The sequence below is a fragment of the Luteimonas vadosa genome, from assembly GCF_039543545.1.
Classification (GTDB): domain Bacteria; phylum Pseudomonadota; class Gammaproteobacteria; order Xanthomonadales; family Xanthomonadaceae; genus Luteimonas; species Luteimonas vadosa.
In genome coordinates, this window is record NZ_BAABJY010000001.1 from 791,904 (window position 1) to 1,247,339 (window position 455,436).

At 69.3% G+C, this 455,436-nt stretch carries 390 protein-coding genes, 4 tRNA genes, 3 rRNA genes, 1 other RNA gene, 4 pseudogenes and 3 riboswitches (2 of these 405 running past the window's edge); of the genes and pseudogenes, 198 read left to right on the plus strand and 204 right to left on the minus strand.

Features of this window, described 5'->3' with window-relative positions:
• The 3 genes from ABD970_RS03635 to ABD970_RS03645 all read left to right on the plus strand — a co-directional run.
• Positions 1-734 carry the 3' portion of a murein hydrolase activator EnvC family protein gene (locus ABD970_RS03635; RefSeq protein WP_345294131.1) on the plus strand. Its footprint begins 487 nt before the window's first position, so the window shows 734 of its 1,221 coding nt (coding positions 488-1,221); its start codon lies off the left edge, out of view; it ends in the stop codon at positions 732-734.
• A 231-nt stretch (positions 735-965) separates the two neighbouring features.
• Positions 966-2,240: a S41 family peptidase gene (locus ABD970_RS03640; RefSeq protein WP_345294553.1), complete on the plus strand. Its 1,275-nt coding sequence runs from the start codon at positions 966-968 to the stop codon at positions 2,238-2,240.
• Between the two features lie 84 nt (positions 2,241-2,324).
• Positions 2,325-2,879, plus strand: coding sequence for a hypothetical protein (locus ABD970_RS03645; RefSeq protein ID WP_345294132.1), 555 nt, complete (start codon positions 2,325-2,327; stop codon positions 2,877-2,879).
• 75 nt (positions 2,880-2,954) lie between these two features.
• Here ABD970_RS03645 and ABD970_RS03650 read toward each other — a convergent pair whose 3' ends face one another.
• Positions 2,955-3,275, minus strand: a complete 321-nt coding sequence (locus ABD970_RS03650) for a DUF1820 family protein (protein WP_345294133.1) — start codon at positions 3,273-3,275, stop codon at positions 2,955-2,957.
• A 113-nt stretch (positions 3,276-3,388) separates the two neighbouring features.
• On the minus strand, positions 3,389-4,081 hold the full coding sequence (locus ABD970_RS03655; protein ID WP_345294134.1) for a rhomboid family intramembrane serine protease: 693 nt from the start codon (positions 4,079-4,081) through the stop codon (positions 3,389-3,391).
• Between the two features lie 265 nt (positions 4,082-4,346).
• Between ABD970_RS03655 and ABD970_RS03660 the strand changes: the two genes are divergently transcribed.
• Positions 4,347-5,684, plus strand: a complete 1,338-nt coding sequence (locus ABD970_RS03660; protein ID WP_345294135.1) for an OmpP1/FadL family transporter — start codon at positions 4,347-4,349, stop codon at positions 5,682-5,684.
• Between the two features lie 9 nt (positions 5,685-5,693).
• Here the strand turns inward: ABD970_RS03660 and ABD970_RS03665 are convergent, their stop codons facing one another.
• Both ABD970_RS03665 and putA read right to left on the minus strand, forming a co-directional pair.
• Complete coding sequence (locus ABD970_RS03665) at positions 5,694-7,028, minus strand: amidohydrolase family protein (RefSeq protein WP_345294136.1); 1,335 nt, start codon at positions 7,026-7,028, stop codon at positions 5,694-5,696.
• 518 nt (positions 7,029-7,546) lie between these two features.
• Complete coding sequence (putA, locus tag ABD970_RS03670) at positions 7,547-10,759, minus strand: bifunctional proline dehydrogenase/L-glutamate gamma-semialdehyde dehydrogenase PutA (protein WP_345294137.1); 3,213 nt, start codon at positions 10,757-10,759, stop codon at positions 7,547-7,549.
• Between the two features lie 322 nt (positions 10,760-11,081).
• Here putA and coxB point away from each other — a divergent pair, with 322 nt between their 5' ends.
• From coxB to ABD970_RS03695, 5 genes and pseudogenes are all read left to right on the plus strand, one after another.
• Positions 11,082-12,092, plus strand: a complete 1,011-nt coding sequence (coxB, locus tag ABD970_RS03675) for a cytochrome c oxidase subunit II (protein WP_425563035.1) — start codon at positions 11,082-11,084, stop codon at positions 12,090-12,092.
• 73 nt (positions 12,093-12,165) lie between these two features.
• A pseudogene (gene ctaD, locus ABD970_RS03680) lies at positions 12,166-13,785 on the plus strand (cytochrome c oxidase subunit I); the annotation flags it as partial.
• Between the two features lie 49 nt (positions 13,786-13,834).
• Positions 13,835-13,984, plus strand: a complete 150-nt coding sequence (locus ABD970_RS03685; RefSeq protein WP_345294138.1) for a hypothetical protein — start codon at positions 13,835-13,837, stop codon at positions 13,982-13,984.
• Positions 13,981-14,559, plus strand: a complete 579-nt coding sequence (locus tag ABD970_RS03690; protein ID WP_345294139.1) for a cytochrome c oxidase assembly protein — start codon at positions 13,981-13,983, stop codon at positions 14,557-14,559. The genes ABD970_RS03685 and ABD970_RS03690 overlap by 4 nt, the downstream gene beginning before the upstream one ends.
• Before the next feature lie 54 nt (positions 14,560-14,613).
• Positions 14,614-15,498, plus strand: a complete 885-nt coding sequence (locus ABD970_RS03695) for a cytochrome c oxidase subunit 3 (RefSeq protein ID WP_345294140.1) — start codon at positions 14,614-14,616, stop codon at positions 15,496-15,498.
• 229 nt (positions 15,499-15,727) lie between these two features.
• On the opposite strand, the gene ABD970_RS03700 is transcribed toward ABD970_RS03695, so the two are convergent.
• On the minus strand, positions 15,728-15,952 hold the full coding sequence (locus ABD970_RS03700) for a twin transmembrane helix small protein (protein ID WP_345294141.1): 225 nt from the start codon (positions 15,950-15,952) through the stop codon (positions 15,728-15,730).
• A gap of 70 nt (positions 15,953-16,022) precedes the next feature.
• On the opposite strand from ABD970_RS03700, the gene ABD970_RS03705 reads away from it, so the two are divergent.
• From ABD970_RS03705 to ABD970_RS03725, 5 genes are all read left to right on the plus strand, one after another.
• Complete coding sequence (locus tag ABD970_RS03705) at positions 16,023-16,745, plus strand: SURF1 family protein (RefSeq protein ID WP_345294142.1); 723 nt, start codon at positions 16,023-16,025, stop codon at positions 16,743-16,745.
• A complete protein-coding gene (locus ABD970_RS03710; RefSeq protein ID WP_345294143.1) occupies positions 16,742-17,341 on the plus strand; it encodes a hypothetical protein in 600 nt (199 codons plus the stop codon). Before ABD970_RS03705 ends, ABD970_RS03710 begins: the two co-directional genes overlap by 4 nt.
• Positions 17,338-18,555 carry a COX15/CtaA family protein gene (locus tag ABD970_RS03715; RefSeq protein WP_345294144.1) on the plus strand — a complete coding sequence of 406 codons (1,218 nt, stop codon included), beginning with the start codon at positions 17,338-17,340 and terminating at the stop codon, positions 18,553-18,555. Before ABD970_RS03710 ends, ABD970_RS03715 begins: the two co-directional genes overlap by 4 nt.
• Positions 18,552-19,472 (plus strand): heme o synthase, encoded by a 921-nt coding sequence (gene cyoE, locus ABD970_RS03720; RefSeq protein WP_345294145.1) that lies wholly within the window; start codon positions 18,552-18,554, stop codon positions 19,470-19,472. Before ABD970_RS03715 ends, cyoE begins: the two co-directional genes overlap by 4 nt.
• 241 nt (positions 19,473-19,713) lie before the next feature.
• Positions 19,714-21,030, plus strand: coding sequence for a Xaa-Pro dipeptidase (locus tag ABD970_RS03725; protein WP_345294146.1), 1,317 nt, complete (start codon positions 19,714-19,716; stop codon positions 21,028-21,030).
• A gap of 120 nt (positions 21,031-21,150) precedes the next feature.
• On the opposite strand, the gene ABD970_RS03730 is transcribed toward ABD970_RS03725, so the two are convergent.
• The 10 genes from ABD970_RS03730 to rpsU all read right to left on the minus strand — a co-directional run bounded on the left by ABD970_RS03730 (position 21,151) and on the right by rpsU (position 33,588).
• On the minus strand, positions 21,151-22,797 hold the full coding sequence (locus ABD970_RS03730) for a diguanylate cyclase domain-containing protein (protein WP_345294147.1): 1,647 nt from the start codon (positions 22,795-22,797) through the stop codon (positions 21,151-21,153).
• Positions 22,790-24,301 (minus strand): ATPase domain-containing protein, encoded by a 1,512-nt coding sequence (locus ABD970_RS03735; RefSeq protein WP_345294148.1) that lies wholly within the window; start codon positions 24,299-24,301, stop codon positions 22,790-22,792. Before ABD970_RS03735 ends, ABD970_RS03730 begins: the two co-directional genes overlap by 8 nt.
• A complete protein-coding gene (locus tag ABD970_RS03740; protein WP_345294149.1) occupies positions 24,298-24,726 on the minus strand; it encodes a hypothetical protein in 429 nt (142 codons plus the stop codon). Before ABD970_RS03740 ends, ABD970_RS03735 begins: the two co-directional genes overlap by 4 nt.
• 227 nt (positions 24,727-24,953) lie before the next feature.
• A complete protein-coding gene (locus ABD970_RS03745; protein WP_345294150.1) occupies positions 24,954-25,841 on the minus strand; it encodes a universal stress protein in 888 nt (295 codons plus the stop codon).
• 10 nt (positions 25,842-25,851) lie between these two features.
• Positions 25,852-27,336: a SulP family inorganic anion transporter gene (locus tag ABD970_RS03750; RefSeq protein WP_345294151.1), complete on the minus strand. Its 1,485-nt coding sequence runs from the start codon at positions 27,334-27,336 to the stop codon at positions 25,852-25,854.
• Between the two features lie 316 nt (positions 27,337-27,652).
• Positions 27,653-29,668 carry a S9 family peptidase gene (locus ABD970_RS03755; protein ID WP_345294152.1) on the minus strand — a complete coding sequence of 672 codons (2,016 nt, stop codon included), beginning with the start codon at positions 29,666-29,668 and terminating at the stop codon, positions 27,653-27,655.
• 166 nt (positions 29,669-29,834) lie between these two features.
• Positions 29,835-31,565 (minus strand): DNA primase, encoded by a 1,731-nt coding sequence (gene dnaG, locus ABD970_RS03760; protein ID WP_345294153.1) that lies wholly within the window; start codon positions 31,563-31,565, stop codon positions 29,835-29,837.
• Between the two features lie 132 nt (positions 31,566-31,697).
• Positions 31,698-32,705: a YihY/virulence factor BrkB family protein gene (locus ABD970_RS03765; protein ID WP_345294154.1), complete on the minus strand. Its 1,008-nt coding sequence runs from the start codon at positions 32,703-32,705 to the stop codon at positions 31,698-31,700.
• A 79-nt stretch (positions 32,706-32,784) separates the two neighbouring features.
• Positions 32,785-33,234 carry a GatB/YqeY domain-containing protein gene (locus ABD970_RS03770; RefSeq protein WP_345294155.1) on the minus strand — a complete coding sequence of 150 codons (450 nt, stop codon included), beginning with the start codon at positions 33,232-33,234 and terminating at the stop codon, positions 32,785-32,787.
• A 138-nt stretch (positions 33,235-33,372) separates the two neighbouring features.
• Positions 33,373-33,588: a 30S ribosomal protein S21 gene (gene rpsU, locus ABD970_RS03775; protein WP_345294156.1), complete on the minus strand. Its 216-nt coding sequence runs from the start codon at positions 33,586-33,588 to the stop codon at positions 33,373-33,375.
• 132 nt (positions 33,589-33,720) lie between these two features.
• Here rpsU and tsaD point away from each other — a divergent pair, with 132 nt between their 5' ends.
• The 6 genes from tsaD to ABD970_RS03805 all read left to right on the plus strand — a co-directional run bounded on the left by tsaD (position 33,721) and on the right by ABD970_RS03805 (position 38,649).
• Positions 33,721-34,767, plus strand: coding sequence for a tRNA (adenosine(37)-N6)-threonylcarbamoyltransferase complex transferase subunit TsaD (tsaD, locus tag ABD970_RS03780; protein WP_345294157.1), 1,047 nt, complete (start codon positions 33,721-33,723; stop codon positions 34,765-34,767).
• Between the two features lie 44 nt (positions 34,768-34,811).
• Complete coding sequence (locus tag ABD970_RS03785; RefSeq protein WP_345294158.1) at positions 34,812-35,294, plus strand: cupin domain-containing protein; 483 nt, start codon at positions 34,812-34,814, stop codon at positions 35,292-35,294.
• Positions 35,295-35,469: 175 nt separating this feature from the next.
• Positions 35,470-35,862, plus strand: a complete 393-nt coding sequence (folB, locus tag ABD970_RS03790; RefSeq protein WP_425563056.1) for a dihydroneopterin aldolase — start codon at positions 35,470-35,472, stop codon at positions 35,860-35,862.
• Positions 35,863-35,916: 54 nt separating this feature from the next.
• Entirely contained in the window at positions 35,917-37,209 is a 1,293-nt protein-coding gene (locus ABD970_RS03795; RefSeq protein WP_345294159.1) for a mechanosensitive ion channel family protein, read from the plus strand.
• A 3-nt stretch (positions 37,210-37,212) separates the two neighbouring features.
• Positions 37,213-37,707 (plus strand): 2-amino-4-hydroxy-6-hydroxymethyldihydropteridine diphosphokinase, encoded by a 495-nt coding sequence (gene folK / locus ABD970_RS03800; protein WP_345294160.1) that lies wholly within the window; start codon positions 37,213-37,215, stop codon positions 37,705-37,707.
• 108 nt (positions 37,708-37,815) lie between these two features.
• Positions 37,816-38,649: a DUF6159 family protein gene (locus ABD970_RS03805; protein ID WP_345294161.1), complete on the plus strand. Its 834-nt coding sequence runs from the start codon at positions 37,816-37,818 to the stop codon at positions 38,647-38,649.
• A gap of 114 nt (positions 38,650-38,763) precedes the next feature.
• Here the strand turns inward: ABD970_RS03805 and ABD970_RS03810 are convergent, their stop codons facing one another.
• Entirely contained in the window at positions 38,764-39,504 is a 741-nt protein-coding gene (locus ABD970_RS03810; protein ID WP_345294162.1) for a pteridine reductase, read from the minus strand.
• 154 nt (positions 39,505-39,658) lie between these two features.
• Between ABD970_RS03810 and ABD970_RS03815 the strand changes: the two genes are divergently transcribed.
• Together ABD970_RS03815 and ABD970_RS03820 are read left to right on the plus strand one after the other, a co-directional pair.
• Complete coding sequence (locus ABD970_RS03815) at positions 39,659-40,843, plus strand: class I SAM-dependent methyltransferase (RefSeq protein ID WP_345294163.1); 1,185 nt, start codon at positions 39,659-39,661, stop codon at positions 40,841-40,843.
• Between the two features lie 8 nt (positions 40,844-40,851).
• On the plus strand, positions 40,852-41,247 hold the full coding sequence (locus ABD970_RS03820; protein WP_345294164.1) for a VanZ family protein: 396 nt from the start codon (positions 40,852-40,854) through the stop codon (positions 41,245-41,247).
• Positions 41,248-41,360: 113 nt separating this feature from the next.
• On the opposite strand, the gene ABD970_RS03825 is transcribed toward ABD970_RS03820, so the two are convergent.
• On the minus strand, positions 41,361-42,611 hold the full coding sequence (locus ABD970_RS03825) for a multifunctional CCA addition/repair protein (RefSeq protein ID WP_345294165.1): 1,251 nt from the start codon (positions 42,609-42,611) through the stop codon (positions 41,361-41,363).
• A gap of 141 nt (positions 42,612-42,752) precedes the next feature.
• Positions 42,753-44,726 carry a lytic transglycosylase domain-containing protein gene (locus ABD970_RS03830; protein ID WP_345294166.1) on the minus strand — a complete coding sequence of 658 codons (1,974 nt, stop codon included), beginning with the start codon at positions 44,724-44,726 and terminating at the stop codon, positions 42,753-42,755.
• Positions 44,727-44,944: 218 nt separating this feature from the next.
• Here ABD970_RS03830 and ABD970_RS03835 point away from each other — a divergent pair, with 218 nt between their 5' ends.
• A complete protein-coding gene (locus ABD970_RS03835; RefSeq protein WP_345294167.1) occupies positions 44,945-47,827 on the plus strand; it encodes a TonB-dependent receptor in 2,883 nt (960 codons plus the stop codon).
• Positions 47,828-47,930: 103 nt separating this feature from the next.
• On the opposite strand, the gene ABD970_RS03840 is transcribed toward ABD970_RS03835, so the two are convergent.
• From ABD970_RS03840 to ABD970_RS03855, 4 genes are all read right to left on the minus strand, one after another.
• A complete protein-coding gene (locus ABD970_RS03840; RefSeq protein WP_345294168.1) occupies positions 47,931-48,719 on the minus strand; it encodes an endonuclease/exonuclease/phosphatase family protein in 789 nt (262 codons plus the stop codon).
• Positions 48,706-49,542, minus strand: a complete 837-nt coding sequence (locus ABD970_RS03845; RefSeq protein WP_345294169.1) for a thiol:disulfide interchange protein DsbA/DsbL — start codon at positions 49,540-49,542, stop codon at positions 48,706-48,708. Before ABD970_RS03845 ends, ABD970_RS03840 begins: the two co-directional genes overlap by 14 nt.
• Positions 49,543-49,575: 33 nt before the next feature.
• A complete protein-coding gene (locus tag ABD970_RS03850; protein WP_345294170.1) occupies positions 49,576-50,250 on the minus strand; it encodes a thiol:disulfide interchange protein DsbA/DsbL in 675 nt (224 codons plus the stop codon).
• 130 nt (positions 50,251-50,380) lie between these two features.
• A complete protein-coding gene (locus ABD970_RS03855; RefSeq protein ID WP_345294171.1) occupies positions 50,381-51,292 on the minus strand; it encodes a c-type cytochrome in 912 nt (303 codons plus the stop codon).
• A 159-nt stretch (positions 51,293-51,451) separates the two neighbouring features.
• Here ABD970_RS03855 and yihA point away from each other — a divergent pair, with 159 nt between their 5' ends.
• Positions 51,452-52,087, plus strand: a complete 636-nt coding sequence (gene yihA, locus ABD970_RS03860) for a ribosome biogenesis GTP-binding protein YihA/YsxC (RefSeq protein WP_345294172.1) — start codon at positions 51,452-51,454, stop codon at positions 52,085-52,087.
• Positions 52,088-52,273: 186 nt separating this feature from the next.
• Here the strand turns inward: yihA and ABD970_RS03865 are convergent, their stop codons facing one another.
• A complete protein-coding gene (locus ABD970_RS03865; protein ID WP_345294173.1) occupies positions 52,274-52,510 on the minus strand; it encodes a putative signal transducing protein in 237 nt (78 codons plus the stop codon).
• Between the two features lie 163 nt (positions 52,511-52,673).
• On the opposite strand from ABD970_RS03865, the gene ABD970_RS03870 reads away from it, so the two are divergent.
• Both ABD970_RS03870 and ppc read left to right on the plus strand, forming a co-directional pair.
• The gene (locus ABD970_RS03870; protein WP_345294174.1) at positions 52,674-54,038 is read left to right on the plus strand and encodes a glutamate--cysteine ligase; all 1,365 of its coding nucleotides are present in this window, start codon (positions 52,674-52,676) and stop codon (positions 54,036-54,038) included.
• Between the two features lie 95 nt (positions 54,039-54,133).
• Positions 54,134-56,869 carry a phosphoenolpyruvate carboxylase gene (gene ppc, locus ABD970_RS03875; RefSeq protein ID WP_345294175.1) on the plus strand — a complete coding sequence of 912 codons (2,736 nt, stop codon included), beginning with the start codon at positions 54,134-54,136 and terminating at the stop codon, positions 56,867-56,869.
• A gap of 45 nt (positions 56,870-56,914) precedes the next feature.
• On the opposite strand, the gene ABD970_RS03880 is transcribed toward ppc, so the two are convergent.
• On the minus strand, positions 56,915-58,588 hold the full coding sequence (locus ABD970_RS03880) for a hypothetical protein (protein ID WP_345294176.1): 1,674 nt from the start codon (positions 58,586-58,588) through the stop codon (positions 56,915-56,917).
• Positions 58,589-58,731: 143 nt separating this feature from the next.
• On the opposite strand from ABD970_RS03880, the gene ABD970_RS03885 reads away from it, so the two are divergent.
• Positions 58,732-59,841, plus strand: a complete 1,110-nt coding sequence (locus ABD970_RS03885; protein WP_345294177.1) for an S-(hydroxymethyl)glutathione dehydrogenase/class III alcohol dehydrogenase — start codon at positions 58,732-58,734, stop codon at positions 59,839-59,841.
• Between the two features lie 214 nt (positions 59,842-60,055).
• The gene (gene fghA, locus ABD970_RS03890) at positions 60,056-60,907 is read left to right on the plus strand and encodes an S-formylglutathione hydrolase (RefSeq protein ID WP_345294178.1); all 852 of its coding nucleotides are present in this window, start codon (positions 60,056-60,058) and stop codon (positions 60,905-60,907) included.
• Between the two features lie 143 nt (positions 60,908-61,050).
• On the opposite strand, the gene ABD970_RS03895 is transcribed toward fghA, so the two are convergent.
• From ABD970_RS03895 to ABD970_RS03915, 5 genes are all read right to left on the minus strand, one after another.
• Entirely contained in the window at positions 61,051-61,767 is a 717-nt protein-coding gene (locus tag ABD970_RS03895) for a Dph6-related ATP pyrophosphatase (protein ID WP_345294179.1), read from the minus strand.
• Between the two features lie 99 nt (positions 61,768-61,866).
• Positions 61,867-62,208, minus strand: coding sequence for a hypothetical protein (locus tag ABD970_RS03900; protein ID WP_345294180.1), 342 nt, complete (start codon positions 62,206-62,208; stop codon positions 61,867-61,869).
• Between the two features lie 126 nt (positions 62,209-62,334).
• Positions 62,335-62,976 carry a 2-hydroxychromene-2-carboxylate isomerase gene (locus ABD970_RS03905; protein WP_345294181.1) on the minus strand — a complete coding sequence of 214 codons (642 nt, stop codon included), beginning with the start codon at positions 62,974-62,976 and terminating at the stop codon, positions 62,335-62,337.
• A 159-nt stretch (positions 62,977-63,135) separates the two neighbouring features.
• Positions 63,136-64,443: an amidohydrolase family protein gene (locus ABD970_RS03910; protein ID WP_345294182.1), complete on the minus strand. Its 1,308-nt coding sequence runs from the start codon at positions 64,441-64,443 to the stop codon at positions 63,136-63,138.
• Positions 64,440-65,852 carry an amidohydrolase gene (locus ABD970_RS03915; RefSeq protein ID WP_345294183.1) on the minus strand — a complete coding sequence of 471 codons (1,413 nt, stop codon included), beginning with the start codon at positions 65,850-65,852 and terminating at the stop codon, positions 64,440-64,442. The genes ABD970_RS03910 and ABD970_RS03915 overlap by 4 nt, the downstream gene beginning before the upstream one ends.
• 112 nt (positions 65,853-65,964) lie before the next feature.
• Between ABD970_RS03915 and ABD970_RS03920 the strand changes: the two genes are divergently transcribed.
• Both ABD970_RS03920 and ABD970_RS03925 read left to right on the plus strand, forming a co-directional pair.
• Positions 65,965-66,741, plus strand: a complete 777-nt coding sequence (locus ABD970_RS03920; protein ID WP_345294184.1) for an AMP nucleosidase — start codon at positions 65,965-65,967, stop codon at positions 66,739-66,741.
• Positions 66,742-66,762: 21 nt separating this feature from the next.
• A complete protein-coding gene (locus tag ABD970_RS03925) occupies positions 66,763-67,314 on the plus strand; it encodes a DUF924 family protein (RefSeq protein WP_345294185.1) in 552 nt (183 codons plus the stop codon).
• An 89-nt stretch (positions 67,315-67,403) separates the two neighbouring features.
• Here ABD970_RS03925 and ABD970_RS03930 read toward each other — a convergent pair whose 3' ends face one another.
• Positions 67,404-67,730 carry a rhodanese-like domain-containing protein gene (locus ABD970_RS03930; RefSeq protein ID WP_345294186.1) on the minus strand — a complete coding sequence of 109 codons (327 nt, stop codon included), beginning with the start codon at positions 67,728-67,730 and terminating at the stop codon, positions 67,404-67,406.
• Positions 67,731-67,765: 35 nt separating this feature from the next.
• Between ABD970_RS03930 and ABD970_RS03935 the strand changes: the two genes are divergently transcribed.
• Positions 67,766-68,605 carry a polysaccharide deacetylase family protein gene (locus tag ABD970_RS03935; RefSeq protein WP_345294187.1) on the plus strand — a complete coding sequence of 280 codons (840 nt, stop codon included), beginning with the start codon at positions 67,766-67,768 and terminating at the stop codon, positions 68,603-68,605.
• A 55-nt stretch (positions 68,606-68,660) separates the two neighbouring features.
• Here the strand turns inward: ABD970_RS03935 and ABD970_RS03940 are convergent, their stop codons facing one another.
• From ABD970_RS03940 to ABD970_RS03950, 3 genes are all read right to left on the minus strand, one after another.
• On the minus strand, positions 68,661-69,281 hold the full coding sequence (locus ABD970_RS03940; protein WP_345294555.1) for a methyltransferase domain-containing protein: 621 nt from the start codon (positions 69,279-69,281) through the stop codon (positions 68,661-68,663).
• 65 nt (positions 69,282-69,346) lie between these two features.
• Positions 69,347-69,988 carry an SGNH/GDSL hydrolase family protein gene (locus ABD970_RS03945; protein WP_345294556.1) on the minus strand — a complete coding sequence of 214 codons (642 nt, stop codon included), beginning with the start codon at positions 69,986-69,988 and terminating at the stop codon, positions 69,347-69,349.
• Between the two features lie 76 nt (positions 69,989-70,064).
• Positions 70,065-71,336 (minus strand): aminotransferase class I/II-fold pyridoxal phosphate-dependent enzyme, encoded by a 1,272-nt coding sequence (locus ABD970_RS03950; protein WP_345294188.1) that lies wholly within the window; start codon positions 71,334-71,336, stop codon positions 70,065-70,067.
• A gap of 219 nt (positions 71,337-71,555) precedes the next feature.
• Between ABD970_RS03950 and rsgA the strand changes: the two genes are divergently transcribed.
• From rsgA to aceE, 4 genes are all read left to right on the plus strand, one after another.
• Positions 71,556-72,611, plus strand: a complete 1,056-nt coding sequence (gene rsgA / locus ABD970_RS03955) for a ribosome small subunit-dependent GTPase A (protein WP_345294557.1) — start codon at positions 71,556-71,558, stop codon at positions 72,609-72,611.
• Between the two features lie 82 nt (positions 72,612-72,693).
• Positions 72,694-75,039: an NADP-dependent malic enzyme gene (locus ABD970_RS03960; protein ID WP_345294558.1), complete on the plus strand. Its 2,346-nt coding sequence runs from the start codon at positions 72,694-72,696 to the stop codon at positions 75,037-75,039.
• Between the two features lie 99 nt (positions 75,040-75,138).
• Entirely contained in the window at positions 75,139-78,567 is a 3,429-nt protein-coding gene (locus tag ABD970_RS03965) for a GAF domain-containing protein (protein ID WP_345294189.1), read from the plus strand.
• A 135-nt stretch (positions 78,568-78,702) separates the two neighbouring features.
• Positions 78,703-81,393, plus strand: a complete 2,691-nt coding sequence (gene aceE / locus ABD970_RS03970) for a pyruvate dehydrogenase (acetyl-transferring), homodimeric type (protein WP_345294190.1) — start codon at positions 78,703-78,705, stop codon at positions 81,391-81,393.
• Between the two features lie 192 nt (positions 81,394-81,585).
• Here aceE and ABD970_RS03975 read toward each other — a convergent pair whose 3' ends face one another.
• The 5 genes from ABD970_RS03975 to ABD970_RS03995 form a co-directional block, all read right to left on the minus strand.
• A complete protein-coding gene (locus tag ABD970_RS03975; protein ID WP_345294191.1) occupies positions 81,586-83,559 on the minus strand; it encodes a DNA/RNA helicase domain-containing protein in 1,974 nt (657 codons plus the stop codon).
• Positions 83,560-83,929: 370 nt separating this feature from the next.
• A complete protein-coding gene (locus tag ABD970_RS03980) occupies positions 83,930-84,454 on the minus strand; it encodes a redoxin domain-containing protein (protein ID WP_345294192.1) in 525 nt (174 codons plus the stop codon).
• Positions 84,455-85,034: 580 nt separating this feature from the next.
• Positions 85,035-86,303 (minus strand): YadA-like family protein, encoded by a 1,269-nt coding sequence (locus tag ABD970_RS03985; protein ID WP_345294193.1) that lies wholly within the window; start codon positions 86,301-86,303, stop codon positions 85,035-85,037.
• 349 nt (positions 86,304-86,652) lie between these two features.
• Positions 86,653-88,074, minus strand: coding sequence for a UdgX family uracil-DNA binding protein (locus ABD970_RS03990; RefSeq protein ID WP_345294194.1), 1,422 nt, complete (start codon positions 88,072-88,074; stop codon positions 86,653-86,655).
• A 1-nt stretch (position 88,075) separates the two neighbouring features.
• On the minus strand, positions 88,076-89,329 hold the full coding sequence (locus tag ABD970_RS03995; RefSeq protein ID WP_345294195.1) for a putative DNA modification/repair radical SAM protein: 1,254 nt from the start codon (positions 89,327-89,329) through the stop codon (positions 88,076-88,078).
• Positions 89,330-89,439: 110 nt separating this feature from the next.
• Between ABD970_RS03995 and ABD970_RS04000 the strand changes: the two genes are divergently transcribed.
• The 6 genes from ABD970_RS04000 to ABD970_RS04025 all read left to right on the plus strand — a co-directional run bounded on the left by ABD970_RS04000 (position 89,440) and on the right by ABD970_RS04025 (position 97,885).
• On the plus strand, positions 89,440-89,937 hold the full coding sequence (locus ABD970_RS04000; RefSeq protein ID WP_345294196.1) for a pyridoxamine 5'-phosphate oxidase family protein: 498 nt from the start codon (positions 89,440-89,442) through the stop codon (positions 89,935-89,937).
• 16 nt (positions 89,938-89,953) lie between these two features.
• Positions 89,954-90,961, plus strand: a complete 1,008-nt coding sequence (locus ABD970_RS04005; RefSeq protein WP_345294197.1) for a ligase-associated DNA damage response exonuclease — start codon at positions 89,954-89,956, stop codon at positions 90,959-90,961.
• Positions 90,961-92,679: a cisplatin damage response ATP-dependent DNA ligase gene (locus ABD970_RS04010; protein WP_345294198.1), complete on the plus strand. Its 1,719-nt coding sequence runs from the start codon at positions 90,961-90,963 to the stop codon at positions 92,677-92,679. The genes ABD970_RS04005 and ABD970_RS04010 overlap by 1 nt, the downstream gene beginning before the upstream one ends.
• A complete protein-coding gene (locus tag ABD970_RS04015; protein ID WP_345294199.1) occupies positions 92,676-95,267 on the plus strand; it encodes a ligase-associated DNA damage response DEXH box helicase in 2,592 nt (863 codons plus the stop codon). The genes ABD970_RS04010 and ABD970_RS04015 overlap by 4 nt, the downstream gene beginning before the upstream one ends.
• Positions 95,260-95,904, plus strand: a complete 645-nt coding sequence (gene pdeM / locus ABD970_RS04020; RefSeq protein WP_345294200.1) for a ligase-associated DNA damage response endonuclease PdeM — start codon at positions 95,260-95,262, stop codon at positions 95,902-95,904. The genes ABD970_RS04015 and pdeM overlap by 8 nt, the downstream gene beginning before the upstream one ends.
• Before the next feature lie 115 nt (positions 95,905-96,019).
• Positions 96,020-97,885 carry a DUF885 domain-containing protein gene (locus ABD970_RS04025; RefSeq protein WP_345294201.1) on the plus strand — a complete coding sequence of 622 codons (1,866 nt, stop codon included), beginning with the start codon at positions 96,020-96,022 and terminating at the stop codon, positions 97,883-97,885.
• A gap of 108 nt (positions 97,886-97,993) precedes the next feature.
• Here ABD970_RS04025 and ABD970_RS04030 read toward each other — a convergent pair whose 3' ends face one another.
• The 12 genes from ABD970_RS04030 to ABD970_RS04085 all read right to left on the minus strand — a co-directional run bounded on the left by ABD970_RS04030 (position 97,994) and on the right by ABD970_RS04085 (position 111,222).
• Positions 97,994-99,520, minus strand: a complete 1,527-nt coding sequence (locus ABD970_RS04030; protein ID WP_345294202.1) for an ATP-binding response regulator — start codon at positions 99,518-99,520, stop codon at positions 97,994-97,996.
• 453 nt (positions 99,521-99,973) lie between these two features.
• Positions 99,974-100,399 carry a hypothetical protein gene (locus tag ABD970_RS04035; protein ID WP_345294203.1) on the minus strand — a complete coding sequence of 142 codons (426 nt, stop codon included), beginning with the start codon at positions 100,397-100,399 and terminating at the stop codon, positions 99,974-99,976.
• 85 nt (positions 100,400-100,484) lie between these two features.
• Positions 100,485-101,261: a LytR/AlgR family response regulator transcription factor gene (locus ABD970_RS04040; protein WP_345294204.1), complete on the minus strand. Its 777-nt coding sequence runs from the start codon at positions 101,259-101,261 to the stop codon at positions 100,485-100,487.
• A complete protein-coding gene (locus ABD970_RS04045) occupies positions 101,254-102,534 on the minus strand; it encodes a histidine kinase (RefSeq protein WP_345294205.1) in 1,281 nt (426 codons plus the stop codon). Before ABD970_RS04045 ends, ABD970_RS04040 begins: the two co-directional genes overlap by 8 nt.
• 149 nt (positions 102,535-102,683) lie before the next feature.
• On the minus strand, positions 102,684-103,808 hold the full coding sequence (locus tag ABD970_RS04050; RefSeq protein WP_345294206.1) for a GGDEF domain-containing protein: 1,125 nt from the start codon (positions 103,806-103,808) through the stop codon (positions 102,684-102,686).
• A gap of 158 nt (positions 103,809-103,966) precedes the next feature.
• A complete protein-coding gene (locus ABD970_RS04055; RefSeq protein ID WP_345294207.1) occupies positions 103,967-104,581 on the minus strand; it encodes a c-type cytochrome in 615 nt (204 codons plus the stop codon).
• Positions 104,578-105,696, minus strand: a complete 1,119-nt coding sequence (locus tag ABD970_RS04060; RefSeq protein ID WP_345294208.1) for a hypothetical protein — start codon at positions 105,694-105,696, stop codon at positions 104,578-104,580. The genes ABD970_RS04055 and ABD970_RS04060 overlap by 4 nt, the downstream gene beginning before the upstream one ends.
• Positions 105,697-105,944: 248 nt before the next feature.
• Complete coding sequence (locus ABD970_RS04065; RefSeq protein WP_345294209.1) at positions 105,945-106,328, minus strand: RcnB family protein; 384 nt, start codon at positions 106,326-106,328, stop codon at positions 105,945-105,947.
• A 193-nt stretch (positions 106,329-106,521) separates the two neighbouring features.
• Positions 106,522-108,435, minus strand: coding sequence for a transglycosylase domain-containing protein (locus ABD970_RS04070; RefSeq protein WP_345294210.1), 1,914 nt, complete (start codon positions 108,433-108,435; stop codon positions 106,522-106,524).
• A 150-nt stretch (positions 108,436-108,585) separates the two neighbouring features.
• Positions 108,586-110,286 (minus strand): hypothetical protein, encoded by a 1,701-nt coding sequence (locus ABD970_RS04075; RefSeq protein ID WP_345294211.1) that lies wholly within the window; start codon positions 110,284-110,286, stop codon positions 108,586-108,588.
• A gap of 132 nt (positions 110,287-110,418) precedes the next feature.
• Positions 110,419-110,853 carry a VOC family protein gene (locus ABD970_RS04080; protein WP_345294212.1) on the minus strand — a complete coding sequence of 145 codons (435 nt, stop codon included), beginning with the start codon at positions 110,851-110,853 and terminating at the stop codon, positions 110,419-110,421.
• Between the two features lie 27 nt (positions 110,854-110,880).
• Entirely contained in the window at positions 110,881-111,222 is a 342-nt protein-coding gene (locus tag ABD970_RS04085; RefSeq protein ID WP_345294213.1) for a hypothetical protein, read from the minus strand.
• Positions 111,223-111,361: 139 nt separating this feature from the next.
• On the opposite strand from ABD970_RS04085, the gene ABD970_RS04090 reads away from it, so the two are divergent.
• From ABD970_RS04090 to ABD970_RS04100, 3 genes are all read left to right on the plus strand, one after another.
• The gene (locus tag ABD970_RS04090; protein ID WP_345294214.1) at positions 111,362-111,931 is read left to right on the plus strand and encodes a DUF6630 family protein; all 570 of its coding nucleotides are present in this window, start codon (positions 111,362-111,364) and stop codon (positions 111,929-111,931) included.
• A gap of 245 nt (positions 111,932-112,176) precedes the next feature.
• Entirely contained in the window at positions 112,177-113,436 is a 1,260-nt protein-coding gene (locus ABD970_RS04095) for an aminopeptidase (RefSeq protein ID WP_345294215.1), read from the plus strand.
• Positions 113,437-113,632: 196 nt separating this feature from the next.
• Positions 113,633-114,280, plus strand: a complete 648-nt coding sequence (locus ABD970_RS04100) for a histidine kinase (RefSeq protein ID WP_345294216.1) — start codon at positions 113,633-113,635, stop codon at positions 114,278-114,280.
• 80 nt (positions 114,281-114,360) lie between these two features.
• Here ABD970_RS04100 and ABD970_RS04105 read toward each other — a convergent pair whose 3' ends face one another.
• From ABD970_RS04105 to ABD970_RS12440, 3 genes and pseudogenes are all read right to left on the minus strand, one after another.
• Positions 114,361-115,050, minus strand: a complete 690-nt coding sequence (locus tag ABD970_RS04105) for a DUF5666 domain-containing protein (protein ID WP_345294217.1) — start codon at positions 115,048-115,050, stop codon at positions 114,361-114,363.
• A 306-nt stretch (positions 115,051-115,356) separates the two neighbouring features.
• Positions 115,357-116,478: pseudogene (locus ABD970_RS04110) on the minus strand (PilT/PilU family type 4a pilus ATPase); the annotation flags it as partial.
• A 114-nt stretch (positions 116,479-116,592) separates the two neighbouring features.
• A complete protein-coding gene (locus ABD970_RS12440; RefSeq protein ID WP_425563036.1) occupies positions 116,593-118,488 on the minus strand; it encodes a glycosyl hydrolase family 18 protein in 1,896 nt (631 codons plus the stop codon).
• A gap of 481 nt (positions 118,489-118,969) precedes the next feature.
• On the opposite strand from ABD970_RS12440, the gene ABD970_RS04125 reads away from it, so the two are divergent.
• The 4 genes from ABD970_RS04125 (at position 118,970) to ABD970_RS04140 (ending at position 121,568) form a co-directional block, all read left to right on the plus strand.
• Entirely contained in the window at positions 118,970-119,314 is a 345-nt protein-coding gene (locus ABD970_RS04125; protein ID WP_345294219.1) for a BON domain-containing protein, read from the plus strand.
• A gap of 189 nt (positions 119,315-119,503) precedes the next feature.
• A complete protein-coding gene (locus ABD970_RS04130; RefSeq protein WP_345294220.1) occupies positions 119,504-120,448 on the plus strand; it encodes an ABC transporter ATP-binding protein in 945 nt (314 codons plus the stop codon).
• Between the two features lie 8 nt (positions 120,449-120,456).
• Positions 120,457-121,218 (plus strand): ABC transporter permease, encoded by a 762-nt coding sequence (locus ABD970_RS04135; protein WP_345294559.1) that lies wholly within the window; start codon positions 120,457-120,459, stop codon positions 121,216-121,218.
• Positions 121,219-121,367: 149 nt separating this feature from the next.
• Entirely contained in the window at positions 121,368-121,568 is a 201-nt protein-coding gene (locus tag ABD970_RS04140) for a hypothetical protein (RefSeq protein WP_345294221.1), read from the plus strand.
• A gap of 25 nt (positions 121,569-121,593) precedes the next feature.
• On the opposite strand, the gene ABD970_RS04145 is transcribed toward ABD970_RS04140, so the two are convergent.
• The 3 genes from ABD970_RS04145 to ABD970_RS04155 all read right to left on the minus strand — a co-directional run bounded on the left by ABD970_RS04145 (position 121,594) and on the right by ABD970_RS04155 (position 123,001).
• Positions 121,594-122,403 (minus strand): SDR family NAD(P)-dependent oxidoreductase, encoded by an 810-nt coding sequence (locus ABD970_RS04145; RefSeq protein WP_345294222.1) that lies wholly within the window; start codon positions 122,401-122,403, stop codon positions 121,594-121,596.
• A complete protein-coding gene (locus tag ABD970_RS04150) occupies positions 122,396-122,653 on the minus strand; it encodes a DUF3297 family protein (RefSeq protein ID WP_345294223.1) in 258 nt (85 codons plus the stop codon). The genes ABD970_RS04145 and ABD970_RS04150 overlap by 8 nt, the downstream gene beginning before the upstream one ends.
• 63 nt (positions 122,654-122,716) lie before the next feature.
• The gene (locus ABD970_RS04155; RefSeq protein ID WP_345294224.1) at positions 122,717-123,001 is read right to left on the minus strand and encodes a DUF4031 domain-containing protein; all 285 of its coding nucleotides are present in this window, start codon (positions 122,999-123,001) and stop codon (positions 122,717-122,719) included.
• 248 nt (positions 123,002-123,249) lie between these two features.
• Between ABD970_RS04155 and ABD970_RS04160 the strand changes: the two genes are divergently transcribed.
• Together ABD970_RS04160 and ABD970_RS04165 are read left to right on the plus strand one after the other, a co-directional pair.
• Positions 123,250-124,443 (plus strand): EAL domain-containing protein, encoded by a 1,194-nt coding sequence (locus tag ABD970_RS04160; RefSeq protein ID WP_345294225.1) that lies wholly within the window; start codon positions 123,250-123,252, stop codon positions 124,441-124,443.
• 262 nt (positions 124,444-124,705) lie between these two features.
• Complete coding sequence (locus ABD970_RS04165) at positions 124,706-125,404, plus strand: M23 family metallopeptidase (RefSeq protein WP_345294560.1); 699 nt, start codon at positions 124,706-124,708, stop codon at positions 125,402-125,404.
• 166 nt (positions 125,405-125,570) lie between these two features.
• On the opposite strand, the gene ABD970_RS04170 is transcribed toward ABD970_RS04165, so the two are convergent.
• Positions 125,571-126,242, minus strand: a complete 672-nt coding sequence (locus ABD970_RS04170) for an arylesterase (RefSeq protein ID WP_345294226.1) — start codon at positions 126,240-126,242, stop codon at positions 125,571-125,573.
• A gap of 129 nt (positions 126,243-126,371) precedes the next feature.
• Between ABD970_RS04170 and ABD970_RS04175 the strand changes: the two genes are divergently transcribed.
• Together ABD970_RS04175 and ABD970_RS04180 are read left to right on the plus strand one after the other, a co-directional pair.
• Positions 126,372-127,145, plus strand: a complete 774-nt coding sequence (locus ABD970_RS04175) for an ABC transporter ATP-binding protein (RefSeq protein ID WP_345294227.1) — start codon at positions 126,372-126,374, stop codon at positions 127,143-127,145.
• A complete protein-coding gene (locus tag ABD970_RS04180; protein ID WP_345294228.1) occupies positions 127,142-129,682 on the plus strand; it encodes an ABC transporter permease in 2,541 nt (846 codons plus the stop codon). Before ABD970_RS04175 ends, ABD970_RS04180 begins: the two co-directional genes overlap by 4 nt.
• A gap of 117 nt (positions 129,683-129,799) precedes the next feature.
• On the opposite strand, the gene ABD970_RS04185 is transcribed toward ABD970_RS04180, so the two are convergent.
• Positions 129,800-130,063 carry a hypothetical protein gene (locus ABD970_RS04185; RefSeq protein WP_345294229.1) on the minus strand — a complete coding sequence of 88 codons (264 nt, stop codon included), beginning with the start codon at positions 130,061-130,063 and terminating at the stop codon, positions 129,800-129,802.
• Between the two features lie 174 nt (positions 130,064-130,237).
• On the opposite strand from ABD970_RS04185, the gene ABD970_RS04190 reads away from it, so the two are divergent.
• Together ABD970_RS04190 and ABD970_RS04195 are read left to right on the plus strand one after the other, a co-directional pair.
• Positions 130,238-131,320, plus strand: a complete 1,083-nt coding sequence (locus ABD970_RS04190; RefSeq protein WP_345294230.1) for a class I SAM-dependent methyltransferase — start codon at positions 130,238-130,240, stop codon at positions 131,318-131,320.
• Positions 131,317-132,030, plus strand: a complete 714-nt coding sequence (locus tag ABD970_RS04195; protein ID WP_345294231.1) for a pseudouridine synthase — start codon at positions 131,317-131,319, stop codon at positions 132,028-132,030. The genes ABD970_RS04190 and ABD970_RS04195 overlap by 4 nt, the downstream gene beginning before the upstream one ends.
• 57 nt (positions 132,031-132,087) lie before the next feature.
• Here the strand turns inward: ABD970_RS04195 and ABD970_RS04200 are convergent, their stop codons facing one another.
• Positions 132,088-132,645 (minus strand): DUF1415 domain-containing protein, encoded by a 558-nt coding sequence (locus ABD970_RS04200; RefSeq protein ID WP_345294232.1) that lies wholly within the window; start codon positions 132,643-132,645, stop codon positions 132,088-132,090.
• Positions 132,646-132,682: 37 nt separating this feature from the next.
• Positions 132,683-133,165 (minus strand): YajQ family cyclic di-GMP-binding protein, encoded by a 483-nt coding sequence (locus ABD970_RS04205; protein ID WP_345294233.1) that lies wholly within the window; start codon positions 133,163-133,165, stop codon positions 132,683-132,685.
• 138 nt (positions 133,166-133,303) lie between these two features.
• Between ABD970_RS04205 and ABD970_RS04210 the strand changes: the two genes are divergently transcribed.
• Entirely contained in the window at positions 133,304-134,362 is a 1,059-nt protein-coding gene (locus ABD970_RS04210; RefSeq protein WP_345294234.1) for an NAD(P)-dependent alcohol dehydrogenase, read from the plus strand.
• 49 nt (positions 134,363-134,411) lie between these two features.
• Here the strand turns inward: ABD970_RS04210 and ABD970_RS04215 are convergent, their stop codons facing one another.
• Positions 134,412-135,173, minus strand: coding sequence for a hypothetical protein (locus ABD970_RS04215; protein WP_345294235.1), 762 nt, complete (start codon positions 135,171-135,173; stop codon positions 134,412-134,414).
• 161 nt (positions 135,174-135,334) lie between these two features.
• On the opposite strand from ABD970_RS04215, the gene ABD970_RS04220 reads away from it, so the two are divergent.
• The 16 genes from ABD970_RS04220 to ABD970_RS04295 all read left to right on the plus strand — a co-directional run bounded on the left by ABD970_RS04220 (position 135,335) and on the right by ABD970_RS04295 (position 152,333).
• Positions 135,335-136,231, plus strand: a complete 897-nt coding sequence (locus ABD970_RS04220) for a DMT family transporter (RefSeq protein WP_345294236.1) — start codon at positions 135,335-135,337, stop codon at positions 136,229-136,231.
• Between the two features lie 274 nt (positions 136,232-136,505).
• Positions 136,506-136,682 carry a hypothetical protein gene (locus tag ABD970_RS04225; RefSeq protein WP_345294237.1) on the plus strand — a complete coding sequence of 59 codons (177 nt, stop codon included), beginning with the start codon at positions 136,506-136,508 and terminating at the stop codon, positions 136,680-136,682.
• 159 nt (positions 136,683-136,841) lie between these two features.
• Positions 136,842-137,636: a DUF2884 family protein gene (locus ABD970_RS04230; RefSeq protein WP_345294238.1), complete on the plus strand. Its 795-nt coding sequence runs from the start codon at positions 136,842-136,844 to the stop codon at positions 137,634-137,636.
• A gap of 139 nt (positions 137,637-137,775) precedes the next feature.
• Positions 137,776-139,239 carry a dihydrolipoyllysine-residue acetyltransferase gene (locus tag ABD970_RS04235; protein ID WP_345294239.1) on the plus strand — a complete coding sequence of 488 codons (1,464 nt, stop codon included), beginning with the start codon at positions 137,776-137,778 and terminating at the stop codon, positions 139,237-139,239.
• Between the two features lie 303 nt (positions 139,240-139,542).
• Positions 139,543-140,679: a mechanosensitive ion channel family protein gene (locus tag ABD970_RS04240; RefSeq protein WP_345294240.1), complete on the plus strand. Its 1,137-nt coding sequence runs from the start codon at positions 139,543-139,545 to the stop codon at positions 140,677-140,679.
• Between the two features lie 232 nt (positions 140,680-140,911).
• Positions 140,912-142,504, plus strand: coding sequence for a carbon-nitrogen hydrolase family protein (locus tag ABD970_RS04245; RefSeq protein WP_345294241.1), 1,593 nt, complete (start codon positions 140,912-140,914; stop codon positions 142,502-142,504).
• A gap of 59 nt (positions 142,505-142,563) precedes the next feature.
• A complete protein-coding gene (gene lpdA / locus ABD970_RS04250; RefSeq protein ID WP_345294242.1) occupies positions 142,564-144,417 on the plus strand; it encodes a dihydrolipoyl dehydrogenase in 1,854 nt (617 codons plus the stop codon).
• Positions 144,418-144,907: 490 nt separating this feature from the next.
• Positions 144,908-145,315, plus strand: a complete 408-nt coding sequence (locus ABD970_RS04255) for a hypothetical protein (RefSeq protein ID WP_345294243.1) — start codon at positions 144,908-144,910, stop codon at positions 145,313-145,315.
• Complete coding sequence (gene atpB, locus ABD970_RS04260) at positions 145,309-146,193, plus strand: F0F1 ATP synthase subunit A (protein ID WP_425563057.1); 885 nt, start codon at positions 145,309-145,311, stop codon at positions 146,191-146,193. Before ABD970_RS04255 ends, atpB begins: the two co-directional genes overlap by 7 nt.
• 82 nt (positions 146,194-146,275) lie before the next feature.
• Positions 146,276-146,551, plus strand: coding sequence for a F0F1 ATP synthase subunit C (gene atpE, locus ABD970_RS04265; RefSeq protein ID WP_345294245.1), 276 nt, complete (start codon positions 146,276-146,278; stop codon positions 146,549-146,551).
• A gap of 53 nt (positions 146,552-146,604) precedes the next feature.
• Complete coding sequence (locus tag ABD970_RS04270; RefSeq protein ID WP_345294246.1) at positions 146,605-147,075, plus strand: F0F1 ATP synthase subunit B; 471 nt, start codon at positions 146,605-146,607, stop codon at positions 147,073-147,075.
• Between the two features lie 4 nt (positions 147,076-147,079).
• Positions 147,080-147,607, plus strand: coding sequence for a F0F1 ATP synthase subunit delta (locus tag ABD970_RS04275; protein WP_345294247.1), 528 nt, complete (start codon positions 147,080-147,082; stop codon positions 147,605-147,607).
• A 49-nt stretch (positions 147,608-147,656) separates the two neighbouring features.
• A complete protein-coding gene (atpA, locus tag ABD970_RS04280; RefSeq protein ID WP_345294248.1) occupies positions 147,657-149,222 on the plus strand; it encodes a F0F1 ATP synthase subunit alpha in 1,566 nt (521 codons plus the stop codon).
• Positions 149,223-149,303: 81 nt separating this feature from the next.
• Positions 149,304-150,200, plus strand: coding sequence for a F0F1 ATP synthase subunit gamma (gene atpG / locus ABD970_RS04285; RefSeq protein ID WP_345294249.1), 897 nt, complete (start codon positions 149,304-149,306; stop codon positions 150,198-150,200).
• 136 nt (positions 150,201-150,336) lie between these two features.
• Entirely contained in the window at positions 150,337-151,764 is a 1,428-nt protein-coding gene (gene atpD / locus ABD970_RS04290; protein WP_345294250.1) for a F0F1 ATP synthase subunit beta, read from the plus strand.
• Positions 151,765-151,907: 143 nt separating this feature from the next.
• Positions 151,908-152,333 carry a F0F1 ATP synthase subunit epsilon gene (locus ABD970_RS04295; RefSeq protein ID WP_345294251.1) on the plus strand — a complete coding sequence of 142 codons (426 nt, stop codon included), beginning with the start codon at positions 151,908-151,910 and terminating at the stop codon, positions 152,331-152,333.
• Between the two features lie 175 nt (positions 152,334-152,508).
• On the opposite strand, the gene ABD970_RS04300 is transcribed toward ABD970_RS04295, so the two are convergent.
• A complete protein-coding gene (locus ABD970_RS04300; RefSeq protein WP_345294252.1) occupies positions 152,509-152,892 on the minus strand; it encodes a GtrA family protein in 384 nt (127 codons plus the stop codon).
• 734 nt (positions 152,893-153,626) lie between these two features.
• Between ABD970_RS04300 and glmU the strand changes: the two genes are divergently transcribed.
• On the plus strand, positions 153,627-154,997 hold the full coding sequence (gene glmU / locus ABD970_RS04305; RefSeq protein ID WP_345294253.1) for a bifunctional UDP-N-acetylglucosamine diphosphorylase/glucosamine-1-phosphate N-acetyltransferase GlmU: 1,371 nt from the start codon (positions 153,627-153,629) through the stop codon (positions 154,995-154,997).
• A gap of 3 nt (positions 154,998-155,000) precedes the next feature.
• Here the strand turns inward: glmU and ABD970_RS04310 are convergent, their stop codons facing one another.
• From ABD970_RS04310 to ABD970_RS04340, 7 genes are all read right to left on the minus strand, one after another.
• Positions 155,001-156,266, minus strand: coding sequence for a sensor histidine kinase (locus ABD970_RS04310; RefSeq protein ID WP_345294561.1), 1,266 nt, complete (start codon positions 156,264-156,266; stop codon positions 155,001-155,003).
• 61 nt (positions 156,267-156,327) lie between these two features.
• Positions 156,328-157,665, minus strand: coding sequence for a sigma-54-dependent transcriptional regulator (locus ABD970_RS04315; protein ID WP_345294254.1), 1,338 nt, complete (start codon positions 157,663-157,665; stop codon positions 156,328-156,330).
• A gap of 163 nt (positions 157,666-157,828) precedes the next feature.
• Positions 157,829-159,061, minus strand: a complete 1,233-nt coding sequence (locus tag ABD970_RS04320; protein WP_345294255.1) for an ABC transporter permease — start codon at positions 159,059-159,061, stop codon at positions 157,829-157,831.
• 24 nt (positions 159,062-159,085) lie between these two features.
• Positions 159,086-160,396: an ABC transporter permease gene (locus ABD970_RS04325; protein ID WP_345294256.1), complete on the minus strand. Its 1,311-nt coding sequence runs from the start codon at positions 160,394-160,396 to the stop codon at positions 159,086-159,088.
• Positions 160,397-160,406: 10 nt separating this feature from the next.
• Positions 160,407-161,138, minus strand: coding sequence for an ABC transporter ATP-binding protein (locus ABD970_RS04330; RefSeq protein WP_345294257.1), 732 nt, complete (start codon positions 161,136-161,138; stop codon positions 160,407-160,409).
• Positions 161,139-161,205: 67 nt separating this feature from the next.
• Entirely contained in the window at positions 161,206-161,427 is a 222-nt protein-coding gene (locus tag ABD970_RS04335; protein WP_345294258.1) for a hypothetical protein, read from the minus strand.
• A gap of 2 nt (positions 161,428-161,429) precedes the next feature.
• Positions 161,430-162,725, minus strand: coding sequence for an efflux RND transporter periplasmic adaptor subunit (locus ABD970_RS04340; RefSeq protein WP_345294259.1), 1,296 nt, complete (start codon positions 162,723-162,725; stop codon positions 161,430-161,432).
• A gap of 236 nt (positions 162,726-162,961) precedes the next feature.
• On the opposite strand from ABD970_RS04340, the gene glmS reads away from it, so the two are divergent.
• Positions 162,962-164,794 (plus strand): glutamine--fructose-6-phosphate transaminase (isomerizing), encoded by a 1,833-nt coding sequence (glmS, locus tag ABD970_RS04345; RefSeq protein WP_345294260.1) that lies wholly within the window; start codon positions 162,962-162,964, stop codon positions 164,792-164,794.
• Positions 164,795-164,915: 121 nt separating this feature from the next.
• Positions 164,916-165,983, plus strand: a complete 1,068-nt coding sequence (dinB, locus tag ABD970_RS04350; protein ID WP_345294261.1) for a DNA polymerase IV — start codon at positions 164,916-164,918, stop codon at positions 165,981-165,983.
• Here dinB and ABD970_RS04355 read toward each other — a convergent pair.
• From ABD970_RS04355 to ABD970_RS04375, 5 genes are all read right to left on the minus strand, one after another.
• Positions 165,980-166,324, minus strand: coding sequence for a lipid-A-disaccharide synthase N-terminal domain-containing protein (locus tag ABD970_RS04355; RefSeq protein WP_425563037.1), 345 nt, complete (start codon positions 166,322-166,324; stop codon positions 165,980-165,982). The two genes, dinB and ABD970_RS04355, sit on opposite strands and share 4 nt — an antisense overlap.
• Before the next feature lie 15 nt (positions 166,325-166,339).
• Positions 166,340-167,074 carry a glycosyltransferase family 2 protein gene (locus ABD970_RS04360; protein WP_345294263.1) on the minus strand — a complete coding sequence of 245 codons (735 nt, stop codon included), beginning with the start codon at positions 167,072-167,074 and terminating at the stop codon, positions 166,340-166,342.
• Positions 167,075-167,349: 275 nt separating this feature from the next.
• The gene (gene btuB, locus ABD970_RS04365) at positions 167,350-169,233 is read right to left on the minus strand and encodes a TonB-dependent vitamin B12 receptor (protein WP_345294264.1); all 1,884 of its coding nucleotides are present in this window, start codon (positions 169,231-169,233) and stop codon (positions 167,350-167,352) included.
• Positions 169,234-169,369: 136 nt separating this feature from the next.
• Positions 169,370-169,618: riboswitch (cobalamin riboswitch) on the minus strand.
• Between the two features lie 396 nt (positions 169,619-170,014).
• On the minus strand, positions 170,015-170,374 hold the full coding sequence (locus tag ABD970_RS04370; protein WP_345294265.1) for a TfoX/Sxy family protein: 360 nt from the start codon (positions 170,372-170,374) through the stop codon (positions 170,015-170,017).
• On the minus strand, positions 170,371-170,853 hold the full coding sequence (locus tag ABD970_RS04375; protein ID WP_345294266.1) for a GAF domain-containing protein: 483 nt from the start codon (positions 170,851-170,853) through the stop codon (positions 170,371-170,373). Before ABD970_RS04375 ends, ABD970_RS04370 begins: the two co-directional genes overlap by 4 nt.
• A gap of 50 nt (positions 170,854-170,903) precedes the next feature.
• On the opposite strand from ABD970_RS04375, the gene ABD970_RS04380 reads away from it, so the two are divergent.
• Together ABD970_RS04380 and bioD are read left to right on the plus strand one after the other, a co-directional pair.
• Positions 170,904-171,671 carry a TMEM175 family protein gene (locus tag ABD970_RS04380; RefSeq protein ID WP_345294267.1) on the plus strand — a complete coding sequence of 256 codons (768 nt, stop codon included), beginning with the start codon at positions 170,904-170,906 and terminating at the stop codon, positions 171,669-171,671.
• Positions 171,672-171,679: 8 nt separating this feature from the next.
• Positions 171,680-172,354 (plus strand): dethiobiotin synthase, encoded by a 675-nt coding sequence (bioD, locus tag ABD970_RS04385; protein ID WP_345294268.1) that lies wholly within the window; start codon positions 171,680-171,682, stop codon positions 172,352-172,354.
• 137 nt (positions 172,355-172,491) lie between these two features.
• Here bioD and ABD970_RS04390 read toward each other — a convergent pair whose 3' ends face one another.
• From ABD970_RS04390 to ABD970_RS04415, 6 genes are all read right to left on the minus strand, one after another.
• Positions 172,492-175,677: an efflux RND transporter permease subunit gene (locus tag ABD970_RS04390; RefSeq protein WP_345294269.1), complete on the minus strand. Its 3,186-nt coding sequence runs from the start codon at positions 175,675-175,677 to the stop codon at positions 172,492-172,494.
• A gap of 119 nt (positions 175,678-175,796) precedes the next feature.
• Entirely contained in the window at positions 175,797-176,987 is a 1,191-nt protein-coding gene (locus ABD970_RS04395) for an efflux RND transporter periplasmic adaptor subunit (protein ID WP_345294270.1), read from the minus strand.
• Positions 176,980-177,750 (minus strand): TetR/AcrR family transcriptional regulator, encoded by a 771-nt coding sequence (locus tag ABD970_RS04400; protein ID WP_345294271.1) that lies wholly within the window; start codon positions 177,748-177,750, stop codon positions 176,980-176,982. Before ABD970_RS04400 ends, ABD970_RS04395 begins: the two co-directional genes overlap by 8 nt.
• 198 nt (positions 177,751-177,948) lie before the next feature.
• Complete coding sequence (locus ABD970_RS04405; protein WP_345294272.1) at positions 177,949-178,356, minus strand: phasin family protein; 408 nt, start codon at positions 178,354-178,356, stop codon at positions 177,949-177,951.
• 582 nt (positions 178,357-178,938) lie between these two features.
• A complete protein-coding gene (queD, locus tag ABD970_RS04410; protein ID WP_345294273.1) occupies positions 178,939-179,292 on the minus strand; it encodes a 6-carboxytetrahydropterin synthase QueD in 354 nt (117 codons plus the stop codon).
• A gap of 56 nt (positions 179,293-179,348) precedes the next feature.
• A tRNA-Met gene (locus ABD970_RS04415) sits at positions 179,349-179,425 on the minus strand.
• Positions 179,426-179,580: 155 nt separating this feature from the next.
• On the opposite strand from ABD970_RS04415, the gene ABD970_RS04420 reads away from it, so the two are divergent.
• The 3 genes from ABD970_RS04420 to bfr all read left to right on the plus strand — a co-directional run bounded on the left by ABD970_RS04420 (position 179,581) and on the right by bfr (position 181,141).
• Positions 179,581-180,174: an RNA pyrophosphohydrolase gene (locus ABD970_RS04420; RefSeq protein WP_345294274.1), complete on the plus strand. Its 594-nt coding sequence runs from the start codon at positions 179,581-179,583 to the stop codon at positions 180,172-180,174.
• A 90-nt stretch (positions 180,175-180,264) separates the two neighbouring features.
• Positions 180,265-180,483, plus strand: a complete 219-nt coding sequence (locus ABD970_RS04425) for a (2Fe-2S)-binding protein (protein ID WP_345294562.1) — start codon at positions 180,265-180,267, stop codon at positions 180,481-180,483.
• A 181-nt stretch (positions 180,484-180,664) separates the two neighbouring features.
• Positions 180,665-181,141 (plus strand): bacterioferritin, encoded by a 477-nt coding sequence (gene bfr / locus ABD970_RS04430; RefSeq protein ID WP_345294275.1) that lies wholly within the window; start codon positions 180,665-180,667, stop codon positions 181,139-181,141.
• Between the two features lie 105 nt (positions 181,142-181,246).
• On the opposite strand, the gene ABD970_RS04435 is transcribed toward bfr, so the two are convergent.
• From ABD970_RS04435 to ABD970_RS04445, 3 genes are all read right to left on the minus strand, one after another.
• Positions 181,247-183,715, minus strand: coding sequence for a hybrid sensor histidine kinase/response regulator (locus ABD970_RS04435; protein WP_345294276.1), 2,469 nt, complete (start codon positions 183,713-183,715; stop codon positions 181,247-181,249).
• 32 nt (positions 183,716-183,747) lie between these two features.
• Positions 183,748-185,652, minus strand: a complete 1,905-nt coding sequence (locus tag ABD970_RS04440; protein ID WP_345294277.1) for an EAL domain-containing protein — start codon at positions 185,650-185,652, stop codon at positions 183,748-183,750.
• A gap of 214 nt (positions 185,653-185,866) precedes the next feature.
• Positions 185,867-186,448, minus strand: coding sequence for a DUF4126 domain-containing protein (locus tag ABD970_RS04445; RefSeq protein ID WP_345294278.1), 582 nt, complete (start codon positions 186,446-186,448; stop codon positions 185,867-185,869).
• 98 nt (positions 186,449-186,546) lie between these two features.
• Between ABD970_RS04445 and ABD970_RS04450 the strand changes: the two genes are divergently transcribed.
• The 4 genes from ABD970_RS04450 to ABD970_RS04465 all read left to right on the plus strand — a co-directional run bounded on the left by ABD970_RS04450 (position 186,547) and on the right by ABD970_RS04465 (position 189,703).
• A complete protein-coding gene (locus ABD970_RS04450) occupies positions 186,547-187,329 on the plus strand; it encodes a DUF6776 family protein (protein WP_345294279.1) in 783 nt (260 codons plus the stop codon).
• Between the two features lie 31 nt (positions 187,330-187,360).
• A complete protein-coding gene (gene erpA, locus ABD970_RS04455; RefSeq protein WP_345294280.1) occupies positions 187,361-187,738 on the plus strand; it encodes an iron-sulfur cluster insertion protein ErpA in 378 nt (125 codons plus the stop codon).
• A gap of 109 nt (positions 187,739-187,847) precedes the next feature.
• Entirely contained in the window at positions 187,848-188,723 is an 876-nt protein-coding gene (nudC, locus tag ABD970_RS04460) for an NAD(+) diphosphatase (protein WP_345294281.1), read from the plus strand.
• Between the two features lie 68 nt (positions 188,724-188,791).
• The gene (locus tag ABD970_RS04465; RefSeq protein ID WP_345294282.1) at positions 188,792-189,703 is read left to right on the plus strand and encodes a cobalamin biosynthesis protein; all 912 of its coding nucleotides are present in this window, start codon (positions 188,792-188,794) and stop codon (positions 189,701-189,703) included.
• A gap of 49 nt (positions 189,704-189,752) precedes the next feature.
• Here ABD970_RS04465 and ABD970_RS04470 read toward each other — a convergent pair whose 3' ends face one another.
• The 13 genes from ABD970_RS04470 to cutA all read right to left on the minus strand — a co-directional run bounded on the left by ABD970_RS04470 (position 189,753) and on the right by cutA (position 204,840).
• Entirely contained in the window at positions 189,753-191,777 is a 2,025-nt protein-coding gene (locus ABD970_RS04470; RefSeq protein WP_345294283.1) for an MFS transporter, read from the minus strand.
• 248 nt (positions 191,778-192,025) lie between these two features.
• Positions 192,026-193,333 (minus strand): phosphoribosylamine--glycine ligase, encoded by a 1,308-nt coding sequence (gene purD / locus ABD970_RS04475; RefSeq protein ID WP_345294284.1) that lies wholly within the window; start codon positions 193,331-193,333, stop codon positions 192,026-192,028.
• Between the two features lie 34 nt (positions 193,334-193,367).
• Entirely contained in the window at positions 193,368-194,468 is a 1,101-nt protein-coding gene (locus ABD970_RS04480) for a calcium/sodium antiporter (protein ID WP_345294285.1), read from the minus strand.
• A 21-nt stretch (positions 194,469-194,489) separates the two neighbouring features.
• Complete coding sequence (purH, locus tag ABD970_RS04485) at positions 194,490-196,076, minus strand: bifunctional phosphoribosylaminoimidazolecarboxamide formyltransferase/IMP cyclohydrolase (RefSeq protein WP_345294286.1); 1,587 nt, start codon at positions 196,074-196,076, stop codon at positions 194,490-194,492.
• Between the two features lie 150 nt (positions 196,077-196,226).
• On the minus strand, positions 196,227-196,499 hold the full coding sequence (gene fis / locus ABD970_RS04490; RefSeq protein WP_345294287.1) for a DNA-binding transcriptional regulator Fis: 273 nt from the start codon (positions 196,497-196,499) through the stop codon (positions 196,227-196,229).
• Positions 196,500-196,655: 156 nt separating this feature from the next.
• Positions 196,656-197,780 carry a DUF3426 domain-containing protein gene (locus ABD970_RS04495; RefSeq protein ID WP_345294288.1) on the minus strand — a complete coding sequence of 375 codons (1,125 nt, stop codon included), beginning with the start codon at positions 197,778-197,780 and terminating at the stop codon, positions 196,656-196,658.
• 93 nt (positions 197,781-197,873) lie between these two features.
• On the minus strand, positions 197,874-198,800 hold the full coding sequence (prmA, locus tag ABD970_RS04500) for a 50S ribosomal protein L11 methyltransferase (protein WP_345294289.1): 927 nt from the start codon (positions 198,798-198,800) through the stop codon (positions 197,874-197,876).
• 118 nt (positions 198,801-198,918) lie between these two features.
• Positions 198,919-200,286, minus strand: a complete 1,368-nt coding sequence (gene accC, locus ABD970_RS04505; RefSeq protein ID WP_345294290.1) for an acetyl-CoA carboxylase biotin carboxylase subunit — start codon at positions 200,284-200,286, stop codon at positions 198,919-198,921.
• Positions 200,287-200,296: 10 nt separating this feature from the next.
• Positions 200,297-200,791: an acetyl-CoA carboxylase biotin carboxyl carrier protein gene (gene accB / locus ABD970_RS04510; protein ID WP_345294291.1), complete on the minus strand. Its 495-nt coding sequence runs from the start codon at positions 200,789-200,791 to the stop codon at positions 200,297-200,299.
• A gap of 63 nt (positions 200,792-200,854) precedes the next feature.
• Positions 200,855-201,304, minus strand: coding sequence for a type II 3-dehydroquinate dehydratase (aroQ, locus tag ABD970_RS04515; protein WP_345294292.1), 450 nt, complete (start codon positions 201,302-201,304; stop codon positions 200,855-200,857).
• 133 nt (positions 201,305-201,437) lie between these two features.
• Entirely contained in the window at positions 201,438-202,034 is a 597-nt protein-coding gene (locus tag ABD970_RS04520) for a TlpA family protein disulfide reductase (RefSeq protein WP_345294293.1), read from the minus strand.
• Positions 202,034-204,499, minus strand: a complete 2,466-nt coding sequence (locus ABD970_RS04525) for a protein-disulfide reductase DsbD (protein ID WP_345294294.1) — start codon at positions 204,497-204,499, stop codon at positions 202,034-202,036. The genes ABD970_RS04520 and ABD970_RS04525 overlap by 1 nt, the downstream gene beginning before the upstream one ends.
• Positions 204,496-204,840, minus strand: coding sequence for a divalent-cation tolerance protein CutA (gene cutA, locus ABD970_RS04530; protein WP_345294295.1), 345 nt, complete (start codon positions 204,838-204,840; stop codon positions 204,496-204,498). The genes ABD970_RS04525 and cutA overlap by 4 nt, the downstream gene beginning before the upstream one ends.
• A gap of 270 nt (positions 204,841-205,110) precedes the next feature.
• Between cutA and groES the strand changes: the two genes are divergently transcribed.
• Both groES and groL read left to right on the plus strand, forming a co-directional pair.
• On the plus strand, positions 205,111-205,398 hold the full coding sequence (groES, locus tag ABD970_RS04535) for a co-chaperone GroES (protein ID WP_345294296.1): 288 nt from the start codon (positions 205,111-205,113) through the stop codon (positions 205,396-205,398).
• 56 nt (positions 205,399-205,454) lie between these two features.
• Positions 205,455-207,101 (plus strand): chaperonin GroEL, encoded by a 1,647-nt coding sequence (gene groL, locus ABD970_RS04540; protein WP_345294297.1) that lies wholly within the window; start codon positions 205,455-205,457, stop codon positions 207,099-207,101.
• A gap of 87 nt (positions 207,102-207,188) precedes the next feature.
• Here the strand turns inward: groL and ABD970_RS04545 are convergent, their stop codons facing one another.
• Positions 207,189-209,252, minus strand: a complete 2,064-nt coding sequence (locus ABD970_RS04545; RefSeq protein WP_345294298.1) for a tetratricopeptide repeat protein — start codon at positions 209,250-209,252, stop codon at positions 207,189-207,191.
• Positions 209,253-209,363: 111 nt separating this feature from the next.
• On the opposite strand from ABD970_RS04545, the gene ABD970_RS04550 reads away from it, so the two are divergent.
• From ABD970_RS04550 to glnE, 4 genes are all read left to right on the plus strand, one after another.
• Entirely contained in the window at positions 209,364-210,602 is a 1,239-nt protein-coding gene (locus ABD970_RS04550) for a UDP-N-acetylglucosamine--N-acetylmuramyl-(pentapeptide) pyrophosphoryl-undecaprenol N-acetylglucosamine transferase (RefSeq protein ID WP_345294299.1), read from the plus strand.
• Between the two features lie 11 nt (positions 210,603-210,613).
• A complete protein-coding gene (locus ABD970_RS04555; protein ID WP_345294300.1) occupies positions 210,614-212,248 on the plus strand; it encodes a phytoene desaturase family protein in 1,635 nt (544 codons plus the stop codon).
• Positions 212,249-212,608: 360 nt separating this feature from the next.
• Positions 212,609-214,006 carry a S8 family peptidase gene (locus ABD970_RS04560; RefSeq protein ID WP_345294301.1) on the plus strand — a complete coding sequence of 466 codons (1,398 nt, stop codon included), beginning with the start codon at positions 212,609-212,611 and terminating at the stop codon, positions 214,004-214,006.
• Positions 214,007-214,112: 106 nt separating this feature from the next.
• A complete protein-coding gene (glnE, locus tag ABD970_RS04565; protein ID WP_345294302.1) occupies positions 214,113-216,929 on the plus strand; it encodes a bifunctional [glutamate--ammonia ligase]-adenylyl-L-tyrosine phosphorylase/[glutamate--ammonia-ligase] adenylyltransferase in 2,817 nt (938 codons plus the stop codon).
• A gap of 94 nt (positions 216,930-217,023) precedes the next feature.
• Here glnE and ABD970_RS04570 read toward each other — a convergent pair whose 3' ends face one another.
• Complete coding sequence (locus ABD970_RS04570) at positions 217,024-217,998, minus strand: mitochondrial fission ELM1 family protein (protein WP_345294303.1); 975 nt, start codon at positions 217,996-217,998, stop codon at positions 217,024-217,026.
• A gap of 95 nt (positions 217,999-218,093) precedes the next feature.
• Between ABD970_RS04570 and ABD970_RS04575 the strand changes: the two genes are divergently transcribed.
• From ABD970_RS04575 to ABD970_RS04600, 6 genes are all read left to right on the plus strand, one after another.
• Positions 218,094-218,681 (plus strand): malonic semialdehyde reductase, encoded by a 588-nt coding sequence (locus ABD970_RS04575; protein ID WP_345294304.1) that lies wholly within the window; start codon positions 218,094-218,096, stop codon positions 218,679-218,681.
• A 49-nt stretch (positions 218,682-218,730) separates the two neighbouring features.
• On the plus strand, positions 218,731-219,315 hold the full coding sequence (locus ABD970_RS04580; protein WP_345294305.1) for a YceI family protein: 585 nt from the start codon (positions 218,731-218,733) through the stop codon (positions 219,313-219,315).
• Between the two features lie 64 nt (positions 219,316-219,379).
• Positions 219,380-220,084: a pirin family protein gene (locus ABD970_RS04585; RefSeq protein WP_345294306.1), complete on the plus strand. Its 705-nt coding sequence runs from the start codon at positions 219,380-219,382 to the stop codon at positions 220,082-220,084.
• 60 nt (positions 220,085-220,144) lie between these two features.
• On the plus strand, positions 220,145-220,363 hold the full coding sequence (locus ABD970_RS04590) for a zinc-finger domain-containing protein (RefSeq protein ID WP_345294307.1): 219 nt from the start codon (positions 220,145-220,147) through the stop codon (positions 220,361-220,363).
• A 22-nt stretch (positions 220,364-220,385) separates the two neighbouring features.
• Positions 220,386-221,528 (plus strand): glycosyltransferase, encoded by a 1,143-nt coding sequence (locus ABD970_RS04595; RefSeq protein ID WP_345294308.1) that lies wholly within the window; start codon positions 220,386-220,388, stop codon positions 221,526-221,528.
• On the plus strand, positions 221,497-222,813 hold the full coding sequence (locus tag ABD970_RS04600) for an O-antigen ligase family protein (RefSeq protein WP_345294309.1): 1,317 nt from the start codon (positions 221,497-221,499) through the stop codon (positions 222,811-222,813). Before ABD970_RS04595 ends, ABD970_RS04600 begins: the two co-directional genes overlap by 32 nt.
• 27 nt (positions 222,814-222,840) lie before the next feature.
• Here the strand turns inward: ABD970_RS04600 and lpxL are convergent, their stop codons facing one another.
• Positions 222,841-223,755: an LpxL/LpxP family Kdo(2)-lipid IV(A) lauroyl/palmitoleoyl acyltransferase gene (gene lpxL, locus ABD970_RS04605; protein WP_345294310.1), complete on the minus strand. Its 915-nt coding sequence runs from the start codon at positions 223,753-223,755 to the stop codon at positions 222,841-222,843.
• Between the two features lie 95 nt (positions 223,756-223,850).
• Here lpxL and waaA point away from each other — a divergent pair, with 95 nt between their 5' ends.
• Positions 223,851-225,146: a lipid IV(A) 3-deoxy-D-manno-octulosonic acid transferase gene (waaA, locus tag ABD970_RS04610; protein ID WP_345294311.1), complete on the plus strand. Its 1,296-nt coding sequence runs from the start codon at positions 223,851-223,853 to the stop codon at positions 225,144-225,146.
• A gap of 33 nt (positions 225,147-225,179) precedes the next feature.
• On the opposite strand, the gene ABD970_RS04615 is transcribed toward waaA, so the two are convergent.
• The 3 genes from ABD970_RS04615 to ABD970_RS04625 form a co-directional block, all read right to left on the minus strand.
• The gene (locus ABD970_RS04615) at positions 225,180-226,601 is read right to left on the minus strand and encodes a TolC family outer membrane protein (RefSeq protein WP_345294312.1); all 1,422 of its coding nucleotides are present in this window, start codon (positions 226,599-226,601) and stop codon (positions 225,180-225,182) included.
• 45 nt (positions 226,602-226,646) lie between these two features.
• Positions 226,647-227,300, minus strand: a complete 654-nt coding sequence (locus ABD970_RS04620; RefSeq protein ID WP_345294313.1) for a protein-L-isoaspartate O-methyltransferase family protein — start codon at positions 227,298-227,300, stop codon at positions 226,647-226,649.
• 141 nt (positions 227,301-227,441) lie between these two features.
• The gene (locus tag ABD970_RS04625) at positions 227,442-228,089 is read right to left on the minus strand and encodes a TetR/AcrR family transcriptional regulator (protein WP_345294314.1); all 648 of its coding nucleotides are present in this window, start codon (positions 228,087-228,089) and stop codon (positions 227,442-227,444) included.
• A 165-nt stretch (positions 228,090-228,254) separates the two neighbouring features.
• Between ABD970_RS04625 and ABD970_RS04630 the strand changes: the two genes are divergently transcribed.
• From ABD970_RS04630 to ABD970_RS04655, 6 genes are all read left to right on the plus strand, one after another.
• Entirely contained in the window at positions 228,255-230,081 is a 1,827-nt protein-coding gene (locus ABD970_RS04630; protein ID WP_345294315.1) for an FAD-dependent oxidoreductase, read from the plus strand.
• 81 nt (positions 230,082-230,162) lie between these two features.
• A complete protein-coding gene (locus tag ABD970_RS04635) occupies positions 230,163-232,007 on the plus strand; it encodes a 2-oxoacid:acceptor oxidoreductase subunit alpha (protein WP_345294316.1) in 1,845 nt (614 codons plus the stop codon).
• Between the two features lie 151 nt (positions 232,008-232,158).
• Positions 232,159-233,214 carry a 2-oxoacid:ferredoxin oxidoreductase subunit beta gene (locus ABD970_RS04640; RefSeq protein WP_345294317.1) on the plus strand — a complete coding sequence of 352 codons (1,056 nt, stop codon included), beginning with the start codon at positions 232,159-232,161 and terminating at the stop codon, positions 233,212-233,214.
• A 62-nt stretch (positions 233,215-233,276) separates the two neighbouring features.
• A riboswitch (TPP riboswitch) is annotated at positions 233,277-233,384 on the plus strand.
• A gap of 153 nt (positions 233,385-233,537) precedes the next feature.
• The gene (gene thiC / locus ABD970_RS04645) at positions 233,538-235,415 is read left to right on the plus strand and encodes a phosphomethylpyrimidine synthase ThiC (protein WP_345294318.1); all 1,878 of its coding nucleotides are present in this window, start codon (positions 233,538-233,540) and stop codon (positions 235,413-235,415) included.
• Positions 235,416-235,546: 131 nt separating this feature from the next.
• Entirely contained in the window at positions 235,547-236,134 is a 588-nt protein-coding gene (locus tag ABD970_RS04650; RefSeq protein WP_345294319.1) for a DUF4136 domain-containing protein, read from the plus strand.
• Between the two features lie 100 nt (positions 236,135-236,234).
• Positions 236,235-237,257: an aspartyl/asparaginyl beta-hydroxylase domain-containing protein gene (locus ABD970_RS04655; protein ID WP_345294320.1), complete on the plus strand. Its 1,023-nt coding sequence runs from the start codon at positions 236,235-236,237 to the stop codon at positions 237,255-237,257.
• Between the two features lie 57 nt (positions 237,258-237,314).
• Here ABD970_RS04655 and ppa read toward each other — a convergent pair whose 3' ends face one another.
• The 5 genes from ppa to ABD970_RS04680 form a co-directional block, all read right to left on the minus strand.
• Positions 237,315-237,863, minus strand: a complete 549-nt coding sequence (gene ppa, locus ABD970_RS04660; RefSeq protein WP_345294321.1) for an inorganic diphosphatase — start codon at positions 237,861-237,863, stop codon at positions 237,315-237,317.
• A gap of 94 nt (positions 237,864-237,957) precedes the next feature.
• Complete coding sequence (locus tag ABD970_RS04665; RefSeq protein ID WP_345294322.1) at positions 237,958-239,874, minus strand: DUF2207 domain-containing protein; 1,917 nt, start codon at positions 239,872-239,874, stop codon at positions 237,958-237,960.
• Positions 239,871-240,416, minus strand: coding sequence for a LemA family protein (locus ABD970_RS04670; RefSeq protein ID WP_345294323.1), 546 nt, complete (start codon positions 240,414-240,416; stop codon positions 239,871-239,873). Before ABD970_RS04670 ends, ABD970_RS04665 begins: the two co-directional genes overlap by 4 nt.
• A 232-nt stretch (positions 240,417-240,648) precedes the next feature.
• Positions 240,649-242,241 (minus strand): mechanosensitive ion channel, encoded by a 1,593-nt coding sequence (locus tag ABD970_RS04675; RefSeq protein WP_345294324.1) that lies wholly within the window; start codon positions 242,239-242,241, stop codon positions 240,649-240,651.
• A gap of 294 nt (positions 242,242-242,535) precedes the next feature.
• Positions 242,536-244,590, minus strand: a complete 2,055-nt coding sequence (locus ABD970_RS04680; RefSeq protein WP_345294563.1) for a sodium-translocating pyrophosphatase — start codon at positions 244,588-244,590, stop codon at positions 242,536-242,538.
• A 184-nt stretch (positions 244,591-244,774) separates the two neighbouring features.
• Here ABD970_RS04680 and ABD970_RS04685 point away from each other — a divergent pair, with 184 nt between their 5' ends.
• Positions 244,775-245,287 carry a hypothetical protein gene (locus ABD970_RS04685; protein WP_345294325.1) on the plus strand — a complete coding sequence of 171 codons (513 nt, stop codon included), beginning with the start codon at positions 244,775-244,777 and terminating at the stop codon, positions 245,285-245,287.
• A gap of 153 nt (positions 245,288-245,440) precedes the next feature.
• On the opposite strand, the gene ABD970_RS04690 is transcribed toward ABD970_RS04685, so the two are convergent.
• Entirely contained in the window at positions 245,441-246,697 is a 1,257-nt protein-coding gene (locus ABD970_RS04690) for a 6-phosphofructokinase (RefSeq protein ID WP_345294326.1), read from the minus strand.
• Between the two features lie 108 nt (positions 246,698-246,805).
• Between ABD970_RS04690 and ABD970_RS04695 the strand changes: the two genes are divergently transcribed.
• The 3 genes from ABD970_RS04695 to ABD970_RS04705 all read left to right on the plus strand — a co-directional run bounded on the left by ABD970_RS04695 (position 246,806) and on the right by ABD970_RS04705 (position 249,519).
• Entirely contained in the window at positions 246,806-247,384 is a 579-nt protein-coding gene (locus tag ABD970_RS04695; protein WP_345294327.1) for an adenylate kinase, read from the plus strand.
• Between the two features lie 124 nt (positions 247,385-247,508).
• Positions 247,509-248,873 (plus strand): UDP-N-acetylmuramate:L-alanyl-gamma-D-glutamyl-meso-diaminopimelate ligase, encoded by a 1,365-nt coding sequence (gene mpl, locus ABD970_RS04700; RefSeq protein WP_345294328.1) that lies wholly within the window; start codon positions 247,509-247,511, stop codon positions 248,871-248,873.
• A 55-nt stretch (positions 248,874-248,928) separates the two neighbouring features.
• On the plus strand, positions 248,929-249,519 hold the full coding sequence (locus ABD970_RS04705; RefSeq protein WP_345294329.1) for an LON peptidase substrate-binding domain-containing protein: 591 nt from the start codon (positions 248,929-248,931) through the stop codon (positions 249,517-249,519).
• 31 nt (positions 249,520-249,550) lie between these two features.
• On the opposite strand, the gene ABD970_RS04710 is transcribed toward ABD970_RS04705, so the two are convergent.
• Positions 249,551-251,542, minus strand: coding sequence for a bifunctional DedA family/phosphatase PAP2 family protein (locus ABD970_RS04710; RefSeq protein ID WP_345294330.1), 1,992 nt, complete (start codon positions 251,540-251,542; stop codon positions 249,551-249,553).
• A gap of 77 nt (positions 251,543-251,619) precedes the next feature.
• On the opposite strand from ABD970_RS04710, the gene ABD970_RS04715 reads away from it, so the two are divergent.
• From ABD970_RS04715 to ABD970_RS04730, 4 genes are all read left to right on the plus strand, one after another.
• Complete coding sequence (locus ABD970_RS04715) at positions 251,620-252,417, plus strand: phosphotransferase (RefSeq protein WP_425563058.1); 798 nt, start codon at positions 251,620-251,622, stop codon at positions 252,415-252,417.
• A gap of 90 nt (positions 252,418-252,507) precedes the next feature.
• Positions 252,508-253,329 carry an SDR family oxidoreductase gene (locus ABD970_RS04720; protein ID WP_345294332.1) on the plus strand — a complete coding sequence of 274 codons (822 nt, stop codon included), beginning with the start codon at positions 252,508-252,510 and terminating at the stop codon, positions 253,327-253,329.
• Between the two features lie 64 nt (positions 253,330-253,393).
• The gene (locus ABD970_RS04725; RefSeq protein WP_345294333.1) at positions 253,394-254,632 is read left to right on the plus strand and encodes an acetylornithine transaminase; all 1,239 of its coding nucleotides are present in this window, start codon (positions 253,394-253,396) and stop codon (positions 254,630-254,632) included.
• Between the two features lie 302 nt (positions 254,633-254,934).
• Positions 254,935-256,866 carry an OPT family oligopeptide transporter gene (locus ABD970_RS04730; RefSeq protein WP_345294334.1) on the plus strand — a complete coding sequence of 644 codons (1,932 nt, stop codon included), beginning with the start codon at positions 254,935-254,937 and terminating at the stop codon, positions 256,864-256,866.
• A gap of 147 nt (positions 256,867-257,013) precedes the next feature.
• On the opposite strand, the gene ABD970_RS04735 is transcribed toward ABD970_RS04730, so the two are convergent.
• From ABD970_RS04735 to thiE, 4 genes are all read right to left on the minus strand, one after another.
• Complete coding sequence (locus ABD970_RS04735; RefSeq protein WP_345294335.1) at positions 257,014-258,138, minus strand: trans-sulfuration enzyme family protein; 1,125 nt, start codon at positions 258,136-258,138, stop codon at positions 257,014-257,016.
• A gap of 67 nt (positions 258,139-258,205) precedes the next feature.
• Positions 258,206-259,060 carry an ion transporter gene (locus ABD970_RS04740; protein WP_345294336.1) on the minus strand — a complete coding sequence of 285 codons (855 nt, stop codon included), beginning with the start codon at positions 259,058-259,060 and terminating at the stop codon, positions 258,206-258,208.
• 5 nt (positions 259,061-259,065) lie between these two features.
• Positions 259,066-260,355, minus strand: a complete 1,290-nt coding sequence (gene hemL, locus ABD970_RS04745) for a glutamate-1-semialdehyde 2,1-aminomutase (RefSeq protein ID WP_345294337.1) — start codon at positions 260,353-260,355, stop codon at positions 259,066-259,068.
• Between the two features lie 17 nt (positions 260,356-260,372).
• Positions 260,373-260,975 carry a thiamine phosphate synthase gene (gene thiE / locus ABD970_RS04750; protein WP_345294338.1) on the minus strand — a complete coding sequence of 201 codons (603 nt, stop codon included), beginning with the start codon at positions 260,973-260,975 and terminating at the stop codon, positions 260,373-260,375.
• A gap of 120 nt (positions 260,976-261,095) precedes the next feature.
• Between thiE and ABD970_RS04755 the strand changes: the two genes are divergently transcribed.
• Positions 261,096-261,287 (plus strand): rubredoxin, encoded by a 192-nt coding sequence (locus tag ABD970_RS04755; RefSeq protein WP_345294339.1) that lies wholly within the window; start codon positions 261,096-261,098, stop codon positions 261,285-261,287.
• Between the two features lie 22 nt (positions 261,288-261,309).
• Here ABD970_RS04755 and ABD970_RS04760 read toward each other — a convergent pair whose 3' ends face one another.
• Positions 261,310-262,155, minus strand: coding sequence for a SirB1 family protein (locus ABD970_RS04760; RefSeq protein ID WP_345294340.1), 846 nt, complete (start codon positions 262,153-262,155; stop codon positions 261,310-261,312).
• A 55-nt stretch (positions 262,156-262,210) separates the two neighbouring features.
• Positions 262,211-262,678: a DUF192 domain-containing protein gene (locus ABD970_RS04765; RefSeq protein WP_345294341.1), complete on the minus strand. Its 468-nt coding sequence runs from the start codon at positions 262,676-262,678 to the stop codon at positions 262,211-262,213.
• A gap of 463 nt (positions 262,679-263,141) precedes the next feature.
• Here ABD970_RS04765 and ABD970_RS04770 point away from each other — a divergent pair.
• The 5 genes from ABD970_RS04770 to rrf all read left to right on the plus strand — a co-directional run bounded on the left by ABD970_RS04770 (position 263,142) and on the right by rrf (position 268,354).
• Positions 263,142-264,686 (plus strand): 16S ribosomal RNA (locus ABD970_RS04770).
• Positions 264,687-264,782: 96 nt separating this feature from the next.
• Positions 264,783-264,858, plus strand: a tRNA-Ala gene (locus ABD970_RS04775).
• A gap of 19 nt (positions 264,859-264,877) precedes the next feature.
• A tRNA-Ile gene (locus ABD970_RS04780) sits at positions 264,878-264,954 on the plus strand.
• Positions 264,955-265,170: 216 nt separating this feature from the next.
• Positions 265,171-268,054 (plus strand): 23S ribosomal RNA (locus ABD970_RS04785).
• A 186-nt stretch (positions 268,055-268,240) separates the two neighbouring features.
• Positions 268,241-268,354 (plus strand): 5S ribosomal RNA (gene rrf, locus ABD970_RS04790).
• Together the 16S, 23S and 5S rRNA genes with 2 tRNA genes alongside form the textbook arrangement of a ribosomal RNA operon.
• A 247-nt stretch (positions 268,355-268,601) precedes the next feature.
• Here the strand turns inward: rrf and rpiA are convergent.
• The 7 genes from rpiA to ABD970_RS04825 all read right to left on the minus strand — a co-directional run bounded on the left by rpiA (position 268,602) and on the right by ABD970_RS04825 (position 273,540).
• Positions 268,602-269,249 carry a ribose-5-phosphate isomerase RpiA gene (rpiA, locus tag ABD970_RS04795; RefSeq protein WP_345294342.1) on the minus strand — a complete coding sequence of 216 codons (648 nt, stop codon included), beginning with the start codon at positions 269,247-269,249 and terminating at the stop codon, positions 268,602-268,604.
• Between the two features lie 54 nt (positions 269,250-269,303).
• Positions 269,304-269,771, minus strand: coding sequence for an EVE domain-containing protein (locus tag ABD970_RS04800; protein WP_345294343.1), 468 nt, complete (start codon positions 269,769-269,771; stop codon positions 269,304-269,306).
• A complete protein-coding gene (locus tag ABD970_RS04805; RefSeq protein WP_345294344.1) occupies positions 269,768-270,358 on the minus strand; it encodes a 5-formyltetrahydrofolate cyclo-ligase in 591 nt (196 codons plus the stop codon). Before ABD970_RS04805 ends, ABD970_RS04800 begins: the two co-directional genes overlap by 4 nt.
• A 134-nt stretch (positions 270,359-270,492) precedes the next feature.
• Positions 270,493-270,678, minus strand: a non-coding RNA gene (gene ssrS / locus ABD970_RS04810) — 6S RNA.
• 99 nt (positions 270,679-270,777) lie between these two features.
• Positions 270,778-271,074: a cell division protein ZapA gene (locus ABD970_RS04815; protein ID WP_345294345.1), complete on the minus strand. Its 297-nt coding sequence runs from the start codon at positions 271,072-271,074 to the stop codon at positions 270,778-270,780.
• Positions 271,071-271,292: a TIGR02449 family protein gene (locus ABD970_RS04820; protein ID WP_345294346.1), complete on the minus strand. Its 222-nt coding sequence runs from the start codon at positions 271,290-271,292 to the stop codon at positions 271,071-271,073. The genes ABD970_RS04815 and ABD970_RS04820 overlap by 4 nt, the downstream gene beginning before the upstream one ends.
• Before the next feature lie 31 nt (positions 271,293-271,323).
• On the minus strand, positions 271,324-273,540 hold the full coding sequence (locus ABD970_RS04825) for a putative bifunctional diguanylate cyclase/phosphodiesterase (RefSeq protein ID WP_345294347.1): 2,217 nt from the start codon (positions 273,538-273,540) through the stop codon (positions 271,324-271,326).
• A gap of 119 nt (positions 273,541-273,659) precedes the next feature.
• On the opposite strand from ABD970_RS04825, the gene ABD970_RS04830 reads away from it, so the two are divergent.
• Entirely contained in the window at positions 273,660-274,205 is a 546-nt protein-coding gene (locus ABD970_RS04830) for a UPF0149 family protein (RefSeq protein ID WP_345294348.1), read from the plus strand.
• 33 nt (positions 274,206-274,238) lie between these two features.
• Positions 274,239-275,564 carry an aminopeptidase P N-terminal domain-containing protein gene (locus ABD970_RS04835; protein WP_345294564.1) on the plus strand — a complete coding sequence of 442 codons (1,326 nt, stop codon included), beginning with the start codon at positions 274,239-274,241 and terminating at the stop codon, positions 275,562-275,564.
• A gap of 194 nt (positions 275,565-275,758) precedes the next feature.
• Here ABD970_RS04835 and pepQ read toward each other — a convergent pair whose 3' ends face one another.
• The 6 genes and pseudogenes from pepQ to rph form a co-directional block, all read right to left on the minus strand.
• Positions 275,759-277,084: a Xaa-Pro dipeptidase gene (gene pepQ, locus ABD970_RS04840; RefSeq protein ID WP_345294349.1), complete on the minus strand. Its 1,326-nt coding sequence runs from the start codon at positions 277,082-277,084 to the stop codon at positions 275,759-275,761.
• A 101-nt stretch (positions 277,085-277,185) separates the two neighbouring features.
• A complete protein-coding gene (locus tag ABD970_RS04845) occupies positions 277,186-277,536 on the minus strand; it encodes a PilZ domain-containing protein (RefSeq protein WP_345294350.1) in 351 nt (116 codons plus the stop codon).
• Positions 277,533-279,908, minus strand: a complete 2,376-nt coding sequence (locus ABD970_RS04850; protein ID WP_345294351.1) for a DUF1631 family protein — start codon at positions 279,906-279,908, stop codon at positions 277,533-277,535. Before ABD970_RS04850 ends, ABD970_RS04845 begins: the two co-directional genes overlap by 4 nt.
• A 71-nt stretch (positions 279,909-279,979) precedes the next feature.
• A pseudogene (gene hemW / locus ABD970_RS04855) lies at positions 279,980-281,140 on the minus strand (radical SAM family heme chaperone HemW); the annotation flags it as partial.
• Positions 281,141-281,217: 77 nt separating this feature from the next.
• Positions 281,218-281,814: an RdgB/HAM1 family non-canonical purine NTP pyrophosphatase gene (gene rdgB, locus ABD970_RS04860; RefSeq protein ID WP_345294352.1), complete on the minus strand. Its 597-nt coding sequence runs from the start codon at positions 281,812-281,814 to the stop codon at positions 281,218-281,220.
• The gene (rph, locus tag ABD970_RS04865; protein ID WP_345294353.1) at positions 281,811-282,539 is read right to left on the minus strand and encodes a ribonuclease PH; all 729 of its coding nucleotides are present in this window, start codon (positions 282,537-282,539) and stop codon (positions 281,811-281,813) included. Before rph ends, rdgB begins: the two co-directional genes overlap by 4 nt.
• Before the next feature lie 152 nt (positions 282,540-282,691).
• Between rph and ABD970_RS04870 the strand changes: the two genes are divergently transcribed.
• From ABD970_RS04870 to ABD970_RS04910, 9 genes are all read left to right on the plus strand, one after another.
• Positions 282,692-283,540: a YicC/YloC family endoribonuclease gene (locus ABD970_RS04870; protein ID WP_345294565.1), complete on the plus strand. Its 849-nt coding sequence runs from the start codon at positions 282,692-282,694 to the stop codon at positions 283,538-283,540.
• A gap of 100 nt (positions 283,541-283,640) precedes the next feature.
• Positions 283,641-284,258 carry a guanylate kinase gene (gmk, locus tag ABD970_RS04875; RefSeq protein ID WP_345294354.1) on the plus strand — a complete coding sequence of 206 codons (618 nt, stop codon included), beginning with the start codon at positions 283,641-283,643 and terminating at the stop codon, positions 284,256-284,258.
• A gap of 223 nt (positions 284,259-284,481) precedes the next feature.
• A complete protein-coding gene (gene rpoZ, locus ABD970_RS04880; protein ID WP_345294355.1) occupies positions 284,482-284,781 on the plus strand; it encodes a DNA-directed RNA polymerase subunit omega in 300 nt (99 codons plus the stop codon).
• 166 nt (positions 284,782-284,947) lie between these two features.
• Positions 284,948-287,116 carry a RelA/SpoT family protein gene (locus tag ABD970_RS04885; RefSeq protein WP_345294356.1) on the plus strand — a complete coding sequence of 723 codons (2,169 nt, stop codon included), beginning with the start codon at positions 284,948-284,950 and terminating at the stop codon, positions 287,114-287,116.
• Positions 287,117-287,245: 129 nt separating this feature from the next.
• Positions 287,246-287,629: a RidA family protein gene (locus ABD970_RS04890; protein WP_345294357.1), complete on the plus strand. Its 384-nt coding sequence runs from the start codon at positions 287,246-287,248 to the stop codon at positions 287,627-287,629.
• Between the two features lie 3 nt (positions 287,630-287,632).
• Entirely contained in the window at positions 287,633-289,756 is a 2,124-nt protein-coding gene (recG, locus tag ABD970_RS04895) for an ATP-dependent DNA helicase RecG (protein WP_345294358.1), read from the plus strand.
• A gap of 166 nt (positions 289,757-289,922) precedes the next feature.
• On the plus strand, positions 289,923-290,861 hold the full coding sequence (locus tag ABD970_RS04900) for a nucleoside hydrolase (protein ID WP_345294359.1): 939 nt from the start codon (positions 289,923-289,925) through the stop codon (positions 290,859-290,861).
• Between the two features lie 116 nt (positions 290,862-290,977).
• Positions 290,978-291,220, plus strand: coding sequence for a type B 50S ribosomal protein L31 (locus ABD970_RS04905; protein ID WP_345294360.1), 243 nt, complete (start codon positions 290,978-290,980; stop codon positions 291,218-291,220).
• Between the two features lie 344 nt (positions 291,221-291,564).
• Positions 291,565-292,869 (plus strand): citrate synthase, encoded by a 1,305-nt coding sequence (locus tag ABD970_RS04910; protein ID WP_425563038.1) that lies wholly within the window; start codon positions 291,565-291,567, stop codon positions 292,867-292,869.
• Between the two features lie 76 nt (positions 292,870-292,945).
• Here ABD970_RS04910 and ABD970_RS04915 read toward each other — a convergent pair whose 3' ends face one another.
• Positions 292,946-293,593, minus strand: a complete 648-nt coding sequence (locus ABD970_RS04915) for a hypothetical protein (RefSeq protein ID WP_345294362.1) — start codon at positions 293,591-293,593, stop codon at positions 292,946-292,948.
• Positions 293,594-293,700: 107 nt separating this feature from the next.
• Entirely contained in the window at positions 293,701-296,193 is a 2,493-nt protein-coding gene (locus ABD970_RS04920) for a penicillin-binding protein 1A (RefSeq protein ID WP_345294363.1), read from the minus strand.
• Between the two features lie 214 nt (positions 296,194-296,407).
• Here ABD970_RS04920 and ABD970_RS04925 point away from each other — a divergent pair, with 214 nt between their 5' ends.
• From ABD970_RS04925 to tkt, 13 genes are all read left to right on the plus strand, one after another.
• Positions 296,408-297,466, plus strand: a complete 1,059-nt coding sequence (locus tag ABD970_RS04925; RefSeq protein ID WP_345294364.1) for a pilus assembly protein PilM — start codon at positions 296,408-296,410, stop codon at positions 297,464-297,466.
• The gene (locus ABD970_RS04930) at positions 297,466-298,089 is read left to right on the plus strand and encodes a PilN domain-containing protein (RefSeq protein ID WP_345294365.1); all 624 of its coding nucleotides are present in this window, start codon (positions 297,466-297,468) and stop codon (positions 298,087-298,089) included. The genes ABD970_RS04925 and ABD970_RS04930 overlap by 1 nt, the downstream gene beginning before the upstream one ends.
• Positions 298,086-298,766 carry a type IV pilus inner membrane component PilO gene (locus ABD970_RS04935; protein ID WP_345294366.1) on the plus strand — a complete coding sequence of 227 codons (681 nt, stop codon included), beginning with the start codon at positions 298,086-298,088 and terminating at the stop codon, positions 298,764-298,766. The genes ABD970_RS04930 and ABD970_RS04935 overlap by 4 nt, the downstream gene beginning before the upstream one ends.
• A gap of 1 nt (position 298,767) precedes the next feature.
• Complete coding sequence (locus ABD970_RS04940; RefSeq protein ID WP_345294367.1) at positions 298,768-299,313, plus strand: pilus assembly protein PilP; 546 nt, start codon at positions 298,768-298,770, stop codon at positions 299,311-299,313.
• A gap of 14 nt (positions 299,314-299,327) precedes the next feature.
• Positions 299,328-301,337 carry a type IV pilus secretin PilQ gene (locus ABD970_RS04945; protein WP_425563039.1) on the plus strand — a complete coding sequence of 670 codons (2,010 nt, stop codon included), beginning with the start codon at positions 299,328-299,330 and terminating at the stop codon, positions 301,335-301,337.
• Positions 301,338-301,508: 171 nt separating this feature from the next.
• Positions 301,509-302,513 carry an AAA family ATPase gene (locus ABD970_RS04950; RefSeq protein ID WP_345294368.1) on the plus strand — a complete coding sequence of 335 codons (1,005 nt, stop codon included), beginning with the start codon at positions 301,509-301,511 and terminating at the stop codon, positions 302,511-302,513.
• 130 nt (positions 302,514-302,643) lie between these two features.
• Positions 302,644-303,549 carry a DUF58 domain-containing protein gene (locus ABD970_RS04955; RefSeq protein ID WP_345294369.1) on the plus strand — a complete coding sequence of 302 codons (906 nt, stop codon included), beginning with the start codon at positions 302,644-302,646 and terminating at the stop codon, positions 303,547-303,549.
• Between the two features lie 2 nt (positions 303,550-303,551).
• On the plus strand, positions 303,552-304,010 hold the full coding sequence (locus ABD970_RS04960; RefSeq protein WP_345294370.1) for a DUF4381 family protein: 459 nt from the start codon (positions 303,552-303,554) through the stop codon (positions 304,008-304,010).
• Between the two features lie 10 nt (positions 304,011-304,020).
• Positions 304,021-305,046: a vWA domain-containing protein gene (locus tag ABD970_RS04965; RefSeq protein ID WP_345294567.1), complete on the plus strand. Its 1,026-nt coding sequence runs from the start codon at positions 304,021-304,023 to the stop codon at positions 305,044-305,046.
• The gene (locus ABD970_RS04970) at positions 305,043-306,836 is read left to right on the plus strand and encodes a VWA domain-containing protein (RefSeq protein WP_345294371.1); all 1,794 of its coding nucleotides are present in this window, start codon (positions 305,043-305,045) and stop codon (positions 306,834-306,836) included. Before ABD970_RS04965 ends, ABD970_RS04970 begins: the two co-directional genes overlap by 4 nt.
• The gene (locus ABD970_RS04975) at positions 306,833-308,530 is read left to right on the plus strand and encodes a BatD family protein (protein WP_345294372.1); all 1,698 of its coding nucleotides are present in this window, start codon (positions 306,833-306,835) and stop codon (positions 308,528-308,530) included. Before ABD970_RS04970 ends, ABD970_RS04975 begins: the two co-directional genes overlap by 4 nt.
• 174 nt (positions 308,531-308,704) lie before the next feature.
• Entirely contained in the window at positions 308,705-310,033 is a 1,329-nt protein-coding gene (locus ABD970_RS04980; RefSeq protein WP_345294373.1) for a dicarboxylate/amino acid:cation symporter, read from the plus strand.
• 115 nt (positions 310,034-310,148) lie between these two features.
• On the plus strand, positions 310,149-312,140 hold the full coding sequence (gene tkt / locus ABD970_RS04985; protein ID WP_345294374.1) for a transketolase: 1,992 nt from the start codon (positions 310,149-310,151) through the stop codon (positions 312,138-312,140).
• Positions 312,141-312,148: 8 nt separating this feature from the next.
• Here tkt and ABD970_RS04990 read toward each other — a convergent pair whose 3' ends face one another.
• The 4 genes from ABD970_RS04990 to ABD970_RS05005 all read right to left on the minus strand — a co-directional run bounded on the left by ABD970_RS04990 (position 312,149) and on the right by ABD970_RS05005 (position 314,734).
• Positions 312,149-312,898, minus strand: coding sequence for a sulfite exporter TauE/SafE family protein (locus ABD970_RS04990; RefSeq protein WP_345294375.1), 750 nt, complete (start codon positions 312,896-312,898; stop codon positions 312,149-312,151).
• 67 nt (positions 312,899-312,965) lie between these two features.
• A complete protein-coding gene (locus ABD970_RS04995) occupies positions 312,966-313,391 on the minus strand; it encodes a DUF6691 family protein (protein ID WP_345294376.1) in 426 nt (141 codons plus the stop codon).
• A complete protein-coding gene (locus tag ABD970_RS05000) occupies positions 313,388-313,813 on the minus strand; it encodes a YeeE/YedE family protein (RefSeq protein ID WP_345294377.1) in 426 nt (141 codons plus the stop codon). Before ABD970_RS05000 ends, ABD970_RS04995 begins: the two co-directional genes overlap by 4 nt.
• Positions 313,814-313,870: 57 nt before the next feature.
• Positions 313,871-314,734, minus strand: a complete 864-nt coding sequence (locus tag ABD970_RS05005) for an MBL fold metallo-hydrolase (protein WP_345294378.1) — start codon at positions 314,732-314,734, stop codon at positions 313,871-313,873.
• 149 nt (positions 314,735-314,883) lie between these two features.
• Here ABD970_RS05005 and ABD970_RS05010 point away from each other — a divergent pair, with 149 nt between their 5' ends.
• Together ABD970_RS05010 and ABD970_RS05015 are read left to right on the plus strand one after the other, a co-directional pair.
• A complete protein-coding gene (locus ABD970_RS05010; RefSeq protein WP_345294568.1) occupies positions 314,884-315,171 on the plus strand; it encodes an ArsR/SmtB family transcription factor in 288 nt (95 codons plus the stop codon).
• 140 nt (positions 315,172-315,311) lie between these two features.
• A complete protein-coding gene (locus tag ABD970_RS05015; protein ID WP_345294379.1) occupies positions 315,312-315,761 on the plus strand; it encodes a protein tyrosine phosphatase family protein in 450 nt (149 codons plus the stop codon).
• 1 nt (position 315,762) lies between these two features.
• Here ABD970_RS05015 and ABD970_RS05020 read toward each other — a convergent pair whose 3' ends face one another.
• Positions 315,763-316,578 (minus strand): S1/P1 nuclease, encoded by an 816-nt coding sequence (locus ABD970_RS05020; protein ID WP_345294380.1) that lies wholly within the window; start codon positions 316,576-316,578, stop codon positions 315,763-315,765.
• A gap of 75 nt (positions 316,579-316,653) precedes the next feature.
• Here ABD970_RS05020 and gap point away from each other — a divergent pair, with 75 nt between their 5' ends.
• The 3 genes from gap to ABD970_RS05035 all read left to right on the plus strand — a co-directional run bounded on the left by gap (position 316,654) and on the right by ABD970_RS05035 (position 320,789).
• Entirely contained in the window at positions 316,654-317,658 is a 1,005-nt protein-coding gene (gene gap, locus ABD970_RS05025) for a type I glyceraldehyde-3-phosphate dehydrogenase (protein ID WP_345294381.1), read from the plus strand.
• Positions 317,659-317,829: 171 nt separating this feature from the next.
• Positions 317,830-319,536 (plus strand): diguanylate cyclase, encoded by a 1,707-nt coding sequence (locus tag ABD970_RS05030; protein WP_345294382.1) that lies wholly within the window; start codon positions 317,830-317,832, stop codon positions 319,534-319,536.
• 80 nt (positions 319,537-319,616) lie between these two features.
• Entirely contained in the window at positions 319,617-320,789 is a 1,173-nt protein-coding gene (locus ABD970_RS05035) for a phosphoglycerate kinase (RefSeq protein WP_345294383.1), read from the plus strand.
• Positions 320,790-320,854: 65 nt separating this feature from the next.
• Here ABD970_RS05035 and ABD970_RS05040 read toward each other — a convergent pair whose 3' ends face one another.
• Positions 320,855-321,442 carry a GNAT family N-acetyltransferase gene (locus ABD970_RS05040; protein WP_345294384.1) on the minus strand — a complete coding sequence of 196 codons (588 nt, stop codon included), beginning with the start codon at positions 321,440-321,442 and terminating at the stop codon, positions 320,855-320,857.
• Positions 321,443-321,662: 220 nt separating this feature from the next.
• Between ABD970_RS05040 and ABD970_RS05045 the strand changes: the two genes are divergently transcribed.
• From ABD970_RS05045 to ABD970_RS05070, 6 genes are all read left to right on the plus strand, one after another.
• Positions 321,663-323,693, plus strand: coding sequence for a DUF3857 domain-containing transglutaminase family protein (locus ABD970_RS05045; protein ID WP_345294385.1), 2,031 nt, complete (start codon positions 321,663-321,665; stop codon positions 323,691-323,693).
• Positions 323,694-323,704: 11 nt separating this feature from the next.
• The gene (locus ABD970_RS05050) at positions 323,705-325,984 is read left to right on the plus strand and encodes a tetratricopeptide repeat protein (protein WP_345294386.1); all 2,280 of its coding nucleotides are present in this window, start codon (positions 323,705-323,707) and stop codon (positions 325,982-325,984) included.
• 86 nt (positions 325,985-326,070) lie between these two features.
• A complete protein-coding gene (gene pyk / locus ABD970_RS05055; protein ID WP_345294387.1) occupies positions 326,071-327,537 on the plus strand; it encodes a pyruvate kinase in 1,467 nt (488 codons plus the stop codon).
• 156 nt (positions 327,538-327,693) lie between these two features.
• Positions 327,694-328,704, plus strand: coding sequence for a class I fructose-bisphosphate aldolase (locus tag ABD970_RS05060; protein ID WP_345294388.1), 1,011 nt, complete (start codon positions 327,694-327,696; stop codon positions 328,702-328,704).
• Positions 328,705-328,723: 19 nt separating this feature from the next.
• Positions 328,724-329,098: a ribosomal protein L7/L12 gene (locus ABD970_RS05065; RefSeq protein WP_345294389.1), complete on the plus strand. Its 375-nt coding sequence runs from the start codon at positions 328,724-328,726 to the stop codon at positions 329,096-329,098.
• A gap of 109 nt (positions 329,099-329,207) precedes the next feature.
• On the plus strand, positions 329,208-329,516 hold the full coding sequence (locus ABD970_RS05070) for a hypothetical protein (protein WP_345294390.1): 309 nt from the start codon (positions 329,208-329,210) through the stop codon (positions 329,514-329,516).
• Between the two features lie 54 nt (positions 329,517-329,570).
• On the opposite strand, the gene cysK is transcribed toward ABD970_RS05070, so the two are convergent.
• The gene (gene cysK / locus ABD970_RS05075; protein WP_345294391.1) at positions 329,571-330,527 is read right to left on the minus strand and encodes a cysteine synthase A; all 957 of its coding nucleotides are present in this window, start codon (positions 330,525-330,527) and stop codon (positions 329,571-329,573) included.
• 213 nt (positions 330,528-330,740) lie between these two features.
• Here cysK and ABD970_RS05080 point away from each other — a divergent pair, with 213 nt between their 5' ends.
• From ABD970_RS05080 to ABD970_RS05095, 4 genes are all read left to right on the plus strand, one after another.
• A complete protein-coding gene (locus tag ABD970_RS05080) occupies positions 330,741-331,889 on the plus strand; it encodes an efflux RND transporter periplasmic adaptor subunit (protein ID WP_345294392.1) in 1,149 nt (382 codons plus the stop codon).
• A gap of 3 nt (positions 331,890-331,892) precedes the next feature.
• Positions 331,893-335,018 (plus strand): efflux RND transporter permease subunit, encoded by a 3,126-nt coding sequence (locus tag ABD970_RS05085; protein ID WP_345294393.1) that lies wholly within the window; start codon positions 331,893-331,895, stop codon positions 335,016-335,018.
• Between the two features lie 122 nt (positions 335,019-335,140).
• A complete protein-coding gene (locus ABD970_RS05090) occupies positions 335,141-336,583 on the plus strand; it encodes an alanine/glycine:cation symporter family protein (RefSeq protein WP_345294394.1) in 1,443 nt (480 codons plus the stop codon).
• A complete protein-coding gene (locus ABD970_RS05095; RefSeq protein ID WP_425563040.1) occupies positions 336,580-337,431 on the plus strand; it encodes a TrmH family RNA methyltransferase in 852 nt (283 codons plus the stop codon). The genes ABD970_RS05090 and ABD970_RS05095 overlap by 4 nt, the downstream gene beginning before the upstream one ends.
• 165 nt (positions 337,432-337,596) lie before the next feature.
• On the opposite strand, the gene ABD970_RS05100 is transcribed toward ABD970_RS05095, so the two are convergent.
• The 4 genes from ABD970_RS05100 to ABD970_RS05115 form a co-directional block, all read right to left on the minus strand.
• Positions 337,597-338,991 (minus strand): M28 family peptidase, encoded by a 1,395-nt coding sequence (locus ABD970_RS05100; RefSeq protein ID WP_345294395.1) that lies wholly within the window; start codon positions 338,989-338,991, stop codon positions 337,597-337,599.
• Between the two features lie 85 nt (positions 338,992-339,076).
• Positions 339,077-339,490 (minus strand): large conductance mechanosensitive channel protein MscL, encoded by a 414-nt coding sequence (mscL, locus tag ABD970_RS05105; RefSeq protein WP_345294396.1) that lies wholly within the window; start codon positions 339,488-339,490, stop codon positions 339,077-339,079.
• A 95-nt stretch (positions 339,491-339,585) separates the two neighbouring features.
• Positions 339,586-340,320: a fumarylacetoacetate hydrolase family protein gene (locus ABD970_RS05110; RefSeq protein ID WP_425563041.1), complete on the minus strand. Its 735-nt coding sequence runs from the start codon at positions 340,318-340,320 to the stop codon at positions 339,586-339,588.
• A gap of 43 nt (positions 340,321-340,363) precedes the next feature.
• Positions 340,364-340,660 (minus strand): hypothetical protein, encoded by a 297-nt coding sequence (locus tag ABD970_RS05115; RefSeq protein ID WP_345294397.1) that lies wholly within the window; start codon positions 340,658-340,660, stop codon positions 340,364-340,366.
• A gap of 52 nt (positions 340,661-340,712) precedes the next feature.
• Between ABD970_RS05115 and ABD970_RS05120 the strand changes: the two genes are divergently transcribed.
• Positions 340,713-341,093, plus strand: a complete 381-nt coding sequence (locus tag ABD970_RS05120; RefSeq protein ID WP_345294398.1) for a Rieske (2Fe-2S) protein — start codon at positions 340,713-340,715, stop codon at positions 341,091-341,093.
• Between the two features lie 31 nt (positions 341,094-341,124).
• Here ABD970_RS05120 and ABD970_RS05125 read toward each other — a convergent pair whose 3' ends face one another.
• The 4 genes from ABD970_RS05125 to thiS all read right to left on the minus strand — a co-directional run bounded on the left by ABD970_RS05125 (position 341,125) and on the right by thiS (position 345,170).
• A complete protein-coding gene (locus ABD970_RS05125; protein WP_345294399.1) occupies positions 341,125-342,969 on the minus strand; it encodes an SLC13 family permease in 1,845 nt (614 codons plus the stop codon).
• A gap of 103 nt (positions 342,970-343,072) precedes the next feature.
• Complete coding sequence (gene trmB / locus ABD970_RS05130) at positions 343,073-343,828, minus strand: tRNA (guanosine(46)-N7)-methyltransferase TrmB (RefSeq protein ID WP_345294400.1); 756 nt, start codon at positions 343,826-343,828, stop codon at positions 343,073-343,075.
• Positions 343,828-344,616, minus strand: a complete 789-nt coding sequence (locus ABD970_RS05135) for a thiazole synthase (RefSeq protein WP_345294571.1) — start codon at positions 344,614-344,616, stop codon at positions 343,828-343,830. The genes trmB and ABD970_RS05135 overlap by 1 nt, the downstream gene beginning before the upstream one ends.
• A 353-nt stretch (positions 344,617-344,969) precedes the next feature.
• Complete coding sequence (thiS, locus tag ABD970_RS05140; RefSeq protein ID WP_345294401.1) at positions 344,970-345,170, minus strand: sulfur carrier protein ThiS; 201 nt, start codon at positions 345,168-345,170, stop codon at positions 344,970-344,972.
• A 251-nt stretch (positions 345,171-345,421) separates the two neighbouring features.
• Here thiS and ABD970_RS05145 point away from each other — a divergent pair, with 251 nt between their 5' ends.
• From ABD970_RS05145 to ABD970_RS05165, 5 genes are all read left to right on the plus strand, one after another.
• Positions 345,422-347,299: an autotransporter domain-containing protein gene (locus ABD970_RS05145; RefSeq protein WP_345294402.1), complete on the plus strand. Its 1,878-nt coding sequence runs from the start codon at positions 345,422-345,424 to the stop codon at positions 347,297-347,299.
• Between the two features lie 84 nt (positions 347,300-347,383).
• Positions 347,384-347,457, plus strand: a tRNA-Gly gene (locus ABD970_RS05150).
• 100 nt (positions 347,458-347,557) lie between these two features.
• A complete protein-coding gene (locus tag ABD970_RS05155; protein ID WP_345294403.1) occupies positions 347,558-348,439 on the plus strand; it encodes a RimK family alpha-L-glutamate ligase in 882 nt (293 codons plus the stop codon).
• Positions 348,440-348,789: 350 nt separating this feature from the next.
• Entirely contained in the window at positions 348,790-349,473 is a 684-nt protein-coding gene (locus ABD970_RS05160; RefSeq protein ID WP_345294404.1) for a response regulator transcription factor, read from the plus strand.
• Positions 349,460-350,869, plus strand: a complete 1,410-nt coding sequence (locus tag ABD970_RS05165) for a sensor histidine kinase (RefSeq protein WP_345294405.1) — start codon at positions 349,460-349,462, stop codon at positions 350,867-350,869. Before ABD970_RS05160 ends, ABD970_RS05165 begins: the two co-directional genes overlap by 14 nt.
• 106 nt (positions 350,870-350,975) lie before the next feature.
• Here ABD970_RS05165 and ABD970_RS05170 read toward each other — a convergent pair whose 3' ends face one another.
• The 7 genes from ABD970_RS05170 to metK all read right to left on the minus strand — a co-directional run bounded on the left by ABD970_RS05170 (position 350,976) and on the right by metK (position 358,781).
• On the minus strand, positions 350,976-351,911 hold the full coding sequence (locus tag ABD970_RS05170; RefSeq protein WP_345294406.1) for a branched-chain amino acid transaminase: 936 nt from the start codon (positions 351,909-351,911) through the stop codon (positions 350,976-350,978).
• Between the two features lie 109 nt (positions 351,912-352,020).
• A complete protein-coding gene (locus ABD970_RS05175) occupies positions 352,021-353,277 on the minus strand; it encodes a M12 family metallo-peptidase (RefSeq protein ID WP_345294407.1) in 1,257 nt (418 codons plus the stop codon).
• Between the two features lie 158 nt (positions 353,278-353,435).
• Positions 353,436-353,987 carry a hypothetical protein gene (locus ABD970_RS05180; protein ID WP_345294408.1) on the minus strand — a complete coding sequence of 184 codons (552 nt, stop codon included), beginning with the start codon at positions 353,985-353,987 and terminating at the stop codon, positions 353,436-353,438.
• A gap of 196 nt (positions 353,988-354,183) precedes the next feature.
• The gene (locus ABD970_RS05185; RefSeq protein ID WP_345294409.1) at positions 354,184-354,831 is read right to left on the minus strand and encodes a hypothetical protein; all 648 of its coding nucleotides are present in this window, start codon (positions 354,829-354,831) and stop codon (positions 354,184-354,186) included.
• Positions 354,832-354,986: 155 nt separating this feature from the next.
• A complete protein-coding gene (gene metF, locus ABD970_RS05190; protein ID WP_345294410.1) occupies positions 354,987-355,820 on the minus strand; it encodes a methylenetetrahydrofolate reductase [NAD(P)H] in 834 nt (277 codons plus the stop codon).
• Positions 355,821-355,880: 60 nt separating this feature from the next.
• On the minus strand, positions 355,881-357,326 hold the full coding sequence (gene ahcY, locus ABD970_RS05195; RefSeq protein ID WP_345294411.1) for an adenosylhomocysteinase: 1,446 nt from the start codon (positions 357,324-357,326) through the stop codon (positions 355,881-355,883).
• A gap of 33 nt (positions 357,327-357,359) precedes the next feature.
• Positions 357,360-357,443: riboswitch (S-adenosyl-L-homocysteine riboswitch) on the minus strand.
• A 126-nt stretch (positions 357,444-357,569) separates the two neighbouring features.
• Positions 357,570-358,781: a methionine adenosyltransferase gene (metK, locus tag ABD970_RS05200; protein WP_345294412.1), complete on the minus strand. Its 1,212-nt coding sequence runs from the start codon at positions 358,779-358,781 to the stop codon at positions 357,570-357,572.
• A gap of 153 nt (positions 358,782-358,934) precedes the next feature.
• Here metK and ABD970_RS05205 point away from each other — a divergent pair, with 153 nt between their 5' ends.
• On the plus strand, positions 358,935-359,972 hold the full coding sequence (locus tag ABD970_RS05205; RefSeq protein WP_345294413.1) for a metal-dependent hydrolase: 1,038 nt from the start codon (positions 358,935-358,937) through the stop codon (positions 359,970-359,972).
• Between the two features lie 51 nt (positions 359,973-360,023).
• Here the strand turns inward: ABD970_RS05205 and ABD970_RS05210 are convergent, their stop codons facing one another.
• From ABD970_RS05210 to ABD970_RS05230, 5 genes are all read right to left on the minus strand, one after another.
• Positions 360,024-360,341, minus strand: a complete 318-nt coding sequence (locus ABD970_RS05210; protein ID WP_345294414.1) for a hypothetical protein — start codon at positions 360,339-360,341, stop codon at positions 360,024-360,026.
• Between the two features lie 184 nt (positions 360,342-360,525).
• The gene (gene dusB / locus ABD970_RS05215; protein WP_345294415.1) at positions 360,526-361,524 is read right to left on the minus strand and encodes a tRNA dihydrouridine synthase DusB; all 999 of its coding nucleotides are present in this window, start codon (positions 361,522-361,524) and stop codon (positions 360,526-360,528) included.
• 173 nt (positions 361,525-361,697) lie between these two features.
• A complete protein-coding gene (locus ABD970_RS05220; RefSeq protein ID WP_345294416.1) occupies positions 361,698-362,666 on the minus strand; it encodes a ribokinase in 969 nt (322 codons plus the stop codon).
• On the minus strand, positions 362,663-363,988 hold the full coding sequence (locus ABD970_RS05225; protein ID WP_425563042.1) for a NupC/NupG family nucleoside CNT transporter: 1,326 nt from the start codon (positions 363,986-363,988) through the stop codon (positions 362,663-362,665). Before ABD970_RS05225 ends, ABD970_RS05220 begins: the two co-directional genes overlap by 4 nt.
• A gap of 77 nt (positions 363,989-364,065) precedes the next feature.
• Entirely contained in the window at positions 364,066-365,202 is a 1,137-nt protein-coding gene (locus tag ABD970_RS05230) for a GGDEF domain-containing protein (RefSeq protein ID WP_345294417.1), read from the minus strand.
• Positions 365,203-365,314: 112 nt separating this feature from the next.
• Between ABD970_RS05230 and ABD970_RS05235 the strand changes: the two genes are divergently transcribed.
• Entirely contained in the window at positions 365,315-366,283 is a 969-nt protein-coding gene (locus ABD970_RS05235; protein WP_345294418.1) for an aldo/keto reductase, read from the plus strand.
• 102 nt (positions 366,284-366,385) lie between these two features.
• Here ABD970_RS05235 and ABD970_RS05240 read toward each other — a convergent pair whose 3' ends face one another.
• The 3 genes from ABD970_RS05240 to ABD970_RS05250 all read right to left on the minus strand — a co-directional run bounded on the left by ABD970_RS05240 (position 366,386) and on the right by ABD970_RS05250 (position 368,768).
• A complete protein-coding gene (locus ABD970_RS05240) occupies positions 366,386-367,507 on the minus strand; it encodes a PDZ domain-containing protein (RefSeq protein WP_345294419.1) in 1,122 nt (373 codons plus the stop codon).
• 84 nt (positions 367,508-367,591) lie between these two features.
• Positions 367,592-368,146: a hypothetical protein gene (locus ABD970_RS05245; protein ID WP_345294420.1), complete on the minus strand. Its 555-nt coding sequence runs from the start codon at positions 368,144-368,146 to the stop codon at positions 367,592-367,594.
• On the minus strand, positions 368,139-368,768 hold the full coding sequence (locus ABD970_RS05250) for an RNA polymerase sigma factor (RefSeq protein ID WP_345294421.1): 630 nt from the start codon (positions 368,766-368,768) through the stop codon (positions 368,139-368,141). Before ABD970_RS05250 ends, ABD970_RS05245 begins: the two co-directional genes overlap by 8 nt.
• 88 nt (positions 368,769-368,856) lie before the next feature.
• Here ABD970_RS05250 and ABD970_RS05255 point away from each other — a divergent pair, with 88 nt between their 5' ends.
• The 6 genes and pseudogenes from ABD970_RS05255 to ABD970_RS12445 all read left to right on the plus strand — a co-directional run.
• Positions 368,857-369,795 carry an SPFH domain-containing protein gene (locus tag ABD970_RS05255; RefSeq protein ID WP_345294422.1) on the plus strand — a complete coding sequence of 313 codons (939 nt, stop codon included), beginning with the start codon at positions 368,857-368,859 and terminating at the stop codon, positions 369,793-369,795.
• A gap of 3 nt (positions 369,796-369,798) precedes the next feature.
• Positions 369,799-370,233: an NfeD family protein gene (locus tag ABD970_RS05260; protein WP_345294423.1), complete on the plus strand. Its 435-nt coding sequence runs from the start codon at positions 369,799-369,801 to the stop codon at positions 370,231-370,233.
• Positions 370,234-370,236: 3 nt separating this feature from the next.
• On the plus strand, positions 370,237-370,746 hold the full coding sequence (locus ABD970_RS05265; RefSeq protein ID WP_345294424.1) for a hypothetical protein: 510 nt from the start codon (positions 370,237-370,239) through the stop codon (positions 370,744-370,746).
• Positions 370,747-370,829: 83 nt separating this feature from the next.
• A complete protein-coding gene (gene gcvT, locus ABD970_RS05270; protein WP_345294425.1) occupies positions 370,830-371,948 on the plus strand; it encodes a glycine cleavage system aminomethyltransferase GcvT in 1,119 nt (372 codons plus the stop codon).
• 105 nt (positions 371,949-372,053) lie between these two features.
• Positions 372,054-372,449, plus strand: a complete 396-nt coding sequence (gene gcvH, locus ABD970_RS05275) for a glycine cleavage system protein GcvH (protein WP_345294426.1) — start codon at positions 372,054-372,056, stop codon at positions 372,447-372,449.
• A gap of 1,200 nt (positions 372,450-373,649) precedes the next feature.
• Positions 373,650-373,724: pseudogene (locus ABD970_RS12445) on the plus strand (histone); the annotation flags it as partial.
• Between the two features lie 315 nt (positions 373,725-374,039).
• Here the strand turns inward: ABD970_RS12445 and ABD970_RS05285 are convergent.
• The gene (locus tag ABD970_RS05285) at positions 374,040-375,470 is read right to left on the minus strand and encodes a serine hydrolase domain-containing protein (RefSeq protein ID WP_486346770.1); all 1,431 of its coding nucleotides are present in this window, start codon (positions 375,468-375,470) and stop codon (positions 374,040-374,042) included.
• A gap of 82 nt (positions 375,471-375,552) precedes the next feature.
• Between ABD970_RS05285 and ABD970_RS05290 the strand changes: the two genes are divergently transcribed.
• Both ABD970_RS05290 and ABD970_RS05295 read left to right on the plus strand, forming a co-directional pair.
• Entirely contained in the window at positions 375,553-376,155 is a 603-nt protein-coding gene (locus ABD970_RS05290; protein WP_345294428.1) for a LemA family protein, read from the plus strand.
• Between the two features lie 178 nt (positions 376,156-376,333).
• Positions 376,334-378,217: a M48 family metallopeptidase gene (locus ABD970_RS05295; protein ID WP_345294429.1), complete on the plus strand. Its 1,884-nt coding sequence runs from the start codon at positions 376,334-376,336 to the stop codon at positions 378,215-378,217.
• A gap of 700 nt (positions 378,218-378,917) precedes the next feature.
• Here ABD970_RS05295 and ABD970_RS05300 read toward each other — a convergent pair.
• A complete protein-coding gene (locus ABD970_RS05300) occupies positions 378,918-380,546 on the minus strand; it encodes a GMC family oxidoreductase (RefSeq protein WP_345294430.1) in 1,629 nt (542 codons plus the stop codon).
• Positions 380,547-380,676: 130 nt separating this feature from the next.
• Between ABD970_RS05300 and ABD970_RS05305 the strand changes: the two genes are divergently transcribed.
• Positions 380,677-382,071 (plus strand): NTP/NDP exchange transporter, encoded by a 1,395-nt coding sequence (locus tag ABD970_RS05305; protein ID WP_345294431.1) that lies wholly within the window; start codon positions 380,677-380,679, stop codon positions 382,069-382,071.
• 81 nt (positions 382,072-382,152) lie between these two features.
• Positions 382,153-383,040 carry a metallophosphoesterase gene (locus ABD970_RS05310; protein WP_345294432.1) on the plus strand — a complete coding sequence of 296 codons (888 nt, stop codon included), beginning with the start codon at positions 382,153-382,155 and terminating at the stop codon, positions 383,038-383,040.
• A 12-nt stretch (positions 383,041-383,052) separates the two neighbouring features.
• Here ABD970_RS05310 and ABD970_RS05315 read toward each other — a convergent pair whose 3' ends face one another.
• Both ABD970_RS05315 and ABD970_RS05320 read right to left on the minus strand, forming a co-directional pair.
• The gene (locus ABD970_RS05315) at positions 383,053-383,526 is read right to left on the minus strand and encodes a hotdog fold domain-containing protein (protein ID WP_345294433.1); all 474 of its coding nucleotides are present in this window, start codon (positions 383,524-383,526) and stop codon (positions 383,053-383,055) included.
• Between the two features lie 128 nt (positions 383,527-383,654).
• Complete coding sequence (locus tag ABD970_RS05320) at positions 383,655-386,129, minus strand: acyl-CoA dehydrogenase (RefSeq protein WP_345294434.1); 2,475 nt, start codon at positions 386,127-386,129, stop codon at positions 383,655-383,657.
• Between the two features lie 231 nt (positions 386,130-386,360).
• On the opposite strand from ABD970_RS05320, the gene ABD970_RS05325 reads away from it, so the two are divergent.
• Complete coding sequence (locus tag ABD970_RS05325; RefSeq protein ID WP_345294435.1) at positions 386,361-386,957, plus strand: TetR/AcrR family transcriptional regulator; 597 nt, start codon at positions 386,361-386,363, stop codon at positions 386,955-386,957.
• 40 nt (positions 386,958-386,997) lie between these two features.
• Here the strand turns inward: ABD970_RS05325 and ABD970_RS05330 are convergent, their stop codons facing one another.
• Positions 386,998-388,038, minus strand: a complete 1,041-nt coding sequence (locus ABD970_RS05330) for a hypothetical protein (protein ID WP_345294436.1) — start codon at positions 388,036-388,038, stop codon at positions 386,998-387,000.
• Positions 388,039-388,146: 108 nt separating this feature from the next.
• Here ABD970_RS05330 and ABD970_RS05335 point away from each other — a divergent pair, with 108 nt between their 5' ends.
• A complete protein-coding gene (locus ABD970_RS05335) occupies positions 388,147-389,919 on the plus strand; it encodes a phosphoenolpyruvate carboxykinase (GTP) (RefSeq protein WP_345294437.1) in 1,773 nt (590 codons plus the stop codon).
• Positions 389,920-390,021: 102 nt separating this feature from the next.
• Complete coding sequence (locus tag ABD970_RS05340; protein WP_345294438.1) at positions 390,022-391,635, plus strand: tetratricopeptide repeat-containing sulfotransferase family protein; 1,614 nt, start codon at positions 390,022-390,024, stop codon at positions 391,633-391,635.
• Positions 391,636-391,668: 33 nt separating this feature from the next.
• Here the strand turns inward: ABD970_RS05340 and ABD970_RS05345 are convergent, their stop codons facing one another.
• Together ABD970_RS05345 and ABD970_RS05350 are read right to left on the minus strand one after the other, a co-directional pair.
• Positions 391,669-392,328 (minus strand): putative 2OG-Fe(II) oxygenase, encoded by a 660-nt coding sequence (locus ABD970_RS05345; RefSeq protein WP_345294439.1) that lies wholly within the window; start codon positions 392,326-392,328, stop codon positions 391,669-391,671.
• 118 nt (positions 392,329-392,446) lie between these two features.
• The gene (locus ABD970_RS05350) at positions 392,447-395,308 is read right to left on the minus strand and encodes a TonB-dependent receptor plug domain-containing protein (protein ID WP_345294440.1); all 2,862 of its coding nucleotides are present in this window, start codon (positions 395,306-395,308) and stop codon (positions 392,447-392,449) included.
• 418 nt (positions 395,309-395,726) lie between these two features.
• On the opposite strand from ABD970_RS05350, the gene ABD970_RS05355 reads away from it, so the two are divergent.
• On the plus strand, positions 395,727-396,716 hold the full coding sequence (locus ABD970_RS05355; protein WP_345294441.1) for an aspartyl/asparaginyl beta-hydroxylase domain-containing protein: 990 nt from the start codon (positions 395,727-395,729) through the stop codon (positions 396,714-396,716).
• A 132-nt stretch (positions 396,717-396,848) separates the two neighbouring features.
• Here the strand turns inward: ABD970_RS05355 and ABD970_RS05360 are convergent, their stop codons facing one another.
• The 3 genes from ABD970_RS05360 to hslO all read right to left on the minus strand — a co-directional run bounded on the left by ABD970_RS05360 (position 396,849) and on the right by hslO (position 401,953).
• Positions 396,849-399,920 (minus strand): TonB-dependent receptor domain-containing protein, encoded by a 3,072-nt coding sequence (locus tag ABD970_RS05360; RefSeq protein WP_345294442.1) that lies wholly within the window; start codon positions 399,918-399,920, stop codon positions 396,849-396,851.
• Positions 399,921-400,072: 152 nt separating this feature from the next.
• A complete protein-coding gene (locus ABD970_RS05365) occupies positions 400,073-400,882 on the minus strand; it encodes an XOO1806 family protein (protein WP_345294574.1) in 810 nt (269 codons plus the stop codon).
• A 144-nt stretch (positions 400,883-401,026) separates the two neighbouring features.
• A complete protein-coding gene (hslO, locus tag ABD970_RS05370) occupies positions 401,027-401,953 on the minus strand; it encodes an Hsp33 family molecular chaperone HslO (protein ID WP_345294443.1) in 927 nt (308 codons plus the stop codon).
• Between the two features lie 140 nt (positions 401,954-402,093).
• Between hslO and mtgA the strand changes: the two genes are divergently transcribed.
• The 3 genes from mtgA to ABD970_RS05385 all read left to right on the plus strand — a co-directional run bounded on the left by mtgA (position 402,094) and on the right by ABD970_RS05385 (position 404,321).
• Positions 402,094-402,804, plus strand: coding sequence for a monofunctional biosynthetic peptidoglycan transglycosylase (mtgA, locus tag ABD970_RS05375; protein WP_345294444.1), 711 nt, complete (start codon positions 402,094-402,096; stop codon positions 402,802-402,804).
• A gap of 70 nt (positions 402,805-402,874) precedes the next feature.
• On the plus strand, positions 402,875-403,933 hold the full coding sequence (locus ABD970_RS05380) for a glycosyltransferase family 2 protein (RefSeq protein WP_345294445.1): 1,059 nt from the start codon (positions 402,875-402,877) through the stop codon (positions 403,931-403,933).
• Positions 403,893-404,321, plus strand: coding sequence for a CBS domain-containing protein (locus ABD970_RS05385; RefSeq protein ID WP_345294446.1), 429 nt, complete (start codon positions 403,893-403,895; stop codon positions 404,319-404,321). Before ABD970_RS05380 ends, ABD970_RS05385 begins: the two co-directional genes overlap by 41 nt.
• Before the next feature lie 102 nt (positions 404,322-404,423).
• On the opposite strand, the gene ABD970_RS05390 is transcribed toward ABD970_RS05385, so the two are convergent.
• A complete protein-coding gene (locus ABD970_RS05390; RefSeq protein WP_345294447.1) occupies positions 404,424-406,391 on the minus strand; it encodes an AsmA family protein in 1,968 nt (655 codons plus the stop codon).
• Positions 406,392-406,524: 133 nt separating this feature from the next.
• Positions 406,525-406,761: a hypothetical protein gene (locus ABD970_RS05395; protein ID WP_345294448.1), complete on the minus strand. Its 237-nt coding sequence runs from the start codon at positions 406,759-406,761 to the stop codon at positions 406,525-406,527.
• Between the two features lie 273 nt (positions 406,762-407,034).
• Here ABD970_RS05395 and ABD970_RS05400 point away from each other — a divergent pair, with 273 nt between their 5' ends.
• Complete coding sequence (locus ABD970_RS05400) at positions 407,035-407,658, plus strand: sulfotransferase family 2 domain-containing protein (protein ID WP_345294449.1); 624 nt, start codon at positions 407,035-407,037, stop codon at positions 407,656-407,658.
• Between the two features lie 15 nt (positions 407,659-407,673).
• Positions 407,674-408,255, plus strand: coding sequence for an aspartyl/asparaginyl beta-hydroxylase domain-containing protein (locus tag ABD970_RS05405; protein WP_345294450.1), 582 nt, complete (start codon positions 407,674-407,676; stop codon positions 408,253-408,255).
• 21 nt (positions 408,256-408,276) lie between these two features.
• Here the strand turns inward: ABD970_RS05405 and ABD970_RS05410 are convergent, their stop codons facing one another.
• The 6 genes from ABD970_RS05410 to ABD970_RS05435 form a co-directional block, all read right to left on the minus strand.
• Positions 408,277-409,893: a peptide chain release factor 3 gene (locus tag ABD970_RS05410; RefSeq protein ID WP_345294451.1), complete on the minus strand. Its 1,617-nt coding sequence runs from the start codon at positions 409,891-409,893 to the stop codon at positions 408,277-408,279.
• Positions 409,894-409,973: 80 nt separating this feature from the next.
• Positions 409,974-410,918 (minus strand): peptidoglycan DD-metalloendopeptidase family protein, encoded by a 945-nt coding sequence (locus ABD970_RS05415; RefSeq protein WP_345294452.1) that lies wholly within the window; start codon positions 410,916-410,918, stop codon positions 409,974-409,976.
• Complete coding sequence (locus ABD970_RS05420; RefSeq protein WP_345294453.1) at positions 410,915-412,033, minus strand: phytase; 1,119 nt, start codon at positions 412,031-412,033, stop codon at positions 410,915-410,917. The genes ABD970_RS05415 and ABD970_RS05420 overlap by 4 nt, the downstream gene beginning before the upstream one ends.
• A gap of 165 nt (positions 412,034-412,198) precedes the next feature.
• Positions 412,199-414,463, minus strand: a complete 2,265-nt coding sequence (locus ABD970_RS05425) for a putative bifunctional diguanylate cyclase/phosphodiesterase (RefSeq protein ID WP_345294454.1) — start codon at positions 414,461-414,463, stop codon at positions 412,199-412,201.
• A 99-nt stretch (positions 414,464-414,562) separates the two neighbouring features.
• On the minus strand, positions 414,563-417,643 hold the full coding sequence (locus ABD970_RS05430) for a two-component regulator propeller domain-containing protein (protein ID WP_345294455.1): 3,081 nt from the start codon (positions 417,641-417,643) through the stop codon (positions 414,563-414,565).
• A 124-nt stretch (positions 417,644-417,767) separates the two neighbouring features.
• Positions 417,768-419,150, minus strand: a complete 1,383-nt coding sequence (locus ABD970_RS05435; protein ID WP_345294456.1) for an L-serine ammonia-lyase — start codon at positions 419,148-419,150, stop codon at positions 417,768-417,770.
• Positions 419,151-419,203: 53 nt separating this feature from the next.
• Between ABD970_RS05435 and ABD970_RS05440 the strand changes: the two genes are divergently transcribed.
• Positions 419,204-419,434: a glutaredoxin family protein gene (locus ABD970_RS05440; RefSeq protein WP_345294457.1), complete on the plus strand. Its 231-nt coding sequence runs from the start codon at positions 419,204-419,206 to the stop codon at positions 419,432-419,434.
• Between the two features lie 72 nt (positions 419,435-419,506).
• Here ABD970_RS05440 and ABD970_RS05445 read toward each other — a convergent pair whose 3' ends face one another.
• Genes ABD970_RS05445 through ABD970_RS05455 form a run of 3 tightly spaced genes read right to left on the minus strand, consistent with a single transcriptional unit; the run spans position 419,507 to position 421,411 of the window.
• Positions 419,507-420,061, minus strand: a complete 555-nt coding sequence (locus ABD970_RS05445) for a YceI family protein (protein WP_345294458.1) — start codon at positions 420,059-420,061, stop codon at positions 419,507-419,509.
• Complete coding sequence (locus tag ABD970_RS05450) at positions 420,051-420,650, minus strand: cytochrome b (protein WP_345294459.1); 600 nt, start codon at positions 420,648-420,650, stop codon at positions 420,051-420,053. Before ABD970_RS05450 ends, ABD970_RS05445 begins: the two co-directional genes overlap by 11 nt.
• Positions 420,641-421,411 (minus strand): YceI family protein, encoded by a 771-nt coding sequence (locus tag ABD970_RS05455; protein WP_425563059.1) that lies wholly within the window; start codon positions 421,409-421,411, stop codon positions 420,641-420,643. Before ABD970_RS05455 ends, ABD970_RS05450 begins: the two co-directional genes overlap by 10 nt.
• A 219-nt stretch (positions 421,412-421,630) precedes the next feature.
• On the opposite strand from ABD970_RS05455, the gene ABD970_RS05460 reads away from it, so the two are divergent.
• The 4 genes from ABD970_RS05460 to ABD970_RS05475 all read left to right on the plus strand — a co-directional run bounded on the left by ABD970_RS05460 (position 421,631) and on the right by ABD970_RS05475 (position 428,494).
• A complete protein-coding gene (locus ABD970_RS05460; protein ID WP_345294460.1) occupies positions 421,631-425,158 on the plus strand; it encodes a hybrid sensor histidine kinase/response regulator in 3,528 nt (1,175 codons plus the stop codon).
• Complete coding sequence (locus ABD970_RS05465; RefSeq protein ID WP_345294461.1) at positions 425,155-426,153, plus strand: hypothetical protein; 999 nt, start codon at positions 425,155-425,157, stop codon at positions 426,151-426,153. Before ABD970_RS05460 ends, ABD970_RS05465 begins: the two co-directional genes overlap by 4 nt.
• 129 nt (positions 426,154-426,282) lie before the next feature.
• The gene (locus tag ABD970_RS05470; RefSeq protein ID WP_345294462.1) at positions 426,283-428,130 is read left to right on the plus strand and encodes an ABC transporter ATP-binding protein; all 1,848 of its coding nucleotides are present in this window, start codon (positions 426,283-426,285) and stop codon (positions 428,128-428,130) included.
• Between the two features lie 19 nt (positions 428,131-428,149).
• On the plus strand, positions 428,150-428,494 hold the full coding sequence (locus tag ABD970_RS05475) for a hypothetical protein (protein WP_345294463.1): 345 nt from the start codon (positions 428,150-428,152) through the stop codon (positions 428,492-428,494).
• A 60-nt stretch (positions 428,495-428,554) separates the two neighbouring features.
• On the opposite strand, the gene hemE is transcribed toward ABD970_RS05475, so the two are convergent.
• From hemE to ABD970_RS05500, 5 genes are all read right to left on the minus strand, one after another.
• Positions 428,555-429,622 carry a uroporphyrinogen decarboxylase gene (gene hemE, locus ABD970_RS05480; protein ID WP_345294464.1) on the minus strand — a complete coding sequence of 356 codons (1,068 nt, stop codon included), beginning with the start codon at positions 429,620-429,622 and terminating at the stop codon, positions 428,555-428,557.
• Entirely contained in the window at positions 429,619-429,903 is a 285-nt protein-coding gene (locus ABD970_RS05485) for a WGR domain-containing protein (protein WP_345294465.1), read from the minus strand. Before ABD970_RS05485 ends, hemE begins: the two co-directional genes overlap by 4 nt.
• Before the next feature lie 40 nt (positions 429,904-429,943).
• Complete coding sequence (gene aroB / locus ABD970_RS05490; protein ID WP_345294466.1) at positions 429,944-431,038, minus strand: 3-dehydroquinate synthase; 1,095 nt, start codon at positions 431,036-431,038, stop codon at positions 429,944-429,946.
• A complete protein-coding gene (locus ABD970_RS05495; RefSeq protein ID WP_345294467.1) occupies positions 431,035-431,586 on the minus strand; it encodes a shikimate kinase in 552 nt (183 codons plus the stop codon). The genes aroB and ABD970_RS05495 overlap by 4 nt, the downstream gene beginning before the upstream one ends.
• Before the next feature lie 70 nt (positions 431,587-431,656).
• Positions 431,657-432,469: a kinase gene (locus tag ABD970_RS05500; protein WP_345294468.1), complete on the minus strand. Its 813-nt coding sequence runs from the start codon at positions 432,467-432,469 to the stop codon at positions 431,657-431,659.
• Positions 432,470-432,549: 80 nt separating this feature from the next.
• Here ABD970_RS05500 and pdxH point away from each other — a divergent pair, with 80 nt between their 5' ends.
• The 3 genes from pdxH to ABD970_RS05515 are packed head-to-tail and all read left to right on the plus strand — an operon-like array spanning position 432,550 to position 434,122.
• The gene (pdxH, locus tag ABD970_RS05505; RefSeq protein WP_345294469.1) at positions 432,550-433,146 is read left to right on the plus strand and encodes a pyridoxamine 5'-phosphate oxidase; all 597 of its coding nucleotides are present in this window, start codon (positions 432,550-432,552) and stop codon (positions 433,144-433,146) included.
• A complete protein-coding gene (locus ABD970_RS12450) occupies positions 433,143-433,319 on the plus strand; it encodes a hypothetical protein (RefSeq protein ID WP_425563043.1) in 177 nt (58 codons plus the stop codon). The genes pdxH and ABD970_RS12450 overlap by 4 nt, the downstream gene beginning before the upstream one ends.
• Positions 433,316-434,122, plus strand: coding sequence for a cobalamin-binding protein (locus ABD970_RS05515; protein WP_345294470.1), 807 nt, complete (start codon positions 433,316-433,318; stop codon positions 434,120-434,122). The genes ABD970_RS12450 and ABD970_RS05515 overlap by 4 nt, the downstream gene beginning before the upstream one ends.
• A gap of 51 nt (positions 434,123-434,173) precedes the next feature.
• Here the strand turns inward: ABD970_RS05515 and ABD970_RS05520 are convergent, their stop codons facing one another.
• The 3 genes from ABD970_RS05520 to ABD970_RS05530 all read right to left on the minus strand — a co-directional run bounded on the left by ABD970_RS05520 (position 434,174) and on the right by ABD970_RS05530 (position 436,302).
• Positions 434,174-434,659, minus strand: a complete 486-nt coding sequence (locus ABD970_RS05520; RefSeq protein ID WP_345294471.1) for a DUF4426 domain-containing protein — start codon at positions 434,657-434,659, stop codon at positions 434,174-434,176.
• Between the two features lies 1 nt (position 434,660).
• Complete coding sequence (gene proC, locus ABD970_RS05525; protein ID WP_345294472.1) at positions 434,661-435,533, minus strand: pyrroline-5-carboxylate reductase; 873 nt, start codon at positions 435,531-435,533, stop codon at positions 434,661-434,663.
• 76 nt (positions 435,534-435,609) lie between these two features.
• A complete protein-coding gene (locus ABD970_RS05530; protein WP_345294473.1) occupies positions 435,610-436,302 on the minus strand; it encodes a YggS family pyridoxal phosphate-dependent enzyme in 693 nt (230 codons plus the stop codon).
• Between the two features lie 157 nt (positions 436,303-436,459).
• Here ABD970_RS05530 and ABD970_RS05535 point away from each other — a divergent pair, with 157 nt between their 5' ends.
• Positions 436,460-437,497: a type IV pilus twitching motility protein PilT gene (locus tag ABD970_RS05535; RefSeq protein WP_345294474.1), complete on the plus strand. Its 1,038-nt coding sequence runs from the start codon at positions 436,460-436,462 to the stop codon at positions 437,495-437,497.
• A gap of 165 nt (positions 437,498-437,662) precedes the next feature.
• The gene (locus ABD970_RS05540) at positions 437,663-438,796 is read left to right on the plus strand and encodes a PilT/PilU family type 4a pilus ATPase (protein WP_345294475.1); all 1,134 of its coding nucleotides are present in this window, start codon (positions 437,663-437,665) and stop codon (positions 438,794-438,796) included.
• Positions 438,797-438,874: 78 nt separating this feature from the next.
• Here ABD970_RS05540 and ABD970_RS05545 read toward each other — a convergent pair whose 3' ends face one another.
• Positions 438,875-439,369 carry a DUF4440 domain-containing protein gene (locus ABD970_RS05545; protein ID WP_345294476.1) on the minus strand — a complete coding sequence of 165 codons (495 nt, stop codon included), beginning with the start codon at positions 439,367-439,369 and terminating at the stop codon, positions 438,875-438,877.
• A 300-nt stretch (positions 439,370-439,669) separates the two neighbouring features.
• On the opposite strand from ABD970_RS05545, the gene ABD970_RS05550 reads away from it, so the two are divergent.
• The 4 genes from ABD970_RS05550 (at position 439,670) to ABD970_RS05565 (ending at position 442,535) form a co-directional block, all read left to right on the plus strand.
• Positions 439,670-440,296 (plus strand): superoxide dismutase, encoded by a 627-nt coding sequence (locus tag ABD970_RS05550; protein WP_345294477.1) that lies wholly within the window; start codon positions 439,670-439,672, stop codon positions 440,294-440,296.
• Between the two features lie 145 nt (positions 440,297-440,441).
• Positions 440,442-441,005 (plus strand): YqgE/AlgH family protein, encoded by a 564-nt coding sequence (locus tag ABD970_RS05555; RefSeq protein WP_345294478.1) that lies wholly within the window; start codon positions 440,442-440,444, stop codon positions 441,003-441,005.
• On the plus strand, positions 441,005-441,481 hold the full coding sequence (gene ruvX / locus ABD970_RS05560; protein ID WP_425563044.1) for a Holliday junction resolvase RuvX: 477 nt from the start codon (positions 441,005-441,007) through the stop codon (positions 441,479-441,481). Before ABD970_RS05555 ends, ruvX begins: the two co-directional genes overlap by 1 nt.
• A gap of 115 nt (positions 441,482-441,596) precedes the next feature.
• Positions 441,597-442,535 (plus strand): aspartate carbamoyltransferase catalytic subunit, encoded by a 939-nt coding sequence (locus ABD970_RS05565; protein ID WP_345294479.1) that lies wholly within the window; start codon positions 441,597-441,599, stop codon positions 442,533-442,535.
• A gap of 120 nt (positions 442,536-442,655) precedes the next feature.
• On the opposite strand, the gene mgtE is transcribed toward ABD970_RS05565, so the two are convergent.
• The 14 genes from mgtE to ABD970_RS05635 all read right to left on the minus strand — a co-directional run bounded on the left by mgtE (position 442,656) and on the right by ABD970_RS05635 (position 454,862).
• The gene (gene mgtE, locus ABD970_RS05570; RefSeq protein WP_345294480.1) at positions 442,656-444,017 is read right to left on the minus strand and encodes a magnesium transporter; all 1,362 of its coding nucleotides are present in this window, start codon (positions 444,015-444,017) and stop codon (positions 442,656-442,658) included.
• A 132-nt stretch (positions 444,018-444,149) separates the two neighbouring features.
• Positions 444,150-445,874, minus strand: coding sequence for a phosphoenolpyruvate--protein phosphotransferase (ptsP, locus tag ABD970_RS05575; protein WP_345294481.1), 1,725 nt, complete (start codon positions 445,872-445,874; stop codon positions 444,150-444,152).
• Between the two features lie 168 nt (positions 445,875-446,042).
• Positions 446,043-446,312 (minus strand): HPr family phosphocarrier protein, encoded by a 270-nt coding sequence (locus ABD970_RS05580; RefSeq protein ID WP_345294482.1) that lies wholly within the window; start codon positions 446,310-446,312, stop codon positions 446,043-446,045.
• Positions 446,313-446,402: 90 nt separating this feature from the next.
• Positions 446,403-446,795, minus strand: a complete 393-nt coding sequence (locus tag ABD970_RS05585; protein WP_345294483.1) for a PTS sugar transporter subunit IIA — start codon at positions 446,793-446,795, stop codon at positions 446,403-446,405.
• 55 nt (positions 446,796-446,850) lie between these two features.
• Positions 446,851-447,729, minus strand: coding sequence for an RNase adapter RapZ (rapZ, locus tag ABD970_RS05590; protein ID WP_345294484.1), 879 nt, complete (start codon positions 447,727-447,729; stop codon positions 446,851-446,853).
• Positions 447,726-448,688 carry an HPr(Ser) kinase/phosphatase gene (gene hprK / locus ABD970_RS05595; protein ID WP_345294485.1) on the minus strand — a complete coding sequence of 321 codons (963 nt, stop codon included), beginning with the start codon at positions 448,686-448,688 and terminating at the stop codon, positions 447,726-447,728. The genes rapZ and hprK overlap by 4 nt, the downstream gene beginning before the upstream one ends.
• On the minus strand, positions 448,685-449,164 hold the full coding sequence (locus tag ABD970_RS05600) for a PTS sugar transporter subunit IIA (RefSeq protein ID WP_345294486.1): 480 nt from the start codon (positions 449,162-449,164) through the stop codon (positions 448,685-448,687). Before ABD970_RS05600 ends, hprK begins: the two co-directional genes overlap by 4 nt.
• A 234-nt stretch (positions 449,165-449,398) precedes the next feature.
• On the minus strand, positions 449,399-449,725 hold the full coding sequence (gene hpf / locus ABD970_RS05605; protein ID WP_345294487.1) for a ribosome hibernation-promoting factor, HPF/YfiA family: 327 nt from the start codon (positions 449,723-449,725) through the stop codon (positions 449,399-449,401).
• 160 nt (positions 449,726-449,885) lie between these two features.
• Positions 449,886-451,325: an RNA polymerase factor sigma-54 gene (locus ABD970_RS05610; protein WP_345294488.1), complete on the minus strand. Its 1,440-nt coding sequence runs from the start codon at positions 451,323-451,325 to the stop codon at positions 449,886-449,888.
• Positions 451,326-451,357: 32 nt separating this feature from the next.
• Positions 451,358-452,077 (minus strand): LPS export ABC transporter ATP-binding protein, encoded by a 720-nt coding sequence (gene lptB / locus ABD970_RS05615; protein WP_345294489.1) that lies wholly within the window; start codon positions 452,075-452,077, stop codon positions 451,358-451,360.
• Positions 452,077-452,601 (minus strand): lipopolysaccharide transport periplasmic protein LptA, encoded by a 525-nt coding sequence (lptA, locus tag ABD970_RS05620; RefSeq protein ID WP_345294490.1) that lies wholly within the window; start codon positions 452,599-452,601, stop codon positions 452,077-452,079. Before lptA ends, lptB begins: the two co-directional genes overlap by 1 nt.
• The gene (lptC, locus tag ABD970_RS05625; protein WP_345294491.1) at positions 452,582-453,139 is read right to left on the minus strand and encodes an LPS export ABC transporter periplasmic protein LptC; all 558 of its coding nucleotides are present in this window, start codon (positions 453,137-453,139) and stop codon (positions 452,582-452,584) included. Before lptC ends, lptA begins: the two co-directional genes overlap by 20 nt.
• Positions 453,136-453,687, minus strand: coding sequence for a KdsC family phosphatase (locus ABD970_RS05630; RefSeq protein ID WP_345294492.1), 552 nt, complete (start codon positions 453,685-453,687; stop codon positions 453,136-453,138). The genes lptC and ABD970_RS05630 overlap by 4 nt, the downstream gene beginning before the upstream one ends.
• Before the next feature lie 170 nt (positions 453,688-453,857).
• Positions 453,858-454,862, minus strand: a complete 1,005-nt coding sequence (locus tag ABD970_RS05635; protein ID WP_345294493.1) for a KpsF/GutQ family sugar-phosphate isomerase — start codon at positions 454,860-454,862, stop codon at positions 453,858-453,860.
• 118 nt (positions 454,863-454,980) lie between these two features.
• Between ABD970_RS05635 and ABD970_RS05640 the strand changes: the two genes are divergently transcribed.
• Both ABD970_RS05640 and murA read left to right on the plus strand, forming a co-directional pair.
• Complete coding sequence (locus ABD970_RS05640; RefSeq protein ID WP_345294494.1) at positions 454,981-455,229, plus strand: BolA family protein; 249 nt, start codon at positions 454,981-454,983, stop codon at positions 455,227-455,229.
• On the plus strand, positions 455,229-455,436 hold the 5' end (the start) of the coding sequence (gene murA, locus ABD970_RS05645) for a UDP-N-acetylglucosamine 1-carboxyvinyltransferase (RefSeq protein WP_345294495.1). 1,052 nt of this gene lie beyond the right edge of the window; only the first 208 of its 1,260 coding nucleotides appear in the window; the start codon lies at positions 455,229-455,231; its stop codon lies off the right edge, out of view. Before ABD970_RS05640 ends, murA begins: the two co-directional genes overlap by 1 nt.

Consider the following 455,436-nt stretch of genomic DNA (forward strand, 5'->3'; position numbering starts at 1 on the left):
AACTGGCCGAACTGGAATCGCTGGAGCGCGAGATCGCCACGGAACAGTCGGCGCTGGATGCGGCGCTGGCCCGCCAACGCGAGCAGGTCGCCGAACTGGAACGCGACCGCAAGGCACGCGCGGCGACCGTGGCCGAACTCGACGGGCGCTACAAGGACCGGCGCGCGCGCGAGCAGGCGCTGGGGCGGGACGCGAAGGGCCTGGAACGCCTGCTCAGGCAGCTCCGCGCCGCGGCGGCCAAGGCCGAGGCCGAACGCAAGGCCGCCGCCGAAGCGGCGCGCAGGCGTGCCGCGGCGGGCAGTGGCGCCAAGGCGCCCCCGCCGGTCACGGTGGCGAAGACCGCGCCCATCCAGGTCGGGGGGCTGGGCTGGCCGTTGTCGGGCAGCCTGCTCGCCGGCTACGGCGGTCGCATGCCCGACGGCCGCAAGAGTTCGGGCGTGCTGATCGGCGCCGCGGCCGGTACACCGGTCAAGGCCGTCGCCGACGGCACCGTGGTGTTCTCCGAGTGGATGACCGGCTACGGCATGATCCTGATCGTCGACCACGGCAACGGCTACATGAGCCTGTACGCGCACAACGACGCCCTGCTCAAGGGCGCGGGCGACGCGGTCAAGCGCGGCGACACCCTCGCCAGCGTCGGCAATTCCGGCGGGCAGGGCAGGCCAGGCCTGTATTTCGAGCTGCGCCGCAACGGGCAGCCGGTGGATCCGAAGACCTGGCTGCAGCAGCGTTGACCGTCCCCGCGGGGCGGCTGCGCCCGGCGCGTGGAACGTTTAACGAAATCTCACCGCCGCGACACGCGATAATCCGGCTGTCCTGGCCGCGCACGGCGGCCCGGCTCGCTGTTCCCGGGATCGCCACTGGAGTCCTCGATGCGTCGTCGCCTGTTGTCCCTGATTGTCGCCAGCCTGCTGGTGTTGCCCGCGGTGCACGCCCAGGAGGCGCCGCCGGCGCAACCGCCAGCGATGGAGGACGGGGAGCCCGGTCCAGGCGGGAAGGCGGTCGAGGTCGCGCCGAGCGACGATCCCGATGCCAGCGAAAGCGCCACCACCAAAGTGCCGCTGGAGGAGATCCGGCGTTACGTCGGCGTCTACAACGCGATCCGGGAGGCCTACGTGGATCCGGTCGACGACAAGGCGCTGATGCATTCGGCGATCCGCGGCCTGCTCCTGGACCTGGATCCGCACAGCGCCTACCTGGAACGGCCCGATGCCGAGGCCTTCGACGAAGGCACCACCGGTGCCTACGACGGCATCGGCGTCGAGGTGATGCAATTGCCGGACGGGAAGTTGCGGGTGATCGCGCCGATCGACGACACCCCGGCCGACAAGGCCGGCATCAAGGCCGGCGACACGATCGTGGCGGTTGACGGCAAACCGCTGGTGCCGTCCGACAACGACGGCCCGGGCCCGCTGCGCGGGAAACCCGGCACGGCGGTGCGCCTGACCATCCTCCGCGACGGCGCGGACAAGCCCCTGGACATCGAGGTGCAGCGGCAGACGATCCGCGTCGCCAGCGTGCGCGGGCGGATGCTGGAGCCCGGCTACGGCTATGTGCGCATCGCCGCCTTCCAGGTCGACAGCGCCGCCGACTTCCAGCGGGTGCTTGCCCGCTTGCAGCGCGAGGCGGGCGGCAAGCTGCAGGGCCTGGTGCTGGACCTGCGCAGCAACCCGGGCGGCCTGCTGACCTCCGCGGTGCAGATCGCCGACGACCTGCTGGAACGCGGCAAGATCGTCAGCACCCGCGGGCGCGCGCCGATCAGCGAGGCGGAGTTTTCGGCGACGCCTGGCGACCGGCTCGCCGGCGCGCCGGTGGTGGTCCTGGTCGATGCCGGATCGGCCAGCGCCTCGGAGGTGCTCGCGGGCGCGCTGCACGACAACAAGCGTGCGCGCGTGGTGGGGAGCCGGACCTTCGGCAAGGGCTCGGTGCAGACGGTGTTGCCGCTGGACAATGGCGATTCGGTCAAGCTCACCACGGCGCGGTATTACACCCCGAGCGGCAAGTCGATCCAGGCGCGCGGCATCGAGCCCGATGTCGTGCTGAAACCCGAAAACGCCAATGCCAGCGCCGCCAGCGAATTCGCCGAAGTGCTGTTGCCCGGCCACCTGCGCGGCGACGAGGAGGACGATCGCGCCGGCGCGCGTGCCGGCGACGTGCTCGATGGCGAGGCGCCGATCGCGGCGGCCCTGGCGGAGTTGAAGAAGCAGGTTGCCGGCGCGGCGGTGACGCAGCGCCGTTAGGCGAGGGCGGAGCGCTTGCGGACATCCTCGCCGCAGCAGGAGTGACGTTGGTGGTGCGGGTGCGCTGAGCGATCGTTTCCCACGTTGCGTCGTTTCGCGGTCGCCGTGCTGGTCGCGGCCCCCGCATTGGCCTGGGCGACTTTCAAGCCCGTCAGGATCCTGGCGCCGACGCTCAACGGCGTCACCTGCGTTGCCCGTGTCTGCGTCGAGGATCCGTCCCGGCTCGACAGCGCCCGGAGGCTGCAACTGCAAGCAATGGCAGCGGTGGGTCGCAAGCTCGGTGCCCTGCGGCAAGCGCCCCTCACGGTGTTCTGCTCGACGCGGCGCTGTTACCGATCATTCGGTGGCGGCAAGGAACGGGGGGCGACGTTGTTCGACTGGGGGGTGATCCTCCCGCCCGAATCATGGGTCGCCCATATCGTGGAGCACGAGTACATCCACATGTTGCAGGCACAGCACCTTGGCCTGCACGCACGGGAACGGTCGCCTGCCTGGTTCAAGGAAGGCATGCCCTTTTTCATCAGCGATCCGCCGGCGCACGACGTGCCGGGCTATGCCCGTCCATACGTGGCCAGGTACCGGGCATGGGAACGGCGGGTGGGCCGCGAAAACGTCTGGCGGGCGTCCGGCGAACTCTAGCGATCGCGACCGCGTATCGATCCAGGTCGGCGGCTCATGCGCGATGGCGCCGCGCCGGCGGTGCGTTGACTCTCGCTATCGCGGTTTGGCCGGCAGCGGGAACGGGGTGACTACCTGCTCGCCGGTGGCGGCGTCGCGGATCGCGGCGGGGCCCCGGCGTTCGACCTGTTCGACGCGCAGCACGCTCTGCATCGGCAGGTGCAGCACGCGGGTATCGGCGAATTCCGAGCGCAGCTGTTCCTCGGTCGGATCGACCACCACGCCTTCGCGCACGTCGAACACCAGCTCGGCGACGTCGACGAAGCCCCACAGGTCCCCGCTGGCCACGCGACGCGCGTACAGCTCGTAGACCTTGCCGTGGTTGAGGAAGCTGACCTTGTAGAGCATCTTGGACATGGGCCGATTATACGGAGCAGGCCGCGGGCGGCCGGCGCGGTCGTCCCCTTTGGCTGGTGACATCGACGATTCCGCCCGGCCGCGGGAGCTTGGGGTCGCCGCGGGCCGCGCGGTCAGTAGCCCTGGCGCTTGCGCAGCCGGCGGGCGATGGCGCGCCGCGACAGCACCGCGAACGCCAGGCCGAACGCGAAGCCGGCGATATGCGCCCACCACGCCACCGCGCCGAAGGCCGGGCCGATGTAGGCGAACCCGACCTGCAAGGCCGCCCACAGGCCGATCAGCAGCGAGGCCGGTGCGCGCACGAACTCCAGGAACAGGCCCAGCGGCACCACCACGCCCAGCCGCGCGCGCGGGAACAGCGCCAGGTAGGCACCGATCACCGCGGACACCGCGCCGCTGGCGCCGATCACCAGCTGGTCCGGGGCGCCGATCGCCAGCACCGCGGTGAAATTGGCGAAGGCGCCTCCGACCAGGAACAGCAGCAGGAAACGCCAGGGTCCCATCGCCCGTTCCGCCGGCAGGCCGAAGATCAGCAGGAACACCAGGTTGCCGAGCAGGTGCGCCCAGTCGGCATGCAGGAACAGGGCCGTGACCAGGCGCAGCCAGTGGTCGCCATGCGACCAGGCGCGCAACAGGTCGTCGCGCGCCATCTCGCCACTGAGCGCGCCCCAGTCGTCCATCAATTGCCGCTGGGCACCCTCGGCGTGCGTGCTGGCCCACGCGAAGGCGAGCAGCAGGACGGCGAAAAGCAGCGGCGTGGCCCAGCGCAGGGCAGGCTGCGCGCGGGAGGGAATCGAGACGAACATCACGACCTCGTGCGGGAGTCGACACCATACCCATTCGTTGGCGCGGCGTCCGACATTCCAACCGCATGTTGCCGCTTTGGCATCGGTCCGAGGGGCCCCGGGCCACGTCCCTGCGAACGACCACACGCCACGGTATAGTTCGGCCGCACACCGGCGTGGCGGGAGCCAAGGGGCGGTGTGCGACCCGGACGGGTCCACCTGCTGGCTGCCTGGCGAGGTTGACCGGACCATTCGCTGCCCGACCCCTGCAAGGAGACGCATGGCGATGCAAGCACAGACCCGACTGATCCTACTGTCCGCACTCGCGCTGGGAATCCCGGCGGCGCTCGTCCAGGGTCCCGTGCATGCCGCGGGCTTCCAGCTCAAGGAAAACAGCGTCAAGGCGATGGGCCGCGCGTTCGCCGGGACCGCGGCCGCCCGGGGCGATGCCTCGGTGGTCGCCAACAACCCGGCGGCGATGGGGGGGTTCGGGCAGCGCACGGTGCAGGTCGACCTGACCGCGGTGGACGTCTCCGCGCAGTTCAGCGGCGGCGGCACGACCGCGTTCGGGACCCCGCTGGCCGGCGGGGACGGTGGCAATGCGGGCGACATCGCCGCGATTCCCGCGTTCTCCGCCATCTTCCCCATCGGCGACAGCGGCCTGACGATCGGTGCCATGGTCAGCGCGCCGTTCGGACTGAAGACCGAGTACGACCGCAACTGGGTCGGCCGCTACCACGCGGTCGAATCCGACCTGAAGGTGGTCGACCTGACCCTGTCCGCCTCCTACGACATCACCGACCGGTTCTCGGTCGGCCTGGGTTTCATCTACGAGCATGCCGAAGCCACCTTGTCCAATGCGATCGACTTCGGCGCCTCGCTGGCCGCAGGCGGCGTGCCGGGGTTCGCGCCGCAGTCGGCGGACGGTTTCGCCGAGGTCACGGGCGACGACAACGGCACCGGCTGGATCGCGGGCGTGCACTGGCGCCCGACGGACCGGCTGGCGATCGGCTATTCGCATCGTTCCGAGATCGACCACGACCTCGCGGGCACCGCCGACTTCACCGTGCCGGGCAACGTCGCCACCGTGCTGGCCGCCACCGGCCAGGCCGCCGCGTTCACCGACCAGGGCGCGGTCGCGCCGCTGACCAATCCCAGCATCGACACGCTCAGCGTCAGCTATGCCTTCAGCGACCGCTTCACCCTGATGGCCGACTGGTCGCGCACCGGCTGGAGCACGCTCGAGGACGTCACCATCTACCGCAGCAACGGCGCGGTGCTGAGCAACGAGGAGTTCAACTGGGCCGACACCAGCTTCTTCTCGGTGGGGGCCGAGTTCAAGGTCAGCGACGCGCTGACGCTGCGCGCCGGGCTGGCCCGCGACGAAACCCCGACCAACGACGCCAACCGCTCCCCGCGCCTGCCCGACCAGGACCGCGACTGGATTTCCGTGGGCCTGACCTGGACCGCCAGCGACGCGCTGGAGGTCAGCGGTGGCTACACCCACATCCGGTTGGACGACCCCACCATCAACGGCGTGGTCTCCTCCAGCGGCACCCGGCTCACCGGCAGGTACGACTCCGACGTCAACCTGTTCGGCATCGCGGCGCAGTACCGGTTCTGACGCACCTGGCTAGTAGGCGGAACGCGGAAAGGCGCGACCGCCCTTGTAGACGGTGACCACGCTGCGGATCGCGGCGATGTCCTCGAGGGGATTGGCCGCGAGGACGACCAGGTCGGCGACCTTGCCCGCCTCGATCGTGCCGTGCGTGTCCTCCAGCCCCGTCGCGCGCGCACCATTGAGCGTCGCCGCGGTGATGGCCTCGGCCGGGGTGAGGACGCCGCCCTCGACCAGACGCTCGATCTCGACCGTGACCGAGGGGAACGGGTCGTCGTCCTCGGTGAACCAGTCGGTGCCGGTGGAGAAGGCGACCCCTGCGCGATGCGCGGCCCTGGCGATCCCGGTCATCAGCGAGGGCGCGCAATTCCGGCCCTCGGGTCCGTCGTACGCCGAATAGGTCGCGTCCAGGATCGTGCCGCGGCGCGCCATCTCGGCGAACAGCGCCGACATCTCGGGGCTGCCGGGGTCGACCACGGTCGGATCGAAGCTCGGTCGCGGGTCGGCGGGCGGTTTCTGGTGGACATACGGGATGCTGGTCGACGGATCGAGGTCGGCGTCCTGCCATGCCAGCCAGCAGAGATGGGAGACGGCGTCGACGCCGGCACGGACCACTTCGATCGGGCGGTCGGGGAACACGGCGCCGTGGGCCCAGACCTGCAGGTCGCGGCGCCGGGCTGCGTCGGAGAGCCGGCGCATCACCGGTGCTTCGATCCCGACGTACAACTTGATGCCGGTCGCGCCGGTCATGGCGGCGCGGGCGACCGCCTGTTCGATGTCGGTGTCCGCGCTCGCCGTCTGCTGCCAGGGGGACGTGCCGCGTGCGTGCCCGATCGATGCGAGACCGATGCGCGCATCGAGCGCCATGAACGCCGGACCGGCGAACAGTGCGGAGTAATGGATCTCCGGTCCTTCGATGCGCCCGAGCAGGAGGTCGCGCTCGACGGCGGCCAGGAGGCGAGCGTCGCCCGCCATGTCACGGATCGTGGTCACGCCGGCGTACAGGAGCCGCCGCAAGTCCTTGTCCACCCGCGATCGCCCGCTCTTGAGGTCGACGGTGGTCAGGTGCGTGTGCGTCTCGAAGAAACCGGGGAGCAGGTAGCGCCCGCCCAGGTCCACGACCTCGGCACCCTCGGGCAACTGCGCGCCCTCCGGAAGCAACCCGAGGATGCGCCCGCCCTGCATGAGCACGGTCGTCGCCGGTTGCGCAGGACCGCCGCGGCCGTCGACGACCGTGGCATTGGCGAGCGCCACCACCGGATCGGGCGCTTCTGCGCGCGGCTGTGCGCCGCACGGCGCCGCGAGCAACGCGAGCAGCAAGAGCGCAAGGCCGTTCGGAATCGCTTTCATGGATTCGGTTCCTCCTGTCGCTAGACACGTGAGTGCTTGACGAATTCGGCCAGTGTCCATCGCAGCATGCGCGGCGCTAGACGCGAAACAGGGGATCGAAGGCCCTGGCGTGGAGGCGTGCGCTGACGTTCGCAGGCGCTAGCGGCTGCGAGCGTGGGCAGCGCCGACTCGTTCCGGCCCGCTGCAGCGCGGCGGGCGTTCGTTCGCGCACGAAGCAGTGCTTCGTGAACGCGCGTACTCGTTCCGGCCCGCCCAAGCAGGGCGGGAGTTCGCAGGCGCTACGCGGCAGTGCCGCGTGGGCAGCGCCTACTCGTTCCGGCCCGCTGCAGCGCGGCGGGCGTTCGCTCGCGCACGAAGCAGTGCTTCGTGAATGCGCTCACTCGTTCCGGCCCGCCCAAGCAGGGCGGGCGTTCGCAGGCGCTACGCGGCAGTGCCGCGTGGGCAGCGCCTACTCGTTCCGGCCCGCTGCAGCGCAGCGGGCGTTCGTTCGCGCACGAAGCAGTGCTTCGTGAACGCGCTCACTCACCCAGCGTCAGCAGGGACGCATTGCCGCCGGCGGCGGTGGTGTTGATGGTGACCGTCTTCTCGGTGGCGAAACGCGGCAGGTAGTGCGGGCCGCCGGCCTTGGGACCGGTGCCCGACAGGCGCTGGCCGCCGAAGGGCTGGACGCCGACCACGGCGCCGATCTGGTTGCGGTTGACGTAGACGTTGCCGACGCGGGCACGCGCGGCGATACGTTCGACGGTGTCGTCGATGCGCGAATGGATGCCCAGCGTCAGGCCGTACCCGGTGGAGTTGATCGCATCGATCACGGCGTCGAGCTCCTCGCCTTTCCAGCGGATCACGTGCAGGGCGGGCCCGAAGTTCTCGCGCTTGAGCTGCGACAGCGACTGCAGTTCCCATGCGCGCGGCGCGAAGTACGTGCCGTGCGCGGTGTCGTCGTCCATCGCCGCCTGTGCGATCAGCCGCGCCTCGCCGGCCATGCGTTCGGCGTGCGCCTCGAGCATCCGCAGCGCGTCCTCGTCGATGACCGGGCCGACGTCGGTGGACAGCAGGGCGGGGTCGCCGACCTTCAGCTCGGCCATGGCCCCGGTCAGCATGTCGATCACGTGGTCGGCGATGTCGTCCTGCACGAACAGCACCCGTGCGGCCGAGCAGCGCTGGCCCGCGGAAGTGAAGGCGGACGCCAGCGCATCCTTGACCAGCTGCTCGGGCAGGGCGGAAGAATCCGCGATCAGTGCATTCTGGCCACCGGTTTCGGCGATGAGGACGCCGATGGCGCCGTCGCGCGCGGCGAGGGCGCGATTGATCGCCAGCGCGGTCGCGTTGGAGCCGGTGAACACCACGCCGGAGACGCGCGGGTCGGAGGTCAGCGCCGCGCCGACGGTGGCGCCGTCGCCGGGGAGGAACTGGAGCACCTTGTCCGGGATGCCGGCCTCGTGCAGCAGCTTGACCGCGGCGAACCCGACCAGGTTGGTCTGTTCGGCCGGCTTGGCCAGCACGCTGTTGCCCGCGGCCAGCGCGGCAGCGACCTGGCCGACGAAGATCGCCAGCGGGAAGTTCCATGGCGAGATGCACGCGAACACGCCGCGCCCGGCGTGCTGCAGGGTATTGGTCTCGCCGGTGGGGCCGGGCAGCGGGTCGGGCACGAACAGCTTGCGCGCCTCGCCGGCGTAGTAGCGCAGGAAATCGACCGCCTCGCGCACCTCGGCGACGCCGTCGGGGATGGTCTTGCCGGCTTCCCGGGTGCACATGGCGATGTACTGCGGCATGCGCGCCTCGAGCAGGTCGGCGGCGCGTTCGAGCATGGCCGCGCGGGTATCGACGGGCGTGGCGTCCCAGCCGGGTTGCGCCTCGACGGCATTGCACAGCGCGCGTTCGATGGTGCCGGCGTCGGAGGATTGCCAGCGCCCCACCACCTGGCGGCGGTCGGCCGGGTTGGTCACCGGGACCTGCGCGCCGGAGGTCGATGCGCCGGGCACCAGCGGCATCGCCCGCCAGTCGGCTTCGATCGCGTCGACCTGCTTGGCGAGTGCGCGCAGCTGTTCGTCGTTGTTGAGGTTGATGCCCATGGAATTGTCTCGGTCGGCACTGCTGCCGGGAACGGCCTGCGCGCGGTAGAGCTGGCGCGGCAGGGGGATGCGCGGATGCGCGATGGACTCGAACCCGGCGACGACCTCGACCGGGTCGCGCACCAGTTCTTCGATGGCGATGGATTCGTCGGTGATGCGGTTGACGAAGCTGGAATTGGCGCCGTTCTCCAGCAGGCGGCGCACCAGGTAGGGCAGCAGGTCCTCGTGCGACCCGACCGGGGCATAGACGCGGCAGGGCACGTCGAGCCGGTCGGCGGGGATCACCTCGGCGTAGAGGTCGTCGCCCATGCCGTGCAGCTTCTGGAACTCGTAGTCGGGCTTCGTCCCGCCCGGGGCACCGGCGAACGCGTTCGCCGCCATGTGGTGGATCGCCGCGATCGTGTGCGCGTTGTGGGTGGCGAACATCGGGTACAGCGCGTCGGTCGCCGAGAGCATGCGCCGGGCGCAGGCGAGGTAGGACACGTCGGTATTGGGCTTGCGCGTGAACACCGGATAGCCGTCCAGGCCTTCGACCTGCGCGCGCTTGATCTCCGAATCCCAGTAAGCGCCCTTGACCAGGCGCACCGGGATGCGGCGGCCATGGCGGCGGGACAGGGCGATGACGTAGTCGATCACCGCCGGCGCGCGCTTCTGGTAGGCCTGCACCGCGAGGCCGCAACCTTCCCAGCCCGCCAGCGAGTCGTCGGCGAAGACCTGCGTGAACACGTCGAGCGAGACCTCGAGCCGGTCCGCCTCCTCGGCATCGATGGTGAAGCCGATGCCCTGCGCCTTGGCCAGCCGCGCCAGCTCCAGCACGCGCGGCGAGAGCTCGGCCAGCACGCGTGCGCGCTTGGCGTGCTCGTAGCGCGGGTGCAGGGCGGAGAGCTTCACCGAGATCGAAGGCGCCGCGAAATCGTCCGGGGCCTGGCCGCCGGGCACCCGCGTCGCCTTGCCGATGGCGTCGATCGCGCGGCGATAGGCCTCGAGGTAGCGCGCGGCGTCCTTGGCGGTGAGCGCCGCCTCGCCGAGCATGTCGAAGGAGTAGCGATAGGCCGCGTTGGTTCCCTTGCGCGCGCGGGTGAGCGCCTCGCCGATGCTGCGGCCCATCACGAACTGGTGGCCCATGATCCGCATCGCCTGCCGGACCGCCAGCCGGATCACCGGTTCGCCCATCCGCCCCACCAGGCGCTTGAAGGCGTTGTGGACGTCGCGCTTGGTGTCGTCGGCCAGGTCCACGAGGTGGCCGGTCAGCATCAGCCCCCAGGTGGAGGCGTTGACCAGCACCGAATCGCTCTGGCCCATGTGCCGCCGCCAATCGGCCTCGCCGAGCTTGTCGCGGATCAGGCGGTCGGCGTTGTCCTGGTCGGGGATGCGCAGCAGCGCTTCGGCCACGCACATCAGCAGCACGCCTTCCTGGCTGCCCAGATCGTACTGCCGCATGAAGGCCTCGATCGCGTCCTGGTCCTCGGCGTGGCGGCGGACCCGGCGCACCAGGTCCGTCGCGGTCGCCTGCACGGCGCTGCGCGCGGCGGGCGATAGTTGCGCCTCTGTCAGCAGTCCGCGCACGTGCGCGGCCTCGTCCACTGCCCAGGCAGCGGTGATGGCGGCGCGCAGCGGATCGGGCTGCTCCGGCAGCTCGGGCGAGAGAAGGTCGGTCACGGGAACCCGGTGGAGGTGGAAACGCGGTCCAGGGGCGCGATTCTAGCCGTTGCGCGCGCCGGGGGCCGCGATGCGGTGCGCCGGGGCGCTCCGGCTTGCCGGTAAAGCCCCGCGACCGCTACTATTTACGGGTTTTCGCGCCCCGAGCCACGGGTTCGCGGCCCGTACTCTGGTCAGGCGAACCCTGGTCGGGAGTGCTCCCACCGGGTGTGTTCCGCCGGGACCGTCCCGCCGAAGCCCACCGTAACGAATGTTTTCCCACCAACTTTCCAGTGAGCTGGCGGCCTGCGGGCCGCGACCGACGATCTTTGGGGTCCACGCGATGATGCAGGCGTCTTTCTTCCGGTCCATTCCCGCGCGCCTGGCGATGGCGGCGGCCTGCCTGGCGCCGATGCTGGCGTGGGCACAGTCCACCGACCCGGTGCGCTGGCAGCTGAATATGGGCCGCGGGGTCACCGCTTCGTCCAACCACGCCTACGAGGCGCACATGTTCGTGCTCTGGGTGTGCGTCGTGATCGGCGTCCTGGTCTTCGGCGCCATGGCCTACGCCATGTTCAGGTTCCGGAAGTCCAAGGGCGCGGTGGCCGCGCAGTTCAGCCACAACACCGTCGCCGAGATCATCTGGACCGTGGTGCCGGTGATCCTGCTGATCGTGATGGCGTGGCCGGCGACGGCCAAGCTGATCGCCATGTACGACACCCGCGATTCGGCGATGACGGTCAAGGTCACCGGTTACCAGTGGCTGTGGAAGTACGAGTACCTCGGCGAGGGCGTGGAGATCACCAGCCGCCTGGACCGCGACAGCGACCGCATCCGCCAGAACGGCGCGACCCCGGACGCCGCCGCCAACCCGCACTACCTGCTCGACGTGGACAACGCGCTGGTGCTGCCGGTCGACACCAAGATCCGCTTCGTGATCACCGCCGACGACGTCATCCACGCCTGGTGGGTGCCGGCGCTGGGCTGGAAGCAGGACGCGATCCCCGGGATCATCAACGAGGCTTGGACCGAGATCCGCGAGCCGGGCGTGTACCGCGGCCAGTGCGCCGAGCTCTGCGGCAAGGACCACGGCTTCATGCCCATCGTCGTGCGCGCGCTGCCCAAGGCCGAATACGCCAGCTGGCTGGCCGCGCGCAAGGCCGCGTCGGCGGCGCCGCGGGATCCGTCCGCGGTGACCGAGGGTGGTGCCGGCATCGGCCCGCGCCAGGTCGATCCCGACCTGGTCGAGGACGTGGTCGAAGGCGAGGAGCCGACCGTGCCCGGGGCCCTGGAGCCCGGGGACGACGATGCCGCGCCCGAGGCCACCACCGAATCCGACGCCGGCGCAGCCTGATCCTGCGACGCCCCGCGCGACACCAAACAGCATGACCGCGGCAGCACGCCGGTCAGACATCCCGAGGTAGGCCATGGCCACGTACACCCCCACCGCCGATTCGCACGACGCCCACGACGACCACCACGCGCCAGGGTTCGTGGAGCGTTGGTTCTTCTCCACGAACCACAAGGACATCGGCACGCTGTACCTGATCTTCAGCTTCGTCATGTTCGTCATCGGCGCGGCGATGAGCGTGGTCATCCGCACCGAGCTGACGGTCCCGGGCCTGCAGCACGTCAGTCCCGAATTCTTCAACCAGATGACCACCATGCACGCGCTGGTGATGATCTTCGGCGGGGTGATGCCGGCCTTCGTCGGCCTGGCGAACTGGATGGTGCCGCTGCAGATCGGCGCGCCTGACATGGCCCTGCCGCGGATGAACAACTGGTCCTTCTGGATCCTGCCGTTCGCCTTCACCATGCTGTTGCTGACGCTGTTCCTGCCCGGCGGCGGCCCCGCCGGCGGCTGGACGCTGTACCCGCCGCTGTCGATCCAGGGCGGCAGCAACGTCGCCTTCGTGATCTTCGCCATCCACATGATGGGCATCAGCTCGATCATGGGCGCGATCAACGTCATCGCCACCATCCTCAACATGCGCGCGCCCGGCGTGGACCTGCTGAAGATGCCGATCTTCTGCTGGTCCTGGCTGATCACGGCCTTCCTGCTGATCGCGGTGATGCCGGTCCTGGCCGGCGCGGTGACGATGCTGCTCACCGACAAGTTCTTCGCCACCAGCTTCTTCAACGCCGCCGGCGGCGGCGACCCGGTGATGTTCCAGCACATCTTCTGGTTCTTCGGCCATCCCGAGGTCTACATCATGATCCTGCCGGCGTTCGGGATCGTGTCGGAGATCCTGCCGACCTTCTCCCGCAAGCCGCTGTTCGGCTACCAGGCGATGGTCTACGCGATCGCCTCGATCGCCTTCCTGAGCTTCATCGTCTGGGCGCACCACATGTTCACGGTGGGCATGCCGCTGGGCGGCGAGCTGTACTTCATGTTCGCGACGATGCTCATCGCGGTGCCGACCGGGGTGAAGGTATTCAACTGGGTCAGCACCATGTGGAAGGGGTCGCTCAGCTTCGAATCGCCGATGCTGTGGGCGATCTCGTTCGTGATCCTGTTCACCATCGGCGGCTTCTCGGGGCTGATGCTCGCGATCGTCCCGGCCGACTTCCAGTACCACGACACCTACTTCGTGGTCGCGCACTTCCACTACGTGCTGGTCACCGGCGCCCTGTTCGCGATCATCGCCGCGGTCTACTACTGGTGGCCGAAGTGGACCGGGCGCATGTACAGCGAGTTCTGGGCCAAGGTCCACTTCTGGTGGTCGATGGTGTTCGTGAACCTGCTGTTCTTCCCGCAGCACTTCCTCGGCCTGGCGGGCATGCCGCGGCGCATCCCCGACTACAACGTGGTGTTCGCCGACTGGAACCTGATCAGCTCGATCGGTGCGTTCGGGATGTTCGTCACCCCGTTCCTGATGTTCGGGATCCTGTGGCACTCGCTGAAGCATGGTGCCCCGGCCAGGGCACGCTCCTGGGAAGGTGCGCGCGGGCTGGAGTGGACGCTGTCGTCGCCGCCGCCGCACCACAGCTTCACCACCCCGCCGGTGATCCGCGACGGCGACCTGGCGCACGGCGATTTCGTGCACCTGGACTACGACGAGAGCACGGCGCACGACGCGACCGCCGCCCACACCAATGTCCGCGAAGCCTGAACCGCCGGTCCAGATGACGGACGCCGACGCCCGCGCGCGCCGGCGCGGCGCCGTGCGCACCGCGCTGGTCGTCGGCGCCATCGCGGTGGCGATCTACATCGGTTTCATCCTGCTCGGGGTGTTCGGGCGATGAGCGGCCGCACGTCCGGGACCGTGAAGATGGTCGCCGTCGCCGTCGCGGCGTTCGCGTTCACCTTTTCGCTGGTGCCGCTGTACCGGATCGCCTGCCAGAAGGTGTTCGGCATCCGCCTCGACAACACCGCCGTGGATGCGTCGAAGATCGAAAGCGGGGAACGGCAGGCGCGGATGGTGACCGTGCAGTTCGACGGCGGGGTCAACTCGAAGCTGCCGTGGGCTTTCCACCCCAACGAGGCCTCGATGCGCGTGCGCGTCGGCGAGCAGTTCGCCACCACGTACTTCGCGCGCAACGAGAGCGACCGCGTGATCGTGGGCAGCGCGACGCCCTCGGTCGCCCCGGCGCGCGCCTCCGGCTACTTCAGCAAGACCGAATGCTTCTGCTTCACCGCGCAGACCCTGGCCGCGGGCGAAAGCCGCGACATGCCGGTGCGCTTCATCATCGACCCGTCGCTGCCCGACGACGTCAACACGATCACCTTGTCCTACACCTTCTTCAAGAACGACGAACTGACGGCGCGGGCCAATGCCCTGCCGCCGGCCGCGGGCAGCGCGACCCGCGCAGCGCCCTGACGCGACGACGCGACTCGCCGCGACCCACCCTTCGACCAGCGACGGAACCGACCCATGGCACAGGCCCACGCCGACACCCACGACAACAACATCTACTTCGTGCCGCACGGCAGCAGGTGGCCGGTGTTCGCGTCCGTCGCGCTGTTCGTGGCGATGTTCGGGCTCGCGAGCTGGCTCAACGAGGCGACCTGGGGACCGGCGATGTTCTTCGTCGGGTTGGTCGTGCTGCTCGGCATCCTGTTCAAGTGGTTCGCGGACGTGATCCTCGAGTCGGTCTCCGGCTACTACAACAAGCAGGTCGACACCTCGTTCCGCATGGGCATGGTGTGGTTCATCTTTTCCGAGGTGATGTTCTTCGCGGCCTTCTTCGGCGCCCTGTTCTACGCCCGCAACTATTCGCTGCCGTGGCTGGGCGGCGCCGGCGACGGCGTGATGACCAACAGCCTGCTGTGGGACGGCTTCAGCAATGCCTGGCCGAGCAGCGGGCCGGGCCAGGTCGGCGGCCATTTCCAGACGATCCCGGCATGGGGGCTGCCGCTGCTCAACACCCTGATCCTGCTGACCTCCGGCATCACCATCACCATCGCCCACCATGCGCTGCGCGCCGGCCACCGCGGCAAGCTGCTGGTCTTCCTGGGCCTCACGATCCTGCTCGGCTGCCTGTTCCTGTTCTTCCAGGTCGAGGAATACATCCACGCCTACCGTGACCTCAACCTCACGCTGGGCTCCGGCATCTACGGTTCCACCTTCTTCATGCTCACCGGCTTCCACGGCGCGCACGTCACGCTCGGCACGATCATGCTGATCATCATCTGGCTGCGTTGCGCCAAGGGCCATTTCAGCAAGAACGACCATTTCGCCTTCGAGGCCGTGGCGTGGTACTGGCACTTCGTGGACGTGGTGTGGCTGGGCCTGTTCCTGTTCGTTTACGTGCTCTGACGGGCGCGGCGAACGATTGCGGGAGCGGCCTGTAGTCGCCAGCCCTGCCTTCCGGCGGCGACCGCTGCCATCCGTGGCGCGACGATGCGGGCGCCGGAATGCCCGGCCCTGCAACCCTGGGATGAAGTGCATGCGGTCGCTCCGGGTCGCCATCGCGACGCGTGGCGACGCGGTCGTCCGGGGCGCTGCGAATGCCACGCCCGGCGCAGCCGAGCCGGCAGCGCATCGGCTAGCGCGTGGGATTCACCCCATGCGGCGTGACCCAGCCCATGTAGATGGCCAGGACCAGCAACAGGATGAGGGCCACCGACAACCCGATGCGCCTGGTCAGTGCATTCACCGTCCGGCTGGTCTGGCCCTTGTCCACCAGCATGTAGTACAGGCCGGCGCCGAGGTTCCAGAGGATGAGCACCAGGAACGCGATGATCAGCAAGGTCTTGAGCGAGTCGTTCATGGCGGCCTCCGGCGGCAGGCGATGAGGTGCGGGCGATGACGCGATTATCGCAGCCGCCGGGGCGGGCGACATGAGCCGCGCGCGCGACATGTTCCTGGGCTGGACCCTGGCCGTGGTGGCGATGGCCGTCTTCGCCGGGCTGGGCGCATGGCAGCTGGGACGCATGCAGCAGAAGCAGGCGATGCTCGATCGCGTGCAGCGCGTGCTGGAGGAACGGCGCCCCGTTTCGCTGGCGCTTGCCGGCGCCGCAGCGCAAGCGCGTGGCTACGACTGGGCGGTGGGCGAGGGACGTTTCGCGAATGCGCCGGCGGTGCTGCTCGACAACCAGCAGCGCGACGGCCGGTCCGGCGTGGTCGCCTACCGGCTGTTCCGCCCGGCGGGCGCCCATCCCTTGCTGGTCGAGCTGGGCTGGCTGCCGCTGGACGGGGCGCGCACCCTGCCCGTGGTCGAACGGCCGACCGACGTTTCGACCGTGCAAGGATTGCTGGCGCCGCCACCGGTGCACGGGATCGGCGAGGCGGTGGCCGTCGTGCAACCCGATGGCACCGTGCTCGCGACCGGCCTTGGGGCCGCGGGACTCCCTGCGGCACTCGGCCAGGCGGGCTTGCCGCCCCGCGTGCTCAAGCTCGATCCGGCCCTGCCGTTCGGGCATGCGCGCGACCTCGACATCCTGCCCAACACCTTGCCGCCGGAGCGCCATCTCGGCTACGCCGTGCAGTGGTTCGCGCTGTCACTGGCGGTGCTGGTGGTGGCCATCGTCCTCACCCTGCGCAAGGCACGCCCACGCCCATGAGTCCTTCCCATTCGCAACGCGCCCCCGCGAACGCCGGCCGCGACCGGCGCAACCGGTTCCTGCTCCTGCTGATCGCCGCGATCTTCCTCGGCAGTTTCGTCATCGCCGGCGCCCTGCGTTTCTCGGGGTGGCGGCCGGCGGGCATGAAGAACCACGGCGAGTTGCTGCAGCCGCCGGGCGACCTGCGCGACACGCAAGCCGTCCTCGCCGATGGCGGCGCCTATCCCTGGAATCCGGCCGGGCGCACCTGGCGGATCGCGCTCGCGCCGCCTGCGGGCTGCGCCGAGGCCTGCGTCGAACTGGCTGCAAGCCTGGACACGGTCTGGCAACTGTTCGGCCGCAACGCCGACCACGTGCACATCCTCTGGATCGGCACGCCCCCGCCCGATGCCAGGCGCAACAGCGCATGGCGGGTGTTGCAGCCGGATCCGGCGCTGATCGGCGGCTTGCCCAGGCACGCCGATGTCACGGGCGAGGCCGCGGGCGTGCCCGTCTACGTGGTCGATCCCAACGGCTTCGTGATCCTGCGCTACGCTCCGGGCTTCGATCCCGGCCACCTGCGCCAGGACATGGCCCGGCTGCTCAAGCTCAAATGATCCCTGCCCCCCGGAACCCCGGCGAGACCACGCATGCCACGCCGCAGCCCGGCTGGCATAAGCCGGCGGTGCACCGGCATTTCCATCGCATCGCCTGGCTGGCGGTGGCGCTGACCCTGGGCGTCGTGGTGTTCGGCGCCTTCGTGCGGCTGTCCGATGCCGGCCTGAGCTGTCCCGACTGGCCGACCTGCTACGGCCGCGCGACCTGGCCGCAGGCCTCGGCGGATGCCGCCGGCCACGCCGCGACGGCCATCCGCCCGTTCGAAACGCACAAGGCCTGGCGCGAGCAGGTCCATCGCCACCTGGCGGCGTTCCTCGGGTTGGTCGTGTTCTCGCTTGCGCTGCTGGCGGCGCGCAGGCGGCGGTGGGGCATCTCCCAGGTCGTCGCCGCAGCCGGGCTGGTGGCGCTGGCGATCCCGCTGTACATGCAGGGCGCGCACGGCGCCGCCACCGCGCTGGCGGTGCTGGGGGAAGCCATGCTGCTGTTCGCCGCCTTGCGCTGGTCAAACGTCGACCTGGCGCGCGCCGGCGCGCTGACGCTCGCGGTGATCGTGTTCCAGGCCCTGCTCGGCATGTGGACGGTCACCCTGCTGCTTAAGCCGATCGTGGTGATGGGACACCTGCTCGGCGGCTTGCTGACCTTCTCGCTGCTCAGCTGGATGGCGTGGCGGGCGACCGACGTGCCCATCCTCCGGGCCGATGCCGGCGCGTTGCGGCGCTGGCTTTGGCTTGCGCTGGGGGTGCTCGGCGTGCAGATCGCGCTCGGCGGCTGGGTCAGCGCGAACTACGCCGCATTGTCGTGCGGCGCCGGCAACTGGTCCGCGGGCAACTTCCCCAAGTGCGTCGGGCTGTGGGCGCCGCCCGCCGACTTCCGCGAGGGCTTCGTGCTCTGGCGCGGCGTGGGCGTGGACTACGAAGGCGGCGTGCTCGACGGTGCCTCGCGCATCGCGATCCAGCTCGCGCACCGGATGATGGCGGTGGTCGCTTTCGTCGTGCTGCTGGCGATGGCCATGCGGCTGCTGCGCACGCCCGACCTGCGCTTCTGGGGCGGCCTGCTCGGGGCGTTGACCGTGGCGCAGGTCGTGCTCGGCATCCTCAACGTCAAGCTGGCGCTGCCACTGGCCGTGGCGGTGATGCACAACGCCGGCGCGGCGCTGTTGCTGTTCGTGCTGGTGACCCTGCTGGCGCGCCTGCGCGACGTGCCGCGCGCGTGAGCGCCGCGTTCGGCCAGTACTGGGAGCTGACCAAGCCGCGCGTGGTGGCGCTGATCGTGTTCACGGCGCTGGTGGGCATGTTCCTGGCGGTGCCGGGCCTGCCGCCGCTGCGCCCGGCGCTGTTCGGCCTGCTCGGCATCTGGCTGGCGGCGGCCTCGGCGGCGGCGATCAACCACCTGATCGACCAGCGCATCGACAAGCTCATGGCGCGCACCGCGCAGCGCCCGCTGGCGACCGGCACGCTGAAGCCGGCGCAGGTGCTGGCGTTCGCGGTGTTCCTGGGCACCGCGTCGATGGCGATCCTGATCGCGCTGGTGAACCCGCTCACCGCGGCCCTGACCTTCGCCTCGCTGATCGGATACGCCATCGTCTACACCGGCTACCTCAAGCGCGCGACGCCGCAGAACATCGTCATCGGCGGCATCGCCGGCGCCGCGCCGCCGCTGCTGGGATGGGCTGCCGTCACCGGCATGAACAACGAGTGGGACTGGGCGCACGCGCTGTTGCTGGTGCTGATCATCTTCGTCTGGACCCCGCCGCATTTCTGGGCCCTGGCGATCTTCCGCCGCGACGACTACGCCCGCGCCCTGGTGCCGATGTTGCCGGTCACCCACGGCGTGACGTACACCCGCTGGCAGATCCTGCTGTACACCGTGCTGCTGCTGGTGGTGAGCGTCCTGCCCTGGGCCGCAGGCATGAGCGGCGTGTTCTACCTCGGCGGCGCGCTGGTGCTCGGCGTCGTCTTCCTCTGGCATGCCTGGAAGCTGCTCGACCCGCCCGACGAATTCTTCGCCATGCGGGTGTTCAACTATTCCATCGTCTACCTGATGGCGCTGTTCGCCTTCCTGCTCGTCGACCATTGGCTGCTGCCGTGGCTGCAGCCGGCGACGCCGTTCGAGTTGGTGCCGGTCCCGTAGCCCGCTTCGGCGTGGCGCGCGACCCCCCGTCCGCTTGCGGGGCGAAGCCGCATGGCCCGCGCGCCACGGGCGCGTCGGTGGCTGAGCGCCGATGCCGCTGGCCAGGGCCGGGGCGCGCAACGGGGATGAGGCTCGGGGTGCGTGGGCTTGAAGGTGTGCGGAGGGAAGGTTCGAAGCCCGTGCGCGGTGCGCTCGAACGCCGCTCCGTTATGCTGCCGGCATCGAGACCCAAGGTGCCGCCATGTCGATTGCGTTCCGCCTCTTCGTCCTGCTGGCCTGCCTGCTGCTTCCCATCGCGACCGCGACCGCACGGCAGGCGGCCGAAGCCGCGCCGCGCGAGACCCTCCTCACCGCCGACCGCCTCCTCGACGTCCGCAGCGGACGCATCCTGCGCGATGCGCACGTGCTGGTCCGCGACGGTCGCATCGTCGAAATCGGGCAGGGCGATGGCGCGTCCGCTGCCTCCGCCGGCGCGACGCGCATCGACCTGGGCGACATGACCCTGCTGCCCGGCCTGATCGACATGCACGTCCACCTCGACGGCGACCCGACCTACGGCGGCTATACCGGTCTGCAGTTCGGCGACCGTTTCTGGTCGATGCTGGCCGTACCCCATGCCGAACGCACGCTGATGGCCGGCTTCACCACGGTGCGCAACGTCGGCTCGGACGCCTGGAACGACGTGGGCCTGCGCCAGGCCATCGACGAAAGCAAGGTCGTAGGCCCGCGCATCGTCACCGCCGCGTCGTCGTTCGGCGCCACCGGCGGCCATTGCGACTCGACCTACTTCCCGCCGTCGATGGAGCAGAAGAACCCCTTCAGCGCCGACAGTCCCGAGGAGGCGCGCAAGTCCGTGCGTACCCTGCGCAAGTACGGCGCGCAGGTCATCAAGATATGCGCGACCGGCGGCGTGTTCTCGCGCAACACGGAGCCGGGGCAGCAGCAGATGTCGCTGGCGGAGATGCGGGCGGTCGCCGACGAGGCGCACCAGTGGGGCCTGAAGGTGGCCGCGCACGCGCACGGCGCCGCCGGCATCAAGGACGCCATCCGCGCCGGCATCGACACCATCGAGCACGCCAGCCTGATCGACGACGAGGGCATCGCGCTCGCAAGGAAGCACGGCACGTGGCTGTCGATGGACATCTACAACACCGACTACACCCAGGCCGAGGGCGCGAGGAACGGCGTGCTCGAGGACAACCTGCGCAAGGACCGCGAGATCGCCGAGTTGCAGCGCGAGAACTTCCGCAGGGCCCACGCCGCCGGCGTGCGTATGGTCTACGGCACCGACGCCGGCGTGTATCCGCACGGGCGCAACGGCGGCCAGTTCGCGGTGATGGTGCGCTACGGAATGACGCCACTGGAAGCCATCCGGTCCGCGACCGTGAACGCGGCCGAGGCGCTGGGGCGCAGCGATGTCGGCGTGCTGGAAGCCGGTCGTTACGCGGATCTCGTCGCGGTGCCCGGCGATCCCACGCAGGATGTGAGGCTCCTGGAGGCGGTGCCGTTCGTGATGAAGGGTGGGGCGGTGGTGAGGGAGGATGCTGAGACGCGCTAGTGATGGACAGTCGAGTGGATGGCGCCTACCACTTTTCACCCACGCTGGAATCAGTGGATCTCGCCCGCGTTCCAGCACGCTGCGTTGTCGATGCACGGAGGCTGCTGGCGTTTGCAGGCATCAGCTTTTCTCGGCAGGAAGCGATATCGATGTCAGCGGAAGCGAGACCACGAAGCGGCTGCCGCAACCGATGCCTGCGCTCGTCGCCAGCACGGTGCCGCCGTGGGCTTCGACCAGTTCGCGCACGATCGTTAGGCCCACGCCGATACCGCTATCGTTGAAGTCTCTGGCCTGGCTATCCTGCAGGAACTGCTCGAACACCCGCGGTAAGGTGTCGACCGCTATGCCGATGCCGTTGTCGGACACGGTGGTTACGACTACATCCTCGAGCACCTGGACTCCAAGCGCGATCTCGCCGCCTTCAGGGGTGTACTTTGATGCGTTGTCGAGAAGGTTGGTCAACACCTGCATCAGCCTGGTCGCATCGCCATAAACCGGCATCACCTGGTCCGGCACCTGCACGGAGAGCGATTGCCGACGCGCATCGAACCTCGGCCTGCAGCCGTCCACGGCATCGCCGAACAACTCGGCCATATCGAGGATCTCGGATTTCAGCCGCAGCTTTCCGGTGTTGACCCGCGCCAGGTCGAGCAGGTCGTCGACCATCCGGGCCATCCGCTCCACCTCCTGGTCGACAATGTGCCGCGCCTTCGCCGAGGCGGGCGCCTCGTCGGACTGTTGAATCGAGTTCGCCAGGCGGATCGATGCCAGCGGATTGCGCAGTTCGTGCGCGATCACCGCCAGGAATTCCTGCTGTTGGCCATGCGCACGGACAGCGGCCGCCTGCAACTGCTGCGCGCTGAGCGCCGCCAGGATCAGACGGCCGTTGGCCTCCTGTAGCTGCGAGTTCAGCAGCGTGTCGTGCGGCAAGCCGGGCGCGGTGGCCAGCGGCAGCGGCAGCGGTGACACCGTCTCCGGCGGCGTGCCGCCCACCTCATCCAGTACGCGGGCATCAAAGACCGCGCTGCCGCTGCTACTGCGCTTGGCGCGGTACATGGCGACATCCGCACGATCGATCAGCGTCTGGGCATCCTCGCCGTCGTCGGGATAGAAGCTGATCCCGATACTTGCCTCCAGCTGCAGGAGGTGTCGGCCGACGCGGCAGGGTGCGGCGAGTGCCGCGGTGGCCTTGTCCGCTACCTGCACGGCTACTGCAGGGCGATCGATCTCGCTCAGCAGGATCAGGAACTCGTCGCCGCCGTGTCGGCTCACCGTGTCGGTGGCGCGGACAGACGCGACGAGCCGTTGGCCGACGATACGCAATATGCGATCACCGGCTGCATGGCCGAGGGTGTCATTGACCTGCTTGAAATTGTCCAGGTCCAGGAAGAGCATCGCCAGGCGAACCTTGTGACGCCGGGCATGCTCGATCGCCTGCGCCAGCCGATCGAGCAGGAGGAGACGGTTGGGCAGCGCGGTCAGCGGATCATGCTCGGACGGTCGCAGCGCTTCTTCAAACGCCTTTGCAGCACGGTCGGCAACGCTCTGTGCGTGCACCATCGCCAGCACCAGCCGCTCATTGGCCTCGATCAACTGCGCGCTGCGCATGCCGCCCAGACCTTTCGCCGCCTGGGCAACCTCGCCCTGCAGCCTGGCCAGAACCGCGCGCTCGTCGTCGGTGCGTTCGTGCAATCGGGACAGCTCCCGGGCGGCTGTGGTCGCGTCGGAGACGTTGGCGTCGGTCAATGTGGCGATGGACTTATCCATCGTCGGCGGTGGTGTCCAGTTCGACGTGAACGTCCCGCTCTTTGCGAGTCGGGCGGCCGCCGAGAAGGCCTTCGAAGTCGTCGAGCCTGTCGCCGATACGGATTCCATCGCCATCGATGGTGTATTCGCGCAGGTCGTTGGAGTGCTGGCTGGCGCGAACCTTGACCACGGCTATCATCCGCAGCAGCCGGCTATCGACTTCGATATAGCGCTGCACGATGATCGCGTCGGTCATGAACGCGGTTCCGTACGGGCTGAAACGCAGGTCCGTGTAGCGGTCCTCGAGCTCCGATGTCATCAGCACGGTCACCCCGGTCGCCGCGAGGGTGGCAAGCATGCGGCCGAGATTCTGGCGGAAGTCCTTGTGGAAGGTTGGCGCCAGTGCCAGCTCGAATCCCGACAGGGAGTCGATGACGACACGGGTGGCCTTGAGCCGCTCGATCTCGCGTAGCAGCAGCAACAGCACCTCGCCCATCGACAGGTCGGGCGCGCGGCTGTCGACCAGACCGACGCGATCGCCGTCGATCAGTTCGACGATGGTTCGGTCGCGCGAGCGGTTGGGGGACTGCTCGAAGGTCGCGATCACCCCGGTCTCGCCGTTGCGCGCGCCCGCGGCCAGGAATGCCGCCGCCAGTACACTCTTGCCCGAACCGGATGGCCCGGCGACCAGCAGCGAGTAGCCGAGAGGCAGACCGCCGCCCAGCATTTCGTCCAGGTGTGGCACGCCCATGGCAAGGCGGCGGGCGATCGGTGCAGGGTCTGCGGCAGCGACTGCCGATGCGTGCGCGAGTACCTGAGTCGGCGCCGGCGCCGGCGGAAACACCTGGATGCCGTCGGAGTCGATGCGAAAAGTGTGCCGCCCCGGCAGTGTCGCCTGGCCGCGCATCTTCATGATCTCGATCTTGCGCACCATCGAATCGCGATCGACGCTCTGCCGCAGCCAGATCAGCCCGTCGGCCACGGTGAACACCGGATTGTTGTCGCTTTCGCCGAAGTATTCGCCGATCAGGAAGGTGGTCGCCTGCCAGCTGGTCATCAACATGCCGAGCTGCTGCACGAACTGCTGCACCGCGTTGTGACCGTTGTTGGCGGCGGTGCCAGCCAGTACGACCGATCGGAACGAGTCGACGAACACGAACGAGGGGTCGTGGGCCTCGACCTCGGTGGTGATCCGTTTCAGGACCTCCGACAGGTCGCCACTGCCGATGTCGTCCATCAGGCTGATAAACCTCACCGAACGGTTGAGCGCGGCATTGTCGAAAAAAGCGAACTGCTGCTGGTAGCGCAACATCTTCAGCGGCGGCTCGCCAAGCACTGTGAAATACAGCGCCGGGCGCTCGGGGCTGGCCAGGGCGAACATCATCTGATGCGCCAGCGTCGTCTTGCCGCACCCCGGCGGCCCGGCAATGATGTTGAATGAAAATTCGGGTAGCCCCCCGCCGAGTGCGTCGTCCAGGCCGGGCACACCGGTCGCGAGGCGTTGAATGGTGACTGGGTTGCTCATGAAGACGTGTCCTGTGCGGGCGAGCCGCCTGAAAGATGGGGTCGCACGTTGTGGAGCAGCTGCTCAGTCAATGCCGGTCCAAGCAGGCTGGCCAGCAGTTCGTACAAGGTTTGCAGGAGCTCGCTGCCGCCGGCAGCGGCCTGTCCCGCGGGTTGCCCGGCAAGGACGGAAGTCAACGCCGCGAAATCGATCTGCGTCGAGGCACCGTCGCGCAGTTCCTCGATCCACGGGTGTCGCGTCGCCACCACGTACACGCAGCGTCCGTACAGGGCGGCGACACCGCGCTGGCCGAGCACCGGGCGCAGTGCCCCGTCGATCTCGTGCCAAGCCGCCACCACTGCATCGGCAACGGCATCCGCTCCGGCGCCTGCTGCGACCTGTTGCGCCAGGATGCTATCGATCCCCGTGCGATCCTCTGAATCCACCAACCTGGCTCCCAGTGCTCACGACCATGCATCGGCCGTGGCAGGCGCTTGCAACAGCTATTGATAGTGCGCCATCTGTGAGTATTTCTACGTGAATGGAGGCAAGCAGCCGGCCCTGCTGGCGGTCACGCCGGTTGCGATGGCGTGCACAGCGCTTCAACGCACAGGAGAAGGTATCGCCCAGAGGCAGGGAAAGGTGCCAAAAAAGGGCGCCAATGGCGATTGCCTTAGCGCAATAGCAGCACCGCGATCTGGCAACTCCGCAGAACCTGCGTCGTTGTACTCCCCAAGATCAGGCTGCGGATGCGGGAATGGCCGTAGGCGCCCATGACCAGCAGGTCGATCTTGCGTTCGGTCACCTGCTGCGCGATCAGCGTGTCTGGCGTGCCGGGCAGGCATTCGACGATGGGGTCGAAGCCGGCGGCCTGCAGTTGGGTGCGGGCCCAGTCGAGGTGCGCATCTGCAGCGACGTTCGCTTCGCCGACCATCAGCACGTGGGCCTCGAGTCCCTGCAGCAGCGGGCTGGCACCGACCATCTCCACGCACTTGCGCGTGGTGGCGCTGCCGTCGAATGCGATGAGGAAACGTTCGACCGGCTTGAAGGCGCGCGCGGCGACCAGCACCGGGCGGTGCACGGCGCGGACCACGCGCTCGAGGTTGCTGCCGAGGTGGCCGCTGGCGAAATCGGCGTGTTCGCCGCGCTTGCCGAGCACGAACAGGCGGACGCCGGGCTCGAGTTCGAGCAGGCTCTCGAGCAGGGTGCCGTGGCGCTGGCGTGTCCCGGCCGGGATGCCGTGCGATTCGGCGACCTGCGCACGCGCGGCGTCGAGCAGTGCGCGGCCTTGTCGCTGCGCGAGCTTGCCGCGCTGCTCGTCCACCGCCGCGAGCTGGTCGAGCAGCGTGTCCTGCGCGCCCAGGGCGAGGTTGCCGCTGAGATCGGTGGTGGCCGGCTTGCCGTGGACGTGGTCGATGGCGTGCAGCAGCTCCAGCGGCGCCGCCATCCGGGTGGCGGCCCAGGCGGCGTACCGCGCCACGCTGGTGGCGTAGTGCGACGGATCGATCGCGGCCAGTACCCGGCCGTCGGCGTGGATCAAGGGGGCGGCGTCGTGGCTCATCGCGGGGTCCTCAGTGTCCGTCCATCAGGCGTTCGGCGTCGGGTTTGTCGTGCACGCCAAGGCGGTCGACGAGGGTCGCGCTGGCGTCGTTGAGCCCGATGACCTCGACCTCGGTGCCTTCGCGGCGGAACTTCAGCACCACCTTGTCGAGCGCGCCGACCGCGCTCAGGTCCCAGAAATGCGCGGCGGTGACGTCGATGCGCACGCGCTGCAGCACTTCCCTGAAGTCGAATCCGGCGACGAAGGTTTCGGCAGAGGCGAAGAACACCTGACCCGTCACTACATAGGTGCGCGCGCTGGCGTCGGCGCTTGCGGTCGAACCGATGTGCAACACCCGCCCGACCTTGCGCGCGAAGAACAGCGCCGACAGCAGCACGCCGGTGAACACGCCCTTCGCCAGGTCGTGGGTGAACACGGTGACCACCACGGTGCCGAGCATGACGATGCTCGACGTGGTCGGGTGCGTGCGCAGCTGCCTGATCGACGACCAGCTGAAGGTACCGATCGAGACCATGATCATCACCGCCACCAGCGCCGCCATCGGGATCAGCGCCACCCACTGGCTTGCGTACACCACCAGCAGCAACAGCACGCCGCCGGCCACCAGCGTCGACAACCGGCCACGACCGCCAGACTTCACGTTGATCACCGACTGCCCGATCATGGCGCAGCCGGCCATGCCGCCGAGCATGCCGGCGGCGATGTTGGCCACGCCCTGGCCCGCGCACTCGCGGTTCTTGTCGCTGGGCGTGTCGGTGAGATCGTCGACGATCTGCGCGGTCAGCAGCGACTCCAGCAGGCCGACCACCGCCAGCGTCGCCGACACCGGCAGGATGATCCACAGCGTCTCCAGCGTCAGCGGCACCTCGGGGAACAGGAACACCGGCAGGCTGTCGGGCAGCGCGCCCATGTCGCCGACGGTGCGGATGTCGAGCTGGAGGGCGATCGCCACCGCGGTCAGCAGCACGATGGCGACCAGCGGCGACGGGATCGAACGCGTGAGCCGCGGGAACAGGTAGATGATCGCCAGCCCCGCCGCGGTCATCGCGTACACCGTCCAGGGCACGTTGGTCAGCTCGGGCAGCTGCGCCATGAAGATCAGGATGGCGAGCGCATTGACAAAGCCGGTGATCACCGAGCGCGAGACGAAGCGCATCAGGCTGCCGAGCTTCAATGCTCCGGCGACGATCTGCAGCACGCCGGTGAGCAGGGTGGCGGCAAGCAGGTACTGCAGGCCGTGGTCCTTCACCAAGCCGACCATCAGCAGCGCCATCGCGCCGGTCGCGGCCGAGATCATGCCGGGCCGCCCGCCTGTGAACGCGATCACCACCGCGATGCAGAACGAGGCGTAGAGCCCGACCTTGGGATCGACCCCGGCGATGATCGAGAACGCGATCGCCTCCGGGATCAGCGCCAGCGCGACCACGAGGCCGGCGAGCACGTCGCCGCGGATGTTGCCCAGCCAGTCCTGGCGCAGGCGGGAGACGAGATTCAAGGCGGTGGTTCCGGGACCGGGACGGGCCCGGGAAGAGCGAAGGATCACCTGCGGCCGGGACGGTGCGTGGGCGGGGCAGGGGCGAGGCACCGGCGCGAATGGGAGGCCGGAAGCGGGTCCGGCATCGGCGCTGGTCGCGCGAGGCGGGCAGGCATTGTAGCCGAGCGGCCCCGCGGGCCGCGTTCCACGCGCCAGTGACGGCCTCCCGGTCGATCGATCATGCGTGCGCCGCTTCCGGCCCGCCCCGCTTTTCCACGGAAGGAAACCGCGCCGTGCCGCCGCCCTCTTGCGGAGGGCGGGCTGCATGGAAGTCCGGCTAGCGGCGATCGCCTAGCAGGTGCTGCCGCCAGAACAGCATCGTCGCCGCGGTGAAGTAGTCGCTGTTGGCTTTCTTGCGGAAGCCGTGGCCCTCGTCGGTGTACAGCAGGTACCACACCGGTTGGCCGTTGCCGCGGACGGCCTTGACGATCTGCTCGGCTTCCGTCCAGGGCACGCGGGGATCGTTCTTGCCCTGGGCGACGAACAGCGGCGCGGAGATCTTGCCAGCGTTGTTGAGCGGGGAAATGCGCTCGAACACCGCCTGCATCGCCGGATCGCGCTCGTCGCCGTACTCGACGCGGCGCAGGTCGCGGCGGTAGTCCTCGGTGTTCTTGAGGAAGGTGCCGAAGTGGGAGATGCCGACGATGTCGACGCCGGCGCGGATGCGCTCGGGATAGTTGGTCATCGTCGCCAGCACCATGTAGCCGCCGTAGCTGCCGCCGTAGACGCCGACGCGGTCGGCGTCGAGTTCGGGTTGGGCGGCGATCCAGTCGAGCAACGCGCCGATGTCCTTGACCGAATCCTCGCGCTTCCCGGCGTTGTCGAGTTGCAGGTAGCCCTTGCCGTAGCCCGACGATCCGCGCACGTTTGGCACCAGCACCGCCACGCCAAGCTCGTTGGCCAGGTATTGCGTGGTGGGACTGAAGCCGGGCTGCGCCTGGGCCTCCGGACCACCGTGGATCTGGATCACCACCGGGTACTTGCCGCCCGGCGGCGCCTTCGCGGGCTTGTAGTAGAACGCGGGGATCGTGCGCGGCTTGCCGTCGACCTGGTCGAAGGTCGGGAAGCGGACCAGCGTTGGCGCGACGAAGCTGGCCGTGTCCAGCCCACCGACCTCGCTCTGCGTCCAGCGGGCCAGCCTGGCGCTCGCCAACTCGATCACATGGATGTCGCTGGGGGAGGTCGCGGTGTTGAGGGTCACCGCCAGCCGTTTGCCGTCGGGCGAGAACGCGAGCCCGCCGATCAGGCCCACCGGCAACTCGGGCAGCCGGATTTCGCGGTGCCCCGGCAATGCCAGCACGTGCAGGCGGTTGATGCCGTCCTCGTTGCTGACGAAGGCCAGGTGCTTGCCGTCGTCGGCGATGCTGAAGGCGTCGACGTCCCAGGGAATGTCGCCGCTGAGTTCGACCGGCGGCTTGCCGCTGGCCGGGTCGTGGTGGCGCAGGGTCTGGAATTCGCTGTCGCGGCCACCGACGGGTTCGTCGGAGACGTAGTACACGGCGCGGCCGTCCGGCGCGTAGCGGAAGCCGCCGAACGCGGCCTTGCCGCCGTCGACGGGGAACAGGGTCAGCTTGCCGCTGGCCAGGTCCACTTCGCCCGGATAGGACTCGTTGATCGAGACGTACCTGGTCACCAGCAGGCGCTTGCCGTCGGGGGAGAAGTCCAGGGCGCCCCAGGTGCCGCCCTCGGCCAGCACGGGCCGGGTCACCCCGGTCCGCGTGTCGCGGATCCAGATGTCGCGGTCGGTGCCGTTGCGCGAAGTACTCGAATACGCCATCAGCCCGCCGTCGCGGCTGATCACCGTGCCGCCGTTCTGGCTGCGCTTGCCGTCGGTGAGCAGGGTCGTGGTGCGGGTCGCGGTGTCGAACCAGTACAGCTGCGAGAACTCGTCGCCACCCTTGTCCTTGCCGAAGACGAAACCGTCGCGCCAGGCGCCCGGGGGCGACACCGTCAGGCCGGACACCGGTTCGTCATGGAAGGTCAGCTGTTCGCGCATGCCCATCGGCGCGCACACCCGATGCGCCTGGCTGGTCTCGGCGAACCGGGTGCTCATCAGCAGGCATCGGTCGTCCAGCCATCCGGCGACGCTGGCGCCGCGGGTGTTCTGGTAGCGGTTGAGCGTCTCGACCAGGGTCGCCGGGATCTCCGGGATGTTCTCGCTGATGCGCGTCCCGACTTCCTTGCGGGCGACCGCCGGGCCGGCATCGGCGGCGGACGGACGCTGTTGGGCAGCCGCCTGCGTCGCGATGGCGAGCGTGAGCGCGGCGGTGAGGAACAAGGTCGGACGGTGCATGGAAGCTCTCCCCGGATCGGACGCCGAGCATAGCGTCCCGTGCATGCGGCACCTGCGCCGGAAGTCACGGTCCGGGCCAATCGGCGGAACTACCTGGGGCGGGCGGCACTCGCCAAGGCCCCCAATCGACCGCGCCACCGTGCCGTCCCGTCAGGGTCGCGGCGGATCAGACGGCGAATCGTCCCTGCAGCAGGCTGCGCAGTTCGGCCTTGTCGGCTTCATCGAGCCCCGACTCGCGCTGCTTGGCCTGCAGCTCGTCGATGCGTTGCTGCAGGGTCAGGCGGTCCAGCTGGGCCATGGCGTCCAGGAACGACTGCCGCCAGTGCGCGGCCTCCCCGGGGATCGACTGGCTGGCGAGCTTCTGCAGCGCCGCCACTTCCTCACGGCCTTCGAAATGCTCCAGCAGGGCGCCGGTGCGGATGTCGGGGCGCGCGCAGACCACCGCGACCAGCTCGGTGAGCAATTCCACGCCGGGCTGGCGCAGGGTGACGAAGCGATACGGCGGCTGCAGCTCCAGCGCGAGTTGCGGTTGCTGCAGCAGCAGCTCGATGGCGCTGCGGACCAGGCTGCGCTTGGGCGTGTTGCGATGCACCGCCGAACGCGCACGTTGCGTGGGCACGTGGGTCCCGGCACTGCTTGCGCGCGCGCCGATGCCGGTGAGTTCGGTCAGGCGTTGCTGCATCAGGTCGCCGAAGGCGCCGTCGGGGATCTGCGCCAGCAGCGGCTTCGCCCGTTCGGCCAGCCGCGCCTTGCCGTCGAGGGTGCCGAGGTTGATGCCGTCCGAGAGCCCATCGAAGAAGAACCGGGACAGGGGCGTGGCTTCCCGGAGCCGTGCCTCGAACCCGCCGGCGCCTTCATTGCGAACGATGGTGTCCGGATCCTCGCCCTCCGGAAGGAAGAGGAAGAACGCCTGCCGGCCGTCGCGCATGCGCGGCAGCACCGATTCCATCGCCTTGCCGGCGGCGCGACGACCGGCTTCGTCGCCGTCGAAGCAGAAGAAGACGTCCGGGGCGTTGCGGAACAGCAGCTCGGCGTGGTCGGGCGTGGTCGCGGTTCCGAGTGTGGCCACGGCCTGGGTGACGTCGTGCTGGAACAGCGCGACCACGTCCATGTAGCCCTCGACCACGACCAGGCGCTCGAGCTTCTGGTTGGCCTGCCGTGCCTGCCACAGGCCATAGAGTTCGCGGCCCTTGTGGAACAGCGCCGTCTCCGGCGAGTTGAGGTACTTCGGCGAGGCATCCTTGTCCAGCACGCGGCCGCCGAAGGCGATCACCCGGCCGCGCCGGTCGTGGATCGGGAACACCACGCGGTCGCGGAACTTGTCGTAGACGTGGCCCTTGTCGTTCTTCGACAGCAGCCCGGCGCGCTCGAGCAGGCCCAACCGGCGCGGGTCGGTGCCGAGCGCGTCCTTGAGCGCCGAGTAGCCATCGGGGGCGTATCCGATGGCGAACTGCGCGCGGGTGGCCTCGTCGACGCCACGCCCGTCGAGGTAGGCGCGCGCCTTGTCGCTGGTGGCCAGCTGGCGCTGGAAGAACTGCGCGGCGGCTTCGAGCGCGTTGAACAGGTCCTTGCTCTCCGGCCGCTCGTTCTGCTGGCGGGTCTCGCGCGGCACCTCGATGCCGGCGCGCCGGGCCAGTTCGTCGACCGCGTCGAGGAACTCCAGCCGGTCGTAGTTCATCAGGAAGCTGATCGCGGTGCCGTGCGCCTGGCAGCCGAAGCAGTGGTAGAACTGCTTGGTCGGCGACACCGTGAACGATGGCGAGCGCTCGTCGTGGAACGGGCAACGCGCCGAGTACTCCTTGCCCTGCCGCTTGAGCGGCACGCGCGCGTTGATCAGCTCGACGATGTCGGTGCGCGCGAGGAGATCGTCGATGAAGGCATCCGAGAGCCGGGCCATGTCAGCGGACCTGCGCCGTGATCGTGGCGGGGGCGTCGCCGGTTCGCAGATCGCGGCCGTGCGCAAGGCAGGCCCGCGACGCGTTCGTCGCTCGCCGGCTGCCTGCGGGGCGGGTCGCCTGTTCCATGGCGGCTACCTTGCCACGGCGCGCTTGCGCGCCCTGGATCGCCGGCGCGACTGTTCGATGCGCTCGTCGACCACGGCGGTGGCCAGCGCGCCGATGAACACGATGATGGCCGCGTAATACACCCAGAGCATGGTCAGCAGCAGGGCGCCCATCGCCCCGTAGGCGTTCGCCGTGGGGGCGCGCTGCAGGTACCAGGCGATGGCGGCGCGTCCGAGCAGGAACAGGGCCGCCGTCAGCGCACCGCCGCGCAGCGCGAGGTACCACCGCACCCGGCGGTCGGGCATGAAGTGGTACATGAAGGCGAAGGCCACCGCGTAGACCACGAACGAGGCGAGGTGGGCGGCCGTCGGCAGCAGCCAGTCGATGCGGGCGAACAACGCGTCCAGCGCCGTGGTGACCGCCATCGAGACCAGGAGCAGGAAGCCCAGCGCCAGCAGCACGCCGAACGACAGCACGCGCTTGCGCAGCCACGCCCAGATGTTCTCGAGCCGGGTGGCGTCGGTGCGGAAGATCAGGTTGAGCACGTCCTGCAGCTTGGCGAACACCGCGGTGGCGCCCACCAGCAGCAGCGCGATGCTCCACCACCCGGCGATCGAGCCGGTGTCGGGCCGGGTCGCCGCGTTGTCGATGATGGTGCGCGCGACGGTCTCGGCTTCGGGCCCGACCAGCAGCCGCACCTGGAGCACCACCAGCTCCTGCGCCCCGGATCCGGACGAGGCGGTCAGCCACAGCAGCAGCAGGATCAGCGGACCCAGGGACAGCGCCGCGTAGAAGGCCAGCGCCGCGGCCTGGCCGACGAGATCGGCGTCGAGGAAGCGCCGCAGCATCGCCATGGGCAGGCTGCCCTGGGCGCGACGGACCAGGGTCTCCACCCGGCGCGGCGGCGGGGCGCCGTCGGCGGTGGTGACGGAGGCGGGCTCGGTCGGGTCGATGCGGTCGAGCACGTCGGGCTTGCTGCCCTTGCGCTGCGCGGGCTTTCGCCTGGATGTCCTTGCGGGCTTGCGGGGCGTCATGGCGACCGCGATTGTCGCAGCAATCCCCGCCCGGGGACCGCGCATGCGGCCGCCGGCGCGCGGGCCGCAGGCCCGGGCATCAGGCCTTGGACAAACGCTGCTTGACCAGGGCCGACACCTGGCCCATGTCGGCTTGCCCGGCCAGTTGCGGCTTCAGGACGCCCATCAGCTTGCCCATGTCGGCGGGACCGGTCGCCCCGGTCTGCGCGACGGCAGCATCGATCTCGGCCAGGATCCCGGCCTCGCCCAGCTTCTCCGGCAGGTAGGCCTCGATCACCGCGATTTCGGCACGCTCCACCTCGGCCAGGTCCTCGCGTCCGGCCCCGGTGTACTGCGCCACCGAGTCCTTGCGCTGCTTGACCATCTTCTCCAGCACCGCGAGCACGGCGGCATCGTCGAGCTCCGTGCGTTCGTCGACCTCGCGCTGCTTGATGGCGGCATTGACCAGCCGGATCACGCCCAGCCGGTCCTTGTCGCCGGACTTCATCGCGGCCTTCATGTCGTCGGTGAGGCGTTGCTTGAGGCTCATCGGGTGCTCCGGGGGTTGGCCGCGGTCGCGGCGGCGGGGAAGGGTGGCGGGGATCAGTGGGCCAGAAACACGAAAAGCCGGCGACGCTTGCGCGCGGCCGGCTTCGAGGGCCCCGGGGTGGGCGTCAGCCCACCGGGCTCAGTACAGGCGCTGGCGCTTGGTGACGTCGCGCGAGGTACGGCGGGTCTGGCGCTTCACCGCGGCGGCGGCCTTGCGCTTGCGCTCCTGGGTCGGCTTCTCGTAGAACTCGCGCTTGCGGGTTTCGGCGAGGACGCCGGCCTTCTCGCAGGTGCGCTTGAAGCGGCGCAGCGCAAACTCGAAGGGCTCGTTTTCGCGGACTTTGACGCTTGGCATGGAATCTCCGGATCGATAGGTCACCGGGGCCTTCCCTCCGGCGAGCCGCGTATGATAGCGGTTCCCAACGCAACGGTGCAAGCAAGCGCCGGCCCGGGCGCGCCAGCCAGGCGCCCGCCGACGCCGTCCCCCATGCGCATCCTCGGCATCGAAACCAGCTGCGACGAGACCGGCGTGGCCGTCTACGACACCTCCCGGGCCGGGAGCGCGGGCCTGCGCGCCCATGCCGTCTACAGCCAGGTCGCCCTGCACGCCGAGTACGGCGGCGTGGTGCCCGAGCTGGCCAGCCGCGACCATGTCCGCAAGCTGCTGCCCCTGGTGCGCCAGACCCTGGCCGGGGCCGGGCTGGGGGTCGGGGACCTCGACGGGGTCGCCTACACCGCCGGCCCGGGACTGGTCGGCGCGTTGCTGGTCGGCGCCGGGGTGGCGCGATCGCTGGCCTGGGCGCTGGACGTACCGGCCATCGGCGTCCACCACATGGAGGGCCACCTGCTGGCGCCCTTGATGGAGGATCCCGATCCCGTCCACGGCAGCCCGGAGCCGCCTTTCGTGGCCCTGCTGGTCTCCGGTGGCCACACCCAGCTGGTGGCGGTCGAGGCCATCGGCCGCTACCGCCTGCTCGGCGAGACGCTCGACGACGCGGCCGGCGAAGCCTTCGACAAGACCGCGAAGCTGATGGGCCTGCCGTATCCGGGTGGGCCGCAACTGGCGGCCCTGGCCGAAACCGGCGCACCGGGCGCGTACCGGTTCTCCCGGCCGATGACCGATCGCCCCGGCCTGGATTTCAGCTTCAGCGGACTCAAGACGCAGGTGATGCTGGCCTGGCGCGACAGCGACCAGTCCGACGCCACGCGCGCGGACATCGCCCGCGGCTTCGAGGATGCGGTGGTGGAGACGCTGGCGATCAAGTGCGAACGGGCGCTGGACGCGGCCGGCTGCGGGACCCTGATCGTCGCCGGCGGGGTCGGGGCCAACAAGCGCCTGCGGGCGCGGCTCCACGAGATGGCGGCCACGCGCGGCGGCCGGGTGTGCTTCCCGCGCATGGAGCTGTGCACCGACAACGGCGCGATGATCGCCTACGCCGGCGCCCTGCGGCTCCAGGCCGGGCAGCACGACGACGCCAGCGTGCACGTGGCGCCGCGCTGGGACATGGCGCTGCTGCCGGCGATCGCATGTTAGGCGTCACAGGAACCCTCCCTAGCGGCCCACCACGCAGGTACGACATGCCCGATACCTATCCGCACATCCTCCGCAAAACCGAAATTGATGCAGCGGAGTTTTCTTTCTCGCACCCGTGGAACCCGAAGTCAGGAATCGTCGGGACGATGATGGGACGCCTGGCTGGTCTCGAGCGAACCGGCGTCAGTCTCGTCAGACTCCCTCCGGGCAAGGAGTCTTTCGCCTACCACATGCACCATCGGGAGGAAGAGTGGGTTTATGTGCTTTCGGGAAAAGCGGTTACGACGATCGATGGTCAGGAGTACGTACTAGACGAGGGTGACTTCGTGGCCTTCCCCACCCCGTCGGTCGCCCACATCATGGCCAACCGCACCGATCAAGAACTAACCTACCTGATGGGTGGCGAGAACTTGCCTGACGAAGTGGCCGACTTCCCAACGCTCGACCGGCGGATGGTCAAGCTCAACAACGAACTCAGTATCTACAAGCTGTCCGATGGTCAGCCGTTCTTCGAAGGTGACGCCTGACCATTCGTTCTAGCCGAACCCGCATCGGCGCGGCGCCTAAGCGCCTGCCTTCGGCTATATTGCGCCCAGTCGCCGCCCCGATTCCGGGCGGCCTAACTCAGGTGATGTCGCCCGCAGGCGAGCGGTGCGCGGGCGCGCCGCTCCTACAATGAGCGCCTGCGAGACGGGGACGGACATGGGCCAGGGCAACGACGACAACGCGCGCGCCGACATGGTGTTCATCGAGGGCCTCGAGATCGAGGCGCTGATCGGCATCTACGACTGGGAACGGCGCATCCGCCAGCCCCTGCGCTTCGACCTGGAAATGGAATTCGACAATCGCAAGCCGGCCGCGAGCGACGCCATCGCCGATACCCTGGACTACAAGGCGGTGAGCAAGCGCCTGATCGAGTACGTCTCGCAATCGGGTTTCGGACTGGTGGAGACGCTGGCCGAGCGCTGCGCGGAGCTGGTGCTGCGCGAGTTCGACGTCGCGCGCGTGCGGCTGAAGCTGTCCAAGCCCGGCGCGGTGCGTGGCGCGCGCGCGGTCGGCGTGGCCATCGAACGCAGGCGGTCTGGCGCGGGTTGATGCGCGCGGGTCGCGACGGGCGGCCGATCGGACGCATCGACTAGACTTCGGGCGATGCAGGGCTTCCTCGACGAACTTCCGAACGCGTTCCCGGGCGGGATCGCCGCCGAATCCTGGTGGATCCTCGGCGCGATCGTGCTGGTGGCGCTGGTCGTGGGCTGGATCACGCACCGCGTGTTGCCGCGGCTGGCGCGCAGGCTGGTCGAGGCTTCGGACACGCAGTGGGACGACGCCATGCTGGAGCACGGCGTGCTGCGCCAGCTTGCGCACCTCGCGCCGGTGCTGGTGCTGTACCTGGGCATCGATGCGATCCCCGGTCTGGCCGATGCGCACGTGGACCTGGTGCGCAAGGGGCTGCTGCTGGCCATCGTGTATTTCGTCGCGCGCACGCTGAGCCGGTTCCTGTCGGCCTGCAATGACATGTACACCAACCACGGCGGCACGCGCCGCCGCCCGATCAAGGGCTACGTCCAGCTCGGCAAGCTGGTCGTGTACCTGGTGGCGTTGATCCTGGGGGTGGCGATCCTGATCGAGCGATCGCCGCTGCTGCTGCTGTCGGGCATCGGTGCGCTGGGCGCGGTGCTGATGCTGGTGTTCAAGGACACCATCCTGTCGCTGGTGGCCAGCGTGCAGATCGCGTCCAACGACCTGCTGCGCATCGGCGACTGGATCGAGATGCCGTCGCTGGGCGTGGACGGCGACGTGGTCGACATCGCCCTGCATACGGTCAAGGTTCAGAACTTCGACAAGACCATCGTCACCATCCCGACCCACCGCCTGATCGACGACAGCTTCAAGAACTGGCGCGGCATGCAGGACGCCGGCGCCCGCCGCATCAAGCGGGCGCTCAACCTCGACCAGACCTCGGTGCATTTCCTCGACGCAGACGAGCGCCAGCGCCTGTCGCGATTCGGCCTGCTCGACGACCATTTCCAGCGGATGCGCGAGCGGCTGGAGGAGTGGAACGCCGAATTGGCCGACAGCGACCCGGTCAACACCCACCGCCTGACCAACATCGGCTGCTTCCGCGCCTACGTCGCCGCCTACCTGCAGGCCAACCCGCGCATCGACACGGACAAGACCCTGATGGTGCGGCAATTGGCGCCCTCGGCGACCGGTTTGCCGCTCGAGCTGTATTGCTTCGCGGGGACCACGAACTGGAGCGAGTACGAGGACATCCAGGCGGACATCTTCGACCACCTGCTCGCGATCCTTCCGGAATTCGGCCTGTCCCTGTTCCAGCAGCCCACGGGCTTCGACCTCGCCCGCCTGGCCCCGTCGCGCGAGGCGCCACGCGACGAAGCGCAGCAGGACGGCAGGCGGGAAACACCGGAAGACCCGGCGTAGGCCATGGCGCGCGCCTGCCTCAGCCTCGGCAGCAACGTCTCGCCCGAAGCCAACCTGCGCTCGGCGATCGCCGCGCTGCGGGCGCGGTTCGGTCCGTTGCTGCTGTCGCGGGTCTACCGCACCGGGGCGGTCGGGTTCGACGGCGCCGATTTCCTCAACGCCGCGGCCGTGGTCGAGACGGTCATGGACCCGCTCGCGCTCGATGCCTGGCTGCACGGGCTGGAGGATGCGCACGGACGGGACCGCGCCGCGCCGCGCTTCGGCGACCGCACGCTGGACATCGACCTGGTGCTGTACGACGACCTCGTGCTCGAAGGGCCGGGGCACCTGCGGCTGCCGCGCGACGAGTTGCGCCACGCCTTCGTGCTGCGGCCTCTGGCGGAGATCGCGCCCGGGATGGTCGAGCCGCGCAGCGGCCGCACGCTGGCGCAACTGTGGGCGGAGTCACCGGAACGCGACGCGCCGATGGTGGAAGTCGAGGGTTTCGGCGCGGACTGACGCGAACCTCGCCCAACGCCGCGGACCGCGCGTGCAGGTGACTTCCGGCGCTTGCGCGCCCCGCGCCAGCGGTTGCACGATGCGGGCAACGCTTGGGGAGTCATCGCGATGTTCGAGAAATTCTCGCGCAGCTGGGCGCTGGTGAAGGCCAGCGCGGCGGTCCTGCGCTCCGACAGGGAGCTGATGCTGTTTCCGTTGCTGTCCGGCGCCGCGACGCTGGTGGTGCTGGCGACCTTCCTGCTGCCGATGTTCGCGCTGCGCATCTTCGATGGCGGGTTCAGTGCAGGCGCGGCGATCTTCGGCTTCCTGTTCTACTTCTGCCAGTACAGCGTGATCATCTTCTTCAACTGCGCGCTGGTGGGCGCGGCGCTCATCCGCCTGGAGGGCGGCGACCCGACCGTGCGCGACGGTTTCGACGCGGCGAAGTCGCGGCTGCCGGCGATCTTCGGCTACGCCGCCATCGCCGCCACCGTCGGCGTGTTGCTGCAGGGGCTCAAGGGTCGCGACAACAATGTCCTGGTGCGCCTGGTCGGCAGCGGGCTCGGCGTGGCGTGGACGCTGGCGACGTTCCTCGTCGTCCCGGTCCTGGTCAGCCGCGACATCGGGCCGATCGATGCGCTCAGGCAGAGCGTCGACCTGCTCAAGCGCACCTGGGGAGAGAACGCCGTGGGCCAGGTCGGCATCGGCGCCGCCTTCGGCCTGCTGACCGCGGCGATGGTGCTGGTCGGCGTGGGCCTGGTCGTACTGGCCGCGCAGGCCTCGGTCGCGCTCGCCGTGGTCGTCGCCATCGTTGCCGGCCTGGCGGTGCTGTTGCTGGGCATCTACCAGGCCGCGCTCAGCGGCGTCTATTCGGCGGCCCTGTACCGTTACGCGGTCTCGCACGAGACGCCGGCGGGATTCAAGGGCGTGGCACTGGAGCAGGCCTTCGTCCCGAAGGCATGACCGGCGCCGCTCAGCGTCCAGGCCCCTGGTCGACGCACGGAACAGCCGTGCAGCCGAGCTGTGGTGGGCGAGGGCAGCGGCGGCATGCGATGGCGTGCCGCGGCGCGCGATCCCTCAGGGTTCCAGCAAGCGCCCGCCGTCGAGCCGGATGACCTGGCCGGTGGTGTAGGTGGCGCGGGCCAGCAGCCAGTGCACCGCGTCGGCGACTTCGTCGGGCGTACCGGTGCGTGCCAGCGGCGTGCGCGACAGCAACGCGGCCTTGCGTTCGTCGCCGTCGTCGTTCTCGGCCCACAGGATCGCGCCCGGCGCGATGGCGTTGACCCGCACGGCCGGCGCCAGTTCCAGCGCCAACGCGCGCGTCGCCATGACCAGCGCGGCCTTGCTCATGCAGTAGATGGGGTGGTCGCGCAGGGGGCGATCGGCGTAGATGTCCACGAGGTTCACGATCGCGCCCCTCGAGGCGCGCAAGTGCGGGGCGGCCGCCTGCGACAGGAAGAAAGGCGCGCGCGCGTTGGCGCCGAACAGCGCGTCCCACTGGGCCGGCGTCGCATCGACGAGCGGCGTCGGGAAGAAACCGGAGGCGTTGTTGACCAGCCCGTCGAGTCGGCCGAAACGTCCGATGCAGCGCGCAACCAGTTCCGGCAGGCGGTCGAAATGACCCAGGTCCGCCTGCAGGACCAGCGTGCTCCCGGCGCGGAGCGCCTCGAGTTCGGCCGCCAGCGCCTCCATGTCCGCTGCCGAGTCGCGATAGTGCAACGCAAGGTCGTGGCCTTCGGCGTGCAGGCGGCGCGCGATGGCGGCACCGAGGCGGCGGGCGGCACCGGTGACCAGCGTGACGGGGCGGGGCGTCTCCATGGCGGACACGATACCGTCATCGCCGCGCGCTGTGTTCGCACCGTCGGCACGCTCCGTGGACCCTCGTCGTGCGGCGGCAACCGGTGGGGGAAGCATCGCGTCGCTCCTGCACGGCCGGATCGTTATCCTGTGCCGCCAGCCCCGGGATTCCTCGATGCCGCCCTCCCACGCCCTCGATGCCGACGCGCAGGCGCACAGCGACCAGCTGCGCGCGCTGATCGCCGCGCAGATCGCGCAGGCCGGCGGCGCGATCCCGTTCTCGCGGTTCATGGAGCTGGCGCTGTACGCACCCGGCCTGGGCTACTACAGCGCCGGGGCGACCAAGTTCGGTCGCGCCGGCGATTACGTCACCGCGCCGGAGCTGGGCACGCTGTTCGCCGAATGCGTGGCCGAGGCCCTGGCACCGGTGCTCCGCCAACTCGGCGGGGACGCGCAGTTCGTGGAGATCGGCGGCGGCAGCGGCGCCTTCGCCGAGGCGGCCATCAAGCAGCTGATGGCGCTCGACGCGATGCCCGCGCGCTACGCCATCCTCGAACCCAGCGCCGACCTGCGCCAGCGGCAGCATGACCGCCTGCAGCGCACGTTGACCCCCCCGGTGTTCGAGCGCGTGGCCTGGCTGGACGGTCCGGTGCAGGAGCGCTGGCATGGCGTGCTGTTCGCCAACGAGGTGATCGATGCGCTGCCGACCCCCCGGTTCGCGCTGCACGGGGGCGAGGTCCACGAGGAGCACGTCGCGCTGGACGGCGAGGGCACGTTCGTGCGCGTCGACCGGCCGGCCGACGCCTTGCTGACGGCGGCGGTGCGCCACGTGGAGCGACAGCGCGAGTCGCCGTTCGCCGACGGCTATCGTTCCGAGTTGCTGCCGCAACTGCCGTACTGGCTGCAGGCGGTAATGGGCGGGCTGGGCGCTGGGGCGATGCTCTTCGTCGACTATGGCTACCCGCGCCGCGAGTATTACGCGCCGGAGCGACGCGACGGCACCCTGCGTGCATTCCATCGCCACCAGCTGGTCGAGGACGTGACCGCCCGGGTGGGATTGCAGGACATCACCGCATCGGTCGATTTCACCGCGCTGGCCGAGGCCGGCACAGGTGCGGGATTCGAGTTCGCCGGTTACTGCTCGCAGGCGGGGTTCCTGATCGGGAACGGCCTGGAGCAGCGGCTCGCGGAACAGGAAGCGCGCGCGCCCGACGAGCAGGCGCGCTATGCGCTGCGCCAGCAGGTGCAACGCCTGACCCTGCCCGGCGGGATGGGCGAGCGCTTCCAGGCCATGGGTTTCGATCGCGATGCGACGCTGGGCGCGGCCTTCCTGGCCGGCGACCTGAGCTTCCGTCTGTAGCCGGGCCCGTGCGTTTGCGTAGCGCGCTCAAGCCCCTGCGCCACCGGTTGTTGTGGAGCGGGCTCTGGTCGCTGGCGATCGCGGTGGTCGTCGTCGCGTCGCTGTTGCCGGCAAGCGAGTTGCCGGCGGTGGCGGGCGGCGACAAGCTGCACCACTTCCTCGCCTACTTCGTGCTCGCGGCCGCGGCCGTGCAACTGTACGCGCGCTGGCCTTCGCTGCTCGGCGCGGGGTTGGGCCTGGTGTTGCTGGGCATCGGACTGGAACATGCGCAGGGCGTGCTGACCGAGACGCGCCTGGCCGATCGCTGGGATGCGCTGGCGAACACGCTGGGCGTCATCGCCGGCCTCGGGACGCGGCTGACGCCGTGGCGCGATGCGCTGTTGCATCTCGATCGGCGGGACTGAGCTACGGGGTCGCCGTGTCGACGAGGGGCGCGCGAGCCCGGGAATGCATTGTCCAAACCCGCCGGGCCTGCCGTGACGGCGCCGCGGCCGGGAAAGCGTCGAACGGCGGCGCCTCAGCCTTTGCCGGCTTCCTCACGAGTCGGGTGCCCGCGTGCGGCGTGGATCGCCGCGATCCGTGCGCGGCGCAGCGCCTGGCCGAGCGCCGGTCCATCCAGGCCCTCGCGCACCACGTCCGCCCCGCGGACCGACGCGGCCGCGGCCTGCAGGCGCAGGAGCTCGCCCGCCTGCGGATAGGGCACGTCGGCCAGTCCCGCGCGTCCCCGCTTGTCGGCCTCGCAGGTGACCGCCAGCCTCGCGATGCGTCCGGGCTTGCGGAAGCCGTCGCAGCGGGCGAGCAGGTCGTGGACGGTGTCGTCGCGCAGCTCCAGCAGCCGGTGCACGTTGAGGTGTTCGCGGCAGGCCATCTCGGCCAGGGCACGATGCGCCGCGGGCACCTTCAGCCGCCCGCACAACGTCCGTAGCGGCGGCAGCCCGCGCTGCTCGTGGCGGATGTGGCGCGGCAATTCGTCCGCGGGCGTCAGCGCCTTGCCCAGGTCGTGGGTGAGGGCCGCGAAGCCGACCTCGGTGTCGCCGGGGGCCAGGCGCGCGGCCATGTCGCAGACCAGCTCGACATGCACGCCGGTGTCGACCTCGGGGTGGTACTCGGCGCGTTGCGGCACGCCGTAGAGCGCGTCGACCTCGGGCAGCACCGCGGCCAGCGCCCCGCAGTCGCGCAGGGTGCACAGGAAGGCCGACGGTCGCGGCGCGGCGAGCGCACGCGACAACTCCTGCCACACGCGCTCGGGCACCAGGGCTTCGAGTTCGCCCGACACGACCATTTGTTTCATCAGTGCGATGGTTTCTTCCGCGACGGTGAAACCCAGCGGCGCGAAGCGCGCCATGAACCGCGCCGCGCGCAGCACCCGCAGCGGGTCTTCGACGAACGCCGGCCCGACGTGGCGCAGGATGCGCGAATCGATGTCGGCGGCGCCGCCGTGCGGATCGACGAGGCTGCCGTCGGCGCGTTGCGCGATGGCGTTGATGGTGAAGTCCCGGCGGCCGAGGTCCTCCTCCAGCGTGACCGAGGGGTGCGCATCGACCACGAAGCCGCGATGGCCGCGCGCCGACTTGCGCTCGGTGCGCGCGAGCGCGTGCTCCTCGCCCGTTTCCGGGTGCAGGAACACGGGGAAATCGCGTCCGACCGGCTTGAAGCCGGCGGCGAGCATGGCCTCGGGGGTCGCACCGACCACCACGTGGTCGCGGTCGCCCGGCGGCAGCCCGAGCAACGCGTCCCTTACCGCACCGCCGACCAGGTAGGTGTCCATGCAGGGCATGATGCCGCAAGCGCAATCGGGGTTGGCCGGCAGGCGGCTCGGCCGATGCGTGCCGGGTCGCCAGGTGGTGGCGCAGTCCCGGGGCGCTGGCACCTCGGCGGGTGCCAGCCGGCTACGGGGACCGGATCGTCGTCAGCCCTTGGGTGGCTGCGCCAGCGGGCAGGAGAAGCGCTTGCGCGGCACGTCGATCCGCCCGTTCATGCGGTCGGTGACCGGGACCGCGTCGCCGTTGAGGCGCCAGTCGTAGATCACGCTGAAGGCGAGCACGCGGGCAACGTATTCGCGCGTTTCCTTGTAGCTGATCGTCTCGATCCAGAAATCCGGATCCATCGCGGGGCGCTGCGACTGCCAGCGCGCGGTGGGCGTCGGCCCGGCGTTGTAGGCGGCGATGGCGATGTAGGGGCGGCCGTACTTCTCCTTCATCTCGCGCAGGTAGGCGGTGCCGAGCGGGATGTTGATGGCCGGGTCGTAAAGGCTTTGCGCCCCGTTCCATGGCAGGCCGTTGCGGCGCGCGACCGCCGCGCCGGTCTCGGGCAGGACCTGCATCAGGCCGCGGGCATCGGCCGGCGAGCGGGCGTTGGGGTTGAAGACGCTCTCGGCGCGGATCTCGGCCGCGACCCACGCCGGGTCGACGCCGTTCTTCGCCGCCTCGCGCCGGATCAGGCCGTCGTGGTGCAGGGGGAAGCGCAGCTTGTAGAGCCGCAGCTCGTCGGCGCGGTGCTTGCCGCCGACGTTCACCAGGCCGAAGACGCCACGGTCGAACCAGCCGTTGTCCTGCGCGATTTCCACCGCCAGCCGGCGCTGGGTGTCGTCGAAGCGGTCCAGGGCCGCGGCCCATTCGCGCTGGGCCCAGACGGCGCGATCGATGCGGTAGAGCATCATCGCGCGCACCATGCCCGGGTCGCGGGCCACGGCGGCCTTGGCGGACGCCGGGTCGTCAGGTAGCCACGGGCACAGCGCGTAGTGCTGGCCGATGCGGTCGGCGGCGAGGAAGCCATGGAAGTCGGGCGCCCTGGCCGCGTCGCGGTACAAGGCCTGCGCGCCGGCCTTGTCGCCCGTCAGTTCGGCGGTTCGCGCGGCGAAATAGGTCCAGCGCGAGTCGCCGCGTTGCTCGGCCCCCATCTTCGCGATCGCCTGCCGTGCGGCGCGCCAGTCCGAGCGGGAGAGGGCTTCGCGCACGCGCCACTCGTGCAGGCGCTCGTCGTAGGCCGCGTCCGGCACCGCATTGAGGCGTCGCGCGGACCCGGGCAGGTAGGAGGCCACCGTCCACAGTGCCGACTGGTACAGCACGCGGCCGCGGTCCGCCTCGGAGAAGCCGAGTGCGTCGGCGAAGGCCTGCAGCTGCGCCTCGCCCGCGTCGGGATCGGACTTGGCCAGCTTCGCCAGGCCATGCGACGCGACCAGGCGGCTGCGTGGCGTCTTCGGCCAGTTCAGCGCGCGCGTGTGCGGGGCGTCGATGAACGCGGCGTAGTCGTTGGCGAGCGCGGCTTCCGGCGCGGGCAGGTCGCGCGCAATCGCGCGCATGATCCCGGGTTGCCAAGCCGCCGCGGCCTTCTCCAGCCGCTCCCAACGCAATTCGGGGGACAGGGCGCCCCGCGCCGCCAAGGTCGCGAACGGCGCGTCGCAGGCATCGGGCAGGGACTCGCCGGTGCTGCGCCAGATTGCCTGCGCCTCCGCGATCCACTGCGCGTCGACGGCCCCGGCCTGGGCGCGCGCCTGCAGCGAGTGGCAACGCAGCCGGGTGCCTTCGATCCCGGGCACCCAGGCCGCGCGGAACGTCGACCATTCCTCCCGCTTGGCCAGGGCGGTCAGCCATGCGGCACGAAACACCTCGGCCACGGGCTGGTCGTTATAGCGCTGCAGGAAGTCCTGACCCTGCGCCGTGGTGACCGCGTCCAGGTCGCGCGCCAGCAGGGCGTACTCCGCCCAGCCGCGCAGGGGGTGGCGCTCGGGCAGGGCGATGGGCAAGCCCCGTTCGGCGGCCTCCAGCGCGGTGCGGGCCTGGGGGTCGCTGGCGTCCTGCGCCGGGACGGCGAGGGCGACCAGGATCAGGGCGGATGCCAGGAAACGGGCGTAAAGGCAGCGAGGGCGGGCGGAAGTCGGCATCCGGCGAGCATAGCGAAGGATTTCTGAATGCTTTTTCTTTCGCCGTGGGCCCCGAGCGGGGCTTGCAGCTGGTGTCCGACCCCCCGGCCCGGCCGCGGCGGTTTCGCAATCCGCGCTTTCCCCTATTGCCGCGTCTTCACGAATTCGTTACAAGTGCAATCGACCACGTGCGTTTAGCGGCGCATGCGGGCCTTAACTCATCCAATGGAGAGCGCTCCATGCAGTCCCTGACCCCGAAACGACTCGCCCTGGCCGTGCATGCCGTGCTGTTGCTGTCCCTGCCGGCCTTGTGCCTGGCGCAGGAGCAATCCGAGGCCACGACCCTCGACACGGTCACCGTGACCGGTTCGCGAATCAAGAAAGCCGAACTTGAAGACCAGGTCCCGGTGCAGACCGTGACCCGGGAGGACATCGATCGCACGGGGCTTACGTCGATCGCCGACGTCGTCCAGGCGCTGACCGCTTCCGGCTCGGCGCTCAACACCAAGTTCAATTCCTCCGGCAACTTCGGCTTCCCGCCGGACGGCAGCGGCGTCGGCGCGGGTTCCGCCCAGGTCGACCTGCGCCACCTGGGTTCCAGGCGCGTGCTGGTGCTGGTCGACGGGATGCGTTGGGTCAACGAGGCTTCGGCGTCCGGCGTGGGCGCGGCCGTGGACCTCAACACCATCCCGCTGGCCATCGTGGAGCGCATCGAAGTCCTGGAGGACGGCGCCTCGGCGCTCTACGGTTCCGACGCCATCGCCGGCGTGGTCAACATCATCACCCGTCGCAACTTCGACGGTGCCTCGGTCAGCCTGCAGTACGGCGAGTACGCGGAAGGCGACGGCGCCACCACCAAGGCGGACTTCGCCTGGGGCAGGAACGGCGAGCGCAGCAACCTGTTCCTTGGCGCGAGCTACACCGAGCAGGAGCCCGTGCGGTCGGCGGACCGCGCCCAGGCGAGGTTCCCCGTGCCCGGCACCGGCGTCGCATTCGGCAGTTCGGGCACTCCCACCGGGCGCTTCATCTTTCGGAACCCGAACACCGGCGTCACCCATGACCTGACGCCCAACAACGGCGCCAGCAACCCCATCTACAACCCCACGCAGACGGGCTGTACCCGCACGGACAGCTACCACTGCTTCGCGACGGCCGACCGCTTCAACTTCTCGCCGTTCAACCTGGTGTTGACACCTTCCGAGCGCGCCGGCTTGTTCGGCCAGTTCCGCCTGGACATCAGCGACAACACCAGCTTTTACGCGAGGGGCCTCTACAACCGTCGCAAATCGACCAACCAGGCCGCACCCGAGCCGATCTTCCTCGGCTTGTCGGCGGGAACCGGCAATCCGCGCGCCGACAACATCTTCATCTCGCGGTTGAATCCGTTCAATCCCTTCGGGTTCGACCTGGATGCGCGCCTGAGCACGCCCGCCGCGCAGCGCAACCTGTTCCTGATCGGGCGGCGCCCGGTCGAGGGCGGGCCGCGCATCTTCAACCAGGACGTCGATACGTGGTACCTGGGGACGGGGCTCGAGGGACGCTTCGAGGTCGGCGAGCGCACCTGGTTCTGGGACGCGAACCTGGCCTACAGCGAGAACCAGGCCGAGCAGACCAACTACGGCAGCTACGACATCCGCAATATCGCGCTGGCCCTGGGCGATCCGGCGGCCTGCGCGGCCGTGACGGGCTGCACCCCGCTGAACCTGTTCGGTGGGCCGGGCACCCTGACGCCCGCCATGCTGGCTTTCATCCAGCCGGTCGTGCGCGACGAGAGCGAGAACACCCTGCTGCAGGCCACGGCCAACATCAGCGGCGACCTGGTCGAACTGTGGGCGGGACCGCTCTCGTTCGCCGGCGGCATCGAGCACCGCCGCTACGAAGGGTTCTACCAGCCCGATGCGCTGACCGTGGCCGGCTTCTACAACGGCGTGCCCTCGCGACCGACCTCCGGCGAATACGACGTGAGCGAGGTCTACACCGAGTTCAGCCTGCCGTTGTTCGTCGACTCGCCCCTGGGCAAGCGGCTGGACCTCAGCCTGGCAGGCCGGTACTCCGACTATTCGACCTTCGGCGGAGAGTTCACCGGCAAGCTCGGCCTGCGCTGGCAACTGGTCGACGAGCTGCTGTTCCGGGCCACGTATGCGGAAGGTTTCCGGGCGCCGACCATCGGCGAACTGTTCGGCTCGGCGAGCCGCTTCGATGCCGTGTTGGCCGACCCCTGCAGCGAGCCGCTGCGCGATCCCACGCTGCTGGGGAATTGCCGGACGCTGGGCGCGCCCGCGGGCTATTCGCAGCCCAACCCGCAGATCTCGGTCACCACCGGCGGCAACCGCGACCTCGAGCCCGAGACCGCCGACAGCTTCTCGATGGGCATGGTCTGGAGTCCGAGCGTCCTCGAGAACTCCGCGATCGCCGAACGCGTCGACCTGGAAGTCACCTTCTATCGCCACTGGATCGACGGCGGCATCCAGGCCGTCGACGCGCAGACGCAGCTCAACCTGTGCGTAGCCACGCTGGATCCGCGCTTCTGCAGCGGCATCACCCGCGCCTCCACGGGCGCCATCAACAGCTTCAGCAACCGCCTGACCAACCTGTCCACGATCAAGACCGATGGCTGGGACGTCGACCTGTTCTGGACGTTCCCGGACAGCGACCTGGGCAAGTTCAAGGTCAGCTGGCGGAACACGTTCGTCGGCAGGTACGAGGCGCGCGGCGCCGCCGGCGTGCGCCAGCCGCTGCGCCCGGGCGTGGAGGTCAACAACAGTTCGATCCCGGAGTGGACCTCCAACTTCGTCACCGACTGGGCACGCAACAACTGGTCGGCCGCGTGGACGATCCGGCACATCGACGAGGTGCGCGAGACGTGCCGCACCACGGCATTCCCGGTCTGCAGCGACCCGACGCTCAATCGCAACGTGCTCGAGGCGACGACGTACCACGACCTCCAGGTCGGCTACAAGTTCGACTGGATGCGCGGTCTGCAACTCACCGCCGGCGTCAACAACGTTGCCGACGAGGATCCGCCGATCTGCCTGACCTGCTCGCTCAATGGCTACGACGCCTCGACCTACGACATCCCGGGCGGCCGCTTCTGGTACGTCCGCGCCGACCTGAGGTTCTGAGCCCAGGGGCCGGTTCTCCGATGGCGGGCGGCGATGCGAATCGCCGCCCGCCTGGCGGCGGGACCGGCGACGGCACGGCGCCGCCGCGGCCCAGGCACGGGGCCTACCTGCGCAGCGCCACGTCCGGCACGTCGAGTTCCACCGACAACGCCAGGTGGTCCGAGAACGCGGCCGGCACCGCCTGCAGGTCCCGGCAGGACATGCCGTCGCCGACCAGGATGTGGTCGATGGCGCGTTGCGGTTTCCAGCTGGGGAACGTGTGCACGGCGCAGCTCGGCGGTTGCAGCCGCGTCTGGCGGTAGAGGATCCCCATCTCCGCGCAGTCGGCGGTGCAGTTGAAGTCGCCCATCAGTACGGCATGCGGATGGTCGTGCAGCAGCTCGGCGATGAACGAGAGCTGCGAACGCCGCGACTGCACGCCAAGCGACAGGTGGGCGATGGCGACCGTCAGCGCATCGTCGTCGTCCCCGTAGGTGGCCATGAGCACGCCCCGGCCGTTGATTCGGCCGGGCAGCGGATGGTCGATGACTTCGACCGGTTCGAACTTGCTCAGCAGTCCGTTGGCGCTGGAGGCAACGTTGCCCACGCGGCGGTTGGGCTGGTGGCTCCAGTAGTCGAACCCGCCGCGCTCGGCCAGGTAGTGGGTCTGGTTGGTGAAGCCCGAACGCAGGCTGCCGGGGTCGCTCTCCTGCAGGCCGACGATGTCGTGCTTGCCGGCGAGCTCGGCGATGGTGTCGAGCATGCTGTGCTTGCGCCCGGCAGGCAGCACGTGCGACCAGCTCCGCGTCGCGTAATCGCTGTAGCGACGCGTGCTGGAGCCGGCCTGGATGTTGGCGCTCAGAAGCCGGAGCGTCTGCGCCGCCGACGCGCTGGCGGGCTTATTCGGCGGCACTGCCCTGCGCACGTACGCGCGCGATCATCGCGCTGGTGTTCTCGAGCATGTTCTCGAAACTGGTGCCCTTGATCCGGTACTTGCCGTTGACGATCATCGTCGGGGTCGAGTTGGCCTGGCTGCGGACGATGAACTGCTTGGCGCGATTGTACTTGCTGTCGACCGCGAAGCTGGCCATCGTGCTGGCGAACTGCTTCGCATCCACGCCGTGCTTGGCGTAGAAGGCTCCGATCTCGGCCGGGCTGTCCTCGCCGCGCTCACCCTTCAGGGTGCGCTCGATGTGCAGTGCATTGAACACCGCGTCGTGGGTGCGCTCGGCGATGCCCATCGCCTCGGCGGCGTAGTACGCGCGCACGTAGGGGTCCCAGCGCGGGCCGAAGGCGGCCGGCACGTAGGTGAAGCGCACGTCGGCGGGCAGGCGGGCCTTCCAGCTGTTGACCAGTGGCTGGAACGCTGCGCAGGCCGGGCAGACGTAGTTGAAGACCTCGACCACCTCGATCTTGCCGTTGAGGGGCTCGAGCGGCTTGCCTCCGGGGATCTCTTCGTAGTCGCGGCCCGCGACCAGGCCGGCGGCGTCGGCGGGCATGGCCGCGGCCGGAGCGCCGGGATCGGCGGGGGCCGGGTCACCACCCGGGGCGTCGGCGAGTGCGGGCTCGCCTTCGACGGCATCGAGCGCGGGTTCCGCGGTCGTGGGTTCCACGGCGGTGCCTGCCGCCTCGGCCGCCGGAGTCTCGGGCGCCGGCGCGTCGTTGCCGCCGCAGGCGGCGAGCAGGACGGAGAGGAGCAGGGCGGTGGCGAACTTGGTCGGCGTGTAATTGCTCATGGCAGGACTCGTGGCGAAAGGGGGTGTCGTGGATCAGGGGGTGGTCGATGCGGCGCGCCTGGCCCGCTCGCGGGCGACCAGGGCATCGGTGATGCGCAGGACGTCGGGCAAGGTCCGTCCGCGGACACGCCAGATGCCGTTGACGACGATCGTCGGCGTGCCCTCGATGCCGCTGCGGATCGCGAACTCGCGCGCCGCCTGCATCCGGGCATCGGTGGCCTTGGATGTCATCGCGGCCCTGGTGCGCTTGGCATTGACGCCGAGGCCATCATAGAACGTCGCGATTTCCTCCACCGACACGCCACGCGAAGGCATCGCCTGGGTGTCGTGGATCGCACGGAACGTGGCGTGGTGGGTCTTGCCCTGCGCCCCGAGGGCGTCGGCCGCGAAATAAGCGCGGGCGTAGTTGTCCTGCAAGTCGAACGCCGCCGGCACGTAGGTGAACCGGACGTCCTTGGCCAGGCCCTTCCTCCACTGGTCGACCATTGGCTGGAAATCGCGGCAGTGGTGGCACCAGTAGGCGAACACCTCGACGACCTCGATCTTCCCGGCCAGCGGCTGCCACGGCTGGCCACCTTCGATGGCGACGTAGTCGACCCCTTCCACGGGTGCGGGCGCGGGCTTGGCGGCCTGGGCGTGACCGGCCACGGGCAGCAGGCCGGCCAGCGTCAGCGCGGCCAGCAGGACGAAGGTCTGGCGATGGATCATGCGAAGGCCTCCCTGCAGGCAAAAAAGCGCCGGCGCAGGGATTCTGGCCGGCGGAGTGATTCAAGGGCTGTGAAGGGTGGGACCCCTCGCATGCCGCGAAGTTCCCGCCAGGCCAGTCCAGGCTGGTGGCTCACGACCCTTGCGACGGGGTCTCGTCCACGGCTGCGGCCTCGTCCTGCACCTCGCCGCCGGTGGACGGGGGCAGGGTGGCGGGTGTCGCCGGCGGTGCCGGCGGCGCCGGCGCGGCCGCGGCCGGCATCCGGGCGATCGCGGCCAGCATCGCGGCGTCGGGCCGCGCATGGAGGCCTTGCAGGTAGCTTGCCAGGGCGCTGATTTCCTCGTCGGTCAGCGACTCGGCCACGGACGCCATGATGGCGAACTGGGTGCGGTCCCGCTCGCTGGTCTCGCCCGCGCGGTACTCCTGCAGGCGGCGCGCGCTGTACCAGGCCTGCTGCCCGGCGACGTGCGGGTAGGGCGGGCCGGGGTTGCCCGCGCCGTCCGGGCCGTGGCAGGCCATGCAGGCCGGGATGCCGCGGGCCACGTCGCCGCTGCGGAACAGCTTCTCGCCGACCTGGTAGAACTTCATGCCGGCGTAGGGGCCTTCGGCGATCTCGGTGTCGTCGGCGATGCCGGCGCCGGTTTCCTGGGTGGCGAAATAGGCGCCAAGGTCGCGCATGTCCTGCGCGCTCAGGGGGGCGGCATACGGCTGCATGATGGCGTTGACGCGCTCGCCGCTCTTGAACAGCGCCAGCTGGCGGGCAATGTAGCGCTCGCTGTGGCCGGCGATGCGCGGATAAATGGCGGGGTCGGTGCCGTTGCCATCCAGGCCGTGGCAGGCGGCGCAGGCGCCGGCCTTCGTCGCGCCGGCCTTCGGGTCGCCGGGATTGGCCTGGGCCAGCGCCGCGACCGCGTTGGCGTCCAGCGGCATGGTCTCGACGGGCTCGTTCTCCGGCAGCGGCATCACCGTGGTCTGGGCGTAGGCGACCGCACCGGCCACGAGGGCGGCGAAACCGGCGAAGGCGTAGGCGCGGGCATTGCGCATTGCATGGCTCCGAGGATCTGGGTGCGGCGGCAGGGGCCGTCGCCAAGGCGTGCGGTTGCGGTTCCGGCGGCGGCAGCCGCAGGGCCTGAAATTATCGTTGCGGGCCGCGGGGCGGTCAAACGGGCGTGGCCGGGCGGGTTCGCGTGAGAAGCTATGCCCATGGCCAATCCCCTCGCCCGTGCCCGTTACCTGCTCGCCGCCCATACCCCGCGCCAGCTGCCGCCCGACGGCGGTTTCGAGGTCGCCTTCGCGGGCAGGTCCAATGCCGGCAAGTCCACCGCGCTCAACGCCCTGTGCCAGCAGAACGCGCTGGCGCGGGTCTCCAAGACGCCGGGGCGCACCCAGCAGCTGGTGTTCTTCGACGTCACCGCCGGCAGCGGCGGCGCGGCCGAGGTCGCCAGCGACCAGGCCCGCTACCTGGTCGACCTGCCCGGCTACGGCTACGCCAAGGTGCCCAAGGACCTGCAGGCGCACTGGCAGGCGTTCCTGGCCGGCTACTTCCGCAACCGCTTCGCCCTGCGCGGCCTGGTGGTGGTGATGGACATCCGCCATCCGCTCAAGGACTACGACCGGCAGATGCTGGGCTACGCCGTGGAGCGCGGGCTGCCCGCGCACGCCTTGCTGACCAAGGCCGACAAGCTCTCGCGGGGTGCCGCGGCCAACGCGCTGCAGGCGGTGCGGCGGGAGCTGTCGTCGGCCTACGGCGATACCGTGGGCGTGCAGACGTTTTCCGGCGAGTCGAAGCTGGGGGTGGAGGAGGCGCGGGCGGTGGTGGGGCGCTGGCTCGAGTTCTAGCAGAGCGTCGAGAAAGCGCACACGTGCGCGTGATTCAAGTTGCAAGTCCGATCCATCCCCGAACTTGCCGCGCCCTATCGATCGTTTGCTCGCCTGCCTCTTCGAGGTGGACATCCATGACGCAACCGCTTCATCGGGTGCAGGACGATCGGCCTGGACCGATGCACCGGACCACGGCGACCTGGTTCACTCGTCGAGATCGTCTCCACCTGGCACCCCTTCCTGCCACTCGACGACAATCGCGCGTGCGCGCAACGCTTCGCTCTCCGGCACGCAGACACTGACCAGTCCGTGCACCGGGAGTTCGCCGAGCCCGCCCTGCAGGTGTTCGCCACGGATGTAGCTCGGGATGCCCGCATCTTCCAGCAGATGCTTGATCAGATGGGCGTCGGTGGCGTGCGCAGCGTCGTACACCGGCACCATGGCCTGTCTCCAATCGTGGCGACTGGGCGGCCGCCGGTGGATGAAACAGAACACAGCCGTGCCGATCCGGCAATGCCCCGGTCGCGGCGCGCGGCTATGATGCCGCATTGCGAAGCAAGGCCCGTGCCCGCAGATCGTCCCCCACTTCCCCCGAGCGATCGCCATGTCCAGCCCCAGCCACGTCGCCGATACCCCGATCACCGATCGCGACCAGCTCGTGGCGTACGTGGCCGCGGGCGAGAAGCCGAAGGCAGACTGGCGCATCGGTACCGAGCACGAGAAGTTCGGCTTCCGCCTCGACGACCTGCGGCCGCCGGGATTCGATGGCGAGCGCGGCATCGAGGCGTTGCTGACGGGACTGACGCGATTCGGCTGGGAGCCGGTGACCGAGCACGGCCGCACCATCGCCCTGCACAAGAACGGCGCGTCGGTGACGCTCGAGCCTGCCGGTCAGCTGGAACTGTCCGGCGCGATGCTGGAGAGCATCCACCAGACCTGCAGCGAGGTCGGTTCGCACCTGTACGAGGTCAAGACCGTCGCCGACGAGCTGCGGCTGGGTTTCCTGGGCATGGGCTTCCAGCCCAAGTGGCGTCGCGAGGACATGCCGTGGATGCCCAAGGGCCGCTACAAGATCATGCGCGCCTACATGCCCAGGGTCGGCGCGCTCGGCCTGGACATGATGACCCGCACCTGCACCGTGCAGGTCAACCTCGACTTCGCGTCCGAGGCCGACATGGTGAAGAAGTTCCGGGTGTCGCTGGCGCTGCAGCCGGTGGCGACCGCGCTGTTCGCCGACTCGCCGTTCACCGAAGGCAAGCCCAACGGATACCTCAGCTACCGCTCGCACATCTGGACCGACACGGACGCCGACCGCACCGGCATGCTCGACTTCGTGTTCGAGGACGGCTTCGGCTACGAGCGCTACGTCGACTACATCCTCGACGTGCCGATGTACTTCAGCTACCGCGACGGCACCTACGTTGATGCCAGCGGGCAGAGCTTCCGCGACTTCATGCAGGGCCGGCTGCCGGCGCTGCCCGGCGCGTTGCCCACCCTGCGGGACTGGTCGGACCACATGACCACGGCCTTCCCCGAAGTGCGCATGAAGCAGTACCTGGAGATGCGTGGCGCGGACGGCGGGCCGTGGAACCGGCTGTGCGCGTTGCCGGCGTTCTGGACCGGGCTGCTCTACGACGATGCCGCGCTCGATGCCGCCTGGGACCTGGTGAAGGATTTCAGCATGGCCGAGCGCAACCAGCTGCGCGACGGCGTGCCGCGGCTGGCGCTGAAGACGCCGTTCCGCGACGGCACGCTGCGGGACCTCGCCCTGGAGGCGCTGAAGATTTCCGCCGCCGGCCTGCAGCGCCGCAACCGGCTCAGTGCGCACGGCAGCGACGAGCGCCACTTCCTCACCCCGCTGATCGAGTTCGCCGAGGCCAACGAAAGTCCCGCCGAGCGCAAGCTGGCGCTGTTCCACGGCCAGTGGGGCGGCGACATCGACCGCGTGTTCCACGAGTTCGCCTACTGATCGACGCGCCTCCGGGCGGGGCGGCCTGCCATCCCGCGTTGCGTCCGGCCGGCCGGGCCGTTGGTAACGACCCGCGTTCCGATAGGCTATCGCGCATGACCGACACCGCCGCCCCCGCCGACGACCACGACCCGCTGCGCGACGACCTTGCGTTCGCGAAGACCGATGACCTGCTGCGCGACGACGTGCGCGTGCTCGGCGCGCTGGTCGGCGACATGCTCGCCGAACAGCTGTCGCCAGATTTCCTTGCCCGGGTCGAGGCGCTGCGCCGCGCGGCCATCCTGCGCCGCGAACAGGGCGAGGCGCCCGATGCGCTGGCCGCCGAACTGGCACAGGTGCCGCTGGCGGATGCCGACGCGCTGGTACGTGCCTTCGCCGCCTATTTCGGGGCCACCAACATCGCCGAGCGCGTGCATCGCATCCGCCGTCGCCGCGACTACCAGCGTGCCGGCGGCGCCCCGCAGCCTGGCGGGCTGGAGGCGACCCTGCGCGCGCTGCAGGCCGATGGCGTGGGGTACGAGGACGTGGCGGCGTTGCTGCCGCGCCTGCACATCGAACCGGTGTTCACCGCGCACCCCACCGAGGCCGTGCGCCGCGTGCTGCTGGAGAAAGAGCACGAGATCGTGCGCCGGCTGGTGGCCGACATCGACCGCACCCGCACGCCCGCCGAGCGCGACTCGGACCTCGAGCGCATCCGCCTGGCGCTCACCGCGACCTGGCAGACCTCGGAAACCCCGCCGACCCGGCCGACCGTCGCCGACGAGCGCGACCACGTCGGTTTCTACCTGGGCGAGGTGCTGTACCGGGTGCTGCCGGTGTTCCATGAGACCTTCGCCGCCGCCATCGAACGCGTGTACGGCGAACGCCCCACGCTGCCGCCCCTGCTGCGCTTCGGCACCTGGGTCGGCGGCGACATGGACGGCAACCCCAACGTCGGCGCCGGCACCATCCTCGCCGCGCTGTCGGCGCAGCGCGCACAGGTGCTGCGCAACTACCGGGTCGACCTCCGCCGACTGGCCGGGGTGCTGACCCAGACCCGCGAGCGCGTCGGCATCGACGACGCGATCGATGCGCGGATCGAGGCGTATCGCGCCAGCCTGCCGGACCCGCCGCCGCCCAACCCGCGCCAGGCCGACATGCCGTACCGGCAACTGCTGGAACTGGTGATCACGCGCCTGCGCGCTACCGGGGACGGGCACGAGGCGGGCTACGACGGCCCCGCCGCGATGCTGGCGGACCTGTCGGCGATCGACGCCAGCCTGTCGCGCCATCGCGGTGAACACGCCGGCCGGTTCGCGCTGCGCCGGATCATGCGCCGGTTGCAGGCGTTCGGCTTCCACCTGGCGGCGCTCGACCTGCGGCAGGATTCGGCCTGGCACGACGAAGCCCTGGGCGTGATCGACGGCGACCCCGGTTGGGCCGATCGCGACGTGTCGGCCCGCGTCGAGCGCTTGCATGCGCTGGTCGCCGGCGATCCCGCGCGCGGGGTGGTCGACGACGACGGCATCGCCCGATCCACGCTGGACGTCTTCCGTGCCGTGGTCGAGGCCCGCCGCCGCTTCGGGCGCGACGCGATCGGGCCGTACATCGTCAGCATGAGCCGCAGCGCCGCCGATGCGCTCGCGGTGCTCGCCCTGGCGCGGCTGGCCGGTTGCGTCGAGGACGGCCAGGTACCGCTGGACGTGGCGCCGCTGTTCGAAACCGTGGCCGACCTGGAGGCCGCGCCGGCGGTGATGCGCGCACTCTTCGACGATCCCGCGTACCGCGTCCACCTGCGCGCGCGCGGCGATCGCCAGACCGTGATGCTCGGGTATTCCGACAGCGCCAAGGATGGCGGCCTGCTCGCCTCGCGCTGGGCACTGCAGCGCACCCAGGTCGCGCTGACCGCGCTGGCGCAGGCCTCGGGCGTGCGCATCGCGTTCTTCCATGGCCGTGGCGGCTCGGTCAGCCGTGGCGGCGGCAAGACCGAACGCGCCATCCTCGCCGCGCCGCGCGGTTCGGTGGCCGGGACCCTGCGCGTCACCGAGCAGGGCGAGGTCATCCATCGCAAATACGGGATCCGCGCCCTGGCACTGCGCAACCTGGAGCAGACCACCGGGGCCGTGCTGCGCGCCAGCCTGCGGCCGCGGCCCGTGGATGCGCGCGAGGACCGCTGGCGCGAGATCGGGGCCGAACTGGCCGGCGTCGCCCGCGAGCGCTATCGCGCCCTGGTCTACGACGATCCGCGCTTCGACGACTATTTCCGCACCGCGACGCCGATCGACCTGATCGAGCGCCTGCAGATCGGCTCGCGTCCGTCGCGGCGGCGCGAGGGCGGCATCGCCAACCTGCGCGCGATCCCGTGGGTGTTCGCGTGGTCGCAGAATCGCTCGGCGCTGACCGCGTGGTACGGCGTCGGCCATGCGCTCCGGCATGGCATCGAGCGGCATGGACGGGAGGCGATGGCGGAGATGGCGCGCGACTGGCCGTTCTTCGGCACCCTGCTCGACGACATGGAGATGGCGCTCGCCAAGTCCGACATCGGCATCTTCGAGCGTTACTCGCGCCTGTCGGGCGACCTGCACGATGCCCTGTTCCCCGGCATCGCCGCTGCGCACCGGGACACGCGCGACGCCGTGCTCGCCCTGCGCGACGAGCAGGACCTGCTGAGCCACGACCCGCGCCTGCGGCTGTCGATCCGCCTGCGCAACCCCTACGTGGACCCGATCAGCCTGCTGCAGGTGGAGCTGCTGCGCCGATGGCGCGAGGACGGTCGCCAGGACGACGCCACGTTGCGGGCGCTGATGGCAACCGTCAACGGCATCGCGGCCGGCATCCAGAACACCGGCTGAGGGCGCTCGCCGGCCGCGTGCAGCGCAAACGCGCCGGTCGGGCCGCTAGTACCGGGACGCCACCAGGGGGGCGTCGGCCCACTGCCAGGCCTCGGCGTAGGCGGCCATGCTCTCGCTGGCCGCGCTCGCGTCGCCCGAGGCGCGCTGCGCCTGCGCCAGCCCGTACAACGACCAGCCGTTGCGCGGATAGGCCCGGAGATCCTCCGCGTACGCGTCGGCAGCCTCCCGGGCGCGACCGGCGTCCAGCAGGGCCGCGCCCAGGTAGGGCCGGACCGGAAGCGGCCAGTCGGCCGGCTCGTTGTAGCGCAGCGCGTCCTCGGCGCGTGCGGCCTCGCGCAGTGCCGCGATGCCGGCTTCGCGCTCGCGCCGCGCCAGCGCCAGCTCCCCGCGCAGCATCGCGGAGGCGACCGCCAGCACCTTGTCGGCGCCGTTGATGTCCCACAGCACGAGGGCCTCCATCGCCGGGTCGCGGGCGACCGCTTCGAGTGCGGACAGCTCGCGGGCCGCGGCTGCGTGGTCGCCCGTGCGGGTGGCCGCCATCCCGCGCGCGAAATGCCAGATCGCGGTCGGATAGGGCAGGGTCGAGGGCGGGGCGGCCTGGGACAGGATCCAGTCCCAGTCGCCGAAGCGCACCCGCGCCATCAAGGGCGCGACGATGAATTGCTGCATGAAATTGAGCGCTTCAAGCTGGTCGTGGTCGGCCCGGGCCGCCGTCTGCCGCGCGGCCTCCAGCGCCAGCGTGCGCGAACCGGTCAGCGACGCGGTCATCGCCGCGAAATGCCAGTTGTGCGGCACGTAGCCCAGCGGATAGACGCCGTTGCTGCCGCCGCACACGGCGAGGAAGGCCTTGTCGGCGGTGGTGGCGGCGAAGTTGGTCAGGGTCGCGTCGTGGTAGCGGCCGATGCGGATGTAGGTATGCGCCGGCATGTGCACCAGGTGCCCGGACCCGGGCGCGAGCGCGGCGATGGCGTCGGCGTAGGGCTCGGCGCGGCCCGGGTCGTTGGAGGCCTCGGTGGCGTGGATGTAGTAGTGCATCGCGCCGACATGCCGCGGGTTGCGCCGGAGCACGCGCTCGAGCGTGGCCAGGATTTCCGGGGTGTGCTCGGTCGGCGCGCCGTCTTTTGTCCAGTACGCCCACGGCGAGAGGTCCATGCGCGCCTCGGCGTGCAGGGTGGCGATGTCGTCATCGTCGGCGAAGGCCGCGGCGGCGGCCCGCATCGCATCGGCGTAGGCGACATCCAGCGCGCTCCGGTCCTCCGGCGCGGGAGCGGCGTAGCGCAGCACCAGCGCGTCGATCAACGCGCGGTCCGCGGGCCGCGCGGTCGCCGACAGCGCCTGGGCCTGGCGGGCGAGCCGGGTCGCTTCCGCCGCGAGCGCCGGATCCATCGGCAGGTTGATGTTCGGCCCGAGCACCAGCGCCTGGCCCCAGGCGCAGGCCGCGCAGGCGGGATCCAGCCGCGCGGCCTCAGCGAACGCCCGGCCCGCGGCCTCGTGGTTGAAGCCGTAGGCCAGTCGCAGCCCTTGGTCGAAATACCGCTGGGCCGCCGGGACGGGGGTCCCGATGTCGCGGTGCAGGTCGCCGAAGGTCTCGAACAACGGCGGCGCGGCGGATGGCACCACGGTGGTGGCCGGTACCGCGCCGCGGGGCTGCGGTGCCTCGCAGGTCGACAGGCACAGGACCAGGGCGGCGGACAGGGGAAGGGAGCGGCGGAGTTGCATGGCCTTTCTCCTCGCAGGTTGCCGGAGGTGCTTCGTGGCAACGCATGCGGCGGCGTGGACCGGTCAGGGGCGCCGGGCCGGGGCGCCATGACGCCCGCGGCGGCCTCGCGCCATACTGGGAAGCCCGAATCCCGGAGCGATCCATGAAGTCACGTGCCGCCGTCGCCTTCGAGGCCGGAAAGCCCCTTGAAATCGTCGAGATCGACGTCGAACCGCCCAGGGCCGGCGAAGTGCTGGTCAGGATCCACGCCACCGGCGTCTGCCACACCGACGCCTTCACGCTCAGTGGCGACGACCCGGAGGGCATCTTCCCCTCGGTGCTCGGGCACGAGGGCGGCGGGGTGGTGGTCGAGGTCGGCGAAGGAGTCGCCAGCGTCAAGCCGGGCGACCACGTCATCCCGCTGTACACGGCCGAATGCCGGCAGTGCAAGTTCTGCAAGTCGGGCAAGACCAACCTGTGCCAGGCGGTGCGCGCCACCCAGGGCAAGGGCCTGATGCCCGACGGCACCACGCGGTTCTCGTACCAGGGAAAACCCATCCACCACTACATGGGTTGCAGCACCTTCAGCGAATACACCGTGGTGCCGGAGATCTCGCTGGCCGTGGTGAACCCGGAGGCGGCGCTGGAGAAGGTGTGCCTGCTGGGCTGCGGCGTCACCACCGGCATCGGTGCCGTGCACAACACGGCCAAGGTGCAGCCCGGCGACAGCGTGGCGGTGTTCGGACTCGGCGGCATCGGGCTGGCGGTGATCCAGGGCGCGAAGCAGGCGAAGGCCGGACGCATCCTGGCCATCGACACCAACCCCGGGAAGTTCGAGCTGGCCCGGTCGATGGGCGCGACCGACTGCGTCAACCCCAAGGATCACGACAAGCCGATCCAGGACGTCATCGTCGAGATGACCGACGGCGGCGTCGACTACAGCTTCGAATGCATCGGCAACGTCGACGTGATGCGCGCGGCGCTGGAGTGCTGCCACAAGGGCTGGGGCGAGAGCGTCATCATCGGCGTCGCCGGCGCCGGGCAGGAGATCCGCACGCGGCCGTTCCAGCTGGTGACCGGCCGCGTCTGGCGCGGCACCGCCTTCGGCGGCGTGCGCGGTCGCACCGAATTGCCGGGCATGGTCGAGCAGTCGATGCGCGGCGAGATCGACCTCGATCCCTTCATCACCCACACCCTGCCGCTGGAGCGCATCAACGAGGCCTTCGAGCTGATGCATGAAGGCAAGTCGATCCGCACGGTGATCCATTTCTGACCTCCCCTTCTCCCGCCTGCGGGAGAAGGGGACGCGAAGGGCCGGATGAGGGCGCTTCTACCGACGCACTCTTTCCCCGCCCTCCGCTTCGCGCCCCGGCCCTCGCGCAAAACGTCCTGGCGTTCCGTGACGCACGAACCGGTGGTTCGCAAACGCCTCCCCTCACCCCGCACGCCGGAGAGGGGCCAATCCACAGCAATCGATCGGAATCCACATGGAACGCATCGAACACCACGCCAGCTTCGGCGGCTGGCAGGACGTCTACCGGCATCGCTCCGAGGTGCTGGACTGCGACATGGAAGTCGGCGTCTATTTCCCGCCGCAGGCCGACCCCGGCCACCCCGACCACGGACCCTGCCCGGTGCTGTACTGGCTGTCGGGCCTGACCTGCAGCGCGCAGAACTTCATCACCAAGGCTGGCGCGCAACGCCACGCGGCCGAGCACGGCCTCATCCTGGTCGCCCCGGACACCAGTCCGCGCGGCGACGCCGTCGCCGATGCCGAGGGCTACGACCTGGGCCAGGGCGCCGGGTTCTACGTCAATGCCACGCAGGCGCCTTGGGACGCGCACTACCGCATGTACGACTACATCGTCGACGAGCTGCCGGCATGGGTGGAAGCCGATCCCGTGGCCAGCGGCGCGCGCGCGATCAGCGGGCATTCGATGGGCGGGCACGGGGCGTTGGTGATCGCGCTGCGCAACCCGGGGCGCTACCGCAGTGTGTCGGCGTTCTCGCCCATCGTGGCGCCGTCGCGCGTGCCCTGGGGCGAAAAGGCGTTCGGCGCCTACCTCGGTGCCGATCGCGATGCCTGGGCGGCGTACGACGCGGTCGCGCTGGTCGCGGGCGCGGAGGAGCGGCTGCCGCTGCTGGTCGACCAAGGGGGCGACGACGAATTCCTTTCCGGACAACTCAAACCCGAGCTGCTCCAGGCTGCCTGCGACGCCGCCGGGCACCCGTTGACCCTGCGGCTGCAGCCCGGCTACGACCACAGCTATTACTTCATCGCCAGCTTCATCGGCGAGCACATCGCGCACCATGCCCGGGCCCTGCGCCGCAAAGCGTAGCCCGCAACTTCGTTGCGCCGCCCGCCGTGCGGCGATGCACGGGGCCTGCAGGCCCAGCCCGGCGCTGCGCCATCGATGCGCCTGCGTTTGCAGGCGCGCCCCGCCCCTGCAGGATTCCTGAGGTCGGGCGCCGTCCGGAAAGGTCAGGCGGTTGCGTTGGCCAGTGGGCCCCGAGAGCGGGGCAAGCGGAAGTCCGTGTACGCGAAACGCCCGTCGCGCAGCACGGTCCGGCCGGGTTGGAGGTCGATGCCCTGCGCGAACATCGGTCCGGCCCGCACGCAAGTGTGGAACTCGCCGTTCTCCCCGCAAGGGTCGACGCATTCGGGCAGGGCGTCGAGCAGGGCCTGGTCGAAGGCACGGCCCGCGAACCCTGCATCGAGCTGTGCGGTGTCCACGCAGCACAGGTGCGCGCGCAATCCGGCCGCGTGCATCGCCCGGGCCGTGCGCGCGGTATGCCCCGGCGAGGGGTCGAAGATCGGGAACCGGGCCGTCCACCCCAGCCGCGCGCACAGCGCTTCCCGCCACGCGCGGATGTCGGCCAGGAACAGGTCGCCGAAGGCGATGTCGCGCAGCCCCGGCCAGCGGGCACCCGCATCCGCCAGCGCCTGGGCGAACGCGGCTTCGTAGATCTCGTTGCTGGCGTGTTGCGGCATCCGCGATTCAACGACCGGCAACCCGGCGGCTTCGGCCTGCGCGCGTAGCACCTCGACGCGGATCCCCTGCATGGCGATGCGCTCGTAGCCCTCGGTGATCGTGGTCAGCAGGCCGACGACGGCGACGTCGTCGCGCTGGTGCAAGACGTGCAGCGCCCACGCGGCGTCCTTGCCGCCGCTCCATGACAACAGCACCGGCGTGCTCATGCGTCCCGTCGTGGGCAGGGGCTAGCGTGGAACGCCGCCCGGGGACGGAACGACGCGGCGAGGAGGGCGAAGCGCCAATGCGGCGTGACGTCGGAGCCCTCAGGCCGCCGACACATCGCGCAGCTGCCAGGTGTTGCCGGCCAGCAGGCGCAGGCGATGCTTGAACAAGCCGCCGGGCAGCGTCGTGGTCACGATCAGGTCGGCATGCAGGTCGTCGGGCTCGCCGAGCACGGTCGCGTCCGGGTCGGTGGCGCCCATCGAGGGATCGACGGCGTCAGGATCATCCTGCGTCGCGCGCCAGCGCTGGAACAGCGCGTCGCTGCGCAACGCGTCCTGCAGCTCGGCGGCCAGCCCTTCGGCGCCGCGGGATCGGAAGCCGAACTCGCCGGCGGCCTGCGCCTGCTCGGCGTCGGGAATGCGGATGTAGTAGCGCGTGGCCATGGGTGTCTCCGGGCGAGGGGCAGTGGCCAGCGTAACGTCGCATGCGCTGCGATGGCGTCAACGGCACGGCCGGGCGCCTGCCAGGGTCGCGGTGCGGCGATCTCGCGGCGCCTCGCGAGCGGTGCCTCAGGCGCGACGCACGCCCACCGGCAGCGACGCGACGCGTTGCATCTCGGCCTCGGCGAGCAGGGACGGCTCCTCGAGCACGGAGACCGCGAACGCGTGGGCGTCGTCGCCCCAGAACAGGTCGCTCCCCACCGCCAGCGTCGGCACGCCGAACACGCCCGCGGCGATCGCCGCCTCGGTATTGGCGCGCAGGGTCGACTTCCCCTCGTCGCTGCCCAGCGCGTCGGCGGCGACGCCGAGTTCGCGCAGCAAGGGTGCGAGCGCCTCCACGCTGCCGGCATCGCGCCCCTGCGCCCAGATCCAGTCGTAGATCGCCGTCGTCGCCTCGGGCGTGTTGCCGGCGGCCACGGCCAGCCGCAGCGCCGCCAGTGGATTGAACGGATGCGCCGGCGGGAAGCGCAGCGGGGTGCCGCGACGCCGCGCCTGCCAGAGCACGTGGCGGTAGGTGAAGGTGCGCTTGGCGGGGATCTCCGCGGGCCCCTTGTGCCCGTTGGCCTCCAAGACCGCGGCGAACAGGATCGGCACCACCTCCACGGCGTGCGTTTGCATCAGCGCCCGCACCTTCGGCCAATGCAGGTAGGCGAAGGGCGAGATGAAGTCGTGGTACCAGGTAAGCGTCGCACCGGAGCCTTGCATCGTCATGCCTCGTTGTCCTCGCTGGCCAGGGGTGGAAATGTTGTGCCCGCCCACATGACCGTGCGCCAGCGCCGCGATCATGCCGCCGCCAACGCCGCCACCGGGCAGCCCGGCTGGCTCCGGGCTCGCATGCCCCGGGTGCGGACGTGGTGCAGCGGGCGGTGCCTAGCGCACCGTCGCCGGATAGGCGCGCGGCATGTCGCCGCCCTCGATGCTCGGTGCCGTGCGCAGGTAGCGTTCGAACAGTTCCGTCTGCCGCGTGCGCATCGGCATCGCGCGGCCATCGAGCCAGACCTGTTGCACGAGGCTGGTCACCTCCAGCGGATCGCCGTCCCAGAGCACCAGGTCGGCGCGCATGCCGGGTGCGATGCCGCCGATGCGGTCGCCGGCGCCGAAGGCCTCGGCCGGCACGCGGGTCAGGCCGGCCAGGCCGTCCTCCCAAGGGAGGCCGTTGGCGACGGCATTGCCGGCGAGCTGGCGGATCTTGCGCGCGTTGTGCGACGAGTCTCCGGCCTGGGTGAAGCCCACGGCCACGCCCGCGGCACGCAGGCGCGCGGCGGTCTCCAGGCTGGCGCCGAGCTGGTCGAAGCTGGCCGGCAGGTTGGCCAGCGGATCGACGAACACCGGCACCCTGGCCGCGGCGAGTTCCGGTGCCAGCTTCCAGGCCTCGGCGCCGCCGCTGATGGCGATGCGCACGCCGTGGCGCTTCGACCAGCGCAACAGCTGGCGGATGTCGGCGGCGCGATGCACGCCGACCAGCACGCGTCCGCCGCCGTCGATGTAGTGGGCGAGCGTGCGACGACCGGCCGGCGTCAGCAGGGCCATGTCCGAGCCTTGCGGAATCCGGCCGCGGATCTCGTCGATCAACTGGTCGAGCAGCATCCACTGCGCGGCGCGCGTCTTGCCGGTGAGGTTGGCCGCCGAACCGCCGCCGAGTTCCACGAAGAGCACGCGCGGTCCGGCCGGGTCGATCCCGCCGTCCAGCCGCATCAAGGCGCCCTGGCCGCCGATGAACGAGCCGCCCGGGGTCGCGTCGGCGCCGAGCAGGGTGAAGCCGATGCCCTCCACGCGCGCGATCGGAACCAGCACCGAGTCCGGGTTGTAGGCCAGCGTGACGTCGAACTCCGGCCGCACCACCATGTCCTTGGCGCCGCTGCCCAGCGCCAGTGCATGGTCGCTGGTGGCCTCCTCGGCGGAAACCTCTTCCAGTCCGATGCCGGTGACGCCGCCGAACAGCGCCGGCGTCAGCGGCTTGCCCTGGGCGTCGACCACCTGGGCGCCGCCGGCCGACAGGCCGTTGCCGACGGCGGCGATCCGGCCGCCGCGCACCAGGACGTCCGCGTTCTGCAAGGTGCCGCGCGTGGTCGCGGTGTGCACGGTAGCGTTGCGGATCAGCAGGTCCTGCGCCCACGCGGCGCCTGCGGCCAGCCACAGGCACGCTGCGGCGGCGGCAATCATCGGCAAGCGGTTCATGGGGCACCTCCATTGGTGGTGCCCTGGCCGAGCATGAAGTCCGAGCGTGGCTGCCGCGTCGGGTCGTTGCGATCGAAGACCCGGGCGCCGTCCACGTAGACCTGTTCGGCGCGCGCGTAGACGCTGAAGGGGTTGCCGTTCCACAGCACCACGTCGGCCATCTTGCCCGGCGCGAGGGTGCCGGTGCGGTCGAGGATACCCATGGCCTTGGCCGGGTTCTGCGTGATCCAGCGGATCGCACGCTCCGGCGGGATGTCCATGCCGGCGCGGCGGGCATGGGCCATCACCTTGGCGGCTTCCTGGTTGAGCCGCTGGATGCCTTCGGAGGAATCGGAATGCACGATCGCGCAGCCGTTGGCGGGCCGGTCGACCAGGGCGATGTTCTCCTGGATGCCGTCGAAGGCCTCCATCTTGAAGCCCCACCAGTCGGCCCACAGTGCGCCGCACACGCCTTCGGCTGCAAGCCGGTCGGCGATCTTGTAGGCCTCCACGCCGTGGTGGAACGCGGACACCTTGAAGCCGAACTCGCGCGCCAGGTCCAGCATCACCGCCATTTCGTCGGCGCGGTAGCAATGGATGTGGACGAGGATGTCGCCATCCATCGCCGCGGCCAGGGTGTCGAGCTTGAGGTCGCGCTTGCCGGCGTCCTTGCCGTTCCCCGCGCCGCCCTTGCCGCGCTTCTTGCGGTATTCGCTGGCATCGATGAAGGCGGCGCGGTAGCCGGCGACGTTGCCCATGCGCGTTGACGGCCCGCCCTTCTGGCCGTACACGCGCTTGGGATTCTCGCCGCAGGCCATCTTCAGGCCCCAGGGCGCGCCCGGGAATTTCATTCCCTGCATGGTGGTGGCCGACACGTTCTTGAGCGTCACGCCGCGACCGCCGACCAGGTTCGCCGAGCCGGGCAGCACCTGCATCGAGGTCACGCCGCCGGCCAGCGCGGTGTGGAACCCCGGATCCTGCGGCCACACGGAATGCTCGGCCCAGACGTTGGCGGTCACCGGCGCGGTGGCCTCGTTGCCGTCGCTGTGCGCGCTGGCGCCGGGGCTGGGATACACGCCCAGGTGCGAATGCACGTCGATCAGGCCAGGCGTCACCCACTTGCCGGTGCCGTCGACGCGCGTGGCGTTGGCCGGCGCGGCCAGGCCGCTGCCCACCGCCACCACCTTGCCGTCCTGGAGCAGCACGTCGGCACCATCCAGGCGCTCGCCGCTGCCGGTGAGGACCGTCGCGCCGGATATGAGCACCGGCGGCGCGGCGATGGCGCGGTAGGTGCTGGGATAGGGATCGTCGGTGAAGCGCGCGGCGGGCGCCGGGCTCTCGCTGGTCGTCGCCGCGTCGGTGCTGGCGCAGCCGGTCGCGAGCGCCGTGGCGATCGCCGCGGTGATCGCGGCAAGCAGGGTGCGGTGCATGGTGGTCTCCACGGGGACAGCGTGCACCGTAGCCGCGGCCGCCAGCGCTGCCAAGTGCAGGCGGTCATGGCCGTGCACCCGTGACAGAATGCCGACGACGGGAGGACACGCGATGCGCGAGAAGGAACAGATCGTCGGCAACTGGCTGCCGCGCTACACCGGCGTGCCGCTGGACGGCTTCGGCGACCACGTCCTGCTGACCAATTTCGGCGGCTACCTCGGCCACTTCAGCCGGCTCACCGGTGCCGAGGTCGTGGGCTTGGACCGGCCCATGCCCAGCGCCACCGCCGACGGCATCACCATGATCAATTTCGGCATGGGCAGCCCCAACGCCGCGACCATGATGGACCTGCTGTCGGCGGTGATGCCGCAGTCGGTGCTGTTCCTGGGCAAGTGCGGCGGGCTCAAGCGCAAGAACCAGCTCGGCGACCTGGTGTTGCCGATCGCGGCGATCCGCGGCGAAGGCACCAGCGACGACTACCTGCTCCCCGAGGTGCCGGCGCTGCCGGCCTTCGCCCTGCAACGCGCGGTGTCCACCATGATCCGCGACCACGGGCTGGACTACTGGACCGGCACCGTCTACACGACCAACCGCCGCGTCTGGGAGCACGACGACGCGTTCAAGGAACGGCTGCGGCAGATGCGCTGCATGGCGATCGACATGGAGACCGCGACCATCTTCGCCGCGGGCTTCGCCAACCGGATTCCCTGCGGCGCGCTGTTGCTGGTCTCCGACCAGCCCATGGTGCCCGAGGGCGTCAAGACCGAAGTGTCCGACGCCAAGGTGAGCGCCGAGTACGTCGAAAGCCACATCCAGGTCGGCATCGAGGCGCTGCGGCTGATCCGTCGGCATGGCAAGTCCGTGCGGCACCTGCGGTTCGACGAGTAGCCGGCGCGCGCGGAGGCAGCGGTGCAGCAGGCAGCATTACAGCAGGCGAGGGACATCGTGGCGTTCTGGCGCCAGGCCGGGCCGGGCAAGTGGTTCGCGAAGGACGATGCCTTTGACGCCGCCATCCGGCAGCAGTTCGAGGCCCTCCACTTCGCCGCGGCGCGCCGCGAACTCGACGACTGGCTCGATGACGCGGAGGGTGCGCTGGCCTTGCTGCTCCTGCTCGACCAGTTTCCGCGCAACCTGTTCCGTGGCAGCGCCCATGCCTGGGCCGCCGATCCGCTGGCGCGGCATGTGGCGGGCCGCGCGATCGTCCGTGGCCACGACGCCGCCTTCGATCCGCAGCTGCGGGCCTTCTTCTACCTGCCCTACGAGCATGCCGAGGACGTGCAGGACCAGGCGCGGTCGGTCGAGCTGTTCCGCGCGCTGGGCAACGTGGGCTACCTGGACTACGCGCTCGAGCACCAGCGGATCATCGAGCGCTTCGGCCGCTTCCCCCATCGCAACCATGCGCTGGGCCGGACCAGCACGCCGGAAGAACAGGCCTGGCTGGAGGCTGGCGGCGGCTTCTGAACCAATGGGTCGATGGCGTGCACCCTGGCCGGGCGAAGCGTTGCCAGCATCGCAAGCCTCGATGCGGTGCGGCCTTCGACGGCTCGCGGTCAGTAGCGCGGAATCGTCGGGTCGACCTCGCACGCCCAGGCCTCGATCCCGCCGACGACGTTGTGCACCTCGCGAAATCCCTGGGCGAGGAAATACCGCGCCGCCTGTTCACTGCGCACGCCGTGGTGGCAGAGGAAGGCGAGGGCCTGGTCGCGGGGCCGGGCCATCAACCGCTCCAGGCCGCCCGACTCGAGGCTTTCGTAAGGCACCGGCACGGCGGCGAGGGCGCGCTCGCCCGGCGGACGCACGTCGACGAGGACCAGCGTGCCGGCGCGGACGCGGTCTAGGGCTTCCCCTGCACTCAAGGTTTGAACCGGATCGGACATCGGGCCAGTGTAGGCGCGCGTGGCATGATCCGGCCATGTCGTCGCCTGCCACGCCGCTGCACCGCGTCCCGCCGCATCCGCGCAGGATCTGGATCGGCTTCGTGCTGTCGCAAATGATCGTGGCCGCGCTGTGGTGGTGGCTGGGCTGGCGCGCGGGCCTGCCCGCGATGGTGCTGTCGCACCTGTCGCTCTTCTGGGGCGCGCTGTGGCCGCAGTCGCGCCTCTACGGTCCGGCGCTGTCGAGGCTGCCCGTGGCGGACAAGCGCGTCTGGCTGACCATCGACGACGGCCCGTCCGGTGATACCGCCGCGATCCTCGACCTGCTCGATGCACACGGCGCCAAGGCCACCTTCTTCCTCGTCGGCGAGCGCGCCGCGGCGCGGCCCGACCTGGTCCGTGCCATCGCCGCGCGCGGCCACGGCATCGGCAACCACAGCCAGGCCCATCCCTCGCGCTGGTTCTGGGCACTGGGGCCACGACGCATGCGCGAGGAGATCGCGGGCGGGCAGGCGATCCTGCGCGGGATCACCGGGCAGCCCCCGCGCTGGTTCCGCGCGGTGGTGGGCATGGCCAACCCGTTCACCGTGGCGCCGCTGCGCGAGCACGGCCTGTCGCGCGTGGCCTGGAGCGCACGCGGCTTCGATGCGGTCGCGCCGGATCCGGCCACGGTGGTGTCGCGGATCGAGCGCACGCTGGCGCCCGGCGCGATCGTGCTGATGCACGAGGGCGCGGGCCATGGCCGCAGTGTCGACGCGATGGCGCTGCTGCTGCGGCGATTCGATGCACTGGGCTACGGCACGCTGTTGCCTGAGGCCCTGGAAGGCGACCCACGATCCCGGGCGCGACCCGTGGCCGCCGGCGCCCACGCACCCTGAAATCCAGCTGGTTCGCTAGCGTGTCCACTGGCCAAGTCCAACGCCCGCACGTGCATCAGCGCGTCGCCACCACCAGCCAGTTGTTGAACGGCGTGTCGCCATGCAGGGGCGTGAAGTGCGCCGTCAGTCCCGCAAGCCGAAAGCGGGCCTCGAGGCCGGCGCGGGTCGGATAGGACTTCGGCGTCGACACCATCCATCCGAGCCAGTGCGCGACGCGATCGGCCAGGCGGGTGGCGCGGCCGCGACCGCTGTCGTCGTCCAGTCCGGTGCGGATCACCAGCCGCGCGCCGGGCGCCAGCCGGTCGATGGCGTCCGCCAGCAGTTGGCGGCGCTGCTCGCGGGTCAGGTACTGCAGCACGTCCAGCAGGGCGACGCTGCCGGCATGCGCCGGCAGGCCCTGTTCGACGTCGACCACGTCGAAGCGCACCGCGTCCAGCCCGGCGCGCGCCGCGGCCCTGGCGGCGCGCGCGATCTTGCCGGCGTCCACGTCGACGCCCGCGTACGCGACCCGCTGCCCGTCCAGCCGCAAGGCATGCGCCAGCAGTCCCAAGCCGCAACCCAGGTCGAGCAGCGGCGCATCGCAGCCCCGCAGCGCGGCGAGCACGCCGGGATACAGCGGATCGCTGCGCAGCTTGCCGAGGCTGTAGTAGTAGTCGAAGCGATTGCCCAGCGGCATCGCCGGGCGGAACGCGTCGGCGATGCGTTGCGCGTCGCCGCGGCCGAACGGCCGCGTCGCGGCATTCACCGGCCGTCGCCGAGCAGTCGCCGGGCCACCGGCAGCGCCAGCTCGACCCACAGCCGGTACATCGCCGCCGACGGATGCAGGCCGTCGTCGACCAGCATCGCGTCCTCGTCGCCCCGCGCGCGGCTGGGCCGGGAGACATCGACGAAGGCGACGTCGCGCGCCTCGCAAAGCTCGCGTGCAACGGCGTTGTAGTCGTCCAGCTCGCGGCTCACCTGTGCCAGGTCGCGCCCTGAGGCGGCGCCGAAGCGCGTCGCGCCCCAGTCCGGGATGCCAAGGACGAGCACCCGGTCGTTGCGGCCGCCGGCCAGTTCGATCGCGCGCGCCAGCAGCGCCGTGAACTCGTCGCGGTACTCGCCGGCACTGCGCCCGCGGTACTGGTTGTTCACGCCGATCAGCAGGCTGACGAAATCGAAGCGCCCCAGCGGCCCTGCCTGGTCCATCGCCGCGGACAGCTCGTCCGTGGTCCAGCCGGTGGTGGCGATGATGCGGGGATCGGCCAGCGCGATGCCGTCCGCGCGCAGGCGCGCCGCCAGTTGCACGGGCCAGCGCCCGTCGGCGTCGACGCCTTCGCCGATGGTGTAGCTGTCGCCGAGCGCCAGGAACGACAGCGACCGCGGGGCCGCGCCTGCGGGCGGCATGCCGGAGGAGGCCGGGGACGTGGTGCAGCCGGCGGCGACCGCCATCATGCCGGCAGCCGCGAGGGCGAGGAGGGCGTCAACCCGAGGCCGCACGTCGCGTCGCGAGGTCGACCGGGGCCGCGCGGCGCGCCGTGGCGCGACGTTGCAGCACCCGGTCGATGCGGGCGAAGACGTCCCGCAGCACGTCGGGTTCGGGCAGCAGGGTCACCCGGAAGTGGTTGCGGTAGGGCACGTTGAAGCTGGAGCCCGGCACCACCAGCACGCCCTCGGTCTCCAGCAGCTCGAGGGCGAAGGCATGGTCCTCGAAACCCGACGCGGCATCGCCCACCACGCCGGGGAACGCATAGAGCGCACCGGACGGCGCGACCAGCTGGAGGTGCTCGCTCGCCGCGCAGCTGTCGAGCACCGCCCGCCGCGCCTCGTGCAGCCGGCCACCGGGCGCGCACAACGGCGCGATGGTGTCCGCGCCCTGCAGCGCCGCCTCGATCGCGAACTGCCCGGGCACGTTGGCGCACAGCCGGAGCGCGCCGAGCAGGTCCATCGCATGCTGGAAACCCGCGCAGCGCCGCGCATCGCCCGACAGCACCCCCCAGCCCACGCGCCAGCCGCAGGCGCGATGCACCTTCGACAATCCGCCCAGCGACAGGCACGGCACGTCGCCGGCCAGCGGCGCCAGCGGCTGGAAGCGCGCGTCCTCGTAGAGCACGCCGTCGTAGATCTCGTCGGCCATCAGCAGCAGGCCGTGCTTCTCGGCGATGCGGACGATGCGCTCGAGCAGGGCGCGCGGGTAGGTGGCGCCGGTCGGGTTGTTGGGGTTGATCAGCACGATGGCGCGGGTGCGCGACGACACCAGCGCCTCGATCTCGTCGGGGTCCGGCAGGAAGTCGTTGGCGACCTTGCAGCGGTAGTACACCGGGCGGCCGTCGTTGAGGATGGTGGCGGCCGACCACAGCGGGTAGTCGGGCGAGGGCAGCAGGACCTCGTCGCCGGGATTGAGCAGGGCGCGCAGGGAGATGTCGATCAGTTCGCTGACGCCGTTGCCGACGAACACGCGTTCGGCGTCCGCGTCGATCGCGCCGCGGGCGCGGTGGAAGGCGGCGATGGCCTCGCGCGCCGCGGGCAGGCCCTGCTGGTGCGTGTAGGGATCGGTGTCGTGGATGCGGTCGGCGATCGCGCGTTGCAGGTGGTCCGGCGCGCGGAAGCCGAAGGCGCCCGGGTTGCCGATGTTGAGCTTGACGAGTTCGCGGCCCTGCGCTTCCAGCTCCCGTGCCCGGCGCGCCAGTTCTCCCCGGATTTCGTACCGGACTTCGGACAGGCGGGCGCGGGTGGCGAGCGGGTCGTGCGGCATGGGAAGCGGGCGGCGCGGAATTGGCCGCAAGCCTAGCGGAAAAGCCGCCGCGTCGCCGAACGCCGGCGAGCACGACAAGGGCAGGATGGAGGGGTCCGGCGAGGCCGCGAGCGCGCCGGCCCGGGCGCGGCCCTACAATCCCTGCATGCACCCCGCCCGCCGCCCCGCTTGAGCCCCCGCTTCGACGCCCTGCGGGCGATCGGCTGGCCGTTCGAGGGCATGCCGCCGCCGGGGCCATGGCAGGACGCGATGCAGGCGCACCCGGGTGCGCGACCGGCCCGCGTCATCGAGCAGCATCGTTCCGGCTACATCGTCGCCGAAGGCCTCGCGGGCGGTTTCGCGGTGGAGTCCCTGCCCGATTGGCAACGCCCACGCCTCCCCCCCGGCGAGCGTCCCGCAGTCGGCGACTGGCTGCTGGTCGAGGGGGATGCGGCCGGCGACGCGCGTGCCGCCGCGCTGCTGCCGCGGCGCACCGCGATCAAGCGCGGGGCCGCCGGCGAGCACTACGGGCAACAGGTCATCGCCGCCAACATCGACATCGTGTTCGTGGTCACCGGCCTGGACGGCGACTTCAACCCGCGCCGCATCGAGCGCTACCTGCTGCTGGTGCAAAGCGGCGGCGCGCGGCCGGTCGTGGTGCTGACCAAGGCCGATCGCGACGGTGTCGACGACACCGCGGCCCGCGCCGAACTGACCGACGCCATCGGCGCGGGCGTGCCGGTGGTTGCGGTCAATGCCAAGGATCGCGGCAGCGTCGCCGCGCTGGAGCAATGGCTCCCGCCGGGGAGTACCGCGGTGCTGGTCGGCAGTTCCGGCGCTGGCAAGTCGACGCTGACCAACACCCTGCTCGGCATCGAGAAGATGAAGACCGGCGCGGTGCGCGAGTCGGACGCCCGCGGCCGCCACACCACCACCCATCGCGCGCTGATCCCGCTGCCGAGCGGTGCCTGCCTGATCGACACCCCGGGCATGCGCGAGCTCAAGCCCACCGGCGAGGAGCGCCTGGCCGATGGCGGGTTCGAGGACATCGAGGCGCTGGCCGGCGACTGCCGCTTCCGCGACTGCCGCCACGATCGCGAACCCGGCTGCGCCGTGCGCGCAGCCATCGATGCCGGTGCGCTCGACGCGCAACGCTTCGCCAACTACCTCAAGTTGCGCGACGAGCTGGCCGGCGCCGCGGACCAGCTGGCCACCCGCCAGGCCCAGAAGGCCGACGAGCGCGTGCAGGGCAAGGCCTTGAACAAGCGGCTGGACGACAAGTACGGCAGGCATTGAGCGAACCGCCGGCCAGCGCGGCCAACGCCTGCCTACGGCACCTGCGGCTAGAATGACCGGCCCGACCGCCGTGCCGAGCGCCATGCCCGACCAGACGCGCGACAACCCCGATCCCGATGCTATCCAGAAGGGCGACGACTTCAAGCAGGCCGCGCTGGATTACCACCGCCTGCCGCCCTACGGGAAGATCAAGGTCTCGCCGACCAAGCCGATGGTCACCCAGCGCGACCTCGCGCTGGCCTACTCGCCGGGCGTGGCCTACGCCTGCGAGGCCATCGTCGCCGACCCCAATGCCGCGAGCACGCTGACCGCGCGCGGCAACCTGGTGGCGGTGATCAGCAACGGCACCGCGGTCCTCGGCCTGGGCGACATCGGCCCGCTCGCCGGCAAGCCCGTCATGGAAGGCAAGGGCGTGCTGTTCCAGAAGTTCGCCGGCATCGACGTGTTCGACATCGAGATCGACGAGCGCGACCCGGACAAGCTGGTCGACATCATCGCCAGCCTCGAGCCGACCTTCGGCGGCATCAACCTCGAGGACATCAAGGCCCCCGAGTGCTTCATCGTCGAGCGCAAGCTGCGCGAGCGGCTCAACATCCCGGTGTTCCACGACGACCAGCACGGCACCGCCATCATCGTCGGCGCCGCGGTGGTCAACGCGCTGGAAGTGGTCGGCAAGAAGATCGAGGACGTGACGCTGGCGACGGCCGGCGCCGGCGCCGCAGGCATCGCCTGCCTGGACATGCTGGTGGCGCTGGGCATGAAGCCGCAGAACATCCTGGCGGTCGACCGCGACGGCGTGCTCTACACCGGCCGCCACAACATGGACCCGGACAAGCAGCGTTACGCGCGCGACACGGCCAAGCGCACGCTGGCCGACATCGTCGACGGCGCGGACGTCTTCCTTGGCCTGTCCGCCGGCGGCGTGCTCAAGCCGGAGATGGTCGCCACCATGGCCGAGCGCCCGGTGATCCTGGCGCTGGCCAACCCCTACCCGGAGATCCTGCCCGAGGACGCGAAGGCGGTGCGCCCGGATTGCGTCATCGCCACCGGGCGCTCGGACTACCCCAACCAGGTCAACAACGCGCTGTGCTTCCCGTACATCTTCCGCGGCGCGCTGGACGTGGGCGCGCAGGAGATCGACGAGTCGATGAAGCTGGCCTGCGTGCGCGCCATCGCCGCGCTGGCCAAGGCCGAATCCACCGACCTGGGCGGCGCCTACGGCGGCGACGTGACCAGCTTCGGCGCCGACTACATCATCCCGCGCCCGTTCGATCCGCGCCTGCTCACCGAGCTGGCGCCGGCGGTGGCGAAGGCGGCGATGGAATCGGGCATCGCGCTGCGCCCGATCACCGACATGGAGGCCTACCAGGAGCAGCTGGCGCAGTTCATCTTCCGCACCGGCCTGCTGATGAAGCCGGTGTACGACCGTGCCCGCAGCGACCGCAAGCGCGTGGTCTACGCCGAGGGCGAGGAGTTCACCGTGTTGCGCGCGGTGCAGACCGTGATCGACGAGGGCCTCGCCCATCCGATCCTGGTGGGCCGCCCCAAGGTGATCCAGTCGCGCATCGAGAAGCTCGGCCTGCGCATGCGCGAGGGCGTGGACTTCGAGCTGACCAACATCAACTCCGACCCGCGCTTCGACGACTACTGGCAGCAGTACCACGCCCTGACCCAGCGCCGCGGCGTGACCCCGGATGCCGCCAAGAACCTGATCCGCTCCCGGCCGACGCTGATCGCGGCGCTGATGGTCGAGCGCGGGGAGGCCGACGCCATGCTCTGCGGCGTGATCGGCCGCTTCCACAAGAAGCTCGGCTACCTGCGCAGCATCTTCGACTTCGACCCGGGCGTCACCGGCACCGCGGCGATGACCGGCGTGATCAACGACCAGGGTGCGTGGTTCTTCCTCGACACGCACGTCCAGCCGGATCCCACCGCCGAGCAGATCGCCGAGGCGACGCTGCAGGCCAGCTACCGGCTCAAGCTGTTCGGCATCGAGCCCAAGGTGGCGCTGCTCTCGCACTCCAGCTACGGCAGCCACGACAACCCCTCGGCGGCCAAGATGCGCAAGGCGGTGGAGATCATCAAGCAGCGCATGCCGCGGCTCGAGGTCGACGGCGAGATGATGGCCGACGTGGCCTGGAACGAGACCCTGCGCAAGCGGGTGTTCCCCAACGCCACCCTGCACGGCCGCGCCAACCTGTTCGTGATGCCCAACCTGGACGCGGCCAACATCACCTACAACATGACCCGGGTGATGACCGACGGCGTCGCGCTGGGCCCGATCCTGATGGGCCTGGACCAGCCGGCGCACATCCTCACCCCGGACTCCACGCCCCGCCGCGTGGTGAACATGACCGCCATCGCCGCCGTCGATGCCCAGATCCGGGCCGTGGGCCGCGCCGGCCCGCTGGGGAGGCGTCCCGCCTGAACACGCGCCGGGCGGCGCCGTGAAGGCCGCGTCGAGTTTCCGGCGGCGGGCCGCCGGTAACATCCGCCGATTGTCGCGGGACAGCGCGGGGTGTTGGCGATGCGGGATGATCGGCAATCGCAGGTGGAAGCCCTCGTCGCGCCCGGCGAGATCGCCGGCGTTTCGCTGCAATCGGCCCTGGACCATGCCTCGGACGGCTTCGCCGTGCTGGACGCCCACTGGCGCGTCGCGTACCTCAATGCCGCCGGGGTCCGGCTGCTCGCGCCGCTGTACCCGGACCAGCAGGACTTCCTGGGACGCGACCACTGGGAACTGTTCCCCGACCTGGTGGGGACCGAGCTCGAGCGCCTGTATCGGCGGGTGGCCGCCGACCGCGTCGCCGGGATGCTGGAGCTGTACTACCCGCCGCTCGCCACGTGGTTCGAGATCCGCGCCTATCCCAATGCCGGCGGCGGGATCTCGATCTACTTCCTGGACATCAGCGCCCGCCGCCGCGCCGAACTGCGCCTGGAGTCGGAGAAAAACCTCATGGCGCGCGTGGCGACCGGCGAGTCGTTGGACCAAGTCCTCGACGCGCTGTGCCGCCAGGTCGAAGCGCAGTCCGACGACGGCATGTTGTGCTCGGTCATGCTGCTGGAGCCGGACGAGCGCCACCTGCGGTCCGCCGCCGGACCGAGCCTGTCGGCCGGGTACCTTGCCGCCATCGACGGCATCGAGATCGGGCCCGCCGTCGGGTCCTGCGGCACGGCGGCCTACACCGGGCAAATGGAACTGGCCGAGGACATCGAGACCGACCCGAAGTGGGCGCCCTACGTCCCGCTGGCCCGCGCAGAAGGCCTGCGCGCCTGCTGTTCGCGACCGATCCGCTCGTTCCGCGGCAACACCCTGGGCACCATCGCGATGTACTACCGCCAGCCGCAGCGGCCCAGCGCCAACGACGAAGGCCTGGTGGCCTTCGCGGCGGACATCGCCGCCATCGCGATCGAGAGCCGGCAGACGGGCGCCGCGTTGCAGGCCGCGGCGGAGCGCCTGCGCGCGACCTTCAGCCAGGCCGCCATCGGCATCGCGGTGTGCGACCTCGATGGCAGGTTCGTGGAAGCGAACTCCAAGTTCGTGGAGCTGACCGGCTACACGCTCGACGAACTGCAGGCCCGGGGATTCGCCGACATCACCCATCCCGACGACCTGGGCGACACGCGGACGATGACCGGGCGCCTGCTGTCCGGCGAAATCGAATCCTGCGTGCTGGAGAAACGCTATATCCGGAAGGATGGCTCCCCTGTCTGGAGCCAGACCACGGTGACCGTGCTGCGCGACGCGGGCGGCGAGCCCCGCCAGTTCATCGCCGCGGCCGAGGACATCTCGCTGCGCAAGCAGGCGGCCGCGGCGCTCGAGGCCCGCGAGGCGAGCCTGCGCGTGCTGGCCGACACCATGCCTCACCTGGTGTGGATGGCCGACGGCGAAGGCGACATCTTCTGGTACAACCGCCGCTGGTACGAATACACCGGGGCCACCGAGTCGGACATGATGCGTGCCGACGGCTGGCACCCGATGCACGACCCCGAGATCCTGCCGAAGGTGGTGGAGCGCTGGAAGCAGTCGCTGGCCACGGGCGAGGTCTTCGAGATGGAGTTCCCGCTGCGCGACGCGCAGGGCAACTACCGCCTGTTCCTGACGCGCGCGCTCCCGGTGCGAGACGCCAGCGGCAAGATCGTGCGCTGGTTCGGCACCAACACCGACATGGAGGCCGTGGACCAGGCCCGCCGTGCGCTGGCCGACGAATCCCGCGTGCTCGACCTGATCAACCGCACCGGCCAGGCTCTGGTGTCCGAGCTGGACCTGCAGGACGTGCTGCAGAAGGTCACCGACGCGGCGACCGAGCTCAGCGGTGCCCGTTTCGGCGCCTTCTTCTACAACAACACCGACGAGCAGGGCGATCGCTACCTGCTGTACACGCTCAGCGGCGCCCCGCGCGAAGCCTTCGAGAAGTTCGGCCACCCGCGCGCGACCGCGCTGTTCGGGCCGACCTTCCGCGGCGATCCCACCATCCGCATCGACGATGTCACCACCGACCCGCGCTACGGATCGATGGGGCCGCACCACGGCATGCCGCCCGGCCACCTGCCGGTGCGCAGCTACCTGGCCGTGCCCGTGATCTCGCGTTCCGGAGAGGTCATCGGCGGCCTGTTCTTCGGCCATCCCGATCCGGGCGTGTTCACCGAACGCACCGAACGCCTGATCGGCGGCATCACCGCGCAGGCCGCGGTGGCGATCGACAACGCGCGCCTGTACGAGGACGTCAAGCGCGGCGCCCAGGAACGCGAACGCCTGCTCGCCGCCGAGCACGCGGCCCGGCTGGACGCCGAGCAGGCGAGCATGATGAAGGACGAGTTCCTGTCCACCCTGTCGCACGAACTGCGCACGCCGCTCAGCGCCATCCTGGGCTGGACGCACCTGCTGCAGGCCGGCGGCTGCACGCCCGAGGACACCGACGCGGGCCTGAAGACCATCGCCAACAGCGCGCGCGCGCAGGCCAAGCTGATCGACGACCTGCTGGACATGAGCCGGATCGTGTCGGGCAAGGTGCGCCTGGACGTGCAGCCCACCGACCTGGAGGCGATCGTGGCCGCCAGCGTCGACGCCACCCGGCCGTCCGCGGATGCCAAGCAGATCCGCCTGCGCCAGGTCATCGACCCCAAGGCGGGGACCGTGATGGGCGACCCGGCGCGCCTGCAGCAGGTGATCTGGAACCTGCTGTCGAACGCGATCAAGTTCACGCCCAAGGGCGGCAGCGTCGACGTCGCGCTGTCGCGCGTGGACTCCCAGGTCGAGCTGCGCGTGAGCGACAGCGGGATCGGCATCGACCCCGCCTTCCTGCCGCACGTCTTCGACCGCTTCCGCCAGGCCGACGCGTCGTTGTCGCGCGCGCATGGCGGCCTGGGCCTGGGCCTGGCCATCGTCCGCCAGCTGGTCGAGCTGCATGGCGGCAGCGTGTCGGCGGAGAGCGAAGGCACGGGCCATGGCAGCACCTTCGTCGTGCGCCTGCCGGTCGCCGCGCGCCGGGCGTACGTCGGCGACGAGTCCGGGGAGGCCGAGGATGGCGACCTGGAGGCAGCCGGCGGCTTGCGCGACAACGAATGGATCGACCTGCAGGCGGCGACCCTGCTGGTGGTGGACGACGATCCCGACACCCGCACCATCCTCGGCCAGCTGCTCGAGCGGCACGGCGCCCGCGTCGAGCGCGCCGCCAGTGCGCGCGAGGCCTTGGAGGCCCTGGCCTCGCTGCGACCCGACGCGATCGTCAGCGACGTCGGCATGCCCGGCATGGACGGCTTCGCCTTCATGCGCCAGGTGCGCAAGCTGCCGGTGGAGCAGGGCGGCCGGGCGCCGGCGGTGGCGCTGACTGCGTTCGCCAGTTCGCAGGACCGCACCCGGGCGCTGATGGCGGGCTACCAGGCGCATGTCGCCAAGCCCTTCGAGGCGCAGGAGTTGCTGGCCACCATCGGCAGCCTGCTCCGGCGGGTCTAGCCAGGGCCGTCGCGCCCCGGCGGCGCCCGCCCCGTGCCGGCGCGCGCGCCGGGCGGCCCGGGGACGCTTGCTAGAATCGATCCCCAATCCCCAGACCCCAAGCACGGCCAGCGGGCCGTGGCGGAGCATTCCCCGATGAACTGGCTCGACGAAGCGCTGCACAACGACCCCGATCCCGCCGAGTCCCGCGAGTGGATCGAATCGATCAAGGCCGTCATCGACGCCGACGGCCCGCAGCGCGCGCACCAGCTGCTCGAGAACATGGTCGAGCTCACCCGCCGCGCCGGCGCCCACCTGCCGTTCGCGCCGACCACCGAATACGTCAACACCATCCCCGCGCACCTGGAGCCCAAGCTCGAGGGCGACGCCCACATGGAGTGGCGCATCCGCTCGATGATCCGCTGGAACGCGATGGCGATGGTGGTGCGCGCCAACCGCAAGCCCGGCGACCTGGGCGGCCACATCGCCAGCTTCGCCAGCTCGGCCACGCTGTACGACGTCGGCTTCAACCACTTCTGGCGCGCGCCGCACGACGAGCACCCCGGCGACCTGCTCTACATCCAGGGCCACAGCTCGCCCGGCATCTACGCGCGCTCCTACCTCGAGGGCCGCATCACCGAGTCCCAGCTCGACCACTTCCGCATGGAGGTCGACGGTCGCGGCCTGAGCTCCTACCCGCATCCCTGGCTGATGCCCGACTACTGGCAGACGCCCACCGTCAGCATGGGCCTGGGCCCAATCGCCGCCATCTACCAGGCGCGCAACTGGAAGTACCTCGAGGCGCGCGGCCTGATGCCCAAGACCGACCGCAAGGTCTGGTGCTTCCTCGGCGACGGCGAGACCGACGAGCCCGAGTCCCTCGGCGCGATCTCGGTCGCCGGCCGCGAAGGCCTCGACAACCTGGTCTTCGTCATCAACTGCAACCTGCAGCGCCTCGACGGCCCGGTGCGCGGCAACGGCAAGATCATCCAGGAGCTCGAAGGCAGCTTCCGCGGCGCCGGCTGGAACGTGGTCAAGACCATCTGGGGCAGCTACTGGGACCCGCTGCTGGCCAAGGACACCCAGGGCATCCTGCGCAAGCTGATGATGGAAACCGTCGACGGCGAGTACCAGAACTGCAAGGCCTTCGGCGGCGCGTACACCCGCCAGCATTTCTTCGGCAAGTACCCGGAGACCGCGGCGATGGTCGCCAACATGAGCGACGACGACATCTGGCGCCTCAACCGCGGCGGCCACGATCCGCACAAGGTCTTCGCCGCCTACCAGAACGCCGTGGACACCAAGGGCCAGCCGACGGTGATCCTGGCCAAGACGGTCAAGGGCTACGGCATGGGCAGCGCCGGCGAGGCGCTCAACCCCACCCACCAGACCAAGAAGCTCGACGACGAGGCCGTGCGCGCCTTCCGCGACCGCTTCAAGATCGACATCGACGACGACCAGTTCAAGGACGGCAACGTGCCGTTCTACCACCCGGGCCCGGAATCGGACGAGGTGCAGTACATGCGCGCCCGCCGCGAGAAGCTCGGCGGCTACCTGCCGCAGCGCCGCACCAAGAGCACCGAGACCCTCAAGGCGCCGAAGCTCGAAGTGTTCGAACGTTTGCTCAAATCCAGCGGCGAGCGCGAGATCAGCACCACCATGGCCTTCGTGCAGGCGCTGTCGATCATCCTGCGCGACAAGCAGGTCGGCCCGCGCTGCGTGCCGATCGTCGCCGACGAGGCGCGCACCTTCGGCATGGAAGGCATGTTCCGCCAGCTCGGCATCTACGCGCCGCAGGGCCAGAAGTACAAGCCGGTCGACCGCGACCAGCTGATGTACTACCGCGAGGACGCGGCGGGCCAGGTGCTGGAGGAGGGCATCACCGAGGCCGGCGCGTTCTCGTCGTGGATGGCCGCGGCCACCAGCTACAGCACCAACGACCTGCCGATGCTACCGTTCTACATCTTCTATTCGATGTTCGGCTTCCAGCGCATCGGCGACAGCGCCTGGCAGGCGGCGGACATGCGCTCACGCGGCTTCCTGCTCGGCGCCACCGCCGGCCGCACCACGCTCAACGGCGAGGGCCTGCAGCACGAGGACGGCCACAGCCACCTGCTGGCCGGCGCCATCCCCAACTGCCGCGCCTACGACCCCACCTTCGCCGGCGAGGTCGCCGTCATCCTGCAGCACGGCATGACCCGCATGCTCGACGAGCAGGTGGACGAGTACTGGTACATCACCCTGATGAACGAGAACTACGCCCACCCCGAGCTGCCCGAGGGCGCGGCCGAGGGCGTGATCCGCGGCATGTACCTACTCACCGACGCCGGCAAGCCGAAGAAGGGCGAGCTGCGCGTGCAGCTGCTCGGCAGCGGCACGATCCTGCGCGAGGCCATCGCCGCCGCCGAGCTGCTCGACAAGGACTTCGGCGTCACCGCCGACATCTGGTCCTGCCCCAGCTTCACCGAGCTGCGCCGCGACGGCATGGCCGCCGAACGCCACAACCGCCTCCACCCCGAGGCCAAGACCCCGCGCAAGCCCTACGTGACCGAGCTACTGGAGAAGCAGCAAGGCCCCGCCATCGCCGCCACGGACTACGTCCGCGCCTACGCCGACCAGATCCGCGAATACGTCCCCGCCACCTACACCGTCCTGGGCACCGACGGCTTCGGCCGCTCCGACACCCGCGCCAACCTCCGCCGCCACTTCGAAGTCAGCCGCTACCACATCGCCCACGCCGCCATCGCCGCGCTGGCGAAGGACGGCAAGATGACGGCGAAGGATGTGGCGCGGGCGATCAAGGTTTACAAGATCGATGTGGAGAAGGTGGATCCGGCGTTGGCGTAGACCCGGCTCCAGAGTGAAGGCGAGCACCCATTTTGCACGCTTGCAAAGCATGGCGCCCTTGAACATTAAGGTTGGAGATGGCGAGGGACCCCGGGGCTGACATTCGCAGCACCTGCCACGCATTCATCGATTCAACCCGGGCGCAGCAAGGCGCAGAGTGGCGTTACTTCGACCGCGCATCTGGCCGAAGCGCTAAAGAGGCGGGATCCCGAGTGCACTGAGGTATTCGTAAGTCGGTGTATAGAATTCTGGAAGGCGCGTGCCGTCGCAAGGGTTTCCAGGCGGCACGAAAATCACCATCCCTTGCCGCGCGCGAGTCAGTAGGACTCGGTACGCATTGATCAGATAGCGGACGCGTGCCTCGTTCTTAAGCACCTTCCACTTCGCGCCCGCGAACATGTGCTGCGTCCAGCCCACCCCAGTCCTACGCAGATCGGCGTCCCAAGTCACGCAACTCCAGTCGACTTCCAGCCCTTGCACCTGGAATTCTGTGGCGGCGTCTTCCAAGAAGTTGCTTGAGCGGATGTCGTCCGGTGAGCTAAGGAACCAATGCACCGGATTGATAGGCGCCCGCACGTCGATGGCGTGAGGCTTGAGCCGCATGGCGCCGGAGGTCGCGACCAGCCCAGCGCGCTCGCTCCCTCTCGTATGAGCGCGCAGCCAGGCCCGGGCCGTATCGAGGTCACGGGTCAGAGCAATCGGGTATCTACTAATTAAGCTGCGAAGCGCTTCGGACGCGCGGTCTTGCTCGCCGTCGAGCATCGCTTTCACAAAGCCAGAAACATGTTCAGCACGGAACGACCGCATGGACACCGAGAGATGCAGCCGCCGATCAGCAACGACGTTCGCATCTGTTCCTAGGCGCTGCAGTGCGAGGCCCGCGGCGTATTCGGAGTCACGAAGCTCCGGGGAGATGTGCACATCCCAGTGGAGGAACCTCGTTCGCACCGCGTCAAGCCACCCGCTTATGCCAGCCTCGCCGCGGTTGATCTCTTGGCCACCGCCGACGAGGCATATGACCACGGCCCATTCAGGGTGACGATCCATATAGGAAAGCAGCAGTTCCGGCTCAGACTCGTCAAACCCCGGTAAGCGCTTCTTTCGGCGCATAAAGTCCGCTGTCATGGCTCGATCCCATGCACGCTGCGCCTCGTCAAAGATCACCACGTGCTCGCTAGGGGGCACCGTTGCGGTGATCCCAGCATCCCGGAAGTGATGGATCAAGTGAATAAAGGCTTTGATGCTCTGGCGTACCTCGCCCTTCTTGGCGGCGACGCCCAAGGCCCGCCGCCGCGTCACCTCGTCACGAGCGAGCGCCTCAGTGAGAACAGCGACGAGCGGGGCATTGCCGGACAGAAACACGGCATGCGTTTCGCTGGACTCATCATGGCGTCGTGTTGCTGTGTTCAGCCCAACCAGCGTTTTTCCGGCGCCGGGCACGCCGGTCACGAAGATTACCTTTTTTCGTCGGTCCCGCTCCGCCGCGTCGACTAGCGCGTCGACAGCGCTCGCAGTAAGAGCAAGGTTCTCCCCGGCTTCGTTGCAAGCGAGCGCGTCGACTGAGTGGCTAGAGTAAAGAACCCGGGCCGCTTCGATGATGGTTGGCGTCGGCGCGTATGGCGATGCAATCCATGCTCGCGGGTCGATTTTTGACGCTGTTCCGCGCGCAAGCGCCCTATCCAGCGTGGCCTGGAGGTCCTCGGCGTTCGTGAGCAAAGGGGAGTAAACGAGATCGGCGTAGGGCTCTGAGACGCGATGGCTGCGGGACTCAGCAGCGGTGGCAACGAGGATCGGAACGATTTCTGCGTTGTGACTTCCGAGGTGAAAGTTCTTGAGGTCGAGGGCGTAGTCCCAGGCCTGGTTAATGTCTGCTGTGGTGAATCGGGACGCGCCGACTTTGAATTCGATGGGGACGATTACGCCGCCTGATAGAACCACCGCATCGATGCGGTCGCCGAGACGCGGGACGGTGAATTCGAAGAACACGTGTCCGGTGCGTTGATGCAGCGCGGACTTGAGCAGAGCAATCTCCGCTTGCCAGGCGTGCTTCTGTTCGACGGTATCGTCCCCGCTGGCCATTGCGAGGCGGCCGAGGATGGCGTCCGGGTCTGCCGCGTTGAACTCGGCGATGTCGGCGGCGTAATAGGCCGCGCCAAATGTGGTCATGAGGGGCTCCTGGTCTCTTCCCAGGATAGCGGCCATTTAGCCGGACAGATCGGGTCCCGGGCCGTACCGCCGACGTCGCCGTAAGGGGCTCGGACCCTGCCTTGCCGCGCTTCCCACAGGGAAAACGCGAATGGGGTCAGGTTCACTTGAATACTCTGAGTCCCAATGGCAACCGCCCCCACCGTTTCCGGCAGGGGCGGCGCGTAAAACCTGGCGCCTGAATTACGGCTGCAACATCGCCGGCGGCGCGAACGTCGCCGGCATGAACTCCAGCGCGACCAAAAAAAGGGGTCAGGTTCATTTTTCTGTTCAAACGCAACTTGCCCCCCGTTTCCGGGGGGTGCGTGTCGGCCCCGAGTGAGCGCCGCCCTCAGTCCAACGTGCCGCGCACCGGGTAATCGTTCTCGATGATGTACTTGACGCCCTTGAGCAGCGACGCCAGGTCCGGTCGCGCGAAAGGTGCGTTGGAGACGTCGATGATCTGCAGTTTGCTGTCGGGCTTGAGCAGGAACAGGCCGGGCTCGGCGAAGGGACGGTCGGTTTCCTTCGGCGAGCGCGGCTCGGACACGTACAGGCCGAGCTGGTGCATCTGCGCCACGCTCAGGTCGTAGCCCACCGGATAAGCCAGGTCTTGCGCAGAGACTTGCGCCTGGGCCTTGTCCAGCGGATCGGCGGAAGCGGCCATGACGCTGACACCCGCCGCGTCGAACTCGTCGCGCAGGTCGTTGAGGGTATCGAGGTATGTCTCGCACAGCGGGCAGTGCTTGCCGCGATACACGACCAGCAGGCGCCAGCCTTCGCCGGACGCGGGATCGAGCTGGCCGCCGCCGACCTGCGCGATGCGGATGTCGGGGAAGGGCGCGCCGGCGGCGAGCTTGCTGGGGGTCGTGGCCATCGTCGAAGGTTCCTGTTTCGGGGGGTCTCGCGGGACTCTAGTCGGACGCGCGTTTCCGGGCCGTGACCACGGTTGGTTGTGGGCGAGCGACGGCGCCCCGGGACATAGGTCGGGAACAGCAGTCGGGTCGGCTTTCCACATGGGCGGTCAGACCCCGGCAGCTGCGTTCCAGGGCCAACTCAATGGTGTCGCGCTCGGCTTAGGAAGAAAGAGGGTCAGGTTAATTTGTCTTGCTGCAAGCAGAAATCGCCCCCGCGGTTTCCGGCAGGGGCGGCTGATTCCACTTGGCGAAGGGTTTGCGGCTGCAACGTCGCCGGCGAAGCTACGTTGCGCGCAGAAGCCCAGCGTCACCGGCAATGTGCCGGGGGTGGGGCGGCGCCGGTGGAGACTCGGGTAATGACGGCGGGGACCGCGGTCAGCAGCTGCGGGCCGGTGAAATGGCAGTGGGCGTTGCTGTGGGTGTCGGTCTGGCCAGCAGGTCCCTGCGGTCTGGCCATCTGCGCAGGGCCGGTTTGGAGATCCCCGTAAGCAAAAACGGCGGGCCTGTGGCCCGCCGTCGTGGACTGCCGCTTGCGTGGGGCTAGAGGTCCAGGCCCAGGCCGACACCGGCGGACGAATCCGACCCACTGAATGCCGCGCCGATCGTCATCGTCGCGCGATCTCCCAGGGCGCGCCCGTAACCGATGGAGAGCGCTTGCTGTCCGTTCTGGAAGCCGGCGCCCACCGCGATGCGTCCACGCGCACTGCGCGAGCCGATGGCATTGGCGGTCATCTGTGCCATCGCCACCGACATCGCGCCACTGCGGTCCACATGGTGTTCCGTCCTCTCGAGGCGTGACCAGACGTCCCCCTGGAACTGGTCGAAGTCCAGCCGCATGGTCGCGACCTGCTGATCGGTGTATGCATTCGCGGTCGACAGCGTGGTGGTCGCGCGGCTGTCCGTGTACACGCGGGCACTCGACAATGTCGCCACGTCGCCTGCCGCCGCGTTGGAGTTGGCAGCGGTCAGGGTCGCCGCATCACCCGCATTGGCGTGTGCCTTGGCAGTCGAGAGCGTGGCGGCGTCGCCGGCATCGGCGTGAGACTTGGCCGTCGACAGGGTGGCGGCATCACCGGCATTGGCGTGTGCGTTGGCGGCCGAGAGGGTCGCTGCGTCGCCGGCCTCGGCGTGCGCCTTGGCACTCGACAGGGTTGCTGCGTCACCGGCATTGGCATGTGCGTTGGCAGCCGTGAGGGTGGCGGCGTCACCGGCGTTGGCGTGTGCGTTGGCAGCCGAGAGGGTGGTGGCGTCCCCGTTATCCACGTAAGCCTGGGTGACCCCACCGCCCGACGCGGCGATTGCCTGGGTCATCTGGTCAAGGTTCACGGCATCCGTTCCGGAAGTTCCTGCCGCGACATTGGTGATCCGTCGTTCCGCACCCGCGTCGCCAACGGAGACCGTCATCGTGCCGGAGCTTGTCGAGCCGAATCCGAGGGTGACTGCGCCACCTGCGCCGGCGTCGATCCTGAAAACGCTGTCGGTGGCACTGCCGTCGGCACCGCGATCCTGGATCATGAAGTAGTTGTCGCCACCATTGCTGGAGTCGTTGATGACGATCCCCCAGTCATTGCTGGGAAACGATGCCGTATTGCTGGTGTCCCGGAAATCGATCCGCAGGTTGTTTTCCTTCAAGCGCAGTGTGTCGAATCCGAAATCTTCATTGTTAACGCAGTCGAGGCCAACACATTGGCTGCCCACCACGATCTGGTCATCGAGCACGACGTTGTCGGCATTTGCGGGTGCAGGCACTGCACAAGCAGCAGCAAGGATCGCAACCGCGCTGGCGCGGAAGGTATTGAGAGAGCTCATCATTTCCCCTTGGTGATAGAGGGAGTGTCCGGCAATCACGCGGACATCTCCAGGATAGGAAGCGGCTAACGTTGTTGCGCCTCCTAACAGTCGCTAGCGTAAACGTTTCAGCGCCTCAAGGCGATTGGACATTCCGGTACCGGGTGTGGCGAAGCGGCGCGGACCCTTTTTCTCCTACGTGCCAGCGGTGGGCCTCGCGGCCCAACGCACGTCGGCGAATAGCGGCGACCGGTTCAGTGGAATTCTTTCTGAGGCCAACGCAGGTTCACCACCGATACGCGCCGCGGCCCATGTCGGTCCAGCGTCGCGCGCGCGCGGGGACTGTAAACCGGGTGCGTCACGTCGAACCTCACGCCAGGGCATCGCCCAGCAACGCCAGGTCCGCCACGAACGTGGCATACGCCGCGTCGCGTTCCTTGCCGCGCTGCCGCAGCACCCAGGCCGGGTGGACGGTGGCGAAGGCGCGGGTGCCGTCGTGCAGGGTGTGCCAGCTGCCGCGCTGGTCCATCAGCCGGAACCCGGCGCCGAACACGGCCAGCGCAGCGGTGGCGCCCAGGCAGGCGACGGCCTCGGGGCGCACGCGTTCGATCTCGCCGGCGAGCCAGCCGCGGCAGGCATCGACGTGCGCGACTTCCGGGTTGCGGTGCAGGCGTTGCTTGCCGCGGCGCTCGAAGCGGAAGTGCTTCACCGCGTTGGTGAGGTAGAGGCGGTCGCGGGCGATGCCGAGTTCGGCCAGCGCGCGGTCCAGCACCTGCCCGGAGGGACCGACGAAGGGGCGGCCGGTGAGGTCCTCGGCGTCGCCGGGTTGTTCGCCGACCAGGAGCACGCGCGCATCCGGCGGGCCTTCGCCGAACACGGTTTGCGTGGCCGGTTCCCACAGCGGACAGGCGCGGCAGGCTTGCGCGGCGGCGCGAAGCGCGTCGAGCGTGCCCGCCGCAGGCGTCGGCGCGACGACCGGCGCGATCTTCGGGATCCGCCGCTTCGGCGCGACGGCTTCGCGCTCGGCCATCTCGCGCACGCGCTGGCCCGCGGTGCGGGTGAGTTCGGGCAGCAGCTGGGCTTCCGGCAGGTGCTTCCAGTACCGGGTCGGCATCTCCTGCCGCATCATCCGCGGGTTGAGGCGGGCCGGGTTGAAGATGTGCGCGTAGTAGGTGCGCCACAGGTCCTCGTGCGCATCCTCGGCCGGCGCGTCGCTGCGCAGGGCGCCCGTGCCGAACGACAGGGTGCTGCCGTCCCAGCGCGCGCTGCGATCCGGCGTCAGGATCGCCCAGCGCATGCCGGTGAAGCGGCGCGCGAAGAACGGCGCCACGCGGTCGACGATGCGGTGGTCGGGCTCGAACCAGGCGATGAAGGCGTCTTGCTCGCCGGCCACGGCCCGGAAGCGCACGAAGGCCTTCATCTTGTGCGTGTCGCGCCGCACCGCCTGCAACAAGGCGGCGGCCTGGTGCACGTCGGCGTCGGTGGGGACCGCGAGCAGCTGCGGTTCGCCGTGGGTGATCCGCCACAGCAGGCGGTAGAGCAGGGCGAAGCGGCCGGGCGCGCGGTGGCAGGCGACCGCCTCGGCGAGCGCGACCAGGCTGCGCGGCACGCGCGGCGTGTCGACGACGGCCGGCGCCTGCCCGATCGGCGTGCCCGGAAGCAGTCCGGCGTCGCCAGCCTCGAGCCAGTCGATGTCCTCGGGCGGGACCTGCGCGCGCAGGGCCGCGCGCGCCGCCGCGCGCCAGGCGCCCGCGTCCCAGGGCGGGTCGACCGTCGCCGCGTAACGCGCCATGTCAGGCGAACAGGTCGGCCTGGCGCGGCGCCGGCGCCAGCCGCGCGCGCAGCGCCTGCGGATCGTCCAGCGCCTTGCGCGGATGGTGGTCGAGCAACTGGATGAAGGGCAGCAGGCGGGACAGCGGCGCGCGCAAACGCGCGAGGTCGGCCACGCGCAGGCGCGCATGTCGGCGCGCGGCGAGCACCCGCTTGACGTTGCGCACGCCGAGCCCCGGCACGCGCAGCAGACGCTCCTTGGGTGCGCGGTTGAGGTCGACCGGGAACACCTCGGGGTTGCGCAGGGCCCAGGCCAGCTTGGGGTCGATGTCCAGGTCGAGCATGCCGTGCGCGTCGCCGGTGATCTCGCCCAGTTCGAAGCCGTAGAAGCGCAGCAGCCAGTCGGCCTGGTACAGGCGGTGCTCCCGCGCCAGCGGCGGCGCGCGCAGCGGCAGCGAGGAGGACGCGTCGGGGATCGGGCTGAAGGCGGAATAGTAGACGCGGCGCAGCTTGTAGTTGCCGTAGAGGTTGTCGGCGGTGGCCAGGATGGCGCGGTCGTCCGCGCCGTCGGCGCCGACGATCATCTGCGTGCTCTGCCCGGCGGGCGCGAACCGTGGCGGCTTGCGCGGCTTGGCCGAGGTGGAGCGGATCGCGGTGCCCGGCTTCTGCTTGCCTTCCTCGATCTGCCAGCGCAGCTCGCCCATCGCGCTGCGGATGCCGGGCAGCTTCTTTTCCGGCGCCAGTTTCGCCAGCCCCGCTTCGGTGGGCAGCTCGACGTTGATCGACAGGCGGTCGGCATGGCGCCCGGCGGCGGCCAGCAGCTCGGGCGAGGCCTCGGGGATGGTCTTGAGGTGGATGTAGCCGGCGAAAGCATGGTCCTCGCGCAGCGTGCGCGCGACCTCGACCAGTTGCTCCATCGTGTAGTCGCTGTCGCGGATGATGCCGCTGGACAGGAACAGGCCCTCGATGTAGTTGCGCTTGTAGAAATCCAGGGTCAGCGCCACCACCTCGTCCACCGCGAAGCGCGCGCGCGGCACGTTGCTGGACACGCGGTTCACGCAATAGGCGCAGTCGTAGACGCAGAAGTTGGTCAGCAGCACCTTCAGCAGCGACACGCAGCGTCCGTCCGGCGTGTAGCTGTGGCAGATGCCCATGCCTTCGGTGCTGCCGATGCCGCCGGTCGCCGCGGAATTGCGCTTGCCCGCGCCGCTGGAGGCGCAGGAGGCGTCGTACTTGGCGGCATCGGCCAGGATCGCCAGTTTGCGCATCGTCTCCATCCACGCAGCATGGCGGCGGACAGTCTCAATCCGTGAGACGCACCGGCGGCAGCGTTGCCGCCCCGCTCACGGCGGTGGCGGGACACTGGCCCGCCGCACGGAGAGACGAGATGAACGATTCATCCACCGATGCGCAGCGCGAAAAGCTTGCCAAGCTGGTCGGCACGTTCGGCACCGCCATGTTGTCCACGGTGGATGGCGGCGGCCGCATCGTGGCGCGCCCGATGACGCCGTTGGGCGATGACTTCGAAGGCGTGTTCTGGTTCGCCACGGAGACCGACAACCCCGCGGCCGAGGACATCCGCGCCCGCCCCGCGGTCCACGTCGGCCTGATGCACGAGGGCGACAACCATTACGTGTCGGCATCGGGCCGCGCCGAGGTGGTGACCGACCGCGCCCAGATCGAACGGCTCTGGTCGCCGGCCCTGGACGTCTTCTTCAAGGGCGGCAAGTACGACCCCAACGTCTGCCTGCTGCGCGTGGACGTGGACGAGGCCAGCTACTGGGACGGGCCGGGCAACCTGCTCACCAAGCTGGCGTACTTCGCCACCGTCGCCGCCACCGGCAAGCACGATGCCTTGAGCGATACCGGCACCGTCGATCCCTGAGCCGGGCGCGCGCGGCATGCCCGACCTGGTCGAGATGCGCCCCGAGGGGCTCTATTGCCCCGTCGGCGACTTCCACATCGATCCGTCCAGACCCGTGCCGCGCGCGGTGGTCACCCACGGGCATGCGGACCATGCGCGCGCCGGCATGGGGCGATACCACGTCGCGGCCGCCGGACTGCCGATCCTGCAGTGGCGGCTGGGTGCGCAGGACTACGTGGCGCACCAGTACGGCGAGCCGTTCGAACTGGGCGGCGCACGCGTGTCGCTGCATCCGGCCGGGCACGTGCTCGGCTCGGCGCAGGTGCGCATCGAGGCCGGCGGCGAGACCTGGGTCGCGTCGGGCGACTACAAACGGCAACACGATCCCACGTGCGCACCGTTCGAGGTCGTGCCGTGCGATGTGTTCATCACCGAGGCGACCTTCGGCCTGCCGGTGTATCGCTGGCCGGAGACGCCCGAGGTGGCGCGCGAACTGCTGCAGTGGCGCGACGAATGCGCCGCCAACGGCGAGGTGGCCATCCTCTACTCCTATGCGCTGGGCAAGGCGCAGCGCGTGCTCGCCGAACTGGCCGCGCTGGGCGACATGGAACCCGTGTGGCTGCACGGCGCGATCGACGCCGGCGTGCAGGTCTATCGGGAGGCGGGCATCGGCATGGTCGAGACGCGGCGCGTCGCCGATGCCTCGAAAGACGCCGACTTCGCCGGGCGGCTGGTGATCGCGCCGCCCTCGGCCGCGGGCAGCCCGTGGATTCGTCGTTTCCGGCGGGCGCAACAGGGGTTCGCTTCCGGCTGGATGCGCTTGCGCGGCAACCGGCGTCGCGGCAACTACGACCGCGGCTTCGTCCTGTCGGACCATGCCGACTGGCCCGCCCTGCTGCGCACCGTGCGCGAGACCGGCGCGCGCCGGGTCATCGCCATGCATGGCAACACCGATGCGCTGGTGCGCTGGCTCAACGAGGATGGCGTCGACACCGGCACCTTCGCGGTGGCCACGCGGCCCTCCGGCGACGACGGGGGCGACTGATGCGCCGCTTCGCCCGCTTGTACTGGCGGCTGGATCGCAGCACGTCGACGCTCGACAAGCGCGCCGCGCTGGTCGACTACTTCCGCGAGGCCCCGCCCGCCGACGCGGCGTGGGCCCTGTGGCTGCTCACCGGCGGCAAGGTGGGTGGCGTGACGCTGAAGGGACGCAAGGCCCGCATCGCCAATACCCGCGAGCTGCGCGACTGGATCGCCGAGGCCAGCGGCAACCCCGGCTGGCTGGTGGATGCCAGCTACGACCAGGTCGGCGACCTGGCCGAGACCCTGGCCCTGCTGCTGGACGATCCGGCCGAACGCCACGCGGACATCGGCCTTGCCGAATGGATCGAGCAGCGCCTGGCGCCGGTCGCCAACGGCGCACCCGAGGCGCGACGCGCGGTCGTGGTGGCGGCATGGCGCAGCCTGCCATTCGAGGAGCGGCTGGTGTTCAACAAGCTGCTCACCGGCGCCTTGCGCGTGGGCGTCTCGCAGGGCCTGGTGCAGAAGGCGCTCGCCGAACTCTCCGGCGTCGACGTCGCCCTGCTCGCGCAGCGCTTGATGGGGGCGTGGACGCCTTCGCCCGGATTCATGCAGCGCCTGCTGTCGACCCAGTCGCAGCCCGGCGACGCGGCGCTGCCATACCCATTCTTCCTGGCCTCGCCGCTGGAAACGGCGTTGCGCCCGTCGCCCCCGGTGGCGGGAACGGTGGGTGCGGGCGACGCGGCGACCGGTCTGGATGCGGCGACGGCGCTGGCCAACGACCCGGTGGCCGTCGAACGGGCGCTGGGATCGATCGACGACTGGTTGCTGGAGTGGAAGTGGGACGGCATCCGCGTGCAGCTGATCCGGCGCGATGGCGACATCGCCCTGTGGTCGCGCGGCGAGGAACGCATGGACGGGCGCTTCCCGGAGATCGAAGGCGCGCTCGCCGCCTTGCCGCGCAACGCCGTGCTCGACGGCGAGCTACTGGCCTGGCGCGACGGCGAGGACGCGCCGCTGCCGTTCACCGCGCTGCAGAAGCGCATCCAGCGTCGCAAGCCGGGCGCGCGGACGCTGGAAGCAACGCCGGTGCGCGTCGTCGCCTACGACCTGCTCGAGCTCGATGGCGAAGACCTGCGCGAGCGCCCCCTGGTCGAACGCCGCGCCTTGCTCGAGCAGCTGCTGGACGCGGCCGATGCGCCCTTGCTGCAAGCCTCGCCGCGGGTGGTGGCGGACGACTGGCCGGCGGCGGCGGGTTTGCGCGAAGGCGCGCGGGCGCGTGGCGTCGAAGGGCTCATGGTCAAGCGCCTGGCGTCCCCGTACCGGCACGGTCGCAAGCGCGGCGACTGGTGGAAGTGGAAGATCGATCCGCTCACGATCGACGCGGTCATGCTCTATGCGCAAAGCGGGCACGGACGCCGCAGCACGCTCTACACCGACTACACCTTCGGCCTGTGGGATGGCGAGGTGCTGGTGCCGGTGGCCAAAGCGTATTCGGGCCTCGACGATGCCGAGATCCTCGCGCTGGACCGCTGGATCCGTGCCCACACCACGGAGCGCTTCGGGCCGGTGCGCGCGGTGGAGCCGGTGCAGGTGTTCGAACTCGGGTTCGAGGCCGTCAACCATTCCAGGCGCCACAAGTCCGGCATCGCGGTGCGCTTCCCGCGCATCCTGCGCTGGCGCCACGACAAGCCGCCTGCCGAGGCCGACGCGCTCGCGACCCTGCAGGCGCTGGCGCGATGAACGACTCCGGCAAGCGGGCGCGCAAGGCGCGGCGGCGCACGCCGGCAACGCGCGCCGTCTCGGATTCGCCGGGCGCAGCGCGCAAGAGCCAGGGTGCCGAGGCGCCGGTGGGTGGCCGCAAGCGCTTCGACCAGCCGCTGGCGGACTGGTTCGCCGTGCAGGGCTGGACGCCCGCACCGTTCCAGCGCGAGGCGTGGCGGCGCTATCGCCGCGGCGAGTCCGGGCTGCTGGTCACGCCCACCGGCAGCGGCAAGACGCTCGCGGTGCTCGGCGGCCCGTTGCTCGAGGCCTTGGCCGGGGGCGAAGCAGGCCGTCCCGTGACCCGGAAGGCCGGCAAGGCCGGCAAGGCCGACGGCCCGCGGGTCCGGCTGCTGTGGGTCACGCCCTTGCGCGCGCTGGCCAACGACACGGTGCGCGCGCTGCGCGAACCGATCGAAGCGCTCGGGTTGCCGTGGACGGTGGCGATGCGCACCGGTGACGCCAGCACGCGGGACAAGCGCCTGGCCCGGCAGGGCCGCGCCGACGTGCTGGTGATCACCCCCGAATCGCTGGCCCTGCTGCTGACCTACCCGGAAACCCAGGCACGGCTGTCCGGTCTGCGCGCCGTGGTCGTGGACGAGTGGCACGAACTGCTCGGCAACAAGCGCGGCGTGCTGCTGCAGCTCTGCCTGGCGCGACTGCGCGCGTGGAACCCGGCGATGCGCCTGTGGGGCCTGTCGGCCACGCTGGGCAACCTCGAACAGGCCCGCGACGTCCTCCTGCCGCACATGCCGGACGCGGCCATCGTCCGCGCCGCCAAACCGCGCACGCTGACCTTGGAGACCCTGCTTCCCGAGCAGGGCGAACGCTTCCCCTGGGCCGGGCACCTGGGCCTGTCGCAGGTGCAGCGCGTCGCGGCGCGCCTGCAGCAGGCGCGCACCACCCTGCTGTTCGCCAACACGCGCGCGCAGGCCGAACTGTGGCATCGCGCCTTGGCATCGGTCTGGCTCGAGGCACCGGAGACGCTCGCGCTGCACCATGGCTCGCTGGACCCCAAGCTGCGGCAGGCGGCGGAGCAGGGATTGCGCGAAGGGCGCGTGCGCTGCGTGGTGGCGACCTCCAGCCTCGACCTCGGCGTGGACTTCCCCACCGTGGACCAGGTCATCCAGATCGGCAGCCCGAAGGGCGTGGCCCGCCTGCTGCAGCGCGCGGGGCGGGCGCGCCACCGACCGGGGGAAGCCGGCCACGTCGTCTGCGCGCCGACCCACGCGCTGGAGGTGGCCGAGTACGCCGCCGCGCGCGAGGCGCTGCGCGCAGGCGAGGTCGAGGCACGACGGCCGCCGACGCTGGCGCTGGATGTACTCGCCCAGCATTGCGTGACGCTGGCGCTGGCCGGCGGGTTCGAGTCCGCGTCGCTGCTGCGGGAAGTCCGCGGCACGCATGCGTTCGCGGGCGTGACCGACGCGCAGTGGCAGGCCGTGCTCGCCTTCGTCGTGCAGGGCGGGGAGGCGTTGCAGCATTACCCGGACTACCGCCGCGTGGTGCGCGACGACGACGGCCTGTACCGCGTGCACGATCGCCGCATCGCGTTCCGCCATCGCCTCTCCATCGGCACCATCGCCAGCGACGGCGCCATGCAGGTGCGCCTGCTGCGCGGCAAGCCGCTGGGCAGCGTCGAGGAAGGCTTCCTGGCCAGGCTGCGCCCGGGCGACCGCTTCCAGTTCGCGGGGCGGACGCTGGAACTCGTGCGGTTCAAGGACATGGTCGGCTACGTGCGTCTGGCAGCGCGGACCGAGGGCATCGTCCCCCGCTGGCAGGGCGGGCGGATGCCCCTGTCCGGCGAACTGGGCGCGCGCGTCGCCGAGGTGCTGGCGGCGCCGCCCAGGTCGCCCGAACTGCGCGCCTTGCGTCCGCTGCTGGCGCTGCAGCGGGAGCTGTCTGCGATGCCGTCGCGCGACGGGCTGCTGGCCGAGTTCGCGCGCACGCGCCAGGGCTGGCACCTCTTCCTGTTCCCGTTCGCGGGGCGCGCCGTGCACGAAGGACTCGCCGCCCTGCTTGCGCTGCGCTGGAGTCGCCGGGCGCCCAACAGCTTCTCCTTCGCGGTCAACGACTACGGCCTGGCGCTCACCGCGCAGGCCACGGTCGCCCCGGATGTCGACCTGTTGCGTGCCCTGTTGTCCGGCGAAGGCCTCGTGGACGACCTGCAGGACGGCATGAACCTCACCGAACTGGCGCGCCGCCAGTTCCGTGAAGTGGCGCGGGTGGCAGGCCTGTTGCCGCCCTCGCTGCCCGGCCGCGCGGCGCGCAGCCTGCGCCAGCTGCAGGCCTCCAGCGGACTGCTGTTCGATGTCCTCCGCCAGCATGATCCCGGGCACATGCTCCTGCGCCAGGCGGAGCGCGAGGTGCTCGAGGCGCAGCTCGAGGTGCGCGCGCTCGAGGCGCTGCTCGCGCGCATCGAGACTTCGCCCATCGACCTGCAGCGTCCGCGCAGCCTGACGCCGCTTGCGTTCCCGCTGTGGGCCGAGGGCATGCGCGGCAGCCTGAGCAACGAGGACTGGAAGACCCGCGTGCGGCGTGCGGCGCAGCGACTGGAACAGCGCCATGGCTGACGCGCTCGAGGTGTCGGTCGCCGGCGTGCCCTTGCGCCTGCTCGCGGATCGCGCGTTGCACTGGCCCGAGCGCGCGCGCCTGGTGGTCGCGGACCTGCACCTGGGCAAGGGCGACGTCTTCCGCGCGGCCGGCATTCCCGTTCCCAGCGGGGGCACGGCGCACGACCTGGAGCGGCTCGCGACACTGTTGCGCGACACGCGGGCGACGGCGCTCTGGGTGCTCGGCGACTTTCTCCACGGCCCGTGGCCGGACCCGGTGGCGTCCGCGTGGCGCGCGTTCCGGGAGGCGCATGCCGACGTGGACATGCTCGTCGTGCGCGGCAACCACGATCGTGCCCTGGATGCCGGCGCGGCCGGGGTGCGCGAAGTCGCGCGCTCGATCCACGACGGTCCATTCGAATTCCGCCACGCACCGCCCGGGACTCCCGGCGGAGCGCACGTGGTCTGCGGGCACGTGCATCCGGTGGTGCGCTTGCGTGGCGCCGGCCGGTTCCCGCTGTTCTGGATGCAACCCGATGCGCTGGTGCTGCCGGCGTTCTCGCGGTTCTCGGGCGGTTTCGCGGTGCGCGGGTCCGACAGCGCCGGCAGCGTCGTGTGCAATGGCGAGCAGCTGGTGCGACTTCCCGGGACGGCTTGAGCGCAGCCGTTGGTGCGTCTTCGGAAAGGCCCGCCTGGCTCGAGCCTGACACCCGCCGCCGCATGCGGCATCATCGATGGTCCCGGAGCCCCGCTCCCGCCAGCCTGGAGTCCACATGCGCCGCGTCCTCACGGTATCCGTCCTTTCCCTTGCATTGCTCACCGCGTGTGCCTCCGCTCCGCCGGAGACCGGCAGCGCTTCGGCCGCGTCGCGTGCCGACCAGGCCGCCGCGACGTCCGAGGATGCGCGCCTGAATGCGTGGTTCGAGCGCAAGTACGAGGAGAACCTGCAGCGCAACCCGATGCAGATGACGATGCTCGGCCGCAAGGACCGCTACTCGGAGCTCGACGACATGTCGCGCGAAGCGGCCCGCGCGGACCTCGCCTGGATGGCCGCGGCGGTGGATGAGATGAAGGCCACCTTCGATCGCGATGCGCTGGGCGACGAGGCGCGGTTGTCGTGGGACCTGTTCGAGTACCAGCTGCAGGCCGCGCAGGCCGCCGACCGCTTCGCCGACCACCGCTATCCCTTCGAGCAGATGGGCGGCGCGCAGTCGTTCATGCCGACCTTCATGATCAATTTCCACAAGGTCGACACTGCCGAGGACTACGCGGCCTATGTGTCGCGCCTGCGCGAGGTGCCGCGTGCCTTCGGCCGGCTGATGGACCAGGTGGAGCGCTCGGCGGAACTGGGCATCCGGCCGCCGCGCTTCGCGCACGAGGGCGTGATCGAGCAGGCGCGCAAGGTCGTCACCGGCGCGCCGTTCACCGATGGCAAGAACAGCGCGCTGTGGGCCGATGCCCAGGCCAAGGCCGATGCCCTGGTGAAGGACGGCAAGATCGATGCGGACCAGGCCAAGGCGCTGAAGGCCGATGCCCGCGCCGCGCTGGTGGAGGCGGTGCAGCCGGCCTTCGAAGGCGTGATCGCCTGGTTCGAGGCCGACCTGCCCAACGCCGCGGTCAACCCGTCCGGCGTCGGCACCACGCATCCCGATGGCGCGGCCTTCTACGCCCAGCGCCTGCGCGCCTCGACGACCACCGACATGACGCCCGAACAGGTCCACCAGCTGGGCCTGGACGAGGTCAAGCGCATCCGCGGCGAGATGGAAGCGCTGAAGGACAAGGTCGGCTTCAAGGGCGACCTGCAGGCCTTCTTCAAGTTCGTCGACACCGACCGCCGCTTCAAGTACCCCAATACCGATGCCGGCCGCCAGGCCTACATCGACGACGCCACCAAGGCGATCGCCACGATCAAGCAGCAGTTGCCGAAGTACTTCGGCCTGCTGCCGAAAGCCGACCTGGTGGTCAAGCGCGTGGAGCCGTACCGCGAGGTCGACGGCGCCGCGCAGCATTACTTCCGCAGCAGCCCGGACGGCTCGCGCCCGGGCGTGTACTACGCCCACCTGTCGGACATGGAGGCGATGCCGAAGACCACGCTGGAGGTCATCGCGTACCACGAAGGCCTGCCGGGCCACCACATGCAGATCGCCATCGCGCAGGAGCTCGAGGGCGTGCCCGAGTTCCGCAAGCAGGCCGGCTTCACCGCCTACTCCGAAGGCTGGGGCCTGTACTCGGAGTGGCTGGCACGCGAGATGCCAGGAACCTACACCGATCCGTACTCCGAGTACGGCCGCCTGACCTCGGAGATGTGGCGCGCGATCCGGCTGGTGGTCGACACCGGCCTGCACGCCAAGGGCTGGACGCAGAAGCAGGCCGCCGACTACATGGCCGCGAACAGCTCCATCCCGAACGAGGCGATCCAGGCCGAAGTCCGCCGCTACATCACCTGGCCCGGCCAGGCCACGGCCTACAAGGTCGGCATGATCAAGATCCAGCAGCTGCGCGCCAAGGCCGAGCGGGAGCTGGGCGCGGACTTCGACATCCGCGGCTTCCACGACACCATCCTGGGCGGCGGCGCGATGCCGCTGCATCTGCTGGAGCGGCGCGTGGACCAGTGGATCGCGGGGAAGAAGCGGGCCTGACCCACCGGTGACCCGGCGCCGCCGTACGTGCGGCGGCGCCGGGCTGCGGCAGCTGTGCCGTCTGGGTTGGCCTCCCCGCGCGGCGCGGGCCGGGTCGATCGCCGTCGCTCAGCGGTCGCCGAACAGTTCGCCCAGCATGGCCTGCAACTCTTCGGCATCCAGCGGCTTGACCATGTGGCGATCGAACCCGGCTTCGCGCGAGCGTCGCAGGTCGTCTTCCTGGCCCCAGCCGGTGACCGCGACGATGCGCACGCGCTCGCCCGCCCAGGGCAGGGCACGAATGCGGCGGCAGGCCTCGTAGCCATTGAGCCGTGGCATGCCGATATCCAGCAGGACGAGGTCGGGCTGGTAGGCAGCGGCCATTTCGAGGGCATCCTCCCCGTCACTCGCGACCCGTGTTTCGTGGCCCATCAATTCGAGCATGATCGCCATCGTGTCGGCCGAATCGGCGTTGTCGTCGGCGACCAGGACGCGCAGCCGGTGCGCGAACGCAAGGGGTGGGTCCGGCTCCCGGGTCGCAGTCTCGAGTGCGATGGGAAGCAGGACCGTCACCTCGGTTCCCGGCCCGTCCCGCACCGCCTGAACCGAAATGCTGCCTCCATGCATCTCGACAAGTCGCTTGGAGAGGCTCAGCCCGATGCCCAGCCCACCATCGCTGCGCTCCAGCGAGGCGTCCACCTGCCCGAACATTTCCAGGGCGCGCGGCACATCGTCTGCCTGCATGCCGATGCCATTGTCCTGCACGGCGATCCGGGCCTTGTCGCCCTCGATGCCGGTGCGGATTCGCACGCGACCACCCGGGTCGGTGTACTTGGCGGCATTGTTGAGGAGATTCGCCAGCACCTGGGCGGCACGGGTCGGGTCGACGTCGAGGTGGATGTCCGGGGGCACCGGCTCCACTTCCAAGGTGTGTTTCCGCTCCACCACCAAAGGCTCGGCCGCTTCGACCGCGGCGTTGATTACCGCGGCCAGGGGGACGACCTGGCGCTTGAGCTGGAGCTTGTCGCGGGTGATGCGGCTCACGTCCAGCAAGTCGTCGACCAGGCGCACCAGGTGGGCGACCTGGCGTTCCAGCGTTGCGCGTGCGGCCTCGATCGTGCCCTGGTCGCCGTCGGCGCGCCGGATCAGTTCCAGCGCATTGGAGATCGGCGCGAGCGGATTGCGCAGCTCGTGCGACAGGGTGGCGAGGAAACGGTCCTTGCGATGGTCGGCCTCGGATAGCTCGGCGGCCAGTTCCCGCAGCTCCTCCTCCATGCGCCGCAGTTCGGTGATGTCCGAGCGCATGCTGGCCGTGCGTCGGCGGGCCCGATGCAGGGATTCGCAGGCAAGGCTGATCAGCACCGCCACCGTGACGTAGAGCGAAAGCCGGATCATGCCGTCCTGGTCGGCGACGGCGAACGAGCCCGTCGGTTCCAGCAGCAGCCAGTTCGTGGCCGTGGCGCCGATGACGGTGGCCAGCAGCCCGGGCCCGAATCCGCCGTACCAGGCCGCCAGCAGCACGGCCAGGAAAAACGGGATGAAGGTGGCATTGGTGAACAGCGCTGGCGCGATCGCCACCCGGACGACGATGGCGATGATCGCCGCCGCCAGGGCAAGAAAATAGGCCATCGGGCGGGACGGGGCGGGAAATTCCATGGGCCGGATAGTAGCCCGGGCCTGCTGAAGGCAAAGAGGTACGCGTCACGGCACGTGCGCAGGCCTTGCGAGGCATGCGCATCGTCGCTGGCCAGCGCGAACGGTGCGGGCTGGCCGCAGCGATCGGCAAGACGTGCGTCGGGCGTGCCCGCCTTTCACACGGTGCAGCCAAGCGGAGAAGCGCGTGCGCACCGCAGCGCAGGGTGCCAGGCGCGGTATCGCCAGAGGACAGCGGTTGCGGATGATTCATTTCCCGCGAGCAGCAACGGCGCAGGACGATGCGGCAACGCGATGCGGGGGCGGGCGGCGTGAATTCGCACCCCGGGTGTTCCGCCCGTGCACCGCGCGGTTGCCGGCTTCAGCGCACGGTGCGGGCTGCTTGCACGGACATGCGGGCAGCCGTGATGGCCCTCGTGGCGCCACGCATTGCGTCGAGGGTTTCGCGGCCTGCTGTCACGGGGATTGCATGGCAAGACCCGCCTGCGTCGCGGCTGCCGCGGGCGGTGGTGCGCAGCCCGGGATCGAGCCGCCGGGATCGGTGCTGACGCACAGCCGGAATCGGCTCAGGGAGGCGATGCGCCGGCGCTCGCCGCTGGCCAGCGCGAAGCGCTTGGCGGGCCCGGTGCGGCAGTCCTCGGCTTGCGGAGCGGTCGAAGGCGAATCCGGGACGGCCGGGCACTTGCGTGGATACAGGGTGTAGTGGCAGTGGCCGCTGGCACTGCGCAGGCACTCGAACTCGGCGAAACCCGGCCTGGCCACGACCCGGCTATGGAGCACGTCGCCTTCGGCGCCGCTGCTGCGATGGACGTAGGTATTGCCGCCGACGTCGCAACCGTACAGCGACAAGGCGAAGGAGAGGATGGCGATGAACTTGTTCACGGGTCACCTCGGGAAGCTGGGTGTGAGCGGTCGTGACTGGGTTGCTTGCGCCCGGCCCGTGGCGTGGCAGGGCGCCGGGGGCGGGCTACATCTGTCGGAACAGCGCCATGTACGGCGCGCTGACGGGGAGCGTTTCCGGACGCGACTTCAGGCGCACGCAGCCGCGTCCGCTGTCGTCGCGGGCGATGCCGGCGATCGCCTTCATGTTCACGATGGTGGAGCGGTGGATCTGCTTGAACGTCTTCGGGTCCAGCACCGGCAGCAGGTCCTTGATCGGCGTGCGCAACAGCGCTTCGCCTTCCGCGGTCATCACCGAGGTGTACTTGTTGTCGGCGCGGAAGTAGACCACCTCGTCGACCAGGATCAGCCGAGTCTCCTGCCCCGCGCTGGCGGTGATCCAGGTCAGCGGCTCCGGGCCTTCGGCCCGTGGCAAGCCGTCGTTGAGGCGTTGCAGCAGTTCGGCGAAGGCGGCGGCATCGGGCGTCCCGGTGCGCGCCTTGAGCCGTTGCACGCAGGCGGCGAGGCGGTCGCCGTCGATGGGCTTGAGCAGGTAGTCGACCGCGCCGCGCTCGAACGCGTCGACGGCGTACTGGTCGTAGGCGGTGGTGAACACGACCTGGGTCCGCGGACTGGCTTCGGCGCTGGCCGCGGCCACTTCCAGGCCGGTCAGGCCGGGCATGCGGATGTCGAGGAAGGCGACGTCGGGGGCATGTTCGGCGAGGGCTTCCAGCGCACTGGCACCGTCCTCGCAGGCGGCCACCACCTGCAGTTCGGGCCAGGCGCGCGCGAGCTGGGTGACCAGTGCGTCGCGCAGGATCGCCTCGTCCTCGGCGACGACGGCGGTCGGGGCCTGGTCATTCATGCGCGGAGTCCTCGGCGGTCGCGGGCGCGGCGTCGTGCATGCCGGCCGGGGCGGGAACGGTGATGGTGGCGGCCACGCCGGCGGGGAAGTTCGCGACCACCGCGAGCGCGGCATTGCTGCCGTGGACCAGGCGCAACCGCTCGCGCACGTTCTTCAGGCCGATGCCGGTGCCGGTCGTTTTCGCGTTGAAGCCATCGCCGTCGTCGGCCACGGTCACCGCGACGCAATCGCCGTCGCGGCGCGCACGGATCCAGACGGTGCCGCCGGCGGTGCGGGGTTCCAGGCCGTGCTTGATCGCGTTCTCGACCAGGGTCTGCAGCATCATCGGCGGCAACGGCGTGGCGCGCAGCGCCTCCGGCACGTCGACTTCGACCTTGAGTCGCGCGCCCATTCGGATCTTGAGGATCTCCAGGTAGGCGATCGCGCGTTCGAGTTCGGCGCCCAGGGTGGACTGCTCGTCGTCGGTGCGCGGCAGCGAGCGGCGCAGGTACTGGATCAGGTGCCCAAGCATCGCGTCGGCGCGCTCGGGATCGCTGCGCGTGAGCAGCTGCGCGCTGGCCAGCGTGTTGTAGAGGAAATGCGGTTCGACCTGGGCGTGCAGCAGGCTGAGCTTGGCGACGGTGAGTTCCTTCTCGGTCGCGGTCTGCGCGGCCTCGGCCTTCTCGCCGCGGCGGTGGGCGGCGATGCGTCGGCTGACGGCGCGGGTGATCGCCTCGGCGTTCTCGTAGTTGGTGGCGTTGTCGACCAGCAGCAGGTCCGACCAGGTCGGGTTCTCCGGTTCGCACAGCAGCGTGACGCTGCCGGTGTCGCGGCCGGGCGTGACCGTGGCGAGGATCTGGTTGCGGCGCTCGCCGAACCAGGCCAGCGGGTTCCAGCGCCCCAGCGGCAATTCGCCGTACAGGTCGGGGCGGCGGACCTTGGCGCGGATCTGCAGGCTGTCGCGGGCGCTTTCCACCTGCTCGATGCGCGGCAGTTCGCGGATCGCGGCGTCGAGCAGGTCGAAGGCCTCGCCGGCCTCCAGCGGGATCTCGATGTGCCGCCGCTGGCGGTTGGACAGCGCGGCGCTGTCGATGCCGCCGGCGATCAGGCGCACCCGGCCCAGGTGCGAGATCGCACCGGTGACCACCAGGGCCATGGTGAGCATCGCGGCGATGGCGATCGGCCATTCCACGCGACCGAGCAACGGCAATTCGTCCCAGATGGCCACGGCGAGTCCGACGACAAGCGCCCATGCGATGGCGAGGCGGAGGACGAAGAAGAGGCTCTTGATCACGGTGCGTTTCCCGGATGCGACTGGATTGCGATCGAGGATAGCGAGGCGCCGCGCAGCCGTGGGCCCCGGTGCGACGGACGCCCGGATGGGGCGACGAAACCGCCGCGTCGGCGGATGGATTCCGGCGATCGGCCCGGCGCGGGCCGGCGTCAGGCCGGTACGGCCTCGACGGCTGGCGCCAGGCAGACCCGGTCGCGGCCGGTGGCCTTGGCGGCGTACACAGCACCGTCGGCGGCATGGTAGAGCGCGTCCATGTCGTCGTGCACCGCGGGGTCGTACTGCGCCAGGCCGATGCTGACGGTGGCGGTGACGGCCACGCCCTCGAGCGCGATCGGGTGCGTGGCCTGCTCCAGCCGGAAGGCCTCGGCACGGGCGAGTGCGGCGTTGATGCCCTGCCCGTCGAGCACGACGCCGAATTCCTCGCCGCCGATGCGCGCGGGCAGGTCGCCGGGTTGCTGGAACGCCGTCCGCAGGCGCGCCGCGATCGCCATGAGGCAGGCGTCGCCCACCGAATGTCCGTGGCTGTCGTTGATCCGCTTGAAGTGGTCGACGTCCAGCAACAGCAAGGTGAGCGGCGACCCCGTGCCGGCCGCCCTGCCGGCCGCATGGTCTAGCACGTCGGCGAACTGGCGCCGGTTGGCCAGCTCGGTCAGCGGATCGATCCGGCTCTGCCGCGAGAACAGGTCGCGCTGGTTGCGCAGTTCCTGGTCGAGGTCCAGGCGCTGCTGGTATTCGACATAGGCGCGCAGCAGCGCGATGACGACGTACACGAGGTAGATCACCATCATCAGGCCGTCGGCGCGACCCTCGGGGCGGACCCACAGCAGGACCAGCCCGGGGACGCACAGCAACGCGACGCCGGCGAAGGCGAAGCTGCGACGCATGCTGAAGGCGTGGGCGATGGCCGTGGCCAGGCCCAGGGTGAACAGCAGGGCTGTGGTCTGCGCGCGCCCGAAGCCCGGATCCCACATCGCCCAGAAGAACAGCACGCCCCATAGCGCGGTCGTGGCCAGGACGATGCCCCAGTGCAACAGCAGCCAGTTGGCGATGGCGGGACCGTCGCCGTCCTGCAACGGGCGATGGACGAATCGCCAGGTGGCGAGCAGGAGGAACGCGAGCGTCAGCGCCCAGCTGGCGGCCGGTGCGCGCGCGAACGCATCACCGTACAGGCCCACGACCAGCCAGGACACGGCATAGAACATGCCGCCGGTCAGGGCGCGCTGGTAGGTGTCGACCATCTCCTGTTGCAGGCGACCTGTGCGAATGGCATCCATCGCGCCAGCATACGCATCGGACACCGCCTGTGCGAAGCGGGCGTGCGGGGAGTGGGCGCGCGATGGACCACCCGTTCATGGCGGATGCAACGATGCCGGATGGCGATGACCCGGCACCTGGCCGCTTCGCCAGCGCAGGTGCCGGTGCCGGGGGGTGCTCAGCCTGCCGGCGGGTCCGGCTCGGGCACCTGGTTGTCGATGGCGGGAATCGTGCGCAGGTAGCTGTACACCGCTTCGATGTCGGCGTCGGTGAGCTGCCCGTACACCGGCCAGGGCATCGGCGGCAGGATGTCGCGCCCGCGTCCGAGGTGCTTGCCGGTACGCAGCGTGTCGCGGAAGTTGGCCAGGGTCCACAGACCGAGCCCCGTTTCCTCGTGCGGAGTGAGGTTGGCGGTGTAGCTGACGCCCCAGGGGCCGGCGAACGCCGTGTTGGTGGCGGCGGTCAGCGTCGTCCACGGACCTTCCGGCAGGGCCGGCGGCGGCGGCAGTTTCATGTCGGACGGGTGCCCGGACAGCATGCGCGACATGTCGGGCTCGGGTCCCTTCTCGCCCATGACCCAGGGGGTATGGCAGTCGTTGCAGCCGGACGTGGCCACGATGTAGCGGCCGCGCTCGACGACCGCCGCCGGGGCCGGCGGTGGCGAGGTGCCCGCCACGCCGTCCGGGGTGGCCGGATCCGATTGCGCGGCGGCAAAGGCCGCGGTGGCGGCAAGGCTGGCGATCGCAAGCGCGAGCGCGCTGCGGGCGTGGTTGCGGGCGTGTGGACGGGTCATGGTGTCGGGTCCTCGGGTTTGGGAAGTTCGGTGATCCATCGTTCGACCAGGGCGAGCCCTGCGTCGTCGACGAGCTGGGTGCCGATCGGCGGCATCTGGGTTTGCGGGTGGCGCGAGCGCATGCGTTGCGCCAGGACACTGGCGGTCGCGTCGCCGGGCACGATGCGCGAGGCGCGCGTGCCGTCGGCGCCGCGGGGCGCGCGCAGGGCGAATGCCTGCGCCGTGGCGAGCACGGTCTGGGCGTCGAGCTTGCCGTCTCGCCAGTGTCCGGCGAGGGCCAGCCGCACCGGCACGGCCTTCTCGCCGGTGTTGTGGCAATGCCCGCAATTGGCGTGCAGGTAGCCGAGGGCCGCGCGTTCGGTGGCGGAGCGTGCCGCGATCCGGGGGGGCGTTTCGAGCAGCGATGCCGGCGCATTGCGCAGCCAGCCGCGTGCGATCAGGGCGCGCAGCTCCCCCTCGCGGTGGGCCGGGGGCGAGGCGTGCGGCGCCAACGGGTCGCGGTCCGGCGAGAGCTGCAGCGCGGACACGCCCAGGACCGGGACTTCCGCGCCGTCATGGCAGGCGCGGCAGTCGTCTTGCGATGGGATCACGTAGTGCGACACGGGTGCGCCGCGCAGCGGCACCGCGTCGATCCCGGACTCGGGCGCCAGCACCGCATCGCTGCCGTCGGCATTCCAGACGTAGGCCGAGAACCGCCACGTGCCGTCGGCCAGCCGTTCGATCATGCGGGTCTCCACGGGCCGCCCGTAGGCGAATTCCTTCCACAGGCGCGTGCCCGGCGGAAACTGCCACGCCTCGCTGCGGCTCGCGTCGATGGCGGTGCCGGGTGGCAGGCGCAGCCAGCGGCGCTTGGTCGTGCCGTCGGACCAGAGGGGATACTGCGGCGAGAACTCGAACAGCTCCGGGTCGACCTGGCGTTGAACCGGGTCCCGGTAGAGCCCGGTCTGGCTCAGCAGCTCGGGGAGGGGCGGCGGTGCGACGGCAGGCGTCGCCACCGCGTCCGACACCGGCGCATGCCGGAGGCCGATCGTGCCCAGTGCGGCCAGGGCGAGCAGCCCCCAGGCAGCGAGGTGGCGGGAACGCGGGGACGCCGCGGGGGTTGCGTGTGTAGCCATCGGATGGTGACGGGGAGGACCGGTCGGATGGCCGGGTCGGCCATGTCCCCCAAAACGTAAAACAGCGGCAGGAACCGGACATGTGCGGTGCGTTGGGATGACGCATGGACCAGGCGGACCTCGCATCGGGAGCCGCCTGGCGCCGGGCAGGGTCCCGACCCCCGCTTGCGGGGCCATGAAGTCGCGGGGCCATGAAAAAGCCCCGCGGTGCGGGGCTTTGGGGGGAGGGTGCTGGCGCGGATTGCGGCTCAGTAGCCGAGCACGTCGCGGATGACGCCGGTGGCGACTTCCACCAGGAGGTAGCGATCATCCATCGGGCGCACCCAGCGGTATCCCGAGGGCGGCGGCGCCAGGCGGTAGGCTCGGTAGTCCTCGACGTAGTAACCCGGTCCGATGTCGGCCAGCGGGAGGCGATCGCCGCGCTTCCACGCCTGCTTGTGCCAGCCCAGGTGCAAGCCGTTGTCGTGCCGGCCGGCCGCCTTCGGGGCATGTCCCTTCGCCGCCGAGGGGTGGTGCGCGTGCTGCGCATCGTGGCCCTTGCCCTTGCCTTGCCCGGCAACGACCGGCGTGGACGCCAGCGCGAGCGCGGCCATGCTCGCCGCAATCGTCGAAATCATCGTGGTCTTGTTCATCGGGTTCTCCGTTGTCAGGTATCCGGTGGACATCCTCGCCAGCGCGGCGTGAACCGGGCGAAACGATGCCGCACTGCACCGGGACGGCATTCAGGTTGGACTCGTTCGCGCGCGGGAACGGCGGGAAAAAGACGCGCGGCGATTCAGGAAGTCGGGGCGAAGGATCCGGTCGCGCCGGTCGTGCCCGGGCCGCTCAACGCTTCTTCTTTCCCTTGCCGCGCCCGCCTTTCTTCCCGAACCAGCGGCTCTTCCACTTCGACCAGCGTGAACTCCGCTGTGGGCCTTGGGTACGCGCGGGGCGCGCGCCCAGGGCGCGAGCGTCCAATGCCTCGGATGCGAAGTCCGCCCACATCCGCGCCGGGAGTCCCCCGCCGGTGACGCTCTCCATCGGCGTGTTGTCGTCGTTTCCCACCCAGATGCCCACCGCCAGGTCGCCCGCCAGGCCGATGAACCAGGCGTCCCGGTAATCCTGCGTGGTGCCGGTCTTGCCGAAGGCGGGGATCGACAGCCGGGCAGCACGGCCCGTGCCCTGGTCGACGGTGGCGTGCAGCAGGTCGAGCAGGGCCTTGCGCTCTTCCTCGGTGAGCGGATGTCCGTTCGCCGGGTTGCGCGTGGTTTCACGCGGCAGTCCGCTGGGGACCACGGGCGCCGTGTCCGCACCCAGCGCCGCATAGGCGGCCGTCATTTCCAGCAGGTTGGTTTCCGAACTGCCCAGGGCCAACGTCGGCTCCGACGCCAGGTCGCTCTGGATGCCTAGGTCGCGCGCTGCGCGGACCACGTTGCGCGTCCCGACCTGGTCGGCGAGGCGCACGGCGGCGACATTGCTCGACTGCGCGAACGCATCGCGCAACGGAATCGAGCCGCGGTAATTGTCGGTGTAGTTGCTTGGCGTCCATTCGCCGAGGGTGATCGGCGCGTCTTCCACCAGGCTGTCGGGGGTCATGCCGTCCCGCAGTGCCGCCAGGTAGACGAACAGCTTGAAGGTGGAGCCCGGCTGTCGTTGCGCCTGGGTCGCCCGGTTGAAGGCGCTGCCGCCATAGTCGTGGCCGCCGACCATCGCCACCACCTCGCCGTTGGTGCGCATCGCCACGAGGGCGGCCTGGCCGACACGCTCGCGGGTGCCGCGACGGACGGCGTTGCCGACGATGCGTTCGGCCAGCGACTGCAGGCGCGGATCGAGCGTGGTCTGCACGGGAACTTCCCCGTACTCGCTCTCGAACGCGGCCTTGGCCTGCGGCGACACCCAGTCCGCGAAGTACGAGCCGACCGGGAGATCCGCGCGACCGCTGCGCAACCGCGCGGGGCGCGCCGCGTCCGCCTCGGCCTGGCTGATGAAGCCGGCATCGACCATCGCGGAGAGCACGACACCGGCGCGTTTGCGGGCGCCGCGCAGGTTGCTCGTCGGCGCCAGGGCCGACGGCGCCTTGGCCATCCCCGCCAGCATCGCGGCCTGTCCCAGGTCGAGCTCTTCGGGCGGGACGTCGAAGTAGTGCCGCGCGGCCGCCCGCAGCCCGTAGACCCCGTCGCCGAAGTAGATGCTGCTCAGGTAGCGCGACAGGATTTCGTCCTTGTCCAGCCGGGCTTCCAGCCACAGCGCGATCATGGCCTCCTGGATCTTGCGGCGGAACGTGCGCTCGGCCGGCAGGAAGGAGGTCTTGGCCAGTTGCTGCGTGATGGTGCTGCCGCCTTGCCGGATCTGGCCCGCTTCGGCGTTGTGGCGTGCCGCGCGGGCGATGCCACGCGGATCCAGGCCGATGTGCGAGTAGAACCGGCGGTCCTCGATCGCCAGCACGGCGTCGCGCACGTGCGGTGGCAGCGTGCGCACGTCGACCGGTGCCTCCTTGTACGCACCACGGCGCGCGAACGGCTTGCCGTCGCGGTCGAGGAGGACCAGCGTCGGCTCCGGCAGCGGTTCCAGCGCTCGGGAGACCGGCAGCGCCCAACTCAGCCAGGCGAACGCCAGGGCCATCGTGCCGAAGGCGACGACGGCCCAGCGCCAGCGACGGTCGTCCCGCCAGCCTCGCCATCGTGGCGCGCGCACGATGGCATTGGCCTGGGTCTCGGTCGACGGGTCGGAAAAATCAGGGGCGCTGGCGATTCGGTCCATCCATCCAGTGTCCGATGCCGATGGTGGTCGCCGGCGTGACGACGGGACGTCCCGCGCGCGCTGCGCGCGCGACCGGGAGGCATGGATCCGCTCCGCATCGCGCAACCGGCGCGTCGCGGATGGCTGCGTCCCGGCGGCGAGGGCGAACGCTTACCTCGGCTGGCCGATCAAGCGGCTTTGCCGGTACGCCTCGATGCGTTCCTGCATGCGTTGCCGCCACAGCGGGGTCATGGTCACCCCTCGCGGCGCGGGTTGCGCCATGGTCGTCGCCGGCATCGGCAAGGCCTGCACGCCCGTGGCCACCGCGGAGGCCGTCACTTGTGGTGCGGAATAGACGTCGGTGCGGTTGTTGTCCGGGCCGCCGCTCTTGACGTAGAAGGGCACGAACACGCTCCCCCGGCTGCGAAGTCCCTGGTAGTCGCCGAGGAAATAACCGTTGGCCACGGGCGCGGTATCCAGGTCGAAGATGTTGGCCACCCGCGTTTCGCTCCAGGACCCGCCCCGATCACCCGACTGCGCCATCCAGTACTCGGTCTGCAGGATATTGGGGTCGGCGTCGTTGGCGCGCAGATCGTAGTAGGTGACGGCCAGCCGGCCGTCGGGACGCACGTAAGGCGTGGGGGTGAAGGCATGCACGTTGGTCGCGGTGTTGTTGACCCGGACGGGCGCCGACCAGGTCTGCCCGCCGTTGGTGGAGCGGGAAAACGCGATGGCGTCCACGCTGCCGCCGCTGAAGCGCGCGTCCTGCCAGACCACGAACAGATCGCCATTGTTGGGGTCGACCGCGATCTGCGCGAGGATCGCCCCATCCCGGATCGTCTGGCCGGTCTGCGGGTCCCGGGCGCCAACTGCCATGAGGGTGGCGATCTGGATCGGCGGCGACCAGGTCAGGCCGCGGTCGCTGGAGAGGATGACCCGGATCGTCGAGGTCTGGCCGCCCCCGGCGCTGTCGATCTGGGTGAACAGATTGACCAGCAGGCCTCCCGGCGTCGCCGCGATGACGTTGCCGATCGTCTGGTTGCCCGGGCCCGGGTCGTAGATGCTGCGCGCCGGCTCCCAGCTCACGCCTCCGTTGGTGGTGCGCGCGAAGTAGGTCGGGCCTCCGCCATTGTTGGCGACCAGTCGATCCCAGACCGCATAGACGAAGTTGGCGTCGATGGGATCGGCGGTGATCGCGTTCTTGTCGTTGAAGAAGCCCGGACCGTCCTGGATCAGCGTGGCGGGGTTGCTCCAGGTCAGCCCGCCGTCGAGGCTGCGGCTGGCCAGCATGGCGTTGCTCGATCCGGCGGTGAACGACCCCCCCGTGATCGCGAGTGCCATCGCGTGCGCGACGCCGTTGGGCGAGAACGTGACCCAGGGATCGCTCGCGCGCGCGTAGTCGCCCCCGTTGGCCGGATTGCCGCCGGCGCAGCGCGAGAACGGGAGCGGGCGCCGCGTCCAGTTGACGCCACCATCAGTGGAGACGGCCGCCATCAGTCCCCGCGCGCCGCCGTTGGACCAGCGGTCCTGCTGCCACACCCCGATCATGCGGTTGGCGTTCAACGGGTCGACGGCCAGGTAGGGCTCGACCTCGGCGTTGATGTAGACCGTGCCCGAGACCGCGACGCCGTCGCAGTTCGCCGTGAAGGGGGACTGGCCGGAGACCAGGTATTCCGGGTCGACCACCGGCAAGGGGGCTGGCGGTGGGGGAGGCGGCAAGGGTGGCGGAGTGACCGGCGCACTGCCGCCACCACCGCCGCCGCCGCAAGCGGCGAGCAGCAGCAAGGCCGATAACGCAACGATCCGCCTCGGAGCCGGGCGATCGGTGGACTGGCGTCGAACCGGCCAACGGCCATGCAGGAGGAAGAACATCATCCGTCTCCTTCGCGGTCGTCCGCTCCGGGAAGCCCATGGGCAGTATACGGCTGCCCGCGCCACCGTCCGACCGACCCCGCGACGCGCCCCTCATGGCGAGCGGACCGGGTGTCCGGCCCGGAAGCCGCCTCAGCGCGCGAACGGCTGGGCTTCGATGTCCGCGAACGCCTTGAACTCGAGTGCGTTGCCCGACGGGTCGAGCAGGAACATCGTGGCCTGTTCGCCCGGCTGACCGGCGAATCGGACGTGCGGCTCGATCACGAAACGCACGCCTGCCCTGCGCAGGCGGTCGGCCAGCAGGCGCCAGCGGGCCAGGTCGAGCACGACGCCGAAGTGGGGTACCGGCACGTCATGGCCGTCGACCGGATTGGTCGAGCCCGTCGGCAGCGGTTGCGCCGCGTCGCACCGATGGCAGACCAGCTGGTGGCCGTAGAGGTCGAAGTCGACCCAGCCCTCAGCGCTGCGGCCTTCGCTGCAACCCAGCAGATCGCCATAGAAACGGCGCGCGGCCGCGAGGTCGTGGACGCGGATGGCGAGGTGGAAGGGCGGGGGCGAGGTGGGCATCGGCAAGCGATCCGGGGGCGGCGGCGTTCAGGCCTCGGGCACGCCGTTTCGTGCGACGGGCGCTGCGACCTCGCCCTCGGGGAGCGTCGCAGTTCCCGCCGGGCGAGGCGATTCACGAACGACGACGGTACTCGCCTTGTTGGCGATGATGTAGGGGCGAACATCCTCCACTTGGCGCAGCCGGCCGATGGCGCGCTGGGCGAATCGCCGCGGCGTGATGCGCACGTGGCAATTCCGGAAGGGGGCGGCGTCGTTGCGGCCCTTCGAGACGTAGACGATCCGCCCGTCGCGATCCCGGCCCAGCACCAGCCGCTCCTGGTGGTTGCTGGTCCGGTAGATCCAACCGGTCTGGATGTCGGATTCGGACATGGCCATGGCGCGACCTGCGTGCGGGGAGCGACCAGTCTAGTCGGGCCGCCGCCTGCTGGTCGCTTGCAGGCGCTGCCCGTCCGGGGTTTCCACGGACCGCGCGGAGCGTCACCATGGTGGGGACCACGCGGAACCGACCATGGCCGTCCCCGACGACGATTTCGACAGCGACGACAACTTCGCCCACCTGGGCACCGACGGCCTCGAGATCGACGACGAGGCGGGTGGCGAGGCCCTGCTCTGGCAGTTGCTCCTGTTGATCAACCCCGACGACGAAGAAGCCGCGTTGCAGCAGTTCAGCGCCTGGCGGGAGGCGATGGCGGACGCCGCGGAGGTCGAACCCGACCCCTTGGCCGCGCTCGCACGCGTGATCGACTGGAAGTCGGGCTTCGACGTGGGGGCCCATGACACGGGTGCCCTCATCGAAAGCCTCGACGAACTGGCATCGCGCTGGAACCTGCGGATCGACTGGGGCGTCGACGATCCGACGGACCCGGATTTCCTCGCCGCCGCCGACGGTGGAAGCCTGCTGGCGCGCGCGCACGACCAGCTGCGCGAGCACGGCTACACGCTGTGGACCTGGAACCCGCGTGGCGCCGTGCGCGAGGATGTCTTCATGGGCTGGATCACCTGGCGGCACGACGGCGAGGGGCTGCAGGCGGTCGCCCAGGCGCTCGATATCGAGGTCCGACCCGGCAACGTGCATTAGTCCGGCAGGATCGGCGAAGCCCGAATCCAGCCTTTCCGGCTTCACGGCGGAGGCGCCGTGTTGCGCCGCAACGCCGGCGTTCCCGCCGCAAGGTTCCCGTTGGCCGCAATCCTGTTCTTGCAGCGTCTTTGCCCGTCCTACGCGCTTGCGCGCGCCGCTGTGGGGCCAGCCAATGGCCGTTTCGCCGCACGGGCCGCGTTGCCTCCTGCACGGGCCGCCCCCGCGGCCACGCCGGGAGTAATGCAATGAATCGAAGCTTGCCTACGGCCGCGCTCGCGGTCGCGATGGGTCTGTCGCTCGCCGCTTGCCAGCGCGACGACGCCGCCACCAGCGACACCGCGGCAGCGCCCGCCGATGCCGCGAGCCAGTCCGCGGACCAGTCGCCCGGGGCCGCCACCGACCTGGAGCAACTCGCGGAACGCATCGTGACCCAGAGTGCCGCGGTCCGGGATGGCGACGTCGTGGTGATCACCGGCCGGCCCCACGATGCCGAGCTCATGGAGAACATCGCCGTCCATGCCGCGCGGGTCGGCGCCCAACCGATGATCCTCTATTCCAGCGACCGGCTGGCCAAGCGCCTTTTCTTCGACGTGCCGGCCGAGTACGACAGCCGGCCAGACGAACTCGGCATGCAGATGGCGGGCATGGCGGACGTCTTCATCTCGCTGGGCAATGTGACCAGCGAGAGCCTGTTCGAAGGGGCGGATCCGGAACGGCTCGCCGCGCGCGGCAAGGCCGGCGCAGGCGTTGGCCAGGAGATGATGAAGAACAACGTCCGCCGCGTGGAGATCGGCAACAACCTGTATCCGACGGCCTGGCGCGCCGAACGCTTCGCGATGGACATGGATGCCTTGTCGAAGATGTTCTGGGATGGCGTGAACCTGGATTACTCGACCCTGCAAACGCGCGGCGAGGAAGTCAAGGCCGCACTCGCCGGTGGCGATGAAGTCCACGTCACCCATCCCAACGGCACCGACCTGCGGTTCCGCATCGGCGGGCGCCCGGTCCTGGTGAGCGACGGCGTCATCTCCGCGGACGACATGAAGCAAGGCGGAGCCGCGGTGTCGGTCTACCTGCCGGCCGGCGAGGTCTACACCACGCCGGTGGCCGGCTCTGCCGAAGGCAAGATCGTCGACACTGGCACCTGGTTCCGTGGCAAGCCGGTGGAGGGCCTGACCCTCACGGTCGAGGGCGGGAAGGTGACGGCGATGAGCGGCAGCGGCCCTGGCTATGCGGACATGCAGGCCGCGTACGACGCCGTCGACGACGAACGCAAGAACCTGTTTGCGTTCTTCGACCTGGGCATCAACCCCAATATCGCCCTTCCGGCGGACAGCAAGGCCGGCAACTGGGTGCAGGCAGGCACGGTGACCCTTGGGACCGGCGCCAACGACTGGGCCGGGGGAGACAATACGGTGCCCTTCGGGTCGACGATCTACCTGCCGGGAAGCACCGTGACCCTTGACGGCAAGACCATCGTGGAGAACGGCACGCTCAAGCTCTGAGCCGGCTCATCCGCGCGGGCGGGCCCCGGCGCAAGACCCTCGTCGCTCGCGGGGGCCCGCCCGCACGGTGGGGAAGCGGCCAGGGATGGCCGCCGACCTTCCGCTTGATCGGCGATGCGACGGGCGTATGCTCGGCAAGGCCACCGACTCGTCCGCACAGGCGATCGATGGCGCCCGACGACCGGGAGGGATCTGGATGAACGCGCTTTCCGCCAGTGACGTTGAAGGGGGCCCCCCGCAGGGCGTGTACCGGGACATGCTCGATCGGCTGCCGACCGCGGCATACGCCTGCGATGCGGAGGGGTTGATCACCTACTACAACAAGAAGGCGGTCGAGACCTGGGGTCGTGCCCCGAGGCTGATGGACCCGTCCGACCGCTTCTGCGGTTCATACCGGCTTTTCGGCACCGACGGCGCGCCCATCGACCACGCCGAATGCTGGATGGCGCTCGCGCTCCGCAACCGGCGCGAGTACCTCGCGCAGGAGATCCTGATCGAACGCCCGAATGCATCGCTGCTGCCGGTCCTTGCCTACGCCACGCCACTGTTCGACGAGGACGCCAGGCTCGTCGCGGGGATCAACATCCTGGTCAGCATCGACGAACGCAAGCGCCTGGAACGGCTGATGAAGGACGCCGACGAGGTCAAGAACCAGTACATGGCGACCTTGGCCGGTGAACTGCGGCACCAGTTGGGCGAGATGCGCACCGCGCTGGGGAGCCTCGGCATGCCCGACGCCCTGGAGGGGGCCGTGGCGACGCTCGCGGAACAGGTCGACGCGATGGAGCGCCTGGTGGGCGAGCTGCTGGACCAGCCCAGCCGCGGGTCCTCGCAGGACGTCTAGGCCCGTTCCGGTGACGCCGTGGATGCCAAGCGCGTCCGCGCCGGGTGCGGAGCCCGCGCCGAGGTCACTGCAACAGGGATTCAGTAGCGCCGGGCGCTGCGTTCGACCGTGATGCGTTCCGCCTGCCAGGTGCCACCGTTGCCACGACGCGCTTGCACGCGGACCAGGTCGCCACGCTCCAGGTTCTCAGGGCGGTAACTGCGGCCCTGGTATTCGACCACCGTCGCGTGGTCGTATTCGACCTGGGTCGTGCCGGCATAACCCGCCCCGTCCAACCTGATCGTGCGGTAACGGGTGTCGACCAGCCCGACGGTGCCACGCAACTCCTCGTAGGCGTTGCCGTAGCCACCACCGTAACCGCCGCTCTCGCGGACGTTGCGCAACACCTCGATCGAGCGCGCCCACCAGTCGGCGCCCGACTGGGTGGCGTCGATGCGGATCACGTCGCCGCGCTCCAGTCCTTCGACCGGATGCGCCTGTCCCTGGTAGATCAAGCGAGTCTGCTGGTCGTAGCGCACGGCCAGCTGCCGGCCGCCGTAGCCGGCGCCGCCCTGGTCGACCGACAGCACGATGCGGTCGCCGTAGGCATCCAGCGACTCCACGGTGCCGACGATCTGCTGGCCGTATTGATTCGGTACGGATTGGCCGTAACCACCACTTGGGTAGGGCGCCCCGTAGCCTCCGGGGGTCGCGCAACCAGCCAGCAGCAGCGCGGCCGCGCCGATGAGCAGGACAAGCCACGTGTTCTGCAAGCGATTTCCCTGGGCCATGGCTGCGATCCCTTTCCGTGCGGCGAGGCGGCCATTGAAGCCCTCGCTGCGTGAACGGCGGGTCGTCGGCGTGGTGGGCATTCATGAACCGGCACGCACGGTGCATGGCATTGCCGCCCGGCCGAGTCGCATGCGCGATCCCGGATCAGCCGCAGGGCCCCACCGTCATCAGGCCTGGCTGCGCTCCTTCGCTTCCTGGAGACGCTTCAACTCGATCTCGTCGCGCTTGGCCTGCTGCTTGCGCAATTCCTCTTGCCGGAGTTCCTCGAGCTTTTCCGGCGACGGTTCCTCATGCAGCGAGAGCGACAGGCCGGCAGCCGACGAGGGCTCGCCGCGCCGGCTCTTGAGCTTGATGTGGAGGCGGAGCTCGTTGGCCGAGTCGGCGTTGCGGATGGCTTCGTCGTAGGAAATCATGCCTTCGTTGTAGAGCTCGAACAGCGCCCAGTCGAAGGTCCGCATGCCCAGTTCGCGGGACTTGTTCATGACCTCCTTGAGCTCGTTGAACTCGCCCTTGAAGATCTTCTCGGAGATCGTCGGCGTGTTGAGCAGGATCTCGATGGCGGCCACTCGACCCTTGCCGTCCTCGGTGCGGACCAAGCGCTGGGAAATGATCGCCCGCAGGTTCGCCGACAGGTCCATGAGCAGCTGCGTGCGGCGCTCCTCGGGGAAGAAGTTGATGATCCGCTCCATGGTCTGGCTCGCGCTGTTGGCATGCAGCGTGCTCAGGCACAGGTGGCCGGTTTCGGCGAAGGCGATCGCATGCTCCATGGTCTCGGCGTCGCGGATCTCGCCCACCAGGATCACGTCGGGGGCCTGCCGCAAGGTGTTCTTCAGCGCATGGTGCCAGCTGTGCGTGTCGACGCCCACCTCCCGGTGGGTGACCAGCGAGCTCTGCGAAACATGGGCATATTCGACCGGGTCCTCCACGGTGATGATGTGGCCGGACGAGGTGCGGTTGCGGTGGTCGATCATCGCGGCCAGCGAGGTGGACTTTCCCGAGCCCGTCCCGCCCACCACCAGGACCAGCCCGCGCTTCTCCATGATCACGTCCTTGAGGACCTCGGGCAGGCGCAGCTTCTCGAAGTTGGGGATCTCGGCGGCGATGGTGCGCAGGACCATGCCGACCTGGCCCTGCTGGACGAAGACGTTGACCCGGAAGCGCGACACGCCCGGCACGACGATGGCGAAGTTGCACTCCATCTCGCGCGCGAACTCCTCGCGCTGCTTCTCGTTCATCATCGCCCGCGCCAGTTGCGCGGTGACCTCGCCGGTGAGCTTCTGCTCGGTGAGAGGCGTCATGTGCCCGTGCGACTTCATGCTCGGCGGGAAATCGTGGGCGATGAACAGGTCCGAGCCGCCGGCCTTCGCCATCGCGCCGAGCAGCTTGTGCATCAGCGCGCGCGCTTGTTCGTCCGTGAGCAGGGTCATTCGTCGAGATCCCTTCGGGCAGTGGTCGCGTGCATCATGCCATTGCCGCGCGGGCACCCGCGCGAGGATCCGGATCGGCGCACCCCCGGCAGCGGCCGGGCGATGCGCCGGTGGTCACGGCACGGCGAGGCCGGCGCCGATCGCGGACACCAATGATCCCTGGGCGTCGTCGCCGCTGAAGTCCCAGAGGAACGCGCCACCCAGGCCCTGCGCCCGCACGTACGCCATCTTGTCGGCGATCGTGGTGGGATCGTCGTAGCTCCAGAACGTCTTGCCGTCGAAGGCCCACCGGGCGCGCGCGCTGGGGCTGCTGTACATCGGATAGCCGCGGGCGCTGAGGACGCGGTAGCTTTCGATGCCCGGCTGCAGGCTGCCGGCCGCCGGGATGCCGGCCTGGAAGAGGCCGTTGTTCTGGCTGGACACGTTGGTCCAGCCGCGGCCGTACGAGGCCATGCCCAGGAGCAGCTTCTGCGACGGGACCCCGCGGTCGAGGAATGCCTGGATCGCATCGTGCGAGTTGTAGAGGCGCGCGTCGCCCTGCGAGGGATCTCCATCGGCGTTGAACAGCGCCGAGTGGAAGTTCGTCGACGATTCCCAGGAGCCGTGGAAGTCGTAGGTCATGACATTGATGAAGTCGACCGACGGGTGGTACAGGTCCGGGCGCGTGACCCGGATCTTGTCGATGCCGCCGCCGGCCGCGACGCTCAGGACGAGGCCGGGGCGCACCGCGTCGAGCTGGCGCCGGAACTCGGCGAGCAGGGCGGTGAAATTGGCGGTGTCCTCGGCCGAGCCGCAGGCAAGGCCACACGCGGCGGGATATTCCCAATCGATGTCGAAGCCGTCGAACACGCCGGCCGCCGCGCCGGGGCCACCGGCGTAATCAAAGGCGGGCAGGTTGCCGTGGATGTAGGCGTCGATGCACGAGGCGACGAACGCCTGCCGGTTCTCGGGTCGAGCCGCGCTGGCGAACCCGCGCGACCACGTCCAGCCGCCGAGTGAGATCATCACCTTCAGCCCGGGGTGGCGCGCCTTGAGCTTGCGCAGCTGGTTCCAGTTGCCGCGCAACGGCGCACCCCAGACATCGCCGACGCCGTCCACGCTTTCGGCGGCGGTGAACGTCCGCGAGTAGTCGGCGTAGGCATCGCCGCCTTCCCCGGTCCGTTCGTCGGTCGCCTTGAGCACGCCGACTTCGCAGCGGTTGTTGCGGACGTTTCCGAAGGCATAGGCGAGGTGGGTCAGCCGGGACGCCGTGCCGCTGGCCTCGAGGTCGCGCACCTTGTAGTTCTGGTTGTAGATGCCCCACTGCGTGAAGTAGCCGACGACCCTGCGGCTCGCCGTGGACGAGGCGGGCATGGTCGAGGCCACCAGCGTCGGACCGCCCTGGGAGGCATTGCCTGCGACGTCCCGGCTGCGCACGGCGTAACTGTAGCTGGTGCCCGGGGCCAGGGCCGAGTCGGTATAGCGGGTGGCGGACGTGCTGCCCACGAGCGCGCCATCGCGGAACAGGTCGTAACCGGCGACGCCGCTGCCACCGGCGTTGTCGACGGAGGCTTCCCACTGCAGCGAAATGCTGGCGCTGGTCTGGCCGGCGATCGACAGGCCCGTCGGCACGCTGGGAGGCACCTTGTCCGGCGCTGCGGCGACCACCGTGACGGCGACCGTCGTCGAGCGCGTGGTCGCCTTGCGATTGTCGGTCGCCACGGCCCAGACCTCGTGGGACCCGGCTTCTCCGCTCCACTGGGCCTGGTACGGCGCGCTGGTGTCGCGCGCCACGCGCACGCCGTCGACGTAGAACTGGACATGGGCGATGGTGCCGTCACTGTCGTGGGCGTCGGCAGCCAGTGACAGCACCGTTCCTGCCTGGAGCGTGGTCGGGGCCGAGGGCGACGTCAGCGTGACGCCGGGGGCGATGTTGCCGGTGTTGCCGTTGCGGCCGGCAGCGTAGGCGAGGAACAGGCAGGCCAGGAGCAGGGCCGCCACCAGGGCGGTCGAACGGCGACGAAAGCGCATGGAAGGGCAGGGTCCGGAGGGGGAAGGCGTCCGATGCCGGGGAATGCGCTGGCGACGTCGGGGGCGTCGCGGGGGAGCAAGCTGGGCGGGGAGTATCGGAAAGCGCGGCCTCCGGGTTTGCGCCCGCGATCACAGAAGGACCGTCGCGTGGGTGGCGGTTGGCTGGTTTCGTGATCGCCATCGCGGTGCCCGTCTGTCTCTGGACGGCGCGTGTCCTGCGCGGGCTCGGCACCCGCGGAATCCGGTGCAACGAGGCCGGGGGCGATGGGGGCTCCCGTCCCTGCGGTGGGCGGTCGTCGGTTCCGTGTGCGAGGTGGCGGCATCGCGCGCGCAAGGGCATGGGCCCTGGCCTTCCTCGCAACCGCGCATGAACCTGAATGCTTCGAAACGACGCACGGCGAAATCACCTCGGATTGACCGCCGTGTCGTGAGAGTGCCCGCGTCGCACTCCGACACTCCCCATACGCAAGGACTCGCAATCATGCAAAACAAGACATCGAGCACGTTGACGCTGGTCGCCCTTTCGGTTTCCCTGGCCGCCTGCACTACGAAGCCGGTCACGGTGGAAACCCCCGGCCCGGGCCAGGCGACCATCCCGGTTCCGGTCCCGGCCACGCCCGACATCCGGCTGACCAACCAGGTGCGCGCGAACCTCGAGGGCGGCCTGGGCAGCGATGCCTCGGGCATCGACATCCGCGTCGAGGAAGGCGACGTCTACCTGACCGGCAGCGTCGCGACCAAGGCGCTGCACGACAAGGCGGTCGCGATCGCCCGTGGCACCGCCAACGTGAAGTCGGTCGTGCACACCGGCCTGGTGGTCAAGTGACCGCCGAGCGCTCCGGTTGCAGGCAACTAGCAGGCTCGCGCCGGTAGTCGCGAAAACCGGCTGTGGATGGCGTGCCGTCGCGGGATACCGCGACGGCACGTTCGTTTCCAGGCCCCGGCCCCGCCCGCGCATGCGCGAAACCGGTATGGTTCGCGGAGGCAATCCGGCCGCGGCCGGGCAGGAGCAGGCGTGACGGCCATCATCAGCATCCGCAACCTGACCAAGACCTACGCCTCGGGCTTCCGGGCACTGGACGACATCGACCTTGAGATCCGGCGAGGCGAGATCTTCGCCCTGCTGGGTCCCAATGGCTCGGGCAAGACCACCCTGATCAGCATCGTCTGCGGGATCGTCAATGCCACTTCCGGCAGCGTCACCGTCGATGGCCACGACATCGTCGAGGATTTCCGCGAGGCACGTGCCCGGATCGGACTGGTGCCGCAGGAACTGTCCACCGACGCGTTCGAGAGCGTCTGGGCGACGGTGAGGTTCAGCCGCGGGCTGTACGGCAAGTCGCCGGATCCGGCACACCTCGAGAAGGTGTTGCGCGACCTGTCGCTCTGGGACAAGCGCGACAGCAAGATCATGGCGCTCTCGGGCGGGATGAAGCGCCGCGTGCTGATCGCCAAGGCGCTGGCGCACGAGCCGCGGATCCTGTTCCTGGACGAACCCACCGCCGGCGTCGACGTCGAGTTGCGCCACGACATGTGGGCGTTGGTGCGTGCGCTCCGGGAGGACGGCGTGACCATCATCCTGACCACGCACTACATCGAGGAGGCCGAGGAAATGGCCGACCGCATCGGCGTGATCCACCAGGGCCGCCTGGTGGTGGTCGAGGACAAGGTCGCGCTGATGCGAAAGCTGGGGAAGAAGCAGCTGGCGCTGACGCTGAAGGAACCGTTGCCGGCGATCCCGTCGTCGCTCGCCGCACTGCCCCTGGAGCTGTCGGACGACGGCACGACGCTCGTGTACACCTTCGACGTGCAGCAGGGCGAGCGGACCGGCATCGCCAGCCTGCTCCGGCAGCTGGCCGAGCACGGCATCGACTTCAAGGACCTCAACTCCAGCGAAAGCTCGCTGGAGGACATCTTCGTCAGCCTGGTGCGCGGCGAGCGGCAAGGGGCGGCGGCATGACGTCCCGCATGAACCTGCATGCCATCCGCGCGATCTACCGCTTCGAGATGGCGCGCACCTTCCGCACCCTGGGTGAAAGCATCGCCGCGCCGGTGTTGACCACGTCGTTGTACTTCATCGTGTTCGGGGCCGCGATCGGTTCGCGGATGGGCGAGGTCGACGGCGTGGGCTACGGCGCCTTCATCATCCCCGGGCTGATCATGCTGTCCTTGCTCAACGAGAGTATTTCCAACGCGTCCTTCGGCATCTACATGCCCAAGTGGGCGGGCACCATCTACGAATTGTTGTCGGCGCCGGTGTCGTGGGTCGAGGTCGTGGTCGGGTACGTTGGCGCGGCGGCGACCAAGTCGCTGGTGCTGGGCGTGTTGATCCTGGCGACTGCGCGCTTCTTCGTCGACTACCAGGTCGAGCATCCGCTTTGGATGCTGTGTTTCCTGGTGCTCACCGCGCTGAGCTTCAGCCTGTTCGGATTCATCATCGGGCTGTGGGCGGACGACTTCCAGAAGCTGCAGGTGATCCCGCTGATGGTGATGACGCCGCTGACCTTCCTGGGCGGCGCGTTCTACTCCATCGACATGCTGCCGCCGTTCTGGCAACAGGCGTCGCTGTTCAACCCGGTGGTCTACCTGATCAGCGGCATGCGCTGGAGCTTCTATGGCGTCTCCGACGTCGACGTCCGGGTCAGCGCGGCGATGATCGTCGGCTTGCTCGTCGCCTGCCTGCTGGCGGTGCGCTGGATCTTCCACAGCGGTTGGCGGCTCAAGGACTGAAGGTCCCCGCCGCCGACTGCAGGCGGGGTGGATGCGCCCGGCGTCCGTGACGCGGCGCGCGTAGGCCATCAGTTTGCTGACCGAAGGCACGCGACGCCGCCGGGCGCCGGTCGTAACCTGTGGTTGATCCCCCGCCACGAGGTCGTGCCATGAACGCCACCGACACTGAGCGCCGGAACACCGAAATCCGCGACGCCACGACGCCGTCACCCACGGATGCCGGGGAGATGGCTTCCCGACCTGCGCACCGCGAACGCGACTACGGCATCGGCTACGGCAGCAGCAGCGGCTATGGCAGCGAACGCCATTTCACCGACGGGCATGCCGACCCGCTGTTCCACTTGGGTTGAATCGCGGGCTGCGCTGAGCCCGGAACTAGCCGCCGCCGTCCGCGCGATAGCGTGCGGGCACCTGCTCGCGAGACAGGTTGGGCAGCAAGGCCTCGCGCGCCGATTCGAACGCTTCCCAATCGGCGGCATCGGGCAGGGAAGGGATCGTCACGTGCTCGCCATGGTCGAGCCCGGCCAGGGCCGCGTCGACCAGGTCTTCGGTCGTCATCACGGTGCCCGCCGGCAGGCTGTCCGGATCGATGCCGTTGCTGGCCCAGATGTCGGTGGCCACCGCGCCGGGCAGCACCGCCTGCACGAAGACGTCGCGCTTGGACAGTTCGAGTTGCAGCGCCCGCGAGAAGTGCAGCACGTAGGCCTTGCTGCCTGCGTAGGCGGCGCACCCGGCCGCCAGGTGCAACGCGAACGCCGACCCGATGTTGACGATCGTGCCGCGGCGCCGGAGCCCGAAGCCGCGCGCCGCCGCGCGCGACAGCCGCGTCAGCGCCACGATGTTGAGCTGGAGTAGGGCGTCGGTCGCGTCCCGTGGCGAGATCGCCAGCAGGCCGGGGCTGCCGAGCCCTGCGTTGTTCACCAGCAACTCCACCCGGGGATCGTGCTCGATGCGCTCCGAGACGCGGGCGATGTCGTCATCGCGGGTGAGGTCGGCGACCTCGACGGTGGCCTGGCAACCGGTCGTCGTGTTCAAGTGCTCGGCGAGTGCCTGCAATCGTGCGTGGTCGCGGGCGACGAGGACTGGATCGAACCCGCGCCGCGCGAGCCGGTCGGCGTAGACCGCGCCGATGCCGCGCGAAGCACCGGTGACCACCGCGACGGGCCGGGCGCCGGCCTCAGGCATCCGGCGCCTTGCCCGGCAGGTGGAAATAGGGTTCGACGACGCCACGCAACTTCATGGTCATCGGCTGGCCGCGCCGGTCCAGCGCCTTGCCGACCGCGGCGCGGATCCAGCCCTCGCTGACGCAGTACTCCTCGACGTTGGTGCGTTCCTGGCCGTTGAAACGGATGCCGACGCCGCGTTCGAGCAGGTCGGCATCGTGGTACGGACTGCGGGGATCGTTGCTGAGGCGGTCTGGAGGCGTGTCGGACATGGTCGTTCGGGGTCGATGGAGGCTGGAGGGAGCCCCATGGTAAGAGAACGGGGCGGCGTGCGTTCAGCGATGCTCGCCGCGGCCCTGGGCCTTGGCGCGGGCGATCACCGCACGCAGCCGTGCACGGTCGACGTGGCGCGACAGCGGGACGGCGCCGAGCGCGATCGCGCGCGTCCGGGACTCGGCGGGGATGTCGTAATGCGCACCGCTGCGCTTGTCCTGGAAGGCGCTGCGCGGCACGCCCAGCGCGGCCGCGAACGCGTGCAGTTCGTCCAGCGTGTCCGCCATCAGGTGCGCCCAGCGCCGGCCACGCCAGGGCAGCACGGCGTCGTCCACGTACACCGTCATCGCCGCCCGCGCCGCTGGTCAGGGCGAGGGATCGACGTCATCGCGGGAAGCGTCGTGGAGACACGCCACGATTCTGCGGACTCCACCATGGCACTGCAAACATGCGACGTGGACCGGTTCGTGGCGGGCTATCGCCGCGTCGCTGGAGCCGTCGCCCGGCGTGGCTGGCCGATGCATCGGGGAGATGGCGTTTCCCAGTGACACGGGCCATCGCGGCGATGCCCTGGCAAGAGATTCACGGAGTTGGCGTGGCGGCGATCCGACGCGAGCTGTTCCACGGCGAGGTACTGTTCCGGCAGGGCGATCCCTCGGACTGCGCCTGGCTGATCGAGAGCGGCGTCATCGAGCTGGCCTTCGAGCACGCCGGCGAGCGCATCGCCTACGGCGAGCTCGGGCCCGGGGAACTCCTGGGCGAACTGGGCGTGCTCGAGGGCACGCCGCGTTCGGCCAGCGCGATCGCGCGCGGCGAAACGGTGCTGCTGTCGATCGACCACGACCAGTTCCTGGAACGCCTCGACAAGGCCGATCCGATCGTGCGTGCCCTCGTCGGGGGCCTGCGTCGCCGCACGCGCAGCCTGCTTGCCGCGCTGCCCGACGACGTCGTGGTTCCCGCCGAAGACCTGCCGCGCGACGATGCCGACGATGGCAGCGGCACCGACAAGATCCGGCTCGAAGCGCAATTGCGCGAGGCCTTGTCGGAGGAAGTGCTGCGGGTGCGCTACCAGCCGATCTACGACATCCGCGACCAGCGCGTCTCCGGCTACGAGGCCCTGGTGCGCTGGGACCTGCCCGGTCGCGGCGCCGTGTCCCCGGTCGAGTTCATCAAGCTCGCCGAGGAAACCTCGCTGATCGTCCCGGTGGGCGAATACGTCCTGGATCGCGTCATCGCCCTGTTGTCGGACCTGTGTCAGGCGCTGCCGCAGGGGCCGCTGCCGAGCATCGCGGTCAACCTTTCGGCCCGGCAGCTGGTCGAACCCGGCATGGCCCGGCAGATCGTGTCGCGCATCGACCGCGCGGGACTCCCGCCCGGCGCACTCAAGCTCGAGGTCACCGAGAGCCGCATGCTCGACTACGGGCATGTCGCTTCGGTCATGGCGCATTGCCGCCAGCACGGCGTGCCGTTCGCGCTCGACGACTTCGGCACCGGTTATTCGAACCTGACCCACCTGCACAAGCTGGATTTCGAGTTGGTCAAGGTCGACCAGGCCTTCTCCCGGCACATGTTCGATTCGCCCAAGGCCATGGCCATCGTCGACGCCATCGTCGCGATGGCGCACGGGATCGGCGCCGAGGTCGTGGTGGAAGGTGTGGAGACCACTTCGGAACTCCGGCGCCTGCGCGAATTGGGCGTGCGCTACGCCCAGGGCTACCTGATCGGCCAGGCGCAGGGTGCGGAGGCCGTGTTGTCCGGGGAAGCGGCGAGGATCGGGGCACTCCTGTAAGCGCCTGCTGGCGAGGCCTCGAGCCAGCCTTCACGTGTCCTCGTGGCGGCGTCGATCAGCATGTCCCCGAATTCGACCGGGAGCCTTCCATGACGAAGCCATGCGGAGTGCCTGCGCATGCCCCGCGCCGCGGGCGCAGCGGCTTGCGATCAGGCGACGGCGGTGCCTGCGCGGATCCGGCTGCCGCCGCCACCGACCGGACGCGACATGCGGGCGCGCGGCGCGTGATCTCCGTCATCCCGCACGGGTCGCTGCCGGCATGCTGAAGACGTTGGCCGGACTGCTGTTCGCGGCGCTCGCGCTGGCCGCGCTGGCGTTCCTGGCATGGAACCAGGGCGCGGTACGTCCGGTCGCGACCGGCAGCGCGGAACAGCCGACGATCGCGGTTCCGGACGCAGGTGCGGTCGCAACCGAGGACACGCATCGCCCCCGGATACCCGCCGCGCCCGCACCCCAAGCACGTTCGGAAGGCCCCCCGCAGGGGGTTGCACATCCGGTCCCAAAACCGATCGCAAGGCCGGTCCCGAGCGCGGCCGGCCTGGTCATCCCGGTCGCGGGCATTACCGCGGCGCAGTTGTCGGACACCTACACCGATGCGCGCGGCAGCGAGCGCACGCACGAGGCCATGGACATCATGGCCCCGACCGGGACGCCGGTGCTTGCCGTGGCCGACGGCCATGTCGAGAAACTCTTCGACAGCGATCGCGGCGGGCTGACCATCTACCAGTTCGAACCCAGCGGTCGTTACTGCTACTACTACGCGCACCTGCAACGCTATGCGCCCCGCCTCAGGGAAGGGCAGGAGATCAAGCGCGGCCAGGTCATCGGTTACGTCGGGTCCACGGGCAACGCCGATCCAAACGCGCCGCACCTGCACTTCGCCGTGTTCCTGCTGGGCCCGGAGCGCGAGTGGTGGCGCGGGACGCCGGTGAATCCGTATCCGCTGCTCGGCGGTCGCTAGCGGAAATCGGGGAGTCGTCCGCGGATCTTGCAGCGGGATGCCGCACGGCGACCCGAGATGGAGCCATTCGATTTCCCACGCGCCCGCGACGGCCGCGTTGGCCGGCGGAGGGCTCAGCGGGTTCGAGCCGCTGTCCCGGCAGGTCCAGGCATTGCCCCGGCCGCGATCAATCCAGCAGCGGCTCCAGCGCCGGCCAGACATGGTCCCGGAGGCGCGGTTGGGCGGCGGGGGTGGGATGCAGGTTGTCGGCCTGGAAGGCGTCGCGGTCGCCGGCGATGGGTTGCAGGAGGAAGGGCAGCAGGCGGACGTCGAACAGCTCCGCCAGCCACCGGAAGGTCCGTTCGAAGTTCCGCGTGTACTCGGCGCCCAGGTTGGGCGGCATGCGCATGCCGACCAGCAGCACCTCGGCGCCGATGTGGTGCGCGGCGCCGATCATGTAGCCAAGGTTGCGGCGCAGCTGGCGCAGCGGCAGCCCGCGCAAGGCGTCGTTGGAGCCCAGTTCGATCACCACCACGGCCGGGCGGTGGCGCAGCAGCTCGTCGATGATGCGCGCGGCGCCGCCGGCGCTGGTCTCGCCGCTGATGCTCGCGTTGACCACGCGCCAGCCCGGATGTTCGCGGGCGATGCGATCGGCGGTCAGCGCCACCCAGCCTTGCGAAGCCGGCATGCCGTATGCGGCAGACAGCGAATCGCCCATGACGAGCACGGTGCGCGTGGTCGCCGCTTGAGGGACTGGCGCGCGCGCCGGCTGGGCCTGCCCCACGCCTGCGAGCAGCATCAACCAGCAAGCAAGCCACCATCCCCGCATGGCACGGGCAGGGCCGTATCCTGTGTCCATTCGCCATCTCCGTTCGTCGCGCCGAAGTATCGTTGCAGGCCGGACAATATGCGATGAAGCGTCCCCGGCGGATGCACACGACCCGATCGGTGCGCGGTTACCCGCTGCGAGATCGCCACCAAGACGAGGATGCCCACCAAGATGGCCGATGACGCGCTCGAACTCCCACGACACGCCAGCGGCGCCCTGCCGACCGAAGGGCTGCCCGTCGTGCTCGCGGCCGAAGGCCTGGGCAAGCGGGTCTCGCTGCCGACCGGTCCGCTGACGATCGTCGAGGACGTGTCCTTCGAGGTCGCGCGCGGCGACGCCGTGGCGGTGGTCGGGGCTTCGGGCTCGGGCAAGAGCACCCTGCTGTCCCTGCTGGCGGGGCTCGATACGCCGAGCAGCGGACGGGTGCTGCTGGACGGGCTGGTGCTGTCGGACCTGGACGAGGACGGCCGGGCGCGCGTGCGCGGGGAACGCGTCGGCTTCGTGTTCCAGAGCTTCCAGCTGCTGCCGTCGCTGACGGCGCTGGAAAACGTCATGCTGCCGCTGGAGCTGCGCGGCGACGCGGATGCGCAAGCGCCCGCGCAAGCCATCCTCGACAAGGTCGGCCTGGGCGAGCGGCTGGGCCACTACCCGCGCCAGCTGTCCGGCGGCGAGCAACAGCGCGTGGCCGTGGCGCGCGCATTCGTGACCCGGCCGTCGCTGCTGTTCGCCGACGAACCCACGGGCAACCTCGACACCGCGACCGGGCAGGGGATCATCGAATTGCTGTTCGCGCTCAATGCCGATGCCGGCACCACGCTGGTGCTGGTCACCCACGACGAGCACCTGGCGGTGCGCTGCAATCGCCTGCTGCGGCTGGAGGGCGGACGCCTGGTCGCGCAGGAGCGTCGCGAGGCGGCGATGGCGACACCATGAAGATTCCCGGGCTGGCCTGGCGGCAGCTGCGGCGCGACGCCCGCTCCGGGGACATCCGGATCCTGTTTGCTGCGCTGGTGCTGGCGGTGGTCGCGGTGACCGCTGTCGGCTTCGTCACCGACCGCGCCGCGCGCGCGCTGGCGATCGAGGCCAACCGGCTGCTCGGCGGAGACGCCGTGCTGCGCGGCGATGCGCCGATCACCGGCCCGTTGCGCGCTGCGGCGGAGGCGCCGGGATTGCGCCGCACCGAGACGGTCGAACTCGACAGCATGATCCGCGTGCTCGTCGTCGAAACCGACAACACGCGCCGCGAAGGCGACGCCCTGCGCCTGGGCGAGGTGCGCGCGCTGGGCGAGGGGTTCCCGCTGCGCGGCAGCTTCGTGCTCGTGGGCGAAACGGGCGGCGAACGCGTTGCTGCGGGGACGCCGGCCCGGGGCGAGGCCTGGATGAGCCGGGCCGGCGCCGAGACCCTCGGCGCGCGCATCGGCGACGCGATTGGTATCGGCGAGTCGCGCCTGCAATTGCGCGGGCTGGTGGCGCAGGAGCCTGATGCCGCGCTGGACTATTTCAACGTCGCGCCCAAGGTGTTCATCAACATCGACGACTTGCCCGCGACAGGCCTGGTGCAGGAAGGCAGCCGGGTGCGCTACCGGCTGGTGGTCGCGGGCGATGCCGGTGCAGTGGAGGCATTCGAGCGCACCGCGCGCGCCGGGCTTGGCCGCGGCCAGCGGCTGGAGACGGCCGGCGATGCGCGACCGGAAATCCGTTCGGCACTCGACCGTGCCGGGCGCTTCCTCAGCCTCGCCGCGCTGGTGTCGGTCGTCCTCGCGGCCGTGGCCGTCGCGATGGCGGCGCGCCGCCACAGCGAGCGCCACCTGTCGGGGGCCGCGGTGATGCGTTGCCTGGGGGCCGAACAGCGGACCCTGGTCGGCATCCATCTCGGCGAGATGCTGCTGCTGGGCGTCATCGCGTGCACGGCCGGCGTGGCCATCGCGTTCGCGCTGCAGTGGATCGTCGGCGACTGGCTGCAGGGGTTGCTGGGCATCTCGATCCCGCCGGCAGGCTGGTTGCCGGCGGCCGAGGGATATGCGGTGGGGCTGGTGGTGTTGCTGGCCTTCGCCGCGCCGCCGGTGCTCGCCTTGCGCCGCGTGCCGGCGCTGCGCGTGCTGCGCCGCGACCTGGATCCGACCGAGCCCAGCGCCTGGGTCGTCGCCATCGTCGGACTGGCGGGGCTCGCGGCGTTGCTGTGGTGGAAGGCGGGATCGGCGACGCTGGGATTCGCCATGCTCGGCGGCATCGTCGCCACCCTCGCGGTCCTGGCGCTGCTGGCATACGGGCTGGTCGCCGGCGTGCGCCGCCTGCGCACGCGCCTGCGCGGCAGCCTGCGTTACGGGCTGGCCAACGTCAGCCGACGCGCCGGCACCAGCATCGCGCAGATCTCGGCGCTGGGGCTTGGGTTGATGGCGTTGCTGCTGCTGACCTTCGTGCGGACCGACCTGCTGGACCGCTGGCAGCTGTCGCTGGCCGAAAACGTGCCCAACCGCTTCATCATCAACGTGCAGCAGGACCAGTTCGCCGCCGTGCGCGCGCAGCTGGCGACGCAGGGCATCGATGAGCCGACGCTGTTCCCGATGGTCCGGGCGCGCCTGCTGGAGCGCAATGGCCGGCCAACGGGTCGCGACGCTTACGCCGGGGAAGGCGACGAGGCGCGCCAGGCGCAACGCCGCGCCGAACGCGAATTCAACCTGTCCAGCGCAGCCCGGCTGCGCGACGACAACAAGGTGGTGGCAGGAAAATTCTGGGGCGATGCGCCGTCCGACGAGCCGGAGCTGTCGGTGGAGGAGCGCTTCGCCGAGTCGCTGGGCTGGCAGGTCGGCGACCTCATCGTGTTCGACATCGCCGGACGACGGCTCGAGGCCACCATCACCAGCCTGCGCAGCATCGAATGGGAGAGCTTCCGGCCGAACTTCTTCGTCCTCGCCTCGCCGGGTGCGCTGGATGGCTATCCGGCCAGCTACATCACCGCGGTCAGCGTGCCGCCGGAACAATCCCGCTTCACCGCCGACCTGGTGGCGCGCTTCCCCAACGTCTCGGTGATCGATGTCGACGCCGTGCTCGCGCAGGTGCGCCGCACCGGCGACCAGGTATCGAAGGTGGTGCAGGTGGTGTTCTGGTTCTCGCTGGCCGCCGGCGTCCTGGTGCTGCTGGCTGCGGTCAGCGCCAGCCAGGACGAACGGCTGCTCGAAGGCGGGGTCATGCGCGTGCTCGGCGGCAGCCGCCGGCAGTTGCGGCTGGCGCAGGCCTCGGAATTCGCGGCCATCGGCCTGCTGTCGGGGCTGGTCGCGGCGGTCGCGGCCTCGATCCTGTCGGGCGTGGTCGCCACCCGGGTGTTCGACCTGCCGTGGCAGCCGAACTGGGCCCTGGCTGCCGCCGGCGGCGGCATCGGGGTGCTCGCGGCGCTGGTGACCGGCCTGTTCGCGACGCGGCGGGTGCTCGATGCGCCGCCCTCAGTGACGCTGCGGGAGCTGCAAGGCTAGTACTCCTGCTCCAGGAGTGGGCTGCGGCGCGACGGGGGACGGCCGGCGACCAGCGGCGATTCCAGGAGGGCCGCTGGCCTGGTCTCGAGACGGTTTGCGACCGGCAAGGCCCGGGTTTCAGTCGTTGGCCGCCCTGACCTCGGTCGCGGCGAAGCGGCGTGCGTAGTCGCGCTCGTCGGCGATGCGCCGGATCTCGTCTTCGGCCATCCCCGGAGCGCCGTAGACCGCGTACACCACGGCCTGGTCCTGGTGCCCCACGGCATGCAAGCGATAGCGCGCCTGTCCGGTGCCCGTATCCGGCGGATAGTGCCTGGGGGGCTGGTTGCCTTCCAGATCCAGTTCGCTGTTGTCCACGGTGCCGCCGACGAACAGTGCGCGCATGGAGGTCTCCTGCTGGTGCCATGGGGGAGGGGTGATCGTGACCGGCCGGATGTTCGCTCGCGATGAAGCGTGCGTGGTCGCCGCGTGGACGCGCGCGGGCCGCCGTCGACGCGCGTGGACGCGGCTTGTCCCTCGCTAGAATGTCGCGATGTCCGGGAACGGGATCGACACAGCATGAGCGCGACCCGCGGCGATCCCGCCCTGCAGGCCTTGCTGCTGCCGTTCAGCGACGGCGACCTCGCGTGGCCTGCGGGCGAAGTCCTGTTCCTGCGCGCCCGTGCCGGTGCGCCGCTGTCTGGACTGCCCGCGCCAGTGATGACCTGCGTGCAGGGATTCAAGCCCGAAGCCGATGCCCTGGAGGGCGCCGGCTTCCAGGTGCATGCGACGCTGGACGCCCTGGGCGAGGGCGATGCGCACTGGCCCCTGGTGCTGGTGCTGCCACCGCGCCAGCGCGACGAAGCGCGTGCCCTGTTCGCCGAGGCGCTGGCACGGGTCCGGCCGGGTGGGGTGGTCGTCGCGGCGATGGCCAACGACGCCGGGGCCCGCTCGGGCGAGGCGGATTTCACGCGGCTCTTCGGACGCGTCGCCTCGCGCTCCAAGTTCAAGTGCCGGGTGTTCTGGGGGCATGGCCCGGGGGATGCGGTGCTGGGCCGGCAATGGCGCGCCCTCGATGCGCCCCGGCCGGTGGTGGGCGGGCGCTTCACCAGTCGTCCGGGCGTCTTCGCCTGGGACCGGGTCGACCCCGCATCCGCCCTGCTGGCCGAGCACCTTCCGGACGACCTGCGCGGCAGGGCCGCGGACCTGGGCGCGGGGTACGGCTACCTGTCCGCGGCACTGCTGGAGCGCTGCCCCGGCATCGCCTCGCTGGATGTGTATGAAGCAGAGGCGCGGGCGCTGGCCTTGGCGCGGGTCAACCTGGCGCCGTTCGCATCGCGGGTGGCGCTGGACTTCCAGTGGCACGACGTGGCAGCGGGCCTGCCGGCACGCTACGACACCATCGTCAGCAACCCGCCGTTCCATGCGCAGACGCGCGACGCGAGGCCCGACATCGGTTGCGCCTTCATCGCCGCCGCAGCCGCAGCCCTGGAACCCGGTGGACGATTGTGGCTGGTGGCCAATCGCCACCTGCCGTACGAGTCGGTGCTCGACGCCAGCTTCGGACGCGTGCGGCTGGTGGCCCAGCGCGACGGCTTCAAGGTCATCGAGGCGGTGCGGATGGGAGGCGCGGACCCCGGTCGTCGGGGCGGGCGTCGATGAAGCTGCTCAAGACCATCGCCAACCTCGGCTACGGCAGTCGCAAGGAGGTCGCGGCGCTGTTCCGCGCGGGCCGCGTGACCGATCCGGCCGGCGCCGTCCTGTATGCCGACGATCGCGTCGTCCACGAGGACGTGTGCATCGATGGTGCGCCGCTCGATCCGCCGCAGGGACTGCTGCTGATGCTGCACAAGCCGGTGGGATACACCTGCTCGGCCAGGGACCGGGGGCAACTGGTCTACGCGCTGTTGCCGCCGCGCTACGCCAGGAGGTCCCCGATGCTTTCGACCGTCGGGCGGCTGGACCGCGACACCAGCGGCCTGTTGTTGCTCACCGATGACGGCGGGCTGCTGCACCGGGTCATCTCGCCGAAGTCGAGGCTGCCGAAAGTCTACGAGGCGACCCTGGCGCAGCCGTTGCGCGGCGACGAAGCCGAACTGTTCGCCAGCGGCGGGCTAGTGCTGGAGTCCGAAAAGACACCGTTGCTGCCGGCGGAGCTCGAAGCCCTCTCCCCGACGCGGGTGCGGCTGACCTTGCACGAAGGCCGCTACCACCAGGTGCGGCGGATGTTCGCCGCCGTCGGCAACCACGTGGAGGCCTTGCACCGCAGCCGCATCGGCGGACTCGCGCTGGGCACGCTGGCCGAAGGCGCGTGGAGGGTACTGGCTGCGGACGACGTGGAGACGCTGTTCGCCCCCGGGGCCGCCGACTAGCCGCGGCTTGCGAGCGCCGGCGTGCGTGCGGCGTCCTCAACGAGACGCGGGCCGCCGCTACCCGGGCGGATTGTCCGCAAGCAGGTTTCGCCACCCCGCCTCGCCCAGGCGCCGCAGCGTCTCGACGTTGCGATCGACGATCGCATCGGGCTCCGGGTACGCCTCCACCGCGCGCGACACGCTGTCCTCGCGCAGCAGGTGCAGGGTGGGATGGGGCGAACGATTGGTGAAGTTCTCGATGTCGTCCGGCGCGGTGCCCGCGAACTGGTAGTGGGGATGGAAGCTCGCGACCTGGAGCACGCCTTCGAGTTGCATCTCCGCGACCAGGGCGTCGGCGCCGTCGAGGAAGTCGTTGTAGTCGAGGAAGTCGATCAACACACCGGGATGCACGATCAGGGTGGTGTCGATCTCCGATGCGGGCGTGTCGCGCAGCCGCGCCAGTTCCATGCCCAGGGTCTCCAGCAGGGCCTCGGCCGTCTGCGCATCGCTGAGCACGTAGCGGACCTGGCCCTTGGCGACCACCGCCTTGGCGAACGGGCACAGGTTGAGGCCGATGACGGCCCGCTCGATCCAGATTCGGGTGTCGGCGATGGGATCCGGTGTCATCCGCGGCATCTCCTGCGCGTGGCGGCTCGCGTCGCCGCCGGACGGGTCAATCGCGGAAATTGTCGAATTGCAGCGGGATGCCGAACTCCTTGCCGCGGAGCAAGGCCATGGCCGCCTGCAGGTCGTCGCGCTTCTTGCCGTTGACGCGCAGCTTGTCGCCGTTGATCTGGGCGTCGACCTTGAGCTTCGCTTCCTTCAGCGCCGTGGTGATCTTCTTCGCCTGCTCGCGCTCGATCCCCTGCTTGACGGTGACCTTCTGCCGGGCGCCGGCGAGGTTGGTCTCGACGTCGCCGAACTCCAGGCAGCGCGTGTCGATCTTCCGCGCGGCAAGGCGCGCGCGCAGGATGTCGGTCATCTGCTGCAGCTGGAACTCGCTGGGCGCGGACTGGGTGATCACGCCGTCCTCGCGCTCGAAGGCCGCTTCCACGCCCTTGAAGTCGAATCGCGTGGACAGCTCCCGGTTGGCCTGGTCGACGGCATTGGTGAGCTCGTGGGTATCGACCTCGGAAACGATATCGAAGGAAGGCATGGCGGGCGCGCTCGGTCGGGGCGGTCAGGTTACCGCAACCATGCGGCGGTTCGCAGGCAGCCGTCGCCCGTCGGCATGGTTTACGAATGCCGAACGTCCACGCGTGCATGATGGATGCTTCGCTCTCCGGAGACCGCCATGCTCGACACGCCCGCCTATGCCACCAGCGACGCCAGCTCGCCGCTCGCCCCGTTCACCATCGAGCGTCGCGAACCGCGTGCAGGGGAGGTCCTGATCGACATCCTCTATTGCGGGGTCTGCCATTCCGACATCCACCAGGTGCGCAACGAGTGGGGCGGCAACAGCCTGTACCCCATGGTGCCGGGGCACGAGATCATCGGGCGGGTCGCACGCGTCGGCGATGGCGTGACCGCGTTCAAGCCGGGCGACGCGGTCGGCGTGGGCTGCTTCGTCGATTCCTGCCGCAGCTGCGCGCAGTGCGAAGCGGGGGAGGAGCAGTACTGCGAGAAAGGCATGACCGCGACCTACAACGGCGTGGAACGCGACGGCACCACGCCGACCTTCGGCGGCTATTCGACGCGGATCACCGTCGACCAGGCCTACGTGCTGCGCATCCCGGACGGCATGCCGCTGGATCGCGCCGCGCCGCTGCTGTGCGCCGGCATCACTACTTATTCGCCGATGAAGCATTACGGCGTGCAGGCCGGCGACAAGGTCGCGGTGGTCGGACTCGGCGGGTTGGGCCACATGGCGGTGAAGATCGCGCGCGCCCTGGGTGCGGAGGTCACCGTCCTGAGCACCTCGGCGTCCAAGCGCGAGGACGCGCTGGCGCTGGGTGCGCACAAGTTTGCCGTGACCCGCGAACCGGACACGTTCAAGCAGCTCGCAGGCAGTTTCGACTTCGTCATCGACGCCGTGTCCGCCGCGCACGACTACAACGCCTACCTGTCGTTGCTGAAGACCGACGGCACCATGGTCCTGCTCGGCATCCCGGACCAGCCGGTGCCGCTGGCAGCCGGGGTGCTAGTGATGCAGCGGCGCAAGCTCGGCGGCTCGCTGATCGGCGGCATCCGCGAGACCCAGGAGATGCTGGACTTCTGCGCCGAGCACGACATTGCCTCGGACATCGAGCTGATCGACATCGGCCAGGTCAACGACGCCTACGAGCGCATGATCAAGGGCGACGTGCGCTATCGATTCGTGATCGATTGCATGAGCCTGGAACGCACGCAGTAGGGCACGTGGACCCTGGCGCCGGCCGCTCCGATGCGCCGGATCAGTGGGTTCAGCCGCGTTGCCCGCGCGTGGCAGGCCGGCCCAGCCGCAGCCACAACGTCTGGGCCGCCAGGACAGCCGCGACGCCCACGGCGATCCATGCAGCGGCATGCGCCCCGGGCAGCGGGCTGGAAGATTGCTTGACGTAAACCGCCGCCAGTCCCCACGCCACCGCGGCGAGGAAGACCCAGTTGCCGCGCATGCGCCAGTTCGCCGCCAGTAGCAGGGCGGCGGCGGCGGCAAACAACGCCGCGCTCCACGGGAGCATGTCGTCGGTCGGCAGCAGCTCGTACGCGACGATGACCTGCGCGGTGTTGAGGAAGGCCGCCAGCGACAACCAGCCGGCGTGCAAGGACAGCGGGATCCAGGCCCATGGCGACGCGCCGTCGTTGGCGCGCAAGCCTCGCGCGAGCACGATGGCGCAATACAACAGGCACCCCAGGCTGGCCCAGATGACCAGCAAGGCCAGCCAGAACAGCTCCTCCGAAAAGATCGGCATCCAGGCCGCGGTCAGTACGAACCCCGCCGCGGCCACGGGGCGGATGCGTTCCAGCTTGCCTGCCGAGTCCTGCTTTGCACGCACCTGCCAGGCGCCGAACGCCAGGTCGAGCAAGAAGACCAGTCCCCAGATAGAGAACGCATAGCCCGCCGCGACCAGCAAGGTCGGGTAACGATCCGAGATCGTGCCGTTGTCGGGACCGAAGGCGCCGGTCCCGGAAAGCCACGCAACGAGGGGCATCAGCACGGCGGACAACAGGAGCAGGATTCTCACGGGCGGGACTCGGAAAGCGGGACGACCATGCTAGCCAGCCCTGCGTGAAGCCGTCGGGCGTGCGGTGCCCGGGAACGTGGAGCGTGCGCAATGGTCGCGGGGTGGGTGGCGGTTGTGTAAGTTGCGGGTGCCACGACGGCGAAGGCATCGAGGGACACCCCTTGCACGAATCCGATTCCCCTTTGCGCGCGGCGCTGCTGATGCTGGGTGCCGTCGCCTTGTTCGGGGTGATGGACGCGGGCCTCAAGCAACTGGCGCCGCACTACCCCGCCATGCAGGTGGCCACCCTTCGCGCGCTGTCCGCGCTGCCGCTGGTGCTGGCCTGGACGATGGCGACCGTGGGCATCCGCGCCTTGCTGCGCGTGCACTGGCCGCTGCACCTGCTGCGCGGCCTGCTCGGGGTGGCGATGATGGGCGGCTTCGTCTACGGCTTGCGCAGCCTGCCGCTGACCACGGCGTATGCGATCAGTTTCGTTGCCCCGTTGCTGGTGACCGCGATGGCCGTCCCGATCCTGCGCGAGCAGGTCGGGCCGCGCCGCTGGACCGCGATCGGCGTCGGACTGGTCGGCGTGTTCGTGGTGTTGCGGCCCACCGGCGAAGGAATGTTCACGCTGGCCGGGCTCGCCGTCCTGCTCGCGGCGGTCTGCTATGCCGCCGGCGCGATCACCGTGCGCCTGCTGGCGAGGCGCGACAGTACCCAGGCGATGGTGTTCTGGTTCCTGGCGATCCTCGCGCTGGTCGCCGGCGCGCTGGCCTGGCACGAGTGGAGGCCAATCCACGCCGGGCATGCGTGGGTCATCATCGCGATCGGCGTTTCCGGCACGCTCGCGCAGGTCGCGCTGACCGAGGCCTTCAGGCGTGGCGAGGCATCGCTGATCGCACCCCTGGAGTACAGCGCGCTGGTTTGGGGCGTGCTGTTCGACGTGATGTTCTGGCAGGTGCTGCCCGATGGCGTCACCTGGGCGGGGGCGGGCATCATCGTCGCCAGCGGCCTGTACCTGCTGCGGCGCGAGCGTGCGAAAGGCCAGGAAGCACAGGCGACGATGCCGCCGCCGTGAAGCGCCGGCGCGACCGGGCTCAAGGGATCGGAAAGGGGCAGGGTTGTCCACTGGCCGGATGGGGCGGGGTTTGGCGTTGACGGACCTGCCTCCACGTGACTGGTGCTTGCGTCCATGCGTCATCCCAACCCGTGCATCGCCCTGGCAGCGTCGTCCGCAGCGCTTGCTGCCCTGGTCGTCGCCGCTGCCGCTCCCGCCGCGCAGCAGTGCGCGCAGTCGGTCCAGAGGGGTTCGCCGGACCTCATCCGCGTTCGGAAGCGGGCGCGGTTCCACGGTGCGCATCGCGGGCTACTTCAGCGAGCGTTCGCTGGACGACCCCTTCGGGCCGACCGATACGCAGGCCAAAGCCTCCTTCAAGCAACTGCTCGCTGTGCGGATGGATCCCTCCGGCAGTGCGCAGTTCCGGCGATTCGCGAAGCTCGGATTCGAATGCCGCAGCGTCGGCCGATGAGCAGGACGGGCGTCGAGGCGCGAGCCGGAAGCCAGCTCCCGTTTCCGGTGGGGATGCGCAGGCCACATGACGAAGGTCATGGCATCCAACGGCACAAGACCTCCGCGACGGCGTTGCGCATCATCGGGACCCGAGCTAGCAATGCCGGAGTCGGTCGCCATGCGCACCTGGATCGCCATCCCGCTGTTGATCATCGCCGGCAGCGTGGCGAGCGCCTCGGACGCGAACACCGGTCACGGGAGCAGTCTCACGATCGATGGCGGATGCCGCATCGACAGCGATTACCGCTTCCACCTCACCGAACGGAGCGTCATCTTCACCCGGGATCGGGCGGAGCCGCGGCGGGTGCTGATGCGGCAGGGTCGCTTGTTCGTCGACGACCGCTGGGTACATCTGTCGCCAGCAGACTCTCGCCGCGTGCACGAATACGAGCGCCAGGCGCGGGCCGCGATGCCCCTGGCCCAACGCATCGGACGCGACGCGGCCAGGATCGCATTCACCTCGCTCGGTGAGGTCGCCGCGGGATTGAGCCCGGACCCCGAGCGGACGCGCGCCAGGCTCGCTGCGGCCCGGGCCCGCCTTGAGGCGCGCCTGGCGCACAGCGTCACGGCAACCCGGTTCGATGGCGCGGAGCTCGGCAATGGCATCGCCGATGCGATCCGCGAGGTCCTGCCGTCGCTGGTCGGCGATGTGGTCGGGGGCGCCGTGCGCGCGGCATTCGCGGGCGACGCGCGGCGTCTGCAAGAGCTCGAAGACCTCGACCGGGACATCGAGCGACGCATCGCGCCGCAAACCCGGGACCTGGAGCGCAATGCCCGCCGGCTCTGCCGCCGCATGGAGGCGTTGGACCGGCTCGACGACACGCTGGAATACCGGTTGCCCGATGGCGCCTCGCTCGACCTGCTGCAGGTCGAGCGTCGCCACCATGGCAGGCCCGCGTCTCCGAGTGGTTGACGGCCGCGCGCCGCCTCGCGCGGTGCCTGGCCGTATTTGAACGCCCTCCATCCCCCGGAGGGCTTTTTTTGCCTCGGTTGGCGCAGGACGGGCGCGCGGCACACAATAGGCGCCTGCCCATTGCATAGCGGAGTGCCGGATGGCCGACCTCAAGGAAGCACGCGTCCCGGACATCGGTGGCTACGACGACGTGCCGGTGATCGAGGTCCTGGCCAAGGCCGGCGACGTGGTCGAGCAGGACCAGGGGCTGGTCACGCTCGAGTCCGACAAGGCCACCATGGAGGTGCCCGCGCCATTCGCGGGCACGATCCGCGAGATGAAGGTGAAGGTTGGCGACACGCTCTCTGAAGGCAGCGTGGTGGCGATGATCGAGCCGGCGGGCGAGGATGGCGGAGCGTCCGAGGGGCCTGGCAGTCCATCGAAGGCCGATGACGCCGCCTCGGCGGGGACGCCGGCGGAATCCGCAGACAGGTCCGGGTCCGGTGGCGAAGATCGCCGCCAGGACAAGCAGGACCGGGGCGACCAGCGACCGGCAGGCGACAAGGCCGACGACGATGCCACCGTCGGCGAAGCCGCCGACCATCTCCGGCGCGCGCCGGTCGACAAGGCCGATGCGCCGATGGGCGCCGGTTTGCCGCCGGTCCGGTTCGATGCCGACGCCTTGTTGCCGGGCAAGGTCCCCTACGCCAGCCCCGCGGTGCGCCTGTTCGCGCGCGAGCTCGGTGTCGACCTCGGGCGCGTCACGGGCTCGGCGCGCGGCGGCCGCATCACCCGCGACGACGTGCAGCAGTTCGTCAAGGGCGCGCTGCAGGGCGGGGGCGCCTCTGCGGGTGCCGGCGGCGGTGCGGGACTCAACCTATTGCCATGGCCGAACGTGGACTTCAGCAAGTTCGGCGAGGTGGAGACCAAGCCGCTGTCGCGGATCCAGAAGATCAGCGGCGCCAACCTGGCGCGCAACTGGGCGATGATCCCGCACGTCACCCAGCACGATGATGCCGACATCACCGACCTGGAGGCCTTGCGCGTCGCGCTGAACAAGGAAAGCGAGGGCCGCGACGGCAAGCGCACCGGTCCCAAGCTGACGATGCTCGCCTTCCTGATGAAGGCGAGCGTGGCCGCGCTGCAGAAATTCCCGCAGTTCAATGCCTCGCTCGATGCCAGCGGCGAGAACCTGACGCTGAAGAAGTACTTCCACATCGGCTTCGCCGCCGACACGCCCAATGGCCTGGTGGTGCCGGTGGTGCGCGACTGCGATCGAAAGGGCATCAACGAGATCGCCGAGGAGACCTCGGCGCTGGCGAAGAAGGCGCGGGACGGGAAGCTGGGGCCTGCGGACATGCAGGGCGGCTGTTTTTCAATCAGCTCGCTGGGCGGGATCGGCGGCACCGCGTTCACGCCGATCGTCAACGCGCCGGAAGTCGCCATCCTCGGCGTGTCCAAGTCGGCCATGAAACCGGTCTGGAACGGCAAGGAGTTCGTCCCGCGGCTGATCCTGCCGCTGTCGCTGTCCTACGACCATCGCGTGATCGACGGCGCGGCGGCGGCGCGTTTCACCGCGTACCTGGCGGAACTGGTCGGCGACATGCGCCGGGCACTGTTGTAGGGCCATGGGAAGCGCCCGCGCCTGCAGCGCGACCGATGTCTTCCCGGCCGGCATGGGCGGCCGGACGGCGATGCCGGAAGGACGCGTGGCCGGAGCGGATGCGATCCTGATGCGCGGCCTTGACGCGTTCGCCGTTAGTCTGGCGCCCTGCGATCCCCGGGGCCACGCGGCGGCGCGATGCCGGCGCAAGGCCAGGTTGGATCGAAGAAGGCCGCCGTGCGAGCGCTGGCAGCCGGGCCGATTCCCGCACGGCCGTGGCCAAGACCTCCACCTCGCCCCGCCGCACTAGACCAGGACGCCACCATGCTGCAGGAGAACATCGGCGAAAGCCTCGACAAGGCCGGCGACAGCCTCGAAAGGGCCGGGGAGCGCGGCGTCGAGGGCGTGCAGTCCCTCCTGGAGCAGCAACTGCTCACCGTGTCCGGTGTCGAGATCACCGTCGGCGGCGTGGTCTTCGCCGCGATCGCGCTGCTGCTGACCTGGGGAATCTCCGTGCTGGCCCGGCGCGCGATCAAGCGCTACGGCGGCAACAACAAGAAAGCGAACCAGGCGGCGCTGTACACCGTGTCGCGGATCGTCCATTACAGCCTGTTGGTCGTCGGTCTGCTGATCGCGCTCAGCCTGCTCGGGTTCCCGGCCAGCAAGTTCGCCGTGTTCGCCGGCGCGATCGGCGTCGGCCTGGGCTTCGGCCTGCAGGCGATCTTCAGCAACTTCATCTCCGGCCTGATCCTGCTGTTCGACAAGTCGCTGAAGGTCGGGGACTTCGTCGAGCTCGAGTCGGGCGTGCATGGCGAGGTGCGCGACATCAAGATCCGCGCCACGACCATCGTCACCAACGACAACATCGACATCCTCGTCCCGAACTCGGAGTTCGTGACGGGGCGCGTGGTCAACTGGACGCATCGAGACATTTCCCGCCGCCTGCGGGTTCCGTTCGGCGTCGCCTATGGCAGCGACAAGGAGCTGGTCAAGCGTGCCGGGCTGGAAGCGGCCTGCGAGGTGCCGTTCACGCTTTCGAAGGAGGGCCCGCGCAAGCCGCAGGTCTGGTTGTCCGAGTTCGGGGACAGCAGCCTGAACTTCGAGCTGGTGGTCTGGCTGACCCCCGACGCGACCAAGCGGCCCAGCGCCGTGACGGCCGCCTACAACTGGGCCATCCACAGCGCGTTGCAGAAGTACGACATCGAGATCCCGTTCCCGCAGCAGGACGTCCACGTCCGCAGCCTGTTCGGGCTGAGCGAGGCCGCGGCGCTGCATGCCCTGAAGCTGGATGTCGAAGCCATCGATCGCACCGCTGCGGAGCGCAAGGCCGGGGCCGGGGAGAGCAGCAACGATGCCGTCGAGGACGTCCAGCGCGGCATCGAGGCGGATGCCGCCAGGGCGGCGGAGGAGGCAAGCGCTGCCCGGCGCGCGGCAGGGAAGGGTGGCAAGCAGGCGGAGTGAGCGACCCCGCGGCCGCGGGCCGGGCCCCCCGCCTGCCCGGCCAGCGTGATCGGGGTGCCGGGGCCGCGCACCGCCCCGGCCACGACGTCCCCGCCGCCATGGGGCATCGTGGCCCTGCCTGGGTCGCCGCGATTCGAGCGGCACGGCGCCTGGCCCTGCGGCACCAGAATGCGACACGGAAAGGCAACACCGAAACGCGATCCCGATACGAGACCCCAACACGGAGCAGCAGATGCCCAAGCGACACGCCGACGCAAAGCCGAAATTGATCGTGCGCCACATGGAACCGAAGGACTTCCCGGCGCTGGTGGCGTTGTCGGAGCGTGTCTACGAATCGGGTTACACCGAGGAAATGCTGCGTGGACAGCTGAGCCACTTCGGCGAAGGCCAGTTCGTCGCCGAGTACGAGGGCGAAGTCGTCGGCCATTGCGCGACGTTCCGCATCGACGAGGCCACCGCCATGGCGCCGCATACGTGGCGCGAGATCACCGGCGGAGGGTTCGCCTCGCGGCACGACCCGAAGGGCGACTGGCTCTACGGCATGGAGGTCTGCGTCGACCCCGACTTCCGCGGCCGGCGCCTGGGCCGCCGCCTGTACGACCAGCGCAAGAAACTCTGCCAGCAACTCGACCTGAAGGGCATCGTCTTCGTCGGCCGCTTGCCTGGCCTGCAAAGGAAGCTGAAACAGTACGGCAGCGTGGAGTCGTACATCGAGGCGGTGGAGAACGAACGCGCGCGCGACGCGACGCTTTCCTTCCAGCTGCGCAACGATTTCGTGCCCCGCGGCGTGATGCCCAAGTACCTGCCCTCGGATACCGCCTCGATGGGCTACGGCGTCCGCCTGCTCTGGCGCAACCCCAGGCGTGCAGAGAACCCCGTGATCCGGCGCCAGCAAAAGGAAGGAAGGCTGCCCGACACGGTGCGCGTGGCGACCGTCCAGTACCAGCAGCGGCGCATCGCGGACTTCGACGCCTTCGCGCGGCAGGTCGAGTATTTCGTCGACATCGCCGCCGACTACCGCAGCGATTTCGTCGTGTTTCCCGAGCTGTTCACCCTGCAGCTGCTGTCGGTGGCCAACGAGCCCTTGTCGCCCGCGGACTCCCTGCGCACCCTGACCCAGTACACCGAGCAGTTCCGCGACATGCTCAAGCGGCTGGCGGTCGCCTACAACATCAATATCATCGGCGGCTCGCACCCCACCTACGTCGAGGACGGGGACATCCACAACGTGTGCTACGTCGCCCTGCGCGACGGCTCGCTGCACACGCAGGAAAAGCTGCATCCCACGCCCAACGAGCGCTACTGGTGGAAGATCGCCGGTGGCGAGCAGGCCGCGGCGATCCTGACCGACTGCGGCCCGATCGGGGTGATGATCTGCTACGACTCCGAGTTCCCGGAGCTCGCGCGGCATCTGGTCGACCAGGGCGCCCTGTTGCTGTTCGTGCCGTTCTGCACCGACGTGCGGCAGGGTTACCTGCGGGTGCGCTACTGCTGCCAGGCCCGCGCGGTGGAGAACCAGGTCTACGTGGTGACCTCGGGCAACGTCGGCAACCTGCCCGGCGTCAACAACTTCGACATCCAGTACGCACAGAGCGGCATCTTCACCCCATGCGACTTCCCGTTCCCGCCCGATGGCGTCGCGGCGATGACCACGGAGAACACCGAAGCCGTCGCCTTCGCCGACCTGCGGCTGGATGCCCTGGTGGAGGCGCGCTCCAGCGGCACCGTGCTCAACCTCAAGGACCGTCGCCACGATCTCTACCTGACCACCTGGAGCGTGCCGAGCGAGATCGCCAAGCGCAAGGCGGCCAAGCCGGCCACGTGATCCTCCGGGCCACGGGCCCGGCACCTTAGAATGGCGAACGCATCCAGAGGAGAGTCCCCATGGCCAAGCCGATCGAAATCCGCGTCCCCGACATCGGCGGCTACGACGACGTGCCGGTGATCGAGGTGCTGGTTGCCGTCGGCGACAGCGTGTCGCTGGACCAGGGCCTGGTGACGCTGGAATCGGACAAGGCCACGATGGAAGTGCCGTCGTCGGCCGCGGGCGTCGTCCGCGAATTGAAGGTCAAGGTCGGCGACACGGTGTCCGAGGGCAGGGTGGTCGCGGTGCTGGAGGCCGGGCCTGGAAGTGGCGATGCAGGCAACGAAGGAAAGGAACCCGCAGCGGGAGAGGGTTCGGCGTCTGGCCGCGCGGCACCACCCCAGCCCACCGCTGCAGGCGGGGTTGGGAGCTCACGGCCAGCGCCTCCGGTAGCGCCTTCGCTCGCCAAGCCGGACGAATCCGCGGCGCCCTCCGCGGCAAAGGCCAGCGGTCGCAAGGCCGACATCGAATGCGGCGTGGTGGTCCTCGGCGCGGGTCCCGGCGGTTACACGGCTGCGTTCCGTGCCGCCGACCTGGGCCTGGACACGGTGCTGGTCGAGCGCTACGCCGCCCTCGGCGGCGTCTGCCTCAACGTCGGCTGCATTCCGTCGAAGGCGCTGCTGCATGCGGCGGCGGTCATCGACGAAGCGCAGCATGCCGGCGAATACGGCGTCGATTTCGGCAAGCCGAAGATCGCCCTCGACAAGTTGCGCGGTTTCAAGGACAAGGTGGTCGGCCAATTGACCAAGGGCCTGGCCGGCATGGCCAAGCAGCGCAAGGTGCGCGTGGCGACGGGTTGCGGCAGGTTCGTGTCGGCCCACGAACTGGAGATCACCGGGGACGACGGCAAGACCCGCCTGCTCCGTTTCGAGCAGTGCATCATCGCCGCCGGCAGCCAGCCGATGAAGCTGCCCGGATTCCCCTGGGATGATCCGCGGGTCATGGATTCCACCGACGCGTTGCAGCTGGGCGAGGTGCCGAAGAAGCTGCTGGTGGTCGGCGGCGGCATCATCGGCCTGGAGATGGCGACGGTGTACCGTGCGCTCGGCAGCGAAGTGACGGTGGTCGAGCTGATGGACCAGCTGATGCCAGGCGCCGACAAGGACCTGGTCAAGCCGCTGGCCGACCGGCTGAAGAAACAGGGCGTCGCCGTCCACCTCAAGACCAGGGTGGTCGAGGCCAAGGCGCAGAAGAACGGCATCGCCTGCGGTTTCGAGGGCGACAGCCTGCCCGAGGCCAAGGTCTACGACCGCGTGCTCGTCGCGGTCGGCCGCACGCCCAACGGCGGCAGGATCGATGCCGACAAGGCCGGCGTGCGCGTCGGCGAGCGCGGCTTCATCGACGTCGATGCGCAGATGCGCACCAACGTGCCGCACATCTTCGCCATCGGCGACGTCATCGGCCAGCCGATGCTGGCGCACAAGGCGACGCACGAGGGCAAGCTGGCCGCCGAAGTGGCCGCGGGCGAAAAGAAGGCGTGGGTCGCGCGCGTCATCCCGTCGGTAGCCTACACCGATCCGGAAATCGCCTGGGTCGGCGTGACCGAGAACGAGGCGAAGCAGAAGGGCCTCAAGGTCGGCGTCGGCAAGTTCCCGTGGGTCGCCAGCGGGCGTGCGATCGGATTGGGCCGCACCGAAGGTTTCACCAAGCTCATCTTCGACGAGGCCACCCACCGCATCCTCGGTGGCGGCATCGTCGGCGTCCACGCCGGCGACCTGATCGCCGAGGTGGGGCTGGCCATCGAGATGGGCTGCGAGGTCGCCGACATCGGCCACACCATCCATCCGCACCCGACGTTGAGCGAATCCGTCGGCCTGGCGGCGGAGGTCTTCGACGGGACCATCACCGACCTTTACCTGCCGAAGAAGAAGTAGCCGCCGCGGGGCGTGGTCGCTGGGCGGTGGATTTGCCGGGGAGCGCCCGGCGCGCCTTGGCCGTTCCTGCGCCGGCGCGGATCGGCCGTACACGGCGGCGGTCGTGGCCCCGGACAGCCTGCAATGCCGGTGGCAAGGCGGCCCGGACAGGCGAAACCCCGGCCTGGGCCGGGGTTTCGGGGTGACCTGCCGCAGATCGACGAGGAAGCGGAAGGCAGGTCGCGGGACGATTGACCGGCATCGCCGGAAAAGGTTCCATCCCGGCCTCGAGCGGGGCCGTGGATCCGTGCCGGAAGGCCGTTGTGGGCCGCGGCGCGGTGCGGCGGGGACGCGGGAAACGACGCAACGCGTGCTCCGGGGCCCCAGCCCGCGAGGCCGGCGGTTGCCGCTGAAAACACCCCACTGCTATACTTCGGCGGCTTCGCAGGGCCGTTTTGCAGCGGGTAGCGCTGCGGAGGCCAGTCCCCGGCAGAACGTAGAGGCCACTCGCGTGCACGATCCCATTGCCGCGGGCCGCCGCTCAGCGCTGCGTGCGGTGGCCGTCCAGGCCGCTGTCTCAGCGGCCGTCGCGCTGGGATTCCTCGTCCAGGGCCCGGCGCATGCGCTGGCCGCGGGCTGGGGCGGCATCGCGATGGTGCTGGGCAATGCGCTTGCGGCCGGCGTGGCGCTGGCCGGAATTGCCCGCGGGGGTGCGGCGTTGGCCAGGTTGATGCTGGCGACGCTTGGAAAGTGGACGATCGCCTTGTCGTGCGTGGCGATCGGACTGGGAGCGTGGCACCTGCCGCCGCTCCCGATGTTGATCGGGCTGGCAGCCGGGCTGCTGGCGTACTTGGTGGCGTTGAATCTGGGCGGACTGGATCGCAGGCCGCCGGAACTCGGGAAGCAGGGTCGATCGTGAGCGCTGAAAGCAATGCAACGGAAGCCGCGGCCGGTGGCTCCACCCAATACATCCAGCACCACCTGCAGCACCTGCAGTGGAAGGTCGGCGACAGCGCCTTCATGACCATCAACGTCGACAGCGTGGTGATCAGCCTGCTGCTGTCCGCGCTGTTCCTGGCGTTCTTCATCGGCACCGCGCGCAAGGCCACGGCCGGCGTGCCGGGCAAGTTCCAGGCTTTCGTCGAGATGATCGTGGTGTTCGTCGACGGCCTCGTGCGCGAGACCTTCCACGGCCGCAGCAAGCTGATCGCGCCGCTGGCCATCACCATCTTCGTCGTCGTGTTCCTGATGAACTTCATGGACATGATCCCGGTCGACTGGATCCCGGGCCTGTGGATGAAGGGCAATGAACTCGCAGGCCACGACCCGCACCATGCCTACATGCGCGTGGTCCCCACCGCCGACCTCAATGTCACCCTCGGCCTGTCGCTGATGGTGTTCCTGCTGATCCAGGTCTTCGGCGTCAGCCACAAGGGCGTCGGGCAGTTCGTCAAGGAAGCCTTCACCGCGCCGTTCCATGCCGAGGGCACGGTGATGAAGATCCTGCTGGCGCCTGCCAACCTGCTGCTGCGCATCATCGAGGAGCTGGTGCGCCCGCTCTCGCTGACCCTGCGACTGTTCGGCAACATGTACGCCGGCGAGCTGATCTTCATCCTCATCGCGCTGATGACGTGGAATGCCGCGTTCTCCAGCGGAATGACCTACGTGATGATGCCGTTGCAGTTCATCTCCGGCTTCATCTGGACCGCGTTCCACATCCTGGTCATCACCCTGCAGGCCTTCATCTTCATGATGCTCACGATCGTCTACCTGAGCATGGCCGCCGAGAGCCATTGACCGGCGCGACACAGAACCACCGATTCCGTTCCACCCTTCCACCCTTCGCCTTCATCTTCAATCCAGCAACACGGAGCACACCATGGAAAACATCGCCCTCTACGCCGAAGTGGCCAAGTTCACCGTCATCGCGGCGGGCCTGCTGATCGGCCTCGGCGCCCTCGGCACCGCCATCGGCTTCGCCATCCTCGGCGGAAAGTTCCTGGAGGGTTCCGCCCGCCAGCCGGAGCTGACCCCGATGCTGCAGACCAAGATGTTCATCGTCGCCGGCCTGCTCGACGCGGTGCCGATCATCGGCGTCGCCATCGCCCTGCTGCTGATCTTCGCCAACCCCTTCCTCGGCACCTTCGGCGTCTGATCGAGCGGTTCGGCTAGCGCCGGCGCACCTGCGCCGGCGTCTTGGAGCACGTCATGGATATCAACCTCACATTCGTCGTCCAGGGCATCGCGTTCTTCGCGGTCGCGTGGATGGTCATGAAGTTCGGTTGGCCGCACATCATCGCGGCCATCGAGGAACGGCAGCAGAAGATCGCCGAGGGCCTCGCTGCCGCCGACAACGCCCAGAAGAACCTCGCCCAGGCCGAAGAGAAGGTCAACGAGGAACTCAAGGCCGCGCGCGCCAAGGCCAACGAGATCATCGAGCAGGCCCACCAGCGCGCCAACCAGATCGTCGACGCCGCCAAGGCCGAGGCGATCGCCGAGGGTGCGCGCCAGAAGGCGCTGGCCGAGAACGAAATCACCGCCGCGGCCAACCGTGCCCGCGAGGAACTGCGGCACCAGGTGTCCGTGCTGGCCGTGAGCGGCGCCGAGAAGCTGCTGCGCCGCGAGATCGACGCCGCCGCCCACAAGGCGCTGCTCGACGAGCTGGCGGCGGAGATTTAAGGCGATGTCGCAAGCCCTGACCCTTGCCCGTCCCTATGCCCGCGCCGCCTTCGCGATCGCGCGCCAGGACGGCGACTTCGCGGCATGGTCCGACGCGCTCGGTTTCGCAGCGCGCGTCGCCGCCGATCCCCGGGCGTCGGCGTTGCTGTCGCACCCGAAACTAGACGACGGCGACGCAGTGGCATTGCTTGCCCCCGAGGGTGCTTCAGGGAAGTTCGCGAACTTTCTCGCGCTGCTGGCCGAGGGCCGCCGCCTCATGCTGCTGCCGGAGATCACCGGCCTGTACGAAGAGCTGCGGGCCGATGCCGAGCGGACGGTCAAGGCGACGGTGACTTCGGCCACCGAATTGCCGGCCGGCGAGCTGGACAACATCCGCGCGGCACTCAAGCGGCGCTTCGGCCGCGAGGTTCAGATCGAGTCGGCCGTCGACGAGGCGCTGATCGGCGGCGCGGTGATCGACGCCGGCGAGATCGTCATCGACGGTTCGCTGCGCGGCAAGCTCTCGCGGCTGCAGGCCGCGCTCGCCCACTAAACATCCATCAATGCAGGCCGGCGGCGACGCCGGGTTCAAGGGAACACCAATGGCAACCACCACGCTCAACCCGTCCGAAATCAGCGATCTGATCAAGACCCGCATCGAGAAGGTCAAGCTCGCCGCCGAGGCGCGCAACGAAGGCACCGTGACCTCCGTGTCCGACGGCATCGTGCGCATCCACGGCCTGGCCGACGCGATGCAGGGCGAGATGGTCGAGCTGCCGGCCTCCGCTGACGGCACCCCGACCTACGCGCTGGCGCTGAACCTGGAACGAGACTCCGTCGGCGCCGTGGTGCTGGGCGACTACGAGCACCTTCGCGAAGGCGACGTGGCCAAGACCACCGGCCGCATCCTGGAGGTCCCGACGGGTCCGGAGCTGCTGGGCCGCGTGGTCAACGCGCTGGGCGAGCCGATCGACGGCAAGGACCCGATCAACGCCGCGCAGACCGCCCCGGTGGAGCGCATCGCGCCCGGCGTTATCGCGCGCAAGTCGGTGTCTCAACCGGTCCAGACCGGCTACAAGGCGATCGACTCGATGATCCCGATCGGCCGCGGCCAGCGCGAGCTGATCATCGGCGACCGCCAGACCGGCAAGACCGCGGTGGCGATCGACGCGATCATCAACCAGAAGGGCACGGGCGTGAAGTGCATCTACGTCGCCATCGGGCAGAAGAACAGCTCGATCGCCAACGTGGTGCGCAAGCTCGAGGAGCACGACGCGATGGCGCACACGATCGTGGTCGCCGCGGCCGCCGCCGAGTCGGCCGCGATGCAGTACATCGCGCCGTATTCGGGCTGCACCATGGGCGAGTACTTCCGCGACCGTGGCGAAGACGCCCTGATCATCTACGACGACCTGTCCAAGCAGGCCGTGGCCTACCGCCAGATCTCGCTGCTGCTGCGCCGCCCGCCGGGCCGCGAAGCCTATCCCGGCGACGTGTTCTACCTGCACAGCCGCCTGCTCGAGCGCGCCGCGCGGGTGAACGAGGACTACGTTGAGCAGTTCACCAATGGCGAGGTGAAGGGCAAGACCGGTTCGCTGACGGCGCTGCCGATCATCGAGACCCAGGCCGGCGACGTCTCGGCGTTCGTGCCGACCAACGTGATCTCGATCACCGACGGCCAGATCTTCCTGGAAACCGACCTGTTCAACGCCGGCATCCGCCCGGCCGTGAATGCCGGCATCTCGGTGTCGCGCGTCGGCGGCGCGGCGCAGACCAAGATCATGAAGAAGCTCTCGGGCGGCATCCGCATCGCGCTGGCCCAGTACCGCGAGCTGGCGGCGTTCGCGCAGTTCGCCTCGGACCTCGACGACGCCACCCGAAAGCAGCTCGAGCGCGGCCAGCGCGTGACCGAGCTGATGAAGCAGAAGCAGTACGCGCCGATGTCGATCGCCGGCCAGGCGTTGTCGATCTACGCGGTGGACAAGGGCTACATGGACGACGTCCCGGTCGCGAAGATCGGCGATTTCGAGGACGGCCTGCACGCGCACTTCGCCAATACTGCCGGCGACCTGATGAAGAGGATCAACGACAGCGGCGACTGGAACGACGAGATCGAGGCCGCCTTCAAGAAGGGCATCGAGGAGTTCCTGAAGACCGGTTCCTGGTAATCGGTTCCGGCGGGCGCGTCCCGCCGTCGGGTTTGGTGGTGACAACACAGCGGGCGAAGGCCCGCGCGACAGGATGACGAGATGGCTGGTGGCAGGGAAATCAAGACCAAGATCAAGAGCGTGCAGAACACCCGCAAGGTGACGCGCGCGCTGGAAATGGTCTCGGCCTCGAAGATCCGCAAGGCGCAGGAGCGGATGAAGGCGTCGCGCCCGTACGCGCGCGCGATGAAGCAGGTCATCGGCCACCTGGCGCAGGCGAACTCCGAGTTCCAGCACCCCTACCTGGTCGAGCGCGAGGACATCAAGCGCGTCGGCTACATCATCGTGTCCTCCGACCGCGGCCTGGCCGGCGGCCTCAACAACAACCTGTTCCGCAAGCTGCTGGGCGAGTTCCGCCAGTGGCAGGAGAAGGGCGTCGAGGTCAACGTGGTGACCATCGGCCAGAAGGCGTCGGTGTACTTCCGCCGGGTCAAGGTCGGGATGCTGGCCTCGGTCACCCATCTCGGCGACCAGCCGCACGTCGAGCAGCTGATCGGCGTGATCAAGGTCATGCTCGACGCGTACGGCAAGGACAAGCCCGGCAAGGCGGCCGGGGAGGACGCCGCCCGCATCGACAAGGTCTTCCTCGCCTACAACGACTTCGTCAACACCATGGTGCAGCGCGCGGCGTTCGACCAGTTGCTGCCGCTGCCGGCCTCCGACGAGCCCATCGCGCGCCACGACTGGGACTACCTGTACGAGCCCGATGCCGAGAGCGTGCTGGAGGACGTGCTGACCCGCTACATCGAGTCGCTGGTGTACCAGGCGGTCATGGAGAACGTGGCGTCCGAGCACGCCGCGCGCATGGTCGCCATGAAGTCGGCGAGCGACAACGCCAACAAGCTGATCGACGAACTCAACCTGGTCTACAACAAGGCCCGGCAGGCGGCGATCACCCAGGAAATTTCCGAGATCGTCGGCGGTGCCGCGGCGGTTTAGTACTAGGAACAACCGAAATCGTCGGCTGCGCCGCGGCGGTTTGACCCATTCACGCGCGGGTGCGGCACGGGAAGCCAGTTATCAAGCTTCCGCCGCCCCCGCCAGAGCAGCATCGAGAGACTGAGGAAACAGAGTAATGAGCAACCAGGGCAAGATCGTCCAGATCATCGGCGCCGTCGTCGACGTCGAGTTCCCGCGCGAAAGCGTGCCGAAGGTGTACGACGCGCTGAAGGTGCAGGGCACCGAGGTCACCCTCGAGGTGCAGCAGCAGCTCGGCGACGGCGTGGTCCGCGCGATCGCGCTCGGTTCCACCGACGGCCTCAAGCGCAACCTCGTGGTCGACAACACCGGCAAGGCCGTGTCCGTGCCGGTGGGCGAGGGCACCCTAGGCCGCATCATGAACGTGCTCGGCGAGCCGATCGACGAAGTCGGTCCGATCAAGGCCGACACGCACTGGGAGATCCACCGCCAGGCGCCGAGCTACGAGGACCAGGCCGCGACCAACGAGCTGCTGGAAACCGGCATCAAGGTCATCGACCTCATGTGCCCGTTCGCCAAGGGCGGCAAGGTCGGCCTGTTCGGCGGCGCCGGCGTGGGCAAGACGGTGAACATGCTCGAGCTGATCAACAACATCGCGACCCAGCACTCCGGCCTGTCGGTGTTCGCAGGCGTCGGCGAGCGCACCCGCGAAGGCAACGACTTCTACCACGAGATGATCGAGGCCGGCGTGGTCAAGCCGGACAACTTCCCCGAGTCCAAGGTGGCGATGGTCTACGGCCAGATGAACGAGCCGCCGGGCAACCGCCTGCGCGTCGCGCTGACCGGCCTGACCATGGCCGAGTACTTCCGCGACGACATCGACCCGGAGACCGGCAAGGGCAAGGACATCCTGTTCTTCGTCGACAACATCTACCGCTACACCCTTGCCGGCACCGAGGTCTCGGCGCTGCTCGGCCGCATGCCGTCGGCGGTGGGTTACCAGCCGACGCTGGCCGAGGAAATGGGCGTGCTGCAGGAGCGCATCACCTCGACCAAGACCGGCTCGATCACCTCGATCCAGGCCGTGTACGTGCCCGCGGACGACCTCACCGATCCGTCGCCGGCGACGACGTTCGCCCACCTGGACGCGACCGTGGTGCTTTCGCGCCAGATCGCCTCGCTGGGCATCTACCCGGCCGTCGATCCGCTGGACTCCACCTCGCGCCAGCTGGACCCCAACGTCATCGGCAACGAGCACTACGACACCGCGCGCCGCGTGCAGGCGACGCTGCAGAAGTACAAGGAGCTCAAGGACATCATCGCGATCCTGGGCATGGACGAGCTGTCGGAAGAGGACAAGCAGGCCGTGTCGCGGGCGCGCAAGATCGAGCGCTTCTTCTCCCAGCCCTTCCACGTCGCCGAGGTCTTCACCGGTTCGCCGGGCAAGTACGTGTCGCTGAAGGACACCATCCGCGGCTTCAAGATGATCGTCGATGGCGAATGCGACGACATCCCGGAGCAGGCTTTCTACATGGTCGGCAGCATCGACGAGGCCATCGAGAAGGCGAAGAAGGTCGCGGCCTGACATCGAGCCCCTCTCCCGCTCGCGGGAGAGGGAAGCGCGCGCAGCGCGCAGGGTGAGGGTCCGGCGTTTCGCCGCGCCGCCCGCTCCCGCACCCCTGCCCTCTCCCGCCCGCGGGAGAGGGGGACAAGGCAGAGAAACGAGTTATGGCAAGCACCATCCGTTGCGACATCGTCAGCGCCGAGCAGGAGATCTTCCACGGCGAAGCGGAAATGATCGTGGTCACCGGCGAGCTCGGTGAGCTCGGCATCGCGCCGCGCCACGCGCCGCTGATCACCCGGTTGAAGCCGGGCAAGGTGGTGGTGACCCAGCCGGGCGGCGAGGTCCTGGACTTCGCGATCTCCGGCGGCATCCTCGAAGTGCAGCCGCAAGTCGTGACGATCCTGGCCGACACCGCGGTGCGCGCGCAGGACATCGACGAGGCCTCCGTGCTGGCCGCCAAGGCCGAAGCCGAGCGCATCCTCGCCAATCGCGGCGAGGCGATGGAAATCGCCGAAGCCCAGAAGCAGCTGGCCGAGGTCACCGCGCAGCTCCAGGCGCTCGAGCGGCTGCGCAAGAACCTCAAGCACTGATCCGTCGGCCGCCACGCGCGGGGACAGCCTCCCAAGCATCACGACGCCGGCGCAATGCCGGCGTCGTCGTTCTCGAAGGCAGCATTCGGGACGCCCAGCCACGCCCGCGCCTGGAACCGTCCAGGAAGGTCCAGGGTCCTGGACCAAGGGCGAGACGCGCCTACCGTCTCCCGGCCTACTTCCGGTACACCCACTGGCGCGACACCAGGAAGCCGATCAGGCCGAGCGCCAGTTCCACGCCCGGCTTGGACAGCCACGCCCACTTGCGCCCGAGGATGCCGTCGATGGCCTCGATCGCGACCGTGCTGGCCGCGGTCATCACTAGCCACATCATCACGAAGCGCATCAGTTGCCGCTGCCCGATGGTGTGTTCGTCGCCGGCGAAGGTGATGCGGCCGTTGAGCCAGAAGCCCAGCAGCGCGCCACTGATGCGGCCGGCGACGTTGGCCACGCCGATGCGCAAACCCAGATGGCTGAGTCCGACCATCACGCCCCAGTCGACCAGCCACTGGATCATGCCGATGAGCAGGTAATGGCGCCCTTGGCGGGTGATGCTCATGGCGCCCGCTCGCCGGCAGGCCGGGCTGCATCGGGCCCCCGCCACGGCTCGGCACCGCCAACATCCCTGAGGCCGAAAGCGCCCGTGTCGCGCATAGCCGACTGCCCGGCTGCATCGAGTGCGTTGCGGCACCGCCCATTGCAAGCAAGGCAGTGAAACGGCGGGAAGAAGCGCGGGCACGTGGAAGGCATGGCGTGCGTACTGTATCGGTAACCACGTCTGGCGCAACGCCAGGCAGGTCGCTAGCGCCAGGCCACGCAGCGGCGTTGCGCATGGCCGGCGCGCTGCCTTCGGCGAATGCGACGAAGGCGAACCCGCCGACATCGTACCGGGCTCCGGAATCCCGACCAGTATGGCCGCAGGCGTCGACCGGACGCCCAAGCCGCCCGCACCTGGGATGCGATGGCGAGGCAAGGCAGGGCGCTGCCGAGGAACATTGCCCGACGCAGCCACAACCATGTCAGCGCCGCGGGTCTCACCCATCGCGCCGGCGCGGGGACGGTTAGCCCAAGACCACGCTGGCCGCCGCAGGCAGCAACGTCAACGGGTAGCACTCCCGTGGGAGGACTGGCCGAGCCCCATCGCCATCGCGACCGCCGGGAATCCGGAACAGGCGATGGCCGAACCCGCGGTCGTGACCGGATGTCCTGCGTGACCGGTGCGCCTTGCGCCAGCCGGCAATGGCAGCGGCGGCTGCCGCTAGAATGGACCCACGACAGACACCGGGAGCCTGCATGACCGCGCCACTGCACGTCGTCATCCTCGCCGCAGGCGAAGGCAAGCGCATGAAGTCGGCCCTGCCCAAGGTACTGCAGCGGATCGCGGGCGAACCGATGCTGGGCCACGTGATCGCGGCCGCGCGGGCGCTGGCGCCGGCCGGGCTGCACGTCGTCCACGGACACGGGGGCGACCAAGTGCAGGCGGCGTTCGCCGACCAGGGGGACGTGCTCTGGGCGGAGCAGGCCGCGCAGCTGGGCACGGGGCATGCGGTGCAGCAGGCCATGCCCCAGGTGCCCGACGGCGCCCAGGTCCTGGTGCTGTACGGGGATGTCCCGCTGATCCGGCCCGACACGCTGCACCGCCTGCTCGCCGCGGATGCCCGCATCGCCGTGCTGGTCGCCGAGCTGGAGGACCCGACCGGGTATGGCCGCGTGGTGCGCGATTCGGAAGGCAACGTCCGCGCCATCGTCGAGCACAAGGATGCCGACGACGACGAGCGCCGCATCCGCATGGTGAACACCGGCATCCTTGCCGCCGACGCCACGGCGCTGAAGGGCTGGCTGCAACGGCTGTCCAACGACAACGCCCAGGGCGAGTACTACCTGACCGACGTGTTCGCGATGGCCGCGGACGAATACAACGCGGCGGAGATCGTGCGGGTGGACGATCCGGTCGAGACCGAGGGCGCCAACGATCCCTGGCAGCTGGCCCAGCTCGAGCGCGCCTACCAGCTGCGCAGGGTCCAGTCGCTGTGCGCGCAGGGCGCGCGGTTCGCCGATCCGTCCCGGGTCGACATCCGCGGCGAGGTCGCCATCGGGCGCGACGTGGAAATCGACGTTGACGTGGTGCTCGAAGGCGACGTCACGCTCGGCGATGGCGTGCGCATCGGCCCTTTCTGCCGGATCCGGGATGCCTACCTGGGCGCCGGGACCCGGGTCCGCGCGCATTGCGACATCGAGGGCGCGCGCGCCGAGGGCGCCGTCACCATCGGTCCGTTCGCGCGTTTGCGGCCAGGGACGGTGCTTGCCGATGGCGTCCATGTCGGCAACTTCGTCGAGACCAAGCAGACCGTGCTGGGCGTCGGAAGCAAGGCCAACCACCTCAGCTACCTGGGCGACGCGCGGGTCGGCAGCGGCGTCAACATCGGCGCCGGCACCATCACGTGCAATTACGACGGCGTCAACAAGTCGACCACGACGATCGGCGACGGCGCCTTCATCGGCTCCAACTCCGCCCTGGTGGCACCGGTGACCATCGGCAAGGAGGCCACCATCGGCGCCGGTTCGGTCGTCACCAAGGATGCCCCGGACGGGGAGCTCACGGTCGCCCGTGCCCGGCAGGAAACGCTTCCGGGCTGGCAGCGCCCCCGCAAGCCCGCGAAGTGAGCCCTACGCCGGCAGCGTCAAGCTGACGCACAGGCCGCCGCCGTCGCGATTGAGCAGTGCGATCCGGCCGCCGTGCGCCTCTGCGATCTCGCGCGCCAATGCCAAGCCCAGTCCGGTGCCGTTGCGCTTGGTCGAATAGAACGGCAGCAGCGCGTTGGACAGCACCGCATCGTTCATGCCGCTGCCCCGGTCCAGCACCTCGATGCGCCAGTTGCCGGGCAAGCGGCGGATGGACAGCCGGACGTCGCGCGCGGGAGACCCGGACTCGTGCGCGTTCTTGAGCAGGTTCAGCAATCCCTGCTCCATTTGCGCGGCGTCGAACCGGGCGACCCCGTCCGACGGACTGAGGTCGGCGACGAATTCGACCTGCGCATGCAACTGGTCGACGAAGCGCTGCCATTCGATCGCCTCCAGACGGGGGGCCGGCAGCTTGGCGAAGCGCGCGTAGTCGCGAATGAAGCCTTCCAGGTGGCGCGCCCGATCCTCGATCGTCGCCAAGGCATTGGGCAGGCGCTCGTATTGCCCGCGCCGCAGCAGTTCGGCGCCCGAGTGTGCGAGCGAGGCGATGGGGGCGAGGGAATTGTTGAGTTCGTGGCTGATGACGCGGATGACCTTCTTCCAGGTCTGTACCTCCTGCCGGCGCAGCTCGGCGGTCAACAGGCGGAGCAGCACCAGCTCGTGCGGACGGCCGTTGAGCCGGAACGTCCGGCGGGACAGGTGGTAGATGTCCTCTCCGCCGCGTTCAACGTCATCGTCGTCGCCGACGGTGAACATCGCATCGCCGCCGCGCTCGAAGGCCTCGCGCACGGCGTCGTCGGTGCCGGCGATGAGGTCGTCGAAGCCGCGGCCCTCGATCTTGCGTCCCTCGCCGAAGAGCTTTCGCGCGGCCAGGTTGCCCAGCACCACGCGCCGCATGGGGTCGACCAGGACCATCGCCACCGGCGTGTTCTGCACCATGGTGTCGAGCAGCAGCTCCCGCTGCACCAGGGCGAGCCGCTGGTCGCGCAGGGTGTCGCCGAGGCGACGGTGGCTGTCGACCAGCTCGCGCAGTTCGCCCTGGCCGTTCCACGACACGCCAAAGCTGTAGTCGCCGTCGCGGTAACTCGCGACGCTGCCCGCCAGCGCGCGGAACAGCGAGTGCATCGGCGCGAAAGCGCGGTGCACGTGGTACGCGAGCAAGGGCGCCAGCAGCAGGACGGCGGTGGCGGCCGCGACCCATGGAACCAGCCATCGCGACAGCAACAGCGCCCCGGCCGCCGCGGCCAGCATGTACGCGCCTGCCAGCGCGGCGTAGACCAGGGTCAGCGGGAGGCGCTGCCACCACCGCATCTCAGTCGCGCCGGATGCCGTAGCGGTCGAGGCGACGGTACAGCGCCTGGCGCGACAGGCCGAGTTCGGCGGCCGCCTGCGCCAGCACGCCGCCGTTGCGCTCGAGCGCGGCCTGGATCTCCGCGCGGTCCGGTTCGTCGGACGTCGCGGTGCCGGTCGACGATGCCGCCGGCAGGCCAAGGTCGGACGCGGACACGACGTCGCCGCGCGCGAGCAACGCGGCGCGCTGCATGGTGTTGCGCAGCTCGCGCACGTTGCCGGGCCAGCCATGGCGCATCAGGGCGCGCGCTGCGTCCTCGCCCAGTCGCTTGCCCCCTGGCAGGAAATGCCGGGCCAGGGGCAGGATGTCGCGCGGGCGTTGCGCCAGCGCCGGCAGGCGGAGCAGGATGCCGTTGAGGCGGTAGTACAGGTCTTCGCGGAACTTGCCTTCCGCGATCAGCGACTCCAGGTCGGCATTGGTCGCGCTGACGATCCGCACCTTCACCGTGCGCTCCCGGTTGCTGCCCAGCCGCGCGAACCGCCCGGTTTCCAGCACGCGTAGCAGCTTGACCTGTCCGGCCAGCGGCAGGGTGCCGATTTCGTCGAGGAACAGCGTGCCGCCATCGGCCGCCTCGAACTTGCCCTCGCGCGCCTTGCTGGCGCCGGTATAGGCGCCGGCCTCGGCGCCGAACAGCTCGGCCTCGATCAGCTCGCCCGGCAGCGCGCCGCAGTTGACCGCGACGAACGGGCCGCCGCGGACGCTGGAATTGGCATGCACGATCTCGGCGTACTTCTCCTTGCCGGTGCCGTTGGGGCCGGCGATGAGGACCGGGATGTCGGAACGCGCGACCTGGCAGGCCAGGCCCAGCGTCTGTTCGCTGGCATCGTCTGCGTAGACCACGCCGCGCAGGTCGAAGTCCCGCAGCAAGGCCTCGCGCCTGCGCTTCTCGCCGTGGCGCTCCTGGCTCAGTTCCCGCCGCGCCTGCGCCAGTTCGAGCAGGTTGTTCACCGTGGCCAGCAGCTTGCGGTCGTCCCAGGGCTTGCCCAGGTAATCGGCGGCACCGGCCTTGACCAGGTCGATCGCGGATTCCAGGTGGGTCCAAGCGGTCAGCAGGACGACCGGCAGGTCCGGGTGGCGGTCGCGGATGGCATGGAATAGCGCGATGCCTTCCTCGCCGGACGTGGTGTCGGCGTGGAAGTTCATGTCCTGGATCACCAGGTCGAAGGTGCCCGCCTCGAGCGCCTCCAGCCCGGCAGCCGGCGAGTCCGCGCTTGCCATGTCGATGTCGTGCAGCGAGAACAGCGTTTCCAGCGCGACCGCGACGGAGGGGTTGTCATCGATGACGAGGATGTTGGGCATGTCCGCCGTACGCCAGGCCAGGAAAGGGTGTCCGCCGGGAACTTAGTCGCGTGGGGCCGACGCAGGCACGCCGGCCCGGTTGCGATCGTTGCAGCAGGTCCCCGGCTCGCCGCCCCCGCCGGCTGCCGGCATGCCGGCAGCCGTCAACCGCCCCCGCCACGGATCATACGCTGCGCGTCGCCACCGCCGGCGGCACCGCGGCCGCGCGCCGCGCCGGCCAGAACACCGCGGCCTGCCCGAGCAGCCATAGCACCAGCGCACCGATCGGCAGGTAGGCCAGCGGCAGCCGGGGCAATTCGTAGCGGCCCATCAGCAACTGGTTGATCGCATAGGCCAGCACCATGCCCAGCACGATGCCCACCGTGGCCAGCAGGAAGTTCTCGGTCTGGAAGTAGCGCAGGATCTGCCCCCGGGTCGCGCCCAGCGCGCGGCGCACGCCGATCTGCTTGGTGCGTTGCTGGACCCAGAAGCTCGCCAGGCCGACGATGCCGAGGGCGGTGACCACCAGCAGCGCCACGATCACGGCGACCAGCAACCACGCCATCGAACGGTCCTGCCGGTAGTAGTCGGCACGGACCTGCTCGAAGGTCCTCGCGTCGTCTTCGGAGATGATGCGCGTCGGTCCGCTGGATTCGAGCGTCTGCAACGCGGCACGGAGCACCTCCTGCCGCCGCGAAGGATCGTCGACGCGCAGCACGAAGCCGCCGCTGTCGTAGGGCATCCGCACCGGGAACAGCAGCGAGTAATCGGACTCGGCTTCGCCGCCGATCTCGTTGGGGCGGGTCAGCCGTTCGACCACGCCCACGACGCGGTGCGGCGGGTCGCCCCAGCTGTAGATCGACTTGCCGACCGCGCTTTCGCCGGGGAAGAGCTTTTCCGCCACCGTCCGGGTGAGGATGACGGCAGGGATGCCGCGCTGGTCGCCAGGCGTGTTGAGGGCGTCCCATTCCACGAACTCGTCCGGCTGGAAACCGCGGCCCGCCACCAGGGTCAGTCCGAAAGCCTCCAGGGTCTGCTCGCTGCCCAGGTAGGTCGCCGCGCCGAGGTTGGGCTGCTCCTGGTCCTGGACCAGGTTGACCGAGCTGTTCCAGGACGAGTTGCCGAACGGGATCTGATTGACCGAGGCCGCGGCGGTCACGCCGGGAATCGCGCGCAATGCGGCGAGGTCCGCGCGCGTCACCGCCGCGGATTGCTCGTCCTTGGCCATGCCGCGGACGCGGACGGTGACCAGCGTGTCTTCGGCCAGCCCGCTGGGCTTGTCCATGCGTTCGATGCGCGACTGGATCAGGAACAGCGCGTTGCACACGATCGCGCACGACAGGGCGATCTCGAGCACGATCAGGGCCGCGGCGGTCTTGTGCCGCAGCAGCGTGGAGAGGATGGGGCGGATGTCCATGGGATGCTCCGGGAAAGACGTCGGCTACAGCGACTTGAGCTGGAGGGCGGGCGGCACCTGCATCGCGCGCCAGGCAGGCAGCAGCCCGGCGAGCAGGCTCGCCACGAGCGCGAGGGCGAAGGTGGTCAGCAGCATCGCGGGGTCGAGCTGCACGAACTCGGCGTAGTTGGTCGGCTGCTTGCGCACGGCCCACAGGCCTAGCATGGCGAAGCCCAGGCCCAGCACGCCGCCGGCCAGGCCGATGGTGGCGGCCTCGACCAGGCACTGCAGGAAGATCGACCGTCGCGAGGCGCCCAGCGCCCGGCGCACGCCGATCTCGCTGCCGCGCCGGAGGAACTTCGCCAGCAGCAGGCCGACCGTGTTGACCAGGCAGACCAGCAGGAAGCCGAACGCCAGCCACATCTGCAGGCGGACGTCGCCGGGGATGACCTGGTTGTAGTCCAGCCACGTCATCACGTCGCTGAGGCGGACGTTGGTCGGGCGCTCGAACCGGCCACTGGCGCGTTGCTGGTCGGAATAGTTGGCGAGGTAGGCACGGTAGTCGTCCGCCCTGGCCGGGTCGTCAAGCTCGATCCAGTACTGGACCCAGGCGCAGGGCGCGTTCAATGCCTGCGCTCCGTCGGGATCGGCGCTGGTGTCGCCCCAGCAGTTCATGTTGCCGCTGCTGCCGTAGTCGAACTCGCGCGAGGTCGTGAACGGCAGGAAGACCTGTTCCTCGGTGCCATAGGACCGTTGGGTCATGTCGTAGAAGCGGGGCGCCATCCGCCAGCGGTCGAGTACCCCCACGATCCGGTAGTCGGTCTGGTTGAGGCGGATGGTCCGGCCGACGCTGTCCTCGCCACCGAACAGGCGGTCGTTGAGCTCCTTGGCGATGACCACCACCCTGGCGCGTGCCTCGTCCTCGGCCGCGGTCCAGGGGCGCCCATGGGCGAAGGGTGCCTCGAACATCGGGAAGAAGTCCGCCGAGGTGTAGCGCGATTCGATGGTGAATGGCGTCAGCCCCGGCGTCGACGGCTCCACCGCGAGCCCGCCGCCCGACATCATCACCTGCCGGTCGGCACGCCCGTCGCGCAGCAGGGCCTCGGCGTCGAAACGCGTCATCTGCGTCTCCGGGTCATCGCCGGGCGTGAAGCCGCGCATGGCCGCAGGATCCATCTGCACGTAGAACAGGCGGTCGCTCTTCTGCGGGATCGGGTCGCCGGAAAGCACGTGGAACACGGTCAGGGTGGTCATGCTGGCGCCGATGCCCAGCGCGATGGCGAGGACCATCAGCAGGGTCAGCACCCTGTTGCGCCGGAAGCTCCTGATCGCGAGGTTGAGGTAGTAGGCGAACATGGCGCGCTCCTCAGGAAGCGACGGGGGTGGCGCCGTCTTGCGCGCGATGCGCCAGCCGGCTCAGGCTCGGCTCGACCGAGATGTCCGTGGCCATGCCGTCGACGATGTGGACGTTGCGCTGTGCGCGCGAGGCCAGCTCCGGATCGTGGGTGACCATGATGATCGTGGTGCCCTGCTGGTTGATGTCCTCCAGCAGCTCCAGCACGCTGCGGGCCATCTGCGAGTCCAGGTTGCCGGTGGGTTCGTCCGCGAGCAGCAGGCGCGGGGAACCGGCCAGGGCGCGCGCGATCGCGGCGCGTTGCTGCTGGCCGCCGGAAAGCTCGGCGGGGAAATGCTTCATCCGGGAACCCAAACCGACCATGCCGAGCGAGTCCTCGATGCGCAGCTTGCGTTCGCTCGCCGGCATGCCGCGATAGCGCAAGGGGACGTCGACGTTGTCGAACAGGTTGAGGTCCGGGATCAGGTTGAACCCCTGGAAGATGAAGCCGATCTTCTGGTTGCGAAGCCGGCTGCGCGCGTCGTCCGACAGGCCCTTGACGTTCTCGCCGTCGAGCACGTACTCGCCGTCGGTGAAACTCTCGAGCAGGCCGGCGATGTTGAGGAAGGTGGTCTTGCCGGAACCGGAAGGACCGGTGATCGCGACGAACTCGCCTTCCTTGACGTGGAGGTCGAGCGAGCGCAGTGCGTGCGTCTCGACCAGCTCGGTGCGGTAGACCTTGGTGACCTGGCGCATGTCCAGCATGGAAGGTTCCTTTTTCGATGGGAGGGGTGGGGCCGGTCCGCGCGAACGCGGACCGGCGGGCAGGGGGTCAGCCGATGCGGAACAGCATCGGCTCGGCGCGGCCGGGATGGCCGAGGAAGCGTGGCCTGCGCCCGGCGGCGCGGAAGCTGCAGGCGTTGGCGGAGGGCACGGGACCACCGTCGCGACGCGCATGGAAGTCGAGGATCTCCGAAAGGCGCACCGGGGCCGCGTCGGCGAGCTCCTGCGAAGTCCAGTGGAGGTCGAAGGGATACTGCAGGGAAGCGTTCATGGTCACTGTCCTGAGATGCGGATGCGTTCCGCGTTGTCGAACTGGTTGCTGCCGGAGACGACGATGCGTTCGCCCTCCTGCAGACCCGAGAGGATCTCCACCGCCGCCAGGCTGCTGGCGCCCGTCTGGATCGGACGACGCACCGCCGTGTTCCCATCCACCACGTAGGCGAAGCGCCCGCCGTCCTGCTCCAGGAATGGGCCGCGTTCGACCTTGAGCACGTTGCGGCGGGTGTCGAGCACGATGCGTGCCGACAGGCGCTGGTTCTGGCGCAGTCCCGGGGGCTGCTTGCCGTCGGTGAAGCGCAGCCGTGCGGTCACTTCGCCGTTGACGACTTCCGGCGACACCGCGGCGACTTCGGCGGGGAAGGTCTGGTTGTTGCTGGAAATCCGGGCCGGCATGCCGATGCCCAGCTCGCGGGCGAAGCTTTCCGGCACCTTGATCTCGACCTCGAACCGGCTCAGGTCGACGACGGAGAGCACCGGTGCATTGGCGGCCACGTTGGTGCCCTGCGCGACCTGCACCTGGCCGACCTGGCCGTCGAACGGCGCGCGCAAGGTGAGCGCGTCGACCTGGCGCTGCATCTCGGCGACCACGGCCTGCTGGCGGTCGGCGAGCAGGCGCTTGTTGCGCGTGTCCAGTCCGGCGCCGCGTCCCTGAAGGCCCAGGTCCTGGCGCGCGTGGGCGACGCCGATCTCGGTACGCTTGAGCTCGTCCCGCGCCTTGGCCACGTCCACCTGGGCGACCGCGCCGCCCTCGAAGCCGCGCTGATAGCGCTCCAGGTCGCGCTGCGCGGCGATGCGTTCGATCTCGGCCTGGTCGAAGGCCTTGCGCGCGGCGGAACGCAGCAGCTGGGCGTCCAGCGTTGCGCGCCCGGCCTCGGCCTGCAGGCTGGCCAGGGTGGACTGTTCCTGGACCAGCCGGCTGCGCAGTTCCGGGCTGTCGATGACGGCCAGCGCCTGCCCTTTCCCGACCGCATCGCCCGCCACGACCTTCAAGGCGACCGTGCCGCCGGCGATGGCGTAGAGCGTCGGGCTGTTGGCGGCGATGACCCGGCCGTCGGCGGAGATGTCGCGGACCAGGTCGCCGCGCTCGACCTCGGCGATGCGCAGCCGGGCGGCGTCGAAGGAGCGTCCGCCGCCGGCCCAGCCGGCGACCACCCAGGTGACCAGGGCAAGCAGTGCGGCGCCCGCGCCCGCGGCGACCAGCCAACGCTTGCGCCGAAGGGGAGAAGCCGAGGGCCGCGACAGGACCTGGTCCTGTGCGGCGGTATCGCGGATGCGGGGACGCTGCTGCATGCTTGCCATGGGTGAGGGTTGCCTGCCCTTGCCTACGCAATCCCCGTGCCAATTGCAAGCTATTGATTTTATGTGATTTTATCGATTGTCAGAGTGTCCGCCCGGACACTCCGTCCGTCCGGCCGGACGCTTCGGCGACGTCCGGCGTTTAAACTTGCGCACGGTGCCTTCGCGTCCTGCGGGGGCGGCATCCGGGTGCACCGGATGCGGCCAACACACAACACGGAACAACCCCTATGTGCGGCATCGTCGGCGCGATCGCGGATCGCGATGTGGTTCCCCTGCTGATCGAAGGCCTGCAGCGCCTCGAGTACCGCGGCTATGACTCGGCCGGCATCGCCGTGGTCGACGACGACCACGTGCGCCGCGTACGCCGCACCGGGCGCGTGTCGGAGATGGCCGCCGCCGCCGAGCAGGAAGGCTTCAGCGCCAGCCTGGGCATCGGCCACACGCGCTGGGCCACGCATGGTGGCGTCACCGAGGGCAACGCGCACCCGCACATCAGCCACGACGACCTGGCGCTGGTGCACAACGGCATCATCGAGAACCACGAGGCGCAGCGCGAGCGATTGTCGCAGCTGGGCTACGCGTTCGATTCCCAGACGGACACCGAGGTCATTGCCCACCTCATCCACCACCACCGCTCGCAGGGTCTCGACCTGCTGGCCGCCCTGCAGGCCAGCGTGCGCGAACTCGAGGGCGCCTATGCCGTCGCGGTGATCAGCAAGCGCGATCCCGGGCGCATGGTCTGCGCGCGCATGGGCTGCCCGCTGCTGATCGGCCTGGGCGACGGCGAGAACTTCATCGCCTCCGACGTCTCGGCGATCCTGCAGGCGACGCGGCGCGTGGTCTTCCTGGAGGAAGGCGACACCGCGGAAGTGACCCGCGAACAGGTGCGCGTGTTCGACGCCGACGGCAATGCGATCGAGCGGGAGACGCACGTCTCCGACGTCTCGCTGGCGTCGATGGAACTCGGGCCGTACCGGCACTACATGCAGAAGGAGATCCACGAGCAGCCGCGGGCGATCGCGGACACGATCGAGGCGATCATCGACGACAAGGGATTCTCGCCGGAACTCTTCGGCAAGGACGCGGCCGAGGTGCTCGGCGACGTCACCGGGGTGCAGATCCTCGCCTGCGGCACCAGCTACTACGCGGGCTCCATCGCGCGCTACTGGATCGAGGAGATCGCCGGGCTGCCGTGCAGCGTGGAGATCGCCAGCGAGTACCGCTACCGCAGCGCGGTGGCCGACCCGAAGCACCTGGTCGTGACCATCTCGCAGTCGGGAGAAACCCTGGACACCATGGAGGCGCTCAAGTACGCCAAGTCGCTCGGCCACGACAGGACGCTGTCGATCTGCAACGTGCCGGAGAGCGCGATCCCCCGCGCCAGCCGGCTCGTCTACTACACACGCGCCGGCGCCGAGATCGGCGTGGCCTCGACCAAGGCCTTCACCACCCAGCTGGTGGCGCTGTTCGCGCTGACCGCCACGCTGGCCAAGATGCACGGCCGGCTGGACGAGGCGCGGGAAGCCGAATACCTGGAGGCCCTGCGCCACCTGCCCGGAAGCGTGCAGCACGCGCTGAACCTGGAGCCGCAGATCGCGGTGTGGGCGGACCGGTTCGCGCCCAAGCAGCATGCCCTGTTCCTGGGGCGCGGCGTGCATTACCCGATCGCGCTCGAGGGCGCGCTCAAACTCAAGGAAATTTCCTACATCCACGCCGAGGCCTACCCGGCCGGCGAGCTGAAGCATGGCCCGCTGGCGCTGGTGGACGCGGCGATGCCGGTGGTGGTGATCGCGCCCAACGACCGGTTGCTGGAGAAGGTTAAGTCCAACATCCAGGAAGTCCGGGCCCGCGGTGGCGAGATGTACGTGTTCGCCGACGCCGACAGCCACTTCGGCGAGTCCGAAGGCGTGCACGTCATCCGCACCCCGCGCCACGTGGGCGTGCTCAGCCCGATCGTCCACGCCATCCCCGTGCAGCTGCTCGCCTACCACGCCGCGCTGGAACGCGGCACCGACGTCGACAAGCCGCGCAACCTGGCCAAGAGCGTGACCGTGGAATAGCGTAGGGCGGGCCTTGGCCCGACTTGGCCCCTGCGCGGGCGGCGAGCGAAAACGACAGGTCATGGTGGGCCGAGGCCCACCCTCCGTCGCCTGCCATGCGTTGCGCCCGCATAATCGTCCAGTGCGCAAGATCCTGCACATCGACATGGACGCGTTCTACGCCTCGGTGGAGCAGCGCGATGATCCGTCGCTGCGCGGACGTCCGGTGGTGGTGGCCTGGCGCGGCGCACGCTCCGTGGTGTGCGCGGCGTCCTATGAGGCGCGGGTATTCGGGGTGAGGTCCGCGATGCCGGCGGTGCGCGCCGAGCGATTGTGCCCGGACGCCGTCTTCGTGCCGCCGGATTTCACGCGCTACAAGGCGGTGTCGCGGCAGGTCCGGGAAATCTTCCAGCGCCATACCGACCTGGTCGAGCCGCTGTCGCTGGACGAGGCCTACCTCGATGTCACCGAGCCGAAGATCGCGTCGCCCAGTGCCACCGCCACTGCGGAAGCCATCCGCGCACGGATCCGCGAGGAGACGGCGTTGACCGCGTCGGCCGGCGTGGCGCCCAACAAGTTCCTGGCCAAGATCGCCTCGGACTGGAACAAGCCCGATGGCGTATTCGTGGTCAAGCCGGCCCAGGTGGAGGCCTTCCTCACGCCCTTGCCGGTGGCGCGCATTCCCGGCGTCGGCAAGGTCATGCAGAAGAAGCTCGCGGAGCTCGGCGTGACCACGGTCGGCGAGCTCCGCGAGGTCCCCGCCGCGGAGCTCCAGGCGCGGTTCGGCAGCTTCGGCGGAAAGCTGGCGCAGCGCGCACGCGGCATCGACGACCGCCCGGTGCAGCCCGACCAGCCGGTGCAGTCGATCTCGGCCGAGGACACCTTCGAGTCGGACCTGCCGCTGGACCAGCTGGAACCGGCGATCCGCCGCCTGGCGGAAAAGGCCTGGCTGGCCACGCGCAAGACCAACCGCGTCGGCCGCACCGTGGTGCTCAAGCTCAAGACCGACCGCTTCCGCATCCTCACCCGGAGCCACACGCCCGACGTGCCGCCGGAGTCGCTGCAACGGTTCACCGACATCGCGCTCGCCTTGCGGGGCCGCGTCGACCTGCCCGGGTCCACGCGCTACCGGCTGGTGGGCGTCGGGTTGGCGGGATTCCGCGAGCGGGACGAAGTGCTGGATTCCCAGGCGGGACTGTTCGACGGCTAGCCGGTCGAACCCTGCTCGGGCGGCACGCGGTCGCGGTTCCAGCCGCGGTGGCGGATGTCCAGCCACAGGCTGTAGCCGGCGGTGAAGGCCGGGAACAGGTTCTGCACGATGCCGACCGCATCCTGCTTCTGCGAGAACACGAAGTAGCTCAGCGTCATCAGGCTGCCGACGATGCTCATGTACCAGAACGCGCGCGGGATGACCGGCTTGCGCGCGCGGCGGGTGGCGATGAACTGCACCACCCAGCGCGTGCCGAACATCAGCGCGCCGGTGAGGCCGATCAGCTTCCACGGCGACATGTGGATGCCCGTCCAGGCCAGCCAGGCGATCTCGGTATCCATGACACCCATGCCGGTTCAGAGCTCCTCGATGGCGGTGCGCTTCGCGCGCCGGATCAGCCAGGCCACGCCACGCAGGTCGCTGATGCCGGCCAGCGCGCGGCCCAGGTTGTCGTATTTCGACACGCCGCTGGCGCGCGGCCGATGGTTGACCGGCACGCTGGCGGTCTTCCAGCCATCGCGCTGCATCAGCGCCGGCACGTAGCGGTGCATGTGGTCGAAGTAGGGCAGCGACAGGAAGGCGGCGCGTTCGAACAGCTTGGTGCCGCAACCGGTGTCCGGGGTGTCGTCGCGCAATGCCCAGGTGCGGATCGCGTTGGCCCACTTCGACGCCCAGCGCTTGCTCCCCGAATCCCGGCGCTGCACCCGCCACCCGGCGAACAGCTTGACGTCGGCATCGGCGGCATCGCGCGCCTGCAGCAGCCGAGGGATGTCCGCCGGATCGTTCTGGCCGTCGCCGTCCAGGGTCGCGATCCAGGCACCTCGCGCGGCCAGCACGCCGTTGCGGATCGCCGTGCTCTGTCCGCTGCGGGACTGGTGGCGCAGGATGCGCAGTTCCGGGATGCCTGGCTGGAGCGCCTGCAGCGCAGCCACGGTTCCGTCGGAGCTGCAGTCGTCGACGCAGACGATCTCGAAGGCGGTGACACCACGCAATGCCTCCGCGGTCTCCTCGACCAGCGCCGGCAGGTTGCCGGCCTCGTTGAAGGCCGGGATTACGACCGACAGGGGAAGCGACGCCGCCTCACCGGCCATCGGCGGCATCCATCCACGACACGGCGTGGGCGGGCGCCAGGCCCGGCCTCGTCCACTCGAGACTGCCGGTGTCCATGCCGGCGTCGGATTCGGGAAACCACCACAACATCATGCTTCGTGGTCTGCGTTTGCGCGTCTGCGGCAAGGGTATCGCACCGCCCGCAGCGTTTCCGCCAGCCATCGACGCGGGACCGGTGGTGGGCACGCCAGCCCTGCGCGGCGTTGGTCCCCCGATGCGGGCTGACGTCTACAGGCTGCGGACGCCGCCCCCGGGCTCAGCGGGCAGGCGCGTAGCGCAGGCTCAACGCGTACTCGCGTCCCGGCTGGTTGTACCAGGCGATGGTTTCGTACGCGCGGTCGAACAGGTTGGTGACGCCGGCCTGCACGGTCCAGCTGGCCGAGAGCGCGTACGCCAGCCGCAGGTCGACGGTCGCGTAACCGCCGAGGCGCACGGTGTTCGCGGCGTTGTCGTAGCGGGCGCCCGCGGCGTTCAAGGTGCCGCCCAGGCGCCAGCTGCCGATGCGCCGGTCCAGGTCGAATCGACCGGTGTCGCGCGCACGGCGCGCCAGCAGCCTGCCGTCGTTCGCGCCCGGGGTGCGGTTGCGCGGATCGGTATGGCTGAGCTGCAGGCCGAGGTCCCACCCGGCTAGGCTGCCGGCCAGGGTGAACTCGGCGCCGCGGATGCGCGCCTGCTCGAGGTTGTTGGGCAGGAAGATCGAGGCGTCGTAGGTGACCAGGTCGTCGACCCGGGTTTCGTAGGCGTCCAGGGTCCAGCGCCAGCCGGCGTGGTCGCCACGGAGGCCGGCGTTTAAGGTCTTCGAGCGCTCGGGCCGCAGGTCCGGGTTGCCGAAGAAGGGGAAGTAGAGGTCGTTGAAGCTGGGAGCCTTGAAGCCGGTGCCGTAGCTAAGCGCGAGGCGGAGGTCGTCGGCGAAGGTCCATCCCCAGCCCAAGCCTCCGGTGACGTGGCTGCCGAACTGCTCGTTGTCGTCGCTGCGAACGCTGGCCTGGACGCTTTGCGCGCCGAAGCGGCCCTGGTATTCGACGAACCCCGCCAGGTTGTCCCTTGCCTCCGCGGCGAACGCGGTGGTGCTGTTGATGCTGTCGCGCTGCCAGTCGGCACCGACGCTCAGCAGGTGGTCGCCGCCCACGCCGAAGTCGGCCTGCACCGACGCGGTGTCGCGGTGGGTGTCGAAGGTGCTGAGGTAGGTGCGCGTGCCGCTGGCGGCATCGGCGTAGTGGTTGTCGGAGCGGTCGTCGCTGCGACCGGCCTGGGCGGTGAGCAGGATCGATCGCTTCGGCGTCCAGGCGAGCTTCGTGCCCAGGGCCTGTTGCACGTTCTCGGCCTCGTTGCCGCCGAACCTGCCGCCGTCGAACGCGTTTTCGCTTTCGGCGCGCAAGGCGCTGGCCTCCAGCGTCAATGCATCGCTCAATTCGATGCCGCCTCGCAGGCTGGCCGATCGGTTGCGGTAGCCGTCGCGGTCGGGCTGGTCGACGAAGCAGCCGGCACCGAAATCGAACGGGATCGACGGGTCCGGGCCGCGTCCGCGGCAGGCATCGATGCCGTCCGTGGCCTGGTACGCGACGTCGGCACCGAACCAGCCACGCGTCCCGATGCCACCGCCGATGCCGGCGCTGGCCTCGCGCCGGTCGTGGCTGCCGATGCCGACCTTGAAGCGGGTGGCGATCTCCCCGGCGTCGCGGCGGGTGAAGACCTGGATCACGCCGCCGATGGCCTCGGAGCCGTAGAGGCTGGAGCGCGGCCCGCGCACGATCTCGATCCGGTCGATCTGCTCGACCGGCAGGTCCTGGAACGCCACCAGGCCCGCCGTCGCCGAGCCGATGCGGATGCCGTCGACCAGCACGAGCACGTGGTCGGATTCGCTGCCGCGCAGGAACACCGTGGACAGCTTGCCGGCGCCACCCTGGTTGCCGATGTCGATGCCGGCGCGCCCACGCAGCAGTTCCGGCAGCGAGCGTGCCTGGCTGCGCTCGATCTCCTCGCGACCGATGACCTGCGCCGGTTGCAGGCTCTCCTCCAGGGCGATCTCGGTCCGGGTGGCGGTGACCAGGATCTCGTCGAGGTCGGTGGGGTCCTGCGCGGACGCGAAGGGGGTGGCGAGGGCCAGCGCGACGGCCAGCGAAACGGAATAGCGTTGCATGTTCGATTGTCTCCAGCGCGCACACCCGCGCGCGCGATCGGTCGCCCGGACGGGCGGGAGTCGCGTGGGGAAGGAGCGGGCTGCGGAACCGGCGCGCGAACACGACGGGAACGCCGCCGTGATGCCCTCCGCATCGCAACCAGTCGACTCCAGGGCCGGTCTCCGGGCTCGCGAGGCGCAAGGATGGCCCTTGCCGGAATGTCGCGCCTTCCCATGCATGCAGCGCACAGTGGCGGATGCGACGACCTGTCTCGCTTACCGTTGCGGGGGCAGCGCCGGACTGGCGGTCGCGGGCACATGGCGTGCGTCGACGACGGCGTCACCGGCTTCCCGTTTCAACCCGCCAGCGGACGCTGGCCGGGTCACCCTGAAGCGCGCACAGTGTAGCGCGGCGTCCCGCCCGCGTGCAGGGCGCGGGTTGCCTGGAAGGCGCAGCCACGGCGGCGTGCACCGCAGATGCAACCGTGCACGTGCAGCGCGACGGCCCGGGGTCGCTTCGGTGCGCTGCCTGTGCGATCCGTTCGTGCAGGGGCGGATCGGGACCTGCCCGGCATGGGTCGCGGAGCGGGGGGGGTAGCCCCGGCGAAGCCGCAGCGATGCGCGTCAACGACTTCGATCCCCATTCGATGCGGACGCACGCATGCCGCCGCACGCGATGAATGCAAACGCCGGCTGCGACTCGCCGCCGCCCGCTAGCCGGGAATCCGAGTCAAGCACGTGGCCCGCCCTGCATGGGGCGCGCCACCTTTCCCGAAACGGGAGAGTTCAGGACCGCAGCGCCTCAATCGGTGGCATCGGCAGGCGGTGGCGGCCGATGCACCGGCATCACGGTGGTCTTGACCGGCGCGGGAGCGGGCCGGCCGCGCGGATCGGGCAGTTCGGCGATGGCGGCCTCGGCCTGTTCCACCAGCTGCTCGCGGCGCGCCGGCGGGACCTCCTGCCAGTGGCAGTCGCACAGCGCGCCTTCCAGCGCGTAGAGCAGGTTGAGGCTGGGCTTGAAGCCGGCGCGCTTGATGCGCATGAAGGCTTCCAGCGGTCCGGCCTCGGCCACGTCTTCGGGGGTGTGCAGCCCGACCTGCCGCAACCAGGCGGCGGACTTCGGGCCGATGTTGCGCATCTTCAGCGTCGGGGCCGTCGTCATGGCAGGGATTGCACGTACATGCGGGCGATCTCCTCGAGTCCTTCCTGATCTTCAACGTCGAAACGCGCCGGATCCGGACTGTCCAGGTCGAACACCCCCACCAGGGCGCCATCCCGGAACAGCGGCACCACCAGTTCCGAGCGCGACGCCGCGTCGCAGGCGATGTGGTCGGGCACGGCATGCACGTCGTCGACCCGCTGGGTCTGGCCGCTGCGCGCCGCCGCGCCGCAGACGCCACGATCCAGCGGGATGCGCACGCAGGCCGGCAGGCCCTGGAACGGGCCGACCACCAGCTCCGTGCCGTCGAAGAAGTAGAAGCCCACCCAATTGAGGGCCGGCAACGCGTGGTAGACCAGGGCCGAGAGGTTGGCGGCGTTCGCGATGCGGTCCGATTCGCCTGCCAGCAACGCCTCGGCCTGTGCCGCGAGCTGGGCGTATTGTTCGGCCTTGCCGCCGCTTAGACTTGTCGTCGAGAACATGCCGGCAGTCTAGCAACTGCCGTCCAGCTTCCGGAGCGAGGAGGGGACAAATGCCGCGACAATCGATCGGGGACCGGGATGGCGACGGCTTCCGGCTGCGCGGGCAGCACGCCACGCGCCTGGAAACCTTCATCGACGCCTCGTTCGCGTTTTCCCTCACCCTGCTGGTGATCTCCTACAACCAGCTCCCGGATACCGTGGCGGAACTGCGCCAGGCGTTGATGCGGGTCCCGACCTTCATCGCCAGCTTCGCGCTGATCGCCATGTTCTGGAACGCGCACCACCGCTGGAGCCGGCGCTTCGGGCTCCACGACGGGTGGACCACGCTGCTGGGCCTTGCCATGGTGCTGACGGTGCTGGTGTACGTGTACCCGCTGCGCATGGTCATCTCCAGTTTCCTGTCGCTGCTCAGCGGCGGCTGGCTGCCGAGCGAACTGGGCGTGGGCACGTCGGGGCAGCTGGCCGACGTGCAGGCGGCCTTCATCATCTACAGCGTCGGTTTCGGCCTGCTCGCCTGGATCATGTGGCGCCTCAACGTGCATGCGCTTCGCCACGCCGATGCGCTGGCCCTGGACGACAACGAGCGCCACCAGCTAGGGACCGAGGCGGGCGTGTACCGCATCCTGTTCTGGGTGGCGGTGCTGAGCATCCTCGCCAGCCTGCTGGTGTTGTGGATCGCCCCCGCGTTCGATCGGAGGATCATGCTGCTGGCGGGCCTGCCGATGTGGCTGTATGCCGCGCTGTCGGTGGTCATGCCGCTGTATGCGATGCGGCGTGGCCGGCAGTGGAAGGCGCGTCGGCCGCCCGGGACGGAATGAGTCGCGGCATGTACGTGACCGGTACCGACACCGGCGTCGGCAAGACGCTGGCGTCCGCTGCGCTGCTGCATGCGTTGCGCGCGGCTCACGGTGTCGCCGTGGGCATGAAGCCGGTGGCGAGCGGCAGCGAAGCGACCGCGGAGGGCTGGCGCAATGACGATGCGCGCCTGCTGCAAGCGGCCAGCGCTCCGCGGCCCGCGTACGACGACGTCAATCCCTATGCCTTGCCCCTGGCCACCGCACCGCAGCTGGCGGCGCGTGCCGAGGGGGTCGAGGTCGAACTCGCAACCTTGCTCGCCGCGCATGCATGCCTGGCGGCGATGGCCGACGTGGTCGTGGTCGAGGGCGTGGGCGGCTGGATGGCGCCGCTGGCCGACGGCCTTGAACAGGCGGACCTGGTGCGCGCGCTGGACCTGTCCGTGGTGCTGGTCGTCGGCCTGCGCCTGGGTTGCCTGAGCCAAGCGCGATTGACGCTGCGTGCGATCCAGGCCGACGGCTGCCGCTGCACGGGATGGATCGGAAGCGCGGTCGATCCCGCGTTCGTGGAGCGCGACGACTACCTCGAGCTGCTGCGCGCTGCGCTCGGGGTGCCTTGCCTGGGCGTCCTGCCGCATGCAACGTCACCCGACCCCGCACTGCTGGCGGCCCGGTTGGCGCTTCCGAACGGAAACGGCGCGCCCTAGGCGCGGTCCGTGGGCGCCGGCCTACGGCGCGGGGGAGCGACGGCCGGCGCCGTCCCACGCGCCGCTGGTCCAGCGAAAAAGCCTAGTGGTCGCCGGCCATTCCCGCGAGGCGTACGCAAAAGGCGCGGGTCCTCGCCTCATCCATGCTGGTGTGCCGGCGGCGGCAAGCCCTCCCGAGCGACCGTGGTCGTGCCAGGGTCCCGCGCACGGCCATGGCTGTGGTCGCGCGCCAGGTACAGGTAGAACGCCGGCAGCACGAACAGGGTGAAGGCGGTGCCGATGGTCATGCCCGCGGCGATCACCGTGCCCATGGAAAAGCGCGCGGCCGCGCCGGGACCGCTGGCGAGCAGCAGCGGCACCATCGCGAACACCAGCGCCGCCGTCGTCATCAGCACCGGGCGCAGCCGGATCGCGCTGGCTTCCTCGATCGCCTCGCGCTTGGACAGCCCCTGCTCGACCTGCAGCTTGTTGGCGAACTCCACGATCAGGATGCCGTGCTTGGTGATCACGCCGATTAGCGTCACCAGGCCGACCTGGGTGTAGATGTTGATGCTCATCCCGGGGAAGGCCTCGATGCCCTGGAAGCCGAGGATGTTGGACACCAGCGCCAGCACGTTCAGCACGAGCAGCGCGCCGCTGATCGCCATCGGCACGGTCAGCAGCATGATCAGCGCGTCGCGGAAGCTGCCGAACTGCGCAGCGAGCACCAGGTAGATCACCACCAGCGCCAGCAGCAGGGTGACCAGCATGGCCGAACCTTCCTGCCGGAACTGGCGCGACTCGCCGGCGAAGTCGACGCTGTAACCCTGCGGCAGGACTTCGCGCGCCGCCTGCTCCAGGATGTCCAGCGCCTCGCCCTTGCTCACCCCCGGTCGCGGGGCGAACGAAATCGACACCGCGTTGAGCTGCTGGAACCGCTTCAGCGACTGCGGCTGCGTGCTCGCGCTCAGGGTGATGAGGGTCGACAGCGGGATCAGCTCGCCGTCGCGTGTTCGCGTGTAGAAGTTCTCCAGCGCGCTGGCGTTGAGGCGGTCGCTGCGCTGGACCTGGGGGATCACCAGGTAGGAGCGGTTCTGCATCGCGAAGCGGTTGCTGTAGCCGCCGGACAGCAATGCCGCGGTGTCCGCGGCCAGCGTGCGCATGTCGATGCCCAGGCTGGCGGCCTTGTCGCGGTCGATCTGCACCTCGATCCGCGGCTTGTCGATCTTCAGGTCCTTGTCGAGGAAGATGAAGCGCTTGCTCTCACGCGCCTTCGCCAGGATCGCATCGGCCAGCTCGGCGAGCTGGCTGAGCTCGCCGACGCCGCCGATGATGAATTCGCCGCCGCCATCGCCGCCGGCGCTGGGCAGCGAGGGCGGGACGAGGGCGAAGGTGTTCAGGCCCGTCACCTGCGAGATCTGCGGTTGCAGCACCTGCTCGAGGATCTGCTTGGTGGAGCGTTCGCGCTCGCTCCAGGGCTTGAGCACGAAGCCCGCCACCGCGCTGGGGCTGGCACCGCCGCCGCTGCCGCCGAAGCCGCCATTGAACAGGAAGTAGCCCTCGACCTCGGGCACGCCCTTGGCGATCTCGGTGACTTGCTCGGTGTAGCGCTCGACGTAGTCCAGCGTCGCGTACGGATCGGCCTGCGCGATGGAGAAGATGAAGCCCTCGTCCTCCAGCGGTGCCGGTTCCTTGGGCGCGGTGGCGTACAGGAACACGCAGCTGACCAGCACGATGGCGCCGAACACCCCGATCACGAGCCGGGTTTCCAGCGCGCCATGCAGCTTGCGCTGGTAGCCGTCGCGCAGCCAGTCGAACTTCTCGTCCAGCCAGGCTTCCAGGCGCCCCTTGGGGTGCTCGCGGTCGTGCGCTTTCAGCATCTTCGCGCTCATCATCGGCGACAGGGTCAGGGCGATCACGCCCGACAGCAGCACCGCGCCGGCCAGGGTGAAGGCGAACTCGGTGAACAGCACGCCGGTCAGGCCGCCCTGGAAGCCGATCGGCACGTACACCGCCACCAGCGTCGTGGTCATCGCCACCACCGGCCAGGCCAGTTCGCGCGCGCCCTTGATCGCCGCGTCGTAGGGACTCATCCCTTCCTCGATGTGGCGATGGATGTTCTCGAGCACGATGATCGCGTCGTCGACCACGATGCCGATCGCCAGCACCATCGCCAGCAGGGTCAGCAGGTTGATGGTGAAGCCCATCAGCAGCATCAGGAACAGCGCGCCGACCAGCGACAGCGGCACCGTCACCGCCGGGATGATCACGCTGCGCAGCGAGCCCAGGAACAGGTAGATCACCAGGATCACGATCAGCACCGCTTCGATGATCGTGCTCACCACCTCGTCGATCGCTTCCTGGATCGACTCCGTGCTGTCGTAGGGGATGGTGCCGGCGATGCCTTCCGGCAGCTGCGGCACGACCTGCGCATCCCAGAGCCGGCGCACGTCCTTGATCACATCCAGCGAATTGGCGTCGGGCGCGACGTACACCCCCACGAAGGTCGCGGCCTCGCCGTTCATGCGCACCGACGTGCCGTAGTTCTCGGAGCCCAGCGCCACGTCGGCCACGTCGCCCAGGCGCACGATGGCGCCATCCTGCTCGCGGATCACCAGCCGCCGGAATTCCTCGGCATTGCGCAGGTCGGTGCGCGCGGTGATGTCGATCGCGACCATCTGGCCCTTGGTCGAGCCCAGTGCCGAGAGCACGTTGTTGGAGCGCAGTGCGTCGGACACGTCGCTTGCGGTGACCTTCAACGCGGCCATGCGGTCGGGCTTGAGCCAGATGCGCATGGCGAAGGTGCCGGCGCCCAGGATGTCGGCGCGCTGCACGCCCGGCACCGTCACCAGCTTGGGCTGGATGACGCGGGTCAGGTAGTCCGTGATCTGGTTGTTGTCGAGCGTGTCGCTGGCGAACGACAGGTACATCGCGGCGATCTGCTGGCCCTGCTGCAGGTCGATCACCGGGTCCTCGGACTCCGGCGGCAGCTGCCCGCGCATCTTGTTGACCTTGGCCGCGATCTGGGTCAGCGCCTCGTTCGGATCCTGGTCCAGGCGGATGTAGGCCTGGATCACGCTGACCCCGGCCGCGCTGGTGGAGGTCATGTAGTCGATGCCGTCGGCGCTCGCGATCTCGCGCTCCAGCGGCGTGGTGATGAAGCCCTCGATCAGGTCGGCGTCGGCCCCGAAATACGTGGTGCTGACATTGACCACCGCATTGCGCAGCTCGGGGTACTGGCGCACGTTGAGCTCGCCGAAGGCGCGCAGCCCGAAGATCAGGATGAACAGGCTGACCACGATCGCCAGCACCGGCTTGTTGATGAAGATGTCGGTGAATTTCATCTCGGTCTCCCCCTCCCCCGCTTGCGGGAGAGGGCTTCATTCAATCCCTCCCGCGCAAGCGGGGGAGGGCTGGGGTGGGGGCTAGCCGGCATCGGTGGCTTGGCGGGCGACGCCGAGGCTCAGCGGTTCTGCACCTTCGGCCGCGCCTGCGCGCCGGGCTGCACGGTGTTGTTGATGGTGACTTCGGCGTCGTTGCGCAGCTTGAGCAGGCCGCTGGTGACGACCTCCTCGCCGGGCGCCAGGCCGTCGGTCACCACCACCAGGTCGCCGCGCGTGGCGCCGGTGGTGACGAAGCGCTGCTTCACGACCAGCTTGTCGCCGGTCAGCGGCTGGCCCTGCATGTCGGTCTCGCCGTCGCGCCGCTTCACCCTCGAGATCACGTAGACGGCGTTGCCGTAGGGATTGAAGCTGACCGCGGTCTGCGGGACCACCACCACCTTGCGCTCGCCGCCGAGGTCGAAGCGCACCTGGGCGAAGCTGCCCGGGTGCAGGGCATGGTCCGGATTCTGCAAGGTCGCCTGCAGCCTGAAGTTGCGGGTGTCGGGGTCGACCTGCGGCTCGATCGCGGTGATGCGGCCCTCGAAGGTCTTGCCCGGCAGCGCGTCGACCGTGGCGCGGATCTGCGTGCCTTCCACGACCTTGCCCATCTGTCCCTCGGGCAGGCTGAAGTCGAGATGGATCGGGTCGAGCTGCTGCAGGCTGACGATCGGCGTGCCCGGGGACAGGTACTGGCCGAGGTTGACCCGGCGGATGCCGAGCACGCCGCTGAACGGGGCACGGATGGTCTTCTGTTCGATCAGCGCCCGCTGCGCCTCGACCTGGGCCTGCGCGGTGGCGGCGCTGGTGGCGCGCTGCTGCGCCTCGTCCTTCGAGACCAGCTGCTCGCTTGACAGTTGCTGCCAGCGGTCGCGCTGCACCGCGGCTAGGCGCGCGGCGGCCTGCAGCGCCCTGAGCGTGGCTTGTTCGTTGGCGCTGTTGAGCCGCACCAGCACCGTGCCGGCCTGGACCGGCTGGCCCGGTTCGAACCCGATCGCGCGGACCACGCCGCCGGCTTCGGTAGTCACGTCGGTACCGTTCACCGCCACCAGCGTGCCCACGGCCTCGGCCGTGTCGCTCCAGCGCTGCGCCTTGGCGGTGGTGCTGCTGACCGCCACCGGTGGCTGCGGCATGTTGTCGAAGAAGGCGTTGGTCTGCGCACTGAAGAACGCCTTGACCGCGAACACGCCGCCGAAGACCACCAGGGCGGCAAGCAGCATCCAGAACATGCGCTTCCGGGTGGAGGGCGCTCGCGTCGAATCGTGACTAGGCATGGGAGGTTTCCGGGGATGTCAGGAGCTGGGGGGAAGGCGCCGGGCAGGCGGTGCCGAACACCGCCTTGCAGATGCGCTCGACCTGAGCGTCGACGGCCGTGTCGTCCGCAGGGTCGAACAGCGGCTGCCAGCCGTAGCCGTTGAGCAGGTAGTGCAGGTGCTTGATGAGCAGCCGATGCGGATCGCCGGCCGCATGGGCGTCGAGCATGCCGTCGACATGGGCAAGGGTATGCAGGCCCAGGCACAGGCTCCAAGGGCCGATGGTCAGGGCTTGTGGCTCCAGCGCCACCGAGGCGGGCAGGTCGCCGTTGGACCTGGCCGCGGCGACGATGCCGTCGACCAGCTCCGCCAGCGGCGCGCTGGCCGCCAGCGAGCGCCGGCGGCTGTCCGGGCTGGCGGCATTCCAGACCACGTCGCTCCAGACGAACTGGGTCAGGCGGAAGTACTCGGGCTTGTCGCGCATCACCATGAGGTCCGCCAGCGCCACGGCCAGCATGCGTTCGCGGGTGGGGCCCGGCCACAGCGCCGCGCGCCGGAACAGGTCGACGCGGCTGAGGCAGTTGCGCGTGGCCAGCGCCACCAGCAGGTCCTCCTTGCTGGCGAAGTGCTGGTACAGGGTGCCGATCGCGTAGCGGCTGCGCTCGGCGATCCGCGACATCTGCAGGTTGAGCAGCCCGTCGCGCTGGATCAGCGCCTGGGCGGTGTCCAGGAACACGTTCTCCCGGTCGGCGAGTTCGCGCTGGCGATGGGGGCAGGCCGACATGGGCATCTAACTGGACTACTGGGTGCAGTATTGTGAACCTGATTCATTCATGCGGCAAGCGTCGGGGCGCGCGTCCCGGCGCAGCGGGGCACGGCGATGCGCCAAAAAGAAACCCGGTCGACGGATCGACCGGGTTCCTGACGCGGGGAGAGACCGCGTGGCCGGTAGACCGGCCGGACTAGCAGTGGAGCGGCGTGCTTACTTGCGCGCCTTCGTGGTCTTGCCGGCGGCCTTCACGGCCTCTTCGGCCTTGGCCTGCACCTTGGCGGCGGCGGACTCGACCTGGCCCTTGGCGATCTGGGCGATGGCTTCGTTGGTCTTCAGCGTGCGGCCCAGGACTTCCTGGCCGGTGCTGACGCTGCGCTCGACGTTCTGGCGGGCGACCTGCACGCCCTTGGGCCACACGGCCTTCAGGTCGTCCATGTCGCGGACTTCGGCCATCTCGCCGAGGAAGGCGAAGGCGGCGGTGGTGTTCTCTTCGATCGTGGCCATCTGCAGGCCGAACACGGTCTGCGCGTTCTCCAGCGCCAGGCGGTTGACCTCGGCGGCGGTATCGGCGAACTGGCGGGTCGAGTTGACGAACTGCTCGTTGATGTTCTGGTACATGGCGGTTTCCTGCGGTGTTCCGGCAGGGATTGCCGGTTTGTGCGGTGCAGCATAGCGCAGGGATTGTTGCAATGCAACATTTGGACTCAGACCCGCATCCGGACGTTCAGTGTTTTCTTAAAGTGGTTACAAATCATGGGGTTGCAAGAACGCCTCGATGGGTACGGCTCGTCGGAGAGTTCAAGGAAGGTCGAGATGGCTCTTCTCGCAGTTCTTCCGAGGCGGTTTAAGTGGACCGGCTTCGCGCCTGCCTTCCAGTCGGATCGTGGCCTGCTTCCGCGCCGGCGCCCACCAGGGCCAAGTCCACGGGCCGGCAGCGTGGCCGGGCGTTTCCGCCGGGGCCGAGGCAGTGCTTCGGACCACCTGTTGCAGGGTCGTGGCGGCCATCCATCGCCGGGCCTCGTGGGCTTGGGGTCGTCCCGCCCGGCCATCCGGCCAGGGAGTCGACGTCATCCCCGGGGTCGACCATCGCAACGCCCGGCGGCCCGCTCGACACCGGCGCCTCCCCCGCCTTCCACCGGGGCCGACCGGGCGTTCACCGACGCGCGGGCTGCCGGCAGGGCAGGCCGCGGCCACGTCGGCTCACCCCCGGTACCGGCAACCGGACGTGCAGGTCTCGTGCACCGTGACCTCGCTCAGCAGCGGCAGGCCGGGTTTGAGACGCTCCCAGATCCACATCGCCAGCCGCTCGCTGGTGGGGTTCTCCAGGCCGGGCACGTCGTTGAGGCAGTGATGGTCGAGCTGCTCGAACAGGGGCTGGAACGCCGCCTTGATGTCGGCGAAATCCATGACCCAGCCGCTGTCCTGGCCGACCTCGCCGCTGACGTGCAGGTCGACCCGGAACGAGTGCCCGTGCATGCGCGCGCACTTGTGCCCGGGCGGCACGTTGGGCAGCCGGTGGGCCGATTCGAGGGTGAAGGTCTTGAAGATATCCATCGGCGGTTCCAGGCCCGGATGGCGCGCGCCGCGGCGGCGCAGGGCGGGCAGGCGGATGGTGGCTATGGGTGGACTCGAACCACCGACCCCAGCATTATGAGTGCTGTGCTCTAACCGGCTGAGCTACATAGCCAGACTGGCTGCACGCACCAAGCGGTGCAGCGAGCCGCGCATTGTCCATTCCGCCGCCCCGCCAGTCAATTCCGCGCCCCGCGCTTGTCGCTGCGCGGCCGCCATGGCAGAGTCGGTGGCAGTGACGCAAGTCAAATAATCTCAGGAGTCCGCATCGTGATCGATCCGGACGGGTATCGGCCCAATGTCGGCATCGTGCTGATGCATCCCGACGGCCGCGTCTTCTGGGCGCGGCGCGTGCGCCGCGATGGCTGGCAGTTCCCCCAGGGCGGCATGAACACCGACGAGACGCCGCTCGAGGCGATGTACCGCGAGTTGCAGGAGGAAACCGGCCTGCGTGCCGACCACGTCGCGGTGCTCGGGGTGACCCCCGGGTGGCTGCGGTATCGCCTGCCGTCGCGGGCGGTCCGCCGCAATGACCGCCTGGTGTGCATCGGCCAGAAGCAGGTGTGGTTCCTGCTGCAGTTCACGGGACGCGAAGAGGACCTGAACCTGGCGCAGACCGACAAGCCGGAGTTCGACCATTGGCGCTGGGTCGACTTCTGGTATCCGCTGGAGCATGTGGTGAACTTCAAGCGCGGCGTGTATGCCAATGCGCTGCGCCACCTCGCGCCTTTCGCACGCCAGGTGGCCGGGATGCAGGCGATCCCGAAGATCGGCTTCGAACAACGCCGGCACCACCGCCCGCAGCGCGCACGCAAGCCGCCGGTCCGGGGTGCCGGGAAAGGTCCGGAGGCCGCGGGGAACTGACCGCGGATGCTCGGGCCGTGGCGGCCGTATTGACAATCATTCGCATTCGTGGCGCAATGGAATCCCGTCCGAACCGGCGTGATGTCCCCCATGTACGTGTGTGTCTGCAATGGCGTGACCGAAAGCGACATCCGCCACTCGGCGAGGGCGGGTTGCCGGGGCATGGCCGAACTGACGATGCGTACCGGCTGCGGCGCCACCTGCGGAAGCTGCCTGCCGATGGCCTGCGAGCTGCTCGAGCAGGCACGCGCGGACCACGCTGCGGAGGGCACCCGCGTCGCGTTCCCCGGCGTGGCGCACGCCGCCTGAGCCTTGCCGGCCGAGGGCCGGCTTGCTTCTTTCCCGACACGCTCTCCGTTGCACGGCGTCCCATGGCGGCTGCCGCGTGGCGGCGCAGACGGTCGCAACGGCGAATGCACTCGATTCGCGTTCCGCCATGGCGCGCGGCCCGACGCTAGAGTAGGGCCATCCCGCCATCCGGAGTCCCGCCATGAAAGGCGACCCCCAGGTCATCAAGCATCTCAACGAGGCCTTGTTCAACGAGTTGACCGCGATCAACCAGTACTTCCTGCACGCCAAGATGCTGAAGAACTGGGGACTGCACGAACTCGCCAAGCACGAGTACGAAGAGTCGATCGACGAGATGAAGCACGCCGATGCGCTGGCCGACCGCATCCTGTTCCTCGACGGGCTGCCGAACTTCCAGGCCTTGGGCAAGCTGCGCGTCGGCGAGAACCCGCGCGAGATCCTGGAGTGCGACCTGGCGCTGGAGCTGGAGGCGATCCCGGCCCTGAAGACCGCGATCGCCCACTGCGAGAAGGTCAGCGACTTCGTCAGCCGCAAGTTGTTCGCCGACATCCTGGAATCCGAAGAGGAACACGTCGACTGGCTCGAGACCCAACTGTCCTTGGTCGAGCGCCTGGGCGAGCAGAACTACCTGCAGATCAAGGTCGACGGCGACGACTGACGCACGGGGCGCGGGCGCGCCCGCGGGGTGTCTTGCGCGCGATCGGCGTGCCACCGCGTTTCTGCGGCCGCACGACCGGTCCGGACGGGCGCCGTTTACGTCGGCTCAGGCTTGCGACGCGCTGGTGAAAGCCTGGAGTGCCTTGCGGGCGCGTGCGAACTCGTTGGCCACCAGGGCGGCCGCCACTGCCGGACGTTCCAGGGTCCGCTCGCGCGCGCCGAGTTCGGCCCGCTTGGCGGCGGCCGACAGCGCCATCGCACCCAGGTTGGCGCTGGAGGACTTCAACGAGTGGGCGGCGTCGCGCAAGGCTTCGAAGTCGCCGCCGGCGGCGGCCTGCTCGAGCGCGTCGATGATCCTGGGCGTGTCCTCGAGGAAGACCTCGACCAGATGGTTGAGTTCGTTGCCGAGCATGTCGCGCAACTCCTCCAGCACCGTTTCATCGATGACCGGGGGCAGGGCCGCCTGGGCGTTGTCCGGGGGCTGGGTGTGGTCGGGCCGGGGGGACGGCTTCGCATCCACCGCCGCCTTTGCGATTCCGGTGGGGGTGGTCTGCAGCGCGCGCTCGGCTGCCGCAAGGTCCGCCGGGGCGGTCATCGGATCCTCGGCGCGCACGGGCTCTCCTTCGCCTGCCGGCGAGGACAGCGGCTGCCCCGCTTCGATCGGCCGCGCGGTATCCGGCGCGACCGGGGGCGGAAGGCTCGCATTCAAGCGCGCGCGTTCGGGATTCCACCAGCGATGCAGGCAGCGCTCGAGTTCGCTGCGGGTGACCGGTTTGGGCAGGTAGTCGTCCATGCCGGCGTCCAGGCATTTCTGCCGGTCGCCGGCCATGGCGTTGGCGGTCATGGCGATGATCGGCAGGTGGTGCCCGTCGCCGGCTGCCTGTTCGCCCTCGCGCCAGCGGCGGGTGGCGGTATAGCCGTCCATGATCGGCATCTGGCAGTCCATCAGCACGAGGTCGTAACGCGAGGCGGATAGCCGCATGAGGGCCGCCTCGCCATTGCTGGCGGTGTCGCAGGTGATGCCAAGTACCCCGAGCAGCCGCTGCCCGACCATCAGGTTGACCGGGTTGTCCTCCACCAGCAGCACGCGTGCGGACTGGATGGCGGCCTTGGTGCCGGCTTCGATCGGGCGTTCGGTGTCATCGACGGGAGGTCCGGCGGCCGGCTGCTCTGCTGTGGAGGCGCCCTTGGCGCCCGCCAGGGCTGCCCGGAGGTCGTCGTCGGGTGCCTGCCGGCTGAGCACGGTGGCGTTGCGTTGCAGTTCTTCCGGCACGGGCCCCTCCCCATACAGGCACACCAGACGTAGCTCACCATACACATTGTGGCGGCTCAGGTTGCGATGCAGCGCCACGGCCGTACTGCGCATGCCGGCCAGGTCCGCCAGGACGATGGAGTAGGCCCAGGGCTCTCCCTGGCCGGCGGCCGCCCGCAGGCGGTCGAGGGCTTCCTGGGTGGTCTCGACCGAGCTCACGCGATATCCCCAGTTGGGCAGCAGCATCGACAGCCGCAGGCGCAACCGGGCATCCGTGCAGAGCAGCAGCAGGCGGCTGCCGGCGGCGACGTCGGCGCGCTTGATGTCGCCCTGCACCTTGCGCATTGGGATCTCGAACCAGAACGTCGCGCCCTGTCCCGGCTCCGAGTCGACGCCCAGCTTCCCGTCCATCAGGTCGACGATGCGCTTGGAGATCGCCAGCCCCAGGCCGGTGCCGCCGTAGAGGCGGGTGGTGGATGCGTCGGCCTGGCTAAAGGCCTTGAACAGGCCGGCCTGCGCGGCCTTGGTGATGCCGATGCCGGTGTCGCGGACCTCGAAGCGGAGCATGTGCTGCGCCGCCGTCTCGCCGATCCGCTTGACGCTGACCACCACCGATCCGCGCTCGGTGAACTTGACCGCGTTGCTGACCAGGTTGCCGACCACCTGGCGCAGGCGCACGGGATCGCCGCGCACCGACAGGCGCACCGAGGGATGGATCTGCAGGCTCAGGCGCAGGCCCTTGCTGTTGGCCGGCCGCTCCATGAGCTGGATCACGCCTTCGAGCAGCTCGCGCAGGTTGAAGGTCGTGCTCTCGAGCACGAGCTTGTCGGCCTCCAGCTTCGAGTAATCCAGGATGTCGTCGACGATGCGCAGCATCTGCTGCGACGAGGTGTAGGCAGTGCGCACCAGTTCGGCATGGTCCGGCGCCAGCGGCGCGTGCATGAGCAGGTCCAGCATCGGCACGATGCCGTTGAGCGGCGTGCGGATCTCGTGGCTCATCGTGGCCAGGAATTCGCCCTTCGCCATCACTGCCGACTCGGCGGCCTGCTTCGCGTCGCGCAGTTCGGCCTCCAGCTGCGTGTGGCGGTCGATCTCGCGTTGCAACTCGCCGATGGCGGCCTCGCCTTCGCGCGCCCGCTGGTCGGTCTCGGCGATCACGCGCTCGCGCTGGCGCATGGCGAACACCACCCCTGTAATCGCAAAAAGCGCCAACAGCGCCAGCGCCAGTGCGACCGCCTGCCAGGGGCCGTCGAGTCCCAGGACGGCGAGCAGCAACGTCAAGGCGACGCCGGCGGCAGCCCCCAGCGCGAGCCAGCGCAACATCAGGAATGTCGGCCGGGCGCGGCTGACCTCCACTACAGCACCGAATGCTGGAAGTCGAAGTCCAGCCCCTCGGCGACGCGCTGCACCAGGTTGCCCTGGATGTAGTCGACCCCGCTCATCCACAGCGTGGCCGCCGCCTGCGGGTCCTCGACCTGCTGCCCGATCACCTGCAGGCCGTGGCGATGCGCCTGGTCGATGGCCTGGCGCATCTGGTCGCACGTGGCCGTGTCGGACAGCTCGCGCGAATAGCGCGCCGCCAACCGGATGAAGCCCAGCGGCAAGCGGGTCAGGAGCGACTCGGGATCGATGCCTGTCTCGTACTGGCTCAGGCACAACTGCACGCCCTCGGGCACCATGCGCGCGCAGAATTCCTGCAGCGACAGGGTGTGGACCAGGGCTTCGTCCAGCCGCAGGTCGATGACCAGCGTGCCGGGCTCGATCCCCGCCAGCGACAGCGTTTCGATCAACCAGTCCGCATAGCCCTCGCTGGCCAGCGTCCGCGCTGACTGGGTGAGGAACAGGCGGATGCGCTTCTGCTCCTTCTTGCGTTCGCGCAGCATGTCGACCGCGATCTGGACGACGCGCTGGTCGATCTGGTGCAGCTGGTCCGAACCCTCCACCGCCGCCAGGATTTCCGCAGCGGTGTGCAGCTCGCCATCGGCGTCGCGCAAGCGCAACAGCGTCTGGTACTGCGCCTGGTCCCCGCCGGCCACCGCGACCACCGGCTGGAAGGCGAGTTCGAAGCCGTCCTCGGCCAGCGCCTTGCGCACCAGGGCCGCCATCGCGCGGTCGCGCTCGTCGTGGCGCGCATGCGGTGGGGTGTAGCGCGCGATGCCGATCGGCATGGTGCGCGCGTGGCGCAAGGCCTGCTCGGCGGCGGCGAGCGCGCTGCTGGCGTCGTCGAACCCGTCGGCGAGCGCCGCATAGCCGACCAGGGTGCGCAGGCGCAGCGACTGGCCCTCGACTTCGAACACGTGGCGCCCGACGCCGTCGCGGAACTTGCGCGCGCAATCCTCCAGGCCAGCCGCCTCCATGCCGCTGACATGGATGATGAAGGTGTTGTCGTTCAGGCGGGAGACCGCGGCGTTGCCGGCCAGTTCGCCGACGTAACGGCCGGCCTCGGTCAGCAGCGTCTCGACGCCGACGTACCCGACTTCGTCCCTCAATGCGGCGAAGCCTTCGATTTCCAGGAAGAACAGACCGCCTTCGCCCTGGCCGGGGATCGCGGCGTTGAGGCGGTGGAGCATGTGCGGGCGGGTGTACAGGCCGGTGGAGGGGTGGCGCCCATCGCCGGCACGGTGGCGCTGCAGCATGCGCGCGCGCTTGACCCGGCTCTGCACCGCGGCGATCAGGTGCCTCGGCGGCACCGGCTTGGCGAGGAAATCGTCCGCCCCCGCCTCCAGCACCTGGACCCGGCGCTCGGGGTCCGTGTCGCCGGTGAGGAACACGATCGGGACATGGGAGAAGGACGGATGGTTGCGGATCAGGCCGGTCAATTCCGCCCCGTCCATGCCCGGCATGTGCAGGTCCATCAGCACCAGTTCCGGCTTGAACTCCTCGATCGTGGACATGACGTCGGTGGTGGCGAGCACCACGGTGGCTTGCATCCCCGCGCCCATGAGCACGCTTTCGGCGAACAGCGCCTGGCTGACGTCGTCCTCCACGATCATCACGCGGAAAGGCGAGGCCGGGGCATCGGCCTGGCCACGAACGCTGGCGGCCGCCGCCGGGGCTGCGGAATTGTCGGATGACGCGGCTTTCGAGGCGTCCGCGAGCTGTTCAGCCTTGGCGTCAGCCTCGTCGCGCACCTCCAATGGCGGACCGGCGTCCTCGCACCAGCGGCGCCAATACTGGGCCGGTGGGCGCTCGGCCCGGGCCGAGGGACTGGCGGTCTTGGTTTGCGCTCGCACGAATCGGTTCTCCGGGGTGGGACTCATCGTTGGTCCGTCGGGCGGCTTTCGGCACCGACGTGGCCGGGCGGGCGCGACCCGGTCCAGGCCGCCCCAGCCGATCCTGGCGAACACGGCGCAGGCGGGAACGTCGCCCAGATCGATCGCCAGCCGGTGACCCCCGACGTCCCACGAAGCGTACAACGAACCGCTGCGCCAGACGCGGCCACGTGCGTCGCGTGCCGCAAGTTGGGGAGGCGGCTCAGTCCGCGCGGGCGCGTGGTGCGCGACGGAACAGCCGTCGCCACGCCCACCAGATGCCCGTCGCGAGCAACAGGCTGATCGCGACCACCAGCGACAGGGCGAGCCAGGGATGGGCGAATGCCAGCGCCAGCGCCCCCACCACGGCGGCGTCCTCGGTGACCGACGCCGTCCAGTTGCTCAACGGTTCCGGCGACGTGTTGATCAGGGCGCGGGCGCCGGCCTTGAGCATGTGGCTGGCCAGCGCCGCGCCGGCGCCGGTGGCCAGCATCCCGGCACCCAGGTCGCCGTCGGGCGACAGCGTCGCGGCCGCCAGGAAGGCCCCGGCGGGGACGCGTGCCAAGGTCTGCAACATGTCCCACCCGGAGTCCACCCCGGGGATCTTGTCGGCGAAGAACTCCACGCCTGCCAAAACCCCCGAGACGCCGATGACCCATGGGGACGTGGTGATCTCCAGCGCCTGCGGCAGCTCGATCCAGCCCAGGGCGCCCGCGACGCCGACCCCGAACACCGTCAGGTAGACCCGGATGCCGGCCAGCCAGGCCAGCAGGACCCCGAGGGCGAACAGGTGGGCTTCGGTCATGACGCTCTCCAGGTCGGCGCGCGTGACGGGTGACGGCGATCCAGTATAGGAGCGGCCCCGGGTTGACGCGCCCGTGAACGGCTCGCTATACCGTGCGGATGACTGAACCCCCGACCGGGCCCCTGCCCGACGCGCCTGCGGATCCGCGGACCGGGCCCGCGTCCCGGGACGCGGCGAAGACCGCCGTCGACCACGCCGGCGACGTGCACCATCGCGGCCTCTACGCCTTGCTCGCCGTCCTGCTGGCGGCGCTGCTGTTCGGCGGCTGGGGGGTGTGGAAAACGTTCGCGCCGGGCGTCGACGACCCGCAGGGCCTGGTGCGCGAGCAGCAAGCCACCATCGATGCCCTGGAACAGCGCGTCGCCACGCTCGCCCGCTCCGACCAGATCAGCCGGGAGGCCAACAACGACCTGCAGGGAACGCTGGCGGAGCGTGACGAGGAAATCGCCGGGTTGCGGGCCGATGTCGCCTTCTACGAGCGCTTCGTGGGCGCCACGGGCCAGCGTCGCGGCCTGGCCGTGCATGAACTCAAGCTGCAGCCGCAGACCGACCAGGCCTGGCACTTCGTCGCCACGCTCACCCAGAACCTCAATCGTGGCGCGGTGAGCAGCGGACGCCTGACGCTGTCGGTGGAAGGTACCGTGGGAGGTCGTTTGAAACGCCTGTCGTGGAGCGAGCTCCGCCAGCAGCACGACGTGCCCGGCGCGGAGTACTCGTTCAAGTATTTCCAGCAGGTGGAGGGCGACATCGTGTTGCCGCCCGGGTTCCAGCCCGTGCGGGTGCATGTCCGGCTCGCCCCGGCCCGCGGACCGGCGGTCGAGCAGTCCTTTGCGTGGGGTGAAGCGGTGGCGAGCGCCCCGCAATCCGCACCCGACGCTTGAAGCCGGGCGTCCGCCCCCCCATGCTGGTGCCATGGATACCGTCGAAACACCTGCCGTGGCTCCGGACTACCAGGCCCTGGACCGCCCGCTCAACTTCACCGCGGCGGCGGCGGCGAAGGTCCGCGAGCTGATCGCCGAGGAAGGCAACCCCGACCTCAAGCTGCGCGTGTACATCCAGGGCGGTGGATGCTCGGGGTTCCAGTACGGGTTCGAATTCGACCAGCAGCAGGGCGAGGACGACCTGGCGCTGGTCACCGACGGCGTGACCCTGCTGGTCGATCCGCTCAGCCTGCAGTACCTCATGGGGGCGACCGTGGATTACACCGAGAGCCTCCACGGCGCCCAGTTCAGCATCCGCAACCCGAACGCCAAGTCGACCTGCGGCTGCGGCAGCAGCTTCACCGCCTAGGCAGCGACGGCGCGACCGCGCCGAAGGCCACGTACCCGCGCACCCGGACATGCCTCGCGGAAACGCCCGACGGGGATAATGGCGGTCCGAGCCGCCGCCGGAACACGCCATGCCCGCCACTTCCTTCGCCTTCCTTGCCGGTGCGCTCGACCGGGCCGAGCACCTGCGCGACGATCCGGCCGCGCTCGCCGCCTTGTGGGCCGCCGGTCGCGTGCTCCAGCTCGATGCCGAGGGCCGCGCGCTGGCGGGCGAAGATGGTGCGTTGCGCGCCGTACCGGGCAGCACGCTTGCAGAGCGTGCCGGCGAGGCGGTGTTCCTGGGGATGCGCGACGGTCAGGGCTGGTTCGCGGTGGCCTCGGCGGCCGGGAGCGACCACGATGCGTGGGTCGACTTGCGCACCGCCGCGGCGAACTGGCCCGCGGCGGACGCGACGGCCTTCGCACAGGCCCGCGCCGTGCTGCACTGGCGGGCGCGCCACCGCCATTGCGGGGCCTGCGGTGGACGGCTCGCGTTCTCGCGGTCCGGTTGGCTGGGGCATTGCGCAGCCTGCGACATCGAACACTACCCGCGCACCGACCCGGCGGTGATCGTCGCGGTGTCCGATGGCGAGCGGCTGTTGCTGGGCCGCCAGGCCTCCTGGCCGGCGCGTCGCTATTCGGTGCTGGCCGGGTTCGTCGAGCCGGGCGAGTCGCTGGAGCAGACCGTGGTGCGCGAGGTGTTCGAAGAGAGCGGCGTGCGCGTGCATGCCTGCCGCTACCTGGCGTCGCAGCCGTGGCCGTTTCCGTCGTCGCTGATGCTCGGGTTCACCGCCGATGCGCAGGGCGACGAACCGGTGGTGGGGGACGAACTCGACGATGCACGCTGGTTCACGCGGACGCAGGTCGACGCCGCGTTGCGCGGCGCGTCCGGTGCCGATGGCATCGAGCTGTCGCCGGCGCTGTCGATCTCGCGCTGGCTGATCGAGCGCTGGCACGCCGGCGGATGACACGCGTGGCAGTGGCCGCCGACACCGGCGCCGCCACCGCCGCCATCGGCGCGCGATAGAATCCGGGCATGTTCGCCACCTTGCTCGCCGTGCTCGTCGCGCTGGTCCTTGGCCACCTTGCGCATTCGCTCGCCGTCGCCGTTCGCAACTACGCATGGTTCGATGGCTGGCTCGCCTGGCTCGACGCGAAGTTCCCCGAGGACGGCTTCTGGCGCGGTCGCTACGGCATCGTCCTGGCCCTGCTGCCGCCGCTGCTGGCAGTGGGCCTGTTCCAGGCCGCGCTGGACGGCCCCATGTACGGTTTGCCGGCCCTGCTGTTCGGGGTCGCCGCGCTGTTCTATGCCTGGGGGCCGCGCGACCTGGACCACGACGTGGAAGCGATCGTCGACGCGCCGGACGACGGGAGTCGACGCGCTGCCGCCGCCAGGCTCTGGCCCTCGGCGCGGCAAGTGCCCAATGTCGACGGCCCGGCCGCCGTCGAGGCGGTGTTCAACAACGCGCTGCGCCGGTGGTTCGGCGTCTTGTTCTGGTTCCTGTTGCTGGGCCCCTTCGGCGCCCTGCTGTACCGCCTCGCCGCGATCGCGGCGGAGGAGGCCGCGCCGCGCCTGCCCGCCGGCACGGCCGAGGGGGCGCGCACGCTGCTGGTCGCGCTCGACTGGCCGGTGGCGCAGCTGATGACGCTGTCGATGGCCCTGGTCGGCAACTTCGACGTCGTCGCCAGCGCCTGGAAACGCAATGGCGGCGATGCGTTCGCGCTGGACACCGGCTTCCTGGCGGCGGCCGGCCGTGCCAGCGTGCGGAGCGAGATCGCCGACGAAGCCGAGGAGTACACGGAATCGGGCGTCCCCGCATCGAGCGCCTTGCTCGCGGAGCTCGGCCCGCTGCCGGAGCTGCGCGACGCCATGAGCCTGGTCTGGCGCATCCTGCTGGTCTGGCTGGCCGTACTGGCGCTGTTCGTGGTCGCGGGCTGGGTGAGCTGAGGCGGCTTGCGCGGCACTGCCGCGTGGCCGCGACGCGCCAAGTCCCACGCTAGGCCGCGTCCCCGCGCAGCTGGCGCACTTGCCGCTCCAGTCCCTCCGCCGTCGCCGCGCGACCTTCGACCGGTGCCCCGGCCACGACCTCGACGTGCGCACGGAAGCGCCGCGGCACGCGCATGCGACCCATCCGGGAATCGTTGTGGCTCCACATGCTGTGCCACATGCCCTTGAGCGCCATCGGCACCACGGGCACCGGGCGGCCGGCATCGCTGGCGCGTCGGAGGATGCGTTCCACGCCGGACTTGAACGCGGCGATCTCGCCGTCGCGGGTGAGCTTGCCCTCGGGGAAGATGCCGACGATCTCGCCGGCTTCCAGCGCCGCGTCCACCGCATCGAACGCACGCTTCATCAGCGCCGGGTCCTCGCGCGCCCCGGCGATCGGGATCGCCTTGGCGGTCCGGAAGATCCAGCGCATGACCGGGATGTTGAAGATCCTGTGGTACATCACGAAGCGCACGGGCCGCGGGATGGTCGCGGCCAGGATCAAGGCGTCCATGTAGCTGACGTGGTTGCACACGATCAGCGCCGGGCCTTCGTCGGGCACGTGCCGCTCCACGCCATGCACGCGCAGCCGGTATAGCGTGCGCACCAGCAGCCAGCTGAGGAAGCGCATCGCGAATTCCGGCACGATCGTGAAGATGTACAGCGCCACGGCGATGCTGGCGATGGACAAGGCGAGGAACAGCTGCGGGATCGACCAGTCCAGGAGCTGCTGCAGAGCCACGCCCCCCACCGCCGCCAGCACGATGAACACCGCGTTCTGGATGTTCATCCCGGCGATCGCGCGGCTCAGCTCGCCCCTCGGCACGCGGCTCTGGATCAACGCGAACAGCGGCACCACGAAGAAGCCGGAGAACAGCCCGATCCCGGCCAGGTCGCCCACGATCCGCCACGCCCCCGGCTGGGAGATGAAGCCGCGCACGTCCAGGCCCGTGCCCGGGATCGCCGGGGCCAGCGCCAGGTGTGCGATGCAGGCGCTCATGCCGAAGGCACCCATCGGCACCAGGCCGATCTCCACCGTGCGTGCCGACAGCTTCTCGCACAGCAGCGAGCCGACGCCCACGCCGACCGAGAACACCGCCAGCGCGAAGACGTACAGCGTCGGCGTCCCGCCCAGGTGCGTTTCCGCGTACACCGGCAGGTTGCCCGTGAGCAGGGTGCCGGTGAACCAGAACCAGCTCACGCCGAGCACGCTGTTGCGCACCGCCAGCTGCTTGCGCGTCAGCCGCCACACCTTGAGCGATTCGGGGATCGGGTTCCAGGCGATGCGCAGCCCGGGCGCGGCCGCCGGCACCGGCGGGATCATCCGGCTCACCACGTTGCCCAGGATCGCCAGTCCGATCACCGCCAGCCCCGCCACCAGCGCGCCCTGGTCGCCGGCCAGCGCTAAGATCAGGCCGCCGAACAGCATGCCCAGCAGGATCGCGATGCTGGTGCCCATCTCCACCAGGCCGTTGCCGCCCGTAAGCTCCTCGGGCCGCAGCACGTTGGGCAGGATGGAATACTTCACCGGCCCGAACAGCGTGCTCTGCAGGCCGGTGGCGAACAGCGCCACCAGCAGGACCGGCATCGAGCCCAGCAGGAAGCCCGCCGCCGCCAGCGTCATGATCCCGATCTCCATCGCCGTGGTGATGCGGATCAGCCGCGCCTTCTCCAGCTTCTCGGCGATCTGCCCGGCGGTGGCCGAAAACAGGAAATAGGGCAGGATGAAGATCGCCGGGGCCAGCTGCGTGTAGATGCCGCGCGTCGCGCCATCCATCGCCCCGGCCGCGACCATGACCGCCAGCAGGCCGATGATGGCCTGCCGGAACACGTTGTCGTTGAACGCCCCCAGCGCCTGCACCACGAAATAGGGCGCGAAGCGCCGCTGCCGGAGCAGCTGGAACTGGTTGTGGGTCTGCGGCGCGTCGGCGACCGCGGTCGCACCCGCGACGGCGCCACGCGCCTGCACCTGCCGTGGCCCGCCTGGCGCTGGCTGCGACGCGTCTTGCGATTCCTGCCACGGTCCTTGCGCCATGCCCGCCTCCCACGGTGACCGATGCAGTCTAGCGGGCGCGGATGCGCGCTTGCTTGCGTGACCACCTCACCTCGGTGGTCATGCGCAGCCCCTTCGCGCGCTGCGCGAGGCCGAGTCCTGGAAGACGTGGCGTTTGGGCGCCTCTGGACTCCAGACATGCACGACCAACATCGCCCATGGGTCGGCGGAGCATCGGGGCGGCGTGTGACCGGAACCTTCGGGGCCAACAGGGCGAACGCGGTGCCTCGTCAGCGCACGGGACGGGAGGCGTCGCCTTGCTCCCGCTGCACGGCCCGCCAACCGATGTCGTGGCGGTGGAACTCGCCGGGCCAGGAGATGCCGGCGATCTCGGCGTAGGCCTTGCGCTGGGCGTCGGCGACGGTCTCGCCGAGCGCGCAGACGCACAGCACCCGGCCGCCGCTGGTGACGGCATGCTCGCCTTCGATGCGCGTGCCGGCGTGGAAGACCTTGGTGTCGGCGACGTCGGGCGCGTCCCAGGTGTTGATGGTGTCGCCGGTGCGCGGGGTGCCGGGATAGCCTTCCGCCGCCATGACCACGCCCAGCGACGGACGCGGGTCCCATTGCGCCTGCGCGCCTTGCAGCCGGCCGTCGACGGCGGCGTCGAGCAGTTCAAGCAGGTCCGACTGCAGCCGCAGCAATACGGGCTGCGTTTCCGGATCGCCGAAGCGGACGTTGAATTCGATCACCTTGGGCGCGCCGGAGGCGTCGATCATCAGTCCGGCGTAGAGGAAGCCGGTGAACGGGACGCCGTCGGCGGCCATGCCGCGCACGGTGGGTTCGACGACCTCGCGCAGGATGCGGGCATGCACCTCGGGCGTGACCACCGGCGCCGGCGAATAGGCACCCATGCCGCCGGTATTGGGCCCGGTGTCGCCATCGCCGACGCGCTTGTGGTCCTGCGAGGTCGCCATCGGCAGCGCGGCGTGGCCGTCGACGATGCTGATGAAGCTGGCTTCCTCGCCGTCGAGGAACTCCTCGATCACCACCCGCGCACCGGCCTGGCCGAAGGCGTTGCCGGCGAGCATGTCGCGTACCGCGGCTTCGGCTTCCTCCAGCGTCGTCGCCACGATCACGCCCTTGCCGGCGGCCAGGCCATCGGCCTTGACCACGATCGGTGCGCCCATGTCGCGGACGTGGGCCAGCGCCGCGTCGAGGTCGTCGTGCACCGCGTAATGCGCCGTCGGGATGCCGTGGCGGGCGAGGAAGTCCTTGGCGAACGCCTTGCTGCCCTCCAGCTGCGCCGCCGCCGCGCTCGGTCCGAAGATGCGCAGCTGTTCGGCGCGGAACCGGTCGACGATGCCGGCCACCAGCGGGGCTTCGGGGCCGACCACGGTCAGCTCGACGCCTTCGTCGCGCACCAGCCCGAGCAAGCCGTCGATGTCGGTCGCGGCGACATCGACGTTGCGGCATTTGTCTTCCCGCGCGGTGCCGGCATTGCCCGGTGCGACCAGCACCGCGTCGACGCGTGGGGATTGCGCGAGTTTCCACGCCAGTGCGTGTTCGCGCCCGCCGGCGCCGATGACCAGGACTTTCAAGGTGGTGGCTCCCTTCGTTGCCTCGTCGCGGATTCTAGCCGTCGTCGCGCAAGCCGCCCGCGACCGGCGCCGCGCCGCTGCGACCGCGTCGGTGGCGCCAGGCGCGCAAGGTCACGATGGCCAGGGTGACCACGGTGAGCGGCACCACGAAGGCCATCATCGCCAGGCTGTACATCGGCAGCGCGGCGTTGTGCGTGCTGTCGAGCCACAGATAGGCGGTGTAGGCGATGTAATAACCGAGGAACAGCGCGCCTTCCCAGCGCGCGATCTCGTGTCCGGTGAAGAAGATCGGCAGGCAGGCCAGCGCCACCGCGGTCATGACCGGCAGGTCGAAGCCGAGCACGCCGCCGCCGACCGCGATGCCGCCCGGCGCGATCGCGGCCGTGGCGCCCAGCACCAGCAGCAGGTTGAAGATGCAGCTGCCGACGATGTTGCCCACCGCCAGGTCGCGTTGGCCGCGCATCGCGGCGAGGATCGAGGTCGCCAGTTCCGGCAGCGAGGTGCCGACGGCGACCACGGTCAGGCCGATCACCAGTTCGCTCATGCCGAACAGTCCGGCCACGGCGACCGCGCCTTCCACCAGCCAGCGTGCGCCCAGCACCAGCGCCGCCAGTCCGCTGAGCAGCAACCCGATGTCACGCCCCCAGCGCACCGGCGTGGTCTCGACCTCGGGGGCCACGGCATCGTCCGGCTTGCGCTTCCCCATCCACACCAGCAGCACCGAATAGCCGACTCCCCCCGCGAGCAGCAGCAGGCCGTCGCCGCGCCCGAGCCGGCCGTCGGCCGCGAGCGCGAACGCCAGAAGCGACACCCCGACCATGATCGGCACGTCCAGCCGCACCATCTGGCGCGACACGACCAGCGGTGCCGCCAGCGCGGTCGCGCCGAGGATCAGTAGGACATTGGCGATGTTGCTGCCGATCACGTTGCCCAGCGCGAGGTCGGGGACACCGGTGAGCGCGGCGCCGAGGCTGGCGGCGAATTCGGGCGCGCTGGTGCCGTAGGCGACCACCGTGAGGCCGATCACCAGCGGAGAGAGCCCGGTCGCGCCCGCCAGGCGCACCGCGGCGCGGACCAGCGCCTCCGCGCCCGCGACCAGCAGGACGAATCCCGCCAGCAGGAGCAGCACGGTCATGCCCGGCATGCGCGCTGGCGGTCAGTGGCGGAAATGGCGCACACCGGTGAAGACCATCGCCAGGCCGTGTTCGTCGGCCGCGGCGATGACTTCCTTGTCGCGCATCGAGCCGCCGGGCTGGATCACCGCGGCGATGCCGGCCGCCGCGGCGGCGTCGATGCCGTCGCGGAACGGGAAGAATGCATCGGAGGCCATCACCGAACCGGGGACGACGAGCCCGGCTTCTTCGGCCTTGAGCCCCGCGATCCTGGCGCTGACCACGCGGCTCATCTGTCCGGCGCCGATGCCGACGGTGCGCTGGTCGCGGGCGTAGACGATGGCGTTCGACTTGACGTACTTGGCCACTTTCCAGGCGAACAGCAGGTCGTCGAGTTCGGCGTCGGTCGGCGAGCGACGGCTGGCGACCTTCAGTTCGTCGCGGCCGACGACGCGGTTATCCGCGCTCTGCATCAGCAGTCCGCTGCCGACGCGCTTGACGTCGACCAGGTTGGCGCCGTCGCCGTGGGGAATCTTCAGCACGCGTACGTTGCCCTTCTTGCGGCAGGCGTCAAGTGCATCGTCGGCGTATCCGGGGGCGATCAGCACCTCGACGAACTGGCGTTCGAGGATCGCTTTGGCGGTGGCGCCGTCGAGCGTGGTGTTGAAGGCCAGGATGCCGCCGAAGGCCGAGGTCGGATCGGTGGCGTACGCCGATTCGTAGGCGTCGCCGCAGCCGGTGCCGACGGCCACGCCGCAGGGGTTGGCATGCTTGACGATGACGCAGGCCGGCGCGTCGAACTGGCGCACGCACTCCCACGCCGCGTCGGCGTCGGCGAGGTTGTTGAACGACAGGGCCTTGCCCTGCAACTGCTCGAAGGTCGCCAGGGTGCCAGGGACCGGGTGCAGGTCGCGATAGAAGGCGCCGGCCTGGTGCGGGTTCTCGCCGTAGCGCAGGTCCATGACCTTGATGAAGCTGCCGTTGGCCTGTTCGGGAAACTGCGCGCGGCTGCCGTCGGGTTGCAAGGCGGACAAGGTGTCGCTGATGCAGGCGTCGTATTGCGCGACGCGGTTGAACGCGGCAACCGACAGCGCGAAGCGGGTCTTGGCCGACAGCGCGCCATCGTTGGCGTCCAGCTCGGCGACCAGGTCGGCGTACTGCGCCGGATCGGTGGCGACCGCGACATGGGCGAAGTTCTTGGCCGCCGCCCGCAGCATGGCCGGTCCGCCGATGTCGATGTTCTCGATCAGCGCATCCAGACCCGCGTCGACGTCCGCGGCGACGCGCTCGAAGGGGTACAGGTTGAGCACCAGCAGGTCGATCGCCGCGATGCCGTGCTCGGCCATGACGGCGTCGTCGGTGCCGCGGCGCCCGAGCAGCCCGCCATGGATGTTCGGGTGCAGGGTCTTGACCCGGCCATCCATGATTTCCGGGAACCCGGTGACGTCGGCCACGTCGCGCACCGGCAGGCCGGCGGCGCGCAGCGCGCTGGCGGTCCCGCCCGTGGACAGGAGCTCCACGCCGTGCGCGTGGAGGGCGCGGGCCAGGTCGACCAGGCCGGTCTTGTCGGATACCGACAGCAGCGCGCGGCGGAGCGCCACTGAGGCGCCGGAGGAAGGATCGTCAGTCATGCGGGGCGCGTGCGGCGAGGGAGGCGCGAATTATAAGCGTGGCCGGCGCCCGGCCCTGCACGGATGGCATCCGGGGCGGACGTCGCCCGGCATGCGTCGGGACCGGTTTGAAGGCGCGCGGCGGGAAGCGCGGCGCGAAGGCTGCGCCACTCAGCCGATGCCGTAGTCGCGCAGCTTGCGGCGCAGCGTGGCACGGTGGATGCCGAGCATGCCGGCGGCGCGGCTCTGGTTGCCGTCGCAATGGTTCAGCACTTCGACGAACAACGGGATTTCCAGCTCGCGCAGCGCGATCTCGTAGAGATTGGTGGCACCCGAACCGTTGAGGTCGCCGATGTAGCGACGCACCGATGTCGCGACGTGCTCGCGCAAAGGCGTGCGCGGCGGAGTGCGTGCGGCAGGGTCGGTGCGTTCGACGGCGTTCAATCTGCTGTCCGTGCTGCGGGCTTGATGCGTAAAGGGAAGTCGCCACCGCGGCCCGCATCGGGACGCGCATGCGTCGCCATCGAAGCCGCCGGGGGAGGTGAGTCTAGCGCGCGCGCCCGGCGCGCGCCAGAAAAAGCTGCCTGCACGGGCGTCCGCTCAGCGGAAATCGAACGCGAACGCCACGCTGCGCGGCGCGGGTTCGATCACGTCGAGGCGAAGTGTCGTTTCCTGTCCGCTGCCGATCGTTTCCTGCGTTGGCTTGTCGCCGTGGTACTGCGCGGCGGCGAACGCACGCCGGCCGACCACGTTGCCTTCGATGTCCGACAGCGTCAGCACCACTTCGGGCCAGGGTTGCGCCCAGTGGGCGGTGTTGCGGAAGCTCGCCGTGACACGGAGCACGCCTGGCCGCCGTGGATGCGGACGGACGTCGCGTTCCAGCAGCACGAAGGCGGCCGGCTCGCGCCACGCGGGAACCTCGCAGCCGAGCAGTCCGCACAATCGAACCACCAGCGGCCGCCAGCGCGCATCGGCCGCGAGGCGCTGCCGGTCGGCCAGTGTCCATTGCAGGCCCAGCAGCAGGGCGAGTCCGGCGATCAACGCAGGGTGTTGCCAGCGCCGGCGTCCTCCGCCGGCCGCGGACGGGGCGCGCGCAAGGGCGAATCCGGGCGCTCGCCCGCTAGGCTGCGCGCTTGGCACGGGCGGGCACTCCGCGGCCGTACCGGATGACGGCACGGCACTCCCCTCGGCCATTTCCTGCGGTTCGGGACGATCCTCGTGGCCATCGTCGCCAGTGGAGTCCTCGGCAGCATCGATGCCCGCCGCGGTGCGGGCATCGGCCTCGGTGCCGGTCGCGGACTCGGTGTCCCGCGTCGGGGGATTCCCGCCTTCGGCCTGCGTCATGCCGTCGGGCGCCAAGGGGCTGGCGGTGGCCGCGGCGGGTGCATCCACAGCTTTCTGGCGGCCCGGGCCGGCGGCGCGCTTGCCACTGGCCACCCGGGCGCGCGCTGGGGGCGGGTCGTCGGGCCCGGAGCGCGCGCGCTTCCTGCGCGCCGGGGCCTTCCCGGCCGGGGACGCAGGCGCGGCATCGTCCTCCTCCGGGCGGTCCGGCGCGATGGGAGTGTCGTGCCCGCCATCCGCTTCCGCACCTTGGGCGGTGTCGGCGTCGGTGCGTGCCGCCGGCCCGAGGATGGGTTCCCCGCAACGCGGGCAGCGATCCGGCGGCTCTCCGGTCGCCGGATCGGTAGCCACCAGCGTCTGGCAATGCGGGCAGTGGACGAACATGGTGCTATTCAAGCATGGTCCCGGCGCGTGCCGGCGCGGCGGCCCGGGATTGCGAACCGCGTCCCACTACACCGAGTTCGAACCGCAGCCGTGTCAGTTGGGCGCTCTGCGCACGCCGTCGATGCGCACCCAGTCGCCGTCGATCTCGACCTGCAGTGCGTCGAACCATGCGGCGTAACGCTGCACCAGTGGCGCTTGTTGTCCGTCGAGGATGCCCGACAGCGCGATCCTGCCCCCGGGCGCGACGCGCGCCGCCAGGGTGTCGGCCAGGGCCTCGAGCGCGGAAGCGAGGATGTTGGCGACGACGACCGGGTATTGGCGAACCGGTGCGTCGTCCGGGAGGTGGACGGAGAGGGCTTCGTCGACGCCATTGCGCTGCGCGTTGTCGCGGGTCGCGAGCAGCGCCTGCGGATCGTTGTCCACCCCCGTCGCCGACGCCGCGCCCAGCTTGAGCGCGGCCAGGGCGAGGATGCCGCTGCCGCAGCCGAAGTCGAGCACGTCGCGATCCTGCAGGCGGCCGTCCGCGGCCAGCGTGTCCAGCCAGCGCAGGCACAGCGCCGTGGTCGGGTGCGTGCCGGAGCCGAAGGCCAGGCCGGGGTCGAGGCGGACGACGGCGGCAAGGTCGCTGCACGCCTCCACGGGCAGATCGCGGTTCCACGGCACGATCCAGGTCCGCTCGCCGAAGCGCAACGGCACGTACTGGTCCATCCACGCCCGCTCCCAGTCCTGGTCCTCGACGTTGCGGAAGCTCGCCCGCGTCCAGTCCAGGCCGGGATCGAAGGCTTCCAACGCGGCGAGCAGCAGCAGCGCGTCGGTGTCGTGCGGGAACAGCGCACTCAGGGACAGGGTCGGCCACAACGGCGTCTCGCCGACGCCGGGCTCCAGGATCGCGTGCTCGTTGTCGGTGTCGGCCTCGGCGTCGAGCATCGTGACCGCCAGCGCGCCCACGTCCTCCAGCGCGCGCTCGGCGCGGGGCTGCTCGGATTCGCGGCAGGGGAGGGTGAGTTCGAGGAAGGGCATCTCAGTAGATCGCGGTCGCTATGCTTCCAAGGGCGTCTTTTCGCCAGGCGTTCTGGCGCGTTGCCACTGTCTCTCGCGGGGCACGGATGCCGCCCACTTTCGACGCGTCAGATGCCGGTCACACGATGGACAGCGACTTCTCCTTCCGCTCCGCCAGCCGCTTCTCCAGGTAATGGATGTTCTGGCCGCCGGCCTGGAAGCCGCGGTCGGTGAGGATGCGTTGCTGCAGCGGGACGTTGGTCTTGATGCCGTCGACGACCATTTCGCTCAGCGCCACGCGCATGCGGGCCACGGCCTGTTCGCGATCCATGCCGTGGACAATGAGCTTGCCGATCATCGAGTCGTAGTTGGCCGGCACGCGGTAGCCCTCGTAGATGTGGCTGTCCACGCGCACGCCGGGGCCGCCGGGAACGTGGAAGTGCTCGATCAGTCCGGGCGAGGGCATGAAGGTGTCCGGGTCCTCGGCGTTGATGCGGCACTCGATGGCGTGGCCGGTCAGCACCACGTCGTCCTGGGTGAACGACAGCTTGTTGCCGGCGGCGATCATCAGCTGCTCGCGCACCAGGTCGATGCCGGTGACCATTTCGGTGACCGGGTGCTCGACCTGGATGCGGGTGTTCATCTCGATGAAGTAGAAACGGCCGTCCTCGAACAGGAACTCGAAGGTGCCCGCGCCGCGGTAGCCGATGCGCAGGCAGGCCTCGACGCAGACCTGGCCGATCTCGGCGCGCAGCTCCGGCGTGATGCCGGGCGCGGGCGCCTCCTCGACGACCTTCTGGTGGCGGCGTTGCATCGAACAGTCGCGCTCGCCCAGGTGCACGGCGTTGCCCTGGCCGTCGGCGATCACCTGGATCTCGACGTGGCGCGGGTTCTCGAGGAATTTCTCCATGTACAGCATGTCGTTGCCGAACGCGGCCTGCGCTTCCTGCCGCGTGGTGGAGATGGCGTTGGCCAGCGCGGCCTCGGTATGCACCACGCGCATGCCGCGACCGCCGCCACCGCCGGCGGCCTTGACGATCACCGGGTAGCCGATGTCGCGGGCGATCTTCTGGTTCTGCTCGGTGTCGTCGCCCAGCGGGCCGTCGCTGCCGGGGACGCACGGCACTCCGGCCTCCTTCATGGCCCGGATGGCCTCGACCTTGTCGCCCATCATGCGGATGGTCTCGGCCCTCGGCCCGATGAACACGAACCCGGACTGCTCGACCCGCTCGGCGAAGTCCGCGTTCTCGCTCAGGAACCCGTAGCCGGGATGGATGGCCTGCGCGTCGGTGACCTCGGCCGCGGCGATGATGCTGGCCATGTCCAGGTAGCTCTGCTTGGACGGCGCCGGGCCGATGCACACCGACTCGTCGGCCATGGCCACGTGCTTGAGGTTGCGGTCCACGGTGGAGTGCACGGCGACGGTGCGGATGCCCAGCGCGTGGCAGGCACGCAGGATGCGCAGCGCGATCTCGCCGCGGTTGGCGATGACGACCTTGTCGAGCATGCCGGCCGCCTCAGCCGATCACGAACAGCGGCTGGTCGAATTCGACCGGTTGCCCGCTCTCGCCCAGGATGCTCTTGACCGTGCCGGACACGTCGGCCTCGATCGGATTGAACATCTTCATCGCCTCGATGATGCCAAGCGTCTCGCCGGCCTTGACCGACTGGCCGACGGTGACGAAGGGCGGTTTGTCCGGCGCGGGCGAGGTGTAGAACGTGCCGACCATCGGCGAGCGCACCACGTGCCCGTCGGGCAGGGGCTGCCCGGAGCCGGCATCGCCGTCGCCGTGCGAGGCGCGGGGGCTGCCGCCGGTCGCGGCATCGACGGGCGACTGCATCGGCATCGGCTGCGGTGCCGGGGCATGCATCGCGGGCGCGGCGTGCACCACGTGGCCGCCGGCGGGCGTGCGTGCCAGGCGCACTGACTCCTCGCCTTCCTTGATCTCGATCTCGGAGAGGTTGGACTCCTCCAGCAGGTCGATCAGCTTCTTGATTTTTCTCAGGTCCATGGGGGCCTCGGTTGGTGTCGTCGGCATCCGTGGCCGGATGCGCGCTCGGTCAAGGAAAACAGGTCAGGGGTCGCGCCGGTCCAGGCGCTGCATGGCCGCGGCCAGCGCCAGCCCGTAGGACAGCGGACCGAAACCGGAGACCACGCCCACGGCGAGGTCGCTGAAATAACTGGTGGCGCGGAAGGGCTCGCGCGCATGCGGGTTGGACAGGTGGACTTCGATGAAGGGGATCGCGACGGCGGCCAGCGCATCGCGCAGCGCCACCGAGGTGTGGGTGAACCCGGCCGGGTTGACCAGCAGGAACGCGATGCCTTCCTCGCGACTGGCGTGGACGCGCTCGACCAGGGCGTGTTCGGCATTGGACTGGAAGGAGGCGAGGGCATGGCCCGCCGCCTCGGCCCGCGCGGACAGGTCGGCGTCGATCTCCGCCAGGGTGGCCCGGCCGTAGACGTCGGGCTCGCGGCTGCCAAGCAGGTTGAGGTTGGGCCCGTGAAGGACCAGCAGCTTCGCCATGCGCGAGGGAGGCCGGGAACAGGGCGGCCAGTTTGCTGGAAAGTGCAGATACTGTCCAGATCGACGAAGTTTCGCCGAATTCCGCCGTTTTAATCGGTTGTTTGAGTGTTGGCTCTAACCAGGCCGGCCGGCGTCAGGGCTGGACCCAGGCGTCGATTTCGCCGGCCTCGAACGGCCCGATCTGCTGCTTCAGCAACCGGCCCTCGGCCGAGATCAGCACCGAATAGGGCAGCACGCCGCGGCGGTTGCCGAGCTGCACACCGGCATCGCCGGGGCCCGGGGCGTCCACGGCAATGGGGTAGCTCACCGGCACCCGCGCCAGGAAGGCGCGCACGGCGTCCTCTTCATCCAGCGCGATACCGACCACTTGCACGCCGTTGTCGCCTTGTTCGACGGAGAAGCGTTGCAGCTCCGGCATTTCGGCAATGCAGGGCCCGCACCAGCTGGCCCACACGTTCACCAGCAGGGGGCGGCCGGTGAAGTCGGCCGGGAGCACCACGCGGCCGCCGTCCAGGAGGCGGACGGGGATCGCCGGCACGGGTTGCCCCCGGGTGGCGACGGCCAGCCCGCCGGGGGGTGCCGGCGTGACCAGGTCGATGGCCGATTGCACCACGTGTTGGCCCCATTCGGTCCGCAGCAACGGCCCCGGGCCGTGGATGGCGAAGCCGGCGACCACGCCCAGCGTCGCGGCCACGAAGGCGACCAGCAGGACCTTGCCGCTGCCCCGCATCAGGGCGCGGTGCCGGCACGACGGACGCGCGCGACGAAGGGTTCGGCCTTCTCGAAGCCGAACAGTCGCAGCTCCCGGCGCTCGCGGCCATCGGCATAGAACAGGGTGGCCGGCGGCCCGATGATGCCAAGCCGCTTCATCAGCGCCTGGTCCACGGCGTCGTTGGCGGTAACGTCGGCCTTGAGCAGGACGAAGTCGGCCAGCGCGGCGTGCACTTCGGGCCGGGTGAAGGTGTATTTCTCCATTTCCTTGCAGGCCACGCACCAGTCCGCGTAGAAGTCGAACAGCAGCGGCTTGCCGGCCGACCGCGCCGCGGCGACCTCGCGATCGAGGTCGGCCAGCGACTTGATGGTGCGGAAGGGGAGCTCGCGGTTTTCCCCTTGGCCGAAGGCACCCGCCAGCGGCTGCAGCGGGTCGCGTCCGCCGGCCATCGCCCCCAGCAGTTCGGCAGCGCCGACCACGGCCAGCACCAGCCCGGCGAATCGTGCCAGCCAGCGCGCGCGGTCGCCCTGCGCACGAGACAGCGCCGAGAAGGACGCCGCCGCCGCGGCCAGCGCCAACAGGCCGTACAGCGCCAGCGTCGCGGGGCCCGGCAGGATGCGCGACAGCATCCACACCGCCAGGCCCAGGAACACGAATCCGAACACGCGTTGCGCCGCGGTCATCCACGGGCCGCTGGTCGGCATGCCGCGGCCGGCCGCGACGCCGAAGGCCAGCAACGGCACGCCCATGCCCATGCCGAGCAGGAACAGCGCCGCGCCGCCGAATACGGGGTCCTGGCTCTGGCCGATGTACAGCACCGCCGCGGCCAGCGGCGGCGCGACGCAGGGCCCGACGATCAGCGCCGACAGCGCGCCCATCGCCGCGACGCCGGCCAGCGAACCGCCCCGCTGGCGCTCGGTCACCGCGCCAAGGCGCGCGCGCAGGGCCTGCGGAAGTTGCAGCTCGTACAAGCCGAACGACGACAGCGCCAGCGCCACGAACAGGCCCGCGAACAGCACGATGATCCACGGCGTCTGGAACGCCACCTGCAGGTTGGCGCCCAGCAGCGCCGCGACCACGCCCGCGACGGTGAACACCAGCGCGTTGGCCAGCACGTAGACGAACGACAGCAGCAGCGCGCGCCCGGTGCCCAGCCGCGTGCCGGCGCCGGCGATCAGCCCGGACAGGATCGGGATCATCGGCAGCACGCAGGGCGTGAAGGCCAGCAGCAGGCCGGCACCGAAGAAACCCAGCAGCGCCCACCAGCGTCCCGGACCGGACAGGGATGCGGCCAGGCGGCTGTCGTCGGCGAGGCCTGCGCTGGCGTCCCCGGCGGCAGGCGTGGAAGCATCGCTGTCCTCCCCGGCGGGCCCGGGTCCGGCGTCGATGGATGCGCCTGGCGCGTCGTCGGCGGGCGTGGTTCCCGCCAAGCCTTCCGGCGTCCCGGCCAGCGGGATCCCGGTGCCTTGGCCGGCAGCCGGCGTCGGCGCGGACGTCGTCGCGTCCATCCCCGCGGCATCGGCGCCGGCGGTACCGACGGCGGCCGCCGGCAGCGCGATGCGCACGGTGCGGGTCATCGGCGGGTAGCAAATGCCGTCGTCCTGGCAGCCTTGGAAGGTGGCCGTGAGCACCACGGTCCGCGCTTGACCGGTGGCGCGGCGCAGCGGCACGGGCACGTCGACCTGGTCGAAATACACCACGACGTTGCCGAAGTGCTCGTCGTAGTGCTGTTCGCCCCGCGGCCAGCGCGGCTTGGCGAGGGCGATGCCGGGTTGGTCCAGCTTCAGCGCCGTCCGGTCGCGGTACAGGTAATAACCGCGCGCCGGCGTGAACCGCAGCAGCAAGGTGTTGCCGTCGCCGGCGATGGCTTCGAACCCGAAGGCCTGTTCCGGCGGAAGTGGCAGGGGGTCGGTGGCACCGGCGATCCGCGCCCCCGGAAGCGGCGACGCCGATGGCGTCGCGAGCGACCGCCCCAGCGCGGCGAAGCCGGCATCGGCGCGCGGCGCCGCGCCCGCGCCGGCGGCAGCGGCCGGGAGGTCCACTTGCACGGTGCGCACCTGGGGCGGATAGCACACCCCGACATCGGCGCAGCCCTGGTACTTGATCCGCAGCTGGACCCGGCGCGCGCCGGCGGCGGCCTCGCCGGGCAGCACCGCGCGCAGCTGCCCGCGGTAGGTCTCGACATCGCCGAAGAATTCGTCGGTGTAGCGCTTGCCGGTTGGCAGTTGCAGCGTCCCGGCGTCGAATCCGCCGCCGACCACCTCGACCGCCGTGCGGTGCCGGTAGAGGTAGTAGCCCTCGGCGATCGTAAAGGCCACGACGATGCGGTCGCGGGCCGAGGACTCGGCCCGCAGCACGAAGGCCTGGTCGACCGGCAGCAGCTCGTCCTCGTCGACCGCGGCCTGGACGGCCTGCGGGCAGGCCAGGGCCGCGCACAACGCGAATGCCGCGAACGCGCGGCGCAGGACGGACGATGGGTTCACCGTGGACTGGCTCCGGGGCGGGACGCGTCGGCGACCCAGGCAAGGTAGGCGGCCGAGCCGCCGCTGGCTTGGACCGCGACGACCTCGGGCAGTTCATAGGGGTGCAGTTCGGCCAGCCTCGCGGACAGGGCGGCGACGCGGTCGCTGCCGGTCTTGGCCAGGAGCAGGATCTCGTCGGCCTGCTCCACGGCGTCCCGCCACCGGTACACCGAGCGCAGCCCCGGCAGCACGTTGACGCAGGCGGCCAGCCGCTCCTCGACCACCGCCTCGGCCAGGCGCGAGGCCGTGGCGGCGTCCGGGCAGGTGCAATAGACGAGGCTGACGGCGGGTGCAGGCGGCATGCGGGGATTCTACCGGTCGGTCGCGCCGGGCTGGTTCCCTCGAGCGAAGCGCCAGTGGGGTCCGACGCGGCGCGACTACCCGCCGACGATTCGACTGCCGCCCCTTGAATCGCCCACGGCCGTACCCATGTCACGGGCATCCCCGGCCCGCGCCGGGTTTTCGTGCCCGCGGGTTTGGCACTCGGCACTCCCGACTGCTAGCATCCGCGCCCTGCTTCACCGCCTCTTGATCTTTTTTCTTCCACCAATCAATTACTTGCGAGGGTTGCAATGAATCTCAAGCCGCTCTACGACCGCGTGGTCGTCAAGCCCATCGAAGCCGACGAAGTCACGGCCGGTGGCATCGTCATTCCCGACAACGCCAAGGAAAAGCCCACCAAGGGCGAAGTGGTCGCGGTCGGCGAGGGCAAGCCGCTGGACAACGGCAGCCTGCGCGCCCCGAAGATCAAGGTCGGCGACAAGGTCATCTACGGCCAGTACTCCGGCAGCGCCTACAAGCACGAAGGCACCGAATACAAGATCGTGCGCGAAGACGACATCCTCGCCGTCATCGGCTGAGCCGTCCCGCCGCACGACGCTCCCCCTTTTACTGACTCCCTATCGAGGTAACTGCAATGTCCGCCAAGGAAATCCGTTTCGGCGAAGACGCGCGCGCGAAGATGCTGCGCGGCGTCAACGCCCTGGCCAACGCCGTCAAGGCCACCCTCGGCCCGAAGGGCCGCAACGTCGTGCTCGAGAAGAGCTACGGCGCCCCGACCATCACCAAGGACGGCGTCTCCGTCGCCAAGGAAATCGAGCTTGCCGACAAGTTCGAGAACATGGGCGCGCAGATGGTCAAGGAAGTCGCTTCCAAGACCTCCGACAACGCCGGTGACGGCACCACCACCGCCACCGTGCTGGCGCAGTCGCTGATCCGCGAGGGCATGAAGGCGGTCGCCGCCGGCATGAACCCGATGGACCTCAAGCGCGGCATCGACAAGGCAGTGGTCGCCGCGGTGGACGAGCTCAAGAAGATCAGCAAGCCCACCGCCGACGACAAGGCCATCGCCCAGGTCGGCACCATCTCGGCCAACAGCGACGAGTCCATCGGCAACATCATCGCCGACGCGATGAAGAAGGTCGGCAAGGAAGGCGTAATCACCGTCGAGGAAGGTTCGGCGCTGGACAACGAGCTGGACGTGGTGGAGGGCATGCAGTTCGACCGCGGCTACCTGAGCCCGTACTTCATCAACAACCAGCAGTCGATGTCGGCCGAGCTGGACGATCCCTTCATCCTGCTGCACGACAAGAAGATCTCCAACGTCCGCGACCTGCTGCCGGTGCTCGAGGGCGTGGCCAAGGCCGGCAAGCCGCTGCTGATCGTCGCCGAGGAAGTCGAGGGCGAAGCGCTGGCGACCCTGGTGGTCAACACCATCCGCGGCATCGTCAAGGTGGTCGCGGTCAAGGCACCGGGCTTCGGTGACCGCCGCAAGGCGATGCTGGAGGACATGGCGATCCTCACCGGCGGCACCGTGATCTCCGAGGAAGTCGGCCTGACGCTCGAGAAGGCGACCATCAACGACCTCGGTCGCGCCAAGAAGATCCAGGTCACCAAGGAAAATACCACCATCATCGACGGCGCCGGCGAGTCCAGCGGCATCGAAGGCCGCATCAAGCAGATCAAGGCGCAGATCGAGGACACCTCTTCGGACTACGACAAGGAAAAGCTGCAGGAGCGCGTGGCCAAGCTGGCCGGCGGCGTGGCGGTGATCAAGGTCGGCGCCTCGACCGAGATCGAGATGAAGGAAAAGAAGGCCCGCGTCGAGGACGCCCTGCACGCCACGCGTGCGGCGGTTGAAGAGGGCGTGGTCCCGGGCGGCGGCGTCGCGCTGATCCGCGCGCTGCAGGCCATCGGCGAGCTCAAGGGCGACAACGTCGACCAGACCCACGGCATCAACATCGCCAAGCGCGCGATGGAAGCGCCGCTGCGCGAAATCGTCGCCAACTGCGGCGAGGAGCCCTCGGTCGTGCTCAACAACGTCAAGGACGGCAAGGGCGACTACGGCTACAACGCCCAGACCGGCGAGTACGGCGACATGATCGCGTTCGGCATCCTGGACCCGACCAAGGTCACCCGTTCGGCGCTGCAGAACGCGGCCTCGATCGCCGGCCTGATGATCACCACCGAGGCGATGGTCGCCGAGCTTCCCAAGAAGGAAGAGCCGGCCATGGGCGGCGGCGGCATGGGCGGCATGGGTGGCATGGGCGGCATGGATTTCTGATCCGGCCCCACGGCTGCACCGCGACACAAAAGCCCCGCAGCGATGCGGGGCTTTTTTCATGAAGCGTATCGATCCGCGACCCGGGGGTTACTCCAGCCAGGGGTTGCGCATCGGCTCCACCTTGGCGACGTCCGGCGCCGCCTGCACCCGCTGGATCTGCGCGCGCAGTTGCTCGGCGATCTTGGCTTCGACCGGCAACTTCTCCTGGTCGAGCAGGCGCCGGTAGGCACCGATCGCCTCGTCGCGGCGTCCCAGCCGCACGTAGGCGTTGCCCAGCTCCACGCCTGCATCGACCGCCTGTGGTCCCAGCGGCACCACTTCCTCCAGCCGCGCCGCGACCAGGGCCCAGTCGTCGCCATTCTCCTTGTAGATGTAATCCATGACCTTCCTCTTGAGACTGCCCGCGCGCGACTGCGGTCGCACCAGGGTGCCGCGCCAGATGCCGACGTGGCCGTAGCGCGCCACCATCCGCATGTCGCGAAACACCACCTCCGGGTCCCAGTCCCACTGCGGCCACGGCAGGGTGCTGGGCATGGGATAGATGAACCAGCCATCGAAGCGTCCCTCGACGTTGGTGTCGTCCAGGGACTCGACGAAGCGACGCTGCCGCAGTCCGGCCGCACGCATCTGCGGCTCGCCTACCCAGTAATCCACGTACATCGGCAGTCCAGAGGGCGCGATGTGGCGATCGTGGAAGGCGCGCAGCTCGTGAAAGCGCTGGCCCAGGTCCGTGCCTTCGTCGGTGAAGTAGCGATGCGCGCCCTGCGTACCGCCGACGAGTTCGTTGTGGTACTCCCACAGGCGTGGTTCGCCCAGGGTCATGGCCGCGGCGACGAGGTAAGTCGCGGCCACCCCGGCCAGCATTGCATGCTGGCGGCGTTGCCATGCCCAGGCCAACACGCCCCCGGCGAAGATCGCGGCGCCGACCACCACGGGCAGCGCGTGGCGCACCCCACCCCAGATCCCATCCGAGCCGACCAGCGCGACCATGTGGAAACCGCAGGCCGCCACGGTCATCGCGAGGGCCCAGCGCGCGGCCGCCGGCAGCTTGCGCCGGAAGGCGAGCGGCACGCCGGCCAGCGCGAGCGCGAGCAGCGCCAATGGAAACTTCGCGAGCAGGATCGCCGGCCAGCTGAACCATGGTGGATGGCCGTTGTAGGCCCGGCCCCAGACGAAATGCATGCCGATCCCGCGCCCTTCGACGCCGGTGCGCACCGTGTCCGCCAAGCCCCACAGGTAGGCCCGCGGCAGCAGCTTGTGGCCGTCAGCGAAATGCAGCGCGGCGCGCCAGTGCGGCAGGGTCAGTTCGTCGATCTTTTCCGCCATCGGCCGGTTGAAGGCGTCACTGCCGTCCGCCCCGGCATGGAAGCGCAGGCCGTAACTCGCCCACAACAGCGCGAGCGCCACGAGTGCGGCCCCGGCCAGCATCGCCAGGCGCACGACGACGGCGCGGGGCCCCAGTTTCCAGCCCGAGAGCGCTGCCAGCGCCAGCAACAGCCCCAGCCCGCCCAGTCCGGCCAGGGCGGAGTGCTTGGCGGCGAGAGCGAGTCCCATCGCAGCACCCGTGGCGATCGCCCATCGCCACCGCCAGGTCGCCGCCAGCAGCCCGGCCGCGACCGCCGACAAGCCCAGTGACAGCGCCAGCGGCAGGTCGGTCATCACCACCGGCAAGTGCGCGCCGACCGTGGGCTCCAGCACCAGGAAGGCCAGCGTTCCCACCGCCCAGGCCAGCCCGCAGGCGCGCCACAGCAGGCCGCCCAGCGCGAGCAGCATCAGCGCATGCAGCGACCACATGGCCCAGCGCGCCCGCGTCTGTGCGGCGCGGGAATCGTTGTCGAAGAAGAACGTCTGCTCGACCCAATCGCGTTCCTGCGATTTCTCGGTGAGCGGTTCCGCCGGTCGCAAGCGGAAGTCGTCGGGCATGAACGCGCCCGTCCACAGCTTGACCAGCGGCGGGTGCTCGGGATTGAGGTGGAATCCGCCGCCGCGCACGTAGGTGGTGCCGGCCACGATGTGCCAGGGCTCGTCGACGGTCAGGCTGTCCAGCCGGGTCCCGGCCGCGGAGCGCAGGACGGCGAGCAGCACGAGGACCAGCAACAGGGCGGCACCGGGCCAGGACGATGATTCCGGATGCCGTGCGGGCGCTGCCATGGATCAGGAAAACGCCGGCGCGCGGGTCGACAGGACAACACGTCGACGCGCACGCATGGCCCGTGGCCGCGCCGCTGGCTATAGTGCCCGCTGCTTTCCCGATGGCCCGCCATGCAGCGCAAGGATCCTCCCCCCAGCCGACCCTGCATCGCCATGGCGGCGGGCGGCACGGGTGGCCACCTGTTCCCCGCCGAGGCCCTCGCGCGCGCCCTGCTGGCTCGCGGCGAGCGGGTGGTGATCTACACCGACGCGCGCGGCGCGCGGTACACCGGGGCGCTCTCGGGCATCGACCATGTCGTGCTGCCCGCGCGCAGCCTGGCGGGCGGCCTGATCGGCAAGTTCGCGGCGGCGTGGACCATCCTGCGTGCCGGTTGGCTGGCGCGCCGCGACATGCGCCGGCGCGGCGTGGTCGCGCTGGCCGGCTTCGGCGGCTACCCGAGCTTCGCCCCGGCGCTGGCGGCGAAGAGCCTCGGGCTGCCGCTGCTGCTGCACGAGCAGGGCCTGCGCCTGAGCTTGGCCAACCGCCAGTTGCTGCGCTTCGCCGATGCCTTGGCGACTTCGTTCGCCGAGGTCGCCGGCAGCGAACGCATCGATCCGCAACGCATCACCGAAACCGGCAACCCGGTGCGCCGGGACATCCTCGACGCACGCAGCGCCTTTCCGCGAATCGATGCCGACGGCCCGTTGCGGCTGCTGGTGGTCGGCGGCAGCCAGAGCGCGCGGGTGTTCGGAGAGGTCGTGCCGCCGGCGCTGCTGGCGCTGCCCGACGCCCTCCGGCCGCGCCTGCAACTGTCGTTGCAATACAAGGGCGAGGACACCGACGCCATCGCGGCGCGCCTGCGCAGTGCCGGGATCGCCGCGGACATCCGCCCGTTCTTCGACGACATGGGCGCGCGCCTGCGCGATGCGCACCTGGTCGTGACCCGCGCCGGTGCGACCACCATCGCCGACCTGCTCACGGTTGGCCGGCCGGCGATCTTCGTGCCCATCCCGCAGGGCGGATCGCAGGTGGAGCAACGCACCAATGCCGAGACGCTGGCGCGCGCCGGGGCCGGCTGGTGCATGCCGGAAAGCGAGCTCTCGCCGCAGAGTCTGTCGACGCGTCTCACGGATCTGTTCTCCACGCCCGAGCAGCTCGTGGATGCAGCCGCCGCGGCAGCGGGCTTGGCACGGCCGGACGCCGCGGAGCGGTTGGCGGACCTGATGCAGCGTTTGGCAGGCAATGCGGGCCCTCACCCCAACCCACGCTCCGCGCCCCGGCCTGCGCCAGCGGCGATGGAATCCAATCGAGTGCGCGGCAGCGGCGGGCAAGACGTTCGCGAGCACACCGTGCGCGGGAGCGGCGCTTGAGGCCGCAGGGCATGAAAGCCGGACACGACCCTGACGTCCTGGTCATCGGCGGCGGCCACAACGGCCTGGTCTGCGCGGCCTACCTAGCCGGCGCCGGCCTGAAAGTGCGCGTGCTCGAACGCCGCGGGGTGGTCGGCGGCGCGGCGGTGACCGAGGAGTTCCATCCGGGCTTCCGCAACTCCGTGGCCAGCTACACCGTCAGCCTGCTCAACCCGCAGGTGATCGCCGACCTGCGCCTCGCGCGGCACGGCCTGCGGGTGGTCGAGCGACCCTACGCGAACTTCCTGCCGCTGCCCGACGGGCGATCGTTCCGGCTCGGGGGCGAGCACACGCAGGCGGAAGTCGCCAAGTGGTCGCCGCGCGACGCAGAACGCCTGGGCGACTACTACGCCATGCTCGAGCGCGTCGTCGGCGTGTTGCGCGAGTTGATGGTGCGTACGCCGCCGAACGTGTCGGACCGCTTCGTGCTCGCGGACTGGCTCGCTTCCTACGACGTCGCCAAGCGGCTCAGGCACCTGGACATGCGCGCCCGGCGCGACCTGCTGGACCTGTTCACTAAGTCGGCGGGCGAATTGCTCGACGCGTACTTCGAATCCGAACCGCTCAAGGCGGTGCTGGGCTGGGACTCGGTGGTCGGCAACTTCGCCAGCCCGTATACGCCGGGCTCGGCCTACGTGCTGCTGCACCACGTGTTCGGCGAGGTCAACGGCAAGTCAGGGGTCTGGGGCCACGCCATTGGCGGCATGGGCGCGATCACCGCGGCGATGCGCGCCGAATGCGAGTCGCGCGGGGTCGTGATCGAGACCGATGCGGGGGTCGCCCGGGTCCTGGTCGAGCCAACCGGAAAGGGGCTCGGCAAGGCGGTGGGCGTGGTCCTGGAGGACGGCCGCGAATTGCACGCCCGCACCGTGGTGTCCAACCTCAACCCGAAGTTGCTGTACCAGAAGCTGATCGCACGCGAACACCTGGATGGCGATACCGCCGAGCGGATCGATCGCTACCGCTGCGGCTCGGGCACCTTCCGCATGAACGTGGCGCTGTCCGGGCTTCCCGATTTCACCGCCGCACCCGGCAGCCAGCAGCAGCCGCACCACCAGAGCGGGATCCTCATCGGACCCTCGCTGCGCTACTTCGAGCAGGCGTTCTTCGACGCCAAGTCGAAGCAGCACAACGCCGGCTGGGCCCGCGAACCCATCGTCGAGCTGGTGATCTCGTCGACCCTGGACGACACGCTCGCGCCCCCCGGGCAGCACGTCGCCAGCCTGTTCTGCCAGCACGTCCATCCCGAGGTCGACGGCGGCTGGGACGCGCACCGCGATACCGTGGCCCGGCTGATGATCGACACCGTCGACGCCTACGCGCCCAACTTCAAGGCCAGCGTGCTCGGTTACCAGGCGCTGTCGCCGCTGGACCTGGAGCGGACCTTCGGCCTGGTCGGCGGCGACATCTTCCATGGCTCGCTGGGGTTGGACCAGCTGTTCTCGGCGCGTCCGCTGCTGGGGCAGGGGAACTACCGCGGGGCGCTCGGGCAGCTGTACCTGTGCGGCTCCGGGACCCACCCCGGCGGCGGCGTGACCGGGCTGCCGGGTCGCAATGCGGCGCGGGAGATCCTGCGCGACCTCGATCGTCGCCCTCGGCCCTCCTGAAGTGAGGGCCTGTCAGTGGTTTCCTGAACCCGTTGGTATTTTTTTGCAGTGCAGCGTGCATCCGCACTAACGAATCCTTCACGATTGGGTTGCACCCGACGTGGGGGAGGGAGCAAAGCCCGAAGCGGTCCGCCGCTTCGGGCTTTTTTTTGCTTCCGCGCAGGTGCTGCCGGCACCTCGCAAGCCCCTCTCGCGGACGGCCCAAAACACGGTTCGTCCCGCACCCAGTGCCCTCCCGAGACCTCTCCATGTTGCAGTGCGGCAGGACTGGAACGTGACGAGCGTCTAGGATGGCCTCAGGCTAAGTGTTTGCTTTTGTTGCAAATCCGTTGCCTGACACACACTTGATAGGGGAATTGAATGAATAATCTTTCGCGGGCCATCCTGATGGCCCTGGGAGCCTTTGGCTTCGTCGCCTCCGCCCAGGCGGGGACCTACGTCGTCACCGCCAACGGTCAATCCTTCGACAACAAGCTCGCCCACAAGGTCGAGGCTGCGGGGGGTGTCATCACCGCGCGCCTGCCGCAGATCGGCGTGGTCATCGTCGAGGTTCCCGATTCCGACAAGGACTTCGAGCGCCGCGCTTCCAGGATTCCGGGCATCCGTTCCGCCGTCGCTGACTTCGAGATGCAGTTCGAGCTGCCCGAACCCCAGTACTCGATGGCCGCCCACTTCGCCAACCCGCCCAACTCCGGCGACGACGACTTCTGGTTCGACTTCCAGTGGGGCCACGCGGCGATCGACGCCGCCGGCGCCTGGAACCAGGGCTATCGCGGGGCCGGAGCGACAGTGGCCGTACTCGACTCCGGCGTGTATTGCGCCCATGCCGACATCAGCCCCAACCTGAACGCGGCGCTGTCCAAGTCCTTCGTTGCCGGAGAGGGCTACTGCAACACCAGTGGTAGCACCCACGGAACCCATACGATGGGCACCATCGGCGCGGCCGACAACGCCACCGGCCCGATCGGCGTGGCGCCGGAAGCCGAGCTGATCGCCGTGAAGGTCTTGAGTGCGTCGAGCGGCAGCGGCAGTTTCGCCGGCATCATCCAGGGCATCGTCTATGCCGCTGACGCGGGCGCGGACGTGATCAACATGAGCCTGGGAGTACGCGGCGGCCTGCCGGTCAATGGCAAGGGCGCCAACGGTGTCGCGGAACTGGTCAATGCCACCAAGCGCGCGGCGCAGTACGCCCGCAAGCAGAATGCCTTGATCGTGGCGTCCGCCGGCAACGACGGCCGCGACCTCGACCACGACTCCGGGGTCGAGATCTGCGACGCCGACGGCTGTTATCGCGCCAACCTGCGCAGCTTCCCCAGCGAACTGCCGGGCGTGCTGTCGATTTCCGCAACGGCTCCGATCGGGTGGGCGTTGGATTTCAACACCAACCTCGACCGGCTGGCCAGCTACAGCAATTACGGCAAGTCGGCGATCGCCTTCGGTGGGCCGGGAGGAGACTTCTCGTATCCGGGTAATGAAGCCTGCACGATCAAGGGCATCACGGTGCCATGTTGGGCATTTGACATGGTCTTGAGCACGACGCGAACGGGCTTCGTTGGCTGGAGCGCCGGCACCAGCATGGCCGCGCCCCACGTCTCTGGCGTGGCTGCCCTGGTCATCGGCAAGCACGGTGGTGAGATGGCGCCGTCCGCCGTCGAGGGCATCCTGCGGGCATCCGCGGACCAGACCGGCAAGGCCGGTAACGACATCACGGTCGGCAAGGGCCGGGTCAACGCTTCGAAGGCCGTCGCCATCGACTGAGTTACCCGACCGCAGTGCGTGACAAGCGGCCGCCTCGTGCGGCCGCTTTTTTTTCGCAAGCCGGGCCCCGCGGCAACGCGTCGCACGCGCATGCCATCATCGCCGCATGCCTGACGACCCCACGGCCAAGGTCGCGTCCCTCGTCGAGCGCGCCCTTTCGCGCTTGCCCGAGTCGATTCGTCTCGACGCCCTGCTGCTGGACAAGACGCGACGCATCGCCGTCGCGAGCGATTTCGCGATCGAGACCCTTGCGCGGCAGCCGGACCTGCTGGGCCGGCTCGCGCAGGACGACGGCGCCACGCCCTTGCCGCCGCCCGTCCTCGACCCGGACAGCCGCGACGAGTGGCCGCGCCTGTTGCGGCGTTACCGCAGCGCCGAATCGACTCGCCTGGTATGGCGCGACGTCCTAGGCCTGGATGCCGTCGAAGACACCCTGGCAGGGACCACCCGGCTCGCCGAGACCTGCCTGGAAATCGCGCTGGCGGCGCTGGAGCAGGACTTCGAGCGGCGCCACGGCGTCGTGCGCCGGCGGGCGGGCGACGAGGGGTCGGCCGGTGCGCCGGTGCGCCTGGTCGTGTTCGCCCTGGGCAAGCTGGGCGGCGGCGAGCTGAACTTCAGTTCGGACGTCGACGTCGTCTACGGCTACGCCCACGGGGGCGAGAGCGATGGCCCACGCCCGCTGGCGGCGGAGGATTACTTCGCGCGGCTGGGCCAGGCGCTGGCCAGGCTGCTCGACGAGACCACGCCGGACGGCTTTTGCCACCGCGTCGACCTGCGCCTGCGGCCCTACGGCAATGCCGGGCGCGTGGCGGCGAGTTTCGCGGCGATGGAACAGTACTTCCAGCGCGAAGGCCGGGACTGGGAACGTTACGCGTGGCAGAAGGCGCGGCCGGTGGCCGGGGACCTCGAGGCGGGCGCCCGGTTCCTCGAGACCCTGCGGCCCTTCGTCTACCGGCGCTACCTGGACTACGGCGCGCTGGACGGGTTGCGCGAGATGAAGGCGGCGATCGCCGCGGAGGTCGCGCGCAAGGAACTGGCCGACGACATCAAGCGCGGGCCGGGCGGCATCCGCGAGATCGAGTTCCTCGCCCAGGCGCTGCAGCTGATCCGCGGCGGCCGCGAGCCGGAGCTGCGCGGACGGCGCCTGGTGCCGGCGCTGCGCGCGCTGCAGCAGGCGCGGCAGATCCAGCCCGACGCCGCCGACGCCTTGGTCGCGGCCTACCGCTTCCTGCGCCGCTTGGAGAATCGTTTGCAGATGCTGCGCGATGCGCAGACGCACGTGCTGCCCGACGACCCGATCGACCGCGCGCGCATCGCACTGGGCCTGGGATTCGAGGACTGGCCGGCGTTGCGGGCCGAGCTGGAGACACATCGCGCGGTGGTGTCGGAGGAGTTCGATGCCTTGCTGACCGCGCGCAGCGGCCATGCCCCGGCGAGCAGCGACCTTTCGGCCTACTGGCGCGCCCTGCCCAAGGGCGGCGACCCGCAGGTGCTGGCCGACGCCGGGTACAACGACCCTGCCGGGGTCGATGCCGCCTTGCGAGACTTCGTGCGCGCGCCCGGGGTCCGCGACCTGTCCGATGCTTCGCGCGCGCGCCTCGACCGGGTGATGCCCGTGCTCCTGCAGGCGACTGCGCCGGCGACCGAGTCGGTGCTGGCCCTGCGCCGCCTGGTGGCGCTGCTGCACAACATCCTGCGCCGGGCGAGCTACCTGGCCCTGCTCGACGAGGAACCGCCTGCGCTGGAACGCCTGGTCGACCTCGTCACCCGCAGCGCCCTGCTGGCCGAGCGGCTCGCGGCCCATCCCCTGCTGCTGGACGAACTGCTGGACGCGCGCGCGGAAGGCCCGCTGCCCGAGCGCGGGCTGTTCGCCCAAGCCTGCTCGCGTTGCCTGGCGCACGAGGACATCGAGGCGGCGCTGTACGCGCTCAACGAACTGCGCCAGACCCTGAGCTTCCGCATTGCGCTGGCCACGCTAGACGGTCGCCAGTCGGCGCAGGTCAGCACGCGCCAGCTGGCGTGGCTGGCCGACGCGGTGGTCGACGTGGTGCGGGCGCTGGCGGTGCGCGAGATGGAGGCCGCGCACGGCGGGATCGACGGCGCGCGCTTCGCGATCCTCGGCTACGGCAGCCTCGGCGGCGAGGAGCTGGGGTTCGGTTCCGACCTCGACCTGGTCTTCCTCTACGACGCACCCCCGGGCGCCAGTTCCGATGGCCGGCGTTCGCTGGACGCAGGACGCTGGTTCGCGCGGCTGGCGCAGAAGATCGTCGCGTTGCTCGGCACGGTGACCGGCGCCGGACGCCTGTTCGACGTGGACGTTCGGCTGCGACCGGACGGCGCCCAGGGCCTGCTGGTCTCGACCCTCGCCAGCTATGCCGAATACCAGCGCGAGCGGGCATGGACCTGGGAGCACCAGGCCCTGGTCCGGGCGCGCTGCGTCAGCGGGGACGACGGCCTGTGCGCGGATTTCGAGGCCCTGCGCGACGCCGTGCTGGCGAAGCCGCGCGATCCCGAAGGCCTGCGCGAGGACATCGACGGCATGCGTGCGCGCATGCGCAGCGAGCTCGACCGTTCCGATGCGGGGCGCTTCGACCTGAAGCAGGGCGAGGGTGGGCTGGTCGACCTGGAATTCCTGGTCCAGTACCTGGTCCTGCGCGCAGCCTCGTCGGCGCCGTCGTTGCTGTCGCCTCGCGCGACATCCCTGCAGGTCGGGGCGCTGCGCGACGCAGGCGTCCTGGACGATGACCGGGCCGCGGCGCTCTTGGAGGCGCACGGCGTCCTGTTGTCGGCCTCCCTGGCCTGCACGCTGGACCGCCGGCGTCGCTGGGTCCCCGAGGATGCCGGGATCGTCGCGGCGCGCGCGACGATCCGCGCCGCGGTGCAGGCATGCGGGCTGGACTTCGGTCGCGGCCCGCCCGGCTAGCGGCCGCTTCCCCGCGGGCCGCTTCGTTCGGGACGCGGATCAGCGGACATCGCCGCTGCGGGCGATGCGGCGTCGTGCGGCGGGGCGCAGACCCCTACAGCGCCAGGCGGTCGCGCACCTGCGCCGCGACGCGCGCCGTCTCGCGCAAGGGCTCGACGTCGAAACCGGCGAGCGCCGCGTCCACCGCACGGATGCGGCCCCGCGCGAGCAGGGCGTCCAGGAAGCGCCGCGGCCGGCCACGCACGCGCTCGGGTTCGAACACGTGCACCGGGACCGTCGTCGCGCAGGCTTCGGAGATCATGTTGACCGAGTCGGGCGAACAGACGATGCGGTCCGCCCAGGCCAGCAGCCCCGGGTAGGGGTTGCGGCCGTCGGCGTCGCCGGTCCAGGTCAGTCCCGGCGTCTCCACGTAGCGATGGCGAAGCGTGTCGCGCAGTTCCGGGTCCGTGCGGCGGGACGTCGTCACCAGCAGGCTGCCGCCCTCGCGCGCCAGCGCGGCCTCCAGCCGGCATCCGAGGACCTCGAAGGCCATCCGGTCGAAGCGGGCGTGCGCGCTGGAACCGCCCAGCAGCACCGCCGTGCGCGGTCGCGGCAGGTCGGCGAAGCCGGCGAAGTCCTCGCGGGCACGGGCCAGCCAGTCGTCGTCCACGGGATGGAGGCTGCCGAGCGTGGTCAGCACGTTGCGGGCCTGCAGGCCGTCGTGTTCCGGGACGACCACGACGTCCCAATGCGCCGGATCCAGGCGCGGATCGAGGATCTGCACGACCCGGCTGCCGCGCGCGCGCAACAGCCGGGTCGCCAGCGCCGCCTGGCGGCCGCAGCCGATCGCCAGGGCAGGGGGCGCGTCGAGCAGGGCGTTGAAGTCGGCACCGAAGGCGCGCGCGCTTCCCGGCAGGCACCGCGGGGCCAGCCAGCGCCACGGCAGGCGCGGTGACAACGTCTGTGCGCTCGCGGCTCCGGGGACGAGCGCCTCGGCCAAGGCAGAGGCTTGCCGGGCGTTGCCGGCGCGCCCGTCGCTCAGGGCCCGGATTCGCAGCGAATCAGGGTTTGTTCCCCCGCAACGTCCCATTTTTGTGATCATTCGTTCCGGGTACGAGGCTGTGGCTTCACCCGCGGAACTCTACACTGCCCGTTCCCGATACCCGACCGCAATGGGATTTCCTGATGACCGACGCTTTGCCCGCTGAATGCCTCGACCAGCTGTTCCGGACTGCCCGCACCCACAACGAGCTGGGGGGCGAGGTGGACGACGACACCTTGCGCCGGCTGTACGACCTGCTCAAGTGGGGGCCGACCAGCGCCAACCAGTGCCCGGCGCGGTTTGTGTTCGTGAAGTCCCAGGCCGCGAAGGACAAGCTCGGTCCGGCGCTGGACGAGGGCAACTACGCCAAGACCATGGCCGCCCCGGTGACCGTCATCGTGGCGTACGACCTGGACTTCCACGAGAAGCTGCCGGTGCTGTTCCCGCACGCCGACGCGCGCAGCTGGTTCGCCGGCGACCTGGAAAAACGAAAGGTCCAGGCCTTCCGCAACGGCAGCCTGCAAGGCGCCTACCTGCTGCTGGCCGCGCGCGCGCTCGGGCTGGACACGGGGCCGATGTCGGGCTTCGACAACGCCAAGGTCGACGAAGCCTTCTTCAAGGGCACCCGCATCAAGTCCAACTTCCTGGTCAACCTGGGCCGTGGCGACAAGTCGAAGCTGTTCCCGCGTTCGCCGCGCTTGTCCTTCGACGAAGTCGCCCGCATCGAATGATCCCAGGCGGGCCGCCTCCCGTCCTCCCGACAACTCCCGGAACCCGACCATGAAGAGATGCCTGCTCGCGCTGTCGCTTGCCTTGTGTGCCGCCGCCGCGGCCGCGGCCCCCGCCACCTACGAGCTCGACCCCAACCACACCCAGGTGCTGGCGCAATGGAGCCACTTCGGTTTCTCCAACCCGGTGGCGAACTTCGGCGAGGTCGACGGCACCCTGGTCTACGACCCCGAGGACGTCGCCGCCTCCAGCGTCCAGGTGGTGCTTCCGCTGTCCGGTCTCCAGGCCTTCGTCCCCCGGTTCAACGACCACCTGCGCAGCGATGATTTCTTCGATGCGGCGAACCACCCGGTCGTGACCTTCCGGAGCACTCGCGTCGAAGCGAAGGGCGAGGACCGCCTCGCGGTCACCGGCGACCTCACCATCAAGGGCATCACCCGTGAAGTCGTCCTGGACGTCCGCCTGAACAAGACGGGGCAGGGCAGCGACGGCCGCGCCAAGCTCGGGTTCGATGCCAGCACCGCGGTGAAGCGCAGCGATTTCGACCTCGGCAAGTTCGCGCCCAACGTCAGCGACCAGGTGGACCTGCGCATCACCACCGAGGCGATCGTGCCCCGGGCCTCCGAGCAACCCTGACCACCTCCTTGCCCAAGGCCGGGCGCGTGCCTCGCGCCATGCCCGCGCATCCCTGGATCGACCGATGAAGCGACTGCGTCCCGCCGCCGAACGCGGCCACGTCCGCACCGACTGGCTCGATAGCCGCCATGGATTTTCCTTCGGCCACTACCACGACCCGCAGTGGATGGGCTGGGGGCCGCTGCGCGTGCTCAACGAGGACCGGGTGGCGCCGGGCGCCGGCTTCCCCCCGCATGGACACGCCAACATGGAAATCCTCAGCTACGTGGTCTCCGGTGCGCTCGCGCATCGTGACAGCGGCGGGGGCGAGGGCGTGATCCACGCCGGCCACTGGCAATGGATGAGCGCCGGGCACGGCGTCGAGCACAGCGAGTACAACGCCTCCGACACCGAGACGGTGCACTTCCTGCAGGTCTGGATTCAGCCCGATCGCGTCAATACCCCGCCGGCGCATGCGCAGCGCGCCTTCGACGCCAGCGCCCGGCGCGGACGCTGGCAAACGTTCGTCTCGCCCGATGGCGCCGACGGCAGCCTGGCCATCCGGCAGCAGGCGTGGGTGCGCGGCATCGGGCTCACCCCGGGCGAGCGCGCGACCTTGCAGCTGCAAGGGTCGCGACGGTACTGGCTGCAGGTGGTCTCCGGTGCCATCACCGCCGGCGGCGATGCGCTGTCGGCCGGCGATGCGTTGGGGCTGTCCGAGGAATCGGACGCCCTCGAGCTGGCCGCCGTGGACGAGGCCGACATCCTCGTGTTCGACCTCCCCGCGTAGCCGGCCGGCCGTGTCCGCGACCGCGCTAGAATGGCGCCCTCCCGCCGCGACGACCCCCGCATGACCGTTCCCGAGCCCGCCACTGCCAGCGCCGCATCGCCGATCCAGGCCAATGCCAGGTCGCAGTACGAGGTGCGGCGTGCCGACCTGCCCTTGAGCTGCCCGCTGCCGACGATGGCGCTGTGGAACTCGCATCCGCGCGTGTACCTGCCGATCGAGGCCGAGGGCGGCGCGTCGGACTGCCCCTATTGCGGCGCGCATTTCGTCCTGGTCGATTGACCGCGGCGGCTTGGGCGGACCCATGCCCCGGCCGCTGACCGTCGTGCAGTTGCTGCCGGCGATGGACTCCGGCGGCGTCGAACGCTCGACCATCGAGATCGCCCAGGCACTGGTGGAGGCCGGCCACCGGGCGGTGGTGGTGTCGGCGCGCGGACGCCTGCTGCCGGAACTGGCGGCGACCGGCGCCGAGCATGTCGAACTCGGGATCGGCCGCAAGTCGCTGCTGACGCTGCGCCACGTCGGTGCGCTTCGCCGGTTGTTCGCGCAGGCCGGTGCGGACATCGTCCATGCCCGCTCGCGGTTGCCGGCGTGGCTGGGCTGGCGCGCGCTGCAAGCGCTGCCGCCCGGGACGCGACCGGGCTTCGTGACCACGGTGCATGGACTCAACTCCCCCTCGCGCTACAGCGCCATCATGGTGCGCGGCGAGCGCGTGGTGTGCGTGTCGGACACGGTGCGCGAGTACGTGCTGCGGCACTACCCGCGGACGGATCCGGGCAAGCTGCGGGTGATCCCGCGGGGCATCGATCCGGCGGCATTCCCACGGGCTCCCGTGCCGGACCCCGGTGCGCGCGCGGCCGCGGCGGCGCTGCACCCGCAACTCGCCGGCCACGGCCCATTGCTGCTGCTGCCCGGGCGCGGCACCCGGCTCAAGGGGCACGCCGACGCCTTGGTCCTGCTTGCGGCGCTCCGCGAGCAGGGGTTGGATGCGCGGCTATGGATGCCGGGTGCGCGGGATCCGGCGCGCGCGGCCTATGTCGGCGAACTCGAAGCGCAGGCGGACGCGCTGGGCATCTCCGGACAGGTCGCGATCACGCCGCCGACCACCGCCATCGCGCAGGCCTATGCCGCCAGCGAACTGGTGCTGCAGTTGTCGCGCAAGCCCGAGGCGTTCGGGCGCACGGTGGTCGAAGCGCTTTCGACCGGCCGTAGCGTGCTGGGCTGGGCCCACGGCGGCGTCGGCGAGCTGCTGCGCGAATTGCAACCCGAAGGCGCGGTGCAAGCTTTCGATGCGGCCGCGCTGCACCAGCGCGCCGCCGCCCTGCTCGCGCAGCCGCCGGCGCAACCGGCTACGATGCCCGCTGCCCTCGGGCGCTACACCTTGAAGGCCATGCAGGACGCAACCCTTGCCGTCTATGACGAGTTCCACGCCAACCGCCGACATTGACGCCAGGGCACCCGCGGGTTGGCGCTGGGCGCCGTTCTGGGTGCTGGCCTTCGTCGCGCTATGGCCGGCACCGGGCGTGGCCGAAGGGGTGATGGTGCTCGGGGCCTTGCTGGCGATCGCCAAGCTGGCCATGGCACGTTTCCGGGGCGGGGTGAGCCTGCTCAGCGGACCCGCCTGGGCCCTGACCAGCGTGCTGTTCTTCGCCTATTGGCTGCCGCAACTGCTCTCGGCGACCGACGCCGTCGACCAGGGGCGCGCCTTGCGCGAATCGCTGATCGACCTGCGCTACCTGCCGTTCCTGTGGCTGGTGGCGATTGCGGTGGCCGACGAACGCGGCCGCCGTCTCACCCTGGTTGGCCTGGCCGTGATCGTCGCCGTCTGGACGGTCGACGCGTTGCTCGAGGTGGTGCTCGGGACGAGCCCGCTGTTCGCGGGGATCGATGGTCTCAAGCAACTCGTCAGCGGGCGCCCGATGTGCACTGCCGAGGAGTTGGCCAGCGCGGACCGCCTGTCTGGCGTGCTCGGCCCCTGCAACCTCAAGCTCGGCGTGGTGCTGGCGAGCCTCTCGCCGTTCGCGCTCCACGCCGCGGGCAGGCGCTGGGCGCTGGCGGGATGGCTCGTCGCCGCGACCGCGATCGGCCTGGTGGTCCTGTTCGCAGGCTCGCGCGCTTCCTGGCTGACCTACGCCCTTGTGCTCCTGCTGAGTGGTTGGCGCCTGCTGGGATGGCAGCGGCTGGCGGGCGTGTTCGCGTTTGGTGCGTTGGCGGTCCTGGTGCTGGCCTTCCTATCGCCCGAGGTCCGCCAGCGCGTCGATCGCACCACGCAGGTGATGGCCGCCGACCAGAGCGGCATGGACAGCGCCCTGTCGGGGCGCAGCCGCATCTGGGGCGCTGCCCTGTGCATGGCAGGGGAACACCCGGTCAACGGGGTCGGCGTGCGCGGCTTCCGCGACGCGTTCGCCGACTGCGACCCGTTGCCTGGCAAGCAGCCGGCGTGGGGCGAGGGGCCGGCGCTGCACGCCCACCAGCTCGTGCTCGAAGTGCTGAGCGAAACCGGCGTGCTGGGGCTGCTGCTCTGGCTCGCGGGCGCCGCACTGGCCTGGCGCGCATGGCGCTACGCCGATGCGGCGTCCCGCGACCGCGCACGCCCGGCGATGCAGGCCCTGGTAGTGACGGTGTTCCCGCTCAACACCCACCTCGCCTTCTACTCCACCTTCTGGGGCGGGCTGACGTTGATGCTGGCGGCGTTGTACGCGGGGAGCCTGCTGGCGCGACGGGGGGATTGAGCGGCAGGACTGCGTCAACGACCCGTGTCAGGCGTACGGCGACACGCCATCCGGCTGCCGCTTGAACCGTCGGTGGATCCACAGGTACTGCTCCGGCGCCGCGCGGGCCATGGCTTCGATGCCGGCCATCACGCGGGCGGTGTCGGCGGTGGCGTCGGTGGAGGGAAAACCCTCGAACGCCGGCCACAGTTCCAGGGTATAGCCGCCGTCCTCCCGGCGTGCGTGCTGGAACAGGACGACGGACGCGCCCGAGAGGCGTGCCAGCTGGTGGGTGGACGTCAGGCTGTGCGCCGGCTGGCCGAAGAACGGCACGTAGGCGCTGTCGCCCCGGCTCGGGTCCTGGTCCGGGGCGTACCAGAGCAGGCCGCCGCGCTTGAGGTGGCGCACGACCCCGCGGACGTCCTGCTTGGGGAACATGGCCGCGGCGTAGCGAGAGCGGCCGCGGCGCACCGCCCATTCCATCGCGGGCTGCGCGTGGGGCCGGTACATGCCGGCCAGCGGCACGTGTTCGCAAAGCAGGCGACCGCAGGCTTCCAGCGTGGTGAAGTGGCCGGAGACGACGATGACGCCGCGCCCGTCGGCGCGCGCGGCCTCGAGGTGTTCGAGACCCACCACGCGCGTGCCGCGGCGCAAGGGATCCACCGAACCCCACCAGGCGCGCGCGAACTCGAACACGCCGATGCCGATCGCGGCGAAGTGCTCGCGAAGCAGACGCGCCCTGGCGTCGGCCGTGAGTTCGGGGAAGCACAGCGACAGGTTGCGCTCGGCGATGCGGCGTCGCCCGGCCAGCGTCGTGCGCAGCAGCGCGCCGAGTCCGCGACCCAGTGCGCGCTGCCACGGCCACGGCAGCCGGGCGAGCAAGGCCATGGCCGCGATGCCCAGCCAGGCCGGCCAGTGGCGCGGTCCGAGCGGTGGCGGTGGCATGTCCGGTGCGCGTGGCATGCGTCGATTCTACGGCGTGCATGGACGCGGCCAGTGGCCCGCACGGCACGCGGCTCGCGCGTCCGGCCCCGAAAGTCCTCCGCTATGCTGTGGCCATGACGGCCGACACGATCGAACGACTGCTGCGCGGCCTGTACTCCGCGGTGCTCTACGTACTGGTGCCGGTCACCGTCTACCACCTGATCTGGCGTGGCTTCCGCCAGGGGGAATACTTCGAGCGATGGAGCGAGCGCTATGCGTCCTATCGCGATGCTCCGAAGGCGGCCACGATCTGGGTGCATGCGGTCTCGGTCGGGGAGGTCAACGCCGCGGCACCACTGGTGAACGCGCTGCTGGCGATGCGGCCGGACCTGCGCCTGCTGGTCACCACCATCACGCCCACCGGGTCGGCGCGGGTGCGGGCGTTGTGGAAGGACCGCGTCGAGCACGTCTACCTGCCCTACGACCTGTCCGGCGCGGTGAAGCGTTTCCTGCATCACTTCCAGCCAAGGCTGGCCCTGATCCTGGAGACGGAACTGTGGCCGAACCTGCTGTTCTGCTGCCGCGACCGCGGCGTGCCGGCCTATCTGGTCAACGCGCGGCTGTCCGAACGCTCGCTGCACGGCTATCGCGTGCTGCGACCGTTGATCGGACGCGCCCTGCGGACCTTGCGCAAGGTGGCGGCCCAGTCGCCGGCGGACGCCGATCGGTTCCGGCGGCTGGGCGGACAGCCGGACCGGATCGAAGTGCTCGGCAACCTCAAGTTCGACACGCCCGTGGACGCATCGGCGCGCGCGTTCGCCGCGGCGTTTCGCGACCGCGCCCCCCGCCGCCCGGCATGGATCGCCGCCAGCACGCACGAGGATGAAGAGGCCGCCGTGCTCGCCCTGCACGCGAGGCTGCGCCGGCGTTGGCCCGACCTACTGCTGCTGTGGGCGCCACGCCATCCCGAGCGGTTCCGTGCCGTTGCGCAGCAGGCGGTCCAGGCCGGATGGCGAGTGGCCACGCGGCGGCTGACGCAGGCCCCGGATGAGGACGATGCCGTCTTCGTGATCGATACGCTGGGCGAGCTGATGCAGTTCTACGGCTGCGCCGACGTGGCCTTCGTGGGCGGTAGCCTGCAGCCGGTCGGGGGCCACAACCTGCTGGAACCGGCCGCCATGGGCACCGCGATCGTCACCGGCCCCCACCTGCACAACTTCAGCGACATCGCCGGCAAGCTCGTTGCGGCCGGTGCGCTGCGGGTGTGCAGTGATGCCGACGCCGTCGGCGATGCGCTGGAAGCGCTGTTGGGCGATGCGGACGAGCGCGCAAGCATGGTGGCGTCCGGGATGGAACTGGTCCGCCAGGGGCGCGGGGCCCTGGCTCGTACCCTGGCGATGGTGTCGGCGGAACTGCCTGCCCGCGCCTGACCGGTCAGCTCGCGCGCGCCGCGCCGGCTGCGGTCAGGGCGAACCCGGCTCCACCTGCGGCGCGACGCTCACCGTCAGCAGGCGGTTGACGTCCTGCACGCTGCCCACGTCGATGGTGCCCGCGGCCTGCTCCAGCAGCAGGCGGTTCTGCAGGAAGTTGTAGCGCGACAGGGCGTATTCGCGTTCGGCATTGAACAGGGTCTGCTGGTTGTTGAGCACGTCCAGGACCGTGCGGGTGCCGACTTCCAGCCCGACCTGCGACGCATCGTAGGCACTGCGTGCCGAGAACACCGCCGCCTTGCGCGCCTCGACCTCGCTGATCCCGGCAAGCAACGTCTGGTAGGCATTGCGGGTATTGCGCTCCAGCGCGCGCCGTTGCTGCACGAGCTCGTCGCTGGCCACGTCGCGCCGGGCGACGGCCTGGCGGATCTCGGAGCTGATCCGGCCGCCGGTAAAGATCGGCACGTTCAGGGTGACGCCGAGCTGGGGGCCGCGGCTGTCCTGGTCGGTGGGGAACGTATTGCCCACGCCGCCGACGGTGGACGTGCGATCCCCGGTGACCTTGGAATCGCCATAGCTGCCATTGAGGTAGACCGTGGGCCAGCGCCCGGCCTTGGCGGTTTCCACGTTCGCCGCCGCGGACTCCACCTGCAGTTCCTTGGCACGCAGCGCCGGGTTGTTCTCGATCGCCACCGCGACCCATTCGTCGGCACCGCGCTCCGCGGGCATCGCCGGCTGGAAGTCCTCGGGCAGCGCATTGAGGTTGCGGATGGGCCGGTCCGTGATCTCCACCAGCGCCTGGTAGGCGTCCTCGAGCGCGTTGCGCACCACGATGGTGTTGGCGCGGGCGCTGTCGTACTGGGCGCGCGCCTCGTGGACGTCGGTGATCGGTGCCAGGCCCACTTCCAGGCGCTTGTCGGCGAAGTCGAACTGCTTTTTCAGCGCGGCTTCCTGCGCCTGCGCGGCGGCCAGCGTTTCGATCGCCACCAGCACGTTGAAGTAGGCCTGCGAGGTGCGCGTGATCAGCGAGTCGCCGGCGGATGCCAGCTGGAAGTCGGCGGCCTCGCTCAGCGCGCCCTGGCTGCGCACGCGGGTGAAGTTGCCGCGGTCGAACACCATCTGCCTGAGGTTCAGGCCGAGGTCGCGGCGGGTCGTGTTGCTTTCGCTGTCGACGGTGAACTGGAAGAACTGCTGGGTGTCCTCGTCGAACTGCTGCTGCACCGATGCGCCGTCGCTGCGCGACCTGGTCAGCGAGGCCTCGCCACTGATCTGCGGCAGCAGCGTGGACCGGGCCTGCACCACGCCTTCCTTGGTGGCCAGGCGGGTGGACTCCGCGGCGGAATACTGCGGGTCGCTCTCGCGCGCCAGCTCGTAGGTCTGCAGCAGGTCCTCGGCGAAGGCGGCCGATGGCAGCAAGGCGAGGGCGAGTGCGAAGGTCAGGGGGCGGCGGATCATGGGGTGGGTCCTTGGATCGAGGCAGGCACGTGGCCCGCCGGCGGGTCAGAACTCGAAGGTGGGTACCGGCGCGGCGCCGGCCAGGTAGGGGAGGTCGGTCTCGAACAGCGACTCGGTGCGGACATGGCCGCCGTCGACGCGCGCAAGCACGGCCTGCATCGCCGGCGCGCGGCCATGGACGACGAACATCCGTCCGCCCGGGCGCAGCCATTGCAGGAAGCCCGGCGGGATGGCGTCGACCGCACCGGTGACGCAGACGGCGTCGAATCGGCGGTCGCTGGCCCACGCCATGGCATCGGCGCACTCGACGCGCACGTTGCCGATGTCGTGGGCCTGCAGGCGCGCGCGCGCCCGGTCGGCGAGGTCGGCGTGCAGTTCCAGGCTGGTGACGTCGCGCGCCAGGCGGCCGAGGCAGGCGGAGAGGAAGCCGCTGCCGGTGCCGATCTCGAGCACCTCCTCGCCCGGCTCGAGCGCCAGGGCCTGCAGCACGCGGCCTTCGACCACGGGTTTCATCATCCTCTGGCCATGGCCGAGCGGGATCTCGATGTCGGCATAGGCCAGGGCGCGATGCGCCTCGGGCACGAAGGCGTCGCGGGGCAGGTCGGCGAGCACCGCGAGCACGCGGGGGTCGAGCACGTCCCACGGGCGCACCTGCTGTTCGACCATGGTTTCGCGGGCTTTGGCGTAATCGAGGGGCATCGTCGGGGTCTGTCTGTGCGGGCCGGCCATTTTACGGTGTGATGCCGGCTGCGATGGCGCGCCGGCAGGACGACAGCATCGCTGTGATAGGACACCCGCACGCAGTGCCGGAAGTCACCGGGACCGTCGGCGGGCCGGCGCTCATGCCGTGTCCGGCGGCGCGTGCGCGCGCAGGAACAGGTCGACGGTGGCGGCGATGTGGGCGTCGATGTCGGCCTGCGGCGGATCGACGCACAGTCCCGAGGCCATGCGCGTGTGCAGCTCGCCCTTGAGCAGGCTGAAGAACTGCGCCGCGGCGCGGTCGATGTCGGGCACCCGGAGCTCGCCCCGCTCGACGCGGGCCTGCAGGAACTGGGCGAACGCTGCCTGGACCCGTGCCGGGCCGGCGGTCCAGAACAGTTCGCGGACATGCCGGTCGCTGGCCCGGGTCAGCATCATGCGGTGCATCGACAAGGCCTGGTCGCTGGTGATCAGCTTGAAGAACGCGGAGGCGATGCCGGTCAACTGGACGCGCAGCGGTCCCGTGCATTCGCCGATGAACAGCGCCGGGGGCATCTGCGCCTCGCAGACGGCGCGGACCGCTTCGAGGAACAGCGTGTCCTTGTCGCCGAAGTGGCTGTAGACGGTGAGCTTGGACACCCCCGCCGCCGCCGCGATCTGGTCCATGCTGGCGCCGGCGAACCCCTGCGCCGTGAACATGTCCTGCGCCGCCGCCAGGATCGCCGCCCGCTTGGCCATGTCCTTCGGACGACCGGGGCTCGCGGGGCGGTCGGAATCGGCGGGCGTCATGGCGAAATAGTAGACCACCCGGTTCGATAATTGAAGCCGGATCGGGTCACGACGCGCCGGATGCGTGCACCGCCCGCGGCCATGACCCCCGTCGCCATCGGCGCTATGCTCGGGCGACGGGCCAGGTCCGGTGCAGCCGGACCGGCAGCAGCGCAGGATGCCGCGGTGGAACCGACCGATATCCGCAACCCCGACGTCTTCCACAAGGTCGTCGACTGCCAATGGGCCTGTCCGGCGCACACGCCGGTGCCGGAGTACATCCGACTGATCGCGGCCGGCCGCTACGCCGACGCCTACATGGTCAACTGGCACAGCAACGTCTTCCCCGGCATCCTCGGCCGGACCTGCGACCGTCCCTGCGAGCCGGCGTGCCGGCGGGTCCGGGTCGAGGAGAACAACGGCGAGAAACCCGAGCCGGTCGCGATCTGCCGGCTGAAGCGGGTGGCCGCCGACCACAAGGGCGACGTGCGCCCGCGGATGCCGAAGCCCGCGGCCAGACCCAACGGCAGGCGCATCGCCTGCGTCGGCGCCGGCCCGGCGTCGCTCACGGTGGCACGGGACCTGGCGCCACTGGGCTACCACGTCACCGTCTACGACGCCGATCCGAAGGCCGGCGGCTTCATGCGGACCCAGGTGCCGCGTTTCCGCCTGCCCGAGGAGGTCATCGACGAGGAATGCGGGTACATCCTCGACCTGGGCGTCGAATTCATCGGCAACCATCGCATCGATTCGATGCGCGACCTGCTGGCGCAAGGCTTCGACGCCATCTTCGTGGGCAGCGGCGCGCCGCGCGGGCGCGACCTCGACCTGCCGGGGCGGCAGGAAGCTTCGGGCCAGATCCATGTCGGCCTCGACTGGCTGGCCAACGTCTACTTCGAGCACGTGAAGTCGATCGGCAAGCGCGTGCTGGTGCTCGGCGGCGGCAACACCGCCATGGACTGTTGCCGCAGCGCGCGACGGCTCGGCGGCAGCGACGTCAAGGTGATCGTGCGCTCCGGCTTCGACGAGATGAAGGCCAGCCCGTGGGAGAAGGAGGACGCGATGGAGGAGGGCATCCCGATCCTCGACTACCGCGTGCCCAAGACCTTCGTCCACGCCAGCGGCCGCCTGACCGGGATGACCTTCGAGCGCGTGCGCGCCGAATACGACGACAAGGGGCGACGCAAGCTGATCCCCACCGGCGAGCCGGACGAGTTCCATCCCTGCGACGAGGTGCTGATCGCGGTGGGACAGGAAAACGCGTTCCCCTGGATCGAGCGCGACGTCGGCATCGAGTTCGGCGAGTGGGACATGCCGGTGGTCGATGAAGCTACCTACCAATCGTCGCTCCCGCACGTGCTGTTCGGGGGCGATGCGGCCTTCGGGCCCAAGAACATCATCTGGGCGGTGGCGCACGGCCACGGCGCGGCGATCTCCATCGACAAGCTGCTCAACGGCGACGACGTGCGCGAGCGGCCGGACCCCTTCGTCCGGCTGCAGTCGCAGAAAATGGGCATCCACGAATGGAGTTACGACAACGCCGTGTCCCCGGACGAACGCTACGTCGTGCCGTGGTCGGAAGCGGCCCGGAAGCTCGACAGCATGAGTACCGAAGTCGAACTCGGCTTCGACCCGGCGACGGCCTGGAAGGAAACCCAGCGCTGCCTCAATTGCGACGTGCAGACGGTGTTCGACCGCGACAAGTGCATCGAATGCGACGCCTGCGTCGACATCTGCCCCACCGACTGCATCACCTTCACGTTCAATGGCGAGGAAGACGTCCTGCGCACCCGGCTGACGGCACCGGCGCTCAACACGCAGCAGGACCTGTACGTGTCCGCGCCGCTGAAGACGCAACGCGTGATGGTCAAGGACGAGGACGTCTGCCTGCACTGCAGCCTGTGCGCCGAGCGCTGCCCGACCGGCGCCTGGGACATGCAGAAGTTCCTGTTGCAGGAGGTCTACGCGGGCCCGGGGTGCAGGAGCAAGCCTGCGGCGAAGGAGGCGGCGTGAGGGAGCCGAGGGTTCGGCCGGCCGTCGGCGCAACCCGTCTCCCGCCTGGCGGGAGAGGGGCTTTTTCATGCGGGGCCTGACATGACGCCAAGCCATGCCCCGCTGCAATCGACCAACGACTTCGTCGTCAAGTTCGCCAACGTCAACGGCTCCGGCTCGGCGTCGGCCAACGAGTTGTTCGCCAAGGCGATCCTGCGCATGGGCGTGCCGGTCAGTCCGCGCAACATCTTCCCGTCCAACATCCAGGGGCTGCCGACCTGGTACGAGGTACGGGTGAGCGAGGCCGGCTGGCTGGGCCGGCGCGGTGGCGTCGACCTGATGGTGGCGATGAACCCGCAGACCTGGGACGTCGATGTCGCCGAGCTCGAGCCGGGCGGCTACCTGTTCTACGACAATTCCAAACCCATGCCGAAGTCCAGGTTCCGCGAGGACGTGACCGTCATCGGCGTGCCGCTGACCGAGCTCTGCAACGCGACCTACGACGATCCGCGCCAGCGCCAGCTGTTCAAGAACATCATGTACGTCGGCGCCCTCGGCGCGCTGCTGGACCTGGATGCCGGCATCATCGAGGCCCTGATCGGCGAGCAGTACAGGTCCAAGCCCAAGCTGCTCGCGCCCAACATCGAGGCGCTGCACATCGGCCGCGACTGGGTGCGCGAACACCTGCCGCATCCGATCGGCCTGCGCGTGCGCGCAGGCGATGCCGTCGGCGACCGCATCTTCATGGAGGGCAACGCCGCCGCCGCGCTGGGCTGCGTCTACGGCGGAGCGACCGTGTGCGCCTGGTACCCGATCACGCCGTCGTCCTCGCTGGCCGAGGCCTTCCAGTCGTACTGCCGGAAATACCGGGTCGACGCCGAGGGCCGGGCGCGCCACGCCATCATCCAGGCCGAGGACGAGATCGCCTCGATCGGCATGGTGGTTGGCGCAGGCTGGAACGGCGCGCGCGCGTTCACCACCACGTCGGGGCCCGGCGTCTCGCTGATGGGCGAGTTCATCGGCCTGGCGTATTTCGCCGAGATCCCGGTCACCATCATCGACGTGCAGCGCGGGGGGCCGTCCACCGGCATGCCGACAAGGACGCAGCAATCCGACCTCCTGTCCGCAGCTTATGCATCGCACGGCGACACCAAGCATGTCCTGCTGTTCCCCGAGGACCCGCACGAATGCTTCGCGTTCGCGGCCGATGCGCTCGACCTGGCGGACCGCCTGCAGACCCCGGTGTTCGTGATGACCGATCTGGACATCGGCATGAACCAGCGCCTGTGCGCGCCGCTGGAATGGGACGACGCGCGCGAGTACGACCGCGGCAAGGTGATGACTGCCGGACAGCTCGAGCAGGGCCGCGAGTTCGCGCGTTACAAGGACGTCGACGGCGACGGGATCCCGTGGCGCACCTGGCCGGGAACGCATCCGGACAAGGGCGCCTACTTCACGCGCGGCACATCGCGCAATCCGCAGGCGCAGTATTCCGAGCGCGGCCCCGACTACGTCTACAACATGCAGCGCTTGCTGAAGAAATTCGACACCGCCAAGGCGCTGGTCCCGCAACCGGTGGTCTCGCAGCCCGGCGTGCCGTCCCGGCATGGCGCGATCTTCTTCGGGTCGACCAGCCCCGCGATGCACGAGGCCATCGCCTTGCTTTCCGATGCCGGCATCCCCGTCGACACGCTGCGCGTGCGCGCCTTCCCGTTCCCCGATTCGGTGCGCGCCTTCATCGCGGCGCATGAGTGCGTGTTCGTGGTCGAGCAGAACCGCGACGGCCAGCTGCGCACGCTGCTGGTCAACGAATTCGACCTCGACCCGGCCAGGCTCGTCGCCGTGCTGCACTACGACGGCACGCCGATCACGGCCCGGTTCATCGCCGGCGAGATCACGGCCCGGATCGGGCCGGCGAGCCTCGAGTCCCGGGAGAAGGTCGCATGACGACCCGGGGGCGCGTCGCGGGCCACCGGGCGCGAGCCGATGGGTGCCCGCGCGGGAGCGCGGGGCGGCGTGGGACACGCACGACGGCCTGCTTCCGGTTCCGCGCACCTTGTCCGGCCGAGCGCCTCGAATCCACCCGGGAGGACGTGGCATGACCTACCTCGCCAAACCCAGGCTGCACCACCCTTCGCTGGGCTGCAACGCGCTGGGCTTCACCCGGCGCGACTACGAAGGCAAGGTCAGCACCCTGTGCGCCGGCTGCGGCCACGATTCGATTTCGGCGGCGATCATCCAGGCCTGCTGGGAGCTGGACATCGCCCCGCACCGCGTCGCCAAGCTTTCGGGCATCGGCTGCAGTTCCAAGACCCCCGACTACTTCCTCGGCCAGTCGCACGGCTTCAACACCGTGCACGGGCGCATGCCGTCGGTGCTGACCGGCGCCAGCCTCGCCAACCGCGACCTGATCTACCTGGGCGTGTCCGGCGACGGAGATTCGGCGTCCATCGGCATCGGCCAGTTCGTGCACGCGATCCGGCGCGGCGTGGACATGGTCTACATCGTCGAGAACAACGGCGTCTACGGACTGACCAAGGGCCAGTTCTCGGCCACGGCGGACCAAGGCTCGACGTCGAAGAAGGGGGCCAGGAACGACGACACGCCGCTGGACCTGGTGACGATGGCCCTGCAGCTGGGCGCCAGCTACGTCGCGCGTGGATTCTCCGGGGACAAGCGCCAGCTCGTGCCGCTGATCAAGGGCGCGTTGTCGCACCGCGGCGCGGCCTTCCTCGACGTGATCAGCCCCTGCGTGGCCTTCAACAATCATCCCGGCAGCACCAAGAGCTACGACTACGTGCGCGAGCACAACGATGCGGTCAACCAGCTGGACGTGATGCTCCCGCGTGCCGAAATCGCCGTTGACTACGATCCCGGCGAGGCGATCGAGGTCGAGCAGCACGACGGCTCGGTACTGCGGCTGCGCAAGCTCGACGAGGCCTACGACCCGCGCGACCGCATTGCCGCCATGAACCTGATCCAGCAACGCCAGGCGCGCGGCGAGGTGGTGACCGGCCTGCTGTACGTGGACGCCGGCGCGGGCGACCTGCATGGCCACCTCGGCACCGTGGAGGCGCCTTTGAATTCCCTTGGCGCCGCCGAACTGAGCCCCGGCGCGGCGACCCTGGGGAAGATCAACGCCGGGATGCGCTGAGGGCGCCTGGCGCCCGGCGGGGCGACACGGCTGGCGTTGCGGGCGGGGGCGTGTTGCAATGGCACCCGAAGCGGGGGTACCGCGGCTTGCAGCATCGGGCGCCGGTTGAGACACACCCTTCGAACCTGATCCGGCTGACACCGGCGTAGGGAAGCTTCGCTGGACGCATCCACGGTGCGTTCCATGCGCCGCCGCTTCGTCCGCGCCGCGGCGATCCATCGGCCGCCAGGGACTCGAGCGCGCTGCCGCGCGCCGCGACCGCTGGCCACCCATGCGACCGCCGGGGCACGCCCAGGACCGCGCGCCATGAACAGGACGAAGCCATGAATGCAGTTCCCGCCTCGCTGCTCCAGCAGACCGAGCAGCTTTCCGAATCGGTGACCCGGCCGATCCCCGGCTCGCGCAAGATCCACGTCGAAGGCTCGCGTCCCGACCTGCGCGTGGCCATGCGCGAGATCGCGCTGGCGCAGACGCCCACGCTGTTCGGCGGTGAGGACAACCCGCCGGTGACCGTCTACGACCCGTCCGGTCCCTACACCGATCCCGACGTCGCCATCGACCTGTCCGCCGGGCTGGCGCCGCTGCGTGCACGCTGGATCGAGGAGCGCGGCGACACCGAGCCGCTGCCGCAGCTCAGCTCCCGCTTCGGGCGCGAGCGCGAAGCCGATCCCCGCCTGGACGCGGTGCGTTTCCCGGCCCGCAACCTGCCGCGCGTCGCCCGCGCCGGCGCCAACGTCAGCCAGATGCACTACGCGCGCAAGGGCATCGTCACGCCGGAGATGGAGTACGTCGCGATCCGCGAGAACCAGCGGCTGGAACTGGTCCGCGATGCGCTGCTGCGGGCGCAGCATCCCGGCGAGGCCTTCGGCGCCAGCATCCAGTCGGCGATTACGCCGGAGTTCGTGCGCGACGAGATCGCGCGTGGTCGCGCCATCCTGCCCAACAACATCAACCACCCCGAGAGCGAGCCGATGGTCATCGGCCGCAACTTCCTGACCAAGATCAACGCCAACATCGGCAACAGCGCCGTGTCGTCCGGCATCGCCGAGGAGGTCGAGAAGCTGGTCTGGGCGATCCGCTGGGGCGGCGACACGGTCATGGACCTGTCGACCGGCAAGCACATCCACGAGACGCGCGAGTGGATCATCCGCAACTCCCCGGTACCGATCGGCACGGTGCCGATCTACCAGGCGCTGGAAAAGGTCGATGGCCGCGCCGAGGAGCTGACCTGGGAGATTTTCCGCGACACGCTCATCGAGCAGGCCGAGCAGGGCGTGGATTACTTCACCATCCATGCCGGGGTGCTGTTGCGTTACGTGCCGCTGACTGCGAAACGCGTGACCGGCATCGTCTCGCGCGGCGGCAGCATCATGGCCAAGTGGTGCCTGTCGCACCACAAGGAAAGTTTCCTCTACGAACACTTCGAGGACATCTGCGAGATCATGAAGGCGTACGACGTGGCGTTCTCGCTGGGCGACGGGCTGCGCCCGGGCTGCATCGCCGACGCCAACGACGCCGCGCAGTTCGGTGAGCTGGAGACGCTGGGCGAGCTGACGAAGATCGCGTGGAAGCACGATGTGCAGACCATGATCGAGGGCCCCGGCCACGTGCCGATGCAGTTGATCAAGGAGAACATGGACAAGCAGCTGGTCGAGTGCGGCGAGGCGCCGTTCTACACCCTGGGCCCACTGACCACCGACATCGCGCCCGGCTACGACCACATCACCAGCGCGATCGGCGCGGCGATGATCGGCTGGTACGGCTGCGCGATGCTGTGCTACGTGACGCCCAAGGAGCACCTGGGCCTGCCCAACCGGGAGGACGTGCGCGACGGGATCATGGCGTACAAAATCGCGGCCCATGCCGCCGACCTGGCCAAGGGGCATCCCGGCGCGCAGGTGCGCGACAACGCCCTGAGCAAGGCGCGCTTCGAGTTCCGCTGGGAGGACCAGTTCCACCTGGGCCTGGACCCCGAGAAGGCCAAGGCGTTCCACGACGAGACGCTGCCCAAGGATGCGCACAAGCTCGCGCATTTCTGCTCGATGTGCGGTCCCCACTTCTGCTCGATGAAGATCACCCAGGACGTGCGCGACTACGCCTCCGAACACGGCATGGACGAGGCCAAGGCGCTCGAGGCGGGCATGGAGGAGAAATCCGCGCAGTTCCGTGCGCAGGGTGGCGAGGTCTACCGGGAAGGCTGAATCGTTCAGTCCCCGCATTCAGCGCACGCCAATCCGGCGCGCCTCCGGTGGACGTATATTGGTGCGGTGATCGACATGCACGCCGTGCGCCGGGGCGACGCCGCCCCGCCGGCGCGCACCGGGAGAGGTCCATGAAACATTTGGTGCATACGATGGCCATCAGGTGGCTGGCGGCGGTGTTCGCGCTGGCCTTGCTCGGCGGCTGCGCGACCGGTTTGCGGGTGTCCGCCGAGGCCGACCCGCGCGCCGACTTCTCGCAATACCGCACCTACGGTTTCTACTCGCCGCTGGCGGTGGAAGGAGACGGGTATGCCACCCCGTCGAGCCAGCGCATGCGCGAGGCGGTGCGCTCGCAGATGGAGTCCCGCGGGTATTCCCATAGCGCCGAAAAGCCGGACCTGTTGGTCAACATCAATGCCTACGTGCAGCAGCGCACCGACGTCTGGTCGTCGCCTTTCGTTGATTACGGCTACTACTACAGCTACCGCGCCCACCGCTACGTCGTGGCGCCTTACTGGCGCGACCGCGTGGACGTCTACCGGTACAACGAAGGCACCTTGAACATCGACATCATCGACGCCGCGCGCAATACGCTGGTGTGGGAAGGGATCGCGGTCGGGCGCGCCACGCGGTCCCGCCCGGCGGACCGCGACGCGCGCATCGACGCCGCCATCGCCGAGATCTTCGCGCGCTACCCGTATCGCGCGGGCAGCCGCTGACGGCAGCGGCCTGGTCCAGGCGTCACCCACGACGGCCCCACGAGGGGCCGTCGTTGTTCCCGCGCCGGTCGCGTCGACCCGGTCCGGTCGACCCATTACCATGGATCGCTGGAACCGCAGCCCGGCCGACATGAAGCTCCAGGTCCCCTTCGTCCAGTTGCCCTTGTCGTTCGACGCCGCTGCCCTGGCCGCGGAAGTCTCGCAGGTCGACGAGTCGGAATGGCGCCCGCACCCGCAAGGGTTCGCCGGCAACTCGATGTTGCCGCTGGTCGCGGCCGGGGGCGACCCGGCCAACGAGTCCTTCGGCGGGCTGATGCGCCCGACACCTCACCTGCGGCGCTGCCCCTACCTCATGCAGGTCCTCGCCAGCCTGGGCGCGACCGTGGGCCGCACGCGCCTGATGCGTCTGGCGGGGCAGGCCGAGGTCACCCGCCACGCCGACCAGGGGTATTACTGGGCCGAACGCGTGCGCGTGCACGTGCCGATCGTGACCCAGCCGACGGTTCGGTTCGAATGTGGTGAGGCCGTGGTCAACATGGCCGCCGGCGAATGCTGGATCTTCGATACGTGGCGGCAGCACCGGGTGCTCAACGACGCCACGCAGTCGCGCATCCACCTGGTCGCGGACACGGTTGGCGGCCCGGGGTTCTGGGACCTGGTTTCGCGGGGGCGGGCGGTGCCGGCGCAGGGCGCCCCCAGCTTCGACATCGCCCACGTCGCGCCCCGCGAAGAAGCGTCGCGCGACTTCGCCTGCGAATCGGTCAACGTCCCGCGGGTGATGAATCCTTGGGAGCTGGAAAAGCACCTTGGCTTCCTGTTCGGCGAGGCGGTGTCGCACCCCGCCTTGCCCACGCTGCAGCAGCAAGCCGGTCGCCTGCTGCGCGAGTGGCGGGGCCTGTGGTTCGAGCATGGCGAGGCCGATTCAGGCCGCGCGCGCTTCCGCCAGGCGTTCGACGGTTTCCAGGCGGCGGTGCAGGGGCCGGCCCAGGACGTGGTGCTGCGCAATGGCATTCGCTGGTTCGACGTCCTGCAGGTGATGCTCGGCAGCGTCGTGGTGCAGGCGACCGAAGCGCAGGATGCCGGCGACCCGGCCGCGCAGCGCAGGCTAGGCGACAACGCCTGATGCGGGCGAAGGACGCAGCCGGGCGCGGGCAAGCCGCGGCCGGGATGCGCCGACCGTTCAGAAGTGCGGTTTCTCCGGCGACGCCTCGTAGCGGGTGATCGACTCGGCCAGGATGCGCTTGGCGTCCGCCGCGCCACCCCAACCGTCGAGCTTGACCCACTTGCCGGGTTCCAGGTCCTTGTAGTGCTCGAAGAAGTACCCGATGCGGTCGCGCCAGTGCTGCGGCACGTCGTCGATATCGACCATCCCCGCGTAGCTGGGGAACACCTTGGGCACGGGCACGGCGAGGATCTTCTCGTCGGCACCGGCCTCGTCGGACATCAGCAGCACGCCCACCGGCCGCACCTGGATCACGGAGCCGGGGATCAGCGACAGCGGCATCAGCACCAGCACGTCGGCCGGGTCGCCGTCGCCGCACAGGGTGTGCGGAACGTAGCCGTAGTTGCAGGGGTAGCGCATCGGCGTCGACAGGACGCGATCGACGAAGATCGCCCCGGAGGCCTTGTCGACCTCGTACTTGACCGGCTCGGCGTCCTTGGGGATTTCGATGATGACGTTGATTTCGTCCGGCGGACGGTTGCCGGTGGTGACCAGGTCCAGGCCCATGGGTTCTTCGATTCAGGCGACGTAGGGGGCCGCGAGGATACCCGATGCGCGCCGAGTCCGTGCTCCGTCGGGCGGGAACCGGCGATGGACCGATTCACCAACCGCCGCCGCCGCCGCCGCCCCCACCGCCTCCGGATCCGCCGCCAGAGCTACCGCTCGACCCGCCCGAACTCGACCCGGGCGCCGTGGACGACGACGAGATCGCGCTGCCTAGGCTGCTGCCGAGGCTGCTGGTGAACCCGGCCAGCCCCCGGCCGCTGCCGAAGTCGTGGCTGCCGTGGTACCAGCTCGGGGTGGCCGCCTCCTGCTGTGCCGCGGTGGGCAGGGCTTCGGCGAAACGCTGCGCCCAGGCCTGCTCGACGTCCAGCGCGAAGGCGTACGGCAGGTAGGCGGCGAAGAGCTCCGGCCGGGCGTCGAGGTGGTAGCGGGCATCCAGTTCCTGCTTCTCGGCCACCCCCAGGTACCAGCGGAAGCCCTCGATCTGATCGAGCAACTTGGCGCCGTCCTGCGTGGGCGCTTTCATCCAGTGGTAGAACGCGATGTTGGTGCCGATCAGCAGCAGGAAGGCCACCGCCAGTCCGGCACCGCCGATGAAGGCCAGTGCGACCAGGCCGGCGAGCTCGAACAACAGGAATGGAAGCGCGAACGCACTGGTGAACACCGCGCCGATCCGTTGCAGGGCGCTGCGGGCGCTGCGCAAGGCCGCGAGCGCCATCATCGAGAAGGCATAGGCGCCGAAACTCCACCCGGTGAGCCAGAACAGCAGGAACAGGGCCGCGAACTTCATGTCGCCCGGGATCGACACGATGGCCAGCAACAGGGTGGCCAGCGAAATCAACAGTCCCGGGGCCAGTTTCCTGCCGTGCGTGTTGAAGTACTTCTTCTCGTAATCGGCGGCAAGCGCGGCCTTGTGCGCCTTGATCGCCGCCTGCATCTTCGCGTGGATGGATTGCTTCAGGGTGAGCGGCTGCCCGTCGCGGAACAGCGACAGGATGATGGCGCGTTCCCCCGGCGCCAGCGCGACCTGCTTGCCGGTGGGGCGCAGGGTGATGACCTTCTTGTCGTCCTCCTCGATCTCGAGGCCACCCTTGGCGGCGAGGCCGAGGATCGCGGCGGCGAAGGTGTCCTTGTCGTAGCCCATGCGCCGGATGAAACGCAGCGAGGCGGGCGAATAACCGCGCGGCGGCTCGTACAACGGCACTTGCACGCCGCGCGCGGGGTCGCGGCCGTAGCGGACCCACGCGATGCCGTAGTACAGCCAGAGCAGCAGCAACCCGGCCGCGGCCGCGACCAGCTGGCTGTTGTCGGCGAGCAGCCACGACAGGCGTTGCCTCCGGGTCGGTTCCGCGATGACGCCCTTGGGAAATTCGAGCACCAGGCTCAGCCCCTGGCTTGGCATCAACGGGCGCGTCGTGCGGTAGCGCGCGCCGCCGTCGAAGGTCGCCGCGGTCAGGTGGGCGTCCCGGGATCCCTGGAACCCCGTGTACCCGAAGGCCTCGAGCTGTTCGGCCGGGACGTCCCGCGGCAACCGGACGGTCGCGCTGGCCTCGTCGATGGCGAAATCCCAGCCGTTGCCGGTGACATTCCAGTACAGCTCGTCGTGCGCATCGAAGAATCCGAGCTGCCTGGTGGTGCGGTAGCGGAAGCTGTAGGTGTATTCCCCGGGGGCCAGGAACACGTGCTCGCTGCCGAAGTACACCCGTACGCCATTGGCCAGCGTTTCGGTATGCCACGATTCGCTGCGGCCGTCGCGCTGCGCCGACAGCGGCTCGAACGCGACCTTGTAACCGTGGCCGAGCGGATCCTTGTAGGTGGTCGGGAAATCTCGGTAGATGCCGCGACGGATGCGCTGGCCTTCGGCGCGTACCTGGATGGTCTCGGTGACGTCCATGCCGCCGTCGGCGCGGACCTGGATGTCGGCGTGGTAGCCGAGGATGCGCTCGTCTGCCCGCACGCCGGAAGCCAGCAGTGCCAGCAGCGCCGCGCACCCCAGGCGCAGCAGGACGTTCATAGATCAACCTCCGGCGCTTTCGCGATCCCATCGCCGCCGGCGAAGAACTCGCCGGGCTGGAACCCGAACAGCCGCGCGATGATCCAGTGCGGGAATTGCTGCTGGCGGTCGTTGTATTGGCGCACGGAGCCGTTGTAGAAGCGCCGGGCCGATTGCAGGTGGTCCTCGATGACCACCAGCTGCCGGCTGAGGTCGGCGAAGTTCTCGCTGGCCTTGAGGTCGGGATAGGCTTCCGCGAGCGCGACCAGCCGGCCCAACCCGGATTCCAGCGCGGTTTCGGCGCGCGACTTCGCTTCGACGGTGCTGGCCGCGCGGCTGCGGCTGCGTTCCTCGGTCACCCGTTGCAGCGTGTCGCGTTCGTGGCCCGCGTAGGCCTTCACTGCGCTGACCAGGTTCGGCACCAGGTCATGGCGGCGCTGCAACTGCACGTCGACATCGCTCCAGGCCGCGGCGACCTGGTTCCGGTCCTGCACCAGCCGGTTGAACAGCCAGACCACGCAGGCCAGCACGGCAACCATGCCCATTCCCGCAACGATGTCCATCAGGCTCCCCTGCTCGGTGTTCCGGGCCTTGGCGCGGTGCGGAGATCCGGGCGACCAGGGCGCCGCGGGCCCTGGCCCGCGATTCGGTTGCGTCGAATCCCGTTGCAGGTCCACGTGGTGAGCCGCGATTTCCGGACGCGGACCTGCCTCCCCGCCGCGTCCCGAGTGGGGGAACCGGAAAAAAAGAAGCCCCGCGTACGCGGGGCTTCGAATTGCACGTGCGTGGTGAGCCCTACAGCGGGCGATTGTCCTTGCCGCGCAGGTAATCGTCGCTCCAGCGCTGGGCCACCTTGCCGGCGGCCTCGCGCCCGCCGAGACCGAAGGCCAGGGCGACCGCAACGGCGACCGCGCCGAGCACCAGTCCGAAGGCGAGGTTGACGATCTCGTCGGCGATGCCCATCGCCCGCAGGCCCATGGCGATCACCAGGCCGAGGATGGCCACCCGCGCGATGCGAGACAAGCCGACCGCACGGTCCGGATTGGCGCGCTGGATCGCTTCGGCGGCCACGTTCGCCAGCCAGTAGCCCACCACGAAGATCACCAGGCCGAGCAGGATGTCGGCGCCGAAGGCGATGAAGGTCTCCAGCAGGTCGCGGACACCGTCGAAGCCGAGCAGGGCCGCGGCTTCGACCGTGGCGAACAGCATGATGAAGAACAGCGCCACGTGGCCCGCCAGCGCGGACAGCGTGGTGCCGCCGGTGTCAGCCGTCGCGGAGCCGATCGGCGGGGGCGGTGCCGTGTCGCCGACGGCGGGCGCATAGGACTCCGCGGCAGGCGAGCTGACGGTCGTCCCGCCCGAGGTCGGCGCCGAGGCGAAGGCATGGCCCAGGCCGATGCGCTCCGGGATGCGGTCGAAGCCGAGGTTGGCCATCAGGCGCGTGACCAGTCCGGCGACGAAGCGGCCGACGAACCATGCGATCAGCAGGATCGCGGCAGCCGCGAGCACGTTCGGCACGGCCTGCAGGAACACGTCGAGCATGCCGGTCAGTGGCGCGGAGATGGCCTGGATCTGGAGTGCGTCGAGCGCCGCGATCAGGGTCGGGACGATCACCAGGATGAAGGCCAGGGTGCCGCCGAGTTCTGAAAGCTTGAGCCCCTCGGTCTCCTCGTGCGACTCGCTGAAGCGGTCGACGCCAGTCGCCGCCAGCAGGTTGCTGACCAGGCCGCGCACGACCTTGGCGACCAGGTAGCCGACGAAGCCGATCACCACCGCGGCGAACAGGTTCGGCAGGATGCCGAGCAGGCTGCCGGTCATGTTGGTCAGCGGCGCCATTAGGCCGTCGATCTGCAGCGTGCCGACGATCGCGGGCAGGAACAGCAGCAGCACCAGCCAGTAGGCCACGTTGCCCATTGATTGCGACAGCGGCTTCATATCCGCGCTCTCGGACAGCTTTTCATCCAGCCTGGTCGCGCCCAGCGACCGGTTGACCACGGTGCGCACGATGGTCGCCACCAGCCAGGCCAGCAGCGCGAGGCCGGCCGCCAGCAGGAGGCGCGGCAAGTACATCATCACCGTGCCGGCGAGCGTGGTCAGCGGACCGGATACGCCGTCGATGCGCAGCACGCTGAACATGCCGATGACCGCGAGCAGCAGGATCGCCCAGAAAACGACGCGCCCGGCGATCTTCTCGAAGTCGATGCTCGACTCGGTCTGCGAAGCCAGCCGCGCATTGGTGTTCAGCGCCGCCAGCCCCTTGCGCGTCGCCGCGCTCGCGGCCAGCGCCACGATCCATCCCACCAGGAGGATGGCGAGCGCGCCCAGGATGTTGGGCAGGTAGACGCCCAGTGATGTCTGCAAGGACTCTTGCCAGGTGACAGGTTCCATCGATTTCCCCTCCAGTGAGCGTGCGGATCGCTGCGGGCTTCCGGCCCGGGCCGGCCAAGGCAGCGACCGAGAGTGACCCGGTGGCTCCCTCACATTGCCGCACGGGGGGTGAACAAAGTGTTTTTCGGGGTCGTGGGCCGCGGCCCGGCCGGAGCCGGAGGGCCGCCAAGGCGCGGGCGCGGCTCCGTCCCCAGGGTGCGGCGGGACCCGCGACGAACCGTCCCGAAGCAAGGCCCAAACGAAATCGCCCCGCGGCAAGCGGGGCGATTTCATGAAGCGACATCGAACGTCCTGTCAGAGCAACGGCACCAGCAGCAGGGCGACGATGTTGATGATCTTGATCAGCGGGTTGATCGCGGGCCCGGCGGTGTCCTTGTAGGGATCGCCGACGGTGTCGCCGGTCACCGCGGCCTTGTGGGCCTCGGAGCCCTTGCCGCCGCAGTGTCCGTCCTCGATGTACTTCTTGGCGTTGTCCCAGGCGCCGCCGCCGGTGGTCATCGAGATCGCCACGAAAAGACCGGTGACGATGGTGCCGATCAGCAGGCCGCCCAGGGCCTTGGGCCCCAGCAGCAGGCCGACCACGATCGGCACCGCGACCGGCAGCAGAGACGGCACGATCATTTCCTTGATCGCCGACTTGGTCAGCATGTCGACCGCGCGCGAGTAGTCCGGCTTGGCCGTGCCCTGCATGATCCCCGGGATCTCGCGGAACTGGCGGCGCACTTCCTCCACCACCGCGCCGGCGGCGCGTCCCACGGCTTCCATCGCCATCGCGCCGAACAGGTAGGGGATCAGGCCGCCGATCAGCAGGCCGATGATCACCATGTGGTCGGACAGGTCGAAGGTGGCGGGGACGTAGGCCACGCCGGACGCCAGCGCCTTCGCCGCGCCGACGGTGTCGAGGTTGTGGGTGTAGTCGGCGAACAGCACCAGCGCCGCCAGTGCGGCCGAACCGATCGCGTAGCCCTTGGTCACCGCCTTGGTGGTGTTGCCGACCGCATCGAGCGGATCGGTGATGTCGCGGATCTCCGAGGGTAGCTCGGCCATCTCGGCGATGCCGCCGGCGTTATCGGTGATCGGGCCGTAGGCGTCCAGCGCCACGATCATGCCGGCCATCGACAGCATCGCGGTCGCGGCGGTGGCGATGCCGTACAGGCCGCCCATCTCGAAGCAGCCCCAGATCGCGGCGCAGACCGCGATCACCGGCAGCGCGGTGGACTTCATCGACACGCCCAGGCCGGCGATGATGTTGGTGCCGTGGCCGGTGGTCGACGCCTGGGCCACGTGCTGCACCGGCTTGAACTGGGTGCCGGTGTAGTACTCGGTGATCCATACGATCGCGCCGGTCAGCACCAGCCCGACCAGGGCGCAGCCGTAGAGCGCCATCGGTCCGTAGACGTTGTCGGCCATCAGCTCGGTGGTGATCGGGTAGAACAGCACCGCCGAGAGCACGGCCGAGACGATCACGCCCTTGTACAGCGCGCCCATGATCGAGCCGCCGGTCTTCACCTTGACGAAGAAGGCACCCACAATCGAGGCCAGGATCGAGGCGCCGCCGAGCACCAGCGGGTACAGCGCGCCGTTCTCGCCGACGTCGCCGGCCATCAGCACGCCCAGCAGCATGGTGGCGATCACCGTGACCGCGTAGGTCTCGAACAGGTCGGCGGCCATGCCGGCGCAGTCGCCGACGTTGTCGCCGACGTTGTCGGCGATCACCGCCGGGTTGCGCGGGTCGTCCTCGGGGATGCCGGCTTCGACCTTGCCCACCAGGTCGGCGCCGACATCGGCGCCCTTGGTGAAGATGCCGCCGCCCAGGCGCGCGAAGATCGAGATCAGGGAGCTGCCGAAGGCCAGGCCGACCAGCGCATGCAGCGCGTCCTCGCCGACGATGCCCATGTGGCCCAGCACCACGTAGTAGCCGGCGACGCCGAGCAGGCCGAGGCCCACCACCAGCATGCCGGTGATGGCGCCGCCGCGGAAGGCGACGTCCATCGCCGGGCCGATTCCGCGCCGCGCCGCTTCGGCAGTGCGGACGTTGGCGCGTACCGAGACGTTCATGCCGATGTAGCCGGCCGCGCCCGAGAGCACCGCGCCGACCAGGAAGCCGATCGCCGTGGGCCAGGTCAGGAACAGGCCGATCAGTACGAACAGCACCACGCCGACGACCGAAATGGTGGTGTATTGCCGGTTGAGGTAGGCGCGCGCGCCTTCCTGGATGGCGCCTGCGATCTCCTGCATGCGTTCGTTGCCTGCGGGCTGGCGGTTGATCCAGCCTGCCGAGATCATCCCGTAAAGGATGGCGACGGCAGCGCATCCCAGCGCCAGCCACAAACCATAGTCGTGCAACATGAAATCTCCCCAGATCGACATGAATAAACCGGGCGACTATCGCACAGGCCCGGCGCAGGGGGTACCCGGGGCCCGGCGGGGGCCCCGGGATGCGTGCCACGGCCGCGGCCCGGGCCGTGGAGGGGCAGTTCAGCCCGCCCATGCGAGGCTGGCCGCCGATTCCATTGCGTCAGGAGTGCCCCCCATGCGACTTTCCCTACTGGCCGCCGCGGCAGCGCTCGTTGCCGGGCCGGTGCTGGCAGCCGACCCGAAGCCCGAGATCAGCCGACCGGCCGCGACGCCGCAGGCCGTCGGCGCCGCCCACACCCTGCGCCAGATCCCGGAAGCCTGTGCGCGCCTCGAGGGCATGTTCACCGGCCAGGCGGCGGAACCGTACAAGTTCGCGGTGGTGCGCACCAGCGCCAGCTGCCAGGCGCGTGCGCGCTTCGTGGACGCCGCCAAGGCGAAGCCGTCGCCGGCGTCGGGCTGGAAGCTCAACGACCTGATCCGCGTCCCGAACGCCGGGTGCCCCTCGCAGGAGGCCGTGGTGCGCGTGTGGCGGAAGCCCACCGGGAACGCCCCGCCCAAACTCGATGCCCAGGGCAGGTCGCGGATCTATCTGCAGGAGTCCAAGGAAGCCGCGGCGGCGGGCAAGCTGGCAGCCATCCCGATGTTCGCCGCCGAGATGGGCGTCGCGGGCAAGGCCTGCACGTCCTAGGCGCAGTTTGCAGCCACGGCTAGCGTGGCCGAAGGCCGCGCGGGACCCGCCCGCAGCGGGCCCACCTAAGGGTCGTGCCACGGACACCAGCAGCATCGGGGAGCGCCGGGCGCGAGCGCAGCGAGTCGCCCCACAGGCCCGTGCCGCGACGGCTCAGCCCTTCCAGGGCTCCAGCCGCTGGCGCAGGACCTCGTTGCGCAGCGTCACGTACCGGGGCAGTCCGTCCTTGCCGTACGGCGGATACGCCTCGCCACGGATCAGCGGTTCCAGGTAGGCGCGCGCCTTGGCGGTGATGCCGTAGCCGTCCCGGCGGATGAAGGCGGCAGGCATCGTCTTCTCGCGGTTGGCGATCTTTTCCAGCGGCGCCGGTTCGATCTTCCAGCGGTAGGGTGCGTCGGAGGTACGGACGATCACCGGCATGGTCGCGTTGCGACCGTCCAGGGCGAACCGCACCGCCGCCTTGCCAACCGCGAGGGCGTGGTCCAGGTCGGTTTGCGATGCGATGTGGCGGGCGGACCGCTGCAGGTAATCGGGCAGGGTCCAGTGCACTTTCATGCCAAGCGCGTCCTTGACCCGACCGGCGAGGTGGGAGGCAACGCCGCCCAGCTGGGTATGCCCGAACGAGTCCTTGCCGCCGCCGGCATCGGCGACGAAGCGGCCATCGGCGGTCCGGATGCCTTCGCTGGCGACCACGACGCAATGACCGACCCGTGCGACGGTCTTCTCGACCCGGGCGAGGAAGTCGGCCTCGTCGTACGTTCTCTCGGGGAACAGGATCAGGTGGGGTGCCTGGTCGCCACCCTCGCCCGCCAGGCCGGCAGCCGCCGCCAGCCAGCCGGCATGGCGCCCCATGGCCTCGTAGACGAACACCTTGGTCGAGGTTTCGGCCATGGCCGCGACGTCCAGGGCGGCTTCGCGCACCGAGATCGCCGTGTACTTGGCGGCCGAGCCGAATCCCGGGCAGCAGTCCGTCACCGCCAGGTCGTTGTCGACCGTCTTCGGCACGCCGATGCAGGTCAGCGGATAGTCGAACTCCCTGGCCAGTTGCGACACCTTGTGCGCGGTGTCGGCCGAGTCGTTGCCGCCGTTGTAGAGGAAGTACCGGACGTCGTGCGCCCGCAGCACGTCCAGCAGGCGCTCGTACCTGGCGCGGTCGTCCTCGAGCGACTTGAGCTTGTAGCGGCAGGTGCCGAACGCGCCGCCGGGGGTGTGCGCCAGGGCGCGGATGGCGGCGGCGGATTCCTTGGAGGTGTCCACCAGCTCTTCGCGCAGGGCGCCCAGGATGCCGTTGCGCGCGGCCAGCACCTTGACCTTGCGCGCGCGCGCCTCGGCGACCACCGCCGATGCCGTGGCATTGATGACGGCGGTGACGCCGCCGCTTTGCGCGTAGAGCAGGGTTCCGGCGGCCATGTCTGTCTCGGGACGAAGTGGGATTGAGGTAAGCTGGCGCGGTCCACGCCGCGCGACGGGGAGTGTAACGTCCCGCGGCGACACGTATTTTCAGGTTTGGAGCAGAGCATGCGACTGGTACTCCTGGGTGCGCCCGGGTCCGGCAAGGGCACGCAGGCGGGTCGTTTGAAGACCCACCTGCAGGTGCCCCACATTTCCACCGGCGACCTCCTGCGGGCCGAAGTCGCCGCGGGCAGCAAGCTGGGACTCCAGGCCAAAGAAGTGATGGCGCGCGGCGACCTGGTCTCCGACGACATCCTGCTGGGGATGCTGGAGGCGCGCTTCTCGCAGCCCGACACCGACAACGGCTTCATCCTCGACGGCTACCCGCGCAACCTCGCCCAGGCCGCCGCGCTGGACGAGCTGCTGGTGCGCATCGGCCAGCCCATGGACATCGCCCTGCAGCTGGAGGTCGACAACGAGCTGCTGATTGAGCGCCTCGCCGGCCGCGCCCGCGAAGAGGGGCGTGCCGACGACAATCCCGAATCGGTGCGCAAGCGCCTGTGCATCTACGACGAGCAGACCGAGCCGGTGATCGACTTCTACCGCCAGCACGGCCAGCTGGTCGTGGTCGATGGCGTTGGCACCCTGGATGCGGTGTTCGAGCGCATCCTGGAGGCGATCGCGCCGGTGCGGGAGCTGGGCTGAGGCGAGGCGCGCGGCGGTGCCGCGCAAGCGGGCTTTCCTCACCCCCCGCAAGCGGGGAGGTGAGTTGGTGCCATGCGGGAGATCCTTCGTTAGGCTGTATCGGCTCTTTTAGGAACATCTCGTCTTGAAGATCCATATTCTCGGGATTGCCGGCACCTTCATGGGCGGGGTCGCGGCATTGGCGCGCGAACTCGGCCATGCCGTCGAGGGCACCGACCAGGCGATCTATCCGCCGATGTCGACGCAACTGGAAACGCTCGGCATTTCGCTCAGGCAGGGCTACCTGCCGGAACACATCGACGCCGGCTGCGACGAGGTTGTCGTCGGCAACGCCCTGTCCCGCGGCAATCCCGCCGTGGAGCACGTGCTCGACCACGGGCTGCGTTACATCTCCGGCGCGCAATGGCTGTCCGAGCGCGTACTGCCCGGGCGTGACGTGCTCGCCGTCGCCGGGACCCATGGCAAGACCACCACCACGACGATCCTCGCCTACCTGTTGCAGGCAGCCGGGCGCGAGCCGGGCTTCCTGGTCGGCGGCGTGGCCGAGGACTTCGGGGTGTCCGCGCGCATCGGGCAGGGCCGGGAATTCGTGGTCGAGGCCGACGAATACGACACCGCGTTCTTCGACAAGCGCAGCAAGTTCGTCCATTACCGCCCGCTGGTGGCGATCCTCAACAACCTCGAGTTCGACCACGCCGACATCTTCCCCGACGTGGCCGCGATCCAGCGCCAGTTCCACCACCTAGTGCGCACGGTGCCCGGGCGCGGGCGCCTGGTCGTCAACGGGCACGACGCCCGCATCGCCGAGGTGCTGGCCATGGGCTGCTGGACGCCGGTGGAGCGCTTCGGCTTCGATGCCGGCTTCGAATGGAGCGCGCGGCTGGAGCGGCCCGATGGCAGCGCGTTCTCGGTATCGCATCGCGGGGACGAGGTGGCGCGCGTCGAATGGCCCCTGCTCGGCGACCACAACGTGCTCAACGCGCTCGCCGCGCTGGCGGCCTGCGCCGCGGTCGAGGTGGATGTCGCCAGCGTCGCGCCCGCGCTGTCGGCGTTCCGCAGCGTCAAGCGGCGGATGGAACGACTGGGGGAGGGCGGTGGCGTCACGGTCTACGACGACTTCGCCCACCATCCCACGGCGATCGCGACGACCCTCGCCGGGCTGCGTGCGAAGGTCGGCGCCGCCAGGATCCTGGTCGCGATGGAGCCGCGGAGCGCCTCGATGCGTTCGGGCGCGCACGCCGCGGCGCTGGCGCCATCGCTGGCCGGCGCCGATGCCGTGGTCTTCCTGCATCGGCCCGAGTTGGCCTGGGATGCCGGCGAGGTCGTCGCGTCGCTGGACTGCGATGCCGGCACCGTTCCGGATGTCGACGCGCTGGTCGCCGTCCTTCGCGGCAAGGTCCGCGACGGCGACCATGTCGTGTTCATGTCCAATGGAGGATTCGATGACGCGCCCCGGCGCTTCCTCGCGGCGATACAGGCCGCCGACTGAGCCGGGCCGCCTCTGGCCTACCCATTGCACACGGTCCCGACGCTAGCATTCGCGCATGCCTGACACGCACTCCCTCGCCCTGTTCCCGTTGCAGACCGTGCTGATGCCCGGTTCCACCCTCGGCCTGCGCATCTTCGAGCCGCGTTACCTCGACCTGGTGCGCGACTGCGGCCGCAACGGCGACGGCTTCGGCATCTGCCTGGTGCTCGAGGGCAACGAAACCGGTGCGCCCGCGGTGCCGGTGGCCTTCGGCACGGAGGCACGGATCGAGGACTTCGGGACCAGCGACGACGGCCTGCTGACCCTGCGCGTGCGCGGTACGCGCCGTTTCCGGGTGCTGCGGACGCGCGTCCGCGACAATGGCCTGCTGGTCGGCGACGTCGAGTGGCGCGCCGACGACGCGGTGCTGCCGGTGCAGCCGCAACACGCATTGCTCGCCACCTTGCTGCAGCGGATCGTCGACAAGACCGGCACGTCGGAGCTGGGCATCGACGAGGAATGCTACGACGACACCGCCTGGGTCGGCTGGCGGCTGGCCGAGATCCTGCCGCTGTCCGACCACCAGCGCCAGGCGTTGCTGCAGGAGGACGATCCCCTGCAGCGCATGGAGCAGTTGCTCGGCCTGATCGGCTCGGACGCGATCTGAGGCGGCGGCCGGGCGGACGTTGCGCCGTGCGCTAGTCGTTGCGGGGGCCCGTCCGCAGGCGAAGTACCGGCGTGCCCGAGCCCGGATGCAGGCCCTCCTCGACGTCGAACCCGTCCATGGCGGCGCGAAGGTCGACATAGGCCTCCCGCGAACGCACGCCCGGCTGCCACAACCCGAACACGCCGAACGGGCGCGCATGCACCAGGGTCTGGGTGGCACCGATCCAAAGCGGCGTTCCATCGGCGAATTGCCGCGGCGCCGCCCAGAGGCGGAGCACGTGGAGGCGGCCATCCGGCAGCGGGCGACGCAGCAGCAGGCTTTCGGCGCTGGCATCGAGCGTGGCGGGCAACACGGGTTGGCGCGCGGGCGGCGCACCGTCGTCGAGCAGCCCGATCGTGTCCCGCCAGCCGGCCTGCGGCTGGACCCGCCAGCCCTGCGCCTGCAGCCGCTCGCGCAGCGGCGCCAGCGGACCGGCCACCTGCACGTCCAGCGGCCAGCGCCGGCTGTCGGCGCGCTCGTTGCGTTGCGCGGGCAGGGCGGCCCAGTCGTGCGTCCACCAGCGTGCGCGGTCGAGGTCCGCGACCGGTGCCGGCGGTTCGAAGCGCGACAGCATGGAGTCGATCGCCCTTGGCGCATGCCAGCCGGCCGCGGCGAGGAAGCTGCCGTAGAAGAGCGCGGCCAACGGCCGCATCCACATCGAACGCGCGACATGGCGCCGGTAGGCGATTCCCAGCAGCAGCAGCCACACGATCCCGAGCAGCATCCCGCCGACGATGTCGCTCAGCCAGTGCGCTCCCAGGTACAGGCGGGCGAACCCGAGCAGCGCGACCACGGCGCCCGACACCAGGTAAGGCCAGACCCGCTGCCGCCCCGGGAACTCGCGCGCGATCAGCACCGCGAAGAAACCGAAGGTGATCGTGGTCATGGTGACCGCCACCGACGGGAACCCGAAGCCGCCGGTGACCTGCGGTGGACGTGGCATGTCGATCGCCACGCCGAGCGCCGCGGTCAAGGCCAGGCCGAAGGCGAGGGCGGCGATCCAGTGGGCGGCAGCGATCCAGCGCCGCCGCAGCAGCAGCCACGACAGGGCCAGGCCAGCGGCCGGAACCAGCACCTGGGGATCCCCGATCGTGGCCAGGGCCGCCATCAGCCGGTCGGCCAGCGGGTTGCGCAGGGCGTACATCGCCTCGTGCACCTGCTGGTCCAGCAGCAGCGGCTCGCCGCGGGCCAGCACCGTCGCCAGCAACGCGAACCACGCCCAACCGATGGCGAGCAGGCACACGGCCAGGATCGCCAGCGACGCCGATTCGGGGCGGTTCGGATCGATCAGCGCCGCGGCGTAGCGGCCCAGGCGCGGATGCGCATGGGTCCACTTCAGGGCCCGCGCCAGCAGCGAGTCGGCGTGCCCCGCGAACCAACGGTAGCTATAGAGCACGCTCGCCCACGCCAGGGCGACGGCGGCGGCCAGCGCGACCATGACGATGGCCAGTCGATCCGCGACCGCGGCGACTGCATCGTAGGCCTCGCCCAGCAGCCATCCGGGCAGGAGGTAGAGCGCCGCCCAGGACACCGCCGCGACCGCGCTGACCGGCACGTAGCGCTTTACCGGCATTTCCAGCATGCCGGCCACCGCGGGCACGAACGGCCGCACGGGCCCCACGTAGCGGGCGACCAGGATGCTCTTGGCCGCATTGCGCCGGAACAGTTTCTCGCCGCGCTCGAGCAGCTGCGGATAGCGCACGAACGGCCACACCGTCCGCAACCGCGGTCCCCAGCGGCGGCCGATCCAGAAGCTCATGCCGTCGCCGCAGAACGCACCCAGCGCGGCGCACACGACTGCGTAGGGACCGGAGACCTCGCCCAGTCCCACGAGCACGCCGACCGCGAAGATCAACGGCATCGCCGGGACCAGCGCACCGAGCACGATGGCGGCGTCGCAGAACGCGATGGCGAAGATCAGGGCGCCCGCCGCGACGGGGTGCGTGCCGATCCATGCCACGAGGGTGTCCAGCGATGCGCTCATCGTCCGGCATTGTAGGGTGGGCCCTTGCTCCGGGGTGGTCATGACGCGGCGCATCCCGCGGGAAGCCACTGGCCGGCATCGATGCATGGCCCGGCGCCGTCGCGTCGGCGCGCGCTTGCAGCGCCGGTCGCGGCACGCGTGCGCCGTCCCGGTGCCCGAGGGCACGGGGGGACAGCGCACGAGGCGCTGCGCGCCCCACCTACAATAGGCGCATGCCGCATCGCGATGCCTTCGAGGTCAGTGCGCTCAAGTCCGACAGCTTCGGCCGCATCGCCCTGATGCGCGACGCCGCCGGCGAGTTCGTTCGCCGCGACCTCAGGCATGTCCCCCTGTGGTTGCGGCTGCCCGCGCGGTGGCTGGCCCGGCGCGAGGCCCATGCGCTGCGCAGGGTCGAGGGCATGGACGCCATGCCGCAGCTGCTGCAGTGGGATGGGCGACGGCTCGACCGCAGCTATCTCGATGGCGCGGCCATGTACCAGCGGCCGCCGCGTGGCGACCTGGCGTATTTCCGGCAGGCGCGGCGCCTGCTGCAATCGCTGCATCGCCGCGGCGTCGCCCACAACGACCTGGCCAAGGAGGCCAACTGGCTGGTGCTGGCGGACGGCCGTCCGGGCATCATCGACTTCCAGCTGGCCGTGCTCGGTGATCCACGTTCGCGCTGGATGCGCCTGCTTGCGCGCGAGGACCTGCGCCACCTGCTCAAGCACAAGCGCACGTATTGCCCGGAGCGGATCACGCCGGTCGAACGCCGGGTGCTCCGGCGCACGTCGTGGCTCCGGAACGCCTGGTTCGCGACCGGTAAGCCCGTGTACCGGCTGGTGACCCGGCGGATCCTCAAATGGGAGGATAATGAAGGCCAGGGTCCGAAACCTTGAGCCTGCAGCAGCGCGCCGCATTGCGACCGCATCGCATCCCGGGCCGACGCTGCTCCTGCAATGGCTTCCCGCGCTACAGGAGGAACCGCCATGAGCACGCTGACCGGAAAAACCCTCTTCATCACCGGCGCATCGCGCGGCATCGGCCGTGCCATCGCGCTGCGCGCCGCGCGCGACGGCGCCAACGTGGCGATCGTGGCCAAGTCCTCGCGCCCCAACCCCAAGCTCGAAGGCACGATCCACAGCGTCGCCGAGGAGGTCGAGGCCGCAGGCGGCAAGGGACTGGCGGTGCAGTGCGACATCCGCGAAGAGGACCAGGTGCGCGCCGCGGTCGCGGCCACGGTCGACGCCTTCGGCGGCATCGACATCCTGGTCAACAATGCCAGCGCGATCTGGCTCAAGGGCGTGCTCGACACGCCGATGAAGCGCTACGACCTGATGCAGGAGGTGAACGCCCGGGGCACCTTCCTGTGTTCCCAGGCCTGCCTGCCGCACCTGCTGCGCGCGCGCAACCCGCACATCCTTTCGCTGTCGCCGCCGCTCAACCTCAAGCCCAAGTGGTGGGGGCCGCATACCGCCTACAGCTACGCCAAGATGGGCATGAGCCTGATGGTGCTGGGCATCGCCGAGGAGTTCGGTCCGCAGGGCGTCGCGGTCAACGCGCTCTGGCCGCGCACGGTGATCGCCACCGACGCGATCCGCATGATCCCCGGCGTGGATGCCGCGCAGTGCCGCACGCCCGACATCGTCGCCGATGCCGCGCACGCCATCCTGGTCCGGCGGGCGGACAATTTCTTCGGTCATTTCCTGGTGGACGACGACGTGCTGTTCGCCGCCGGCGTGACCGATCTGTCGCACTACGCCGTGGATCCGTCCCAACCGCTGTTGCCGGACCTGTTCCTCGATCCCTGACCCCTTCCTCGCGGCGAGGTCGTTTCCCGCGCGACAATGGGTCATCGCCCTGGACGGAATCCCAATGCACGCGACCACTGCCGACCTCGTCGCCCTCGGCCGACGCCGCTACCTGCCCGTCTACCGGCCGCGCGAGGTCGTGCTCGATCGCGGCGAGGGATCCCGGGTCTGGGATCGCGATGGCCGCGACTACATCGACTTCGCGGCGGGGATCGCGGTCTGCGGGCTGGGCCACAACGATCCGGACCTGGTGGCGGCGCTGACCGCGCAGGCGGGACGGCTCTGGCACACCAGCAACGTCTTCTACAGCGAGCCGCCCCTGCGCCTGGCCGAGGAGCTGGTCCAGGCCTCGCGCTTCGCCGAGCGGGTGTTCCTCTGCAATTCGGGGGCCGAGGCCAACGAGGCCGCGATCAAGCTGGCGCGCAAATGGGCCAGCGCGCAGGGTCGCGCCCCGGACCGACGCGTCATCGTCAGCTTCCGCGGCAGTTTCCACGGCCGCACGCTCGCCGCGGTCACCGCCACCGCGCAGCCGAAATACCACGAAGGCTACGAGCCGCTGCCGCAGGGGTTCCGATACGTCGACTTCAACGACGTGGCCGCGCTCGAGTCCGCCATGGCCGGCGGCGACGTCTGCGCCGTCCTGCTGGAACCAGTGCAGGGGGAGGGCGGCGTGATGCCGGCGGCCGCCGGATACCTGCAGGCGGTGCATGCACTGTGCGACCGGCACGGCGCCCTGCTCATGCTCGACGAGATCCAGTGCGGCATGGGTCGCACGGGCACGTTGTTCGCGCACTGGCAGGACCAGGTGGTGCCGGACATCGTCACGCTGGCCAAGGCGCTGGGCGGCGGGTTCCCGATCGGCGCGATGCTGGCGGGCCCCAAGGCGGCGGAGGCGATGCAGTTCGGCGCGCACGGGACGACGTTCGGCGGCAATCCGCTCGCGGCGGCCGTGGCGCGCGTGGCGCTGCGAAAGCTTGGGTCTGCCGAAGTGGCGCGAAACGTCGAACGCCAGGCGTCGGCGCTGCGCGCCGGGATCGAGGCGATCGATCGCGACACGCGCCTGTTTTCCGGCCTGCGTGGGCGGGGCTTGATGCTGGGCGCGGTGCTGGCGCCCGGGTTCCAGGGGCGCGCAGGCGAGGTCCTCGACCAAGCCGCGCAACACGGGCTCCTCGTGTTGCAGGCCGGCGCCGACGTCGTGCGCTTCGTGCCCCCGCTTACCCTGACCGACGGGGAACTGTCGGAGGGGCTGGCGCGCCTGGGCGACGCGCTGCGCGCATTCTTGGCGGGCGCAACCGGGCGTTGAGCGCGGTTCCGACCCAAGGCCGGATCGCTCCAGGCGGGGGCGACGAGCATTGCCGACGCGTCTGGCCGGTCGACCGGTATCGCGTGTCCGGCGATGGATCCTGGTTTTCGCATCCCATGCAGGTTTCCAGCCGTGATGCCGGGACGCCGTGCGGGCGCTACGCGGGGCGAGCTGGCGCTTATATCGCCATGCCGCGAGGCCGAGATTTCATCCGGCCCTTGGCCGCCGTTCCCCGGCCGTGCCGCCTTGTGCCCGCAATCTCGGGCTGACACCATCGGGCCTTCGTCCCGCGGAGAGACCACGTGAGCCAAGCCGAAGTGCAACCGGTCCCCGCCTTCCAGCCCTACACGCCAGCCTCCGAATCCCCGGCCGAATTCACCCTCAAGGCCATCGTCCTGGGCGTGGTGTTCGGCATCCTGTTCGGCGCCGCCAATGCCTACCTCGGCCTGCGCGCTGGTCTGACCGTCAGCACCTCCATCCCGGTCGCGGTGATGACCGTGGCCATGTTCCGCCTCCTGCAGCGCTTCGGGCGCGGCGGCACGCTGCTGGAGGCGAACCTGGCGCAGACCACCGGATCGGCCTCCAGTTCGGTGGCCTCGGGGGTGATCTTCACCCTGCCGGCGCTGTTCATGTGGGGGGTGCCGCCGGACCTGTTGCAGATGGTGCTGCTGGCCCTGTGCGGTGGACTGTTGGGCGTGATGTTCATGGTGCCGCTGCGCCGGTTCCTGATCGTCCGCGAGCACGGCCGGCTGCCGTACCCGGAAGGGACGGCGTGCGCGGAAGTGCTCAAGGCCAGCCAGGGCCGGTCGACCCAGGCCAAGAACGTCTTCTACGGCATCGCCGCGGGCGCGGCATTCAAGGCGCTGACCTCATGGCTGCGCGCGATCCCGGGCGACGTCGGCGTGCAGTTGCCCTTCATCAAGAAGGCCAGCCTCGGTTTCGACCTCTCCCCGGCCTTGTTCGGCGTCGGCTACATCCTCGGCATCCGGGTTGCTTCGGTGATGGTCGGCGGCGGCCTGCTGGCAGCGCTGGTGATCATCCCGGGGCTGCATTACTGGGGTGCATCCCTCGAGCAGCCCCTGTTCCCGGAGACGCAGCTGCTGATCCGCGACATGAGCGCGAGCGAGCTGTGGAACCGGTACGTGCGCTACATCGGTGCCGGTGCGGTGGCGGCGGCGGGCATCATGACCCTGGTCCGCTCGGTGCCGATGATGCTCGAGAGCTTCAGCGTCGGCATGGGGCAGTTCCGCAAGCTCGACGCCGCGGCCGGCCAGGAGGAGACGCCGCGCACCGAACGCGACCTGCCGTTGCCGCTGCTGCTGGCCGGACTGGTCGTCGTCGCGCTGGTGATGGCCGGGGTGCCGCAGGTCTTCGGCGACCTCGGCGCGTTCAGCCATCGCCTGGTGGCGTCCGTCTGCGTGGTGCTGTTCGCGTTCTTCTTCGTGACCGTGGCCGCGCGCATCGTCGGCCTGGTCGGCGTGACGTCCAACCCGACCTCGGGCATGACCATCGCCGCGCTGCTGGGCACAGCGACCGTGTTCCTGGCGCTGGGCTGGAGCGACCTCTCGGGGAAGACCGTCGCGCTGATGGTCGGCTGCGTGGTCGCCATCGCGGCGTCCATTTCCGGAGACACCTCGCAGGACCTGAAGACGGGCTTCCTGCTCGGCGCCACGCCCCGCTCGCAGCAGATCGGGCAACTCGTGGGCGTGCTGACGTCGGCGACCTTCGTCTGCCTTTCCGTGATGCTGCTGGCCGAGACGTTCGGATTCGGGACGCAGGAACTGCCGGCGCCGCAGGCGACCTTGATGAAGCTCGTCATCGATGGCGTCATCGACCAGTCGCTGCCCTGGGGCCTGGTGGGCATCGGCGTGGGCATCGCGCTGCTGTGCGAGCTGCTGCGCATTCCCTCGCTGCCGTTCGCGGTCGGCGTCTACCTGCCGCTGTCGACGATGACGCCCATCTTCCTGGGCGGCCTGCTGCGCTGGTGGCTGGGTCGCAAGCGCGACGCGACGACGCAGGAAGCCCGCACCGAGCGCGGCGTGCTGCTGGGCTCGGGGTTCGTCGGCGGCGAGGGGCTGCTGGGCGTGGGCATCGCGGGGGCCGCCTTCTACCTGGGCCGGCGTCCGGCGGGCGTCGGAACGGACTGGGCGTCGGCACTGGCGGTCGAGCTGGTGGCCGCGGCCGCGTTCGGCGCGCTGGTGGTCTGGTTCGTGCGTCGCGTGCGTCACGGCTGAGCGGCGAACCAGTCGCGCTGGTCCGGCGGTACGCGCCCGTGACGCTGGCTCGGGAGCGCGAGTGCACCTCCGGAGCCGCCGAGGCGGCACCGGTCCGCTGCATCGCGGGCTGGATGGTGTCGGAGCGCTGTCCGTTGGCGCCTGCGGTCAGAGCCCGTCCAGCGCCTGCGAGAGGTCCTGCAGCAGGTCGTCGACATGCTCCAGCCCGACCGAGAACCGCAACAGTCCGGCGGGCGAACTCGCGTTGGCGCCTTCGACCGACGCACGGTGTTCGACCAGCGACTCGCAGCCGCCCAGCGAGGTGGCGTTGGTGAAAAGCTGCAGCGCCCCGGCCAATGCCAGCGCCGCCTCTGCGCCGTCGCGCATCTCGATGCTGAGCATGCCGCCGAAATCCGCCATCTGGCGGGCGGCGATGGCATGCCCGGCGCGTCCTGGCAGCCCGGGGTAGTGCACGCGCTCCACGGGCGCCTGCGACGCCAGGAATCCGGCGACCCGGGCCGCGTTGGCGCAATGCATCGCCATGCGCGCGGGCAGCGAGCGGCAGCCGCGCAGGGTCAGCCAGGCGGAGAACGGAGCCAGGGTGGCACCGGTGACATGCAGTCGTCGCGCCACCCGCTGCGTGAAGGCGTCGTCTCGGGCGAACACCAATGCACCGCCGAGCACGTCGCTGTGGCCGCCCAGGTACTTGGTGGTCGAGTGCATCACGACATCCGCGCCCAGGGCGAGCGGCCGCTGCAGCACCGGTGTCGCGAAGGTGTTGTCGCAGGCCAGGAGTGCGCCGTGCGCATGGGCGATGGCCGCCAGGGCCTGGATGTCGCAGACCTTGAGCAAGGGATTGGAAGGCGTTTCCAGCCACAGCAGCGCGAGCCCCGCCTGGCAGGCCGCCTGCACGGCGGCGAGGTCGCCCATGTCGAGCCGCTCGACCACGATGCCTCGGTCCGGCAGGAATTCGGCCGCCAGGATGCGCAGGCCGGTGTAGCAGTCGTCGGGGATCGCGATCCGCGACCCCGGCGGCAGGGTCTCGAGCAGGGTGGACATCGCCGCCATCCCCGATGCGAACGTCAGCGCCGTTTCGCCGCCTTCCAGTGCGGCCAGGGCCGCGCGCAGCCGGTCGTTGGTCGGGTTCCCCTCGCGCTGGTACTCGTAGCCGGCCACCCGCTCGGCGCCCGCCCCGTGGCGGAAGGTGGTGGCCAGGTGCAGCGGAGGGACGACGGCCCCGGTGGCCTCGTCCGGTTCGCCCCCGGCATGGACGGCGAGGGTTTCAAGGCGCATGGCGAAGGCTCCGGTCGGATTGGGATGGGGTCGGGGCGCGATCGGCGGACCCCGATCGCCGCGGACATCATTCGGGCAGGCCGCGGCCGCACCGCCGGCAATGCCAGGAGTCGGCCTCGTGGTCGATCAGGCCGCACTCGACGCAGCGGACCGAGCGTCGCTTCGGGCGCAGGGTGCTGGCCAGCTCCGCGGTGTAGATGCCGGTCGGCACGGCGATGATGCTGTAGCCGATCAGCACGAGGATTGAGGTCAGGAAGCGGCCGATGGGCGTGACCGGCACGATGTCGCCGTAGCCGACGGTTGCCATGGTGACGATCGCCCAGTACATGCCGATCGGGATGCTCGTGAATCCCGCGTCGGGTCCCTCGATCAGGAACATCACCGCGCCGAAGATGAGCACCACGGTCAGCACCGCGTAGATGAACACCATGATCTTGCGCCGGCTGCGCAGCAGCGAGCCGATCAGGATGCCCGCCTCGCTGGAGTATTCGACCAGCTTGAGGATGCGGAACACCCGCAGCACACGCAGCACGCGCACGATCAGCAGGTACTGGCTGCCGACGAACAGCAGCGACAGGTAGGTCGGCAGGATCGAGAGCAGGTCGATGATGCCGAAGAAGCTCTTCGCGTAGCGCAACGGCTGCCGCACCAGGTACATGCGCATTGCGTATTCCGCGGTGAACAGCAGGGTAAAGCCCCACTCGATGACGTAGAACAGGGAGGCGTAGGAAGCGTGCAGCCCCGGTTCGCTGTCCAGGATCACCACGGTCACGCTGAGCAGGATCGCGACGATCAGCGCCAGGTCGAAGGTCTTCGACGGCCCCTGTTCGTGGTGGAAGATGATGTTGAACCAGCGCGCCTGCCAGCCGTCGTGCTTGCGCGGCAGGTAGTCGGGTTCCAGGAACTTGGAGCTGGAGGACATTGGATTCAGTCCCGGATCGCGAAGAAGGCGGTTTCGGCGGCGGCGATGGTCGCGTCGATCTCCGCCTCGCCGTGCGCACTGGACATGAAACCGGCCTCGAATGCCGACGGGGCGAGGTAGATCCCCTGTCGCAGCATGGCATGGAAGAACCGCCGGAACGCCGCGGTGTCGCAGGCGACCGCGCCAGCATGGGTGTCGACCGGTCCCGGCGCGAAAAACAGCCCGAACATCCCGCCGACGCGTTGCGTGGAAAAGGGCACCCCTGCCGCGCCGGCGGCGGCCTCCAGCCCATCGCACAGGGCATGGACCTTGGCCTCCAGCGCCGCGTGGAAGCCGGGCGCCTGCACGAGTTCCAGCATCGCCAGGCCCGCGGCCATGGCGACCGGGTTGCCGCTGAGCGTGCCGGCCTGGTAGACCGGCCCGGCGGGCGACACCCGCTCCATGAGGGCGCGGCTGCCGCCATAGGCGCCCACGGGCATGCCGCCGCCGATGATCTTGCCGAAGGTGGTCAGGTCGGGCGCCACGCCATAGCGCGCCTGCGCGCCGCCGAGCGCGACACGGAATCCGGTCATGACCTCGTCGAAGATCAGCAATGCACCGTGGCGAGTGCACAGCTCGCGCAGGTGCTGCAGGAAGCCTTCCCGCGGCGGCAGGCAGTTGGCGTTGCCGACGACCGGTTCGATGATCAGCCCGGCGATGTCGTCGCCCGCCGTGTCGAACAGGGCGGTGGCGGCGTCGAAATCGTTGTAGGGCAGGGTCAGCGTGAGGTCCGCCAGGGCCTTGGGCACGCCCGGGGAGTCCGGCTCGCCGAAGGTCAGCGCCCCGCTGCCCGCCTTGACCAGGAAGGAATCGCCGTGACCGTGGTAGCAGCCCTCGAACTTCACGATGCGCGCGCGTCCGGTGGCCCCGCGCGCCAGGCGCACGGCTGACAACGTCGCCTCGGTCCCGGAATTGACCATGCGCACCATCTGGCAGCTCGGCACGAGCCGCGCGATGGTTTCGGCCATGTCCACTTCCAGCGCATTGGGCGCACCGAAGCTCAGGCCGTCGCGCGCTGTCCGCACCACGGCCTCCAACACCGCAGGATGATTGTGCCCGGCGATCATGGGCCCCCAGGAGCCCACGTAGTCGATGTAGCGGTTCCCGTCGACATCGAACAAGCAGGCGCCTTCGGCACGCTGCACGAAGAACGGTTCGCCGCCGACCGACTTGAAGGCGCGTACCGGCGAGTTGACGCCGCCCGGCATCCGCTGGCGGGCGCGTTCGAACAGTTGCTGAGAGCGATCGGTCTGCATTCGGGTGTCGATGGGCCTCATTCGAAGCCGGCACGATACGCGCGCGCGGCCGCCTCGGGATCCGGAGCGTCGAAGACACCGCTGATCACGGCGACCAGGTCGGCGCCAGCGGCGACCAGCGAGGGCACATTCTCGGGCCTGATGCCGCCGATCGCCACCCGCGGCAGGCCGAGCGGCTCGCTCTCGCGCAGCAGGCGTGGCGATGCGCGGCTCGCGAGTGGCTTGGTCGGGGAGGGAAAGAACGCCCCGAAGGCAACATAGGTGGCACCGGCGGCGGCGGCCGCGCGCGCGCGCGCCAGGTCGTCGTAGCACGATGCGCCCAGGATCATCGTGTCCCCGCAGGCCCTGCGGGCCTGGCCGAGCTCGCCGTCGTCGCGGCCCAGGTGCGCGCCGTCGGCGCCGCATTCCCTCGCCAGGCGCCAGTCGTCGTTGACGACCAAGGGCACGCCGAGGCCCCTGCACACCGGCAGCAGCGCCTCGACCTGCGCGCGCCGTTCGTCCCGCGTCGCGGCCTTGTTGCGGTACTGCAGCATCGCGGCGTGGCCCAGCACGCGGTCGACGCGCCGCCGCAGGCGCTCGGTGTCGGCGTCATCGGGTGTGACCAGGTACAGGCCTCGCAAGTCGTGCTCCGGCGTTGGCGGCGAAACGATCGTGCCGGCAGGGCGGCATTGCGCGCCGCGCTTTCGGCGATGGCCCCGGGATGGGACAATGGTCGATCACGCAGCAAGACAGCACGATTCATGAACGATTCTGCCACGCAGACCGCCTATCGCACCTGGATGTGCGTCGTGTGCGGATTCATCTACGACGAGGCCGACGGCCTGCCCGAAGAGGGCATCGCGCCGGGTACGCGCTGGGAGGACGTGCCCGAGACGTGGACGTGCCCCGATTGCGGCGTGACCAAGGACGACTTCGAGATGATGGCGCTCTGAGCCGCCTCCTCGCCCGCAGGCCCTAGTTCAGGCGCGTCGAGCCGCCCCCGAGCCCGATCAGGCGGTCCCGGACCGCGTCCGCATCCGTCGCGCGCGGTGACCGTTGCAGGTAGAGGCCGAGGTCGTGTCGGGCGCCGTGCCGATGGCCGAGTTCAAGGTATCCGAGCCCCCGGTCGCGCAGGGCTTCCGGGTCGTCCGGCGACAGCTTGAGGATGCGGTCGGCGCAGCGCACGGCACGTTCCCAGTCGCCCCCGTCGCTGTACACGCCATGCAGGTTGCGCAGCACGCGCATCAGGATCGCGCGATGCGACGCCGGGTTGAGGATCTGGTGGAGGACGTCGTCGTCCGGGGCGTCACCGCCCATGTGCGGCCGGGCGCGCTGGCGCAGCTCGTCCACGTCCAGCGGGCGGCCGCGGTTGAAGGGATCCATCACCAGGACGCCGTCGTCGACCGGTAGCCTGACCAGGAAATGACCGGGGAAGGAGATGCCGTCGAGCGGCACGCCCAGCCTGCGTGCGACTTCCATCTGCACGAGTGCCAGCGAAATGGGGTTGCCGAGGCGGCGCTCGAACACCTCGTTGATGTAGCTGTTCCGGGGGTCGTAGTACTCGTCGTGGTTCCCGGCGTAGCCGAGTTCCTCGAACAGCAGGCGGTTGATCGCCTGCATCTTCAGCGGCCAGTGCTCGAGTGCCTCGACTTCCTCGCGCAGGTGCGCGGTGTGCGCCTGCAGCACGGTGTCGTAGAGGTCTGGATCGAGGTCCGGGTATTCGTCGCGCGCGATCAACAGCGCGGTTCCGAGCAGCGGCAGCGACGCGTCGTCGAGGCGTGCGAGCGAATTCCAGTCCGGTACCGCGAATGGCTTGCGCATGCATCCAAGACTGCGCCGCCCGGCAAGCTGGTGCAAGGGCTTGCGCCCCCGGTGGCTACGGTGCAGGCTGGATGTCCGGCCCCAGCCGCAGGACGTCGCCGTCCTCCAGGCCAAGCCGCGCGGCCTCGCCCGCGTTGAGCTCGAGCACGAAACGCGCCGGGAGCTCGCTGGGATACGTCGGGCACAGGTTTCCGCTCGAGCACGGCGGAACGTTGCGTTGCTGCGAAACCAGGCGCAGTGATTCGTCGAAGTACAGGATGTCCAGCGGGATCCGGGTGTTCTTCATCCAGAACCAGCGCGGTTCCGCGCGATCGTGGATGAACAGCATGCCCCTGTCCTGTTCCAGCGCGTCACGGAACATCAGCCCGCGCGCGCGCTCCTCGTCATCATCGGCGACCTCCACGGTGTAGCGCTCGCCCGCAACCTCGACCCAGTGGCCACGGGCGCAGCCGCCCGCCACGGGGACGAACGCGCCAAGCAGGGAGGCGCCCAAGAGGGCGGGAAAGCCGCGGAAACAGGGCATCTGCAGGTCCGGAGGGGTGTCCAGGCGACCATCGGCTAGGGACGCTTCGGCGTCAAGTCGCCGCGGGGTTCCCCGCCCCCTTCCCAAAGCGGCGAAGGCAGTGCACAATGCGCGCCCCGTTGGTCGGTTGCAGCCTGTACGGACACTGGCCGGGACGTCAAAAAACCTTGTGAAAGGTGTTGACGGCCTCGAAAAGGGGTGTATTATGGGCGGCTCCCTCGGGTACTACGGTAACGAGGACGGAACGCGGCGCTGAGGCCGGTTCCACGATCTTTGACAGTGTGCGCAGGTGACTTGTGCGGGCGTCTGGCGGTGGATAACTGTCCATTGGCAGGCGTTCGAAACAGAGTCTCCAAATCAATTCAAATGCAAGCAATTGCAAGCGAGTGGTTCTGGAGCTCGGTGACGACGACTGCACTCAAGAAATTGGCCGAAGCCCCTCGGGGCCCACAGCCGCAAAACTTAAGTGAAGAGTTTGATCCTGGCTCAGAGTGAACGCTGGCGGTAGGCCTAACACATGCAAGTCGAACGGCAGCACAGGAGAGCTTGCTCTCTGGGTGGCGAGTGGCGGACGGGTGAGGAATACATCGGAATCTACCTTGTCGTGGGGGATAACGTAGGGAAACTTACGCTAATACCGCATACGACCTACGGGTGAAAGCGGAGGACCTTCGGGCTTCGCGCGACTAGATGAGCCGATGTCGGATTAGCTTGTTGGCGGGGTAAAAGCCCACCAAGGCGACGATCCGTAGCTGGTCTGAGAGGATGATCAGCCACACTGGAACTGAGACACGGTCCAGACTCCTACGGGAGGCAGCAGTGGGGAATATTGGACAATGGGCGCAAGCCTGATCCAGCCATACCGCGTGGGTGAAGAAGGCCTTCGGGTTGTAAAGCCCTTTTGTCCGGAAAGAAAAGCTTTCGGTTAATACCCGGAAGTCATGACGGTACCGGAAGAATAAGCACCGGCTAACTTCGTGCCAGCAGCCGCGGTAATACGAAGGGTGCAAGCGTTACTCGGAATTACTGGGCGTAAAGCGTGCGTAGGTGGTTTGTTAAGTCTGATGTGAAAGCCCTGGGCTCAACCTGGGAATTGCACTGGATACTGGCAGGCTAGAGTGCGGTAGAGGATGGCGGAATTCCCGGTGTAGCAGTGAAATGCGTAGAGATCGGGAGGAACATCCGTGGCGAAGGCGGCCATCTGGACCAGCACTGACACTGAGGCACGAAAGCGTGGGGAGCAAACAGGATTAGATACCCTGGTAGTCCACGCCCTAAACGATGCGAACTGGATGTTGGGAGCAACTAGGCTCTCAGTATCGAAGCTAACGCGTTAAGTTCGCCGCCTGGGGAGTACGGTCGCAAGACTGAAACTCAAAGGAATTGACGGGGGCCCGCACAAGCGGTGGAGTATGTGGTTTAATTCGATGCAACGCGAAGAACCTTACCTGGCCTTGACATGTCCGGAACTTGGCAGAGATGCCTTGGTGCCTTCGGGAACCGGAACACAGGTGCTGCATGGCTGTCGTCAGCTCGTGTCGTGAGATGTTGGGTTAAGTCCCGCAACGAGCGCAACCCTTGTCCTTAGTTGCCAGCACGTAATGGTGGGAACTCTAAGGAGACCGCCGGTGACAAACCGGAGGAAGGTGGGGATGACGTCAAGTCATCATGGCCCTTACGGCCAGGGCTACACACGTACTACAATGGGAAGGACAGAGGGCTGCGAACCCGCGAGGGCAAGCCAATCCCAGAAACCTTCTCTCAGTCCGGATCGGAGTCTGCAACTCGACTCCGTGAAGTCGGAATCGCTAGTAATCGCAGATCAGCATTGCTGCGGTGAATACGTTCCCGGGCCTTGTACACACCGCCCGTCACACCATGGGAGTGGGTTGCACCAGAAGTAGCTAGTCTAACCTTCGGGAGGACGGTTACCACGGTGTGATTCATGACTGGGGTGAAGTCGTAACAAGGTAGCCGTATCGGAAGGTGCGGCTGGATCACCTCCTTTAGAGACTAAAGACAGCTGATTGCCGTCCAGGCGTCCGCACAAGTGACCTGCATCCAGAATTCCGTGGCCCTCGTGGCCGGGGAATCGTCCCCTTTTGGGGCCATAGCTCAGCTGGGAGAGCACCTGCTTTGCAAGCAGGGGGTCGTCGGTTCGATCCCGACTGGCTCCACCATCTGGGATAAAGCTTCAATGGGTCTGTAGCTCAGGTGGTTAGAGCGCACCCCTGATAAGGGTGAGGCCGGTGGTTCGAGTCCTCCCAGACCCACCACTCTGGATGTCGATTGCGCACACTCAAGATTTGAAACGACCTGGCATTGTGGCCGGCGTCGTGTTCTTTGAAAACTGGGACGTAGCGAGCGTTTGAGACGAATGTCCATACGTGTCGTAGAGGCTAAGGCGAGATGTCGAGAGACATCTTTATATTTGAATGTGATGTCGTTGAAATTCGCGACGACATTAACTCCGAGGCGACTTGGGGTTATATGGTCAAGCGAATAAGCGCACACGGTGGATGCCTTGGCGGTCAGAGGCGATGAAGGACGTGGCAGCCTGCGAAAAGTGTCGGGGAGCTGGCAACAAGCTTTGATCCGGCAATGTCCGAATGGGGAAACCCACTCCGCAAGGAGTATCGTGCAGTGAATACATAGCTGTACGAGGCGAACCCGGGGAACTGAAATATCTAAGTACCCGGAGGAAAAGAAATCAACAGAGATTCCCTCAGTAGCGACGAGCGAACGGGGAGCAGCCCAAAAGTCGACTTGGTTCTAGCAAAACAGTCTGGAAAGACTGGCCATAGAAGGTGATAGCCCTGTATGCGAAAGGGCCAAGACGATGAAAAGTGAGTAGGGCGGGGCACGAGAAACCCTGTCTGAACATGGGGGGACCATCCTCCAAGGCTAAATACTCCTGACCGACCGATAGTGAACAAGTACCGTGAGGGAAAGGCGAAAAGAACCCTGGTGAAGGGAGTGAAATAGACCCTGAAACCGTGTGCGTACAAGCAGTAGGAGCCCTTCGGGGTGACTGCGTACCTTTTGTATAATGGGTCAGCGACTTACTGTTCGTGGCGAGCTTAACCGTATAGGGGAGGCGAAGGGAAACCGAGTCTGATAAGGGCGCATAGTCGCGGGCAGTAGACCCGAAACCGGGTGATCTAGTCATGGCCAGGGTGAAGGTTGAGTAACATCAACTGGAGGCCCGAACCCACGTCTGTTGCAAAAGACGGGGATGAGCTGTGATTAGGAGTGAAAAGCTAATCGAACCCGGAGATAGCTGGTTCTCCTCGAAAGCTATTTAGGTAGCGCCTCATGTGAATCTTCCTGGGGGTAGAGCACTGTTATGGCTAGGGGGTCATTGCGACTTACCAAACCATGGCAAACTCCGAATACCAGGACAGAATGCATGGGAGACACACGGCGGGTGCTAACGTCCGTCGTGAAAAGGGAAACAACCCAGACCCACAGCTAAGGTCCCAAATTACCGCTAAGTGGAAAACGATGTGGAAAGGCACAGACAGCCAGGAGGTTGGCTTAGAAGCAGCCACCCTTTAAAGAAAGCGTAATAGCTCACTGGTCGAGTCGGTCTGCGCGGAAGATTTAACGGGGCTAAGCGGTAAACCGAAGCTTGGGGTGCATCATTCCTCGGAATGGTGCGCGGTAGAGGAGCGTTCCGTAAGCCGTTGAAGGTGGATCGAGAGGTCTGCTGGAGGTATCGGAAGTGCGAATGCTGACATGAGTAACGATAATGGGGGTGAAAAGCCCCCACGCCGAAAGCCCAAGGTTTCCTTGCGCAACGTTAATCGACGCAGGGTGAGTCGGCCCCTAAGGCGAGGCAGAAATGCGTAGTCGATGGGAAGCAGGTTAATATTCCTGCACCTCGCATAAGTGCGATGGAGGGACGGAGAAGGTTAGGTCTACCCGGCGTTGGTTGTCCGGGGGAAAGGAGGTAGGTTTGGGTCTTTGGCAAATCCGGGACCCTTCAAGACCGAGCACCGAGACGAGCTCATTAGAGCGAAGTGACTGATACCACGCTTCCAGGAAAAGCTCCTAAGCTTCAGCTTATGCAGACCGTACCGTAAACCGACACAGGTGGGTGGGATGAGAATTCTCAGGCGCTTGAGAGAACTCGGGTGAAGGAACTAGGCAAAATGGTACCGTAACTTCGGGAGAAGGTACGCCCCTGATGGTGGCCCATGCGGGCTATAGCTGTCGGGGGCCGCAGATACCAGGCCGCTGCGACTGTTTATCAAAAACACAGCACTCTGCAAACACGAAAGTGGACGTATAGGGTGTGACGCCTGCCCGGTGCCGGAAGGTTAATTGATGGGGTCAGCCGCAAGGCGAAGCTCTTGATCGAAGCCCCGGTAAACGGCGGCCGTAACTATAACGGTCCTAAGGTAGCGAAATTCCTTGTCGGGTAAGTTCCGACCTGCACGAATGGCGTAACGACAGCGGCGCTGTCTCCACCCGAGACTCAGTGAAATTGAAATCGCTGTGAAGATGCAGCGTTCCCGTGGCAAGACGGAAAGACCCCGTGAACCTTTACTATAGCTTTACATTGAACGTTGAGTTCGTCTGTGTAGGATAGGTGGGAGGCTTTGAAACCATGGCGCCAGCTGTGGTGGAGCCATCCTTGAAATACCACCCTGTCGTGCTTGACGTTCTAACCTAGGTCCGTAATCCGGATCGGGGACCATGTATGGTGGGTAGTTTGACTGGGGCGGTCTCCTCCCAAAGAGTAACGGAGGAGCACGAAGGTACGCTCAGCGCGGTCGGACATCGCGCACTGTGTGCAAAGGCATAAGCGTGCTTGACTGCAAGATCGACGGATCAAGCAGGTACGAAAGTAGGTCTTAGTGATCCGGTGGTTCTGTATGGAAGGGCCATCGCTCAACGGATAAAAGGTACTCCGGGGATAACAGGCTGATACCGCCCAAGAGTTCATATCGACGGCGGTGTTTGGCACCTCGATGTCGGCTCATCACATCCTGGGGCTGTAGTCGGTCCCAAGGGTATGGCTGTTCGCCATTTAAAGTGGTACGCGAGCTGGGTTCAGAACGTCGTGAGACAGTTCGGTCCCTATCTGCCATGGGCGTTGGAGATTTGAGAGGGGCTGCTCCTAGTACGAGAGGACCGGAGTGGACGAACCCCTGGTGTTCCGGTTGTCACGCCAGTGGCATTGCCGGGTAGCTATGTTCGGAAGCGATAACCGCTGAAAGCATCTAAGCGGGAAGCGCGCCTCAAGATGAGATCTCCCGGGACACAAGTCCCCTAAAGGAACCATCAAGACTAGGTGGTTGATAGGCTGGGTGTGTAAGCACAGCAATGTGTTGAGCTAACCAGTACTAATGATCCGTGTGGCTTGACCATATAACCTCAAGTAGCCTTGGACTCGACGACACGTCGATGTTCGGCAAAGACTTCGCTACGTCCCAACCTTATTCGCCGATGGCGGGCCTGTACCAGGCTCGTTCGGAGGCAACCAACGAGAGCGTGTGCGCGCCAGTCCGGGATGCCCGGAAGCCAGTCGATCGGTTCGCGACCCTCCACCCTCTCCCTGGTGACAATAGCTGCGTGGAACCACCCGATCCCATTCCGAACTCGGAAGTGAAACGCGCACGCGCCGATGGTAGTGTGCATCAAGCATGCGAGAGTAGGTCATCGCCAGGGTCTTTATCCGAAAAACCCCCAGCCCAGGCTGGGGGTTTTTTTTACCTGTCGCGACCGTTGATGTGTGCCGCCTGAGGTGGCGTTGGGGGCCGGCTCGCATCGTCGGCATTCAAGGCCGGCATGCGTCCCGCTGTCCCAGCTGATGGGAGGGTCGCGCCTATACGTGCCCCCGGGGTTCGGCCCGTCGCGAGTCACACAGTCGGGTCGCAAAGCGGTCCGCGGACGAGACCGCGCAGGAGTCCGGCCGTTACAGGACGGTCGCCGGCGCTCCGCCGACGATCACCACGTCGGCCGGGCGGCGCGCGAACAGGCCCACGCTGACGACGCCCGGGATCTGGTTGAGGGTGGATTCCATGTCCATCGGGTCGATGATCGAAAGGCCGTGGACGTCCAGGATCCAGTTACCGTTGTCAGTGACGGTCCCCTCGCGCCAGACCGGTTGGCCACCGGTGCGGGACACGATCTCCCGCGCGACCAGGCTGCGTGCCATCGGGATCACCTCGAGCGGCAGGGGGAAGCGGCCGAGCACGTCGACCTGCTTGGCGGGATCGATGACGCAAACGAAAATCTCGCTTGCCCCCGCGATGATCTTTTCGCGCGTGAGCGCTGCGCCCCCGCCCTTGATCAGGCGCTTGTGGGGGTCGCACTCGTCCGCACCATCCACGTACAGCGGCAAGGGGCCTGCCGCATTCAGGTCGAGCAGTTCGATGCCGTGTCGGCGGAGTTGCTCGCTGCTCTGCATGGAACTGGAGACGGCGCCGGCAATGCGGTGCTTGATGCCAGCCAGCGCATCGATGAAGTACGCGACCGTGGAGCCGGTACCGACCCCGACGACCATGCCGTCCTCGACGTATTCGATTGCCTTTTCGGCGGCTTGGCGCTTGGCTTCAGACATGCCTGCTCCGTTGGGTGGGTCGATCGTGGGGCGTCCGGACCGGTTTGGCCGGAATCATTCGAGCGAGAGCAACCGTTTCCACTGCGCACCCGTCACCGGCATCACGGACAGCCTCGATCCCTTGCGCAGCAGTTCGAACTCTTCGCCCAACGCATCGGCGTGGCCACGGATCTCCGACAAGGGTAACGGTCGCCGCAGCTTGCGCGAGAACTGAACGTCGACGAGTTCCCAGCGCGGTTGCTCATGGGTCGCCTTGGGATCGTAGTACTTCGACGTTTTCTGGAATTGCGTGGGATCCGGATACGGCGTGCTCGCGACTTCCGCAATGCCGTAAACCCCTGGCACCTCGCAATTGGAGTGGTAGAACAGGACGCCGTCGCCGACCTGCATCTGGCGCATGAAATTGCGCGCCTGGTAATTGCGGACCCCGGTCCAGGGCTCGGTTCCGACTCGCTGCAGGTCGTCGATCGAGAAGTCCCCGGGTTCGGATTTCATCAACCAGTAACGCCTTCGTGGACTCATTCTCGCGGAATCTCCCGAAAGTGGGTGGCGCGCTCGGTGCAGACGGCATCGAGCGGAACGTCCCACGGCTCGGTGGGCACCTCATCCACCTGCTGGACCGAGAACCCGACACCGACCAGCCAGGGAGGCGCTGGACGATCGCCACGGAAGGCGAAGCTGCGATCGTACCAGCCGCCTCCCATGCCCAGTCGATTGCAAGCACCATCGAACGCCACCAAAGGCACGACGACGAGGTCCATCGCCTCGGGCGCCAGCAACGCATCATCCGGGACCGCCGGTTCGGGGATGCCGAAACGGTTGGTCGTCAGGGATCCCCCGGGTCTCCAGGGCGCGAACCGAAGCCGCTGGTCTTCATGCAGCACGGGTAGGCAATAGGTCACTTCCGCAGGCAGGCGCATCTGCCAGGCGTGCAGCGCGATCTCGCCGTCCATCGCCCAGTAGCCGGCGACGCGGACGGCGCTGGGCGCGAACGGCAATCCAAGCAAGCGTGCCGCCAGCGCTTCGGCGCCAGCGATCCGCTGTTGTGGCGCGATTCCGCGACGCAGGTCGCAGGCCTTCCGGCGGAGGCGGCGGCGCGGATCAGCCACCGCAGGCCGTGCGTGGGCGCTGGTGGCGCGTCGCGCCGCCAGTCCATGCGATCTGGGAACGGATGATTGGACGCCGGTGTGCCGCGTGCAGGCAAGGCTGCCACCGGGTAGCGCGGTGCCCCAACCAGGGGGATACGTCCTCCGCCATGGCGATGCCTGCCAAACGACCTTGAACCCGGGGTTCAAGTGGGAACGCTTGGAGTCCATCGGGCTTTCCGCTGCGAGGCGGACTTGCACACCCGGAACCCGTTGCGTCCCCGTGGTCGTCGTTAAGGGACAAGGCGAATGTTTGTGCAGGCCGTCGAACACGGCAGAGAACGCCGGGAAAGTATATCGCGCCTGTCGATGGCGGGAAGCCCGTTCGTCGGCGGGCGTTCATGCACCGCGCATTCATCCGAGCGCCGACGCCGCAGCGTGGATCATGCATCCAGCAGGCTGTCGAGCTTGCCCTGCAACGCCTCGAGCGTGCCGGACAGCTCGCGATCCCTGCGGTCGCTGTAATCGCGGAGTTGCTGAAGTTCATGCGCGAGGTTGAGTGCGGCCAATACCGCGACGCGATCCACGGCCGCCATGCGATTGGCGCCACGGACCTCACGCATCTTGGCGTCCAGCAGCCGTGCCGCCGCCATGAGCCCATCGCGCTCGTCGGGACCGACGCCGACGGTGTATTCGCGGTCCAGCAGGCGGACGCTGACCGCTTCGTTGGTTGAATTCACGTGTGCTGCTCCAGCGACTTGAGCCGCGCGATCATTGCCTCGACCCGCGAACGTGCCTGCTCGTTCTTCGCCAGCAGTTGCGACCGTTCCCCGGACAGCTGTTCGTGTTGCTGGCGCAGGCTGCGATTCTCCTCGGCCAGGCGCTGCGATCGCGCGGCCAGTTCGTCGAATCGGGCGGCCAGGCGACGGAGCTGGTCGATCGGGTCTGGATTGTCCATTCGGGCAAGATAGGCAGGGGATGGGGGGCGGTCAAGGCATCGCGGCACGGACGCCGTCGGCGCAAAGCCGCTGTGGCGCCCGGCCACGCATGAAGGCGAGGCAGGCATGTGCCTCCAGCGGCCGTGCCAGCCAGAAACCCTGGATCTCGTCGCAATTCTGGCCCACGAGGAATCTCATTTGCGCCTCGGTCTCCACGCCTTCCGCGACGACGCGCAGTCCCAGCGAGTGCGCCATGGTGATGATGGTGCTCGTGATCGCAGCGTCTTCGGGATCGGTCGTGACGTCGCGGATGAAGGCCTTGTCGATCTTGAGCGTAGTGATGGGCAGGCGTTTGAGGTAGGCGAGCGAGGAGTAACCCGTGCCGAAGTCGTCGATGGCCAGCGAAACGCCGAGCTTTCGCAATGCCAGCAGTTTCTCGGCGGTCTGGCCGGCATTGGCCATCAGCACGCTTTCGGTCAGTTCCAGCTCCAGCGACCGGGGATCGAGCCGGGCGTCCTCGAGGATCCGCCTGACGACTTCCGGGAAATTCCCGCGCAGTAGCTGCAGCACCGAGACGTTGACCGCCATGGAGAGACCGGCGAGGCCGTGTTGCTGCCAGCGACGCAAGGCAAGGCAGGCCTCGCGCAGTACCCATTCGCCGATTTCCAGGATCTGGCCGCTTTCCTCGGCCAAGGGGATGAATTCGTCCGGAGGCACGGCCCCATGCTCCGCACCGTTCCAGCGCAGCAACGCTTCCACGCCGACGATGGCCGAGGAGTCCAGCGCGAGACGCGGCTGGTAAACGAGCCGGAACTCGTCATGGTCGAGCGCCTTTCGCAGCGCCCCGGAGAGAATGGCGCGTTTTCGGATCGAGACGTCCATGGCGTCGTCGTAGCGCATGTACGTGCGGCGTCCCGCGGACTTCGCCTGGTACATCGCGGTGTCCGCTTGCTTGAGCAGCTCGGTGGGGACCTGGGCATGGTCCGGGTACAGGCTGATGCCGATCGACGGCGAGATGACCACTTCCTGGCGGTTCCCAATCTCAAGGGGGGCCTCGAACGAAGTGATGATCTCCCTGGCGACATGGTCCGCCTCCTCGGCGGCCGCAAGGTTCTCGAGCACGATCGTGAATTCGTCGCCGCTCAGCCGCGCGACCGTCTGGTGTTCGCCGACGGTCTCCTGCAAGCGCTTGGCCGTGGCCCTGAGGATGCGGTCGCCGGCGGCGTGGCCGAGCGAGTCGTTGATGTCCTTGAACCTGTCGAGGTCGAGGAACAACACGGCGACGTGGTTGCCCTCGCGACGCGCGCGCACGATTGCGCGGGACAGACGCTCCGAAAGCAGCGAACGGTTGGGCAGGTTGGTCAGCGTGTCGAAGTTGGCGAGGTAGCGCAGCTCCTGCTCGGCGCGCTTCTGCAGGGTGATGTCCGTGAGCACGCAGACGAACAGGACGCTGCTCCCGGCCGTCCCGACCACGGCGTTGCATTCGAGGGCGCAGAGGAACTCCTCGCCGTCCTTGCGGCGTTGCCACATCTCTCCGGAAAAATGCCCGTCCCGCCTGACGATAGTGCGGATATGCTGGTAGAAGGCCGAGTCGTGCTGGGTGCTGTCGAGCATCTCCGCCTCCTGGCCAAGGACTTCGCCCTCGGCATACCCGGAGATGCGGGTGAATGCGGGATTGACCGCAACGAAACGAAAATGGCGATCCAGCACCGCGACCGCCTCGTTCATGCTGCGCAGGACTTCACGGGCGATTTGCCGTTCGCGCTCCACGCCGCGGCTGCGGGAAATGCCGATGGAGTTCCCCGCCACACGGGTGACGCGCCCTTCATCATCACGTTCAACCGCGCGGCCGCGTGCGCGGACCCAGGCCCACGGACCATCGGGTGACTGACGGATGCGATGCTCGGAGACGAACTCGTCCGACTCCCCGTCCAGGTAACGCTGCATCGCGGCGCGCGCCTCGTCCAGGTCGTCGGGGTGGATGACTTCTGCCACCTCCAGTCGGCCCCCGGGTTCCTCGGCATCCGTGGGCTCGGTGCCCGAGGCCCCCAGCCGTAGCCGGAACACGGTGTCGTTCCCGCATTCGTAGTCCCAGAACAGCTCGCCGGTGGCCCATAGCGCCATCCGCAGGCGCTCTTCGCTTCGCCGCAGCTTGGCGAGCGCGCGCTGGCCCGCGCGCCTTTGCAGCGTGAGGACGGTGACGACCCCGGCCAGCAACAGGGCCGAGCCTGCGAGCATGGTCAGAAGCGTTCCCTCGAAGGCGCTCAAGCGCATCGTCCCCCTGGCCGCGAGACGCGGCCCGGCCAGTGTATGTAGGGCGGGACCTTGGCGGCAAGTTCGCGCGCCATTGCTACACTTGCCTGAACACGCCCAGAGGAAGGCATTTCGTGTCCGAAACCCTGCCCGCGCTACACGAGGTCGAGAGCGCCATCCGGAGCCTGGGCCTGGCCATCGGCGCTTCGGAACTGCACGGCAGCGTTTGCGGGTGGTTGGCGGGGGGCGGCGAGGCCGGGCCCGGCTGGCTCACCCAGGTGATGCTGGACGAGGCGATCCCGGCCCCCACGCCCGGCAGCGAGCTCGACCGCCTCCTGCGTGGCAGTGCAGACCAGCTGGAAGACCGCGGATTCGGCTTCACCCTGCTGCTGCCGGCCGACGATGCGTCGCTGGCGGTACGCAGCGGCGCCCTGTTCGACTGGTGCCGTGGATTCGTGGGGGGGCTGGGGCTTGCAGCTGGCGACAAGTCGCCGCCATCGGAAGAGGGGCGAGAAGCCCTCAAGGACCTCGCCAAGCTCGCCGCGGCGACCGCGCAGGACGACGGGGACGACGAGGACGAGGCGGCATTGGCCGAGATCGAGGAGTTCGTGCGCGTTGCCGTGCTGCTGCTGCATGGCGATTGCGCCATGGGCCCCCGCCACCGCGGACGCCTGAACTGACATGGCAGGTCTCCACGTGGGATGTCGCTGAAAATGGGCCTGGGCACCGGGATCTCCGCGCAGACCTACGCGCGCCGCCGCCGGCAGCTGATGCGGATGGCTGGCGATGACGCGATCCTGGTGCTGCCATCGGCACCCGAGCGGGTCCGCAGCCGCGACACGCACTATCCGTACCGCCAGGATTCCGATCTCTGGTACCTGACCGGATTCGGCGAACCCGAGGCCGTGCTGGTCCTCGTGCCGGGGCGGAAGCACGGCGAGAGCCTCCTGTTCTGCCGCGAGCGTGACCCGGAGCGGGAGGGCTGGGACGGGCCGCGCGCCGGACCCGATGGCGTCGTGGAGCGCTTCGGCATGGACGACGGTTTCCCCATCGAAGACCTGGACGAGATCCTGCCGGGGCTGCTCGAAGGGCGGACCCGCGTGTACTACCACTTCGGTCGGGACACCGATTTCGACCTGAAGCTGATCGGCTGGCTCAACCGCGTCCGCGCGATGATGCGGATGGGCGCGCAGCCGCCGCACGAATTCCTGGAGCTCGGCCACTTGCTGGACGAGATGCGCTTGTTCAAGTCCGCCGAGGAATTGCGCCTGATGCGTCGCGCCGCCGACATCAGCGTGCGCGCCCACCAGGCCGCGATGCGAATCGCCAGGCCGGGCATCCGCGAGTACGAACTGCAGGCCGAACTGGAACGGGTGTTCCGCGCGAGCGATGCCGAGCCGGCCTACCACAGCATCGTCGGCGCCGGCGGGAACGCCTGCGTGCTGCACTATCGCGCCAATAACGGCCGCGCCAGGGCGGGGGACCTGGTGCTGATCGACGCCGGCGCCGAATACCGCGGTTATGCCGCCGACATCACCCGCACCTTCCCGGTCAACGGCCGTTTCGGCAAGGCGCAACGCGTGCTGCACGACCTGGTCGCCGAAGCCCAGGCCGCCGCGCTGGCGCAGGCCAGGCCCGGCGTGGCCTACGAAGCGGGTCACCAGGCCGCGGTCCAGACGCTCACCGAAGGCCTGCTACGGCTGGGCCTGCTCAAGGGCAAGCTGGAAAAGAACATTACCGACGGCAGCTACAAGCGCTTCTACCGCCACAAGACCGGGCACTGGATCGGGCTGGACGTGCACGACGTCGGCGAGTACCGGGTGGACGACCAGTCACGGGTGCTCGAGCCGGGCATGGCGTTCACCATCGAGCCGGGACTGTACATCGCTCCGGACGACACGACGGTCGCTGAAAAGTGGCGGGGGATCGGCATCCGCATCGAGGACGACGTCGCGATCACCCCGGTGGGACACGAGGTACTCACCGATGGGCTGGCGCGCAGCGCGGATGAGATCGAGGAGTTCATGGCGGCCGGCTGAGCGAGGCTTCCGGCCAGTGGCCCCGGCGCAGCCGCCACGCTTGCAATCGATCCGCTCTGCCCCAAGACGAGTTCGCGGGGCGAACCCGAGCGCCCCGCCGATCCACTCCCGATCACGGGACCAATCCCTGCCACGGGGGCTACGGACGGCGGGCGAAGGACCCGTCGCCTGCGCAGCCCGGGTCGGTACGGCTTTCAGCCCAGTTCCGTGAATCCTTCCCGGGTCAGGTTGGCCGGTTCGTCGACGGTGCACAGCACGTCGTCCTCGATGCGGATGCCGCCGTAGGGGCGGAAGGCATCGACCTTGCCCCAGTCCACCGCGCCGGCGTGCTCGGAGGCGCGCAGTTCCGCCATCAACAGGTCGGCGAAATAGATGCCAGGTTCGATGGTGACCACGGCGCCCGGTTCGAGGGTGCGGGTCAGGCGGAGATAGGGATGGCCGTCGGGTTTGTCGATCGTGCCCCCTTGGTCGGAGGCGAGGAACCCACCGACGTCGTGCACCTGCAGGCCGATGTAATGGCCGATGCCATGGGGAAAGAACTTTGCGCTGACGCCGGTTTCCAGCGCAGACTCGGGCGCCATGTCGAGGATGCCGGCGTCGCGCAGGATGGTGGCCATCTCCAGGTGCGCGGCGAGGTGGATCTCGCGGTAGTCGGTCCCGGCGCGCACCTTGCCGCACAGGCGCTGCTCCGCGGCATCGACGGCGTCGACGAGCCCCTGGAATTCGCTGCCCGTGTCCGACGCGTAGGTGCGGGTGATGTCGCAGGCATAACCGGCATGGCCGGCGCCGGCGTCGATCAGGAAGCTCAGGCTCCGCTCCGGTGGCGTGCGATCGCGCTCGGTGTAGTGGAGCACCGCGCCATGGCCGTTGAGCGCGACGATGTTGTTGTAGGGGAGGTCGTTCGCGTCCTGGCCTGCCGCCTGGCAATAGGCGAGGTGGATCTCGAACTCGCTGGCGCCTGCGCGAAAAGCGCGCTCGGCGGCCGCGTGCGCGCGCACGCCGTTGCGCGTGGCTTCGCGCATCATCCCGATTTCGTAGCGGGTCTTGGTCGCGCGGTGGTAGTCGAGGTAGTCGACCACCAACTGCGGGTTGTTGGGGACGTACGGCCCCAGCCTGCTTCGCGGTTCACCGAGGATGGCGCACCGTCCGGGGTCCCGGGGCAGGAACTGCTGCGCCTCTTCCGGGGTGCGGATGACTTCGATCTCGAAATGGTCCACCCAGAATCCGGCCGGGGCCTCGGGCACCACGTGCCAATAGTCGTGGGGTTGCAGGTAGAGCAGCCTCGGCTTGGCACCCGGCGTGGCGATCAACCAGCTGCCCGGGTTCCGGGTCAGCGGCAACCAGGCCTTGAACTGGGGGTTGACGGCGTATGGGTAGTCGCGATCGTCGAACACCTGGTAATGGATTTCGCCACTGGGCACCACCAGGTGGTCGAAGCCGCCGCGCTCCAGGGCGACGCGGGTGCGCTCCTGGAGGGTGTCGAGATGTTCGCCGTATAGCGAGGCGAGCGATGCGTGCATGGGATGGGCGCCGGGCAGGGGGCGACCATTCTGCCGCAATTGCCCGAGGGCCGCCGCTCCATCTGGCATGGGCCGGCCGCTGCCGCGGGGCGCGCGCATCGCTACTCGTAGCGGCTGCCGGGGGCTTCGATCCAGGTGCGCAGCTGGGTGGATTGCTGTTCGGTGACTCCGAGAAACCGGAACCCCGTCCACGCCAGTCCAGGGGCGCTGGCCGAGTCCAGCCACAGCAGGTGGGCACCCAACTCCAGGGGAAGCGTGCTTCCCTGCTCACCGGGGAGCTGGAACTGGAACTGGTACAGCGCGTCCTCGACCAGCGATTCGGTGGCCATGAGCAGCATGCCCGTTTCCGACAGGTTGCCGATGCGGCCGACCACGCGCTCGGTCATCATGTCGGTGACCGCAATGGTCCCGGTGGCCTTGCGACGCCGGGCACGGCGGAACTCGTTGATCATGCGCCTGCCTCGTCGATCTCGGGCGCGGCGTCGCCCCGACTCGCAAAACTGCGCAGGGCCTTGACGGCGGCTTGCCACGCGCGGTCCACGAGTCGGCCGCTCGCCGCCGTCACGATCCGCGCCTGTCCGTTGGCCAGCATTCGCGCGAGTGCGTCGAGAGACTGTTCGCCCACGCGCTGGCCCCGCTGGTTGACGAACAGCGCGTGGCCCGTGACGGGGCTGTACCACGACAAGCGCCTGCGGACCACGTCGCCTTGCTGGTTGGTGGTGAACTCGATCCAGGTGCCGAAGGGCATGACGCGCAATTGCTCGAAGCGTTCCTGTTCCGCCGGCGTCCGCGGCGGCAGCCGGACCTGCTTCCTGGTCGTCGCTTCCTCGCCCAGGCGTGCGCGCGCCTTGACCTTCATCGCAAGTTCGGTGCGCGATGCCGGGTCGTCGTCGTCGCTGATGCCGCTTGTCAGGCGTTGCGCGATCACGCCCGCCTCTTCCCCCTGGTACCCGACCTGGCTCAACGCGGACTCGACATGCCGCGCCAGGGCGGGATCGACCTCCGTGCGCTCCTCCGAATGGCCGCAGGCTTCGATGATCTGGCGCGTCGCCTCCAGCTGCTTCTGCCACTCGTCGGAGTCTTCGCCATGCCGCAGCAGGGTGAGGGTCAGAACGTCCGCCCACGCCTGGTTGAGCAGGGCGCGGGTGAACTTGGGGATGCGGCGATCACCGACCAGTTCGGCCAGGGTGCTGGACGTACGGAGTTTGGCGACCTCCAGCTTCTCCTTGCCGCGCGCGGCCTCCACGTGCCGCCGTTCGAGCAGTTCGGCCTTCCGGATGTTCGCTTCGAGCGTCTTCTGCAACCGCTGGTTGATGTCCTGGAAGATGCGGTCGTCGCCATCGTACTTCTCGACCACGTCGTCGACCGCCTGTTTCAGCGGCGACAGCAGCTGGGGGTCGAAATCCTCCTTGTCGAGCCATTTGGCGGCGGTCTCGGCCACGGTATTGAGCAGCTGCCGCGCCGGATGGCTGCCGCGCACGAAGAATCCGCCGTCATGCAGGGCGACGCGCAACATCGGCAATTGCAGGCGGCGAAGCAGCGCGGCGGAGGGGGCTTCGCTGTCGATTTCGCCTTCGATCTGCGAGTACAGCATGTTGAGCAGCTCGAACGTATCCTCGTCGGCCTGGGACAGGCGCGCGCCATGGCCGCGTTGCTGGCGCGCCTGCGCGAGCAGGGTTTGCTTGATGTCCGCGAGCGTCCGCGCGGATCCCGTGGGCGACGAGGGTTGGGTTTGCAGCGCGGCGAGCGCGTCGTCGAGGTCGAGGCTATCGAGCTGGGTCCGGGCGTTCGCCCTTCGCGAAGGACGCAGCTTGCCGAGAAGTTCCCGGCGGCCGGACATCAGCTGCCGCAGCGAAGCGTAGGCGGTCTCCTCCTCGGCCCGGTCCATCTCGTCGTCGACATCGTCCGGCTCGCCCAGCCACGCGGTGTGCGGGCGATGCCTGTCAGGCGGCGTCCGCTGCGCGCTCGCGCGCCCCGTACGGAAACGGGCGGGTTCTCGCGATTCCCCCGGGTCGTCACTTGAGGTTTCCTTGTCCGCCTGCCTTCCTGCGCCGGCCCTGGCCCGTTCCGCGGGGGTCGCCGCAGCCGGGTCCGGGTTCTGCAGGGTCGGCCGCGCGCGGATCGGCACGTAGGTCAGCCCCGGCAGGATGCCGTCGCTTGCCATGGTGGCGTCGAGCTTGTCGAGGATGCCGCCGTAGGCCGGCATCACGTGGCGGTCGAACAGGCGGTACAGGAGCAGGCGTGCATCAAGGTTGATCTCCAGTGCGACGCTGGCATGGTGCAGCGCGCGGCACAGCGCTTGCGGTCCCAGCGGGATGCGCGACGCATCCGGCGCGGGGGTCCCCGCGAGTACGCCGAAGCGTTGGCTCAGCAAGTGAAGCGCGAGGTTGGACCGCGCTTCCTGGCGCACGGCGACATCGCGCAGCACCACGTCCTCGTCGAGCGTGACGTCCTCCACCAGGCTGAGCGTCTGGAAGCCCTGCACCTGCGATTCGGACTGTTGGGCCGGGGCCACCTTGTGGCGGATCGCAGCCACGCTGGCCTCCAATTCGACCATCAGGTGCGGGACCAGGTCGGCGCGATGCATGCGAAAGGTACGCAGCGTCTGCATGTAGGCCGATTCGTTGCCTGGATTGCGCGCGGTGTCGGCCAGCCGGAACAGCTCGCGCTCGAATTCGTCCAGCAGCACCCGCAGGCTGTGGTCGAGCTCCATCGATACGAGCGTCCGCGCGTTTTCCAGGACGGCGCGTACGCGCCTGGGCAGGTTTGCGGCGGCAAGCGTGCGCGGCGCGGCTTCTTCCGTCGGCGGCGTGTTCACAGACATGTTGGCGTTCGGTCCCCCCCCACCGTGCTTGATAGCACGGCCCCGTCCTCCGGGGCCAGTCTTGGTCCATCCAGGAACAGGGAAATCAGGTCGTTTCCGAACCGCCGTCCCAGTTCCGTGGGTACGGCCGCGTCCCGGTCCATGTCCAGCCAGTCCCGTTCCCGGGCGATGGCCAGTGGGGCCGCGATCGTGCTTCTGTGCAGACCGGTCCTGTCCTCGTAATCCGAGAACCGGAATCCCTCCACCAGGCGCAGCGCATTGAGCATGAACTCGAAGGGGCGTTGCGCGTCTGCCACGGACTCGTCGCCTCCGATGGCCGCGTCGGTGCCAGCCGTGGCGAGCCACGCCGAGGGATGCTTGTGCTTCCAGCGTCGCCGGATGATGCCGCCGGCGGCATCCGTCAGCTTGCCGTGCGCGCCGGCGCCGATCCCGAGGTAGTCGCCGAATCGCCAGTAATTGAGGTTGTGGGCGCACTCGCGGCCCGCCGGCGCGTATGCGCTGACTTCGTACTGGGCATGGCCGGCGGCGGCAATGCGCCCCTGGCACTGCAGCTGCATCTCCCAGGCGAGATCGTCGTCGGGGAGGTCCCCCGGGGGCCGTGCGGCGAACAGCGTGTTGGGTTCGAGCGTGAGCTGGTAGTGCGACAGGTGCGTGGGCTGGAGTGCCAGGGCCCGTTCCACGTCGTGTTCGGCCATGGCCAGGTCCTGGCCGGGCAAGGCGTACATCAAATCCAGGTTGATGTTGTCGAAACCCGCATCCTGCGCCAGCCGGACCGCAGCCTCCGCTTCCGCGCTGTCGTGGATGCGGCCCAGGCGCGCGAGCACGCCGTCGTCGAAGGACTGGATGCCGAAGCTGAGGCGGTTGACGCCGGCGCGCCGGTAGTCCTCGAACCGGCCGTGCTCGGTCGTGCCGGGATTGGTTTCCAGCGTGATCTCGAGGCTGGGGACGAACGACAGGCGGGCGGCGGCTCCGTGCAGGAAGGCGTCGATGGCATCGGCTGGGAAGAGGCTCGGCGTGCCGCCGCCGAAGAAGATGCTGTGGATGGGACGGCCACCGGCCAGGGGCAGGTCATGGTCCAGGTCCGCGAGCAAGGCCTCGACATAGGCGTTGAACGGCGGGGCAGCGGCACCGGCACCGGCCCGGAACTCGTGCGAGTTGAAGTCGCAGTAGGGGCATTTGCGAACGCACCAGGGGAGGTGCACGTACAGCGACAGGGGCGGGGGCGTCAGCATGGGGCCATTGTAGGAGCGACCGCGGCCGCGGCCGCCTTGCGTGGTGGCGGGACTCGTCGCATTGCCAAAGACACTGACTAAACCGCTTCGGACAGGCGCTGCCCCAGGATCGCCAAGGCCTGGCCGCGATGGCTGATGCTGTTTTTCACCGCCGGCTCGAGCTGGGCCGCGCTGCAGTCGTACCCGGGAACCTGGAACACCGGGTCGTAGCCGAATCCGCCCTGGCCGTGGCGCGAATGCAGGATGCTGCCGCGCCAACGGCCTTCGGCGATGATGGGCTGCGGGTCCTCCGCGTGGCGCAGCAGCACGATCGACGCGTGGAAGTGGGCGCCACGCCTGTCGTCGGGCACGGACTCGAGCGCGGCAAGCAGCTTGTCGATGTTGGCGTCGGCATTGCCATGCACGCTGGCGTAGCGTGCCGACAGCAATCCCGGGGCGCCTTCGAGCGCATCCACGCAGAGGCCGGAATCGTCCGCCAGCGCGGGCAGTCCGGTCTGGCGGGCGGCGTGGCGCGCCTTGATCAGGGCGTTCTCGACGAAGCTGAGGCCGGTTTCCTCGATGTCGTGCACGCCCAGCTCGGCTTGCGGCACGCATGCGATGCCGGAACCGGCCAGCAGCTCCCCGAACTCGCGCAGCTTTCCGGCATTGCCGGAAGCCAGCACCAGCCGCCTCATCGCGCCAGTGCGTCCCTTTGCGCGGCAAGCAGCTCGCCGATGCCCTTGTCGGCCAGCACCAGGAGGGCGTCGAGCTCATCCCGCCGGAACGCGTGGCCTTCGGCCGTGCCCTGGAGCTCGATGAAGCCGCCGCCGTCGTTCATCACGACGTTCATGTCGGTGTCGCAGGCGCTGTCCTCGTCGTAGTCCAGGTCGAGCACGGGCACGCCGCGATGGATGCCGACCGACACGGCCGCGACCGCGCCGTGGATCGGATCCTGCTTGATCTGGCGTCCGGCCTGGAGCCAGCGCACGGCGTCGACCAGGGCCACGTACGCACCCGTGATCGCCGCGGTGCGCGTGCCACCGTCCGCCTGGAGGACATCACAATCCAGGGTGATGGTGCGTTCGCCCAGCGCGCCGCGATCGACGCAGGCACGCAGGCTGCGGCCCACCAGGCGCTGGATCTCCAGGGTGCGCCCGCCCTGTTTTCCGCGGGACGCCTCGCGGTCGCTACGGGTATGGGTCGCGCGCGGCAGCATGCCGTACTCGGCCGTCACCCAGCCTTCGCCCTTGCCCCGCAGGAAACCGGGGACGCGGTTTTCGACGCTGGCGGTGCACAGCACGCGGGTCTGCCCGAAGCTCACCAGCACCGATCCCTCGGCATGGCGCGTGTAGCCGCGCTCGATCCGAACCTCGCGCATCTGGTCGGCGGCGCGGCCGCTGGGGCGTGACGGATCGGACATGTCTGGTTTACCGTGGAATCGGCGCGCGAGTTTACCATCGCGGTCCCGGCGCCCGATCGCGGATGCCGCGCGAACCCGGGTCCGCCAATGTCGAGCCTGGATGTGTTTCCACCCGGTTCGACCCTGCAGGAGTCTCCATGCCAATCCGCAGCATGACCGCCTTCGCCGCCGGCGAGCGCACCACGCCCTGGGGCACGCTGGGTTGCGAACTGCGTGCGGTCAACCATCGTTTCCTCGAGATCGGCACGCGCCTGCCCGAAGACCTTCGCGTGCTCGAACCCGAGATGCGACGGCGGATCGGCGCGCGCGTCTCGCGCGGCAAGCTCGACCTGTCGATGCGACTGCGACCGGCGGAAGGCGCGGACGCCCTGCGCGTCGACGAGGGCCTGCTGTCGCAGCTGGGCGCGATCGCGCGGCGGATCGAGCCCGATTTCCCGGGGCTCGGCACCGATTTCGCGAGCCTGCTGGCGATCCCCGGGGTTCTCCAGTCCGAAAGCGGGGACCCCGCCGCGCTGCAGGCGGAGGCGATGGCCCTGCTCGACGAAGTGATCGCCGGCTTCATCGCCGCGCGCGAACGCGAAGGCGCGCAGTTGGCGGCCGCGATCGACGAGCGCGTGGACGGCATCGAACGCCAGGCCGCCCTCGCGCGTGCGCTGATGCCCGAGATCCGCGCCGGGCAGCGCGCCAAGCTCGATGCGCGGCTTGCCGAACTGGCGCAGCCCGCCGACCCGGGCCGGATCGAGCAGGAACTGGTGTTGTGGCTGCAGAAGCTCGACGTGGACGAGGAGCTCGATCGCCTGGACAGCCATGTGCTGGAGATCCGTCGCGTGCTCCGGCAGCCGGAACCGGCGGGGCGGCGGCTGGATTTCCTGCTGCAGGAGTTCAACCGTGAGTCCAACACGCTGGGATCCAAGTCGGTCGATGCCCGCACCACCGCCATCGCGGTGGAACTGAAGGTGCTGGTCGACCAGGTGCGCGAACAGGCGCAGAACATTGAATAGCCGGGGAAGGGCGGCGACGGGATAAGCGGTAGCATTGCGGGGTCGCCGCCGAACCGGCTCCATCTTCCCGATCGCCCGACCCATGCCGAGCAACCGACCCATGCGCGGAACCCTCTACATCGTCGCCGCACCCTCGGGTGCCGGGAAATCCAGCCTCGTCAACGCCTGCCTGGCGCGCGACCCGAACATCTGCCTGTCGATCTCGTTCACCTCGCGCGACCCCCGCCCCGGCGAGCGGCACGCCGAGCACTACCATTTCATCGGCCGGGAGGAGTTCCAGCGCATGATCGATGCGGGGGACTTCTTCGAGCATGCCCTGGTGCACGGCGACTGGAAGGGGACGGCTCGCCAATCCGTGGAGCCGCAGTTGGCCGCCGGACGCGACGTGCTGCTGGAGATCGACTGGCAGGGCGCGCGCCAGGTCCGTGCGCAGGTGCCCGAGGCGGTCAGCGTGTTCATCCTGCCGCCGTCGCGCGAGGCCTTGCTCGAGCGCATGCGCAAGCGCGGCCAGGACAGCGAGGCGGTGATGGCGGCCCGTCTGGCCGCGGCGCGGGAGGAGATGTCGCACTACGACGAGTTCGACTACGTCATCGTCAACGAGCATTTCGACACCGCCGTCGGCGAGATGTGCGCGATCTTCGCCGCCAGCCGCCTGCGACGCGAGGCGCAGGCATCGCGGCACGCGGACCTGATCGCGGCCTTGCTGGTCCCGGACTGAGCCTGCACGACGGGTGCCCCGGCGGGCCGCGTTCGGCACGCCAGCGCGGGGAGGTGGGAACGGAATGGGCGGGTCGCCGGCGCCAGCGGGCGCGGGAATCGCACCTTTCCCGCTGCAAGCGCTTGATTTTCAAGGCAGATGCTTGCTTTCTGCCCACGGGGTCCCATAGAATCCGCATCCCCCTTTCCTCAAGAGCGACGGCCTGCCGGCCGCCGGGAGCCCCATGGCCCGCATTACCGTTGAAGACTGCCTGGAAGTGGTCGATAACCGCTTCGAACTCGTCATGATGGCCGCCAAGCGCGCGCGCCAACTCGCCAATGGCGTCGATCCCCAGCTGGACAACAGCGAGAACGACGACAAGCCGACCGTGCTGGCCTTGCGCGAGATCGCAGCGCGGCGCATCGACCAGCCGTTCATCGATGCCGTCGACAAGATGGAGCGCGAGCGCAAGGAGCGCGAGGCGCTGGAGTGGGCCGCTGCTGAAGTGGTTGCCGACGACGACTTGGGCAAGGGCGACGATTGACCCGTCCAGCCGCGGCATGAACGCCCGGCAGCTTGTCCCGCGACCCCGCCCTGGCGGGGTCGTCGCGTTTTTACGCCGGCGCGGCAGCGGTTGCCGGGGCGCCGCCCCCGTCGCGTGATCCGCCCGCCCCTCCCCATGCCCGCCGTTTCGCCGTAGGCTCGGGGGCATGATCCCCGGCGAATCCTCCAGCGCGACAGCCGACGGCCCCGCCGTCGAATCCGTGCCTGATTACATGCTCGCCATGGAGCGCAGTGCCGGCTACCTGGACGACGCCCAGCGGCAACAGCTGCGGCGTGCCTGGGCGGTCGGCGCGGTCGCCCACGCGGGACAGGTCCGCAAGTCCGGCGAGCCGTACATCACCCATCCGGTGGCCGTGGCGCAGGTGCTCGCCGAGCAGAAGGTCGATGCCGAGACCCTCGTCGCCGCCATCCTGCACGACACGCTGGAGGACACCGGGCTCACCCACCAGGCGCTGGCCGAACAGTTCGGCGAGACCGTGGCGGACCTGGTCGACGGCGTCACCAAGCTGGACAAGCTGCACTTCCGCGATCGCGAACAGGCCGCGGCCGAAAGCTTCCGCAAGATGCTTCTGGCGATGGCCCGAGACCTGCGCGTGATCCTGATCAAGCTCGCAGATCGCCTGCACAACATGCGCACCCTGGGTTCCTTGCAATCCGATTCACGGCGTCGCATCGCCGCCGAGACCCTGGAGATCTACGCGCCGATCGCGCAGCGGCTGGGCATGAACATGGTCAAGGCCGAACTGCAGGACCTGGGGTTCCAGGCGCTGCACCCGATGCGCCATCGCGTCCTCAAGCAACGCATCGGCAGCGAACCGCTGGTGCGGCGCGAGTCGCTTGCCAAGATCGAGGCGCAGCTGGCGCAGCGCCTGACCAAGGAGGGGCTTGGTTACCGGCTCGTCAGCCGGGTCAAGTCCCCCTGGAGCATCTACAACAAGATGCGCTCGGAAGGAAAGACCTTCGACCAGGTGACCGACGTCTTCGGCTTCCGCATCATCGTGTCCAGCGTCCCCGAGTGCTACCACGCGCTGGGCGTCGTGCACTCGGTCTACAAGCCGCTGGATGGCCGCTTCCGCGACTTCATCGCCATCCCGAAGGCCAACGGCTACCAGTCCCTGCATACGGTGTTGTTCGGTCCGTACGGATCGCCGATCGAGGTGCAGATCCGCACCGAGGAAATGGACCTGATCGCCGAGCGCGGCATCGCCGCGCACTGGACGTACAAGCACGGCAGCGATGCCCCCAACAGCGCCCAGGTGCGCGCGCATTCCTGGATCGCCAACCTGCTCGAATCGCAGCGCGCGGCGGGCTCGTCGCTCGAATTCCTGGAAAACGTCAAGGTCGACCTCTTCCCCGACGAGGTCTACCTGTTCACGCCCAAGGGCGAGATCATGTCCTTGCCCCGCAACGCCACGGCGCTGGATTTCGCCTATGCGGTCCATACCGACGTCGGCAACCACGCGGTCGCCGCGCGCGTGGACCGGCAGCTGGTGCCGTTGCGCACCAAGCTCGCCAGCGGGCAGAAGGTCGAGGTCATCACCGCGAAGTCGTCGCTGCCCAAGCCGCAATGGCTGGAGTTCGTGGTCACCGGCAAGGCGCGCACGGCGATCCGCCACCAGCTCAAGCACATCGAGCACGAGGACGCGGTGCAGCTGGGGCACCGCATGCTGGACCGTGCGCTGGAGGAGCAGCAGAGCTCGCTGGAGCGCCTGCCCACCGCGCTGCTGGACACCTACCTCGCGGAGCATCGCTACCCCCGACTCGAGGCATTGCTGGCCGACATCGCCCTGGGCAACCGCATGCCAGCCCAGGTCGCGTCGGTCCTGCTCCACCACGCGCCGGAGGCCGCCGATGGCAGTCGCCCGGTGAGACCGGGAGAGAACATCCTGATCACCGGGAACGAGCGCGGGGTGATCACCTTCGCCCATTGCTGCCTGCCGATTCCCGGCGACGAGATCATGGGTTACCACACCACCGGCAAGGGCGTGGTGGTGCACCGCGTGGAGTGCGCCAACGTGGCCGAGTACCGCAAGTCGCCGGATCGCTGGGTCACCATCGGCTGGGACCGCAACGTAACCGGCGACTACGACGTGGCCCTGCGCATCGAGGTCGAGAACCGACCGGGCGTGCTGGCGCAGGTCGCCGCCGCCATCGCGCAGGCCGACTCCAACATCGACGGGGTCGAGTACCTGGAGCGGGATGCCAACGTGGCCGCGATCCGCTTCTCGATCGAGGTCGGCGACCTGAACCACCTCGAGGACGTGATCCGCCGGACGCGCCGGCTCGCCGTGGTCCATGGCGTGCAGCGGATATGAGCGGCGGCCGGCGCCGGACGGGATGACGTCCGCTTAGAGCCGCGCCCCCCAAGTGCGTGCCGCTGCGGCGCCGACCATCCGCGCTTAAACTCGGCGTTCGTCCCCGCATCCGCACCGGAGCCACCGACCATGCCCCGCCAACCCGTCGCCACCGACCAGGCGCCCGCCGCCATCGGCCCGTATTCGCAGGCCGTCCGCGCCGGCCAGACCGTGTATTTCTCAGGCCAGATCGCGCTCGACCCCGCGACCGGCGCGCTCGTCGAAGGCGGCGTCGAGGCCCAGGCGCGACGGGCCTTCGACAACCTCCAGGCAGTCTGCGCGGCGGCTGGCGGTTCGATGGACGACATCGTCCGGCTGGGCCTGTACCTGACCGACCTGGGGGACTTCGCGGTGGTCAACACGGTCATGGGCGCGTACTTTTCCGAGCCCTACCCGGCGCGCTCGACGGTGGAAGTCTCGGCACTGCCCAAGGGCGCGCTGTTCGAGGTCGATGCGGTCATGGTGACCCGCTAGGCGGTGCGGAAAGCCCCGCGATCGGCGACTCCACCCGCCTCGCCTTCGCTCGCGCCGGCGGGCCACGCGCCCCTGACGACCCTCCCGGGCGTGGGGGCCAAGGTCGCCGCGAAGCTCGCCGCCCGCGGCCTGGCGACGCTGCAGGACCTCTGGCTGCTCCTGCCCAAGGGATACGAGGACCGCACCCGGCTGACGCCGATCCGCGGCTTGCAGGCCGGCGTCGCCGCGCAGGTCGAAGGGCGGGTGGAAGCCGTCGAGCGCGGCTTCCGCTACCGGCCGACGCTGCGAGTCGCCATCGGCGACGACTCCCTGTCCACCCTGGTGTTGCGCTTCTTCCATTTCCGCGCCGCGCAGGCGGCGCAGTTCGTGCCGGGTTCCCGCATCCGCTGCTACGGCACGCCGCGGCCGGGCCAGCATGGGTTGGAGATCGTCCACCCGAGCTACCGCCTGCTCGACGGGGCCGATGGCGAGGCACTCGGCGAACGCCTGGATCCGGTCTACCCCGCGATCGAGGGCATCGGCCCGGCGACCTTGCGCAAGCTGATCGGCCTGGCGCTGGATCGCCTGCCGGACGCCGACGCCCTCGAATTGCTGCCGGCGAACGCGCTGGAGGCGCGCGCGCTGCCCACCCTGCGCGAGGCCTTGCTGACGGTGCACCGTCCACCCGCGGACGCCGATATCGCCGCTCTGACGGCCGGCGTGCATCCGGCGCAGCGGCGCCTGGCGCTGGAGGAACTGCTGGCGCACCACCTGAGCCTGCGCCGCCAGCGCATCGCGCTGCAATCGCAGGGCGCGCGTCCCTTGGCGGGCGGGGCATTGGCGGCGCGCCTGCAGGCGACCTTGCCGTTCGTCCTGACCGACGCCCAGTTGCGCGTGCTCGACGAGGTCCGTGCCGACATGGCCAGGCCGGTCCCGATGCTGCGGCTGGTGCAGGGCGATGTCGGCAGCGGCAAGACCGTGGTCGCTGCCCTGGCGGCGATGCTCGCGGTCGAGGATGGCCGGCAGGCGGCGCTGATGGCGCCCACCGAACTGCTGGCCGAACAACACCTGGCCAGCCTGCGCGCCTGGCTGGAGCCACTGGGCGTCCAGGTGGCATGGCTGGCCGGCAAGGTGACCGGCCGGACGCGCAGCACGGCATTGGCGCAGGTCGCCAGTGGCGAGGCGCAGGTGGTGGTCGGCACCCACGCGCTGATGCAACAGGCGGTCGCCTTCCGTGACCTGGCGCTGGCGATCGTCGACGAGCAACATCGCTTCGGCGTCCACCAGCGGCTTGCGCTGCGCGACAAGGGTGCCGACGGCGACCGGGTGCCGCACCAGCTGGTGATGACCGCCACGCCGATTCCGCGCACGCTGGCGATGGCGGCGTACGCGGACCTCGACGTCTCCGCCATCGACCAGTTGCCGCCCGGACGGACCCCGGTGCAGACCGTCGTCCTCGGGGCGGGGCGGCGGCCGGAACTGATCGAGCGCATCCGCACCGCCTGCGCCGGTGGCCGCCAGGCCTACTGGGTCTGCACCCTGATCGACGAGTCGGACGAGGTGGTCGCGCAATCCGCGCAGTCGACCTACGACGCGCTGCGCGAAGCGTTGCCGGGGGTGCGCGTCGGCCTGGTGCACGGGCGGATGAAGGCGGGGGAAAAGCAGGCGGCGATGCGCGCCTTCAAGGACGGGGGCATCGACCTGTTGGTTGCGACCACCGTGATCGAGGTTGGCGTCGACGTCCCCAACGCCTCGCTGATGATCGTCGAGAACGCCGAGCGCCTCGGGCTCGCCCAGTTGCACCAGTTGCGCGGGCGCGTGGGCCGCGGCAGCGAGGCATCGAGCTGCGTGCTGCTGTACCAGTCGCCGTTGGCGTCGATGGCGCGGCAGCGGCTCGAGACCATGCGCAGGACGAGCGACGGCTTCGTGATCGCCGAGAAGGACCTGGAGCTGCGTGGTCCCGGGGAGTTGCTGGGGACCCGGCAGACCGGGCTCGCCGCGTTCCGGCTGGCCGACCTCGCGCGCGATGCCGACCTGCTGCCGGCAGTACACCGCCTCGGAGAGGGCCTGCTGCGGGAAGCCCCGGACGTCGCCGACCGCCTGGTCGAACGCTGGATCGGCAGCGCCGCCCGCTACGCCAGCGCCTAGCATCGGTTGCTGTCGCTGTCCTCTCTTCCGTGACTTAGGAATCGGCAAGGTCTTCTCCAGCCCCCGCGGGTCTGGAAGCGATGTCATCAGGTCCTTCTCACGCTGTGGTGCAGGGACGGACGCGCGGAAGCGCCATGACGGTGGAGCCGACGGGCATAATCCGCCGATGCCCGCCAAGATCCCCTTGCTCATCGACACCGACCCCGGCGTGGATGATGCCCTCGCCATCCTGATGGCATTCAACGACCCCGCGCACGACGTCGTCGGCCTCACCGTTTGCGCCGGCAACGTCGGCCTGCGGCACACCGTGGCGAACGCGCTGAAGCTGTGCGAAGTCGCCGGGCGCGGCGACGTGCCCGTGTTCGCCGGCGCGGACCGGCCACTGGTGCACGCCGCGCCGGATGCGGCGTATGTCCACGGCAAGGATGGATTCGGCGACATCGGTTACGCGCCGGCGCAGCGCGAGGCCGAAGCCGAGCACGCGGCTCAAGCCATCGTGCGCCTGTCCCATGCCCACGAGGGCGACCTCCTGCTGGTGGCGCTGGGCCCGCTGACCAACCTTGCCCTGGCGTTGCGGCTGGACCCGACGCTGCCTCGGCGGATCGGTCGATTGGTGGTGATGGGAGGCGCGGTGACCGGGCAGGGCAACATCACCCCGGTGGCGGAGTTCAACGTCTATTTCGACCCGGAGGCCGCAGACGAGGTTTTCCGCGCCTTTCCCGCCTACGACCTGTGCGATTGGGAGGCGACGCTCGCGCACGGGCTGCACCATCGCGATGTCGACCACTGGCTGCAGGCCGATGGCGCGACGGCGAGGTTTTACGAAGGGATTTCGCGGAAGACCCGCACGTGGTCGGCGGACCGTCGCGGCGACCACTGGCACTCCGCCGACGGGTTGGCGATGGCGTTCGCCCTGGCCCCCGAGGGGGCCGTCCAGACCGCCCGCCACCCCTTGGCGGTCGTGCTGGGGGATGGCCCGGAGCGTGGCCTGACCCGGGTCGACCGGGATGACGACGGTACCGGGGCAGGGGGGGCGAACATCCTCCAGCGATACGACCAGGGCCGCTTCGAGGCGCTGATCGCCCGGGCCCTGGCGGCCCGCTAGGTCCCGCTGGGGGCGCCAGGGGGTGCCCCGCCCCGGGCCGGTCCAGTCCCGGGTTGCGCCGGTCTCCGCCGGAAGGATAAAATGCCGCTCTTTCCCTGCAGAAACCGGTGCCCGCCATGAAGGCCGACATCCATCCCGATTACCACGACGTCGTGTTCCAGGACGTCACCTCGGACTTCAAGATCCTCACCCGCTCCACGCTCACCAGCAACGAGAAGGTGAAGTGGGACGACGGCAACGAGTATCCGTTGATCAAGGTCGAAGTTTCCTCGGCCTCGCACCCGTTCTACACCGGGCAGAACAAGATCATGGATACCAGCGGCCGGGTCGACAAGTTCCGCAAGCGCTACGCGAAGTAAGCTTGGAAGCCGCCATCCCGGACCGCATGCCGCGTGCATGGCCGGGATGACCACCAGGTCCCGATCCCGTTTCCAACCCACGGCCGCCTAGTGCGGCCGTCGGCGTTTGTGCGCGGGCGTCGCCCCGGCAAGCGATGCGAGCCAAGCACGATGGACTGACGGACGGGGCGGCGGTCGCGAGTCGCGCCCGGACCTCCGGTCCACCGTGCGCGCGAGGCTGGAATGGCACTGGCGGGCGTTCGCGCGAAATCGCTATGCGATAATGGTGCATCGCGTCATCCCAAAACGCCCGCCGATCGCGCCCTGGCGCCGCGGCCGGGCAGCAGGCCATGAGGAGTGTGTCCGTGCCCGGTTCCAAGACTTCCGCCATCGATCACGTCGCCCTGCATGCCGGCGACACGTCCGTCGAACTCCCGGTGTTGAAGCCGACCCTGGGCAACGACTGCATCGATATCGCCGGCTTGCCCAGGCACACGGGCTTGTTCACCTACGACTCCGGCTTCGCGGCGACCGCGAGCTGCAAGTCGGCGATCACCTACATCGATGGCGACGAAGGCGTGCTGCTGTACCGGGGCTACCCGATCGAGCAGCTCGCGGACCAGTCGAGCTTCGTGGAAGTCGCCTACCTGCTGATGCACGGCGAGCTGCCCAGCAAGGACGAACTCGCGGACTTCGACCACAAGATCGCCCACCACACGATGATGCACGAGGCGTTCAAGAACTTCCTCGGGGGGTTCCGCCACGATGCGCACCCGATGGCGATGCTGGTCGGCATGCTCGGGTCGATGGCGAGCTTCTACCACAACGACCTGGACTACGACGACCCCGACGAGCGCCGGCTGGCGGCGATCCGCCTGATCGCCAAGGTGCCGACCATCGCGGCCGCGTGCTACCGCTATTCGGTCGGTTGGCCGCTGCGCTACCCGCGCAACAACGTCGAGTACGTCGAGCGGTTCCTGCGCATGATGTACGAGGTGCCCAGCGAACCGCTGGTCCTCAACCCGGTCGCGGCCAAGGCGCTGGACCTGTTGTTCATCCTGCACGCCGACCACGAGCAGAACGCCTCGACCTCGACCGTGCGCCTGGTCGGGTCCACGGGCGCCAATCCCTACGTCTGCGTCGCTTCCGGCGTCGCCGCGCTGTGGGGGCCCGCGCACGGGGGCGCCAATGAGGCGGTGCTGAAGATGCTCGACGAAATCGGGGACGCCAAGAACGTCCAGTCCGCCGTCGACCGGGCGAAGGACAAGGAATCCGGTTTCCGGCTCATGGGCTTCGGGCACCGTGTCTACAAGAACTTCGATCCGCGCGCCAAGATCATCCGCGAGATGTGCCACAAGGTGCTCGACGAGCTCGGGGTCGACGACCCGCTACTCGAGGTCGCGATGCGCCTGGAAGAGGTGGCGCTGAAGGACGATTATTTCGTCGAGCGCAAGCTCTATCCCAACGTCGATTTCTACAGCGGCATCATCTACAAGGCGCTGAAGATCCCGACCGACATGTTCACCGTGATGTTCGCCATCGCCCGCACCGCGGGCTGGGTCGCGCACTGGCTGGAGCAGCAGACGGACCCGGAGTTCCGCATCGGGCGGCCGCGGCAGATCTACACCGGTGCGCGGACCCGGGATTACGTCGGCATCGACCGGCGCTAGCCCGGGCCCATTCGGGGCCGGGATTGCGGCCGCCACGTACGCCCCCGCCCGGGGGCGTTTCTCGTTGCACGGCCTGTCAGCCCTGCAGCTCGTATTCGGCGATCTCCTCTTCGGCCAGGCGGCGTCGGAGCTGGGTGGCCGACGCCCGCTGCATGGGGCGTTCGTCGATGCCCGACAGCGGCGCCTGGCGCAGGATGTCGAGCGGCAGCACCGTGAGATCGAATGCCAGGTCCTCGGCGGAGAACAGCCAGACCGGGAAATCGCCGTCACGGTTGCGGTCCAGCCGCAGGTGCCGGCTGCGGGCCTCGTGGGGAATCCCCGCGTCCGCCAGGAAGCGGGGCACCGCGTCGGCATCGTCGGTATGCAGCTGGAGCATCACCGGGGCGTGGGCGCCGGCCGTGCCGTCGAGCACGGGGCCGACGAGCCTCGGCCTGAACTGGGCGAAGAATTCCAGCGCCCGCAGCGCGGCCTCGCGGCGGGTCCGCAGTTCCGAGGCCTGCGCCTCGCCCAGGAACAGCCTCTGGTACTCGCGCAAGGCATCCTCGATCTCGCGGTTCCTCGGCAGGGACGCGTCGTCGAAGATCCCGAGGCGGTCGGCGGCCTTGAGCTTGGCCTGGTGGTAGTCGCGCATGCCGCCTTCGGCCATCAGCCGGGCTGCCTCGTGGGCCAGCCTGCGGCGGCGTTCGCGGGTCCGGGTCTGGGCATGCTGGTGGGCACGGTGCATCGCGATCCCCCGCTCGGAGCCTGTCCCGAGAGTAGCCGATCCGGTCGCGGCGTCAATGTGACTGCCGGCAGGGGCGGGAGGTGCGTAGGGGCCCGGCGCGGGGCGCCTCAGAAGATGTCGTAGGCTTCCTCGGCCGGCGCGTCTTCCTCTCCGTAGTCGACGTAGCTCTCCATCCGTTCCAGGTCTTCTGCCTTGACGTACTCGGTCAGGCCACCGTCCGACTCGGTCGGGAGCAAGCGGCCGCTGGCGCTCACGGCGACCTTGATCATCCCCGGCGGCGGCTCGTTGCTGGCCAAGGGCACGTCCTTGAGCGCGACACGCATGTAGTCGATCCAGATCGGCAGCGCGGCCTTGCCGCCGTACTCGCGGTAGCCCAGCGAACGGTTGTCGTCGCGGCCGACCCAGACCGAGGTCACCACGTTGCCCCCGAAGCCGGAGAACCAGGCGTCGCGGTGGTCGTTGGTCGAGCCGGTCTTGCCGCCCACGTCCTCGCGCTCGAGGACCTTGGCCGCGGTGCCGGTGCCCCGCTGGACCACGTCGCGCATCATCGAGACCAGCTGGTAGGCGATGCGCTCGTCGATCGCGCGCGGGGCGATCACGGCATCGGCGGGGGGCGTGGCGGCAGGCTTGGGGCCCGATTCCGCGGTCGCGTCCGCCGCGGCCGCGGGCGGGGGCGCGGCAGGGCCGAGGTTGAAGCCATCGACGACCTGGGCTGCGGCCTGGCTGGTGCCCCCGGGCCGGGTGCAACCTCGGCAGGCGATCGGGGGGTTCTCCTTGAACACGATCTTGTCGTCGCGGTCCCGGACCACGTCGATGAACCAGGGGGTGACGCGGAAGCCGCCGTTGGCGAACACCGCGTAGCCGCGGGCGATGTCCAGCGGTCGCAACGAGGGCGTGCCCAGGGCGATCGAGAGGTTGGGCGGCAGTTCGGCCTCGTCGAACCCGAAATTGCTGATGTAGCGGCGGGCATAGTCCACTCCGATGGCGTCGAGCATGCGCACCGAAACCAGGTTGCGCGAGCGCACCAGCGCCTCGCGGATCCGCATCGGGCCCAGGAACCGGCCGTCGTCGTTCTGCGGCCGCCATTCCTGGCCACGCCGCATGCGGAACACCACGGGGGCGTCGAGCACGATCGACGCGGGGTTGAAGCCGCGCTCGAAGGCGGCCGAATAGATGAAGGGCTTGAAGCTCGAGCCGGGCTGGCGCCGGGCCTGGGTCGCCCGGTTGAACTTCTGGCCGGCGAAGCTGAGGCCGCCGACCAGGGCGCGCAGGGCGCCTGTGTCGTATTCCATCGAGACCAGGGCCGACTGTGCGCGCGGCAGCTGGTCCAGTTGCCAGGTGGGCTTCGCCGCCGGACCGGGCGTTTCGCCTTCCTTCGTCTCCGGTTCGATGCGGCGCACCCGCACCAGGTCGCCGCGGGTCAGCAGGGCGCCCGGGGTGCGGCCGGTCCAGCGGCTGGACGCCGCGTCCAGGGTGAGGGTGGTGCCGCTGGCCAGCACGACGTCGGCGGTGCCGTTGCCGCTGCGCAGGACGATCGCCGGCAGCAGCCCGGCCTGCGCCGGGATCCCGCGCAAGCGGGCGCTGGCGGTAGCGGCATCCTCGCCTTCGGCCAGTTCAAAGGTCTGCTCGACCTTGTTCCAGCCGTGCCGGTGGTCGTAGGTCCGCAACCCGTCGCGCACCGCGAGGTCGGCGGCGGCCTGCAGGGCCGGGTCGATGGTGGTGGTGACGTGGTAGCCCTTGGTCAGCACGTCACCGCCGAAGCGGGCGATCATTTCCTGGCGCACCATTTCCGCCACGTACGGGGCATGGACCTCGACCGGGCGCTCGTGCGGGGCCGCGTGCATCGCGACCGCTTGCGCGGCGCGTTCCTCGGCCGCGCTGATGAAGCCGAGTTCGCGCATCCGCTGCAGCACGTAGTTCCGGCGGATCCGCGCCCGCTCGGGGTTGGTGATCGGATTGCCGCTGGAGGGGAACTTGGGGATCGAGGCCAGGGTGGCGACCTCGTCCAGGCTCAGCCTGTCCAGGGACTTACCGTAGTAGAACTCCGCCGCCGCGGCGATGCCGTAGGCGCGATTGCCGAAGAAACTCTTGTTCAGGTAGAGCTCGAAGATCTCGTCCTTCTCCAGCTCGCGTTCCATCTTCATCGCCAGCAGCATCTCGGCGAGCTTGCGCGTGTAGCTGTATTCGGAGCTCAGGTAGAACTGGCGCGCGACCTGTTGGGTGATCGTCGACCCCCCGGGAACCCGCTTGTCGTCGGTCGTGGCCAGCAGCCAGATCGCGCGCGCCACGCCCTTGTAGTCGACGCCGCCGTGCTCGTAGAAGCGGTTGTCCTCGATGGCGATGAAAGCCTGCTTCATCCGCTCCGGGACCTCGCCGATCTCCACCGGGTAGCGGCGCGTCTCCCCGAACAGCGCCATGAGGCGCCCGTCCCGGGCATAGACGTACATCGGCTCCTGCAGCGCCACGTTGCGCAGGCTCTGGACGTCCGGCAGCTTGGACGAGACCACCAGGTACAGCGTTCCCAGCCCCAGGGCGCCCAGGATGGCCACGGCGGCGATCCCGAGGAACGTCCAACGGAGGAATCGGCGGAATCGGGACATGGGCGACTTGGACCTGGCCGGGAGGCAGCGGGGCCGGCAAGTATAGAGGTTGATCCGTCGACTTCCCGAGGCGCATCGCGGCGTTCCGGGCGTTCCTGAACAGTGCGCTGCAACACGCTCCGGGAGATCGAAGGTTGCCTTCCGGTGAAAACTCCGTTATTTAATGCACCGGGGCACGAAGCGCGTGTAAACGCCCGTGACAAGGGGAGAAATCGTGGGACTGATCACAAAGAGTCAGGCGCCGCTGGTCGGGGTCGACATCAGTTCGACAGCGGTGAAGCTGCTGCAGCTGTCGCGCAACGGCGACCGGTACCGGGTCGAGCACTACGCCGTGGAACCCCTTCCGCCCAATGCCGTGGTGGAGAAGAGCATCGTCGAGGTCGAGGCGGTCGGCGAGGCCATCCGCCGCGCCATGGCGCGCTCGGGCAGCAAGGCCAAGCACGCCGCCGCCGCGGTCGCGGGCTCGGCGGTGATCACCAAGATCATCCCCATGCCCGGCGACCTGGACGACGACGAGATGGAGTCCCAGATCGAGCTCGAGGCGGTCAACTACATCCCCTATCCGATCGAGGAAGTGAACCTGGACTTCGAGGTGCTGGGCCCGATGCCCGGCAACGAGGAGATGGTCCAGGTCCTGCTGGCGGCCTCGCGCTCAGAGAACGTCGAGATGCGCGCCTCCGCGCTGGAACTCGGCGGCCTGTCCGCGCGGGTGATGGACGTGGAGGCCTTCGCGATCGAGAACGCCTTCGCGCTGCTGGCCAGCACCCTGAACCTGCCCGGCGACGGAATCGTGGCGCTGGTCGACGTGGGCGCGACCATGACCACGCTCAACATCCTGCGCAATGGCCGCAGCCTGTACAGCCGCGAGCAGGTCTTCGGCGGCAAGCAGCTGACCGACGAGGTCATGCGCCGCTACGGGCTCAGCTACGAGGAGGCCGGCCTGGCCAAGCGCCAGGGCGGACTGCCCGAAAGCTACGAAATCGAGGTCCTGGAGCCGTTCAAGGAGGCGCTGGTCCAGCAGATCAACCGCCTGCTGCAGTTCTTCTACGCCGGCAGCGAATTCAACCGCGTCGACCAGATCGTCCTCGCCGGCGGCTGCGCCTCCATCCCGGGCGTCTCGGAGATGGTCGAGGAACAGCTGGGCGTGCAATCGGTGGTCGCCAACCCGCTGGCGCAGATGACGCTCGGCTCCCGCGTGCAGGCGCACGCCCTGGCGCAGGATGCACCGGCGCTGATGATCGCCTGCGGCCTGGCCTTGAGGAGTTTCGACTGATGGCACGGATCAATCTCCTGCCGTGGCGCGAGGAGCGCCGCAGGCAGCGACAGAAGGAGTTCGGCATCATCCTCGGGATCGGGGCGGTGGCCGGCGTTGTGCTGTGGTTCCTGGTCAACGGGTATTACAACGCCCAGATCGAGGGGCAGGGCGAGCGGAACGCGTACGTCCAGCAGCAGATCGACCAGGTCAAGCTCCAGAACAAGGAAATCGAGGAGCTGGAGCGGCAGAAGGCCCGCCTGCTGGCCCGCAAGGAGGTCATCGAGGAGCTGCAGGCCAACCGCTCGCAGATGGTCCACCTGTTCGACTCGCTGGTGCGCACCATTCCCGATGGCGTCACGTTGACCTCGATCCAGCAGGAGGGCACCAAGCTGACCCTCACCGGGCGCTCCCAGTCGAACGCCCGCGTCAGTACCTACATGCGTAACCTTGAGGGATCGGGCTGGATGACCAAACCCGATCTTTCCATCATCGAGGCCAGGGACGGAATCGCCGGCTTGCCCTACACCTTCACCTTGGCGGTCCAGCTGGCGAATCCCAATGCGCCCAAGGACGAGGACGGCGACGGCGTGCCCGACGAGACTGCACCGGCAGCCGAGCCCGCACCAGGAGCCGCGCCATGAACCAGAGGAAGATTTCGCTCCGGGACCTGGATTTCAACAACACCGGCGCCTGGCCGCGCGAATACAAGTTCGGCGCCGCCGCACTGCTGGGCCTGGTGCTGCTCGGCTTGCTGTGGTGGTTCTTCACCCGGGACAAGGGCGATGAGCTGGAAGCGCTGGAGCGGCAGGAGGCCACGCTTCGCGAGGAGTTCGTGAATGAACAGGGCAAGGCGGCCAACCTCGAACCGCTGAAGCAGCAGCTCGCGCAGATGGAGCAGCAACTGCAGCAGATGCTGCGCCAGCTCCCGAGCAAGACCGAGATGCCGGACCTGATCGTCGACATTTCGCAGACGGCGTTGGCCACCGGCATCCAGAACGAATTGTTCCAACCCGGGCCGGAATCACCGAAGGAGTTCTACGCCGAAAAGCCGATCGCATTGCGGATGGTGGGCAGCTACCACCAGTTCGGCGCGTTCGTCAGTGGCGTGGCATCGCTTCCGCGCGTGGTGATCATGACCATGCACGACATCGCCTTGCGGCCGCGCAATGCGGCCACGGATCCGTCGGCCGGAATAAAGGACGGCACGCCGCTCGAACTGGCAGGGACGGTCAAGACGTACCGGTACCTGGACGAGGAAGAAACCGCGGCCCAGGAGAGTGCGGCGGCCGCCGCAGCAGCCGCAGGGGGAGGGCAATAGCATGCGCGTGATCCACCACAACGCACGCAGCAAGGCCTGCCTGGCGGTCGCCCTGGCGCTTGGCCTGGCGGGTTGCGGCCGCGGCATCACCAGCACGCCGGGTGACGCGCCCAACCTCGAGGAATGGGTGGCGGAGGTCAAGGCGAGGCCGGCGCCGCCGCTGGATCCGTTGCCGGTCATGCAGCAGTTCGAGACCTTCGAATACGCCGCACAAGGCATGCGCGACCCGTTCAGCACGGCGTTCAGCACCGATGGCAGCGGTAGCGGCCCGCGTCCGGACTCCAGCCGCCGCAAGCAGACACTGGAACAGTTTCCGCTCGACAGCCTGGACATGGTGGGCACCATCGGCAGCGGGAGCAGCCTGACGGGCCTGGTCCTGGCGCCCGACAAGGTGACTTACCGGGTGCAGCCGGGCGTTTACATGGGTCAGAGCGACGGACGCATCACCGGCATCTACGAAGACCGGATTGAACTCGTTGAACTTGTGCCCGATGGCGCGGGCGGCTGGCTGGAACGGCCGGCCACGATTGCGCTCGAAGACAATTGATTAGGGGAAGCCAGATGATCGTCACCACCGCGCAACGCAAGCAAACCACGCCGCGTCTTCCGTCCATGCGGGCCGGCGCCATCGGGCTTCTCGCGGGACTGCTCTCGGCGTTCAGCGCCGTGCACGCGGCATCGCCGACCCCCGCCGCCGGCCTGTTGCCGATGGCGCAGGCCACCGCCACGGCCGCCGCAGACCCGGCCAAGCAGGTGCCGGCCGCGGTGTCGGTGTCCAACATCGACTTCAAGCGCGGCGAGGGTGGTTCCGGAAAGCTGATCCTCCGGTTCAGCGGCGATGGTGCCGTGCCGGACCTGCAGACCCAGGGGTCCAGTGTCGTGGTCGACGTCGGCAACGCAAGCCTGCCGGCTTCGCTGCAGAAACCCCTGAACGTGACCGACTTCGCGACACCCGTGCAGCGCATCGACGCCAACCAGGGCAGCAAGGGCGCCAGGATCGTGCTCAGCACCAATGGCGCCTTCGAGTCGCTGGCCTACCAGACCGGGCGCGATTACATCGTCGAGATCGTGCCCCGCGCAGCCGCCGCCAACCGGGCGATCGGCGCCAGCAATGCCGTCGCGGCCACCGCACAGTCCTCGGCCTCCCTCTCCGACGAGACCCGCAGCTACCGCGGCCGCCCCGTGACCTTCAACTTCCAGGACGTGCCGGTCCGGACGGTGCTGCAGCTGATCGCGGAGATCTCGGACCTCAACATCGTCGCCAGCGACAGCGTGCAGGGCAACGTGACCCTGCGACTGATCAACGTGCCCTGGGACCAGGCACTGGACATCGTGCTGCAGGCCAAGAGCCTGGACAAGCGCCGTAGCGGCAACGTGATCTGGGTCGCCCCTCAGGCCGAGATCGCCAAGTTCGAGCAGGACAAGGAAAACGCCCGCCTGGCGCTGGAAGAGCGCGCCGAGATGGTGACCGAATACATCCCGATCAGTTACGGCAGCGCCGAGGACATCGCCAAGCTGCTCACCGATGAGAGCAAGGGCAATTCGGGCGGCGCAGGCGGCGCCGGTGGCGCCGGCTCCCAGAGCCGGGGGTTCCTGTCCTCGCGCGGCAGCATCAGCTTCGACCGCCGCACCAACACCCTGCTGGTGATCGACATCCCGCAGCGCGTCTCCGAGATCCAGCGCCTCGTCGCCCTGCTCGACAAGCCCGTCGACCAGGTGGTCATCGAGGCCCGCATCGTCATCGCCAACGAGTCCTTCGCGCGCGAACTGGGTGCCCGCTTCGGCATCACCGGCAACAAGGACAACGCGTACTTCAGCGGCAACCTCGAAGCCAATTCCGCGAACCGCACCTCGGACGTGAGCACGTCGATCGCCAACCAGACTGCGTTCAACGCCTGGGTGGCAGGCGGCCAGGTCGGCCCGGCGCCCGTGCCGCAGGCCTCGACCATCACCCGCGGGCTGAACATCAACCTGCCGACCTCGTTCCAGAACGCCGGCTCCCTCGCGCTGTCGATCCTCAACGCGGGCTACCTGCTCGACATCGAACTGTCGGCGCTGCAGCAGCAGGGCCGCGGCGAGGTCATCTCGAACCCGCGCGTGGTGACCAGCAACCAGAAGGAAGCGATCATCCGCCAGGGCCAGGAAGTCGGTTACCTGACCGTCACCGGCGGCCAGAGCAACAACGTGCCCACGGTGCAGTTCAAGGACGTGCTCCTGGAACTCAAGGTCACCCCGACGATCACCGCCGACGGCCGCGTGTTCCTGAGCATCGCCCTGAAGAAGGACGAGATTCTCGACTTCGTCAGCATCGGCGCGTTCGGCGACGTGCCGCAGCTGAGCAAGCGCGAGGTGACCACGGCGGTGCTGATCGACGACGGCCAGACCGTGGTCATCGGTGGCGTCTACGAGTTCAGCAACCGCGACGACGTCACCAAGGTACCGTTCCTGGGCGACATCCCGGTCCTGGGCAACCTGTTCAAGACCAAGAGCCGCAACAAGTCCAAGGCCGAACTGCTGATCTTCGTGACCCCGAAGGTGCTGCGCGTCGCGCCGCGCCCGGCCGGGCTGTGATCGGCTAGTCCCGCGCGATCGATCCGCAAGGGGGCCTTCGGGCCCCCTTGTCGTTGGTGGCTCGCGCGGCTGGCGCGGATCCTGAACCTCGCAGGTCCGTGGCTGAACCATGCCGCGCCGATTGGGTCAAACTGGACCCCGGCGCGCCCCGCGCCGTTCCACCGGACCGCAATGGACAGCCTCAGCGAAAGCCAAAGCGATACCTCCAGCCGCATCCACGATGTGTTCCTCGCGCTGCGCGACGACCTGGCGACCCGCATCGTCGGCCAATCGGGCCTGATCGAGCGCCTGCTGATCGCGCTGCTGGCCGACGGACACCTGCTGGTGGAGGGAGCGCCAGGGCTCGCCAAGACCAGCGCGATCCGTGCGCTGTCCGATCGGCTCGAAGCCGATTTCGCCCGGGTCCAGTTCACGCCCGACCTGCTTCCGGCCGACCTGACCGGCACCGAAGTCTGGCGCCCCGGCGACGGGCGGTTCGAATTCCTGCCCGGGCCGATCTTCCATCCCGTCCTGCTCGCCGACGAGATCAACCGGGCGCCGGCGAAGGTCCAGTCCGCCCTGCTCGAGGCGATGGGCGAGCGGCAAGTGACCGTCGGCCGCGAGACCTACCCCCTGCCCGAACTGTTCCTGGTCATGGCGACGCAGAACCCGATCGAGCAGGAAGGCACCTTCCCGTTGCCGGAGGCGCAACTCGACCGATTCCTGATGTACGTGCGCATCGGGTACCCGGAAGCGGACGCCGAGGCCCAGATCCTGCGCCTGGAGCGCGACCGCGCCCGCAGGACCCTGGAGCATGCCAGCGAGGCCCCGGTCAAGGTCTCGCTGGACGATGTCTTCGCCGCGCGCAGGGCCGTGCTCGACCTGCACGTGGCGCCGCAACTGGAGCGCTACCTGATCGAGCTGGTGCTGGCGTCGCGCGATGCCGCCCGCTACGACGCCGACCTGGCCCGACGGATCGCCTGGGGCGCCAGCCCACGGGGATCGATCGCGCTGGAGCGTTGCGCGCGCGCCCGCGCCTGGCTGGCGGGCCGCGACTTCGTCACGCCCGAGGACGTGCGGGCGATCGCGCCGGACGTGCTCCGCCATCGGGTGCTGCCGAGTTACGAGGCGACCGCGGAAGGTTGGGACGGTGAGCGCCTGGTGCAGGCATTGCTCGACAAGGTGCCCCTGCCTTGAGGGCGACGGGGGTGAACGCGATGCATGCGGCTACAGCCCGCCTGCGCCCGTTGCCTGCCATCGATCGCGCGGCTGCCGTCGTGCAGTGTGCGGGTCGTTCCGGTCCTGGCCAGTGCCTGGGCGGACGGGCATGAGCGACGGCGTCAGGCCCACGTTGCCCGAACTCATCGCCTTGCGAGGCGTCGCGCAGGGAAGGCGTGGTCCGCGCAAGGGCAGGCATGGCGTCAGTGGCCGCGCCCCGTCCCCGTTGCGCGGACGCGGGATGGAGTACGCGGAGTCGCGCGAATACGCGCTGGGCGACGACGCCCGCCACGTCGACTGGAAACTCACCGCGCGCAGCGGCCAGCTGCACACCAAGCTGTTCCAGGCCGAGCGCGAGCGGCTGACGCTGGTCGTGGCCGATACCGCGCCGGGCCTGTACTTCGGCACGCGCACGCGCTTCAAGTCGGTGCAGGCCGCGCGGGCCGGGGCGATCGCCGCATGGACGGCCATCCGCGATGGCGATCGCGTCGCCGCCTTGCGAGGCAGCGACCAGGAGCCGCCCGTGCCCCCCGCCGCGGGTCCGCGCGGGGCGCTGCGCGTGCTCGATGCGCTGGTGCGCTGGTACGGCGCGCGCCCGGGAGACGACGAGGGCCTGGCCTTCGCGCTGGACCATGCCCAGCGCCTGCTGCGTCCGGGATCGCGGTTGCTGGTGCTGGCCGACCCGGCCAGCATCGCCGACGTCCCCGACAGCCGCTGGCCGGCATTGGGCATGCACCATGAAGTGGTGGTGTTGCTGCTGACTGATGCGCTGGAGACCGCGCCGCCAAGGATGGCGCTGCCATTCGCGGGCGGCGCAGGTGATGGCGCCCCGCACCGCGTGGACCTCGACCTGGCGTCCGCGCCGCAACGCCAGCGCTGGCGCGAGGCATTCGTGGCGCCGGTGGAGGCCGCGCTGGCCGAGCTGCCCGCGCGCGGCGTGCGCGTGCAGGCGCTCCCCACCGACGCCGCCAGCGACGCCTGGTTGCCCTTGTTCAGCGCTCCGCGCGCGGCCTGAGCATGCAGGGCGACGCCTTGGTCCTGCGCGACATCCATCCCGCGGCGGCACCGCCGTGGTGGCCGCCGGCGCCGGGATGGTGGGTCGTGGCCGGGATCGCAGCGGTGGTGCTGGCGCTCGTGCTTGCCAGATGGTGGCGGCTCCGCCGCCGCCGGCGCCGCATCGAGGCCCTGTTCGATGACGCCATGGCGGCGGCCGGGACGCCGGCGCTGCAAGTGGCCGCGATGTCGGAATTGCTGCGCCGCGCGTCGCGGCGTCGCGATCCGCATGCCGACGCGCTGCAAGGCCAGGACTGGCTGGATTTCCTGGACGCAGGCGAGGCGGCGCCACTGTTCGACGGACCCCAGGGTCGCGTCTTGCTGGAAGGCGGTTTCCGTCGCGATGCCGATGCCGATGCCGTCGCCTCCCTGCGCAGGTCCGCCCGGACGCGCTTCATCCAGTGGATGACCGCGCGTGGGTGACGGGTTCGCCATGCGGCTGCTGCTGGGCATCTGGCCCGACTTCGCGGGTTTCGCCTGGCCGTGGTGGCTGCTGGCCTTGCCGTTGCCCTGGCTGGTGCGCTGGCTGTTGCCGGCCGCGCGCAATCCCTCGGCGGCGCTCCGGGTGCCCTTCGGCGGCAAGCTCGATGCCATCGCCGGCGGCGGCGCGCGCGTCGGCCATTCCAGGATGGCGTGGCTTGCCTATGCCGCGTGGTGTGCCCTGTGCCTGGCGGCCGCGCGGCCGCAAGCCTGGGGCGAGGTGGTCCAGCCCCCGCAGGTCGGCCGCGACCTGATGCTGGCCGTCGACCTGTCGGGCAGCATGGGCGAGGAAGACATGCGCCTGGGCGGTGGCATCGTCGACCGATTGACCGCCGCCAAGGCGGTGATGGCGGACTTCCTCGACCGCCGCGCAGGCGACCGAGTCGGCCTGCTGGTGTTCGGCCAGAAGGCCTACGCGCTGACGCCGTTGACCCTGGACCGCGAGAGCGTGCGCGAGCAACTGGTCGACAGCGTCGTCGGGCTGGCCGGGCGCGAGACCGCGATCGGCGATGCCATCGGTCTGGCGGTCAAGCGCCTGCGGAGCCAGGAGGCCGGCGGCGCGAGGAACAAGCAGCACGTCCTGGTCCTGCTCACCGATGGCGTCAACACGGCCGGGCTGCTCGATCCGGTCAAGGCCGCCGAACTGGCCCGCGACAACCGCGTGCGCATCCATACCATCGCCTTCGGCGGCGATGGCGAGGGGCTTTCGGTGTTCGGGTTCCAGCTCCCGGCCATGGGAGGGCCGGAACTGGACGAGGAAACCCTGCAACGCATCTCCGACATGACCGGTGGGCGTAGCTTCCGTGCGCGCGACACCGAGTCACTGGCCGGCATCTACGCCGAGATCGATCGACTGGAGCCGATCAGCCGTCCGGGACGGAGCGTGCGCCCACGCATCGAGCGCTATCCGTGGCCGCTGGGCGTGGCCCTGTCGATCGCGCTGCTGGCGCTGGCATGGCCGCGGGTGCGGCGCGCATGACGCTGGACGCCATCCCGCTGTCGTTCCTGCGCCCGCTCTGGCTCTTCGCCCTGCTGGCGTTGCCACTCGTTGCCGGCTGGTGGTGGCGCCGCCGGGGGCGCGACGAGGCCTGGCGGGCGGCGGTCGATGCCCACCTGCTCCCGCATCTGCTCGACGCGCGCGGCGGCGCGCGCGGGCAGGCCGGGTTCTGGATCGGCTTGCTGGCCTTCGCCCTGGCCATCGTGGCCTTGGCCGGGCCGAGTTGGCGCTCCGAGCCGCAGCCGCTGCAGCAGGGCGAAGCGCCGCTGGTCATCGCGCTCGACTTGTCCAGCGCCACGCTCGCCGCGGACCTGCCGCCGTCGCGCCTGCTGCAGGCGCGCGCCAAGATCGCGACGCTGTTGCGCCAACGCACGGGCGGGCAGGTCGGCCTCGTCGCCTTCGCCGACGACGCCTTCACCGTCGCGCCGCTGACTTCGGATGCGGCGAACGTCGCGCTTTTCCTCGACGCGCTGGCCCCCGACGTGATGCCGGTGGACGGCGAACGCGCGGATCGCGCCATCGCGTGGTCGGTGGAGTTGCTCCGACGCGCCGGATTCGACCGCGGCGACATCCTGTTGATGACCGACGACGCCGACGCGCGGGCCCAGGCTGCTGCATCGCGCGCGCTGGCCGCCGGTTTCCGCGTGTCGGCACTTGGATTGGGTCGCACCAAGGGCGCGGCGTATCGCCGGGCCGATGGCGGCATCGCGCACGCCCGGCTCGACGCCGGCTCGCTGCGCGCGCTGGCCACGGCGGGCGGAGGTCGCTACGGCGACTGGACCGCGGACGATGGCGACCTCGAAACGGTCGGCCTGCTCGCCGCGCAGCCGGCCGGCGCGGCGGTCGCACGCGGGCCAGTCGTCATGGTGCCGCAGGATGGTGGTTACTGGCTGCTGCCGCCGTTGATGCTGCTGGCCCTGTTCGCGTTCCGCCGTGGCGGCGCGTTGGCGGCCGTGATGCTGTGCCTGCTGCTGCCGTGGCAACCTGCGCACGCCCAGGCGACGGAGGACGGTGGGTGGTGGCGGCGTCCCGACCAGGCGGCGCATGCGCGCAAGGCGCAGGCCGAGGCGGCATACCGGGAAGGCGAGTTCGGCGAGGCGGCAAGGCTCTGGAGCCGGTTCCGCGACGCCGATTCCGCTTACAACCGCGGCAATGCCCTGGCCAAGGCCGGTCGCTACGAGCACGCCATCAAGGCCTATGACCAGGCCTTGCGGCAGGATCCGGGGATGGCCGATGCCATCGCCAACAAGCAGGCGGTCGAGGCGGCAATGAAACGCAAGCCGCCGCCATCGCCCCGCGACAACAGCCGCGGCGACCAGCAGCAGCGGCCCGACCAGGGACAGCCCCAGCCCAATGCGGGCGACCCCGGCGGGCAGGGCGAGACCGGCGACGACGAAGCCAGCGGCGAGCCGCGCCCGGAGCCACAGGGCGATCCCAAACCCGACGCCGGCGAACGCGACCCGGCGACGCCCCCCGAGCCCCCGCCAGGCGATCCGGATCGCCAGCGCGAAGCGGACGCCGCGCAGCGCGAGCGCATGCAGCGGGCGCTCGAGCAGGGCGATGCACCCGCCGACGATGGCAGGCAGGTCGAAGGCGAACCGGACCGCGCCGAAAGCGCCGCGGACCGCGAGCGCGCGCAAGCCAACGAGGCCTGGTTGCGCCGGGTGCCGGACGACCCCGGGGGGCTGCTGCGCGCCAAGTTCCGGCTTGAGCACGAGCGACGCCAGCAATCGCGCGGGGACGCCTTCGACACACCGGTGCCGCCAACATGACCCGCATGCTCCGCGCCCTGTTGCTGTTGCTCGCCATCACCTTGCCCTGCCTTGCGCAGGCGCAGTCGCCGACGCGCGCCTGGCTCGACCGCGACCGTATCGCGATGGGCGAGACCACCACGCTCAACATCGAGACCGGCCAACCCAACAGCGTCTCGCCCGACTACGCGCCGTTGCAGGCGGACTTCAGCCTCGAAGCGCGCAGCAGCCGGCAGAGTTACGAGGCCACCTCCAGCGGCGGCGCGCGGGTGCGGACCCTGTTCGCCGTGGCGCTGCGGCCCCGGCGCGAGGGCGTGGTCACGATCCCCTCGTTGCAGGTCGGCAACCAGCGCACCGAACCGGTGCAGCTGACGGTGCTACCGGCCGTCCCGGCCCGGGCCGGGGGCGACGTCTTCATCGAGGTCGAGGTCGACCACGAGGCGCCCTACGTGCAGCAGGCCGTGGGCTACGTCGTGCGCCTGTACTACGCGACCCAGCTGGTGTCGGGCGAGCTCGACCAGGAGGCGCCGGACGGGGCGTCGCTGCAGCGCATCGGCAACGACGTGCAATTCAGTCGCGATCTCGGCGGACGGCGCTACAACGTGGTGGAGCGCCGGTTCCTGCTTATCCCGGAACGCAGTGGCACGCTGGCGATGCCGCCGGCGCGGTTCCAGGGGCGCGGCGTGGGCGGGTTTTTCGACGACCTGTTCGGCGATGGCCGCAAGTCGCTGTCGGCCAACGGCCCCCGGCGCGTGTTCGAGGTCCGGCCGGTGCCGGCCGATGCGCCGCAACCGTGGCTGCCGCTGCACGGCCTGTCGCTGCGCTACATGGAAACGCCGCAGGAGGCGCGAGCGGGCGAGGCGCTCACCGTGGTGGTCGAGGCCCACGCCGATGGCGGCAATGCCGCCCAGCTGCCGGAACTCACGCTGCCGGTGGGCGACGGGGCCCAGGTATTCGCCGAGCCGCCCCAGGTCGACGAGACCTTCGACCGTGGCCGCCCCCAAGTGCGGGTGACGCGCAAGTTCTCGGTGGTCCCCGCGCAGGCCGGTGCGCTGCGGCTCCCGGGTCCACGCATGGCGTGGTGGGACGTGCGCGCGGGCCGGGCCCGGACGGCGTCGCTGCCCGACATCGCCTTGCAGGTGTCGCCTGCCGCCGACGCCCCGCCCGGCGGGGCATCCCCGGTGGCGGCTAGCGGCGAGCGCACGGATGCGGGCGCGGGCGCGGACCGCTGGGTCCGCGTGCCTGGCGTGCAGGGCGAAGTGCGCTTGTGGGCGGTGATCGCGGCCGGATTCGCGTTGCTGTGGCTGGCGACCTTGGCGTGGGGCCTGCATCGCCGTCCCGGACCGGCTCCCGCGGATGCGCCGGCGAAGCCGCCGGGTGCCGTCATCGGCAAGTCCCGGGGTGCCGGCATGCCGGCGTTGAAGCACGCGCTCGATGCCGGGACGCTGGGCGATGTCGCCGAAACCCTGTGCGCGATGGCGACGCCGCCGGCGGCGGACGTGGATGTGGTGCGCGCGCGCCTGGCCGATCCCGACCAGGTCGCTGCGGTCGAGGCCCTTCAACGCGCGCGCTGGGCCGGCGGGGATGGCGTGGTCGCGCGCCAAATGCTGCGACGCGCGTTTGCAAAGGGTCCGCGCTGGCAAGCGGCCGACGCCGGGGCGCGCCCGCTGCTTCCGCCCCTGTACCCGCCTGCTGGAACCCGCTCGGACGCGTAAACGGCGGCACATCGGGTCCTGGTTGCCCGCACCTGCCGTTACCGGGGCACAGCGACGGTTGCGACCCTCGCGATGGTCCGCCGCGTGCTGACCGGTTCCCGGGACGCCGGGCGCCGCCGGCACCGTTGCATGCTTTGCTAAGCTGCCGCAGCCCGCCGTCCGCGAGATCCAGCCATGTCCGAGCCTACGCCGCCGTCCAAGCCGAGACTGCCGCTGCACTGGAAGATGCTGATCGGCTTCGTCGCCGGCCTGGTGCTGGGCATGGCCGCCTACTACGGTGCGGGCGCGGACGCCGGCTGGGTCAGGACGCTCACCGAATACGTCACCCAGCCCTTCGGGACCCTGTTCCTGCGGCTGATCTTCATGCTGGTGATCCCGCTGCTGTTCTCGGCGCTGGTGGTCGGCGTGGCGGAGATGGGCGACATCCGCTCGCTGGGCAGGATCGGCTGGAAGACGCTGGCCTACACGGTGATCGTGTCGGGCATCGCGGTCGTGATCGGCCTGGTGCTGGTGAACTGGTTCCGTCCCGGCGACGGCGTCGACGCCACCGTCGCCCAGCAGATGCTGACCGAGGGCTCCGGTCGCGCGCAGGCGATCGTGAGCAGCAGCGCCGAGCAGTCCGGCGGGCTGAACATGCTGCTGTCGATCGTGCCCGACAACGTCGTCGGCGCCGCCGCCAGCAACTCGATCCTGGCGGTGATGTTCTTCGCGCTGATGATCGGCATCGGCGTGGTGATGACCCGCGAACGCGAGTCCACCGGCGTGCTGCTGCGCGCCATCGAGGGCCTGTTCGAGGTCTCGATGACCCTCATCGGGCTGGTGATCCGGCTGGCGCCGTACGCGGTGTTCTGCTTCATGTTCAATCTCGCCGCGCTCTTCGGCTGGGACCTGCTGGTCCGGCTGGGCGCCTACGTGGGCGTCGTGGTGCTGGCGTTGTCGATCCACATGATCGTGGTCTATTCAGTGGCCCTGAAGTTCTTCGCCGGGTGGTCGCCGCTGAAGTTCTTCCGCGGCGTGCAGGAGGCGATGGTGATGGCGTTCTCGACCGCGTCTAGCAATGCCACGCTGCCGACGGCTTTGCGGGTCGCGGACGAGCAGCTGCACCTGCCGACGAAGGTCTCGCGGTTCGTCCTGACCGTCGGTGCGACCGCCAACCAGAACGGCACCGCGCTGTTCGAAGGCGTCACCGTGCTGTTCCTGGCGCAGTTTTTCGGCGTGGAACTCAACCTGATGCAGCAGCTGACGGTGATGTTCGTCTGCATCCTGGGGGGCATCGGCACCGCCGGCGTCCCGGCCGGCTCGCTGCCGGTGGTCGCGCTGATCTGCGGGATGGTGGGGGTGCCGCCGGAGGGCATCGGCCTGATCCTGGGCGTGGACCGGTTCCTCGACATGTGCCGCACGACGCTCAATGTCACCGGCGACCTGGTCGCGGCGACGGTGGTGGCGCGCGGCGAGGACGGCACGCCGGTGGAAGCGCTGGCGACCGATAGCACAGCGGCCTGAGCGGCGCCACCGCGACACGGGCGGGCGTGGATGGGACAATGGGTTGCCCGCGATGTCCGGGCGCCGCCCGCTGCGGTTTCAGTTCCGACCGCATACAAGACGCCCGAGCCGCCCGATGACGACGCCCAGCCGCCGCGACCTCGCCAACGCCATCCGTTTCCTCGCCGCCGATGCGGTGCAGGCCGCCAATTCCGGCCATCCGGGCATGCCGATGGGCATGGCGGACATCGCCGAGGTGCTCTGGAACGACTACCTCAGCCACAACCCGGGTAACCCGGGCTGGTTCAACCGCGACCGCTTCGTCCTGTCCAACGGCCACGGCTCGATGCTGCAGTACGCGCTGCTGCACCTGTCCGGCTACGACTTGCCGATCGAGCAGCTGCGCAACTTCCGCCAGCTCGAGTCGATGACGCCGGGCCACCCGGAGAACTTCATGACCCCGGGCGTGGAGACCACCACCGGTCCGCTGGGGCAGGGGTTTGCCAACGCGGTCGGCTTCGCGCTGGCGGAGAAGATCCTCGCGCGGCGCTTCAACCGGCCCGAGTTCGACATCGTCGACCACCGCACCTGGGTGTTCATGGGCGACGGCTGCCTGATGGAAGGCATCTCGCACGAGGCCGCTTCCCTGGCGGGCACCCTGGGCCTGGGCAAGCTGGTGGCGTTCTGGGACGACAACAACATCTCCATCGATGGCGAAGTGCAGGGCTGGTTCACCGACGACACCCCGGCTCGCTTCGAGGCCTACGGTTGGCGTGTGATCCGCAACGTGGACGGCCACGATGCCGACGAGGTCAAGACCGCGATCGACACCGCCTTGAAGCACGACGACAAGCCGGTGCTGGTCTGCTGCCGCACCACCATCGGCTTCGGTTCGCCCGCCAAGGCCGGCAAGGAGTCCTCGCACGGCGCGCCGCTGGGCAAGGACGAGATCACGGCCACGCGCGAGGCGCTGGGCTGGAACCACGATGCCTTCGAGATCCCGCAGGCCATCCGTGACGGCTGGCGTGCCAACAATGCCGGCACCGTGCGCGAAGACCAGTGGAACACGTTGTTCGACAAGTACGCCGCGCGTCATCCGGAACTCGCCGCCGAGCTGACCCGCCGCTCCCATGGGGAGCTGCCGGCCGGATTCGGCGAGGCCGCCGATGCCTACATCGCGAAATTGCAGGAAGAAGGCCCCAGCGTCGCCTCGCGCAAGGCCTCGCAGATGGCGCTGGACGCCTACGGTCCGCTGTTGCCGGAGCTGATCGGCGGTTCGGCCGACCTGGCCGGTTCCAACCTGACGATCTGGAAGGGCTCCAGGGACGTCAATTCCGAGGACGCGGGCGCCAACTACATCTACTTCGGCGTGCGCGAGTTCGCGATGACCGCGATCAGCAACGGCCTGGCCCTGCATGGCGGCTTCCTGCCCTACGACGCCACCTTCCTGGTGTTCTCCGATTACGCCCGCAACGCCGTGCGCATGAGCGCGCTGATGGGCGCGCACGCGATCCACGTGTACACCCATGACTCCATCGGCCTCGGCGAGGACGGCCCCACTCACCAGCCGATCGAGCACCTCGCCAGCCTGCGCCACATCCCGAAGAACGACGTCTGGCGCCCCTGCGACGCGGTGGAATCCGCGGTGGCGTGGAAGGCCGCGATCGAGCGCGACGACGGCCCCAGCTGCCTGGTGTTCTCGCGGCAGACGCTTCCGCACCAGTCGCGCAGCGACGCCCAGCTGCGCGACATCGCGCGCGGCGCCTACGTGCTGCGCGACAGCGACGGCGATCCTGAGCTGATCCTGCTCGCCACCGGCTCCGAGGTCGGCCTGGCGATGGATGCCGCCGCGAAGCTGGGCGACAAGGTGCGGGTGGTGTCGATGCCCTCGACCACGGTGTTCGACCGCCAGCCCGCCGGGTACCGTGAGACCGTGCTCCCGGATCGCTGCCGCAGGCGCATCGCGATCGAGGCCGGCGTCACCGATTTCTGGCGCAAGTACGTCGGCCTGGACGGCGCCGTGGTCGGCATCGACAGCTTCGGCGCGAGCGCGCCGGCGGAGAAGCTGTTCGAGCACTTCGGGTTCACCGTCGACAAGGTTGTCGAGGCCGCGAATTCGCTGCGCTGAGGCGCTTCCTACGCGAATAGCAGTTTCCCCGCCGCCAGCACCAGCACCGCGCCCAGCGCGTACCGCAGGCCCTTGACCGGCAGCCACTTCAGTCCGAGCTGGGTGCCGATCAATGCACCCGCCGCGACGACCACCAGCCACAGCGGCAAGGCCGCGGGCAGGGTGCCGCCTGCGTCCAGCAGGCCGGCCAGGGCGGTGAGCGAATTGATCCAGACGAAGGCCACCGAGGTCCCGCTGGCCATGCGCGTGGGCATCCAGTGCGCGAACAGCAGGAGCGGGGTCAGGAAGATGGCGCCGCCCGTGCCGGTGAGGCCGGACAGCACGCCGATCGACGCACCGATCAACAGGCCGGCCGGCCATGGCACCCGTCGGCCGGCCGAGCGGGCGTCCTCGGTCTCGGCACTGGCCGCGCTGCGGAAGATGCCGGCGGCGGCGACCAGCAGGACCAGTCCCAGCATCAGCGAGTAACTGTGCTTGTCCAACTGGACCTTTGCCGCGAAATACGCCGCCGGCGCCGAGGCCAGCACGAACGGAAGCACGTTGCGCGGCAGCACGTAGCCGCCGCGCCAGAAGCGGAACAAACCGATGCCGCCGACCAGCAGGTTCAGCGCCAGCGCGGTCGGGCGCATCTGCTCCGGCGCGAAGCCGAGCAGCGCCATGGCGGCGATGTAGCCGCTGGCGCCGGCGTGGCCGACCGACGAGTACAGGGCCGCGACGACGAGGAACAGCAGCGCGAGCAACAGGTCGGTGTCAGGCATCGGGCGATGTTAGCGGGTCGCCGCGCGCTGCCCGCGTCGGCCATGCCGATCCCGGTTGAAGCTGCGGCTAGCGGGGCAGGGTGGGTCGCGGCAACGCGCGCGCGACCTGCGATCCCAACAGCAGCGCGGCGACGAACACGAGCGCTTCCAGGGTGCCGTGCGCGAGGTTGGCGAGCGCGGGACCGGGGCAATAGCCGGCGATGCCCCAGCCGATGCCGAACAGCGCGCTACCACCGACCAGCCGCGCGTCGATGCGCGAGCCCGGCGTCGTGGGCAGCGCATCCCCGCACGCGCTGCGACCGCGACGCCGCACCCAGGCGAATCCCGGCACCGTCACCAGCAGGGCGCCACCCATGACCAGTGCCAGCGATGGATCCCAGTGCCCGGCCACGTCGAGGAAGTTCAGCACCTTGTCCGGGTTCGTCATCCCGGAGACGGCCAGCCCGAGGCCGAACAGCGCGCCTGCCGCCAACGCGAATGCCGACCGTTTCATGGCAGCCACCCCAGGGCATGGCGCAGCACGTAGACGGTCGCCGCGGCCGAGCCCATGAACACCGGGACGGCCACCAGCGATCGCCCCGACCAGCGCGCCAGGCCGCAAACGCCGTGCCCGCTGGTGCAGCCATTGCCGATGCGGGTACCGGCGCCGACGAGCAGGCCGGCCACCGCCAGCCATCCGGCCGGGAATCCCGTGCGAGCCGGCGCGCCGGACCAGGCGAACCAGAGCCCCGCGGCAGCGACGAGTCCCACCAGGAAGGCGATCCGCCAGCCGCGACCTTCGCGCTGTTCGATCGCGGCAGTGAGCACGCCGCTTACCCCGGCGATGCGGCCGAGCGACCACAGCAACAGGGTGGCGGCGACGCCGATCAAGACGCCGCCGATGAGCGCACTGGCCGGCGTGAACTCGGTCGGCATCGGGTCAGTACCTCGCCGACGGGTCGGGAAGACGCCGGCACCATGGAGCGGCGTGCCTCACAGCTGATCCAGCGGGATCTTGAGGTAGCGCACGCCATTGTCCTCGGACGCGGGCAGCGCCCCGGCCCGGATGTTGGTCTGCACGGAAGGGATGATCAGCGTCGGCATGGCGAGCGTCGCGTCCCGTGCTTCGCGCATGGCGATGAATTCCGCCTCCGTGGTCCCGCTCCCGACATGGATGTTGGCGCGCTTCTGCTCGGCGATGGTGGTTTCGCAGGCGACCTCCCTGCCACCCGGCGCGTAGTCGTGGCAGACGAAGACCCGTGTCTCGTCCGGCAGGTCGAACAGGCGCTGGATCGAGCGGAACAGCGTGGCCGCGCTGCCGCCGGGGAAATCGCAGCGCGCGGTGCCGCCGTCGGGCATGAACAGCGAATCGCCGGTGAACAGCGCATCGCCCACCAGGTAGGCATTGCTGTCGCTGGTGTGGCCGGGGACGGGGATCACCCGCGCCTGGAGCGCACCGATCGCGAACGTCTCCTCCGCTGCGAACAGATGGTCGAACTGCGACCCGTCGACCGGGAAGTGTTCGCCGAGGTTGAAGATCGGCCGAAACGTCTTCTGAACGTCGCGGATCCCTTCGCCGATCGCCAGCCGCGCGTCCGGCAGGTGCGTCTTCAGCCAGTGCCCCGCGCTGAGGTGGTCGGCGTGGGCATGGGTCTCGAGGATCCATCGGACCTCCAGCCCATGCTCGTGGACGAACCGGAGCAAGGCCTCCGCGGCGGTCGTGGCGGTCCGCCCTGAGGCCCCGTCGAAATCCAGCACGGGGTCGATCATCGCCGCGACCTTGCCCGCCGGCTCGACGACCACGTAGCTCCAGGTGTTGCTGCCGGCATGGAAGAACGGATGGACGCACGGGCGCATGGATGCAACCTGGCAGCGGGTTTCCGGGCATGATATTAGTATTTGCTAAATTAGCAACACTCCCTACAATGCCGACCTCGCCTCCCGTCACGACGCCTGCCTTGCCTCCTCCCGTCCACGCCCCCCTGCCCACCATCGATTCCGCCGACATGCACGTGCATGCCGCCGACGCTGCGGCCTTGTTGCGGTCGATGGCCAACGAGCAACGCCTGCTGGTCCTGTGCCACCTGGTCGAAGGCGAGCTGGCGGTCGGTGCCTTGCACGCACGCATGGCCTTGTCGCAATCGGCGCTGTCGCAGCACCTTGCGGTCCTGCGCGCGGCCGGGTTGGTGCAGGCGCGGCGCGCCGGCCAGCAGGTGTTCTATTCCCTGGCCCCGGGGCCCGGCCGGCAGGTCATGGAGACCTTGCACGCCGTCTACTGCGCGGAGCCGGCATGAACACGGCGGGATGGCTGCGCGTTACGACGCTTGCCATCGTCGGGGTGGCCGCCGGATGCGCGGCGACGCCCGCTCCCCGCCCCGGACAGGGGTCGGCCGCGCAATCGCTTTCACCTCCTTCTGCTTCCACGGATGCCGACATGACCCTTGCCGCGCTGATCCCCGGGCTCAGGGAGCCCAGTCCCCGCTTGCTGACCGGCGGCCAGCCCGAGCCAGCCGCATGGCACCGCGCCCGCACGCAGGGCGTGACCACCGTGATCAACCTGCGCACCGACGCCGAGCTCGGCGACCGAGACGAATCGGGCGAAGTGGAACGCGCTGGCCTGGTCTACCGCCACCTGCCGGTGGACGGCGCCGGTGCGATCACCAAAGACAATGCCCGCACGCTGTGGCAGTGGCTCCAGGAGGCGGAAGGTACCGTGCTGGTGCATTGCGGTTCCGGCAACCGGGTCGGTGCCTTGCTGGCCGTGGCCGCGGCCATCGAGGGGGGGATGGCTCCCGAGGCGGCCATCCGCTATGGCCAGTCGGCCGGGCTGGGGAGCGCCGAGGCCAGGGTGCGGGAAGTCCTGGGTGTCGCGGGCGGGCCTTGAGTCAGTTGCCCAAGGCGTGGTTCAGCAGCGCGGCAAGGCGACTGCCCGCCTGGCGCAGGCGGCGCTCGGCCGTCGGACGGTGCTTGGCAAGGTAAGCGTCGCCGACCACCCGCTCCCGCGGATAGACGCCCGGCTGGTCGACGAGACGGCAGGATTCCAGCGCCCAGTCCACCGCCGGCGTGGTCGATGCCAGCGTCGGGTCGCGTGGCGCGGGGAGGCGGCGCAGCACGCTGGCGTAGGCGTCTGGCTCCAGTCGTCTGCTGCCGACCAGGTTGCGATCCCAGACCGCATGCAGGTTGCTGCCCCGTCCACCGATATTGACCTGGAAGTCGTTGCCGCCCTTGTCGCGGCGCGGGCTGGCGTGCAGGGGCTGGTGCACGTCGCCGACGAAGTGCACCAGGAACTTGAGGGCGTCGCGGCGCTCGGCCAATGGCCGCTTGCGGTCGGACAGGGCGAGGAAACTGCGGTTGATCGCACCGATGACGCAATCATTGTCGCGGCAGTCGCGCGACGGGTCGAATCGGCAGCCGCGATCGCCGAAATTGACGTAATGCCAGGCTGCCGTGGCCTTGCCGCGGACCGGATCCTCGTCCCGGAGCGTGTCGGCCCAGCCACTGATGCCGGCCAGGGTCGGGTCGGGCTCGCCGGCCAGCAGGCGCGCCACTTCGGCGCGCGCCGGTTGCCGGAGTTCCGCCTCCGCGAGGTGGCCGACGATGCGGTGCCCGTCCCGGCTCCAGGCCGCGGCCGGTGGCGGAAACAGGGAGGACAGGGCGGCGAGCAGCACGGCCAGGGCCGAGAAAGCAGGGTGAAGAGACATGGCATGGCTAGGGGGCGGCGGCGGATGCGGCTAAAATACCGAGCTTTCCATCAATAGTCCCGGCAGGAGCATGGCATGGCGATCAAGGTAGGCATCAACGGCTTCGGCCGCATCGGGCGCAACGTGTTGCGCGCGGCAGTGGCCAATTTCGGGGACGACATCGAAATCGTCGCCATCAACGACCTGCTTGAGCCCGACTACCTCGCCTACATGCTCAAGTACGACTCCGTGCACGGCCGCTTCGACGGCGAGGTGTCGGTGGACGGTGGCGACCTGGTCGTCAACGGCGGCAGGATCCGCCTGACGCAGGAGCGCGATCCGGCCAACCTGAAATGGGACGAGGTCGGCGCCGAGGTGGTGATCGAATCCACCGGCCTGTTCCTGACCAAGGAAACCTGCCAGAAGCACCTCGATGCGGGCGCGAAGAAGGTCATCCAGTCGGCCCCGAGCAAGGACGACACGCCGATGTTCGTCTACGGCGTCAACCACGAGAAGTACGCCGGCGAGGCCATCGTCAGCAACGCCAGCTGCACCACCAACTGCCTGGCGCCGCTGGCCAAGGTGCTCAACGACAAGTGGGGCATCAAGCGTGGCCTGATGACGACCGTGCACGCGGCCACCGCGACCCAGAAGACCGTCGATGGCCCCAGCATGAAGGACTGGCGCGGCGGCCGCGGCATCCTCGAGAACATCATCCCGTCGTCCACCGGCGCGGCCAAGGCGGTCGGCAAGGTGCTGCCGGCACTGAACGGCAAGCTCACCGGCATGGCCTTCCGCGTGCCGACCTCCGACGTCTCGGTCGTCGACCTGACCGTCGAGCTGGACAGCCCGGCCAGCTACGAGGAGATCTGCGCCGAGATGAAGGCGCAGTCCGAAGGCGCGCTCAAGGGCATCCTCGGCTACACCGAGGACAAGGTGGTCGCCACCGACTTCCGCGGCGACGCGCGCACATCGATCTTCGACGCCGAGGCCGGCATCGCGCTCGACCCCACCTTCGTCAAGCTGGTCAGCTGGTACGACAACGAGTGGGGCTATTCCAACAAGTGCCTGGAGCTGGCGCGGGTCGTGGCGGCGCGGTAAGCCGAACCGGGATCCCGATACCTCGCACGCCGTGCTCGGGCCGCGGATCGCTCTGGCCGTGCCACCGCGGGAGCCCGGCGTCGCTCCGGGTCGTGACCCCCGTTCGGGGCCATCCTCCCGCGCCGGTGCCGATGGGTAAGCTACGTCCATGTCGTCGCCCACAATCCTCTGATGTCCGGCGCTCTCGCAGGCCCCTGGTCGCTGCAGCGCGCCTTCGCGCGCTTGCTGCTGATCGCAGCGCTGCTGCCCGCGCTGGCGTTCGGCGCGGCGACGCTTGTCAGCGATTACCTCGCGGAGCGACGGGAACTGACCGAGCGCCTGGAGACCTCGACGCGCCTCACCGCCGCGAACATCGACAGCTTCCTGGACAACCAGCTGGCCGGCGTGGCGCTGCTCGCGGACGCCAGGTCGGTGCGCGCCGAAGATTGGGACACGGACCTGGCGCGCCTCATGGAACGTTTCCCGAGCCTGCTGACGGCACTGGTGACCGACGCCGACGCGGAGGTCATCGCGGCCCGGACGCGCGAAGGCCCCGCGCGGATCGTGCTGGGCAACGTTGCCGATCGCGAGTACTTCCGCGTCCCCAGCCGGACCCTGCAGCCGCACGTCTCCCATGCCTTCCGCGGACGCGGCATGGGCAGCGATGCCCTGATCGCGGTTTCGGCGCCGCTCCGGCGCGGCGGCCGCTTCGATGGGGTCGTCGAAGGCTCCATCCTGGTCGACAGCTTCACGCATTCCCTCAACGATGCCTTCGTCGAGCGCGGCTACGAACGCGTGCTGCTCGACGGCGAGGGGCGCGTGGTGAGTGCCACGCCTGGCATGGGCGTGGACTTCCTCGACCGGGTCGATGTCGCGCGGCGGTTCGCACCGGCGCCGGATGGTGGCGTGGTCTTTCGGCGCGACGTCCTCGCCGACGGCGGCAGCGGGTTCGTGGCGACCGCGAACATGCACCATGGCTGGAGCCAGGTCGTGGTCCTGCGGCAACCTCCGCTGTTGCAGGCGGTGACGCCTCGGGTCCTCATGCTGACGGGCGTGCTCCTGCTCGTCACGCTCGGGGTCGTCGTGGCGGTCTGGTGGCAGATGAAGCAGCTCTCCCGCGGCACCGGGGACCTGTTGGTGACGCTGGAACGATTCGCGCTGGGGACCCGGACCGAACCCGTGCGGGACGATTCCAAGGTTCCGGTGGAACTGCAGCCCCTCGCCAAGGCCATCGACGATCTCGCGGCGCGCCTGAATGCCGCCTACGCCGACCTGAACGAGTCGCTGGAAACGCAACGCGGCCTCGCCGGCTCGCTGCGCACCGAAGTGACCTCGCGCGAGCAGCAGATCGCAGCGCAGACGGAGCAGCTCCGCAACGCGGTGGCCGAGCTCGACCGGCGCACCCGCACCGACGCCTTGACCGGCTGCCTCAACGTCCGTGGCCTGGACCATTGGTTGTCCGCGCTGTGGCCGGGCCTCGGCGAGGCCGGGTGGCCGTTGGCGCTGCTGGCGATGGACATCGATGCGTTCAAGGCCTTCAACGATCGTTACGGCCATCCGGCCGGCGACGTGGCACTCAAGCGCGTCGTAGGCGCGGCACGCGGGGCGATTCGCGGCGAACACGACGCCATCGCGCGCATCGGCGGGGAGGAATTCCTGGTGCTGCTGCCCGGTGCCGGGCATGATCGCGCCACCGAGGTGGCCGAACGCATTCGCGAGGCGGTCCAGGCCGCGGGCATCCCGCACGAGGACGCTCCGGGTGGACGGCTCACGGTGAGCGTGGGCATCGCCATCCACGGGCGCGACGGTGATGCGCCGTCGGTCCAGGCGGCGATCGAGCGTGCCGACCAGGCCCTTTATCGCGCCAAGGCCGCAGGTCGCAACCAGGTGGCAGACTGACCCAGAACGCGCGCGCGGCGCGGCGCGACGCGCGCCTGCGGGCGACGCAACGAAACGATGACAACCCTGGAGCGCGATGCATGACGATTCAACGGATGACCGACCTCGACCTGGCAGGCAAGCGCGTGCTGGTCCGGCAGGACCTCAACGTCCCGGTCGAAGCGGGCCGGGTGACTTCGGACCAGCGCCTGCTGGCCTCGTTGCCGACCTTGCGGCGTGCACTGGATGCCGGTGCGGCGGTGATGGTGATGTCCCACCTCGGCCGGCCGGAGGAAGGCCGCTGGAGCGAAGCCGATTCGCTGCTTCCGGTCGCGCGCCGGTTGTCGGAATTGCTTGAGCGCGACGTGCCGCTGGTGCGCGACTACCTCGACAGCGTGGAGATCGCGCCGGGCGAACTCGTGCTGCTGGAGAACTGCCGCATGAACCCGGGCGAGAAGGCCGACGACGAGGCGCTGGCCCGGCGGTATGCCGCGCTGTGCGACGTGTTCGTGATGGACGCATTCGGCACCGCGCATCGCGCGCAGGCCTCCACGCACGGGGTGGTCCGCCATGCCGCCGTGGCCGCCGGCGGCCCCTTGCTGATGGCCGAACTCGATGCGCTGGGCAAGGCGCTGCAGGATCCGGCGCGGCCGCTGCTGGCGATCGTGGGAGGCAGCAAGGTCAGCACCAAGCTGGAACTGCTGTCGTCGCTGGTGGGCAAGGTCGACCAGCTGATCGTCGGCGGCGGCATCGCCAACACCTTCATCGCCGCGCTGGGGCATGGCGTCGGCAAATCCTTGCACGAGCCGGATCTGGTCGAGACGGCAAGGAAGATCATGGACGACGCCCGTGCACGCGGCGCCGAGATCCCGATGCCCGTCGACGTCGTGGTGGCGCCTGCGTTCAGCGCCGATGCGCCCGCCACGACCAAGGCCGTCGAAGACGTGGGCGCGGACGACATGATCCTGGACATCGGCCCCGCGACCGCCGCGCGCTACGCAGCGCTGGTGGCCAGCGCCGGCACGGTGGTCTGGAACGGACCGGTCGGCGTGTTCGAGTTCGACGCCTTCGGCAAGGGCACCGAAACCCTGGCGCGGGCGATCGCGGATTCGGCGGCGTTCTCGATCGCCGGCGGCGGTGACACCCTGGCCGCGGTCGACAAGTACGGCATCGCCGACGACATCGGCTACATCTCGACCGGCGGCGGGGCGTTCCTGGAATTCCTGGAGGGAAAGACCCTGCCGGCGGTGGCGGCGCTCGACGCGCGCGGGTGAGGGCAGGCGGGCCTCGGCCCAGCGTGACGTCCTAGTTCTTCGGCAATCGGAATGGGTGGGCGCACCTACGCGTTGCGCTTGCGCCAGTCGGCGGCCAGCAGGCCGAACCATTCCGAATCCGTGGGCTGGTCCTCGACGAAGAACCGCTCGCGCGCCACGCCTTCGCTGCGGAAACCCAGCGCCTGGAGCAAGCGGCGCGACGGCTCGTTGCGTGGATCGACGTCGGCCTCGACCCGATGCAGGGCGAGCACGTCGAACGCCCAGTCGACCGCCAGCGCCACGGCCTCGCGCGCCAGCCCGCGCCCCCACAGGTCGGAACGCAGGGTGTAGCCGATCTCGCCGCGGCGATGCCTGGGGCTGAACTGGTACAGCGTGCAGGTACCGATCACCGCGTCGTCCTGCAGGTCGGCCACCACCCAGTTGATGGTCTCGCGCTGCTCGAAGCGCTCGCCGATCTCGACGATCAGCGCCGCCGCCTCGGAGGGGGTGGCCATCGCCGACCGGCTCCAGTAGCGCATCACCCGGGGATCGGAAAACACCGCGAACAAGGCATCGGTGTCCTGGTCCCGCGGACCCCGGAGCCGCACGCGAGGTCCTTCCAGGCGAGGAAAGTCCGGCAGGCCCTGCAGGGTGGCCTTGAGGTCGTACGGCATGCGGGGAGCTCGGGCCGGGGTGCCGCCTAGGATAGCGGTGCGTTCAGCTGGTCTCCAACCTCGCCGGCCGGAAACGCTCCGCGCGATGGCGGGCGTCGTTGGCTGTCTTGCGGGAGTCGCGGCCGGCGGCGAAGTCCGCGCAGTGGAGCCCTGTCCGGCGCCCGGACGTTGTAGTAGCCTCGCGCCAATCCAGGGGAACGGGATCGTGAGAATGCGTTGGATGACAGGGATGTTGGTCTGGCTGCTTGCCGCTTCGCTGCAGGCGTCGGAAGTGGAACACAAGCGCGGCGATTTCCGGTACTTCGTGGCGCCCGAGCCCGCCTTCGTGGTGCGCCAACCGCTGCCGGACGCCTGGGATGCGACCGCGCCCGGCGCGAAGGGTGCGCCATGGCGCTTCTGGCTGTACGACCGGCAGGTCGACCGCCGCCAGGGTCGCGACGAGGCCTACGTCGAGTACGCGTACGAGGCGAGCACGGCCTCGCTGCTCGGCGATGCAGGTCGCTACCAGATCGACTTCAACCCGGAATACCAGCGCCTGACCATCCATCGCGTCGAGCTGCGGCGGAACGGCGCCTGGGAAGATCGCTTGTTGCCGGACCACATTTCGCTGGCACGGCGCGAGGGACGCTTCGAGGAGGACCTGGCCGATGGGCAGGTCACCGCGCTGATCGTGCTCGACGATATCCGCGTCAACGACGTCGTCCGCTTCGGCTACACCATCGCCGGCAGCAACCCCGTGCTCGAAGGCCAGGCCTCGGACTCGATGGCATTCGCGTGGCGCAACCCCTTGCTCGACGCCCGCCTGCGCGTCCTGCACGACCCGGGAACGGCCATCGACGTGTATCGCGTCAAGGGCGTGCCGGAACCCGTTCTGCGCAACAGCGATACGGCTTCCGAAGCGACGATCCACGCCCATGGCCTCCCGGTCGTCGTCTACGAGGACAACTACCCGGTGTGGTTCGATCCGTATCCGCGGGCGCAGGTCAGCGCCAAGCGGTCATGGTCGGACGTGGTCGCATGGGCGATGCCGCTTTATCCGGCCGACGATTCGCTGCCGGCGGATCTGGAGCAACGCATCGCCGAGTGGCGCAAGCTGCCGACGCCGGAGGCAAGGCTGACGGCGGCGTTGCGCGCGGTGCAGGACGAAGTCCGGTACTTCGGGGTGGAGATGGGACAGAACACCCACCGCCCGGTCCCGCCGATGGATACGTGGCGGCGCCGGCGGGGCGACTGCAAGGACAAGGCCTACCTGCTGACGACGATCCTGGCGCGACTCGGCATCGCCGCCGCGCCCGCGCTCGTGTCGACGGACAGCGGCCGGCTGATCCTGGATTTCAAGCCCAGCGCCTACGTGTTCAATCATGTGATCGTGCGAGCCGAACTCGCCGGTAAGCCGGTGTGGGTCGATCCCACGCTGTCCCAGCAGGGTGGGGACCCCACCCGTTACGACTTGAGCCGATACGGTGCCGCGCTCCCGGTCCGGGATGGCGTCGTCGCCCTGGAGACCATCGCGCCGCCTGCGGGAGCGATCGCAGGGGTCGAGGTCGCGGAACGCTACGCGCATGCCCCCGACGGCAACGGCGTGAGGCTGGACATCTCGACGGTCTACCGGGGAAGTTCCGCCGACCACATCCGCAAGAGCCAGGCCTCCGAACGGCGCGACGAAATGGCGCGCCGCTACGCGGAGTTCTACCGCAAGCGTTTCGGCGAGCTGCGGATGGTGGAGGAGCCCCGGATTTCGGACGATCGCGAGGCCAACATCATCAAGGTCGAGGAATCCTATCTGCTGGCGGCCCCGTTCGAAGCCACGAGCGCGGCCACCAAGGCGCTTTCGGTGCGCGCCGATGCACTCGACTCGCTGGCGGCGTTGCCGCCCAGCCTGTCGCGCACCGGCCCGCTGTACTTCGGAACCCCGGGCAAGTACCGGCAGGAGGTCCAGTTCACGATCCCGGACCAATGGAGTCCCACCTTCGGCAAGGAATCCAAGCACCTGAAGGCGGCGGCATTCGACTATCGGCGCGAGGCCGGCGTCGAGGGGCGCAACGCCCGCATCGTCCATGAGCTGGAGGTCAAGGATTACGACATCCATGCCGCAGGCACGGCCAGCCACCTCGAGGAAATGAGGAAGGTGCGCGACAGCCTGTCGGCGACGCTGCGCTTTCGGGTTCCGGCGTCCCTCGACGATGCGGAGCGCGGCAAGCGCCTGAAGGATCTGCTCAAGAGCGTGCTTGAAGAGGGAGACGGCGGTTGAACGGGAAATGCATGGCCGTGCGCGATGGCATGGCAGCGGTTTTGGCGGTCGCGGCCCTGCTCGGTTCGACCACGACGACGGGGCAGGACAAGTCGCAAGGGGCGTTCGACGTTGCCACCGCCTGGGAGAAAATGCGTGCCGAGGCCAATCTCGAGCGGGTCTACTCCGGCTACGAGTTGCTTTCGGAAATGGGTTACGCGCTTGACTCGATCGACGTCGAAGCGTGCAGGAAGCGCGGCGGGGACCTGTCGAAAGCGGTCAGGACCGCGCCGGTGAGCATCGCGATCCGCCACGCCGCGGTGCTGTGCGCGGAGGCCATGGGCGATGCGGACGCTGCGGCGGCCGAGGCCGAATTGCTCGACCAGGTTTCGCGCGAAGCGCTAGCGCAGGCCGATGAAGGCAAGTCCGCGAAGCCGATCCGGGTGCTCGCGTTCCAGGACGCCTACACACTGGTCCACCGGCTCGGTATGCAAACAGCCTACCAGTACTACCGGGACGAGAGGCCGGCGCGCCACTTCCCGTTCGTGGTCGCGGCGTGGGATCCGGAGGATGAAGTCGAGCGGCACATGGCATTCGACGTGGTGGATTCGGCTTACGCCATGAGTCGCGACGACACCCACAGTGGCTTTCCCTACCAGCGCGACGTGCTCGCCGATGCCTTCCTGAAAGGGCAACTGGAAAGCGACCAGGTCCTGGCGATCGATGTGCAGGCCATCCGCGACGCCGGGTTCCAGCCGTCCGCGGAAGGCAAGGTGGCGAAGCTGCGACCCGCGGCCGAAGCCGGCGGCATCCTATCCGCCCGGGCATGGCTCGTGGCATGCGAATCGAGCCCATTCGAAAAGTGCGGCGACGGACTGGTGGATGCGCTTCTCCCGCAGGCAGAGAAGCGCGACGCATTGCCCATGGCCTTGCTGGCATACGCATACGCCCAGGGCATCGGGATCGACCGCAACCAGACCGCCGCGGATGCCCTGCTGGTTGCTGCCAACCGGATCTGGCCGCGGGAAGGCGCGACGTCCGAGTACGTGTCGCTGTGGCTGGCCGGCCACGAGGAGCCGCCGTCGCCGGGCATCAACGCGCTGGTGGAGCGGGCGATGGTGGCAGGCAACGTGAATATCCGGAGCGAGGTGCTACGCAACCGGATCCAACGGACCGAAAAGCCGGTGCTGTCGGGGGAGGAGATCGCCCATCTCTCACGCCAGGACCAGAACGGCCTGGGCGCCGGTTACGCCTTGCTGGCGGCCTACTTCAGCAAGTCTGGCGACGATGCCCGGGCGAGGGATTCATTGCAGCGCGCCGCGCAGGCGGGCGACCCTGGGGCCCAGGCGGATTACGGCTTCATGCTGGCCGAGGGTGACGGCATCGCCAAGGACACCGCGGCCGCGGCGGAGACGTTGTCCCTCGCCGCGCATGGGGGCGAGGAGCGCGCCATGCGCTACATGGCCTACCTGAGCGAGCAAGCCGCCAAATGGCGCGACGCGGTGTTCTGGCTGTTGCCGGCCGTCGACAGGGGGAAGATCCAGGCGCTGCTGGATGTGGCCGGGGTCATGGAATACGGCCGCAGCGGCATACAGGACGAGCAGAAGACTGCCCTCCGGGTCTACACCAGCCTTGCCGAAGACGACGACGTCGCCGAGGCACGCCGGCGGCTGGCCGGGATGGCGATCGAGGGACGTGCGATGGAGAAGGCGCCGGAGCGCGCCAAGGCGTGGCTCCTGCATGACGCCGAGCAGGGCGACCATGAGTCGGAAACCATGCTGGGGCTGCATTATCTTTCCGGCGATTTCGGCAAGGATGGCGAGGCCGAAGGCATGCGCTGGATCCGGAAGGCCATGGACGCCAGGCACGTCGAGGCCTATGCCGGCTACGCCAGCTGGCTGACCTACTCGAAAAAGACGCCCGAGGCGCGAAAGCACGCGATTGAACTGCTGACCCAGGCCATGGACCTGGATGCCGAAGTGGTTGCCAACAACCTGGCGTGGGCGCTGTGCACGTCGCCCCAGGACGACGTGCGCGATGCCGCGCGCGGACTGGAAGTGACCACGAAGATGGGCGACCTGGAGGCCATGGGCGCCCCGGAGCTGGACACCGTCGCTGCTTGCCACGCCGCCACGGGCGATTTCGCTCGGGCCGGCGAACTCCAGGCGCGCGCGCTCGAGCAGGTTCGCAAATTCCAGGCGAATTTGCCCGCGGCACCTGAGGGTGGTGATCCGGTGGCGATCGACGAGGGCTACGCGGCGCGCCTGGCGCTCTACCGTTCGCAAAAGGCGTACATCGAAACCGATCGCTGAGCGCTTGCCGATCGAACCGGGCGCCGGCTTGGCGCACGGTCGGTGCTTGGCATGCCTGTGCTAGCGTTCCGGTCAGGAGGCCACTCATGCCCGAACATCGCCGCCGCACGCGCATCCTCGCCACGCTCGGCCCTTCGACCGACGGCGAAGGCGTGCTCGAAGCCCTGCTTCGCGCCGGCGTCGACGTGGTGCGCCTGAATTTCTCGCACGGCGCCGTCGACGACCAGCGCCGGCGCGCGCGCGCGGTGCGCGAGACGGCGGAACGGCTGGGCATGGAGGTAGGCATCCTGGTCGACCTGCCGGGACCGAAGATCCGCATCGAGAAATTCGAGGGCGGACGTGCCGAGCTCAAGGCCGGCAACCGTTTCGACCTTGTCGCGAGCGGGGACGCGCCCCCGGGCGACGCCACCCAGGTCGGCGTCAGCTACCTCGGCCTGCCCGGCGACGTCGCGCCGGGCGACCTGTTGTTGCTCGACGATGGCGTCGTCCAGCTGCGGGTCGAGGCGGTCGAAGGGGAGCGCATCGTTACCGAGGTGGTCAACGACAGCGTGCTTTCCGACCGCAAGGGCCTGAACAAGCAGGGAGGCGGCTTGTCCCTGGGGGCCCTGACCGAACAGGATGAAACCCTGATCGCCGCCGCCGCGGACCTGGGAGCGGACTTCATCGCGGTGTCGTTCTGCCGCAACGCCGCCGACATGCACCGGGCGCGCGGGATCGCGCGCTCTCACGGCAGCGACGCCGCGCTGGTGGCGAAGATCGAGCGCGCCGAGGCGATCGACAACCTGTCCGAGATCGTCGAGGCCAGCGACGTGGTGATGGTCGCGCGCGGCGACCTGGGCGTGGAGATCGGCGACGCCGAGCTGCCCGGCCTGCAGAAGAAGATCATCCGCGAATCTCTGGCGCAGAACCGGGTCGTGATCACGGCGACGCAAATGCTGCAGTCGATGGTCGATTCGCCCATCCCGACCCGCGCCGAAGTCCTTGATGTCGCAAACGCGGTCATCGACGGAACCGACGTGGTGATGCTGTCGCAGGAAACCGCGGCCGGCAAGCATCCGCTCAAGGCGGTCGAGGCGATGGCGCGCATCTGCATCGGGGCCGAGAAGCAGTTCGCCCACGACACCGACTTCGAGCAGGCCGAGCGCGGCCTGCAGCGCGCCGACCAGGCGATCGCGATGGCGTCGATGTTCCTGTCGGAGCATATCGGCGTGCGGGCAATCGTGGCGATGACGGAGTCCGGCGGCACCGCGCGCTACCTGTCCCGGTTCCGCTCCAGCGTACCCATCTATGGCCTCTCCCCGCACGTCGGCGCGCGCCGGCGCATGGCGATGATGCGCGATGTGTTCCCCGTCGCCTTCGGGACCCGCGGCCTGGCCACCCGGGAGGCCGCGCGGGACGCGACCAAGCAGCTGTTCGACGCGGGACTGCTCGCCGAGGGCGACCGCATCATCTTCACCAGCGGCGACCACATGGAGCACCGCGGCGCGACCAACACCCTGCGCCTGCTGCGCGTGGGCGAGGACGGCAAGGCCGAAGGCCTGGGCGAACTGTAGCTCGCTGCAGGGGGCGCCACCCCGGGCGTCGCGCCACCCTCGGGCCCCGCGCGCCGGACATCGGGGCAGCGGGCGGTGGCGACAGCCGCGGGATAGGTCGGATCGAGGCGAGGGGCTATAATTCCGCTCCTTTCCCGCCGCTTCCGCAGGACCCGCATGAGCATCGAACAACTCGCCGAGACCGCCCTGGCCATGGTCGCCCCGGGCAAGGGCATCATCGCCATCGACGAATCCACCGGCACCATCGCCAAGCGCCTGTCCGGCGTGGGCGTGGAGAACACCGAGGAGAACCGTCGCGCCTACCGCGAAATGCTGCTGACCACGCCCAAATTGGGGGATTACATCAGCGGGGCGATCCTGTACGACGAGACCCTGCGCCAGTCGACGAAGGACGGCGTGCCCTTCACCAAGGTCATGCGCGATGCCGGGATCATCCCGGGCATCAAGGTCGACAAGAGCACCCATGCGCTGGCGGGCTTCCCCGGCGAAGTCGTCACCGAGGGCCTCGATGGCCTGCGCGAGCGACTGAAGGAGTACTACGGGCTGGGGGCGCGTTTCGCCAAGTGGCGCGCCGTGATCAACATCGGCGAGGACATCCCGTCTGGCACCTGCATCGAGGCGAACGCGCATGCATTGGCGCGTTACGCGGCGCTGTGCCAGGAGCAGGGCATCGTGCCCATGGTGGAGCCGGAAGTGCTGATGGACGGCGACCACGACATCGAGACCTGCTACGAAGTCACCGAGGTGACCCTGCGCGCGCTGTTCGATGCGCTGTACAACCACAACGTCATGCTCGAGGGCACCATCCTCAAGGCGTCGATGGTGTTGCCCGGCAAGGACAGCGGTGAAAGCGCCAGCGTCGAGGAAGTCGCCGAGGCGACCCTCATGTGCCTGAAATCCGCCGTGCCGGCGATCCTGCCCGGGATCGTCTTCCTGTCTGGTGGGCAGAGCGACGAGGACGCCACCGCGCACCTCGACGCGATGAACCGGATGGGCCCGAACCCGTGGCCCTTGTCGTTCTCCTACGGTCGCGCGATGCAGTCCGCGGCGCTGGAGCTGTGGTCGAAGGATCTGGCCGGCAACGTCGGCAAGGCGCAGGACACCGTCTACGCGCGTGCCCGCGACAACGGCCTGGCCGCACAGGGACGCTGGGACCGGGCGGCCTGAGGCCGCGTCCGGGAACCAAGTGGAATCGCGCCACGACGGTTTGCGTGACGGCCAGGCGGCCATCGTGGTCGCGGCCGCCCTGCAGGAGAAAGGCATCGCCTTCCCGCCGGAGGCGGCCGCTGCCCTGGAATCGGGGAACCTCATCGCGGCGATCAAGTTGGTGCGCGAGGCCAATCCGGGGCTCGGCCTGAAGGAAGCCAAGGAAGCCGTCGAAGGGATACCGCGCTTCCGGAGCAAGACCGGGGCCGACGCCGTTCGCGACGCCGCCAGCAATGACGGCGCGCGGGTGCCGACGGTGGTCGAAGGCGATCGCGGCGGGCTCCGGTGGCTGGTCCTCCTGGCCCTGGTCGCGACGGCGGCCGCAGGATGGTGGTGGTTCTCGGGCGCTGCCTGAATCCCGATCCCCCATCCCGGACAGGCACAGGGCGCCGCTGGTCGTGGCTGCATTGTCGCCAGACGATCCAGGGCGATAATCTTGCTCGAGCCCCGATTCGAGCGACCCGATGCAAAAGCGCCTCTTGCTCCGGCCTGCCATTGCGACGGTGGCCGTGCTGCTGGTTCCGTTGGTCATGTCGTGGCTCCACCGGAGACGGCCGGTAGGAGACGGTTGGCATTGGGGGCCGCTGGATTTCCTCGCCATGGGGCTGTTGCTGTTCGGTGCCGGCGTGGCCTACGAAGTCGTGGCGCGCAAGCTCGAAAACCGTTCGCACCGCCCGTGGCTGGGCGTGGCGATCCTTGGCGCGGTGGTGGCGGTCTGGGCCGAATTGGCTGTGGGCGCGTTCAGCCGCTTGCTGGAGCACTGGGCAGGATAACGGGCGCCCCGGCGTGCACGGCCGACGATGCGCCAGGACGGACCCCCGTCGACGCTACGGCAGTCCTGCCAGCCAGTCGTCGTCCGAGCCTTCGTTGACGCCCTCGAACAAGGGCGTCGAGAAATAGCGCTCGCCGGTGTCGGGCAACATCGCCAGGATCGCTTCGCCGTCCTGCGCGGAACGGGCGACTTCCAGGGCGGCCGCGATGGTCGCGCCGGCCGAGATGCCGACGAAAATGCCTTCCTCGGTCGCAAGCCGGCGTGCGTGGTCGATGGCGGTGGCGTCGTCGATCGACAGCACTTGGGCGGCGGCATCGCGGTTGAGCACTTTCGGCACGAAATCCGGCGTCCAGCCCTGGATCTTGTGCGGCGACCATTCCTTGCCCTGCAGGAGCGCGGCGACCGCGGGCTCGCATGTCGTGACCTTGACCTCGGGCCGCGCTGCCTTGAGCACTTCGGCGACGCCGGTGAGCGTGCCGCCGGTTCCCCAGCCGGTGACGAAATGGTCGAGGCGCCGCCCGGCGAAATCGCGCAGGATCTCGGCGGCGGTGGTCTGCCGGTGGTACGCCGGGTTGGCGGGATTCTCGAATTGGCGCGCGAGGAACCAGCCGTGCTTCTCGGCCAGTTCCTCGGCCTTGCGCACCATGCCGCTGCCGCGTTCCGCCGCCGGGGTCAGGATGACCTTTGCGCCGTAGGCGCGCATCAGCTTGCGGCGTTCGATCGAGAACGAATCGGCCATGGTCGCGACGAACTTGTAGCCGCGCGCCGCGCAGACCATCGCCAGCGCGACGCCGGTGTTGCCGGAGGTCGCCTCGACCACGGTGTCGCCCGGCTTGAGCAGCCCCTTGGCTTCCGCGTCCAGGATGATCGCCAGCGCCAGCCGGTCCTTGACCGATCCGCCGGGGTTGAAGGATTCCACCTTGGCGAACAGCGCGACGTTGGCGGGCGCCATGCGCTGCAAGCGGATGACGGGAGTACGGCCGATGGTGTCGAGGATGCTGTCGTGGATCATGGGGGACTCCGGGGGATTGGATGACGGCGGCGCGAGCGTAGCGCGATGGTGCATCCGGCGGGGGGGCGGGACGACGGCGATGCCCGCTTCGGGACCGGTTGGCCAGCGCCCTGCGTAACGCGCGCCCTGCGTGGCGGTTGACGATGGATCGCGACGCCAGCCCATTGCTGATGTCACGGGTGGAAGACGGCATGGACGGCTAGAATCGGCCAGATGACCCCGCCCAACGCTTCCCGAATCCCCCATGCGAACAGGTCCCTGGGGCGATTCGCATCGTCCAGCCTGTTGCTGCTGGCCTTGCTCGCCTCGTCGGCCTGCGGCGACAAGCAGGCCACGGAGCGTGGCGGTCGCGACGAGGCGCCGGCCGTCCCGGTGACGACCACCATCGTCCGCATGGCCCCCTGGAACGACACCATCGCCGCATTGGGCACGGCCACGGCTCGCGAATCCGTCTCGGTCACCGCCAAGGTCAGCGAAACCGTGCAGCGCGTGCATTTCGACAGCGGCGACGAGGTCGCGGCGGGTGCCCCCCTGGTCACGCTCAGCGGCCAGCAGCAGCAGGCTTCCCTGGTCGCGGCACAGGCGGCCGCCGAGGAGGCGGACCGCCTGCTGCGCCGCCAGAGCGAACTGGCCGAGCAGCAACTCATCGCGCGTGCCTCGCTGGACAGCCAGCGCGCGACACGGGACGCCGCCCGGGCGCGCGTGGCCGAGATCCGCGCGAACCTGGGCGATCGCACGATCCGCGCGCCATTCGCGGGCGTGCTCGGCATTCGCCGCGTCAGTCCCGGTGCGCTGGTGACGCCGGGGACGGTGATCGCGACGCTCGACGACATCGGACGCGTGTTCGTGGATTTCCCCGTGCCCGAAGGGCAGCTCGCCCACCTGGCGGCGGGGCAGCGCGTCTTCGGACGCAGCGATGCCTATTCCGGGCGGGAGTTCGAGGGGACGGTGAGCACGGTCGAGGCGCGGGTCGATCCGGCCACGCGCGCGGTCAACGTGCGCGCGGATTTCCCGAACCCGGACAAGGTGCTCAAGCCGGGGATGCTCCTGCAGGTGCGGTTGCAGCGGCCGGAGCGGCAGGCGCTGCAGGTGCCGGAGATCTCGGTGGTGCAGGTGGGTCGCGAATCCTTCGTCTACCGCGTCGGCGCCGGGGATGCGGTGGAACAGGTGCCGATCCAGGTCGGCGGGCGCGACGACGGCCGCGTCGAGGTGCTCTCGGGACTGGAGGCGGGTGATCGCATCGTCGTCGACGGCACCGGCAAGCTGCGCACGGGAAGCAAGGTCGTCGAGGCCGAAGCCGCGGTGCCTGCCGCGACCCCCGCCCCTCCACGGACGCGGGAGCGCCGGCGGAACGCGGGCTGACAGGTGAATCTCTCCGGACTCTCGATCCGCCGCCCCGTGTTCGCCACGGTGGTGAGCCTGCTGCTGATCGTGCTGGGCATCATGGCGTTCAGCCGGCTGACCCTGCGCGAACTGCCGGCGATCGATCCGCCGATCGTCTCGGTCGACGTCACCTATCCGGGCGCATCGGCCGCGGTGGTCGAGACGCGCGTGACGCAGGTGCTGGAAGACGCCTTGTCGGGCATCGAGGGGATTGAGACCCTGCAGTCGCGCAGCGTCAATGGCCGTGCATCGGTGAACATGGAGTTCACCCTGCAGCGCGACATCGAGGCGGCGGCCAACGACGTGCGCGACGCGGTCAGCGACGTCGCCGACCGCATGCCGCAGGAAGCCGATCCGCCCGAGGTGGAGAAGGCCGACAGCGATTCGGACACCATCATGTGGCTCAACATGAGCTCGACCACGATGGACACCATGCAGTTGTCGGACTACGCCGACCGCTACGTGGTGGATCGGATCGCGAGTCTGGACGGCGTCGCCCAGGTTCGGATCGGCGGCCGCCAGCGCTACGCCATGCGCATCTGGCTGGACAGCGCTGCGATGGCTGCGCGCGGGATCACCGCCAACGACGTCGAGAGCGCGCTGCGCGCCGAAAACGTGGAGTTGCCGGCGGGCCGCCTGGAATCGGGGACGCGCGACTTCACCCTGCGCGTGGCCCGCAGCTACGTCGCGCCGGCCGAATTCGCCCAGATCCCCCTGCGCAAGGGCGAGGACGGCTACGTGGTGCGTCTGGGCGACGTCGCCAAGGTCGCCCTGGAGTCCGCCGAGCGTCGCGCCTACTACCGCAGCAACGGCCAGCCGAACATCGGCCTGGGGATCATCAAGACCTCGACCGCCAACGCGCTCGACGTGGTGAATGCCGCCAAGGCGCGCGCGGAGGAAATCCAGAAGTCGCTGCCCGAAGGCACGCGCATCTTCGTCGCCTACGACGCCACCGTGTTCATCGACGCCTCCATCAAGCGCGTGTACGCGACGCTGGCCGAGGCGATCGCGCTGGTGCTGCTGGTGATCTGGCTGTTCCTCGGCAGCTTCCGCGCCGCGATGATCCCGGCGATCACGGTGCCGATCTGCCTGATCGCCGCCTTCGTCCCGCTCTACCTGTTCGGCTACTCGATCAACCTGCTGACCCTGCTCGCCCTGGTGCTGTCGATCGGCCTGGTGGTGGACGATGCGATCGTGGTGCTGGAGAACATCCAGCGCCGCACCGATCTGGGTGAGCCCAGGCTGGTCGCCGCCGCGCGCGGGACGCGCCAGGTCGCCTTCGCCGTGATCGCGACCACGACCGTGCTGGTCGCGGTGTTCCTCCCGGTCGGGTTCATGGAGGGCAACACCGGCCGCCTGTTCCGTGAGCTGTCGGTGGCGCTGGCCGGCGCGGTGGCGCTGTCGGCGTTCGTGGCGCTGACGCTGACGCCGATGATGGCCTCGAAGCTGGTGCGCCCGCACAGCGAGGAGAAGTCCAACCGCATGCATCGCTGGGTGACTGCGCGGCTGGACGCCTTGAGCGTGCGTTACCGCGCAGCCCTGGGCGGCATCCTCGAACGCTACTGGCTGGTCGGCGGCGCCCTGCTGGCGGCGTTGGCGCTGAGCTATGCGCTGGTCAAGATCGTGCCGTCCGAGCTGGCCCCGGCCGAGGATCGCGGCGCGTTCTTCGTGTCGATCGAAGGCCCGGAAGGCGCGGGCTACGACTACACCGTCGAGCAGATCAAGCAGGTCGAGGAGATCTTCGCCGGGCGCGTTGGCGAGCAGGGCGCGATCGAGCGCTACAACACCCGCGTGCCTGGCGGCTTCGGGGCGAGCGAGGAGATGCACACCGGCAGCGTCATCGTGTTCCTGCGCAACTGGGACCAGCGCGAGCAGGACACCTCCGAGGTCGCGGCGTCCCTGCGCGAAGACCTGGGCCGCCTGCCCGGCGTGTCGGCGCAGCCGCGCGTGGGCGGCGGCCTGGTCGGCAGCCGCGGACAGCCGATCCAGATCGTGCTGGGCGGCCCGGAGTACGAGGAGATCGCGCGCTGGCGCGACATCATGATCGAGCGCATGGAAGCCAACCCGGGCCTGTTCTCGGTCAATTCCGACTACAAGGAAACCCGCCCGCAGATGCGGGTGCAGATCGACCGCCAGCGCGCCGCCGACCTGGGCGTGAGCGTGAGTGACATCGGCCGTGCGCTGGAAACGATGATGGGCGGCCGCCGGGTCACCACCTTCGTGCAGGAAGGCGAGGAGTACGACGTGATCCTGCAGGCCGCCGGCGAAGGCCGTGCAGCGCCAGGCGACCTGACGGCCGTCGAAGTCCGGTCGCGCAACGGCGAACTCGTGCCGCTGGCCAACCTCGTCACGCTGACGGAGCTGGCGGAGGCCGGCAGCCTCAACCGCTTCAACCGCCTGCGCGCGATTACCATCACCGCCGGCCTCGCGCCGGGCTACACGATGGGCGAGGCACTGGATTTCCTGCGCGACACGGTCGACGCGGAATTGCCCGACTATGCCCAGATCGACTGGAAGGGCGAGTCGCGCGAGTACCAGAAGGCAGGCGGCGCCGTGCTGCTGACGTTCGCGCTGGCCTTGCTGGTGGTGTACCTGGTGCTGGCGGCCCAGTTCGAAAGTTTCATCCACCCGTTCGTGATCATGCTGACCGTGCCGCTGGGCGTGCTGGGCGCCTTGCTCGGCCTGCTGCTGACCGGGGGGACGCTGAACCTTTTCAGCCAGATCGGCATCGTCATGCTGGTCGGGCTGGCCGCCAAGAACGGCATCCTGATCGTCGAGTTCGCCAACCAGTTGCGCGACGACGGCCGCCAGGTGCGCGAAGCCATCATCGAAGCGGCCGGCGTGCGGTTGCGGCCGATCCTCATGACCTCCATCGCCACCATCATGGGCGCGATGCCGCTGGTGCTGGCCGGCGGGCCGGGGTCCGCCAGTCGCGGGACCATCGGCGTGGTGGTGATCGCCGGCGTCGCCTTCTCGACCCTGCTGTCGCTGTTCGTGGTGCCGGTCTTCTACGCGCTGCTTGCGCCGTATACCCAATCCCCGGACGCGGTGGCGCACAAGCTGGAGCGGCTCGAACGCGAAACGCCGGCGGTCAGCGGACACGCCTGACGGCCCGAGCCGGCGATCCCGGTGCGTATTTCGCCTTTCGGCCCCGATCGTGGAGAATCGGACGCGATTCTGCCGCCCCGCGCCCGCCGCGACGCGGCTTCCATCCCAACGGAGCACGCCTTGTGGAACAGTTGATCAACGGCCTCAACGACATCATCTGGAGCACCGCGCTGATCGCGCTCTGCCTGGGCGCGGGACTGTACTTCTCGATCCGGACGCGCTTCATGCAGGTGCGCGGATTCGCGGAGATGATCCGGCTGATCTTCAAGGGCGAGTCGTCGGCGGCCGGCGTGTCGTCCTTCCAGGCGCTTGCGATCTCGCTGTCGGGACGCGTGGGCATCGGCAACATCGCGGGCGTCGCCACGGCGATCTACTTCGGCGGTCCCGGCGCCGTGTTCTGGATGTGGGTGGTGGCGTTCTTCGGCGCGTCCACGGCCTACGTCGAATCCACCCTGGGCCAGATCTACAAGGAGGTCGACGACAGCGGCCAGTACCGCGGCGGCCCGGCCTTCTACATCGAGAAGGCGATGGGCCAGCGCTGGTACGCGTGGATCTTCGCCGTCGTGACCATCGTCGCCACCGGCACCCTGCTGCCGGGCGTGCAGGCCAACGGCATCGCCGCCGGCATGTACAACGCCTGGGGCATCGCGCCGGCCGTGACCGCCGGGGCAGTGGTGTTCGCGCTCGGGCTGATCATCTTCGGCGGCGTCAAGCGCATCGCCAAGGTCGCGGAGTTCGTGGTGCCGTTCATGGCGCTGGCCTACGTGCTGGTCGCGGTGGTGGTGATGGTGCTCGACTACGAGCGGCTGCCCGCGATGTTCTCGCTGATCGTGCGCAGCGCGTTCGGCTTCGATGCCGGTTTCGGCGCGATGCTCGGCGTCGCCGTGGCGTGGGGCGTGAAGCGCGGCGTGTACTCCAACGAGGCCGGGCAGGGCACCAGTCCGCATGCGGCCTCCGCGGCCGAGGTGTCGCATCCTGCCAAGCAGGGCTACGTGCAGGCGTTCTCGGTCTACGTCGACACCTTGCTGGTGTGCTCGGCGACGGCGTTCATGATCCTGTCGACCGGCATGTACAACGTGGTCGGGCCCGAAGGCGCGCTGCTCGCCGAAGGCCTGCCCGGCGTCGAGGTCGGACCGGGCTTCACCCAGAACGCGATCGAATCGGTGTTGCCCGGCTACGGGGCGGCCTTCGTGGCGCTGGCGCTGCTGTTCTTCGCCTTCACCACGATCCTGGCCTATTACTATATGGCCGAGACCAACATCGCCTACATCAACCGCCGCGTGCACAAGCCGTGGATGATCCTGGTGCTGCGCATCGCCATCCTCACCGCGGTGGCGTTCGGTGCGGTGCGCACGGCGACCGCGGCATGGACGCTGGGCGACATCGGCGTCGGGTTGATGGCGTGGTTGAACATCGTGGCGATCCTCATCCTGCAGAAGCCGGCGCTGCTGGCGCTGAAGGATTACGAGGCGCAGAAGAAAGCCGGCAAGGACCCGACGTTCGACCCCGATGCGCTGGGCATCAAGAATGCCGATTTCTGGCGCGACCGGAATCGCAAGGGGTGAGCGACGGCCCGCGGACGCGGGGACCGAAGCCGCGGGCGCCGCAGTCATCGCCCTGGGGGCCCCGCCATCGAACGCCGGGCGGACCACATCCGTCGACGGAGGCTCCGGCGGGGACCGAGGTCGCCAGGGAGCTGCGCATCCACGGGTTCAATGCGGTGCAGGCCGTCTTCACCCAGCGGCCGGACGCGCTGCGAAAGTTGTACTTGTCCGAGGCACGGATCCCCCAGTTCCAGCCGCTGCTGCGCTGGTGCGTCGATCACCGCATCGGCTATCGCGTGGTGCCCGAGGACGACCTGCGGAAACTGGCGTCCAGCAGCCACCACGAGGGTGTCGTGGCCGATGTCCTGCGCAAGCCCGCGCTCGACCTGGCCGGATGGCTTGGCGGCCTGGCCCCCGGTCCGCAGTGCGCGCTGTGGCTGGACGGCGTCGGCAACCCGCACAACCTGGGTGCCCTCCTGCGTTCGGCAGCGCATTTCGGCGCGGCCGTTCTGTTGCCGGCGCAATCGCCGCTCGGGATTTCGGGCGCGGCGGCACGCGTGGCCGAAGGCGGCGCCGAAGCGGTCGCCATGGTGCGAATGGGCACGGAGGAGGACGCCATCGCCCAGCTCAAGGGCGCGGGCTTCGCCTTGGTCGCGACCGCGGTGCGCGGGGGCGCGGACCTGTTCACGCAACGCCTGCCGGAAAGGCTCGTCTACGTGCTCGGTGCCGAAGCGGCGGGCATGGACCCGGCCCTCGCGCGCGACTGCGACCTCCGGGTGTCCATCCCGGGCAGTGGCGCGGTGGACAGCCTCAACGTGTCCGCGGCCGCCGCGGTGCTGCTCGCGCAATGGCGCGGCGGAAGGAAATGAGCTTGCCTTGACCGGCTAGGCAACGCGCCGGGCCATGACGGCCACCGTGGAGACACCCGGCACACGGAAACTCATTTCGCCAGCGGCGCAGCGACAAGCCCCTGCCAAGGCCCGGGGCAGCAGCGCCCGGGCACGCCGCCGGCTGCCGCGCGCGACCCGACGAACCTAGTCTTGCGTCGCGGGTGCCGGCGCGCTGCCGAACCCGCCCTCGGCCTGGGCTGCCAGGTAGGCGAAGACGGTGTAGGCGGCGGCGTTCTGCGCCAGGGCGGCCGGGTCGACCTTGTCGAGCGTGTCGTCTGGCGTGTGGTGCAGGTCGAAGTAGTCGGTTCCATCCTGACCGAGCCACGCCCAGGCCGCGCCCTTGCCTGCGATCGGGCCGACGTCCGGGCCGGGGCCGCCCTTGTCGCTGGTGGCGATGCCCAGTGGCGCCAACGCCTGGGCGATGCGATCGACGGCGGCCCTGGCGTGATCCGGCGCGCTGGTGTTGAAGGCGTAGATGCGACCAGCCCCGAAGTCGCTCTCGGCGACGATCTGGTGCCGTGCGACCGCCCCGGCATGCGCCTCGGCATAGGCCTTTCCGCCGTGCAGGCCCTGCTCCTCGTTGGCGAAGGCGACCACGCGGAGGGTGCGCGCCGGCCGGCGGTCGAGCAGGCCGATCAGGTGGCCGGCCGCCATGGTGACGGCGACGCCGGCGCCGTCGTCGATCGCGCCGGTGCCCAGGTCCCAGGAGTCCAGGTGTCCGCCGATCAGCACGACCTCGTCCGGCTTGCTGGCGCCGGTCATTTCGCCGATGACGTTCTGCGAGGTGTATTCGCCGTTCCAGCCGACGTCGAGCGCCAGCCGGACGCGCGTCGGACCGAGCGCGAGCAGCCGCGCGAGCTGGTCGGCATCCGGCGCGGCCAGCGCGGCGGACGGGATCGGCGTCAGCCCTTCGTCGAAACGCGTCATCCCCGTATGCGGCATGCGGTGCGAATCGGTGCCCGCCGAGCGCATCAGGTAACCGATGGCGCCTTTTCCGATGGCCGTGGATGGCCCGCGGCTGCGCACACGCGACCCGGGGCCATAGCCGCTGCCGTCGCGGGCCCGGGCCATGCGGTAGTCGACGAAGGCGATCTTGCCGGCGAGCGACCCGGGCGCAGCGGCTTCCAGCGCGGCAAGGTCGGCGAAACGCACGACCTCCGCCTCCACCGTGCCACCCGGGCTGCCGCCCAGTGCCGTGACCACGAGCGGCTGCGCCTGGTCACCGACGACCTCCGCATGCTCGCTGCGCCGCTCCCATTTGGGGAAGGTGACCGGCTCCGTCCAGACCTTGTCGTATCCCAGCTCGACGAACTTGGCCTTCGCCCACGCGACCGCACGCGCATCGGCCTCGCTGCCGGCCAGCCGCGGGCCGACTTCGGTGGTCAGCGATTCGAGGACCTGCCACGCGGTACCGTCGGCGAGTGCCTGCGCGCGCAATCGTGTCGCCGTGTCGAAGGCCGCGTCCGGGATCCGGGTCGGGTTGTGGGCGGCGGCGGGCGCGGCGAGCGCGAGGGAAAACAGCAGGCAGGCGAAACGCATCGGGGGTCCGTCGGCGATCGAAAAGAAGCCGAAAGCTTAGCAGCCGCGGCTCCGTCAATCCTGTACGCCAACCCTTGGTCCCGGCTCAGCGCGCCTTGAGCTGGTCGCGGATCTCACGCAGCAGGAGGATGTCCTCCGCAGGCGGTTTCGGCGCTTCGTCCTCCTGCTTCTGCAAGCGGTTGTAGGCCCGCACGACCAGGAAGATGACGAAGGCCACGAGCAGGAAATCGACGATGGTCTGGATGAAGGCGCCATAGGTGACGACGGGCGCGGCGGCCTCCTGCGCGGCCGCCAGGCTGGCGTACTCGTTGCCGTCCAGCGCCACGTAGAGCTGCGAGAAGTCCACCCCGCCCATGGCCAGGCCGACCACCGGCATGATGATGCCGTCGACCAGGGCCGTGACGATCTTGCCGAAGGCGGCACCGATGACCACGGCAACCGCCAGGTCCAGCACGTTGCCACGTGCGATGAATTGCCTGAATTCGCCGACCATGCTCATGTCGCCTCCTCGCCAGGGATGTCGGGTTCGGGGATAGGCCCTCGAGGTCAGGCTAGCACGGCGGATTGCAGGCAATTCCGCAGCCCGCCGCCGCTTCAATCCCGGTGGCGTGGCGGTGCGATGCGACCTTCCAGCGCGACGAGGTCGTCGAGCCGGGCGAGGAAGGCGTCCCCCGGCACCAGCGGCCCGACGCCGGCCGGCGTGCCCATGAACACCAGGTCGCCGGCGCGCAACGCGTAGAGCAGGGACAGCTCGTGGAGGATTTCCGGTACGTCCCAGATGAGCTGGTCGAGCCGGGATTGCTGGCGGAGTTCGCCATTGACGGCCAGCGACAGGGTGCGCGAGGCGATCGCGCCGACGGTCCCGGCGCGCACCAGTTCACTCACCGGGGCGGACTGGTCGAAGGACTTGCCGGTGTCCCAGGGCAGGCCCTTGGCCTTGGCCGCGGCCTGCAGGTCGCGTCGCGTCAGGTCGAGCCCGATGCCGTAGCCGAACACCAGGGCCTGTGCGTCGTCGGCCGCGACGGCGCCATCCACGTCGCGACCCAGCGCCACCACGAGCTCCACCTCGTGGTGCAGGTCCTGGGTGCCCGGTGGATACGTGACGACGCCATCGAGCACCAACGCATCCGCGGGCTTGAGGAAGAACACCGGCGTGCCGCGATCGGCTTTTGCCGCGGGCGCGGTCGCGCCCATTTCGCGGGCGTGGTCGGCGAAATTCCGGCCCACGCAGTACACGCGGCGGACCGGGAACGCTCCACCGCCGCGTACCGGCAGGCGCGGGGTGCGCGGTGGCGCGATGACGTCGTCGACCGCCCCGGACGCGCTCAAGGACGCGCCCCGGTGGCAGGAAGGGACGATCGCCGCCGCATGCTCAGCGCGACAAAGGCAGGACGGGCTTGCGCACGACGCGGAACTCGCCATCGACCACGCGCGTATCCGCGACCGGCCTGGCCGCGGCGGGCTTGAACATGCGTCGCAACAGGCCTGCCGCCAGCATCAGAGAACCGATCGCCAATCCCGCGACCAGCAGCAAGGCCAGGAGCGCCAGGCCGACGAGCGCGAGCAACAGCCGCAGCAGCGGATTGCGCGGCTTGCGTGGTGCGAAGGCCGTGCCCAGGCCGGTGGCGTCGAGGCGGGCGTGCAGCGAGCGGAAGGCATGAACGAACATCGGGTGCGTGACAGAATGCGGATTGAATCGGGCGACAAGTATCGGGTGCGCCATGGTGGAGGATGTAAGCGATTCGTTAACGCACGACGCCGGCGGCGGGTTGCTGCCGCTCGCTGAGATCGCCGATGGCGGATTCGCCGAAGTGGAGGCGACCATCGACGGCGATGCCGAGTCGTTGGTCCTGCATCGCGAAGGCGACTGCGTGCGCGCCTGGTACAACGTCTGCCCGCATGCCGGGCGGCGGCTGGACTGGTCGCCGGGCAAGTTCCTGCGTTCGAAGGAGGGCCTGCTCGTGTGCGCCGCGCATGGCGCGAGCTTCGAGCTCGTCGGGGGCGAATGCGTCGCCGGTCCGTGCCGGGGCGCGTCCCTGCGCGCGGTGGCCGTGGTGGTGCGCGATGGCCGGGTGGCGTTGGCGGACGACGCGGCCGGCTGAGGCTTGCGGCCAGCCTACAAGGGACGCGTCGTCAGAACAGCAGGTTCACCATCGCCACCACGATCACCAGGTAGGCCAGCGACAGGGGCGCGCCCACCCGCCACAGGTCGCGGGCGTTGTAGTCGGCGGGACCGGTGATCATCGACATCACCGGGTTGGACGCGGTGACCAGGTTGTTGGACGCCGACAGCGCCACGATCAGCGCGAAGGAAGTCGGGTCCCCGCCCGCGGCGAGCGCCAGGTTGATCGCCAGCGGCACCACCACGATGGTCGCGCCGACGTGGCTGATCACCAGCGAGAACAGTGCCGTCAACACGGCGACGGTGAATTCGATCATCCAGATCGGCAACCCGCGTGGCAGCCGTTCGATGGTGTGGCCCGCGATCCAGGCCGCCGCGCCGCTGCTGTCCATGGCCCAGCCCAGGGGAATCAGGCAGGCCATCAGGAACACGGTCTTCCAGTTGATCGCGTCGTAGGCCTCGTCCATCTTCAGCACGCCGGTGACCAGCATGCCCGCAACCCCGGTCATCAGCGCGATCGAGGTCGGGATCCGCGACGAGAGGGCGATCAGGATGGTCACCGCGAAGATGCCCATCGCGATCTTGAACTTGTGCGGCCGCTGCTCGCCCTTCGGATAGTCGGTCACGACGACGAAATCGCGGTTGGCCGCGGTCTGCGCCAAGTCCTGCCAGATGCTGTGCAGCACCAGCATGTCGCCGGCGCGCAGGGTCAGGTTCCGCACGTTCTCGCGCAATACTTCCTTGTCGCGGTTCACCGCCAGCAGGCTGATGCCGTAGTTCTTGCGCAGCTGCAGGTCGGCCTGGGTCTTGCCGATGAACTTGGACGTGGGCGGCACGACCGCTTCCGAGATGCCTGCGCGGCTGGGGTTGAACAGGTCGCGGAATTCCCGCAGCCGCGCGCTGAGCCGCAGCATGTTGTTCTGCGCGAAGTCGGCCACCTGCTGCCGCTCCCCCATCGCGCCGATCACGCTGCCGACCCAGATGCGGGCGTCGGCAGGTGGCGAGAGCCTGGCGTCGTTGCCGGTCTTGAGCGCCAGCAGCAAGGGCGCCTCGTGCAGGGATTCCGCCTCCCCGAGCGACATCCCGACCAGGGGGCTGTCGGCGGTGACCGTGAGCTCGAACACGTCGCCCTCGATGCCGTAGGCGCGGGCGAAGTAACTCTGCGTGCGCGCGGGCGTGACGCTGCCGTCGCTTTCGCCCTTGCCCTGGAGCAGGCGGTCGCCGAAGAAGTGGAAGTACGCCAGGCAGGCGAGCAGCAAGGCCAGGCCGATGGGCAGCGGCGCGAACATGTTCAGCGGTTCCAGCGTGGCGACGCCGGAGGGCAGGTTCGCATTGGCCGCGACCAGCAGGTCGTTGAGCAGGATCAGCGGCGAATTGCCGACCATGGTCAGCGCGCCGCCCATGACGATGGCGGCGCCGATCGGCAACAGGAACCTGGACAGGCTCAACCCGGTGCGCGAGGCCAGGCGCGAGGCCACGGGCAGGTAGAGCGCCATCACCGAAGGGTTCTGCATGAACGACGAATTGAGGCCGGCGACGGCGGAGGTATAGAGCAGCAACCGATGCTCGGCGCCCTTGGCGCGGCGCAGCAGCCAGGCTGCGAGCCGGTTGAGCGCGCCCGTGCGGTCCAGGCCCATGCCGAGGATCATCGTGGCGATGACGCTGATGACGGCGTTGGACGAGAAGCCGTTGAAGATGTCCTCGGGTGCCACCAGCCCGGTCAGCCCCAGCAGCACGAGCACGACGAGCGCCACCAGGTCGGCGCGCACCCGCTCGAACAGGAACAGCACCATCGTCAGGCTGACCAGCCCCAGCACGAGCTTCATGTCGGTGGTCAGGGCGAGGGCGGTATCCATCAGGCCTGCGGCGCGCGGGGAGTGTGTCGGGATCGGGGTCCGCAGGGAGCATAAACGCTCGCGGCACCGGCGACGCCCGACGGTTCGTGCTGGCCGTTACGGTTCAACCGGGCGATTCGCTTCCGACCCGGTCGTACAGCAGGTCCCAGACCCCATGGCCCAGCCGCTGCCCGCGGCTTTCGAAATGCGTCTGCGGGCGCCACTCGGGGCGTTGTACGTGGCCGCGCGGACCGGCGCGGTTGCGCAATCCGGGCGTGGCGTCCAGGACGTCCCACATCTGCTCGGCGTAGTCCTGCCAATCCGTGGCCAGGTGCAGGCGTCCGCCGGGCGCGAGCTTCCGCACCAGCAGCAGGGCGAACGCCGGTTGCAGCAGGCGTCGCTTGTGGTGCCGCTTCTTGTGCCAGGGGTCGGGGAAGTAGACGCGGATCTCGTCCAGGCCCTCGTCCCCGATTTCCCGTTCCAGCACCTCCACGGCGTCGTGGTGGTAGACACGGACGTGGTCGCTGCCGTCCTCCGCCAAGCCGTTCAACAACCGGCCCACGCCGGGCGCATGCACTTCGATGCCTATGTAATCGCGGGCGGGGTCGTGCCGGGCGGCATAGCGCAGCGCCTCGCCGTTGCCGAACCCGATCTCGAGCACGCGCCGGGCTGCGCGCCCGAAGACGGCGTCGAAGTCGCGGGGCTCGCCGGTGTAGTCGAGTCCGAACCGGGGCCACAGCGCGTCGAATGCCCGCTGCTGCGCCGGCGTGAAGCGGCCCTGGCGCAGCACGAAGCTGCGGACGGTCCGGCGCCCGTCCTGCCTGGTAAACGGCTTGCGCTGCAGACGGTCGGCGACCGGCGGCGGCTCCCGTTCGGCCATCAGCCGACCAGGCCGTCGACGGGGGACGATGCGCTGGCGTAGCGCTTGCGTGGGATGCGCCCGGCACGGAAGGCGTCGCGCCCGGCCTCGACGGCGCGCTTCATCGCGCGCGCCATGAGCACCGGGTCGCGGGCGCCGGCGATGGCGGTGTTCATCAGCACCCCGTCGCAGCCCAGCTCCATGGCGATGGCGGCATCGGATGCCGTGCCCACGCCGGCGTCGACGATGATCGGCACCTTGGCGTTCTCGACGATCTCCAGCAGGTTGTAGCGGTTCTGGATGCCCAGCCCGGAACCGATCGGCGCGGCGAGCGGCATCACCGCCACGCAGCCGATCTCCTCCAGCCGCCTGGCCAGGATCGGGTCGTCGCTGGTGTAGACCATGACCTGGAAGCCGTCGGCGACCAGGGTCTCGGCCGCCTTGAGCGTCTGCACCACGTCGGGGAACAGCGTCTTTTCGTCGCCCAGTACTTCGAGCTTGGTCAGGGCGTGGCCATCGAGCAGCTCGCGTGCCAGTCGGCAGGTGCGCACCGCCTCCTCGGCGGTGTAGCAGCCGGCGGTGTTGGGCAGAATGGTGTAGCGATCCGGCGGCAGCACGTCGAGCAGGTTGGGTTCGCCCGCGTCCTGGCCGATGTTGGTGCGTCGAATGGCGACGGTGACGATTTCCGCACCGGCAGCGACCGTGGCGGCGCGGGTTTCCTCGAGGTCCTTGAACTTGCCGGTGCCGGTCAGCAGCCGCGAGCGATAGGACTTCCCGGCGATGACCAGCGTGTCCCCGTCGTCGGCCATTGGGGCGTTGGGAGTGGAGTTCATCGCTCGATTATCGCATCGGCCCGCTGCCGAACCCCATCGATCGGTAACGGCCAGTACAGCCGGCGCGCCGCATGGGCAGCGTGGCCGCACCTTGCGAGCCTTTCGGGTCTGCCTTGGCGAGTGATGGCCTCGGGGACGACCCTTGCTCCGCGGCTGGTCGGTCGAACGCTTGCGCGGCTCAGGCCGGCGAAAGGTCGGCGAGGGCGGCATGTGGCCAGGCCGGGGCGGCCTGCCGTCGTTGACGGGATCATTCCGTCACGAGACGACATGCAACGCGGGACACGGAACATTCCGGCTGGCGTTGCCCGGGGCCGCGACTGTGTCTGCAGTCAGCCGCCACCCAGGGCGTGGACGATTTCGACGCGATCGCCGTCCTGCAGGTCATGGATGGCATGCTGGCTACGGGGCACGATCTCGCCGTTGATCTCGACGGCGACCCGGCGTGTGGCCAGGTCTTCGGACTCGAGCAACTTCAAGAGGGTGCTGCCAGGCGGCAGCTTGCGGACTTCACCATTGAGCTGGATCTGCATGCCGGCATTGTCGCCGGAGCGCTCCCATCGTGCACGTGGGCGGCTGTGGCGCCCTGAGCTGTGGCGGCCTGAAATGCATCTCCTTTTCCCTGCTCCCCGCGGAGCGGAAGCAATGCCTCACAGCGGGCCGCCGTGGGCGAGCCAGCGCTATTGAGTGATCCGCAGGTTCGTGAAACGATACGGCCATCCGGGGGCGTATGGGGTCCCGGCGCGCTTCATGCCTGTCACTGCAATCGCCAAGGGGTAATCACATGAATGTCCTGATCCGGCGCTTCCCGCGCCTGGCCTGCTCCCTCATGCTGGTCGCGTTGACGCTGGCGGCGTCGCCGGTGCTGGCGCAGTCCGCGCCGCAGACGTATTCCCGGACCATTGTCTTCGGAGACAGCCTGAGTGATGCGGGCTTCTATCGTCCGGTCCTGATCCAGCAGGCGGGTCCCGGGGCGGCCTTCGTCGGACGGTTCACCACCAATCCCGGCCAGGTCTGGGTGGAGTACCTGGCGCAGTTCTACGGCACCAGCGCAGACCCCGCATGGGGCCTGACCGGCACTGGCATCGTCAATGGCACCGGCACCAACTATGCGGCGGGGGGCGCGCGCGTCAACCTCCCGCCCGGCTTCCCGCCTTCCCCACCCACCAACGCCGCGCCACCGCTTTCGGCGCAGATCAATGCCTATCTTGCCGCCAATGGAGGCCGCGCCGATCCCAACGCCCTCTACGTTGTCTGGGGCGGGCCCAACGACCTGTTCTTCCACCTCAACGGTCTGACCACCCAGGCGCAGTTCTTCGCCACCGCGGGCCAGCAGTCGGGGTTGGTGACCACCCTGCAGAACGCGGGCGCCCGTTACGTGGTGGTGCCGAGCATGCCCGACGTCGGCAGTACCCCGTTCGGATTGTCCCAGGGTCCCGCCGGGGCCGCGGGGATCACCGCGCTGGTGCAGGCCTACAACCAGGCCCTGTTTGGCGGACTCCGCCAGGCGGGGCTGCGGGTGATTCCGCTGGACGTCTTCAACTTCCTGCGCGAAGTCAGCGCCTCGCCCTCGACCTACGGTCTGGTCAACGTCACCGCCCCGGCGTGCGGGGCGGTGCCCTCGCTGCAGTGCGCGCCCAACAATCTGGTCGCGCCAGGCGCGGACAGGAGCTACGCCTTCGCGGACGGCGTGCACCCCACCACGGCAGGCCACCTGTTGCTGGCCGACCTCGCGGTTTCGGTGCTGGAAGCCCCGCGCCAGGTCGCGGCGCTGCCCTATGTCGCCGCGACCACCGGTCGCGCCCGTGCCGATCGCGTCCTGTCCCATCTCGACGAACGTGAACCCGGCAGCGGCATGCGCTGGTGGGTGGACGGCCGCCTCGACTCCCAACGCTATTCGGACAACGACTACGAGGGTGACGGCCCCGCCCTCACCGTTGGCGTCGATTGGGACCTCGGCGGCGTGATCGTGGGTGGTTACCTGGGGCGTGGGCGGCAACGCATCGAATGGGGCCGGCTCGGCGGCGACTTCCGCCAGACCGACACCGCCCTGGGCGCGCTGGTCGGTTGGCAGGGCGAGCACGCCTGGGTCGCCGGGCAGGCGAGCGTTGGACGCCTGGAGACCGATGTCACGCGCGAGGTCGCGCTCGGCCCGGCGACCCGGGTGCATCGCGGCAGCACCGACGGCGATAGCCTCGGGGTGGGCCTGGCCACCGGTTGGAACTGGAATCACGGCGGGCTGCGTCACGGCCCACTGCTGTCGCTACTGGCGCAGCGCATCGAGATCGACGGCTACGAGGAAGACAGCAGCCAGTCGACCGCGCTGGGCTATCCCGACCAGCGGTTCGATTCGCGCATCGCCAGCCTCGGCTGGCAGGCGAGCGTCGGGGGCGGCTCCAAGGTGCGGCCCTACCTGCGGCTGACCGCAGACCGTGAGTTCGAGTCTCCCGCCGCCGAGGCCTTCGCACGGTCGCGCTCCATGCCGGGCACCGAACCATACGCCGTGCCCGGCCTGGTCTACGACGACAGCTACTACACACTGCTGTTGGGAACCCGGGCGAGCATGTTCGGCCTCGAGGCCGATGCCGGCCTCAACGTCACCCTCGGTCATGAAGGCGGGCGCAATACCAGCCTGTTCCTGAGCGTGGGCGGCAACTTCTGAGGGCACCGCGGCGGTGCGGCCGCCGCGCGTTGCCAAGCCGCGAACGGCCGGCATAGACTGTCGGCCGTCGCGGGCCTGATCCGGGCGGGCGTAGCTCAATGGTAGAGCTGTAGCTTCCCAAGCTACTGACGAGGGTTCGATTCCCTTCGCCCGCTCCAGCTCCACCCCTTCGGCGGCATCTCCAACGCGACGATGCCGCCGATGCGCGTCGCACGCACCCCCCCACGGCGCCTTGGCCGGGAACCCGCAGGTGACGCGATGAAGCTGGCCATCCTGTCCCACCATGCGAACGTTTACTCGACCCGGCGCTTCGTCGCGGCCGGCCGCCAGCATGGTCACGAAGTACGCGTGCTCGACCCGGTGCGCTGCTGCCTGGGGGTCTCCGAGGCCGGGTTCGAGATCCGCTACAAGGGCAAGCGGGTCCCCCGTTTCGATGCCGTGATCCCGCGGATCGGCGGTCCGTCGAGCCGGCAGGCCCACGCCGTCCTGCGCCAGTTGCAGCACATGGGTTGCCACACGCCCAATGCGTCCGCCGCGATCGCGGCGGCGCGCGACAAGTGGCATTGCCACCAGCTGCTGGCCGCGCACGGCGTCGCCACGCCCGCCAGCGTGTCCGCCGACCACCCCTTGGACACGCCGCACCTGCTGGCGATGCTGGGTCCGCCGCCACACGTGATCAAGCTCAGCGAGGGGACCCAGGGCAATGGGGTGATGCTGGCTCCTCAGCAGGAGGCATCGCAGGCCGCCATCGATGCGTTGCACGCGCTGCATGCCGGTTTCCTCGTGCAGGAATGCATCGCCGAGGCCTGCGGCACCGACCTGCGCTGCCTGGTCATCGGCGATGCGGTAGTCGCGGCCATCCGGCGCAAGGCGTCGCCCGGGGAGTTCCGCTCCAACCTCCACCTGGGCGGAACCGCGGAAAGCGTCCAGTTGGATGAGCGGGAAGCAGCCCTGGCGGTGCGGGCGGCCCAGGTGCTGGGGCTGGGCATCGCCGGCGTCGACCTCGTCCAGGCCGGCCGCGGACCGCTGGTGCTGGAGGTCAATGCCTCGCCCGGGCTGGAAGGCATCGAGCAGGCGACTGGCCTGGACCTCGCCGGACGGATCGTCGAGTGGGTGGTGGCCACCCGCGGGACGCGGTAACCCCGGGGATCGGAGGTTGCCGGTTCGGAAAGCCGTCTTAACAGAACTTTCATTCCTGATTTAACAGCGCCTTAATCGCCCCGGGCGTAATTTCCCATGACCGAAATCCAGCACTCTCTCCGGTTCCATCTCCAAGGGTCAGCGACGGATTACGGTAATCGGGGCACTACGTTCGACCCAGGCGGCCTGGTCCGCCTGGGTCTTTTTCTGCCCGGTGCGGGCCCCCCGGGAATGCTGTGACAGAATCAAGCCCTTCTCCGCGACCCGGCGCATCCTGCGTCGTCGCCCCGGTGGAACCGCCACCCCCAGGCGGCGGTCGAAACCGACCCAACCAAGGATCCCTGCCAGCGATGCGCATCCTCGTCATCGAAGACAACCAGGACATCGCCGCGAACCTCGGCGACTATCTCGAAGAACGCGGCCACACGGTCGACTTCGCCGCCGACGGCGTCACCGGCCTGCACCTGGCCGTCGTGCATGACTTCGATGCCGTCGTGCTGGACCTGAACCTCCCGGGCATGGACGGGCTGGAGGTTTGCCGCAAGCTGCGCAACGACGCCCGCAAGCAGACCCCGGTGCTGATGCTGACCGCGCGTGACTCGCTGGACAACAAGCTTGCCGGGTTCGACTCGGGTGCCGACGACTACCTGATCAAGCCGTTCGCGTTGCAGGAAGTGGAAGTGCGGCTCAACGCGCTCGCGCGCCGCGGCAAGGGCGTGCAGTCCCGGGTGCTGGAGGTCGGCGACCTGGAGTACAACCTCGATACCCTGGAAGTGCGACGCGCAGGCAAGTTGCTGCAACTCAACCCGACCGCGCTCAAGATCCTCCAGGCGTTGATGGAAGCGTCGCCGGCGGTGGTCACCCGCCAGGACCTGGAGACCCGCGTCTGGGGTGAGGAGCTGCCGGATTCGGACAGCCTCCGCGTGCACATCCACGGCCTGCGAGCGGTCATCGACAAGCCCTTCGATACCCTGCTGATCCAGACCCGCCACGGCATCGGCTACCGCATCGCCGTTCCAGATGACGGCGGCTGAAGACGTCGGGACGGACACGGCAGCACGGACTGCCGACGGCACGGACGGGTTGGTGGCCGAGGGCGCGCCGTCCGCACGCAGGAAGCCCACGCGTTACCGGCGCCGGCTGCGCAGCCGCATCGTCCTGTCGTTCCTGCTGCTGGGCTTCGGCCTGACGGCGCTGTTCGCGTTCGCGACGCAATACGCCCGCAACCGGGTCGAGAACGACCTGGTCGAGGACGTGATGAACCGCAACATCCAGGAAGCGGCGCGCCAGTACGAACTGGACCCGGAGAACCCGGCGTTCGCGGTCGACCAGATGCGCGGCTTCGTCTACACCGCCGACCGCTTCGCCTCGGTGCGGGAGAACCGGCCCGAGTGGTACGAGCTGCCCGACGGCATCCATGGCTTGAGCGGTACCGACGAGAACGGCGATCCGTTCGCCTACAAGCTCGCCGTGCGCAAGACACCGGGCGTCTGGTTCTTCCTGGCCTACGACATGACCCAGGCCATCCGCGGCGAGGAACAGTTCCAGCGCGCGATCATCGGCTCGGTGCTGGTGTTTTCGCTGTTCTCGCTGCTGATCGGCTGGTGGGCGGCGTCGAGGGTCATGAGTCCGGTGTCGGAACTGGCCAATCGCCTGCGTGCATCCGGCGACAGCAGCGAACCCGAGGCGCTTGCCGAGCATTTCGCCGACGACGAAGTCGGCCAGCTCGCCAGCGCGCTGGACGATTACTCCGCGCGGTTGACCGAGGTCGTGCAGCGTGACCGGGAATTCAACGCCGACGTGAGCCACGAGCTGCGGACGCCGCTTGCGGTGATCCGCGGTGCGGCCGAGCTGCTCCTGTCGCACCCCGGCATCGACGACAAGGCCCGCGCCCGCCTTGCGCGGATACAGCGCGCCGAGCAGCAGTGCACCGACCTCATCAGCGCCCTGCTGTTGCTGTCGCGCAACGAGCGCGGGCACGGCGCGACCGACGTGGCGCGCGTGGCCGAGCAGCTGCTGGACGCGCACCGCACGCAGCTTGGCTCCAAGCCGCTCGAGCTGAGGCTGGAGGGCGATCGCCGGATGGTGGTGGATGCCCCGGAGGCCGCGGTCACCGTGGCGCTGGGCAACCTGATCGGCAACGCGGTGAAGTACACCACCGAGGGCGAGGTCGTCGTCCGCCTCCACGACGCCGCGGTCGAGGTCGTCGATTCCGGCCCGGGCCTGAGCGCCGAGGACGCCGCGAAACTGTTCGAACGCGGCTATCGGGGAACCCATGCTGAGCATTCGCAGGGCGGGGGCATCGGGCTGTCGATCGTGCGCCGGCTGTGCGACCTCTACGGCTGGGACGTGCGGGTACGGCCGGGTGCGGTCCGCGGCGTGGTGGCGACGTTGCGGTTCGGCCGCGACGAGTCGGCCGGCGCCGCCTAGCCACCGTTCGCGGGGTTCGGCCCGGGTTCGCCCGTGGGGACGCGGGCGGCACGTGACCAGCGGACAGATCACGGCACGCATCCACGGTCAAGGCGATGGTGGCTCCTCAGCCGTCGATACGTTCGAGCCAGCCATGCCTGTCGGGCGTGGTGCCGTCGAACAGCCCGAAGAACAGCGCCTGCAGTCGTCGCGTCAGCGGCCCGGCCTTGCCTTGGCCGACCTGGTGGCCGTCGACGGACCGGATCGGGGTGATCTCGGCCGCCGTGCCGCACATGAACACTTCGTCGCACAGGTAGAGGTATTCGCGCGGCAGGTCGCGTTCGACCACCGGGATGCCGGCATCGCGGGCGAGGGTCTTGATGGTGTCCCGGGTGATGCCATTGAGCAGTGCGGCGCTCGCCGGGGGCGTGTGCAGCGCGCCATCGATGGCCAGGAACAGGTTTTCGCCGGCCCCCTCGCTCAACAAGCCGGTCGATGCCAGCGCGATGCCTTCGCCGAACCCCAGGCGGCGAGCCTCGCGGGCGATCAGTTGCCCTGACAGGTAGTTACCCGCGGCCTTGGCACCGGCGGGTATGGTGTTGGGCGCGACCCGCTGCCAGCTCGACACGCAGGCATCGATCCCGTCTTCCAGCGCACCGGCGCCCAGGTAGGTCCCCATCGCCCAGGCGGCGACCGCCACGTCGGTCGGCGTTTCAGCCGACAGCCCGAACCCACCCAGGCCGCGGAAGGCCACCGGTCGCAGGTAGCCTCGCACCAGGCCGTTGCGTCGCAGTACCTCCGCGCAGGCCGCTTCGATGTCTTCCGGCGAGTACGGGATGTCGATTTCGTAGATCCGCGCCGATCCGAACAGGCGCCGGATGTGGTCCGTCAGGCGGAAGATCGCCGTTCCCGTGCCCTGTCCGCCGGATGACGTTTCGTAGGCGCGGATGCCCTCGAACACGGAGGAACCGTAATGCAGCGCATGCGCCATCACGTGCGTCGTCGCGTCGGCCCAAGGCTTGATGGTGCCGTTGTGCCAGATCCAGTCGGGGTAGGTGGGCATGGGTGCGGGGTCGTGGGATCGCAGGAAAATCAGTCTAGGCGATCGTCGGGCCGCGGCGCCAAGAAAAAAAACGGGGCCCGGTGGGCCCCGTTCGACCGTCGCGCGAACCTTAGCGGAAGGCGGCGATGGTTGCCTTGGTGTTGTTGAGCACCCGCTGGTTGTGGTGGGTGCTTGTCGTGCCCATGGCGGCGCCACCGTAGGTCTTGGCCGGGTTCGACCAGTAGTTGATCCGGGTGCATCCGGACGGGCAGGCGTAGGCCATGATGGTGCGCCAACCGCCGCTGTCGTACCGGTATCCGTGGCCATAGGCGTACGGCGTGGTGCTCGGGTCGGCGGCCGGGTCGTGGCGCGCCGACTGGAGGTGGCCGATCTCATGGCCGAACGAGTAGTACCCGGTGGCGCAACCATGGTGCACCGCCGCGAACGCCGTGCTGGCGGTGGAGCCGATCCCGGACGCGAGTCCGCAAGACGAACTGTTGTTGATGATCAGGACCCCCACGTCGGCCGAAATCGAATCGCGCGTGGAATGGAAACTGTCCATGTGGCCGTCGCTGGTGCCCCGGAAGCGCGAGAGGTCGGTACTGAAGCTCCCGGACTCCTTGTAGGACGTGGAGTACGCACCGGCCAGTTGCAAGCTGATGTCGACGCCGCTGTTGGCATAACCCTGGTTGGTCTCCGCGACGGCCAGGTTGATCAGCCCGCTCGCATCGCCAACGGCGTTGATGGCCGATTGGGTCATGACCACCATCACCCGGATCGTGGAGATCGCCTGGATGGTCGGCGCACCGGACGCCATCACGGCAGGGGCCATCGGGATCGTGGGCAGCAGCGAATAGCTGTTCGGGTGGTCGGCCGGCATCCGCGACTCGTCGATCCTGACGAGGGCGTGCTTCCCCGACCGCAGGGGCCGGAGGGCGTAGAGCTGGCCCTCCTTGCGGATGGTGCCGGTCAGCTTGTTGCCATTGCGCACGATCATCACCGAGTTCATCGGATCGTCCGCGATTTCGGCGGTTCCCCAGTTGCGCAGTCTCGGATAGACGTTGGCCTGCGGCGACAGGAGCCCGTACCACACCATGGTGCCGTCAGGATTGCGGATGGTGTATTGCTTGCTGGCCACAATTTCCTCGCCCCCCACGGCCAACTGGAGGGACTCGCGGGTTTCGGTGACCTGGGAGGCATCGGCCTGCACCAGGTCGATGCCGGCCGAGGCACGATCCTCCACCAACGCCATGTACGACGGATCCGCTCCTAGGTTCGCGCTCGCCTGGGACTTGGAGAGCAGCGGCCGGTTCGCCGAGTTGGCGACGGTTCCAGAGCCTGCGAAAACGACAACGGCGATTGCACCCGCCAGTATCGACACCTTCATGTGATCTCACCCCCACCACCACCCGCGGCCGCGCCCCGGGCGGGGTGCGGCGGATGGCTGAAAAGGATTCTGGGATTGCCCGGGGCGACTCCCCGGCCGGAGTGTGCGTCAACGCCCGGACGCGGCAAGCTGCAATGCAGCAGGTCGGGTGACGCCCGTCACAAACTGATCCACCAGCAGCCCATGTGGCGTCGGAGGCTGAAGGTCGTGCGGGCGGGCGTGACGCCGTCGGAGAGGGTTTGTTCGATGCGCAGGCCGATGGGCCTGCGGCGGGTGGTCGATTGCGGGTAGTAGTCGGGTGCCGGGTCGGCCGCCCCGTCTCCTCCCTGCGTGCTGGGCGCATGCAAGGCTCGCAGGTCGACCAGCGGTCGTCGCGCGATGGCCTCCAGCCTGCCAACCACCGCATAGCCCGTTCGCGACGAGAGGCCTGGCCAGTGGTAGAGGCTTGCGAGCCGATTGGCGTCGCCGGCATCGATGGCGCTGCCAAGCTCGAAGATCAGGTCCTGCAGTTGCCGGGTGCATCCCCCGCGGTAGGGAAGCTTGGCGCCCCCGCCGGGCGATTCCCGCGGGACCCGTTCCACCGCGCCCAGGTCCGCGCAGCGCCGGTCCGTGTACAAGGGCGTGCCATCGGGCAGGCTGCAACGCTTCACTTGCGCCTGCGCCAGCGGTGTAGCGCCGAAAAAACCCGGCAAGATCAGGACGAGCGGCACGAGAAGCATCATTGGACGGCGGCGACGCATGACCGAAGCCTAACGCCGGCCGCGTGGAGCGGGAAGCCGGAGAAGCTCCGGGGCGGGGCGGGGTTTAGGAGCGGGCGCCGGGGCGCGCGCGCCAGCGACGGTACCCGGGCAAATGCAACCGCACTGCGCCGCCGCTGGCGTATGGGACTGCCTGCAACCTGACGAGCTAGAACTTGACGAAATAGCAGCCGGCGTACTTCTGCACGCTCAGGTCAACGACCCGGATCGACGCCTTGCCCAGTTGCAGTTGCATGGTTCCGGCATTGCCGGCCGGTTGCGGGGTGGCGCCGGAGGCATCGGCGTAGAGGTTCGCGTACGAGCCCACAGCGATGCTGGCGTCGAAATAGTGGGTGTCCCGGACCTGTTCCGTGGCCATCGACTCCAGCCGCGCGAGGATCCGCTTGCTGTCGTCGCTGCTGACGCCGACCCAGTGGTAGCTTTCGGCGATGCGGTTGACATCGCCCAGGGCGAGCGAGCCGCGCAGGTCCGCTTCCAGTTGCCGGGGCGTCCGTGCGCATCCGGAGGCCGCGGAGCGTCGCGACGCCGGGATTGCCGCGGTTTCCACCATCGCCACCGCTTGCTCGCCATCGGCGTCTTCGGTGAACGTCCGCGCCAGGCGGGTCATCATCGGAGCCGGGATCGGTGCACTTTGCGCACCGAAGGCGGCGCAGGCCTTGTCGGTATAGATCTCGCCGCCGTCCGACGTGGTGCAGCGCTGCAGGGCGGTCGAGGCCTGCGCCGGTTGCGGTGCAGGCAGGCCGGCGAGGGCAGCGGTGGCGAGCGCGGCGGAAAGGATGCGGGCGGTGGCATTCATGGGTGCGGACTGCGTGCTGGGGGGACGCGTCCATGCTTGCCGCCAGGGCATCAATACCGTGTCGCTGAATGGGGCTGCGCACTGACCGCCACGTGAATCGCCGGCCCAGGACGCGCAGCATTCAGCTGGCGTCAGGCGTCGCGTGACGGCAGCGTCTAGGAGTCCAGCAGTTCCAGCACCGCGCGCGTCGGCTTGGCGAGATTGAGCGTGTAGAAATGCAGCGCCGGTGCACCGCCCTCGACCAGGCGCCTGCACATCGATGCCACCACCTCGGCGCCGAACGCGCGGATCGATTCCACGTCATCGCCATACGCCTGCATGCGCTTGCCGATCCAGCGCGGGATTTCCGCGCCGCACGTCTCCGAGAAGCGCCGCAGCTGGTTGAAGTTGGAGATCGGCATGATGCCCGGCACGATGGGGATGTCGATGCCCACCCGCCGCGCCGCATCGACGAAATGGAAGTACGCGTCGGCGTTGTAGAAGTATTGGGTGATCGCGCCGTCGACACCGGCGTCGACCTTGGCCTTGAAGTGCCGCAGGTCGCTCAGGGCGTCCTCGGCCTGCGGATGCGTCTCCGGGTAGCACGCGGCCTCGACCTGGAAGTGGTCGCCATGCTCGGCGCGGATGAAGGCGATCAGGTCGGCGGCGAAGCGCAGGTCACCCGGATGGCCCATGCCCGAGGGCAGGTCGCCGCGCAGGGCGACGATGCGTCGGCAGCCGAGCGCGCGGTATTCCGCCAGCAGCGCGCGGATCTCGTCGCGGGTGCCGCCGACGCAGGACAGGTGGGGTGCGGCGTCGAGCGCGTGGGTCTCCAGCAGGTGGCGGACGGTCTCGCTGGTGTAGCTCAGCGTGGAGCCGCCGGCGCCGAAGGTGCAGGAAACGTAATCAGGCGCATGGGCCTTGAGCTGTTGCGTGGTGCGATCGAGCTGCGCGCGCTGCTCGTCGCTCTTGGGCGGGAAGAATTCGAAGGAAACGGGTACCGCGACCATCATGCTCTCCAGGCGGCGCCAGCGTGGAACGGGCGGCCGAGGCCGCCCGTCCGCGTCCGATCAGTAGCGGTAATGCTCGGGCTTGTAGGGGCCCTCCACGGCCACGCCGAGGTAGTCCGCCTGCTCCTTGGTCAGCTTGGTCAGCTTGACGCCGATCTTTTCCAGGTGCAGCCGCGCGACTTCCTCGTCGAGCTTCTTGGGCAGCAGGTAGACCTGCTTGCCGTACTCGTCCTTGCGCTTCCACAGGTCGATCTGCGCCAGGGTCTGGTTGGCGAACGAGTTGGACATCACGAAGCTGGGATGGCCGGTGGCGCAGCCCAGGTTGACCAGGCGGCCTTCGGCCAGCAGGAAGATGGCCTTGCCGTCCGGGAACACGAACTTGTCCACCTGGGGCTTGATGTTGATGCGCTCCACGCCCTTGAGCGCGTACAGCGCGTCGACCTGGATCTCGTTGTCGAAATGGCCGATGTTGCAGACGATCGCCTGGTCCTTCATCGCCTGCATGTGCTCGACGGTGATGATGTCCTTGTTGCCGGTGGTGGTGACGTAGATGTCGCCGCGGCCCAGGGTGGACTCGATGGTGTTGACCTCGAAGCCTTCCATCGACGCCTGCAGCGCGCAGATGGGATCGATCTCGGTGACCACGACCCGCGAGCCGTACGCCCGCAGCGAGTGCGCGCAGCCCTTGCCGACATCTCCGTAGCCGCACACGACCGCGACCTTGCCGGCCAGCATCACGTCCATCGCGCGCTTCAGGCCATCGGCCAGCGACTCGCGGCAGCCGTAGAGGTTGTCGAACTTGCTCTTGGTGACCGAGTCGTTGACGTTGATCGCCGGCACCAGCAGCTTGCCTTGGTCGGCCAGCTGGTAGAGACGGTGCACGCCGGTGGTGGTCTCCTCGGAGACGCCGCGCCAGCCTTCGACCACCGTGTGCCAGAAGCCGGGACGTTCGTCCTTGACGCGCTTGAGGAGGTTCTTGATGACCTGTTCCTCGTGCGAGGCGGCCTTCTCGTCGACCCAGGTGCTGCCGTTCTCGAGCTCGTAGCCCTTGTGGATCAGCAGGGTGACGTCGCCGCCGTCATCGACCACCAGCTCCGGCCCGAGGTAGCCGCCCTTGCCGTCGGGGAAGCTCAGCGCGTCGAGCGTGCAGTCCCAGTATTCCTCGAGGGTCTCGCCCTTCCAGGCGAACACCGGCGTACCGGTCGCGGCGATCGCGGCGGCGGCGTGGTCCTGGGTGGAGAAGATGTTGCAGGAGGCCCAGCGCACGTCGGCGCCGATGTCCTTCAGGGTCTCGATCAGCACCGCGGTCTGCACCGTCATGTGCAGCGAACCCGTCACGCGCACGCCCTTGAGGGGCGCCTCGGACGCGTGCTTGCGGCGGATCGACATGAGCCCCGGCATTTCATGCTCGGCGATGTCGATCTCCTTGCGGCCGAACTCGGCCAGGGAGATGTCGGCGACCTTGTAGTCGCCTTCGGTACTGAATGTCTTGATCTGTGCGTTCATTGCATTGCTCCGTCGTCGTGGGCCTTTCGACCCTGATCACGGGCGCGGTTGGTGCCTTGCCTCTCGCCGAGCCTGGCCGCGCTCGAAAGCGTCGCGGTCGCAGCGCCCCTCGGCGGGGCGGGGCGGGCTGTGCCCGCCTGTTCTTCGGTGGCGGCGTTCCCGCCGGCCACGTGCTTGGCCGGACGATCCGGCCTCGCATGACTGGTTGATCGTCGCGCCCGCCGTTGCGGGGCGACGGGGTCTTCACTTCAGCTTCGCGGCCTTCCGCAACTCCTCGGCCCGATCGGTCTTCTCCCACGAAAACGCCGTGGCCGAGTGCTGCTTGCCCGTGGCGTCGGTATAGGTGAACGGCTTCGGCTTGCGGCCGAAATGGCCGTAGGCCGCGGTGGCGCGGTACATCGGGTGCACCAGGTCGAGCATCTGCAGGATGCCGTACGGGCGCAGGTCGAAGTGCTTGCGGATCAGCTTCTCGATGACGGCGTCGTCGACCTTGCCGGTGCCGAAGGTGGTGACCGAGATCGAAGTCGGCTCGGCGACGCCGATGGCGTAGCTGACCTGCACCTCGCAACGATCCGCCAGGCCGGCTGCGACCACGTTCTTGGCGACGTAGCGCGCGGCGTAGGCCGCCGAGCGGTCGACCTTGGACGGATCCTTGCCGGAGAACGCGCCGCCGCCGTGGCGCGCCCACCCGCCGTAGGTGTCGACGATGATCTTGCGCCCGGTCAGGCCGCAGTCGCCGACCGGGCCGCCGATGATGAACTTGCCGGTGGGGTTGATGTGGTACTTCGTGCCCTTGTGCAGCCACTTTTCAGGCAGCACGGGCTTGATGACGTGCTCGCGCACCGCCTCGACGAGGTCCTTCTGCTTGATGTCCGGGTCGTGCTGGGTCGAGAGCACCACCGCATCGATGGCGACCGCCTTGCCGTTCTCGTAGCGCAAGGTGACCTGGCTCTTGGCGTCCGGGCGCAGCCAGGGCAGGGGAGAATTCTTCTGCTTGCGGACCCTGGCCTGCTGCTCGACCAGGCGATGCGACAGGTGGATCGCGGCGGGCATGAACGTGCCGGTCTCGTTGGTGGCGTAGCCGAACATCAGCCCCTGGTCGCCGGCGCCCTGCTGCTCTGGCTTCTTGCGGTCCACGCCCTGGTTGATGTCCGGCGACTGCTTGCCGATCAGGTTGAGCACGCCGCAGGTCTCGCCGTCGAAACCGACGTCGGAGCTGTCGTAGCCGATGTCCAGGATCACGCCTCGGGTCAGCGCCTCCAGGTCGATCCAGGCGCTGGTGGTGATCTCGCCGGCGACGATCGCGACGCCGGTCTTCACCATGGTCTCGCAGGCCACGCGCGCGCGCTTGTCCTGCGCCAGAATGGCGTCCAGGACCGCATCGGAGATCTGGTCGGCGATCTTGTCCGGGTGGCCTTCGGAGACCGACTCGGAGGTGAAGAGGGTGCTGGACATCGGCGGGGCTCCCGGGGATATATCCCTGTATGCGGATGGAAAGATGGCCCGGTATGATACACGGCCGGCGCGGGGCCTGCATTGTCCGTGGAGAGGGGTTGCGGGCGGGTTAAGCCCCGTATCGGGCGCCGGCCCGCTGCTAGCATCGGCCCGATGGACTCCCTGACCCAGATGCTGCTCGGTGGTGCGATCGCGGCGGTGGTCGCGCCGGCCCACCACAGGCGGGCCGCGCTGCTGGCGGGGGCCGCGCTGGGCACCCTGCCGGACCTCGACGCGCTGCCGATCGCGCTGCTGACCGACGATCCGGTCCTGCGGATGACGCTGCACCGTGGCGCGAGCCATTCGCTGTTGGTGCTGCCGCTGGTGGCGGTCCTGCTGTGGTGGCTGTTCAGGCAGCGCAACGGCCGCGTGGCCGAGGCGCCGGTCCGGTGGTTCTGGGCAATCGGGTTGGCGCTCTGCACGCATCCCGTGCTGGACGCCTTCACGGTCTACGGCACCCAGCTGCTCTGGCCGTTGCCCTCGCCGCCGGTGATGTGGTCGAGCGTGTTCATCATCGACCCCTTGTATACGGTGTGGCTGCTGCTGGCGTGCGTGGCGGCATGGTGGTGGCAACAGCGCCTCGCCGCGCAGCGCGTGCTGGTGGCGGGCCTGGCCTTGAGCACGGCCTACCTGGGCTGGTCGCTGCTGGCCAAGGCGCAGGTGGATCGCGAGGCGGAGCAAGCGCTGGCGGCGATGGGCATTGAGGACGCGCCAAGGTTCTCGGTCCCCATGCCGTTCAACACCTTGCTGTGGCGGGTCGTCGCAATGACGCCTGGCGGCTACGTCGAGGGTTTCCGCTCCTTGGTCGCCGACCAGGGGCCCATGACCTTCCGGGCCTACCCGTCGGACGTGCAGGCACTGGAGGACGCGGCCCAGGTGCCCGCCGTGCGTCGCCTGTCCTGGTTCACCCACGGCTTCCTGCGCGCGCGGGCGTCGGGCGGCATGCTGGTCCTCGGTGACCTGCGCATGGGCAGCGAGCCCGACTACGTCTTCGCGTTCGCGGTCGCCCGCCGTGGTCGCGGTGGCTGGAACGCCATGGCGCCACGCGCCCTGGACATGGAGCGGGCGCCCGGTGCGTTGCTGGGCGAGACATGGAATCGCATCTGGGAACAGCCCATGCGCACCCAACCCGCGCGGCCGGCGCCGCCGTAGGCATGGCGGGCCGGCACGATGCGGACGAAGCCCCGTCCGCGTTCGGGGTGCTTACAACCTTGGTTCCTCGGTTTGCGGCTGTTCCTGCAGGGCCAAGGCGTCGGCTGGCAGGCGGGTGCGCGCCGGGATGCCGTTGGCGACCAGTCTCTGGTATTCGTCGTGGCCGACCGCGGCGATGAATTTCTCCAGCGAGCGTTGGTAGGTGTAGCGATACTCGGCATACGCCGTTCGGTTACCGATCACCATCTGCACCTTGCGTTCGCTGAGCCCACTGCGCTCGGCCAGTTCCGCCACAGGATCATTGCCACCTGCCCAGGCGGGCGCGATCGCGAACAGGGCGAGGATCGAAAGGGTGGATTTCGCGTTCATCTTGGCCTCCTGACCCGACGGGGTCGTGCCGAGGCAGCGGCGGCGGGCGGCCGCCAGGGGGACTACCCCGGTGTCCGGCATTACCTCACGATCGCGCTGCCTGCGCATGCGCCATTGGCAACGATGACTTTCGTCCAACCGCGCGAGCCCGGCGCCGTAGCCACGCGCGCCATCGGCGACGGATTCAAGCCGCCAATCGCAGTGCGGGCCGGGTACCGGCGATCAACGCATCGAAGTAGTCACGGGTCAGGTCGAGCTGGCTGCGTGCGTCACAGGCGCGGTTCACCACGGCGCGGAAGGCCGTGTTCTCGGGCCGGTCCTTCGCGTACCACCCCAGGTGCTTGCGCGCGATGCGCACGCCACTGGTTTCCCCGTAGAACGCGTGCAGGTCGTGCAGGTGTCCGAGCAGGACGTCGCGTACTTCGGCCAGTGATGGTTCGGGCAAGGAGTCGCCCGTGGCCAGGTAGTGGGCGATCTCGCGGAAGATCCAGGGCCGCCCTTGCGCCGCGCGGCCGACCATCACCGCATCGGCGCCGGTGTGTTCCAGGACGAAGGCGGCCTTGTGCGGCGAGTCGATGTCGCCGTTCGCGATCACCGGGATCGACAACGCGGACTTGATCGCGGCGATGGTGTCGTACTCCGCGGTGCCGGTGTACTGCTGGTCGCGGGTGCGGCCATGCACGGCCAGCGCCGCGATGCCGGCGTCCTCGGCGATGCGGGCGATGGTCGGGGCGTTGCGGTGCGTCGCGTCCCAGCCGGTGCGGATCTTCAGGGTCACCGGCACGTCGACCGCGCGCACGACTGCGTCCAGGATGCGCGCCACGAGCGCCTCGTCCTGCATCAACGCCGATCCGGCCCAGACCTTGCAGACCTTCTTCGCCGGGCAGCCCATGTTGATGTCGATGATCTGCGCGCCGTGGTCGACGTTGTGGCGGGCCGCTTCCGCCATGACCGCGGGATCGGTGCCTGCGATCTGCACGCCGATCGGGTCGGGCTCGCCGGCATGGTCCATCCGCCGCAGCGACTTCTCTGTGTTCCAGAAGCGCGGGTCGCTGGTGGTCATCTCCGACATCGCCATGCCCGCGCCCAGCCGCTTGCACAGCTGCCGGAACGGTTTGTCGGTGACGCCCGCCATCGGGGCGAGGATCACCGGCGGTTCGATGCGGTAGGGGCCGATCTGCATGCGGGGGATTCTAGCCGCCAGTGCCACGCGCGGTCCGCGGGTGCCCCCGGCCGTTCAGCCGCGCCGGGATCAGCCTTGGATCGAGTCGTTGAACCCCACGCCAGTGGGAGGGCCCCAGAGGGCGGTGGCGCGCTCGCGACGTGGAACACAGTCGGCGAAAGGGTCCGGGGCGGTCAGCCGCCGTAGCGGCTTTCCAGCTCGGGCCTGCGCGGCATGGACGCCGCGGCGCCGGTGCGTTCGGTCGAAAGCGCGGCGTAACGCGTGGCGAAGACGATGTGCCCTTCGAATGCCTTGCCCGGCGCCCGGGCCAGCGACGCGGCGAGGGCACCGTTGAAAGCGTCGCCGGCGCCGGTGGTGTCGATGGCCTGTACGCGCTCGCCGGGGGTGCGGTAGTGCGGGCGATCATCGCCCCGGCGCAGGGCAGCCGGGTGGGACACGAAACACCCCGCGCTGCCGAGGGTCACCACGACCGTGCCGTGCGGCAGCAGGGCGCGGCACAGGTCATGCAACCGGGCCTGCTCGAGCATGGCGACCTCGTCCGGGTCGATGCGCTCGCCCAGGTGGTGGGCGAGCAGGCTGGCGAACTCGGTTTCGTTGGGGGTCAACACGTCGGCCAGGGACACCAGGCCTCCTGCCACGTCGATGTTCGCCGGCGCAGGATTAAGCACCGTGGCGACACCGGCATCGCGGGCCGCCTGCAGCGCCGCTTCCACCGTGGCGGGCGGGACCTCCAGTTGCGCCACGAGGATGCGCGCAGCCGAGATGTCCGCCCGGTGCGCACGCAGGTGTGCGACGGACAGTTCCGCGTTCGCGCCGGGCCCGAGCACGATGCAGTTCCGTCCCCGGGCGTCGATGAAGATGCCGGCCGTGCCCGTCGGCGCGTCGCTGCCCTGCGCATGCAATGCGATGCCGTCGGCTGCCGCCAGGTCCCGCGCCAGCCTCCCGCCGCTGTCATCACCCAGCGCGCAGACGAAAGTGGTGGCGGCGCCGGCGCGCGCGGCGGCGACCGCCTGGTTGAATCCCTTGCCGCCGGCGCCACTGGCGTAAAGGCCGGCGAGGGTCTCGCCGGGACGGGGCAGGGCGTCGCTGGTCCAGGCGTGGTCGACGTTGAACGAACCGACGACGACGACGCCCGTGCTCACATCGGGACCTGCTGCGGGATGCCGCTCGCGGAAAAGTAGGTGAGCACGCCGGCGATCGTCGCGGTCATCAGCGTGGCGATCGACCCGCCGAGCACCGCGCGCAGGCCGAAGCGCGCGAGGTCGCTGCGGCGTTCGGGCGCGATGCCGCCGATGCCGCCGATCTGGATCGCGATCGAGCTGAAGTTGGCGAACCCGCACAGCGCGTAAGTGGCGATCAGGCGGCCCTGGTCGGTCAGCGTCACGCCGGGCACGCCGCCGCGCAGGATGTCGCCCAGCTGCACGTAGGCCACGAACTCATTGAGCACCACCTTCGTGCCGATCAGGCCGCCGACGGTGATCGCGTCCTGCCAGGGCACGCCGATCAGCCAGGCGATCGGCGCGAGCAGGTAGCCGAGCAGCGACGACAGGTCGGTCGGACGCCCCAGCATCGCCTCCAGTCCGGTGACCTGGCCCAACCAGGCCAGCGGCGCATTGATCAGCGCGATCAGGGCGATGAAGGCCAGCAGCATCGCGCCCACGTTCAGCGCCAGCTTGAGGCCGTCGGCGGCGCCCGCGGCGGCGGCATCGATGACGTTGGTGGTGGTCTTCTCGACCTCCACCTTGACCTCGCCCCGGGTCAGCGGCTCCCCGGTCTCCGGGACCAGGATCTTGGCGATCACCAGCGTCGCCGGCGCGGCCATGATGCTGGCGGTGATGAGGTGCTTGGCGTAGTAGGCCTGCTGCACGGGGTCGCCGCCGCCCAGCAGCAGCACGTAGGCGCCGAGCACGCCGCCGGCGATGGTCGCCATGCCGCCGACCATCAGCGTCAGCAATTCGGACGGGGTCATGCCGGCGATGTAGGGCTTCACCACCAGCGGCGCCTCGGTCTGGCCGATGAAGGCATTGGCGCAGACCGACAGCGTCTCTGCCCCGGACACGCGCATCAGCTTGGTGATGACCCAGGCCATGCCCGAGACGATCTTCTGCATCACGCCCAGGTGGTAGAGCACGCTCATGAAGCTGGCGAAGAAGATGATCGTCGGCAGCACCTGGAAGGCGAACACGAAACCGAACTTCGCCGGGTCCGTGAAGTCGCCGAAGATGAAGCGAGCGCCCTGGGTCGTGAAGCCCAGCAGCTTGACGAAACCGGAGGACAGCACGTCGAACACGCTGGCACCCCAGGGGGTCAGCAGGACCAGCCCCGCGATGAGCAGTTGCAGCCCGAGTCCGGTCGCCACCAGTCGCCAGTCGACGCGGCCGCGGTTGGTGGAGAACAGCCAGGTGATGCCGATCAGCACCGCCAGGCCCAGCAGGCCGAAACCGATCCGCGTGAATGCTTCCATCAGAGTTTCCTGGCCCGGGGCTGGAGTTGGCGCAGGGTAGGCGAGCCGGTGTCCCGCGGCAACCGAAGCGCCACGCGCTAGGCGTCGCGGGCGACCACCCGGTTCCGGCCTTCGCGCTTGGCCTGCTTCAGGCGCTGGTCGGCGACCTTGAGCAGGGACGACGCGCCGCTGCCATCCTGCGGCCATGCGGCGAGCCCCGCGCTGAAGGTGATGCGCAAGGCATCGTCGCCGCGCTCGGGCAGGAAACGTTGGCCCGCCACGGCCCTGCGCAGGCGATCCAGGCGTTCCCACGCGCTGCCGATCGGGCCGTGCAGGAGCATCACGAACTCCTGGCCGCCGATCCGCGCCAGCAATTCGTTCTCAGCGGCCATCCCGGCCAGGGTCGTGGCGAAATGGCGAAGCACCCGGTCCCCGCCCAGGTGCCCGATCTCGTCGTTGATCCGGGCGAAGTCGTCGATGTCGACCAATGCCAGGGTGAGCGAGGTGCGCACGTTACGCGAGGCCCCGAACACCTGAGGCAGGCGCTGCAGCAGCCAGGCCCGGTTGGGCAGGCCGGTCAGGCCATCGCGACCGGAGAGGGCCACCAGCCGCTGCATCCGGTAGACGATGGTCGCGGTGAGCACGGTCATCATCAGCAGCAGCACCAGGCGCTCGACCTGGGTGGAAACCGATGCGGTGCCGTAGTCCACGGACACCAGCGTTTCGGGCGCTTCGGCGGCGGCGAACACGTACCCCACCAGCGCGGCGTACTGCACGATCGCCAGGCCTCCCGCGTACAGGGTCAACCGGCCGTCGTTGCGCAGCGCGGTAATGGCGATCGCGATGGCGTAGAAGCACCAGACGACCATGCTGTTGATGCCCGCCACCGGGTCGAGGAGGGAGAGCAGCAACAGCACGGCCGAGGTCAGCGTGACATCGTAGGTGGCGGTGGCATACGGCAGCCACGGTCGCTGGCGCCCGCCGCGGGCCAGTGCCAGCCAGACTTGCGCCATCGCATTGACCAGCACCGCCGCGGCCATCCCGGTCAGGACTTCCCGCGAGTCCGACCCGCCGGCGGCGGCGATGAGCGGCAGCGCCAGCACCAGCGCGGAGAGGACGGCGCGTATCCGGGCCACCAGCAGTTCGCCGCCCGCGCCGAGCTCGAGCATCACCTCGTCCGGTCGCGCCAGCAGTCGCTTCAGCAGATCGCCCAGCGGGTGCCCGGCCTCGCGCATGCATTCCGCCCCGTTCCCAGTCCGTGGGCAAGCATAGCGTGGCCGCGCAGGCCGGCCCGCCGGGCAACGAGGGGTCTCGTACACTGGCGGGAGCCGTCGAGGGAGTGAACCGATGCAATACCGCCGATTGGGATCCACCGGCCTGCCGCTGTCGGCGCTGTCGTTCGGCGCATGGACCACCTTCGGCAAGCACGTCGGCCGCGGTGACGCGCGGGAGCTCGTCGCCGCCGCCTGGGACCACGGCATCAACTTCTTCGACAACGCGGAGACTTACGCCAGCGGCGAAGCCGAACGGGTGATGGGCGACGTGCTGGCCGACCTGCGCCTGCCGCGGGACGGGTTCGCCGTCTCGAGCAAGGTCTTCTTCGGCGCGGCCGCGGAGCCGCTGCCGATGCAGCGCGGCCTGTCGCGCAAGCACGTGCACGACGCCTGCCATGATGCCCTGCGGCGGTTGCGCGTCGACTACCTCGATCTGTTCTTCTGCCATCGCCCCGACCCGGATACGCCGGTCGCCGAGACCGTGTCCGCCATGGACGCGCTGGTCCGCCAGGGCAAGGTCCTCTACTGGGGCACGTCGGAATGGCCGGCCGCGCGGATCCGCGAGGCGCACGCCGCGGCGCGCGACAACGGGTGGCAGGCCCCGTCGATGGAGCAGCCGCAGTACAACCTCCTGCACCGCGAGCGCGTGGAGCTCGAATACGCGCCGCTGTACGCGGAATACGGCATGGGCACCACGACCTGGTCGCCGTTGGCGTCGGGGTTGCTGACGGGCAAGTACGACGATGGCGTTCCGGACGACTCGCGACTGGCCCGGGAGGGCTGGTTGCGGGACGGCGCGTTCGACTCCGGCACCCGGCGGCCGCAGCGCGCGCGGGCCTTCAGCGCCCTGGCCCGCGAGCTGGACGTGGCGCCCGCGCCGTTGGCGATTGCCTGGTGCCTGCGCAACCCGCACGTCTCCACGGTGCTGCTGGGTGCGAGCCGGGTCGGGCAACTGCTGCAGAACCTGGAAGCGCTGGCGCTGGCGGACCGCTTCGACCAGTCCGTCTGGCGCCGGGTGGAGTGCGCCACGGCCCTGCAATGACGCTCGCCTGAGGCGCCGGGACCAGTCCGGCCCCGCGCATCCGCCGGATGGCGTCCCCCGGGACTCGGCGCGAGCCGCCGTCGGCGCGACCTGCGGTTGAGTCTAGGCAGCCAGCGACGGCCCGGGCATGGCCTCGTCCAGCATCGTGGTGGGGGCGGGTGGGGGCGGGGGTGGTGCGTTCTTCGGCGGCTTCGGCGCCCTGGGGGGACTGGGCGGCGCCGGTGGCAGCGGCGGCAGCGCATGCAGTGTCCTGGGCACGGTCAGTTGCGAGGTCGCGGGCTTGCGATCGCGCAGGTAGGTTACGGCGACCCTGGCGTTGTCCGGCTTGCCGCGCAGGGCATCCATCACCTCGCGTGGCGACGACACGGCCTTGCCCTCGATGCGCTGGATGACGTCGCCGGCCTGCAGGCCGTCCAGTTCGCCGGTCGAGAGCACCAGCACGCCACGGTCGGTGCCGAAGTAACGGCCCAGTCGCGCATCCACCGTCGCCAGGTTGAGTCCGTTCCAGCGCAACGCCGACAGCAGGCGCGGCGCATCGCAATCCTTGCCCTTGCACTTGCCGTCCGGACCGATGCGGACGATTTCGCGGCGGATCTGCGGCGCCACCCCCGGCGAGCGCTCGGCCAGCACGGTTTCGATGTCGATGTCGCCGTCGTGGTCGCGGGCGATGAACATCGGTCCGTCCAGCGCGCCGTCCGAATTGCCGTCGTCGCGCCAGACGAAGACCTGGTCGTCCATCTTCGGGGTGACGTTCACCGCCGCCTCCCGGCCATCGCGCAGGTAGCCCAGCCGAAGCGGCTTGCCCGCCTCCATGCCTCGCAACAGCTTGCGGGCGTTGTCCACGCGCAGCTTGCCGTCGCTGCCCAGGATGCGGGTGCCGGCGATCGACACCAGCCGGTCGCCACTGCGCAGCCCCGCCTTCGCCGCGGCGCTGTCCGGCGTCACGCCAGAGATGCGCACGCCGCCCTGCTCGTCGGGGGTCATCAGGATGCCGATCATTGGTTTGCGCTCGACGCGGCGCTCGACGCGCACGTCCACGTCCCCGCCGCGCTTGCGCGCCAATTCCGAAACGCGCGCCGCCGCCCGCCTGAGGTCTTCGCGCGCCGCGGCGAGTTCCTTGTCGTCCCCCGTTGCCGGAGCCGGAGCCTGCGCGTGCGCGGCCGACACCGGCAGCAGTACCGAAAGCGTGGCCGCGAGCAGGGTCGTGCTTTTCGTCGTTCGCATCATCATGTCCTCGTAAGTTCTTCGTCGGTGATTTCGTGGGTGTGCGTCGGCCAGCCCGCGCTGCCGATGCCTGGACCGGGGGCGTCAGTCGACCTGGACCAGGCGGGCGTCGTACCGGTCGCCGTGCGCCGCCAGCCAGCGCCGCGTGCTGGCGAAACCGGCCGCCGCGCGCAAGGTGTCGACGCGCGCCTCCCAGAGGCGTCGCTGCTGAGCCGGCGCCAGGCCGGGTTGCATGAGCGCGGCATCGATGTCGGCGATCCGGGCGTCGAAGTCGCCGGCCAGGGCAGCCGCGGTCGCGCTGGCGACGCGGTCGTCGCGCGTCAGGCGCAGCAGCGATTCGAGTTGCTGGGACTCCGCGTAGAGCGGCTGCAACGGATCCTGAGTCGCACTGGCGACGCCCGTGGCGTCCTGGCCCGCGGGAACCGCGGTTCCGGGTACGGTCCGCATCTGCCAGGGCAACAGCACGGCGAGCCCGAGCGCAGCGGCCGCGGCGAGCCACCATGGCAGGCGGTGCCGCGGGCGGGCGTCGAGCCGTGCCGAAAGGCGACGCCAGCCGTCGGCGGGGGGGGATTCGAGCGGCAGCGCGGCGAAGGCGTCGGGCCAATCGCGCGGCGGGGGAGGCAGGCTGGCGTCAGGCATGCGCGACCTCCGCGAGCGGTTCGCCGCTAGGTTCGAGCAGGTCGCGCAGGCGCCGGCTTCCCCGCGCGACCTGCGACTTGGAGAAACTCACGCTGCGTTGCATCAGGTTCGCGATCTCCTCGTGGGTGTAACCCTCCGCGTGGTACAGCCACAGCACGCTTCGCGTCGTGGCCGGCAGGGCGGCGAGGGCGCGCTGCAGCTGCGCGGCGTCGGCGGTGGCCGGTGGCGCCCCGGCATCGTCCCTGGGCGTGTGGTCGTCGATGTCCAGCTCGTCGCGCCGCCGACGCTGCTTGCGCAGGCGCATCAATGCCTCGTTGACCGCGACCTGGCGCAGCCATCCCCAGAACGGGGTTCCGCCCCGGGCACCCTGGCCGCGGAACTCCCCGATCTTGTCGATGACCTTGAGCATGGTGTCCTGCAGCACTTCGGAAGCCTCCTCGCGGTCGCCGCAGATGCGGACGGCCAGGGTGAACACCGGGCGCTCGAACCAGCGGTAAAGCTGCTCGAACGCCGCCCGTTCCCCGGCGCGCGCACGCGCGAGCAGGGCGTCCGGAACCTCGATCGCAAAGCTCGAGGTGCGCAGCGGCGCGGCGCTGTCGCCAGGGGCGTTGGGCGGCGGCATTCCCCATTGTGGATGCAGCGGGGAGCGAAAGGGTCGCATCGGCCCGTCGCGTCCTATACTCCAAGCCATCCAGACGAGGGGCCGTGCCATGTCAGCCAATTTCCTGCTCGCCATCGTGGTGCTGTTCGGCGGCATCATCTTCCTGGCCAAGATGCTGCGGATGGTGCCGCAGGGTTACGAATGGACCGTGGAGAAGTTCGGCCGCTACACCCACACGCTCGAGCCGGGGTTGCACATCCTCATCCCGATCTACCAGCGCGTCGGCCGGAAGATCAACATGATGGAGCAGGTGCTCGAGGTGCCCAGCCAGGACGTGATCACCAAGGACAACGCGGTGGTGAAGGTCGACGGCGTGGTGTTCTTCCAGGTGCTCGACGCGGCCAAGGCGGCGTACGAGGTGGCGCAGCTGGAGATCGCCACGCTCAACCTGGTGATGACCAACATCCGCACCGCCATCGGCTCGATGGACCTGGACGAATCGCTGTCCAAGCGCGACGAGATCAACACCAAGGTGCTGGTCGCCGTCGACCAGGCCACGCACCCCTGGGGCATCAAGGTCAACCGGATCGAGCTCAAGGACATCCAGCCGCCGCGGGACCTGATCGAGTCGATGGCGCGTCAGATGAAGGCCGAACGCGAGAAGCGCGCCAACATCCTGGAGGCCGAGGGCTTTCGCCAGTCCGCCATCCTCAAGGCCGAGGGCGAGAAGCAGTCGACCATCCTCGATGCCGAGGGCGACCGCCAGGCCGCCTTCCTCGCCGCCGAGGCGCGCGAGCGTCAGGCCGAGGCGGAGGCCAAGGCCACCCAGCTGGTGTCCGACGCGATCTCCAGCGGCAACGTGCAGGCGATCAATTACTTCGTCGCGCAGAAGTACATTGAGGCGTTCAAGGCGCTGGCCCAGGCGCCGAACCAGAAATTCGTGATGATGCCGATGGAGTCCGCCGGCGTGATCGGCTCGCTGGCCGGCATCGGCGAACTGGCGAAGGAAGCGCTCGAGCGCAAGGCGCCGCAGCGCCAGGGCGGCTGAGACATGCGCTGGGAGGTCTACGCCTGGGCCGGCCTGTCGCTGCTGCTGATCGCGGCGGAGACCCTGATCCCGGGCGCGTTCCTGATGTGGCTGGGGTTCGCGGCCGGGGTGATGTTCCTGCTGGTGCTGGCGGTCCCGGGCATGTCGCTGCTGACGCAGGCGGTGTTGTTCACCGCGCTGAGTTTCGTGTTCGTGTTCATCTACCGCAAGTGGTTCCGCGACCGCGACCGGGTCAGCGACCAACCGGCGTTGAACCGCCGCACCGCGCAGCTGGTCGGCCGGCAGGTGGTGCTCGAGCGCGGCATCGTGCAGGGCCGCGGCCGGGTGCAGATCGCCGATGCCTATTGGGACGTGACGGGCCCGGACCTGGAGACCGGCACGACCGTGGTCATCACCGGCGCCGAGGGCATGACCTTGCAGGTGCGGCCGGTCGAGTAGCCGATGCCGTTGCGTGCCGGCCTGCTGCTGTCTTGCTGCCTGGGCGCGGTGGCGGGGCATGCGCATGAACCCCTCGTCGGTCGCGTCCTGCCGCCGTATCCCGATGGCCTGCGCGAACTGGAGGGCACGTGCCTGTCGGACTCGACCGACCTCGAGCGCGCCTGCGACTTCGGCATCGCCGTGCTGGGTACGGCGACGGAGGATGGCGGGGAGCGCACCTTGTTGCATGTCGTCGCGCAGCGCAGCCTCCCGCATGACGGCCGCGAGCCGCGCTGGGAGGTGACCGACGCGGTGGACTATCCGCCCGTGGCCCCGGGTTATTTCCTCCAGGTCTCCACCTGCCGCTTCGACGGTGCCGACGACGCACGCATTGCCGCCCTGGTGCGGCACGACCCCGCCTCGGAGTATTCGACGGACGTCGCCTGGGCGCGCCAGCTCGATTTCGCCAGTGGCCGGCTACTTGAGCTGGACCCGCTTCGGGTGGATTGCCTCAACGAATATCCGGGCGAATAGCGAAGCCCCGTTCTGGGCCGCTGCGGGCAGTGGACCCGGTGGTCTGGGATAATCCGTGGCTACCGAACCGAAGCGAGCTGCCGATGACCCGCAAGACCGTGCTCAACGACGCCCACCGCCGTGACGGGGCCAAGATGGTCGATTTCGGTGGCTGGGACATGCCGCTCAACTACGGTTCGCAGATCGAGGAGCACCATGCCGTCCGTCGGGATGCCGGCATGTTCGACGTCTCGCACATGACCGTGGTCGACCTGCGCGGTGCCGAAGCGCGGCCCTTCCTCCGCAAGCTGGTCGCCAACTCCGTCGACAAGCTGAAAGCCCCGGGCAAGGCGCTGTATACGTGCATGCTCAACGGCGAGGGCGGGGTGATCGACGACCTGATCGTCTACTTCCTGGCCGAGGACTGGTTCCGCATCGTCGTCAATGCCGCCACCCGGGACAAGGACATGGCCTGGATCCAGGGGCAGGCGGCATCCTTCGACGTCGAGGTCTCGGAGCGCCCCGAACTGGCGATGATCGCGGTGCAGGGACCCAACGCGCGCGACAAGGTCATGTCCCTGCTGGCGGAGGAAGACCGCGAGCGCATCGGCAAGCTGGGCAAGTTCTCCGCCGCCGAGGCGCAGTCCGGCGACGGCGCGCCGCTGTTCGTCGCCCGCACCGGTTACACCGGCGAGGACGGTTTCGAGGTCATGGTGCCGGAGGCCCAAGCGATCGCCTTGTGGGATGCGCTGCGCGATGCGGGCGTGCGGCCTGCTGGACTGGGTGCCCGGGACACGCTGCGCCTGGAGGCCGGCATGGCCCTGTATGGCCAGGACATGGACGAGTCGGTCACGCCCTACGAGGCGGCCCTGGCGTGGACCGTGGCGCTCGACGAGGGCAGGGACTTCAACGGCCGCGACGCCCTGGAAGCCCAGAAGGCCGCGGGAGCGCCGCGGCAGATGGTCGGCCTGGTGATGGACGAGCGTGGCGTGCTGCGCCACGGGCAGAAGGTGCTGACGCCGCAAGGAGAAGGCGAGATCCTCTCGGGAACCTTCTCGCCGACATTGGGACAGGCGATCGGCCTGGCACGCGTGCCCGCCGGGGACCTGGGGCCGGGAGACGATGGAGGCGTGCGCGTCGACATCCGCGGGCGGGAGGTCCCCGTTCGGGTCGTCAAGTTCCCGTTCGTGCGCGATGGCGCCAGCCTGGTCCCGCCGCGCTGACCCGAACCCTGCGCCGGGTCGCCAGTGGCGGCCACGGTTTGATTTCCCCTCCCCCTGCATGGCTAAACTAGCCACCTTCCGCCACCCGACTTCCCGGAGCAGACAATGAGCGAGATCCCCGGCGACCTGAAATTCCTCAAGTCCCACGAATGGGCGCGCCTGGAGGGCCAGGGCAAGGTCACGGTGGGGATTTCCGACCACGCGCAAGGATTGCTGGGCGACTTGGTCTACGTGGACCTGCCCAGCGTCGGCGACAGCGTGCAGGCCGGCAACACCTGCGCGGTGGTCGAATCGGTCAAGGCCGCGTCCGACGTGTATTCGCCGGTGACCGGGACCATCAGCGCGGTCAACACCGAGCTGTCGGACAAGCCCGAGACGATCAACGAAGACGCGTTCGGCGAGGGCTGGATCTTCGTCGTGGACATGGACGATCCCGAAGAGCTCAAGGAACTGCTCGATCCCGACGACTACGCCGAGCTGCTGGAAGACGACGACCACTGACGCCTCCACGCTCGCGACATCCCTGTTCCCGGCCGCCATGCGCGGCCGTTTTTCTTGGAGCATGCGAGCAGACGTCGCCGAGGCAGGCGGCAGTCGCGAGACAGCGCATGTTCGTCGGTTGCCTCTCCCGCGGTGTTGGGCAAGCGGTGGGAAAGTTTGCGCATTTCCGCGCATTTGGGGATGAGCGTCGCGCAAACCGGACCAAGGGTGGAAAAACTTTCGGCCACCCTTTTCCGCGGCGCGGGCGTTGGTCGACGGGAACCGCGTGCCGCGGGAACATCGCGGCAAGGCGTTGCCGCATTTCCGCGCGAAGCGACGAAACACCTTAAAACAAGTCGGTTTCGTCACTACCTCGGCTTGCGATGCTGGTCGGTTGGCGTCGCGCGAGCGACGACGCGAACGCCCGGCGAACTTCCGGTGTCGTCTCGACCCCCGGTCGAGCGGGGCACGGGGCGCGCAGAGGTATTGACAGCGCGAAAAAGCGTGATTAGGTTTCGCCCCAACACCGGTGGTTAACACAACGAGTGAGTCGGACACAAACGAAAACGCACCACACAACACAGCCCTCCGCCCGGACTGCTTACAAGGTGGACTCAGGCACCGTCTCCTCTGCAAAAACACGAACACACCCGATACCCGCCACGCGCACCCATCGTCGCAGCGGGTTTTTTCATGTCCAAGTCGCCCCGCCGGCCGCCGTGAGCGGACGGACGGCACGCATCGATGCGCTCTCGGCCAATGCCTGGGGCGCCGCAGGAATCCGTTTCGACGCGCCATGCGCGTTGGCGGTTGGTCGCGGGTCCGATACCCGCGATGTAGTCGTACTGGGCAGTTGCACTAGCTAGTCCCACTGACGAGGAGAGCCATCCCATGGCCACGAAGAAAGCTGCAAAACGGAAACCCGCCAAGAAGGCGGCGAAGAAATCGGCGAAGAAGGCCGTCCGCAAGACAACCAAGAAAGCCGCCAAGAAGAAGGTTGCGAAGAAGAAGGTCGCCAAGAAGGGGACCGTGCGCAAGGCAGCCAAGAAGAAGGTTGCGAAGAAGCGCGTAGCCAAGAAGAAGACCGCCAAGAAGGCGACCAAGAAGCGCGCCGCGAAGAAATCGACGAAGAAGGCCGCCAAGAAGCGTCCAGCCAGGAAGGCAGCCAAGAAGAAGTCGGCGAAGAAGGCCACTAAGAAGGCCGCCAAGAAGCGTCCGGCGAAGAAGGCTGCCAAGAAGGCCGCCAAGAAGCGTCCAGCCAAGAAGGCGGCCAAGAAGAAGCCGGCCAAGAAGGCAGCCAAGAAGCGTCCGGCCAAGAAGGCCGCCAAAAAGAAGCCCGCGAAGAAAGCGGCCAAGAAGAAAGCCAAGCGCCCGGCGAGGCGTGCCAGAAAGGCTCCGGCGGTCGCGATCCCCGCGGCGCCTGCGCCACTGATGTAGTTACCCGATCAACCGTAGTCGAAGACTCCTCCTCCGCAGGCCCAGGCGGAGGGGGAGTTTTTTATTGGAAGGAAGGAAAGGCCGGCCCAGTCGATACGGCCATCGATTACCGTCGTGGGTTCGTATCAGAGGGAGGCCGTGCCGCCCTGCGCGCGGGCCGGGATCCCGCGGGGATTACCTCGGCGTCGCCTCGGCGATCGCATTGGCGGCGGCGGAGCGCGACGCCGACACGCGCCTGCCGGTGGGCTGGTGGCCGCGTGGCTCGACCGCCGAGTACAGTGCGTCCTCGGACAGGTCGACATCCAGCCAGCGCCGGGCCGGCAGGCCGATCGCCCGATCCAGGATCGTCGGGAACAGGCCGGACGGCAATGAACTCTCGCTGTTCCACAACACCACCACGCCCAGGTCGCGCTCCGGAACCATGGCCATCAGGCCGCGATAGCCTTGCACGGCCCCGCCATGGAAGACCACGCGGTGTCCGGCGTAGTCGTAGACGCGCCAACCCAGTCCATAACCGGCCGAATTGAGGCGCTCCCGCCGCCACGAACTGCCTCGGATCTCGCTTGGAGTATCGATCAGGGGCGCGTGCAGGGTCGCGAGCAGCGGCGCCGGGATCACGTCGGGGCGATGGCCGCCCTGGGCGATCATCCACTGCGCCATGTCGCTGATGCTGGCGTTGATGCCGGCTGCGGGGGCGACGCGGTAATAGGTGGGTTTCGGCATCAGCGACCGCCAGCCGCCGCCTGCGCGCACGTGTGGCCGTGCCCAACGGGCACTGGCGGTGATGCCGTCGAGCCCGTAACTCGCGTCATTCATCCCGAGCGGCTTGAAGATGCGACTGGTCACCGCCTCGCTGAAGAATTGCCCGGTCGCCGCGAAGACCACGTCGCCCACCAGGCTGAACGCCACGTTCTGGTAGCTGTAGCAGTCGCCGGGCGCGCAGGTCATCGGCGCGTACGCGAGCTTCTGGACGAGGTCCCGGTAGTCGGCGTTGCGCTCGATGTCGCGGTCGTAGGTATTGCGCGTCAGGCCGACCCTGTGGCTCAACACGTCGGCCACCGTGAGGTCCCGGGCGGCATTGGGATCGGAAAAGCGCAAGGAGGGCATGAAGTCGTAGACGTTGCTGTCCCAGCGCAGGGCACCCTCCGCGACGAGCATCCCGGTCACGGTGCCGGCAAAGGCCTTGGACAAGGACGCCAGCCGGAACACCGTGTGCGCGTCGACGGGCTCGGCCGCTTGCACGTCGGTGATGCCATAGCCGCGCGCGCTGAGCACCTTGCCATCATGGACGATGGCCATCGCCAGGCCGGGGACCCGCTGGTTGGCGACGATCTCCTGGGCCATGGCCTCGAACACGCGCACGTCGAATCCCTGGGCCAGTGGCATCGTCCGGGGCCTGGGAGCCGGGGCCGCCGACTGCGCGGGTGCCGGCCGTTGCGAGGCCGGCGAGACCTGCGCAGAAGCGACCACGGACGGTTCGGAAGGCTCCCAACGCAATGGCGTCTGCGCCGCGGCCGACACCAGGACCACCGATGCCGCCAGCATCAGGAAGGCCACGACGACTCGCCCTGGCCGCTTCCGGGTAGTGTGCGCGTTGCCTTTCATCGGGCGGGCCCCCTGCGTATGCTTCGGCTGCAGGCTGATCATAGCGCCTGAATCCTGAATTGCATGAACAAGGGGAGCTTCCATGGGTACCACGCTGATCCTGCTCGTCTTTCTCGCCGCGCTGGTCGCCTTCGCGCTTTGGGGCGTGGGTATCTACAACGGGCTGATCGCCGCCCGCAATGCCTTCAAGAACGCGTTTGCGCAGATCGACGTCCAGCTCCAGCGGCGCTTCGACCTGATCCCGAATCTGGTCGAGACCGCCAAGGCCTACCTCTCCCACGAGCGCGGCACGCTGGAGGCGGTGACCGCAGCGCGCAACGCGGCGCAGTCCGGCCTGGCGGCGGCCAAGGCCAGTCCCGGCGACCCGGCCGCGATGGCCGAGCTCGCCCGCTCGCAGGGCGCCCTGGAAGGCGCGCTGGGCCGGCTCCTGGTGACGGTGGAAGCCTACCCGGAACTGAAGGCCAGCCAGAACATGATGCAGTTGACCGAAGAGCTGTCCAGCACCGAGAACAAGGTCGCCTTCGCCAGGCAGGCCTATAACGATTCCGTCATGCACTACAACAACAAGCGCGAAGTGTTTCCGTCGAACGTCATCGCCGGCATGTTCAACTTTGCCGAGGCGGCACTGCTGGAAATCCCGGACGAGCGGGCCGAGGTGCGCGAAGCACCGAAAGTGGAGTTCTGAGGGCCCGGAAGCCGGGGTTCCAGGGGCGCTTCGACTGGAGATGACGCCCGGCCCGGCGTCCACCTGGTCCGCGTGGCGTCCTTGAGGCGGTCGGGTCGCGGCGGCATGGCAACATGCCGACGCCTGCCGCGGCCGCGGTTGGCACCAACCGTCCCTTTTCAGATCGCCCCGGACACGCATGAACTTCTTCGAACAACAAGCCGCGGCCCGCAGGACGTCGACGCGCCTGGTGGTGCTGTTCTCGCTGGCCGTGCTGGGCATCGTGTTGGCCGTCGACCTCGCGGTGGCCTTGGTCTTCGGCGTGCATGGAGGTGCGCTGCTGCTGGCCTCGCTGGCGACGGTGGGCGTCATTGCCTTGGGATCGCTTTACCGGTTGTCCTCGCTGCGTGGCGGCGGCGAGGCGGTCGCGCTGCAGTTCGGAGGGGTGCCCGTCACCGGGGATACCACCGATCCAAACCTGCGGCGGCTGCGCAACGTGGTCGAGGAAATCTCGATCGCCTCCGGCGTTCCGGTGCCCAAGCTCTACGTGATCGAGCACGAACCCGGGATCAATGCCTTCGCCGCGGGTTATGCGCCCACCGACGCCGTCATCGCGGTGACCCGCGGCGCGCTGGACAAACTCAACCGCGACGAACTGCAAGGCGTGGTCGCGCACGAGTTCAGCCACGTACTCAATGGCGACATGCGCTTGAACATCCGCCTGATCGGCGTGCTGTTCGGCATCCTCATGCTCAGCCTGATCGGGCGCAAGATCCTGATGTACGGCGGCGGCCGTGGCCGCGGCATGTCGGCGGTGCTGGTGGCGGCACTGATCGCGCTGGTGGTCGGTGGCATCGGCCTGTTCTTCGGCCGCATGATCAAGGCCGGCGTCAGCCGCACCCGGGAGCGGTTGGCGGACGCCTCGGCCGTGCAGTTCACGCGCCAAACCGCGGGCCTGGCCGGGGCGCTGAAGAAGATCGCCGGGCTCGAGGCCGGGTCCCGGCTCACCGATCGCAGCGATGCCGAGGAAGTCAGCCACATGCTGTTCGGCGACGGCGTCGGGCTGTCCGGCCTGTTCGCCACCCATCCGCCGATCCTGCAACGGATCCAGGCCTTGGAGCCCTCGTTCAAGCCCGAGCAAATGGCACGGTTGCAGGCGCAGTGGATGGCTGCGCCGCCCGATGGCCTGGACGAAGACGTGCACATGGGCATCGCGCCCGATCGCCGCGCATCGCTGCCGGCTGCAGGCACGGAAATCACGGTCACGCCGCCGATGGTGTCCGCCCAGGTCGCGCATCCCGAGGCCGACGACTACCTGCGGGCCGACGCCATCGTTTCGACCCTGCCGCAAGACCTGCTGGAGAAGGCACGCCAGCGGGATGCGGTGATGCCGCTGCTGCTCGCGCTGCTGCTGGATGGCGATGCAGGGGTGCGCGAACGGCAGCGCAGCGAGATCGCCGCACGCCTGGGCAACCGCATCGCGGACGCCTCCATCGCACTGCAGCGCGACGCGCTGGCGGGCCTGCATCCGATGCAGCGGTTGCCCTTGTCCGCGATCGCCTTCCCCGTGCTGCGGCTGCGTCCGCGGCCGGAGCTGGACGTCTTCATGGACACGGTGCACGCCGTTGCGCACAGCGACGGAAAGGTCTCGTTGTTCGAATACTGCCTGGGTCGGCTGCTGGAGGTGCAGGTGAGGGAATCGCTGGATCCCGCGCGCCATGCGCGCTTCGGCCGTCGCAAGCCCGGCGGCGTCAAGCAGGAGTTCGCGACCCTGCTGGCGGTCGTGGCGCAGGCCGGCCATCGCGATCCCACCGCCGCCAAACGCGCCTATCTGGCGGGACTGCAGCGCGTCCTGCCGCGCGACCACGTGCCGTATGCCCCTCCCGCCGATGGCGTGCTCGCGCTCGACGAAGTGTGGCCCGCGCTGGATGCCCTGGATCCGCTGGCCAAGCAGGTCATGGTCGAGGCGATCACCGACGCCAACAGCCACGATGGGCGCATCTCGGTCGCCGAGTCGGAACTGCTGAGAACGATCTGCGGCGTGCTGCATTGCCCCTTGCCGCCGATGTTGGAGCGGGGGTGATCGTGTTACGTGCGCCGGCTTGTTGTTCTGACGACCCTTGTAGTGTTCCCGCTGGTAGCTGGATCCGGTTGTAGCTCTTGATCGTCACTCCCGCGAAGGCGGTAGTCCGACTTGATGTTCTTCAAGATCAAGAGCTTCCGCCCTGTCGGTCGGGTAACTTTTCTTTGCTGGTGCAAAGAAAAGTCACCAAAAGAAAGCACCTTCCCCGACGGAGCAAACCGATCGCTTCTTCGGCGAAGGGATTTTTCGACAGGGCATCCATGCCCTGGTCGAAAATGGCGCACATCCATGTGCGCCGCCCTCTGGGTCTCCGGTTCATGCGGTGGGTCGACTTCGTGGGAGGCAAGAGCAAGCCAAGCTCGGCTTCCGGCCCTTGCCTTTCATCACAGCAAACCACTACTTTTTTTCCAGACCCGTAGGGCGGCGGGCATGGCCCGCCGTTTTCAGACTTCGCCAGGGATGGCGAGTCGGAAAATCCCCGCAACGCCCCAGTTGGCGAGTTTGCTTCGTCGGGGAAGGCCCTTTTCCTTGGTTCGTTTCTTTGACTCGCGCCTTTGGCGCTCACCCCTTCGGGGTTGGCTCCGCCGTTCGCGCGCTAGTGCGCGCAGTGGGCCAGCAAAAGAAGTGAACTCGCCGAAGGCGAAATGCTCTCGCTGTTGGAAGAGCAAGACCGCCTCGCACTCACGTCGGTTGAAAGACGTCAAGCACCGCTCAGTATCAAATCCGCCGCCCTCTCCGCGATCATGATCGTCGGCGCATTGGTGTTGCCGCCGGGCAAGGCGGGCATCACCGAGGCGTCGACTACCCGCAATCCCGTGACGCCGCGGACGCGCAGTGAAGGGTCGACCACCGCATCATCGCCGCTGCCCATTCGGCACGTGCCGACCGGGTGGTAAACGGTTTCGGCCTTGGCGCGGATGAAATCGGCGAGTTCGGCATCCGTCAGGTCGTCGCGGGCGGGAAAGATCGGTGCGCCGCGGTAGGGGTCGAACGCCTCCTGCGAGAGGATGTCCCGCGAGAGCTTCGCGCACTCCACCATCATCCTGAGGTCGAAGCCTTCCTCGTCGCTCAGGTAGTTGGCCTCGATCCGCGCCTTGTCGCTGGCCCGGTTACTTGCCAGCCGGATCCGGCCGCGGCTGCGGGGGCGCAGGAAGCAGGCATGCAGCGTGTAGCCATCGCCCGGCAAGCGACGGCGGCCATGGTCGTCGAGCATGGCGGGGACGAAGTGGAACTGGATATCGGCCCGGACGTCCGGCGCGAAGCGCGAGCGCACGAAGCCGCCCGCCTCGGCGATGTTGCTGCTGCCGGGCCCCCCATGGCCGCGCAGGTAGTAGTCATAGGCGATGCGCAGGTCGCCGACGCGGTCGTAGGTCACGCGTTGGGTGCAGTGGCGCAACGTGCAGATATCGAGGTGGTCCTGCAGGTTGGCGCCGACGGCCGGGGCGTCATGGAGGACCTTGATGCGATGCCGGCGCAGTTCGTCCGCGGGGCCGATGCCCGACAGCATGAGCAGCTGTGGCGAGTTGATGGCGCCGCCGCACAGCAGCACCTCGCGGGTCGCGCGGACATGGAAGGCCTGTCCGCGCGCCGAGTACGTCGCCCCGGAGGCGCGCATGCCGCCGTCGTGGCCGGGTTCGAACGTGATGCGGCTGACATTGGCCCCGGTCCGTACCGTGAGGTTGGGGCGGTCGCGGATCGGCGCCAGGTAGGCGGCGGCCGACGAGCAGCGCACGCCGTCGCGCTGGGTGACCTGGTAAAGGCCGACGCCACGTTGCACCGGGCCGTTGAAATCCGGATTGCGCGCGAAACCCGCCTGTTCGCCCGCCTCGATGAATACCGTCGACAGCGGATTGACATGGCGCAGGTCGGAGACCGCCAGCGGGCCGTCGGCGCCATGCAGCGCGTCTCCGCCGCGGTTGTTGGATTCGCTGCGCTTGAAGTACCGCAGCACCGTGTCCCAGTCCCAGCCGGTCGCGCCGCCCGCCGCCCAGTCGTCGTAATCGGAAGGGACGCCACGGATGTAGCACATGGCGTTGATCGAACTCGATCCGCCGAGCACCTTGCCGCGCGGCCACCACAATTCGCGATCGCCGAGCCCCGGTTCGGGCGCGGTGCTGTAGTCCCAGTTGACGCCCTTCTGGCCGACCAGCTTGGCCAGCCCGGCGGGCATGTGGATGAAGGGATGCCAGTCGCGCGGGCCCGCCTCGAGCAGGAGCACGCTGGCATCCGGGTCCGCGCTCAAGCGGTTGGCGAGGACGCAACCGGCGGATCCGGCGCCAACCACGATGTAGTCGTACGCAACGTCGCGCGAAGTGTGATCCGGGGGCATCGGTCGAAGCTAAGCGGGCAGGCTAGAGCATATGCTCGGGGGGCGGCACGCGATCTCCCGTGCTGGCGGGTTGCCCGGGCATCCGCTAACGTTCCAGCGATTGCGCTTTCGCGCAGCCATGCGAAGCCGGATGACCCCACCCGCCGCCAGTGCCGTCGCGCAGCGCAAGGGACGTTTCCGGGGGGCGCTCGCGGAATCGCCGCCGCTGTGGTGGGCGCTGGTCTATTTCTTCAGCCTGCTCTGCGGTTACTACGTCCTGCGACCCGTCCGCGATGCGATGGGGGCCTCGACCGACGTCGCGGCGATCTTCCCGCGTTCGTGGATCGCCCTTGGGGAACGCCACGGTTTCGAAGTCGGGGCATTCACCCTGCAACTGCTTTTCACCGGAACCTTCGTGGCGATGCTGCTGCTCCAGCCGGTCTATGGCGCACTGGTGTCGCGCTATCCGCGCCGGGTGTTCCTGCCGGTCGTGTACCTGTTTTTCATCGGCTGCCTGGTCGGGTTCTGGTGGGCATTCGGTACCGGTGCTTCGGGTCGTGGCGCGCTGTTCTTCATCTGGGTCGCGGTGTTCAACCTGTTCGCGGTCACGGTGTTCTGGAGCTTCATGGCGGACGTGTTCGACAACGAACACGCCAAGCGGGTCTATGGCTACATCGGAGCCGGGGGCACGCTGGGCGCCTTGTGCGGACCGGTGATCACCCGATTCCTGGTGGGACCACTGGGCGTGGCCAACCTGCTGCTGGTATCGGCGGGATTCCTCGCGGCATGCCTGCTTTGCATCATGAAGTTGCGCCCGTGGGCGCGCAGGCGCGAGCGGGAACTCGGGGACTCCGGGGGGGAGCAGCCAATGGGCGGGACGATGCTCGCCGGCCTGCGCCTGGTGTGGGAACGCCCGCTGCTGAGGGCGCTGGCCTTGCTGATGTTCTTCGGCGTGGGCGTCGGCACGCTGTTGTACAACGAGCAGGCCGCCATCGTCCGCGAGTTCTACCCCACCGCCGAGGGTGCGACTCGCTATTACTCGACGATCGACTGGGCGGTGAACGGCCTGACCCTGGTGGTGCAGGTGCTGCTGACGCGCCTGCTCCTGCGCCGGTACGGCGTGGCCCCGTTGCTGCTCTTGCCGGCGATCGCCATCCTGCTGGGTTACACGCTGCTGGCGGCCTCGCCCTTGCCGCTGCTCGTGGCGACCGTGCAGGTGGTGACGCGCGCCAGCGAATTCTCTCTCAGCAAGCCGGCCCGCGAGACGCTGTACACCCGTGTGGACCGCGAGTCCCGCTACAAGGCCAAGGCGGCGATCGATACCGTGGTCTACCGCGGCGGCGACCTGACCTTCGTCTGGCTGCACAAGGCGTTGTCCATGCTCGGCTCCAAGGTGGTGTTCCTTTCGGGAATCGGCATCGCCGCGGGCCTGGTCTATGGCGCATGGCGCGTGGCGCGCGCCGAGCGCAGCCTGCCGGCATCCCCGGGTCCCGGCAACGGCGCAGGAACCGGTTCCGCCGAAGAAAGACAAGTCCATGCGACCTGAGGACCGCCATCGCTTGGCGGCGTGCCGGGCGCGGATGTCCGAGCCGCGCACCGCCATGGGGTTCGAAGGCGGGGGCACCGGATGACCCGGCTCGAGGCTTCCCGCCGGCGTCGCCGCTGGCTGACCTGGTCGTTGCGCATCGCGGTGGCAACGCTGCTGGCGATTGCCGTGCGCGGCTTCATCTGGGAACCGTCGCAACTGGTCGAACGCGATCACGTGCTGGCCTTGCCGGGCTGGCCGGCGTCCTGCGACGGGCTACGGCTGGACGTGGTCGCCGACACGCACACCGGTTCGCCCCGCAATGGCCTGGAGAACCTGGACCGCTGGGTCCAGAGGCTGGTCGAGAGCGATGCCGATGCCGTCCTGATGGCGGGCGATTACGTGATCCTCAGCGTGTTCCTGGGCACCTACATCCCTGCGGATGTGGTCGCCCGGCACCTGCGGCCGCTGACGGCGCGCAAGCCCGTGTACGCCGTGCTCGGCAACCACGACTGGTGGAAGGACGGCCCGAAGGTCCGCGACGCATTCGTGGCGGCCGGGGTCCGGATGATCGACGACCATGCCGAAGCGGTGGAGCTGCGCGGCTGCCGTTTCTGGATCGCCGGGCTCGGCGATTTCCTGGAGGGCAAACCGGATGTCGCGGGCACGTTCGCGATGATCGGTGACGATGCCCCGGTGGTCGCATTGACCCACGGGCCCGACCTGTTCCGCGACATCCCCGCGCGCGCCGCGCTGACGGTGGCCGGCCACACCCATGGTGGCCAGATCGATCCCTGGCCGTTCCCAAGGCATGACCCGCAACCCTTCGTGCTGGGTTCGCCTTGGCTCAAGTGGCACGTGGTCGACGGCGATCGGCACCTGTTCGTCACCCCCGGCATCGGCACCAGCATCCTGCCGATGCGCCTGGGCGTGCCGCCGGAGATCTCCCGCCTGACGTTGCGTGCGCAGGCGTTGCCTCCAGCGCGGTGATGCCGACCGGCACTAACGGCGCGGCGAGACCCACATCAGGATGCGCGCGCTGAACACCTCTTCGCCCGCTGGATCGCGTACCGAAACATCGACCGGCAGCTCCCGGCCCTGCTCCGCGACTTCGAGCGGATGCGCGAGGGTCGCCTTCGCGCGCATGGTGCCCTCCGCCTTCCTGAGGTACCGGACCGTCATGCCCTTGGGGATCCAGCGCATCGTGGGCGGCAAGGTGGCGTCCGTCGCCAGTCCGGCGACGAGTTCCGCCAGGTTGCACAGCGCGATGGCGTGCACCGTCCCCAGGTGGTTGGTGACGTGGCGGCGGTGGCGCAGGGTGGCTTCGCAGGTGCCCGGCGCAAGGCGCCGGATCCGTGGCGAAATGCTCGCGAAGTAGGGCGCCTTGAAGCAGACGGCGCGGGAGAACAGCCAAAGTCCCCCGGGCCAGCGGTGCAGGCGCTCGTAGAGCCGCAACACGGGCGAGGTCGCCGTCATCCGCGATGTCGCCTCAAGGTCCCGGGCCGAGGGGGCAAGCCGGGCAGGCTGCCGGCGTTCGCCGGACGCGACGGGCGCCATCGGCAGCCGCTCCGGTCATCGTGCGCGATGCGAGCGGCGTGGCCGGGTCACGCGGCCTCGCGGGACGACCTGGGCTCCTGCCCGTCGTAGTAGGTCGCGGCACGCAATGCGTGGACGTCGAAGTCGTCGACCATAATCGCGTCCAGGGTCAGCGCGCGCAGTTCCTCCAGCTGCTGGCGCTCGTCGGCCGTGATCCAGCCTTCGCGCACGCCTTCGTCGAGCTGGGCGCCGAAATCCAGCGCCTCGATGTCGCTGTTCTTCAATGCCTTGAGGAACTTGCGCTCGACCGGTTCGGCGGCGACCACCTTGGGCAGGGCACTGTGCACACGGCCGGCGGGGTTGTTCTCGCACGGGGTGAGGAAGACGCCCTCGGCCAGGCGGTCGCGGGCATCGCAGGGGTTCATCAGCACCGAGGCCGCGCGGTGCCCGAGCCGGTCGCTGGGCGGTTGCGCGCGGCGACCGAAGGGGAACACCACCAGCCACAGCAGCCAGCCCACCGGGCGGATCGGGAAATTGCGCAGCGCACCGGAAAGCGCCAGTTCCATGGTGTGCACGCTGTCGTGGAAGGCCCAGGCCAGCAGCGGCTGGTCGCCGACGGGCGCGCCTTCGTCGTGGTAGCGCTTGAGCATCGCGCTGGTGAGGTAGAGGTGGCTGAGCACGTCGCCCAGGCGCCCGGACAGCGACTCCTTGAACTTCAGCTTGCCGCCCAGGGTGAGCATCGAGATGTCGGCCACGAGGGCCAGGTTGGCGGAGTAGCGGTCCAGCTTGCGGAAGAACCGCCGCGTGTACGCGTCGCCGGGCGCCTTGCCGATCCTGGCGCCGGTCAGTCCGAACCACCACGAGCGCACGGCGTTGGACAGGGCGAAGCCGATGTGGCCGAACAGGTTGCGGTCGAACTCCTCCAAACCTTCCTCCGCGTCCGGGTTCTGCGCCGCGCGCATTTCCTTGAGCACCCAGGGATGGCAGAGGATCGCGCCCTGTCCAAAGATCAGCAGGCTGCGCGTCATGATGTTGGCGCCCTCGACCGTGATCGAGATCGGCGAGGCCTGCCAGGCACGGCCGAGGTAATTCCGGGGGCCGAGGATGATGCCCTTGCCGCCGTGCACGTCCATCGCATCGGACACGACCTCGCGGCCCATTTCGGTGCAGTGGTACTTGGCGATCGCCGACGGTACCGCCGGGCGTTCGCCACGATCGACCGCCGCGGCCGTGGCCTGCGACAGCGCACTGACCGCGTATGCCTTGCCGGCGATGCGGGCGAGGGCTTCCTCGACGCCTTCGAAGCGCCCGATCGACAGTCCGAACTGCTTGCGGATGCGGGCGTAGGCCCCCGTGACCACGGCGCCGGACTTGCAACCGCCGCTGGCGGTGGAGGGCAGGGTGATCGAGCGGCCGATCGACAACTGCTCGTTGAGCATCTGCCAGCCCTTGCCGGCGTAGTCCTCGCCGCCGATCAGCTGCGACAGCGGGATGAACACCTCGCGGCCGTGCAGCGGGCCGTTCTGGAACGGGGAGTTGAGCGGGAAGTGACGGCGACCGATGTCCACGCCCGCGGTGTCGCGCGGCAGCAGCGCCAGGGTGATGCCGATGTCGCCGATGTCGCCGATCAGGTTGTCGGGATCGTACATGCGGAAGGCCAGGCCGATCAGCGTCGCCACTGGCGCCAGCGTGATGTAGCGCTTGTCGAAGGTCAGCTTGACGCCGACGACCTGCGCGCCGCCCCAGTCGCCCTTGCAGACGATGCCGTAGTCGGGGATCGACGTAGCATCGGAGCCGGCGAACGGACCGGTGAGGGCGAAGCAGGGGACCTCGCGGCCATCGGCAAGCCGCGGCAGGTAATAGTCCTTCTGTTCCGGCGTGCCGTAGTGCACCAGCAACTCGGCCGGTCCCAGCGAGTTGGGCACGCCGACGGTGGAACTGACCACGCTGGAGATCGACGCGATCTTCTGGATCACGCGGTGGTGGGCGTAAGCCGAGAAACCGAGGCCGCCGTACTCCTTGGGCACGATCATGCCGAAGAACTTGTGGCGCTTGACGTACTCCCACATCTCCGGCGGCAGGTCGGCGCGGACATGGGTGATGTCCCAGTCGTTGATCGAGCGGCAGAGCTTCTCGACCGGGCCATCGAGGAAGGCCTGCTCCTCTTTGGTGAGCTCGGGCTTCGGCTGGGACAGCAGCGACTCCCACTTCGGCTTGCCCGAGAACAATTCGCCTTCGAACCCGACGGACCCGGACTCCAGGGCGATGCGCTCGGTCTGCGACAAGGGGGGCAGGATGCGCCGGTAGAACTTCAGCAGCGGCGCGGTGATGTAGGGCTTGCGGATTTGGGGCAGCAGCAGGGGCAGCGCGATCGCAGCCGTCAGCAGGGCGGCGATCGCGGTGGCGACCGGATCGGCCCCCAGGAACCAGCAGGCCACCAAGGCCGTCGCGCTCAGCGCGACCCAGACCGCCAGGCGCATCCGGTGGTAGGCGCAGACGCCTGCGATCAACAGCACGGCAAGGAAGGGAATCGCGATGCTCATGTGGGTCGCCTCGTGCGTTTAGGCCTCCAACTTACACGCCGCAGGAAGCGATCCGCGGTTGCAGTTGGTCGGGGCGGTGCCGGCGGTCGCCGAGCCGGACGACCCGGGGACGGCGCAGCACCATACGGTGTAGTATGGATAGTGCCTGCGGGCCAAGTCAAGTCGCCCGCGTGTGGGGCGAAAGCCTGCCCCATCCTTTTCCGGACCTTGGCGTATGGATACACTCGGACGATGGACACAGCAGCCCGCAAGACCCGCCCGGCCCAGGAGCGTGGGCGGCTCAGTGCCGACGACTGGGCCGAGGCCGCGCTCGACCTGATCGCCGAACAGGGTGTCGCCGCCGTGGCGGTCGAGCCGCTTGCGCGCCGGCTGGGCGTGACCAAGGGCAGTTTCTACTGGCATTTCCCGTCGCGCGATGCATTGCTGGAGGCGGCACTGCAGCGCTGGGAAGCCGTGGAGCAGGAGGAGGTGTTCGGCAAGCTGGAAGCGGTGCCCGATCCGCGCGAACGGCTTCGTGCGCTGTTCCAGCTGGTCGCGCATGAGTTCAAGTCCCACGTCGTCTACAGCGCCTTGCTAAGCGCCTGCGAACACGATGCCGTGCAGCCGGTGATCCAGCGCGTCTCGGAACGGCGCATGGAGTACCTGACGGCGTCGTTCCGCCAGGCGGGCCTGGGGCGCGTGGACGCCCTGCATCGCGCGCGCCTGGCCTACGCGGCCTACGTCGGTTTCCTGCAGCTGAACCTGCAGTTGCACCAGGCGCGGATGCCGCAGGAGGAGTTCGAGGCCTACGTCGAGCATGTCATGGCGACGCTGATCCCCCTGGATTGACGCGCCGCGCGACTCGCGCCCCTTCCCCGCCAGGTTGGCGTCAGGCCGCGGGGAAGGACAAGGGGGCGATGCCGGTCTGGTACGCCCGTTGCCAAGGCCCAAACGTCCTCTCGCACCATTCCAGCGCAGCGTCGATTTCCTGCCGGTGCCGCGCGAGCGCCTCTTCCGCCTGCGTCTTGCGCAGTCCGGCATCGAGTCGCTGCCCGGGGCGCTTGGCGTCGCCCTGCATGAGTGTCGCGATCCTGGCCGGGTCGATGCCGATCCCGGGGGCTTGTGCAAGCCAGGCGAGGGCGGCCTCTGAGGCGGCGACAGGGGCATCGAGGAAAGCATCGACGCCCAGCCTGCGCACGCGGCTCGAGTGTCCGGATCGGGCGATCCGGTGCAACAGCTGCATTTGCCAATGCCAGACCAGCCCCGCCAGCGACAGGACCGGTGCCGTCGGCAGGTGCACGCCGTGGCGTGCGGCATGCGCGCCCGTCGGATCGAGCGCGAGGTACATCGCCAGCAGCGGACGCGGGCCGGCAGCGGCCTTCTTCGCGCACGACAGCAGGAATTCCGGCAGCCCGAGGTCGATCAGCACCGCTTGACCGGCGGGCGCGGCTTCCAGGAAGTCCAACGCCGCCGGCAGGAAGACGTTGCTGGGCTTGTTGAAGCAGAGGCCATGGCCCGGGAAGGGCCTTGCCGTCAGCGTGGCGACGCAGTCCAGGAGCAACCGCCAGGTGCACGCATCGACCTGCAGGCGGGCCTGGGCGAGCCCGGAAAACACCGGCAGCTCGCGGAGCACGCGCGATCGCCCGGGCTGTTCCAGGCAGCGCGCCAGCAAGGTCGAGCAGGCAAAGGCGGGATGCAGGATGACGCCGGGCAGCGCCCTGGGGCGGTCGGCCAGCGCCGCGGCCACGTCCTCGAGTTCGATCCCGACGCAGCGCGAGACATCGAATGCGCCCTGGTCGAGGAACACCGCACGCTCCATTTCCCCGTCGCTGGCGTGAAGGAAATACAGGCGGCGCTGTGCGGGATTGAACCCGAAGCACAGCCAGTGCGGGTCGTCGATCAACTGGTCCGGGGAGAGGGTCGCGTGCATGGACTATGTAGAATGTCGCGACCCATGCGCGGCAGGCGCGCATTGGCGTATTCAGGTCCGCGAACTGGAAGGGCGCGCACCGATGGTCTCACAACGGAGGAAGACGCAATGCCGAGTACCCTGGCCGAGTTGCAGCAGTGGGTGGACGCGGTCGCCGCGCAGACCGGCGCCAGCCGCATCCACTGGTGCGATGGCAGCCAGGAGGAGTACGACGCGCTGGTCGGGGAGATGCAAGAGGACGGCATCCTGCTTCCGCTGAACCACGAGACCCACCCCGGCTGCTGGCTGCATCGCTCCGATCCGGACGACGTCGCCCGGGTCGAGCACCTCACCTTCGTCTGTTCCCGTGACCCCGAGGACGCCGGGTCGAACAACCACTGGATGGCGCCCGCCGAGGCGCACGCCAAGATGGATGCCCTGTTCGACGGCTGCATGCGCGGCCGAACGATGTACGTGATTCCGTATTGCATGGGGCCGATCGATTCCCCGCTGTCGCGTTGTGGCGTCGAGATCACCGATTCCCCGTATGTCGTCGCCAACATGCGGCTGATGACGCGCATGGGGGCCGACGCGCAACGGCGCATCGAGCGCGAAGGCAGCTTCGTCAAGGGGCTGCATTCGCTGGGCGAGCTCGATCCCGCGCGCCGATTCATCATGCACTTCCCCGAGGAGCTCACGATCAAGTCCTACGGCTCGGGCTACGGCGGCAATGCGTTGCTCGGCAAGAAATGCCACGCCTTGCGCATCGCGTCCTGGCAGGCGCGCCAGGAAGGCTGGCTCGCCGAGCACATGCTGATCGTCGGCATCGAGAACCCGGAGGGCCAGGTCCATTACATCGCGGCCGCGTTCCCGAGCGCCTGCGGCAAGACCAACCTCGCCATGCTCATCCCGCCCAAGGCCTATCGCGACAAAGGCTGGAAGGTCTGGACCGTCGGCGACGACATCTGCTGGATGCGTCCGGGCGCGGATGGACGCCTCTACGCGATCAACCCAGAGGCGGGCTACTTCGGCGTCGCGCCCGGCACGGGGGACACCTCCAACCCTAATGCATTGGCGACGCTGCAGCGCGACACGATCTTCACCAACGTCGCGGTGACCGACGACAACCAGCCGTGGTGGGAAGGACTGGACGACCGGGTCCCGGCGAAGGACTGGAAGGGCCGGGACTTCGAGCCGGGCAACGGTCCGGCGGCGCACCCCAATTCGCGGTTCACCGTCAGTGCGAAACAGTGCCCCAGCTATTCGCCCCACGCCGAGGATCCGCAAGGCGTGCCGATCTCCGCGATCGTCTTCGGCGGCCGCCGTGCCTCCCTCGTGCCGCTGGTCTTCGAAGCCCGCGACTGGACGCACGGCGTGCTGGTGGGCGCCTCGATGGGCTCGGAGACGACGGCAGCGGCCACCGGCAAGGTCGGCGTCATGCGCCGTGACCCGATGGCGATGAAACCGTTCTGCGGCTACAACTTCGCCGACTATTTCGCCCATTGGCTGTCGTTCGACCAGCCCGGCGCGAAGCTGCCGAAGATCTTCCACGTCAACTGGTTCCGCAAGGGCGACGACGGCAAGTTCCTCTGGCCCGGGTTCGGCGACAACCTGCGCGTCCTCGAATGGATGATCGGCCGCGTCGAGGGCAAGGCCGGGGCGCGGGACACCCCGATCGGTGCGTTGCCGACCGCGGCGGACCTGGACCTGGATGGCCTGTCGCTGTCGCCGGAGGCGCGCGAGAAGCTGTTCGGGTTCGAGCGGGCTGGATGGGCGGCCGAATTCGAGAGCATCGGCACCTACCTCGGCGAACTGGGATCGCGTGCCCCCGACGCCCTCAAGCGCGAGCATGGCGCGATCGCCGCGCGCTTGGCCGCGGAGCCGGCCACGGCCAGCGCTTGACGGTCCGCTACCGGCCCTCGCGCCGCTGATGATCGTCCCTGCGCCCCGTTGCGATAGTCGATCCGGTCGCGGTTCCCGGGCCAGTGGCGTCGGCAGCGGAACGTGACGGCAACGGTCGACATCCATGGTTACGCGCTGCCCGCGGGCCTGGCCCGCGTGTGGCAGGACGCCGTTTCCTCCGCCGGGATCGGGGATTTTTCCGCGGCGGCGGGCTGCATGCAGCGGATCCTGGAGGCGCAGCCGGACTTCGTGCCGGCGATGGTGCAAGCAGCGTATTTCCTGCTGGCGCAAGACCGCTACCGGGAGGCCCGAAGGCTTGCGCTGGATGCGGCGACGAATCCGGCACGCAGCCCCGAGGCAGCGTTCGAGATCGCCAGGTTGTTGCGATTGTTCGAAGAAATCGAAACCGTCGATTCCGTCGTCCGGCACCAGGACTGGTCGACCTGCCGATCGGCGCGCCTGCTGGTGGAGCTGGCTGCGCAGGTGGCGCCGCTGGGACTCTACGACGCGACGACCCACCTCCTGGACCATGCGGAACGCCTCGAACCAGGCACTCCGGCAGTGGCGACCCTCCGGGGCACCGTCAGCGCCGTCCGGGGCGACAAGCCAGCCGCCGGCCAATGGTACCGGCGAGCGCTGGAAGCGTCCGCCGGCACCCTGCCGCAAGTCCACTGGCTGCAGTCGCTGTCGTCGAGCCCGGACCCGGCGGCCGCGATCCGTGAGATCCACGCCGCCCGGCGTCAGGTGATGCCCGGGGGGGAGGGCGAGGCCTATCTCGATTTCGCGCTCCACAACGTCTGCCACGCGGCGGGCGAGTTCGGGGAGTCATGGGACGCCCTGCAGCGCGGCTGCCGGACCAAGCGACGCCTGGAGTCCTACGACGCCGAGGCGCAGCGTGCCGTGTTCGATCTGCTGCACGGCACCGGACCGGAAAAAGCCGCGGGTGTATCAGCCGCCGCTGCCGGTGGCCGCCCGCAAGACCCGGACCCGGGGCTGGTCTTCATCGTCGGCATGCACCGGTCGGGAACGACCCTGCTGGAGCGCATGCTCGCGGGCCATCCGGACATCCGCGATGGTGGCGAGACGAACGTGTTCCCCGCCAGCCTGCGGCTGGCGGCGGACCATTACGCACCCGGGGTCCTCGATGCCGGGATCGTCCGCCGCCTGGGCCGTGCCGACCTGGGCGAGGCGGGCGGCGCGTTCCGTCGCTACGCCCGTTGGCGGGCGGCGGGCCGTGGCTGGTTGACGGAAAAACTCCCGTCCAACTTCCTCAACGTGGGATTCATCCTGCGCGCGCTGCCCGAGGCGCGCATCCTGCACATGCGACGGGATCCGATCGACACCTGCTTCTCGAACCTGCGCACGTACTTCAGCGGGGCAGCGGCGTACAGCTATGACCAGGGGGAGCTGGCCGATTTCTACCTCCGGTACCGGCGCCTCATGGACCACTGGCACGACCGCGCGCCCGGGCGGATCCTCGACGTCGACTACGAGTTGCTCGTGCAGGCGCCCGAGCCCCAGGCGCGTCGCATCGCCGCGTTCTGTGGCTTCGGCTACGTGGACGGGATGCTGCAGGTGGACCGTGCGGGCGGGTCCGTGGCGACCGCCAGCATCGGCAGCGTCCGGGCCGGCATCCTCAAGGACAGGGGCGGGGCGTGGAAGCCCTACGCCGCGCAGTTGCAGCCCATGCTGGACGCGCTCTCCACGATCGATTGAGCGGGTGCGAAGAATGCGGCGCCGGGAGAAGGCTCAGGCATCCCGCATCGAGAACCAGCAGTTGAAGGCGACGGTGATGCGCTCGTCGCGGCCATAGAAGGGCAGCACCTCGTGCTGGAGCCATGACGGGAACAGGACGAGCTGGCCGGGCTGGAAGCGGATGCTCCAGGTCCCGTGGTGGTACGGGGCCTGCAGCCGCTGGATGCCGGCATCGGTGAAGTAGTTGCTGTAATGGTGCGGGTTGTGGAAGCGCAAGACCCCGGATTCCGGGCGATCCTCCGGGGTTTCCCCTGGGTCGACGCAGTACACGCCGGACCAGGAGGCCATCGGGTGCGTGTGCAGGATCGTGAAGCCTCCATGCCGGGTCACGTGGAACCAGGTGTGCGAGAAGATCTGCAGGCGCTGCATCTCCTCCGGTGAGTACCCGTTGAGCTCGGCGATCGTGCGGCCGAGCACGCCCCATGAAAACTGGCGCAGGGCCTGGATGCAGGGTTCCGGCCAGGAGAACAGGTTGAAGTCGCTCTCGAACACGCCCGGGTGCTGCTTGAGCGACGGGTTCGGGTTGGCATAGCGCGCGCCCTCGGCTTCCCTGGCCAGGAGCAGCTCGCGGATCTGGGGGTTGAGGCGCTTGGCCTCGGGATGGAACTCCTGCGCCAGGGGCACGGCGAAGGCGGGGTAGATCTGGAAGGTCATGGGCGTCTCGCTGCTCCGGTGGACGTACTCTCCACGCCGGGCAGGCGCATGGCAAGCCCGCAAAAAACTACGGCCCCTTTCGGGGCCGTAGCAAGTGTCGCGAATGCGCAGGGTTCGATCAGAACTTCTGCGTGTAGCGCATGTAGTAGAAACGACCCGGGACTTCGTACTGCGGATCGAAGCTGTTGGCGAAGGTGCTCGCCGAGAACGGCGGATCCTCGTCGAACAGGTTGTTCACGCCGAGCGCCACCTTGGCGTTCCACGGCGAGTTCCAGTACACGCTGACGTCGTTGTAGATCGTGGCGTCCATGCGGTTCTCGGGAGCGCGGACCGGCAGGCCAGTCGGCCCCGCGATGAAGCGGTCCGGATCCGAGCACAGCAGGTTGCGGTTGGCGGTGTTGAAGCCGGTGCAGGTTTCGTCCTGGCCCGAGTAGTAGCGCACGTTCCAGGTCGCGCCCCAATCGCCCATCTCCCAGCGCGTCGCCAGGTTCGAGCGGATGCGCCAGTTGTTGTTGCGGTCGAAGTACTCGCCGGCCAGGTTGTCCCCGTCGTCGTTGTTCTCGTACTTGGCCAGGTACGTGGTGTCCCAGATGAACGAGAACTTGCCCCACGCCGTTTCCGGCATGCGGTAACCGACGGTCATGTCGTAACCCTCGACCTCGGTGCTACCGATGTTCAGGCCTGCCGACAGCAGGTCGGTGATCGCACCACCCTGGCCGCGGGTGATCAGGCCGCAGGACTGCGCATCGCCGTTGCGATAGCAGTTGTCGGCAATGAACTGGCCCGAGAACCCGGTGATGGTGTCTTCCAGGCGGATGTTCCACCAATCCAGCGAGATGTCGAAGCCCTCGATGAAGCTCGGGCTGTAGACGAAGCCCAGGGTCTTGCTGACCGAGGTTTCCGGCAGCAGGTTGGGGTTGCCACCCGTGCTGATGCGGATCTGGGTGTTGACCTGGGTGTAGCCGCCCGCCGGAACGCCATCGGCACGGCAGCGCGCCTGTGCCGCCGGGTCGAGGCCCGGGAACAGGGTGGCGTTACACGGGTCGTTGAGGTTCGGGAACGAATCCGACACGCCCTGGAACAGCTCGGCGATCGACGGCGCGCGGAAACCTTCCGCCCAGTTGCCGCGGACCAGCAGGTCGTCGATGGGCTTCCAGCGGAAACCGAACTTGCTGTTGAGCGTGTTGCCGAAGTTGCTGTAGTCGGAGTAGCGGGTCGCCACCGAGAAGTCCAGCAGCTGGGCGCCGGGGACGTCCTTGAGCACCGGGATCGCGAACTCGAGGTAGGCCTCGTTCACCGAGTAACCACCCTTGGTGGGGGTACGCGCGTTGCCGGTGGTGTCGCCCGCGGCGATGAACGCGTCGGGGGCGTCGAAACCGGACTCCTCGCGATGCTCCACGCCGAAGGAGAACGCCAGCGGACCGGCGCTGCCGATGTCGAACAGGTCGCCGCCGACGTTGGCGTAGTACGCGGTCTGCTCGTAACCGAACTGGTCGTGGGCCTCGAACGTGATGTAGTCCAGCATCTGCTGGGTCAGCGAGCCGTTGTTGGCGCCGCCCAGGAAGTTGACCGGCACGCATCCGGGGATGATGTTGGTCGGCGTACCGCAGCGCGCCACGCCTGCGGCGTCACGGAACGACGGGCCGAGGCCGTTCTTCAGGCGGCTGTAGACCGCCAGGCCGTTGGTGGTGTCGTTCTGGTCGTTTTCGCCGTAGAACATGCCGGCTTCCCAGTCGAAGAAGCGCTCACCGAGGGTGAACGTGCCTTCGAAGCCACCGTTGAACGCGAACGTGTCGACGTCCTGGCGGAACGAACGGCCACCGGTCTCGACGATGCGGCGCTGCACCCAATGGATGTCCTGGCCGTAGGGGTTGTAGACGTTGTTACGGCTGATGACGACGTCATTGGGTCCGAAGGTCGGGGCGCCGATCCCGAAGATCGGGATGATGACCACCGGCATGGCGGCGAGCAGCTGCTCGGACTTGCGCTCGTTCCAGGTCGTGGTGACCTTGAAGCGGATGTCGTCGGTGATGTCCAGGTTACCGCTGGCGAACACCGAGCGACGCTCCTGCGGGGTCAGCAGGTAGTTCAGCGGCGCGAAGTTGAAGTTGTCGATCGAACCCCGGTAGGTGCTGTAACCGCGAGGGGCGCTCGTGTTGATGTTCCACAGGCCGTACTGGCCATCGGGATGACGGCAACCGAAGTTGGCGTCGAGGATGCAGAAGCGGCCGTCTGGGCTGGTCGAGCTGCCGCCCAGGTTCGGGGTGGAGCCGAAGATCGGCACCGCGGAGATCTCGCGGTCGCCGGCGAAGACGGGCTCTTCGTCGACATAACCGACGCCCATCATGGCCGACCAGCGCTCGCCGCTGCTGCCGACGGTGAAGTCGGCGGCCAGGCGGCTGCCGTCACCCTTGTCGTACTGGCCGACGTAGCCGTTGAACTCGGCGCCGTCGAAGTTGGTGCGCAGGATGATGTTGACCACGCCCGCGATCGCGTCGGAGCCGTAGATCGCCGAGGCGCCGTCCTTCAGGACTTCGATGCGCTCGACCGCTGCGGTCGGGATGGTGTTGAGGTCGACCGCGCCGCCGAGGCCGGTGCCGCCAACCCAACGACGGCCGTTGACCAGCACCAGGGTGCGGGCCGAGCCGAGGTTGCGCAGGCTGACGCGGGTCTCGCCGTTGCCGCCGTTGTTGAAGGTGCTGTTGAGGGTCGAGCCGTTGGCGGTGATGTTCTGGATCACGTCACCGACCGAGGTCAGGCCCTGGGCCGAGATCTCGTCGCGGCTGAGGGTCAGGATCGGCTGCGAGGTCTCGATGTCGGTGCGCTTGATGCGCGAACCGGTCACTTCGATTCGATCGAGGGTGGTGGCTTCCTGCTCGGTGTCCTGAGCGTAGGCCACACCCGTGCCCGCGAGGGCCGTTGCGCCCGAGACGAGCGCGAATGAAATCGCGTCGCGGAGCTTGGTGGTCTTAAAGGTCATTCTCTCTCTCCAAGTGAGTCTTGGGTAATTCCCATGGGAACCCCGCCAACGGAGTCAAAAAAGACGCCAAGATCGGCAAGGCCGGGGCCGATAGTAGCCCCCCTCGGCCAAAAATTAAAGTGTTGTTAACAATTCGCGTAAAACTACGAAGGAACAGGGGTTTAGCCATTGTCCCGTCAAGGGATCGAATGTGCGCATGACCACAATCCTGAATCCGCGGAAGAGGGGCTTCAGGTCTATGCCGGGCAGTTCGGGCATGCAAGGCGATGGCGGAAAGGGATCAATCCGAAGGATTGCGGGGCAGTCGTCTCATGACGTCATGCGACTTGAGGTCGCCCCTCGATACGGCGGTGCAGTGTTGGGGACCGGCATACTTGGTGGAAAGCCTGGTGAGACCTGACGGAGCGATACCCGCGTGATGAAGGAAGCCGAAGTGGATGCCGTCCTGGGGCGCGACCCCAGGAATGTCCACGCACTCGTTGCCAAGGGGGATCTGCGGGCCGCGGAAGGAAACGACCGCTTGGCGGGCGATTTCTACCGGGCGGCGCTGCGCGCGGCCGCGGCGCGCCCCGGCGAGCCGGGGCAGGCAGCCATCGTCCAGCGCGCCGAAGCGGCGCTCCAGCGCATTTCCGGTTCCTTCGAAGACCACCTGGAACAAGGGCTGTCCGCACTGGGATTTCCCCCGGACCGGCGTCCCCTGCGCTTCCAGGAGTCGATCGAGATCCTGACCGGCCGCCGAGAGGTAAAGCTGGAATTGCAACGTCCGGGTGGGTACTTCTATCCGGGCCTGCCGCAACGCCGCTACTACGAGCGCGCCGAGTTCGACTGGGCGCCCGCCATCGAATCAATGGCGCCGCTCATGCTGAAGGAGCTGTCCGAGCTCCAGGCGGCGGAGTCCGATGCCTTTTCGCCTTACATGATTTCCGATACGACCCGGCCGCGCCATGATTTCCACGGCCTGGTGGACAACCCCGAGTGGAGCACGCTCTACCTGTGGCAGGACGGCAGGCCGGTCGACCGACACGTGGCCCACTGCCCGCAGACGTTCGACGCGATCACCCGGCTCGACCTCCCCTACATCACCAGGCGCGCACCCTCGATCCTGTTCTCGCGCCTCAGCCCGGGCGCTCGCATTCCCGCGCACGCGGGCGTGCTCAACACGCGGCTCATCTGCCACCTGCCCTTGATCGTCCCGCCGGGGTGCGGCTTCAGGGTCGGGGGCGAGACGCGGCAATGGCGGCAGGGGGAGCTGCTTGCCTTTGACGACACGGTGGAGCACGAGGCGTGGAACGAAGGACAGAGCGAACGCATCCTGCTGATCTTCGACGTCTGGCGTCCGGAGCTCGACGCGAGTGAGCGGGCAGCCATCACGGCACTCTTCCAGGTGGTGGACAGCTACGGCGCCTGAGAAGGCGCGGCGGCTCCGATCGGCCACGCCTGGGCGACCGGGTGCTTCGGTCGCCTGGTATCCGGTCCCCCAACAAAATACGGCCCCTTGCGGGGCCGTAAAGAGAGAGAGAATTTCTTTTTCTTGTAGCGATCAGAACTTCTGGGTGTACTTCATGTAGATGAAGCGGCCGATGTCGAACTCGCCGTAGTAGGAGACGTTCGCGCTCGGCTGGCTGTACATCACCGGACCGTACTTCTCGAACACGTTGTTCGCGCCCACGGCGATCGTGGCATCCCACGGCGTCTGGTAGCGGACCTGCACGTCGTTGAAGGTCGTCGAACCCACCTCGCGACGGCGGGAGAGCGAGCTGCGCGGGGTGCCATCCGCATTCAGTGCGCCCGTCGGCCGGAACTGGATGTCGTTGCACTCCAGGTGGTCGACGGTGACCGCCGGAACGTTCGATGCGTTCGGGGTGAAGTACGTGCAGGCCTCCTCCATCTTCGAGAAGTAGCGCGTCATCCAGCTGACGCCGAACCGGCCCATTTCCCAACCGAGGTTGAGGTTGGAACGGATGCGGAAGGTGCTGGTGAAGCCGACGGCCGAGATCGGGTAGACCGGGTCGTTGGTGCTGACGAAGACATCCTTCGAGGTGTACGTGCTCGTGGAGCCCACCGAGAAGGTGCCCATCTCGTCCGTGCGCCAACGGTAGTTCACGTCGAAGTCGAAGCCCTCGACCTCGCGGAAACCTGCATTGCGATTACCGAAGGTCACCGTCGGATAGCCCAGGGCAGGATCACGCGTGAACAGGGTCGGCACGCAACGGCTGGCGATGCCCTTGACGTAGCAATCGTCCAGGATCGTGCTCGGTGCGTCGCCAACGATGGTGTTGTCGATGCGGATGTTCCACCAGTCCAGGGCGATGTTCAGGCCCTCGACGAAGGTCGGGCTCCAGACCATTCCCAGCGTCTTCGATTCCGACAGCTCCGGTTGCAAGGCGGGATTCGCACCGCTGGTGAACGCGACAGGCGTCTGCGAAGGCTGCGTGCCGACGGGAACGAAACCCTGGCCGAGCTGCCGGTAGGAGGCCGCCAGGCCGCCCAGCGCACCATTGCCGCCGACTCCGTTCTGGCAGTTGGCGCGGACGCTGGCGTCGGTCGATGCGGCACCGCGGAGGGTATCGCACGGATCGGAGTAGAAGGAGAACGTCTGCGAGCCACCACCGAACAGGTCGGCGATCGTCGGCGCGCGGAAGCCGTCGGCGATGGTGCCGCGCACCAGCAGCGACTCGATCGGCTTCCACTTCAGGCCGAACTTGTTGTTGGTGGTCTCGCCGAAGGTGTCGTAGTCGGAGAACCGGCTCGCGACGTTGAGCGACAGCTCCTTCACGAACGGCAGGTCGGCCAGGATCGGCACCTGGAGCTCGAGGTAGGCCTCGTTGACCGAGTAGCCGCCGCGGGTCGGACCCGAGGACAGGTTGGTCGATCCGCCGGTGACGGCCAGCGCGTCCGGCACGTACTTGCCGGTTTCCTTCCGGTGCTCGACGCCGAAGGCGAAGCCCAGCGCGCCGGCAGGCAGTTCGACGATCGTGCCGGCGATGTTGGCCGTCATGATCTCGGTCTCGGTCTCGCCGGTCGCATGTTCTTCCTGGAACAGGTAGTTCTCCAGCGCCGTGTTGCCGGTCAGGCCGCCCGCGCCCGTGACGCCGAAGGGCAGGAACGGATTGAACGGCACGCATCCGTTGATCGGTGATGCCGCGGTGCCGCAACGCACCTGGCCGGTCACCGGATCGCGGAACGACGGTCCGACAGCCGCGCGGAGGTTGGCGAGGTTGAGGTTGCCGAAGGTCGACTGCACCTGGCGGCTCTGGTTCCAGAGGTAGCCGACGTCCCAGTCGAAGAAGCGGTCCGCGAATTCGAACGAGCCCTCAAAGACACCGCTGAACATGTAGTCGGAGGAATCAGCGTCGGAGACACGCGGCACTTCCCAGGTCCGGCGCCACCAGTTGGTGATGGTCTGGCCGGGGTACGGGTTGAAGAAGCTGGTCGGCGCAATGCCGACGCCTGCACCGTTGTTGCTGGAGGCGAAGGAAGCGGCCTGCATCGGATAACCCGCGACGGTGCGCGAGCTCAGGCGGTTGCTGTACAGCATGTTGGTACGGAACCGAATGTCGTCCGTGAGGTCCCAGATGCCGTCGACGTAGAGCGACTTGCTTTCCACCGGGGTGCGCAGGTCGGTCTGCAGGTTGGTGTTGCTCTTGTCGGCCGTGTTGCCGGGCACGCAGGTCTGCGGGCCGGGGCTGGTCAGCGTGGTCGCCGTGCAGGAACCCGTCGTGGTGTCCTGGCGGCGGTAGCTGGAAGGCAGGCGCGGATCGGCACCCGGGATCAGCACGACACGCGTACCGGCCGGCACGCCCGGGACCGGGGTGGTGGCGGTGGTGACAAAGCCACCGAACTGACCGACGGTGGTCCAGTTGTCGGTCGGGTGCAGGTTGGAGCGCGGGAACGCAGAGAACGGTCGGTTGCGAGCGAAGACCGGGTCTTCCTCGCGCCATTCGGCGGCCGCGGTCAGCGAGCCCTTCTCGCCCTTGAAGCCGATGACGGCGTCGGCGCGGGTGATGTCGCCATCGCCCTGGCCGTACTGTCCGAAGTAGGCACTGGCCTTGGCACCCTCGAAGTTGCTGCGGGTGATGATGTTGATCACGCCGGCGATCGCGTCGGAGCCGTAGATCGAGGAGGCACCGTCCTTCAGGACTTCGATGCGCTCGACGGCTGCCGTCGGGATCTTGGAGATATCGGCCAGGCCGCTGGTGGAGATGGGCAGGCGACGTCCGTTGAGCAGGACCAGGTTGCGTGCAGCACCCAGGTTGCGGAGGCTGATGAACGTGCCACCCGCATTCTCACCCGCGGAAAGCGGCGATGCGCGGCTCAGCGGCGGAGTACCCGTCGCGCTGATGTTCTGGAGAATTTCGGCGACCGACTGGAAGCCCTGCTTCTCGATGTCTTCGCGCGTGATGAACGTCACCGGCTGTGCCGTTTCGACGTCGACTTGGCGAATGCGGGTACCCGTCACCTCGATGCGATCGAGGGTGGTGGCTTCCTGGTCTTGCGTTTGCGAGGCGGTCGTCTGCTGCGCGAGCGCAACGCCGGTTCCGGCCAGGGTGGTTGCGCCGACAGCGAGAGCGAATGAAATCGCATCGCGCAGCTTGGTGGTCTTCAGTGTCATCAGTCTCTAGCTCCGAAAAAAATCCCCAGTGGACCTCTCTCCGGGCCGGCCGGACTGGCCATGCGGACGAGGTGCGCGATGTTATGCACACGTGAACCGGAAATTAAATCGATGTTAGAGACTTGTTAAACCGACGTTTAGCCGGAATTCAGCTAGAGGTTCTGCTCGTATCGGACGTATGGGACCGTCCCTTCCTCGTCTGCCGTCTCACCAGAGATTGAGAATGGGTTCTTGCCCTTGGTCACGACGTTCTCGGCGCCGACGGTGAGCTGCCCGCTCCAGGGTGTGCGCCAGGTCAGGCCGACGCCCAGGCCCTGCCACTTGGGCTGGCCCGGCGTTTCGACCACATGGCCCACGATGTTGACGCTGAAATTCCCCACACCCCCGCCCAGGCTGAGGCGCTTGCTCGTCCAGCTGTCCGGAAGGCCAAGCGTGCTGGCCTCGGCAGGCGTCATGACCTTGGCCTTGGCCAGGGTGCCGGCGATGCTGACCATGCCCTCGCGCCCGAGGCGCTTCTGGGCGAACAGGGTCAGGTCATTGGAATCCACCCGCGTCCCCGCGCCGCGCGGATTGCCGGAGGTCAGCCAGGCAGGAAGCGTATCGCGGCCAGTCCCGGCACCGAACCCGACCCGGGTCGTGCCGCGACCGAGCGCCGCCACCGCGCCCGTGCGCTGGTTGCCCGGGTCGTCGAAGCTCGCGACCCTGCAGCTGGTGAGGTTGACCAGCGCACTGGCGATGCCGGCCTTGTGGTCGCACAGCAACCCCAGAGAATCGCCCTGGTCGAGCCCGAAGGCGGCGTCGAGGGTGCGGTCGCCCGAGCGCCATTGCGAATCGGCAGGCTCCAGCAACAGGAATCCTTCGATCCTGCCGCTATTGACGATGGGCAGGACCGCCTGGTCGCCGCGCTGCCCGCCGGGCCTGGATTGCGCATGCCCGTCCGTCACCTGCCCGAGGGCAAGCAGCAAGGTCATGGACAGGGCGGCAAGGCGCGATTTCATGGCAGGTGAGTGACCGGTGGAACGGGCCCGAAGTTCCATTTCGGACAGGGGTCGGAAGCGTAGCCGATTTATGATTATTTAACAATCCCCCAGAAGGCCCGAAAGCGCTTACTGGAGCCGCTTCGGGGCCTCCATGAGACGCTCGTCGGCCGTGAAGAGCGCGTCGATGTCTCCGGGCGTGAAGTCGTAGCCCTGGCCGCAGAATTCGCAACGGACGTGGGCCGTGCCGTCGCTCAGCGCGGCCCGGGCTTCCTCCTCGCCCAGCGCCTGGAGCATGCCGGAGACACGCTCGCGCGAGCACGAGCATGCGAACCACAGGGGTCGATCTCCGAGCGCCTGAGGTCCGTCCTCGTGGAACAGGCGCGAGAGCAGCAGGTCGGTGGGCCAATCGAGCAGCTCCTGCGGCGACAAGGTGTCGAACAGCGCGCAGGCACGGCGCCAGCCGTCCTCGTCGCCGCCGTCGCCTGGCAGCTTCTGCAGCATCACGCCTGCCGCGGCGTCGGCATCGGCCGCGAGCAGGATGCGCGTCGGCAACTGCTCCGACTGCCTGAAGTAGTCCTCGAATGCGCCCGACAGCGAGTCCGCTTCCAGCGCGACGAGGCCCTGGTAGCGGCGTGGCTCCGATTGACCGGTCCCCGCACGAGACGTGTTCTCGATGGTGATCGCCAGCACCGCGTCGTCGCCGAGCTCGCGCAGGTCTCGGGACACCGGTCCGCCGTCCTCGGCCAGTTGCGCGATCCCGCGCAGGGTGCCGGCTGCGGTGCACTCCGCGAACAGGGTGCGCAACGTGGACTGGCTGCGCAGCTGCACCGACAGCCGCCCATCCACCTTGGCATGGCCGGTGAACAGGGCCGCGGCGGCGCAGGCTTCGCCCAGCAGTTCGGCGACCACCTCCGGGTAGGCCTCGCGTGAGCGGATCTTCGCCCAGGCCTCGTCCAGGTGGACGCGCACGCCGCGGACGCCCGCGCGTTCCAGGAGGAATCGGGTGAGGCGGTCGCCGCCGGTGGAGGTCTCGGAGGTGGCTTCTGTGGGCATGGTTCGAAATTCGCGACGTTGCCCCGCGGGCACCGGCAACCAATAATGCGGGCCAGCGAGGGTATCGGCGCTGCGATGGTGGAGCAACGGGAGATGGGGATGCGGCACGTGCAAGGCAAGCCGCGCGGCCAGGCGGCGCAATGAGGCCCCGACGCAACCGCCGATGGCTGCATTGGTTGTGGAAGTTGCCGTTGCTGCTGGTCGTGCTCAGCGTGCTCCAGGTGCTGGCCTTGCGTTTCATCGATCCGCCGTTTTCCGCCTTCATGGCGGCCAGGCAGGTCGAAGCCTGGCGTGCCGGGGATACCGGCTTCCGTGTCGCGTACGCCTGGCGCGACCTCGACCAGATGGCGGCGACGCTGCCTGTTGCCCTGGTGGCCGCGGAGGACCAGGCGTTCGCCCGGCACAACGGCTTCGACTTCGAGGCGATCGACAAGGCGCGGGCGCGCAATGCCCGTGGGGGCAAGTTGCGCGGCGCGAGCACGATCAGCCAGCAACTGGCCAAGAACCTGTTCCTGTGGAGCGGGCGGAGCTGGGTGCGGAAGGGCGTCGAGGCCTGGTACACGGTGCTGATCGAGGCGCTGTGGCCCAAGCGCCGGATCCTGGAGGTGTACGCCAACGTCGCCGAGTTCGGCGACGGCATCTACGGTGCCCAGGCGGCGGCGCGCAGCTACTGGCGGAAGGACGCCAGCCGCCTGAGCCTCACGGAGAGCGCACGGTTGGCGGCGGTCCTGCCCAGCCCGCGGCGGTATAGCGCCCCGCGGCCCGGCCCCTACGTGCAGCGGCGCGCCCGCTGGATCGAACGCAACGTGCGGCAGCTCGGCGGCGTTGGCTACCTGCGGACGCTGGACTGACGCGGGTGCCGCGGCCGCGCCCGACGCGTGGAACAGGCGTGCCGCCGCCGGGCTCGGCTACCATGCCGGCATGACCGCTTCCCAGGACCGAGGTCGCGACCGACTGACCGTCGTCGTGGCGGCATACGACGAAGTCGATTCGCTTCCGGCGCTGCATCGGCGCCTGTCGCCCGTGCTCGATGGGCTCGAAGGGGACGCCGGGATCGAACCCCGCGTGCTCTACGTCGACGACGGCAGCCGCGATGGAACCTGGGAAGCGTTGCAGGTCATCGCGGCGGAGGACCAGAGGGTGTCGCTGCTGCGACTTTCGCGCAACTTTGGCAAGGAAGCGGCGTTGACGGCCGGGCTGGACCAGGTTTGCGAGGGCGCGGCGCTGATCCTCGATGCCGACGGCCAGGATCCGCCGGAACTGATCCCGCAGTTCGTCGCCAAGTGGCGGGAAGGCCACGACGACGTGCACGGCACGCGCCAGGAGCGCGACGGGGAAGGCTGGCTGAAGAGGGCGACGGCCCACGCGTTCTACCGCGTCATGCAACGGCTTTCGCCGACGCCGATCCCCACCGACACGGGCGACTTCCGCCTGCTGTCGCCGCGTGCCCTGGCGGCGCTGCGCCAGCTGCGCGAACGGCACCGCTTCATGAAGGGCCTGTTCGGCTGGGTCGGCTTCAACCGCGTCGCGATTCCCTACCACCGGGAGGCGCGCGTGGCCGGCCAGAGTAAATTCAACTTCTGGCGCCTGTGGAATTTCGCCCTCGAGGGCGTCACCAGCTTCTCCACCGCGCCGCTGCGGCTGGCGACCTACCTTGGCGTGGCGACCGCGCTGGTCGCGTTCGTCTACGGCGCCTGGGTCGTGTTCAAGGCTTTGTTCTTCGGCGATCCCGTGGCCGGCTGGCCGACGATGATGGCGGTGATCCTGTTCCTCGGCGGCGTGCAGCTCATGGCGCTGGGGATGATCGGCGAGTACCTGGGCCGGTTGTACGTGGAATCCAAGCAGCGGCCGCTGTACTTGGTCGATGACTGGCGGCCGGCGGCGGGAGTATCCTCGGGATCGACGACAGGACCAACGGCCACAACGGAGGAAGGGGACCATGCGTACGGTGCGCCAGCTCCTGGATTCGAAAACGCCTGACATCCACGCCATCGGCCCGGATGCGCCGGTCATCGACGCGATCCGCCTGATGGCGGAGAAAGGCATCGGCGCGGTGCTGGTGATGGATGGCGGCCGGCTGGCCGGCATGCTGTCGGAACGCGACTACGCCCGCAGGATCGTGCTTGAGGGCCGGTCCTCGAAGGACACGTGCGTACGGGAGATCATGAACTCTGAGATCGCCACCGTCGGCCTGGACGACACCGTGCAGTCGTGCATGGTCATGGTCACCGGCACCCGCCGGCGCCATTTGCCGGTGGTCGACGGCGGCGACGTGGTCGGCGTGATCTCGATCGGCGACCTGGTCAAGGCCGTCATCGAGGACCAGCAGCTCGAGCTGGACCAGCTGCAGCGCTACATCGCGTCCTGACGGGACGCCCTCGGCGCGGGGATCACGCGCACGAAACATGGCGTGGGCGAACCGCTGCGGAAGGAAGCGCGCCTGTCGAAGCAGACCGTGGCCGCTGGCGCCCTACTTGGCGTACTGGCCGCCGCAGGCGCTGTCCTCGCCCGGTCCGAGTTCGAGCGTCGCCAACAGGGCCGCCGGTGGGGTGATGCTGCCCAGGGCGAGGGCGATCGCGCCGCGCAGGCCGAGGCGCGCCATGTCGGGCCGGAAGCTGGGGTCCTTGAAGGTGCCACTGGCGACCAGCGGCGAGCGGAGGCTGAGGATGCTGCGGTCCTTGGGTCGTGGGCGCAATTCCAGGTCCAGGGTTTCGTCGCGCAGGCTGACCTGACCCTTGCCGACGATGATCGTGTCGGTGGTGTCGAAGGCGAGCGCGCGGGCGTGCATGATCCCGTCCTTGACGTCGAAGTCGCCGAAGGCGCATCGGATCGCGATCTTCCGGTCCTTGCCGATCAGGAATTTCAGGGCCTCGTAGATGTCGAGCCCGGCCAGCTCCATGAGCAGGTTGCTGACCTGGCCGCGCCCCATGCCGAGCGCGATGTCGCCGTCGGCGGTGGCCAGCATCCGGGCGATCGAGTTGCCCGTGCCGGTGACGCGGATGTCGCCGCCCACGCGTCCCACGGCGTCCCTGGCCAGTTCGAGGTTGGGCAACAGCTTGTTCAGCTCCAGACGCCTCGCGGAAATTTGCGCATCGGTGCGGATCGGCGATTCGCGGGCGTCCATGCGGATGGTCGATCGCAGGTTGCCGCCGGCCACGCCGAAGTTCAGCGGGTCCAGCCGCAGCAGGCCGTTGTCCAGGAACAGATGCGCATCCATGTCGTCGAGCGGCAGGCTAGGGGCGTTGATCCTGCCGACCTTCCAGCGCACGTCGGCATCCATCGCCCGGAGCTTGCCGAGTTCGTAAGGCGTGTCCGGGAGCACCTTCGCGCGGGCGGCCCGCTCGGACGCCTTCGCCTTGAGTTCGGCGTTGGTCGTCTCGCCACGGCCGGCATCCGGTGCCGCTCCCACGAACCCGGCGAGGTCGTCGAAATCCAGTTGCTTCGAAACGAGGTTGGCGCGCAGGAACGGGCGATCTCCACCGGTCGTCACGCTGGCCTTGCCGCCCAGGTCGCTGTCGCCCACCTTGCCGCCGAAATCGTCGTAGTGCCAGGTCACGCGATCGCCGGCGCGATCGCGGGTCAGGCGGCCGTCGAGGCTGTACGGCGGCGTGTCCGGGGTGGCGACGCCGATCAGCGGGTACAGGTCGGCCAGGTTCGCCCCCGCCAGCGCCAGCTGCAGGTCGAAGTCCCGGATCCGGAACGGGTTGATCAGGTTGCCGCGCGCATGCGCCCGGGTTGCACCGGCCTGGGCGTGCAGGTCGATGCGGTAGGGCTGGTCGGTGTCCCGGAGCTCCAGCGGCGACTCGGCCCGTCCCTCCACGGTGAAGGTGTTGCCGGACCATCTTCCGCCACCCACGATGGCGACGGGAGGGGCATCGCCGGGTTTGTCCGCCGGCCGGCTGGCGACGTCGAGCGTGACGTCGGTCTCGCGCGCCGCGTTGAGGTAGCGCAATTGCCCGTCCTCGATCCAGAGACGGTCCAGTCGCGGCGGTTCGCCGTCTTCGTCCACCTCCACGAAATCCCAGTTGCCGCCCTTGCCGCCGGGCGCGGCTTCAAGGCGGAGGCGGGGTCGCTGCAAGCGCACCTCGGGAATGCGGACTTCGCCCTTGAAGAGCAGGGGCAAGGGCTCGAACTGCAATTCCAGCCGGTCCAGCGCCGCCATCATCGGATCCTCGGACCAGTCCGCATTGCCGAAACTCAAGGCATCGGCCCGGATGGTGGTCACGCGGCCCAGGGCCACGTCGAGGTTGCCGCCGATGTCGAAACTGCGTCCGGTGCGTGCCTCGACCCGCCGCTCGATCGGCCCCTTGAACCAGTTCCAATCCCAGAACAGGATCAACACCGCCACGACCAGCGCCAGGGCGGCGAGGATCGTCCACCAGGGGTGGTCGGCGGCGAGGTCGAGCGGCCGCTTGCGGGCGGGCGTGGGAGGGTTCATCGCGAATCCGTGCGTGGACCCGGCCACCATCCCGGCTGCCGGGTCAAGCGGCAGTGAACACTGCCGCGGACCAGTTCAGCTTGGAGGCAGCGCCGGGCCTCACCCGGAGCGACTGCCCGATGCCGACGCTCCTTCAGTGCGTTGCGCTCGTTTCGATGCACTCGAGGGTCTTGCCGCCCTGGTGCACCAGCTCGAGCTGGTCGGCTTGGCGGCGCAGGACGTTCCCGCCGGATTCGTAGAACTGCTGGCCGGACGCCTCCGGCCGCGGGGCATGCACCAGCGCCAGCTCGCTGCCATCCGGCAAGGTCACGCGCGCTCCGCCGCCCGCATACATGACGCGCAGTTCGCCATTGGTGCAGGCATAGGTCATTTCCGCCCCATCCGCCGGCGGAGGGCTCCCACCCTCCGAAGGCGCCAGGACAGCAGGCTTCGTGGCAACGGACTCCTGCCCGTTGGCCGGGGCCGGGTCGCGCTGGCATGCCGTGGTCAAGGAGGCGAGCAGCAGCACGGGGAGGATGGAGGCAGGGTTCATCTGGCGACCTCGGCTCGAAGCGGTGGAAGGGAAACAAGGCGTATCGCCGGCAGCGCATGGCAATCCGGGCGACGCCGCCTATCATGATCGCATCCCGACCGGCAGCCTTGCATGATCGTTTCCCACCGGCACCGCTTCATCTTCGTCGCCATCCCCAAGACGGGGACCCACTCGGTGCGGCAGGCATTGCGCGAGCACATGGGCCCGGAGGACATCGAGCAGGTGGGGTTGTTCGTCAATCGACGCTTCCCGTTCCCGGAGCTGGCGAAGGTCCAGCACGGGCACTTCAGCCTGCAGGAGGTGCGGCCGCACCTCGGGGAAGAAGCCTTCGGGGATTATTTCAAGTTCGGTTTCGTGCGCAACCCGTTCGACCGCTTCGTGTCGTATTGCGCGTTCATGACCCGGCAACAGGGCGCTTTCGACCTCGATCCGCGCGGCACGATGCGCGAGATCCTGTTCCGCCTCCGTCCGCTGGACCACGTGCATTTCAAGCCGCAACACGTCCTGCTCGACGACGGCCACGGGCGGCTCCTGGCCGACCAGGTCGGCCGGGTCGAGGACATGCAGGGGTCGTACGATGCCATCTGCGAACGCATCGGCATCCCCTCGCAACCGCTGCAACGCGTCAACAGTTCGCGACGCGGGACGTATCGGGATTATTATGACCAGGAACTGATCGACGGCGTCGCCGAACTCTACCGCGGCGACCTCGAGATGTTCGGTTACGAATTCTGACCGGCCGACCACCACATGCTGCAGCCCAATCCACGCAAGACGACTTCGGTCCGTGCCCTCGGCCCGATCGACATCGCGGCGCTGCGCGAGGCCGTGCTTGCCATCCCGGAATCGACCTGGGACGCCGAGAACGCCGACAAGCCGAACCGCTTCGAGGCGCTCGACAAGACCCGGCACATCGTCTTCCGTTTCGTCGACAACTTCCAGGACTGGCGCGCGTCGCACGACCGGCCGCTCTGGGCCGGCTGGCGCGACTTGCTGCAGCCCGTCCTGGCGAAGGCGACCGCACCCTACGGCTACGCGCGCGGCGAGTTCCCGCGGGTGATGCTGGCGCGGATGGCGCCCGGTGGCATCATCAAGCCGCATCGCGACGCCAACCCGGCGGCCCGCTGGCCGCACAAGATCCACGTGCCGCTGCAGACCAACGAGCAGGTGACCTTCTTCGTCGACGGCATCGGCTACCGGATGCCCGAGGGCGAGGCCTTCGAGGTCAACAACATGGGCGTGCACGCGGTGCGCAACGACGGCGACGGCGACCGCATCCACCTGATCTTCGAATACTTCGACCCGGACCAGGCGGTGCCGGCCGCGGCCTGAGCCGCGAAGCGCAACGGCGCGTCAGCCGGCGTCTATGCTGTGCGCGTGCTCGCGGGTGGCGCGCAATTCCACGTCCGGCCAGCGCTCTTCGGTCAGCTGCAGGTTGATCCGCGTCGGCGCGAGGTAGACCAGCTCTCCGGCCGCGTCGATCGATAGGTTGACGGCGTTCTTGTCGCGGAATTCCTCAAGCTTCCTGGCGTCGGCGCACTTCACCCAGCGCGCGGTGGCGACGCCGACCGGCTCGAACGCGGCGTCGACCCCGTACTCGTCCTTGAGCCGGTAGGCGACCACGTCGAACTGCAGCACGCCCACCGCACCCAGGATCAGGTCGTTGGACATCATCGGCTTGAAGAACTGGGTCGCGCCCTCCTCGCTGAGCTGGGCCAGGCCCTTCTGCAGCTGCTTGAGCTTGAGCGGGTCGCGCAGGCGCGCGCGGCGGAACAGTTCGGGCGCGAAGTTGGGGATGCCGGTGAAGGCCAGTGGCTCGCCCTCGGTGAAGGTGTCGCCGATGGAGATCGTGCCGTGGTTGTGGATGCCGATCACGTCGCCGGGCCAGGCCTCGACGGCGAGCTCGCGGTCGCTGGCCATGAACGTCAAGGCGTTGGCGAGCTTGACCTCCTTGGCGGTGCGCACGTGGAAGGCTTTCATCCCTGCGCTGAAATGCCCCGAGCACACGCGCATGAAGGCGACCCGGTCGCGGTGCTGCGGGTCCATGTTCGCCTGGATCTTGAAGACGAAGCCGGTGAGTTCGCCCTCGGCCGGCGCGACGTCCCGCGTGGTGGTTTCGTGCGGCTGCGGCGATGGCGCGTGCTCGACGAAGAAGTCCAGCAAGGGCTGCACGCCGAAGTTGTTGACCGCGGAACCGAAGAACACCGGGGTCTGCCTGCCGGCGAGGTAGGCCTCGGCGTCGAAGGCGTGCGAAGCGCCCTGGACGAGTTCGAGCTCGTCGCGGAGGTGGGCGAGCATGTCGGAACCGATGCGTGCCTCCACCTGCGGGTCGTCGAGCGAGGCGAAGATGGTCGAGTCCTGGCGGGTGAAGTTGCGGCCCGGCTCGTACAGGTGCACTTCCCCAGAGACCAGGTGCACCACGCCCTTGAGCCGCTGGCCCATGCCGATCGGCCAGGTCACCGGCGCGCACTGGATGCCGAGCACGGATTCAACCTCGTCGAGCAGGTCGATCGGTTCCTTGCCCTCGCGGTCGAGCTTGTTGATGAAGGTCATGATCGGCGTGTCGCGCATGCGGCACACCTCCATGAGCTTGATGGTGCGTTCCTCAACGCCCTTGGCCACGTCGATCACCATCAGCGCCGAATCGACCGCGGTCAGCACCCGGTAGGTGTCCTCGCCGAAGTCGGCGTGTCCGGGCGTGTCGAGCAGGTTGACGATGCGCCCGGCGTACGGGAACTGCATGACGGAGGAGGTCACCGAGATCCCGCGTTCCTTCTCCAGCGCCATCCAGTCGCTGGTGGCGTGGCGCGCGGCCTTGCGCCCCTTGACGCTGCCGGCCATCTGGATCGCGCCGCCGAACAGCAACAGCTTCTCGGTCAGCGTGGTCTTGCCGGCGTCCGGGTGCGAGATGATCGCGAAGGTGCGGCGGCGCGCGGCCTCGGCGGCGACGCGGGTGGAAGAATCGGGCATGGCGGATCGCACGCGTGGGCGTGCAGGGGGAAACCGGGGAGGCCGCGGATTATACGGGAGGGTCCGCGGTGCCGGGCGGGCTAGGGGCGGGCCGAGGCCCTGGGCTCGCTCAGGCGCAGGATGCCCTGTGGCCCGAACATCTTGAACGGGATCGATTCCAGCTTCATGCCGCGATTCACCTGCACCACGAAGTGCAGGTGCGGACCGCCGCTGAAGCCGGTGTTGCCGGACAAGCCGATGGCCTGCGCGCGACGCACGCGCTGCCCGACGCGCACCAGCACGCCCTCCGGCTTGAGGTGCGCGTACAGCCCCATGGTCCCGTCGTCGTGCAGGATCCGCACGAAATTAGCGCGGCCGCCGTATTGCTCGCGGTTGAGGCTGGCCTTGTCGAAATCGGACTCGACCTGCATCACCACCCCTTCCCGCGCGGCCACCACCGGCGTGCCGATCGGCGCCGCAAGATCGACCGCATGCCGGTTCTGCGCGTCATTGTGGCTGAAGCCGCCTCCGTAGCCCTGGGCGACGTGGAGGTTCGCGCTCTGCAGGGGGTAGCCGTATTCCACGTCCCGGGGGCGTGCACTGGGGTCGCCGGGCACGCTGCGCAGCTGCAACTGGAACTCGCCGCCGCGCGACGGATCGGCCGAACCGATCCGGGCGACCAGCGTCGAGCCTCGGGCCGGTACGGTGGCGCGGGCGGGCAGGGGCGGGTCGCCGAAGACCAGGGTGCTGTTGCCGGCATGCAGCATCACCTCGATCGGCCCGGCGAGCGCATTGTCGGCGTAGGCCAGGTACTGCTGCCCGTCGCCCTCCACGCGAAGGCGCGCGATGGCGCCGGGTTCGGCGCGCACGGGGATCCGCTTGATCTGCTCCGGCCTGACGTTGGCGGGGGGGCGGTCGCCGTAGTGGACCACGCCATTGCGGTCCGTCCAGCGATAGACCTTGGCGGCCTGGGTGGCGCCCGTGGCAATCAGGGCGAGCAAGGTCACGCCCGCGATCAATGCCGCATGGATCCGCCAACGACTCATGGCAGGCAGGTGGCGTCCAGTCGCAGCGCCGCGACCACGTCGCGCAAGTCGTAGGCGACCACCGCGCGATCGTCATGCACCGCGTACAGCGCGCCGGCCGGGAACCGGTGCGTCGCCGCCGCATGCAGGGCGATGCCGTCGGTCTGCGAGGCGACGCCGCCATGGAAGCTGCCACCCGGGTCCAGGCTGTCGCGGTGGAACAGGTGGAAGTTGGTCAGTGGCGCCTGCTGGTCCACTGCGACCCAGTAGCCCTCGTCCGCACCGCAGGCCCACAGGGCGACGCCCTCCGCTTCGCCCCGGAACGTGCCGTCGGGCAAGCTCCGTCCCGCGAACTTGCCGTCGAATCCATAGACCCGCAGGCTGGAGGGGCCCGGCCGGAACTCGTCGGCGATCAACAGGCGGCGACGGGCGGGATCGCCGGCGATCGATTCCACGATCCGGAGCGCGCCGGCAGGATCGACGCTCCCGAAGGCACCCAGCGAACGGGCCCGGATGCGGTCGCCGTCGAGTTCGACGCGGTAGCGCCGTACCCGCGCATCGAGCGTCGCCAAGGCGGGCACGACATCGAAGCGCGCGCCCTCCATATAGCTGTCGGTGACGTAGAGCCCCAGCTCGTCGGGAGCGGTTTCATGCAGCCACAGCCCGTAGGGACTGCGCAATCCGTCCTGGCCGAAGCTCCCCACGTGCGAGAACGCTGGCAGTCGAAGCACCTGCACCCGGCGGTTGTCGCGCTCGACCACGAACAGCAGGTCCGCGAACACGGCGATGCCATTGGGCCGCCTGAAGCGCCCGGGCGCCTCGCCCTCGGCCCCGACCGTGCGCAACAGCGCGCCGGTGTCGGCGTCGAAAACCACCAGGCGGTGGGTCGACTTGGCGGTGGCGATCACCCATGTCGCGCCATCGTCGCCGGACCAGGTGGCCAGGGAATCCAGTTCTTCGCCCGGGACGTCGACCGAGACGAAGGCCTCGGCGATCGTCGTGCCATGTGCCGCTGGCGCGCCCGGACCGGGTTCCAGTCCGCTGGCCGGCGGTGTCACCGAGCGCGGCGCTGTGGCGCATGCTGCAAGGAGCAGCGCGAGGACGCTGGCGAGGACGGGGCGAAGGCAAGTCGACATGGGCCAAGTATCGCCCACGAACCGGGACTGGGTCGCGCATGGACCCGAACGGTTCAGTCTCCAGGGCGAGGCAGTATCGGAGGCCGGCACCTGCATCCATCTGGGCGTGGGCGCTGAGCGCGCAGGCGTCCGACCGTCGAAGTCGCCCCCGGTGCAGCGCCCCCGCTAGCGGCCGGGCGGCCCGGACGCAAGCGCAGGCGTCGGTGCCGATGGCTGCGGCGAATCATCCCGCGACAGGCGCAGCTGCGGCGTGGCGAAGTATTCGGCCATGGGCTGGGGCCGGCGGAAATAATGGCCCTGGGCATGGTCCACGCCCATGCGTTGCATCTTCATCCGCTGGGCATCGGTCTCCACCTGCTCGGCGATCGTCTGCTTGCCCAGGACGTGCGCGATTTCCGTGATCGAGCGAACCACCGCATGCGCCAGTTCGGAGTCGTGCGGGTCGCGGACGAAACTGCCGTCGATCTTGAGGTAGTCGACGTCCAGGTCGCGCAGGTAGCTGAACGCACAGAAGCCCGTGCCGAAATCGTCCAGCGAGAAACGGCAGCCCAGCGAGCGCATCTGCTGGATGAATCGCTGCGCGCGGGCCAGGTCGCGAACCGCACTGGTCTCGGTGATCTCCAGGCACAGCTTGTGGGCCGGGAAGCTGCCGTTGCGCAGGCGGTCGACCAGGAACCCGATGAAGCTCTCGTCGACCAGCGCCTCCGCCGAGAGGTTGACGCTGCAGGTGTCGACGTCGGCCAGGTCGGCATGGGTCTCGAGCCAGGACAGCGTGGCGCCAACGACTTCGCGGTCGATCGCCACGCCCATGTTGAAGCGGGCGGCCGCGGCCAGGAACCGGTGAGGCAGCAGCAGTTCGCCGCTCACGTGGTCGCGCACGCGCAGCAGCACCTCGAAATGGCGGCCTTCGTCCTCGCCTGGCACGGCCTGCAACGGCACGATCGGCTGGCAGAACAGCACCAGGTTGCGCCGCTGGATCGCCTCGCGAAGGCGGACCGCCCACTGCATCGCCTGGGTCCGGTCGTGGCCGTCGTCGCCGTGCAGGCTGGCCATGCAGACGCGGTTGCCACCGGATTCCTTGGCGCTGAAGCAGGCGGCGTCGGCTTGCGACAGCAGCTTGCCGTAGTCGCCGTCGGTGGCGTGGAAGGGCACCAGTCCGATGCTGGCGGTGGTGGCCAGCGCGTCGCCTTCCCAGGCGCATCGGTAGCTGGCCACGGCCCGCAACAGGTCGGTGGCCCGGTCCTCGGCGGCCGCGGGGACGTAGTTGTGCAGCAGTAGCCCGAACTCGTCGCCGCCCAGGTGCGCCAGCAGGTCGGCCTTCGGCAGGTTGGCCCGCAGCACGCCGGCCACGCCCTGCAGGTAGGCATCGCCCGCGGCGTGGCTGGCGGTGTCGTTGATGACCTTGAGGTGGTCCAGGTCCAGGTAGGCGAGCGCGCGCGGCGGCGAATCGGGCGCGGCCAGCGCGTGCCGGACCTGCTCTTCGAAGGATTGGCGGTTGGGCAGTCCGGTGTTGGGGTCGGTCGTCGCACGCAGGACGAGGCGGTCGCTGGCACGGCGGCGTTCGAGCACGGTGGATGCCAGCAGCAGCGGGAGCAGGGCCAGGATGCACAGGTAGCCGAGCAGGTTGAGGGTATCGAGGACGCTCCGCGGCGCGGCGAACCCGCTCAGCTCCTGGCCGGTCATCACGCCGATCATCAGGATCGTGCCGAGCGTCCCGCCCACGGTCCAGCCGGGCGGAAACCGCAGGGCAGCCCAGGCCAGCAGGGCCAGGGGCAGGGCCGTCAGCCCCAGCGTGTACTCGCCTTCGAGGCTGGCGCCCCAGGCCATCAACAACAGGGAAAGCGCCAGCAAGGTCAGCCAGGCCAGCCTTTCGGACTCTTCGGCCAACGGCGACACGCCGACCGCCACGGGCCCCGTGCCGGTCCGCAGCACCGCCAGCACCGCGGGCGTGACCGCGACGACGCCGAGGAAATCGCCGAGGATCCAGCGCGCGAAGGCCTGGAGCGTCCCTTCCCCCGGCATCATGCCGGCTTGCAGCAGTGCGGGCACGCCAATGATCGCGCTCAGGACCGCCAGGACGATCCCGCCGGCGACGATGGCCACGACCGAGGCCAGGTCCAGTGCATCCTCGCCCTGGGACCGGCGGGCCAGCCAGCCGCCGGCAAGCGTGCCGAGGGTGTTGGCCAGCAGCGAACCCACCACGAAGACGCCCGGGACGGGGGAGATGACCAGGTGGTACGGAAGCAGCGCGGCGGGCACGATCGCGGTGGCCGGCAGGCCGAAGCGCATCACGGCTGCCACGCCGATGCCGGCGGCCGGCCAGAACAACGTGACGTCGCCGCCCATGCGCATGGACGTTTCGCCGAGCACGCAGCTGCCCAGGTACAGCGCCGTCAGCACGACCAAGGCGATGGGCGTCGGGATCCTCATCCCGGCAGCTTACCTGCGGGGCAGCGTATGCAGCGACCGCCGCCAGTCCGCAGGCAGCAATCCCGGCCGGTCCCGGTCGATGGCAGCGACGACAGGGCGTCAATCACCGTGCTGGACCGACGACACGATCCGGATGCGACCCGACCCGATCATCCCCATGGGATCGCTGCGCAGGTCCTGGAGGAGGGTGGCGGGGTCGGTGGTGGCGGTCGGCTGGAACGCCGCCCATCCGTCGCGTCCGTGGCGCTTGACGAAGGACAGCGCCAGGTCGGCCAGTTCCACCGTCGCCTCCCATCCCAGCGGCAGCCGGTGGTCGGTGAACACGGGGTAGTCGGCCAGCCCGATCGAGCAGGTCAGGCGGAGCGGTTCGGATTCGTCGACCACGAAGACGTGCGAGGCGATGGCGTCACGGATGCGCTCGGCGATCAATTCCAGGTGGCGGCCCGGCATCGGGCGGAAGACGAGCAGGAATTCCTCGCCGCCCCAGCGCACCAGGTAGTCGCTGCTGCGCACCAGCCGCGACAGCACCCGGGCGACCTGTTGCAGCACCTGGTCGCCGACGGCGTGCCCCCATGTGTCGCAAATCGCCTGGAAGTGGTCGATGTCGACCATCGCGAAGCGCAGCACCTGCCCGCCCGGCCCGAGCTGCCCCATTTCCCGCTTGTAGAAGGCAAGGTCGGCGGGCACTTGCGCGCTCAGGTAGCGGCGGTTGCGCAGCGCGGTCAGCGGGTCGGTCTGGCTGGCTTCCTCCAGCCGCTGGTTGGCGATCCCGAGGTCGGCGGTGCGCCGCTGGACCACTTCTTCCAGCGCCTGCTGCCCCCGCAGGTGGCGCAATTGCTGGATGCGGTAACCGGCATAGATCAGGCTGGCTGCCACCAGTCCGATCAGCACCAGGAACAGCGTGGTCTCGTGGAACCGGGGCTGGATCGCGAACGCCAGCCTGGCGGTCCCGGTTTGCCAGACGTCGGCGTTGTTGCTGCCCTGGGCCTCGAACACGTAATTGCCCGGCGGGAGGTTCGTGTAGTTGGCCGAACGCTGGGACACGTCGGCCAGTTCGCGCCAGTCGCTGTCGTAGCCCCGCAGCCGGTAACGCAGGCCGATGCTACCCGGGTCCTGGAAGCTCAGGGCGGTGAAATCGAAAGCCAGGTCCCGCTGGTCCGGGGGTAGCGCGCCGCCGGCGATCGTGGCCGCCGGATGCCAGCCGGCGCTGCTGCGGAGGCCTTCCACGACCACCGTCGGCGGCACCGCGTTGCGGACGATTCCACCGGTATCCATCACCACGATGCCGTTGCGGCTCGGCAACCACAGTTCCCCGTCCTGGATGAATCCCTTGGACAGGCCCGCGCCATTGCAGCAGAAGCCCCGCTGGCCGCTGCGGCGATCGCCGCGCTCGTTGTGCAGCATCTGGCCGCGCACGCGGTCGAGCATCCCCCGGCTGAAGGCCTGCAGGTCGCGCAAGGGAACCCTGTGCACGCCGCGGATCCCCGCCGCCCACACGTATCCCCGGCCGTCCTCGGTGATGAAGAAGGGAGAGTTGACCGGCATCCCCTGCTCGGCTCCCAGGTGCACCCATCGGCCGCGGTCGAAGAAGTACATGTCCTCCGACAGCGCGCCGACCAGGAGCCCGCCCGTGGACAACTCGTGGATGGCGGTGACGTCCAGGTCCGGGGGGAGTCCCAGGCGGTCGCCCACGAGCCGGAGCCGTTCGTCCACGAATTCGTACAATCCGACCTGGGTGCCGACCAGCATCCGTCCGTCGCGTGTTTCATGAAGTGCGCGGACGCGTGGGTCGGCCAGCCCTGCCTGCGTGCCAAGGTGTACGAGTCGCCCGTCGTCCTGACGATAGACGCCCTGCGTGGTGGCGATCCACAAGCGGTCTTTCCGATCGCGCAGGAAACCGTTGACCTGCGCGCCGGACAGGGCTTCGAAGCCATCGGGCACGTGGATGCGCCCGTCCCGGTACTGGGCGAGCCCGCGGCGGGTACCGATCCAGACGAGGTCTTCTTCCGGCAGCAGGCTGTAGGCATTGGGATGGGGCAACGACTGGCCGGAAGCAAGCAAGGTGTACCGGCCCTGGTCGAACAGCGACAACCCATCCTGGGTGCCGACCCAGACCCGCCCGCGCGGACCCCGCGCCAGCGACCACACGACCGGCTCGTTCAAGCCCTCGATCGTGCTGTAGCGCCGGGTCCAGCCGTTCCAGAGGCGGGCGATGCCATCCCATTGGCTACCCAGCCAGAGGTTGTTTTCTCGATCCTCGAAGATGGCCCGCACGCTGTTGAAGGCGCCCGGGCTGCCGTCCGCGACGAACTCATGCAACGCGCGGTCCCGCAGGCGCCCCAGTCCGCCGATGGCCCCCACCCACAGGTTGTCGTCGCCGTCCTCGTACAGCGCCAGGATCGGTTCCTCGGCGAGTACGCGCTGGCCTTCGAACCTGCGCCAACCCTGCTGCGTCCGGTAGAACAGGCCCTGGTTGCTGCCCGCCCACAGGCGGCCCTGCGCCCGCAACAGCTGGCCCACCGTCGCGCTGCCTGCTTCCCGCGGCAGCGGCTCCAGGAACACCTGGTCGCCGCGGATTCGATAGACGCCGCCCAAGGTGCCAGCCCACAGGAGGTCGCCTTCGGGCAAGAGTGATTCGGCGGGGCCGGGAAGCGGCCGGACGAAGCGCAGGCCTTCGCCTTGCACGCGGAACACGCCGTCGGGCGTCCCCACCAGCACGGGGCCCTGCGCATCCCGCGCCAGTGCGCGGATATCAAGCGGCTCGTGCCTGGCGTCTAACGCCGGCACCCTGCGCCAGCGGTCGTCCTCGCGAACCGCCAGGCCCTTGTAGGTCCCCACCCAGAGACGATCCCCGCGGTCGCTCAGCAGGGTGTTGATGAACTGGCCGGGCAATTCCGGCGTGTTCTGCAGGTTGTAGGTGGTGAATCGCACGCCGTCGAAGCGTGCGACGCCCGCCTGCGTCGCGACCCACAGGTAGCCCAGCCGGTCCTGGGTGATCGCGTTGGCGGTGATCTGCGGCAGGCCCCGTTCGATCGACCAGCTGTCGCGGACGTAATGGTGGAAGGCCTTTTCCGGATCCAGCGCGAGGACGGGTTGCGCGCACAGCGAGACCAGCGCGACCGCGGAGGCGGCAAGCCAAGTCAGCACCGTGGGCGTCTGCTCCCGACCCTTTTCCGCCACGACACGCCCCCTCGGTCGTCGTCCTGTTGGGCCGTCGACCATACACCCCGGGCGCATGGAGGTGGTATTCAGGATCGGATGCGTGCAGCCGTGCAGGGGCTTGTCGAACGCATGCGGGTGCGCATCAGCACTCGATGACGTTGACGGCCAAGCCGCCGCGTGAGGTTTCCTTGTACTTGTCGCGCATGTCGCGGCCCGTCTCGCGCATCGTCTTGATGACCTTGTCGAGGCTGACCTTGTGCTTGCCGTCGCCGCGCATCGCCATGCGGCTGGCATTGATCGCCTTGACCGAGCCCATGGCATTGCGCTCGATGCACGGGATCTGCACCAGGCCGCCGATGGGATCGCAGGTGAGCCCGAGGTTGTGCTCCATGCCGATCTCGGCGGCGTTCTCCACCTGGCCGGGCGTGCCGCCCAACGCCGCGGTCAGGCCGCCGGCGGCCATCGAGCAGGCCACGCCGACTTCGCCCTGGCAACCTACCTCGGCGCCGGAGATCGAAGCGTTTTCCTTGTAGAGGATGCCGATCGCGGCTGCGGTGAGCAGGAAATCGCGCACGCCCTGTTCCGTGGCGTTCCGGCAGAAGCGCCGGTAATAGTGCAGCACCGCCGGCACGATGCCGGCCGCGCCATTGGTCGGCGCCGTCACCACGCGCCCCCCGGCAGCGTTTTCCTCGTTGACCGCCAACGCGAACAGGTTGACCCAGTCGAGCATCGTCAGCGGATCCTCGTCCGCCGCGTCCGGCCGCGCCTCGAGTTCGGCATGCAGCCGAGGGGCGCGACGGGTGACGTGCAGGCCGCCGGGCAGGGTGCCGGGCGACGCGATGCCACGCTCCACGCAGCCCTGCATCGCCGCCCACAGTTCATCCAGGCCGGCGTCGATTTCCTCGCGCGTGCGCCAGGACTGCTCGTTGGCGTACATCAGCTCGGCGATGCTGATGCCGTGCGCATTGCAGGTCGCGATCAGCTCGTCGCCCGAATTGAACGGGTAGGCGACGTGGGTCTGGTCGGCGACGATGCGGTCCTCCGCGGCCTCGTCCTGGTTGACCACGAAGCCGCCGCCGACCGAGTAATAGTCGCGCGACGCGATCTCCTCGCCGTTGCCGTCGAAAGCGGTGAAGCGCATGCCGTTGGTGTGGTGGGGCAGCTTCTGTCGCTTGTTCATGACGAGGTCGGTCTTCTCGTCGAAGGCGATGGCATGGCTGCCGGCCAGGCGCAGCGACTTCTCGCCGCGGATCCGTTCCAGGGCTCCGGGGATGATGTCGGGGTCGATCCGGTTCGGCCAATGGCCTTCAAGGCCCATCAGCACGGCCTTGTCGGTGCCGTGGCCACGTCCGGTCAGCGCCAGCGAGCCGAACACCTCCGCGCGCACACGCGCGACATCGCCAAGGCGCCCGGGCTCGTCCAGCCAGCGCTCGACGAAGCGGGCGGCCGCGCGCATGGGTCCCACCGTATGCGACGAGCTGGGACCGATGCCGATCTTGTAGAGGTCGAAGGTACTGACGGCCATGCCGGTATTCTACGCCCCGCACCGATCGCCCCGTGCGTGCCGAGCGACCAGCGATGCCCATCCTGATCCTGTACCAGCGCGACGACTGCCATCTCTGCGACCTGGCGCTGGAGGTGCTGGCGCATGCCCGCGTGCCCGAGTTCGACAGCGTGTTCATCGACGGCGACGACGCCCTGGAGGCGCGCTACGGCCTGCGCGTGCCCGTGCTGCGCGACGATGCGCGCGGCCTGGAACTCGAGTGGCCCTTCGATTCCGCGGGGTTGCGCCGCTGGCTGGATGCATGAGCGGGACAGGGGTGGAACGCCGATGGCCCGCCCGTGGCCAGAAACGGCAGCGGTCCCGCTGCCGCAAGTCGGCTAATCCGCCGCCTCCAGCAGCACGCGCGTCTCGATGGCCACCGCATCCTCGATCGTCTCGGTCGCGGCCCAGTCGCCGCCGCCGACGCCGAACTCGAGCCGCTTCACCGTCGCCTTGCCCTCGAGCACGGGTCTGGCGCCCGGCGACCAGCTGAACTCCAGGGTCACCGGCTTGTTGATGCCCCGCAGGCTGAGCGTGCCGTCGGCGGCGAAGCGACCCCCGCCCAGGCTGCGGAATCCGCGGGCGCTGTAACGGGCCTGGTTGAACCGCGCGCTGTCGAAGAAGGCAGGTCCACGCAGCTCGCCGTCGTATTCCTCGACGCCGAGGGTCGCGGTGGCGAGCGGAATGACGACTTCAAGCCAGCCTTCGCCGGGCGCGGACGGGTCGAACGACATCCGCGTGGCGAAGCCGGGGAATTGGCCCTGGAAGCGCTCCCCCTGGAAGTTGCCGTAGAACATCAGCGTGGAACCGGGGGCTTGCGTGTAGTCGCCGGCTTGCGCGGTGGGTGCGGCCAACAGCAGCAGCGCGGCGAGCAGGGAGGATCTAGCGATCATCGCGTCGACTCCCGGCAGGGGGCTGCGGTGGGCCACCGTGCGACCAGCTGCCAGGCAGCATGCGCACCAGCGTGGCGTCGCGCCGGAACAGGTGGTGGTGGAAGGCGGCGGCGGCATGCAGGGCCGCGACGGAGACCAGGGTCCAGAACAGGAATTCGTGGATTTCCTCCGCAAGCTCGTGGAGGGCGTTGTCCTGCGCGGCGATCGCCGGCAGGTCGAACAGCCCGAACCACTGCAGGGGGAATCCCGCCGCGGAGTTCAGGAGCCACCCGCTCAGCGGGATCGCCAGCAACAGCGCATACAGTAGCCAGTGCGACAGCCGGGCGATGCTTACCTGCCAGCGCGGGATGCCTGGCACCGGCTCCGGCCTGCCGGCGTACCAGCGCCAGAGCAGCCTGAGCACGGCCAGCGCCAGGATGGTCAGCCCGAAGGACTTGTGCAGCGCGTACACCTGGAGCTTGTCCGGGCCGTTGCGCAGGTCCTCCATCCAGAGCCCGACCGTGCCCTGGCCGAGGATCAGCAGCACGATCAACCAGTGCAGCGCCTGGCTGACGATGCCCCATCGTTCGCGCGTGTTCTTCAGCTGCATGGGGGCTCCTGTCCGCGGCCGGCGTCGGCAGTCTGCGGGGCTCCAGTCAAACCGGGTGCCGCGACGTCCATTGGCGAAGGCGCGGGATCGGTTGGCGGCGAACCGCCTGCCCCGGTTCCAGCGATGTGGTCGTCGTCCACCCGGTCACCTTCGCCGCCCTCGTCGCCGGAAGTGTCCAGGCGCGCCCTGCTGCGCGTGGCTTCCGCTTCGATGCGCAAGTCGACGCGGTCGCCGATCACGGATTGCCAGGCGGTGATGCCGAAGTCGGACCGGCTGAGCGTGGTGGTGGCGGAAAAACCGACCGTACGCCGGAACGGCGGCAAGGGATGGCGTCCCAAGCCATTGAGGCGCACGTCCAGCACGACTTCACGGGTCACGCCACGCAGCCGGAGGTCGCCGAACACGCAGGCGCGCCCTGGCGACAGGGGTTGGACGCGGGTCGAAACGAAGCGTGCGACGGGATGGTTTTCCACGTCCAGCAGGTTGCGCGCCATCGTCGCGCGGTTCCACTTTTCGTCGCCCAGGTCGAGGCGCGAGAGCGGGATGTCGGCGCGCAACATCGCGGTGCCCCAGTCCTCCGGATCGAAGCGCAGCACCCCCGAGCTGCCCGAGACGGTCCCCAGCGCCTTGGAGAAGCCGGCATGGTCCACCGCGAACTGCACCCGCGTATGCACCGGATCGAGCGCATACGTCTCGGCTCCCGCGGCGCGCGCGCCGGCGATGGCCAGCAGCGACGCGACGACGATGACGGTGGGGACGATGGCGGCGGGGCGCGGCACGTGGGGCATTGCGGTTCGATCGTTCCTGGGGCCTTGGGGAAGGATTCTAGGCGTGGAGGCATGAATCCGGTGGTCACGGCGCCGCTTGCGCCGGCAACGCAGCGTTGCGACGATGGCGGCGGGGACGCGGCTGGTACGCAGGGAAGCGTGCGCGACGCCGCCATTACGGGAAGGGAGTCGCGTGTGACCAGGGGATGGGCCATGGGGCGGGGATGGATCGTCGTGGCGGCGCTCGTTGCCCACGGCGTGGCGAAGCCTGCAGTGCCGGAGCTGCCGCAGCCCCGGCAGATCAGCGTGTTCGACGGCCTGCCGTCCAATCGCATCAACGCGCTGGCCGAGGATCGACAAGGCTACCTGTGGGTGGCGACGCGCGACGGACTCGCGCGGTACGACGGGGTCGGGTTCCGCATCTGGCGCGTCGGCGACGGCCTGCGCGACAACTTCATCTGGACCGTGCACGTGGACGCGAAGGATCGCGTCTGGCTGGGGACGCAACAAGCCGGGCTGGTCATGCTCGACGTCTCACGCAGCCGATTCGTGCACTTCGATCGCGATTCGCATCCCGCCATCGGCAGCAACGACGTCTGGTCCATCGCCACCACGCCCGACGGCATGCTCTGGTTCGGCACCGCGGACGGGGGATTGCACCAGCTGTCGCCCGGCGGAACCATCCGCCGCTTCATGCCACGGGCCGGCGACCCGCGCAGCCTGCCGTCGCCGGGCGTCAGCCGGCTCGCCGTGGACCGGGACGGGAGCCTGTGGGTCGGGACGAAGGGCGGCGTCGCGCGCTGGACGGGGCGCGATTTCGAACGCCTGGCCTTGGGGGAGGCCAATGCCTTCGTCAACCACCTGGACTTCGACCGCGCCGGCGCGCTCTGGATCGGCCTGCAGTCCGGCGGTTTCGTTCGGCGGCGCAACGGACGCATCGAACGCATGCCCTGGATCGATCCCGTGCAGGGCGCGCCCGCCTTGCACATGCTGCTGGAAGATCGCCAGGGTGCGCACTGGCTCGACACCGCCAGCGGGCTGTCTCGCGAACGCAACGGCGAGGTCCAGGACGTGCCGCTGTACAGCAACACCAGCCGGGGCATGGTGCGCCCGGCCTGGTCGGCCGCGTACGAGGATCGCGAAGGCGGCCTGTGGTTCGCCAGCCTCGACTCCGGCCTGTGGCGCCTGCCGGCGAACTGGCGCAACTTCAGCGTGCTGCAGCGGCGGGTCGGCGACGACAGTTCGCCGGCCAATGCCTTCGTCCATGGCATCGCCCCGGCCGCCGGCAATGGCCTTTGGCTCGTCGGCAGCGGGGGGGTGCTGGACTGGATGGACCCGGATACGGGTGCGATCGAGCACCGCCTGTCGCAGGCGTGCGGCAGTTTCGTCAACTTCGGGGTGCAAGAGGGCGCCGACGGCGGGGTCTGGATCGGATGCTTCGGGCAGCTGGTTCGCTTCGACCCGGCAAGCGGCGGCGTGCGCCGCTGGTATATCGACGACGATGCGGATGCGGCGTTGCCGGGCGAGATCTCCCACTTCGTCGAAGACCCGGATGGCGGGTTGTGGATCGCCAGCGACCGGGGCGTGCAGCAGCGGGACGCCGATGGCGGCGTCGTGCGCACGGTGCTTGGCGGCGACGGCGGCGGGCTGCCGGACAACGCCCGCATCGAACAGCTTGCGCGCGCGCCCGATGGCGGCCTCTGGGTCGTCGGCGACCAGGGCATGCACGCCTGGAACGCGGGCGCGCGTCGCTTCGAACCGGTGGCGGGTGCGCCTTCGGCGCACGTCCACGGGTTCGCGATCGCGCCCGACGGCAGCGTCTGGCTCGCGCGCAGGGGGCTGCTGGCCGCCTACCACTGGGACGGCGCCGGACTTTCGCTCGAGCGCACGGTCGACGCCCGGCAGGGATTGCCGGCGGTCGCGCCAGGGGGCGTCGCCGTCGACGCGCAGGGCGTGGTGTGGCTGACCACGGTGCGGGGTTTGTTGCGCTACGACCCGGACGATGACCGACTGCGCACCTATGGCGTGCGCGACGGGCTGCCGAGCCAGGAATTCAATCCCCGCCCGATTCGCATTTCCCCGCGCGGCTACCTCGCCGCGGGCACGGCGGACGGCCTCTTGCTGTTTCATCCGCAGCAGGTCCGGTGGAGCGACCGGACGCCGACCCTGGCGATCGAGTCCATCGACCTGCGCCGTGGCGATGCCCGCATCGAATTGCCGCGCAGCGATGCGATCGCGCTCCGGCACGACGACCGCGACCTGCGGGTGGTGGCGCGCCTGCTGTCGTTCACCGACGCGCATGCCCACCGTTACCGCTTCCGCCTCGCCGGCTACGACCCGGACTGGGTGAACGTCGGCGCCTCGGGCGAGCGCGTGTTCTCGCGTCTGGAGCCGGGGAGCTATCGCCTGGGCGTGCAGGCGCGCACGGCCGACGACGAATGGTCGCCCGTGCAGACCCTGGACTTCGAGGTGCTTCCCCCGTGGTGGCGCACGGCCTGGGCGTTGCTCGCCTTCCTCCTCGCGGGGCTGGTGGCGGTGCTTTGGTTGGCGCACGCCTATCGGAAGCGCCTGCGCCGTCGCCACGAGTGGCACCTGGCGGAACAGAAGCGCGAACTGGCCGAACAGGCCTCGCTGGCCAAGACGCGCTTCCTCGCCACCCTGGGGCACGAGGTCAGGACGCCGATGACCGGCGTGCTGGGGATGAGCGAGTTGCTGCTCGCGACCGGCCTGGACGGGAAGCAGCGCGAGTACATCAAGTCGATCCGGATGGCCGGCGAGCACCTGATGCGCCTGGTCAACGATGCGCTGGACCTGTCGCGCATCGAGGCCGGCAAGCTCGAGCTCGACCCGCAACCGTTCGACCTCCATGCCCTGGTGGAGGGCGTGGTCGCGTTGAGCGCGCCGATGGCGCGGGGCAAGGGGCTGGAATTCCACGACGACATCGCCCATGGCGTGCCGCGCTGGGTGCGTGGCGATGCGTTGCGGGTGCGCCAGATCCTGCTCAACCTGGTGGGCAATGCGTGCAAGTTCACGGAGCGCGGCACGGTCTCGCTGACCCTCTCGTGCATCGCCGACGGCGTGCGCTTCGTCGTCGCCGATACCGGCCCGGGCCTCAACGAGGAACAGAAACAGCGCTTGTTCCACCGCTTCGAGCAGGCCGAGGGCGCCCGTACCGCGGCGCGCTATGGCGGCAGCGGCCTGGGCCTGGCGATCTCGCAGGAGCTGGCTGCCGCGATGGGCGGGCGGATCGGGATCGAGAGCACGCCGGGGCGGGGCACCGACTTCATCGTCGTGTTGCCGTTGCACGCCGAGGACGCGGTGCATGTCGACCCGCCGATTTCGCCAGCCCGCGCCAGTCGCGCGCTGGATGTTTTGATTGTCGAGGACGACCTGACCGTCGCCGAAGTCATCACCAGCCTGTTGCAGGCGCAGGGGCATCGCGTGACGCACGCTGCGCACGGACTCGCGGCTTTGTCGGAAGTCGCAGCGAAGGATTTCGACATCGCGCTGCTCGACCTCGACCTGCCGGGTCTCGACGGGCTGGCACTGGCCCGTCAATTGCGTGCGCAGGGCTTCGATCCGCCCCTGGTCGCGGTCACCGCCCGCGCCGACGCCGATGCCGAGCCGCAGGCGCGCGAAGCCGGCTTCGACCGCTTCCTGCGCAAGCCCTTGACCGGTGCGATGCTGGCCGAGGTGCTGGCGGGCCTGCCGTGCACGACAACCGTGGGTCGGCGCACATGAGCCCGTCCCTCCTGTCCTGGGGGTTGGCCGTCCTGCTTGCCTGCCTGGGGCCGGCGCTGTTGCCGCTGCCGTCGGCGGCAGCGGGACGCGAATCCGAGAAGGCCGAGGTCCCGTTCCTGGGCGGATTCATCCGCGAGACCCGGATCGTCTACCCGCTGGAGGATTCAGGCTGGCGCGCACTGGGCGAGCAATTGCACGAACCCCATGCCGCAGGCGTCTCCGTGTTCTATGCCGACATCGACGACGACGCGCGCCGGGCGTCGGTGCACTACCAGGCGCTCGGCCTGGTGTCGGAGCAGGACTACGAGGCAGTAGTTGCCGGGGCGCGCGCGGCCTTCGAGTCCGTGCCGGACGGTCCGGGCAGCGAAGCGGCCGCGAAGCTGGGCGAATCCCGCCGGTTCAGCCTGCGGCAGACGACCCGGGACGGCCGCGAATACGTGGTAACCGGGACATCGTTCGACCTGGAGTTCCACGACGAGGGCGAGCGGTTCGTGGCCGCGCAGACGGTCCTCTGGAGCAACCTGTACCTCGTGCGGTGGATGATGGTCGCGCCTGCGGAAAGCACCTCCCGCGACGCGTTGCGGCGCGAGCTGGAGCGCTGGACGACGCGGATGGTGCTGCAGACCGGCGTGGTCAGTACCGGCGACTGCTGGATGCCGATGCGGATCGAAACCGCCCGGCCGGGCAGGCGCCGGTTGCACGGCCAGATGGCGACCATCGCGGTCAAGGGCGACGGCATCATCCGGGTGATGCCGGACCGCCTGCTGGTGCCCGAGTCCATCGCCAGGCTGCCGGACCTGGAAACCGCGGCGCTGATGTACGCCGGCATGCGGCTCGCCGGGCGACTGGTCAATGGCTGCGTTTCGCCGGTCGACATGAACCTGGAGGTGGGGGAGGGATTCCGCGAGATCCGACTCGAGTACAGCGAGCCGGAAACCGGGCGCGACACGATCCCGTCCTTCCGCCTCAGGAGCCGCAACTCCGGCATCGGTTGAAATCGGCAGGGCTGCCGCGTGGGGTGGTGCGCTGCCCGTGGTCCGGGCGCGCGCCCTTGCAAGTCCGCGATGCGGCCGCAACCATGAGGTTCCGCCGCCGCGTCGACGATGGCGCCCGATGGACCCGCCTTGTCGCATCCCAGCCCCACGAGCCAGCCCGATGGCGGCGACCTCACCCGCAGCTTCCTCGGCGTGTTCCGCTTCAGCGGCCGCGCGCTGGCGCTGGTCTGGAGCACCAGCCGTCCGCTGACGGTCTGGCTCGGCCTGCTGACGCTCGTCGGCGGCCTGCTGCCGGCGGGGATCGCCTATGTGGGTGCGTTGATCGTCGACGCCGTGGTCGCGGCCAGCCGGGCGGCAACGGCTGGCGGCGCGGTGGAGATGGTCCCCGTGTTCTGGCTGATCGCGCTGGAGGCGGTGCTGGTGATGGCCATGGCCGGCGCGCAGCGCGGGATCTCGCTGTGCCAGTCGCTGCTGCGCGCGCAGCTCGGGCAGCGCGTCAACGTGATGATCCTGGAGAAGGCGCTGACGCTGCAGCTGGCGCACTTCGAGGATTCCGAGTTCTACGACAAGCTCACCCGCGCGCGGCGCGAGGCGTCGAGCCGGCCGCTGTCGCTGGTCAACCGCACCTTCGGGCTGGCGCAGAACGGAATTTCGCTTGTCAGCTACGCGGTGCTGCTGGCGCAGTTCTCGCCGTGGGCGGTGCTGGTCCTGGTGCTGGCCGGGTTGCCGTCGTTCCTGGCCGAGACCAAGTTCTCCGGCGACGCCTTCCGCCTCTTCCGCTGGCGCTCGCCGGAAACGCGGATGCAGATGTACCTGGAGACGGTGCTCGCGCGCGAGGACCACGCCAAGGAGGTCAAGCTCTATGGGCTGGGTCCGCTTCTGCTCGGCCGCTACCGCGACATCTTCCACACCCTGTACCGCGAGGACCGCAAGCTCGCCATCCGCCGCGACGGCTGGGGCTTCGTGCTCGGTCTGGTCGGTACGCTGACCCTGTACGCCGCGTACGGCTGGATCGCCCTGACCACCGTCGCCGGGCGCATCACCCTGGGCCAGATGACCATGTACCTGATGCTGTTCCGCCAGGGGCAGTCGGCGGTGGCGGCGATCCTGTCGGCGGTCGGCGGCATGTACGAGGACAACCTCTACCTGTCCACGCTGTACGAGTACCTCGACACGCCGGTGCCGGCGTCGGAAGGGCGCGAGGTGCGCGGGCCGCTACCGGAGGACGGCATCCGTTTCGAGAACGTGTCCTTCACCTATCCCGGTGCCGAGGCGCCGGCACTGCAGGACATCGACCTGCACATCCGCCCGGGCGAGTCATTGGCCCTGGTCGGCCAGAACGGCTCCGGCAAGACCACCCTGATCAAGCTGCTCACGCGCCTGTACGACCCGGACCGGGGCCGCATCCTGCTCGACGGCCGCGACCTGCGCGAGTGGGACGACGCCACGTTGCGCCAGCGCATCGGCGTGATCTTCCAGGACTTCGCCCGCTACCAGATGCGGGTGGGCGAGAACGTCGGCGTCGGCGACGTCGAACACTTCGAGGACCGCGCGCGCTGGCAGGAAGCCGCCGACATGGGCATGGCCACGCCGTTCATCGCCGACCTGCCGGCGGGATTCGAGACCCAGCTCGGCCGCTGGTTCCGCGATGGCCGCGAGCTGTCCGGCGGCCAGTGGCAGAAGATCGCCCTGGCGCGTGCCTTCATGCGCTCGCGCGCCGACATCCTGGTGCTCGACGAACCCACCGCCGCGATGGACGCCGCCGCCGAGGCGACCATCTTCGAGCACTTCCGCAAGCTCACCCACAACCGCATCGCCATCCTGATCTCGCACCGCTTCTCCACCGTGCGCATGGCCGACCAGATCGTCGTCATCCAGGACGGGCGCATCATCGAGCACGGCAGCCACGACGAGCTCATGGCGCAGGATGGGCATTACGCGCATCTGTTCAAGCTGCAGGCGCAGGGGTACCGTTGAGGCAAGGGGGAACGCCACCATGACCCGAGTGCTGAAAACCTTTGCCGACCGGCGGCTCGCCCGGAAAATCGCAGTGTTGCGGACGGCGAGCGCAGCGCTGGCGCTGCTCGTGCTGGCGACGGTCGCCATGATGGCGGCACGAGGCGAACTGATCGTCAGGGGATCGCACGCGGGCGGGCGTTTTGTCTCCGACGGTGTACTTAAGATGGTCAGCTGGAGCGACTCCCCGCTCGTCTACGTGATCGCGACGATCGCGTACCTCGCGATGGGGCTTCTGCTGGTAGCCTGCATGCATGCCGTCGCCGGCAAGCTCATCGAGAACTTCCACGGGAGACCATTGTTCCGGAGGAAGTACCCCTACTGATTGCAATGCGATCGTGGGGCTCCGCCTTGTCCATGCAGCTGCCTGGCAGGCCAGAGGCTGTCAACGAGCGCTGTAAGCGTGCACCTCGTCCACCAACACCGCGACGTGTTCCGGATCCATGTCCGGCGACATGCCGTGGCCGAGGTTGAAGACGTGGCCTTCGCGGGAGCCGTTGTTGCCGTCGCGGTAGCTGTCGAGGGCGCGGCGGACCTCGGCGCGGATGGCGTCGGGTGAGCCGTACAACGTGGCCGGATCGAGGTTGCCCTGCAGCGCGACCTTGCCTGCGGTGCGTTTGGCGGCATCGCCGAGTTCGATGAGCCAGTCGACGCCCACGCCTTCGGCGCCGGAGTCGGCCAGTTCCGGCAGGTACGCGGCGTTGCCCTTGCCGAACAGGATCAGCGGGGTGCGGTCGTCGCCGTCGCCGCGTTCGAGTTCGCGGGCGATGCGGACCAGGTAGGGTAGGGAGAACTCGCGATACATCGCCGGCGACAGCACGCCGCCCCAGGTGTCGAAGACCTGCAGCACCTGCGCACCGGCCGCCCGCTGCGCGGCGAGGTAGGCGATGACGGCGTCGGTGTTGACCGACAGCAGCGCGTGCAGCGCCTTCGGCTCGTTGAGCGCCAGCGCCTTGATCCGCGCGAAGTCCTTGCTGCCACCGCCCTCGACCATGTAGCAGGCGAGCGTCCAGGGGCTGCCGGAGAAGCCGATCAGCGGCACCTTGCCGTCCAGCTCGCGGCGGATGGTGCGCACCGCGTCCATCACGTAGCGCAGCTCGCCTTCCATGTCCGGCACGCCCAGCTTCGCGATGGCGGCGGCATCTCGCACGGGGTGGCGGAACTTCGGGCCCTCGCCTTCGACGAAGTACAGCTCCAGGCCCATGGCGTCTGGGATGGTGAGGATGTCGGAGAACAGGATCGCGGCGTCGAGGTCGAAGCGCGCCAGCGGCTGCAGCGTGACCTCGCAGGCCAGCTCCGGGTTCTTCGCCATCGCCAGGAAGCTGCCGGCGCGCTTGCGGCTGGCGCGGTACTCGGGAAGGTAGCGCCCGGCCTGGCGCATCAGCCAGACGGGGGTGCGGTCGACGGGTTGGCGGCGCAGGGCGCGGAGGATGCGGTCGTTGTGCAAGGTCATGCCTTCTGGATTGGGGCGGGCGTGGCGGGACGCGGTGCGTCGGCGCCGTGGGCGAACATCAGCTGGAAGCCTTGCCTGAGCTGCTGATCCCGGGCCTGTTCCAGCGCGGCCAGGGCGCTGGCGTGGTCGTCGAAGCGCTGTCGGCGCAGCTGGCTGCGGCCACCGATCACCCCGGTCTCGCGCAGCAGCGTCCAGGCGCCCAGCAGGTCGGGCTGCAGCATGAGCTGCACGAACCGCGGCGCTTCGTGGTCGTCGGGACGTTGTTGCAGGAACAGGCGCATGGGGCGTGGATTGTACGGGGCCGGCGGTCCGGGGGACGGTTCAGGCTTCGCGCAGCACGGCAAGGACGGCGCTTTCGGGCACGTCCGGCACCACCTGCGCGCGGCCGGCCCCGGACCAGAGCACGAAGCGGAGCCCGCCCGCCTGTGCCTTCTTGTCCAGGCGCATGCGGGCAAGCAGGGCCTCCGGATCGAGCCCATCCGGCAGTGCAACGGGCAGCCCGAAGCGCGCCAGCAGCACCTGGAGGCGCATCGCCTCGTCGGCATCCGCCATGCCCAGCGCGGCCGACAGGCGCGTCGCGAGCACCATGCCGACGGCCACGGCCTCGCCGTGGTTCAGCCCGCCGTAGCCGGCCTCGGCCTCGATGGCGTGGCCGAAGGTGTGGCCGAAGTTGAGCAGGGCGCGTTCGCCGTGCTCGAAGGGATCGCGCTCGACGATCGCGGCCTTGTGCGCGCAGCTGCGTGCGATGGCCTCCGCCAGCGCGCCCGTGTCCTGCGCCAGCAGCGCGTCGGCGTTGGCGTCGAGCCAGTCGAGGAAGCCGGCGTCGACGATGGCGCCGTACTTCACCACTTCCGCCAGTCCCGCGCGCAGCTCGCGTTCGGGCAGGGTCCGCAGGGTCGTCGTGTCGGCGAACACCGCGCGCGGCGGGTGGAAGGCCCCGACGAGGTTCTTGCCCTGCGGCAGGTCGACCGCGGTCTTGCCGCCCACCGAGGAATCGACCATGGCCAGCAGCGAGGTCGGCAACTGCACGCAGTCGATGCCGCGCATCCAGCAGGCCGCGGCGAACCCCGCCAGGTCGCCGACCATGCCGCCGCCCAGCGCGTAGACGCAGGCGTCGCGGGTCGCCCCCAGGGCCGCGAGCGCGTCGATCGCGACGCCGAAGTTCGCGAGCGTCTTGCTCGCCTCGCCGGCCGGGAACACGCAGGTGTCGATGCGGGCTTCGGGTCGCGCGGCGCGCAGCGTCCCGACCACGGTGTCGGCATGCAGCGGCGCGACATTGGCGTCGCTGACCACCAGCGCGTGCCGGCCGCGCAACATTTCCGCCAACGAGGCGCTGTCATGCAGCAGGCCCGGGCCAATGGCAATGCGGTAGGGCTGCGCGCCACCGACGTCGATCCGCCGGATGCCGGCGCTCACGGGGCGAGGCCGATGGAGGCGGGCCGGTGCCAGTGCCGTTGCAACCGTTCGTGCAGCCGGTTGGCGGCCTCCGCGGCTCCGGAGGTGCCGGTGTCGAACCGCAGGTCGGCGACGTCGGCGTACAGGGGCTCGCGCTCGCGCGCCAGCTTCAGCAGCACCGCCTCGCGGTCGTCCCCGGCGATCAGCGGCCGCGTGGTGTCGCGCGCGAGCCGATGCAACTGCTGGTCGACGCTGACGTGCAGGTGCACGACGAAGCCGCGCTCGCGCAGCAACCGGCGCGTCCCGGCGTCGAGCACCGCACCGCCGCCGGTGGCGATCACCGCCGCGTCGGCGTCGAGCAGGTCGGCGAGCACGCCGCGTTCGCGTTCGCGGAAACCGGCCTCGCCCTCGCAATCGAAGATCGTGGAGACCGGCGCCCCGGTGCGCGCCTCGATCTCGCGGTCGGCATCGACGAAGGCCAGGCCGTAGCGGTCGGCGAGCCGGCGGCCGATCGAGCTCTTGCCTGCGCCCATCGGGCCGACGAGGACGAGGTTGGGGGCGGTGTCCATGGCGGGGATGCTAGCAGCGTTGCACCAGGCGCCGGCGCTTCCGCGCCCCGTCACGCCGACGCACGCACGCCTACGGAATCGGGTCGCGGTGCGCGTCGATCCGGATCGTGCGCTCGGCGATCCCGGGCAAGGTGTCCAGCGCCTGGCGGCTGGTGCGCTCGAAGAACTGCACGAACCGGTCGACCTGCGGCCGCGACATCGCCTGGCGCCCCGGGTTCGCCGCCTGCAGCGTCTGCTCCTGCTGCCAGCGCCAGCCGGGCACGACGTCGAACGCCGGCCCCTGCAGGAACAGCATGCGGTCGATGCGCCGCCAGAGCGGTCCGTAGTCGTGGGCGAGCGCGTCGTTGCAATAGCGTCGCCACGTCCCGTCGGGGTCTTGCTCGCGTTCCAGCGCGTTGAGCGGCACCGCCAGCGCCGCAGGGTCCTGCGGCGGGGTCTTGAGGAACCAGCCTTCGAGGATCACAAGGTCGCAGTCTCTGACGACGGGCCAGGCGTCCCGCGGCAGGCGGCGGTCGTCGATCTTGTCGAACTGCGGGAGTGCCACCTGGCGGCCGGCCAGCAAGGCATCGATCGTTTCGCAAGCCAGCGTGACGTCGTGCGTGCCTGGCGGGCCACGGGTGGCGAGCAGGGGATGGACCTCGCGCGCAAGCTGCTGCCGTTCGTCCTGGTCCAGGTAGAAGTCGTCGATGGACAGGACGGCCACGCGTCGCCCTTCGGATTCCGCGAGCGCGGCCACCTGCGCCGACAGCGTCGACTTGCCGGTGCCCTGCAGCCCGGCGATGCCATAGACGCGGGCGCCCTGGCCCAGCGCGTCGTCCAGGACCTGCCGCACGAACTGCGGCCGATAGCCCGCGGCGGCGTCGGGGAAATGAGTCGGGGTCATCGTCACCACGTCACGATAGCGCAGGCATCCGGGCGGGCGCGGCTTCGACAAGGCGCGCGCCGGCGCGGCATAGTATGGCCATGACCGACCTGTTTGCCGAAGCCCTCGCCACCTTCGACCAGCTATTCGACGAAGCCCAGGCCGCGGGCGAACCCGACCGCACCGCGATGGTGGTCGCCACCGCCGGGCTCGACGCACGCCCGTCCGCACGCACCGTGTTGCTCAAGGCGCACGACGCGCGCGGCTTCGTGTTCTACACCCATCTCGACGGGCGCAAGGGCCGCGAATTGCAGGCCAATCCCTTCGCGGCGCTGGTGTTCCACTGGCCGCGCGTGCGCCAGGGCGTGCAGGTGCGCATCGAGGGACGCGTGCTGACCGTGCCCGACGACGAAGCCGACGCCTACTTCGCCAGTCGCCCGCGCGGCAGCCAGCTCGGCGCCTGGGCATCGGAGCAATCCGAAACCCTGGAGTCGCGCGCGGAGTTCGAGCGCCGCATCCAGGAATGCGAGCAGAAGTTCGACGGCCGCCCGGTCCCCCGGCCGCAACGCTGGACCGGGTTCCGGGTGCGTCCGCGCAGCATCGAGTTCTGGTACGGCGCGGACTTCCGCCTCCACGAGCGCTATCTGTACGAGCGCGACATGGCCGGGGAATGGTCGAAGCGGATGCTGTATCCGTGACCTCCGCATGGCGTCTGCGTCGCGCCGCCGAACAGGATGCGCGTGCGCAAGGCCTGTCCGAACTGGCCTCCGATACCTGGCTGGACAGCGCCGACAGTCGCGGCGCGCACCTCGCCTGCGGTTTCGAGGAAACCGGGCGCGTGGTCCACTTCCGGAAGCCGCTGCCGCGATGACGTCCGGACCCCGTCGCATCGTCTGCCTGACCGAGGAGCCGACCGAAACGCTCTACGCACTCGGCGAACAGGACCGCATCGTGGGCATCAGCGGCTTCACCGTGCGCCCGCCGCGGGCGCGCAAGGAGAAGCCGAAGGTCAGCGCGTTCACCAGCGCGAAGATCGGCGAGATCCTGAAGCTCGAGCCCGATTTCGTGGTCGGGTTCTCGGACATCCAGGCCGACATCGCCGCCGAACTGATCCGGCAAGGCGTCGAGGTCTGGATCAGCAACCACCGCAGCGTCGCCGGCATCCTCGACTACGTCCGCCGGCTCGGCGCGCTGGTCGGCGCCGCCGGGCGTGCCGAGGCCTATGCCGACGACCTGCAGCGCGGCCTCGATGCGATCGAACAAGCCTCGGCGCGCCTGCCGCGCAGGCCGAAGGTGTATTTCGAGGAATGGGACGATCCGTTGATCACGGGCATCCGCTGGGTCGCGGAGCTGCTGCGGATCGCCGGTGGCGATGACGTGTTCCCCGAGCGCGCGATGGAGTCGCTGGCCAAGCAGCGGATCCTGGCCGATCCGGGGGACGTCGTGCGGCGCGCGCCCGACATCATCATCGGCTCGTGGTGCGGCAAGAAATTCCGTCCGGAGAAGGTCGCGGCCCGTCCGGGCTGGGAGGCGATCCCCGCCGTGCGCGACGGCGAGCTGCACGAGATCAAGTCGCCGCTGATCCTGCAGCCCGGGCCGGCGGCCTTGACCGATGGCGTACGCGAGATGTCGCGCATCGTGCAAGCGTGGGCCCGATCTCGCAACGGCCCCTAGGCCGGGCAGCGGCGCCGAAGCACGCGGACCGATGGTCCGCGCGGAAACGGCTCAGGGAAAGAAGTCGCGGTTGAATTGCAGGCTGGCGCGTTGGCCGTCGGCAGTAGCCACGTCGACGTCGAATCGCAGCGTCTCCGGTGCCGCGACCCGCACGGTGGCCACGTAGTCGATGAAGCCACCGCTGCGCACCTCGCGCATCTCCGGCGCCTGGCGCTTGCCGAGCAGGTCGACCGCCCGGGCGGTGACCCGCGCCGGGAGGGAGGTTTCATCGCCATCGGCAATCCTGCGCACGCCGACCAGCAGCATCACCGTTCCCGCTTCGCGCGACACCCCGTACTGCCGGGCGACCGGTTCGGACAGGCCCGACGTGGCCACGGCGTTGGCGCGCACGATGATGTCGCCGAACTGCACGCTGGCTTCCTGGGGTGCGGCGGCCTGTTGTCGCGCCACTTCCGCCTGCGGCGACGGGCTGCCGCAGCCGGTGAGCGCGGCCGCGGTGAACAGCACGATGGCCAAGCGCTGGCGCTTCAGGCGCAACTCACGCGTCCTCGTCGTTGGCGCGTGCCAGCTGCCGGCCGCGTTCAGCGGCGTTGTGGACGGCCTGCGCCACGAGGTCGCGCAGGCCGCCGGACTCGAAGGTCTCGACCGCAGCCTGCGTGGTGCCACCCGGGGACGTTACGCGGCGGCGGAGTTCCGATGGCGCCTCGTCGGATTCTGTGAGCATGCGCGCCGCGCCGAGCACGGTCTGCAGCGCGAGGGTCCGCGCGGCGGCGTCCGGCAGGCCCTCGGCCTTGCCGGCCTCCTCCATCGCCTCGGCGAGCAGGAACACGTAGGCGGGACCGCTGCCGGAGACTGCCGTCACCGCGTCCATCAGCGCCTCGTCCTCGATCCATACGGTCTTGCCGGCGGCCGACAGCAACGCCTCGGCGCGGGTGCGCCCGCCGGCGTCGACCTGCGCATTGGCATGCAGCCCGGTCATGCCGGCACCGAGCAGGGCAGGGGTGTTGGGCATGGCGCGCACGATGGGCAGTGGCGTGGCATCGGCCGAGTCCCCGCCGAGCCAGCGCGACAGCTGGTCGATGGTGATGCCGGCGGCGATCGAGATCGCCAGCGGCCGCGCCACCTGCGCCTGCGTCGCCAGCGCTTCGCAGACGCCGCGCATGACCTGGGGCTTGACGGCCAGCAGCCAGGTTTCGGCTTCGCTCGCGGCCTGCAACGCGCTGGCGTGGGTGCGGACCCCGAAATCCGCCTCCAGCGCAGCGCGCAGCGCTTCGACGGGTTCGGCGACGTGGATGGTGTCGGCGGCGATGCCACGCGACACCAGGCCGCCGATGAGGCTGCGCGCCATGTTGCCGCCGCCGATGAAGGCGATGGAACCGGGATCGGATGGAAGCGTTTCGTTGGGGGACATTGCGATCAGGCCGTGGGCGTGCCGCCAGCATAACAACCGGGCCAGGAGGCACGAAGGGAGCCCCCCGGCCCGCTGCTCACTGGCGAGGTCCGAACAGTGCCGTGCCCACGCGGACCATGGTCGCGCCTTCGGCGATGGCAAGTTCCAGGTCGTCGCTCATGCCGATGGAAAGGGTATCGATGCCGTCGTGCTGCAAGCCGAGCCGATCGAACAGGCCGCGCATCGCGGCGAACGCGGCCCGGCGGCGCGCCGGGTCGGGATCCGGTGCCGGGATCGCCATCAGGCCGCGTAGCCGCAGTCGGGGTTGCCCGGAGATCCGTGCCGCGAGTGCCTCCACCTCGGCGGGCGCGCAGCCATGCTTGCTCGCTTCGTCGTCGATGTTGACCTGGATCAGCACGTTGAGCCGGGGACGGTCGTCCGGGCGATGCCTGGCCAGCAAGGGCGGCAGCTTCGGGCGGTCGACGGTCTGGACCCAGTCGAACAGCCGGGCCGCGTCGGCGGCCTTGTTGGATTGCAGGTGTCCGATCAGGTGCCATTCGAACCCCGAACCGCGCAGCGCTTCGATCTTGGCGGCCGCCTCCTGGACGTAGTTTTCGCCGAACGCCGCTGCGGCCGCGCCGGCCCGCGCCCGCCACGCCGCGGCGAGGGCGGCCACCTCGCCGCTGGCCCGGGTCTTGCTGACCGCCAGCAGGCGGGGCGGTGGCCGCTTCGCGGCGTGCGACGCGTTATCAATCCTTTGCAGGACTTCATGCATGGCGTTCGCGAGCACGTGACGGAATCCTCTTGAAAGGGCTGGATTTGTGACGCGGATACGAGGCTATACTGGGTCCAGGGGGTAGGCTGGCGCCAGCCGTGCGAGGGTTGCCGGCCCATCGGGTCCATCGAAGCAAGTTGCAGCGCCGCTGCGAGCGGAATGGGGAGCACGCATGGATATTGCCGAACTGTTGGCGTTCTCGGTCAAGAACAAGGCCTCCGACCTTCACCTGTCGGCCGGCCTGCCGCCGATGATCCGCGTCGACGGCGACGTGCGCCGGATCAACATCCCGGCGCTGGACCACAAGCAGGTGCACGCGCTGATCTACGACATCATGTCGGACAAGCAGCGCCGCGACTACGAGGAGTTCCTCGAGGTCGATTTCTCGTTCGAGATCCCGGGGCTGGCGCGCTTCCGCGTCAACGCCTTCAACCAGAACCGTGGCGCCGGCGCCGTGTTCCGCACGGTGCCCTCGGAAGTGCTGACGCTCGAGGACCTGGGCTGCCCGCGCATCTTCAAGGAGCTCATCGACCAGCCGCAGGGCCTGATCCTGGTGACCGGGCCGACCGGCTCTGGCAAGTCCACCACGCTGGCGGCGATGGTCGACCACATCAACAAGAACGAGTACGGCCACATCCTCACCATCGAGGACCCGATCGAGTTCGTGCACACCGCGCAGAAGTGCCTGGTCAACCAGCGCGAGGTGCACCGCGACACCCACGGCTTCAGCGAGGCGCTGCGTTCGGCGCTGCGCGAGGACCCGGACTACATCCTGGTCGGCGAGATGCGCGACATCGAGACCATCCGCCTGGCATTGACCGCGGCGGAAACCGGCCACCTGGTGTTCGCGACGCTGCACACGAGTTCGGCGGCCAAGACCATCGACCGCGTGATCGACGTGTTCCCGGCCGGCGAGAAGGCCATGGTCCGGTCGATGCTGTCCGAGTCGCTGCGTGCGGTGATCGCGCAGGCGCTGCTGAAGAAGGTCGGCGGCGGGCGGACCGCGGCCTGGGAGATCATGGTCGGCATCCCGGCGATCCGCAACCTGATCCGCGAGGACAAGGTGGCGCAGATGTATTCGGCGATCCAGACCGGCCAGAACCACGGCATGATGACCCTCGACCAGCACCTGCAGGACCTGGTCAAGCGCGGCATGATCACGCGTCCTCAGGCCAAGGACTACGCCAAGGACAAGCGCCTGTTCGAATAGTTGTGGTCGGGGGCCGGGCATCCCGCCCGGCACCCGATGCGGCAAGTCCGGTACGTGCCGGGCCTGCCCCCGGGAATCGGCCGCGAGGCGGGCGAGACCCGGCGGGGTGCTTCCATGCACCGCAGGGCGGGCAGAAACGGCATTTCGCATAGTTGGAGAACCGCTATGAGCAGCATCGATTTCACTTCGTTCCTCAAGCTGATGGCGCACCAGAAGGCGTCCGACCTGTTCATCACCGCCGGCATGCCGCCGTCGATGAAGGTGCACGGCAAGATCTCGCCGATCACCCAGAACCCGTTGACGCCGCAGCAGAGCCGCGACCTCGTGCTCAACGTGATGTCGCCGCCGCAGCGCGAGGAGTTCGAGAAGACCCACGAGTGCAACTTCGCCATCGGCGTGTCGGGCGTAGGCCGGTTCCGCATCAGCTGCTTCTACCAGCGCAACCAGGTGGGAATGGTGCTGCGCCGGATCGAGACCAAGATCCCGACGATCGAGGAGCTCAACCTCCCGCCGATCATCAAGACCCTGGCGATGACCAAGCGCGGCATCATCCTGTTCGTCGGCGCGACGGGCACCGGCAAGTCCACCTCGCTGGCGGCGATGATCGGCTACCGCAACCAGAACTCGACGGGCCACATCATCACCATCGAGGACCCGATCGAATTCGTGCACAAGCACGAGGGCTGCATCATCACCCAGCGCGAGGTCGGCATCGACACCGACACCTGGGAGAACGCGCTGAAGAACACCCTGCGCCAGGCGCCGGACGTGATCATGATCGGCGAGGTGCGCACCCGCGAGGGCATGGACCATGCGATCGCCTTCGCCGAAACCGGCCACCTGGTGCTGTGCACCCTGCACGCGAACAACGCCAACCAGGCGATGGACCGGATGATCAACTTCTTCCCCGAGGACCGGCGCAGCCAGCTGCTGATGGACCTGTCGCTCAACCTCAAGGGCGTGGTCGCGCAGCAGTTGATCCCGACCCCGGACGGCAAGGGCCGGCGGGTGGCGATGGAGATCCTGCTCGGCACCCCGCTGGTGCAGGACTACATCCGCGACGGCGAGATCCACAAGCTCAAGGAAGTGATGAAGGAATCCACCAACCTGGGCATGAAGACCTTCGACCAGAGCCTGTTCGAGCTCTACCAGGCCGGCGAGATCTCCTACGAGGACGCGTTGCGCTTCGCCGACTCGCAGAACGAGGTCCGCCTGCGCATCAAGCTGGCCCAGGGCGGCGACGCCAAGACCCTGGCGCAGGGCATGGATGGCGTGGAGGTGTCCGAGGTCACGCCGTAGCCGATCGGGGCGACGATCGCTGGCCACGAAAAAGCCGGGCGATGCCCGGCTTTGTGCGTTCCGGCGCGGTGCCGGGGTTCAGTCGCCGCCGGCGACCGGTGCGAAGTTGGCGTGCACCAGCATCCACTTCCCGTTCTGCCTGACGTACACGCGCGTCGACTTGGCCATGACGTTGTCGATCTTGCCGTCCTTGTCCTTGACCATGCCCACGTAGTTGTAGGCCAGGATCGCGGTGTCGCCGTACACCTGCACGTGCGGATTGATCATGTCCGACAGCAGCCCCTTGCCGGTGCCTTGCAGCGAGGCATCGAACATGCGCCCGGCCAGGGACTTGCCCTTGATGAGCGTGGGGACCTCGGGATTGAACTCGGTGTACTCGTCGGCCACCGTCGCGTAGGACTGGGCGGCCGGCTTGTTCTGGTCCTGCGCGGCCCATTGCGCCCTGGCCGCGGCCATGACTTCGGCGGCGACGGCCGGATCCTCGGCGGCGGTCGCCGGGGCGGTGATGGCGAGCAGCGCGAGCGCGGCGGGCAGCATTGCCGTGGCGATGGCATTGCGTTTGAAGAAAGACATTGGAGACTCCTCGTGGTGATCCAGCGGGAATGACGCGCCCGGGGTCGCCCCGCGGCTTCCCTGCTGCATGACCGAGTGATGGATCGTCCCCGAACCTGTTGCCCGCATGGATCGCGGGCAGGCGACCAGTTAGACGGAAATCCTCGGGAAAACCGGCCATTTGCCCGGTGATTGCGGCAGTTGACTCCCTCGCGGATCGCGTCTTGCCGACCTTCCGCGCGCCTCGCGATCCGCGCCTTGTCGAATTCTTTACCCATCAGGAGGGACAATGCCGGTCTTTCCCAGAACCGGAGTCCCGCCGTGGCGCATACCCTCCCCAAGCTCCCCTACGCCTTCGACGCGCTCGAGCCCAACATCGACGCGAAGACCATGGAGATCCACTACACGAAGCACCACCAGACGTACGTGGACAAGCTCAACGCGGCATTGGAAGGCACCAAGCTAGCCAATGAACCGGTCGAGTCGCTGATCCGCGACATCGAGGCGCTGCCCGAGAAGGTCCAGAGCGCGGTGCGCAACCACGGCGGCGGGCACGCGAACCATTCCCTGTTCTGGACGGTGATGTCCCCGAACGGCGGCGGCGAGCCCCAGGGCGACGTGGCCAAGCGCATCGACAGCGACCTGGGGGGGTTCGACAAGTTCAAGGAGGCCTTCACCAATGCGGCAGTGAGCCGGTTCGGCAGCGGCTGGGCCTGGCTGACCACGACGAAGTCCGGCAAGCTCGCCGTGGAGGACAGCGCCAACCAGGACAACCCGCTGATGAAGGGCATCGGCTCGGGCATGACCCCGATCCTGGGGCTCGACGTGTGGGAGCACGCGTACTACCTCAAGTACCAGAACCGGCGTCCTGAATACATCGCCGCGTTCTACAAGGTGATCGACTGGAACGAAGTCGAACGCCGCTACCAGGCCGCGATCAAGGGCTGACCAGGCGGCGTCGCGCCGACCCCCGCAAGGACGCACCTCCGGCATGCCGCCGGGGGTGCGCCGCTTTCGCCGCGATGTCCGGCAATCGCGGGTGGGCGGTGAGGCCGCGTTCCGCGGCGCCGGGGGCGCCCGGTAGAATGGGGCCATGACGCAAGGCCCAACCCTCGCCAACCAGTTGCTGGTCGCATTGCCGGCACTCGACGATCCGAACTTCTCGCGCTCGGTCGCGCTGATCTGCCAGCACGACGACCAGGGCGCGATGGGCATCGTGGTCAACCGCACCTCGGAATACAGGCTCGGGGATGTCTTCGAGCAGATGGACATTCCCTGCCAGGACGACGCCTTGCGGGAACAGAGCGTGCTGGCCGGCGGACCGGTGCATCCCGAGCGGGGCTTCGTGGTCCATGACGGGGACCGCCAGTGGGACTCTTCCCTGCCGATCGCCGACGGCCTGTTCGTGACCACCTCGCGCGACGTGCTCGAGGCGATGGCCGGCGGCGACGGTCCCGCGCGCGCCCTCGTGGCACTGGGCTGCGCCGGGTGGGGCGCGGGCCAGCTGGAATACGAACTGACCGAGAACACTTGGCTGACCGTTCCGGCCGATGCCGAACTGCTGTTCGCCACGCCGCTGGAAGGCCGCTGGCAGGCCGCCGCCGGGCGATTGGGCGTGGACATGATGCATGTCGCCGACTACAGCGGGCATGCCTGATGGCCGCGGTGGAGTCCGCCACGTCGATCAAGCCCGACGGTACCGTGCTGGGTTTCGATGTCGGCGCGAGGCGGATCGGGGTCGCCGTCGGCAGTGCGTTCGGCCACGGCGCACGGGCCTTGGCGGTGATCGACGTGCACGGCGAGACCACCGACTGGCCGGCGATCGACCGCCTGCACAGCGAATGGCGGCCGGACGGGTTCGTGGTCGGCGATCCGATGACCCTGGATGGCGGCGACCAGCCGATCCGTGAGCGCGCCCATGCCTTCGCACGCGCCCTGCAGGCGCGCTACGGGAGACCCGTCGTGCTCGTGGACGAACGCTCTAGCTCCATCGAGGCCGCCGAGCGCTTCGCCGCCGACAGGGCCGCGGGGCGCAAGCGTCGCCGCGATGCCGCCGCGCTCGATGCCGTGGCCGCGGCGGTGATCGTCGAGCGATGGCTGGCCGCGCCCGCCGACGCGGTGGTCCTGTCGTGACCGGTCAACGGCGTCGCATCCGCCACAACCGCTTTTCCGTGGTCCATGCGGCTGGGGGCGCAGGTGGCGCGCAGCGCCGGATGGGTCGGTCCGGATGCAACCTGCGGGGTGGCCGGTGATCGCACAACACGCCAGCGACGGCCGCCTCCACCACCTGCTGACCCTGGAGGGAGTGCCGCGCGAGACCGTCGTCGCGTTGCTCGACCGCGCGCAGGCCTTGATGGACGGCAACCCGGATCCCAGGGCGCTGGCCGGTCGGGCCATGTGCACGCTGTTCTTCGAACCTTCGACACGCACCCGGCTTTCGTTCCAGCGTGCGGCGCAGCGGCTGGGTGCCGACGTGCTCAACTTCGATGCCTCGACCTCCTCGACCACCAAGGGCGAGACCGCGCGCGACACGCTGAAGACGATCGAGGCGATGGGCGTGCAGTGCTTCGTGGTCCGCGCGGCGGAGGACGGCGCGGTGGCGGCCCTGGCCGCCGCGGCGGCCCCCGGGACGTCGCTGGTGAACGCGGGCGACGGGCGCAGCGCGCACCCGACGCAGGGCTTGCTGGACATGCTGACGCTGCGGCAGGCCAAGGGCGTCGATTTTTCCGCGCTCAAGGTGCTGGTGGTCGGCGACGTGCTGCATTCGCGCGTGGCCCGCTCCGACCTGCATGCCCTGCGCACGCTGGGTGCGGGTGAGATCCGCGTCTGCGCGCCGAGGGCGCTGCTTCCGGGCGACGGGTTGCTTTCCGGTTGCACCGTGACCACGGATTTCGATGCCGCCCTCGACGGCGTCGATGCGGTGATGCTGCTGCGGCTGCAGCGCGAGCGCATGGTCGAAGGGCTGGTGGATTCGCTGGAGGACTACCACCGCGATTACGGATTGACCCCACGGCGACTGCGCCGTGCCGCTGGCGACGCGGTCGTCCTGCATCCCGGGCCCATGAACCGCGGCATCGAAATCGACGACACGGTCGCCGACGGCCCGCAATCGCTGGTCCTGCGCCAGGTCGCCAACGGCGTCGCGGTGCGGATGGCGGTGCTGGAGGCGTTGCTGGCTCGGGCGTGACGCCCTCGACCCCGTCGTGCACCGTGAAACCCCGGGCACGCTGCCGACCCGAGCCGGCACTGGCCACCGCGGACATCGCTGTCCCCGCCTGCGCGCCGACCCGGCGCGGTAAAGGCTCGCTCAACGCAGCAGGATCACCGTCGCCAGCCCGAGGAAGCTGAAGAAGCCGACCACGTCGGTCACCGCGGTGACCACCACGCCGCCCGCGACGGCCGGATCGACGTCGGCGCGCTTCATGGTCAACGGCACGAGCACACCGGCCAGCGCCGCGGCGAGGAAGTTCAGCAACAACGCCGCCGCGATGACCAGCGACAGCACCCAGTCGTGGAACCAGATGTACGCGACGAGGCCGACGAAGCCGCCGATCAGCAGCCCGTTGATCGAGGCGACGCGGACTTCCTTCCACAACAGCACGCTGGCGTTGCTGGCGCCGACCTGGCCCAGCGCCAGGCCGCGCACCATCAGCGTCAGCACCTGCATCGCGGCATTGCCGCCGATGCCTGCGACGATGGGCATCAGCACGGCCAGCGCGACGATCTGCTCGATGGTGGCCTCGAAGCGACCGATTACCCAAGCTGCCAGAAAGGCCGTCGCGAGGTTCACGCCCAGCCAGACCACGCGGCCGCGCACGGCGCGGCGCACCGGCGAGAACAGGTCCTCCTCCTCGTCGAGGCCGGCCGCACCGAGGGCCTGGTGCTCGGCCTGGTCGCGGATGATGTCGACCACGTCGTCGATGGTGATGCGCCCGAGCAGGATGTTGCCGTCGTCGACCACCGGCGCCGACACCCAGTCGTGGTCCGAGAACTGGCGGGCGACCTCGTCGGAGGACTCGTCGACGTGCAGCGCGGTGAGGGTGTCGTCGATCAGGCGGTTGACGGGGCTGGCCGGGTCGCTGGTCACCAGGTCCTGCAGCGCGACCCAGCCCAGGAGCTGGTGGCGGCGGTTGACGATGTAGAGGTGGTCGGTGTGTTCCGGCAGCTCGCCGCGCAGGCGCAGGTAGCGCAGGACGACGTCGACCGTGGTGTCGGCGCGCACCGTCACCACGTCGGGGTTCATCAGGCGGCCGGCGCTGTCCTCCGGGTAGGAGAGCACCTGCTCGAATCGCTCGCGGTTCTCGCGGTCCATCGACTTGAGGACTTCGTCGATGACCGTGTCGGGCAACTCCTCGACCAGGTCGGCGAGGTCGTCGATGTCCAGGTCCTCGACCGCGGCGACGATCTCGTCCGGGTCCATGTCCGCGATCAGGCTTTCGCGGACTTCGTCGCCGACGTGGACCAGCACCTCGCCGTCGTCCTCGGGGTCGACCAGGCCCCAGACGACGCTGCGGCGGTCCGGCGGGAGGGATTCGAGGAGGTTGCCGATCTCCGCCGGCGCCAGCGTGTTGATCAGCCGCCGGACCGGACCCAGCCGTCCGCTTTCCAACGCGTCCGAAAGCATTCGCAGCTGGCGCGCGGTCTTGTCTTGGCGGACGGCTTCTGCCATGGCGGCTTCCTGCGGCTGGACGGTGCGGCGTCGCGACGGCAGGCGCGACAGGATCAGGCGTTCATGCGCGCATTATCACCTTCGACGGGTGGCCTGCACACCCCGGCGAGCCGGGACGCCTTGGCGCAGGTGTCAGGCCGGCTCGCTGGCGCGCGCCAGCCAGCGCTCGATGCCGGCTCTGTCGCGGGCCCGCAGCAATGCCGGCGCGCTTTCCCGCAACTGTCCGAGGTCCAGGGCGCGGATGGCGCGGCGCACCTGCAGCAGGGTGCTCGGGTGCAGGCTGAGTTCCTTCAGGCCCAGGGCGAGCAGTACGGGCGTGAACAGCGGGTCGGCCGCCATTTCCCCGCAGACCGCCACGGGCTTGCCGTTCGCGTCGGCCGTGGAGATCACGTCGTGCAGCAAGCGGATCATCGCAGGATGCATCGGCGTGTACAGGTCGCCGAGCGCATCGTTGCCGCGATCGGCGGCAAGCAGGTATTGGACGAGATCGTTGGTGCCGACGGACAGGAAGTCGATCCGGTCGATCAGCGTCGGCAAGGCAAGCGCGGCCGCCGGGACCTCGATCATCGCCCCGAGGGGGATCTGGCGTGCCACGGCGTGGCCGTCGCGCCGGAGCTTGTCCACCACCCGCTTGAGCAGGCGCGCGACGTCCAGCAGCTCGCTGCGCTGGGTGACCATGGGCACCAGGATGCGCAATGGCCCGTAAGCCGAGGCGCGGACGATGGCGCGCAGCTGGGTCTGGAACACGTCGCGCCGCGAAAGCGACAGCCGCACGCCGCGCAGTCCCAGCGCCGGGTTGGGCTCGTTGCGCAGCGCCAGGCCGCTGCGGTCGGCCTTGTCCGCGCCGATGTCCAGCGTGCGGATCGTGACCATGCGGCCGGTCATGCCCAGCACCAGGTCGCGGTAGGCCCGGAACTGCTCCTCCTCGTCGGGCAGGCCCGGCCGCTGCAGGAACAGGTACTCGGTGCGATACAGCCCCACCCCGGCGGCGCCCAGCGCATGCGACTCGGCCACGTCCTCGCGGGATTCGGCGTTCGCGTACAGTCGGATGTCGACGCCGTCGCGCGTGCGCGAGGGTTCCCGCCGCAGGCGGTGCAGCTGCTGCTGCTCGCGCTTCTCGTCCCGCTTGCGGCCCCGGTGCGCGCGCAGGTCGTCGGCATCGGGTTCGACCACCACCAGTCCACTGCCGCCGTCGATGACCAGCACGTCGCCGTCGTTGATCCTCTGCAGGGCCTCCGGCGCGGAGACGACCAGCGGCAGGTGCAGGCTGCGCGCGAGGATGGCGCTGTGCGAGAGCGCGCTGCCGCCGGCGGTGATGATGCCCAGCACGCCTTGCGCCTGCAGCTGGGCGATCTCGGCAGGCGCGATGCTGTCGGTGACCAGGATCTCGCCGGCAACGCCGAGCAGTTCCGCGTCGCGCCGATGCAGGGCGGCATGCACCCGGCCGATGACGTGGTCGATGTCCTCGATGCGGCTACGGAAATAGGCGTCGTCCATCCCTTCGAACACCGATGCCAGCCGGTCGCGCTGGAGCCGCAACGCGTAGTCGGCACCGTACCGGCCGATGGTGATCAGTTCATCGAGACCCTGCAGCAACTCGGGGTCGTCCAGCAGCAAGGCGTGCAGGTCGAGGAACTCGCCGACTTCCCGGGCGAGCGCGCCATGCAGGCGATCGCGCATGTCGCGCATCTCGCCGCGCACCAGGTCGATGGCCGCGCGTAGTCGGGCCAGCTCCGCCGGGACGTCCGCCTCGGCGATGCGCTCTTCGGCGACCTCCAGTGCATGCGGTTGGCGGATGCGCGCGCGGCCCAGCGCCGTGCCCCTGGATGCGCCTTGCCCGGGTAGCGACTGCCGCATCTATCTGTGCCCCCTCTTGGGTGGCCTGCCAAGGACGCCCGAGGGCCGACGGGACCGGCTTGCCGATGCGCACCGCCGTGCTTCGCCCCTGTTTTGTACCGCCATGGTGTGCCTCCGTGTTGCGCATGCACGATGACGCCGCAAGCCGGTCATCGTGAGGGCAGCGCGCTAGCTGTCTTCGTCGAACCGGCGCTCGAACAGGGCGCCGACCGCCTCGGCCGCCGCCTCCGCGTCCTCGCCCTCCACCCGCAGCACCACCGGGGTGCCCTGGCCGGCGGCGAGGAGCATGACCCCCATGATGCTCTTGGCATTGACCTCGCGTCCCTTGGCGGTAAGCGTGGCATTGCAGCGGTAAGGCGCGAGCACCTGCACCAGCTTGGCGGTGGCGCGGGCATGCAGGCCAAGCTTGTTGGTGATCACCAGCTCGCGCTCGATCATGCCGCCACCCCCGGAACCGGCGCGAGTCCGTTGCCGGACGCGAGAGCTAGGGCGCGCAAGCGCCTGCATCGCCTGGACGGCCGCGGCAGCTCAGGCATCGTCATGGATGACCCCGTTGCGCGCGCCTGCGGCAGCGACGGCCGGCAGGTCGTCGAGCTCCAGTTCCGGGTAGTTCATCACCCGCAGGAGCATCGGCAGGTTGAGCGCGGACACGCGGCGCACGGGCGTGCCGAGGTGCGCCAGCCGTGCCGCCAGGTTGCTGGGCGTCGCCCCGTACAGGTCGGTGAGCACCAGGACTCCGAAGCCGCCGTCGACGCGTCGCAGGGCGGCGCTGGCCTTGGGAAGCAATTCGTCCGGGTCGCCATCGAGCGGGACCTCGAAGGCCTCGACCTTCAACGGCAGGTTGCGCAAGAGCCTGGCGGCCACCGCGATGGTCGCGTTGCCGATGCCGGGATGGGTGACGAGGAGGATGCCGACTGCCATCGGTCAAACTTAGCAGAGCCGGGGCCGGCTTGTGGGCCCGGACCGCGAGGCGCGCTCAATCGAGCTCGCGATGGAACGTGGCGACATCGCCCCATCCCCGCGTGCGGGCAAGTTCGCCGAGCGTCTCGGCCAGGTAGACGGATCGGTGGCGCCCACCGGTGCATCCGAAGGCCACGGTGACGTAGCTGCGCGTGTCCGACTGCATGCGCGGCAGCCAGGTGCCGAGGAAGTCGCCGACCTGCCCGACGTAGCGGCGGACATCGTCCTGTGCGTCCAGGTAATCGTGGACATCGGCGTCGCGTCCCGACAGCGGCCGCAGGCGAGCATCCCAATGCGGATTCGGCAAGCCACGGGCGTCGAACACGAAATCCGCATCGGCGGGCACGCCACGCCGGTAGGCGAAGGACTCGAACAACAGCGAAAGCGCCGAATGCAGCCCGAGGCCCAGTTCGGTGATCACACGGCGCCGCATCTGGTGCACGTTTAGGTCGCTGGTGTCGATGATCACGTCGGCCAGCGCGCGCAACGGCTTGAGCGCCTGGCGCTCGAGCGCGATCGCGTCGGCCAGGGCCAGGCCCAGGTGGGTCAGGGGATGCCTGCGGCGGGTCTCTGCGTAGCGCTTGAGCAGGACCTCGTCGCGGGTGTCGAAGAACACCAGTTTCGGGTCCAGTCCCATGGCGCCCACCGCGGACAACCACTCCGGGATGTTGGCGAGGTCGCCCCGGCTGCGCACGTCGATGCCGACGGCCAGCTTCTGCGAGCTGCGCTCGGGATGGGTCGCGCTGCGCACGAAGTCCGGCAGCAATTCCGCCGGCAGGTTGTCGACGCAGTAGAAATCCAGGTCCTCGAAGGTGTTGAGGGCCACGGACTTGCCGCTGCCGGACATGCCGCTGACCACGAGCAGCGATGGCGCGGGGGAGACGATTTCGATCATCGCTCCCCCCGCTCGAGGAAGTGCGAATGCCGGGCCATGAAGGCGGCGGCAGGGTCGACGCCCTTGGCGCGCAGGATGTGGGTGCGCGCGGCGGCTTCCGCGAGCACGGCCAGGTTGCGTCCGGGCATCACCGGCAGGGTGATCATCGGCACGTCGAGGTCGAGCACATGGCGGGACCCGAGGTCGCCGGTCAGGCGCACCATGCCGTCCTCGTCCCAAGACGTGGCGGTGTCCTCGTCCGAGCGGCTCAGGTGCACGATCAGGCGAAGGTACTTGTTCCGCTTCACCGCGGTGTCGCCGAACATCTCGCGGATGTCGAGCACGCCCAGGCCGCGCAGTTCCAGCAGGTCCTGCAGCAGGGGCGGACAGGTCCCGTCGAGCACGTCGGGAGCGATCTGGGTGAACTCGGGGGCGTCGTCGGCGACCAGGCGGTGCCCGCGCGTGACCAGTTCCAGCGCCAGCTCGCTCTTGCCCGAGCCCGACTCCCCGGTGATCAGCACGCCAATGGAGTAGATCTCCATGAACACGCCGTGCAGCGTGACCCGTGGCGCCAGGGTGCGCGCCAGGTGGTACTGCATGTGGTTGAGCAGTTCGTGGCCGCGGCGTGGCGCCGACCAGAGCGGCGTCGACGATTCCTCCGCCGCCGTGCGCAGGTCGTCGGGGCAGGATTGCCCCTTGCTGATGACCATCGCCAATGGCCGGTACTGCATGATCTTCTCGATGGTTTCCCAGCGCTGCCGGGAATCCAGTCCATCGAGCCAGGCCAGTTCCTCGCTTCCGAGGATCTGCACCTTGTTGGGGTAGATGATGTTGAGGTAGCCGGCCAGCGATGGGCGCCGGGCGACGGTCTCGACGGCTTCCAGGACGCGCGATTCGCCGCTCTCGCCGGCGAGCCAACGCAGTTCCAGCCGCTCGCGCAGCTGGTCGAACAGTTCCCGTGCGGTGATCCGTGCGTTCATGCCGTGGCGATGTTCCAGATATCGCCACGGGATGTCGAGAGCAGCGCGTCGCGGATGGCCCGCATCTCGGTCGCTTCGCGCAGATCCTCGCGCAGCTGCGCGTCGGAGAAGCGCTCCGCCAGTTTTGCCAGGGTGTGCAGGTGCTCCCCGGTCTCGTCCTCCGGTGCGCACATGGCGAATACGAGGTCGACCGGTTCCCCGTCGCCCGCCCCGAAGTCCACGGGGTAGGCGAGCCGCAGGAACGCGCCGCGGGCGCCGGCAAAGGCGTTGTCCCGGCAGTGCGGCAGCGCCACGCCCCGTCCGATGGCGGTGCTGGCGGCCCGCTCGCGTGCGCGCAGGCCCTCGGCAATCGCCTGGGTGAGTCCGCCGGGGTCCCCGGCCAGCAGGCGCGCGGCGGCATCGAGCACGGTGTTGCGGTCGATCGGATCCATCAGCATCACGATGCGGTCGGCAGCGAGCAGGTCGTCGAATGGCATGGCGTGGTCCTCGAGGGGGCGGGACGGCTCGTCATGGCAGGGCATGCCGAGCGTGCCACGTCCTGCATGGACTCCGCGCCCCTGGGCCGGGCGCGCAGTGGAACGTCGTGCCTTCGGGCCGGGTCGACGCCAACGTCGCGTGCGACCCCGGGCTTCCATGCCGCGCGTGCCGTGCGTACGACCGTGGCCGCGCGCCGTCACCGGCCGGTCATCCCCGTGGTCTCGCCACGGGACTCAACCGAACTCGCCGCTCCGGGCCGGACTCTGGCCCCGGTGGTGGTCGACCATCTTCTTGCGGTGCTTGATCAGCAGGCGGTCGAGCTTGTCGGCGAGCAGGTCGATGGCGGCATACATGTCGATCGCGCTGGCATCGGCATGCAGGGTCTTCCCGGAGAGGTTGATCGTGGCCTCGGCGCGGTGGTCCGGCTTGTCGAGGCTGAGCTGCGTGCGCACGTCGAAGGGTTGCTCGAAGTGGCGCCCGAGGCGCTGCAACTTGGATTCGACGTATTCGCGAAGCGCGGGAGTGACCTGGATCTGCTGGCCGTGGGTTTCGATGCGCATCTGCTGCCTCCTTCTGCGGGTCCCCAGCATCGCGCAACTGGCGGATGCCGTGGTTGGAATTAGGTTAACGCAGAGCTGGCGGCGCGGTGAACTCCACGACGGGCGGCCCGGGCGCGGGGGGCAGGGAGGCCCGCCGATCCCCGGCGCGGTGCCACGGGGCTCAACCGATCCTGACCCGGTCGTGGGAGGAGGGGATGTTGAGCGCTTCGCGGTACTTGGCGACGGTACGCCGGGCCACCGCGACCCCGGCGGCCTTCAGGGCTTCGGCCAGTCGGGCGTCGGACAGCGGCTTGCGCGGGTCCTCGGCCTCGACCAGCCGGCGGATCATGTCCTGGATCGCGGTGCTCGAGGTGCCGCCGCCGCCTTCGTTGTCGACGCCGGAGGCGAAGAACGCGCGCAGCGGCAAGGTGCCCCGCGGCGTGCGCGCGTACTTGCGGGACACCGCGCGCGACACGGTGGATTCATGCATGCCGATCTCGACGGCCACCTCGCGAAGCGTCAGCGGGCGCAACGCCAGGTCGCCGAACTCGAGGAACCCTGATTGCTGTTGCACCAGGCATCGGACCACCTTGAGCAGGGTCTCGCCGCGCGCTTCCAAATTCTTTAGCAGCCAGCGAGCCTCCTGCAGGTGCCCGCGCAGGTAACCCGAATCCTCCGAGCTGGCGTGCTTGATCATCTGCTCGTAGCCGCGGTGGATGATGAGGCGCGGCTGCTGGTTGCCGGCGAGCGACACCTGCCACATGCCGTTGTGCCGGCTGATCACGCAGTCGGGCACGACGTAGGTGTCCTGCGGCAGGTCGCCGACCTGGCCGCCGGGCCTGGGATCGAGCGTGCGCAACAATTCCAGTACGCCGGCGGCTTCGTCCAGGCTGCATGGCAACGCCGCCGCCAGGCCCTCCGCGCCGAGCCGGGGAAGCTGTTCGATCAGCGCCTGGGCGGTGCGCCTGGCCAAGGCCATGCAGGGCGTGTCCTCGGGGAGGACGTCCAGCTGCAGCAGCAGGCACTCGCCCAGGTCGCGGGCGCCCACGCCGGTCGGGTCGAACGCCTGGATCTGGCGCAGCACGTTCAGGACCTCGTCCTGGTGGCAGTGCAGGTCGGGCAACAAGGTCTCGACGATGCTGTCGATCGATTCGCGCAGGTAGCCGTCGTCGTCGATCGCATCGATCAGCGCCACGCCGATCTGGCGATCCCGCGGCGAGAGGTGCGACAGGTGCAGTTGCCAGGCCAGGTGGTCGTGCAGGTTCTCGCTCTCCGCGACCCGTTCCTCGGTGTCGACGTCGTCGTAACCCGCGCCGTTGCCGCCGCCGCTGCGCGCGAACGCCTCGTCGCCCCAGCGCTCCTGCTGTTCCCAGCCCGCGTCTTCCGTTGCCGGGGACGATGCGTCGCCGTCGGCGGCCGTACCGTTCGCGCGCGCGGGATCTTCCGGACCGGCGCTGATCGCCGACTCCTCCTCCCAGTCCAGCAGGGGGTTGCTCTCCAGCGCGGACAGGATCTCCGCCTCCAGTTCGAGCGTCGAGAGCTGCAGGATATGCAGCGCCTGGCGCAGCTGTGGCGTCAGGACCAGGTGTTGCCCGAGCGTTGTCTGCAGGCGTTGCTTCATCGTCCCCGGTGCCGTTGGGTGACGCGGCGGGACTACAGGCGGAACGCGTCCCCCAGGTAGACCCGACGCACGTCGGGATCGGCCAGCAGCGCGTCCGGAGCCCCCTGCGCGAGCACGCCGCCTTCGTTGAGGATATACGCCCGGTCGCAAATGCCCAAGGTTTCGCGCACGTTGTGGTCGGTGATGAGCACGCCGATGCCGCGGTGCTTGAGGTGCTCGACGATGCGCTGGATCTCGCCGACGGAGATCGGGTCCACGCCTGCGAAGGGCTCGTCGAGCAGCATCAGCCGCGGGTTCGCGGCCAGCGCGCGGGCGATCTCCACCCGCCGGCGCTCGCCGCCGGACAGGCTGGCGCCAAGCTGGCCGGCGACATGGGCGACCTGCAGTTCGTCCATCAGGCTGGCCAGCTCGGCCTGGCGGGCGCGGCCATCCAGGTCGTCGCGCAGTTCGAGGACCAGCATGATGTTGTCGGCCACGCTGAGCCTGCGGAAGACCGAGGGTTCCTGCGGCAGGTAGCCGACACCCAGCTGGGCGCGGCGATGCATCGGTTCGCCGGTGATGTCACGCCCGTCGAGCAGGATGCGGCCATCGTCGGCGGGAACCAGGCCCACGATCATGTAGAAGCAGGTGGTCTTGCCCGCGCCGTTGGGCCCGAGCAGGCCGACCACTTCGCCCGCGTCCAGGGTCAGGCCGAAGTCGTGCACGACTTCCCGCGAGCGGTACCGCTTGCGCAACCCCTCGGCGACGAGCATCAGTCGCTGCCTTGCTTGTTGCCCTGGGCCGCGCGGGGCAGGATCCGCGTGCGGATCTGGCCGCCGCCTTCGCCGCCGCCGCCCTGCACCTGGCCGGTCTGCATGTTGTAGACGATGCGGGGGCCGCTCATCGCGCCGCGCCCGGCCTGCTCGATCCGGACATTGCCGGTGAAGATGACGGTCTCCCTGGGCATGTCGTATTCGACGGTCGACGCCGAGGCCGTCATCGTGCCGCCATTGTCCAGGCCCTGGGACAGCCTCGCAGGGGAGCCGGTGATGATCACCCGCTGGATGTCCCCGCCACCGCGGCGCACGTCCGCCTTCGCGGCGCGGATGTCGAGCGTTCCCTGCACGATGTGGACGTTGCCGCTGAAGACGCACGGGCTGTTGTCGCCGATCGAGCAGTTGCTGCTGTTGGCGTCGATGTCCATCGGCTGGTTCCGATCCGACGATTTCGCCCAGGCGCCGCCGGCCAGGACGAGCAGGCAGGCGGCGGCGGACAGGCTAGCGGCGATTTGGGGCATAACGGGTCCGCACATCCTTGAGTTTGACGTTCTTGGCGGCGAGGTCCGCCTGCATCGAGCTGCCCCGCATTGTAGAGCCGGACTGGGTGATGGTAACGGGTACCGCGGAGGTGGCGAGGTTGGTCTGCGGGAAAACATTCAGTTGCTCGGTATTCATCGAGATCGCGTCTGCGGCGGCTTCCTCGGCCTTGGCGACCACATCGCCTCGCAGTCGCAGTTCGTCGTGGCTGGCGCTCAGCCAGCCCGTCCGCGAACGGACCTCCCAATACGTTCCGTCCGGATCGGGCAACAGGAACAACGGGGTCTGCAGGGCAATGGTGCCATCGGCGGGGTTGCGCGCGAGTTCCGGCGCCCGCAGGGTGAACGATTCCTTGCCCTGGGCATCGAGGGAGACCAGTTCGAAGTCATGGAGCACGTAATCCGACCGGTCCGCAACGCCTGTCGCCGTGAGGGGGTCCGCCCGTTGCCGCCACGCCGACCAGCCGCTGACGATCGCGGCGACCAGCAGGATCGTTCCCAGCCAGGCGCGCCAGCTCATGGCTCGCGGCCCTTCGCCAGCAACGCATCGACCTTGCCCTGGGCGATCAGCAACAGGTCACACAGTTCCCGCGCCGCACCTTCGCCACCCCGCGACTGGGTCTGCCAGTGCACGCGTGCGGCGATCCACGGGTGGGCGTCGGCCGGGGCGACCGACAGCCCGGCCGCGTCGAGGGCGTGGAGGTCGGCCAGGTCGTCGCCTATGAAGGCGACGGCGTCCGCCGTGATCTCCAGGCGTTGGCAAAGGCTTTCGACGCATCCACGCTTGTCCGTGACGGCGGTGAACACCTCCGCGCCGAGTTCGGCCCCGCGCCGCTCGGCCACGTTGCCGCCTCGGGCCGTGACCAGGGCGATGGCGATGCCGCTGCGTCGCAGCAGGGCAAGTCCCTGGCCGTCCTGGACATGGAACGCCTTGGCTTCGCCGCCGCGGTCGTCCAGGTACAGGCGGCCGTCGGTCAGCGTGCCGTCGACGTCGAAGCAGGCCAGGCGGATCCGCTTGGCGCGGGCCAGGACCTCGGCGGGGTAGTCGCGGTAGCGAGCTGCGGACATGGGAGTCGTGGGAAGCGGGGCGTGGGAGGCGGGGCGTTTCGGGACGTGCGCGAGGGCTGAGATATGGCGGCTTTCTTTCAAAGCGGTGACGCCGGTCATTCGTTCTTGCAAGCCGCCCGCGCGGCATTGATCGTGCAGGGTGGGTGAGGTCGCGGCGGGCGGGAAGCGGATCAGACCACTCGCGCTCGCAACAGGTCGTGAATGTTCAGCGCGCCGACCACGCGATCTTCCGCGTCCACGACCAGAAGCGCGTTGATCTTGTGGGTCTCCATCAGCCGGGCCGCTTCCACCGCGAGTGCGTCGCTGCAGATGGTGACCGGCGTGCGCGTCATCACGTCGACGATGCGTGCACTGCGCACGTCGATGCCGGGATCGGCCAGCGTGCGGCGCAGGTCACCGTCGGTGTAGAGGCCACGCAGCCGGCCTGCTGCATCGACCACGGCGGTCATGCCGAGGCGCTTTCGGCTCATCTCCACCAGCACGTCGCTGAGGCTGGCGTCCTCGGGCACGGACGGGATCTCGTCGCCGGCATGCATGACGTCGGCGATGTGCAGCAGGAGGCGGCGGCCGAGCGCACCCGCCGGATGGGAGCGCGCGAAGTCGTCCGCGGTGAAGCCGCGCGCCTCCAGCAGGGCGACGGCCAGGGCGTCGCCCATCGCCAGCGATGCCGTGGTGCTGGCCGTGGGCGCCAGGTCCAGCGGGCACGCCTCGGCGGGCACGCTGATGTCCAGGTGCACCTCGGCGCCGCGCGCGAGCGTGGACTGCGGGCGGCCGGTCATCGCGATCAGGGCGTTGCCCTGCCGCTTGAGCACCGGCAGCAGCATGAGCAGCTCGTCGCTTTCGCCCGAATACGACAGCGCCAGCACGATGTCGGCGTCGGTGACCATGCCCAGGTCGCCGTGCCCGGCCTCACCTGGGTGCACGTAGAAGGCGGGCGTCCCGGTCGAGGCGAGCGTCGCGGCGATCTTGCGCGCGACATGGCCGGATTTGCCCATCCCCGTGCAGACCACCCGTCCACGGCAGGCCAGCATCAGGCGGCAGGCCTGCGAGAACGCCCCGTCGATGCGCTCGGCGACCGCCTGCAGCGCCTGCTGTTCGATCTCCAGCACGCGGCGGCCGCTGGCGGCGAGCCCGGCATCGGTGTCGGTGGCGGGCGCTGTGGCGTGATCGGCCATTTCGGAGCCGGACCCTTTCCGTTAGGCTAAGTGGCTCGATTTTACGCGCATTCATCGCGGAGCGGCCACGCTGGCGCTCCGTGTGCGCGGAACGACACCTCACCGCACGGGAACGCCCTTGGACGCAGACACCATCCGCCAGTTGATCGAAGACGGCCTTCCGGGCGCCCGCGCCTGGGTCCAGGGGGACGACGGCGTGCATTTCGAAGCCCTTGTGGTCTGCGAGGCATTCGCCGGCAAGCTTCCGCTCGCCCGCCACCGGCTGGTCTACGCCACGCTGGGGGACCGCATGGGTGGGGAAATCCACGCCCTGGCGCTGCGTACGCTGACGCCAGGCGAACATCGTCCCCCCGGCGCCGCATCCTGATGCAGAAGATCGTGGTCGGCGGCGGCGTGCCGCTGCAGGGCGAAGTCCGGATTTCCGGTGCCAAGAACGCGGTGCTGCCCATCCTGTGCGCGACCCTGCTCGCCGATGGTCCGGTCTCGATCGGCAACGTGCCCCACCTGCACGACGTGGTCACCACGATCAAGCTGCTCACCGGGCTGGGTGCCACCGTCACGCACGATGTCGAAG

What these genes read in the sequence shown, in the direction of transcription:
- ABD970_RS03640 (WP_345294553.1), top strand. Translation starts at nt 966, where the DNA reads ATGGAGGACGGGGAGCCCGGTCCAGGCGGGAAGGCGGTCGAGGTCGCG.
- ABD970_RS03650 (WP_345294133.1), bottom strand. Translation starts at nt 3,275, where the DNA reads ATGTCCAAGATGCTCTACAAGGTCAGCTTCCTCAACCACGGCAAGGTC.
- ABD970_RS03655 (WP_345294134.1), bottom strand. Translation starts at nt 4,081, where the DNA reads ATGTTCGTCTCGATTCCCTCCCGCGCGCAGCCTGCCCTGCGCTGGGCC.
- ABD970_RS03660 (WP_345294135.1), top strand. Translation starts at nt 4,347, where the DNA reads ATGCAAGCACAGACCCGACTGATCCTACTGTCCGCACTCGCGCTGGGA.
- ABD970_RS03665 (WP_345294136.1), bottom strand. Translation starts at nt 7,028, where the DNA reads ATGAAAGCGATTCCGAACGGCCTTGCGCTCTTGCTGCTCGCGTTGCTC.
- coxB (WP_425563035.1), top strand. Translation starts at nt 11,082, where the DNA reads ATGATGCAGGCGTCTTTCTTCCGGTCCATTCCCGCGCGCCTGGCGATG.
- ABD970_RS03685 (WP_345294138.1), top strand. Translation starts at nt 13,835, where the DNA reads ATGTCCGCGAAGCCTGAACCGCCGGTCCAGATGACGGACGCCGACGCC.
- ABD970_RS03690 (WP_345294139.1), top strand. Translation starts at nt 13,981, where the DNA reads ATGAGCGGCCGCACGTCCGGGACCGTGAAGATGGTCGCCGTCGCCGTC.
- ABD970_RS03695 (WP_345294140.1), top strand. Translation starts at nt 14,614, where the DNA reads ATGGCACAGGCCCACGCCGACACCCACGACAACAACATCTACTTCGTG.
- ABD970_RS03700 (WP_345294141.1), bottom strand. Translation starts at nt 15,952, where the DNA reads ATGAACGACTCGCTCAAGACCTTGCTGATCATCGCGTTCCTGGTGCTC.
- ABD970_RS03705 (WP_345294142.1), top strand. Translation starts at nt 16,023, where the DNA reads ATGAGCCGCGCGCGCGACATGTTCCTGGGCTGGACCCTGGCCGTGGTG.
- ABD970_RS03710 (WP_345294143.1), top strand. Translation starts at nt 16,742, where the DNA reads ATGAGTCCTTCCCATTCGCAACGCGCCCCCGCGAACGCCGGCCGCGAC.
- ABD970_RS03715 (WP_345294144.1), top strand. Translation starts at nt 17,338, where the DNA reads ATGATCCCTGCCCCCCGGAACCCCGGCGAGACCACGCATGCCACGCCG.
- ABD970_RS03725 (WP_345294146.1), top strand. Translation starts at nt 19,714, where the DNA reads ATGTCGATTGCGTTCCGCCTCTTCGTCCTGCTGGCCTGCCTGCTGCTT.
- ABD970_RS03730 (WP_345294147.1), bottom strand. Translation starts at nt 22,797, where the DNA reads ATGGATAAGTCCATCGCCACATTGACCGACGCCAACGTCTCCGACGCG.
- ABD970_RS03735 (WP_345294148.1), bottom strand. Translation starts at nt 24,301, where the DNA reads ATGAGCAACCCAGTCACCATTCAACGCCTCGCGACCGGTGTGCCCGGC.
- ABD970_RS03745 (WP_345294150.1), bottom strand. Translation starts at nt 25,841, where the DNA reads ATGAGCCACGACGCCGCCCCCTTGATCCACGCCGACGGCCGGGTACTG.
- ABD970_RS03755 (WP_345294152.1), bottom strand. Translation starts at nt 29,668, where the DNA reads ATGCACCGTCCGACCTTGTTCCTCACCGCCGCGCTCACGCTCGCCATC.
- dnaG (WP_345294153.1), bottom strand. Translation starts at nt 31,565, where the DNA reads ATGGCCCGGCTCTCGGATGCCTTCATCGACGATCTCCTCGCGCGCACC.
- ABD970_RS03765 (WP_345294154.1), bottom strand. Translation starts at nt 32,705, where the DNA reads ATGACGCCCCGCAAGCCCGCAAGGACATCCAGGCGAAAGCCCGCGCAG.
- ABD970_RS03770 (WP_345294155.1), bottom strand. Translation starts at nt 33,234, where the DNA reads ATGAGCCTCAAGCAACGCCTCACCGACGACATGAAGGCCGCGATGAAG.
- rpsU (WP_345294156.1), bottom strand. Translation starts at nt 33,588, where the DNA reads ATGCCAAGCGTCAAAGTCCGCGAAAACGAGCCCTTCGAGTTTGCGCTG.
- tsaD (WP_345294157.1), top strand. Translation starts at nt 33,721, where the DNA reads ATGCGCATCCTCGGCATCGAAACCAGCTGCGACGAGACCGGCGTGGCC.
- ABD970_RS03785 (WP_345294158.1), top strand. Translation starts at nt 34,812, where the DNA reads ATGCCCGATACCTATCCGCACATCCTCCGCAAAACCGAAATTGATGCA.
- folB (WP_425563056.1), top strand. Translation starts at nt 35,470, where the DNA reads ATGGGCCAGGGCAACGACGACAACGCGCGCGCCGACATGGTGTTCATC.
- ABD970_RS03795 (WP_345294159.1), top strand. Translation starts at nt 35,917, where the DNA reads ATGCAGGGCTTCCTCGACGAACTTCCGAACGCGTTCCCGGGCGGGATC.
- folK (WP_345294160.1), top strand. Translation starts at nt 37,213, where the DNA reads ATGGCGCGCGCCTGCCTCAGCCTCGGCAGCAACGTCTCGCCCGAAGCC.
- ABD970_RS03805 (WP_345294161.1), top strand. Translation starts at nt 37,816, where the DNA reads ATGTTCGAGAAATTCTCGCGCAGCTGGGCGCTGGTGAAGGCCAGCGCG.
- ABD970_RS03810 (WP_345294162.1), bottom strand. Translation starts at nt 39,504, where the DNA reads ATGGAGACGCCCCGCCCCGTCACGCTGGTCACCGGTGCCGCCCGCCGC.
- ABD970_RS03815 (WP_345294163.1), top strand. Translation starts at nt 39,659, where the DNA reads ATGCCGCCCTCCCACGCCCTCGATGCCGACGCGCAGGCGCACAGCGAC.
- ABD970_RS03825 (WP_345294165.1), bottom strand. Translation starts at nt 42,611, where the DNA reads ATGGACACCTACCTGGTCGGCGGTGCGGTAAGGGACGCGTTGCTCGGG.
- ABD970_RS03830 (WP_345294166.1), bottom strand. Translation starts at nt 44,726, where the DNA reads ATGCCGACTTCCGCCCGCCCTCGCTGCCTTTACGCCCGTTTCCTGGCA.
- ABD970_RS03835 (WP_345294167.1), top strand. Translation starts at nt 44,945, where the DNA reads ATGCAGTCCCTGACCCCGAAACGACTCGCCCTGGCCGTGCATGCCGTG.
- ABD970_RS03845 (WP_345294169.1), bottom strand. Translation starts at nt 49,542, where the DNA reads ATGAGCAATTACACGCCGACCAAGTTCGCCACCGCCCTGCTCCTCTCC.
- ABD970_RS03850 (WP_345294170.1), bottom strand. Translation starts at nt 50,250, where the DNA reads ATGATCCATCGCCAGACCTTCGTCCTGCTGGCCGCGCTGACGCTGGCC.
- ABD970_RS03855 (WP_345294171.1), bottom strand. Translation starts at nt 51,292, where the DNA reads ATGCGCAATGCCCGCGCCTACGCCTTCGCCGGTTTCGCCGCCCTCGTG.
- yihA (WP_345294172.1), top strand. Translation starts at nt 51,452, where the DNA reads ATGGCCAATCCCCTCGCCCGTGCCCGTTACCTGCTCGCCGCCCATACC.
- ABD970_RS03865 (WP_345294173.1), bottom strand. Translation starts at nt 52,510, where the DNA reads ATGGTGCCGGTGTACGACGCTGCGCACGCCACCGACGCCCATCTGATC.
- ABD970_RS03870 (WP_345294174.1), top strand. Translation starts at nt 52,674, where the DNA reads ATGTCCAGCCCCAGCCACGTCGCCGATACCCCGATCACCGATCGCGAC.
- ppc (WP_345294175.1), top strand. Translation starts at nt 54,134, where the DNA reads ATGACCGACACCGCCGCCCCCGCCGACGACCACGACCCGCTGCGCGAC.
- ABD970_RS03880 (WP_345294176.1), bottom strand. Translation starts at nt 58,588, where the DNA reads ATGCAACTCCGCCGCTCCCTTCCCCTGTCCGCCGCCCTGGTCCTGTGC.
- ABD970_RS03885 (WP_345294177.1), top strand. Translation starts at nt 58,732, where the DNA reads ATGAAGTCACGTGCCGCCGTCGCCTTCGAGGCCGGAAAGCCCCTTGAA.
- fghA (WP_345294178.1), top strand. Translation starts at nt 60,056, where the DNA reads ATGGAACGCATCGAACACCACGCCAGCTTCGGCGGCTGGCAGGACGTC.
- ABD970_RS03895 (WP_345294179.1), bottom strand. Translation starts at nt 61,767, where the DNA reads ATGAGCACGCCGGTGCTGTTGTCATGGAGCGGCGGCAAGGACGCCGCG.
- ABD970_RS03900 (WP_345294180.1), bottom strand. Translation starts at nt 62,208, where the DNA reads ATGGCCACGCGCTACTACATCCGCATTCCCGACGCCGAGCAGGCGCAG.
- ABD970_RS03905 (WP_345294181.1), bottom strand. Translation starts at nt 62,976, where the DNA reads ATGACGATGCAAGGCTCCGGTGCGACGCTTACCTGGTACCACGACTTC.
- ABD970_RS03910 (WP_345294182.1), bottom strand. Translation starts at nt 64,443, where the DNA reads ATGAACCGCTTGCCGATGATTGCCGCCGCCGCAGCGTGCCTGTGGCTG.
- ABD970_RS03915 (WP_345294183.1), bottom strand. Translation starts at nt 65,852, where the DNA reads ATGCACCGCACCCTGCTTGCCGCGATCACCGCGGCGATCGCCACGGCG.
- ABD970_RS03920 (WP_345294184.1), top strand. Translation starts at nt 65,965, where the DNA reads ATGCGCGAGAAGGAACAGATCGTCGGCAACTGGCTGCCGCGCTACACC.
- ABD970_RS03930 (WP_345294186.1), bottom strand. Translation starts at nt 67,730, where the DNA reads ATGTCCGATCCGGTTCAAACCTTGAGTGCAGGGGAAGCCCTAGACCGC.
- ABD970_RS03935 (WP_345294187.1), top strand. Translation starts at nt 67,766, where the DNA reads ATGTCGTCGCCTGCCACGCCGCTGCACCGCGTCCCGCCGCATCCGCGC.
- ABD970_RS03940 (WP_345294555.1), bottom strand. Translation starts at nt 69,281, where the DNA reads ATGCCGCTGGGCAATCGCTTCGACTACTACTACAGCCTCGGCAAGCTG.
- ABD970_RS03945 (WP_345294556.1), bottom strand. Translation starts at nt 69,988, where the DNA reads ATGCCGCCCGCAGGCGCGGCCCCGCGGTCGCTGTCGTTCCTGGCGCTC.
- ABD970_RS03950 (WP_345294188.1), bottom strand. Translation starts at nt 71,336, where the DNA reads ATGCCGCACGACCCGCTCGCCACCCGCGCCCGCCTGTCCGAAGTCCGG.
- rsgA (WP_345294557.1), top strand. Translation starts at nt 71,556, where the DNA reads ATGCCGCCGCCGGGGCCATGGCAGGACGCGATGCAGGCGCACCCGGGT.
- ABD970_RS03960 (WP_345294558.1), top strand. Translation starts at nt 72,694, where the DNA reads ATGCCCGACCAGACGCGCGACAACCCCGATCCCGATGCTATCCAGAAG.
- ABD970_RS03965 (WP_345294189.1), top strand. Translation starts at nt 75,139, where the DNA reads ATGCGGGATGATCGGCAATCGCAGGTGGAAGCCCTCGTCGCGCCCGGC.
- aceE (WP_345294190.1), top strand. Translation starts at nt 78,703, where the DNA reads ATGAACTGGCTCGACGAAGCGCTGCACAACGACCCCGATCCCGCCGAG.
- ABD970_RS03975 (WP_345294191.1), bottom strand. Translation starts at nt 83,559, where the DNA reads ATGACCACATTTGGCGCGGCCTATTACGCCGCCGACATCGCCGAGTTC.
- ABD970_RS03980 (WP_345294192.1), bottom strand. Translation starts at nt 84,454, where the DNA reads ATGGCCACGACCCCCAGCAAGCTCGCCGCCGGCGCGCCCTTCCCCGAC.
- ABD970_RS03985 (WP_345294193.1), bottom strand. Translation starts at nt 86,303, where the DNA reads ATGAGCTCTCTCAATACCTTCCGCGCCAGCGCGGTTGCGATCCTTGCT.
- ABD970_RS03990 (WP_345294194.1), bottom strand. Translation starts at nt 88,074, where the DNA reads ATGGCGCGTTACGCGGCGACGGTCGACCCGCCCTGGGACGCGGGCGCC.
- ABD970_RS03995 (WP_345294195.1), bottom strand. Translation starts at nt 89,329, where the DNA reads ATGGAGACGATGCGCAAACTGGCGATCCTGGCCGATGCCGCCAAGTAC.
- ABD970_RS04000 (WP_345294196.1), top strand. Translation starts at nt 89,440, where the DNA reads ATGAACGATTCATCCACCGATGCGCAGCGCGAAAAGCTTGCCAAGCTG.
- ABD970_RS04005 (WP_345294197.1), top strand. Translation starts at nt 89,954, where the DNA reads ATGCCCGACCTGGTCGAGATGCGCCCCGAGGGGCTCTATTGCCCCGTC.
- ABD970_RS04010 (WP_345294198.1), top strand. Translation starts at nt 90,961, where the DNA reads ATGCGCCGCTTCGCCCGCTTGTACTGGCGGCTGGATCGCAGCACGTCG.
- ABD970_RS04015 (WP_345294199.1), top strand. Translation starts at nt 92,676, where the DNA reads ATGAACGACTCCGGCAAGCGGGCGCGCAAGGCGCGGCGGCGCACGCCG.
- pdeM (WP_345294200.1), top strand. Translation starts at nt 95,260, where the DNA reads ATGGCTGACGCGCTCGAGGTGTCGGTCGCCGGCGTGCCCTTGCGCCTG.
- ABD970_RS04025 (WP_345294201.1), top strand. Translation starts at nt 96,020, where the DNA reads ATGCGCCGCGTCCTCACGGTATCCGTCCTTTCCCTTGCATTGCTCACC.
- ABD970_RS04030 (WP_345294202.1), bottom strand. Translation starts at nt 99,520, where the DNA reads ATGGAATTTCCCGCCCCGTCCCGCCCGATGGCCTATTTTCTTGCCCTG.
- ABD970_RS04040 (WP_345294204.1), bottom strand. Translation starts at nt 101,261, where the DNA reads ATGAATGACCAGGCCCCGACCGCCGTCGTCGCCGAGGACGAGGCGATC.
- ABD970_RS04050 (WP_345294206.1), bottom strand. Translation starts at nt 103,808, where the DNA reads ATGGATGCCATTCGCACAGGTCGCCTGCAACAGGAGATGGTCGACACC.
- ABD970_RS04055 (WP_345294207.1), bottom strand. Translation starts at nt 104,581, where the DNA reads ATGACCCGTCCACACGCCCGCAACCACGCCCGCAGCGCGCTCGCGCTT.
- ABD970_RS04060 (WP_345294208.1), bottom strand. Translation starts at nt 105,696, where the DNA reads ATGGCTACACACGCAACCCCCGCGGCGTCCCCGCGTTCCCGCCACCTC.
- ABD970_RS04065 (WP_345294209.1), bottom strand. Translation starts at nt 106,328, where the DNA reads ATGAACAAGACCACGATGATTTCGACGATTGCGGCGAGCATGGCCGCG.
- ABD970_RS04070 (WP_345294210.1), bottom strand. Translation starts at nt 108,435, where the DNA reads ATGGACCGAATCGCCAGCGCCCCTGATTTTTCCGACCCGTCGACCGAG.
- ABD970_RS04075 (WP_345294211.1), bottom strand. Translation starts at nt 110,286, where the DNA reads ATGTTCTTCCTCCTGCATGGCCGTTGGCCGGTTCGACGCCAGTCCACC.
- ABD970_RS04080 (WP_345294212.1), bottom strand. Translation starts at nt 110,853, where the DNA reads ATGCCCACCTCGCCCCCGCCCTTCCACCTCGCCATCCGCGTCCACGAC.
- ABD970_RS04085 (WP_345294213.1), bottom strand. Translation starts at nt 111,222, where the DNA reads ATGTCCGAATCCGACATCCAGACCGGTTGGATCTACCGGACCAGCAAC.
- ABD970_RS04090 (WP_345294214.1), top strand. Translation starts at nt 111,362, where the DNA reads ATGGCCGTCCCCGACGACGATTTCGACAGCGACGACAACTTCGCCCAC.
- ABD970_RS04095 (WP_345294215.1), top strand. Translation starts at nt 112,177, where the DNA reads ATGAATCGAAGCTTGCCTACGGCCGCGCTCGCGGTCGCGATGGGTCTG.
- ABD970_RS04100 (WP_345294216.1), top strand. Translation starts at nt 113,633, where the DNA reads ATGAACGCGCTTTCCGCCAGTGACGTTGAAGGGGGCCCCCCGCAGGGC.
- ABD970_RS04105 (WP_345294217.1), bottom strand. Translation starts at nt 115,050, where the DNA reads ATGGCCCAGGGAAATCGCTTGCAGAACACGTGGCTTGTCCTGCTCATC.
- ABD970_RS12440 (WP_425563036.1), bottom strand. Translation starts at nt 118,488, where the DNA reads ATGCGCTTTCGTCGCCGTTCGACCGCCCTGGTGGCGGCCCTGCTCCTG.
- ABD970_RS04125 (WP_345294219.1), top strand. Translation starts at nt 118,970, where the DNA reads ATGCAAAACAAGACATCGAGCACGTTGACGCTGGTCGCCCTTTCGGTT.
- ABD970_RS04135 (WP_345294559.1), top strand. Translation starts at nt 120,457, where the DNA reads ATGAACCTGCATGCCATCCGCGCGATCTACCGCTTCGAGATGGCGCGC.
- ABD970_RS04140 (WP_345294221.1), top strand. Translation starts at nt 121,368, where the DNA reads ATGAACGCCACCGACACTGAGCGCCGGAACACCGAAATCCGCGACGCC.
- ABD970_RS04145 (WP_345294222.1), bottom strand. Translation starts at nt 122,403, where the DNA reads ATGCCTGAGGCCGGCGCCCGGCCCGTCGCGGTGGTCACCGGTGCTTCG.
- ABD970_RS04150 (WP_345294223.1), bottom strand. Translation starts at nt 122,653, where the DNA reads ATGTCCGACACGCCTCCAGACCGCCTCAGCAACGATCCCCGCAGTCCG.
- ABD970_RS04155 (WP_345294224.1), bottom strand. Translation starts at nt 123,001, where the DNA reads ATGACGGTGTACGTGGACGACGCCGTGCTGCCCTGGCGTGGCCGGCGC.
- ABD970_RS04170 (WP_345294226.1), bottom strand. Translation starts at nt 126,242, where the DNA reads ATGGACACAGGATACGGCCCTGCCCGTGCCATGCGGGGATGGTGGCTT.
- ABD970_RS04175 (WP_345294227.1), top strand. Translation starts at nt 126,372, where the DNA reads ATGCCCACCAAGATGGCCGATGACGCGCTCGAACTCCCACGACACGCC.
- ABD970_RS04180 (WP_345294228.1), top strand. Translation starts at nt 127,142, where the DNA reads ATGAAGATTCCCGGGCTGGCCTGGCGGCAGCTGCGGCGCGACGCCCGC.
- ABD970_RS04185 (WP_345294229.1), bottom strand. Translation starts at nt 130,063, where the DNA reads ATGCGCGCACTGTTCGTCGGCGGCACCGTGGACAACAGCGAACTGGAT.
- ABD970_RS04190 (WP_345294230.1), top strand. Translation starts at nt 130,238, where the DNA reads ATGAGCGCGACCCGCGGCGATCCCGCCCTGCAGGCCTTGCTGCTGCCG.
- ABD970_RS04195 (WP_345294231.1), top strand. Translation starts at nt 131,317, where the DNA reads ATGAAGCTGCTCAAGACCATCGCCAACCTCGGCTACGGCAGTCGCAAG.
- ABD970_RS04200 (WP_345294232.1), bottom strand. Translation starts at nt 132,645, where the DNA reads ATGCCGCGGATGACACCGGATCCCATCGCCGACACCCGAATCTGGATC.
- ABD970_RS04205 (WP_345294233.1), bottom strand. Translation starts at nt 133,165, where the DNA reads ATGCCTTCCTTCGATATCGTTTCCGAGGTCGATACCCACGAGCTCACC.
- ABD970_RS04210 (WP_345294234.1), top strand. Translation starts at nt 133,304, where the DNA reads ATGCTCGACACGCCCGCCTATGCCACCAGCGACGCCAGCTCGCCGCTC.
- ABD970_RS04230 (WP_345294238.1), top strand. Translation starts at nt 136,842, where the DNA reads ATGCGCACCTGGATCGCCATCCCGCTGTTGATCATCGCCGGCAGCGTG.
- ABD970_RS04235 (WP_345294239.1), top strand. Translation starts at nt 137,776, where the DNA reads ATGGCCGACCTCAAGGAAGCACGCGTCCCGGACATCGGTGGCTACGAC.
- ABD970_RS04240 (WP_345294240.1), top strand. Translation starts at nt 139,543, where the DNA reads ATGCTGCAGGAGAACATCGGCGAAAGCCTCGACAAGGCCGGCGACAGC.
- ABD970_RS04245 (WP_345294241.1), top strand. Translation starts at nt 140,912, where the DNA reads ATGCCCAAGCGACACGCCGACGCAAAGCCGAAATTGATCGTGCGCCAC.
- lpdA (WP_345294242.1), top strand. Translation starts at nt 142,564, where the DNA reads ATGGCCAAGCCGATCGAAATCCGCGTCCCCGACATCGGCGGCTACGAC.
- atpE (WP_345294245.1), top strand. Translation starts at nt 146,276, where the DNA reads ATGGAAAACATCGCCCTCTACGCCGAAGTGGCCAAGTTCACCGTCATC.
- ABD970_RS04270 (WP_345294246.1), top strand. Translation starts at nt 146,605, where the DNA reads ATGGATATCAACCTCACATTCGTCGTCCAGGGCATCGCGTTCTTCGCG.
- ABD970_RS04275 (WP_345294247.1), top strand. Translation starts at nt 147,080, where the DNA reads ATGTCGCAAGCCCTGACCCTTGCCCGTCCCTATGCCCGCGCCGCCTTC.
- atpA (WP_345294248.1), top strand. Translation starts at nt 147,657, where the DNA reads ATGGCAACCACCACGCTCAACCCGTCCGAAATCAGCGATCTGATCAAG.
- atpG (WP_345294249.1), top strand. Translation starts at nt 149,304, where the DNA reads ATGGCTGGTGGCAGGGAAATCAAGACCAAGATCAAGAGCGTGCAGAAC.
- atpD (WP_345294250.1), top strand. Translation starts at nt 150,337, where the DNA reads ATGAGCAACCAGGGCAAGATCGTCCAGATCATCGGCGCCGTCGTCGAC.
- ABD970_RS04295 (WP_345294251.1), top strand. Translation starts at nt 151,908, where the DNA reads ATGGCAAGCACCATCCGTTGCGACATCGTCAGCGCCGAGCAGGAGATC.
- ABD970_RS04300 (WP_345294252.1), bottom strand. Translation starts at nt 152,892, where the DNA reads ATGAGCATCACCCGCCAAGGGCGCCATTACCTGCTCATCGGCATGATC.
- glmU (WP_345294253.1), top strand. Translation starts at nt 153,627, where the DNA reads ATGACCGCGCCACTGCACGTCGTCATCCTCGCCGCAGGCGAAGGCAAG.
- ABD970_RS04310 (WP_345294561.1), bottom strand. Translation starts at nt 156,266, where the DNA reads ATGCTGGCCGCGGCGGCCGGGGCGCTGTTGCTGTCGCGATGGCTGGTT.
- ABD970_RS04315 (WP_345294254.1), bottom strand. Translation starts at nt 157,665, where the DNA reads ATGCCCAACATCCTCGTCATCGATGACAACCCCTCCGTCGCGGTCGCG.
- ABD970_RS04320 (WP_345294255.1), bottom strand. Translation starts at nt 159,061, where the DNA reads ATGGACATCCGCCCCATCCTCTCCACGCTGCTGCGGCACAAGACCGCC.
- ABD970_RS04325 (WP_345294256.1), bottom strand. Translation starts at nt 160,396, where the DNA reads ATGTTCGCCTACTACCTCAACCTCGCGATCAGGAGCTTCCGGCGCAAC.
- ABD970_RS04330 (WP_345294257.1), bottom strand. Translation starts at nt 161,138, where the DNA reads ATGCTGGACATGCGCCAGGTCACCAAGGTCTACCGCACCGAGCTGGTC.
- ABD970_RS04335 (WP_345294258.1), bottom strand. Translation starts at nt 161,427, where the DNA reads ATGAACGCTTCCCTGCAGTATCCCTTCGACCTCCACTGGACTTCGCAG.
- ABD970_RS04340 (WP_345294259.1), bottom strand. Translation starts at nt 162,725, where the DNA reads ATGCAGCAGCGTCCCCGCATCCGCGATACCGCCGCACAGGACCAGGTC.
- glmS (WP_345294260.1), top strand. Translation starts at nt 162,962, where the DNA reads ATGTGCGGCATCGTCGGCGCGATCGCGGATCGCGATGTGGTTCCCCTG.
- ABD970_RS04355 (WP_425563037.1), bottom strand. Translation starts at nt 166,324, where the DNA reads ATGGATACCGAGATCGCCTGGCTGGCCTGGACGGGCATCCACATGTCG.
- ABD970_RS04360 (WP_345294263.1), bottom strand. Translation starts at nt 167,074, where the DNA reads ATGGCCGGTGAGGCGGCGTCGCTTCCCCTGTCGGTCGTAATCCCGGCC.
- btuB (WP_345294264.1), bottom strand. Translation starts at nt 169,233, where the DNA reads ATGCAACGCTATTCCGTTTCGCTGGCCGTCGCGCTGGCCCTCGCCACC.
- ABD970_RS04370 (WP_345294265.1), bottom strand. Translation starts at nt 170,374, where the DNA reads ATGACGACGGCCCCGACGCTGAAGATGCGCAACATCGGCCCGAAGTCC.
- ABD970_RS04375 (WP_345294266.1), bottom strand. Translation starts at nt 170,853, where the DNA reads ATGTTCTCGACGACAAGTCTAAGCGGCGGCAAGGCCGAACAATACGCC.
- ABD970_RS04380 (WP_345294267.1), top strand. Translation starts at nt 170,904, where the DNA reads ATGCCGCGACAATCGATCGGGGACCGGGATGGCGACGGCTTCCGGCTG.
- bioD (WP_345294268.1), top strand. Translation starts at nt 171,680, where the DNA reads ATGTACGTGACCGGTACCGACACCGGCGTCGGCAAGACGCTGGCGTCC.
- ABD970_RS04390 (WP_345294269.1), bottom strand. Translation starts at nt 175,677, where the DNA reads ATGAAATTCACCGACATCTTCATCAACAAGCCGGTGCTGGCGATCGTG.
- ABD970_RS04395 (WP_345294270.1), bottom strand. Translation starts at nt 176,987, where the DNA reads ATGCCTAGTCACGATTCGACGCGAGCGCCCTCCACCCGGAAGCGCATG.
- ABD970_RS04400 (WP_345294271.1), bottom strand. Translation starts at nt 177,750, where the DNA reads ATGTCGGCCTGCCCCCATCGCCAGCGCGAACTCGCCGACCGGGAGAAC.
- ABD970_RS04405 (WP_345294272.1), bottom strand. Translation starts at nt 178,356, where the DNA reads ATGTACCAGAACATCAACGAGCAGTTCGTCAACTCGACCCGCCAGTTC.
- queD (WP_345294273.1), bottom strand. Translation starts at nt 179,292, where the DNA reads ATGGATATCTTCAAGACCTTCACCCTCGAATCGGCCCACCGGCTGCCC.
- ABD970_RS04425 (WP_345294562.1), top strand. Translation starts at nt 180,265, where the DNA reads ATGTACGTGTGTGTCTGCAATGGCGTGACCGAAAGCGACATCCGCCAC.
- bfr (WP_345294275.1), top strand. Translation starts at nt 180,665, where the DNA reads ATGAAAGGCGACCCCCAGGTCATCAAGCATCTCAACGAGGCCTTGTTC.
- ABD970_RS04435 (WP_345294276.1), bottom strand. Translation starts at nt 183,715, where the DNA reads ATGTTGCGCTGGCTCGCGCTGGGGGCTGCCGCCGGCGTCGCCTTGACG.
- ABD970_RS04440 (WP_345294277.1), bottom strand. Translation starts at nt 185,652, where the DNA reads ATGAGTCCCACCCCGGAGAACCGATTCGTGCGAGCGCAAACCAAGACC.
- ABD970_RS04445 (WP_345294278.1), bottom strand. Translation starts at nt 186,448, where the DNA reads ATGACCGAAGCCCACCTGTTCGCCCTCGGGGTCCTGCTGGCCTGGCTG.
- ABD970_RS04450 (WP_345294279.1), top strand. Translation starts at nt 186,547, where the DNA reads ATGACTGAACCCCCGACCGGGCCCCTGCCCGACGCGCCTGCGGATCCG.
- erpA (WP_345294280.1), top strand. Translation starts at nt 187,361, where the DNA reads ATGGATACCGTCGAAACACCTGCCGTGGCTCCGGACTACCAGGCCCTG.
- nudC (WP_345294281.1), top strand. Translation starts at nt 187,848, where the DNA reads ATGCCCGCCACTTCCTTCGCCTTCCTTGCCGGTGCGCTCGACCGGGCC.
- ABD970_RS04465 (WP_345294282.1), top strand. Translation starts at nt 188,792, where the DNA reads ATGTTCGCCACCTTGCTCGCCGTGCTCGTCGCGCTGGTCCTTGGCCAC.
- ABD970_RS04470 (WP_345294283.1), bottom strand. Translation starts at nt 191,777, where the DNA reads ATGGCGCAAGGACCGTGGCAGGAATCGCAAGACGCGTCGCAGCCAGCG.
- ABD970_RS04480 (WP_345294285.1), bottom strand. Translation starts at nt 194,468, where the DNA reads ATGACCGTGCTGCTCCTGCTGGCGGGATTCGTCCTGCTGGTCGCGGGC.
- purH (WP_345294286.1), bottom strand. Translation starts at nt 196,076, where the DNA reads ATGACTGACGATCCTTCCTCCGGCGCCTCAGTGGCGCTCCGCCGCGCG.
- ABD970_RS04495 (WP_345294288.1), bottom strand. Translation starts at nt 197,780, where the DNA reads ATGTTCGTCCACTGCCCGCATTGCCAGACGCTGGTGGCTACCGATCCG.
- prmA (WP_345294289.1), bottom strand. Translation starts at nt 198,800, where the DNA reads ATGCCCTTCCTCGAACTCACCCTCCCCTGCCGCGAATCCGAGCAGCCC.
- accC (WP_345294290.1), bottom strand. Translation starts at nt 200,286, where the DNA reads ATGCTCGACAAGGTCGTCATCGCCAACCGCGGCGAGATCGCGCTGCGC.
- accB (WP_345294291.1), bottom strand. Translation starts at nt 200,791, where the DNA reads ATGGACCTGAGAAAAATCAAGAAGCTGATCGACCTGCTGGAGGAGTCC.
- aroQ (WP_345294292.1), bottom strand. Translation starts at nt 201,304, where the DNA reads ATGGCGAAGCTGCTGGTCCTTCACGGGCCCAACCTCAACCTGCTTGGC.
- ABD970_RS04520 (WP_345294293.1), bottom strand. Translation starts at nt 202,034, where the DNA reads ATGCGGGGCAGCGGCAAGGTCCTGCTGGTCGCCTTCGTGGCCGCGACG.
- cutA (WP_345294295.1), bottom strand. Translation starts at nt 204,840, where the DNA reads ATGCCGCCTGCACCCGCCGTCAGCCTCGTCTATTGCACCTGCCCGGAC.
- groES (WP_345294296.1), top strand. Translation starts at nt 205,111, where the DNA reads ATGAATCTCAAGCCGCTCTACGACCGCGTGGTCGTCAAGCCCATCGAA.
- groL (WP_345294297.1), top strand. Translation starts at nt 205,455, where the DNA reads ATGTCCGCCAAGGAAATCCGTTTCGGCGAAGACGCGCGCGCGAAGATG.
- ABD970_RS04545 (WP_345294298.1), bottom strand. Translation starts at nt 209,252, where the DNA reads ATGGCAGCGCCCGCACGGCATCCGGAATCATCGTCCTGGCCCGGTGCC.
- ABD970_RS04550 (WP_345294299.1), top strand. Translation starts at nt 209,364, where the DNA reads ATGCAGCGCAAGGATCCTCCCCCCAGCCGACCCTGCATCGCCATGGCG.
- ABD970_RS04555 (WP_345294300.1), top strand. Translation starts at nt 210,614, where the DNA reads ATGAAAGCCGGACACGACCCTGACGTCCTGGTCATCGGCGGCGGCCAC.
- ABD970_RS04560 (WP_345294301.1), top strand. Translation starts at nt 212,609, where the DNA reads ATGAATAATCTTTCGCGGGCCATCCTGATGGCCCTGGGAGCCTTTGGC.
- glnE (WP_345294302.1), top strand. Translation starts at nt 214,113, where the DNA reads ATGCCTGACGACCCCACGGCCAAGGTCGCGTCCCTCGTCGAGCGCGCC.
- ABD970_RS04570 (WP_345294303.1), bottom strand. Translation starts at nt 217,998, where the DNA reads ATGGGACGTTGCGGGGGAACAAACCCTGATTCGCTGCGAATCCGGGCC.
- ABD970_RS04575 (WP_345294304.1), top strand. Translation starts at nt 218,094, where the DNA reads ATGACCGACGCTTTGCCCGCTGAATGCCTCGACCAGCTGTTCCGGACT.
- ABD970_RS04580 (WP_345294305.1), top strand. Translation starts at nt 218,731, where the DNA reads ATGAAGAGATGCCTGCTCGCGCTGTCGCTTGCCTTGTGTGCCGCCGCC.
- ABD970_RS04585 (WP_345294306.1), top strand. Translation starts at nt 219,380, where the DNA reads ATGAAGCGACTGCGTCCCGCCGCCGAACGCGGCCACGTCCGCACCGAC.
- ABD970_RS04590 (WP_345294307.1), top strand. Translation starts at nt 220,145, where the DNA reads ATGACCGTTCCCGAGCCCGCCACTGCCAGCGCCGCATCGCCGATCCAG.
- ABD970_RS04595 (WP_345294308.1), top strand. Translation starts at nt 220,386, where the DNA reads ATGCCCCGGCCGCTGACCGTCGTGCAGTTGCTGCCGGCGATGGACTCC.
- ABD970_RS04600 (WP_345294309.1), top strand. Translation starts at nt 221,497, where the DNA reads ATGACGAGTTCCACGCCAACCGCCGACATTGACGCCAGGGCACCCGCG.
- lpxL (WP_345294310.1), bottom strand. Translation starts at nt 223,755, where the DNA reads ATGCCACGCGCACCGGACATGCCACCGCCACCGCTCGGACCGCGCCAC.
- waaA (WP_345294311.1), top strand. Translation starts at nt 223,851, where the DNA reads ATGACGGCCGACACGATCGAACGACTGCTGCGCGGCCTGTACTCCGCG.
- ABD970_RS04615 (WP_345294312.1), bottom strand. Translation starts at nt 226,601, where the DNA reads ATGATCCGCCGCCCCCTGACCTTCGCACTCGCCCTCGCCTTGCTGCCA.
- ABD970_RS04620 (WP_345294313.1), bottom strand. Translation starts at nt 227,300, where the DNA reads ATGCCCCTCGATTACGCCAAAGCCCGCGAAACCATGGTCGAACAGCAG.
- ABD970_RS04625 (WP_345294314.1), bottom strand. Translation starts at nt 228,089, where the DNA reads ATGACGCCCGCCGATTCCGACCGCCCCGCGAGCCCCGGTCGTCCGAAG.
- ABD970_RS04635 (WP_345294316.1), top strand. Translation starts at nt 230,163, where the DNA reads ATGACGCCAAGCCATGCCCCGCTGCAATCGACCAACGACTTCGTCGTC.
- ABD970_RS04640 (WP_345294317.1), top strand. Translation starts at nt 232,159, where the DNA reads ATGACCTACCTCGCCAAACCCAGGCTGCACCACCCTTCGCTGGGCTGC.
- thiC (WP_345294318.1), top strand. Translation starts at nt 233,538, where the DNA reads ATGAATGCAGTTCCCGCCTCGCTGCTCCAGCAGACCGAGCAGCTTTCC.
- ABD970_RS04650 (WP_345294319.1), top strand. Translation starts at nt 235,547, where the DNA reads ATGAAACATTTGGTGCATACGATGGCCATCAGGTGGCTGGCGGCGGTG.
- ABD970_RS04655 (WP_345294320.1), top strand. Translation starts at nt 236,235, where the DNA reads ATGGATCGCTGGAACCGCAGCCCGGCCGACATGAAGCTCCAGGTCCCC.
- ppa (WP_345294321.1), bottom strand. Translation starts at nt 237,863, where the DNA reads ATGGGCCTGGACCTGGTCACCACCGGCAACCGTCCGCCGGACGAAATC.
- ABD970_RS04665 (WP_345294322.1), bottom strand. Translation starts at nt 239,874, where the DNA reads ATGAACGTCCTGCTGCGCCTGGGGTGCGCGGCGCTGCTGGCACTGCTG.
- ABD970_RS04670 (WP_345294323.1), bottom strand. Translation starts at nt 240,416, where the DNA reads ATGGACATCGTTGCGGGAATGGGCATGGTTGCCGTGCTGGCCTGCGTG.
- ABD970_RS04675 (WP_345294324.1), bottom strand. Translation starts at nt 242,241, where the DNA reads ATGGAACCTGTCACCTGGCAAGAGTCCTTGCAGACATCACTGGGCGTC.
- ABD970_RS04680 (WP_345294563.1), bottom strand. Translation starts at nt 244,590, where the DNA reads ATGTTGCACGACTATGGTTTGTGGCTGGCGCTGGGATGCGCTGCCGTC.
- ABD970_RS04685 (WP_345294325.1), top strand. Translation starts at nt 244,775, where the DNA reads ATGCGACTTTCCCTACTGGCCGCCGCGGCAGCGCTCGTTGCCGGGCCG.
- ABD970_RS04690 (WP_345294326.1), bottom strand. Translation starts at nt 246,697, where the DNA reads ATGGCCGCCGGAACCCTGCTCTACGCGCAAAGCGGCGGCGTCACCGCC.
- ABD970_RS04695 (WP_345294327.1), top strand. Translation starts at nt 246,806, where the DNA reads ATGCGACTGGTACTCCTGGGTGCGCCCGGGTCCGGCAAGGGCACGCAG.
- ABD970_RS04705 (WP_345294329.1), top strand. Translation starts at nt 248,929, where the DNA reads ATGCCTGACACGCACTCCCTCGCCCTGTTCCCGTTGCAGACCGTGCTG.
- ABD970_RS04710 (WP_345294330.1), bottom strand. Translation starts at nt 251,542, where the DNA reads ATGAGCGCATCGCTGGACACCCTCGTGGCATGGATCGGCACGCACCCC.
- ABD970_RS04720 (WP_345294332.1), top strand. Translation starts at nt 252,508, where the DNA reads ATGAGCACGCTGACCGGAAAAACCCTCTTCATCACCGGCGCATCGCGC.
- ABD970_RS04725 (WP_345294333.1), top strand. Translation starts at nt 253,394, where the DNA reads ATGCACGCGACCACTGCCGACCTCGTCGCCCTCGGCCGACGCCGCTAC.
- ABD970_RS04735 (WP_345294335.1), bottom strand. Translation starts at nt 258,138, where the DNA reads ATGCGCCTTGAAACCCTCGCCGTCCATGCCGGGGGCGAACCGGACGAG.
- ABD970_RS04740 (WP_345294336.1), bottom strand. Translation starts at nt 259,060, where the DNA reads ATGTCCTCCAGCTCCAAGTTCCTGGAACCCGACTACCTGCCGCGCAAG.
- hemL (WP_345294337.1), bottom strand. Translation starts at nt 260,355, where the DNA reads ATGCAGACCGATCGCTCTCAGCAACTGTTCGAACGCGCCCGCCAGCGG.
- ABD970_RS04755 (WP_345294339.1), top strand. Translation starts at nt 261,096, where the DNA reads ATGAACGATTCTGCCACGCAGACCGCCTATCGCACCTGGATGTGCGTC.
- ABD970_RS04760 (WP_345294340.1), bottom strand. Translation starts at nt 262,155, where the DNA reads ATGCGCAAGCCATTCGCGGTACCGGACTGGAATTCGCTCGCACGCCTC.
- ABD970_RS04765 (WP_345294341.1), bottom strand. Translation starts at nt 262,678, where the DNA reads ATGCCCTGTTTCCGCGGCTTTCCCGCCCTCTTGGGCGCCTCCCTGCTT.
- rpiA (WP_345294342.1), bottom strand. Translation starts at nt 269,249, where the DNA reads ATGTCTGAAGCCAAGCGCCAAGCCGCCGAAAAGGCAATCGAATACGTC.
- ABD970_RS04800 (WP_345294343.1), bottom strand. Translation starts at nt 269,771, where the DNA reads ATGAGTCCACGAAGGCGTTACTGGTTGATGAAATCCGAACCCGGGGAC.
- ABD970_RS04820 (WP_345294346.1), bottom strand. Translation starts at nt 271,292, where the DNA reads ATGGACAATCCAGACCCGATCGACCAGCTCCGTCGCCTGGCCGCCCGA.
- ABD970_RS04835 (WP_345294564.1), top strand. Translation starts at nt 274,239, where the DNA reads ATGGGCCTGGGCACCGGGATCTCCGCGCAGACCTACGCGCGCCGCCGC.
- pepQ (WP_345294349.1), bottom strand. Translation starts at nt 277,084, where the DNA reads ATGCACGCATCGCTCGCCTCGCTATACGGCGAACATCTCGACACCCTC.
- ABD970_RS04845 (WP_345294350.1), bottom strand. Translation starts at nt 277,536, where the DNA reads ATGATCAACGAGTTCCGCCGTGCCCGGCGTCGCAAGGCCACCGGGACC.
- ABD970_RS04850 (WP_345294351.1), bottom strand. Translation starts at nt 279,908, where the DNA reads ATGTCTGTGAACACGCCGCCGACGGAAGAAGCCGCGCCGCGCACGCTT.
- rdgB (WP_345294352.1), bottom strand. Translation starts at nt 281,814, where the DNA reads ATGAGGCGGCTGGTGCTGGCTTCCGGCAATGCCGGAAAGCTGCGCGAG.
- rph (WP_345294353.1), bottom strand. Translation starts at nt 282,539, where the DNA reads ATGTCCGATCCGTCACGCCCCAGCGGCCGCGCCGCCGACCAGATGCGC.
- ABD970_RS04870 (WP_345294565.1), top strand. Translation starts at nt 282,692, where the DNA reads ATGACCGCCTTCGCCGCCGGCGAGCGCACCACGCCCTGGGGCACGCTG.
- gmk (WP_345294354.1), top strand. Translation starts at nt 283,641, where the DNA reads ATGCGCGGAACCCTCTACATCGTCGCCGCACCCTCGGGTGCCGGGAAA.
- rpoZ (WP_345294355.1), top strand. Translation starts at nt 284,482, where the DNA reads ATGGCCCGCATTACCGTTGAAGACTGCCTGGAAGTGGTCGATAACCGC.
- ABD970_RS04885 (WP_345294356.1), top strand. Translation starts at nt 284,948, where the DNA reads ATGATCCCCGGCGAATCCTCCAGCGCGACAGCCGACGGCCCCGCCGTC.
- ABD970_RS04890 (WP_345294357.1), top strand. Translation starts at nt 287,246, where the DNA reads ATGCCCCGCCAACCCGTCGCCACCGACCAGGCGCCCGCCGCCATCGGC.
- ABD970_RS04900 (WP_345294359.1), top strand. Translation starts at nt 289,923, where the DNA reads ATGCCCGCCAAGATCCCCTTGCTCATCGACACCGACCCCGGCGTGGAT.
- ABD970_RS04905 (WP_345294360.1), top strand. Translation starts at nt 290,978, where the DNA reads ATGAAGGCCGACATCCATCCCGATTACCACGACGTCGTGTTCCAGGAC.
- ABD970_RS04915 (WP_345294362.1), bottom strand. Translation starts at nt 293,593, where the DNA reads ATGCACCGTGCCCACCAGCATGCCCAGACCCGGACCCGCGAACGCCGC.
- ABD970_RS04920 (WP_345294363.1), bottom strand. Translation starts at nt 296,193, where the DNA reads ATGTCCCGATTCCGCCGATTCCTCCGTTGGACGTTCCTCGGGATCGCC.
- ABD970_RS04930 (WP_345294365.1), top strand. Translation starts at nt 297,466, where the DNA reads ATGGCACGGATCAATCTCCTGCCGTGGCGCGAGGAGCGCCGCAGGCAG.
- ABD970_RS04935 (WP_345294366.1), top strand. Translation starts at nt 298,086, where the DNA reads ATGAACCAGAGGAAGATTTCGCTCCGGGACCTGGATTTCAACAACACC.
- ABD970_RS04940 (WP_345294367.1), top strand. Translation starts at nt 298,768, where the DNA reads ATGCGCGTGATCCACCACAACGCACGCAGCAAGGCCTGCCTGGCGGTC.
- ABD970_RS04945 (WP_425563039.1), top strand. Translation starts at nt 299,328, where the DNA reads ATGATCGTCACCACCGCGCAACGCAAGCAAACCACGCCGCGTCTTCCG.
- ABD970_RS04950 (WP_345294368.1), top strand. Translation starts at nt 301,509, where the DNA reads ATGGACAGCCTCAGCGAAAGCCAAAGCGATACCTCCAGCCGCATCCAC.
- ABD970_RS04955 (WP_345294369.1), top strand. Translation starts at nt 302,644, where the DNA reads ATGAGCGACGGCGTCAGGCCCACGTTGCCCGAACTCATCGCCTTGCGA.
- ABD970_RS04960 (WP_345294370.1), top strand. Translation starts at nt 303,552, where the DNA reads ATGCAGGGCGACGCCTTGGTCCTGCGCGACATCCATCCCGCGGCGGCA.
- ABD970_RS04965 (WP_345294567.1), top strand. Translation starts at nt 304,021, where the DNA reads ATGCGGCTGCTGCTGGGCATCTGGCCCGACTTCGCGGGTTTCGCCTGG.
- ABD970_RS04970 (WP_345294371.1), top strand. Translation starts at nt 305,043, where the DNA reads ATGACGCTGGACGCCATCCCGCTGTCGTTCCTGCGCCCGCTCTGGCTC.
- ABD970_RS04975 (WP_345294372.1), top strand. Translation starts at nt 306,833, where the DNA reads ATGACCCGCATGCTCCGCGCCCTGTTGCTGTTGCTCGCCATCACCTTG.
- ABD970_RS04980 (WP_345294373.1), top strand. Translation starts at nt 308,705, where the DNA reads ATGTCCGAGCCTACGCCGCCGTCCAAGCCGAGACTGCCGCTGCACTGG.
- tkt (WP_345294374.1), top strand. Translation starts at nt 310,149, where the DNA reads ATGACGACGCCCAGCCGCCGCGACCTCGCCAACGCCATCCGTTTCCTC.
- ABD970_RS04990 (WP_345294375.1), bottom strand. Translation starts at nt 312,898, where the DNA reads ATGCCTGACACCGACCTGTTGCTCGCGCTGCTGTTCCTCGTCGTCGCG.
- ABD970_RS04995 (WP_345294376.1), bottom strand. Translation starts at nt 313,391, where the DNA reads ATGAAACGGTCGGCATTCGCGTTGGCGGCAGGCGCGCTGTTCGGCCTC.
- ABD970_RS05000 (WP_345294377.1), bottom strand. Translation starts at nt 313,813, where the DNA reads ATGCCGACCGAGTTCACGCCGGCCAGTGCGCTCATCGGCGGCGTCTTG.
- ABD970_RS05005 (WP_345294378.1), bottom strand. Translation starts at nt 314,734, where the DNA reads ATGCGCCCGTGCGTCCATCCGTTCTTCCATGCCGGCAGCAACACCTGG.
- ABD970_RS05010 (WP_345294568.1), top strand. Translation starts at nt 314,884, where the DNA reads ATGCACGTGCATGCCGCCGACGCTGCGGCCTTGTTGCGGTCGATGGCC.
- ABD970_RS05015 (WP_345294379.1), top strand. Translation starts at nt 315,312, where the DNA reads ATGACCCTTGCCGCGCTGATCCCCGGGCTCAGGGAGCCCAGTCCCCGC.
- ABD970_RS05020 (WP_345294380.1), bottom strand. Translation starts at nt 316,578, where the DNA reads ATGTCTCTTCACCCTGCTTTCTCGGCCCTGGCCGTGCTGCTCGCCGCC.
- gap (WP_345294381.1), top strand. Translation starts at nt 316,654, where the DNA reads ATGGCGATCAAGGTAGGCATCAACGGCTTCGGCCGCATCGGGCGCAAC.
- ABD970_RS05030 (WP_345294382.1), top strand. Translation starts at nt 317,830, where the DNA reads ATGTCCGGCGCTCTCGCAGGCCCCTGGTCGCTGCAGCGCGCCTTCGCG.
- ABD970_RS05035 (WP_345294383.1), top strand. Translation starts at nt 319,617, where the DNA reads ATGACGATTCAACGGATGACCGACCTCGACCTGGCAGGCAAGCGCGTG.
- ABD970_RS05040 (WP_345294384.1), bottom strand. Translation starts at nt 321,442, where the DNA reads ATGCCGTACGACCTCAAGGCCACCCTGCAGGGCCTGCCGGACTTTCCT.
- ABD970_RS05045 (WP_345294385.1), top strand. Translation starts at nt 321,663, where the DNA reads ATGACAGGGATGTTGGTCTGGCTGCTTGCCGCTTCGCTGCAGGCGTCG.
- ABD970_RS05050 (WP_345294386.1), top strand. Translation starts at nt 323,705, where the DNA reads ATGGCCGTGCGCGATGGCATGGCAGCGGTTTTGGCGGTCGCGGCCCTG.
- pyk (WP_345294387.1), top strand. Translation starts at nt 326,071, where the DNA reads ATGCCCGAACATCGCCGCCGCACGCGCATCCTCGCCACGCTCGGCCCT.
- ABD970_RS05060 (WP_345294388.1), top strand. Translation starts at nt 327,694, where the DNA reads ATGAGCATCGAACAACTCGCCGAGACCGCCCTGGCCATGGTCGCCCCG.
- ABD970_RS05070 (WP_345294390.1), top strand. Translation starts at nt 329,208, where the DNA reads ATGCAAAAGCGCCTCTTGCTCCGGCCTGCCATTGCGACGGTGGCCGTG.
- cysK (WP_345294391.1), bottom strand. Translation starts at nt 330,527, where the DNA reads ATGATCCACGACAGCATCCTCGACACCATCGGCCGTACTCCCGTCATC.
- ABD970_RS05080 (WP_345294392.1), top strand. Translation starts at nt 330,741, where the DNA reads ATGACCCCGCCCAACGCTTCCCGAATCCCCCATGCGAACAGGTCCCTG.
- ABD970_RS05100 (WP_345294395.1), bottom strand. Translation starts at nt 338,991, where the DNA reads ATGCGTTTCGCCTGCCTGCTGTTTTCCCTCGCGCTCGCCGCGCCCGCC.
- mscL (WP_345294396.1), bottom strand. Translation starts at nt 339,490, where the DNA reads ATGAGCATGGTCGGCGAATTCAGGCAATTCATCGCACGTGGCAACGTG.
- ABD970_RS05115 (WP_345294397.1), bottom strand. Translation starts at nt 340,660, where the DNA reads ATGTTCGTTCATGCCTTCCGCTCGCTGCACGCCCGCCTCGACGCCACC.
- ABD970_RS05120 (WP_345294398.1), top strand. Translation starts at nt 340,713, where the DNA reads ATGGTGGAGGATGTAAGCGATTCGTTAACGCACGACGCCGGCGGCGGG.
- ABD970_RS05125 (WP_345294399.1), bottom strand. Translation starts at nt 342,969, where the DNA reads ATGGATACCGCCCTCGCCCTGACCACCGACATGAAGCTCGTGCTGGGG.
- trmB (WP_345294400.1), bottom strand. Translation starts at nt 343,828, where the DNA reads ATGGCCGAACGGGAGCCGCCGCCGGTCGCCGACCGTCTGCAGCGCAAG.
- ABD970_RS05135 (WP_345294571.1), bottom strand. Translation starts at nt 344,616, where the DNA reads ATGGCCGACGACGGGGACACGCTGGTCATCGCCGGGAAGTCCTATCGC.
- thiS (WP_345294401.1), bottom strand. Translation starts at nt 345,170, where the DNA reads ATGCAGATCCAGCTCAATGGTGAAGTCCGCAAGCTGCCGCCTGGCAGC.
- ABD970_RS05145 (WP_345294402.1), top strand. Translation starts at nt 345,422, where the DNA reads ATGAATGTCCTGATCCGGCGCTTCCCGCGCCTGGCCTGCTCCCTCATG.
- ABD970_RS05155 (WP_345294403.1), top strand. Translation starts at nt 347,558, where the DNA reads ATGAAGCTGGCCATCCTGTCCCACCATGCGAACGTTTACTCGACCCGG.
- ABD970_RS05160 (WP_345294404.1), top strand. Translation starts at nt 348,790, where the DNA reads ATGCGCATCCTCGTCATCGAAGACAACCAGGACATCGCCGCGAACCTC.
- ABD970_RS05165 (WP_345294405.1), top strand. Translation starts at nt 349,460, where the DNA reads ATGACGGCGGCTGAAGACGTCGGGACGGACACGGCAGCACGGACTGCC.
- ABD970_RS05170 (WP_345294406.1), bottom strand. Translation starts at nt 351,911, where the DNA reads ATGCCCACCTACCCCGACTGGATCTGGCACAACGGCACCATCAAGCCT.
- ABD970_RS05175 (WP_345294407.1), bottom strand. Translation starts at nt 353,277, where the DNA reads ATGAAGGTGTCGATACTGGCGGGTGCAATCGCCGTTGTCGTTTTCGCA.
- ABD970_RS05185 (WP_345294409.1), bottom strand. Translation starts at nt 354,831, where the DNA reads ATGAATGCCACCGCCCGCATCCTTTCCGCCGCGCTCGCCACCGCTGCC.
- metF (WP_345294410.1), bottom strand. Translation starts at nt 355,820, where the DNA reads ATGGTCGCGGTACCCGTTTCCTTCGAATTCTTCCCGCCCAAGAGCGAC.
- ahcY (WP_345294411.1), bottom strand. Translation starts at nt 357,326, where the DNA reads ATGAACGCACAGATCAAGACATTCAGTACCGAAGGCGACTACAAGGTC.
- metK (WP_345294412.1), bottom strand. Translation starts at nt 358,781, where the DNA reads ATGTCCAGCACCCTCTTCACCTCCGAGTCGGTCTCCGAAGGCCACCCG.
- ABD970_RS05205 (WP_345294413.1), top strand. Translation starts at nt 358,935, where the DNA reads ATGGACTCCCTGACCCAGATGCTGCTCGGTGGTGCGATCGCGGCGGTG.
- ABD970_RS05210 (WP_345294414.1), bottom strand. Translation starts at nt 360,341, where the DNA reads ATGAACGCGAAATCCACCCTTTCGATCCTCGCCCTGTTCGCGATCGCG.
- dusB (WP_345294415.1), bottom strand. Translation starts at nt 361,524, where the DNA reads ATGCAGATCGGCCCCTACCGCATCGAACCGCCGGTGATCCTCGCCCCG.
- ABD970_RS05225 (WP_425563042.1), bottom strand. Translation starts at nt 363,988, where the DNA reads ATGGAAGCATTCACGCGGATCGGTTTCGGCCTGCTGGGCCTGGCGGTG.
- ABD970_RS05230 (WP_345294417.1), bottom strand. Translation starts at nt 365,202, where the DNA reads ATGCGCGAGGCCGGGCACCCGCTGGGCGATCTGCTGAAGCGACTGCTG.
- ABD970_RS05235 (WP_345294418.1), top strand. Translation starts at nt 365,315, where the DNA reads ATGCAATACCGCCGATTGGGATCCACCGGCCTGCCGCTGTCGGCGCTG.
- ABD970_RS05240 (WP_345294419.1), bottom strand. Translation starts at nt 367,507, where the DNA reads ATGCGAACGACGAAAAGCACGACCCTGCTCGCGGCCACGCTTTCGGTA.
- ABD970_RS05245 (WP_345294420.1), bottom strand. Translation starts at nt 368,146, where the DNA reads ATGCCTGACGCCAGCCTGCCTCCCCCGCCGCGCGATTGGCCCGACGCC.
- ABD970_RS05250 (WP_345294421.1), bottom strand. Translation starts at nt 368,768, where the DNA reads ATGCCGCCGCCCAACGCCCCTGGCGACAGCGCCGCGCCGCTGCGCACC.
- ABD970_RS05255 (WP_345294422.1), top strand. Translation starts at nt 368,857, where the DNA reads ATGTCAGCCAATTTCCTGCTCGCCATCGTGGTGCTGTTCGGCGGCATC.
- ABD970_RS05260 (WP_345294423.1), top strand. Translation starts at nt 369,799, where the DNA reads ATGCGCTGGGAGGTCTACGCCTGGGCCGGCCTGTCGCTGCTGCTGATC.
- ABD970_RS05265 (WP_345294424.1), top strand. Translation starts at nt 370,237, where the DNA reads ATGCCGTTGCGTGCCGGCCTGCTGCTGTCTTGCTGCCTGGGCGCGGTG.
- gcvT (WP_345294425.1), top strand. Translation starts at nt 370,830, where the DNA reads ATGACCCGCAAGACCGTGCTCAACGACGCCCACCGCCGTGACGGGGCC.
- gcvH (WP_345294426.1), top strand. Translation starts at nt 372,054, where the DNA reads ATGAGCGAGATCCCCGGCGACCTGAAATTCCTCAAGTCCCACGAATGG.
- ABD970_RS05285 (WP_486346770.1), bottom strand. Translation starts at nt 375,470, where the DNA reads ATGAAAGGCAACGCGCACACTACCCGGAAGCGGCCAGGGCGAGTCGTC.
- ABD970_RS05290 (WP_345294428.1), top strand. Translation starts at nt 375,553, where the DNA reads ATGGGTACCACGCTGATCCTGCTCGTCTTTCTCGCCGCGCTGGTCGCC.
- ABD970_RS05295 (WP_345294429.1), top strand. Translation starts at nt 376,334, where the DNA reads ATGAACTTCTTCGAACAACAAGCCGCGGCCCGCAGGACGTCGACGCGC.
- ABD970_RS05300 (WP_345294430.1), bottom strand. Translation starts at nt 380,546, where the DNA reads ATGCCCCCGGATCACACTTCGCGCGACGTTGCGTACGACTACATCGTG.
- ABD970_RS05305 (WP_345294431.1), top strand. Translation starts at nt 380,677, where the DNA reads ATGACCCCACCCGCCGCCAGTGCCGTCGCGCAGCGCAAGGGACGTTTC.
- ABD970_RS05310 (WP_345294432.1), top strand. Translation starts at nt 382,153, where the DNA reads ATGACCCGGCTCGAGGCTTCCCGCCGGCGTCGCCGCTGGCTGACCTGG.
- ABD970_RS05315 (WP_345294433.1), bottom strand. Translation starts at nt 383,526, where the DNA reads ATGACGGCGACCTCGCCCGTGTTGCGGCTCTACGAGCGCCTGCACCGC.
- ABD970_RS05320 (WP_345294434.1), bottom strand. Translation starts at nt 386,129, where the DNA reads ATGAGCATCGCGATTCCCTTCCTTGCCGTGCTGTTGATCGCAGGCGTC.
- ABD970_RS05325 (WP_345294435.1), top strand. Translation starts at nt 386,361, where the DNA reads ATGGACACAGCAGCCCGCAAGACCCGCCCGGCCCAGGAGCGTGGGCGG.
- ABD970_RS05330 (WP_345294436.1), bottom strand. Translation starts at nt 388,038, where the DNA reads ATGCACGCGACCCTCTCCCCGGACCAGTTGATCGACGACCCGCACTGG.
- ABD970_RS05335 (WP_345294437.1), top strand. Translation starts at nt 388,147, where the DNA reads ATGCCGAGTACCCTGGCCGAGTTGCAGCAGTGGGTGGACGCGGTCGCC.
- ABD970_RS05345 (WP_345294439.1), bottom strand. Translation starts at nt 392,328, where the DNA reads ATGACCTTCCAGATCTACCCCGCCTTCGCCGTGCCCCTGGCGCAGGAG.
- ABD970_RS05350 (WP_345294440.1), bottom strand. Translation starts at nt 395,308, where the DNA reads ATGACCTTTAAGACCACCAAGCTCCGCGACGCGATTTCATTCGCGCTC.
- ABD970_RS05355 (WP_345294441.1), top strand. Translation starts at nt 395,727, where the DNA reads ATGAAGGAAGCCGAAGTGGATGCCGTCCTGGGGCGCGACCCCAGGAAT.
- ABD970_RS05360 (WP_345294442.1), bottom strand. Translation starts at nt 399,920, where the DNA reads ATGACACTGAAGACCACCAAGCTGCGCGATGCGATTTCATTCGCTCTC.
- hslO (WP_345294443.1), bottom strand. Translation starts at nt 401,953, where the DNA reads ATGCCCACAGAAGCCACCTCCGAGACCTCCACCGGCGGCGACCGCCTC.
- mtgA (WP_345294444.1), top strand. Translation starts at nt 402,094, where the DNA reads ATGAGGCCCCGACGCAACCGCCGATGGCTGCATTGGTTGTGGAAGTTG.
- ABD970_RS05380 (WP_345294445.1), top strand. Translation starts at nt 402,875, where the DNA reads ATGACCGCTTCCCAGGACCGAGGTCGCGACCGACTGACCGTCGTCGTG.
- ABD970_RS05385 (WP_345294446.1), top strand. Translation starts at nt 403,893, where the DNA reads ATGCGTACGGTGCGCCAGCTCCTGGATTCGAAAACGCCTGACATCCAC.
- ABD970_RS05390 (WP_345294447.1), bottom strand. Translation starts at nt 406,391, where the DNA reads ATGAACCCTCCCACGCCCGCCCGCAAGCGGCCGCTCGACCTCGCCGCC.
- ABD970_RS05395 (WP_345294448.1), bottom strand. Translation starts at nt 406,761, where the DNA reads ATGACCTATGCCTGCACCAATGGCGAACTGCGCGTCATGTATGCGGGC.
- ABD970_RS05400 (WP_345294449.1), top strand. Translation starts at nt 407,035, where the DNA reads ATGATCGTTTCCCACCGGCACCGCTTCATCTTCGTCGCCATCCCCAAG.
- ABD970_RS05405 (WP_345294450.1), top strand. Translation starts at nt 407,674, where the DNA reads ATGCTGCAGCCCAATCCACGCAAGACGACTTCGGTCCGTGCCCTCGGC.
- ABD970_RS05410 (WP_345294451.1), bottom strand. Translation starts at nt 409,893, where the DNA reads ATGCCCGATTCTTCCACCCGCGTCGCCGCCGAGGCCGCGCGCCGCCGC.
- ABD970_RS05415 (WP_345294452.1), bottom strand. Translation starts at nt 410,918, where the DNA reads ATGAGTCGTTGGCGGATCCATGCGGCATTGATCGCGGGCGTGACCTTG.
- ABD970_RS05420 (WP_345294453.1), bottom strand. Translation starts at nt 412,033, where the DNA reads ATGTCGACTTGCCTTCGCCCCGTCCTCGCCAGCGTCCTCGCGCTGCTC.
- ABD970_RS05425 (WP_345294454.1), bottom strand. Translation starts at nt 414,463, where the DNA reads ATGAGGATCCCGACGCCCATCGCCTTGGTCGTGCTGACGGCGCTGTAC.
- ABD970_RS05435 (WP_345294456.1), bottom strand. Translation starts at nt 419,150, where the DNA reads ATGGCCGTCAGTACCTTCGACCTCTACAAGATCGGCATCGGTCCCAGC.
- ABD970_RS05440 (WP_345294457.1), top strand. Translation starts at nt 419,204, where the DNA reads ATGCCCATCCTGATCCTGTACCAGCGCGACGACTGCCATCTCTGCGAC.
- ABD970_RS05445 (WP_345294458.1), bottom strand. Translation starts at nt 420,061, where the DNA reads ATGATCGCTAGATCCTCCCTGCTCGCCGCGCTGCTGCTGTTGGCCGCA.
- ABD970_RS05450 (WP_345294459.1), bottom strand. Translation starts at nt 420,650, where the DNA reads ATGCAGCTGAAGAACACGCGCGAACGATGGGGCATCGTCAGCCAGGCG.
- ABD970_RS05460 (WP_345294460.1), top strand. Translation starts at nt 421,631, where the DNA reads ATGGGGCGGGGATGGATCGTCGTGGCGGCGCTCGTTGCCCACGGCGTG.
- ABD970_RS05465 (WP_345294461.1), top strand. Translation starts at nt 425,155, where the DNA reads ATGAGCCCGTCCCTCCTGTCCTGGGGGTTGGCCGTCCTGCTTGCCTGC.
- ABD970_RS05475 (WP_345294463.1), top strand. Translation starts at nt 428,150, where the DNA reads ATGACCCGAGTGCTGAAAACCTTTGCCGACCGGCGGCTCGCCCGGAAA.
- hemE (WP_345294464.1), bottom strand. Translation starts at nt 429,622, where the DNA reads ATGACCTTGCACAACGACCGCATCCTCCGCGCCCTGCGCCGCCAACCC.
- ABD970_RS05485 (WP_345294465.1), bottom strand. Translation starts at nt 429,903, where the DNA reads ATGCGCCTGTTCCTGCAACAACGTCCCGACGACCACGAAGCGCCGCGG.
- ABD970_RS05495 (WP_345294467.1), bottom strand. Translation starts at nt 431,586, where the DNA reads ATGGACACCGCCCCCAACCTCGTCCTCGTCGGCCCGATGGGCGCAGGC.
- ABD970_RS05500 (WP_345294468.1), bottom strand. Translation starts at nt 432,469, where the DNA reads ATGACCCCGACTCATTTCCCCGACGCCGCCGCGGGCTATCGGCCGCAG.
- pdxH (WP_345294469.1), top strand. Translation starts at nt 432,550, where the DNA reads ATGACCGACCTGTTTGCCGAAGCCCTCGCCACCTTCGACCAGCTATTC.
- ABD970_RS05515 (WP_345294470.1), top strand. Translation starts at nt 433,316, where the DNA reads ATGACGTCCGGACCCCGTCGCATCGTCTGCCTGACCGAGGAGCCGACC.
- proC (WP_345294472.1), bottom strand. Translation starts at nt 435,533, where the DNA reads ATGTCCCCCAACGAAACGCTTCCATCCGATCCCGGTTCCATCGCCTTC.
- ABD970_RS05535 (WP_345294474.1), top strand. Translation starts at nt 436,460, where the DNA reads ATGGATATTGCCGAACTGTTGGCGTTCTCGGTCAAGAACAAGGCCTCC.
- ABD970_RS05540 (WP_345294475.1), top strand. Translation starts at nt 437,663, where the DNA reads ATGAGCAGCATCGATTTCACTTCGTTCCTCAAGCTGATGGCGCACCAG.
- ABD970_RS05545 (WP_345294476.1), bottom strand. Translation starts at nt 439,369, where the DNA reads ATGTCTTTCTTCAAACGCAATGCCATCGCCACGGCAATGCTGCCCGCC.
- ABD970_RS05555 (WP_345294478.1), top strand. Translation starts at nt 440,442, where the DNA reads ATGACGCAAGGCCCAACCCTCGCCAACCAGTTGCTGGTCGCATTGCCG.
- ruvX (WP_425563044.1), top strand. Translation starts at nt 441,005, where the DNA reads ATGGCCGCGGTGGAGTCCGCCACGTCGATCAAGCCCGACGGTACCGTG.
- mgtE (WP_345294480.1), bottom strand. Translation starts at nt 444,017, where the DNA reads ATGGCAGAAGCCGTCCGCCAAGACAAGACCGCGCGCCAGCTGCGAATG.
- ptsP (WP_345294481.1), bottom strand. Translation starts at nt 445,874, where the DNA reads ATGCGGCAGTCGCTACCCGGGCAAGGCGCATCCAGGGGCACGGCGCTG.
- ABD970_RS05580 (WP_345294482.1), bottom strand. Translation starts at nt 446,312, where the DNA reads ATGATCGAGCGCGAGCTGGTGATCACCAACAAGCTTGGCCTGCATGCC.
- ABD970_RS05585 (WP_345294483.1), bottom strand. Translation starts at nt 446,795, where the DNA reads ATGGCAGTCGGCATCCTCCTCGTCACCCATCCCGGCATCGGCAACGCG.
- rapZ (WP_345294484.1), bottom strand. Translation starts at nt 447,729, where the DNA reads ATGATCGAAATCGTCTCCCCCGCGCCATCGCTGCTCGTGGTCAGCGGC.
- hprK (WP_345294485.1), bottom strand. Translation starts at nt 448,688, where the DNA reads ATGAACGCACGGATCACCGCACGGGAACTGTTCGACCAGCTGCGCGAG.
- ABD970_RS05600 (WP_345294486.1), bottom strand. Translation starts at nt 449,164, where the DNA reads ATGCCATTCGACGACCTGCTCGCTGCCGACCGCATCGTGATGCTGATG.
- hpf (WP_345294487.1), bottom strand. Translation starts at nt 449,725, where the DNA reads ATGCGCATCGAAACCCACGGCCAGCAGATCCAGGTCACTCCCGCGCTT.
- ABD970_RS05610 (WP_345294488.1), bottom strand. Translation starts at nt 451,325, where the DNA reads ATGAAGCAACGCCTGCAGACAACGCTCGGGCAACACCTGGTCCTGACG.
- lptB (WP_345294489.1), bottom strand. Translation starts at nt 452,077, where the DNA reads ATGCTCGTCGCCGAGGGGTTGCGCAAGCGGTACCGCTCGCGGGAAGTC.
- lptA (WP_345294490.1), bottom strand. Translation starts at nt 452,601, where the DNA reads ATGCCCCAAATCGCCGCTAGCCTGTCCGCCGCCGCCTGCCTGCTCGTC.
- lptC (WP_345294491.1), bottom strand. Translation starts at nt 453,139, where the DNA reads ATGAGCTGGCGCGCCTGGCTGGGAACGATCCTGCTGGTCGCCGCGATC.
- ABD970_RS05630 (WP_345294492.1), bottom strand. Translation starts at nt 453,687, where the DNA reads ATGTCCGCAGCTCGCTACCGCGACTACCCCGCCGAGGTCCTGGCCCGC.
- ABD970_RS05635 (WP_345294493.1), bottom strand. Translation starts at nt 454,862, where the DNA reads ATGGCCGATCACGCCACAGCGCCCGCCACCGACACCGATGCCGGGCTC.